Annotated in this window: 323 protein-coding genes, 2 tRNA genes and 2 pseudogenes (1 of these 327 cut by a window edge); 160 read left to right on the top strand and 167 right to left on the bottom strand. The window is 64.3% G+C overall.

Annotation, left to right across the window (positions count from 1 at the left end; genetic code table 11):
* Window positions 1-71: 71 nt before the first annotated feature.
* Together CK221_RS06235 and CK221_RS06230 are read right to left on the bottom strand one after the other, a co-directional pair.
* Window positions 72-461, bottom strand: coding sequence for a DUF305 domain-containing protein (locus CK221_RS06235; RefSeq protein ID WP_095777061.1), 390 nt, complete (start codon window positions 459-461; stop codon window positions 72-74).
* A 44-nt stretch (window positions 462-505) separates the two neighbouring features.
* The gene (locus CK221_RS06230) at window positions 506-3,016 is read right to left on the bottom strand and encodes a heavy metal translocating P-type ATPase (protein WP_095777060.1); all 2,511 of its coding nucleotides are present in this window, start codon (window positions 3,014-3,016) and stop codon (window positions 506-508) included.
* Between the two features lie 194 nt (window positions 3,017-3,210).
* Between CK221_RS06230 and CK221_RS06225 the strand changes: the two genes are divergently transcribed.
* The 6 genes from CK221_RS06225 (at window position 3,211) to CK221_RS06200 (ending at window position 12,682) form a co-directional block, all read left to right on the top strand.
* Window positions 3,211-6,015, top strand: a complete 2,805-nt coding sequence (locus tag CK221_RS06225) for a [protein-PII] uridylyltransferase (protein ID WP_095777059.1) — start codon at window positions 3,211-3,213, stop codon at window positions 6,013-6,015.
* Between the two features lie 46 nt (window positions 6,016-6,061).
* Entirely contained in the window at window positions 6,062-7,669 is a 1,608-nt protein-coding gene (gene murJ, locus CK221_RS06220) for a murein biosynthesis integral membrane protein MurJ (RefSeq protein WP_095777058.1), read from the top strand.
* 172 nt (window positions 7,670-7,841) lie between these two features.
* A complete protein-coding gene (trpS, locus tag CK221_RS06215) occupies window positions 7,842-8,909 on the top strand; it encodes a tryptophan--tRNA ligase (protein WP_095777057.1) in 1,068 nt (355 codons plus the stop codon).
* A 102-nt stretch (window positions 8,910-9,011) separates the two neighbouring features.
* A complete protein-coding gene (locus tag CK221_RS06210) occupies window positions 9,012-9,503 on the top strand; it encodes a universal stress protein (protein ID WP_067003529.1) in 492 nt (163 codons plus the stop codon).
* 216 nt (window positions 9,504-9,719) lie between these two features.
* Window positions 9,720-11,969, top strand: a complete 2,250-nt coding sequence (locus CK221_RS06205; protein WP_095777056.1) for a glycogen debranching N-terminal domain-containing protein — start codon at window positions 9,720-9,722, stop codon at window positions 11,967-11,969.
* 143 nt (window positions 11,970-12,112) lie between these two features.
* Window positions 12,113-12,682 (top strand): NifU family protein, encoded by a 570-nt coding sequence (locus CK221_RS06200; protein WP_067003527.1) that lies wholly within the window; start codon window positions 12,113-12,115, stop codon window positions 12,680-12,682.
* Between the two features lie 173 nt (window positions 12,683-12,855).
* Here CK221_RS06200 and CK221_RS06195 read toward each other — a convergent pair whose 3' ends face one another.
* Window positions 12,856-13,473: a L,D-transpeptidase gene (locus CK221_RS06195; RefSeq protein ID WP_067003525.1), complete on the bottom strand. Its 618-nt coding sequence runs from the start codon at window positions 13,471-13,473 to the stop codon at window positions 12,856-12,858.
* A 223-nt stretch (window positions 13,474-13,696) separates the two neighbouring features.
* On the opposite strand from CK221_RS06195, the gene cueR reads away from it, so the two are divergent.
* The 3 genes from cueR (at window position 13,697) to CK221_RS06180 (ending at window position 15,358) form a co-directional block, all read left to right on the top strand.
* On the top strand, window positions 13,697-14,086 hold the full coding sequence (gene cueR / locus CK221_RS06190; protein ID WP_067003523.1) for a Cu(I)-responsive transcriptional regulator: 390 nt from the start codon (window positions 13,697-13,699) through the stop codon (window positions 14,084-14,086).
* Window positions 14,087-14,171: 85 nt separating this feature from the next.
* Entirely contained in the window at window positions 14,172-14,474 is a 303-nt protein-coding gene (locus CK221_RS06185; RefSeq protein ID WP_095777055.1) for a DUF1330 domain-containing protein, read from the top strand.
* A gap of 515 nt (window positions 14,475-14,989) precedes the next feature.
* A complete protein-coding gene (locus CK221_RS06180) occupies window positions 14,990-15,358 on the top strand; it encodes a hypothetical protein (protein WP_197504283.1) in 369 nt (122 codons plus the stop codon).
* A gap of 174 nt (window positions 15,359-15,532) precedes the next feature.
* On the opposite strand, the gene CK221_RS30155 is transcribed toward CK221_RS06180, so the two are convergent.
* The 4 genes from CK221_RS30155 to CK221_RS06165 form a co-directional block, all read right to left on the bottom strand.
* The gene (locus tag CK221_RS30155) at window positions 15,533-15,679 is read right to left on the bottom strand and encodes a hypothetical protein (RefSeq protein ID WP_179295081.1); all 147 of its coding nucleotides are present in this window, start codon (window positions 15,677-15,679) and stop codon (window positions 15,533-15,535) included.
* 29 nt (window positions 15,680-15,708) lie between these two features.
* Window positions 15,709-15,885, bottom strand: coding sequence for a hypothetical protein (locus CK221_RS30150; RefSeq protein ID WP_210200029.1), 177 nt, complete (start codon window positions 15,883-15,885; stop codon window positions 15,709-15,711).
* Window positions 15,845-17,350 (bottom strand): ATP-binding protein, encoded by a 1,506-nt coding sequence (locus CK221_RS06170; RefSeq protein ID WP_095777054.1) that lies wholly within the window; start codon window positions 17,348-17,350, stop codon window positions 15,845-15,847. Before CK221_RS06170 ends, CK221_RS30150 begins: the two co-directional genes overlap by 41 nt.
* A 230-nt stretch (window positions 17,351-17,580) precedes the next feature.
* Window positions 17,581-18,522, bottom strand: a complete 942-nt coding sequence (locus tag CK221_RS06165; protein WP_095777053.1) for an IS1595 family transposase — start codon at window positions 18,520-18,522, stop codon at window positions 17,581-17,583.
* Between the two features lie 111 nt (window positions 18,523-18,633).
* Between CK221_RS06165 and CK221_RS06160 the strand changes: the two genes are divergently transcribed.
* Window positions 18,634-19,134 carry an MmcB family DNA repair protein gene (locus CK221_RS06160; RefSeq protein WP_179294504.1) on the top strand — a complete coding sequence of 167 codons (501 nt, stop codon included), beginning with the start codon at window positions 18,634-18,636 and terminating at the stop codon, window positions 19,132-19,134.
* A 65-nt stretch (window positions 19,135-19,199) separates the two neighbouring features.
* Here CK221_RS06160 and CK221_RS06155 read toward each other — a convergent pair whose 3' ends face one another.
* The 6 genes from CK221_RS06155 to CK221_RS06125 all read right to left on the bottom strand — a co-directional run bounded on the left by CK221_RS06155 (window position 19,200) and on the right by CK221_RS06125 (window position 27,005).
* Window positions 19,200-19,613, bottom strand: coding sequence for a hypothetical protein (locus CK221_RS06155; protein ID WP_095777051.1), 414 nt, complete (start codon window positions 19,611-19,613; stop codon window positions 19,200-19,202).
* Between the two features lie 169 nt (window positions 19,614-19,782).
* Window positions 19,783-20,973 (bottom strand): Na+/H+ antiporter NhaA, encoded by a 1,191-nt coding sequence (gene nhaA / locus CK221_RS06150; protein ID WP_095777050.1) that lies wholly within the window; start codon window positions 20,971-20,973, stop codon window positions 19,783-19,785.
* Window positions 20,974-21,222: 249 nt separating this feature from the next.
* A complete protein-coding gene (locus CK221_RS06140) occupies window positions 21,223-21,786 on the bottom strand; it encodes an ActR/PrrA/RegA family redox response regulator transcription factor (protein WP_040974834.1) in 564 nt (187 codons plus the stop codon).
* 106 nt (window positions 21,787-21,892) lie between these two features.
* Window positions 21,893-23,218, bottom strand: a complete 1,326-nt coding sequence (locus CK221_RS06135; protein WP_095777048.1) for an ActS/PrrB/RegB family redox-sensitive histidine kinase — start codon at window positions 23,216-23,218, stop codon at window positions 21,893-21,895.
* 381 nt (window positions 23,219-23,599) lie between these two features.
* Window positions 23,600-26,062 (bottom strand): ATP-dependent helicase HrpB, encoded by a 2,463-nt coding sequence (gene hrpB, locus CK221_RS06130; RefSeq protein ID WP_095777047.1) that lies wholly within the window; start codon window positions 26,060-26,062, stop codon window positions 23,600-23,602.
* Between the two features lie 52 nt (window positions 26,063-26,114).
* Complete coding sequence (locus CK221_RS06125; RefSeq protein ID WP_095777046.1) at window positions 26,115-27,005, bottom strand: DMT family transporter; 891 nt, start codon at window positions 27,003-27,005, stop codon at window positions 26,115-26,117.
* A 23-nt stretch (window positions 27,006-27,028) separates the two neighbouring features.
* On the opposite strand from CK221_RS06125, the gene CK221_RS06120 reads away from it, so the two are divergent.
* The 15 genes from CK221_RS06120 to CK221_RS06050 all read left to right on the top strand — a co-directional run bounded on the left by CK221_RS06120 (window position 27,029) and on the right by CK221_RS06050 (window position 40,768).
* A complete protein-coding gene (locus CK221_RS06120; RefSeq protein ID WP_067003507.1) occupies window positions 27,029-27,718 on the top strand; it encodes a PIG-L deacetylase family protein in 690 nt (229 codons plus the stop codon).
* Window positions 27,719-27,958: 240 nt separating this feature from the next.
* Window positions 27,959-29,290, top strand: coding sequence for an extracellular solute-binding protein (locus tag CK221_RS06115; protein WP_067003505.1), 1,332 nt, complete (start codon window positions 27,959-27,961; stop codon window positions 29,288-29,290).
* A 100-nt stretch (window positions 29,291-29,390) separates the two neighbouring features.
* Window positions 29,391-30,338: a sugar ABC transporter permease gene (locus CK221_RS06110; RefSeq protein WP_095777045.1), complete on the top strand. Its 948-nt coding sequence runs from the start codon at window positions 29,391-29,393 to the stop codon at window positions 30,336-30,338.
* Entirely contained in the window at window positions 30,335-31,285 is a 951-nt protein-coding gene (locus CK221_RS06105) for a carbohydrate ABC transporter permease (protein ID WP_067003501.1), read from the top strand. Before CK221_RS06110 ends, CK221_RS06105 begins: the two co-directional genes overlap by 4 nt.
* Window positions 31,282-31,488: a hypothetical protein gene (locus CK221_RS06100; protein WP_095777044.1), complete on the top strand. Its 207-nt coding sequence runs from the start codon at window positions 31,282-31,284 to the stop codon at window positions 31,486-31,488. The genes CK221_RS06105 and CK221_RS06100 overlap by 4 nt, the downstream gene beginning before the upstream one ends.
* Before the next feature lie 2 nt (window positions 31,489-31,490).
* Window positions 31,491-32,597, top strand: a complete 1,107-nt coding sequence (locus tag CK221_RS06095; RefSeq protein WP_095777043.1) for an ABC transporter ATP-binding protein — start codon at window positions 31,491-31,493, stop codon at window positions 32,595-32,597.
* On the top strand, window positions 32,590-33,603 hold the full coding sequence (locus tag CK221_RS06090; RefSeq protein WP_095777042.1) for an ABC transporter ATP-binding protein: 1,014 nt from the start codon (window positions 32,590-32,592) through the stop codon (window positions 33,601-33,603). Before CK221_RS06095 ends, CK221_RS06090 begins: the two co-directional genes overlap by 8 nt.
* A gap of 51 nt (window positions 33,604-33,654) precedes the next feature.
* Window positions 33,655-35,295 (top strand): dihydroxyacetone kinase subunit DhaK, encoded by a 1,641-nt coding sequence (locus CK221_RS06085; RefSeq protein ID WP_095777041.1) that lies wholly within the window; start codon window positions 33,655-33,657, stop codon window positions 35,293-35,295.
* Window positions 35,296-35,305: 10 nt separating this feature from the next.
* Entirely contained in the window at window positions 35,306-35,905 is a 600-nt protein-coding gene (dhaL, locus tag CK221_RS06080) for a dihydroxyacetone kinase subunit DhaL (RefSeq protein WP_067003491.1), read from the top strand.
* The gene (gene dhaM, locus CK221_RS06075) at window positions 35,905-36,294 is read left to right on the top strand and encodes a dihydroxyacetone kinase phosphoryl donor subunit DhaM (protein ID WP_067003489.1); all 390 of its coding nucleotides are present in this window, start codon (window positions 35,905-35,907) and stop codon (window positions 36,292-36,294) included. Before dhaL ends, dhaM begins: the two co-directional genes overlap by 1 nt.
* A 19-nt stretch (window positions 36,295-36,313) precedes the next feature.
* Entirely contained in the window at window positions 36,314-36,616 is a 303-nt protein-coding gene (locus tag CK221_RS06070) for an HPr family phosphocarrier protein (RefSeq protein ID WP_067003487.1), read from the top strand.
* 41 nt (window positions 36,617-36,657) lie between these two features.
* Window positions 36,658-38,232, top strand: coding sequence for a phosphoenolpyruvate--protein phosphotransferase (ptsP, locus tag CK221_RS06065; RefSeq protein ID WP_067003485.1), 1,575 nt, complete (start codon window positions 36,658-36,660; stop codon window positions 38,230-38,232).
* Window positions 38,233-38,239: 7 nt separating this feature from the next.
* Window positions 38,240-38,671 carry a hypothetical protein gene (locus tag CK221_RS06060; protein WP_095777040.1) on the top strand — a complete coding sequence of 144 codons (432 nt, stop codon included), beginning with the start codon at window positions 38,240-38,242 and terminating at the stop codon, window positions 38,669-38,671.
* Window positions 38,672-38,697: 26 nt separating this feature from the next.
* Window positions 38,698-39,684, top strand: coding sequence for a dihydroxyacetone kinase subunit DhaK (gene dhaK / locus CK221_RS06055; RefSeq protein WP_067003481.1), 987 nt, complete (start codon window positions 38,698-38,700; stop codon window positions 39,682-39,684).
* A gap of 58 nt (window positions 39,685-39,742) precedes the next feature.
* Window positions 39,743-40,768, top strand: a complete 1,026-nt coding sequence (locus CK221_RS06050) for a nucleotidyltransferase family protein (RefSeq protein WP_095777039.1) — start codon at window positions 39,743-39,745, stop codon at window positions 40,766-40,768.
* A gap of 16 nt (window positions 40,769-40,784) precedes the next feature.
* Here the strand turns inward: CK221_RS06050 and CK221_RS06045 are convergent, their stop codons facing one another.
* The 3 genes from CK221_RS06045 to CK221_RS06035 are packed head-to-tail and all read right to left on the bottom strand — an operon-like array spanning window position 40,785 to window position 42,489.
* Complete coding sequence (locus CK221_RS06045; RefSeq protein ID WP_095777038.1) at window positions 40,785-41,771, bottom strand: serine kinase; 987 nt, start codon at window positions 41,769-41,771, stop codon at window positions 40,785-40,787.
* Window positions 41,768-42,202: a lasso peptide biosynthesis B2 protein gene (locus CK221_RS06040; RefSeq protein WP_095777037.1), complete on the bottom strand. Its 435-nt coding sequence runs from the start codon at window positions 42,200-42,202 to the stop codon at window positions 41,768-41,770. Before CK221_RS06040 ends, CK221_RS06045 begins: the two co-directional genes overlap by 4 nt.
* Window positions 42,202-42,489, bottom strand: coding sequence for a PqqD family protein (locus CK221_RS06035; protein ID WP_067324253.1), 288 nt, complete (start codon window positions 42,487-42,489; stop codon window positions 42,202-42,204). Before CK221_RS06035 ends, CK221_RS06040 begins: the two co-directional genes overlap by 1 nt.
* Window positions 42,490-43,075: 586 nt before the next feature.
* Between CK221_RS06035 and CK221_RS06030 the strand changes: the two genes are divergently transcribed.
* From CK221_RS06030 to CK221_RS06020, 3 genes are all read left to right on the top strand, one after another.
* Complete coding sequence (locus CK221_RS06030) at window positions 43,076-44,983, top strand: propionyl-CoA synthetase (protein WP_067003469.1); 1,908 nt, start codon at window positions 43,076-43,078, stop codon at window positions 44,981-44,983.
* Between the two features lie 122 nt (window positions 44,984-45,105).
* Window positions 45,106-46,185 (top strand): acyltransferase, encoded by a 1,080-nt coding sequence (locus CK221_RS06025; protein WP_095777036.1) that lies wholly within the window; start codon window positions 45,106-45,108, stop codon window positions 46,183-46,185.
* 246 nt (window positions 46,186-46,431) lie between these two features.
* Complete coding sequence (locus CK221_RS06020) at window positions 46,432-47,148, top strand: metallophosphoesterase family protein (protein ID WP_348628425.1); 717 nt, start codon at window positions 46,432-46,434, stop codon at window positions 47,146-47,148.
* A gap of 30 nt (window positions 47,149-47,178) precedes the next feature.
* Here CK221_RS06020 and CK221_RS06015 read toward each other — a convergent pair whose 3' ends face one another.
* From CK221_RS06015 to CK221_RS05990, 6 genes are all read right to left on the bottom strand, one after another.
* Window positions 47,179-49,560, bottom strand: a complete 2,382-nt coding sequence (locus CK221_RS06015) for a polysaccharide biosynthesis tyrosine autokinase (protein ID WP_095777034.1) — start codon at window positions 49,558-49,560, stop codon at window positions 47,179-47,181.
* Between the two features lie 167 nt (window positions 49,561-49,727).
* Window positions 49,728-50,624 (bottom strand): UTP--glucose-1-phosphate uridylyltransferase GalU, encoded by an 897-nt coding sequence (gene galU / locus CK221_RS06010; protein ID WP_067003460.1) that lies wholly within the window; start codon window positions 50,622-50,624, stop codon window positions 49,728-49,730.
* A 75-nt stretch (window positions 50,625-50,699) separates the two neighbouring features.
* Window positions 50,700-51,650, bottom strand: coding sequence for a glycosyltransferase family 2 protein (locus tag CK221_RS06005; RefSeq protein ID WP_095777033.1), 951 nt, complete (start codon window positions 51,648-51,650; stop codon window positions 50,700-50,702).
* Complete coding sequence (locus CK221_RS06000) at window positions 51,640-52,584, bottom strand: glycosyltransferase (protein ID WP_095777032.1); 945 nt, start codon at window positions 52,582-52,584, stop codon at window positions 51,640-51,642. The genes CK221_RS06005 and CK221_RS06000 overlap by 11 nt, the downstream gene beginning before the upstream one ends.
* Complete coding sequence (locus CK221_RS05995; protein WP_095777111.1) at window positions 52,584-53,573, bottom strand: glycosyltransferase family 2 protein; 990 nt, start codon at window positions 53,571-53,573, stop codon at window positions 52,584-52,586. Before CK221_RS05995 ends, CK221_RS06000 begins: the two co-directional genes overlap by 1 nt.
* Before the next feature lie 25 nt (window positions 53,574-53,598).
* Window positions 53,599-54,771: a glycosyl transferase family 1 gene (locus CK221_RS05990; protein ID WP_095777031.1), complete on the bottom strand. Its 1,173-nt coding sequence runs from the start codon at window positions 54,769-54,771 to the stop codon at window positions 53,599-53,601.
* A gap of 195 nt (window positions 54,772-54,966) precedes the next feature.
* Between CK221_RS05990 and CK221_RS05985 the strand changes: the two genes are divergently transcribed.
* Together CK221_RS05985 and CK221_RS05980 are read left to right on the top strand one after the other, a co-directional pair.
* Entirely contained in the window at window positions 54,967-56,463 is a 1,497-nt protein-coding gene (locus tag CK221_RS05985) for a lipopolysaccharide biosynthesis protein (RefSeq protein ID WP_095777110.1), read from the top strand.
* Between the two features lie 81 nt (window positions 56,464-56,544).
* On the top strand, window positions 56,545-57,567 hold the full coding sequence (locus CK221_RS05980) for a phosphoribosyltransferase (protein WP_095777030.1): 1,023 nt from the start codon (window positions 56,545-56,547) through the stop codon (window positions 57,565-57,567).
* A 121-nt stretch (window positions 57,568-57,688) separates the two neighbouring features.
* On the opposite strand, the gene CK221_RS05975 is transcribed toward CK221_RS05980, so the two are convergent.
* The 8 genes from CK221_RS05975 to CK221_RS05940 form a co-directional block, all read right to left on the bottom strand.
* Window positions 57,689-58,768: a glycosyltransferase gene (locus CK221_RS05975; protein WP_095777109.1), complete on the bottom strand. Its 1,080-nt coding sequence runs from the start codon at window positions 58,766-58,768 to the stop codon at window positions 57,689-57,691.
* A 71-nt stretch (window positions 58,769-58,839) separates the two neighbouring features.
* Window positions 58,840-59,283: a hypothetical protein gene (locus CK221_RS05970; RefSeq protein WP_095777108.1), complete on the bottom strand. Its 444-nt coding sequence runs from the start codon at window positions 59,281-59,283 to the stop codon at window positions 58,840-58,842.
* An 11-nt stretch (window positions 59,284-59,294) separates the two neighbouring features.
* Window positions 59,295-60,740 (bottom strand): GMC family oxidoreductase, encoded by a 1,446-nt coding sequence (locus CK221_RS05965; protein WP_095777029.1) that lies wholly within the window; start codon window positions 60,738-60,740, stop codon window positions 59,295-59,297.
* A gap of 107 nt (window positions 60,741-60,847) precedes the next feature.
* Window positions 60,848-62,179, bottom strand: coding sequence for a UDP-glucose/GDP-mannose dehydrogenase family protein (locus CK221_RS05960; protein ID WP_095777028.1), 1,332 nt, complete (start codon window positions 62,177-62,179; stop codon window positions 60,848-60,850).
* Window positions 62,180-62,313: 134 nt separating this feature from the next.
* Window positions 62,314-63,186: a glycoside hydrolase family 16 protein gene (locus CK221_RS05955; RefSeq protein ID WP_095777027.1), complete on the bottom strand. Its 873-nt coding sequence runs from the start codon at window positions 63,184-63,186 to the stop codon at window positions 62,314-62,316.
* Window positions 63,187-63,316: 130 nt separating this feature from the next.
* Window positions 63,317-63,709: a hypothetical protein gene (locus CK221_RS05950; RefSeq protein WP_067003728.1), complete on the bottom strand. Its 393-nt coding sequence runs from the start codon at window positions 63,707-63,709 to the stop codon at window positions 63,317-63,319.
* Window positions 63,710-63,836: 127 nt separating this feature from the next.
* Entirely contained in the window at window positions 63,837-64,850 is a 1,014-nt protein-coding gene (locus CK221_RS05945; RefSeq protein ID WP_095777026.1) for a glycosyltransferase, read from the bottom strand.
* Between the two features lie 56 nt (window positions 64,851-64,906).
* Window positions 64,907-66,064 carry a nucleotidyltransferase family protein gene (locus CK221_RS05940; RefSeq protein WP_095777025.1) on the bottom strand — a complete coding sequence of 386 codons (1,158 nt, stop codon included), beginning with the start codon at window positions 66,062-66,064 and terminating at the stop codon, window positions 64,907-64,909.
* 499 nt (window positions 66,065-66,563) lie between these two features.
* Here CK221_RS05940 and CK221_RS05935 point away from each other — a divergent pair, with 499 nt between their 5' ends.
* The 6 genes from CK221_RS05935 to CK221_RS05910 all read left to right on the top strand — a co-directional run bounded on the left by CK221_RS05935 (window position 66,564) and on the right by CK221_RS05910 (window position 72,391).
* Window positions 66,564-66,716 (top strand): lasso peptide, encoded by a 153-nt coding sequence (locus tag CK221_RS05935; protein ID WP_082953851.1) that lies wholly within the window; start codon window positions 66,564-66,566, stop codon window positions 66,714-66,716.
* Between the two features lie 159 nt (window positions 66,717-66,875).
* Window positions 66,876-67,175 (top strand): PqqD family protein, encoded by a 300-nt coding sequence (locus tag CK221_RS05930; RefSeq protein ID WP_067003437.1) that lies wholly within the window; start codon window positions 66,876-66,878, stop codon window positions 67,173-67,175.
* Entirely contained in the window at window positions 67,159-67,575 is a 417-nt protein-coding gene (locus CK221_RS05925; RefSeq protein ID WP_095777024.1) for a lasso peptide biosynthesis B2 protein, read from the top strand. The genes CK221_RS05930 and CK221_RS05925 overlap by 17 nt, the downstream gene beginning before the upstream one ends.
* A 3-nt stretch (window positions 67,576-67,578) precedes the next feature.
* Window positions 67,579-69,498, top strand: coding sequence for a lasso peptide isopeptide bond-forming cyclase (locus CK221_RS05920; protein ID WP_095777023.1), 1,920 nt, complete (start codon window positions 67,579-67,581; stop codon window positions 69,496-69,498).
* Entirely contained in the window at window positions 69,495-70,484 is a 990-nt protein-coding gene (locus CK221_RS05915; RefSeq protein ID WP_095777022.1) for a serine kinase, read from the top strand. The genes CK221_RS05920 and CK221_RS05915 overlap by 4 nt, the downstream gene beginning before the upstream one ends.
* Window positions 70,485-70,492: 8 nt before the next feature.
* Window positions 70,493-72,391, top strand: coding sequence for an ABC transporter ATP-binding protein (locus CK221_RS05910; protein ID WP_095777107.1), 1,899 nt, complete (start codon window positions 70,493-70,495; stop codon window positions 72,389-72,391).
* On the opposite strand, the gene CK221_RS05905 is transcribed toward CK221_RS05910, so the two are convergent.
* Window positions 72,362-72,631: an exopolysaccharide production repressor exox gene (locus CK221_RS05905; protein WP_095777106.1), complete on the bottom strand. Its 270-nt coding sequence runs from the start codon at window positions 72,629-72,631 to the stop codon at window positions 72,362-72,364. The two genes, CK221_RS05910 and CK221_RS05905, sit on opposite strands and share 30 nt — an antisense overlap.
* Before the next feature lie 606 nt (window positions 72,632-73,237).
* On the opposite strand from CK221_RS05905, the gene CK221_RS05900 reads away from it, so the two are divergent.
* The 3 genes from CK221_RS05900 (at window position 73,238) to CK221_RS05890 (ending at window position 76,479) form a co-directional block, all read left to right on the top strand.
* A complete protein-coding gene (locus CK221_RS05900) occupies window positions 73,238-73,915 on the top strand; it encodes a sugar transferase (RefSeq protein ID WP_067003431.1) in 678 nt (225 codons plus the stop codon).
* A gap of 175 nt (window positions 73,916-74,090) precedes the next feature.
* Window positions 74,091-75,278 (top strand): polysaccharide biosynthesis/export family protein, encoded by a 1,188-nt coding sequence (locus tag CK221_RS05895; RefSeq protein WP_095777021.1) that lies wholly within the window; start codon window positions 74,091-74,093, stop codon window positions 75,276-75,278.
* 106 nt (window positions 75,279-75,384) lie between these two features.
* On the top strand, window positions 75,385-76,479 hold the full coding sequence (locus CK221_RS05890) for an acyltransferase (RefSeq protein WP_095777020.1): 1,095 nt from the start codon (window positions 75,385-75,387) through the stop codon (window positions 76,477-76,479).
* A gap of 111 nt (window positions 76,480-76,590) precedes the next feature.
* Here the strand turns inward: CK221_RS05890 and CK221_RS05885 are convergent, their stop codons facing one another.
* Window positions 76,591-77,874 (bottom strand): O-antigen ligase, encoded by a 1,284-nt coding sequence (locus CK221_RS05885; protein ID WP_095777019.1) that lies wholly within the window; start codon window positions 77,872-77,874, stop codon window positions 76,591-76,593.
* A 627-nt stretch (window positions 77,875-78,501) separates the two neighbouring features.
* On the opposite strand from CK221_RS05885, the gene CK221_RS05880 reads away from it, so the two are divergent.
* From CK221_RS05880 to CK221_RS05865, 4 genes are all read left to right on the top strand, one after another.
* Window positions 78,502-79,428, top strand: a complete 927-nt coding sequence (locus CK221_RS05880; protein WP_095777018.1) for a TIR domain-containing protein — start codon at window positions 78,502-78,504, stop codon at window positions 79,426-79,428.
* Between the two features lie 101 nt (window positions 79,429-79,529).
* The gene (locus CK221_RS05875; RefSeq protein ID WP_095777017.1) at window positions 79,530-80,180 is read left to right on the top strand and encodes a bifunctional DNA primase/polymerase; all 651 of its coding nucleotides are present in this window, start codon (window positions 79,530-79,532) and stop codon (window positions 80,178-80,180) included.
* Window positions 80,177-82,348, top strand: a complete 2,172-nt coding sequence (locus tag CK221_RS05870) for a glycosyltransferase (protein ID WP_095777016.1) — start codon at window positions 80,177-80,179, stop codon at window positions 82,346-82,348. Before CK221_RS05875 ends, CK221_RS05870 begins: the two co-directional genes overlap by 4 nt.
* Window positions 82,345-83,910, top strand: coding sequence for a glycosyltransferase (locus CK221_RS05865; protein WP_095777015.1), 1,566 nt, complete (start codon window positions 82,345-82,347; stop codon window positions 83,908-83,910). The genes CK221_RS05870 and CK221_RS05865 overlap by 4 nt, the downstream gene beginning before the upstream one ends.
* An 85-nt stretch (window positions 83,911-83,995) precedes the next feature.
* Here CK221_RS05865 and CK221_RS05860 read toward each other — a convergent pair whose 3' ends face one another.
* From CK221_RS05860 to CK221_RS05795, 14 genes and pseudogenes are all read right to left on the bottom strand, one after another.
* Window positions 83,996-84,577 carry a DUF1349 domain-containing protein gene (locus tag CK221_RS05860; protein ID WP_095777014.1) on the bottom strand — a complete coding sequence of 194 codons (582 nt, stop codon included), beginning with the start codon at window positions 84,575-84,577 and terminating at the stop codon, window positions 83,996-83,998.
* A gap of 12 nt (window positions 84,578-84,589) precedes the next feature.
* Window positions 84,590-86,029 carry an aldehyde dehydrogenase family protein gene (locus CK221_RS05855; RefSeq protein ID WP_095777105.1) on the bottom strand — a complete coding sequence of 480 codons (1,440 nt, stop codon included), beginning with the start codon at window positions 86,027-86,029 and terminating at the stop codon, window positions 84,590-84,592.
* A 195-nt stretch (window positions 86,030-86,224) separates the two neighbouring features.
* Window positions 86,225-86,710 carry a hypothetical protein gene (locus tag CK221_RS05850; RefSeq protein ID WP_095777013.1) on the bottom strand — a complete coding sequence of 162 codons (486 nt, stop codon included), beginning with the start codon at window positions 86,708-86,710 and terminating at the stop codon, window positions 86,225-86,227.
* Between the two features lie 86 nt (window positions 86,711-86,796).
* Window positions 86,797-86,957, bottom strand: a pseudogene (locus tag CK221_RS30715) (sugar phosphate isomerase/epimerase); the annotation flags it as partial.
* 169 nt (window positions 86,958-87,126) lie between these two features.
* A complete protein-coding gene (gene ugpC, locus CK221_RS05840) occupies window positions 87,127-88,194 on the bottom strand; it encodes a sn-glycerol-3-phosphate ABC transporter ATP-binding protein UgpC (RefSeq protein WP_067324205.1) in 1,068 nt (355 codons plus the stop codon).
* A 3-nt stretch (window positions 88,195-88,197) separates the two neighbouring features.
* Window positions 88,198-89,046, bottom strand: a complete 849-nt coding sequence (locus tag CK221_RS05835; RefSeq protein ID WP_067324203.1) for a carbohydrate ABC transporter permease — start codon at window positions 89,044-89,046, stop codon at window positions 88,198-88,200.
* Window positions 89,046-89,969 carry a sugar ABC transporter permease gene (locus CK221_RS05830; RefSeq protein ID WP_095777012.1) on the bottom strand — a complete coding sequence of 308 codons (924 nt, stop codon included), beginning with the start codon at window positions 89,967-89,969 and terminating at the stop codon, window positions 89,046-89,048. Before CK221_RS05830 ends, CK221_RS05835 begins: the two co-directional genes overlap by 1 nt.
* A 275-nt stretch (window positions 89,970-90,244) precedes the next feature.
* Window positions 90,245-91,522 carry a sugar ABC transporter substrate-binding protein gene (locus CK221_RS05825; RefSeq protein WP_067003717.1) on the bottom strand — a complete coding sequence of 426 codons (1,278 nt, stop codon included), beginning with the start codon at window positions 91,520-91,522 and terminating at the stop codon, window positions 90,245-90,247.
* A 25-nt stretch (window positions 91,523-91,547) separates the two neighbouring features.
* The gene (locus CK221_RS05820; RefSeq protein ID WP_095777011.1) at window positions 91,548-92,750 is read right to left on the bottom strand and encodes a PLP-dependent transferase; all 1,203 of its coding nucleotides are present in this window, start codon (window positions 92,748-92,750) and stop codon (window positions 91,548-91,550) included.
* Window positions 92,747-93,478 (bottom strand): FadR/GntR family transcriptional regulator, encoded by a 732-nt coding sequence (locus tag CK221_RS05815; protein ID WP_095777010.1) that lies wholly within the window; start codon window positions 93,476-93,478, stop codon window positions 92,747-92,749. The genes CK221_RS05820 and CK221_RS05815 overlap by 4 nt, the downstream gene beginning before the upstream one ends.
* Before the next feature lie 134 nt (window positions 93,479-93,612).
* Window positions 93,613-94,329, bottom strand: a complete 717-nt coding sequence (locus tag CK221_RS05810; RefSeq protein ID WP_095777009.1) for a DUF2161 family putative PD-(D/E)XK-type phosphodiesterase — start codon at window positions 94,327-94,329, stop codon at window positions 93,613-93,615.
* A gap of 62 nt (window positions 94,330-94,391) precedes the next feature.
* Window positions 94,392-94,742, bottom strand: a complete 351-nt coding sequence (locus CK221_RS05805; protein ID WP_245425938.1) for a hypothetical protein — start codon at window positions 94,740-94,742, stop codon at window positions 94,392-94,394.
* Window positions 94,743-94,871: 129 nt separating this feature from the next.
* Window positions 94,872-94,947 (bottom strand) — tRNA-Ala (locus tag CK221_RS05800).
* 176 nt (window positions 94,948-95,123) lie between these two features.
* A complete protein-coding gene (locus CK221_RS05795) occupies window positions 95,124-95,519 on the bottom strand; it encodes a TIGR02300 family protein (RefSeq protein WP_067003406.1) in 396 nt (131 codons plus the stop codon).
* Between the two features lie 194 nt (window positions 95,520-95,713).
* On the opposite strand from CK221_RS05795, the gene aroA reads away from it, so the two are divergent.
* Complete coding sequence (gene aroA, locus CK221_RS05790; RefSeq protein ID WP_067003404.1) at window positions 95,714-97,072, top strand: 3-phosphoshikimate 1-carboxyvinyltransferase; 1,359 nt, start codon at window positions 95,714-95,716, stop codon at window positions 97,070-97,072.
* A gap of 253 nt (window positions 97,073-97,325) precedes the next feature.
* A complete protein-coding gene (gene cmk, locus CK221_RS05785) occupies window positions 97,326-97,976 on the top strand; it encodes a (d)CMP kinase (RefSeq protein WP_095777008.1) in 651 nt (216 codons plus the stop codon).
* Between the two features lie 9 nt (window positions 97,977-97,985).
* Here cmk and CK221_RS05780 read toward each other — a convergent pair whose 3' ends face one another.
* Window positions 97,986-98,876 (bottom strand): bile acid:sodium symporter family protein, encoded by an 891-nt coding sequence (locus tag CK221_RS05780; RefSeq protein ID WP_095777007.1) that lies wholly within the window; start codon window positions 98,874-98,876, stop codon window positions 97,986-97,988.
* A gap of 98 nt (window positions 98,877-98,974) precedes the next feature.
* Between CK221_RS05780 and CK221_RS31230 the strand changes: the two are divergent.
* Window positions 98,975-99,076 (top strand): annotated as a pseudogene (locus tag CK221_RS31230) (cytidylate kinase); the annotation flags it as partial.
* 203 nt (window positions 99,077-99,279) lie between these two features.
* The gene (gene rpsA, locus CK221_RS05775; RefSeq protein WP_067003396.1) at window positions 99,280-100,977 is read left to right on the top strand and encodes a 30S ribosomal protein S1; all 1,698 of its coding nucleotides are present in this window, start codon (window positions 99,280-99,282) and stop codon (window positions 100,975-100,977) included.
* Window positions 100,978-101,054: 77 nt separating this feature from the next.
* Here rpsA and CK221_RS05770 read toward each other — a convergent pair whose 3' ends face one another.
* The 4 genes from CK221_RS05770 to CK221_RS05755 form a co-directional block, all read right to left on the bottom strand.
* Window positions 101,055-101,762: an SDR family NAD(P)-dependent oxidoreductase gene (locus CK221_RS05770; RefSeq protein ID WP_067003394.1), complete on the bottom strand. Its 708-nt coding sequence runs from the start codon at window positions 101,760-101,762 to the stop codon at window positions 101,055-101,057.
* 184 nt (window positions 101,763-101,946) lie between these two features.
* The gene (locus CK221_RS05765) at window positions 101,947-103,527 is read right to left on the bottom strand and encodes a 5-guanidino-2-oxopentanoate decarboxylase (RefSeq protein ID WP_095777006.1); all 1,581 of its coding nucleotides are present in this window, start codon (window positions 103,525-103,527) and stop codon (window positions 101,947-101,949) included.
* A 197-nt stretch (window positions 103,528-103,724) separates the two neighbouring features.
* Entirely contained in the window at window positions 103,725-104,396 is a 672-nt protein-coding gene (locus CK221_RS05760; RefSeq protein WP_095777005.1) for a TetR family transcriptional regulator C-terminal domain-containing protein, read from the bottom strand.
* On the bottom strand, window positions 104,366-105,238 hold the full coding sequence (locus CK221_RS05755; RefSeq protein ID WP_095777103.1) for a dimethylarginine dimethylaminohydrolase family protein: 873 nt from the start codon (window positions 105,236-105,238) through the stop codon (window positions 104,366-104,368). Before CK221_RS05755 ends, CK221_RS05760 begins: the two co-directional genes overlap by 31 nt.
* A gap of 211 nt (window positions 105,239-105,449) precedes the next feature.
* Here CK221_RS05755 and CK221_RS05750 point away from each other — a divergent pair, with 211 nt between their 5' ends.
* From CK221_RS05750 to CK221_RS05720, 7 genes are all read left to right on the top strand, one after another.
* The gene (locus CK221_RS05750) at window positions 105,450-106,265 is read left to right on the top strand and encodes an ABC transporter ATP-binding protein (protein WP_067003385.1); all 816 of its coding nucleotides are present in this window, start codon (window positions 105,450-105,452) and stop codon (window positions 106,263-106,265) included.
* Between the two features lie 55 nt (window positions 106,266-106,320).
* Window positions 106,321-107,115 (top strand): transporter substrate-binding domain-containing protein, encoded by a 795-nt coding sequence (locus CK221_RS05745; protein ID WP_067324186.1) that lies wholly within the window; start codon window positions 106,321-106,323, stop codon window positions 107,113-107,115.
* A gap of 201 nt (window positions 107,116-107,316) precedes the next feature.
* Window positions 107,317-107,982, top strand: coding sequence for an ABC transporter permease subunit (locus CK221_RS05740; RefSeq protein ID WP_127247917.1), 666 nt, complete (start codon window positions 107,317-107,319; stop codon window positions 107,980-107,982).
* Window positions 107,982-108,791: an ABC transporter permease gene (locus CK221_RS05735; protein WP_067003383.1), complete on the top strand. Its 810-nt coding sequence runs from the start codon at window positions 107,982-107,984 to the stop codon at window positions 108,789-108,791. Before CK221_RS05740 ends, CK221_RS05735 begins: the two co-directional genes overlap by 1 nt.
* 125 nt (window positions 108,792-108,916) lie before the next feature.
* Entirely contained in the window at window positions 108,917-109,918 is a 1,002-nt protein-coding gene (locus tag CK221_RS05730; protein ID WP_095777003.1) for an Ldh family oxidoreductase, read from the top strand.
* 380 nt (window positions 109,919-110,298) lie between these two features.
* A complete protein-coding gene (locus tag CK221_RS05725) occupies window positions 110,299-110,751 on the top strand; it encodes a DoxX family protein (protein ID WP_095777002.1) in 453 nt (150 codons plus the stop codon).
* A 158-nt stretch (window positions 110,752-110,909) separates the two neighbouring features.
* Window positions 110,910-111,893 (top strand): complex I NDUFA9 subunit family protein, encoded by a 984-nt coding sequence (locus CK221_RS05720; RefSeq protein ID WP_095777001.1) that lies wholly within the window; start codon window positions 110,910-110,912, stop codon window positions 111,891-111,893.
* 26 nt (window positions 111,894-111,919) lie between these two features.
* Here CK221_RS05720 and CK221_RS05715 read toward each other — a convergent pair whose 3' ends face one another.
* Window positions 111,920-113,290, bottom strand: coding sequence for a cytochrome P450 (locus CK221_RS05715; RefSeq protein WP_067003375.1), 1,371 nt, complete (start codon window positions 113,288-113,290; stop codon window positions 111,920-111,922).
* Between the two features lie 180 nt (window positions 113,291-113,470).
* On the opposite strand from CK221_RS05715, the gene CK221_RS05710 reads away from it, so the two are divergent.
* From CK221_RS05710 to CK221_RS05700, 3 genes are all read left to right on the top strand, one after another.
* A complete protein-coding gene (locus tag CK221_RS05710) occupies window positions 113,471-114,052 on the top strand; it encodes an NADPH-dependent FMN reductase (protein WP_095777000.1) in 582 nt (193 codons plus the stop codon).
* Window positions 114,053-114,299: 247 nt separating this feature from the next.
* Window positions 114,300-116,771: a DNA topoisomerase (ATP-hydrolyzing) subunit B gene (gene gyrB, locus CK221_RS05705; protein WP_095776999.1), complete on the top strand. Its 2,472-nt coding sequence runs from the start codon at window positions 114,300-114,302 to the stop codon at window positions 116,769-116,771.
* Between the two features lie 218 nt (window positions 116,772-116,989).
* A complete protein-coding gene (locus tag CK221_RS05700; protein WP_095776998.1) occupies window positions 116,990-117,907 on the top strand; it encodes a hypothetical protein in 918 nt (305 codons plus the stop codon).
* A gap of 77 nt (window positions 117,908-117,984) precedes the next feature.
* On the opposite strand, the gene CK221_RS05695 is transcribed toward CK221_RS05700, so the two are convergent.
* The 10 genes from CK221_RS05695 to CK221_RS05650 all read right to left on the bottom strand — a co-directional run bounded on the left by CK221_RS05695 (window position 117,985) and on the right by CK221_RS05650 (window position 130,481).
* Window positions 117,985-119,382 (bottom strand): NAD(P)(+) transhydrogenase (Re/Si-specific) subunit beta, encoded by a 1,398-nt coding sequence (locus CK221_RS05695; RefSeq protein WP_095776997.1) that lies wholly within the window; start codon window positions 119,380-119,382, stop codon window positions 117,985-117,987.
* Window position 119,383: 1 nt separating this feature from the next.
* Window positions 119,384-119,806 (bottom strand): proton-translocating transhydrogenase family protein, encoded by a 423-nt coding sequence (locus CK221_RS05690; protein ID WP_067003367.1) that lies wholly within the window; start codon window positions 119,804-119,806, stop codon window positions 119,384-119,386.
* Window positions 119,806-121,074 (bottom strand): Re/Si-specific NAD(P)(+) transhydrogenase subunit alpha, encoded by a 1,269-nt coding sequence (locus tag CK221_RS05685; protein WP_095776996.1) that lies wholly within the window; start codon window positions 121,072-121,074, stop codon window positions 119,806-119,808. The genes CK221_RS05690 and CK221_RS05685 overlap by 1 nt, the downstream gene beginning before the upstream one ends.
* An 86-nt stretch (window positions 121,075-121,160) precedes the next feature.
* The gene (locus CK221_RS05680) at window positions 121,161-121,385 is read right to left on the bottom strand and encodes an aa3-type cytochrome c oxidase subunit IV (protein WP_067003362.1); all 225 of its coding nucleotides are present in this window, start codon (window positions 121,383-121,385) and stop codon (window positions 121,161-121,163) included.
* Between the two features lie 272 nt (window positions 121,386-121,657).
* Window positions 121,658-121,807: a DUF3096 domain-containing protein gene (locus tag CK221_RS05675; RefSeq protein ID WP_067003359.1), complete on the bottom strand. Its 150-nt coding sequence runs from the start codon at window positions 121,805-121,807 to the stop codon at window positions 121,658-121,660.
* A gap of 149 nt (window positions 121,808-121,956) precedes the next feature.
* Complete coding sequence (locus CK221_RS05670; protein WP_245430573.1) at window positions 121,957-122,877, bottom strand: hypothetical protein; 921 nt, start codon at window positions 122,875-122,877, stop codon at window positions 121,957-121,959.
* Window positions 122,878-123,101: 224 nt separating this feature from the next.
* Window positions 123,102-125,417 (bottom strand): EAL domain-containing protein, encoded by a 2,316-nt coding sequence (locus CK221_RS05665; RefSeq protein WP_067003356.1) that lies wholly within the window; start codon window positions 125,415-125,417, stop codon window positions 123,102-123,104.
* A gap of 255 nt (window positions 125,418-125,672) precedes the next feature.
* Window positions 125,673-129,176 carry an indolepyruvate ferredoxin oxidoreductase family protein gene (locus CK221_RS05660; RefSeq protein ID WP_280952173.1) on the bottom strand — a complete coding sequence of 1,168 codons (3,504 nt, stop codon included), beginning with the start codon at window positions 129,174-129,176 and terminating at the stop codon, window positions 125,673-125,675.
* Window positions 129,177-129,352: 176 nt separating this feature from the next.
* Complete coding sequence (locus CK221_RS05655) at window positions 129,353-129,880, bottom strand: hypothetical protein (protein WP_095776993.1); 528 nt, start codon at window positions 129,878-129,880, stop codon at window positions 129,353-129,355.
* Complete coding sequence (locus CK221_RS05650) at window positions 129,873-130,481, bottom strand: CGNR zinc finger domain-containing protein (RefSeq protein ID WP_095776992.1); 609 nt, start codon at window positions 130,479-130,481, stop codon at window positions 129,873-129,875. Before CK221_RS05650 ends, CK221_RS05655 begins: the two co-directional genes overlap by 8 nt.
* A 95-nt stretch (window positions 130,482-130,576) precedes the next feature.
* Here CK221_RS05650 and CK221_RS05645 point away from each other — a divergent pair, with 95 nt between their 5' ends.
* The 4 genes from CK221_RS05645 to CK221_RS05630 all read left to right on the top strand — a co-directional run bounded on the left by CK221_RS05645 (window position 130,577) and on the right by CK221_RS05630 (window position 135,163).
* The gene (locus tag CK221_RS05645) at window positions 130,577-131,482 is read left to right on the top strand and encodes a branched-chain amino acid ABC transporter permease (RefSeq protein WP_095776991.1); all 906 of its coding nucleotides are present in this window, start codon (window positions 130,577-130,579) and stop codon (window positions 131,480-131,482) included.
* 244 nt (window positions 131,483-131,726) lie between these two features.
* The gene (locus CK221_RS05640) at window positions 131,727-132,332 is read left to right on the top strand and encodes a TRAP transporter small permease subunit (protein WP_095776990.1); all 606 of its coding nucleotides are present in this window, start codon (window positions 131,727-131,729) and stop codon (window positions 132,330-132,332) included.
* Window positions 132,329-134,122 carry a TRAP transporter large permease subunit gene (locus CK221_RS05635; RefSeq protein WP_179295079.1) on the top strand — a complete coding sequence of 598 codons (1,794 nt, stop codon included), beginning with the start codon at window positions 132,329-132,331 and terminating at the stop codon, window positions 134,120-134,122. The genes CK221_RS05640 and CK221_RS05635 overlap by 4 nt, the downstream gene beginning before the upstream one ends.
* Before the next feature lie 12 nt (window positions 134,123-134,134).
* Complete coding sequence (locus tag CK221_RS05630) at window positions 134,135-135,163, top strand: zinc-dependent alcohol dehydrogenase family protein (RefSeq protein ID WP_095776989.1); 1,029 nt, start codon at window positions 134,135-134,137, stop codon at window positions 135,161-135,163.
* An 83-nt stretch (window positions 135,164-135,246) separates the two neighbouring features.
* On the opposite strand, the gene CK221_RS05625 is transcribed toward CK221_RS05630, so the two are convergent.
* Window positions 135,247-136,356, bottom strand: a complete 1,110-nt coding sequence (locus CK221_RS05625; protein WP_067003340.1) for a TRAP transporter substrate-binding protein — start codon at window positions 136,354-136,356, stop codon at window positions 135,247-135,249.
* A gap of 245 nt (window positions 136,357-136,601) precedes the next feature.
* Between CK221_RS05625 and CK221_RS05620 the strand changes: the two genes are divergently transcribed.
* The gene (locus CK221_RS05620; protein WP_067003338.1) at window positions 136,602-137,375 is read left to right on the top strand and encodes a gamma-glutamyl-gamma-aminobutyrate hydrolase family protein; all 774 of its coding nucleotides are present in this window, start codon (window positions 136,602-136,604) and stop codon (window positions 137,373-137,375) included.
* A gap of 15 nt (window positions 137,376-137,390) precedes the next feature.
* Here CK221_RS05620 and CK221_RS05615 read toward each other — a convergent pair whose 3' ends face one another.
* The 5 genes from CK221_RS05615 to CK221_RS05595 all read right to left on the bottom strand — a co-directional run bounded on the left by CK221_RS05615 (window position 137,391) and on the right by CK221_RS05595 (window position 141,610).
* Window positions 137,391-137,783, bottom strand: a complete 393-nt coding sequence (locus tag CK221_RS05615) for a hypothetical protein (protein WP_179295078.1) — start codon at window positions 137,781-137,783, stop codon at window positions 137,391-137,393.
* Window positions 137,784-137,914: 131 nt separating this feature from the next.
* Entirely contained in the window at window positions 137,915-138,898 is a 984-nt protein-coding gene (locus CK221_RS05610; protein ID WP_095776987.1) for a 2-hydroxyacid dehydrogenase, read from the bottom strand.
* On the bottom strand, window positions 138,895-139,917 hold the full coding sequence (locus tag CK221_RS05605) for a LacI family DNA-binding transcriptional regulator (protein ID WP_095776986.1): 1,023 nt from the start codon (window positions 139,915-139,917) through the stop codon (window positions 138,895-138,897). The genes CK221_RS05610 and CK221_RS05605 overlap by 4 nt, the downstream gene beginning before the upstream one ends.
* A 59-nt stretch (window positions 139,918-139,976) precedes the next feature.
* Window positions 139,977-140,861, bottom strand: coding sequence for a DMT family transporter (locus CK221_RS05600; protein WP_067003709.1), 885 nt, complete (start codon window positions 140,859-140,861; stop codon window positions 139,977-139,979).
* A 341-nt stretch (window positions 140,862-141,202) separates the two neighbouring features.
* Complete coding sequence (locus CK221_RS05595; RefSeq protein WP_067003707.1) at window positions 141,203-141,610, bottom strand: DUF2000 family protein; 408 nt, start codon at window positions 141,608-141,610, stop codon at window positions 141,203-141,205.
* A gap of 33 nt (window positions 141,611-141,643) precedes the next feature.
* On the opposite strand from CK221_RS05595, the gene CK221_RS05590 reads away from it, so the two are divergent.
* Window positions 141,644-142,495, top strand: a complete 852-nt coding sequence (locus CK221_RS05590; protein WP_095776985.1) for an AraC family transcriptional regulator — start codon at window positions 141,644-141,646, stop codon at window positions 142,493-142,495.
* A 317-nt stretch (window positions 142,496-142,812) separates the two neighbouring features.
* Here CK221_RS05590 and CK221_RS05585 read toward each other — a convergent pair whose 3' ends face one another.
* Window positions 142,813-143,283, bottom strand: a complete 471-nt coding sequence (locus tag CK221_RS05585; protein ID WP_067003705.1) for a MarR family transcriptional regulator — start codon at window positions 143,281-143,283, stop codon at window positions 142,813-142,815.
* A gap of 358 nt (window positions 143,284-143,641) precedes the next feature.
* Between CK221_RS05585 and CK221_RS05580 the strand changes: the two genes are divergently transcribed.
* The 6 genes from CK221_RS05580 to CK221_RS05555 all read left to right on the top strand — a co-directional run bounded on the left by CK221_RS05580 (window position 143,642) and on the right by CK221_RS05555 (window position 151,663).
* Window positions 143,642-144,703, top strand: a complete 1,062-nt coding sequence (locus tag CK221_RS05580; protein WP_095776984.1) for a GTP-binding protein — start codon at window positions 143,642-143,644, stop codon at window positions 144,701-144,703.
* A 234-nt stretch (window positions 144,704-144,937) separates the two neighbouring features.
* The gene (locus CK221_RS05575) at window positions 144,938-145,912 is read left to right on the top strand and encodes a WD40 repeat domain-containing protein (RefSeq protein ID WP_095776983.1); all 975 of its coding nucleotides are present in this window, start codon (window positions 144,938-144,940) and stop codon (window positions 145,910-145,912) included.
* Window positions 145,913-146,074: 162 nt separating this feature from the next.
* Window positions 146,075-147,451, top strand: a complete 1,377-nt coding sequence (locus CK221_RS05570; protein WP_095776982.1) for an aspartate aminotransferase family protein — start codon at window positions 146,075-146,077, stop codon at window positions 147,449-147,451.
* 11 nt (window positions 147,452-147,462) lie between these two features.
* Window positions 147,463-148,869, top strand: coding sequence for a glutamine synthetase family protein (locus tag CK221_RS05565; protein WP_082980505.1), 1,407 nt, complete (start codon window positions 147,463-147,465; stop codon window positions 148,867-148,869).
* Window positions 148,870-148,958: 89 nt separating this feature from the next.
* Window positions 148,959-150,194, top strand: a complete 1,236-nt coding sequence (locus CK221_RS05560; protein ID WP_066995928.1) for a putative DNA modification/repair radical SAM protein — start codon at window positions 148,959-148,961, stop codon at window positions 150,192-150,194.
* 2 nt (window positions 150,195-150,196) lie between these two features.
* Window positions 150,197-151,663: a UdgX family uracil-DNA binding protein gene (locus tag CK221_RS05555; RefSeq protein ID WP_095776981.1), complete on the top strand. Its 1,467-nt coding sequence runs from the start codon at window positions 150,197-150,199 to the stop codon at window positions 151,661-151,663.
* Between the two features lie 291 nt (window positions 151,664-151,954).
* On the opposite strand, the gene CK221_RS05550 is transcribed toward CK221_RS05555, so the two are convergent.
* From CK221_RS05550 to CK221_RS05535, 4 genes are all read right to left on the bottom strand, one after another.
* Complete coding sequence (locus tag CK221_RS05550; RefSeq protein ID WP_095776980.1) at window positions 151,955-153,214, bottom strand: glycerate kinase; 1,260 nt, start codon at window positions 153,212-153,214, stop codon at window positions 151,955-151,957.
* Window positions 153,211-153,714 carry a heme-degrading domain-containing protein gene (locus CK221_RS05545; protein ID WP_095776979.1) on the bottom strand — a complete coding sequence of 168 codons (504 nt, stop codon included), beginning with the start codon at window positions 153,712-153,714 and terminating at the stop codon, window positions 153,211-153,213. Before CK221_RS05545 ends, CK221_RS05550 begins: the two co-directional genes overlap by 4 nt.
* Before the next feature lie 75 nt (window positions 153,715-153,789).
* On the bottom strand, window positions 153,790-155,103 hold the full coding sequence (gene guaD, locus CK221_RS05540) for a guanine deaminase (protein WP_095776978.1): 1,314 nt from the start codon (window positions 155,101-155,103) through the stop codon (window positions 153,790-153,792).
* 2 nt (window positions 155,104-155,105) lie between these two features.
* A complete protein-coding gene (locus CK221_RS05535; RefSeq protein ID WP_095776977.1) occupies window positions 155,106-156,332 on the bottom strand; it encodes a urate hydroxylase PuuD in 1,227 nt (408 codons plus the stop codon).
* Between the two features lie 149 nt (window positions 156,333-156,481).
* On the opposite strand from CK221_RS05535, the gene CK221_RS05530 reads away from it, so the two are divergent.
* Window positions 156,482-157,402, top strand: a complete 921-nt coding sequence (locus CK221_RS05530; protein ID WP_066995946.1) for a LysR family transcriptional regulator — start codon at window positions 156,482-156,484, stop codon at window positions 157,400-157,402.
* Window positions 157,403-157,438: 36 nt separating this feature from the next.
* Here CK221_RS05530 and CK221_RS05525 read toward each other — a convergent pair whose 3' ends face one another.
* Entirely contained in the window at window positions 157,439-158,275 is an 837-nt protein-coding gene (locus CK221_RS05525) for a PhzF family phenazine biosynthesis protein (protein ID WP_095777101.1), read from the bottom strand.
* 247 nt (window positions 158,276-158,522) lie between these two features.
* Between CK221_RS05525 and dps the strand changes: the two genes are divergently transcribed.
* Window positions 158,523-159,011 (top strand): DNA starvation/stationary phase protection protein Dps, encoded by a 489-nt coding sequence (gene dps, locus CK221_RS05520; protein WP_095776976.1) that lies wholly within the window; start codon window positions 158,523-158,525, stop codon window positions 159,009-159,011.
* Between the two features lie 30 nt (window positions 159,012-159,041).
* On the opposite strand, the gene xdhC is transcribed toward dps, so the two are convergent.
* Genes xdhC through uraH form a run of 4 tightly spaced genes read right to left on the bottom strand, consistent with a single transcriptional unit; the run spans window position 159,042 to window position 164,310 of the window.
* Window positions 159,042-160,037, bottom strand: coding sequence for a xanthine dehydrogenase accessory protein XdhC (gene xdhC / locus CK221_RS05515; protein ID WP_095777100.1), 996 nt, complete (start codon window positions 160,035-160,037; stop codon window positions 159,042-159,044).
* Window positions 160,038-160,090: 53 nt separating this feature from the next.
* Entirely contained in the window at window positions 160,091-162,454 is a 2,364-nt protein-coding gene (gene xdhB, locus CK221_RS05510) for a xanthine dehydrogenase molybdopterin binding subunit (RefSeq protein ID WP_095776975.1), read from the bottom strand.
* Window positions 162,454-163,932: a xanthine dehydrogenase small subunit gene (gene xdhA / locus CK221_RS05505; RefSeq protein ID WP_095776974.1), complete on the bottom strand. Its 1,479-nt coding sequence runs from the start codon at window positions 163,930-163,932 to the stop codon at window positions 162,454-162,456. The genes xdhB and xdhA overlap by 1 nt, the downstream gene beginning before the upstream one ends.
* 3 nt (window positions 163,933-163,935) lie before the next feature.
* Window positions 163,936-164,310, bottom strand: coding sequence for a hydroxyisourate hydrolase (gene uraH / locus CK221_RS05500; protein ID WP_066995957.1), 375 nt, complete (start codon window positions 164,308-164,310; stop codon window positions 163,936-163,938).
* A gap of 176 nt (window positions 164,311-164,486) precedes the next feature.
* On the opposite strand from uraH, the gene puuE reads away from it, so the two are divergent.
* The 14 genes from puuE (at window position 164,487) to CK221_RS05430 (ending at window position 179,679) form a co-directional block, all read left to right on the top strand.
* Window positions 164,487-165,911, top strand: a complete 1,425-nt coding sequence (puuE, locus tag CK221_RS05495; protein WP_095776973.1) for an allantoinase PuuE — start codon at window positions 164,487-164,489, stop codon at window positions 165,909-165,911.
* A 10-nt stretch (window positions 165,912-165,921) separates the two neighbouring features.
* Window positions 165,922-166,782, top strand: a complete 861-nt coding sequence (locus CK221_RS05490) for a bifunctional allantoicase/(S)-ureidoglycine aminohydrolase (RefSeq protein ID WP_095776972.1) — start codon at window positions 165,922-165,924, stop codon at window positions 166,780-166,782.
* Entirely contained in the window at window positions 166,779-167,270 is a 492-nt protein-coding gene (locus CK221_RS05485) for an ureidoglycolate lyase (protein ID WP_066995966.1), read from the top strand. Before CK221_RS05490 ends, CK221_RS05485 begins: the two co-directional genes overlap by 4 nt.
* 19 nt (window positions 167,271-167,289) lie before the next feature.
* Window positions 167,290-167,883: a nucleoside deaminase gene (locus tag CK221_RS05480; protein WP_095776971.1), complete on the top strand. Its 594-nt coding sequence runs from the start codon at window positions 167,290-167,292 to the stop codon at window positions 167,881-167,883.
* A gap of 83 nt (window positions 167,884-167,966) precedes the next feature.
* A complete protein-coding gene (locus CK221_RS05475) occupies window positions 167,967-169,952 on the top strand; it encodes a CocE/NonD family hydrolase (RefSeq protein WP_095776970.1) in 1,986 nt (661 codons plus the stop codon).
* A 149-nt stretch (window positions 169,953-170,101) separates the two neighbouring features.
* On the top strand, window positions 170,102-171,688 hold the full coding sequence (locus CK221_RS05470; protein ID WP_095776969.1) for an ABC transporter substrate-binding protein: 1,587 nt from the start codon (window positions 170,102-170,104) through the stop codon (window positions 171,686-171,688).
* A 17-nt stretch (window positions 171,689-171,705) separates the two neighbouring features.
* Entirely contained in the window at window positions 171,706-172,665 is a 960-nt protein-coding gene (locus tag CK221_RS05465) for an ABC transporter permease (RefSeq protein WP_067324105.1), read from the top strand.
* An 11-nt stretch (window positions 172,666-172,676) separates the two neighbouring features.
* Window positions 172,677-173,504 carry an ABC transporter permease gene (locus CK221_RS05460; RefSeq protein ID WP_066995982.1) on the top strand — a complete coding sequence of 276 codons (828 nt, stop codon included), beginning with the start codon at window positions 172,677-172,679 and terminating at the stop codon, window positions 173,502-173,504.
* Window positions 173,504-175,159: an ABC transporter ATP-binding protein gene (locus tag CK221_RS05455; protein ID WP_067324103.1), complete on the top strand. Its 1,656-nt coding sequence runs from the start codon at window positions 173,504-173,506 to the stop codon at window positions 175,157-175,159. The genes CK221_RS05460 and CK221_RS05455 overlap by 1 nt, the downstream gene beginning before the upstream one ends.
* Window positions 175,160-175,251: 92 nt before the next feature.
* Complete coding sequence (locus tag CK221_RS05450) at window positions 175,252-176,091, top strand: alkaline phosphatase family protein (protein WP_095777099.1); 840 nt, start codon at window positions 175,252-175,254, stop codon at window positions 176,089-176,091.
* A 269-nt stretch (window positions 176,092-176,360) separates the two neighbouring features.
* Window positions 176,361-176,927 (top strand): sigma-70 family RNA polymerase sigma factor, encoded by a 567-nt coding sequence (locus CK221_RS05445; RefSeq protein WP_095777098.1) that lies wholly within the window; start codon window positions 176,361-176,363, stop codon window positions 176,925-176,927.
* Complete coding sequence (locus tag CK221_RS05440; RefSeq protein WP_082980509.1) at window positions 176,924-177,592, top strand: anti-sigma factor; 669 nt, start codon at window positions 176,924-176,926, stop codon at window positions 177,590-177,592. Before CK221_RS05445 ends, CK221_RS05440 begins: the two co-directional genes overlap by 4 nt.
* Window positions 177,582-179,012 (top strand): S8 family serine peptidase, encoded by a 1,431-nt coding sequence (locus CK221_RS05435; protein WP_095776968.1) that lies wholly within the window; start codon window positions 177,582-177,584, stop codon window positions 179,010-179,012. Before CK221_RS05440 ends, CK221_RS05435 begins: the two co-directional genes overlap by 11 nt.
* A gap of 127 nt (window positions 179,013-179,139) precedes the next feature.
* Window positions 179,140-179,679: a GNAT family protein gene (locus tag CK221_RS05430; protein ID WP_095776967.1), complete on the top strand. Its 540-nt coding sequence runs from the start codon at window positions 179,140-179,142 to the stop codon at window positions 179,677-179,679.
* 38 nt (window positions 179,680-179,717) lie between these two features.
* Here CK221_RS05430 and CK221_RS05425 read toward each other — a convergent pair whose 3' ends face one another.
* Window positions 179,718-180,740 (bottom strand): substrate-binding domain-containing protein, encoded by a 1,023-nt coding sequence (locus CK221_RS05425; RefSeq protein ID WP_095777097.1) that lies wholly within the window; start codon window positions 180,738-180,740, stop codon window positions 179,718-179,720.
* A 361-nt stretch (window positions 180,741-181,101) separates the two neighbouring features.
* On the opposite strand from CK221_RS05425, the gene CK221_RS05420 reads away from it, so the two are divergent.
* The 5 genes from CK221_RS05420 to ugpC (CK221_RS05400) all read left to right on the top strand — a co-directional run bounded on the left by CK221_RS05420 (window position 181,102) and on the right by ugpC (CK221_RS05400) (window position 187,615).
* Window positions 181,102-182,457, top strand: a complete 1,356-nt coding sequence (locus CK221_RS05420) for an ABC transporter substrate-binding protein (RefSeq protein ID WP_066996009.1) — start codon at window positions 181,102-181,104, stop codon at window positions 182,455-182,457.
* 173 nt (window positions 182,458-182,630) lie between these two features.
* Window positions 182,631-183,644 (top strand): sugar ABC transporter permease, encoded by a 1,014-nt coding sequence (locus CK221_RS05415; protein WP_066996012.1) that lies wholly within the window; start codon window positions 182,631-182,633, stop codon window positions 183,642-183,644.
* Window position 183,645: 1 nt separating this feature from the next.
* A complete protein-coding gene (locus tag CK221_RS05410; protein WP_095776966.1) occupies window positions 183,646-184,800 on the top strand; it encodes a carbohydrate ABC transporter permease in 1,155 nt (384 codons plus the stop codon).
* 4 nt (window positions 184,801-184,804) lie between these two features.
* On the top strand, window positions 184,805-186,469 hold the full coding sequence (locus tag CK221_RS05405) for an alpha-glucosidase (RefSeq protein ID WP_066996017.1): 1,665 nt from the start codon (window positions 184,805-184,807) through the stop codon (window positions 186,467-186,469).
* 33 nt (window positions 186,470-186,502) lie between these two features.
* On the top strand, window positions 186,503-187,615 hold the full coding sequence (gene ugpC / locus CK221_RS05400) for a sn-glycerol-3-phosphate ABC transporter ATP-binding protein UgpC (RefSeq protein WP_066996021.1): 1,113 nt from the start codon (window positions 186,503-186,505) through the stop codon (window positions 187,613-187,615).
* Between the two features lie 105 nt (window positions 187,616-187,720).
* On the opposite strand, the gene CK221_RS05395 is transcribed toward ugpC (CK221_RS05400), so the two are convergent.
* The 6 genes from CK221_RS05395 to CK221_RS05365 all read right to left on the bottom strand — a co-directional run bounded on the left by CK221_RS05395 (window position 187,721) and on the right by CK221_RS05365 (window position 193,470).
* A complete protein-coding gene (locus tag CK221_RS05395; protein ID WP_066996024.1) occupies window positions 187,721-187,951 on the bottom strand; it encodes a DUF680 domain-containing protein in 231 nt (76 codons plus the stop codon).
* A gap of 146 nt (window positions 187,952-188,097) precedes the next feature.
* Window positions 188,098-188,304, bottom strand: a complete 207-nt coding sequence (locus CK221_RS05390; protein WP_066996029.1) for a DUF680 domain-containing protein — start codon at window positions 188,302-188,304, stop codon at window positions 188,098-188,100.
* Between the two features lie 627 nt (window positions 188,305-188,931).
* Window positions 188,932-190,476 (bottom strand): DegQ family serine endoprotease, encoded by a 1,545-nt coding sequence (locus tag CK221_RS05380; RefSeq protein ID WP_066996035.1) that lies wholly within the window; start codon window positions 190,474-190,476, stop codon window positions 188,932-188,934.
* A gap of 191 nt (window positions 190,477-190,667) precedes the next feature.
* A complete protein-coding gene (locus CK221_RS05375; RefSeq protein ID WP_066996038.1) occupies window positions 190,668-191,414 on the bottom strand; it encodes an MBL fold metallo-hydrolase in 747 nt (248 codons plus the stop codon).
* Window positions 191,414-192,580, bottom strand: a complete 1,167-nt coding sequence (locus CK221_RS05370; RefSeq protein ID WP_095776965.1) for a diphosphate--fructose-6-phosphate 1-phosphotransferase — start codon at window positions 192,578-192,580, stop codon at window positions 191,414-191,416. The genes CK221_RS05375 and CK221_RS05370 overlap by 1 nt, the downstream gene beginning before the upstream one ends.
* 122 nt (window positions 192,581-192,702) lie before the next feature.
* Window positions 192,703-193,470 carry a L,D-transpeptidase gene (locus tag CK221_RS05365; RefSeq protein WP_095776964.1) on the bottom strand — a complete coding sequence of 256 codons (768 nt, stop codon included), beginning with the start codon at window positions 193,468-193,470 and terminating at the stop codon, window positions 192,703-192,705.
* Window positions 193,471-193,700: 230 nt separating this feature from the next.
* Between CK221_RS05365 and CK221_RS05360 the strand changes: the two genes are divergently transcribed.
* The 3 genes from CK221_RS05360 to xylB all read left to right on the top strand — a co-directional run bounded on the left by CK221_RS05360 (window position 193,701) and on the right by xylB (window position 197,298).
* On the top strand, window positions 193,701-194,324 hold the full coding sequence (locus CK221_RS05360) for a LysE family translocator (RefSeq protein WP_095776963.1): 624 nt from the start codon (window positions 193,701-193,703) through the stop codon (window positions 194,322-194,324).
* A 111-nt stretch (window positions 194,325-194,435) separates the two neighbouring features.
* Window positions 194,436-195,761 (top strand): tetratricopeptide repeat protein, encoded by a 1,326-nt coding sequence (locus CK221_RS05355; RefSeq protein ID WP_095776962.1) that lies wholly within the window; start codon window positions 194,436-194,438, stop codon window positions 195,759-195,761.
* A gap of 82 nt (window positions 195,762-195,843) precedes the next feature.
* A complete protein-coding gene (xylB, locus tag CK221_RS05350) occupies window positions 195,844-197,298 on the top strand; it encodes a xylulokinase (protein ID WP_095776961.1) in 1,455 nt (484 codons plus the stop codon).
* Window positions 197,299-197,495: 197 nt separating this feature from the next.
* Here xylB and CK221_RS05340 read toward each other — a convergent pair whose 3' ends face one another.
* A complete protein-coding gene (locus CK221_RS05340; RefSeq protein WP_066996191.1) occupies window positions 197,496-197,858 on the bottom strand; it encodes a nuclear transport factor 2 family protein in 363 nt (120 codons plus the stop codon).
* Window positions 197,859-197,969: 111 nt separating this feature from the next.
* Between CK221_RS05340 and xylA the strand changes: the two genes are divergently transcribed.
* The 3 genes from xylA to CK221_RS05325 all read left to right on the top strand — a co-directional run bounded on the left by xylA (window position 197,970) and on the right by CK221_RS05325 (window position 200,532).
* Window positions 197,970-199,295, top strand: a complete 1,326-nt coding sequence (gene xylA / locus CK221_RS05335; RefSeq protein WP_095776960.1) for a xylose isomerase — start codon at window positions 197,970-197,972, stop codon at window positions 199,293-199,295.
* A 185-nt stretch (window positions 199,296-199,480) separates the two neighbouring features.
* Entirely contained in the window at window positions 199,481-199,684 is a 204-nt protein-coding gene (locus CK221_RS05330; RefSeq protein WP_066996194.1) for a hypothetical protein, read from the top strand.
* A 74-nt stretch (window positions 199,685-199,758) separates the two neighbouring features.
* The gene (locus tag CK221_RS05325; protein WP_095776959.1) at window positions 199,759-200,532 is read left to right on the top strand and encodes a TIGR01458 family HAD-type hydrolase; all 774 of its coding nucleotides are present in this window, start codon (window positions 199,759-199,761) and stop codon (window positions 200,530-200,532) included.
* Here CK221_RS05325 and CK221_RS05320 read toward each other — a convergent pair.
* Window positions 200,513-201,493 (bottom strand): GlxA family transcriptional regulator, encoded by a 981-nt coding sequence (locus CK221_RS05320; RefSeq protein WP_095776958.1) that lies wholly within the window; start codon window positions 201,491-201,493, stop codon window positions 200,513-200,515. The genes CK221_RS05325 and CK221_RS05320 overlap by 20 nt on opposite strands.
* 128 nt (window positions 201,494-201,621) lie before the next feature.
* Between CK221_RS05320 and CK221_RS05315 the strand changes: the two genes are divergently transcribed.
* From CK221_RS05315 to CK221_RS05255, 12 genes are all read left to right on the top strand, one after another.
* Window positions 201,622-202,539, top strand: a complete 918-nt coding sequence (locus CK221_RS05315; protein ID WP_066996067.1) for a 3-keto-5-aminohexanoate cleavage protein — start codon at window positions 201,622-201,624, stop codon at window positions 202,537-202,539.
* Window positions 202,540-202,634: 95 nt separating this feature from the next.
* On the top strand, window positions 202,635-203,258 hold the full coding sequence (locus tag CK221_RS05310) for an HD domain-containing protein (protein WP_095776957.1): 624 nt from the start codon (window positions 202,635-202,637) through the stop codon (window positions 203,256-203,258).
* 2 nt (window positions 203,259-203,260) lie between these two features.
* Window positions 203,261-204,388, top strand: a complete 1,128-nt coding sequence (locus tag CK221_RS05305; RefSeq protein ID WP_095776956.1) for a carnitine 3-dehydrogenase — start codon at window positions 203,261-203,263, stop codon at window positions 204,386-204,388.
* A gap of 4 nt (window positions 204,389-204,392) precedes the next feature.
* On the top strand, window positions 204,393-205,556 hold the full coding sequence (locus tag CK221_RS05300; protein WP_095776955.1) for an acyl-CoA dehydrogenase: 1,164 nt from the start codon (window positions 204,393-204,395) through the stop codon (window positions 205,554-205,556).
* 64 nt (window positions 205,557-205,620) lie between these two features.
* Window positions 205,621-207,699: an acetate--CoA ligase family protein gene (locus tag CK221_RS05295; protein ID WP_095777095.1), complete on the top strand. Its 2,079-nt coding sequence runs from the start codon at window positions 205,621-205,623 to the stop codon at window positions 207,697-207,699.
* A complete protein-coding gene (locus tag CK221_RS05290) occupies window positions 207,692-208,474 on the top strand; it encodes a carnitinyl-CoA dehydratase (protein ID WP_066996079.1) in 783 nt (260 codons plus the stop codon). Before CK221_RS05295 ends, CK221_RS05290 begins: the two co-directional genes overlap by 8 nt.
* Window positions 208,475-208,690: 216 nt before the next feature.
* On the top strand, window positions 208,691-209,632 hold the full coding sequence (locus CK221_RS05280; RefSeq protein WP_095776953.1) for an alpha/beta hydrolase: 942 nt from the start codon (window positions 208,691-208,693) through the stop codon (window positions 209,630-209,632).
* Window positions 209,633-209,910: 278 nt separating this feature from the next.
* Complete coding sequence (locus CK221_RS05275; protein ID WP_179295076.1) at window positions 209,911-212,181, top strand: hypothetical protein; 2,271 nt, start codon at window positions 209,911-209,913, stop codon at window positions 212,179-212,181.
* A complete protein-coding gene (locus tag CK221_RS05270) occupies window positions 212,178-215,906 on the top strand; it encodes a DUF11 domain-containing protein (protein ID WP_095776951.1) in 3,729 nt (1,242 codons plus the stop codon). The genes CK221_RS05275 and CK221_RS05270 overlap by 4 nt, the downstream gene beginning before the upstream one ends.
* Window positions 215,907-216,106: 200 nt before the next feature.
* Window positions 216,107-216,784: a ribulose-phosphate 3-epimerase gene (rpe, locus tag CK221_RS05265; RefSeq protein ID WP_066996092.1), complete on the top strand. Its 678-nt coding sequence runs from the start codon at window positions 216,107-216,109 to the stop codon at window positions 216,782-216,784.
* A 260-nt stretch (window positions 216,785-217,044) separates the two neighbouring features.
* Window positions 217,045-217,788 (top strand): GntR family transcriptional regulator, encoded by a 744-nt coding sequence (locus CK221_RS05260; RefSeq protein WP_066996094.1) that lies wholly within the window; start codon window positions 217,045-217,047, stop codon window positions 217,786-217,788.
* 61 nt (window positions 217,789-217,849) lie between these two features.
* Window positions 217,850-219,376: a malonyl-CoA synthase gene (locus tag CK221_RS05255; RefSeq protein WP_095776950.1), complete on the top strand. Its 1,527-nt coding sequence runs from the start codon at window positions 217,850-217,852 to the stop codon at window positions 219,374-219,376.
* A 195-nt stretch (window positions 219,377-219,571) separates the two neighbouring features.
* Here CK221_RS05255 and nagA read toward each other — a convergent pair whose 3' ends face one another.
* The 4 genes from nagA to CK221_RS05235 all read right to left on the bottom strand — a co-directional run bounded on the left by nagA (window position 219,572) and on the right by CK221_RS05235 (window position 223,508).
* Entirely contained in the window at window positions 219,572-220,732 is a 1,161-nt protein-coding gene (gene nagA / locus CK221_RS05250) for an N-acetylglucosamine-6-phosphate deacetylase (protein WP_095776949.1), read from the bottom strand.
* Complete coding sequence (locus CK221_RS05245; RefSeq protein ID WP_095776948.1) at window positions 220,729-221,760, bottom strand: SIS domain-containing protein; 1,032 nt, start codon at window positions 221,758-221,760, stop codon at window positions 220,729-220,731. Before CK221_RS05245 ends, nagA begins: the two co-directional genes overlap by 4 nt.
* Window positions 221,757-222,536 (bottom strand): GntR family transcriptional regulator, encoded by a 780-nt coding sequence (locus CK221_RS05240; protein WP_067324046.1) that lies wholly within the window; start codon window positions 222,534-222,536, stop codon window positions 221,757-221,759. Before CK221_RS05240 ends, CK221_RS05245 begins: the two co-directional genes overlap by 4 nt.
* 90 nt (window positions 222,537-222,626) lie before the next feature.
* Window positions 222,627-223,508, bottom strand: a complete 882-nt coding sequence (locus CK221_RS05235; protein WP_095776947.1) for an N-acetylglucosamine kinase — start codon at window positions 223,506-223,508, stop codon at window positions 222,627-222,629.
* Window positions 223,509-223,707: 199 nt separating this feature from the next.
* Between CK221_RS05235 and CK221_RS05230 the strand changes: the two genes are divergently transcribed.
* From CK221_RS05230 to CK221_RS05205, 6 genes are all read left to right on the top strand, one after another.
* A complete protein-coding gene (locus CK221_RS05230) occupies window positions 223,708-224,616 on the top strand; it encodes an N-acetylmuramic acid 6-phosphate etherase (RefSeq protein ID WP_095776946.1) in 909 nt (302 codons plus the stop codon).
* Window positions 224,617-224,668: 52 nt separating this feature from the next.
* Window positions 224,669-225,928, top strand: coding sequence for an ABC transporter substrate-binding protein (locus tag CK221_RS05225; protein WP_095776945.1), 1,260 nt, complete (start codon window positions 224,669-224,671; stop codon window positions 225,926-225,928).
* A 228-nt stretch (window positions 225,929-226,156) separates the two neighbouring features.
* Window positions 226,157-227,086 carry a sugar ABC transporter permease gene (locus CK221_RS05220; RefSeq protein ID WP_066996121.1) on the top strand — a complete coding sequence of 310 codons (930 nt, stop codon included), beginning with the start codon at window positions 226,157-226,159 and terminating at the stop codon, window positions 227,084-227,086.
* Between the two features lie 8 nt (window positions 227,087-227,094).
* Entirely contained in the window at window positions 227,095-227,934 is an 840-nt protein-coding gene (locus CK221_RS05215; RefSeq protein ID WP_066996124.1) for a carbohydrate ABC transporter permease, read from the top strand.
* On the top strand, window positions 227,931-228,992 hold the full coding sequence (locus tag CK221_RS05210) for a Gfo/Idh/MocA family oxidoreductase (RefSeq protein ID WP_095776944.1): 1,062 nt from the start codon (window positions 227,931-227,933) through the stop codon (window positions 228,990-228,992). The genes CK221_RS05215 and CK221_RS05210 overlap by 4 nt, the downstream gene beginning before the upstream one ends.
* Window positions 228,993-229,007: 15 nt before the next feature.
* Window positions 229,008-230,006 carry an ABC transporter ATP-binding protein gene (locus tag CK221_RS05205; protein WP_095776943.1) on the top strand — a complete coding sequence of 333 codons (999 nt, stop codon included), beginning with the start codon at window positions 229,008-229,010 and terminating at the stop codon, window positions 230,004-230,006.
* 181 nt (window positions 230,007-230,187) lie between these two features.
* Here CK221_RS05205 and CK221_RS05200 read toward each other — a convergent pair whose 3' ends face one another.
* The 5 genes from CK221_RS05200 to CK221_RS05180 form a co-directional block, all read right to left on the bottom strand.
* Window positions 230,188-231,033 (bottom strand): fumarylacetoacetate hydrolase family protein, encoded by an 846-nt coding sequence (locus CK221_RS05200; RefSeq protein ID WP_095776942.1) that lies wholly within the window; start codon window positions 231,031-231,033, stop codon window positions 230,188-230,190.
* A gap of 239 nt (window positions 231,034-231,272) precedes the next feature.
* Complete coding sequence (locus CK221_RS05195; RefSeq protein WP_095776941.1) at window positions 231,273-232,004, bottom strand: SDR family oxidoreductase; 732 nt, start codon at window positions 232,002-232,004, stop codon at window positions 231,273-231,275.
* 201 nt (window positions 232,005-232,205) lie between these two features.
* Complete coding sequence (locus CK221_RS05190; protein WP_095776940.1) at window positions 232,206-234,581, bottom strand: aldehyde dehydrogenase family protein; 2,376 nt, start codon at window positions 234,579-234,581, stop codon at window positions 232,206-232,208.
* Between the two features lie 165 nt (window positions 234,582-234,746).
* Window positions 234,747-235,796: a deoxyribose-phosphate aldolase gene (gene deoC, locus CK221_RS05185; RefSeq protein ID WP_095777094.1), complete on the bottom strand. Its 1,050-nt coding sequence runs from the start codon at window positions 235,794-235,796 to the stop codon at window positions 234,747-234,749.
* 142 nt (window positions 235,797-235,938) lie between these two features.
* Complete coding sequence (locus CK221_RS05180) at window positions 235,939-236,766, bottom strand: ferredoxin--NADP reductase (RefSeq protein WP_066996144.1); 828 nt, start codon at window positions 236,764-236,766, stop codon at window positions 235,939-235,941.
* A 220-nt stretch (window positions 236,767-236,986) separates the two neighbouring features.
* Here CK221_RS05180 and CK221_RS05175 point away from each other — a divergent pair, with 220 nt between their 5' ends.
* A complete protein-coding gene (locus tag CK221_RS05175; RefSeq protein ID WP_095776939.1) occupies window positions 236,987-239,059 on the top strand; it encodes a hydantoinase/oxoprolinase family protein in 2,073 nt (690 codons plus the stop codon).
* A gap of 2 nt (window positions 239,060-239,061) precedes the next feature.
* Entirely contained in the window at window positions 239,062-240,768 is a 1,707-nt protein-coding gene (locus tag CK221_RS05170) for a hydantoinase B/oxoprolinase family protein (RefSeq protein ID WP_095776938.1), read from the top strand.
* On the opposite strand, the gene CK221_RS05165 is transcribed toward CK221_RS05170, so the two are convergent.
* From CK221_RS05165 to CK221_RS05140, 6 genes are read right to left on the bottom strand one after another with little or no spacing between them, the layout of a single operon-like run.
* The gene (locus CK221_RS05165; protein ID WP_095776937.1) at window positions 240,769-241,230 is read right to left on the bottom strand and encodes a MarR family transcriptional regulator; all 462 of its coding nucleotides are present in this window, start codon (window positions 241,228-241,230) and stop codon (window positions 240,769-240,771) included.
* On the bottom strand, window positions 241,227-241,811 hold the full coding sequence (locus tag CK221_RS05160; protein WP_095776936.1) for an amino acid synthesis family protein: 585 nt from the start codon (window positions 241,809-241,811) through the stop codon (window positions 241,227-241,229). Before CK221_RS05160 ends, CK221_RS05165 begins: the two co-directional genes overlap by 4 nt.
* Window positions 241,804-242,685, bottom strand: coding sequence for a hypothetical protein (locus tag CK221_RS05155; RefSeq protein ID WP_095776935.1), 882 nt, complete (start codon window positions 242,683-242,685; stop codon window positions 241,804-241,806). Before CK221_RS05155 ends, CK221_RS05160 begins: the two co-directional genes overlap by 8 nt.
* The gene (locus tag CK221_RS05150; protein WP_095776934.1) at window positions 242,685-244,226 is read right to left on the bottom strand and encodes a 6-hydroxynicotinate reductase; all 1,542 of its coding nucleotides are present in this window, start codon (window positions 244,224-244,226) and stop codon (window positions 242,685-242,687) included. Before CK221_RS05150 ends, CK221_RS05155 begins: the two co-directional genes overlap by 1 nt.
* On the bottom strand, window positions 244,223-246,976 hold the full coding sequence (locus CK221_RS05145; RefSeq protein ID WP_095776933.1) for a molybdopterin-dependent oxidoreductase: 2,754 nt from the start codon (window positions 246,974-246,976) through the stop codon (window positions 244,223-244,225). Before CK221_RS05145 ends, CK221_RS05150 begins: the two co-directional genes overlap by 4 nt.
* Window positions 246,973-247,830 (bottom strand): xanthine dehydrogenase family protein subunit M, encoded by an 858-nt coding sequence (locus CK221_RS05140; protein WP_066996167.1) that lies wholly within the window; start codon window positions 247,828-247,830, stop codon window positions 246,973-246,975. Before CK221_RS05140 ends, CK221_RS05145 begins: the two co-directional genes overlap by 4 nt.
* Before the next feature lie 224 nt (window positions 247,831-248,054).
* Between CK221_RS05140 and pncA the strand changes: the two genes are divergently transcribed.
* Entirely contained in the window at window positions 248,055-248,669 is a 615-nt protein-coding gene (pncA, locus tag CK221_RS05135) for a bifunctional nicotinamidase/pyrazinamidase (RefSeq protein ID WP_095776932.1), read from the top strand.
* 58 nt (window positions 248,670-248,727) lie between these two features.
* Complete coding sequence (locus tag CK221_RS05130) at window positions 248,728-250,128, top strand: sodium:proton antiporter (protein ID WP_095776931.1); 1,401 nt, start codon at window positions 248,728-248,730, stop codon at window positions 250,126-250,128.
* Window positions 250,129-250,217: 89 nt separating this feature from the next.
* On the opposite strand, the gene CK221_RS05125 is transcribed toward CK221_RS05130, so the two are convergent.
* The 8 genes from CK221_RS05125 to gcvA (CK221_RS05090) all read right to left on the bottom strand — a co-directional run bounded on the left by CK221_RS05125 (window position 250,218) and on the right by gcvA (CK221_RS05090) (window position 259,253).
* Window positions 250,218-250,946 carry an ABC transporter ATP-binding protein gene (locus CK221_RS05125; protein WP_095776930.1) on the bottom strand — a complete coding sequence of 243 codons (729 nt, stop codon included), beginning with the start codon at window positions 250,944-250,946 and terminating at the stop codon, window positions 250,218-250,220.
* Window positions 250,939-251,667: an ABC transporter ATP-binding protein gene (locus CK221_RS05120; protein ID WP_067324686.1), complete on the bottom strand. Its 729-nt coding sequence runs from the start codon at window positions 251,665-251,667 to the stop codon at window positions 250,939-250,941. The genes CK221_RS05125 and CK221_RS05120 overlap by 8 nt, the downstream gene beginning before the upstream one ends.
* Window positions 251,664-252,626: a branched-chain amino acid ABC transporter permease gene (locus CK221_RS05115; protein ID WP_095776929.1), complete on the bottom strand. Its 963-nt coding sequence runs from the start codon at window positions 252,624-252,626 to the stop codon at window positions 251,664-251,666. Before CK221_RS05115 ends, CK221_RS05120 begins: the two co-directional genes overlap by 4 nt.
* Window positions 252,623-253,504: a branched-chain amino acid ABC transporter permease gene (locus tag CK221_RS05110; protein ID WP_095776928.1), complete on the bottom strand. Its 882-nt coding sequence runs from the start codon at window positions 253,502-253,504 to the stop codon at window positions 252,623-252,625. Before CK221_RS05110 ends, CK221_RS05115 begins: the two co-directional genes overlap by 4 nt.
* 107 nt (window positions 253,505-253,611) lie before the next feature.
* Window positions 253,612-254,916 (bottom strand): ABC transporter substrate-binding protein, encoded by a 1,305-nt coding sequence (locus tag CK221_RS05105; RefSeq protein ID WP_095776927.1) that lies wholly within the window; start codon window positions 254,914-254,916, stop codon window positions 253,612-253,614.
* A 258-nt stretch (window positions 254,917-255,174) separates the two neighbouring features.
* Window positions 255,175-256,566 carry a hypothetical protein gene (locus CK221_RS05100; RefSeq protein WP_095776926.1) on the bottom strand — a complete coding sequence of 464 codons (1,392 nt, stop codon included), beginning with the start codon at window positions 256,564-256,566 and terminating at the stop codon, window positions 255,175-255,177.
* 100 nt (window positions 256,567-256,666) lie between these two features.
* Window positions 256,667-257,971, bottom strand: a complete 1,305-nt coding sequence (pncB, locus tag CK221_RS05095) for a nicotinate phosphoribosyltransferase (RefSeq protein ID WP_095776925.1) — start codon at window positions 257,969-257,971, stop codon at window positions 256,667-256,669.
* A 298-nt stretch (window positions 257,972-258,269) separates the two neighbouring features.
* Complete coding sequence (gcvA, locus tag CK221_RS05090; protein WP_095776924.1) at window positions 258,270-259,253, bottom strand: transcriptional regulator GcvA; 984 nt, start codon at window positions 259,251-259,253, stop codon at window positions 258,270-258,272.
* A gap of 214 nt (window positions 259,254-259,467) precedes the next feature.
* Here gcvA (CK221_RS05090) and speB point away from each other — a divergent pair, with 214 nt between their 5' ends.
* From speB to CK221_RS05070, 4 genes are all read left to right on the top strand, one after another.
* Window positions 259,468-260,523: an agmatinase gene (gene speB, locus CK221_RS05085; RefSeq protein WP_066999201.1), complete on the top strand. Its 1,056-nt coding sequence runs from the start codon at window positions 259,468-259,470 to the stop codon at window positions 260,521-260,523.
* Window positions 260,524-260,711: 188 nt separating this feature from the next.
* Window positions 260,712-261,512: a transporter substrate-binding domain-containing protein gene (locus CK221_RS05080; RefSeq protein WP_067323996.1), complete on the top strand. Its 801-nt coding sequence runs from the start codon at window positions 260,712-260,714 to the stop codon at window positions 261,510-261,512.
* Window positions 261,513-261,600: 88 nt separating this feature from the next.
* A complete protein-coding gene (locus CK221_RS05075) occupies window positions 261,601-262,269 on the top strand; it encodes an amino acid ABC transporter permease (RefSeq protein ID WP_066999196.1) in 669 nt (222 codons plus the stop codon).
* Window positions 262,266-262,910 (top strand): amino acid ABC transporter permease, encoded by a 645-nt coding sequence (locus tag CK221_RS05070; RefSeq protein ID WP_066999193.1) that lies wholly within the window; start codon window positions 262,266-262,268, stop codon window positions 262,908-262,910. Before CK221_RS05075 ends, CK221_RS05070 begins: the two co-directional genes overlap by 4 nt.
* Window positions 262,911-262,950: 40 nt before the next feature.
* Here the strand turns inward: CK221_RS05070 and CK221_RS05065 are convergent, their stop codons facing one another.
* The 10 genes from CK221_RS05065 to gcvA (CK221_RS05020) all read right to left on the bottom strand — a co-directional run bounded on the left by CK221_RS05065 (window position 262,951) and on the right by gcvA (CK221_RS05020) (window position 274,471).
* On the bottom strand, window positions 262,951-264,354 hold the full coding sequence (locus CK221_RS05065) for an MATE family efflux transporter (RefSeq protein ID WP_066999190.1): 1,404 nt from the start codon (window positions 264,352-264,354) through the stop codon (window positions 262,951-262,953).
* A 165-nt stretch (window positions 264,355-264,519) separates the two neighbouring features.
* The gene (locus CK221_RS05060; protein ID WP_082980595.1) at window positions 264,520-266,106 is read right to left on the bottom strand and encodes an FGGY-family carbohydrate kinase; all 1,587 of its coding nucleotides are present in this window, start codon (window positions 266,104-266,106) and stop codon (window positions 264,520-264,522) included.
* On the bottom strand, window positions 266,100-266,783 hold the full coding sequence (locus CK221_RS05055) for an HAD family hydrolase (RefSeq protein ID WP_066999184.1): 684 nt from the start codon (window positions 266,781-266,783) through the stop codon (window positions 266,100-266,102). Before CK221_RS05055 ends, CK221_RS05060 begins: the two co-directional genes overlap by 7 nt.
* Window positions 266,784-266,804: 21 nt before the next feature.
* Window positions 266,805-268,283, bottom strand: a complete 1,479-nt coding sequence (locus CK221_RS05050) for a mannitol dehydrogenase family protein (RefSeq protein ID WP_066999181.1) — start codon at window positions 268,281-268,283, stop codon at window positions 266,805-266,807.
* 155 nt (window positions 268,284-268,438) lie between these two features.
* Window positions 268,439-269,209: an L-iditol 2-dehydrogenase gene (locus CK221_RS05045; protein WP_066999178.1), complete on the bottom strand. Its 771-nt coding sequence runs from the start codon at window positions 269,207-269,209 to the stop codon at window positions 268,439-268,441.
* Entirely contained in the window at window positions 269,206-270,210 is a 1,005-nt protein-coding gene (locus CK221_RS05040; protein WP_066999175.1) for an ABC transporter ATP-binding protein, read from the bottom strand. The genes CK221_RS05045 and CK221_RS05040 overlap by 4 nt, the downstream gene beginning before the upstream one ends.
* 34 nt (window positions 270,211-270,244) lie before the next feature.
* Window positions 270,245-271,069: a carbohydrate ABC transporter permease gene (locus tag CK221_RS05035; RefSeq protein WP_066999172.1), complete on the bottom strand. Its 825-nt coding sequence runs from the start codon at window positions 271,067-271,069 to the stop codon at window positions 270,245-270,247.
* An 11-nt stretch (window positions 271,070-271,080) separates the two neighbouring features.
* Window positions 271,081-271,953 (bottom strand): sugar ABC transporter permease, encoded by an 873-nt coding sequence (locus CK221_RS05030; protein ID WP_066999170.1) that lies wholly within the window; start codon window positions 271,951-271,953, stop codon window positions 271,081-271,083.
* 136 nt (window positions 271,954-272,089) lie between these two features.
* Window positions 272,090-273,400, bottom strand: a complete 1,311-nt coding sequence (locus CK221_RS05025) for a sugar ABC transporter substrate-binding protein (protein WP_066999167.1) — start codon at window positions 273,398-273,400, stop codon at window positions 272,090-272,092.
* 162 nt (window positions 273,401-273,562) lie between these two features.
* Entirely contained in the window at window positions 273,563-274,471 is a 909-nt protein-coding gene (gene gcvA, locus CK221_RS05020) for a transcriptional regulator GcvA (protein ID WP_066999164.1), read from the bottom strand.
* A gap of 110 nt (window positions 274,472-274,581) precedes the next feature.
* Between gcvA (CK221_RS05020) and CK221_RS05015 the strand changes: the two genes are divergently transcribed.
* Entirely contained in the window at window positions 274,582-274,767 is a 186-nt protein-coding gene (locus CK221_RS05015) for a hypothetical protein (RefSeq protein ID WP_066999161.1), read from the top strand.
* 63 nt (window positions 274,768-274,830) lie between these two features.
* Here the strand turns inward: CK221_RS05015 and CK221_RS05010 are convergent, their stop codons facing one another.
* Entirely contained in the window at window positions 274,831-275,790 is a 960-nt protein-coding gene (locus CK221_RS05010) for a sugar-binding transcriptional regulator (protein WP_066999158.1), read from the bottom strand.
* Between the two features lie 201 nt (window positions 275,791-275,991).
* Here CK221_RS05010 and CK221_RS05005 point away from each other — a divergent pair, with 201 nt between their 5' ends.
* Entirely contained in the window at window positions 275,992-276,624 is a 633-nt protein-coding gene (locus tag CK221_RS05005; RefSeq protein ID WP_066999155.1) for an HAD family phosphatase, read from the top strand.
* Window positions 276,625-276,825: 201 nt separating this feature from the next.
* Here CK221_RS05005 and CK221_RS05000 read toward each other — a convergent pair whose 3' ends face one another.
* The 7 genes from CK221_RS05000 to ureC form a co-directional block, all read right to left on the bottom strand.
* Complete coding sequence (locus tag CK221_RS05000) at window positions 276,826-277,593, bottom strand: class II aldolase and adducin N-terminal domain-containing protein (RefSeq protein ID WP_066999213.1); 768 nt, start codon at window positions 277,591-277,593, stop codon at window positions 276,826-276,828.
* 66 nt (window positions 277,594-277,659) lie between these two features.
* Entirely contained in the window at window positions 277,660-278,292 is a 633-nt protein-coding gene (ureG, locus tag CK221_RS04995; protein ID WP_066999151.1) for an urease accessory protein UreG, read from the bottom strand.
* The gene (locus CK221_RS04990) at window positions 278,289-278,729 is read right to left on the bottom strand and encodes a DUF3995 domain-containing protein (RefSeq protein WP_066999149.1); all 441 of its coding nucleotides are present in this window, start codon (window positions 278,727-278,729) and stop codon (window positions 278,289-278,291) included. The genes ureG and CK221_RS04990 overlap by 4 nt, the downstream gene beginning before the upstream one ends.
* The gene (locus tag CK221_RS04985; RefSeq protein ID WP_095777093.1) at window positions 278,726-279,397 is read right to left on the bottom strand and encodes an urease accessory protein UreF; all 672 of its coding nucleotides are present in this window, start codon (window positions 279,395-279,397) and stop codon (window positions 278,726-278,728) included. The genes CK221_RS04990 and CK221_RS04985 overlap by 4 nt, the downstream gene beginning before the upstream one ends.
* Window positions 279,390-279,968 (bottom strand): urease accessory protein UreE, encoded by a 579-nt coding sequence (gene ureE / locus CK221_RS04980; RefSeq protein ID WP_095776923.1) that lies wholly within the window; start codon window positions 279,966-279,968, stop codon window positions 279,390-279,392. The genes CK221_RS04985 and ureE overlap by 8 nt, the downstream gene beginning before the upstream one ends.
* Complete coding sequence (locus CK221_RS04975) at window positions 279,965-280,570, bottom strand: glutathione S-transferase family protein (protein ID WP_095776922.1); 606 nt, start codon at window positions 280,568-280,570, stop codon at window positions 279,965-279,967. The genes ureE and CK221_RS04975 overlap by 4 nt, the downstream gene beginning before the upstream one ends.
* Before the next feature lie 107 nt (window positions 280,571-280,677).
* Entirely contained in the window at window positions 280,678-282,393 is a 1,716-nt protein-coding gene (gene ureC, locus CK221_RS04970; RefSeq protein WP_179295086.1) for an urease subunit alpha, read from the bottom strand.
* Between the two features lie 164 nt (window positions 282,394-282,557).
* On the opposite strand from ureC, the gene CK221_RS04965 reads away from it, so the two are divergent.
* Both CK221_RS04965 and CK221_RS04960 read left to right on the top strand, forming a co-directional pair.
* Window positions 282,558-282,929, top strand: a complete 372-nt coding sequence (locus tag CK221_RS04965; protein ID WP_095776920.1) for a hypothetical protein — start codon at window positions 282,558-282,560, stop codon at window positions 282,927-282,929.
* A 117-nt stretch (window positions 282,930-283,046) separates the two neighbouring features.
* The gene (locus tag CK221_RS04960) at window positions 283,047-283,565 is read left to right on the top strand and encodes a hypothetical protein (protein WP_245430572.1); all 519 of its coding nucleotides are present in this window, start codon (window positions 283,047-283,049) and stop codon (window positions 283,563-283,565) included.
* Window positions 283,566-283,585: 20 nt separating this feature from the next.
* Here the strand turns inward: CK221_RS04960 and CK221_RS04955 are convergent, their stop codons facing one another.
* The 5 genes from CK221_RS04955 to CK221_RS04935 are packed head-to-tail and all read right to left on the bottom strand — an operon-like array spanning window position 283,586 to window position 285,966.
* Window positions 283,586-283,891 (bottom strand): urease subunit beta, encoded by a 306-nt coding sequence (locus CK221_RS04955; protein ID WP_095776919.1) that lies wholly within the window; start codon window positions 283,889-283,891, stop codon window positions 283,586-283,588.
* A gap of 7 nt (window positions 283,892-283,898) precedes the next feature.
* Complete coding sequence (locus tag CK221_RS04950; RefSeq protein ID WP_095776918.1) at window positions 283,899-284,492, bottom strand: HupE/UreJ family protein; 594 nt, start codon at window positions 284,490-284,492, stop codon at window positions 283,899-283,901.
* 26 nt (window positions 284,493-284,518) lie between these two features.
* Window positions 284,519-284,773 carry a DUF1272 domain-containing protein gene (locus CK221_RS04945; protein WP_066999128.1) on the bottom strand — a complete coding sequence of 85 codons (255 nt, stop codon included), beginning with the start codon at window positions 284,771-284,773 and terminating at the stop codon, window positions 284,519-284,521.
* A 10-nt stretch (window positions 284,774-284,783) separates the two neighbouring features.
* A complete protein-coding gene (locus CK221_RS04940) occupies window positions 284,784-285,086 on the bottom strand; it encodes an urease subunit gamma (RefSeq protein WP_066999125.1) in 303 nt (100 codons plus the stop codon).
* A 37-nt stretch (window positions 285,087-285,123) separates the two neighbouring features.
* Complete coding sequence (locus CK221_RS04935) at window positions 285,124-285,966, bottom strand: urease accessory protein UreD (protein ID WP_179295085.1); 843 nt, start codon at window positions 285,964-285,966, stop codon at window positions 285,124-285,126.
* A 197-nt stretch (window positions 285,967-286,163) separates the two neighbouring features.
* Between CK221_RS04935 and CK221_RS04930 the strand changes: the two genes are divergently transcribed.
* The 3 genes from CK221_RS04930 (at window position 286,164) to CK221_RS04920 (ending at window position 288,534) form a co-directional block, all read left to right on the top strand.
* Window positions 286,164-286,418 (top strand): acyl carrier protein, encoded by a 255-nt coding sequence (locus CK221_RS04930; protein ID WP_040975089.1) that lies wholly within the window; start codon window positions 286,164-286,166, stop codon window positions 286,416-286,418.
* Between the two features lie 4 nt (window positions 286,419-286,422).
* Window positions 286,423-287,631, top strand: coding sequence for a beta-ketoacyl-[acyl-carrier-protein] synthase family protein (locus CK221_RS04925; protein WP_066999123.1), 1,209 nt, complete (start codon window positions 286,423-286,425; stop codon window positions 287,629-287,631).
* A 198-nt stretch (window positions 287,632-287,829) separates the two neighbouring features.
* A complete protein-coding gene (locus CK221_RS04920; RefSeq protein ID WP_066999120.1) occupies window positions 287,830-288,534 on the top strand; it encodes a glutathione S-transferase N-terminal domain-containing protein in 705 nt (234 codons plus the stop codon).
* 6 nt (window positions 288,535-288,540) lie between these two features.
* Here CK221_RS04920 and CK221_RS04915 read toward each other — a convergent pair whose 3' ends face one another.
* The 3 genes from CK221_RS04915 to CK221_RS04905 form a co-directional block, all read right to left on the bottom strand.
* Window positions 288,541-288,849 (bottom strand): hypothetical protein, encoded by a 309-nt coding sequence (locus CK221_RS04915; RefSeq protein WP_095776917.1) that lies wholly within the window; start codon window positions 288,847-288,849, stop codon window positions 288,541-288,543.
* Between the two features lie 147 nt (window positions 288,850-288,996).
* Window positions 288,997-289,608, bottom strand: a complete 612-nt coding sequence (locus CK221_RS04910) for a nucleoside triphosphate hydrolase (RefSeq protein WP_095776916.1) — start codon at window positions 289,606-289,608, stop codon at window positions 288,997-288,999.
* A gap of 123 nt (window positions 289,609-289,731) precedes the next feature.
* Window positions 289,732-290,838, bottom strand: coding sequence for a hypothetical protein (locus CK221_RS04905; RefSeq protein ID WP_095776915.1), 1,107 nt, complete (start codon window positions 290,836-290,838; stop codon window positions 289,732-289,734).
* 284 nt (window positions 290,839-291,122) lie between these two features.
* Here CK221_RS04905 and CK221_RS04900 point away from each other — a divergent pair, with 284 nt between their 5' ends.
* The 3 genes from CK221_RS04900 (at window position 291,123) to CK221_RS04890 (ending at window position 293,830) form a co-directional block, all read left to right on the top strand.
* Entirely contained in the window at window positions 291,123-292,046 is a 924-nt protein-coding gene (locus tag CK221_RS04900; protein ID WP_095776914.1) for a D-alanyl-D-alanine carboxypeptidase family protein, read from the top strand.
* 522 nt (window positions 292,047-292,568) lie between these two features.
* Window positions 292,569-293,495, top strand: a complete 927-nt coding sequence (locus CK221_RS04895) for a DUF1003 domain-containing protein (protein ID WP_095776913.1) — start codon at window positions 292,569-292,571, stop codon at window positions 293,493-293,495.
* A 258-nt stretch (window positions 293,496-293,753) separates the two neighbouring features.
* Window positions 293,754-293,830 (top strand) — tRNA-Arg (locus CK221_RS04890).
* A 91-nt stretch (window positions 293,831-293,921) separates the two neighbouring features.
* Here CK221_RS04890 and CK221_RS04885 read toward each other — a convergent pair.
* From CK221_RS04885 to CK221_RS04875, 3 genes are read right to left on the bottom strand one after another with little or no spacing between them, the layout of a single operon-like run.
* On the bottom strand, window positions 293,922-294,722 hold the full coding sequence (locus CK221_RS04885) for a class I SAM-dependent methyltransferase (protein WP_095776912.1): 801 nt from the start codon (window positions 294,720-294,722) through the stop codon (window positions 293,922-293,924).
* 25 nt (window positions 294,723-294,747) lie between these two features.
* Window positions 294,748-296,328, bottom strand: coding sequence for a nitronate monooxygenase (locus CK221_RS04880; protein WP_280952172.1), 1,581 nt, complete (start codon window positions 296,326-296,328; stop codon window positions 294,748-294,750).
* Window positions 296,329-296,351: 23 nt separating this feature from the next.
* Window positions 296,352-297,464, bottom strand: a complete 1,113-nt coding sequence (locus CK221_RS04875) for a LacI family DNA-binding transcriptional regulator (protein ID WP_179295075.1) — start codon at window positions 297,462-297,464, stop codon at window positions 296,352-296,354.
* A gap of 543 nt (window positions 297,465-298,007) precedes the next feature.
* Between CK221_RS04875 and CK221_RS04870 the strand changes: the two genes are divergently transcribed.
* From CK221_RS04870 to CK221_RS04860, 3 genes are all read left to right on the top strand, one after another.
* Window positions 298,008-298,970, top strand: coding sequence for a sugar-binding protein (locus CK221_RS04870; RefSeq protein ID WP_095776910.1), 963 nt, complete (start codon window positions 298,008-298,010; stop codon window positions 298,968-298,970).
* Between the two features lie 121 nt (window positions 298,971-299,091).
* Window positions 299,092-300,657: a sugar ABC transporter ATP-binding protein gene (locus tag CK221_RS04865; protein WP_095777090.1), complete on the top strand. Its 1,566-nt coding sequence runs from the start codon at window positions 299,092-299,094 to the stop codon at window positions 300,655-300,657.
* Window positions 300,654-301,649, top strand: coding sequence for an ABC transporter permease (locus CK221_RS04860; RefSeq protein ID WP_067323934.1), 996 nt, complete (start codon window positions 300,654-300,656; stop codon window positions 301,647-301,649). Before CK221_RS04865 ends, CK221_RS04860 begins: the two co-directional genes overlap by 4 nt.
* A gap of 131 nt (window positions 301,650-301,780) precedes the next feature.
* Here CK221_RS04860 and phnN read toward each other — a convergent pair whose 3' ends face one another.
* The 9 genes from phnN to CK221_RS04815 all read right to left on the bottom strand — a co-directional run bounded on the left by phnN (window position 301,781) and on the right by CK221_RS04815 (window position 311,461).
* Complete coding sequence (phnN, locus tag CK221_RS04855) at window positions 301,781-302,407, bottom strand: phosphonate metabolism protein/1,5-bisphosphokinase (PRPP-forming) PhnN (protein WP_067002849.1); 627 nt, start codon at window positions 302,405-302,407, stop codon at window positions 301,781-301,783.
* Window positions 302,404-303,543 (bottom strand): alpha-D-ribose 1-methylphosphonate 5-triphosphate diphosphatase, encoded by a 1,140-nt coding sequence (locus CK221_RS04850; RefSeq protein ID WP_095776909.1) that lies wholly within the window; start codon window positions 303,541-303,543, stop codon window positions 302,404-302,406. The genes phnN and CK221_RS04850 overlap by 4 nt, the downstream gene beginning before the upstream one ends.
* A 30-nt stretch (window positions 303,544-303,573) precedes the next feature.
* Window positions 303,574-304,281: a DUF1045 domain-containing protein gene (locus CK221_RS04845; RefSeq protein WP_095776908.1), complete on the bottom strand. Its 708-nt coding sequence runs from the start codon at window positions 304,279-304,281 to the stop codon at window positions 303,574-303,576.
* Window positions 304,282-304,431: 150 nt separating this feature from the next.
* Window positions 304,432-305,244: a 5-deoxy-glucuronate isomerase gene (gene iolB, locus CK221_RS04840; protein WP_095776907.1), complete on the bottom strand. Its 813-nt coding sequence runs from the start codon at window positions 305,242-305,244 to the stop codon at window positions 304,432-304,434.
* Window positions 305,245-305,257: 13 nt separating this feature from the next.
* Window positions 305,258-305,470: a hypothetical protein gene (locus tag CK221_RS04835; RefSeq protein ID WP_067003268.1), complete on the bottom strand. Its 213-nt coding sequence runs from the start codon at window positions 305,468-305,470 to the stop codon at window positions 305,258-305,260.
* Between the two features lie 63 nt (window positions 305,471-305,533).
* Entirely contained in the window at window positions 305,534-306,448 is a 915-nt protein-coding gene (gene iolE / locus CK221_RS04830) for a myo-inosose-2 dehydratase (RefSeq protein ID WP_095776906.1), read from the bottom strand.
* Between the two features lie 175 nt (window positions 306,449-306,623).
* Window positions 306,624-308,474 carry a 3D-(3,5/4)-trihydroxycyclohexane-1,2-dione acylhydrolase (decyclizing) gene (iolD, locus tag CK221_RS04825; protein ID WP_095776905.1) on the bottom strand — a complete coding sequence of 617 codons (1,851 nt, stop codon included), beginning with the start codon at window positions 308,472-308,474 and terminating at the stop codon, window positions 306,624-306,626.
* Window positions 308,475-308,525: 51 nt separating this feature from the next.
* The gene (gene iolC, locus CK221_RS04820; RefSeq protein WP_095776904.1) at window positions 308,526-310,460 is read right to left on the bottom strand and encodes a 5-dehydro-2-deoxygluconokinase; all 1,935 of its coding nucleotides are present in this window, start codon (window positions 310,458-310,460) and stop codon (window positions 308,526-308,528) included.
* 155 nt (window positions 310,461-310,615) lie between these two features.
* Window positions 310,616-311,461, bottom strand: a complete 846-nt coding sequence (locus CK221_RS04815; protein WP_179294461.1) for a MurR/RpiR family transcriptional regulator — start codon at window positions 311,459-311,461, stop codon at window positions 310,616-310,618.
* Between the two features lie 158 nt (window positions 311,462-311,619).
* Here CK221_RS04815 and CK221_RS04810 point away from each other — a divergent pair, with 158 nt between their 5' ends.
* The gene (locus tag CK221_RS04810; protein WP_095776902.1) at window positions 311,620-312,729 is read left to right on the top strand and encodes a Gfo/Idh/MocA family oxidoreductase; all 1,110 of its coding nucleotides are present in this window, start codon (window positions 311,620-311,622) and stop codon (window positions 312,727-312,729) included.
* Between the two features lie 12 nt (window positions 312,730-312,741).
* Here the strand turns inward: CK221_RS04810 and CK221_RS04805 are convergent, their stop codons facing one another.
* A complete protein-coding gene (locus tag CK221_RS04805; RefSeq protein WP_095776901.1) occupies window positions 312,742-313,443 on the bottom strand; it encodes a YafY family protein in 702 nt (233 codons plus the stop codon).
* A 126-nt stretch (window positions 313,444-313,569) separates the two neighbouring features.
* Between CK221_RS04805 and CK221_RS04800 the strand changes: the two genes are divergently transcribed.
* Window positions 313,570-314,205 carry a LysE family translocator gene (locus tag CK221_RS04800; protein WP_095776900.1) on the top strand — a complete coding sequence of 212 codons (636 nt, stop codon included), beginning with the start codon at window positions 313,570-313,572 and terminating at the stop codon, window positions 314,203-314,205.
* A gap of 21 nt (window positions 314,206-314,226) precedes the next feature.
* Here CK221_RS04800 and CK221_RS04795 read toward each other — a convergent pair whose 3' ends face one another.
* The 9 genes from CK221_RS04795 to CK221_RS04755 all read right to left on the bottom strand — a co-directional run bounded on the left by CK221_RS04795 (window position 314,227) and on the right by CK221_RS04755 (window position 322,720).
* On the bottom strand, window positions 314,227-315,318 hold the full coding sequence (locus tag CK221_RS04795) for a 3-deoxy-7-phosphoheptulonate synthase (RefSeq protein ID WP_095776899.1): 1,092 nt from the start codon (window positions 315,316-315,318) through the stop codon (window positions 314,227-314,229).
* Window positions 315,319-315,604: 286 nt separating this feature from the next.
* The gene (locus CK221_RS04790; protein ID WP_095776898.1) at window positions 315,605-316,027 is read right to left on the bottom strand and encodes a type II toxin-antitoxin system VapC family toxin; all 423 of its coding nucleotides are present in this window, start codon (window positions 316,025-316,027) and stop codon (window positions 315,605-315,607) included.
* Window positions 316,024-316,290, bottom strand: a complete 267-nt coding sequence (locus tag CK221_RS04785; RefSeq protein ID WP_095776897.1) for a type II toxin-antitoxin system Phd/YefM family antitoxin — start codon at window positions 316,288-316,290, stop codon at window positions 316,024-316,026. The genes CK221_RS04790 and CK221_RS04785 overlap by 4 nt, the downstream gene beginning before the upstream one ends.
* Window positions 316,291-316,445: 155 nt before the next feature.
* Window positions 316,446-317,240, bottom strand: a complete 795-nt coding sequence (locus tag CK221_RS04780) for an SDR family oxidoreductase (RefSeq protein WP_067002874.1) — start codon at window positions 317,238-317,240, stop codon at window positions 316,446-316,448.
* A 31-nt stretch (window positions 317,241-317,271) separates the two neighbouring features.
* Window positions 317,272-318,264 carry an inositol 2-dehydrogenase gene (iolG, locus tag CK221_RS04775; RefSeq protein ID WP_095776896.1) on the bottom strand — a complete coding sequence of 331 codons (993 nt, stop codon included), beginning with the start codon at window positions 318,262-318,264 and terminating at the stop codon, window positions 317,272-317,274.
* A gap of 83 nt (window positions 318,265-318,347) precedes the next feature.
* Entirely contained in the window at window positions 318,348-319,118 is a 771-nt protein-coding gene (locus tag CK221_RS04770) for an ATP-binding cassette domain-containing protein (RefSeq protein ID WP_095777089.1), read from the bottom strand.
* A 2-nt stretch (window positions 319,119-319,120) separates the two neighbouring features.
* Window positions 319,121-320,197: an ABC transporter permease gene (locus tag CK221_RS04765; RefSeq protein WP_067323903.1), complete on the bottom strand. Its 1,077-nt coding sequence runs from the start codon at window positions 320,195-320,197 to the stop codon at window positions 319,121-319,123.
* A 180-nt stretch (window positions 320,198-320,377) separates the two neighbouring features.
* Window positions 320,378-321,319, bottom strand: coding sequence for a sugar ABC transporter substrate-binding protein (locus tag CK221_RS04760; protein ID WP_067002877.1), 942 nt, complete (start codon window positions 321,317-321,319; stop codon window positions 320,378-320,380).
* A gap of 369 nt (window positions 321,320-321,688) precedes the next feature.
* Window positions 321,689-322,720 (bottom strand): LacI family DNA-binding transcriptional regulator, encoded by a 1,032-nt coding sequence (locus tag CK221_RS04755; RefSeq protein WP_095777088.1) that lies wholly within the window; start codon window positions 322,718-322,720, stop codon window positions 321,689-321,691.
* A 177-nt stretch (window positions 322,721-322,897) separates the two neighbouring features.
* Between CK221_RS04755 and CK221_RS04750 the strand changes: the two genes are divergently transcribed.
* Genes CK221_RS04750 through CK221_RS04735 form a run of 4 tightly spaced genes read left to right on the top strand, consistent with a single transcriptional unit; the run spans window position 322,898 to window position 326,437 of the window.
* Window positions 322,898-324,004: a fatty acid desaturase family protein gene (locus CK221_RS04750; RefSeq protein ID WP_095777087.1), complete on the top strand. Its 1,107-nt coding sequence runs from the start codon at window positions 322,898-322,900 to the stop codon at window positions 324,002-324,004.
* A gap of 46 nt (window positions 324,005-324,050) precedes the next feature.
* Window positions 324,051-324,365, top strand: coding sequence for a MocE family 2Fe-2S type ferredoxin (locus tag CK221_RS04745; protein WP_067002880.1), 315 nt, complete (start codon window positions 324,051-324,053; stop codon window positions 324,363-324,365).
* 4 nt (window positions 324,366-324,369) lie between these two features.
* Window positions 324,370-325,599, top strand: coding sequence for an FAD-dependent oxidoreductase (locus CK221_RS04740; RefSeq protein WP_095776895.1), 1,230 nt, complete (start codon window positions 324,370-324,372; stop codon window positions 325,597-325,599).
* 28 nt (window positions 325,600-325,627) lie between these two features.
* A complete protein-coding gene (locus CK221_RS04735; protein WP_095776894.1) occupies window positions 325,628-326,437 on the top strand; it encodes a 3-methyl-2-oxobutanoate hydroxymethyltransferase in 810 nt (269 codons plus the stop codon).
* An 18-nt stretch (window positions 326,438-326,455) separates the two neighbouring features.
* On the opposite strand, the gene CK221_RS04730 is transcribed toward CK221_RS04735, so the two are convergent.
* The 5 genes from CK221_RS04730 to hslV form a co-directional block, all read right to left on the bottom strand.
* A complete protein-coding gene (locus CK221_RS04730; RefSeq protein ID WP_067323893.1) occupies window positions 326,456-327,415 on the bottom strand; it encodes a DUF1402 family protein in 960 nt (319 codons plus the stop codon).
* A gap of 128 nt (window positions 327,416-327,543) precedes the next feature.
* A complete protein-coding gene (gene hslU, locus CK221_RS04725) occupies window positions 327,544-328,854 on the bottom strand; it encodes an ATP-dependent protease ATPase subunit HslU (protein ID WP_067323891.1) in 1,311 nt (436 codons plus the stop codon).
* Between the two features lie 5 nt (window positions 328,855-328,859).
* Window positions 328,860-329,459: a DUF2585 domain-containing protein gene (locus tag CK221_RS04720; protein ID WP_067002893.1), complete on the bottom strand. Its 600-nt coding sequence runs from the start codon at window positions 329,457-329,459 to the stop codon at window positions 328,860-328,862.
* Between the two features lie 5 nt (window positions 329,460-329,464).
* The gene (locus CK221_RS04715; RefSeq protein WP_095777086.1) at window positions 329,465-329,989 is read right to left on the bottom strand and encodes a GNAT family N-acetyltransferase; all 525 of its coding nucleotides are present in this window, start codon (window positions 329,987-329,989) and stop codon (window positions 329,465-329,467) included.
* Window positions 329,990-330,038: 49 nt separating this feature from the next.
* Entirely contained in the window at window positions 330,039-330,590 is a 552-nt protein-coding gene (hslV, locus tag CK221_RS04710; RefSeq protein WP_067002895.1) for an ATP-dependent protease subunit HslV, read from the bottom strand.
* A 203-nt stretch (window positions 330,591-330,793) separates the two neighbouring features.
* On the opposite strand from hslV, the gene hisB reads away from it, so the two are divergent.
* The 9 genes from hisB (at window position 330,794) to coaA (ending at window position 336,570) form a co-directional block, all read left to right on the top strand.
* Window positions 330,794-331,393, top strand: coding sequence for an imidazoleglycerol-phosphate dehydratase HisB (gene hisB / locus CK221_RS04705; RefSeq protein WP_095776893.1), 600 nt, complete (start codon window positions 330,794-330,796; stop codon window positions 331,391-331,393).
* 4 nt (window positions 331,394-331,397) lie between these two features.
* Window positions 331,398-331,871 (top strand): DUF2628 domain-containing protein, encoded by a 474-nt coding sequence (locus tag CK221_RS04700; RefSeq protein ID WP_067002897.1) that lies wholly within the window; start codon window positions 331,398-331,400, stop codon window positions 331,869-331,871.
* Window position 331,872: 1 nt separating this feature from the next.
* Complete coding sequence (hisH, locus tag CK221_RS04695; protein WP_095776892.1) at window positions 331,873-332,523, top strand: imidazole glycerol phosphate synthase subunit HisH; 651 nt, start codon at window positions 331,873-331,875, stop codon at window positions 332,521-332,523.
* Window positions 332,524-332,814 (top strand): DUF1330 domain-containing protein, encoded by a 291-nt coding sequence (locus tag CK221_RS04690; protein ID WP_095776891.1) that lies wholly within the window; start codon window positions 332,524-332,526, stop codon window positions 332,812-332,814.
* A gap of 2 nt (window positions 332,815-332,816) precedes the next feature.
* Window positions 332,817-333,563: a 1-(5-phosphoribosyl)-5-[(5-phosphoribosylamino)methylideneamino]imidazole-4-carboxamide isomerase gene (gene hisA, locus CK221_RS04685; protein WP_095776890.1), complete on the top strand. Its 747-nt coding sequence runs from the start codon at window positions 332,817-332,819 to the stop codon at window positions 333,561-333,563.
* Entirely contained in the window at window positions 333,560-334,399 is an 840-nt protein-coding gene (locus CK221_RS04680; RefSeq protein ID WP_095776889.1) for an arginase family protein, read from the top strand. Before hisA ends, CK221_RS04680 begins: the two co-directional genes overlap by 4 nt.
* On the top strand, window positions 334,396-335,190 hold the full coding sequence (hisF, locus tag CK221_RS04675) for an imidazole glycerol phosphate synthase subunit HisF (RefSeq protein ID WP_179295084.1): 795 nt from the start codon (window positions 334,396-334,398) through the stop codon (window positions 335,188-335,190). Before CK221_RS04680 ends, hisF begins: the two co-directional genes overlap by 4 nt.
* A 9-nt stretch (window positions 335,191-335,199) precedes the next feature.
* Window positions 335,200-335,526: a phosphoribosyl-ATP diphosphatase gene (locus CK221_RS04670; RefSeq protein ID WP_095776887.1), complete on the top strand. Its 327-nt coding sequence runs from the start codon at window positions 335,200-335,202 to the stop codon at window positions 335,524-335,526.
* Window positions 335,527-335,610: 84 nt separating this feature from the next.
* Window positions 335,611-336,570: a type I pantothenate kinase gene (gene coaA, locus CK221_RS04665; protein ID WP_067002907.1), complete on the top strand. Its 960-nt coding sequence runs from the start codon at window positions 335,611-335,613 to the stop codon at window positions 336,568-336,570.
* Window positions 336,571-336,683: 113 nt separating this feature from the next.
* Here coaA and CK221_RS04660 read toward each other — a convergent pair whose 3' ends face one another.
* The 4 genes from CK221_RS04660 to CK221_RS04645 form a co-directional block, all read right to left on the bottom strand.
* Window positions 336,684-337,808, bottom strand: a complete 1,125-nt coding sequence (locus tag CK221_RS04660) for a phosphatase PAP2 family protein (protein ID WP_095776886.1) — start codon at window positions 337,806-337,808, stop codon at window positions 336,684-336,686.
* Between the two features lie 58 nt (window positions 337,809-337,866).
* Entirely contained in the window at window positions 337,867-338,487 is a 621-nt protein-coding gene (locus tag CK221_RS04655) for an alpha-ketoglutarate-dependent dioxygenase AlkB (protein ID WP_067003276.1), read from the bottom strand.
* Between the two features lie 86 nt (window positions 338,488-338,573).
* Window positions 338,574-339,011 carry an alternative ribosome rescue aminoacyl-tRNA hydrolase ArfB gene (arfB, locus tag CK221_RS04650; RefSeq protein ID WP_067002912.1) on the bottom strand — a complete coding sequence of 146 codons (438 nt, stop codon included), beginning with the start codon at window positions 339,009-339,011 and terminating at the stop codon, window positions 338,574-338,576.
* 82 nt (window positions 339,012-339,093) lie between these two features.
* Complete coding sequence (locus tag CK221_RS04645; RefSeq protein ID WP_095776885.1) at window positions 339,094-340,704, bottom strand: phosphoenolpyruvate carboxykinase; 1,611 nt, start codon at window positions 340,702-340,704, stop codon at window positions 339,094-339,096.
* A 340-nt stretch (window positions 340,705-341,044) separates the two neighbouring features.
* Here CK221_RS04645 and CK221_RS04640 point away from each other — a divergent pair, with 340 nt between their 5' ends.
* The 10 genes from CK221_RS04640 to addB form a co-directional block, all read left to right on the top strand.
* Entirely contained in the window at window positions 341,045-341,746 is a 702-nt protein-coding gene (locus CK221_RS04640; RefSeq protein WP_006201274.1) for a response regulator transcription factor, read from the top strand.
* Between the two features lie 209 nt (window positions 341,747-341,955).
* Window positions 341,956-343,647: a sensor histidine kinase gene (locus CK221_RS04635; RefSeq protein ID WP_245299793.1), complete on the top strand. Its 1,692-nt coding sequence runs from the start codon at window positions 341,956-341,958 to the stop codon at window positions 343,645-343,647.
* A gap of 25 nt (window positions 343,648-343,672) precedes the next feature.
* A complete protein-coding gene (locus CK221_RS04630) occupies window positions 343,673-344,134 on the top strand; it encodes a serine kinase (RefSeq protein ID WP_095776883.1) in 462 nt (153 codons plus the stop codon).
* A 164-nt stretch (window positions 344,135-344,298) separates the two neighbouring features.
* Window positions 344,299-344,700 (top strand): PTS sugar transporter subunit IIA, encoded by a 402-nt coding sequence (locus tag CK221_RS04625; protein ID WP_067002921.1) that lies wholly within the window; start codon window positions 344,299-344,301, stop codon window positions 344,698-344,700.
* A complete protein-coding gene (locus CK221_RS04620) occupies window positions 344,697-344,993 on the top strand; it encodes an HPr family phosphocarrier protein (protein ID WP_067002923.1) in 297 nt (98 codons plus the stop codon). The genes CK221_RS04625 and CK221_RS04620 overlap by 4 nt, the downstream gene beginning before the upstream one ends.
* 171 nt (window positions 344,994-345,164) lie before the next feature.
* Complete coding sequence (ahcY, locus tag CK221_RS04615; protein WP_067002925.1) at window positions 345,165-346,565, top strand: adenosylhomocysteinase; 1,401 nt, start codon at window positions 345,165-345,167, stop codon at window positions 346,563-346,565.
* Window positions 346,566-346,753: 188 nt separating this feature from the next.
* The gene (locus tag CK221_RS04610) at window positions 346,754-349,309 is read left to right on the top strand and encodes a PAS domain-containing sensor histidine kinase (protein ID WP_095776882.1); all 2,556 of its coding nucleotides are present in this window, start codon (window positions 346,754-346,756) and stop codon (window positions 349,307-349,309) included.
* A gap of 6 nt (window positions 349,310-349,315) precedes the next feature.
* The gene (gene tsaE / locus CK221_RS04605; protein WP_095776881.1) at window positions 349,316-350,827 is read left to right on the top strand and encodes a tRNA (adenosine(37)-N6)-threonylcarbamoyltransferase complex ATPase subunit type 1 TsaE; all 1,512 of its coding nucleotides are present in this window, start codon (window positions 349,316-349,318) and stop codon (window positions 350,825-350,827) included.
* Window positions 350,824-351,585: a nucleotidyltransferase family protein gene (locus tag CK221_RS04600; RefSeq protein WP_095776880.1), complete on the top strand. Its 762-nt coding sequence runs from the start codon at window positions 350,824-350,826 to the stop codon at window positions 351,583-351,585. Before tsaE ends, CK221_RS04600 begins: the two co-directional genes overlap by 4 nt.
* A gap of 60 nt (window positions 351,586-351,645) precedes the next feature.
* On the top strand, window positions 351,646-351,730 hold the start of the coding sequence (gene addB / locus CK221_RS04595; RefSeq protein ID WP_095776879.1) for a double-strand break repair protein AddB. 3,035 nt of this gene lie beyond the right edge of the window; the window shows 85 of its 3,120 coding nt (coding positions 1-85); its start codon is at window positions 351,646-351,648; its stop codon lies off the right edge, out of view.

The following is a 351,730-nucleotide window of genomic DNA, read 5'->3' as shown; positions in this document are numbered from 1 at the left end:
CCGAATCAGAACCCTCGGAACGCAATGAATCAACGCCAAACCGCGTTGAGAATCCTGAATGTAGATTGGACCTAGTTCACCGGATGCTTGGCAAGCCAATCCTGCATTTTTTTGATCTCGGCTTCCTGCGCCTTGACGACGTTCTCGGCGAGCTTGCGGATTTCCGGGTCCTTGCCGTTGGCGATCACCACCTTGGCCATGTCGATGGCTCCCTGGTGATGCGGGATCATGCCGCGGACGAAATCGACATCGGCATTGCCGGTGTAGTTGAGCATCATGTCCTTGTGCATCTTGTCCGTGGCCGCCTTGTAGCCAGCGGTTGCGGGGCTGTCCGCGCCCATGGCCATCCCGGACATGTCGTGCTTCATTTCGTCCGATTGCGCGGGCACGCTTTCGAGGAACACCGCGATCAGCATTCCCGCCGCCATCAGCAGCAGCACAATCTTCTTGGCCAAGGTCATCCAATATCTCCTGTTGAATGGAATGTCGTATTTGGGGGCGTCGCTCAGAGTTTCAACGTTCTCAGCCGCAGCGCGTTGCCGATCACCGAGACCGACGACAGGCTCATCGCCGCCGCTGCGATCATCGGCGACAGAAGCATACCGGTGAGCGGGTAGAGCACTCCGGCGGCGACCGGCACGCCGAGCACGTTGTAGAGGAAGGCGAAGAACAGGTTCTGGCGAATGTTGCGGATCGTCGCCTGGGCCAGTGTGCGGGCTCTGACGATGCCGTTGAGATCGCCCTTGACCAGCGTGATGCCGGCACTTTCGACCGCGACGTCCGCGCCGGTGCCCATGGCGATGCCGACATCGGCTCCGGCAAGCGCCGGCGCATCGTTGACGCCGTCGCCGGCCATCGCGATGCCGGCGCTCCTGGCGCGCAGTTCGTCGACAAGTGCCGCCTTCTGATCCGGCAGCAGCCCGGCACGGACCTCGTCGATGCCGAGCTTGCCGGCGATCGCTTTTGCCGTGCGCTCGTTGTCGCCGGTCGCCATGATGATCCTCAAGCCCTTGGCGTGCAGCGCCTTGATCGCCTCGGCCGTGGTTGCCTTGACCGGATCGGCGACGGCAACCAGGCCGGCAAGCTTGCCGCCGACGGCAACGAACATCGCCGTCTTGCCTTCGGCCTGCAGCGCTTCCGCGCTGGCGGAAACGGGCGCGGTGTCGACGTTGAGATCGGCCATCATCGCCGCATTGCCGAGCGCAACCTTCCTGCCGGACACGGTGCCGGCAACGCCCTTGCCGGTTATCGCCTCGAAGTTCTCGGCACCTGCAAGCTTGGCGCCGCGTTCGGCGGCACCCTCGACGATCGCCTCGGCGAGCGGGTGTTCCGAGCCCTTTTCGAGCGTCGCGGCGAGCGCCAGCAATTCATTCTCCGCAATGCCTTCGGTGGCGACGACATCGGTCAGCCGCGGCCGGCCCTCGGTCAAGGTGCCGGTCTTGTCGACGATCAGTGTGTCGACGGAGGCGAAGCGCTCCAACGCCGCCGCTTCCTTGATCAGCACGCCGGCATGCGCGCCGCGGCCGGTCGCGGTCATGATCGACATCGGCGTGGCTAAGCCGAGCGCGCAGGGACAGGCGATGATCAGCACCGACACCGCCGACACGATGGCGAAGGCCAGGCTGGGCTCGGGGCCGAAGAGCGACCATACAATGAAGGCGATGATCGCCACCAGCACGACAGCCGGCACGAAGTAAAAGGAAACTCGATCTGCCAGCCCCTGGATCGGCGCGCGCGAGCGCTGCGCCTTGGCGACCATTTCGACGATGCGCGAAAGCGTGGTCTCGGCGCCGACCTTTTCGGCATGCATGATGAGGGAGCCGTTCTTGTTGAGCGTGCCGCCGGTGAGCGAATCGCCCTCCGACTTCTCGACCGGCAGCGGCTCGCCGGTGATCATCGATTCCTCGATGGCCGAGCGCCCCTCGAGCACGATGCCGTCGACCGGCACGGCGTCACCGGGGCGGATACGGAGCCTGTCCCCGGTCTTGACGCTGTCGAGCGGCACGTCCTTTTCGGTCCCGTCAGCGCCGATCAGGCGCGCCGTCTTCGGCGCGAGGTCGAGCAAGGCGCGAATGGCCGAGCCCGTGCGCTCGCGGGCTCTGAGTTCCAGCACCTGACCGAGGAACACCAGCGCGACGATGACCGCGGCCGCCTCGAAATAAACCGGCACGCTGCCGTCATGGCCGCGAAACTGGTGCGGGAAGACATCCGGGAACAGCGTCGCGACAAGGCTGAAGAGATAGGCAGCGCCGACGCCGAGCGAAATCAGCGTCCACATATTGGGACTGCGGTTGAGCAGCGATTCCCAGCCACGATGGAAGAACGGAAACGCCGCCCACAGCACCACCGGACTCGCCAGCGCCAGTTCTGCCCATGTCTTCGTGCGGCCGTCGACGAGGCTTTCGAAGCTGACGCCCAGCATCGGCGCCATTGCGATGATGAGAAGCGGCAGCGAAAGCACGGCGCTGACCCAGAAGCGGCGGGTGAAATCGACCAGCTCCGGATTCGGGCCTTCGTCGCCGGACGGCACGCCCGTCGGCTCCAGCGCCATGCCGCAGATCGGGCAGGAGCCGGGCCTGTCGCGAATGATCTCGGGATGCATCGGACAGGTGTATTGCGTGCCCTTAGGCATCGGCTGCGGTTCAGGCCGGCCGGCAAGATAGTTTGCCGGCTCGGTTTCGAACTTGGCCTTGCATCCGGCCGAACAGAAATAGAAGCCCTGCCCTTCGTATCGGGCAAAATGCCTGGCGCTCGCGCGGTCGACATTCATGCCGCAGACGGGATCGGTGGCCGTCAGATATTTGTCCGGCTCTGCCTGGAACTTCGTGCGGCAGCGCTCGCTGCAGAAATGAAAGGTCCTGCCGCCATGCTCGGCCGCCGGCTTGCCGGCCGCCGTATCGACCGCCATGCCGCAGACGGGGTCGCGAATCACCGCTTCGGCCGCAGGCCGAGCATTCTTCCCCGAACAGCAGGATGCGCCATGCGCATGACGATGGTTATGGTTGGAATGGGTCATCAGCAAATGCCTCGGAACTCTCGGATTGAGGCGGAGGTAGTCCTTCCAGTAACTGGAAGGTCAAGGGTCAGTTTCGATTTTTTAGTCTATAAAGTTGATCGGCTGAGTGTCGAACGCACCGTCCGCGTGATGGAATTCGGCCTGTCGCACGCCCCATACACAGCGCGAAGAAAACGCGCTATAGACGCCGCCGAATGGCCAAGATCTCCCTCAAACTCGACGAAATCATCGATGGCGACGCTTTGCGCCGCGACATGACGGCGCTGACGGCGCCGAGCGCAGGCGACGGCTCCGGCAAGGCTGCCCGCACAGCCGTTCTCCAACTGCTCAAGGGCAAGCTCGCGGAAGGGCGAACGATCGCCGAGGCGATGCTGAAGCAGGATGGCGGCGGCCATGCCTGCGCCGAGCGGCTGTCGCATCTGATGGACGAGCTGATCCGGGCGCTTTACGATTTCGCGGCCACCCACGTTTACCAGGTCAAGAACCGCTCCGCCGCCGAGCGCATGGCGGTGGTCGCGGTCGGCGGCTACGGCCGCGGCACGCTGGCGCCGGGCTCCGACATCGACCTGTTGTTCCTGCTCCCTTACAAGCAGACGCCGTGGGGCGAGCAGATCGTCGAATACATGCTCTACATGCTGTGGGACATGGGGCTGAAGGTCGGCCACGCCACCCGCAACATCGAAGAGTGTCTGAGGCTCTCGCGCACCGACATCACTATCCGCACCTCGATCCTGGAAGCGCGCTTCCTGTGGGGCGAACGCAAGCTCTACGACGAACTGCTCACCCGCTTCGACCACGAAGTGGTGCGCACCACCGGACCCGAATATGTGCAAGCCAAGCTCGCCGAACGCGACGAGCGCCACGCCAAGGCGGGCGAGAGCCGCTATCTCGTCGAGCCCAATGTCAAGGACGGCAAGGGCGGTCTGCGCGATCTGCAGACGCTGTTCTGGATCGGCAAATACTTCTATCGCGTGCGTACCGGCCAGGAACTGGTCGAGAAAGGCGTCTTCACCGAAGCCGAGTATCGCGAATTCCAGAAGGCCGAGGACTTCCTGTGGGCGGTGCGCTGCCATATGCATTTCCTCACCGGCAAGGCGGAAGAGCGGCTGCATTTCGACATCCAGCGCGAGATCGCCGAGCGGCTGGGCTATACGACGCATCCCGGGCTGTCGGCTGTCGAGCGCTTCATGAAGCACTACTTCCTGGTCGCCAAGGATGTCGGGGATCTCACCCGCATCTTCTGCGCCGCGCTCGAGGAAGAGCAGGCCAAGCATGTGCCCGGCTTCAACCGCATTTTTCTCACCTTCTCGCGGCGCAAGCGCAAGCTTGCCGGCACGTCCGACTTCATTGTCGACAACCACCGCATCAACATTGCCGACGACAGCGTGTTCGAACGCGATCCGGTCAACCTGCTTCGGCTGTTCTGGTTCGCCGACAAGCACGGGCTGGAGTTCCACCCCGACGCGCTGAAGCTGCTGACCCGGTCGCTCGGCCTTGCCAACAAGTCGCTCAGGCGCGACGAGGAGGCCAACCGGTTGTTCCTCGATATCCTGACCTCGGACCGCAATGCCGAGCTCAACCTCAGGCGCATGAACGAGGCGGGGCTGCTCGGCAAGCTGATCCCCGACTTCGGCAAGATCGTCGCCATGATGCAGTTCTCGATGTACCACCATTATACGGTGGACGAGCATCTCATCCGCTGCATTGGCGTGCTGGCCGAGATCGAGCGCGGCGACGGCGCCAAGGTGCATCCGCTGTCCCACTCGCTGATGCCGGGGCTGAAGAAGAGCCGCGAGGCGCTCTATGTCGCGGTGCTCCTGCACGACATCGCCAAGGGCCGGCCGGAGGACCATTCGGAGGCCGGCGCCAGGATCGCGCGACGCATCTGTCCGCATATGGGGCTGTCGGCCGCCGACACCGAGACCGTCGCCTGGCTGGTCGAAAACCATCTCGTGATGTCGATGACCGCGCAGACGCGCGACCTCAACGACCGCAAGACGATCGAGGATTTTGCCTCGATCGTGCAATCGGTGGAGCGGCTGAAGCTGCTTCTGATCCTCACCGTCTGCGACATTCGGGGCGTCGGGCCCGGCGTGTGGAACGGCTGGAAGGGACAATTGCTGCGCACGCTCTATTTCGAGACCGAGCTGCTCTTGACCGGGGGCTTCTCCGAAGTGTCGCGCGCCGAACGCACCTCCGCCGCGCGCGAGCGGCTGGCCGAGGCGCTTTCCGCCTGGCCGGCGAAGGAGCGCAAGCGCTATGTCGCCCAGCATTACGAAAACTATCTGCTGACCGTCGACCTGGCCGACCAGCTGCGCCACGCCGAATTCGTGCGCGAGGCGGATGTGGCCGGCAGGAAGCTCGCCACCATGGTGAAGACGCATGAGTTCGAAGCGGTTACCGAGATCACCGTGCTGGCGCCGGACCATCCGCGCCTGCTGTCGGTGATCGCCGGCGCCTGTGCCGCGGCCGGCGGCAACATCGTCGATGCGCAGATCTTCACCACCTCTGACGGGCGGGCGCTGGACACCATTTTGATCTCCAGAGAATTCGACCGCGACGAGGACGAGCGGCGGCGGGCCGAACGCGTCGGCAAGCTGATCGAGGACGTGCTGTCCGGCAAGAGCTGGCTGCCCGAGATGATCGAGAAGCGCGCCAAGCCGAAGCGCGGCGCCAAGGCCTTCCGCATTCCGCCGCGCGCCGAGATCCGCAACACGCTGTCGAACCGTTTTTCCGTGATCGAGATCGAGGGGCTGGACCGGCCCGGCCTGCTCTCAGAGGTCACCGGCGCGCTGTCGGACCTATCGCTCGATATCGCCTCGGCCCACATCACCACCTTCGGCGAAAAGGTCATCGACACCTTCTATGTCACCGACCTTACCGGCCAGAAGATCGACAGCCCGACGCGCACGGCCACAATTCACAAGCGGCTGATCGACACACTCGAAGGCAACGCGCCCGAACGCAACGGCAAGGCCAAGGCGGCGGCCGCCGAGTGATCATCACCATCCATTTGACGCAATTCCGCAGGCAGTCATCCTCCGCATGAGCCTTGTCAAGAAATTCGCCACCGTCGCCTCCGGCACGTTGATGAGCCGCGCGCTGGGTTTCGGCCGCGAGATGCTGATGGCGGCGGCCCTCGGCACCGGACCGGTCGCCGACGCCTTCAACGCCGCTTTCCAGTTCCCCAACACCTTCCGCCGGCTGTTCGCCGAAGGCGCCTTCAATGCCGCCTTCGTGCCGCTGTTCGCCAAGGAGATCGAAACGCACGGCACCGACGGCGCAAAGCGCTTCTCGGAGGAGGTGTTCGGCGTGCTGTTCTCGGCGCTGCTCGCGCTCACCATCGCCATGGAACTGGCGATGCCGCTGATCGTCCGCTACCTGGTGGCGCCGGGCTTTGCCGACATTCCGGGCAAGTTCGAGACGACCGTCCGGCTGGCGACGATCATGTTCCCCTATTTGATCTGCATGTCGCTCGGCGCCATGATGGCCGGCATGCTGAACTCGCTGCGCCGCTATTTCGCCGCAGCGATCGCCCCCGCTTTCCTTAACATCATCCTGATCAGCGTGCTCGCCTATGCCTGGTATCATGGGCTCGACGCGCATGATGTCGGCTTCGGCCTGTCCTGGGGCGTGCTGGCGGCGGGCATCGTGCAGCTCGCCATCGTCTGGGTAGCGGTGCGCCATGCCGGCATCTCGATCGGCTTCCGCCGGCCCAAGATGACGCCGAACGTCAAGCGGCTCCTGATCCTGGCGCTGCCGGCCGCTATTACCGGTGGCATCACCCAAATCAACCAGCTGATCGGCACGGCGATTGCCTCCGGGCAGAACAGCGCCGTGTCATCGCTCGCCTATGCCGATCGCATCTACCAGCTGCCGCTCGGCGTCGTCGGCGTCGCGGTGGCGATCGTGCTGCTGCCGGAGCTGTCGCGGGCTTTGAAATCGGGCAATCTGATCGAGGCGGGCAATCTGCAGAACCGCTCGGTCGAGTTCACGCTGTTCATGACCTTGCCGGCGGCCGCGGCGCTTTGGGTGATGTCGGAGCCGATCGTGCGGCTGGTCTATGAGCGCGGCGCCTTCGCCGCCAACCATTCGACGCCGATCGTCGCCTCGATCCTGGCGATCTTCGGCCTCGGCCTGCCGGCCTTCGTGCTGATCAAGGCCTTCACGCCCGGCTATTTCGCGCGCGAGGACACGCGCACGCCGATGATCTTCGCCGCCATCTCCGTCGGCGTGAACGTCGCCACCGCGCTGAGCTTGTTTCCTTCGATGGGCGCGCCGGGCATCGCCGTCGCCTCGGCCGTCGCCGGCTGGGTCAACGCGGCTTTGCTGCTCGGCATGTTGATAAAGCGCGGCCACTGGGGTCGTGACATACCGCTCTTGAAGCGCATTCCCCGGCTGGTGCTGTCGGCTGTTGTGATGGCGGTCGCGCTCTATTTCGCCGAGCACTATTTCGCGGCAAGGCTCGGACCCGGCTCGCCGCTGGTGATCAAGGCGACGACGCTGCTCGCGCTTGTCGGCGGGGGTGCGGCGCTCTACTTCATCACCGCCTTCGGCACCGGCGGCGCCGATTTCGGCATGATCCGTCGGAACGTGAAGCGCGGCACGGCGAAATCTGCGCCGCGGAAATCGAACACCGGCTTGGACGAATAACTCGAGCTGGCTTTCAGCAACACCGGTCTTGATCCCGCATTCGCCTTCGTCCATAAGCCCGCCGTCGCAAGACTTTCGCCGCGCGCGGTTTCCAGCCGCATGATTGGCTCCAAAAAGTCTGCAACTTTTTGGAATCATGCGTATACGGCCCTCCACAAGCCATGAGGAAATCATGTCCGCCTTCAAGCCCCTCGTCTTCTCGGGCGTCCAGCCGACCGGCAATTTGCATCTGGGCAACTATCTCGGCGCCATCAAAAAATTCGTCGCCCTCCAGGAACAGTCCGACTGCATCTATTGCGTCGTCGACCTGCATTCGCTGACGGCGCAGCTCGTGCACCAGGACCTTGGCGACCAGACGCGCTCGATCACCGCCGCCTTCCTGGCATCGGGCATCGACCCCAAGAAGCACATCGTCTTCAACCAATCGCGAGTCATCCAGCACGCCGAGTTGGCCTGGATCTTCAACTGCGTGGCGCGCATCGGCTGGATGTACCGGATGACGCAGTTCAAGGACAAAGCCGGCAAGGACCGCGAGAACGCCTCGCTCGGCCTGCTCGCCTATCCGAGCCTGATGGCCGCCGACATCCTGCTCTACCGCGCCACCCATGTGCCCGTGGGCGAGGACCAGAAGCAGCATCTGGAATTGACCCGCGACATCGCGCAAAAATTCAACAACGACTTCTCGGAAAAGATCGCGGCGCTCGGCGTCGGCGTCGAGATGCAGGTCGGCGAAGAGACGGTGAATGGCTACTTCCCGATCACCGAACCGGTGATCGGCGGTCCTGCGGCGCGCATCATGAGCCTGCGCGACGGCTCGAAGAAGATGTCGAAGTCGGACCCGTCGGACCTGTCGCGCATCAACCTCACCGACGATGCCGACACAATCTCGAAGAAGATCCGCAAGGCCAAGACCGATCCGGAGGCCTTGCCGAGTGAAGTCGACGGGCTGGAAAGCCGGGCGGAAGCCGAAAACCTGGTCGGCATCTATGCCGGCCTCGCCGAAATTTCCAAAGCCGACGTGCTGAAGGAATATGGCGGCCAGCAGTTTTCCGTGTTCAAGCCGGCGCTGGCCGACCTCGCGGTCGAAAAGCTCGCGCCGATCGCTTCCGAGATGCGCCGCATCGAGGGCGACCGGGCCTATGTCGACGCCGTGCTCAAGGACGGCGGCGAACGCGCCCGCGCGATCGCCGAAGGCACGATGAAGACGGTGCGTGACATCATCGGCCTGCTGCAGGACTGATCGGTCCTCGCTGGTTGACTGGGATCGCCATACCGGCCGGCGGCTTGCCGCCGGTTCGTGGCGGTGGCAGATTGCGGCCGAATTGATACCGAGCGGACAGACATGGTTTCCAAACGCCTCAGCCGTGAAGCCGGGCATCGCCGCAAATTCCTGGCGATCATCGACGATACGCCGGAATGCGAGCGCGCCGTCGCCTACGCATCGACGCGCGCACAGAGCACCAGCGGCGTGCTGGTGCTGCTCTATGTGATCGAGCCGGACGATTTCCAGCATTGGCTGGGGGTTGAGAAGATCATGCGCGAGGAAGCCAACGCGACCGCGCGCGCGGCGCTCGACACCTATGCCAGCAAGGTGCGCCAGAAGGTCGGCATCGAGCCGGAACTGGTGGTGCGCGAAGGCAAGCCGACCGAGGAAATCCACAAGCTCATCGAGGAAGACCAGGACATCGCCATCCTGGTGCTGGCGGCCGGCGCCGGCAAGGAAGGTCCGGGGCCACTGGTGAGCGCGGTGGCCGGCCGGGGCGCCGCCTTCCCCATCCCGGTCACCGTGGTGCCGCAGAACCTCTCCGACGAGGAAATCGAGAGCCTGGCCTGAATTGGGAAGGCCCCTCCTGCCCGATTGGAACGTCGCCGATCCGCAGATACACATCGATGTTATCAACCAGCCCATAGCCCTTGGCCCGTGTCGGCGGCGCGCCATTTGGAATGGTCACGGAAACGCCATTCCAAAGGAGCGCCGGTGGACGAATCAACCCGGAAAGCAGGGCGTAGCGGCACGTCAAAGCCGCGAAACGCTGGGACTGGATCACCGGTGCAGCCGCGCTCGCAGGCAGCGCGATCGCAGCAAAAAGCCCGGCAGACGCCTCATGCGCAGCAGGAGCGCAGGCACCGCGTGCTCGCCAAGGGGCACCCGGCCATGGTGGACAGCATCGCCGGCGCGATTACCGTCAAGAATCTCGATCTCTACTATATCGTCGCTCCCGACGCCCAAATACCGGTGAAAGGCGAGCACGGCTTCGGGCTCTATTTCCACGACTGCCGTTTCCTCGGCGGCTATGAGATGACGCTGGGCGGTTTGCCGCCGATCGTGTTGGCCTCGACCGCGCAAAGAGGTTACGCCGCGCTTTTCGAACTGGCCAATCCCGACCTGCATTGCGATGGGGGGCAACTGATCCCCAAGGACGAGCTCGGCATCCGCTGGGAGCGCATTCTCGATGCGGAGCAAACATGCGTGCGGGAGGTTCTGACCATCCAGAATTTCGGCCACGAGCCGCATGGCTTTCCGCTGGCCCTGCACTTCGGCGCCGGCTTCGAGGACATTTTCAATGTGCGCGGACTGGTGCCGAAGAACCTCGGCAGGTGCGAGCGGCCCACCTGGCGCGACGGCAGCCTCCACTTTGTCTATCACGGCGCCGACCACGTTCGCAGAACGGCAACAATCGGTTTTTTGCCGGCACCCGATGCCATGCACCGAACGGCGGCCGAATTCCGGTTCGATTTGGCGCCAGGAGAAAAGCGTACCATCGCGATCACCATAGAATTGAGGGAACTGTCGGAAGAGCCGGAGGCCGAGCAAATGAGCCAGCACCCGGCGTTTGCTCTCGAGGCCTTTGCCGGGACGGTTCAGGCGGATACTGAAAAATGGCTGGAGCAACACACGAAGTTCGACAGCGACAGCCTGCTGCTCAACAGCATCATGGACCGTTCGCTGCGCGATCTCGCGGTGCTCAGGTCGGATCTTGGCAACAGGGAGTATTTCGCAGCCGGCGTGCCGTGGTACGTCGCGCTGTTTGGACGCGACAGCCTGATCGTCGCGCTCGAGATGCTCGCCTTCCAGCCGGAGATCGCCGCCCAGACGCTGCGCCTTCTCGCCGGCTATCAGGGACGTCGAACGGATCGATGGCGAGAGGAGCAGCCCGGCAAGATCCTGCATGAGCTGCGCGTCGGCGAACTCGCTCGCGCGGGCAATGTCCCGCATGCCAGATTCTACTGCACGGTGGACGCGACCCCGCTCTTCCTGCTGCTTCTTGGCCGCTATGCCGCGTGGACAGGCGACGTGGGGCTCTTCCGCGAACTGCGGGAGCCGGTGGAAAAGGCCTTGGGCTGGATCGCCAAGGCCGGAGACGGGCATGGCGAAGGCTATGTCAAATACCGCACCATCTCGGAAAGCGGTCTCGTCAACCAGGGGTGGAAGGACTCGGCCGACGCGATCGTCAGGACCGACGGCAGCATCGCCAGGCCGCCGATCGCGCTGGTCGAGGTGCAGGGCTATGTGTTTGCGGCCAAGCATGCCATCGCCGATCTCTACGAACGCATTGGCGAGCGCAACAGCGCCATTCAGCTTCGCGGCGAGGCCGAAAAGCTTCGGACACGGTTCAACCGCGACTTCTGGTGTGAGGACCTGGACACTTTCGCGCTGGCGCTCGAGGCGCGCGGCCGCCCGGTCGCGGTCGTTTCCTCCAACCCGGGCCATGCGCTGTGGACCGGCATCGCGGATCGGGGCAAGGGCCGCCGAACCGTGCGGCGGCTGATGCAGGACGACATGTTCAACGGCTGGGGCGTGCGCACGCTCGCGAGCGCGGAGCGGCGCTACAATCCCGTCGGATATCATCTCGGCACCGTCTGGCCGCATGACAATGCGCTGCTGGCGGCCGGCTGCCGGCGGTATGGCGAGGACGGCGCGGCGCTGCGGATCTTCACCGCCATTGTCGAAGCGGCGATGCACTTCCGCCATCACCGGCTGCCGGAGGCGATGGCGGGCTTTCAGCGCAACGATTTCCAGGTGCCGGTGCACTATCCCGTGGCCTGCCACCCGCAGGCATGGGCAGCGGGCGCGGTGCCGTTCCTGGTGACCACCTGCCTCGGCCTGGAGCCCGACGCCTTCGCAAACAAGCTGCGGATCGTGCGGCCGCGACTGCCCGATTTCGTCAGCCGCATCGAGCTTCGCGGGCTGCGGGTCGGCGAGGCAAGCGCCGACCTCGAATTCATGCGCAGGGCGGACGGCGCCGAGGTGAACATCCAGAAGACGAGTGGACAACTCAGCGTGGAAGTCGGAGGATAGGCTTGCCGTGGCGGGCGCTCCGCCGGGGCAAAAACATTCCGCCAGCCAGCCGTTCGGGCGACGCGTTTCGCTTGAATGTCCAGCCGATAGAGCCTATTTAGAACTATTCCAAACTATCGGCCCGGAAGGGCCTGGAGATATCCATGTTCATCCAGACCGAATCGACGCCGAACCCGGCGACGCTGAAATTCCTGCCCGGCAAGGAAGTGCTGCGCGACGGCACCGCCGATTTCCGTGACGCCGAAGGCGCCGCACAGGCTTCGCCGCTGGCCGGCCGGCTGTTCGAAATCCCCGGCGTCACTGGCGTCTTCTTCGGCTACGACTTCATCACCGTGACCAAGGACGGTCCGGACTGGCAGCACCTGAAGCCGGCAATCCTCGGCGCCATCATGGAGCATTTCATGTCCGGCGCGCCGGTCATGGCTTCGGCGGCTCCGGCCAACGACGCCGGCCAGGCCGGCGAGTTCTACGACAAGGCCGACGAGGAGCTGGTGCTCACCATCAAGGAGCTGCTCGACACCCGGGTGCGCCCGGCGGTCGCGCAGGACGGTGGCGACATCACCTTCCGCGGCTTCGAGAACGGCACGGTGTTCCTGCACATGAAGGGTGCTTGCGCCGGTTGCCCGTCATCGACGGCGACGCTGAAGCACGGCATCCAGAACCTGCTTCGCCATTTTGTTCCGGAAGTGCAGCAGGTCGAGCAGGTCGCCTGACCATTCTACTCCGCCGGCCGCCTGTTGCGGTTTCTGAGCTTCTCAGCGGAGTGAATTTTCTCCAACCGCAAAAACAAAAAACCGGGCCCCAACAGCCCGGTTTTCTGTCTTTGGACGTCTTGTTGTTGCCTAGACGGTCCGCGCACGCAAGCTTTTGTCCGCGGCCATCGTGATCACATCACGATGACCTTGGCGCCGACCGAAGTGCGGTCGTAGAGATCGATAATGTCCTGGTTCATCAGGCGGATGCAGCCCGACGACATCGCCTTGCCGATGGAGAACCACTCCGGGCTGCCATGCAGGCGGTAGCCCATGTCGCCGCCCTTGTTGAACAGATACATGGCGCGCGCGCCGAGCGGGTTCTTCAGGCCCGGCTCCATGCCGCCCGCGAATTTGGCGAGTTCGGGCTGGCGCTTAATCATCGGCGCCGGCGGCGTCCAGGTCGGCCATTCGCGCTTCAGCGCGATATGGGCGGTGCCGTGCCACTCGAAGCCCTCGCGGCCGACACCGATGCCGTAGCGCATGGCCATGCCGTCACCCTCGACGAAGTAGAGGAACTTGTTCTGGGTGTCGACGATGATGGTGCCGGGCTTCTCGGGAGTGTCGTAGCGCACTTCCTGCCGGCGGAAGCGGGCCGGAACCTTCTCGATCGGGATGCGCGGCAGCTGATAGCCGGCATCGGTCATCGCGCCATAGTTGTTGGTGAAGATTTGCCCGCCAATGGTGCTGCACCCGCTGATCGCGGTCGACAGCGCAAGGGCGGCGACGATTGCAAACGACTTCAAGCGCATGAATAGGTCCGACGCCCTGCCTTTTATCAGCGGCACGAGTCGGCCGCTTTCTCACCATCATTCATGCTGGCATTTCTTTTGCTTGCCAAGCGCGCACTGCCTATATGCATGACCTTCCCTGCCGGTAAGTGCCGAACTGCGGCATTTCGGCAACAGGGGTCGCGAGATTGTGAAGTAAAATCAACGGGGCAGCCGGAAGGGCTGCCGGAGACAGGAGAGCGCCATGAATGTCGGTGATGCCGCCGAGCGTTCCGGCCTGCCGGCCAAGACCATCCGCTACTATGAGGAGATCGGCCTGATCCTGCCGGCGCGCGCCGAAAACGGCTACCGCGACTACTCGCGCGACGACGTGCACCGGCTGGCCTTCTTGCGCCGCGCCCGCAACCTCGGCTTTTCAATCGACGATTGCAGGCAGCTGATGGCGCTTTATCAGGACCGCGACCGCGCCAGCCACGACGTGCGCGAAATCGCCAGCGCCCATGTCAGGGCGATCGAGGAAAAGGTGCGCGAACTGCAGTCGATGCGCGCAACGCTGCAGAAGCTGATCCACGCCTGCCACGGCGACGACCGGCCGGACTGCCCGATCTTGGATGACATGGCGGGGGCGGCGTGAAGTCGCCGAGCCGAAGCTAGACAAGTATCCAATCTCTATCTTAGCTCTTGAGCGAGCAACAAATCCTCGGCAGGAGTGCTCCACCATGAAGGGATACTGGCTCATCGTCGGCACCGAGATTTCGGATCAGGAAGCGCAAGCCGAATACGCCAGGCTGTGGAAGCCCATCGGCGAGAAATATCAGGCACGCAGCAATCCTTCGAAAGTGCCGCCCCTGCTGGTGGAGGCGCGCGATGCCGGTCGGGTGATCGTCGTCGAATTCCCGTCATTGGAAGCTGCCAAGGCTTGCTATGACGACCCGTCTTACGAGGAAGCGAAGCGGTTTGCGCTGCAGGCGTCGAACCGCGTCCTGCTGATCTTCGAAGGGGATCTGGGGGAGGCTGGATGAGACGCTCTACAATGAAGCGTCGATCATCGGCATCACTTGGGCGATCATCTATTGGCCTGTAACGTTGATTGCATCCGGCTTGGGATTTTGGGGTTCGTACTGCGGATGCAGCAGGCGTAGCAACACTCTCAAGTGTTGCGGTGGTCTGCGAAATATATAATCGCCCCTGTATTTAAGACCCGACTTGGCACCGGGCACAAATCGTGATCCAAAAGCGGTTGTCTTGGGGGCACCACACTTGATCCGCATAGCAATCCTTGTAGGCATTGCTGCCAGCGCAACGGCATGCACTAGCCAGGCGAATGTTCCTTATTCGAGTAAGGTAACATGCACAAACCATACCGAATACGGTGCAATCCCCGGCGGGGCGCTTGTGCCGGTGAACGTTAATGTTTGTATCCCAGACACACCAAACAAATCCTGTCTGGAATATGTCACTCGCACCGAAGGGCTGGCGGTCAGGTGTACCCCGCTGACTCGTAAGGCAACCACTGCCGAAGGACGCGCCAGACAACTTGCGGGAAGCAAATACCCTTAATTTGCCGACTCTCGTCGCCCCGGATGAACCGGCGATTAAAGGAACTGGCGCGGCGCAAGCACCCGCAAAAGGCAGTGATAGCCAAGGGCCAACGATGAGCGAAAACGGCGAGCTTATTATTTATCCCATGCCCAGCCTTGTCGCGACCTTGCTCAATCGGGAGAGAGCAAAGGGAAGCCCTTTGACAGAGGAAGAGGTCATCCAAATCCGCGATAGTTGTCCGGCGATTGCGCTCACTCGGGAGGACGCCAGGCGCATGGATGAATCGAGAGGCTACCTCGATATTGATCCAGAGAATTGCTGGGTAGAATGGCAGCGAGTTCGGTTGGAACTCGCCGACGACTAAGGCATTCGCCCCTCTTGGTTTGTCAACCAGATCATCGCCGATGAATCGGCGATTATATATTTGACAGACCCATGGCAATCGTAGGAAACAAGTCGGCATTCGACTCTCATCGCGTAAAGGCGTATGGTCCCCGCTTGGGACCAGATGGCTATCCCCGAAACCACGCTTGAAATGCTAGAGCGCCACGTTCTCTTGGGAGAACGTCACATTGAGCGCCAGCGTGAGATTGTTGCTGATTTCCACCACAAGGGTTTCAGGACGGACTTGGCCGAAGAGCTTTTGGTCCTGTTCGAGCAGATGCAACTTCTGCACATCGCTCACCGGAATCGGCTTTTGAATTCAATGCGAGGCTAGTCGCCTTTCGGTTTCTTTTCGTCCTTCGGCGGCGGCGCTTTCGCCACCTTCCTGATTGCCGCGTTCAACGGCTCTTCAGAATCGACGGTTTCGATTTTGCGCGCTAGTTCCTCGAATTTTTCGCGCTGGGTTTTAACGGACTTCGCTGAGTTCTTCGTCATCTTCGTCATCATCAATTTCTTCGTCGTCAATGCTATCATCCGCATGGGCGATCTGCCTTTGCAGAAACTCGTTAATCTTCGTCACGTTTCGCCCGACAGTGTAACAATACAAGGCAGTCGGCGAGACCTTAACCCTCAGCTCATCGATTAATCTGGTTCCGGAAACGGTCTTCGTGGTAAGGAAGCAGTCCTTGATATGAGGGTGCTTCTTAGCGAAATGTTTTATCGATTTGGTTTGCTCGCCGAAATTCTTGATCGGCTTGTCTGACCATTTTATTTCACCAATCCATACAGGCTTATCTTTAGCGCCTCCCAGCAATACAACGTCAACCTCCCCGCCTTTCCATCTAGCGTATCGTAGCCGTCTGAATGCCGATGAATGTTGCCACTGCGAGAACACCGCACATTCAGAGAGATAGCCGATGCTTTCACTATCTTCCGGCGCAACCGGGGAGAAGAGAGCGGATCGCATAGATGGGTTATTGAGGTATATCTTAAAATTTCTCTCTCGCAGTCCTATATTACAATTATCGTCAACTGTACCAACTTTGATTATGAGAAAGGCGCTTTCCAAATACTCTATATATTTCTTGATGGTTGGCTTGTTTATACCAGAGGTTTGGGAAATGTTTTCGAGGCTCGCCTCTTTCCCAGCGTTGTACGCCAAAAAAGAAAAAAGACGATTTAGCTGCTGTGTGTCCTGAATCCCATAAAGGTTCGGCAAATCTTTCAAGAGGACCTTGTCGATGATGTCATTGCCAATAAACTGATCTTGGTTATCGCGGATTGATGAATTCAAAACCGCTTCAGGGTAGCCACCATAATTTAGGTAGTCCAAGAATAAATCATTCAGAGCCACAATGTTCGTGGTACTATAGGTACTTCTCCCATTGGAGTCAGCGACCCTTATTAGCTCCTCGTCTTTTTTAAGGAACGTCAGAAACTCATAAAAGGTAAGGGGCGGTAGCATGAAATCTGAGAAACGACCCGCCCCAGATTCATTGCTCTTTAGACGCAGCGCAGCTGCCGCCGATCCGGTGGCGACGAACTTTACGCCGACGTAGTTATCGACGAGATCCTTTAGATGAACTTCCCAGTCTTTAAGGTACTGAATCTCATCGAATATAACGATCCTTGGGCCGCCCTCTGCGCTTGGCATGAAGTCGATAAACTGTTCGAGAGACATGCCGGAATAGACCGGAGCGTCGATGCTCGCGTACAATATGTTGTGTGCGTGGTAGCCATGTGAGAGGGCGTCTGCCACCAACTGCTTAATCATGACGGTTTTGCCGACACGCCTCGGCCCAAGAAGGACTGCCGCTCTCTTGACTGCCGTATCTAATGCGAGACGTTTGAACGAATGAAAATAGACCCGTTTGGGTAGCGACGCTTCTGGTATCTCGATGTTCCCATCGACCCACCATGGGTTGTCGCGCGCTATCCGGCGTTTGATATCATTCGTCGCAATCTGGTCCATATGTAGTTAGAGAAACAGCAATTTCACTAAGTGTCAATCTGCGTTTAAACGCTTGATTTTCAACGCGTAAAAATGTGCCGATAAGAAATCGTTCCTGAAACGTTTTCCACCTCCATCCATCATCTGGTGAAACCCGATAGGCAAATCATCCTCGACCCTTACGCCGATGGGCAGTTCGCCAGAGCGGCAACTGGAGTTGAACGGGTTTTCGGTAATGTCCTCGCTTGGCTTCAATAAGCTGTTCGATAGGTGAGGCGCTTGCCCTTGGCACCCTTCAAGGCAATGAGCGAACGAACGTTGTCGTCAATACCCATGGCAACCCGGTTGCTATAGCGGAAATCGAATTCCGCCAGATAGCGGTGCAGATGGTGTTCGGCGCAATGCTGGTAAACGCCCTTCATGCCGCGCTTGAAGATCGAGAAATAGCCTTCAATGGTGTTGGTGTGGATGTTGCCGCGAACATATTCGTCCTTGGAGTGGGTGACGAATTCATGCGAGGCGAAATCCTGGCTGGCGCGGCGATAGATGCCGCTTTCGTCGGTCATCAATGCGCTTTCGCGGGCGATGTTGGCGCGGACGATCGGCATGACATTGCCCATGCGGGCGGTATCGACATGGAAGGAGCGGGCCTTGCCGCCGCGCTCCACCAACGTAATGACCGTGTTCTTGTGAGCGCTGCCGCCCTTCTTCACAGGCGTACCGGCGAGACGGCCGATGTAGGTTTCGTCCACTTCAACGAACTTGCCAGCGCCGCCCATGGGCGTGAAGTCATCCGAGCGCATGGCCTCACGAATGCGATGGCAGAGGAACCAAGCCGTCTTGTAGGTGATCTCCAAAGCGCGGTGCAGTTGATGGGCCGAAACACCCTTCTTGCTGGCGCACATGGCATGTAGAGCCTGAAGCCAGATATGCAGCGGGAGCTTGGACTCCTCGAAGATCGTGCCCATGCGAACGGTGAACTTCTTGCGGCAATCCGAGCACTTGTAGAGGCCGTGGATTTCGACGCCATGCGGGTTCTTTTTCGAAGGCTTGGTGCGGCCACCAGTCAGCTTGTAGTGCTTTTCCATCGAGCCGCAATGGAAGCAGACCGGCCCCTGCGGCCACAACATACCCTCGACATGCTCGAAAGCGGCGGCTTCATCGTGGAAGTATGGGCGGGACAGAACGGACATAGCGATAACTCCTTGGATTCGTTATCGCATATCCGTTTGGGTCTGTCAAGTATATAATCGCCGATGAATCACGGGTTCAAACCGTGAACAAAATCTGGCATGGTGCCTGCCATGCCTATCGTTTCCCCGATTCCCCTCAACCCGCTGATCGACGGCCGCCAGTCGGAACGCGCCATGCTGGTGCGGCGCGGCGTGCAGCGGCTGCTCAGCCAAATGGGCGCGCATGTGCTGCCGGAGCTATCCCTGGCCACCGGCCGGCGGGCCGATCTTGTCGCGCTGACCCGGCAGGGCGACATCTGGATCATCGAGATCAAATCCTCGATCGAGGATTTCCGCGTCGACCGCAAATGGCCGGACTACCGGCTGCATGCCGACCGCTTCTTCTTCGCCACCCATCCCGGCGTGCCCGCGGAAATCTTTCCGGAGGAATGCGGCTTCATCCTCTCCGACGGCTATGGCGCGGAAATCTTGCGCGAGGCGCCGGAGCACCGCATGGCCGCTGCGACGCGCAAGGCGCTGATGTTGCGCATCGCGCGTGCGGGCGCGGCGCGGCTGCTGGCGGCGGAGCTTGCCGGTGTCTCGGTGCCGGTGCTGGACGGCGAAAGCGAGTAGGACGCGATCTCGTCGTCGCTGGCCGCGGGCCGCGCCGCACTGCGCCGGGACCCAAAGCGCAGCCCCTACTCGACATTGACGTCCACGACGATCTTGTACGCGTTCCCATCAAAAGTATGAACCGAGAAGGTCATCTGATCCTGCCCCTTGAACCCGGCAGCCGATTTGTAGACGCCTTTTATTCCGTCGACCTTTCGAGAATTGCATTTAAATCTCTGGTTGGTTTTCGCAAAAGATGTGTAAACCTTCCCTTCAACCAACCTAACTTCCCCATGACTCGGCCCGGAGATAATTTTTACATCGTCCTTGCCGGCAGAAGAGCAGTCCACGTTCAGGCTCGCTCCCTTAAAGACGAGAATCTCTTGGCCCGTCAGTGCTGTTTTTTCGTAGCTCGACAGATGTGTGAACGCAGCCGCCGGAGAGAGCCCAAGGCCCAAAACCGCGACCGTTGCTATGACACTTGTTGTGCGGCATACCATTTTTGCTGGCCCCTTAACCGAGTGAATTGCCCCATCGCTGTCTGACGGCACGCTGAAGCACGCTAGCACTCCAGCGATAGCTTCAACTCATCAAATTCAAGTCATCGGAAAGTAGTGGTTCGCCTTACAACGCTTCCATTGATCGGCAAGACGGGTTCCCGCCGCTGCCCTACTCCACTTCTTCTTCGGCGCCACCTGTCGCCGGCGCCATCAGCAGCACCGCCGCGCCGGCCAGCGCGGCGATCAGCGAGCCGGCGAGGATGCCGACCTTCACCGCGTCCTGAAGGGCCGCGTCACTGGCGAAGGCGAGCAGGCCGATGAACAGGCTCATGGTGAAGCCTATACCGCACAGAAGCGAAATGCCCACCATGTGCAGCCAGCCGGCATTGGCCGGCAGGTCGGCAAGGCCGAGCCGGATGGCGAGAGCCGAGGAGGCGAAGACGCCGACCAGCTTGCCGACGACGAGGCCGGCGGCGACGCCCAGCGTCAGAGGCTCGAGCAGCGCGGCAACGCTCAAGCCGCCTAGCGAGACGCCGGCATTGGCGAAGCCGAAGATCGGGATGACGATGAAAGGCACGAGCTTGTGCAGGCCGTGCTCCAGCCGGTGCAGTGGCGAGTGTTCGACGTCGTGACCGATGCCGGGCGAACGCTCAAGCGGGATGGTCAGCGCCAGCGCCACGCCGGCAAGCGTCGCATGCACGCCCGATTTCAGCACCAGCACCCAAAGCAGCGCGCCCAGCACGAGATAGGGCAAGAGGTTCATCACCCGCATGCGGTTGAGTACGATCAATACGGCGATGACCGCGAAGGCGGCGCCGAGATAGGCGAGCGACAGGCCGCTGGTGTAGAACAGCGCGATGATGATGACGGCGCCGAGATCGTCGATGATGGCCAAAGCGGTAAGAAACACTTTCAGCGAGGCCGGCACGCGGCTGCCGAGCAGCGACAGCACGCCCAGCGCGAAGGCGATGTCGGTGGCGGTGGGGATCGCCCAGCCGGGAAGCGCCGCCTGGTTGTCGCGGTTGACCAACACATAGACCAGCGCCGGAAACACCATGCCGCCGGCCGCGGCGATGCCCGGCAGCACGCGGCGCGGCCAGGTTGAGAGCTGACCGTCCAGCATCTCGCGCTTGATCTCCAGCCCGACCAGGAGGAAGAACACCGCCATAAGCCCGTCATTGACCCAGTGCGAAACGCTGAGCGGTCCGAGATAGGCGTGGAGGGCGGCGAAATAGATTTCGGCAAACGGCGAGTTTGCGACGATGAGCGCAACGGCGGCGGCCGCAATCAGGATGATGCCGCCGGCCGCCTCACCGTCGAGGAATTCGCGAAGCATCGATTTCGGCCGCTCGTCGCGCATGCCCCTCCGTCACATGGCCCGTCGGCCGCTGTCCTTCGCGATGATGCTCAAACTTTGCACGACCGGGCAAGCACTGGACCGGTCGGTCACCGTCGCCTGCTTGCAAGCGCCGGCGCCGCCCCTCACCTGCCTGCCGGCATCCTCTCCCCGTATGACGGGGAGAGGGGCGCTTTCATCGCGGTTTTCGCCAATCGCCAGCGCTGCCTTCGACACCTGCCATCGGCAGCATCGTGCGCGTGTTTAAGCAGGTTACCGCGGCGCCCGCTTTGCCAGAATCCGCTGCAGGGTGCGCCGGTGCATGTTGAGCCGGCGCGCGGTCTCGGAGACGTTGCGGTCGCACATTTCGTAGACGCGCTGGATATGTTCCCAGCGCACGCGGTCGGCCGACATCGGGTTTTCCGGGGGTGCGGCGCGCTCGCCCGCGGTGCGGGTCAGCGCGGCAAATACGTCGTCGGCATCGGCAGGCTTCGACAGGTAGTCGACGGCGCCGAGCTTCACCGCCGTCACCGCGGTGGCGATGTTGCCGTAGCCGGTCAGGATGATGGTGCGGGAATCGTCGCGCTTCTCGCGGATGGCGGCGACCACGTCGAGGCCGTTGCCGTCGCCGAGCCGCATGTCGACCACCGCATAGGCCGGCGGACGTGCGCGCGCCTTGGCGACGGCCTCTTCCACGCTCTCCGCCGTCTCGACCGCGAAGCCCCTGGTTTCCATGGCGCGGGCGAGCCGGGTGAGAAACGGCTTGTCGTCGTCGACGATCAGTAGCGAGGTGTCCTCGCCTTCTACCATTGCGCCGGTGGGTTCTTCTGCGCTCATTTCCGTCAGCATCCTACTGCCTTACTTTTACGCAGATACAATTCTGCAACAGCAATGTCCAATTTTACAGCCGGCAACAAAGCTGCCATGCGCCAAATGCATAGGCTCACGCATTGTCGAATGCGGTGCCCGGGGCATGCTCGGGATTGAGGAAGACGCCGCGAGGCCAGGTGATCTGCACCACCGCCCCCTCGCCGAGCCCGCTCGAATTGCGAAAATCGATCGTCGCGCCCGAGCGCTCCAGCAACGTCTTGGCGATGAAAAGCCCCAGCCCGAGGCCGCCACCGGCCTCTGTCCCCTGGCGCGTCGACATATAGGGCTCGCCGATGCGGTCGATGATTTCCGGCGGGAAACCCGGCCCGTCGTCGATGATCGAGAAGGAGACCTCCTCATTGTCCCAGTTCCAGCTGACGGTGACCGTGTCCTTGGCGAAGTCGACGGCGTTCTCGACCAGATTGCCGAGCCCGTAGATGACGCCCGGGCTGCGCTGCCCGACCGGCTCCGGGCCGATGCGCTCGCCGGGGCGCAGCCGGATCGAGATGCCGAAATCGCGGTGCGGCGCCGTCACTTCCTCGACCAGCGAGGTCAGCGGCAGACGCGAAAGATGCGCCTCGCCTTCCGAGGACAGGCTGGTCAGCCGCTTCAAAATCTCGCGGCAACGCTCGCTCTGCGAGCGCAGCAGCTTCACGTCCTCGCTGAATTTTGGATCCTCGCCCAGCGCCTTTTCCATTTCCTTGGCGACGACGGTGATGGTGGCCAAAGGTGTGCCGAGCTCATGCGCGGCGGCCGCCGCGAGGCCGTCGAGCGCCGAAAGATGCTGCTCGCGCTGCAGCACCAGTTCGGTGGCGGCGAGCGCGTTGGCGAGCAGGCGTGCCTCGGCCGCGACGCGGAAGGCGTAAATCGCGGTGAAGGCGATCGAGGCGAACACCGCCATCCACATGCCGGCGACATAGATGAAGGGCATCGACAGCGGCGCGCCCTCGTACCAGGGCAGCGGCAGATGGAAGAACACAAGCAGCGTGGCCGCCGCGATAACCAGCGCGCCGAGCACCGCGGTGAGGCGCAGCGGCAGTGATGCGGCGGAAATGACGACGGGCACCGAGAGCAGGACCGAAAACGGATTGGTCAGGCCGCCGGTCATGTAGAGCAGGCCGGCAAGCTGCAGGCTGTCGATGGTGAGGATGACGAAGGCCGAGAGCGGGGTCAGCCGATGCGCCGCGGGATAGCGGAAGGTGAGCCAGAGGTTCATCCAGGCCGAGCAGGCGATGAGCGCGAAGCACAGCGAGACCGGAAGCGGGAATTTCAGCCCGTAGGCGACGACGAGCACCGCGATGCTCTGGCCGACGATGGCCAGCCAGCGCAGGCGGATCAGCGTGTTGAGCCGCAGCCGCTGGCTCTGCTGGGAATCGGGCGCGCGCAGAATATTGATCATCGACTTACGATTATAGCCGCAGGAGGGTGAGCGCTAGTAGCGCTGTGACGGCGACTTGACCGGTCAGCGGCCGTTGTTTCGGTTCACCATCATGAGCGCTTGATGATTGGCCGAGGCCCCTCGCGATTTCGTCATCCACGGGCGGAGCGACGCGAAGCGGAGCGCAGACCCGAGGATCCATTCCGTGACTTCGAAGCTTTGCGATGGTTCAGAATTCTGTTCCGCTGCATTTTTACGGTCAAGCTAACGGAATGGATCCTCGGGTCTGCGCGTCGCTTCGCTCCTTGCTCCGCCCGTGGATGACGAAGTGATGGGCGTTTGCGCCAATCGCCAACGCGCGTTGCCCACTAACGCGAATGGCCCGCCGAAAGCGGCACGAACCTATGTCCCGCGCGGCTTGGCGCGGCTGGTGGCGGCCGCCAGCAGCGGGTTTTCCGGCCAGACATGCTTAGGATAGCGACCGCGCATATCGGTGCGCACATCCGCCCACGAGCCGCGCCAGAAGCCGGGCAGATCGCGCGTCGTCTGGATCGGGCGATGCGCCGGCGACAACAGCTCCAGAGTCAGCGGCACCGTACCGCCCGCGACCGAAGGATGGCGATCGAGGCCGAACAGCTCCTGCACGCGGATCGCCAGCACCGGCCATTCGCCATCATAGCGGATCGGCACATGGCTGCCCGAGGGCGCGTCGAAATGGGTCGGCGCCAGCGCGTCGACTTTGCGCTGCAGATCGTGTGGGACCAGGGACATCAGGCCTGCTGCAAGCGCCGCCGGCTTGATCGCCGCGAAGGAGGCATCGCCGGCAAGGAAAGGCAGCAGCCAGTCGTCGAGACGGCCGAGAAGCGCCTGGTCCGAGACGTCGGGCCACGGCGCGCCGAGGCCGCGATAGAGCCAGCCGAGCCGCTGGCGCAGCGTTTCCGCCTCCTTGCCCCAGTCGAGCAGCGACAGACCGTGCTCGCGCATGGCGTCCAGCATGGCCCGATCGGCCTCGGCACCGGAAGGTGCGGGCAGCATGCGCTCGGAAAGGGTGATGGCGCCGAGCCGCGCCGTCTCGCGCACGCGCACGGCGCGGCGCTCGCGGTCGAAACTCGTCTCGCGCTTCGTCTCGATGCGGTCGGCAAGCGCGGTGCGGATAACCGCCTCGTCGACGGGCGCGGCGGCGGTGATACGGGCATTCTGCGCCTTGCCCTGCAGATCGGCGACGACCAGCCAGCTCTCGCCGGCAAGCGCATCGGCAGCATCGACCATCGCGCCGGAACCGTTGGCGAGCACGAAGCGGCCGCGCTCGCCGCGGGCTCTGGCGACACGATCCGGCCAGGCATGGATCAGCAAGGCGCCGGGCGCGGCTGGCGAGTCTGCCCTTGCCCCGCCTGCCTGCTTGGCCAGGCGTGCGGCAAGTTGCCGGGCGGCACCGGCGCGCGGCGATTTTTCGGCGCGGAAGCGGATCAGCCGTCGTTCCAAATCTGCGCTGTCGCCGCCAAGCCCGCGCTCCGTCAAAAGCACGGCAAGCATCGCCGCTTCCTGCGCCTGCCCGATCTCAGCCGCTTCCGCCACCATGTGCGCGAGCCGCGCGGGCAGGGCAAGCTTGCGCATCGCCGCGCCCGCCTCCGTCAAGCGGCCGGCGTCATCGATTGCATGCAGCGCTTTGAGCAAGACCCTCGCTTCGTTGAGCGCCGGCGCCGGCGGCGGGTCGAGGAAGGACAGGCTCGACGGATCGGCGACGCCGAAAGCGGCGCAGTCGAGCAACATGCCGGAAAGGTCAGCCTCGAGGATTTCCGGCGGTGTGAAGGCGGGCAGCGCCGCCGTCTGCTCGGCACGCCACAGTCGGATGGCGACGCCCGGCTGCGTTCGTCCGGCGCGGCCGGCCCGTTGATCGGCGGAAGCCTTGCTGACGCGCACCGTCTCCAGCCGGGTCAGGCCGCTTGCCGGCTCGTAGCGCGGCAGGCGCGACAGGCCGCAATCGATGACGACGCGCACGCCGTCGATGGTGATCGAGGTCTCGGCGATCGAGGTCGCCAGCACCACTTTACGGCGGCCAGGCGACGCCGGCTTGATCGCGGCATCCTGCGCCCTGTTGTCCAACTGGCCATAGAGCGGAACGATGTCGGTATCGGCACCGAGGCGATCTTCTAGCCGCTCTGCGGTGCGCTCGATCTCGCGCTGTCCGGGCAGGAAAGCGAGCACGCTGCCCTGCTCGGCGGCTAAAGCCGAGCGAACCGCCTTGGCCATCGCGTCCTCGACCGCCATGCCGGCCGGCCGCTCGTCATAGCGGATGTCGACCGGGAAGGCGCGGCCCTCGCTTTCGATCACCGGCGCCCCCGCCAGTAGTTTTGCGACGCGCGCGCCGTCGAGCGTCGCCGACATCACCAGCAGGCGCAGATCCGGCCGCAACGCGCCCTGAACATCGAGCGCCAGCGCGAGGCCGAAATCGCCGTCGAGCGAACGCTCGTGGAATTCATCGAAGATTACCGCCGCAACGCCGGGCAGTTCGGGATCGTCGAGGATCATGCGCGACAGCACGCCTTCGGTGACGACGAGGATCTTTGTCCGCGGCGAAGTGCGGTTCTCCATGCGCATCGCATAGCCGACTGTACCGCCCGGCTCCTCGCCGACAAGCTCGGCCATGCGGCGGGCGGCGGCGCGGGCCGCCAGCCGGCGCGGCTCCAGCAGCACGATCCTGCTTTCGCCGAGCCAGGGCGCATCGAGCAGCGCCAGCGGCACCAGCGTCGTCTTGCCGGCACCGGGCGGCGCCACCAGCACGGCGTTGTTGCGCCCGGCGAGCGCCTCGCCGAGCGCCGGCAGCACGGCGGATACCGGGAGTTCCGGCAAAATTCCTCTGTTCATGGCGTCCGCATATCAGCGGCCACGGTGAGCGCGCAACCTGTCCCGGAATTGCCTAAAGCCTGGTGCGCGTGAACGGGTTCCAGCGCACGGTGCCCAGCCGTACCTCCTCGCGAACCATGGTCAGCAGGCCCGAGGCGCCGAGCACCGCAAGGCCGGCCAGCGTCAGCAGGTCGGGATCTTCCCGGAAGAACAACGAGCCCAGCACCACCGCCCAGACGATCTGCGAGTAATGCGTCGGCGCGATCCGGTTGGCGGGCGCGTATTTGGCCGCGAGAAGCTGCAACAGCTGACCGCCGGCGGTGAAGGCGCCGGCCATGACCAGCCAGATCAGCTGCTTGCCATCCGGCAAGGTGAACGACGTTGCCGCCACACCGAGGCCATTGAAGAGCAGGCCATAGCCGACAAGCACGCCGAGCATCGTGGTGCGCTTCTCCTGCTGCGCCAGCGACCGCATCAGGATGACGCTGGTGGCGGCAAGAAAGGCGATGGCAAAGGCCGCGAGGTGGCCGAGATGAAGTTCGCGGAAACCCGGCCTGACGACCAGCATGACGCCGGCAAAGCCGGCGACCACGGCGAGCCATCGCCACGGCCCAACCTTCTCCTTCAGGATGAGAGTGGAGAGGATGGTGACGAACAACGGCGCCAGGAAAATCAACGCATAGACTTCCGCCAGCGGAATGGTGGTGAAGGCATAGACGCTGAGCACGCCAGATGCGATGCCCGCCCAGGCGCGGGCCTGCACGGCCCAGGGCCGGCTGGTGCGCCAGAAGTCGCGCCAGCGCTCATCGGCAGGCCTTGTGAAGAACAGGAAACAGCCGGCAAACAAGGTTACGAAGAAGCCGATCTCGAAGACGGTGAACTGCCCGCCCAGGCTCTTGATGACGGCATCGCTCCACGAATAGCTTGCATAGGCGACGAGGGCGAGCAGGATTCCGTTCGGCACGTTCCATATCCGGGAGAAAAGAAGTGAAGATACTGGCGCTGGGGGCTCATCCCGACGATATCGAGATATTCATGTTCGGTACGCTGGCCGCCTATGCCGCGCTAGGCGCAGAGCTGACTTTTGCGATAGCCACGGACGGCGCCAAGGGCGGCAACGGCGATCCGGCCGCGCTTGTCAAAGCGCGGCGCGAGGAAGCGACCGAGGCGGCCACCCTGCTCGGCGTCACACCGCGTTTCCTCGGTTTCCCCGACGGGGCGCTGGTTGCGGATGCCGCATTGATCGACACACTCAAGGCGCTGATCGGCGAGGTGCAACCGGACCTCGCGATCACGCATGCGCCGAACGACTATCACGGCGACCACCGCGCGCTGTCGGACGGCGTGCGCATCGCGGCGTCCTTCGAGGTACCGGTGCTGCATGCCGACACGCTGGGCGGCACAGGTTTCTCGCCGACGCATTACGTCGACATTTCCAGCCACTGGGACCTCAAGGGGCAGGCGATTCTCGCGCATCGCTCACAGGGGCCCGAGCATTATCTCAACGGTGCACGCATGCAGAACGCGTTCCGCGCCGGCCAATGCAACGGCGCGCCCGGCGCGCTGGCCGAGGCGTTTCGGTTCGAGCCCGTCTTCCCCTTTGCCGACATCCGCGAGCTGCTGCCTCCGGCGCCGCGGATCCGGCCGGTCACGGTGGGCCCGAAGAGCGTCAAGTAGCCGGCTGAAGCTACGAGCCGCCAAGGCACCGACAGTTATTTCCCAACGATTTCAAGCACCGCCTTCGTCATGCTGCGGCGCAGCAACGAATTCGCTTGCGTTGTTTAGTAAAAAGAGCATCACTAAACAAATTACTAAACATCGGCGGCGCGACGCGCGCCATGTTCAGGCCCTCGGAGGAGCGAGGTTGAGGCTTTTGAAACCGTCATCCGGACGCGTTTCGCAAATGGGAGGTAAGGCATGAAATCGACCTTGAAACTGGCGTTGGGACTGGCCTCGGCGGCACTCGCGTCGACCGCCGTCTCGAACGCGGCGCATGCGGAAGACCTGACGCTTTGCTGGGCGGCCTGGGATCCGGCCAACGCGCTCGTGGAATTGTCCAAGGACTTCACCAAGGAAACCGGCATCGGCATGAAGTTCGAATTCGTGCCGTGGACCAACTATGCCGACCGCTTCCTCAATGAGCTCAACTCACACGGCAAGCTCTGCGACCTGATCATCGGCGACAGCCAGTGGATCGGCGGCGCGGCCGAGAACGGTCATTACGTCAAGCTGAACGACTTCTTCGACAAGGAGAAGATCAGCATGGACGACTTCGTGCCGGCGACCGTCGTCGGCTATTCCGAATGGCCGAAGAACACGCCGAACTACTGGGCGCTGCCGGCCATGGGCGACGTGGTCGGGTGGACCTATCGCAAGGACTGGTTCTCGCGGCCGGAACTGCAGAAGGAGTTCAAGGAGAAGTATGGCTGGGACCTCGCTCCGCCGACGACCTTCGACCAGTTGAAGCAGATCGCCGAGTTCTTCCAGAAGCGGCAGATCGACGGCAAGACCGTCTATGGCGCCTCGATCTACACCGAGCGCGGCTCGGAAGGCATCACCATGGGCGCCATGGACGTGCTTTACAGCTACGGCTTCCAGTACGAGAACCCGAAGAAGCCCTATGAGATGGACGGCTTCGTCAATTCCGAGAAGTCGGTGAAGGGGCTAGAATTCTACAAGGCGCTCTATGATTGCTGCACGCCGCCCGGCGCCTCCAACAGCTACATGGGCGAAGGCGTCGATGCCTTCAAATCCGGCCAGGTGGCAATGCACATGAACTTCGCCTTCACTTGGCCCGGCCTCCAGAAGGACGAGAATGTCGGCGGCGACAAGATCGGTTACTTCGCCAATCCGAAAGGTCCCGACGGCGACCAGTTCGCGCAGCTCGGCGGCCAGGGCATCTCGGTGGTTTCCTACTCCGACAAGCAGGAATCGGCGCTGAAATACATCAAGTGGTTCGCCAACAAGGACGTGCAGGCCAAGTGGTGGTCGCTCGGCGGCTATTCCTGCCTGAATTCCGTCGTCAAGGATCCGAAGTTCCCGTCCAGCCAGCCCTATGCGCAGGCCTTCCTCGACTCCATGGCGATCGTGAAGGACTTCTGGGCAGAGCCGAGCTACGCGCCGCTGCTGCAGGCCTCGCAGAAGCGCTTCCACGACTATGTCGTCGCCGGCCAGGGCTCGGCCAAGGATGCGCTCGACGGCCTCGTCAAGGACTGGACGCAGATCTTCCAGGACGACGGCAAGATGTAAGGCTCCTCCGAGCAGGTGCGTCCCGTGCCGCCTTGGCACGGGACGCAGTTCAGATAAATTCCAGCGCCGAGGCTGACCAGTGACCGATGCAGGACTAACCATGCTCAATCGGACTGCGGACAACGCTGCACGGGCCACACCCGAACCGTTGGCCAAGAAGATCCGGGGCATCAGCGACAAGGGCCTCGCCTGGCTGTTCATTTCGCCGACAATCCTTCTGCTTTTAGCCATCAACATCTTCCCGCTGTTCTGGGCGATCTACCTCTCCTTCACCAATTACCGCGCCAACCGCCCGAACGAAGTGGTCAAGAATCTCGGGCTTTCCAACTACAGGCGCATCCTCGGCGACCAGGATATCTGGATCGCCATGCAGACGACGGCGCATTTCGTCTTCTGGACCATCCTGCTGCAGACGGTGATCGGCTTCACGCTCGCCTGGCTGATCGACCGGAAATTCCGCGGCCACGCCTTCTGGACCACGATCATCCTGGTGCCGATGATGCTGTCGCCGGCGGTGGTCGGCAATTTCTGGCGTTTCCTCTACGAGCCGCAGATCGGGCTGTTCGCCTACGCCGTCTCGTTCCTCACCGGCATCCCGCCGACGAATGTCCAGATGCTGTCCAATGTCGAGCTGGCGCCATGGGCGATCATCATCGTCGACACATGGATGTGGACGCCTTACGTGATGCTGATCTGCCTCGCGGGCCTGCGTTCCATCCCAGAATACATTTATGAAGCGGCCGAGGTCGACCGCGCCTCCAACTGGCGGCAGTTCTGGTCGATCACCCTGCCGATGGCGCTGCCCTTCATCATGCTGGCCGTGCTGTTTCGCGGCATCGAGAACTTCAAGATGTTCGACATGGTCAACCTGCTCACCGGCGGCGGCCCGGGCTCGACCACCGAGGTCGCCTCGATCACGCTGAAGCGGCAGGCCTTCGAAAGCTGGCGCACCGGCTATTCCTCGGCTTTCGCCATCGTCCTGTTCGTCGCGGTGTTCGGCCTTGCCAACATCTACGTCAAGGCACTCAACAAGGTGAAGCAGAGATGAGCCTGACCGCCGCCCATTCCGTCGTCGCACCTTCGACGAACTCGAAGCGGATCGCCGGCGTGCTCGTCGTCGGCTACGCGCTGATCTCGATCGTGCCGCTCTTGTGGATCTTCGCCACCAGCTTCAAGACGCCGCCGGATTCGATTGCCTATCCGCCGAAGATCGTCTTCCAGCCGAGCATCGAAGGCTACTGCAACCTGTTCACGACGCGCACCAGGCAGACGCCGGAATATATCAACGCGCTCGGACCGGCGACCGGCTTCTGCGACGAGACGGTGCGCAAGCGAAACATGGTGATCGCCGGCCCGTCGAACTTCCTGCCGCGCTTCGTCAACTCGCTGATCATCGCCTTCGGCTCGACCTTCTGCGCGGTGTTCCTCGGCACGCTCTCGGCCTACGGCTTCTCGCGCTTCAAGGTGCCTTTGGCAGACGACCTCCTGTTCTTCATCCTGTCGACGCGCATGATGCCGCCGATCGCCGTCGCGATCCCGATCTACCTGATGTACCGCGAGCTCGGCCTCTCCGACACCGCGCTCGGCATGATCCTGCTCTACACCGCGGTCAATGTCTCGCTGGCGGTCTGGCTGCTCAAGGGCTTCATCGACGAGATCCCGCGCGAATACGAAGAAGCGGCGATGATCGACGGCTATACGCGGCTGCAGGCCTTCTGGCGCACGGTGCTGCCGCAGGCGACTACCGGCATTGCCGCGACCGCCATCTTCTGCCTGATCTTTGCCTGGAACGAATATGCCTTCGCCGCGCTTCTGACCTCCGGCACGGCGCAGACCGCGCCGCCCTTCATCCCGACCATCATCGGCGAAGGCGGCCAGGACTGGCCGGCAGTCGCCGCCGGCACGACGATATTCCTGGTGCCGATCCTGGTCTTCACCATACTGCTCCGCAAGCAATTGCTGCGCGGCATTACCTTCGGCGCGGTACGCAAATGAGCACGATCCAGCCTGCAAAACGCAAATCGCGTTGGCCCGTCTGGGCAAGACGCGGCCTGATGGAAAACATCGCCACCGCGATCATCGCCATCGGCTTTTTGATGCTGTTCCAGCCTTTCGCGCTGTCGCTCTACAGCTATTCCTTCGTCACCATGCTCGCCGGCACCGCCATGTTCATCGTCGTCTCGAAATTCCCGGAATAAAAATGGCCGAGATCCGTGTTCAGAATCTGAGGAAGGCCTTCGGCGAGTTCGTCGCCGTGCAGGATTCCAATTTCGTCGTCGAGGATGGCGAGTTCTTCGTCATGCTCGGGCCGTCGGGCTGCGGCAAGACGACGACGCTCCGCATGATCGCCGGCCTCGAACTGCCCACCGGCGGCAAGATCCTGCTCGGCGGCGAGGACGTCACCATGCGCCGGGCGCGCGAGCGTGACATCGCCTTCGTCTTCCAGCTCTTCGCGCTCTATCCGCATATGAATGTGCGCAAGAACATCGGCTTCCCGCTCTTGGCGCAAGGCATGGCGTCGGCCGAGATCCGCACGCGCGTCGAGGAGACCGCGAAGCTGCTGCGCATCGACCACCTGCTCGACAAGTCGGTCTCCGGTCTTGCCGGCGGCGACCGCCAACGCGTCGCGCTCGGCCGCGCCATCGTCAGGCGACCGAAATGTTTCCTGATGGATGAGCCGCTTGGGACCCTGGACACCGAGTTCCGCGATTTGATGGTGCATGAGCTGCGCGAGCTGCACAACCGCATCCACGCCACCACCGTCTATGTCACGCACGACCAGATGGAAGCGATGTCTATGGCCGACAAGATAGCGGTGATGAACCACGGCGTCATCGAGCAGTTCGGCAGCCCGCGCGAGATTTACGACCGGCCGGCCACGATGTTCGTCGCCGATTTCATCGGCTCGCCGCCGATGAACTTCTTGCGCTTCGGCGGTGGGCTCGCGAAGGGTGCGAAGGAAATCGTCGTGCAGGGCGCCAGGGTGACGGTCCCGGAAGTGCGCGAGGATATTGCGCCGGCCGACATGGCGCTTGGCATCCGCCCCGAGCACATCCGCTTCGATGATGCTTCGAAGCTGCGCGGCGCGATCTACGGCACCGAATATCTCGGCACCACGCAGATCGTCGCGGTGGAGACGGCTGACGGCATCATCAAGGCCCGGGTGCCGGCCGGACTCCATCTGAATACGGGCGAACAGGTAGGGCTGGCATTGAGCAGCGCGCGGCTGTCGCTGTTCGAGAAAGGCACTGGACGCGCGGTGAAAACCGCCATGTACGATCAGGCAGTGGAGGCGCGCCATGGCTGACGTGCAGATTCAGGGTGTGACCAAGAGCTTCGGGGAGACAGTCGCGGTCAGCGATCTCGACCTGCAGATCAAGGACGGCGAGTTCGTCGTGCTGCTCGGCCCGACCGGCGCCGGCAAGACGACGACGCTCAGGCTGATCGCAGGGCTCGAGCGGCCGGACAGCGGCACGATCCAGATCGGCGGCTACGATGCGACGGGGCTGTCGCCGGCCGAGCGCGACACGGCCTTCGTCTTCCAGCAATATTCGCTCTACCCGCATCTTTCGGTCTTCGACAACCTCGCCTTCCCGCTGCGCTCGCCGGCGCGGCGTTTTCCGGAGGAAGCGATCCGCCGCCGCATCGAGGAAGTCGCGCGGATGGTGCGCATCGACCACAAGCTCAACAACCGCTCGACCAGGCTTTCGGGCGGCGAGATGCAACGCGTCGCCATCGGCCGCGCGCTGGTGCGAAAGCCCTCGATCTATCTGATGGACGAGCCGCTGTCCTCGCTCGACGCCAAGCTGCGCGCCGATCTCAGGCTCGAGCTGAAGCGCATCCAGTCCGAGCTCGGCGCCACCATGCTCTACGTCACGCATGACCAGATCGAGGCGATGACCATGGCCGACCGCATCGGCATCCTCTCCGAGGGCGTGCTGGTGCAGATCGGCACGCCGCGCGCGATCTATTCTGAGCCGGCAAACCTTCATGTCGCGGCCCGCCTCGGCCAGCCGGCGATCAACCTTCTGCCGGCAGGGTTGCTGCCCGACGGCGCCGCGCCCACCGGTACGACGACGATCGGCGCGCGCACCGAACATCTCGCGATCGAGAAGGCGGCGAACGGCCATGCCGACGGCGTCGTCGACTGGGTCGAGCATCTCGGCGACCAGAACCATCTGCATGTCACGGTGGGCGCCAAGAAGCTGGTAACGCTGACCGATCCCGACACGTCGCTCGCAAAGGGGGACAGAGTGACGATCCGCTATCGCTCGCCGCTTTATTTTGGGTCGGACGGGCAAAGATTGATGTAGCCGGCGCACCCGCACTTTTTTGACGACCGCAGATACGACTGGACGAAATCCATGAAGCACTTTTTCAATCGCAAGGACTCGATCGTTACCGAAGCGCTGGACGGTTTTCTGGCCACTGCCGGCTCCGGCACGCTGGCGCGGCTCGACGGCTATCCCGAGATCAAGGTCGTGCTGCGCGCCGACTGGGACAAGGCGAAGGTGAGCGTCGTTTCCGGCGGTGGCGCGGGGCATGAGCCGTCGCATGCGGGTTTCGTCGGCGCCGGCATGCTGACGGCGGCAGTCTCCGGCGAGATCTTCGCTTCGCCGAGTGTCGAGGCGGTGCTGGCGGCGATCCGCGCGACGACCGGGCCGGCCGGCTGCCTGCTGATCGTCAAGAACTACACCGGCGACCGCCTCAATTTCGGCCTCGCCGCAGAAAGGGCCCGCGCCGAGGGCTTCGCGGTCGACATGGTGATTGTCGGCGACGACATCGCGCTGCCCGATATCGCGCAGCCGCGCGGCGTCGCCGGCACGCTGTTCGTGCACAAGATCGCCGGACATCTTGCCGAATCCGGCCATGACCTGGCCTCGGTCGCGGCGGCAGCGCGGGCGGCGGCGAAGGATATTGTTTCGCTCGGCATCTCGCTCTCCTCCTGCTCGATCCCCGGCCAGACCCACGAGGACCGCTTCGGCGCCGACGACTCCGAGCTCGGCCTCGGCATCCATGGCGAGCCGGGCGTGGAGCGCATAACCCTGCAGAGCGCCAGTGCGCTCGTCGCCATCATGGCCGACCGCCTCGCGGCCCGGCTCGATGCCGGCAGCCGCTATGCCTTGCTGATCAACAATCTCGGATCGGTACCGCCGCTCGAAATGTCGCTGATCGCCAATGCCGTGCTGGCCTCGCCGCTGGCAAAGGCGGTGAAGCTGACGATCGGTCCCGGACATCTGATGACCGCGCTCAACATGAACGGCTTTTCGCTGTCGCTGATCAGGCTCGAGGCGGAGCGCGAGGCGGCGCTGCTGGCGCCGGTCGGCCCGCATGCCTGGCTGCCGGCCAGCCCGGTGCGCCCGCCGGTCGTGGTGGCCACAGCCCAGCCGGCAGGTCGCGACATCGCCAAAGCGGCCAGCCGTGACGCCGGCGCCGAGCGGCTGATTGCTGCGGTCTGCGAGAAGCTGATCTCGCTCGAGGAGGCTCTGAATGGCCTCGACGCCAAAGCCGGCGACGGCGACACGGGATCGACGGTGGCGACCGGCGCACGCAGCGTGCTCGACCGCGTCGACACGCTGCCGCTTGCGGACAAGGCCGCAACTCTCGCCACAATCGGCGATACATTGGGAACTTCCATGGGCGGTTCCAGCGGCGTGCTTTTGTCGATCTTCTTCACGGCTGCCGCGCAGTCGCTCAACGGCGGCGCGCCGCTCAGCAAGGCGCTGCTCGCCGGCCTTGACCGCATGACCTTCTACGGCGGCGCGAAGCTCGGCGACCGCACAATGGTCGACGCCCTGGAGCCGGCTCTGAAGGCGCTCGACACGAACGGGCTGGAGACGGCTGCTTCGGCCGCGCGGAGCGGCGCGCAGGCGACGGCGGCGATGCAGAAGGCGAAGGCCGGTCGCTCGGCCTATATCGGCCGCCAGCTTGACATAGCGGATCCGGGCGCGTTTGCAGTTGCCGAGGCGTTCGCGGCCGTGGTGGCCATGTTCGCCCCGGCATGAAGGACTGGCGATGGCCGCATCCGATTTCTCACAATTGATCGCGGCGACTGCGGATACGATCGCGGCGCATGCCGACGAGCTGACCGCGCTCGACCAGGCGATCGGCGACGGCGACCATGGTCTGAACATGAAGCGCGGCTTCGATGCGGTGCGCGCCGAAAAGGCCGCAATCGCGGCAAAACCGCTGCCGGACGCGCTGACCGCGGTCGGCACCAAGCTGGTGATGACCGTCGGTGGAGCCTCCGGCCCCTTGTTCGGTACTCTGTTCATGGCGCTCGGCAAGGAACTGTCCGCCACGCCCGACCGCGCCGCGCTGACAGCGGCGCTGGGCAAGGCGATCGAGGCGGTTTCGGCGCGCGGCAAATCGCAGCCGGGGCAAAAAACGATGCTCGACGTGCTGCAGCCGGTGTATGAGGCACTGGCGCAGGGCAAGACGGCTGGCGCAATCGCAGACGCCGCCGACAGGGCGGCCGAGGCCACCGTGCCGATGAAGGCCTTGCGTGGGCGCGCCTCTTTCCTGGGGGAGCGCTCGATCGGGCATATGGACGCCGGGGCGCGGTCGACCGCGCTCTTGGTGCGCGCAGTCGCTGAAGCAATCGAGGGTTCTTGATGAGCAATGTCGGTATCGTCATCGTCTCGCATTCGCCGCTGGTCGCCGAAGGCACGGCCGACATGGTGCGCCAGATGGTGGGCGACGAAGTGCCGCTTGCATGGTGCGGCGGAAACGGCCATGGCGGGCTGGGCACCAGCGTCGAGGCGATCATGGGCGCGATCGAAAAGGCCTGGTCGGAAGCGGGCGTCGCCATCCTGGTCGATCTCGGCGGCGCCGAGACCAACAGCGAGATGGCGGTGGAAATGATCGGCGAGCCGCGCTCCCGCAGAATAGTCGTCTGCAATGCGCCGATCGTCGAGGGGGCGGTGATGGCGGCGACGGAATCGTCCGGCGGCGCATCGCTCAAGGAAGTGGTGGCGACGGCGCATGAATTGTCGCCGTCGTGAGTGAACGGGAATCGACTGAATGTCCGCATCCGCCGAAGCCACGGTTCTGATCACCCACGAGGTGGGCCTGCACGCGCGCCCTTCGGTGAAGTTCACCAAGCTCGCCAAGTCGTTCGCGGCCGAGGTGGAGGTGGCAGTCGCCGCCAACGGCCCCTGGTTCGATGCCAAGAGCATCGTCAAGGTCATGGCGGCCAAGGCGCCGAAAGGAACCGTGCTGCACATAAGGGCGCGAGGCGACGGCGCAAGCAACGCGGTCGAAGCGCTGGTCGGCCTGGTGCAGCGCGACTTCGACGAGGATGCTGACCATGCCCGCTCCGCTTGAGCCGGGTCTGCCGCCCTCTCAATCCGCAAGGAATGCGGGCTATGCGGATTGAGGGCATCCCTGCCTCTCCCGGCTACGCCGAAGGGCCGCTGTTCAACCTCGACCGTCCACCGGCTGCTTATGTGACCAAGGCGAGCGAGGCGGAGGAGAAAGCAGCGCTGAAGGCGGCCATCGGCAAGGCGGTGAGCCGGCTGACTTCGATTGTCGAGACGGCCGATCGCGATGCCGCCGGCATCCTCGAATTCCACATCGCCATGCTGGAGGACGTCGCGCTGAGCGCGCCCGCCTTCGCGGCGCTCGGCTCCGGAGAGCCGGCCGACGCCGCCTGGCGGCAGGCGCTGGATGCCGAGATCGCCGGCTACGAGGCGTCCGACCAGGACTATTTCCGGGCACGCGCCGCGGACTTGCGCGACATCCGCGACCAGGTGCTGCGAGCGCTGAGCGAGGATAGCGAGACCGCGGCGCCCCTCGGCGCCATCCTCTATGGCCTGGACATCGCGCCGACGCGTTTCCTCGAAACCGACTGGAGCAGAGGCGGCGGCATTGCGCTCGAGGCCGGCAGCACCGCCAGCCATGTCGCCATGCTGGCACGCTCGCGCGGCGTGCCGATGGTGGTGGGGCTTGGTGCCTTCGCGGATGAGCCCACCGGAAACGCGCTGCTCGACGCCGAGCATGGCGGCATCGTGCTCTCGCCCTCGCCGAAGGAGATCGAGGCGTTCCGGCAATCATCCTCCTCCTTCGCGGCGCGACAGGGCCAGGCGCAGACTTTTCTCGCCCAGCCGGCGGCGACCAAGGCCGGCACTTCGGTGCGGGTGCAGGTAAACATTGCCTACCCTTCCGACGTCGACGGCATCGACATTGCGACCTGTGATGGCGTCGGGCTCATGCGCACCGAATTCCTGTTCGGCAAGGCGCTGCCGGACGAGGAGACACAGTACCAAGCCTACCGCAAGGTGCTGGAATGGGCCGGAGAAAAACCGGTGACCATCCGCACCATCGATGCCGGCGGCGACAAACCGATCCCCGACTTCACCGTCGAGGAGACCAACCCGTTTCTCGGCCTGCGCGGTATCAGGCTGTCGCTGGCGCGGAGCGACATCTTCCGGGTGCAAATCCGGGCATTGCTGCGCGCCGCCGCCCACGGCAATCTGAAGGTGATGTTTCCGATGATCGCCAGGGCCGAAGAGCACAGGCAGGCCGCCGCGTTGTTTGCGGAGGAGGAGGCCGCTCTCGCGTCGCGCGGTGTTGCGCACAAGCTGCCGCCGCTGGGCATCATGGTCGAGGTCCCTTCGGTGGCCATCGCGCCGGAGGCTTTTGCCGACGTTGCCTTCTTCTCGATCGGCTCCAACGACCTGACGCAATATGTGATGGCAGCCGCGCGTGACAACGCCGCCGTTGCACATCTCAACGCTGTCCGCCATCCGGCTGTGATGCGGCTGATCACTTCGGTCGCGGCCTTCGGGCGCGAGAAAGGAATTCCGGTCAGCCTCTGCGGCGATGCCGGCGGCGATCCGGCCGCCATTCCGGCGCTGATTGAGGCTGGCCTGCGCGACCTATCGGTGGCTCCGGCGCAACTCGCCATGGCCAAGGCGGCCATAGCGGACGTTCCGGTGTAAGCACAGCATGACCAAGCCTGCCAAAATACAAGAAGCCGGCGCGGAAGACGCGATCCGCGCGTATAAGACCATCCTGTCGCAAGTCATCGACCAGCGGCCTTCCGGCATGCGCCAGCGACTTGCCGATGCGCTCGGCAAGCATCGCAGTTTCGTCACGCAAATCTCCAGCCCGGCCTATTCGATCCCCATCCCGTCGAAGCATTTGCCGGCTATCTTTTCCGTTTGCCATTTCAGCCCGGCCGAGCGCGACCAGTTCCTGGCCGCCTATCACCAGGCGCACCCGGGCAAGCTGCCGGCGGCTTCGGGTCAGCGCAAGACGCGCCACGTCTCGCTCATCGTGCCGGATTTCGGCGACGACAAGCAGAACGCAGCGCTCGACCGAGCGATCAACGAATTCATCCAGAAGATCACCAGCATCGCCGGCAGGGGCAGCGGCTGAGCGAGGACCTATTCGGGAGGACTGCCATGAAGAAGTTTCTGAATTCGGTGGACACGGTCCTCACCGAAAGCCTTGATGGCTTCGTCGCCGCGCATTCCGACATCCTCGCGTTCGGCGACGAGCACAAATTCGTTCGCCGCAAGACGCTGAAACCGGGCAAGGTGGCGCTGATCTCGGGTGGCGGCTCCGGCCACGAGCCGCTGCATGGCGGGCTGGTTGGCCACGGCATGCTCGACGCCGCCTGCCCCGGCCAGGTCTTCACCTCGCCGACGCCCGACCAGATGCTCGCGGCCGCGCAAGCCGTCGACACCGGCGCCGGCTGCCTGTTCATCGTCAAGAACTATGAAGGCGACGTGATGAATTTCGACATGGCCGCCGAAATGTCGGACGGCGTTCTGCAGGTGGTGACCAATGACGACGTCGCGGTCGAGAATTCGTCCTACACCACCGGTCGGCGCGGCGTGGCCGGCACGCTGGTGGTGGAGAAGATCGTCGGCGCCGCGGCCGAGCAAGGCATGCCACTGCCCGAGCTCAAGGCGCTGGGCGACCGCGTCAACGCCTCGACGCGCTCGATGGGCGTGGCGCTGACCAGTTGCACGGTGCCGGCTGCGGGCAGGCCGACCTTCGACATTGGCGACAACGAGATGGAATTCGGCGTCGGCATCCATGGCGAGCCCGGCCGGCGGCGCGATGAGCTGAAGAGTGCCGACGCCATCGCCGAGGAGATCTGCACGGCAATCCTCGGCGATCTTGGTGACCGCGCTTGGGGACCGGCGCTGCTTTTCGTCAACGGCTTCGGCGGCACGCCATCGATGGAGCTTTATCTGATGTACAACAGCGCGCGAAAAATCTTCGAGAAGAGAGGCGTGACGGTAACCCGCTCGCTGGTCGGCTCCTATGTCACCTCGCTCGACATGGCAGGCTGCTCGATCACGCTGACGATACTCGAGGATGAGACGACGGCGCTTTGGGACGCCCCGGTGCACACGGCGGCGCTGCGCTGGGGGATGTAGCGTCGCGCGGGCTTTTCTGCGACCATGGTCGCCTGTTGTTCGCGATATTGCCCGGTTGATGCTGCCCCCGCTTTCCCCTGCCGAAGAAAAACTGCTGCTCGAATTTGCCGATCCGGAGGCGCCGTCCGAGCGGGGCGGGGCCCTCTCGGCAAGCAGCCTCATTGCGCTGCTCGCCAATGCCGAGTTCCACGGCGTGCTGCCGATCATGCTGCGCAAGCTTCGGGAAATCGGCGAGGCCGATCTGCCGAACGATGCCGCCCTGCGGCAACAACTCTCCGGGCTTCGCGATCAGGCTACACTGGCGACCGGCCAGTCGATGCTGCTGCAATATCACGGCGACCGCATTATGAAGGCCTTGGCCGCGAAAGGCGTTGCGGCTCGCATCGTCAAAGGCCCGGTGTTCGCGGGCAAGCTTTATCGCCATGCTGCCGATCGGCCGTTCACCGACATCGACATCCTTGTCGATCCGGCCAGCATCGGCGAGGCCAACAACGTGATCGCCGAATGCGGCTTCAAGCTTGCCAGTGGCGAGGCCGAATCGCATGAGTTGCAGGAGTTCAAGTGGCTGGAGAAGGAGAACTCCAGTCTGCTGATCGAGCTGCATGGCAATCTGGTGCATGACACGGGCATGCGGCGGCGCCTGTCGCTCGGCTTCCGCGAGTTGCAGATCATTGACGGCGGCGGGGCCGACACGCCGGCGTCGCTGCTCACCATCGCCATCGTTCATGCCGCCGGAGGCCACAAATTTCACCGGCTGCAGCTCTGTCTCGACGTGCTGCAAGGTGTGCGCGCGCTGCAATCGCCGGAAGCCGAAGCGCGCCTTCTCGAAGCCGCGCGTATGACCGGCATCGAGCTCGAGCTGGCGACCGTGCTCAACGTGACAGGGCGGCTGTTCGACGAGCCGCGCGCGATCGCCCTTGCCAACCGCATCAAGCCCGATCTGTCGATACGGCTCGCCAAATGGCTGATCACCGGCAACGTGCTGCTCAGAGTCAATTCGCGGGACAAGATGCGCTCGCGCCTTAGCCGCGACGCCTTCCGATGGGTCCAGCGGCTTGCCCGGCCAAGGCCCTATCCGGCCTGAAAGCCCGTTTGGAGATCTACTTCTCCACCGCGCCGCGGATCAGCCCCGCTGCATCGGCCGGGCTCGAGCCGACTTCCAGGGTGAAAGTGGGGACGGCCCTGACCAGCGCCGCGATCGACGCCATCCGCCGTTTCTGCATCGGCAACAGGCCGGTCAGGCCGGTCCTGACATTGTCGGTGGCAAGCGCGACCATCGCATCGGTCCTGGCCAAGGGCGTGAGCCGGGTGTGGCCGTCGGTCGAGCGCGCCAGATGCAGCAGCGCCGAGACCGGCCTGGGACGGACGTCCTCGATGCGAATGATCTCGGCGAGACGCTCCAGCGAGACGGCCTGCTCGCCCTCGGCGTCCCATCTGTCGCCAAGGCAGGGCGAGAGGAAGGGCAGCATCGCCGCGGTGTTGCGATGAATTTTTACCTTGCGCGGCATGCCCCAGGCCAGGGTGCCTTCAGATGTTGCGCCGAGGATCATCACATCGTCCGAGCATAGGCCGAAGCCCTGCGATGCCAGCGCCATTGAAGTCGTCGACTTGCCGGTGCCGCTCGGCGCATGGATTAGCACGAGCGCCCTGCTATCGGGCAGCGTCAGACCGGCGGTATGGAGCATGTACTGCCCGCCGGAATCGAGCGCGGCATCCAGCACCATCATCAGCAGCGTCCATTTGACCTTGCTGTCGGGATGAACGCGGATTTCGGCCGCACCCTCGTCGGCACGGATCGAGGCCGTCTGGAGGCCGGGAAAGACCAGATGGACCACGTCGCCGGCGTCGATGATGCGGCAATGGCCGTCCAGCGGCACTTCGCCGTCGAAGGCGAGCTTCCCTTCCGGGTTTTCGGGCAGCGCCGACGTTTCGAGGATATCGATGCGAAAGCCGGGTTCGACCGCTTCATTGACGCGCAATGTGCCGAGCATCAGATCGAAGCTCGGCCAGAGCTCGGCGCGCTCTGCCGATATGCCGATGACCTGGCCGTTGAGGTCATAGCAAACGGTGGCTGCGGCGCCGGTCAAGCGGCGCGCGCCTTCACGCTGCCGCCGGGGTGGCGATAGATTTCAACCATGTCGGGAAGGCTGTCGCTGACCACCGGCTTGCCGTCGAGGCAAACCCAGCAATGCGCCGAAAGGCGCGGCTCATGCATCGATTTGGCATCGACACCGAAATGGAGGTCGGGGTTGAAACCCGCCATCCGCAGGAAGCGGAAACCGAGCAGCCCTTCCCTCAGGCATCTGCGATCACGCATCACCCAGGGATGCCGAACCGTGCGGTTGACGCGGCTGACGACGTAGCTCCATGGCAGGCCACGATAGGGTGTGGGCAATTGCAGCGGCGCCAATTTCAGCACGCTTTCGAAATCGCGCCGGGCGACCAGTACCGGTATCAGCCGGGCGCTGAGCCACAGATGAGTGCGGAACAGGGCGCGCAGGAACGGTCCGCCGGCCATCACGCGCCCGGGTCGGCAAGGATGCCTTCGGCCACCAGCTCGGCGGCCAGCGCCGTCATGTCGTCGCCGAGCGTCGCCTTGTCGACCTCGAATTCTTCCGACAGCAGATCGACGATGTGGTCGAGGCTGCGGGCGCCGTCGACCTTGTCGAGGAACGCTTCAGTGGTGCCGTTGCAGGTGTAAAGCTGGCCGCTGCGCGCCAGAAGCACCACGGCGCCGTCGCCGACATGCTGCACGGAGGCGTCGTCCGCCATCCGCAGAACCGTTTCAAAGGCGATTTCAGCCATACGCCCGCTCCCTATGCCGAACTGCAATTAGCGCGGCATGCCGTCGCTGTCCATTGCCAAGCGGGCAACGCTGCGTGTCAGACGGCCGGGCCTATCGGGCCGCTCAGGCCCGCAACGATGCTCGACAGCTTCCCGCGCCTGACCGGAACCGGTTTTTCGTAAGTTCTTTTCGTCAACACTTCCCCGGAAAGACTATCCAACTCGCGCGAGAATGATGGTGGGCTGGAACCACTATCAAGCCGCCGTTCGCGCCAGGGTTGCCATCTTTCCCATAAGTAAGCTAAGAGTCTGCCGGCTTTTTGGGGAGTGGACAGTATGCGTTACAACTGGGATCGCGCTCCGACGGCATTCGAACGCCATCGGAAGGCATTGGCGGCCGCCATTCTAATAGCCGGCGGTGTCGGGCTGATGCTGGCAGCACTGCCGCTCTAAGCCGAATTCACTTGCTGACGTCATAGCGCGCTCCGATCCGGGAGCGGCTGGATCCGTTTGCCGGCAACGCCGACCAAAATGCGAGGAGACATGGCCGGCCAAAGCGGCTTAGGCTATTGCCATACGACGGAATGTTCCTGGGGAGGAAAAGTCGATGGCCTCACGCTACCACGAAGTCTATGAGGGCTGGAAACGCGACCCCATAGCGTTCTGGGCCGAAGCGGCCAAAGCGATCGACTGGTATTCGCCAGCCGAAAAAGTCTTCGATCCGGCGGCGGGCGTCTATGGCCGCTGGTTCACCGGCGCCACCTGCAACACCTGCTTCAATGCCATCGACCGCCACGTGGCGGGGGGGCGCGCCGACCAGCTGGCGCTGATCCATGACAGCGCGATCACCGGCACGATCCGGAAATTCACCTATGCCGAACTGAAGCGCGAGGTGGTCGCGCTCGCCTCTGTCCTCAAGAACCGTGACATCGGCAAGGGCGATCGCGTGATCATCTATATGCCGATGGTGGCGGAAGCGGCGATCGCCATGCTCGCCTCGGCCCGCATCGGCGCCGTGCATTCGGTGGTGTTCGGCGGCTTCGCCTCGCATGAGCTCGCGACCCGCATCGACGACGCCAGGCCGAAGCTGATCATCACCGCCTCCTGCGGCCTGGAGCCGGGACGCGTCGTCGCCTACAAGCCGCTGCTCGACAAGGCGATCGAGATGTCGAAGCACAAGCCCGATGCCTGCCTGATCCTGCAGCGCGAGCAATTGCACTGTGAGATGAAGGACAATTACGACATCGACTATGCCGATGCGGTCGCCCGCGAGCGCGCCGCCGGCGCCAATGTCGACTGCGTTCCGGTCTTGGCCACCGACCCGCTCTACATCATCTACACCTCCGGCACGACCGGGCAGCCGAAGGGCATCGTGCGCGACAATGGCGGTCACATGGTCGCGCTGAAATGGACGATGGACAACGAGTTCGGCGTCAACCCCGGCGAGGTGTTCTGGGCGGCCTCGGACGTCGGTTGGGTGGTCGGCCATTCCTACATCGTCTATGGGCCGCTTCTGCATGGCTGCACCAGCGTGCTCTTCGAAGGCAAGCCGATCGGCACGCCGGACGCCGGCACCTACTGGCGGGTGATCTCTGAGCATGGCGTGGTGGCGCTGTTCACGGCGCCGACCGCCTTCCGCGCCATCAAGGGGCAGGATCCGCGCGGCGAGTTCGTGCCGAAATACGATCTGTCGAAATTCCGCACGCTGTTCCTCGCCGGCGAGCGCGCCGACCCCGAGACCATCAAATGGGCGGAGCAGAAGCTCAACCGTCCGGTGATCGACCATTGGTGGCAGACCGAGACCGGCTCGCCAATGACCATCAACCCGGCCGGGCTCGGGCTTTTGCCGGTGAAATACGGCTCGCCGGGCGTGCCGATGCCGGGCTACGATATTCGCATTCTCGACGATGCCGGCCACGAGGTGCCGCGCGGCACGCTCGGCAATGTCGTGGTCAAGCTGCCGCTGCCGGCAGGCTGCCTGCCGACGCTCTGGAACGCCGACGCCCGCTTCCGCCAAGCCTATCTCGAGGAGTTCCCCGGCTTCTACAAGACGGCCGACGCCGGCATGATGGACGAGGACGGCTATCTCTACGTCATGGCCCGCACCGACGACATCATCAACGTCGCCGGGCACCGCCTCTCGACGGGCGCGATGGAGGAGGTGCTGGCCGCGCATCCGGACGTCGCCGAATGCGCCGTGATCGGCGTCGCCGACGCGATGAAAGGCCAGGTGCCGCTCGGCTTCGTCGTGCTCAACGCCGGTGTGGCGCGCGACACCGGCGCCATCGAAAGCGAGGTGGTGGGCCTGGTGCGCGAGCGGATCGGACCGGTCGCAGCCTTCAAGACGGTGGTGACGATCAAGCGGCTGCCGAAGACGCGCTCCGGCAAGATCCTGCGCGGCACGATGCAGAAGATCGCCGACAAGGAGGAATGGACGATGCCGGCGACCATCGACGATCCCGCGATCCTCGACGAGATCACGGCGGCGCTCAAGGGGCGCGGCATCGGAATCTAGCCGTCTCGCGGGATCGCAGCGCGAGGCAGCCTAGCGAATTCATCCTGCGCTGCAATCGACTGTTGTGCAATGCAGCAGCACCCCCTAGAAGTCTGCCCGGGGGGCCGTTCCGAAGGCACGGCATGGCTCAGCACAAGACCACATTCGGCGGCGTCGACATTTTGCGTTTCCTCGCCGCCGTCATGGTGATGTTCTATCACTACGGCTTCTGGGTATGGGCGTTTCCCGACGGCGTGTCGGCGCGCTCGACCGGCGGCATCCCTGCCCATCCCGAAATGGCGTTTGTCGGCTCCGGCTGGGTCGGCGTTCAGGTGTTCTTCGTCATCAGCGGCTTCGTCATCGCATTCAGCGCCGAGAATTCGACGCCGCTGAAGTTCTTCGAAGCCCGTGTCAGACGGCTGGCGCCGGCGGTCTGGGTCTGCGCGCCCATCTCCGCGATCGTGCTGCTGATGGTCGGTCTTTCCTGGCCGACCGATGCCGTGGTGCGACTTGCCCGCACGGCGCTGTTCGTGCCGTTCGAGCCATGGGTCGACAGTGTCTACTGGACGCTCGGCATCGAGATCGCCTTCTACGCCATCGTCTGGACCCTGCTGCGGTTCGGCCGATTCGACCTGATGGAAGCTGTCGCCGTCATCATCGGCCTGGTCAGCACGCTGTTCTGGTGTCTCTATTTCGCCTTCGCCTGGACCGATCTCGCGGAGGCGCGCTGGCTGCAGCTCACCCTGGTGCATCACGGCGCGTTCTTCGCGGTCGGCGTGCTCATCTGGCTGATGCGCTTCAAGGCGGTGACAGCGGCACGACTCTGCTTCTCGGCGCTGTTTCTCGCCGGCGGAGCGCTGCAGATCGTAAGCTCGGTCGACGTGCACAGCATCAAGGTGGAAGCGGCGATGCCCTATGCGCCGCCGATCATCATCTTCCTGGCCGCGGTGGCGCTGATGGCTTGGTCGCTGCGCCTCAACCTTTCCTGGCGCGGCTGGCGCCGGATCGGGCTGATGACCTATCCCCTCTACCTCATCCACGATGTCGTCGGCGCGGCGCTGCTCGGCGTCCTGATCCGCGCCGGCGTGCCATATCTGGTTTCGATGCCGATCGTCGGCACCGCCATGGTCGCGGCAAGCTGGCTGGTGGCGGCCGAGGCCGAGCCGCGCGTCCGCATGCTGCTCGACCGCACGCTTTTCCGCTATCGGCTCAAAGCAGCCTAAAGCGCATCGCGCTGAAACGGAGTCAGGCGACGCTTTTCGGGGTATTGATGCACGTCGTTTTGCCAAGACCGCTGCGCCTTTTTGGCGATGTGCATCGAGCAGCCCGGTGTGGAAATGTTTGCATTCGACATGATATCGAGGCTGGTCCACGCTCCGTGGCATGACCCTAGTTTGAGTACCGAGCCTCAATCCGTGAGCCTGTTCCAACGATCGAGACGACCCCGGCCCTTGCCGCGCGAACGGCTGATGATGGATATGCGCGACACGGTGGTCTACGCGATCGGCGACGTGCATGGCTGCTACGACGAGCTGCGCACGCTGGAGGGGAAGATCGAGCTCGACGCGCTGCAGTTCCGCGGCCGCAAGATCATCATCATGCTCGGCGACTATGTCGACCGCGGGCCCAATTCGCGGCGCGTGGTCGAGCATTTGATGGCACCGCCGCCAGAAGGTTTCATGCGCGTGTGCCTTGCCGGGAACCACGAAGTGGCGATGCTCGCCTATCTCGACGGCCATCTGTCACTGGAGCCGTGGCTCCGCGTCGGCGGACGGGAAACGCTGTTCTCCTACGGTATCGATCCCGACCGCCTGGCCGATTTGTACGGATCGAGCGAAGAGGTAGACGAGCGTATCCGGGAGGCCATTCCGGCCACCCACGTCGCCTTCATGCGCACGCTGCCGGTGATGATCTGTTCGGAGCGGTTCCTTTTCGTCCATGCCGGCATCCGGCCCGGCATCGCGCTCGAAGCGCAGGACGAGGCCGACCTGCTCAACATACGATCCGAGTTCCTGGCGGCGGCTCACCGCCTCGATCGCTGGGTCGTGCACGGACATACGATCGTGGACGTTCCGACGCTCGACGGGCGCCGGCTCGGCATCGACACCGGCGCCTTCCAGAGCGGCCGGCTGACCGCCCTCAGGATCGTCGGCCAATATGGGCGGCTGCTGTCGACCGGAGAATAACCGCCGCGGCTTTTCGTCGGATGAACTGCTTTAGGCGGCCTGCTTGGCGCGCGATTCCGACTTCTCGAGGTAGTAACTCGAATAGCGGTCGAAGAACTTTTCCGAACCGCCGAGAGAGCCGTATTTCGCCAGCTTCTTCAGCTCGACCTTGTTGAGCACCGCGCCGGTGATCTTTTCGGCGATGTAGGGTTCCGACTCCAGCATCGAGCGCACCATGGCGCGTGGCGTGCGTCCCCACTCGGTGACGAGCACGAAGCCGTCGACCAACGGCGCGAAGGCCTTGGCGTCGACCACCGGGCCGAGCGGCGGCAGGTCGACGATGATGTATTCGAACGTCTCCTTGGCGTTCTCGATGAAACGCCGCATGCCGGCGGAGCCGAGAAGCTCGCTGGTGTGCGAGAACTGGCCGCGCACCACGGCCGGGATGATCGCCAGCTTGGTCTGGCGGTCGACCTTGCCGACCGACTGCCAGGTCTGTCCATTGACCACCGCTTCCATCAGCCCGTGCTCCGACTCCATGCCGAGGCTGCGGCTGAGGCCCGGATTGCGCAGGTCGCCATCGATCAGCAAAGTCTTGGCGCCGTTGGCGGCGAGCAGACCGGCGAGGTTCGCCGCAACCGTCGACTTGCCTTCTCCGGGCAGGACGGAGATGACGCCGATCACCCGACTGCCCTTGTCTTCCATCACCACGTCGAAAGCGATCTTGGCATTGCGGAGCGTCTCGGCGAACATCGAGGCCGGCGCATCGAGGCTCACCCGCATGCGCGCCCGTTTCTCGGCGGCCGACAGGCTGGTGACCTTGCCGTCGGCCGGCAAGTCGTCCGGTTTCGACTCCTTGGCCTTGCCGCCGCCGATCGTCGGCAGATAGCCGAGGAATTTCAGGCCGACACGGTCGCGAATGTCCTCGCCTGTCCGGAAGAAGCGCTCGTTGAATTCGTTCAGGCCTCCGCAGCCGGCGCCGAGCATGAGGCCAAGCACCAGCGAGAGCGCCAGCACGCGCAAGGTGCGCGGAGCCGAGGCGGTGAGAGGCATCGACGCGTCGGAGATGATGCGGACCTTGCCGACCGGGAATGACTGCTGCTGCGACGCTTCCTCGTAACGGCTAAGGAAAGTCTGATAGAGCGTGGTCAGCGCCTGCGCCTGCTGATCGAGTTCCTTCAGCCTGACCTGCGACTGGTTGTCGATCGAGCTCTTGCCTGCCTGGGTGGCGATCTTCTCCCTAAGCGCGGTCTCGCGCGCCTGCGCCACCTGATAGTCGTTTCGATAGCTTTCGGTGATCTGTTTCAGCTGTCCGAAGATCTGCGCCGAGACGTCGGCCTTCTCCTTGGCCAGCGCAACCGCCTGCGGGTGATCCTTGCCGAAGTTGTTCTCGACGTCCTGCAACCGCTTGGCGATCGCGAGATAGCGGGTTTTCAGCGCGATGATGACCGAGCTGCTCGGCTGATCGGCCGCTATCGCGGAATCGTTGAAGGCGCTTTCGGAGCCGCTGTCGACGATCGCCTTGTACTGCTGGTAGCGGGCGCTGGCGCGGGCTGTATCGGCCTGCGCGACGATGAGCTGGGCGTTCAGGTCGGCGAGTTGCTTGTCGCTGAGCAACTGGCCGTCGCTGTTTGCGGAAAGCCCGTGCTCGGCCCTGAACTTCTCGACTGCCAGCGCAGCTGCCTGCGAGCTTTCGCGCAGTTCGGTCAGCCGGCCTTGCAGCCAAACGGCCGCGCGCTCGGTGGCGTCGAAGCTGGCGTTGAGCTGGTCGGCAAGGTAGGCGTCCGCATAAGCCTTGGTGATGGCCGTGGCCAAAGCCGGATTGGTCGACTGATAGCCGATGCTGATGACATTGCTGCGGCCGTTGCGATCCGCCATCAATCCGGTTTGCAGCACGAGGACCGCGTAGTCATGGGTTGCCGCCTTCATCATGGCTTCGCGCGTTGCGGCATCGACATTCTCGATCCCGGGGATTTGGTTGCCGCCGCCGCTGCGGAAATAGCCGACGATGCCGCGCAAGAATCCGATTCCCTGGGCCAAAGCCGATTGCGGCGGGTTCATGAATTCCTGGTTCTGGTCCAGCTTCAGCTTGTCGACCACCTCCGATGCCAGCCGCGCCGAGTTGAGGATCTCGATCTGGCTGAGGATCGTCGCATCCGTCTGCTGCGTGGCACTGACAGCCGAAATGTCGTCCACGACTTTGTTCAGGCCGTCGTCGATCAGCACGCTCGCAAGGGAGGTGTATTGCTTGGGCGTCGTCTGGAGATAAATCACACCCAGGAACAGACCGATGACGGCGCAGACCGCCACCACCTTGGCCTGCCGGGCGGCCATGCCAAGCAGACGCTCGATGTCGATGAAGTCTTCACCCTTTTCCGGTTCGGTGCTGGGCAATGGCATCCTCTTGTCGAGAGGAAAGTTGGCATAATTCATCGTCGGTCCAATTCCAGGTTGCAGGCGCTACCGGCCTTCGAAGAGTGTCGTCGTTACCAGAAAAGGCCACGCAACATTCGTGCCACGGAGCGCCTGGCCAAGAAGGCCAAGCGCTTGCGCGGCTGTCGCGCCATCGCGATTTCGCATATGCACCCAAAATTTGGGCATTATGCGGCTACTTCCCGGCGCTCGTGCGACCGGACGAATTGCTGCAGCATTTCGAAGACAGGTCCTTTCATGTCGTCGCGCGCCAGAGCAAAGGCGATGGTGGCCTCGATGAAGCCCTCCTTGGAGCCGCAGTCGAACATGCGGCCGTTGAAGGGCTGGGCAAAGAAAGGCTGGCTTTCAGCCAGTCGAACCATCGCGTCGGTGAGTTGGATCTCGTTGCCGGCGCCGCGTTGCTGGGTGCCGAGCAGGGCGAAGATCTCCGGCTGCAGGATATAGCGGCCGTTGATGTAGAAGTTCGACGGCGCGTTGGCAGGGGCCGGCTTCTCGACCATGGCGGTTACTTCGAAGCCCGAGGCCACCTCGGCGCCGCGGCCGACGATGCCGTATTTGCTGGTTTCCGAAGGATCGCAGCGCTCGACGGCGATGACGTTGCCGCCGGTCCGCTGATAGAGGTCGACGGTTTCCGCCAGGCAGCCCGGCGCGCCGAAGGACACCATGTCGGGGAGCAGCAGCGCGAAGGGCTCGTTGCCGATCACGTCGCGTGCGCACCATACGGCATGGCCGAGACCGTGCGGCGACTGCTGGCGGATGAAGGAGGTGGCGCCGGCCACCGGCAGCAAGCTTTCCAGCGATTGGAGCTGCGCCTTCTTGCCGGTCTGCTCGAGCGTCCCGATCAGTTCAGGGTGCAGGTCGAAATAGTCTTCGATGACCGCCTTGTTGCGGCCGGTGACGAAGACGATGTGCTCGATGCCGGCCTCGAAGGCCTCGTCCACGGCATATTGCACGACAGGCTTGTCGACGACGGGCAGCATTTCCTTCGGCATCGACTTGGTCGCCGGCAGGAACCGCGTTCCGAGCCCCGCCACCGGTATGACTGCCTTCCTGACTTTCTGCATCGCTTATTCCTTCTGAGGATATCGCTTTTTTACCTATCGCTGGCTATGAAACCGCATTCCATGCGCCTGCATGCTTCACCTCCCCGTGCCCACGGCAAACTGTGCCGCAACCCTTCTCAGCCGAACCGCGATCGGCATCGACATATGCCGGACCGCGGCCGGATCGCTGAGCGCCGTGCGTATCGCCCTCAGCGGCGCACGCGCCTTGATGTGCTGCACCAATGACAGGAACGAGGCCGCCTTGCGCAGGCTGCGGCCGCGTCTGGCGAAAGCCGCCTTGGCGCCGTCGTCCATGAAATGCGCGGCCGCGAACGCGGCATCGGCTTCGGCCATCGCCTCGACATGATGCAACTCGAGCACGCGCGAGATCGAGCCGGTGCGGATATGGTAGACATAGCCGACGGTCGGCTCGACCACGCAGCGGCCGCCTTTGGCCAGCGCGCTCGCCAGAAGAATGTAGTCTTCGCCGATGCGCAGCTTCTCGTCGTAGCGGAGCTGATTTTCGTCCAGGAAACGGCGCTGGAAGATCGGCTTCAGATAGCCGAGGTTGAAGCGCGACTCGAAAACGATGTTGCCGGCGATATAGTCGGTCAGCGAGATTTCGCCGAGCCCTTCGAGATACCCGGTCGGGAACATGATGTCTTCGGGCGTGCCGTCCTCGCGCACGACCTGGACATTGTCGACCGCGATCTCGGCACCCGCCTTCTCCGCCCGCGCGATCATGGCCGCCAGTCTGCCGGGCAGGACGGCATCGTCGGAATCGAGCACGGCGACCCAGCGGCCGCGGGCCAGATCGAGCCCGGCATTCCTGGCGCCGCCAGGGCCGCGGTTGGCGGGAAGCGCGACCACCCTGACGATGTCCTGAGGATAAGCGCGCGCGACATCGAGCGTGCGGTCGTTCGACCGGTCGTCGACGACGATGACTTCGATCGCGACATCGCGCTGGGCCATCGCGCTGGCGATCGCCCGGTCGAGAGTTGCCTCGGCGTTGTAAGCGGCGATGACGAAGCTGACGTCAGGCTGCACGCTTTTCCCCTTCCTGCGGAGTGATGCCGTACTGGCGGATTTCGCGGACTCCGACCAAACCGCTGACGACGCCGAGATGCATAATGCCGCGCAGCATGCTGCGGTTCCGTCGCACCGGGCTGACTGCGGCCAAAAGCGCCATACCGAAGCAATAGCCCGCCTTCGCCGAGGCGAGACCGATCTGGCAGACGCGGCGCAGGCCGCCGGTGTTGCGCCCGATGAGATGGCCGTGCGTCTGCCCGAAGCGGAAGCGGCGGCGGCGCAGCCAGTCGAAGGCGGCCCTCGAGCTCGGCACCACCTCGTCGACGAAGGCCTGGGAGGCAAAGGCGATGCGCCCGCCGGACTTGACCACTGAATCGAAGAATTCGGTGTCCTCGCCGCCGGTCTGGCCACGCGCCAGGCTGAAGCGCCGGTTGCGCAGGCTTTCCTCGGTCATCCTGAGCAGGACGTTGCAGGTGTAGCCGGTGCGGATCTCGCCGCGCACCCAGACGGGCAAGGTCGAGTGGAAATCGCCTTTGCGCATCCAGTCCGGCGCGTCCTGGCGATATGTCGCGCGGACCGGCCCGAGCACGGCCGTCGCGCCGGTCGCCTCCGCGGTCGCCACGAGTTCGACGAGCCAGCCCGGCGAAGCCGTCTCGTCGTCGTCGATGAAGGCGACGAGGTCCGATACGCTGGCATCGAGGCAGGCGTTGCGAGCGATCGAGATGTTGCGCGCCGGCGCGTGGCGATAGCGGATCGGCAGCTTCAGTTCCTGCGCCAGCGCCTTCACCAGCGGCTGCGCGCTCGGCTCGTCGTCATTGTCGGCAACGACGATGCCGATCTCGAAACCGGCGGGGTTCTCCAGCGCGGCGATGGAGCGCAGCGTGTCGGCAAGCTCCGGCCTGCGGAAAGTGCAGATGCAGATGTCGATGCTGCCGCTCTTCTTCGCAGCCATCACGCCGCCTCACGCGACGGCTGCGGGCCGAAAAGTTGCAGCCAAAAGCCCATGGACCAGCCCAGATGCATGACCATCACCGACACGCCGGCCAACGCGATGGCGGGGTTGCGCTGGCTGATCGCGGTCCGAATGCCGTAACCGAGGCAGACACCCGCCCACACCAGAAACGGCACGGCCGCCAGCACAAAGATCGGAGACAACAGCGCCATCAGGACCACCGGAAACACCAGCAGCGGGATCATTTGCCGCAACTTGGGCATCATGCGATGCTTGAGCACGTTCCTGGCGCGGCCGCGGCCATAGCCGAGATATTGGAAAAACAGGCTCTTCAAGGTAGAGCGCGGATAATAAACCATCTGCGTCTTGCCGCTCATCCAGATGCGGTAGCCGGCCAGACGGAGGCGGTGATCGAGCTCGGCATCCTCGTTATGGCTGAAGCTCTCGTCATAGCCGCCCACCGCGCGGAACGCGGCAATGCGCATCAGCGCATGGTGGCCGTGATCGACCCACTCGCCGGCCGACATGTGGCGGTGCTTGGAGCCGCCGGTGCCGAGCCTGGAATTCTGCGCCGCCGCCACGGCCTTCTGCACCGCGCCCGTGCCGCTGGTCAGCATCGAGACGACGACCGAATCCGCACCCGTGGCTTGCGCTTCCTCGACCAGCCTGTCGCAATAATCGGCCGGATACCCGCCATGGGCATCGATGCGGATGAGATAGTCGGCGTCGTCGCCGAAGGTCGCCACCGCAAGGTTGATCGCCGCGCTCTGGATGCGCTTCGGATTGGCGATCAGGATGACGCGCGGATCCTCCGCAGCGAGTTCTTCGACGATGCCTTGTGTGCCATCGGTGCTGCCGCCGTCGGCCACGACGATGCGCGCGCCGAGCCGCGCCGCGGCCGGCCGCAGCCGCTGGAGCAGCCCGCCGATATGAGCGGCCTCGTTGAGGCACGGGATGACGATCAGGCTCGATGCCGTCGTGCGCGTCATCGGGTTTTGTCCATTCTTAGCCATCCTATGCCAGCGCCTCGGTCGCAAAGCTCCTGCGACCGGCGGTCAGGCCGCGCAGCTTGTCTACGAAAGCCAGGCAATCGCTGCGGTCGTAGCTCCAGGTCCGCGGATTGCGTGCCAGCACCCGCGACTTCAGCTTGCCGTAGTGTTCCTGACCCATTCGGCCGAGCGCGGTGTCGAGTCCTTCGGACGTGGCCTCGGACAGAAGCACACCGATGTCCTGCTGCTTCAGGAACCGGCCGGTTTCGGTGCTCGCCATCGAGATCGGCACGGCGCCGAAGCGGCAGCCTTCGTAGAGCCGGTTGGGAAGCAGCCATTCGGAATTCTGGCCCTGCTCGAAGAAATCGATCGCCCAGGAGAAATGCACCTCGCGGTAGATCGCCGCCATGTCCTCCGGATTGCGGTAGGGACCGCGGAAGGAAAGCCAGGGCTCGGCTTCGACAAAGGCATGAAAATCCGGGAATTCGGAGAGCGCGGGACGCCCCCTGAGCACCACTTCGAAGCGTCCGTCTTGCCGGCGGGTGAACTCGGCCAGGAGTTCCAGCGAGCGCCGGCAGCGCAGCGCGCCGAACCAGCCGATGCGCCAAGGCGGCGCCGCCGGACTGTCGTCCTCGCGGCGATGATCCGCCGGCACAGGCATGGTGTCGAAATATTTGTTCTCGATCAGCTCGACCGGCGCCGCGATTTGCCCGAACGGCTTGAAATAATTGGCGACGAAGGCGGGAGAGCTGGTCACCAGAAGCTTGACGTCGCGGGCCAGATGGCGCTCGGCGCCGCGCAGCGTCTTGCCGATCAGGTCGTTGCGCAACACAAGCCGATGGATGTCGAGGCACTCGTAGACGATCGGCACGCCGGCGCCGAAAGCGCGCCTGGCGCGGCTGGCAAGCGCCAGCATCTCGAGATTGCGCGCGATGATCAGGTCGGGTCGCGCCAGGCCCGCGAATTTGGCTCCGATCGACATGGCGGCCTTGGCAACTGCACCGATGCGCTGGGCGAATCGGCCATCGCGCGTCGGTCCGAGGTCGACGGGCTTGATGCCTTCGATCTCGGCGATCGGATTGGAGGTGCGACGGAAGCCCGCCAGGGTTATCCCGGCGCCGCCTGCCCTGAGCATTTTTATCCTCCGGCGCACCGCCGGGTCGGATATGTCATGCACAAGGTACAAGACATGCAGCATGAAACTCGACCGCTTTTGGGCCCGCCACCCAAGAGGGGATGCTAGTACAGCTTTTGCTGCATCGCAACATTTTTGGTGCAGCGTAGCAATCGGCGCACATTTTTTGTTGCGCTGCAAAAACCTCTTGCGGTAGTTTGTGCATGGCGGCGGGCGCCGGTCGCGATGATGACTGGCGCAAAATCAGGAATCCAGAATTTGGAAACCAGTGCATTCGATCCGCCCGAGGGCTCCCTGCGCAGATCGGTCGGGCGCGGCGCCGTCGTCACCGCGATGGCGCAGGGCGTGCGGGTCGCCACCCAAATCGTGTCGGTCATCGTGTTGTCGCGGCTTTTGTCGCCGCAGGATTTCGGCGTCGTGGCGATGTGCGCGCCGGTGCTCGCCTTCATCGCGCTGTTCCAGGATTTCGGCCTGACCCAGGCGACGATCCAGAAAACCGGGATCCGGCACGAGGAGGTCAACTACCTCTTCTGGATCAACACGGCGGTGAGCGTGATCCTGGCCTGCGTGCTTGCCGCGGCGGCTCCCCTGGTGGCCGCCTTCTACGGCGAGCCGCGCGTCACGGGGCTGGTTGCCGCCTTCGGCCTGCAGATCATGGCCTATGGTCTCGGCGCCCAGCATCTGGCGCTGCTGACGCGCCGCATGGAATTCAGCCGGCTCGCCGTCATCGACGTCGCCAGCGCCGTTACGGGCCTTGTGGTCTCGATCGCCTGGACCTTCATCGACCGCTCCTATTGGGCGCTTTTTGCCGGCACGCTGACCGGCGCCGTGTTGCCGACGCTTTGCTACTGGGTGTCATCGCGCTGGCGTCCGGGGCTGCCGCGCAAGGTCGAAGGCATCAGCCAGCTGATCAATTTCGGCGCCGGCATCACCGGCTTCAACTTCGCCAATTTCTTCGCCCGCAATCTCGACAATGTGCTGATCGGCAAATATTGGGGCGAGGCGCAGCTCGGCCTCTACGACCGCGCCTACAAGCTGCTGCTTTTCCCGCTCAGCCAGATCACCAACCCGCTGTCGAAGGTGATGGTGCCGGCACTTTCGCGGCTGAAGGACGAGCCGGACCGTTATCGCAGCGCCTATCTGCGCGTCATGCCGCTGATCCTCCTGGTGGCGTTGCCGGGCGTGGCCTTCGCCACCGCCATGTCGGATACGCTCATTCCTTTCGTGCTCGGCCCGCAATGGCGGGAGAGCGCCAACATTTTCCTCGCGCTGGGCTTCGCCGGCCTGCTGCAGCCGCTCAACAATCCGGCCGGATGGCTGTTCGTCAGCCAGGGCCGTTCGGGCGATTTCATGCGCTGGGGCATCATCACCGCCGTCACCTCGGTGCTGGCCTTCGCCATCGGCCTCCCTTATGGCGCGCTCGGCGTCGCGGTCGCCTATGCGGTCAGCGAATATTTGCGGACGCCTTTCCTGTGGCTCTATGTCGGCAAGGCCGGGCCGCTGCGGGCGAGCCATGTGCTGCACGCAGCCGCCCCCTTCGTGCTCGGCGCGCATCTGGCGCTGGCCCTGGTCTGGGTCGCCAAGCCGATGCTGCCGGCGCAGCCCATCATCGCTCTCGCAGGCGGCGCGGTGCTGTCCTATGTCGTCACCATCATCGTCGCGCTCGCCTTCGGCGCCGGCCGCGAGGCGCTTCGGGAGGCGCTGCGGCTGATCCCGGCGCGCGGGTTTTCCCCCGCGCCCAGCGAGGCGAAATGACCTTGCCGGCGCAAACCGCCAGGCATTCCGGCCGCGGCCGGGCAGCCCAAAACTGCTGATTCTTGAGGGTTAGGCAACAGCATGAATTACCGATCGATCTCAGACATGAACGACGCGATCGCGCGGAACCTGCACCGGCTGCCGCGCGACATCGACCTGGTGGTCGGCGTGCCGCGAAGCGGGATCCTCGCCGCGACGCTGGTCAGCCTGACGGCGAATATCCCGATGACCGATCTCGACAGCTTTCTCGCCGGCAAGATCTACACCTCGGGGGTCACCAAGCGGCGCGCGGCGCTCGATCGGCAGCATTCCGAAATGCGCAAGATCCTGGTGATCGACGACAGCGTCAGCGGCGGCAACGCCATGCGCGACGCGCGCAGCAAAATCGCGGCTGCCGGCATCCCGGGCCATTTCGTCTACGCGGCCGTGTTCGGCCTGATTTCGCAGCACAAGGAAACCGACATCGTCTTCGAGGTCGTGCCGCATCCCAGGATGTTCCAGTGGAACTTCATGCACCACGTCTTCCTCGAGCAATGCTGCGTCGACATAGACGGCGTGCTTTGCCTCGATCCGACGGCGGACGAGAATGACGACGGCCCGGCCTACGAGAAATTCCTCACCGAGGCGCGGCCGCTTCTCGGGCCGACGCGCAAGATCGGCTGGCTGGTGACCAGCCGGCTGGAAAAGTACCGCAAGCTGACTGAAGCCTGGCTGGCCAAGCACGAGATCAAATATGACCATCTCGTCATGCTCGACCTGCCGAGCAAGGCCGAGCGGCAGCGACTTGGCGCGCATGGCAGCTTCAAGGCCGAGTTCTATCGCAAGTCGGACGCCATCCTGTTCATCGAGAGCGAGCACGAGCAGGCGCTCAAGATCGCCAAGCTATCGGGCAAGCCGGTGCTGTGCGTCGAAACCAACATCGTGAGCTTTCCCGACGCGTTTTCCTTGCCGGCGCTGGAGCAGGCGGCCCGCAACCTGCCGGCACGGCTCAGGCAGATCAATTCGCCCGAAGGGCGCAAGAAGGTCATCAAGACCGCCGCGCGCGCCCTGCTTGGCGAACGCGTCTATGAACTGCTGAAGCGCCGGGTCAAAAGACCAGCGTAAGCAAAACCTTACGCGGATTTAAGGTGCCTCGCGCCGAATCGAATTCAGTCGACGCTCGTTTGAGTCGTTGTTTCGATGTCTGTCGCGCCCAGAACCGCTGCAGATTTCTGGGCGAAATGCATTAAGCAGCGCGCCGGGCGCGCTGCCGGGCAGCCCTGTCCAGCAAGGCGAAGAAGGTGGCGAACTGGCGCTCGGGATCGAGTTCCGGGCGCTGCGAGAACGTGAGCGCGGCTTCCGAGACCCGCTGATACTCCTCGCGATCATTCCACAGCCGCCTGAGCGCCGTGACCCAGTCCTCGAGCGGCGCGTCATAGTCCAACACGACGCCGCCCGAGCCGATCGCTTCGGGCAGGCCGCCGCGCCGCGAGCCGACGACGGGAATGCCGCTGCAATGGGCCTCCGAGGCAACGCGACCCCACGCCTCTTCCCATTTGCTCGGCGCCAGCAGGATCCTGGTGCGGCCGTAGAGAGTTTTCATGTCGTCGGTGCGGTTTTCGAGCTTGATATTGGAGAACGGCGCGATCGTTTCCGCGATGCGGGCGCGGTGATCGTCATCCAGCTTCCAGCTCTCGACGAACAGGAAAGGGATCTCCCGGCAGGCGGCCGCGATCCGCACCGCCAGCTCGAAACCCTTTTCCTCGTAGGGATTGATAAAGGTGACGTACTCGCCCGTCGTCGGCGTGCTGTAGGAGGCCGGATTGATCGTCGGCGGGATCACCGTGGAATCGATGCCGAACTCGCGCTTGTAGGTGCGCGCCGTGAACTCGGAATTGGCGATGTAAGACGCCGAGTTCAGCTCGCGCAGATCGCCCCCGAGTTCATGGAATTCAACATTCCTGAGATAGACCACCAGCGGCACGCCCTCGGCCTCCAGCGCCTTGCCGAGCGGAACCGATTTGTGACACTGCACCACCGCTACGTCCGGCTGCAGCTTCTTTACGGCAAAGGCGACCGCTTCCCAGGGGAACCAGGCGCGCACCACCGGATAGCCGGGGAAATTGTCGACGACGGCGCGCTGACCGAGGAGCTTCATCTTGGCGCGCGCCTTGTATCCGAACATGCCCTGCCCGAACAAAGCCGCAAGCACCGATGCCTCATGACCGTGTTCGATCAACTGTTCCGCCAGATGATGGGTGCTCGACTGGACGCCGCCGCTGAATTGCGGCGGATAGCCGTTTCCGCCTGCGAAGAGAACTTTCATGGTTCGGCTCCTTGTCACATTTTTCTTGGCCAGTTTTCCTGGCTTGCCGGCAAACATGCCGGCGGGCAGTGTCAGGCAGTCTGCTGCTCGAGATTGGCGAACGGATTGGTGCATGGATGCCAGCCGGTGAAGCGGATCGGATCATGGGGCGAGCTGCGCCAGGCATAATCGGTCAGCATGTGGAACTCGGCGATGACCCAGCGCTCGAAATTGCCGACATCCTGCTGCTTGCGCCTGGGCAGCAATTCGCGCGCCCTGTCGAGCCTCACGGTCTCCAAAAGCGTCACCGCGTCCGCCAGCTTTTCGCTCGGGAATATCCACGGGTTGCGGTTGCGGAATTCGAGCACGAATTGCTGCAGGTGCTCGATGCGCATGTTGAGCGGGCCGAAGTATTTCTCGAGCGTGATGCGGACCAGATCCTCATCCGAGAAGGACGATACGGCCGCAGCGGCGATGCCGGTCGAAGCAATGCCGCCGGCAACAACGGCCAATGCGGTGCGTCGCGTGATCTTCATCGGACCCTCCTTCATGCCAGCCGGCTCGCCGCCCGCAGCGAAAGCGCGGCGGCGGTCAGGCTTGGGTTGGCGCAGGAACAGCTCGGATAGGTGCTGGTGCCGACGACGACGAGGTTCCGGAGCTGGTGGTGGATCATGTCGCGGTCGACCACCGAGTCGGCCGGGCCGGTGCCCATCCGCAAGGTGCCCTGCACATGCGATTCGGTCGGCCTTATGCCGCGATCGAATATCTGCTCGACCGGAAGCGGCTTGAGCAGCTCCGGCAGCCTCTCGAGCGCCTTGGCCATGCCCTTGGTTGCATAGTCGGAGGCACCCTTGAAGCTGACGAAGGCGTTCTCGTTCTTGTCGAGGATCACCCGGTTTTCCGGGTCGAGCAGGTTTTCGGTGACGATGACCAGCGGCAGCGCCTGCCGCAGCCGCCCCTTCTCGGCTCGCATGCCGTGCTGCCAGCGGTTCTCGAAATAGACCAGCGCCGCCGCGTGCTCGGCGCGATGCGGGCCGTCATAGAGGCCGAAATTCAGGCCCGTGGTGATGGTGCTGCCGTCGAAATTGTCGACGCCGTCGAGATAGACCTCGTAGTTCCAGCCATAGGATTCGTGCAGGCCGAGCCCGACGAATTCGCCGCCGAGCCCCGAGCGCAGCATGATTGCAGGGCTCTGGATGGCGTTGGCGCCAAGGATGACGAGATCGCCGCTGACCGAATACTCCTTGCCGTCGCGCACGAAGGCAACCGAACGCACCGAGCCGGCTGAATGGTCGAGCCGCCGCACTTCGGCGCCCAGGCAGACCGATACATCCGCATGCTGGAAGACGTGCATCAAACCATTGTTGGCGGTGAACTTGGCGTCGGCCGGGCACAGCCAGCATCTGAGGTTGGCGCAGCATGAGTTGCGCTGCGCCGTCGCGACGCGGGCGCGGGCGGTCGGCATGACGAAATGCTGCTCCGGCTGCGCCGCCTTCATCATGCGGTCCGGCGTCGACATGCGGTGCGGCGGCTGCGGAAACGGCCGCGAACGCGGCAGCATCCGGGCCATGTCGGGGTCGCCGGAGATCGACATGACCTCCTCGGCGTCGCAGTAGAACGGCTCCAGCTCGTCATAGCTGATCGGCCAGTCGTTGCCGACGCCGTATGTGCTCTTCAGCCTGAAGTCGTTGGGATGGAAACGCGGCGTTTGCGCGAACCAGCAGTTGGTGCCACCGCCGAGGCCGATCGTGTAGTTCCACGGCTTGTCGGCATTGTCGGTCTTATAAGTGCTCTCGTCGTCTATGTCGGTGTTGGCGTTCTGGTCAAGCTGCCATTCATGCGTGTTGTGGCGGCCCCATTCCAGCACCAAGACCCGGGCTTTGCGCCGCTTCAGGAACTCATGCAGGAAAAAGGCTGAACCGAACCCGGAACCGATGACGACGAGGTCGAAATGCTCGTTGGCGATTTGTTCGGGCTGAACGTCCATCACCATCAGATCGAATCTCCCGAAACGCGCACGATCATTATCGACCCTCCATCATTGTCGGTCCCACTGTCGTTCGCCGGAGCCATGCGGCGGGAAGCTGGCGGCGGACACTGTCATGCCGCCATCCTGCCGATCGAGTGGTATTCGATGCCGTAGCGGGCGATGACCTTCGGGTCGTAGAGGTTGCGGCCGTCGAAGATGACCGGTGTCGACAGCGCGTCCTTGAGCGCGTCGAAGGAGGGAGCCCTGAAGCTCTTCCATTCGGTACAGATGAGAAGCGCGTCGGCGCCGCGCAGGGCCGCTTCCTTGGTCCCGCACAAGAGAAGGTCCTCGCGCTGGCCGTAGATGGCCTGGCACTCCTGCATGGCCTCCGGATCGTAAGCCTGCACCTTGGCGCCGGCGGCCCAAAGCGCCTCCATCAGCGTGCGCGACGGAGCCTCGCGCATGTCGTCGGTGTTCGGCTTGAAGGCCAGGCCCCACAGCGCAAATGTCTTGCCCTTGAGGGCGCCCTGGAAATAGCGGTTGACCTTGTCGAACAGCACCGATTTCTGCGCGTTGTTGCGCTCTTCGACGGCGCGCAGCAGCTTGGCGTCGAACTTGACGCCCTCGGCGGTCTTGATCAGCGCGCGTACATCCTTGGGAAAGCAGGAGCCGCCATAGCCCAGGCCGGGATAGATGAAATGGTAGCCGATGCGCGGATCGCTGCCGATGCCCTTGCGCACCTCCTCTATGTCGGCGCCCAATTGCTCGGCGAGGTTCGCCATCTCGTTCATGAAGCTGATCTTGGTCGCCAGCATGCAGTTGGCCGCATACTTTGTGAACTCGGCGCTGCGGACATCCATCACGATCATCTTCTCGTGGTTGCGGTTGAACGGCGCGTATAGCTCGCGCATCACCGCCTCGGTGTCCTCGCTCGACGTGCCGACGATGATGCGGTCCGGCTTCATGCAGTCGGCGACCGCCGAGCCTTCCTTGAGGAATTCCGGATTCGAAGCGACGTCGAAGGTCAGGTCCTCGCGGCCGCGCGCCTTCAGCGTCTGGGCGACCCTTTCCTTGATCTTCTCGCAGGTGCCGACCGGCACGGTGGACTTGCCGACGACAATCTTGGGCGCGTCCATCTCGCGGCCGATGGCCTCGGCGACGGCAAGCACGTATTTCAGGTCGGCCGAGCCATCCTCGCCAGGGGGCGTGCCGACCGCGATCATCTGGATCTGGCCATGCTTGACCGCCGCGGCCGCGTCGGTGGTGAAGCGGATGCGGCCGGCGGCGTGGTTCTCCTTGACGAGAGCTTCCAGTCCTGGCTCGAAAATCGGGATGAAACCCTGGTTGAGCCGCTCCACCTTCGCTTCGTCGATGTCGACGCACACCACCTCGTGCCCGACTTCCGCAAGCACCGCGGCCTGGACGAGACCGACATAGCCAATTCCAAACACCGTCAAATTCATTTGGTTCTATTCCTGTTTAAGGCCGGGCCGCAAAGACGGCCCGGCCAGTTAAGATGTCCCCCAGGCCCTGTATGAGGCCTAGATATTCGGCATGATCCGCATCCCAAAACCAGTTCCTACTTTGGGGGACATGCCTAGTTGCTGTTGGTTATGGTGCATGCCAGCGACTCCGGGAACTGGCACGGCTGGCCGAGCGCTGTGAAAGCGATGCGCTTGACCTGCATGGTCACCTTGCGGCCGGGATCGGCAAAGGCGCCCATCCAGTTGGTCAGCTTGTCGCTGCCCCACAAGCTGAAGAATATTTTTTGCGGATTGGTCGGCAATTCGTCCGGGTTGGTCACCTCGTTGACCAGCTTGCCGTTGACATACCAGCGCAGCCGGTCCTTCTCCCAGACGAAGCCATAGTCGTTGAACCCCTTATCGGCGCCGCCTTCGACGTCGACCAGCTTGCCGTTCTTCGGCTTGCCTTGGATGTAGCTGTTCACCTGGACTTTGGTCGGATCCTTGGTGAGGACCTCGAAGTCGATCTCGTCCCAGGGCTTTTTGTCCTGCGGTCCGATATAGGTGAAAAAGGCGGCATTGAGGCCGGATCCGGTATCGGTCTTCATCCGCGCCTCATAGACGCCGTAGCCATAGCGCTGCTTGGTCTGGACCTCGGCGCAGGCGAAGTCGCGATCCTTCAGCTTGCGCTTTTCGAAGCTCAGCGACAGCACGCCGTCCGAAAGCCGGACAAGGTCCTTCGACCATGTGCAGTTCTGATGATTGCCGTTGCTCCAGCCGTCGGAGACGAACCAGCGCGAACGGTCGAAACTCGAAAAATTGTCGACGAAGGACGGCGCGCTCTGCATCTCCTCGGCATGCGCCTTATGGGGCGGTGCCACAATAGCGGCCGCGGCCGCAAGCAATGCGCCGGCGAGCCGGAGCTTAAGCGTCTTCGACCTGTTCGAATTCGCGCGCGGCATGCTGCAAGCAGCCGCGGTGGAGGTGTCGTTCGGATATGCGTTCATGACAAACTTACCTTTGTGCTGTCCGCCCCAACCCAAAGTCATTCCTGGCCCGCCTCCAGAGAGCCGCTTCTGATCCTCCGCCTCTTACTCCTCTAATGTTTTGCAGCTATGACCGCGCCTGGACGTGCTGTCAGCCTCTGCCCGCAGACCTTGCCTGTGCGCCCTGCGAACCGGGTTGCCCGACACTTTCGTCGACAATCGCGTCGAGCGAATGACGCAGTTCCTTCATCAGACCTTTCTGGCGCGTGAGTTCGGCGATGCGCCGCTCGTAATTCAGGATCGCGCCGGTCATCGTGTTGACATCCGACGACTTGTCTGTCGACGCTGAGCCGTTCTCCATTGCCTCGACCAGGAAAGCGGCGTTGGTCGCCGTCGACCGATAGCGGTTCTCCAGCCCGGTCTTTTCCGCTTCGATCTCGGCAGAGATCTGGTCGAACAGCTTCGCCAGACGGTCGAGCCGCTGGAGATCGGTCTGCCGGTCACGAGCCGGATCCCTGGATCTGAAGCCAAAAATCGAAGCCATTCGATCGGCCTTTCGAAATTGCTGCACCGCAGCATAGCTTGCCATTCTCGGGGCAAGTAGGCAACCTCGTAGTTTCGGAAAGCGGATTTTTTTGGGAACGGCGCCCGCGCTGACCGCTTTTGTCGGATCATTCCGTTGCGGCACTTGTTGCCGGCAACAGGAAGCGCATCGGCGGCACCTGCTTTGCAGCAATGCCGGCGCGGCGGAGCAAGGCGTCCAGCTTGTCGGCCGCCACGCCGCGAACGATCGGGATCAGATTGGACTGGCTGGCCAAGGCATAGGCGGCGGCCGATGCCAGGCCGCGCTCCGCCTTCACGTCAAGGAAATTCCGCAGCCGGTATTTGTCGCGCACATGGCGCTCGTGGCGCCGCAACGCGGCCTTCGAGCCCTCCGGCAGGTTGCCCAGCGCCAGCAAGGCCAGGTCGGCATCGGCAAGCCGCTTCAGGTCCTGCGTCCTGTGGCGGCCGCTCAGCGAGTCGGCGCGAACGATCGCGCCATAGCCGCAGGACTTGATGATCTTGAAACGCGCGCCGCAGGCGACCGCGCGCGCATAGAGCTCGTAGTCCTCGCCGAGCCGCAGCTTTTCATCGTAGCTCAGCCCGTGACGATCGAGGAACGCCCGGCTGATCACCGGCTTGAGGAAGCCCAGTTCGCCGCGCAGCACGCGGCGGCGAGAAATGTTGCCTTCGATGAAACGCTCGAAGTCGAGGAATTGCGGTTCTGGCGCGAAGGACGGAGCTGCGACCTTGGTGGGGTCGGTCGCGGCATCGTCCCTGATCAGCATGATGTTGTCCGCCGCGAAATCCCAGTCGGCGTTGGCAAACAGCCGGCGGAAACGCCCTTCGAGGAAGAAATCGTCGGCGTCGAGGATGCTGATGAAAGGCGAAACGGAAGCCTTGATCGCGGCGTTGCGCGCAAAGGACGGACCATGGTTGACGTCGAGACGCATCACCTTGAGCCGACCGCTGCCATCATCGGCGGCGCGCGCCACGTTCTGTGTGTCGTCGGTGGAGGCGTCGTCGACCACGACGACTTCCGCCACCTCCGGCTCGCGCAGAGCCGAAGCGATGGCGACCGGTATGGTCCGCGCCGCGTTGCGGGCGGCGATGATGACGCAGACCCTTGGGGTCGTCACGGCCATGATTCACCTTTCGATTGCATGAGTGACCGCCCACCTATGAATGCAAAACCGAATCTTCATGCGTTGCCCCGCACCGGCGCGGCCGCGGCCGGCCGCTCGAAGATCCGCCGGCTGAGATCGGCGGAAGCCGCCCAGCCGGCCTCCGCCAGATAGCGCACCGGCTCGCGACCGCAGAGCTCCCACAGCACCGTTCGCCGCTGCGGCCAGCGCAACGAGGACAGCCAGGGCGCGATCACCATGTGGAAGAGGTCGGCATTCTCGATGCGCGCCAGGATCCGGGTGGCGCGCTCCGAAAGCAGCGTGGCGGTACCGCCAAGCAGAACGTCGGCCGCGCGCAAACCAAGCAGCAGCGTGTCGGCAAGGCCCTGCTCCGCAGCATGGTCGAGCAGTTTCTGCTGCTCGGCTTCGTTCAGCCTGCGGGCGGCGGCTCTGACGTCGCAGACATAGCCGGCGCAGGGCTCGCGGTTGAAGAAGGCTTTGGCGACGCTGATGCAGGACAAGAGCAACGTGTCGGACGCCGAGATCAGGGGCATGGAGGCGCCCGCAACCTTGACCTCGCGCTTGCGGCGCAGGAAGCCGTCGATGTCGCGCGGGCTCGGCGAGCCCGGCTGCTGCAGCCGATAATGGAGATCGACCGTTGCGGCCCGCACGCCATCGTCGCGGACCATGTGCTGCTCGCCGAGGAAACGCACCCACCAGACCGACCGGGACTTGCCGGCGACCTCGTAGCCGGCCGAGCGAAGGGCTTCGCGGGCGGCAGCGAAGCCGGACGGGCAAACCAGAATATCGACGTCGCCGGACGGCTTCATGAAATGGTCGCCGTAGAGCAATTGCTGCTGGAGCGGTCCCTTCAGGAAGACGAAGTCGATCTGCCTGTCCTGCAACACCTGATGGATGGCGATCGAATCGCCGATGCAGGCGGCATTCATCGACATGGTACGCCGGCGATAGCCATCGAGCCATGCGAGCAATTCGGGAGGCGTCGCGCCGGTGGCCCCATGCGAGAGAGCCTTGAGCATAAAGACGGCGACCTTGTTCAACCTCGCAATGTCGGTAATGTCGGCCACGCAGATTGCCGGAGCCGGCATACCGCCATGGTCGACCGCGCGCGCTGTCGGATTGAAGAACAGCCGCAGACAGGCCTGCACATAGGCGACTTCGTCGGCACTGCCGGTCGCACGCAGCCTGTCGTAAGAAGCGTCCTGCACGGTCATGCCCGTTGTCGTCTCTCCGCAAAACCGCCCGCGGGGCCTTATACCGCAACTGCGAAGAAAAGCATCGCCAAAAAATCAGGAGCCCCATCCAGGCCCATCCCAAGCCGCCTCGCGCCTGCAACCTGAGCGTTCATATTCGCTCATGGCCGATCACTTTTGAAGACAAATCCGGTGGCGGCGAGGCGAGCTGGCAATTGCTATTCCTGGAGTGTTTTCTCCGCAAGTTCCTACATAGCCACTTAAGCTCTCGAACTTACCTCAATCAAATCATATGCTTACTTAGACGGCAAAAAGGCTATGTTGAACGTTCGAGTGCTGTTCGCCCGAGATGCAAAAGCCGGCGACGTCATCACCGACGCAGGCATGCGCAACCAAGAATTGATTACTACCTGGTAAATCAGGCTTGACTCATAAATGTTGCCGTGCAGCAATTGCGATGCAGCATAGCAATATGCTGGCGGCATTCCGACGCCGCTTCCAGTCTTAATTGGAGAATAGAATGGAACAGAATGTTGAAAAGCAAGAGTACGAGACCCCAAGCCTGACGGTTCACGGTTCGATCGAAACGATCACGCAGGGTGCCTCCGGGACGACGGCGCTTGACGCGGCATTTCCCGCGCACACACCGGTCGGTGAGCTCACCTTCTCCTGAGCTTGTAGCGCCCGGAGTTGTCACAGTTGGGGCTCCGGGCGTTCCCTTTCTTCGAACACTGAGCCGGGGCCTCCTGCCCGGGCTACCTGGACTCCCTAAGGATCGCAGGCAACCGATCCCGGTCGAGGTCACGCAAGCGTTCAACAATGAGGTTTTAGGATGCACTGGAACCCATCGAACCATGACCGCGTGGTCGCGAGCGGCGATGCCGTGGCTTGTGAATTCGGCAACGGACTGGCGCTGCTCCATCTTAAATCCAACATCTACTACAGCCTGAACGGCGTCGGCGCCTACATTTGGGAGCTGATCCAGGAGCCACGACCGATCCCCGACATAACAAGCGCGGTGCTCGCCCGCTATGATGTCGATACAGAACGCTGCAAGGCCGATGTCGAGGGCTTGCTCAAGGGACTGATCGAAGCCGGGCTTGCGAGGTTCCACCATGAGGAACTGGCCTAGGGTCCGCTCGCTTAGCGGGCCGGAGGCGCTGTTTCTGGCGCGCTGCCTGGCAGTGGTCAGCCTCGTGCGGCTGGGGCTTACGCTTTCGTCCTATAATCGCATGCGCGCTCTGGTGACTCGACTGGAAGCGAGGAATGACGCTGCCATCGCCGATCTGCGGCGCGTCGCATGGGGCGTTGCCGCTGCTGCGCGATACGTGCCGGGCGCCAGCTGCCTTACCCAGGCGCTCGCCGGACAGTATCTGCTTGCCCGCCAGGGCAAGGCCTCCACGATCAGCATCGGCATCGCGCGCGACCCCGGCGCCGATCTCAAGTCGCATGCCTGGCTGATCAGCGGCGACCACATCGTGCTTGGCGGCTCCATCAACGGCTTTGCCCATCTTGTCGATCACGGACACTAGGCGATGAGCGGCGTCGCCGGAATTCTGCTCAGACAGGATGGCAGCCCAGCGGCGGCGGCCGACATCCAGCAGATGCTGGCGCGCATGCGCCACCGGGCGCGCGACGGCAGCTCATGGTGGACGGACAGACACGCAGCACTAGGCCATGCCTGGCTCAACACGACCGGCGAGCAGGGCCCTGGGCCGCTGACAATGGCCGGCGGCAAGCTCGCCATTACGGCCGATTGCCGGCTGGACAACCGCGAGGAGCTTCTGGCGCGGCTCGGTGTGCGCGACCGATCGGCCGCCGACGCCATACTGCTGATGCACGCCTATCTCAAATGGGGCGAGGCCTGTCCGACCTACCTGCAAGGCGATTTCGCCTTCGCGGTCTGGGACGCCGAGCGCCGGGCGCTTTTTTGCGCGCGTGACCATTTCGGCGTCAAACCTTTCTACTACCACTGCGCCGACAGGCGCTTTGCCTTCGCATCGGAGATCGGCCCACTTCTGGCGCTGGACGGTGTCGGCAGGGCGCTCAGCGAGCATCAGATTTCCGGCTTCCTCGCCGGCCTGCCGGACGATCCGCAATCCACGCTCTATGCGGAGATCTTTCGCTTGCCCGCTCGGCACAGCATGACGGTGACCAACAATCAGGTCGTGCTGAGCCGCTACTGGGAGATTGAGCCGTCACAAAGGCCGCTGCGTTCGGATGCAGCGGACGAGTTCCTGCATCTTTTCGCGCGATCGGTTGAAAACCGGATGCGGGGCAATCCGTCCGTCGGTGCCATGCTGAGTGGTGGGCTCGATTCGTCCTCGATCGCCTGCATGGCCGGACTTCAAGCTGCGGCGACGCAGAAGCCGAAGCTCAAAACTTTCTCGCTGGTCTTCGAGAGGGGGTCTTCGATGGACGAGCGGCCCTTCATCGATGCAGTGCTGGAGCAATATGGGCTCGACGGCACGCTGATCGCGGTCGGCAACTATGCGCCCTTCGCCGAGTTTGATCGCATTCTGGAGGAACAGGAAGGGACCTTCCTGGCGCCCGGTCTGTCCTTGACCCGCAGCGTCTATCGCACCGCGAGCGCTAAGGGCGTCACAGTGCTTCTCGACGGCCACGGCGGTGACGAGGTCGTATCGCAAGGTCATGGGTATCTGCATGAGCTCGCCCATCGCGGCAGGTGGCTGGAGCTGTGGCGCGAGCTGCACAGTGCCGCCAACACCTATGGCGACGGGATGCTGCCTCTGTACTTCAAGTTCCTCGCCGCCTACGGGCCGGCCTGGCGGATTGCCAGGATGAGGGCGAAGGCCAAGCGCCTTCTCGGAAAACTGCGGCGCAGACCCTCCCATGCACCGCGCGCGGCGTGGGCAGGACTGGTCAATCCGGAGCTTGCCAGGCGTACCGATCTCGCCGAACGTTTCCATTGCGCGGCCTATATGCCCGCCAATGTCAGCACCAGCGAAGCGCTCACCCATCGCTGGCTTTTGTCCACCGGGCTGGTGCCCCATGCTTTCGAGGTTCTCGACAAGGCCGCCGCCAATTTCGGCGTCGAACCGCGCTATCCGTTCTGGGACAAGCCGCTGGTCGAATTCTGCTTGGCATTGCCGGGCGAGGAAAAGCTGCGCAACGGCTTCGGCCGCCATGTGCTGCGCCGGGCGATGGAAGGCGTGCTGCCGCCGGCGGTGCAGTGGCGGCGCGACAAGATCGATTTCACCGCCAGCCTGGTCAAAGGCATGATCGTCAACCATCGCGATCTGCTGGACCGGCTGCTGGTGTCGGACAACGACTTGATCGCCCCCTATGTCAATCTGCCCGAGGTGAACGCGGTCTATGCGCGCATGCTGCAGCGGCCCGAGCAGGCGACGCTGCCCGACGTCCAGCATATCTGGCGTTCGGCCTCACTGTCGCTATGGCTGCGGCAGGTCCAACAGCATGGAAGCCCTGCATGAACTCTCCAGCCGCTTCACTTGCCGCGAGGCCCGGCTCCGCCATCGAAGCGGCCCCTCGAAACGGGCGTGCCCGTCGGTTCTACAAGGCGTACGGCCTGACGATCGGGTCGGAGGTGGCTTTGCCGGAACTGGAACCGACCGCGCCGGCAACACCGGACATCGAGATCGCTGTTGGGCCGATCGATTTTCCGGAGGCTGCATTGGCTAACGCCGCGGCCTTTCGCTTCGAGCCGACACGCCAGTACCTGTCCTGGCAAGCCGTCGGCACTTTCCTGATCAGCGATGCCTCCCGGATCGATGTCGATCCGGCGCCGGGCGTCGATGATCCGCTGCTTGCCTTCCCACTTTTGGGTCCGGTGCTGGCGCTCACGCTGCATCAGCGCGGTCTGCTCGTCCTGCACGCCAGCGCGATCGCCGTTGGCGGGCAAAGCGTGATCTTCATGGGCGACAAGGGTGCCGGCAAGTCGACCACGGCGGGCGCGATGATCCGCGCCGGTCACCTTCTGCTTACCGACGATGTCGTGGCGCTGGACCTGTCCGATCCTTCACGGCCGATGATCCTGCCCGGCTTTCCGCAGCTCAAGCTTGCAGCGGATGCCGCGAAGGCCATCAGGATCGGCCGAGCGGAAGTGCGGCCGCAGGTGCATCCGCAGATCGAGAAGGCGCAGCATCGCCTGCGAGACGGATTCTCCGGCGAGGCCGTGCCGGCGGCCCGGATCTATGTGCTGGAGCGCGACGGGCAGGCGGCGATCACACCGCTAAAGGGCGCCGCCGCCCTGCCGGCGATCATCAAATTTTCCTATGTCACGCGGTTCGGCCGGCAGGCGCTGGTCGGCGATTTCGCGTCCACGCATCTCGGTCAATGCGCGCAGCTGGCCGGCCGGATCGGCGCCAGCCGGCTCGAAGTGCCGGCAGGTCTGGAGCGGATCGACGAGGCCGTCACCCTGATCGAGCGCGATCTGGCCGCCGGTTCTCGGGCAAGGTGAGCAGCGGCATGGCCTGGTCCTCGAAACTTCGCCTGACACTTTTGCGGGATGTGGCCGGCTTCGGTGGTGTCATGGCGCATATCGGCGGGCAGCGCACGCTGACGGCGCTTGCCTTCCTGGTCCTCGGCAGTCTGACCGAGGGCCTCTCGATCCTGCTTTTGATCCCGCTCTTGCATCTGATCGGCAGTGCCGACCAGGATTTCGCCGTGCGCGTACCGGGCGCCTTGCGCTGGCTGGTGCCGGGCGGCACGCTCTCGCTGGCGACGGTGCTCTGCCTGCTCGTCGCGCTGGTGGCGCTGCAGGCGATGTTCAACCGCTTCAAGTCGCTCTACATGGCGCGGCTGCTCTACGACTTCGTCAACCGGGTGCGCATGAACCTGTTCGAGAGCATCGGCAAGGCGCGCTGGGGCGTCTTCACCCGCATGCGCAGCTCCGATCTCGACCACGCCATGACCGGCGACATCGACCGCGTTCAGGCCGCAGCCTTCTCGCTGCTGATGCTCGCCCAGACGGCGCTGCTGCTTGCCGGCTATCTCGTGGTGTCGCTGTTCATCTCTCCGGTGATGACGTGCTTCGCCATCCTGATCGGCGTGCTCTTGTTCATCGCGCTGCAGCCCTTCCGTGCGCGCGCCACCGCCTACGGTCGCGTGCTGACCGGCAGCCGCCAGGACCAATACCGCACGGTGTCGGAGTTCCTCGGCGGCATCAAGGTGGCCAAGAGCCTGAATGTCGAGGCGAGCTATTTCGCGCAACTCCGCGCGACGCTGGACAAGATGAAGGCGGACAATGTCGCCTATGTCCGCAACAGCACCATCGGCACCGCGCTTTTCCAGGTCGCGAGCGTAATGGGGCTCAGCCTGTTCATCTACATCGCGCTGGTCCGCTTCCATCTCTCCCTTGCGGAAATCGTCGTGTTGCTCCTGGTCTTCATGCGGGTCGCGCCCCGCTTCATGGACATGCAGGTGCAGGCGCAGCAGATGCTGATCAACCTGCCGGCCTACACCGCCATGCAGGCCCTGCAGGCGCGCTTCGATGCCGAGCGCGAGATGGAGCCCGGCGATGCCGCGCAGAACGCAAGGCTGTCGCTCGACAGGGGCCTCGATATCCGCGACGTCTCGTTCGCCTATGGCGCCGGCGATGGAAGGCCGGTGGTGAGCGGCATTAGCTTCGGCCTTCCCGCCGGCGAGGTGACGGCGCTGATCGGCCCGTCCGGTTCGGGCAAGAGCACGATGGCCGACATGCTGCTTGGGCTGCTCGAGCCGAGCCAGGGCAGTATCCTGGCGGACGGTGTCGAGATCACCGCGCAAAACCGCAGGGCCTGGCGCGGCCAGGTGGCCTATGTGCCGCAGGACGTATTTCTGCTGCACGACACCATCGGCGCCAATCTGCGCCTGGCGGCGCCGCAGGCCAGCGACGAGGAGCTGTGGGCGGCGCTGCGCAAGGCTCATGCGGCCGACTTCGTCGAGCGGCTCGACCGGAGGCTCGAAACGGTGGTGGGCGATCGCGGCGTCAGGCTTTCCGGCGGCGAACGTCAGCGCATCGCGCTGGCACGGGCGCTGCTGCGCGAACCCTCGCTGCTCATCCTCGACGAGGCGACGAGCGCGCTCGACTGGCAGAATCAGTCGCTGATCGCTCAATCGATCGAGGAACTGCGCGGCAAGATGACTATCCTCACCATCGCGCATCGGCCGTCGATGATCGCCTTTGCCGACTGGGTCGTGGCCATCGAGGGCGGCCGCATCGTCGAGGTCGGGCAATATCAGCGGCTGAAAGCAAAGTCGGGCAGCCGGCTGGCCAGGATGCTCTCCGGCGAACGGGCCGAACGGGAAACCGCAACATGGGCCTACAATGCGCCGCCCCCTGCGCCGGCTGAACGATCAGCGGAGGCTGCCGCGCCGCGCGGTTAGCTTTTCGCCATCGGGCACCTTGTTGATGCCACGGTCGGCCTGCCGCGCCTTGTCGGCGGGTATCGGCCCGCTCCTGGCGATCATGGCGAACACCAGAACGAAGTACCCCACCTGAATGACGACAGCGCAAATCACGGCGCGCATGATGATGGTGCCAAGCGATTCGCCGTCGAGCCAGGACCAGCCGACTACAACAGCGAGCGTGAATATCATCCCGACGATGAACTTTGGCAAAGACATGCTCGTCGGCCCGTCAACCGGCACGCGCATGCAAAGGCTGTGGCTTACCCACCCGCGTAACTCCCCGTTCCGCCAGAGAGCTATTTCTGGCTGCCCAATCCGACCGGTTGCTTCCGGCCTTTCCGACCCATCCAGACTATGACAGCAACAGTTTGCCACTCTATTAAGGCGAGACCTTTGCGGCAAGGCCAAATGCACATCAAGTCAAGGGTTTCGCGGCATCGACTCTGCCATGTTGCGGCGCACACCCCTGCATCGCCACCTATTCACTATAGCGAAATCCTCGACAGTAGAACCCGAAACATTAACCAGTATTTAATGCGAAGAACTTACCTGCGCGAGTGATTCCTACGACGTGCAACCGTCGTTCGTCTGCAGCAAAGAATGCATTGCCCAAAATCAGCCTGAAAGCTGTACTACATCTCCCAAAAAACCTCTCACCTTGTCATAAACATGCCACAAAGGCCAAAATTTGGGCAGGGCAGGTTTATTATTTGATCAATTCATGACGGGAACATTTCACGCGAATGGGAAATTGTGTGTTGCGCTGCAGCATTTTTTTGGTATCGTGCCGTAAACCATCCGTTCAACGTATGGAGCTTTTGCATGAGGGACGTCGCCAAGCCGGCTAATGCGGGTTTTTCGCAGGCCGGCATTGATTTTCCACCCCCCATCGGCGGTCTGCTCAAACGCAGTTTCGATATCGTCGGTTCCCTGGCGGGTCTGGTCCTGCTCAGCCCGCTTTTCCTGATGGTCGCCCTGCTGGTCAAGCTTTCCGACCGCGGCCCGATCTTCTACGGCCACAAGCGGATCGGTCGCGGCGGAAGGATTTTTGCCTGCCTCAAATTCCGCACCATGGTGCAGGATGGCGAGAAGGTGCTCGCCGCGCACCTGGCCGCGAATCCGGATGCCGCCGCCGAATGGGCGGCGACGCGCAAGCTGAAGGACGATCCGCGCGTGACGCGTGTCGGCGCGGTGCTGCGGAAGCTCAGCCTCGACGAGCTGCCGCAAATCATCAACATCCTGCAGGGCGACATGAGCCTGGTCGGGCCCCGCCCTGTCGTACGCGACGAGCTCGAGATCTACGGCAGCGCCGCAGTCTATTATCTGAAGTCGCGCCCGGGCCTCACCGGGCTGTGGCAGGTGAGCGGGCGCAACGACGTGTCCTACGACACGCGCGTCGCCTTCGATCGCCACTATGTCGAGAACTGGTCGATGGTCGAGGACATTCGCATCATCGTCAAAACCGTGCCTGCCGTGTGGATGGCGCGCGGCAGCTATTGACCGCCAGGCCTGTCCCGCCAATCTCGGGACAGGCGTCCGGCAGTAATCTCATCGGGCGGATGGGGCTAACGCGGATCGGAAACGTTCATTGAAAAACCACCCCCTCGGACTCCTTTCCAAGGCGCCCAGCCGATTTGCGGCCGTGGCGCTTGCCCTGTCTCTTGCGATTCCCACCATGGCGGTGGCTGGAGACTATCGTCTCGGGCCGCAGGACAAGCTCAACATCCGCATTGCCGAGTGGCAGACGGTCGACGGCACGTTCCGCGACTGGTCATCCATCAACGGCGACTATTCGGTCGGCCCCGCCGGCACGCTCTCGGTACCGTTCGTCGGCGAGATGCAGGCGGCCGGTAAGACGACCTCGGAGATCGCTGCCGCGATCGGTCTCGCGCTGCAGCGCAAGCTGGCACTGCCCGACAAGCCTGAAGCCTCGGTCGAGATGGCGCAGTTCCGGCCATTCTACATTTCGGGCGAAGTGCAGAACCCTGGCCAATTCCCCTACGTGCCGGACCTTACGGTACTGAAGGCGGTGAGCATCGCCGGCGGCATCCGGCGCAACGCCGATTACGGCCCTCAGCTCGGCAAGGACCTGGTCACCGCCAAGGGCAGTTTCGATATCTATGACGACCAGCGGCTGCGGTTGATCATAAAGCGTGCCCGCATCGACGCAGACCTTGCCGGCAAGACGAGCTTCGAGATTCCGAAGGAGGCTGCGGACGACCCGAGAACGCAGGCCATCGTTGCCGACGAAATGCAGATCCTCACGGCCGACCAGAAGGCGCTGAAGCTGAAGCTGGACGCGCTTGATGACCTGAAAGGCGTGCTCGAAGGCGAGATCGAATCGCTGCAGAAGAAAATCGCCAACCAGCAGCAGCAAGTGGATCTGGCGCAGCAGCAGCTCACCAGCATCGGTCCGCTGGCCCAGAAGGGCCTTGTCGCCAATGCGCGACTGCTCGATTCGAAACAGTCGGTGGCGGACCTGCAGGGCAAGATCCTGGATTATGAGACGGCCATCCTCACCGCCAAGCAGTCGATCAGCAAAGCTGATCAGGACGCCATCGATGCCCGCAACACGCTCAATTCCAACCTGGCCGCGAGCCGGCAGCAGGCCGAGGCCGACCTGAACGAGGCGACGCTGAGGACTGCCATGCAGAAGGGCCTGATCGCCGCGGCCTCGGATCCCGCAATGGCGGCTGCGATAACAGGCGGCCAGGAACCGGCCCTGCTGTATTCGCTGGTGCGTGTTGCCGACGGCAAGACCAGCGAGATCGACGCCAAGGAAGACACGCCGGTGCTGCCGGGCGACGTCATCAAGGTGAAGCTGGCGCCGAGTGCCGGCGGCCCACCTATGGCCAGCCAGTAGCCAGGCGCCCGGGCCTCGCTCAGCGCGGTCTGCGGGAGGAACAAGTCAGGCTCGTTCGCGCCAAGGTGCGGGCGAGCAATCTGTTTGGACCGCTTGAAGGCATAGAATGCAGCCTGCCGCTCCGCGTCACGTCTACCTCAACCTCGACGCCATCCGCGGCGTGGCGGCGATCAGCGTGATGCTCTATCACTTCTCGCCCTTTCTGGCCGATGGCAAAGTGCTGCCGTCGAGCTATCTTGCGGTAGACCTGTTCTTCCTGCTCAGCGGCTTCGTTATCGCCCATGCTTACGACCGCAAGATCGAGAACGGCATGGGCTTCGGCACCTTCCTGGCCATCCGCTTGATACGCCTCTACCCGCTCTACCTCGCCGGCACGTTGCTCGGCTGCTTCTATCTGCTGATCAAGAACAGGCTGATTGCGACGGAATACATGCCGTTGTCGGAGATCGGCACGCAGCTCACGACAGGCATACTCTTCATTCCGCTGGTCGGCGATGCCTACCATACGATCTTTCCGCTCAATCCCGCTTCGTGGTCGCTGTTCTTCGAGCTGATCGTCAACATCGCCTATGCCGCCGTCTTCTTCCTGCTGTCGAAACGTGTGCTGACGGTGCTGGTGGCTGTCAGCCTGGTGCTGCTGATCGTCGCCTCGGCACTTGCCGGCACGCTCGATTTCGGCATGACCGGCAAGACCATCATTAGCGGGCTGCCGCGCGTGTCGTTCTCCTTCTTCCTCGGCGTGCTGCTCTGCCGGTCGATGGCGCGCTACCAGGATGGCCTCGGCTTTCTGCGGCGCGGCTGGTGGGTCGAGGCCGCGATCCTGCTTACGCTGATCGTCTTCGCCATCGCGCCTGCGGGTGCTGCCGGGCGTGTCGCCTACGACCTCGCCTCTATCGCCGTCGTGTTCCCGCTGATGGTGGTGACCGGCGCGGTGGCACCGACGGCGCCGCGACTGGCTAACTTCTATGGCTGGCTGGGGCGGGTCTCCTACCCGATCTACATCATCCACACGCCGATGCTGATGATCATCGCCGGGGCCGGCAAGGCGGCGTCGGTCGACCCGTTCGCGCATCATCCCTGGTTCGGCATCGTGATGGCCGTTGTAGTCATCGTCATCGCCGACATTGCCACCCGCATCTATGACGAGCCGGTACGCCGCTTCCTGCAGCGGCAAATGCAGCGCTCGCGAGCCGTGGCCTAAAGCGCGTCGCAATCTTTCAGATTTGCTCCATGCCCTTTTAGGTTTTGATTTTAAGCATGTCTTTGACCCGAAATCGGTTCTCGCTTTCGGGGGACTAGGCGAAAACCGCGATCAGACCGGCGCCGGCATGTGGCCGTTGGCAGGCTTTTCATCCTGGACAGGAATGGCAACCCGCCGTCGCCGGGCAACCGGCAGCGGGTTCAGCTTGAACAGCCCATAATAGACGATGAAGGAGGCCATGAAATAAGGGCCGAGGATCTCGACCTCGAAGAAGGAGCGGATTAGCATCAGCCCGACGGCGCCGGCGAGCACCACCGAATCGGCGCTCCAGACCCCGAACACCACCTTCGAGATATGGCCGTAGAAGGCGCGCAGGATGATCAGCGCCAGCATGGTGACGCCGACGAAGCCGATCTCGACCAGGGTCTCGATATAGGTGTTGTGGAAATGGAAGCCGGTGCGGGTCGTGATGTAGAACTCGGCCCACAACCGTTCCGGATCGGCGAACCCTTGCACCCAGTAGGCGGCATAGCCGTAGCCGAGCAGCGGGTGCAGCTGCGCCGCCTCCCAACCCTGCTGCCAGAGATAGGTGCGGCCGGTCAGCGTCGAATCCTTGCCGAAGATGCCGAGCACGACGTCCAGCAGGCCGAGGTTCAGCGCGGCCACAACGCCGGCCACCAACGCGCCGCCGCCGACCACGAACAGCACGCGGCGGTAGCGCCGCGACAGGACCCTGCTCATGGTGAGCAAGATGACGATGCCGAGCACCGCCGGCAGCGAGGCGACGGATGTCGCCGAGTGGGAGATTGCCAGCATGTATGCCGACATCAGGATGATCGGCGCGGTCCAGAAGAAGCTCAGCCAGTTGCGCCGGTAAAACATCAGGAAGACGAAAGACAAAAAGATGCCGAACGACGAGAAGAACCCGACCTGGTTCTTGGAGGCGAAGGCGCCGACGAAATTGAAGGTGCCGTCCATTATGTCCAGCGCGTAAGCGTTGACTTTCAGCGAGTAGAGCAGGACGACGAATATCCCGATCAGCGAGCCCAGGACCAGCGTCCGCACGCTGATGGTGCGGGCCGCGATATAGGCACAGACGATATGCGAGGAATATTGCACCGCCGCACGCGCGCTGATGCCGGCAGCCTGCGACCAGAAGACCGACAGGCAGACATAAGTCGCGAAGAGTATCGGCAGCCAAGCGTTCGAGAGCTTCCAGGTGAAACGCCGGTAGTCGACGAAGAACAGCGGCAGCCAGACCGCGTAATAGGCGAGGATTAGGACCTGACCGAAATTGCTGGAATAGGCAAAGGCAAGAACGGAAACCGCGACGGCAAAGGCGCCATAGGCCTTGTTTGCCTCCGGATCGAGCAGAATGGATTTTGGAATCTTCATGCCGGATTTTTCGTCCGTTCAGCCTTGGAGCAATTCCAGGAAAAGTGTGTGACCGTCTTCCGTCGGGAATTGCGTAAACAACAGTTAGCGCGGTTCAGTGTCTGATAGCCGGCACGAGCCGATGTTCGGCCCTACCGGTTCATTGTGCACTGCAGCATAATCTATCGCCCTATCGCCGATCGCTCAACCGGAAATGTCGCCACGGGCAAAGAGGCGTTATCACAGGCATATCGCACAGCGAAAAGGCCGGAATGGGGCGGCCTGTTGCTCGTTGCCGGATGATCCCTTCCGAAAATCGATTTCGATTATCGGCTCATGCGAGAACAGGTCCCCGAGCAAGATGCCCAGCGTCCGCCGCGTTCTTCCGAGCGGAGGAGCGTTGGCCTTTGTTCTTCGGCGTCGTCGCCGACTTTGCAATCTTGAAGTGTTGTCCTGAGTACGGTGCAGTCGATGACGACCGGGAGGTGGCAAAAGCTCGACATCACCACCGAGCGCGAGCTGTTCCTGCAGTTTTTCCAGCACCGCGCCGAGGTGTAGCGGCAGGCGTGTCATGGTAATGCAGTCGTTGCAATGAGATAGGACAACCGCCTACGCTGTGAGGACTCTTATCGCGCCGGAGAAAAACGAATGGCCAAGCCGCGAATCTTCCTGGGCTCGTCAGGAAAACAGAAGAAGCTGCTGCAGGCGCTGCAGCGTGGCCTTGAAGATATTGCCAATGTCGAACCCTGGACGACATCCTTCAATCCCGGGACGACAACGCTGGGGCGTCTCCTCGAGCTGACGCGCGAGGTCGACTTCGCCGCTTTCGTGTTCGCCCAGGACGACTGGACGAGCGCGAGCCAGCCGGAATCGACCACAGTTCCCGCCCAGGCTTCTCCGCGAGACAATGTGGTTTTCGAGGCCGGCCTGTTCGGCGGGGTTCTCGGCATGCGCCGGACCTTCATCCTGCATGCGAATGGTGCCAAGCTTCCCAGCGATCTGCTCGGCCTGACGTCGGTACGCTACGGCGAGGCAGCGACCGCCGCGGAGACCAGAGCGATCAATCAAAAACTGCGGAATGCCATTGAAAATGAGGGGCGAGTCGCCCGCATAGAGGGGTTTTGGTGGCAGTTCTCCCTGTCAGAGCGCACAGCAAGGGAGCCTTCCGCGGTCAGTCTGCTCAGGATCTCGCGGGACCGCAACGGCGCGCTGGAACTGAACGGCCGCTCATGGCAGGAGAATGGCAGCCTGTCAGCCAGATACTGGAGCGAGGCGTCGAAGGAGAAAGGAGAGTCTTCGGGCATCTTCTACTACTGGAACGGGGAACGGCCGTTGGACGCCAACGCGCCGCAGCTGCACGGGACAGGCGAAATCCGGCTGGAATCCGCCGAGCGCGCGTCCGGATATTTTACGACACGTTCGGACACGAATCCGGAGGTGAATGCGCGAACGTCCGGCGTCTATCTGCGCGCCGATCCGCAGGACTTAGCCATCCTGGACGGGAACGACAATCAGCGGCGCGTGGAGTTGATCGCAGAACGGCTAAGTCACTGGAAGTCGATCAAGAATGTCTGACGACAGTGCTGGCAGTCGCGGCGAAGGCGCCGGCGCTTGACGAACGGACCGTTCGGCTCAACAGATTGTCGGGAACGTCTCGATCCCGGAACATTTGGCGGATGCAGGCTGGGGCACTGACCGACTATGCCATAAGGCTGTTCGAGCGCGGCTATATCTGCCTGCCGCTTCGTGCCGGCGGCAAGCATCTCGACCTCGCGGCCATGGAGCATGATCCGTTGCACCTGCGGACGTTGCGCAAGGACCTGAAGGAACTGGCGTTCACCTCCATCACCTTCCAACTGGCGCAGAAGCCGCCGGGCCGCAGCGACATCGCGCGCTGGTTTGGCGACTTTGCCGGCAATGTCGGCATATTGGGTGGATTTGCGAACCTGATGATCCTCGATTTCGATGACGACGCCGGCTACCGTGCCTGGCGGTCCAGTCACAAGGCGATTGCGAACGGCACGCCAATAGCAAAATCGCCGAGCGGATTTCATGTCTATCTAAGAACGCGGGAACCGGTGGTCTCTTCCAGCCTCCATTTCGGCTTGCGCCGGGTGGGTCACGCGAAGGCGCTGGGCGGTTATGTCGTGGGCTGCCCATCGGAGCTGAAGGACGGCTCCTCCTACAGCTGGATCGAAGGCCAGTCGCCATTCGACATGGAACCTCAGGTGGTGGGCAATCTTGACAGTCTTTCGCTGCGCCCGGTGTCGGTGCTCAAGCATTGCTATGACCGGCTGCTCAAGCGTGGCTTCTTCGAACAGCAATGAGCGGCTCACCTGTGGCGGCTGACATCACCGTCGTTATCCCGGCAAGAAACGCGGCTGCTACCATCGAAGCGGCACTCGGCAGTCTGGCTTCCGACAGAGCGGTCATCCGCGAGATTCTCGTGATCGACGACGGGTCGAACGACCAGACAGCTGCGATGGCGAGGCAAAGCGCGCACCGTCACGGCTTGCCGCTGGACGTGGTGGGCGTTCGACTGGGCAAAGCGGGCGCCGCGCGCAATGTCGGACTCGAGCGGGCAAGCGGCAGATCCATATTCTTTCTCGATGCCGACGACGAGGTGATGCCCGGCAGCCTGTCGCGGCTGAGCGCGGCGCTGGCAGGCCCGCCTCGCGCCGGCCTTGCCGTCGGGGCCAGCATACGGCGGACAAAAGGCCGGCCGGACAAGCTCAAGGCACCGCAAGGCTACGGCCCGGACCGGCGAGAGAATGTGCGGCGCTACCTTCGCAACGAAGTGTGGCCAATCGCGATGGGAAGCGCCCTGGTCGCCGGCTGGGCGACCGCAAACCTCCGCTTTCCGGAAACGATCGGTCTCGATGAGGACACCTGCTACTGGACCGCCGTGCTGGCCCGTGCGGACGTGGTTACCGTCGAGACCCCGGTGCTGCTCTACCACCATGACGAGGAACGTATGGCGCGCCGCTTCATCACGGCACCGCGCAGGACCTTCCTTGCCATAGCGCTGGAACTGGACGGGCTGGCTGCCGCCGGCGTCGAACGGGAGGCGGTGCAGTGGCGAAAGGCCTGGATAGCTCAGCGGATCGCCCGACAGTTGATCAGGCACCGCAAGTTCGCCGATGCTGGCGGCATGATGCGCGCGGTCCGAGCGCATAAGGAGCTGGGCCGCAGTTGGAAGGCGATGCGATATCTGGCCAGGATCCGAATCGGGCGACTGACCGAGACTGAGGCTAGGATGTCGCCAATGCCCAATTCAGCGACGTCGCGCCGCACGCTGATCATATGCCACGACCCGCCGTTTCCGCCGAGGTCCGGCGCCGATCTCCGGAATTTCGGCAACGCGACGGCGGCAGCCGCGTTCGGCCCGGTTTGCCTGGCCTCGCTCCTGCCGCGAAGCAGCGACGTCCAACCTGCCGGGCCCGACATTCGCGTGACTGAGCTCATGAACAAGTCCGAACCGCGAGCGCCTTCGCTCGCCCGCTGGAGGGCCAAGGGCGAGAGCCGGATACCGCTCCCGGCGCTGGCGCGGCTCAAGGCGCTCGTAGCGGATTTTCGCCCGGATACTATTGTCGTCGAAGGCGTTGGTCTGTTCAGATTTCTCGCTCCGTTGCGGCCGATGGTCCGGCAACTCGTTCTGGACATGCACAATGTCGAATCGGATCTCGCCGGTCAGTTGCCGCGCAAGAAGCGTTGGCGGCCGTTTTCCTCAGACCTCAGGGCGCTCGAGAGAAAGGCGGCAGCCATCGTCGACCGGATCTGGGTGTGCTCGCAACGGGACCGCCAGCGGCTGGAGGCGTTTGTCCGGCCGCAAGTCTCCGTCCACATCGTGCCAAACGGCATCCCGCGAGCGGACGAGCTGCCGCGGCTACTGCCGCTGCAGCGAGCCGTCTCGGATGCGTTTCCCCTTATCCTCTATGTTGGGCATCTGGGCTATCAGCCGAACGTCGACGCCGCCGAGCGGCTGGGGCACACCATCTTGCCCCGCATTCGCCAGACGCTGCCGACCGCGAAGCTCGTTCTTGCCGGCCGTTCGCCCGAGTCGCGCGTTCGCGCCCTGGCCAGACTGGATGGGGTCAGTCTGGTCGAAGATCCGGACGATATCAGACCTCTGTTGTCCGTTGCCCATCTCGGCATCGTCCCGCTTGCCATGGGCGGCGGCACGCGGATCAAGATCCTCGAAGCAATGGCCTGGGGGGTCCCGGTCATTGCAACGCCGCTGGCAGCCGAGGGTCTCGACCTGATTGAGGGCGACGAGGTGCTTCTGTCGGACACCGACGAGGGATTGGCCGACATGGCGGTCAGACTTTGTTCCGACGATGCGCGCATGGCCAGCCTTCGCGCCCGGGCCCATGACGCCGCATGGTCGCGGTTCGGGCCGCAAGCGATCCGCGAGGCCGTCGGTCAGGGCCTGGGCCTGGATGGCACCCGCGTCGACGCCGACTGTGACCAAGTTCAAGCCGTGAGCCGCGGATGATCCCGAGAATCCTGCACCAGACGTGGAAGACCGACATCGTCCCACCCCGTTTCCAAGGCTATGTCGACAGCTGGAAGCGGCATCATCCGGACTGGACGATGATGTTCTGGAACGATCGGACTTTGCTCGAGTTCGTGGCCGCACACTATCCCAGCTTCCTGCCGACCTTTTGCAGCTACGAGTATGGTATCCTGCGCGCCGACGCGGGTCGCTATCTGCTTCTCCACCATTTCGGCGGCGTCTATGCCGATATCGATTGCGAATGCGTGGCGCCGTTCGATCCGCTCCTGTGCGAGGATCGGATCGTGTTCTGCACGGAGCCGGACGCCCACGCACGCGTGCAGGCGGACTTTCGCGGATTGCCTTACCTTCTGTTCAACGGGACTATGGCCAGCCCGCCGGGACACCCGTTCTGGCTTCATTTGCTGTCGTTCCTGCCCGGGCTCGTCCGCGCAAAACAGGCGATCGACGCCACCGGGCCGTGCGTGCTTACCTCCGCGCAACTCGGCTATCCTGACCAGACGGCGTTTGCGATCCATCCGGCCGAATTGTACTCGCCTCTCGATTCGTCGGGAAAGCGGGCGGGCAGCGGGGGCATGACGTTGTCGATCCACCACTGGGCGGGCACATGGTGGACGCCGGAGAGGCCCACCCGGTTGCGGCATAGGCTGCGCAAGTTGATCTACCAGGCCCGGAACCGCCTGACGCGCGGGACTGTTTCCGATGAACAAGCCGCCCGGCAAAGCGTCAGCCAAGCGGCCATCGCGGCGCCGCCGCCATTGGGATCCAACCTCGCCGTGCTGGTGCCGCTGCGCGATGCGGCCCAACACATAGAGCCATTCCTCGCCGCGTTGCGGCAGCTCGACTTCCCAAAGGACAAGATGAAGCTCGTCTTTTGCGAAGGCGACAGTTCAGATGGCAGCTGGGAGCGGTTGCAAGGCGCCACTGCGGCCCTGGGCAAGGACTATCGCGAAGTCGTGCTGCTGCGGAAAAAACTCGGCACCGAGCTTGACCGCGACAAGCGAGCGAACCGGCAGCTGCAACGCTTCAGGCGCAGCGGCATCGCCAAGGTGCGTAACCATCTGATCGATCATGGGCTGAGAGACGAGGACGACTGGGCGCTGTGGATCGACATCGATGTCTGGCGTTTTCCAGCGGACGTCGTGACCCGGCTGATTGCAAGGGGGCACCGCATCGTCGCGCCGCACTGCGTGAAAGTCCCAGGCGGCGACAGCTTCGACCTCAACAGTTTCGTCACTGTGCGGCACAACAGAGATCATGACTACTTCCGCCATGTTCACGACGGTCTCTATCAGCCTCCGCGGCACACACATGCAAGGCTGCATATGAGCGATGTCCGCCACCTCGACAGCATCGGCCTGGACGGTGTCGGCGGCACCATGCTCTTGGTCGATGTCGCCTTGCATCGCGGCGGCCTTCGCTTTCCGGAGATCCCCTATCGCGACCTGATCGAGACCGAGGGTTTCGGTGCCCTGGCGAACGATCTCGGCATCAGGCCGATCGGACTGCCGCGGCTGGAGATACAGCACGTCCCCTGGTGAGGCCCGTCTTTCCCAGTTTCCCTCCAGAAACGGCCGGCCGCGGAGGGCAGCGTCGCAGGTGCGCGCGGGCAGCGCCGCGCCACCATCAATCGTGCAACTCTCTCGCGATTGGCGGGCCAACGCTGAAGCCCGAGAACATCACCTCGAAGCCTTCGCGCTGCGGCGAGCAGCACATCATGCCGACGTCGACGCTCCGCGAGACCGGGAAATGGGCCAGCCGCACCGGTTTCCAGCGGCCGTCCGCGGCTTCGAGGTACTGAACTCGAATGGCTTCGGCGTGGCGGGTCAGACGGATCCGTACGCCGTCGGGGTCTGTCGGAATGCTGACCAGCGACCAGTCGGAGGTGTCGTTGGTGACGACAACGGAAAAATAGGCGAGGCCGTCCGTGTATTCGATGCCGGCCTTGATCCAGTGCGTTTCGCTGAGCCGCAGCATCAGCCCGGCCTGATCGTAGAGTACCTCGTAATTGCCCTTGACGCTGACCTCGGCGCTGAAGTCGCCCGCCACGGGACGATAGAGGAAATGACCATTGTCGCGGCGGAAGCCGTAGAAGGTCTCGCGCCAGAAGTCGGTCTCCTTGCCGGTGCGGACATGCAGCGTCCCGTCGCCGAACACATGGTGCGGCGGCGGGTTGAGCCAGGCCATTCCGGCAAAGTCAGACGTCATGACGCCTGCCCGTCAGCCGGCGAACGTATAGGCCGTCTTGACAGTAGTGTAGAACTCCATGGCGTAGCGGCCCTGCTCGCGCGGGCCGTAGCTCGAGCCCTTGCGGCCGCCGAATGGCACATGGAAGTCGACGCCCGCCGTCGGCAGGTTGACCATCACCATGCCGGCTTCGGAATTGCGCTTGAAATGCGTCGCGTGCTTCAGGCTGGTCGTGCAGATGCCGGAGGTCAGGCCGAACGGCGTGTCGTTGGCCACAGTCAGCGCCTCGTCATAATCCTTGACGCGGATGACATTGGCGACCGGGCCGAAGATTTCTTCGCGCGAGATGCGCATGGCGTTGGTGGCGCCGGTAAACAGCGCCGGCCTGAGATAGAAGCCGGGAGTTTCGCGCTCCAGCCGCTCGCCGCCGAAGGCGAGTTCAGCGCCTTCCTGGCGGCCGATGGCGATATAGTCCTCATCCTGTTTGAGTTGGGTCTGGTCGACGACCGGGCCGATCTGGGTCTTGGCGTCCAGCGCGTCGCCGATGACCAGCTTGTCCAGGCGCTCCTTCATGGCGTCGACGAAGCGGTCGTGGATGCCTTCGGTGACGATGAGGCGCGAGGACGCGGTGCAACGCTGGCCGGTCGAGAAATAGGCGCCGTTGACGGCGCAATCGACGGCCACCGCAAGGTCCGCATCGTCGAGCACGACCAGCGGGTTCTTGCCGCCCATCTCGAGCTGGAACTTGCGCATATGCTCGACACTCGCCGCGGCGACACGCTTGCCTGTGACGACAGAGCCGGTGAAGGAGATGGCGTTGACGTCCGGGCTGTCGAGCATGGCCTGGCCGACGACAGAGCCCTTGCCCATGACGAGGTTGAGAACGCCCTTCGGCAGCCCGGCACGATGCAGGATGTCGACGATGGTCCAGGCACTTTCGGGGACCAGTTCCGCCGGCTTGAAGACGATGGTGTTGCCGTAGGCCAGCGCCGGCGCAATCTTCCAGGCGGGAATTGCGATCGGGAAATTCCACGGCGTGATGATGCCAACCACGCCGACGCCTTCGCGGGTCATCTCGACGCCGACGCCGGGGCGCACGCTCGGCACCATCTCACCCGACAGCCGCAGCGTCTCGCCGGCGAAGAAGTCGAAGATCTGCGCGGCGCGGATCGTTTCGCCGACGCCTTCGGCCAGGGTTTTGCCTTCTTCACGGGCGAGAGACCGGCCGATCTCGTCCTTGCGCGCCATGATCTCGTCGGAAGTCTTCTTCAGCACGGCATGGCGTGCCAGCGGGCCGGAGCGCGACCAGCCCGGGAAGGCCGCCTTGGCGGCCGCGATGGCCTGCTTGGCCTCCTCCGGCCCGGCCGAGGCGTATTCGCCGACCACATCGTTGGTGTTCGACGGGTTGATGTTGCGCGAGCCGGCCTCGCCCAGCCACTCGCCGTCGATCAGGTTCTTGCGGAGCACGGTCATCTTCATTCCTTCGAGATTGGCAAGTTTGTTCGAGATTGGCTGGCGTTGCGCCGCTTCATTTGTCAGACAAATGATATAGCCATGGTCTGCGGAAACGTCTACCCGAGAGCTTTCGATAAAGGTAGGCGCGCGGCGGTGGAAGTCCACCGACTTCGTCCGCGCGCCCCTGTCACGACAAAGGCCTGACGGCCTCCTTCAGACGGAGAACGCCCAGAACAGGCAGGCGAGCGTTGCCGCGGCGAAGATGACGAAGAACAGGCTTCTGAGCAGGATGTTGCGGCGAAGCTCATTCATGGCGAGATGCGCGCCGACGATCGCCGGGACGAACAGGAAGCGCCAGTTGAGAAGGGTCCAAGGCACCTCGCGCTGGCCGAGCGCCCATCGGGCGAGAAGCGAGCCGACAATGGCGGCGAACAGCACGATCGTCGCCCAGAAGATCGCATCGGCGGCATGCGTAAGCACAACTCCGGCGGCGCGGATGGGCAGGATCATCATCAACAGCGCGCTGAAGAAATAAATGGCGGCGATGGCAAGGAACGAACCCGCGTCGGCAATGCCGTCGAGACGCTTAACGCCGAAGGCGCCCTGGGGGTAGCCGTGCCTGGCGACCGCCAGCGACAGCGCCATCAGCAAGGCGCTCAGAACTGTGACCAATGCGAATGTGCCGAGAGCCTTGCTCATGCCGTTCCCTGTCGAGACGAATCACGGGAGTCTAGCAGAGCGCGGCTGCAGAAAACCTCAATTCACCTCGCGGCAGTATCGAAGCGTCAGGGCTCCTGCGAGGCCGAGAGGAGTTCGGCCTTGCGCCGGGCGGTCTCCAGGCCGACGTCGATGAAGAGGCGCGCATGGCGGGCCAATTCCATGTTGTCGGTCCACAATTGCGCCAGATCGCCGTCTTCCTCAAGAGGTTCTCGCCGACGATCTCGGAGAGAAGGATTCGCGTCGATCACGACAGCGCAGGCGAGGTCGGTGCAGGCGTGGCGACGAGGCTGGTCTTGTCCGGGATATTGGCCGACTATCAGGCGACCTGACCGGACTGTTCCAAGAGCCTGGCGCGTGGCCCGATTACACTCTGGACGCCTTCCGCCGGCGCTGACCTATCCGATGCGAGCGCCGCTTGCCGGATCGAACAGATGCAGCGCCGCTGGGTCGGCGGCGAGCCGGACCGCGTCGCCCGGTTTGACATTGCTGCGGCCCATGACGAAGACGCAGATCTGCTGGTTGGCCAGCCTGACATAGAATTGCGTCGACAGGCCGAGCGGCTCGACGACCTCGACCTGACCTTTCAGCGGGCCGTCGTCGGCCAGCCGGATGTGTTCCGGCCGCAGCCCGACGGTCAGCGCATCGCCATCCTTCAGCGGCAATCCGTCCGGCAGCCTCAGCTTCTGGCCGTCGGCCAGCACGGCATCGACCTTGCCGCCCTTGGCGACCTTTGCCGGCAAAAAATTCATGCCGGGCGAGCCGATGAACCCGGCGACGAAAGTGTTGGCGGGACGATCGTAGAGCTCCAGCGGATGACCGACCTGCTGCACATAGCCGTCATGCATGACGACGATGCGGTCGGCCATGGTCATCGCCTCAACCTGGTCGTGCGTGACATAGACCGAGGTTGTCTTCAGCTGCTGGTGCAGCGCCTTGATCTCGGCGCGCATGTGGACGCGCAGCTTGGCGTCGAGGTTCGACAGCGGCTCGTCGAACAGGAAGACTTTGGGATCGCGCACGATGGCGCGGCCCATGGCGACGCGCTGGCGCTGACCGCCGGAAAGCTGGCGCGGCAGGCGGCCGAGAAACGTCTCCAGACCGAGGCGCTTGGCGGCGGCGCCCACCCTGCCGTCGATCGTCGTCTTCTCGGCCTTCTTCAGCATCAGGCTGAAGCCCATGTTCGAGGAGACGTCCATATGCGGGTAGAGCGCATAGGACTGAAACACCATGGCGATGTCGCGGTCCTTCGGCGCCACATCGTTGACCAGCCGCTCGCCGATGCGGATCTCGCCGCCGGTGACCTCCTCCAGGCCGGCGATCATGCGCAGCAGCGTTGACTTGCCACAGCCGGACGGGCCGACCAGCACGACGAACTCGCCGTCGGCGATCTCGAGATCGACGCCGTGCAGGATGCGCAGCGCTCCATAGTCCTTCTCGACATGTTGCAGGGTGACGGAAGCCATCGATTATCCTTTGACAGCGCCGGCGGTAAGGCCGGTGACGAGATAGCGTTGCAGGAAGGCGAAGAAGATGCAGACCGGGATCAGCGCCAGGATGGAGGCCGCCATCATCTGCCCCCAGTCGACGGCGAACTTGCCGATGAAGGTGAGCAGGCCGACGGCAAAGGTCTTCTGCTCGTCGCTGGAGATCAGCATCAGCGCGAACAGCAATTCGCTCCAGGCGGCGGTGAAGACGAAGCCGAGCGTCGCCCCCATGCCGGGCAAGGTGAGCGGCACGATCACTCGGCGCATGGCCTGGGCGCGCGTGCAGCCGTCGATCATCGCCGCCTCCTCCAGATCCTTCGGAATGCTGTCGAAGAAGGACTGCATGAGGAAGGTGGCGAAGGCGGTGTTGAAGGCGGTGTAGATGATGATCAGCCCGGTCAGGCTGTTGGTCAGGCCGAGATCGCCCATGATGCGGTAGATCGGCGGGATGACCATGACCAGGGGGAAAGTCTGGGTCAGCAGAAGCAGGATCGCTAAAGTCGCCTTGCCGCGGAAGGTAAAGCGCGACATCGCATAGCCGGCTAGCGTGGCGATGACGGTGACCAGTGCCGCCGTCGACACCGAGACGATGACGCTGTTCAGGAAATAGCGCGGGAAGTCGGAAGCCTCCAGCACGGTGTCGAAGTTCTTGAGCGTCATTTCCGATGGCCAGAAGGTTATGCCTTCGGAATAGAGCAGCCGCTCCGGCGTCACAGAGATCTTCAGCGTCCAGAAGATCGGGAACAGCGCGAAGACGACATAGGCGGCGATCGCAGCGTAGAGGCCGATGCCGCCGGCGATGCGCGAAGAGGTGGAACGGCCGGCAATCATCAGACATGCCTCACAAGCGTGCGGCGGATGGCGATCAGGCCAACCGCATAGGCAATGAGCAGCACCAGCAGCAGCACCGCGACTGCGGACGCATAGCCTTTGTCCAGCGACTTGAAGGCGCTGACATAGATGTAGACCGGCACCGTGCTGGTCGAGCCTGCCGGTCCGCCCTCGGTCATGACGAAGATCAGGTCGGCGAAGGTCGCGATCCAGATGGTGCGCAGCATGACGGTGATGACGATGGTCGGCGCCAGGAACGGCAGCGTCACCTTGGTGAAGCGCTGCCAGGGCGAGGCGCCGTCGATGGCTGCCGCCTCATGCAGTTCCGACGGGATCGACTTCAACGCCGCAAGCAGCGTGATGGCGAAGAAGGGAATGCCGAACCAGATGTTGGCGACGATCGGCCCCCACATGGCTGTCGCCGGATCGGAAAGCACGTTGGTCGGCTCGGCCTTCAGGCCGAGCGCGAAAAGCCAGTGCGGCAGCGGGCCGATGATCGGGTTGAACAGCCAGGCCCAGGTAAGGCCGGAAAGAAAGGACGGCACCGCCCAGGGCAGGAACACCACGGCCTGCACGACCTTGCGGCCATAAAAGGGCTTGTCGAGCAGCAGCGCCAGACCAAGCCCGAGGAAGAACTGGAAGAACAGGCTGGCGGCCGTCCACCAAAGCGTGTTGACCAGCGCCTGGCCGAGCACCGCGTCGGAGAGCATCGCCTGGTACTGGCCGAGCCCGACATATTCCGATTTGAAGGCGGAGAATTTGCGGAAGGAATAGCTGATGCCGATGATCAGCGGCACCAGGAGCACGACGACCAGCAGGACGATAGCCGGCGAAAGATAAAGCCAGGGCTCGATCGCGGCCTTGCTCAGCCGCTTCTTGCGCGGCCGGCCGGTCGATCGGATTTCGGACACTGCGTAGGTCATCGATTTGGCTCTACGGGTGATGGTGAGGCCAGCGTGGCGACAGCGTCCTTCTCCCCATTCACGGGGAGAAGACGCCGGTTCACCCTCCGTAGCTGCAGCGCAGCTGCTGCGGAGGAAGGCAGGCAGATGAGGAGCGGAGCCGACTTTCAGGATTCGGCGCTGCCCCTCATCCGTCACTTGTCCGTGAATGTCGTTCTCCCAAAACCGCTTCGCACTTTTGGGCGACATTCATCGGGTGACACCTTCTCCCCGCAAGCGGGGAGAAGGAAGAAAGGTCACTTCTTGTTCTTGGCCAGCCAGGCCTGCTGCTCCTTGGTCAGGAACGCCGCCCACTCGTCGGCCACCTGCTTGGCCGGCTTCTGGCCAAGCAGCACTTCCTGGAAGTTCTTGATCGCCACCTGGTCGACGAAGTTGCCGAGGTTTTCCAGATGCGTCGGCGGCGTCACCATTTCATATTTCGAGCTGTCGTTGAGCTCGGTGAACCAGCCCTTGAACTGCTCGGTCTTGAAGTGGGCGTCCTGATCGGCGCCGTTGTGGATCGGGACGACGCCGACTTCCTTGGCCCATTCCAGATTGTCCTTGGGCGACAGCAGCGTCGCCATCAGCTTCCAGGCTTCGTCCTTGTGCTGCGAATTGGCGAACATCGCCCAGCCGGCATAGCCCAGCGTCGGATAGGATTTGCCGCTCGGGCCGACCGGCAGCGGCGCGACCGCAAAGTCGTCGGCGCTCATCTTGTCGGCGATGCCGAGCAGCGCGTCCGGATCCTGGTTGAGCATGGCGCAGGTGCCGGAATAGAAGCCGGTCACCGTCTCGTTGAAGCCCCAGCTCACGGAATCCTTCGGCGCCAGGCCGTTCTTGTACATGTCGGCCAGCATCTGCAGCCCCTTGACCGAGCCCTCGTCATTGATGGTCGAGGTGCCGTCCTCGGTGAAGTAGCCGCCCTTGCCGGCGGCGATGTTCATGAACATGTGCATGCCGTTGAAGGCGCCGGGCCCGCCGCGCAGGCAGTAGCCATATTTGCCGGGGATGGCGGAGATCTTCTTGGAGAACTCGACGAACTCGTCGAGGTTTTCCGGCGGACGGTCAAGACCCGCTTCCTTGAACAGCTTCTTGTTCCAGAACAGCGCGTTCACATAGTAGCCGTAAGGGATCATGAACTGCGTGTTGTTGACTGTCGAGCCGAACTGCTTGGCGCGGTCGCCGAGCGTCTTGGCGTCGTCCCATTTGGCCATGTAGGGGCCGAGATCCTCGAGCTGCCCGTTGTTGGCATAGAGGCCCATCCAGCGCTCCGGCATCTCGACCACGTCGGGCGTGTCGCCGGCCTGAACCATGGTGAGAAACTTCTCGAACGCCTGACCCCAAGGCAGCGAGACGAGCTCGACCTTGATGCCGGGATTGGCCTGCTCGAATTCGGCGATCTGCTTCTTCAGGAATTCGGTGCGCGGCGGGCTGGTGATGACCTCGACCATCTTGATGGTGGTGTCGGCCAGCGCGGCCCCGGCGGAAATCGCGAGGCCGGCAGCGGCGGCAAGCAGGATTGTCAGTCTTTTCATGTTCGGAACTCCCATTTTGAACACCTTATTTTTTTGCCTTGTCGAAGGCCTGGGCGATGTCGGCCCAAAGATCCTCGACATTCTCCAATCCGACATTGAAGCGGATGGTTCGGGGGCTGACGCCGAAGCGCGCCATCGAATTGAGACCCGGCGTCTGCTCGAGCGAGGCCTTGGCGGGCACGACCAGGCTTTCATGGCCGCCCCAGCTGACGCCGATGCGGAACAGCTTCAGCGCGTCGATGAAAGCCGGAATGTCGACATCCTCCGCGACCTCGAAAGAGAACAGCCCGGCATAGCCGGCAAGCGTCTTCTTGCCGGGATGATTGGAGTAGGCGGGATGGTTGACCCGCTCGACCTTGCCATGCGCCTTCAGCCGCTCGGCGAGCGTGAGACCGCTCTTCATATGATGCGGCAACCGCAGCGGCAGCGTGCGCAGGCCGCGCAACAGAAGCCAGCCCTCGAAAGGCGACAGCTTGCCGCCAAGCGATGAATAGGTCTGCTCGTTAATGTGCTTGATATGCGCGGCCGAGCCCGCCACCACCCCGGCGACGGTGTCGCTGTGGCCGCCGAGATATTTCGAAGCCGAGTGCAGCACCAGATCGACACCATGCGAAATCGGCTTCTGGAAGACGGGCGTCGCCCAGGAATTGTCGATGGTGGTGACGATGCCCTCACTCTTCGCCAGCCGCGTCAGGTGCTCAATGTCCTGCAGCTCGAACATCATCGAGGTCGGGCTTTCGAGGTAGAGCAGCTTGGCGCCCGGAAGCGCCGCCGCCACCGCATCGGGGTCCGAGCCGTCGACATAGTCGACCTTGATTTGCAAGCGCGGGAACAGGCGCTCGAACAGGCGGTAAGCGTCGCCATAGCAATTGCGTACGGCAACGATCCGTTCGCCGGCGCCGACGAAGGCGAGCACGGTGGCGCTGATCGCCGCCATGCCGCTGGAAAAGCCCCGCGCGGCTTCCGCACCTTCCAAGGCCGCGACGCGCGCCTCGAATTCCATCACCGTCGGGTTGTCGCCGCGCGAATAGATCGGCTGCCTTCTCCTGCCGGCAAAGGTGTCGGCCATTTCGGCGTAATTGTCGAAGGTGAAGAGCGATGTCTGGTAGATCGGCGGCACCACAGCGCCGCCGGGAAACGGATCGTCATGCGCGAGAAGCGTCGCCGCCTCGCCGAGATAGTCGCTGGCCAAAGAAGCCGGGGCGAACCCTGTGGGATGCTCGTTCATTTGCGATCCAAAAGCTTGAGGTTGGCGGCGCCGCGCTTCAAGTCGTTTTCGACAGTAGCGATGAGCTTCAGCGCTTCGGCCCGGGCTCCCTCCGGGTCGTGCGCGGCGATGCGGTCGAAGATGGTGCGGTGATAGGGAAAGCTGGCATGGCCGAAATCGCGCACGCCGAGCGGATGCTCCCAGAAGCGGTGGAACAGCTCGTGCATGGCGCTGATGATCTGCTCGAACAGCGGATTGCCGGAGGCGCGGTAGACCGACTGGTGGAACTCCCAGTCTTCCTCCGACGACATGCCGGCGCGGCTGTGGAAGGCTTCTTCCATGATGTCGAGCTTGCGCTCGATCTCGGCGACCTCAGCCTTGCCGGCGCGGACCGCGCAAAGAGCGGCGGCCTCGGCCTCCAGCGCGCGGCGGATCTCCAGGGTGCGCATCAGGCCGGCAAAGTCGTTGCCGCCGGCGAGGGTCAGCGGCATGTGCAGCATGTCGGGCGAAACCGCCGCCTTGAGGTAAGTGCCGCTGCCCTGGCGCCGCTTTACGAGGCCCAGCCCCTCCCAGCGGGTGAGTGCCTCGCGAACCGTGTTGCGGCTGACCTTAAGGCGCTCGGCCAGGATGCGCTCGGTCGGCAGTTTTTCACCGGGAACCAGCGCCTCCTGCCGCACGAAGCCGGCCAACGCCTTCAGGACCGCATCATCGCGGGCCGTCGTCTGGATCGGCGGGAGAGGGTCGGTCACGCTGGTGAATCAATCCGAAAGTGGTTCAATGGTCCAACCAATTTCTGCATGAACGAAGAGGTGAGTCAACCAGGCCGTAGTGGATTCGGCGATTTCGATCGATTGCCGACGGGTGCGTGGGCGGCGTCAGCCGGTCACGCGCCGAGCTTCGCTCCAAGCTGCTCGACTTGAAACGGAGCGACCTGCAGCGGTCCTTCGAGGACCCCTTGCGACAGCAAGGCAGCCTGCCCGAGTTCGGTCAGAGCGTAGATGCCGCGCTCGGCCCTGGCGAACCAGCCATAATAGTTGTGCAGCAGGATGCTGGCCGCGCGGGGCGCGACGAGTTTCAAATCGCGCGGCCGCTTCGGGCCGTCGGCCATGGCGGCGGCGCAGGCAATTGCTTCCTGGCGGTATGCGGTCATGATCGGCTTTTGCCGCGTGCTGCCGCCGATGGAGGGATCGCCCTTGCGGCGGTGATGCTCCTCGACCAGCCCCGAGCGCCGCCTCGGGTCGCGCCGCGGCGGCACGGCGGCCGGGCTGAGCAGCAACTCGACCTTGCCTTTCCCGTCGACCGCGAGCAGGCCGAAGCCGAGCCGGCGGCAGAGCGCGCGAAAACGTCGATCGTGCTCGCGGCCCTTGCCGCGCGCCGACATCCGCGCGGCGAGCCAGACCTCGTCGCAGGCCGCCGCCCGATCGACGCCTTGCAGAACGAGCTCGAGATTGAACTGCAGCTTCAGCTCGCAGATGACGACCACGGGCGGCTCGCCTTCGCGCAACCCGACGATGTCGCAGCCGCCGACCTCGCCTTTGACGGTGAAGTCGAGGCTCTCGAGGAACCGCTTCACCGGTGCATAGAGGGACGTTTCCTGCATGGGAGAGGCATAGCCGATTCGAGCCCGGCCGACACGGCAGAAGGCGACGCGACCGCCCGCCGCTATTGCTTGGCGAACTGGCCCTTATAGGTCTGGCCGGCAAGCGTGTAGGTGCCGGCAAGCGTTCCGTCAGGCTGCATCGTAAACGTGATGTCTGCGCCGTTCGGCAGGCGTCCAAGCTTTAATGTGTTCCCGGCGATCCTGCCGGCGCCGTCGGCGATCCCCGGCTTGTTGTCGGCCATATCGCCCCACGCGTAGCTGACCGTCACCTGCCCGGCCGGTGAAACGGTCAGCACGGCCAGCTTGCCTTCAAAGGTGCCATCCAGCCGTCCCGCCCAAATGCCTGAAAACGCCGCATATCGGGCGGGGACACTCTTGCCCGGAGGCGTGATCGCCACGGTTTGGTCGAGCACCGCAGTGTCCGGGACAGCGGGAGCCGCGACAGCAGCCGGGGCAGGTTGAGGAGGAGGCGGGGCCTCGGATACCGATTCACAAGCGACAAGCGCCAATGCCGCGAAACCGAGCATCACAGAAAGACTGTTTGGTGGAGCCAATCGGAATCGAACCGACGACCTCTTGAATGCCATTCAAGCGCTCTCCCAACTGAGCTATGGCCCCACTCCCGGCAGTCAGCCGGCGCCGTTTCCGGCGAAGAGATCCGGCGCGGTTGGGCACCGCGCCGTCGTTTAGTGCTGGCGGCTTCTAGCGCCGCCTTCGGTCAAGATCAAGCCTTGAAAAGCCGCTTTTTCGTCACAGGTCAAAATGGCCGGCAAACAATCGCGCCGGGGCCGAAATCAGACCTCGTCCTCGTCGTCGCCGACGCCGATCATATCGGAAACGTCGTCGTCCTCTTCTTCCTCGTCGGCAAGGAAGGTGTCATCGTCATCGTCACCGAGATCGACATCATCCTCGTCGTCGCCGAGATCGGGCAGATCGTCGCCGCCGCCCTTGGTCTCCTCGTCCGCATCTTCGAGCGAGACGATTTCGGCGCCTTCTTCCTCCTCGGAGTCGACTTCCTTGTCGGCGACGTCCTCATCGTCCTCGATCGCGGAAATCTTGCCTTCCTCGAAATAGGAGCGCGGATAGCTCTTGCCGGTGTATGGCGAGACGATCGGGTCCTTGTTCAGATCGTAGAATTTCCGCCCCGTTTCGGGGTCGACACGTTTTGTGCCAAGTTCAGGTTTTGCCACAGCAAGCCTCGTCAAAAAAAGAATGGTCCCCTTAACCGCAGTTTTCCGCGCTGTCAAAGCCAAAAGCCGGCATCGCAAAACCTTGCATTCGAAGGCCCGCGTGAGGGGATGACCATTGCGGCGCGCCGTGATACGAGACCGCCGCAACACGACGAATTGAGCCGGCCCGCCGGCGCCCGCATTTGGAACAGACAATGTCTCACGCTGCCGCCCCGAAGCCGGCTACGGCCCGCAAATCCCCTGCCCTTGCCGGCACGGCGCGGGTGCCGGGCGACAAGTCGATCTCGCACCGCTCCTTCATGTTCGGCGGCCTGGCTTCCGGCGAGACGCGCATCACCGGCCTGCTGGAAGGCGAAGACGTGATGCGCACGGGCGCCGCCATGAAGGCGATGGGCGCGCATATCGAAAAGACGGGCGCCGAATGGGTGATCCGCGGCACCGGCAACGGCGCGCTGCTGGAGCCGGAAGGCCCGCTCGATTTCGGCAATGCGGGCACCGGCTCGCGGCTCACCATGGGCCTGGTTGGCACCTATGACATGGAGACGACCTTTATCGGCGACGCCTCGCTCTCCGGCCGGCCGATGGGCCGGGTGCTGGAGCCGCTGCGCCAGATGGGCGTGCAGGTGCTGAAAGCGGCGCCCGGCGACCGCATGCCGATCACGCTGCGCGGCCCCAAGCATGCCGCGCCGATAACCTATCGCGTGCCGATGGCCTCGGCACAGGTGAAGTCGGCGGTGCTGCTTGCCGGCCTCAACACGCCCGGCATCACCACCGTGATCGAGCCGGTGATGACGCGCGATCACACCGAAAAGATGCTGAAAGGCTTCGGCGCCAACCTGACCGTCGAGACCGACGAGCGCGGCGTGCGCCACATCTTCATCGAAGGCCAGGGCAAGCTCACGGGGCAGACTATCGCCGTGCCGGGCGATCCCTCCTCGGCCGGCTTCCCGCTCGTGGCGGCGCTCATCGTGCCGGGCTCGGATATCGTGATCGAGAACGTGCTGATGAACCCGACCCGCACCGGGCTGCTCCTCACATTGCAGGAGATGGGCGGCCGCATCGACATCCTCAACCCGCGCAATGCCGGCGGCGAGGACGTGGCGGACCTGCGCGTGCGCTCCTCCGACCTCAAAGGTGTCGTGGTGCCGCCGGAGCGGGCGCCGTCGATGATCGACGAATATCCGGTGCTAGCAGTCGCCGCTGTTTTCGCCGAAGGCGAGACGCTGATGCAGGGTCTGGAGGAATTGCGCGTCAAGGAATCCGACCGGTTGTCGGCGGTGGCCAACGGGCTGAAGCTCAACGGCGTCGACTGCAGCGAGGGCGAAGCCTCGCTCGCCGTGCGCGGCAAGCCCGGCGGCAAGGGCCTGGGCGCTCATCCCAACGGGCCGGACACGGCGGTGAAGACGCATCTCGACCATCGCATCGCCATGAGTTTCCTGGTGATGGGGCTGGCGACGGAAAAGCCGGTGACCATCGACGACGCCAATATGATCGCGACGAGCTTTCCGGAATTCATGGGGCTGATGAAGGGGCTCGGCGCCGAGATCGAGTGACGGGGATGGGTTGGAGCCGAACCGAGATGCAAGCGGAACAGCACCCCGCTTTGTCCTGCCGGACATCTCCCCCGCAACGGGGGAGATTGGCGGCTCCGGCGCTCCGCTCAATCCTGCAACATAGACAATTGGCGCAAGCCGCGATGACGGCTGATCTCCCCCCAAGCGGGGAAGATGTCCGGCAGGACAGAGGGGGGCGCGAAGGATCGCGGCGCTCGTCTTGTTCATTGCGCCTATCGTTCGAGGCGAGCCAATGAGCACCCCCTTCGCCATCGCCATCGACGGCCCCGCGGGCGCCGGCAAGGGCACACTCGCTCGCCGGCTCGCCGATCATTACCGGCTGAACCTGCTCGATACCGGCCTCACCTATCGCGCCGTCGCCCATAAGCTGCTCGAGCTCGGTCTGCCGCTCGACAATGTCTCGGCGGCGGAAACCGCGGCTCGCCAAGTCGACCTTTCGAACCTCGACCGTACGGTGCTTTCGGCGCATGCGGTAGGCGAGGCCGCCTCAAAGGTCGCCGTCATTCCGTCGGTCCGGCGCATCCTGGTCGATAAGCAACGCGAGTTCGCCAAGGCGCCGCCAGGCGCGGTGCTCGACGGACGTGATATCGGCACGGTCGTGTGTCCCGACGCCGATATCAAGCTCTATGTCACAGCGAGCGCGGAAGTGCGGGCAAGGCGCCGGCTGGCCGAGATCGAGAGCATGGGCGGCAGCGCCGATTTTGCCACGATCCTCGCCGACATCGAGCGCCGCGACGAGCGCGATATGGGCCGTGCCGACTCGCCGCTCAAGCCGGCGGTGGACGCGCACTTGCTCGACACCAGCGACATGGCAATCGAGGCCGCGTTTCTGGCAGCCATGGCTATCGTTGACCGAGCCATGGCCGCGAAAGACCTCGCCTGAGCTTGGCTATCACGACCGGATCGTGCCTTCGATCGCAGGTCTGCCTGACCTGCTCACGACGGCTACGAAAACCGCCGCGGTGACATAGGCAATCAAGGCGTAAAGCGCTGGCGAGATCGCCATTTCGGCATTGTTGAGCAGATATTCGCTAAGCGCCAGGGCTATGACGAACGCGGCGTTGTGGATGGCCGTTGCCATGGTGATGGCGACCGCCTGCCGCCTCTCCAGGCGCAGCAGCGACGGAACGGCGTAGCCGAGCGCCATGCTCACCACGTTGAACGCAAAGGCGGCAAAGCCGACAACAGGTCCCCAGGTCACGATGACCTGCCGCTGATCGACGACGGCAAAAATAACGACCGCCGCAAGAAAAAGCGTCGCCAGTAGCTTGACGGGCCCCTCCAGGCGCTCGGCCAGGGCCGTGTAGCGGTGCCGGACGGCAACTCCGATCGAAACCGGGACAAGCACAACGGCAAAGAACTGCAGGAATTTCTCGATCGGCAGCGGGATGACGTGCCCGGCGCTATAGAAATGCAGCAGCGAAAAATTGGTGATCAATGGCACCGACACCAGCGCCACCATTGAGCTGATCGCCGTCAGCGTCAGGCTGAGCGCCGTATCGCCCTTGGCAAGGTGGGTGAAGAGAACCGCGGACGGGGCGCCGGGACTGGCCGCGAGCAGCATCATGCCGACCGCCATGGCAGGCGGCAAAGCCGAAACCGACACGATGCCGAAGCAAAGGACGGGAAGAACCAGTATCTGCACGATAAGAGCCACCAGGAGGGCCTTCGGTCGCAGCACCACCTGCAAGAAATCCTGGAGCTTGAGGGACAGGCCAAGCCCCAGCATGATGATGACGAGGGCAACCGGCAGGAAGATGTTGAAAGTGGCGCTTGACTGCATGGTGATGCTCCCCGTGACAAATCCATGTCGGCAAAAAAGAACTGCAACCGCGAACGCGTAATCGCAAAAACATTCGGGCGGAGCACGCGCACCGCCGCGACGCGCACTTGCCTGACACCGGCGAAGTGTCTATAGAGACCGCGTTTCTGGCGGCCATGGCTAACCATCAAAGACTGCTGGCCAAGAGAAACAAGGCCTGATCCGGGTTTTCCTCGTGTTTTCCGTTGCCGGAGGCGATGAAAATACCCATATCGGGCACGAACCAGCCTGCCAGCATTCTCTATGCGCCGGACTTGCCGCTTAAGCGGCCGAGGGCTCTTCAGCCCGGAACGCCGGCAGGCTCACGCAACGCTAACCCACGGCGCCCGCTTCGCTTGTTGTGCGAAGCATTCCAGGAGAAACAATGTCAGCTGCAAATCCCACTCGCGATGATTTCGCGAGCATGCTCGAAGAATCATTCACCGCCGGCCATTCCGGCGAGGGCCAGGTTGTCCGGGGCACGATCACCGCGATCGAAAAGGACATGGCCATCATCGATGTCGGCCTCAAGGTCGAAGGCCGCGTGCCGCTGAAGGAATTCGGCGCCAAGGGCAAGGATTCCTCCCTCAAGGTCGGCGACACCGTCGAGGTCTATGTCGAGCGCATCGAGAACGCGCTTGGCGAGGCCATGCTGTCGCGCGAGAAGGCCCGCCGCGAGGAGAGCTGGGTGCGCCTCGAAGAGAAGTTCACCAAGGGTGAGCGCGTCGAAGGCGTCATCTTCAACCAGGTCAAGGGCGGCTTCACCGTCGATCTCGACGGCGCCGTGGCGTTCCTGCCGCGCAGCCAGGTCGACATCCGTCCGATCCGCGACGTCTCGCCGCTGATGCACAACCCGCAGCCCTTCGAGATCCTCAAGATGGATCGCCGCCGCGGCAACATCGTGGTGTCGCGCCGCACCGTGCTCGAGGAGAGCCGCGCCGAACAGCGTTCGGAAATCGTGCAGAACCTCGAGGAGGGCCAGGTTGTCGAGGGCGTGGTCAAGAACATCACCGACTACGGTGCGTTCGTCGACCTCGGCGGCATCGACGGCCTGCTGCATGTCACCGACATGGCATGGCGCCGCGTCAACCATCCGACCGAGATCCTCAACATCGGCCAGACGGTCAAGGTGCAGATCATCCGCATCAACCAGGAAACCCATCGCATCTCGCTCGGCATGAAGCAGCTCGAGAGCGATCCGTGGTCGGATATCGGCACCAAGTTCCCGATCGGCAAGAAGATCAAGGGCACCGTCACCAACATCACCGACTACGGCGCGTTCGTCGAGCTGGAGCCGGGCATCGAGGGCCTCATCCACGTTTCGGAAATGTCGTGGACGAAGAAGAACGTGCATCCCGGCAAGATCCTGTCGACGACGCAGGAAGTCGACGTGGTGGTGCTCGAGGTCGATCCGGCCAAGCGCCGCATCTCGCTCGGTCTCAAGCAGACGCTGGAGAACCCGTGGGAAGCCTTCGCGCGCAACCATCCGGTCGGCAGCCAGGTCGAGGGCGAGGTCAAGAACAAGACCGAGTTCGGCCTGTTCATCGGCCTGGAAGGCGACGTGGACGGCATGGTGCACCTCTCCGACCTCGACTGGACCCGTCCGGGCGAGCAGGTGATCGAAGAGTACAATCGCGGCGACATGGTCAAGGCGCAGGTGCTCGACGTCGACATCGAGAAGGAGCGCATCTCGCTCGGCATCAAGCAGTTGGCCCGCGACACGGTCGGCGAGGCGGCGAGCAGCGGCGAGCTGCGCAAGAACGCCGTCGTCACCTGCGAGGTCACCGCGGTGAAGGATGGCGGCCTGGAAGTGCGGCTGGTCGACAGCGGCCTCGATACCTTCATCAAGCGTTCGGACCTTTCCCGTGACCGCGACGAGCAGCGCCCCGAGCGCTTCACCGTCGGCCAGAAGGTCGACGCCCGCGTCATCGCCTTCGACAAGAAGACCCGCAAGCTGCAGGTCTCGATCAAGGCGCTGGAAATCGCCGAGGAGAAGGAAGCGGTCGCCCAGTACGGCTCGACCGACTCCGGCGCCTCGCTGGGAGACATCCTGGGCGCGGCGCTGAAGAAGCAGGGCAACTAAGCTCCTTCCTCTACCGAAAGCAAAAACCCCGCCGGAGCGATCCGGCGGGGTTTTTCATTGCACTTTGATCTATGAGGTCAGGCTCGTCCGTAGAGCGGCACCAGCGTGCCGCTCATCGCCTGATTGGCGGGCGAGGCGAGATAGGCGATCGCCTCGGCGGCGGCCTCGAGGCTGACCCATTTGGTGAAATCGGCGTCGGGCATGTCGGCGCGGGTGGCGGGCGTGTCGAGCGTCGAGGGCGCGACCGCATTGACCAGGATGCCCTTGTGCTTCAGCTCCTCGGCCATCGCCTGGGTCATCGCGGCGACCGCCGCCTTGCTCGCGGCATAAGCGACCATTCCGGCGCCGCGCCTGGGATCAAGCCCGGCACGCGCGCTGACGTTGACGATGCGCCCAGCGGTGCCCGACGTCAGCATCGAGCGCACCGCGGCGCGGCTGCAAAGGAAGGTGGTCCGGGCATTGGTGTCCATCATCTCGGCAAAGGATGCCGTCTCGATCTTTTCGACCGGCGCCATGGTGAAACCGCCGGCGAGATGGATCGAAGCCCAAAGCTCCGGAACCTGATGGTAGAAGGCCTCGACCTTGGCGGAGTCCGACAGGTCGACATTGTGCGCCAGATGGACACTGGCGTGAGCCGCGTAGGGAAAATGCGGCGGAGCCGCGGCATGCGCATTGGGCACGTGGCAAATCGCGCCCTGCTCCAGCAATCTGCCGACAACCGCGCCGCCGAGCGCCCCGGTGCCGCCCGTCACCACGACATGCCTGCCGTTAAGCGTTTCCGTCATATTTCGACTGCTCCTGTCGTATTCTTATGGTTATGCCGCCCCAGCCTCGAACGTCGCGCCTTTCGCGTTGTCACTCAATTGAAATATCGACATGGCAGGCGTCCCGTCTTTGCATGCGTCGAGACAAAGCCGCGTAACGTGGCGCGGGCTGCGTCTCGGCCGGATGGGACGGTCGCCAGGACCTTCAATCGACGGTGATTTCTATAACCCGCGGCTTGCCGGCAGTTCGCGCGCGCTTCAGCGCACCGGCCAGGTCACCGACCCCTGTCAGCCGCTCGGCTTCGATGCCGTAGGCCTCGGCGAGCTTGCAGAAATCCGGCGGCGCCGGCGACACGCCGACCGGCTCGACGCCGACATCAAGCATCGAGGTCTCGATCTCGCGATAACCGCGATTGTTCCAGACGACGAAGATCACCGGCGCCTCGGCGTCGAGCGCCGCGCCGAGCTCCGGCAAGGTGAACTGGAAGCCGCCGTCGCCGGTGAGGCACACGACCGGCGCTTCGGGCACGGCAAGGGCGGCACCGATCGCCGCCGGCGGACCGTAGCCCAGCGCGCCGAAACCGGTCGCGGCATTGAACCAGCCGGCCGGACGGTCGTGGTCGTAATAAAGATTGGCGGCGTAGATCGGTTGCGTCGAGTCGCCGACGATGATGGCGCCGGGCAGCGCGTCACGGATCGTCTCCACCGCGCGCAGCTGCGCCAGGTAGTCCGGCCGCAGCTCCGCCAGAGCGGCCTCTCGCCCTGCGGCAGCGCGGGCTTCGCCGTCTTTCGCGGCGACATGAGCCGCGCCGAGTGCAGCCAGCAGGGCAGAAAGCGCCTCGGCACAATCGGCGTGGATGCCAACCGTCACCGGACGGCGCGCGAGCTGGTCGGCGCCGATATCGATGCGGATGAGGCTCGGCGGCAGCACGAAGCCGCCATCGCCGTAGCCGTCATAGTCGGTGGGGCCGAATTCGGTGCCGGCGGCGATCACCAGATCGGCGTCCGCCATCAGCGCGCGCACCGCCTTGAGGCTGGGGCTTGCCGGCACCAAGAGCGGGTGGCCATGCAGCAGGCCGCGCGCATTGGCGGTCTCGACCACCGGCGCGCCGAGCGCTTCGGCGAAGCGCGTCAGTGCCGCGTCGGCCTTCTTGGCACCGCCACCGGCAAGAATCAGCGGACGGCGAGCCGCCTTGATCAACCTCGCAGCCTCGGCAACCGCCGCCGCGTCCGGAGCGGGCGGCGCGGCGTTGCCGAGCACCGGCGCGAGCCCCTCGGCGGGCTTCACCATGACGTTTGTCGGGATCTCTATGTGAACCGGACCCGGCCGCGACGAGGAGAAGACGGCGAAGGCGCGGGCGAGCGCACCCGGCAGTTCCTCGGCCTCGGTGACACGCTCAGAAGACAGCGCCACCTTCTCCATCATGCCGCGCTGGTCCGGCAATTCGTGCAGGAAGCCCAAACCCTTGCCGAGCGTATCGGTGGCATTGACACCGGAGATCACCAGCATCGGCACCGAATCGGCGCGCGCCTGGCCCATCGCGGTGATGGTGTTGGTGAGGCCGGGTCCGGTGATGACGAAAGCCACGCCCGGCCGGCCGCCGGCGCGGGCGTAGCCGTCGGCCATGAAGCCGGCGCCCTGCTCGTGGCGCGGCGTGATGTGGCGGATCTTCGAACGCGCCAAGCCGCGATAAAGCTCGACCGTATGGACGCCTGGAATGCCGAAGACGGTGTCGACGCCATGCGCCTCGAGCAAGGTGATGAGCGCTTCGCCGAGCGTGGTCATTGGTTTTCTCCCTTTGGAGCGGATCACCGTTTAACGGAAACGGTGATTTGCTCTATCTCTTTGTTTGTTACGCAATCCCGGACGGGAAACCGCTTTTCACCTTTTCCTGGAATTGCTCTGGCCCGTGATGGCGTTTCGTTGAATTGCCATCCCGATCTAACCTTTGTTGAGCATGATCTTTCTCCGAAAACCGGGTCCTACTTTTCGGGATCATGCTTCAGCGGCGCGAGGCCGAGTTCGGCCTCGACAGCCTTGATGCCAATCGCCGCCAACTCGCCGGGCGAGAACATCTCACCGGCCAGGCAGCCTTCGATCCAAAGCCCGTCGATGATCGCATTGATGGCGATGGCATGACGGCGCAGCTGACTTGCGTCCGGTTCGCGCTGTTCGGCGGCAAGCACCTCGGCGACGACCGCTTCCACCTCGTTGCGAAAGCCAAGATAGCCTTCGCGGTGAGCACGGGCGAGCGTCGGATCCGCACCGGCACGGCCGATGAAGGTCGCCCAGAGCGAAAACACCCGCTGGTCGATGATCGGCGCGCTGAGATTGGCGGTGACGAAAGCTGCAAGGCGTTGGCGAGGCGAAGCCTCTTCCATGACCAATGCTGCTTTCGCCTGCTCGGTCATGCGGCCGACCAGCGCCGTATAGGCCCCCTGCAGCAATTCTTCCTTGCCGGGGAAATAGTGCCGGATCAGGCCGGCGGTGACGCCGGCACGCAATGCGATGGTGCGCAAAGTGGCGCCCTGCAGGCCATATTCCGCCACGCAGTCCAGAGTCGCTTCGATCAGATCCTGCCGCCGCCGCTCCTCGCCCTCGCGACGGAACTTGCGGCGCGCCGTCATCGGCGCAGGATCGGCCGCGTCAGGCATGTCGGCCCGCCTTCGCAGGCGATACAGAGCGCATCCGCCTCGAAAATCTCAACCGTGCAGCCGGCGGCCTCCATCGCGGCTTTGGTCTTGGGAAAGCCCGCAACGGCAATGACCTTGTGCGGGCTGGTCGGCAGCACGTTCAGGCTGAGGCCGTTGGAAGCGGCGAATTCTCCGGCGTCGCCTTCGACCAGCCTGATGCCGCGCGCCTTCAGCATCTGATAGAACGGAGCCGGCAACAGCGGCGAATAGACCAGCGCGAGATCGTCGGCCAGCGGGCTGATCACCGACATCAGATGCAGGCACGCCTCTTCCCCCTGCCACAGCGGCAGATCAAAACCGTAGACAGAAATTCCCAGCGGCGTCAGCAGGTTCGAAACCTGCTGGATGCCTTCCTGGTTGGAGCGGACCCCGCGCCCGATCGCCAGCGTGCGGGCATCCACCCATACGCAATCACCGCCTTCGACCTGGCCGGGAGCCTCGACGCGGCCGAGGATCGGAATACCCAGCCCTCTGTAGGTTTCTTCATGCAGGGAGGGTTCCCTGGCGCGCAATGGCTTGCCCATGGACAGGATCAGCGCACCGTGCTCGGTCATCAGCGATGGGTCGTGCGTGAACACCGAATCCGAAAGGCCGTCGGCCTTGTCCTCGATCCATTCGATTTCGGCGCCGGAAGCGGCTACCAGTTCAGCAAGGACCGCGTGCTGCGACGCTGCCTTTGCCGGGTTGAACCCCGGGCCGTAGTGCCATTGAGCTCTGTCGGCGTCGCGCATCGCGTTCGCCGCCGACCGCATGAGCACGCGCCGCAGCGGCGCTGCCATGGATTGTGATCCGAAAGCGCTCATCAATGACCTTTTAAGATGAAAAAAACCGAAAAAATTTCATGAACGGCTATTTATACACTTGCGCAACAAGGTCGCAAGTGCCGTAATGAACGGGATTGACGGGCTCGCGCTGCCGGGTCCATGCTGAAGTGAGGAGCGGGACAGTACAGCGTATGTTGATGAGCCGGATGGACGTTCGACGAACTGCCGTCGCCCCTACAGAGGTTGCCCGGTGAGCGCGGTGGAAGCCGCCGCCGTCCCAGCCGGCCAAGCGCAGAGCGGCGCCGCCGAAGCCATCCATGTCGAGAACCTGCACAAGAAGTTCGGCCAGCTGCATGTGCTGAAGGGCGTTTCGCTGTCGGCGCGCGACGGCGAGGTGATCGCCATCATCGGCGGCTCGGGCTCCGGCAAGTCGACGCTGCTGCGCTGCATCAACTGCCTGGAAAACCCGACCAGCGGCATCATCCGTGTCAATGGCGAGGAGATCAAGCTGAAGGCCGACAGCCACGGCCATACGGTTCCTGCCGACCGCAAGCAGATCGAGCGCATCCGCTCGAGACTCGGCATGGTGTTCCAAAACTTCAACCTGTGGAGCCACATGACGCTGATCGAGAACGTCATCGAGGTTCCGGTGCACGTGCTCGGCGTCAAGCGCGACGAGGCGATCGCCCAGGCCGAGAAGCTGCTCGCCCGGGTCGGGCTGGCGGAGAAGCGCGACGTCTACCCGGCATTCCTGTCGGGCGGCCAGCAGCAGCGCGCCGCGATCGCCAGGGCACTGGCGATCAATCCGCGCGTCATGCTGTTCGACGAGCCGACCTCCGCGCTCGATCCGGAGCTGGTCGGCGAGGTGCTGAAGGTGATCGGCGACCTGGCGCGCGAGGGGCGCACCATGGTGCTGGTGACGCATGAAATGAAATTCGCCCGCGAGGTCGCGACCCATGTCGTCTACCTCTACAACGGGCTGGTCGAGGAAGAAGGCCCGCCGGAACAGCTGTTCGGCGCGCCAAAATCCGAAAGGCTCAAGCAATTCCTCCGCAATGTCGGCTAGGGCCGGCGTCAAGCGGAGCGAAAACCGGGAACGACAACAAACTGGGAGTCCTGAAATGAAGACTGTTCTCAAGACCTTCGCCGCGGCGCTGCTGTTCGGCGTCGCCGCGATGGGCGTGGCCAAGGCCGATCAGGTCAAGATCGGCGTCGCCGCCGAGCCCTATCCGCCATTCACCTCGCCGGACGCGACGGGCAAGTGGGTCGGCTGGGAGATCGATTTCATCGACGCTGTCTGCGCCGAGGAGAAGCTCGACTGCGTCATCACGCCCGTTGCCTGGGACGGCATCATTCCGGCGCTCACCACCAAGAAGATCGACCTTATCGTCTCCTCGATGTCGATCACCGACGAGCGCAAGAAGACGATCGACTTCTCGGATAAGTACTACAACACGCCGACAGCAATCATCGGACCGAAGGATCAGAAGTTCGGCGCCACGCCGGACGATCTCAAAGGCAAGGTGATCGGCGTTCAGGTGTCGACCGTGCATGCCGTCTACGCCAAGAAGCACTTCACCGGCGCGCAGGAGATCAAGGAATACCAGACGCAGGACGAGGCCAACAACGATCTCGCCGCCGGCCGTCTCGATGCGGTGCAGGCCGACTCCATCGCGCTCGGCGAATTCCTCAAGACGGACCAGGGCAAGGCCTGCTGCGATCTGAAGGGCATGGTCGCGCCGGACGACGAGGTGCTGGGGCCGGGCGTCGGCGCCGGCGTGCGCAAGGAAGACACCGCGCTCAAGGAAAAGATCAACGCCGGCATCAAGGCGATCCGCGCCAACGGCAAGTACGATGAGATCTCCAAGAAATACTTCGACTTCGACATCTATGGCGGCGCCACGCAGTCGAACTGACGCCTCCATTTGATATTTGGGGGCATGGCCAGCGCCATGCCCCTTGGCCCAAACCTTGCCACGCAAGCCCGCCGCTGAACGCTGCGGTCGGCGGCTGCCAGCAATTCGGGGGCGAAGCTGATCAATGCCTTTCTTCCGGCCTCGGCGGCCGGCATCATCGAACTCCTGTCGCCCGTGCCGCCCGGCTGGGGCGGCACCCTGCTGGTCGGATTGCTGCATTCGATCGAGATCGCCATCGGCGCCACCTGCCTTGGTCTTTTGATCGGCACCGGCGGCGCCTGGGGCAAGCTTTACGGCGGACCGGTGACGCGCGATCTGCTCGCCGTCTACACCACGGTGGTGCGCGCCGTGCCGGAACTGGTGCTGATCCTGCTGCTCTATTACGCCGGCACCGATCTCATCAATCAGCTGCTGACCGCGATGGGTTACCAGCGCGTCGACATCAGCGGGCTGGCCGCCGGCATCTTTGTCCTTGGCGTCGTGCAGGGCGCCTATTCGACGGAAGTCATCCGCGGCGCCATCCTGTCCATCCCACAAGGCCAGATCGAGGCCGCCCGCGCCTATGGCATGCCGCCCGGCCTGATGTTGAGGCGCATAACATTGCCGGCAATGCTGCCTTTCGCCATTCCCGGCCTTGCCAATCTCTGGCTGATCGCCACCAAGGACACCGCGTTGCTTGCCGTCGTCGGCTTCTTCGAACTGACGCTCGCGACGCGTCAGGCGGCCGGCGTCACCAAGGCCTATCTGGTCTTCTATCTTGCTGCCGGCGCGCTTTATCTGGCGCTGACGCTGTTTTCCAACGTGATCATCGGCCGCGTCGAGGCCTGGTCGCGGCGCGGCATGCCTTCCGTCAAGGAGGCGCGCTGATGTCGGCCGAAGCGACCGCGATCAATATGGCGGCGCGTGCCTCGCTCTGGCTGAAGCCGCACCGCATCGTGCTGATCCTAATCGCGCTGGGATTGGTCCTCTGCGCGGCCTTCTTCATGCGCTGGGACTGGCTGCCGCAATATTGGCAGATGGGGCTGCTCGGCATCTGGCGGTCGCTGTGGATCCTCGTCGTGACCTGCGCGCTGGGCTTTATACTGGCCGTACCGCTTGGGCTGGCGCAGGCCGGTGGGCCGTTCTGGCTCGCCGCACCGGCCAAGATCTTCTGCACCATCATCCGCGGTACGCCGCTGCTGCTGCAACTGTGGCTGCTCTACTACGGGCTTGGATCGCTTTTTCCGCAATATCCATGGATCCGCGAGTCCTGGATGTGGCCCTATCTCAGGCAAGCCTGGCCCTACGGCGTATTGGCGTTGACCTTGTCATTCGCCGGCTATGAAGGCGAGGTGATGCGCGGCGCCTTCGCCGGCGTGCCGAAAGGGCAGCTGGAAGCCGCGCGCGCCTTCGGCATGAGCCGCTTCAAGATCTTCCGCCGCATCTGGCTGCCGCAGGCCTTTTTCCGCGCGCTTCCGACACTGACCGGCGAAACCGTGCTGCAGCTCAAGTCGACGCCGCTGGTGGCGACGATCAGCGTCATCGATATCTTCGCCGTCTCGTCCAAGGTGCGGCAGGACACTTATCTCACCTACGAGCCCTTGCTGCTGCTGGCGCTGATCTACATGACCATCACCGGCATCCTGGTTCTCATCTTCAGCCGCATCGAGGCCCGGATTCCGGTCAAGATCGGTTAGCAGGGGAGTAGGGGAGTAGGGGAATAGGGGAGTGTTCAGCCACGATCCGCATTCACATTTCCATCCCCATTCGCTATTTGCTCCACAATTTCCCCCTACTCCCTTACTCCCTCAGGACGGCTCCGATGCAACTCACTCTCGACCAGGCAACAGGGCTCTGCCGCATGGCGGCGCTCGGCGCCGGCGCCAACGAGGAGGCGACGCAGTCGCTGGTTGCCTCGATCATCGCCGCGCAAGCAGAAGGCCTGTCGGCGGTCGGCCTGTCGCATTTCATCGACTATCTGGAGGCCATCGAGGACGGTCGCATCGACGGCGATGCCGATCCGGTCGTCACCCGGCCGGCGCTGGCCGTCTACCTGTCCGACGCGCGCGGCGGGCTTGCCCATACCGGCTTCGACCGCACTATAGATGACCTCGTCAAGGCGGCGAGGCTGTTCGGCGTCGCCATCTTCTCGCAAAGGAACGCCTATACCTGCGGCGCGCTCGGCTATTTCACCGGACGGCTGGCAGCGCAGGGGCTGGTCTCGTTCGCCGCGACCAACGGGCCGGCGGTGCTTGCAGGCTCGGGCTCGGTCAAGCCGGTCTACTGCACCAACCCGATGTCCTTTGCCGCGCCTGCCGCGGACGGGCCGCCGTTGGTGATCGACCAATCGTCGAGCGCCACCGCCTTCGTCAACATCCGCAAGGCGGCGGAAGACGGCAGGAAGATCCCCGAGGGCTGGGCACTCGATGCCAGCGGCAACCCGACCACCGATCCGGCGGCGGCGATGAAGGGCGCGATGCTCGCCTTCGGCGGCCAGCGCGGCGCCAACATCGCGCTTATGGTCGAGGTGCTGGCGGCGGGGATTTCCGGCGCCAACTGGTCGCTCGACGCACCCTGGTTCTCCGGCGGGCCGGACAGCCCCGGAACCGGGCTCTTCGTGCTCGCTATCGAGCCCAAATTGGTCGATCCGGATTTTGAGCAGCGCATGAAGGACCAGCTCGACCGGCTGCGGCGGCGCTACGGCGTGCACATCCCCGGCCGTGCCCGGGCAGAGGCCGCTGAAAAGGCGACGGCGCGCGGTGTCGATATCCCGAAGGCGGTCGTGCAGCGCATTTCCGAATTCGCCGGACGCTACTCGGCCTGATCGAGGCATCGCCCGGCAACAAGGCGCGCATTTGCTTCGCGCCGCTTTGAACCTTTCTTAGCCCGGCAGCGACCCATCAGCGGCACCCCACATCGCAAGCCGCAAAAGGGTGGCTTGGGTCGCGGCTTGCGATTGGCGGCCGTCGCGCCGGGCGTCCAGGGCCGGGGCGGGCGTGCTTGCTTCACGCCGCCTTGATACCGTCTCAGGTCAGGCCGCCTCGTTGGACCCTGTTTCGGTGCGCTCACTGCCCGGAAAACCCCGCCTCGGCGGGGTTTTCTGTTTCTCACTGCGGCAATAAAACATGCGAAAGTTCGTCAGGTTTATCCTATTTGACGGAGTGGACGCCTTTGCGTCCGTCAAATCAGCAAAAAGGAGACCGCATGTTCGCCAGCACCGACACGTCCAGAACAAGGCTTATCGTTCCGGCCCTAGGCGGAGTCTATGCGACGCTGAACAATGCGGCCGAAACGCTGCTGCGCGCCGTCGCCGGGGCCTTCCTCGCCATTCATGGCTCGCAGAAGATCGTCAATCCGTTTGGCGCCACGGAAATGGTCGAAGGTCTGGGCTTCTATCCTGGCGTCTTCTGGTCGCCGCTGCTCGCCTGCACCGAATTCTTCGGTGGCATTTTGATTGCCATCGGCCTCGTCACCCGCCCGGCCGCTTTCGCCGGCCTGATCGTGCTTCTGGTCACGGTATGGTTCCACTGGGTCACCATGGGCCAGGGCTTTTCGGGCGCGGAAAAGTCGCTGCTTTGGGCGGCAATCCTCGCCTTCTTCGTCATCCGAGGCGGCAACCGGCATTCGGTCGACGCGCGTATCGGCAAGGCGTTCTGAGCGGCTTTTACCCTGACGCAATTCGGCACGGAAAACCGCTCCACACTTTCCTGGAATTGCTCAAAAACAAGGCGGCGGCGACCTCCGGTCGCTCTTTGCCTTTGACGCGAAACGGATTAAGAAGCGGCTCAGCCAAGCTTTTGCGCGCGGAGCCAGCCATGACCGAAATCCTGCAGACCCCCAAGCTCGTCGTCGTGTTCGGCGGCTCGGGATTCGTCGGCCGTCATGTCGTTCGCGCGCTCGCCAAGCGCGGCTATCGCATCCGGGTCGCCTGCCGGCGGCCCGACCTTGCCGGCCATGTGCAGCCGCTCGGCAATGTCGGCCAGATCCAGCCGGTGCAGGCCAATGTGCGCGTGCGCTGGTCGGTCGACCGCGCCGTTCAGGGCGCCGACCACGTCGTCAACCTCGTCGCCATACTGCATGAGAGCGGCCGGCAGAAATTCGGCTCCGTGCACGAGTTCGGCGCGCGCGCCGTCGCCGAGGCCGCGCGATCGGTCGGCGCCGGCCTCACCCATATATCGGCGCTCGGCGCCGACCTCAACTCGCCGTCGGGATATGCCCGCACCAAGGCTCTCGGCGAGAAAGCAGTGTTCGAGACGGTGCCCGACGCCGTCGTCTTGCGGCCCTCGATCAATTTCGGACCCGAGGACGCCTTCTTCAACCGCTTCGCCAACATGGCGCGCTTCTCGCCCGTGCTGCCGCTGATCGGCGGCGGGGAGACGAAATTCCAGCCGATCTATGTCGGCGACGTCGCCGAGGCGGTGGCACGCTCGGTCGACGGCAAGGTCGAGCGTGGCCAGACCTATGAGCTCGGCGGCCCGCAGGTGCTGACCTTCAAGGAATGCATGCAGGAGCTGCTCGCCGTTATCGACCGCAGACGCCTCCTGGTGCCGGTGCCGTGGTGGGTGGCCAATATCCAAGCCTCGATCCTGCAGCTGTTGCCCAATCCGCTGCTGACCAAGGACCAGGTGCTGCAGCTGCGCGAGCACAACGTCGTCTCCGAAGCCGCCGCCAAGGCGAACAGAACGATCAATGGCCTCGGCATCCAGCCGCAGGCGATCGCCGCGATCCTGCCGAGCTATCTCTGGCGCTTCCGCGCCGCCGGCCAGTTCCAGCAGCGCCGGCCGATCGCCGACCGGTAGACTGTTCCCGATCGGGACCGTTCCAATCAGGCGCGGCGGGAAATCTGCATCGGCAGGCCGCCCTGCGGCTGCGTGGTCAGCTTCTGCACCGGCCATGGCCGAGTTTGTGACGTTACGTCGAAACGGAAGCGCGACAACAGGATGGCCAAAGCAATGATCGCCTCCTGCATGGCGAAGCTGGCGCCGATGCAGACGCGCGGCCCGGCGCCGAAAGGCAGATACTGGAAGCGGTCGATCCGTTCGCGGTTCTCCGGATGGAAGCGCTCCGGCATGAAGGCGTCCGGCCTGTCCCATAGCTTGCGATGGCGATGCACCACCCAGGGCATCACCAGCACGGCGGCGTATCTCGGGATATAGAGGCCGTTCCAGGTCTCCGGCTCGATCGGCTCGCGATTGATCGAGGGCGCCGGCGGATAAAGCCTCAGCGCTTCCTCGAAGGCGGCGCGGGTGAGCGGCATGGCGTCCAGCCACCTTGTCGGATCGGGCTCGCGCGCCAGCACCGCATCGATCTCCTGCTCGACCTTGTCGCGCTCCCAAGGCGCTTCGGCGAGACAGTAGATCGTCCAGCCGAGCGCGCGCGCCGTGGTCTCGTGCCCGGCGCCGATGAAGGTGATGATGTTGTCCTCGACTTCGGCGCGGGTCAGGCCGTCCGGCCCCTCGGCTTTCAGGAGTAGCGTCAGGAAATCCTGCGGCACGCCGTCGGGATCGCGCTTCAGCCGCTGCTCGCGCATTTTCACCGTGTTGGCAACGATGTTGCGGAAATAGGCCATGGTCTTGCGGCCGCGGATGCGGGTCAGCCGCGGCAGCCATTCCGGGGCGCGCAACAGGTCGAGCGGATCGACCCGGCCCATGGTCTCGAACAGGCGGTCGATCTCCTTGGCGAAGCTGCCGGGCTCGCCGGCGATCTCGCCGGAAAACAGCGTCTCGGCCAGGATGTCATAGGTGAGCATCGTCATGTCGCGGGCGACGTCGGTCGTACCGCCGGCCTCGTAGCGGGTGGCGAATTCCAGCGTGCGCTTCAGCATCGGCTCGGCGAAACCGAAGATGTGGCGCGGCGTGAACACCGGCGCCATCGCCTTGCGCGAGCGCTTCCACACCTCTCCCTCGGCGGTGAGCAAGCCGTCTCGCAGGATCGGGCGCAGGATCAGCTGGCGCACCGTCGCCATCTTGTAGTTCCTGGCGTTGTCGACCAGCACGTGGCGGATGAGGCCGGGATCGTTGGCGATGACCAGCGGCCCGCCGATACCGGTCACCGAGATCCAGGGCTCGTTGTAGGTATGCTCGCCCCACAGCTCGAGCGGGTTGCGGTAGACGATGCGCATCATCTCCAGCGTCGAGGGCGGCTGGGTGCGCGGCTTCGGCGCAGGCGGCACGAAGGGGGCGGGCTTTGTGTCCATCGGATGCTCCGCTACGACGGCAAATGTAATGCGCGGCAAAGCGGGCGTCCATGTGACCGAACGGAAAGCCCATGGAGAGACCGCCTCGCCTGAATGTGAACGGCGCCCTTCGATGGCTGCTTGTTGACGGTGACCGGTTCCTTTAGTCGCCAACGGATACCGTCAATCGAGGAGCCACCCGTGAAGCACCAGTTGAGCATCATCATCGGCAGCACGCGACCGGGACGGGCCGGACCGATCTTCGCCGAGTGGCTGGAGGGGTTCGCGCGCGAGCACGGCAAGTTCGAGCCGGCGCTCGCCGACATTGCCGCCTTCAAGCTGCCGCTGCTCGACGAGCCGCATCATCCGCGCCTGCGCAAATACGAGAACGACCACACCAAGGCCTGGTCGACGGCGATCGACGCCGCCGACGCCTTCGTCTTCGTGGCGCCGGAATACAATTACTTCGCCGCTCCGGCGATTGTTAACGCCGTCGACTATCTGCTCAAGGAGTGGCGCTACAAGCCCGCCGCCATCTTCAGCTATGGCGGGGTGTCCGGCGGCCTGCGCGCGGCACAGGCGCTGAAGCCGCTGCTGACCTCCGTCGGCGTCATGCCGATCCCGGAAGGCGTGGCGCTGCCTTCCTACAGGACCTTGCTCGACAAGGAGGGCGCGTATCATCCGAGCGAGCAGGTGCTGGGCGGCGCCAAGGCCATGCTGGACGAGTTGTTCCGCTGGAGCGAGGCGCTGAAGGCGCTGCGCGCCGGCCTCCGGGCGGAATAGCAGACGCCCCGATGTGACTGTTGCAAGGCCGCGCTCGGGCGCGGCTTTCACGCCGGCATAGCCCGCTGCCCGCACCGCGCTTCCCGGTGTATCGCGCCCGGCCTGCCAACGGCCGCTCGCCAAGCCGGCAAAACGCCTGCAAACCTTGGAAAAACGGCCATTTGCGCCTATATCTAGGACATCAAAACGGCGCGATTCGGGACCATTTTTCCGCGCCGGATCAGCGACATCAATCAGACAGGTATTTATGAGCGATCAGACCGAAAGCGCCATTGGCGCGGAAGCCGAGTATGGCGCCGATTCTATCAAGGTTTTGAAGGGGTTGGATGCCGTCCGCAAGCGGCCGGGCATGTATATCGGCGACACCGACGACGGCTCGGGCCTGCATCACATGGTCTATGAGGTGGTGGACAACGCCATCGACGAGGCGCTGGCCGGGCATGCCGACCTCGTCTCGGTGACGCTCAACCCCGACGGCTCGGTGACCGTCATCGACAATGGCCGCGGGATTCCGACCGATATCCATCCCAGCGAGGGCGTCTCGGCGGCCGAAGTGATCATGACCCAGCTGCATGCCGGCGGCAAATTCGACCAGAACTCCTACAAGGTTTCGGGCGGCCTGCACGGCGTCGGCGTCTCGGTGGTCAACGCTCTTTCGGCATGGCTCAAGCTCAAGATCCGTCGCAACGGCGAAATCTTCGAGATGAGCTTCACGCACGGCAATGCCGACGCTCCGCTGAAGGTGACCGGCACCTACGAGCAGGACAAGCGACCGGGGACCTATGAAGGCCGCAGCGGCAGCGAGATCACCTTCTTCCCGTCGGCCGAAACCTTCACCATGGTCGAATTCGACTACAACACGCTCGAGCACCGGCTGCGCGAGCTCGCCTTCCTCAATTCCGGCGTGCGCATCGTGCTGACCGACGCGCGCCATGCCGACCTCGTGCGCCACGAATTGCATTATGACGGCGGCCTAGAGGAATTCGTGAAATATCTCGACCGGGTGAAGAAGCCGCTGATCGAGAAGCCGATCGCCATTCGCGCCGAGCGCGACGGCATCACCGTCGAGGTGGCGATGTGGTGGAACGACAGCTACCACGAGAATGTGCTGGCCTTCACCAACAACATCCCGCAGCGCGACGGCGGCACGCATTTGGCCGGATTCCGCGCCGCGCTGACCAGGCAGATCACCGGCTATGGCGAGTCCTCCGGCCAGACCAAGAAGGAAAAGGTTTCGCTGACCGGCGACGACTGCCGCGAAGGCCTGACGGCCGTTCTGTCGGTCAAGGTTCCGGATCCGAAATTCTCCTCGCAGACCAAGGACAAGCTGGTCTCCTCGGAAGTCCGGCCGGTGGTGGAAAGCCTGGTCAACGAGGCGCTGGGCACCTGGCTGGAAGAGCATCCAACCGAAGGCAAGGTGGTGGTGGAGAAGGTGATCCAGGCGGCCGCCGCGCGCGAAGCCGCGCGCAAGGCGCGCGACATAACCCGCAAGAGCACGCTCGGCGTCACCTCGCTGCCCGGCAAGCTTGCCGACTGCCAAGAGCGCGATCCCGCGAAATCGGAAATCTTCATCGTCGAGGGCGATTCGGCCGGCGGCTCGGCCAAGGGCGGGCGCTCGCGCCAGAACCAGGCGATCCTGCCGCTGCGGGGCAAGATCCTGAATGTCGAGCGGGCGCGCTTCGACCGCATGCTCAGCTCCGACATGATCGGCACGCTGATCACGGCGCTCGGCACCTCGATCGGCAAGGACGAGTTCAACGCCGACAAGCTGCGCTACCACAAGATCATCCTGATGACGGACGCCGACGTCGACGGCGCCCATATCCGCACGCTGCTGCTCACCTTCTTCTTCCGGCAGATGCCGGAGCTGATCGAGCGCGGCCATCTCTACATCGCCCAGCCGCCGCTCTACAAAGTGACGCGAGGCAAGAGCTCGCAATATCTCAAGGACGAAAGCGCCTATGAGGAATATCTGATCGAGTCCGGGCTGGAAGAGGCTTCACTGACGCTCGCCTCCGGCGAGGTGCGGACCGGACAGGACCTGCGCGGCGCGGTCGACGACGCGTTGGCGGTGCGGCACCTGATCAACGGGCTGCACACGCGCTACAACCGCAGTGTCGTCGAGCAGGCGGCGATCGCCGGCGCGCTCAACGCCGACGTGCTCGCCGATCTCGGCCGCGCCACCGCCATGGCCGAACACGTCGCCAGGCGGCTCGACATGATCGCCGAGGAGACCGAGCGCGGCTGGAGCGGACGGCTGTCGACCTCCAATGACGGGTCGGGCGGCTATGTCTTCGAACGCACCGTGCGCGGCGTCAAGGACGCGGTCCAGCTCGATGCCGGGCTGATCAATTCGGCCGATGCGCGCCAGCTGGACCGCTATGCAGCGCGTCTGGCGGAAGTCTATGGCGAGCAGCCGACGCTGCGCCGCAAGGAGACTTCCGAGCTCCTTTCCGGACCGCTGGCGCTGCTCAACGCGGTGTTCGCGGCGGGCCGCAAGGGACTGACCATGCAGCGCTACAAGGGTCTTGGCGAGATGAATGCCGAACAGCTCTGGGAAACCACGCTGGATCCGAATGTGCGCTCGCTGCTTCAGGTCAAGGTGGCCGACGCGACCGACGCCGACAGCTTGTTCTCACGGCTGATGGGCGACGAGGTGGAGCCGCGGCGCGAGTTCATCCAGGACAATGCGCTGTCGGTGGCCAATCTGGATATTTGAGGACCGTGCCAATCGGCCCTCTCAGCCTGCCGTCGGTCCGCCGTCCGTGGCGGATGGGGTGATCCGACCGGAACAGAAGGTCTCCTGAAACATTGTGACAGATCGATCACAACTTGTTTCAGGAGGTTTCGATGGGCCGCGGTATCTTGCTCTGGTTGCTCGGGGTTCCGATTCCGATCATCATTCTCATTATGCTTTTTGCCCGCTAGGAGGCTTCGATGCAGCCCACCCTATCGGCAACCGATGCTCCCGGTACGCTAGAATCCTCCGCCACCGCCGTCAGTTGGGGGCCGATCATCGCTGGCGCTTTCGCAGCCTCGGCTTTGACTCTCATCCTTACCTTGCTCGGCTCCGGACTCGGGCTGACGATGGTTTCGCCCTGGTCCGCGTCAAATCCTTCGGTCACCACCTTCGCGGCTACCACCGGCGCCTGGTTGATCGTCGTGCAATGGCTGTCGGCGGGCCTAGGCGGTTATCTTGCCGGGCGGTTGCGGACCAAATGGGTTGGCGTCCACACTGACGAGGTCTATTTCCGCGACACCACCCACGGCTTCCTTGCCTGGGCGCTGGCCACGTTGCTTGTCGCCGGTGTTCTCGGCTCGGTCCTGTCGGCTGCAGTTGGGACGGGCGTGCAGGCGGCATCCACTGTCGCGTCGGGCGCCGCGATGGGTGCCTCGGCAGGCGCGTCGGCAAACGCCAACGGCGCCTCGGTCGACAATGCGACATCGTATTTCGTCGACACGCTGTTCCGTCCGGCGGATGCGAGCAAGCTTGCAGCCGCCAATCCGCAGAACGACGCGGCGACCACGGCGCAAGCGTCTCGCATCCTGGTCGCAAGTGCCGCCTCCGGTGAGGTGTCGGCCGACGACAAGACCTACCTGGCGCAGCTTGTGACTGCCCGCACAGGCCTTCCGGAAGCCGACGCAAAGGCCCGTGTCGATGCGGTGCTTGCAAAGGTGGAGGAGGCTAAGACCAAGGCCAAGCAGGCGGCAGACACGGCCAGGAAGGCAACGGCCTCATTTGCCCTGATCGGCGCCTTGGCATTGGTCATCGGCGCATTCATCGCCAGCGCTGCCGCAGCTCTCGGCGGCAAGCAGCGCGACGAAGACGAGGCGCTTTTCCTGTCCAAAGGCTAAACTGAGCCATCCGGTGATTTGAAAGACAAAGCCCGGCTCACGGCCGGGCTTTTCGGTCTTTGAGATGGCGAGCCGGATCAGTGATCGAAGGCCTTGACGATTTCCTCGGTCATCTTCTTGGCGTCGCCGAGCAGCATCATGGTGCCGTCCTTATAGAACAGCGTGTTGTCGATGCCGGCATAGCCCGAACCCAGCGAGCGCTTGACGAAGAGACAGGTGCGGGCCTTGTCGACGTCGAGGATCGGCATGCCGTAGATCGGGCTGCTCTTGTCATCTCGCGCGGACGGGTTGGTGACGTCGTTGGCGCCGATGACATAGGCGACATCCGCCTGGGCGAATTCGGAGTTGATATCCTCCAACTCGAACACCTCGTCATAGGGCACATTGGCCTCGGCGAGCAGCACGTTCATGTGGCCGGGCATGCGGCCGGCGACCGGATGGATGGCGTATTTTACCTCGACGCCATTGGCCTTGAGCTTGTCGGCCATCTCGCGCAGCGCGTGCTGGGCCTGGGCCACCGCCATGCCATAGCCCGGCACGATGATGACCTTCTGCGCGTTCATCATCAGATAGGCTGCGTCGTCGGCCGAGCCCTGCTTGACGGTGCGCTCGATGCCGTCGTCGGCAGCCGCAGCCGTCTCGCCACCGAAGCCGCCGAGGATGACGGAGATGAAGGAGCGGTTCATGCCCTTGCACATGATGTAGGACAGGATCGCACCGGAAGAGCCGACCAGCGCACCGGTGATGATCAGCGCCAGATTGCCGAGCGTGAAGCCGAGCGCCGCCGCCGCCCAACCGGAATAGGAATTCAGCATCGACACCACGACCGGCATGTCGGCGCCGCCGATCGGGATGATCAGAAGCACGCCGAGCACCAGCGAGGCGGCGACGATCAGCCAGAAGATTAGCTTGGATTCGGTGGTGACGAGCAGCACGATCAGCACTACCAGGGCTACGCCAAGCGCGATGTTGATCAGGTGGCGGCCGCCGATCATGATCGGCTTGCCGGACATGCGACCGTCGAGCTTGAGGAAGGCGATGACCGAGCCGGTGAAAGTGATTGCACCGATGGCGACGCCGAGGCTCATCTCGATGAGCGCCTGGGCATGGATGTCGCCGGCCGTGCCGATGCCGAAGCTTTCCGGCGCGTAGGTTGCTGCCGCTGCCACCATGACGGCAGCGAAACCGACGAGCGAGTGGAAGGCGGCGACCAGCTGCGGCATCGAGGTCATGGCGATGCGGCGCGCCACATAGGCGCCGACGCCGCCGCCGATGGCAAGCCCCAGCACGATCAGGCCGAAGCGGCCAGCCGAGGGCAGCGCCAGCGCCAGCGTGGTGGCGATGGCAATGCCCATGCCGATCATGCCGTAGAGATTGCCCTGGCGGCTGGTGGTCGGATGCGACAGGCCGCGCAGCGCCAGGATGAACAGGATGCCGGAGACCAGATAGAGGAAGGAAGCGAGATTGACGGTCACGTCACTTTTCCTTCTTCTTGTACATGGCGAGCATGCGCTGGGTGACGAGGAAGCCGCCGAAGATGTTGACCGACACCAGCACCAGGGCGATGAAGCCGAAGCCCGCCGCAAGGCCGGAGGCCGCGATGCCGACGGCGAGCAGCGCGCCGACGACGATGACCGAGGAGATGGCGTTGGTGACGGCCATCAGCGGCGTGTGCAGCGCCGGCGTCACCGACCAGACGACATAATAGCCGACGAAGATCGCCAGCACGAAGATGGCGAACCGGAAGACAAAGGGATCGATGGCGCCGCCCGAGAGCGCGTGCGCCGCGTTGCCGGCAGCCTCGGCGCCGGCGGGCGCATTGGCGAGATCCTGCACCGCGAGGCGTACGGCAGCCGTCGCCTGATCGAGCTGGTCGAGGGCTTTCTGCAGCTGTTCCATCACGCGGTCCCTTCTGGCTTAGGCGAGGGTGACTTGGCTGCGGCCCTCCTCCTGGGCGCCGGTTTCTTGTCGGCGGCATCCGCGACCAGGACCGTGGCCGGGATCGCAGCCGGCTCGGTGCGCGGCTGCCCGGCGGCCTTGGCGAAACTGGGGTGCACGATTTGGCCGGCATCGGTCAGCATCGTCGCCTTGACCAACTCGTCATCGCGCTTGATGGCAAGGGTCTTCGTCGCCTTGTCGACCATCGTCTCGAGGAAGGCGTAGAGGTTCTTGGCGTAGAGAAGCGAAGCGGATGCAGCGACACGACCGGGCACATTGAGATGGCCGACGATCTTGACGCCGTTTTCCGTCGTCACGACCCTGCCGGGCACCGCGCCTTCGACATTGCCGCCGCGCTCGACGGCGAGGTCGACGATCACCGAACCCGGCTTCATCGAAGCGACCATGGCGGCCGACACCAGCTTCGGCGCCGGACGGCCGGGGATCAGCGCCGTGGTGATGACGATATCCTGCTTGGCGATGTGCTCTGCGGTCAGTGCCGCCTGCTTGGCCTGATATTCCTTCGACATTTCCTTGGCGTAGCCGCCGGCGGTCTCCGCCGCCTTGAACTCCTCGTCCTCGACCGCCAGGAACTTTGCGCCGAGCGACTGCACCTGCTCCTTCACCGCCGGACGCACGTCGGTGGCGGTGACGACGGCGCCGAGACGGCGCGCGGTGGCGATCGCCTGCAGACCGGCGACGCCGACACCCATGATGAAGGTTTTTGCTGCCGGCACCGTGCCCGCCGCCGTCATCATCATCGGCAGCGCGCGGTCATATTCGGCCGCCGCATCGACCACCGCCTGGTAGCCGGCCAGATTGGCCTGCGAGGAGAGTACGTCCATCACCTGCGCGCGGGTGATGCGCGGCATGAACTCCATCGAGAAGGCGGTGATGCCGGCACTGGCCATCGCGGCAAGCGCCGCATCGTTGCCGTAAGGATCCATGATGGCGATGACGGCCGCGCCCGATTTGTAGCCCTTGAGCTCGGCATCGGTCGGCCGGCGCACCTTCAGCACCACATCGGCGTTCTTGGCGTCCCCGGCAGTTCCAATCGTGCCGCCGGCGGTGGCAAATTCCTGATCGGTGATGCGCGAGCCCAGGCCGGCGCCCTTCTCGACGATCACCTCGAAGCCCAGGCCGGCCAGCCTTTTCACCGTCTCGGGCGAGGCCGCGATTCTCGGCTCGTTCGCGTCAAGCTCACGAGGGATGAATACCGTCTGCCCCACCGCATGATCCTTTCGGCTGGAACCTTGCTGCGCAAGGCGTCGGCCGGGACCTCCGGCGAAACGTCGAACGCAATGGCTTGGAAAGTCTACCGCAGAATGAAATAGCCGACGGCCATGATCACGATGAACAGGATGGTCGCCGAGAAGAAGCCGCCCGCGAAGAAGCCGAAGGCCATGGCCAGCAGAATGGCAGCGCAGACGAGCGAGCCGTATTTGGCGAGCGTGAGAAATGCGTTGTAGGTGCGATCATGCTCGGCATAGTCCATCTGCGCGCCCAGTTCGACAGGACCGGTCGGCGTGTGATCAGCCATAGGAATACCCCTTCGAAAATGCCTTCGAGGCACATAGCGAAAAGCCGGAGCAAGAGCAATGGCGCTATTGCCGCACGGCCGGCGACAACAGCCTCAAACGAAAGTTGAAATGGGCGGAAGCTAAAATTGCGATGGGAGGCCCTCGCCGTGGCGAGGGGCGTCGTAGGCCTTTAAAGCGCGTCGCGCTGAATCGGATTCAGGCGAGACGCTTCAAAGCTCTTTTTGATGGGTGCCGTTGCCCAGAACCGCTGCACGGTTCCGGGCGAGATGCATTAGGCGGCGAGGTGCGGAAACAGGCCGAGCAGGCCGACCACGATCAGATAGAGCGCGACGATGTAATTGAGCAGGCGCGGCATCACCAGGATCAATATGCCGGCGATCAGCGAGATCAGGGGCGTGAGCGCAAGCGAGTGGATGGTCATAATAATCGTACTCCTTCCCGTGAAAAACCCGATTTGAGCCGGCGACAAGCCTGGGGGGCAAGAATGCGGCGCCGCCGATGATCAGTGACGCCGGTACTCGTAACGCGGGAGCGGCGGGGAAGGTTCACGAGGCGCGGAAGGACGCCCGTTCAGGCGGCATCGCGATAGTATTTGGCCGTCGGTACGATCGACAGCGGGGTGAGCCGGTTGATGGCCGGATTGGCGAACATCATCCGCTGCTCCACCGGCGTCGACTTGAAGAAAGGGAAGCGGTCGAGCGTCTGGCGCAAGTTTTCACCACAGGGGATCTCGAACAAGGCGATCGGCGCAAGGACACCCGGAAACACCTTGCCTTCTGTCCGCTGCACGGCATGGAAGATGCGGGCGTAGTAGGCGGAATGTTCGACCTTGACCGGCGTCAGCACGGCCGTCTGGCCAAAATAGCTGGAAGCCACCATGCCGAGCCTCAGCGTCAGGAAAGGCAGGACTCCGGGCGCGGGCGCGCTATCCGCGTCGGTTGCGAACCGGGTTCCGTCTATGAAGGTTTCTCCGCGGGCAAGCCGCTCGGCCAAGATTTCCGGATAGGCGTCGACAGAGGGCGAATAGGGGTGCTCGCGGGAAATGTAATGGAGCCGCAGCGTGCTGACCAAGTGGCCATCGAAATAGACGCCGAACCGGTAGGAATTCGGCAGGTTGTCCCAGCGATCCTCGAACATCCCGCTGGCGATCGGGCCGCACATGCCTGAGCGCAGGTAGGACTGATAGCGAAGACGGTAGATCGCCTCCAGATCTTCGCCCCCCGTGATCAGACGATAATCGACATGCTCCAGCAATTGCATGATCGAACGATTCAGCGCCGAGCCAGCATTTGCGCCGGCGCCAGCCTGCGCATCGTTTCTTGCAGCATCCATTCTCAAGTCCTCGTATCCGCCTGTAAACAGGCTATTCGAGTCAAAATGAGACACAAGCCGAAAATTCGAAACTGCTGGTTTACCATCCGTTAACCTTAACAATGCGCCGGAAAGGGTTGCATGGAAAAGTCGACCTGGCGCCCGGACCTTGGCTCGCATCCGATATCAAAGAGTACACAGCTGCCAGAACTGATAGGACTGGGCCGCCGCAGCTGACAGCAATATAGGACATCTGGCCAAAATACTCGGCTGTATTGAATTGCTTAGAGAAAACAATTGCGAGCTGTTGAACCTGAAAAACTCGGGTGAAAACCTTCCGATTTGGCGAAAATGGCTGCGTAGCCAAAGCAACGCGCATTCTCAATCCTGCTTGATGAAATTCCCTACCTGGCCGACCGTCTGGGGGCGAGGCGCAGGTCCGCGGCGAACGGCCAGGTGACGTTCGACATCGTCTCGATGCCGGACGCGCTGAGCGCGGCGCCGAACAGGAAGCCTTGCACGAGGTCCGGCTTGACCGAACGCACCAATATCTTCAGCTGCTCGAAAGTCTCCACCCCTTCGATCGTGACGACCAGGCCCAGCGTCCGGGTCAAGCCGACGATACCCTTCAGAAGATCGAGCGACTGGGGGCTCTGGGTCACGTCGATGAGGAAGGAGCGGTCAATCTTGATCTTGTCGAGCGGCAGCTTGTGCAGGTAGCTGAGGCTGGAATAGCCGGTGCCGAAGTCGTCGAGCGCGATGCGGACGCCCAGCGCTTTCAGCTCTTCGATCAGCTCGCGGGTCAGCGATTTGTCGTCGAGCAGGGCAGTCTCCGTCACCTCGATCTCGAGCCGGTGCGGCGCAAGGCCCGACGCCGCCAGGGCATCACGCACCTTCTGCACGACGTCGCGGTTGCGGAAGTCCTTGGCCGACAGGTTGATCGAAACGCTGGTCTGGGCCGGCCATTTGGCGCATTCGGCGCAGGCCGCCTGCAGCACGAAAGAGCTGATCTCGGAGATGATGCCCATCTCCTCGGCCAGCGGAATGAAGACGCCCGGCGAAATCGGGCCGAGATCGGGATGATCCCAGCGGCAGAGCGCCTCGCAGCTGGCGATGCGCATGGTGCTCATCGACACGATCGGCTGGTAGACGACGCGCAACTCCTTGGCTTGCACGGCGCTGCGCAGATCGGCCTTCATCAGCTGGCGATTGCGGAAGGCGGCGTCCATCGATGCCTCGAACAGCCGCCAGCTGTTCTTGCCGAGCTCCTTGGCTTTGTAGAGCGCGAGGTCCGCCTTGACGATCATGCCGTCAACGTCGGTGTCCTTGACCACGGACAACACCGCGCCGCCGCTGGTCTGGATGCGCAGGCCGTGACCGGCGACGTCGACTTCGCCCTGCAGGCCGGCGAAGATCTCGTCGAGCAGGCTGCTGAGATGGCTCTCATCCTCGATGCGGTCGAAATAGATCATGAATTCGTCGCCGCCGAAGCGGCTGACATTGATGCCCGGCCCGGCGACCGCTGCCAGCCGCTCGGCTACGGCGTAGATCAAACCGTCGCCGACCGGGTGGCCGAGCGTGTCGTTGACGCTCTTGAAATCATCAAGGTCGAGCACCGCCAGGCCGCAGAGCCGGTCGCGGTCGCCGGACGCCATGGCCTCGCCGACCAGCTCGTGAAAATAGGCACGGTTCGGCAGGCCGGTGAGGTTGTCGTAGCGCGCCATGAAACGGATCTTTTCCTCCGCCTCGACGCGGGCCGTGACGTCCTCGAAGGTGATGACGCCGAGTTCCTGGCTGCCTTCGCGCGCGGAGAACTCGTAGTGCTGGCCATTGGCGAGCGACACGAGCACCTTGCGGTCCCGGCCCTCGCGCAAGGCGCGCGTCAGCTGCGCCTCGATGTAGCGGCAATCCTTCGGTGCCAGCATGCCGCCGGCGACGCCGCGCATCAGAAGGCCGTGGATCGAGCGCCCGAGCAGCGCGTCGGCCGATTTCAGCGACATCAGATGGGCGGCCTCGGCATTGGCGACGGCGACGCGCCCGTCGGGGCCGAGCATGACCAGGCCGTGCGACATCGTGTTGAGCGCGCGGTCGAACCTGCGCGTCAGGTTTCTCGCCTGCTTGTGGCCGATGACCGCCGAGAACAGCACGTTGCGGACATGATCGGCGCCGGTGATGGTGATGAACGTCATCGGGATGATCATCAGGCCGAGGACGACGGAGGGCGCATCCATGCGCAGCAGGAGCGCGAGAGCCGCCGGACCGATGAAGGTCACGGAAAAGATCCGCACCATACGCGGCGACCCATAGTTGCGGGCGACAACGGTGACCAGGGTCGCCAGCGTCAGCGACATTGCCGCCAGCTCGGCGAACGGTTCGGGATATATGTAGATCGACACGAAACACAGCGCGCCCAATCCGAGACCCTGAAGGCAGCCCTTCAGGATGTAGCTGCGCTCCAACCGCTGCGCGTGTTCGACATCGGCAATCGCGCCGCCTGTCCTCAGGAAGCCGCGAATGCCGAAGTAACGGATAAGGCTGACGGAAAGCAGGGCAAAAGAAAACGCCAGGAACAGGGGATTGTGGGTGCGCAGATAGATCATGAATCCGAGGATCCAGTAGCACGCGCCACCGATCAACAACATGTGCGCGTTGTCGAACAACGACCGCACAAATTGGATATAAACATCCGCGGGGATGCTTTCGGTCTTTGTTTTGCCCATAGGGTCGGCCCAACGCTAAGCCTTGTCATGACACAACCGCCTTAAGAAAGGCTTAGAACAGAACCGTCTTGAGCAGCGGCTTCGGTCTGCCCGCCAAGGGCGCAAAGGACCTAACGCATGTCACCCACAAGTGCGCAGCGGTTTTTGGGAGAACGACCTGCATCGAACAAAGGCCTAAAGCGCCTCGCCTGGATCCATTTCGACGCGAGGCACTTTAGGCCGACCGACGAAAACTTCGGGATTGGTCTGGCGCAATCACTCGGCAGCGCTGAGAACGGGCACCGGAGCGGCCTCGGTCAGCCGCTGCAGCAGCCCGGAGCGCTCTTCGGCCGCCTTGGCGGCGCTGGCCTGCCGGACATGGCCATAGCCGCGGATGAGCGCCGGAACGGAGGCCAGAGCGGCGGCGGCCTCGACCTTGCCCGGCGCAAGTGCTGCGGCGATCAGATCGAGATCGGCCTCGTATTGCGCAAGCAGTTGCCGCTCGGCGCGCCGTTCGGCGGTATGGCCGAACAGGTCGAACGCGGTGCCGCGCAGGCCTCTCATGACAGCAAGCAGGCGAAATGCCTTCATCATCCACGGGCCGAAACTCGATTTCCTCGGCTTGCCGTCATTGCCGCGCCGCCCGAGGATCGGCGGCGCGAGGTGAAATTCCAGCTTTTCGTAGCTTTGGAACTGCCTTGCGAGATCGGCGGCGAAGCTGTCGTCGGTGTAAAGCCGGGCCACCTCGTACTCGTCCTTGATCGCCATCAGCTTGAAGAGGTTTTTCGCGGCCGCCTCGGTGACGGCCGTTGAGCCGGGAACCGCTCTCGCCTCGGCTGCGCGCAGGGCCGCGATCCTGTTGGAATAGCGCTTGCCATAGGCGGCGTTCTGGTAGGCGGTGAGGAAAGCCACCCGCCGGGCGACAATGTCGTCGAGCGTTTCGGGTGCCGACGCCGGCTTGCCGGTACGACCGACCAGGCCGCGCACGAAATCCGGCTGGTGCGCGGCGCGACGGCCCCAGCGGAAGGCGGCGATGTTCATCACCACCGCTTCGCCGTTCAATTCTATCGCTTTTTCAACGGCTTCGGCCGAGAGCGGCAGCCCGCCATGCTGGAAGGCGAAGCCGAGCATGAACATGTTGGCGCCGAGCGAATTGCCGAACAGCGCGGTCGCCGTGCGGGTGGCATCGAAGAAGTGGGCCTTGTCGTCGCCGGCGGCGGCACGGATCGCCTTCTTCAGCCGCTCGACCGGCAGCGAAAAATCGGCGGAACGGGTGAATTCGCCGGGCATGATCTCGGCGGTGTTGGCGAGGAACATGGTATGGCCCTCGCGCACCGCGGCGAGCACCTTTTTGGCGCCGGAGACGACGAGGTCGCAGCCAAGCACAAGATCGGCCTTGCCAGCGGAAACGCGGATGGCGTGGATGTCCTCGGGCGTCGGGGCGATGCGGACATGGGTGAAGACCGAGCCGCCCTTCTGGGCAAGGCCCGCCATGTCGATCATGCCGCAGCCCTTGCCCTCGATATGGGCAGTCATGCCCAGCACCGCGCCGATGGTGACGACGCCGGTGCCGCCGACACCGTCGATGATCGCCGCCCAGCCCTGAGATCCGAGTGGAAATTCGGCGGGTGACGGCACGCCTTCGAGCGGATCGCTCTTGCCGGCAATCCCCTCGGCCTTCCTGATCTTGCCGCCATGCACCGTCACGAAAGAGGGGCAGAAGCCGTTGAGGCAGGAAAAATCCTTGTTGCAGCTCGACTGGTCGATCCGGCGCTTGCGGCCGAATTCGGTCTCGACCGGCTGGATCGAGACGCAGTTCGACTGCACGCCGCAATCGCCGCAGCCTTCGCAGACCAGCTCGTTGATGAAGACGCGCTTGTCGGGATCGGGGAAGGTGCCGCGCTTGCGGCGCCGGCGCTTTTCCGCGGCGCAGGTCTGGTCATAGAGAAGCACCGACACGCCCTTGACCTCGCGCAGCTCGCGCTGGACGAGGTCGAGGTCGTCGCGGTGATGGATCGTGGCGCCGGGCGGGAAATCGGCCTTGCCGGCATATTTGGCCGGCTCGTCGGTGACGACGGCGATGCGCTCGACGCCCTCCGCGCGCACCTGTCTGGCGATCATATCGACGGTGAGGCCACCTTCGTGCGGCTGGCCGCCGGTCATGGCGACTGCGTCATTGTAGAGGATCTTGTAGGTGATGTTGGCGCCTGAGGAGAGCGCAAAGCGGATCGCCAGCGCGCCGGAGTGGTTGTAGGTGCCGTCGCCGAGATTCTGGAAGATATGGCCGCGCTTGGAGAACGGCGCCTGGCCGACCCATTGCGCGCCCTCGCCGCCCATGGCGGTGAAGCCGACCGTGTTCCGGTCCATCCACAGCGCCATGAAGTGGCAGCCGATGCCGGCGGCGGCAAGCGAGCCCTCCGGCACCTTGGTCGAGGAATTGTGCGGGCAGCCCGAGCAGAAGAACGGCGTGCGCGAACCGATGTCGACGGTATCGGCGAGCATCGCCTGGAACTGGCGCAGCTTCGCCACCCGCGCCGCGATCTCCTCCAAGGGGCCGATGGTGCGCAGGATACGCTCGCCGAGCGCGATCGCGATCTCGTTCGGGTCGAGCGCGCCCTTGGCCGGAAACAGCCAGTCCCCGCGCTCGTCCTTCTTGCCGACGATGGCAGGCTGAATAGCGGAACCGTAGAGGTTCTCGCGCAACTGGACCTCGATCAACGAGCGCTTCTCCTCGACGACGACGATGGTGTCGAGGCCGCGGGCGAAGTCGGCGATATGCTGATAATCGAGCGGCCAGGGGCAGCCGACCTTGAACAGGCGGATGCCTATGCGATTGGCCGCATTTTCGTCGATCCCGATATCCTCCAGCGCCTGGCGGACGTCGAGATAGCTCTTGCCTATGGTGATGATGCCGAGCTTCGGGTTGCTGCCGCCCGAATAGACGGTCCGATTGAGCCCGTTGGCCTGGATGAAGGCGGAAGCGGCGGCGCGCTTGTGCTCATGCAGGCGCTCCTCCTGGCCGAGCATGTCGATCTCGTGGCGGATGTTCAAACCGCCGGGCGGCATGTCGAAATCAGGAATGACGATGTTCAGCCGCGCGATCGAGGCGTCGACCGAAGCGGTCGATTCGATGTTGTCCTTGACGCATTTGATCGCCGCCCAGGTGCCGGCGAAACGCGACATGGCGAAGCCAAGGAGACCGTAGTCTATGATCTCCTGGACGCCGGCGGGGTTGAGGATCGGCACCATGGTGTCGACGAACAGGAATTCGGTGGCATGTGCGTTCGTCGAGGATTCGGCCATGTGGTCGTCGCCCATCAGGGCGAGAACGCCGCCATTTCTCGACGAGCCGGCGAGATTGGCGTGGCGGAAAACATCGCCGGAGCGGTCGACGCCCGGCCCCTTGCCGTACCAGACGGCAAAGACGCTGTCATGGGTGCCTTCGCCGAGCAGCTCGGTCTGCTGCGAGCCCCAGCAGGCGGTGGCGGCGAGCTCTTCGTTGAGGCCCGGCTGAAAGACGATGTCGGCCTGCGCAAGCTGCCGCTTCGCCTTCCACAGCTGCATGTCGAGGCCGCCCAGCGGCGAGCCGCGATAGCCGGAGACGAAGCCTGCGGTGTTGAGGCCGGCGCGGCGGTCGCGCTCGCGCTGCATCAAAAGCATGCGCACGACGGCTTGCGCCCCGGACAGGAAAACGCGCTCCTTGCCAAGGTCGAACTTGTCGTCGAGCGCGACGTCATGCAGCGTCATCAGGCATGTCCTCTGCGGAGGCGCGCCGCGGATCGGCGGCCAACGTCGGAGTGAGACGCCGCAGTCTTTCTTCCCTTGCGGGACAGGTCAAACGAAATCGCAGCAACCAGAGCGCACGCAACAAACGGTCCCGCTGGAAACGGCCGCCGCATTCAATCGCACGCTAAACGCTTTGCAGCGCACGAAAATTTCAACCAGTCCAGCGGGCCTCAAGCCGCCTTCGAGCAATCCGGCTTGGGCGCATCCGGCAGCTTGCCGTCGGGATGGCCGGCAAGGTCCGGGTTGAGCTCGTATTTCGGCCCGATCACCAGCGGCCGGTCCGGCAGCATGGTCTGGTCCGCCGAGGAGGTCATCGTCGTCTCGAGGCTTTGAAGCAACGTGCCGCTCGAATCCTCGATGCGGATCGTCACGGAATAGGGCTTGTCCTTGACCACGCAGGTGAGCGGCGGGCTGGTCAAGGTGATATGCGGGAGCTTCGGCCAGATCTTCTGGTTGACGATGAGCGGGTCGCCGCCGGCCGGATTCTGGAAATTCACCACCGCAACCTGTCCCTCGCCCATCGGCCGCAGCGGTCTCAGCGTGATGACATAGGTGGCAATGCCAAGCCGATAGTTGAACTCGAACAGCTTGCCGGAAATGGCGAAGAGCTGCTCATTGCCGGTGTCGCGGCAGGCGCCGAGCGCCGTCGCGGCGATCAGGGCCGCGCCGAGGGCGATCGAACGGAATTTTCTAGGCATTGGTGGCCTCCCTGGCCGCCGTGCGGCGGCGATAGTAGCGGTTCGCTTTCTGGCGGTTGCCGCAGACGGCCATGTCGCACCAGAGGCGGCTTGAGTTGCGGCTGCGGTCGACGAAGAGCCAGCTGCAGTTCGGACAGATCCTGAGCCTCGCAACGGTGTCGTCGCGCAGCAGCGAAAGCGCCGAGACGGCCAAAGCCGCCTCGAAAGCGATCGGCGTCGCCGGATCGCCAAACAGCCGGCCCGGCGCGCCGATCTCGATGCTGCTGCCGGAGAGCCCGTTGGCGCAGGCGGTCAAAAAATCCGGCAGATGGCCGGCGGCGATCGCGCCTTTCGCTACGGCATGGCGGAACAGGCGGTCCGTCGCCTCGCGGATCGACAGCACGACCGCGGCGATGCCGCCCGGTTCAGGCGCCTCCAGCCGCCGGCCGCCAAGCTCGGCGGCGCGAAAGCCGCTCGCCGCCTCGGCGAAGCGGGCGATCTCGGCCGGATCAGCGAAACGGTCGAAGGTCTTTTCCGGATCGTTGCGCAGGACGACCGTGTTCGCCGTGTCGAGCGCGAGGATGCCGCCGGTGAAGCGGTGCGGGGTCCAGGATACCCTCATGCCGGAAATCTAACCGATAAAACGTATTTGACAAGTTAGATTTCGGATGCAACGCTCGAAACGGGGGCCAGTTCGCGCGGCCCTAGGGATGCTCCATGCTCTATTTCTATCAGCAGGTGCTGAACGGGCTGCATTCGGGCGCGCTCTATGCTCTGCTCGCCTTCGGCTACGTGCTGACCAACGGCATCCTGCACCGCACCAACCTTGCCTATGGCGCGCTGTTTGCCTTTTGCGGCCACACCATGATCCTGACCGCCGCCTTCGGCTATCAGGCGCTGTGGCTGACGCTGTTTGCCTCGGTCGCGCTAGGTATCGTTGCTGCCCTGCTCTATTCGGTGCTGATCAGCCAGGTGCTGTCGCGCAGCGTGTTCGAGAGGCTGGCGGACCGGTCGCCTAATGCGATCGTGGTGACGACGCTCGGCATCTTGCTGTTCCTGTCGGAAGCAAGCCGCATCGCCGCCGACACGCATGATCTCTGGCTGCCGCCGATGCTCGCCCAACCCGTCGTCTTCGCGCAGGGTGCCGGCTTCAAGGTGACGCTCACCGTTATCCAGCTCTTGGATTGCGCGGCGGTGATGGCGATGGTGGCAGTGGCCGCCTGGCTGTTTTCGCATTCGCGCTTCGGACGCGCCTGGCGGGCCGTGTCCGACGACCCGAAGGCGGCCGCGATGTGCGGCATCGACGTCACCGCGGTGTTCCGCCGCGCGGTGCTCTATGGCGGCTTCTGCGCGGCTTTTGCCGGCATGCTCGCCGGCATCTATTACGGCAACATCAGCTTCGGCACGGGCCTCGTCTACGGCCTCAAGATCCTGTTCGTGACGGCGGTCGGCGGCTACATGTCGCCGCTCAAGGCTGCTCTCGGTGCCGCGGCCTTCGGCATGGCCGAATCGCTGTGGGCCGGTTATTTCCCGCTCGAATGGCGCGACGGCTGGATATACCTCTTCCTCGTCGCCATGCTGGTGCTGATCGGCGCCGGCCGCGACCAGGCCAAGGTCGCCTGAAACCCATCAGACTTTGGTTGCATGACGCGCCGTGAGGTGACCGGTTTTTCCCGTTGCTCGCCGCGTGGGTCGCCGGCACGTGCTTTGCCATGTTGACCATCCGGGCCACGCACTGCATACCGTTGGGCCAAGCGGCGCGACACCGGAGGGGGACTCGGGCGCGGCGCCAGCACTTTGAGTTAGGCATCGTGCTTCTCGAAAATCGAACGCGATTCTCGGGGCCGGTGCGCGAGGGAGGAAATGCATGGCAGGGCTGCTCGCTCTATCCACGACGATCGACCGCATCAACGAGTTCATCGGCCGCTGGGTCTCGTGGCTGATCCTGCTTGCGATCCTGGTGAGCGCCGGCAACGCCGTCATCCGCAAGGTGTTCGACATCTCCTCCAACGCCTGGCTCGAACTGCAGTGGTATCTGTTCGGCGCCGCCTTCATGCTGGCCGCCGCCTATACGCTGAAACAGAACGACCATATCCGCATCGACATCATCTACGGCATGTTCCCCCGCCGCGTGCAGCACTGGATCGACCTCCTCGGCCATCTCCTCTTCCTGATGCCGTTCGTGGTGCTGATGGTGATCTACTTCGTGCCTTACGTGTCGCTGTCCTTCCGCAGCGGCGAGATGTCGACCAATGCCGGCGGGCTGATCGTCTGGCCGGCCAAGGCCATCCTGCTCGTCGGCTTCTTCCTGCTGGCCATCCAGGGCGTCTCCGAGATCATCAAGAAGATCGCCATCATGCGCGGCGATATGGAGGATCCCACTCCCTATGTGTCGGCCCACGACCAGGCCACGCTCGAGGCCGAAGCGCTTGCCGAAGAAGCCAAGGCGCTGTCCGGCGAGGTGCGCTCATGATCGAGTTCATCGCGCAGAACATGGCGCCGATCATGTTCGCCTCGCTGATCATCTTCCTTTTGATCGGCTACCCCGTCGCCTTCTCGCTCGCTGCGAACGGCCTGTTGTTCTTCTTCATCGGCGTGCTCTTGTCGCCCTATTCCGGCGGCTCGATCAACCTCGCCTGGCCGCTGCTGCATGCGCTGCCGGATAATTTCTACGGCACCAGGGTGATGTCGAACGACACGCTGCTGGCCATTCCATTCTTCACTTTCATGGGAATCGTGCTGGAGCGATCCGGCATGGCCGAGGACCTGCTCGACACGGTCGGGCAGCTGTTCGGCCCGATCCGCGGCGGGCTTGCCTATGCGGTGATCTTCGTCGGCGCACTGCTTGCCGCAACGACCGGCGTGGTGGCGGCCTCCGTCATCGCCATGGGGCTGATCTCGCTGCCGATCATGCTGCGCTACGGCTACGACCGGCGCCTCGCCTCGGGCGTGATCGCGGCTTCCGGCACACTGGCCCAGATCATCCCCCCCTCGCTGGTGCTGATTGTGCTGGCCGACCAGCTTGGACGCTCGGTGGGCGACATGTATGCGGGCGCGCTGATCCCCGGCCTCGTTCTGACCGGCATCTACATGCTCTACATCCTGATCATGTCGATCGTCCGGCCGAACGCGATGCCGGCATTGCCGCTCGAGGCCCGCACGCTCGGCCACGGCGTGATTTCGCTGATCGTGGCGCTGCTGGTGACCGGCGCGATTTCCTATGCGGCCTATCGTTACCTCGCGCCGACTCATGGCGACAATGCGGACATCCTTGGCGCCACCGTGGGCGTGATCGTCATCTATATCGTGGCGATCGCCGACCAGCGCCTCCACATCAACATGATGTCCAAGCTGGCACAGCAGGTGGTGATCGTGCTGATCCCGCCGCTGGCGCTGATCTTTCTGGTGCTGGGCACCATCTTCCTCGGCATCGCCACCCCGACCGAGGGCGGCGCCATGGGCGCCGTCGGCGCGCTGATCATGGCGGGCTTCAAGGGGCGGCTGACGATGGATGTCATCAAGCAGGCGCTGGCCTCGACGACGCGGCTCTCCGCCTTCGTGCTGTTCATCCTGATCGGCGCGCGCGTCTTCTCGCTCACCTTCTACGGCGTCAACGGCCACATCTGGGTCGAGCATCTCTTGACCTCACTGCCGGGCGGCGAGACCGGCTTCCTGATCGGCGTCAACGTGCTGGTTTTCGTGCTCGCCTTCTTCCTCGACTTCTTCGAGCTCGCCTTCATCATCGTGCCGCTGCTGGCGCCCGCCGCCGACAAGCTCGGCATCGACCTGATCTGGTTCGGCGTGCTGCTTGGCGTGAACATGCAGACCAGCTTCATGCATCCGCCGTTCGGCTTCGCGCTGTTCTACCTGCGTTCGGTCGCGGCGCGCGTGCCCTATCTCGACCGCATCACCGGCAAACAGATCGCGCCGGTCACCACCGGCCAGATCTATTGGGGCGCGGTGCCGTTCGTCTGTATCCAGGTGATCATGATCGGGCTTACCATCGCCTTCCCGCAAATGGTGATGCGCTACAAGGGCACCGCCGTCGAGCCGAGCACGATCGACCTCAAGCTGCCGGACATGCCGGGACTTGCGCCGCTCGGCACGCCGGGCGACAATGGCGCGGCGCCCGCCGGTGGCGGCTCGGCGCCCGCCGCGCCTGGCACCCCGGACTTGTCACAGCCGCCGAATTTCGGCGATACGGCCCCCGCCAAGCCGGCGGCGCCGGCGCCCGATCTTTCCAAGCCGCCGAGTTTCAACTGAGGTGACCAAGTCATGAGAGCCGTACGGCTGGAAGCAATCGGCGGCATCGCCCTTCGTGAGGTCGACAAACCTGCGCCGGGGCCGGAGGATGTTCTGGTGCGGATCGAAGCCTGCGGCGTCTGCGGCACGGACCGCCACCTGTTCCATGGCGAATTCCCGTGCACGCCGCCGGTCACGCTCGGCCACGAATTCTGCGGCATCGTCGAGGCGGTCGGCGACGCGGTGTCCGGCATCGCCGTCGGCGATCGGGTCACGGGCGACCCCAACATCGCCTGCGGGCGCTGCAGCCAGTGCCGAGCCGGCCGCGTCAATTTGTGCAGCAATCTCAGGGCTATCGGCATCCACCGGGACGGCGGTTTCGCCGATTATGTCGTGATGCCGCAAGGCCAGGCCTTCCTCCTGCCCGGCAACCTCAAGCCGACGCATGGCGCCTTCTGCGAGCCGCTGGCCTGCTGCCTGCACGGCATCGACCTAGCCGGAATCAGGGCCGGCGGCTCGGTGGTGGTGCTCGGCGGCGGCGTCATCGGCCTGCTCACTGTGCAATTGGCGAAGCTTGCCGGTGCCGCGACCATCATCCTATCGACCAGGCAGGCCTCGCGCCTGGCGCTGGCCGAAGAACTCGGCGCGACCGCTACGGTCGATCCCAGCGCCGTCGATCCCATCGAGGCCATCGCCGGAAAAGCCGGGCTTGTGCCGGGCGGCGTCGACGTGGTGCTGGAATGCGCCGGGGTTCGCGACACGGTCGAGCAGTCGATGCGAATTGCCAAGGCCGGAGGCACGGTGGTGATCGTCGGCGTGATGCCGCAGGGGCAGAAGGTGGCTTTCGAGCCTTTCGACGTACTGTTCCGGGAGTTGAAGGTCCTCGGGTCCTTCATCAATCCCTTCACGCATCGACGCGCCGCGGACCTCATCGCGTCCGGCGCGATCGAGATCGACAAGCTGATTTCCAGGCAGGTGCCACTCGAAGAGGCGCCGCAGGTGATCTCGAACCCAGCCGCCCCCGGCGAGGTCAAGGTGCTGGTCGTGCCGGGCCGGACCTGAAGTCCTGCAACGTTGGCGATTGGCGAAACCGGCGGTGACAGCGCCCTCTCCCCGTCACCATAGGGGAGAGGGCTAATCCCCGGCTACAGCTTGCCGTTACGCTGCTGCACCATCATGAAGGTGTCGTAGTTGTATTCGGCGACCTGGGCCCAGAGATAGTGCTCCTTGCGGAAGCCTTTGATGGATTCCCAGATCTTCTTGAACGGCGCGTTGTTGGCCTCCATTTCGGCATAGACTTCGTTGGCCTTTTCGAAGCAGGCGGCCATGATTTCCTGGCTGAAAGGAGCCAGCTTGGCGCCGCTGGCGACCAGCCGCTTCACCGCCGCCGGATTGAGGTAGTCGTATTTCTGCAGCATGTTGGCGTCGGCGGCTTGCGCGGCCGTGTGCACCAGCGACTTGTAGGCGGGCGACAATTCCTCGTATTTGGCCTTGTTGAACATCAGATGCACGGTCGGGCCGCCTTCCCACCAGCCGGGATAGTAGTAGTAGGGCGCGACCTTGTAGAAACCGAGCTTCTCGTCGTCATAAGGGCCGACCCATTCGGCGGCGTCGATCGTGCCCTTTTCCAGCGCCGGGTAGATGTCGCCGCCGGCGATCTGCTGCGGCACGACGCCGAGCTTCTGCACCACTTTGCCGGCAAAGCCGCCGATGCGCATCTTGAGGCCGGAAAGATCGGCGACCGTGTTGATCTGCTTGCGGAACCAGCCGCCCATCTGCACGCCGGTGTTGCCGCCCGGCAGGCCGAACAGGCCTTGCGTTGCAAGGAACTCGTTGAAGAGGTCAATGCCGCCGCCATGATAGTGCCAAGCGTTCATGCCGCGCGCGTTGAGCGAGAACGGCACTGCGGCACCCAGCGCCCAGGTTGGATCCTTGCCCCAATAGTAATATGCCACCGTGTGGCACGCCTCGACGGTGCCTGCGGCGGTCGCGTCGGCCGCCTGCAGGCCGGGAACGAGCTCGCCCGAGGCGAAGACCTGAACCTGGAAATTGCCGTCGGTCGCTTCCGACAGCATTTTTGAGAACACTTCCGCACCGCCATAGATCGTGTCGAGCGATTTCGGGAAGGACGATGCCAGCCGCCAGGTCACTTTCGGATTGGACTGGGCTATCGCCGGCGTGGCAAGCGCGGCGGCCGCTGCCGCGACACCAACACCGGATGCACCGGCCTTACGGATGAACGAACGACGATCCATGCATTTTCCTCCCGTTTAGAACCAACAGACCGATATTCGGACATCCGCGGTGCCCTGATCGGCTGCGCGAAACAATACACGGGCAAGATGTCGAGTCCAGCACCGCGGGCAACGTGCAACTATAGTCTAACGCCGACCGTGCTGGCCCATTCGGAGAACCGAAACTTGCCATGGCAAAGTGCCGACTGATCGCCTATTTTGTAGGCAGAATAATTCGTTAGCCCTCGATGGAACCCGTATCCAAAATGCAGCAGCCGCTCGTTGCCGTCTCAACCGATGTCCGCCAGTTCGACAACTACACATGGCATGCCGCGCCCCAGCAATATATCGAGGCGGCGATTGCCGGCGCCGGCGTGTTCCCGCTCCTGGTGCCGTCCTTCGGCGACCGGCTCGATTTCGACGAGCTGCTGTCCTCGGTCGACGGCGTCATGGTGACGGGTTCGAAATCCAATGTGCATCCCTCGCTCTATGGCGGCGATCCCAGCGAGGCCAACGGCCCCTACGACCCGGCGCGCGACTCCACCACGCTGCCGCTGATCCGCAAGGCGATCGAGCGCGGCGTGCCGCTGCTCGCCATCTGCCGCGGCATCCAGGAGCTCAACGTGGCGCTGGGCGGGACGCTCGGCACCGAGATCCAGGAGCGTGAAGGCTCGCTCGATCACCGCGCGCCGGTGAGCGAGAATCAGGACGAGCGCTTCGGCATCCACCAGACGATTTCGATCAAGCCCGGAACCTGCCTCGCCGGCGTGTTCGGCGCCGGCGACATCAAGGTCAACTCGCTGCATCGCCAAGCGATCGACCGGCTCGGATCGAAACTGCAGGTCGAGGCTTTGGCGACCGACGGCACGATCGAGGCCGTCTCGGTCAAGGAGGCCCGCGCCTTCGCCGTCGGCGTCCAGTGGCATCCCGAATATTGGGTGAAGTCGGACAGCAACTCGGCAAAGATCTTCCGCGCCTTCGGCGATGCCGTGCGCCTGCATGCGGCGGCGAAGGCCGGTGCACGCGCGGCGGCGGAATAGCCGAACCCGAGCAGCTCAGTCGCTGGTCGTCGCGTTCAGCGCCAAAAGCGGGATGGCCGGCGCGTAGGATTCGTAACCGTCGCCATCGGCAACACCGAAGGTGACGATCGGATCGATGCCGTTCTCGCTGAACGCGACCGAGCCGTCGGCCTGCTCGCGCCAGAATTTCACACGCTCGATGCCGGGCATCAGCTTGCTGCAGTTCGGAGAAATTGTCAGCAGCGACAGGCCGTCCGAGACCTCTGCGCCGCGCTTGATTGCGCAAGCCGCTTCGTCGCCATTGGCTGTCAGCCGATAGCTGTTGGAGGGGCCCGCTTGCTCGACTGCGCTTTGGCCGTTGCCGTCGTGCAGGGACTGAACGCCCCCGTATAAGGCGACTGACGCAACCAACCCGGCTAACAGCTTCACTCCGCCTCTCCACATCCTGGCTTGGCGTGCCAGGCCGTTCCCCAAACCACACGCCGATTTGGACAACATGCATAACGAAGTATGCAGAATGATGGTTAAGCAGGCGTTAATGAGTGTGGCAGGCCTTCCACTCAGGCGCGTGGCTTGACGTTGATCGTCTCCGGCACCGGGGTCAGCGGCCGGCGCTCGCCGAACCAGGAGATGAGATTATCGACGCACAGATCCGCCATGGCCCGGCGGGTGTGGTCGGACGCAGATCCGACATGCGGCAGAAGGGAAGTGTTGGGCGCATCGAGCAGCGCTTTGGGCACATTCGGTTCGTCGGCAAAGACATCGAGCCCGGCGGCAGCGATGGTGCCATTGGAGAGCGCTGCAGCCAGAGCCGCCTCATCAACCGTGCTGCCGCGGCCGATATTGACGAAGACGCCGTTCAGGCCGAGCGCCGCCAGGACGCCCGCGTTGATGGCTTTCTCGGTCGCGGCCCCGCCCGGCGCGATACAAATCAGAGTGTCGACCGCTTCGGCCAGACCCTTCAGCGTGGCATGGTATTCGTAGGACAGGCCATCGACCTTGCGGCGGTTGTGATAGGCGATCGGCAGGCCGAAAGCCTCGAGGCGACGGGCGACGGCAAGGCCGATGCGGCCCATGCCGAAGATGCCGACGCGGCGGCCGCGCAAGGTGAGCCGGCTCAGGCGATAGTCACCCTTCTTCACCCAGTCGCCGTCGCGCAGCCATTTCTCCGCAGCGTACATTTCGCGCACCGTGTTGATCAACAGGCCGATGGTGGTGTCGGCAACCTCCTCGGTCAGCACGTCGGGCGTGTTGGTGACCATGACGCCGCGGGTGGCCGCGTGACGAGCGTCGACGGAGTCATAGCCGACGCCGAAATTGGCGATGATTTCGAGATTCGGCAGCGCGTCGATCATGGCCGCGCTGATGCCGCCGAAGGAGGCGATGCCGCGCACGCTCTCGCGCATCTCGCCGGTGACGAGCGACGGATCGGCGCGCTCGATCCGCACGCGCTCGAAGGCCTTGTCGATCCGGCCGATGGCATGGTCGTTGAAACGGCCCGGCACCAGGATGGCGACCGGCGACTTCGCTTCTGTATTTGTCATTGACGCTCCACCGGCTTGCCGGTGGACTGGCGCACGTGCAGCTCCGGCTTGATCAATTCCTGCGACGGCCGCACGGCCTGCCCGTTCAGCTTGTCGAGCAGCGCGCTGGCGGCGCGGCGGCCGACCTCGCGCTGGCCATTCCAGACCGTGGTCAGGGCCGGTGTTGCTATCGCAGCCTCCTCCAGGTCGTCGTAACCGGTGACGGAGATATCGACGCCCGGCACCAGACCGGCGCGCGCGATGCCATTCATCAGTCCGATCGCAACCAGATCATTCCAGCAGCAGGCGGCGGTCGGCTTGTCCTTCAGCGCCAAAAACTGTCCTGCAGCCTCGAAGCCGGCCTGCTTGGTGCGCGGTCCAGGAATGCGCCAGGACGGTTTCACCTCCAATCCTGCCGCTTCCATGGCGTTGACATAGCCCTGGTAGCGGTCGCGGCCGGTCGACGTCTGGTCCGTGCCGCCGATCATGGCGATGCGTTTGTGGCCGAGCGAGATGAGATGGTTGGTCGCGAGTGCCGTGCCATAGGCATCGTCGCCGCGGAAGACCGGCACGTCGGCGTCAGTGACGGTGCGCGCGATCAGCACCGCCGGGAGGCCGTTTTCCTCGGCCATGATGATGTCCTCGGCCGGCGTGCCTATGGCCGGCGACATGATGACGCCGTCGGCGCCGAGCTGCAGCAGCGTGTCGATGAAGGTGCGCTGCTTTTCCAGCTGGTCATAATGGTTGGACAGGATGAAGGTCTGGCGGCTGCGGTCGAGCTCGCTTTCTATCGAGCGCAGGATCTCTGCGAAGAACGGGTTCATGATGTCGTGCACGACGACGCCGACAATGCCGGAGCGCGAGGTGCGGAGCGACGCGGCCCGTCGGTTGTAGATATAGCCGATGGCGCGCGCGTGCTCCTTGATGCGCTCGCGCGTCGAGCCGGCGACCAGCGGGCTGTCGCGCAGCGCCAGCGACACCGTTGCCGTGGACACGCCAAGCGCATCCGCGATCGTCGAAAGCTTGATCTTCTGTGCCAGCCTTGGTCCCCGGCCTTTAAACTGTTTAAATGGGGCTTATGCCATCGATCGAGGGCAAATCAAAGTTTTTTTGCCAAGCTCTCGGCTTCCGTGTCCAAGGAAGCGGAATTGCGCAGGCGAAGCCTGTGCTCGCGGTGGATGATGTAGAGGCCGCTGGCGACGATGATGGCAGCGCCGAGCAGGGTCCAGCGGTCGGGAAACTGGTGGAAGATCAGCCAGCCGGAGATGATCATCCAAACCATCTGCGAATAAGGGTAAGGCGCGAGCGCCGTCGTCGTCGCCAGGCGATAGGCCTGGACCAGGAGCCAATGGCCGCCGGCGCCGAAGACGCCGAGCATCAAAAGGATCACCCAGCGCCAGCCGTCCTGCGGCAGGGACAATGAGAAGGGCAGCATGGGCAGGAGCAGCACCGCCGGCGCCAGCGCCGAGAACAGGATCAGGCTCTCGGATGTCTCCGTCGACGACATGCGCCGGGTCATGATGACGTAAAAAGAATTCGACAGCATTGAGCCCAGCGCGAAGAGATGGCCCATGCCGAACACGCCGACGCCGGGCCGGGTGATGATGAGGACGCCGACGAAGCCGGTGAGGATCGCCAGCCAGCGCCGCCAGCCCGCCCACTCGCCGAGCAGCGGGCCGGCCAATGCGGTGATCACCATCGGGCCGAAGAAATAGATCGAGGTGGTCTCGGCGAGTTGCAGCGTCCTGAGCGCCAGGATGTTGAACATGGTCGAGCCGAAAAGCAGGCATCCGCGCAGGATGTGCGCCGGCAGGTTGTTGGCGCGGAAGCGCGACGGCTCGCGCCAACCGCGAAGGAAAACGCCGACAAGCAGGACATGCACGATGAATCGAGCCCAGGCGACGATCAGCGCCGAGACGCCGGCGAGCACCAGATATTTGCTTGAGGTGTCGAGAAAGGTGAAGCAGACATAGACGCAGAGCATCAACAGCATCGCCGCGGGCGGCGTCGCGCTGTCGTCGTGATTTTTGGGAACGCTCAAAATCGGGGCCGGAGGAGAGGTAGACGCCATTCTTTTGCGGCAATCGCCGCCGACCGGCAAGCCAAAAGCGACTGGCCCAACAAGACGTGCCGACAGGCTTAGAGCGCAGTGCCTTGGCGATCAGCAGAACGTTCCTGGTTCGTCATCCCGTGCGGAGCAAGGAGCGACGCGACGCTCGCAGACCCCAGGCTGGCGAAGCAGGGAGGTCGCGGCCAATCTCGAACGTGCGCGACGTCGTCCGGACGAATGGTCAATCAGTCACCAAGAGCATCCTTCCCGGAGAATCAAGCATGCATGCGGGCGCCCTTGGTAATCTTGTCGACGAGCTTCTTTTCGGCGCGCAGCGCGATGCCGACGATCTTGGCGTCGTCCGGCGCGAATTCGGCGAAGACGGCGCGGTTGGCCAGGTCATGGCCGGTGGAGAACATCTCCTCGACATAGGCCGATGTCGTCACGCCGCGCTCCAGGGCCCGGCGGTGGATCGCGGCAAGCGTCGACCCATCTGCCGACAGCACGATAACGGGCTGGATCGAGAGCGGATTGAAGAAATTGCCGGCGCGGTCGCGATAGGCCTCGCCGATGATTTCAGGACATTGCGCGACGATGCCGCTGGTCAGGAAAGCGGTAACGTTGAGCTTCTGCCAGACGGCGAGATCTTCCTTGAGCACGATTGCAAATTTCGTGTCGAACACCAAAATGTCTCTCCGAGATGTGGATCAGGGACCATGGCGCACGATCTAGGCAATGAGGCGCTGGGAGGTCTTGAACGTTCGTGCGCTGAGGACGACCGGATCGTTTCGGCGCCCGGCGCCACGGGCCTCGAGCGCATCGAGGCGCGATTCCACGGCAATGCTTTCGACCTGCACCGCCACGACACCTACGCCATCGGCGTGACGCTCGACGGCGTGCAGCGCTTCCACTATCGCGGCGCGCTTCAGCACAGCCTCCCCGGCCAGGCAATCGTTCTGCATCCCGACGAACTGCATGACGGCGGCGCCGGCACCGAGCACGGCCTACGATACAGGATTCTCTATCTCGAGCCGTCGATGCTGCTCGACTGCCTCCACGGATCGCCGCTCCCCTTCGTTAAGGATGCTGTGGTGAGCGACCCTCAGTTGCGCGGCACGCTGCTGTCGGCGCTAACACCGCTCACCGAGGAGCTCGACGACCTGTTCGTGGCGGATTTCATCGCGCAGCTGGCGCAGCAATTGAAACGCCATGCCGGACAGCCGGCAAAATCAGCGGGAAAGATCGCGTGGCGGGCTGCCGCGCTGGCCCGCGACTATCTCGAAGAAAACGCTGAACGGCCGGTGCGTTCCGACGAGCTGGAGGCGGTTACCGGCCTCGACCGTTACGCGCTGTCGCGCCATTTCCGCGCGACCTATTCGACAAGCCCGCATCGCTTCCTGTTGATGCGTCGGCTGCAGCGAGCACGGCGCATGATCGAAGCGGGAGAGCCGCTTGCCGAAACCGCTGTTGCGGCCGGCTTCAGCGATCAGAGCCATTTCAACCGGCATTTCAAGAAGGCGTTCGGGCTGACGCCGGGACGCTGGGCGACGCTGGTGCGCGACGCGTAGCGTCGTCGCTCAAGACCGAGACGTCCGGTGATGGCGTTCAGGCGCGACGCGCAGCGTCGTCGCCCTTTCCGATAAGCTGCCGATGCTTGGGTGGTGGCTGAAGCGACGACGCTGTGCATCGCGCTTGGGTCGCTCGAGACGACGCTTACGCGTCGCTCGTGGGTTACCAACGCCGGCGGCTAAGCGACGATGCTGCGCATCGCGCTCACGCGTCGCTCGAGACGACGCTTACGCGTCGCTCGTGGCCACCAACGCCCAGCGGCTAAGCGACGATGCTGCGCTCACGCGTCGCTCGAGACGACGCTGCGCGTCGCTCGTTAATCATCCAGCTCGGCGTCGTCGTCGATGAGGATCAGGTCCTCGTTCGACAGGTTGGCCTCGATGCGGGCGAGCAGCTTGAACAGCGCCTTCTGGTCTTTCTTGTCGAGACCCCTCAGCGCCTGCTTCTCGGTCTTCTTGACCGATTTCTCGATGGCGCGGATGGTTTCGCGGCCGGAGCCGGTGAGGAAAATATGGGCCTGGCGGGCATCGGCGTTGGAGGCGCGCTTTTCGAGAAAACCCTGCGCCTGCAGCCTGTTGATGGTTTTTGTGATCGTCGGCGGACGTACGCCGAGCTTGTCGGCGAGATTGCCGGGTGTCTGGCCGTCTTCGCGGTCGAGCGCCAGCATGATCTGGTCCTGGCCGGCGTAGAAGCCATGTGCCAGAAGCCGCGCAGCAAGCGCCGTGCGCGCCAGCCGCGCTGCCGAATGCAGCCGGCTCATAGTCGCTGTCCTGTCCGCCTTGGCCATGGTCATTCCCTCTTCGGCCGAACCGGCGCGGGCAGCATAGAGGCTGTCCGGCGGCTGGCAAATGACGATTTAACGAGTCCGGCCTGCAAACACTTTGCCGGCGAGCATTGCGGTGCCCGCGCAGGTGATGCCAGATGTTTATTTCAGTTAGATGACAAACGACTTTTGGCCCGCCGGCATTCACAGCGTAACATCCCGGAGGGGCTCTGATGCCGTGCGGCTGCCCTGTTACTTTAACCCACTGCGGCTGCCCCGATCGGGACCGGCTGGCCCATCGGTTTGGCGCGTGCAAAAGCGCGGCTCGCATCCTATATGAGGCCGACAAATCCTTCGAGGCACAGATTTTTCGAGGCAGGCCATGAGCGATGCACAGACGCAGATCCCCGTAACCGTTCTCACCGGCTATCTCGGCGCGGGCAAGACGACGCTGCTCAACCGCATCCTGTCGGAGAACCACGGCAAACGTTACGCGGTCATAGTCAACGAGTTCGGCGAGATCGGCATCGACAACGATCTGATCGTCGAATCCGACGAGGAAATCTATGAGATGAACAATGGCTGCGTGTGCTGCACGGTGCGCGGCGACCTGATCCGCGTCGTAGAGGGCCTGATGCGGCGGCCCGGCCGTTTCGATGCCATCGTGGTCGAGACCACTGGCTTGGCCGACCCGGTGCCGGTGGCGCAGACCTTCTTCATGGACGACGATGTGCGCTCCAAAACCAAGCTCGACGCGGTGGTGGCGCTGGTTGACGCCAAGCACCTGCCGCTGCGCCTGAAGGACTCGAAGGAGGCCGAGGACCAGATCGCCTTCGCCGATGTGGTGGTGCTGAACAAGACCGATCTCGTCACCCCGGAAGAGCTCGAAAAGGTCGAGGCGACGATCCGCGCCATCAACCCGGCGGCCAGGATCCATCGCACCCAGCGCGCCGGGGTGGCGCTCGGCGAAGTGCTCGACCGCGGCGCCTTCGACCTCTCACGCGCGCTGGAGAACGATCCGCATTTCCTCGAGGCGCACGACCACGATCACGACCATGAATGCGGTCCGGATTGCGATCACGACCACCACCATCATCACGACGGGCACGATCACCTTCACCACGGCCATCCTTCCGACATCCACGATGTCACGGTGAAGTCGGTCTCGCTGCGCGGCGGCGAGATGGATCCGAAGAAGTTCTTCCCCTGGATCGAGAAGGTGACCCAGATGGAAGGGCCGAACATCCTCAGGCTTAAGGGCATCATCGCGCTGAAGGGCGACGAGGACCGCTATGTCCTGCAAGGCGTGCACATGATCCTCGAAGGCGACCACCAGCGCGCCTGGAAGGACGGCGAGAAGCATGAAAGCCGGCTGGTCTTCATCGGCCGCGATCTCGACGCCGAGCGCCTCAGGAAGAGTTTTGAAGCCTGCCAGGCGGCTTGATTTCCGGACTTTCAGGCGCTAGCGCTGCCCCTTCTCTCCTTCTCCCCTTGTGGGAGAAGGTGGCCGAGCGAAGCTCGGTCGGATGAGGGGTGTTCCAGCTTGGCGATGACGGCACTCCGTCGAACACCCCTCATCCGTCTTGGCGCTACGCGCCAATCCACCTTCTCCCACAAGGGGAGAAGGGGGAGTCACACCTAGCCGCGCCGGCTTAGTGAAATCGAATGGACCATCCCCATGCCGACAGTCGCCCCGCTTGATCTCGAAGGCCATTGCGTCGCCGCCGTCTTCCTCAACGATGTGCCGCATTTCGCTTTGGCCGACGGCGCGATCCATCGGCTCGACAATGGGCATAAGACCGTACAGGCGAATGACGGGCTGCTCGCCGCCTTCCACGATGCGGCGAACGACCGCCTGATCACCGGCGGCGAGGACGGCAAGGTTTTTGCGGTCAAGGCCGGCGGCGAAGCGAGCGAACTTGCCAGCGCCGGCAGAAAATGGATCACCAGCGTTGCCGCCGGCCCTCAGGGTGCGGTCGCCTATGCCTCGGGCAAGACGGCGTTCGTCCGTTTCGCCGACGGCAAGATCAAGGAATTCGCCCATCCGCGCTCGGTGGAAGGGCTCGCCTTCTCGCCCAAGGGCATGCGCTTCGGCGTTGCCCGCTACAATGGCGCGACGCTGCATTTCCCTGCGGCTGAGGGCAAGCCGGTCGAGCTCGAATGGGCCGGCGCCCATACCGGGATCAGCTTTTCGCCGGACAGCGCTTTCCTGATCACCACCATGCAGGAAAACGCGTTGCATGGCTGGAAGCTGGCGGACGGCAAGCACATGCGCATGAGCGGCTATCCGGGCAAGGTCAAAAGCCTGTCCTGGAGCGTGAAGGGCAAATGGCTGGCGAGCTCCGGCGCGCCGGCGGCGATCGTGTGGCCTTTCGCCAGCAAGGACGGGCCGATGGGCAAGGCGCCGCTGGAGCTCGGCACGCGCGGCAATACCATGGTGACGTGCGTTGCCTGCCATCCCAGCCAGGAGGTCACCGCGATCGGCTATGAGGACGGCATGGTGATCGCGGCCCGCTTCGCCGACGCCAAGGAAGTGCTGCTGCGTCGTCCCGGCAAAGGCGCCATCACCTCGATGATGTGGGACAAGGAAGAGCGCCGCATCGTCTTCGGCAGCGCGGCCGGCGATTGCGGCGTGATCGACATCACGGCCTAAGGGATTAGGGGAATAGGGAAAGGAGAGACACTTCCTGCACTTTCCTCCTGTACCGCCTTACTCCGTACTCCCCTACTCCCTGAGCCAACGCCCGCCACCTGCGCGGCCAATTGCGGTTTTGCCGACCGGTTGGCAGAGTGCCGCGCGAGAAAGAGGGGCTTCATGCATTCAATCGACCGGACTTCCATCGGCGGCATCGCCGCCGCCCGCATCGCGGAACTGCGCGAAACGGAGGCGGCCGCCTTCCGCAAGGCGCGGCCAAAGTCCGAGGCCAAGGTTGGCAACGGCATGGCCGGCTTCCTCGGCGGCGTGCCGATGCATTGGATGGCCGACTGGCCGACGCCTTTCCCGATCCTGGTCGACAGCGCCAAGGGCGCCACGATTATCGATGTCGACGGCAACAAGCTCGACGATTTCTGCCTCGGCGACACCGGTTCGATGCTCGGCCATTCGCCGCCGGCGGTCGCCCGCGCCATCCGCCGGCAAGCAGCACGCGGCTTGACCTATATGCTGCCCAGCGAGGATGCGTTGGCGATCGGTCCGCTCTTGCAGCAGCGCTTCGGCCTGCCGGATTGGCAGATCGCCACAACCGCCACCGATGCCAACCGCTTCGCCTTGCGGGTCGCCCGCGCGGTGACGGGGCGCGAAAAGATTCTTGTCTTCAACGGCTGCTATCACGGCTCGGTCGACGAGACGATGGTGCGACTGATCGAGGGCAAGCCGGTCAACCGGCCTGGGCTGGCAGGCGAGTTCCGCGATCTCACACGGGCAACCAAGGTTATCGAATTCAACGATATTGCAGCATTGAAAGCGGCACTTGGCGACCGTGATGTGGCCTGCGTGATCACCGAACCGGTGCTGACCAATTCCTGCATGGTGCTGCCACAACCCGGCTTCCACGACGCGCTGCGGCGCCTCACCCGGGCCGCCGGCACGCTGCTTTTGATCGACGAGACGCACACCATTTCAACCGGGCCCGGCGGTTACACGCGACGGCACGGGCTGGAGCCGGACCTGTTCGTGCTCGGCAAGCCGGTGGCCGGAGGCGTGCCGGCCAGCATCTGGGGCATGAGCGAGGAGATGGCGACGCGCTACGGCGCCTACAATCGCAGCAAGGAGCCCGGCTATTCCGGCATGGGCACCACGCTGTCGGCCAACCCGCTGCAATTCGCGGCGATGCGGGCGACGCTCGAAGAGGTAATGACCGAGGAAGCCTATGCGCATATGGACCGGCTGGCGCGCCGCCTCGACGCGGGGCTCTCCGACGTCATCGAGCGAAACAAGCTGCCTTGGCATGTCGCGCGCGTCGGCGCCCGCGTCGAGTTCATCTGCGCGCCCGGGCCGCTCAAGAACGGCGGCGAGGCGGAGACGGCACATGCGCCGGAACTCGAAGCCGCCGTCCATGTCGCGCTGGTCAATCGCGGCGTGCTGATCGCGCCGTTCCACAATATGATGCTGATCTCGCCGGCGACGACCGCGGCGCAGGTAAGCCGCCTGATCGCGGCTTTCGCCGCGGTTGCCGCCAGGCTTACGGCATGAGACAAGCGGCTATGGACAATCCGAGCACAGTTGTGACCTCCCCTTCGGGCTCGACGCCGGCCGAGGCGAAAGCGTTTCTCGCCGCCCATCCCGACATCGAGGCCTTCGACATCGTGCTCACCGACGCCAACGGCATCGGCCGCGGCAAGATCGTGCGCCGGCACGAGCTAATGAGCATTTTCGAGGGCGGAAGGCATATGCCGATCTCGATCCTCGGCCTCGACATCACCGGTGAGGATGTCCACGAGACCGGGCTGATCTGGGACACCGGCGACGGCGACCTCAGGGCATGGCCGGTCCCAGGCACGCTGGTGCCGCTGCACGGCACCAAGCCGCCGCGCGGCCAGGTGCTGATGGCGATGTATCGTCTCGACGGCCAGCCGATGACCTCCGATCCGCGGCTGGTGCTGGCAAGGCAAGTCGAGCTCCTGGCGGCGCGCGGCCTGCATCCGGCCGGCGCCTTCGAGCTGGAATTTTTTCTGCTCGCCAATGAGCGCGACGCCGACGGCAAGGTGCAGGCGGCGCGCGCGGTGCTCGACGGCCGCCGCTCGGGCAAAACGGAAGTCTATTCGGTCGACCACCTGCACGGCATGGAGCCGCTGTTTTCCGACATCTACGCCGCCGCCAGGGCGCAAGGCATTCCGGCCGAGACGGTGATTTCCGAATATGCGCCCGGACAGTACGAGCTGACGCTCAACTACCGCAAGGACGTGATGCGGGCGGCCGACGACCTGGTCATGCTGAAGCGGCTGGTGAGGGCGCAGGCGCGCCGGCACGGCGTCACCGCCTGCTTCATGGCCAAGCCGATCGAGGCCTATGCCGGTTCGGGCATGCATTTCCACGTCTCGCTGCAGGACGATGCCGGCCGCAACGTCTTCACAGAATCTGCCGGCGAGAAATGGTCGCCCAGCCTGCTCAACGCGCTTGGCGGCCTGATCCACACCATGGCGGAATCGATGCTGGTGTTTGCGCCGCATGCCAATTCATGGCGGCGTTTCGTGGCGCAATCCTATGCGCCGGTGGCGCCGACCTGGGGCGTCAACAACCGCTCCGTGGCGTTGCGCGTGCCGGCGGGCGATGCGATGAACCGGCGTATCGAGCACCGGCCGTCCGGCGTCGACGCCAACCCTTATCTTGTGGCGGCGACGGTGCTGGCGGGCATCGTCAAGGGCCTCGACGAGGCCCTTGACCCCGGACCGGAAACGACCGGCAACGGTTACGAGCAGCCAACGGAAGCCTCCACCATGCCGACCGATTGGCGCGCCGCGATCGAGGCCGCACGTGGCTCCGAATTCCTGAAATCGGCGCTCGGTCCCGACCTGCACCGGACCTTCGTGGCGATCAAGCAGGCGGAATATCTGCGCGTCGCACGCACCGTCAGCGAACTCGACTACCACCTCTACCTCCACGAGGTCTGAGGACTTGGCCTCGCAGACGGAGTGATCACGTTTCGCCGCGACACTCAAAAGTTATAGCCAGGCGACTTTCTGGAACATATCATGAACACATGGCTGTGCTTTCCGTCCGCGAGAAACTGGCGATCCTGTCCGACGCCGCTAAATACGACGCCTCCTGCGCATCGTCCGGTTCGGCGAAACGCGATTCGCTGAAATCGGGCGGCATCGGTTCGACCGAGGGCTCGGGCATCTGCCATTCCTACGCGCCGGACGGGCGCTGCATTTCGCTGCTGAAGATCCTGCTCACCAATTTCTGCATTTACGACTGCAGCTATTGCATCAACCGCTCCTCCTCCAATGTGCGGCGAGCCCGCTTCAGCGTCGACGAGGTGGTGCGGCTCACCATGGATTTTTATCGCCGCAACTACATCGAGGGTCTGTTCCTGTCTTCCGGCGTCATCCGCTCGCCGGACGAGACGATGGGCGAGATGGTCGAGGTGGCGCGAAGGCTCAGGATCGAGGAGAAATTCGGCGGCTATATTCACCTCAAGACCATTCCCGAAGCGTCAGCCGAACTGATCGAAAAAGCAGGCCGTTATGCCGATCGCCTGTCGATCAATGTCGAGCTGCCGACCGACGAAGGGGTGAAGAAGCTGGCCCCGGAAAAGAAGCCGGAAACGATCCGGCTTTCCATGGCCAAGCTGCGCCGCAAGATCGAAGAGAAGGCCGAACCAACGTTGCAGAGCCGCAAACGCGAGCGCTTTGCGCCGGGCGGCCAGTCGACGCAGATGATTGTCGGCGCCGACAAAACGTCCGACGACGGCATCCTGCGCGCCAGCGCCCGGCTTTATGGCAGCTACCATCTGCGCCGCGTCTATTATTCCGCCTTCAGTCCGATCCCGGATTCGTCTGCGGCGCTGCCGTTGCAGAAGCCGCCCTTGATGCGCGAGCACCGGCTTTACCAGGCGGACTGGCTGATGCGCTTCTACGGCTTCTCGCAGCCTGAAATCCTGGCCGGCAGCAATGACGGCATGCTCGACCTTGCCATCGATCCCAAACTTGCCTGGGCGCTGCGCAACCGCGGCCGGTTCCCGGTCGACGTCAACCGCGCCGATCGGGAGGCGCTGCTGCGTGTCCCGGGGTTGGGCACGAAGGTCGTCGACAGGATTCTGCAGACGCGCCGCCATCGCCGGCTGCGTCTCGAAGATGTCGGACGGCTCTGCCATTCGGTCGCCAAGGTACGCCCCTTCATCACTGCGGAAGGCTGGTCGCCGGGCGCGCTCACCGACAAGTCGGGCCTGCGCCAGATCATCAGCCGCTCTTGCGAGCAGCTTTCGCTGTTTTGACCATGGCACGGACCCAGCTCAGCCTCGCATCTCATCTCGTCCGGCTTGAAAGCGAGACCGATTTCGCCGGTTGGCGCGATGCGGCGCGCCGGCTGGCCACGAATGATATTCCGCCGGAAGACGTGGCTTGGCAGGTTGGCCACGACGATGATGATCGCGCCAACGATTTGCCGGCTTGCCGACAAGATGCGCGGCTTGTCGTGCCGCGCGACTTCATCGAACGCGCAGAGACGGTCATCTGTCATTCGGACCCCGAGCGTTTCAACTTCCTCTATCGGCTGCTCTGGCGGTTGCGCGTCGAACCGAAGCTGCTGTCGATCGCTTCCGACCCCGATATCCGCAGGCTCGAGTTCATGGAAAAGGCGGTTCGGCGCGACATTCACAAGATGCGCGCCTTCGTGCGCTTCCGGAAGATCGGCGACGGCGCGGAGGAACGTTATGTCGCCTGGTTCGAGCCCGACCATTTCATCGTCGAGCGCAATGCCGATTTCTTCGTGCGCCGCTTCGCCGGCATGCGCTGGACGATTCTCACGCCGCACGCCTCGGCCGACTGGGACGGCGAGCGGCTGGCGATCGGCCCAGGCGCCGGCAAGCGCGACGCGCCGGCAGAAGACGACGCCGAGACGCTGTGGCGGACCTATTTCGAGAATATCTTCAACCCGGCCCGCCTCAAGGTGAAGGCGATGCAGAAGGAGATGCCGAAGAAATATTGGCGGAACCTTCCCGAGGCCTCGCTCATTCCAGACCTGATAGTAGGAGCGGACAGAGCCGCGACAGCCATGATCGCCCGGATGCCAACCTCCCCAGCGCCGCACCACGCCAAAGTGAAGGCAAAACACTGGCCTTCGCCGGAGCCGGCGGATGTGGTGGCGCCCGAAAGTACGGATATTCCGGCATTGCGCGAAGAGGCGAGCGGTTGCCGGCGTTGCGCGCTCTGGCGCGATGCTACGCAAACCGTGTTCGGCGAGGGACCGGAGAATGCCGACGTGGTGTTTGTTGGAGAGCAGCCCGGCGACCAAGAGGACCTTGCCGGCAAGCCGTTCGTCGGGCCCGCGGGCAAGGTGTTCGACAGCATTTTGGACCAGGCCGAGATCGACCGCCGCAAGGTCTATGTGACCAATGCGGTGAAGCATTTCAAGTTCGAGCCGCGCGGCAAGAGGCGGATCCATTCAAAGCCCAATGCCGGCGAAATTCGTGCCTGCCGCTGGTGGCTCGACAAGGAACTTGACATCATCAAGCCAAATCTTGCGGTGGCGCTCGGCGCGACAGCAGCGCAGTCGCTGCTCGGCAAGGCGGTGCCGATCACCAGTATGCGCGGCGACGTCATCCAGCGCGAGGACGGCTTGCGCATCTTTGTCACCATCCATCCCTCCTTCATCCTGCGCATCCGCGAGCATGAGGACAAGGAGGCCGAGAGGGAGCGGTTTCTCACCGATATGAAGAAGGTGAAGCAGCTGATGGCTGCTTGACCGATCTGCGCGCCTGAACGGGACTTGCGCGGACCGGATGCTGTTGTACGAGTCGTGCGACTGGGGAGAATTGGGCGAGATGCCCGTCGCCTCGTCATCCACGGGCGAAGCAAGGAGCGGAGCGACGCGCGCGCAGACCCGAGGATCATTCCGTTACCTGCAGGCGTCGCAACGATGCACAATTCTGCTCCGCTGCATTCCATGCCCGAGGTCACGGAATGGATTCCAGGGTCTCCGCGACGGAGCTTCGCTCCTGCTTCGCCCTGGAATGACGACTTCACGTTTATTGCGCTACCGGACGAGTATCGCCCTTAGATCATTGACGTTGGTCCCGGTCGGACCGGGCACGAACAGATCGCCGACCGCGTGGAAGGCGGTCCAGGCATTGTTGCCGGCAAGCATAGCCTTGGCATCGACGCCTGCGGCACGCATGCGCGCCACGGTCGTGCCGTCGGCGAAGGCGCCGGCATTGTCCTCGGAGCCGTCGATGCCGTCGGTGTCCGCGGCTAAAGCATGGATGCCGCTGAGCCCATCGATGCCGATGGCGAAGGCAAGCAGGAATTCGGAATTGCGGCCGCCCTTGCCTTTCGCCCGCAGCGTTACCGTCGTCTCGCCGCCGGAGAGGATCAGCATCGGCTTCTCGAAAGGCCGGTTACGGGTCGCCACCTCGCGGGCAACCGCGGCATGCACGCCGCCGACCTCGCGCGCCTCGCCCTCGATCGAATCCGACAGGATGACGGCCTCGATGCCTTGCCGCTTCGCTGCGGCGGCCGCGGCTTCCAGCGAGACGCCGGCCGAAGCGATGAGATGCACTTCATTGCCGGCAAAGCGCGGATCGTCGGAGCGTGGCGCATCGGCTGCGGCAGACTGAATATGCGCCATGACCGCATCCGGCAGGCTCATGCCGTAGGCGGCGATCGACGCCAGCGCATCCGCGCGGCTGCCGGTGTCGGGGACGGTCGGCCCCGAGGCCACCAGCGCCGGATTGTCGCCGGGAATGTCGGAGACGACCAGCGATACGACCCGGGCCGGATGAGCGGCGCCGGCCAGCCGGCCGCCCTTTATGGTCGAGACGTGCTTGCGGATGGTGTTCATCGCCGCGATCGGCGCGCCGGAAGCGAGCAGCGCCTCGTTGACGGCGATCTCGTCGGCAAGAGTCAGGCCGGGAGCGGGCGACGGCAGCAGCGCCGAGCCGCCGCCCGAAATCAGCGCCACGACCAGATCGTCCGCGGTCAATCCCCGCACCTTCTCCAGCAGCCGACGCGAGGCTTCGAGGCCGGCGGCGTCCGGCACCGGGTGCGCCGCCTCGATGATCTCGATGCGCTCGGATTTTGCGCCATAGCCGTAGCGGGTCACGACCAGCCCATCGATCGGACCATCCCAGACCTTCTCGAAGGCCGCCGCCATCTGCGCCGAGCCCTTGCCGGCGCCGATAACGATGGTGCGGCCCTTCGGTTTTACCGGCAAATGATTGCGGATCGTCTTTTCCGGATCGGCGGCGGCGACGGCGGCGTTGAAGATCGACGTAAGGAAAGTTTTTGGATCGGTCATTGCTCTTCCGGCGGCAACTTGAGCTTGCTCGCATCGACTCCGAGATGGGCGCAGAGCGCATCGACAACGACACCGTGGTCTTCTCGTTCGGGCAGACCGGAGACGGCGATGACGCCGATCACGCCTGCGCCCTTCACCGCGACGGGAAAGCCGCCGCCGGCCAGCACGTAGTCGGCGATGTCGAGCGCTTCGCCGATCTTGAAGGTGCGGTCGGGTCGCTGCTGCTCCAGCACCATGCGATAGGTGCTTGTGAGATAGCGCTTGACGACATTGATCTTGCGCCGCGCCCAATCGGGGTTGGAGGCGTTGGAGCCCGGCATGGCGGCGTAGAATAGGGGACGGTCGAAGGTCCTGATATCGACGATGATCGGCAGGTTTTCGTTGAGCGCCCGCTCCCTGATCGCCGCGCCTATCTGGAAGGCCACGGCCTCGTCGAAGGCCGGAAAGACCAGCGTGGCTTCCTGTTTCTTGATCAGAGCGATGTCGTCGGCGGCAGCCATGGCGTTTCCCCTGTCAATGTCGACGCACGCTTTGGCCGATGGCTGACGCGGGGTCAAGCGACGAGCACGTTTAATCTATGCGACAATCGCGCTCTTGGCCGGCCGACCCGCCACATAGACCTCGCTCACGGCGCGGTCGTCGCCCAGCGTCTGCAGCAGGAAGAGCTCCTCCGCCAGGGTCTCCACCGTCTCCATCCTCAGCCGCATCGCCGGCGTGGCGTTGGCATCGAGCACGACGATGTCGGCATCCGTGCCTTCTTCCAGCGTGCCGACTTTTTCGGCGACAGACAGCGCCTCGGCATTGCCGCGCGTCAGCTGCCAGAAGGACTGGAAGGGGTTCAGCTTCTCGCCATTCAGCGCGATGACTTTGTAGCCCTCGTCCATGGTCCGCAGCATCGAATAGTTGGTGCCGCCGCCGACATCGCTGGCGGCAGCGATCCTGAGCGGCCTTTCGCGGCGGCGGTAGCGCTGGTAGTCGAACAGGCCGGAACCGAGGAAGAGGTTGGAGGTCGGGCAGAACACCGCAACCGAACCCGATTGCGACAGCGCATCGGCTTCGCGCTCGGAAAGATGAATGCAGTGGCCGAACAGGCTCTTTTTGCCCAGCAGGCCGTAATGCTCATAGACGTCGGTGTAGTCGCGCGACCAGGGGTAGAGCTCCTGGGTGAAGGCGATCTCGGCGTGGTTTTCCGACAGATGCGTCTGCATGTGCAGATCGGGATGCTCACGGCAGAGCGCGCCGGCCATCTCCACCTGCTCGGGCGAGGAGGTGATGGCGAAGCGCGGGGTGATGGCATAGAGCTGGCGGCCCTTGCCGTGCCATTCGGCAATCAGCGCCTTGCTGTCGTCATAGCCGGTCTGGGGCGTGTCGAGCACGCCCTCCGGCGCATTGCGGTCCATCATCACCTTGCCGGCGATGTTGAGCATATTGCGGTCGTGCGATTCGGCGAAGAAGGCTTCGGCCGAAGATTTGTGCACCGAGCAATAGGCGACGACCGTCGTCGTGCCCTGGCGCAGCATCTCGTCGAGGAAGAGCCTGGCGATGCGGCGGCCATGCTGCGCGTTCGCGAATTTCGACTCCTCCGGAAAGGTGTATTTGTTCAGCCAGTCGAGCAGCTCGGCGCCGTAGGACGCGATGATCTGCATCTGCGGCACATGCACATGTGCGTCGATGAAGCCCGGCAGGATGAGATGCGGGCGATGGTCGATCGTCTCGACGCCGGCGCCGGCACGCTTGGCGATCTCGGCATGCGGACCGGCGGCAATGATCTTGCCGTCGTCGATCAGCAGCCCGCCATCCTCCTCGTAGCGCCAGGCGGAATGGTCGTCGATTGCTTCGGGCCAGCGCAGGAAGGAGAGCGTGCGGCCGCGCAGGAGTTTCGAGGTCATGCTTACTTTCCGGCGCCTTCGAACCAGGCCACCAAAAGGGCCCGTTCCTGGTCGGTTATCTGAGTGACGTTGGCGGGCGGCATGGCATGCGCGCGGCCGGCCTGGAGGTAGATCTCCCGGGCATGCTCGGCGATGCGCGCGTCGGTGTCGAGCAACACGCCCTTCGGCGCATGGTAGATTCCTTCATAGGCCGGCTCTTCGGTATGGCACATCGAGCAACGGCCGAGCACGGTGTCGCGCACGGCCGGAAAATGCGCCGAGGCGATGTAGACCTGGGCAGCGGCGGATGCGGCGGAGGCCTTGGGCTCCGCTGTCAGCACCTTGGGCACGGTCGACAGCCAGATGACGATCATGAACAGCACGGCGGCACCCAGCCAGGTCCAGGTCGGGTTGCCCTTCCTCGCGTGCACGGTGTTGAAATAGTGCCGGATCAGCACGCCGATGATGAAGACCAGCGAGGCGATGACCCAGTTGAACTGCGTGCCGAAGGCCAGCGGGTAGTGGTTCGACAGCATCAGAAACAGCACCGGCAAGGTCAGGTAGTTGTTGTGCAGCGAGCGCTGCTTGGCAATCTTGCCGTATTTCGGGTCCGGCTTGCGGCCGGCGATCAGGTCGGCGACGACGATCTTCTGGTTGGGGATGATGACCATGAAGACATTGGCCGACATGATCGTGGCGGTGATGGCGCCGAGATGCAGGAAGGCGGCGCGGCCGGTGAAGAGGTGGGTCAGCCCCCAGGCGATGAAGACCAGCACGCAGTAGAGCACCAGCATCAGGCCGGTATCGCTTTTGCCGAGCGGCGAGCGGCAGAGCAGGTCGTAGACGATCCAGCCGACGCCGATCGTGGCGAGCGACAAGAGGATGCCGACGGGCACCGAGATGTTGAGCACGTTGGGGTCGATCAGGAAGAGGTCGGCGCCGGCATAGTAGACCACGCAAAGCATGGCGAAGCCCGACAGCCAGGTGGCGTAGGATTCCCATTTGAACCAGGTCAGGTGCTCCGGCATTTCGGCCGGCGCCACGAGATATTTCTGGATGTGGTAGAAGCCGCCGCCATGCACCTGCCACTCCTCGCCGAAGGCGCCGGCGGGCAGGCCGGGACGCTGGCGCAGCCCGAGATCGAGGGCGACGAAATAGAAGGACGAGCCGATCCAGGCGATGCCGGTGATGACATGCAGCCAGCGGACGGCGAAGCTCAGCCAGTCCCAGAAAATCGCAAAATCCATCATCGAGTCGCCCCTGGGAAATCGTCCCTGCCGATCAGGCGACTTTACGGTCTGGAGCGCAAACGAAAAGAGGCGGGGCGCGCGATGACTTTCAAAAAAAAATGGAAAATACTAGGGTCGTCCCACGCAGCCATTTGAGCCACGACCGTCGCATGGCCTATCTCGACAATATCGCCGTCTTCGTCCGCGTCGTCGAGCTCGGCAATCTGTCGGCGGCCGGGCGCGACATGCGCATCTCGCCGGCGGTCGCCTCCAACCGCATCAAGGAGTTGGAGAAGCACCTCGGCGTGCGGCTGTTCAACCGCACCACGAGGCAGCTGATGCCGACCGAGCACGGCACGGTGTTCTACACCGGCGCCAAGCAGGTGCTGGACGCGATCACCGAGGCGGAGGCCGCGGTCGCAGCACTTTCCGGCCAGCCGCGCGGCACGATCAAGGTGACGGCGCCGCTCGGCCTCGGCCGGCGGCTGATCGCCTCGGGCATTCCGGATTTCCACGACAAATACCCCGATATCGAGGTGCGGCTGAGACTCTCCGACCACAATGTCGACATCATGAAGGAAGGCATCGACGTCGCCTTCCGGCTTGGCATCATCGAGGATTCCAGCCTTCGGATGCGCGGCATCATGGAATGCGAGCGCGTGCTGGTCGCGGCGCCGAAATACCTCGAGGCGCGCGGCGAGCCGGTCGAGCCGCAGGAACTGATCGGCAAGAAACATGATTGCCTGATGCTGCGCTATTCCGGCACGCGCGAATATGTCTGGACGCTGCAGACGCCGAACGGTCCGCAGAAATTCGAGGTGCATGGACCCTACGATACGGACGATGGCGATGTGCTGACAGGCTGGGCGCTGTCGGGGCGCGGCATCATCAACAAGCCGCGTTTCGAGGTCGAGCCGTTCATCCGCGACCAGCGGCTGAGAGTGATCCTGGCAAAGACGCCGCCGACGCCGGTCCAGTTCGCCGCCGTCTATCCGCACAAGAAGCTGCAGGATCCGAAGGTCCGCCTGCTGCTCGACTTCATGGCCGATCGCTGCCAGCGGCTGATCAAGGACATTCTTGCCGGCAAGTAGGCTGGCGGGCACGCGCCTTCGCGTGGGTGACCACACTCAGTCTTCGTCCATCAGGCGGGCTGTGCCGGATACCCGGATCGAGCTGCCCGGGGTGGGCGGAATATCGGCATGCAGCCGCGAGCGCATGCCCATATCCTCGCCCTGAACGATGTCGACCGCGCCGCCATGCGCCCAGCCAATGTCGCGCAGATAGCCGGCAAAGGCGGCGGTGGCAGCGCCGGTCGCCGGATCCTCATAGACGCCGCCGGAAGCGAAGGGATTGCGCGTGTGGAAGAGACGCGGCGTTTCGGCATAGGCGAGCAGGATCGTTACCAGTCCCTCGCGCCGCATCAGGGCCCGCCCCTGTTTCAGGTCATAGGCCATGGCGGCGAGCGCCTTGCGCGACTTCAAGGCCAGCACCAGATGGTCGGCGCCGCCATGAACCAGCGCGGGCGGAATGGCGGGATCGAGATCGCCCTCCTGGTAACCGAACATCGCCAGGGTTTCGCCGGCCAGCTCCGACGGGGCCGCCCGGCTGCGCGTCGGCGGCGACTGCAGGGCGGCGGCAAAATTGGCGCCGTCGCGAAACCCTTCGACGGTGATGGCGGCCTGGTTCAGGAGCAGCTTGAAAATTCCGTCGCCGAACCTTCTGACCAACGCCGCGCCCAGCGCGATGGTGGCGTGGCCGCAGAACGGCACTTCCGATTCGGGCGAAAAGTAGCGGACACGCCAGCCTTCCCCTTCACGTGCGGCAAAGGCGGTCTCGGAAAAGCCGACCTCTGCAGCGACGCGCTGCATGTCTGCGGCGTCGGGCAGAACCTCGCCAATCACCACGCCGGCCGGGTTGCCGCCGCTGTTGCCGTCCGAAAACGCCGCTATGCGCAAAACATCCATGTCGCTCGTCCCGTGTTCGTCATTCGTGTTCGTCAGGCGTGCAGAAAACACGGTTCAATCCGGTTTGGGAAACGAAGAAAGCGACGAGCAGCTGTGAGCATCAGTCATACCTTCGCCAGTGTGCGCCCCTCGATCCGATGCGGAACGAAACCCGCTCCGTCCCCGTTCTGGCGATTGGCGGCTGCACGGCCGCCCTTCGAGACCAGTCCCCAGCTTTCGCAGCGACCCAGCGCCACAGGAGCCGACCATGGACGCCATTGTCACCAAGAACGACCTCAAATCCGACGCCAAGAAGGAATCGATCGATCTTCTCAATGCCAGGCTTGCCGATGCCATCGACCTAGCGCTGGTCACCAAGCAGGCGCACTGGAACGTCAAGGGACCGCAGTTCATCGCCATCCATGAGATGCTCGACGAATTCCGCGAGGAGATCGACGGCCATGTCGACATCATCGCAGAACGCGCCGTGCAGCTCGGCGGCACCGCGCACGGCACCTCGCAGGACGTGTCGAGGGCAACGAAGCTCCAGCCCTATCCAACCGACATCCACAAGACCAAGGATCATCTGGCGGCGCTGATCGACCGTTATGCCACGGCTGCCAGGCTGGCGCGTGAGGCGATCGACGAGGCGGACGACGCCGGCGATGCCGACACCGCCGACATCTTTACCGCCTACTCGCGTTCGCTCGACAAATTGCTGTGGCTCCTCGAAGCGCATACGCAGGAAAAGGAATAGCCGGCTAGGCTCCTCCCATGGCCGGCTGAATCAGCCGGCCATCGCCTTTGCGGGCGCGGCCGAGGCCTGGGCCGCATGCGACACCAGCGCCGTCATGATTTCGGCGGCGGCGAGCGCGGCGATCACCGGCGGGCGCTTGTCCTTCACGGTATTGCTGCCGATCGGCGAGAAGAGGCGGTTGAACTGCGCCTCGCTGCCCTCGTCGGACTTCAGGAACCAGTTCTTGAACGTCGCCTTCTTGGTCTTCGAGCCGATCATGCCGACATAGGCGGCGTCGTCGCGCTTCAGCGCCTCGGCGACGATCAGGAAATCGAGCGCATGGTCATGGGTGAGGATGGCGAAGGCCGATCCCGCCCGGGCTTCGCGCACCACCGCTTCGGGCATCGGCGTCAGCCGCGTCTCAACCGTTTCCGGCATGCCTTCCAGCGCATCGGCCCGCGTCTCGACGACCTCCACATGAATGGGCAGCAGCGCCAACGACGCGGCCAGCGCCTGGCCGACATGGCCGCCGCCAAAGACATAGACATGCGGCAGATGCGCCTCCTCGGCCTCGGCCTTGGCGATCAGTTCCTGTTCGATCCTAGCGTCAACCAAGCGGATCAGAACCTCGACTCGGCCGCCGCAGCATTGGCCGATTTCAGGACCCAGTGGAACATCCAGGGTCGCGCAGGTTTCGTCGACCTCGATGCGGGCTTCCCTCCCCCTCGAGGGGAGGGTGGCGGCCAAGCCATCGGGTGGGGTCGCCGGCGCAGTGCTCGGCGCTCTCTCGCCTTCTGAGAGCACCCCCTCTGGCCGCTTCGCGGCCATCGCCCCCTCAAGGGGGGAGAAAAGCATCTGTCGCGCCTTGTCGATCGCCATGAATTCAAGCTGGCCGCCGCCGATGGTGCCGAAAATCGCCGATGGTGAGACGAGCATGAAGGCGCCGGCTTCGCGCGGGGTCGAGCCCTTGGTGGCCGCGACCTCGACGAGCGCGGCCCGGCCTGCCTGGCCGAGAAACGCCTTCAGGCTTTGCACTTTCGAGTTCATCGTCTGCATTTCCATATAGCGTTTCGCGCCTCGAATTGCACGTTTTGGCCCGTTCAGGCCGGCTTTGCGGCTTCCCGCTTCAGCCTTTCGATCGCCAACAGCACCCGTTCCGGCGTCGCCGGGGCGTCGAGGCGCGGGCAGATCCTGTGATCGGCGACACTCGCCACCGCGTCGGAGAGCGCATGCAGCACCGACATGCCGTGTGGCAGCGGCGGCTCGCCGACCGCCTTGGAGCGATGGATGGTCGGCTCGTAGGCCGACGACCAGTCGGTCAGCTTGACGTTGAAGATTTTTGGCCGGTCGGAAGCGAGCGGGATCTTGTAGGTCGACGGTGCATGCGTGCGCAGCCGGCCGCCGTTGTCCCACCAAAGCTCTTCCGTCGTCAGCCAGCCCATGCCCTGGATGAAGCCGCCCTCGACCTGGCCGAGGTCGATCGCGCGGTTCAGCGAGCGGCCGGCATCGTGCAGAATGTCGGTACGCTCGACGACATATTCGCCGGTCAGCGTATCGACCGAGACTTCCGAGCAGGCCGCGCCATAGGCGTAGTAGTAGAAGGCATGGCCGCGGCCCTTGCTGCGGTCCCAATGGATCTTCGGCGTCTTGTAGAAGCCAGCCGCCGAGAGCTGGACGCGGTTCATGTAGGCTTGCTTGACCAGATCGTTGAAGGCGATTTCCTGGTTGCCGATGCGCACCCGGTTGGGCAGGAACACGACCTGGTCGAGCGGCACCTGGTATTTTTCGGCCGCGAAATCGGTCAGCCGCTTGCGGATCTGCCGAGCGGCATCCTGCGCCGCCATGCCGTTGAGGTCGGCGCCGGAAGATGCCGCCGTCGGCGAGGTGTTCGGCACCTTGGCTGTGGTGGTGGCGGTGATCTTGACCCGGTCGAGATCGATCTGGAATTGCTCGGCGACGACCTGCGCCACCTTGAGATGCAGGCCCTGGCCCATTTCGGTGCCGCCATGGTTCATATGCACCGAGCCGTCGGCATAGACATGCACCAGGGCGCCGGCCTGGTTGGCCTCGGTCTTTGTGAAGGAAATGCCGAACTTGACCGGCGTCAGCGCCAGGCCGCGCTTGATGAAGCGGCTGTTGTTGTTGAAGGCGCTGATCTCGCGCCGCCGCCGCGCGTAATTGGCGCTGTCCTCCAGCTCCGCGACGATGCGGTGGATGATGTTGTCCTCGACCTTCTGGTGATAGGGCGTGAGGCAGCGTTCGCCGATCGCATCCATCGGGTCATAGAAATTGAGCTTGCGGATTTCGAGCGGATCCTTGGCGACCGCGAAGGCCACTTCGTCGATGACGCGCTCCGCGCCGACCATGCCTTGCGGGCCGCCAAAGCCGCGGAAAGCGGTGTTCGAGACCGTGTTGGTGAAAAGCGGCGCCGATTTCGCGTGCACCGCCGGATAGAAATAAGCGTTGTCGCAATGGAAGAGCGCCCGGTCGCCGACCGGACCGGACAGGTCGGCGGAGAAGCCGCAGCGCAGGGCATAGGTGAAATCGACGCCGAGGATGTTGCCCTCGTCGTCGAAGCCGACCTCGTAGTCGATGGCGAAATCATGCCGCTTGCCTGTGGCGGTCATGTCCTCGTCGCGGTCGAGCCTGATCTTCACCGCGCGCCCCAGCTTCTTGGCCGCGATGGCGGCTATGGCCGCGCATTGGTTGGCCTGCGTCTCCTTGCCGCCGAAGCCGCCGCCCATGCGGCGCACTTCCACCGTCACCGCATGGCTCGGCACGCCGAGCGCATGCGCAACCAGATGCTGCGTCTCGCTCGGCCCCTGCGTCGAGCAATAGACGATCACCTCGTCGTCCTCACCGGGGATCGCCAGCGAGACCTGGCCCTCGAGGTAGAAATGGTCCTGGCCGCCAAGCCACATGCGGTTCTTGATGCGGCGGGGTGCCGCCGCGATCGCGGCAGCCGCATCTCCGCGCTTCAGGATCAGCGGCGTGGTGACCTGCTTGTCCTTGACCGGGTCGAGGTCCCAGATGTCGATCACGGCCGGAAGCTCGTCATATTCGATCCTAGCCAGGCGTGCCGCGCGGCGCGCCGCCTCGCGTGTCTCGGCTACCACGGCGAAGATCGGCTGGCCGTAGAATAGCACCTTGTGCTCGGCGAGCACCGGATCGTCATGCATGTTGCTCGGCGAGACGTCGTTCTCGCCGGGCACGTCGGCACAGGTCAGCACATCGACGACGCCTGGCGTTGCGCGCACCGCCGACAGATCGATGCTCTTCAGCGTGCCGTGCGCGACCTTGGCGAGGCCAAGGCCGACATGCAGCGTGCCGGCAGGCTCAGGCATGTCGTCGATATAGACGGCGGCGCCGCTGACATGCTTGTGCGCGGAATCGTGCCGCTGCTCGGTGGCGACGCCGCCGACGATTTTTTCGGCCTTGAGGTTGGGAGTGGCGTGCTTGTTCATCAGGCCGCCTCGTTGCGGGTCACTTGGAACGGCGCCCTGGTGCCGGTGGTTTCGACATAAAAGCGCAGCAAAAGATTCTTCGCCGCCAGCGCCCGATACTCGGCGGTTGCACGCATATCGGTAATTGGCGTGAAGTCGCTGGCGTATTCGGCCATCGCGGACTCGACACTCGCTTCGCTCCAGACTTTGCCGATAAGGGCGGTTTCAACCGCAGTCGCCCGCTTCGGCGTCGGCGCCATGCCGCCATAGGCGATCCGGATATCCGCCACGGTGCCGTCCTTGGCCTCGGTCAGATAAAAGGCGCCGAGGGTAGCGGTAATGTCCTCGTCGCGGCGCTTGGTGACCTTGTAGACAGCAAATTTCGTGCCCTCTGTTGGCACGGGCACATGGACGGCCTCGACGAATTCGCCGGGCTGCCGATCCTGCTTGCCATAGGCAATGAAGAAGGTTTCGAGCGGGATCGTGCGCCGGGCATTTCCCTTGCGGAGCGTGAGCTGCGCGCCGAGCGCGATCAGCGGCGGCGGCGTGTCGCCGATCGGCGAGCCGTTGGCGATGTTGCCGCCGATGGTGCCCATGTTGCGCACCTGCTCGCCGCCGATGCGGTCGACCAGCGGTCCCAAGGCCGGGATGCGCCTGGAAAGCGTTGCGAAGGCTTCGCTGTAAGTCACGCCGGCGCCGATCGTAATCACGCCATCGGCCTCCGAGATCGTGCGCAAGCCGTCGAGGCCACCGATGAAGATAGCCGGCGAAATGTCGCGCATATGCTTGGTGACCCACAGCCCGACATCGGTCGAGCCGGCAACGATGGTGGCGCCAGGCTCCTTCTCGAGCGCCATGGCGAAATCGTCGACGTCAGCCGGCACGATCAGCCGCTCCTTACCCGAACCGACCTCGACCCTGGCGCCGTCGCGCAGCGCTCCCAGCCGTGCAGTGATATCCTTGCGCTCCACTGCCAGCGGGTCCTTCGCCGCCTTGCCGTAGCTTGATATGGCGCGCGCGGCGCGCATGATCGCCTCGTAGCCGGTACAGCGGCAGAGATTGCCCTGCAGCGCCTTTTCGATCGCCGCGTCGGACGGGTTGGGCGTCTTCATCCACAGCGCATAGAGCGACATGACGAAGCCAGGCGTGCAGAAACCGCATTGCGAGCCATGGAAATCGACCATCGCCTGCTGCACGGGGTGAAGCTGTTCGCCATTGCCGCGCAGATGCTCGACGGTGACGACATGGGTGCCGTCGAGCGAGCCCATGAAGCGGATGCAGGCATTGACGCTTTCATAGACCAGGCCCTCGACCGAGAGCTTGCCGACCAGCACCGTGCAGGCGCCGCAATCGCCCTCGGCACAGCCTTCCTTGGTGCCGCGCAGCGAGCGGTTCAACCGCAGCCAGTCGAGCAGGGTCGCGTCGGGGGCGATGTCGTTCAGCGCGACATCGGCGCCGTTCAGGATGAAGCGTATCTGGTTACGGGTCTTGTCGGCCATGTCTCAGCTCCCGCGATAGGTCGAGTAGCCGTACGGCGAGATCAAGAGCGGCACATGATAATGCCGCTCCTCCGCCATGCCGAAGCGGATCGGCACGGTGTCGAGGAAAGCCGGCTCCGGCAGGCTGGCGCCCTGCCCGCGCAGATAATCGCCGGCAGCGAAGACCAGCTCGTACTCGCCGGTGCGGAAGTCGGCGCCGGCAAGCAACGGCGCGTCGCAGCGGCCGTCATCATTGGTGGTGACGGTCTTCAAATGCGTGCGGGCCTGGCCTTCGAGGCGGAAAAGCCCGATCGAAAGGCCCTTTGCCGGCCTGCCGGTCGCGGTATCGAGGACATGGGTCGTCAGACGCCCGCCATCGGCTTTCGACGTTTCTGCCACTGGCCGCCTCCCATCCCAAGTAGTCGAACGTTTTCAGGTCAATTGTGCGCCAATTAAAGGCGATGCATAAGCCCCGGTCGAGCGGAGTGCGGCAAAAAGCACTTTCAAAAATTTTCGGGGGAATGCACGAGCACTCCTTTCGATATCTTCATCTCAACATTCGGGCAGGAGCGATCATGCGTTACGAACGGGACATGCGCGGTTACGGAGCCAATCCGCCGGACCCGAAATGGCCCGGCGGCGCCTATGTCGCGGTGCAGTTCGTCGTCAATTACGAGGAAGGCGGCGAGAACTGCGTGCTGCACGGCGACAAGGCTTCCGAAGCCTTCCTATCCGAGATTGTCGGCGCCGCCCCCTGGCTCGGCCAGCGCCATTGGAACATGGAATCGATCTATGAATACGGCGCCCGCGCCGGCTTCTGGCGGCTCTACCGGCTGTTCACGCAAGCTGAGGTGCCGGTGACCTGCTACGGCGTCGCCACGGCGCTGGCACGCTCCCCCGATCAGGTCGCGGCGATGCAGGAGGCCGGCTGGGAGATCGCCTCGCACGGGCTGAAATGGATCGACTACCGCGACCATAGCGCGGAGGACGAGCGACGCGACCTCGAAGAGACGATCCGTCTGCATTACGAAGTGACCGGCGCGCGGCCGACCGGCTGGTACACCGGCCGCACTTCCGTCAACACGGTGCGACTCGTCGCCGAGGAAGGCGGCTTCGATTACGTCTCCGACACCTATGACGACGAATTGCCCTACTGGTTCGACCGGGATGGTTTGGAGAAGCCGCAGCTCATCATCCCCTATACGCTCGACGCCAACGACATGCGCTTCGCCACGCCGCAGGGCTTCAATTCGGGCGACCAGTTCTTCGCCTATCTGAAGGACAGTTTCGACACGCTCTATGCGGAGGGCAAGGCGGGGCGGCCGCGCATGATGAACATCGGCCTGCATTGCCGGCTGATCGGCCGTCCGGGCCGCGTGGCGGCGCTGACGCGCTTCGTCGACTATGTGAAGTCGCATGACAGGGTGTGGTTGACCCGGCGCATCGATATCGCAAAACACTGGCGCGAGACGCACCCCTACCAGGCGCCGGCGCTGCGCCCGTCCCGGATGGAATTCGAGGAATTCGTGCATGCCTTCGGCGGGGTGTTCGAGCATTCGCCGTGGATCGCCGAGCGGGCCTACGAACTGGAGCTCGGCCCGGCCCATGACAGCGCCGGCGGCCTGCACAACGCGCTGTGCCGCGTCTTCCGCGCGGCGACCGAGGCCGAGCGGCTTTCCGTGCTCAACGCCCATCCCGACCTTGCCGGCAAGCTGGCGGCGGCCAAGCGGCTGACGGCGGAATCAGCCAAAGAACAGGCCTCCGCCGGGCTCGTCGCGCTGACCGACAAGGAGCGCGAGCTGTTTTCGAAGCTCAACGCCGCCTATGTCACGACCTTCGGCTTTCCCTTCATCATCGCGGTCAAGGGCAAGACGAAGGACCAGATCCTGGCGGAGTTCGAGGCTCGCATCGGCAACAGCCGCAGCAATGAATTCGACACCGCGTGCAAACAAGTCGAGCGCATCGCGCTGCTTCGGCTCAAAGACATGCTTCCAAAATAGGCTTCAACACATGGACAAGATGAACATGGCCGAGCGAACCTATTACGCGCCGCATGGCGGCCATCCCGGTCAGCACGAGCTGTTGACCGGCCGCGCCGTCTTCACCGAAGCCTATGCGGTGATCCCCAAGGGCGTGATGCAGGACATCGTCACCAGCCCGCTGCCGTTCTGGGACAAGACAAGGGCCTGGATCATCGCAAGACCGCTTTCGGGCTTCGCCGAGACCTTTTCGCAGTACATCGTCGAGGTCCTGCCCGGCGGCGGCAGCGACCGGCCTGAGCTCGACCCCGAAGCCGAGGGCGTGCTGTTCGTGGTCGAGGGCGAGCTTACGGTCTCGCTTGCCGGCAAGAACCATGTGCTTCGCCCAGGCGGCTTCGCCTTCCTGCCGCCGGGCAGCGGCTGGACGGTGCGCAATGAGAGCAGCGGTGCGGTCCGCTTCCACTGGGTCCGCAAGGCCTATGAGGCGGTCGACGGCCTCGACGTTCCGGAAGCCTTCTTCAGCAGCGACAAGGAGGTCGAGCCGAGCCCGATGCCCGGCACGGGAGGCCACTGGGCGACGACGCGCTTCGTCGACCCGGCCGACATGCGCCACGATATGCATGTCACCATCGTCACGCTCAAACCCGGCGCGGTCATCCCCTTCGCCGAGACCCATGTCATGGAGCATGGGCTCTATGTGCTCGAAGGCAAGGCAGTCTATCGCCTCAATCAGGACTGGGTCGAGGTCGAGGCCGGCGACTTCATGTGGCTGCGCGCCTTTTGCCCGCAGGCCTGCTACGCCGGCGGTCCCGGGAATTTCCGCTACCTGCTCTACAAGGACGTCAACCGGCACGCCAAGCTTGGCGGCGCCCTTGGGGCTCGCGCGCGGTGACCCAAATCGTGGCCCAGCCGCTGACACGCGAAAACTTCGCGCCGTTTGGCGACGTGATCGATATGGGCGGCGAGAACCGCTACCCGATCAATGGCGGCAAGGCGATGCGCTACCACGATCTCGCCACCGCCGAGGCCACCGGCCCGAATGCCAAGGTGCTGATCTCGATGGTGCGCGGCACCCCCTACGAGATGCCGCTGAAACTGACCATGGTCGAGCGCCATCCGCTCGGCAGCCAGGCTTTCATTCCGCTGTCGCCGCGGCCCTTTCTGGTTGTCGTCTGCCATGACACTCCGGACGGCCCAGGCGAGCCGCACGCCTTCATCACCGCGCCCGGGCAGGGCATCAACTACCGGCGCAACCTCTGGCACGGCGTGCTAACGCCGATCGGCGAGGAACAGGACTTCCTCATCGTCGACCGTGGCGGCGACGGCGCCAACCTCGAAGAGTGCCATTTCTCGCACCCTTACGAGATCCATCTTCCCTGAAAGCTGCCAGTTTTTCCCGATGACAGACATTTCGCTGATCGACCGCCTGCTCGACGTTATCGAGCACGATATCGTGCCGAAGACCGCTGAAGGCGTTGACCATGGCAACAAACTCTTCGGCGCCGCCATCCTGCGGAAAGACGACCGCTCGCTGGTGCTCGCCGAAACCAACAACGAAATCGAAAATCCGCTCTGGCATGGCGAGATGCACTGCCTGAAGCGATTTTACGAAATGCCCAGGGCCCAGCGCGTCGACACCAGGGATGCGCTGTTCCTGGCCACGCACGAGCCCTGCTCGCTGTGCCTGTCGGCGATCACCTGGACCGGCTTCGACAATTTCTACTACCTCTTCAGCCACGAGGACTCGCGCGACAGCTTCGCCATCCCGCATGACCTGAAGATCCTGAAGGAGGTCTTCACACTCGATCCCGGCGGCTACAACGCCGAGAACGCCTATTGGAAGAGCTTTTCCATACGCCGGCTGGTGCGCGCTTTGCCCGAGGCGGAACGCAGGCGGCTGGAGGCGCGCATTGCCAAGATCTCCGCACGCTATGACGCGCTGTCCGGCACATACCAGGCGAGCAAGGCCGACAACGACATTCCGCTGAACTGACGCTTTGAACTGACGCTTATTGACCAGCCGATTTCGCCGGCTGGCCCACGACGCCTCGGCGACGGTTCCATCATGTGCCTTGCATGAAAACCGTCACAGAATTCCCTCGCAAGGTCGTCGAATTTCCCGATATGGGCATCGTCATGCCGGATGGCTGCCGGCTGTCGGCGCGCATATGGATGCCTGAGGATGCCGGCGACAACCCGGTGCCGGCGGTCCTCGAGCATTTGCCCTACCGCAAGCGCGACGGCACCATCTTCCGCGATCAGCTGACGCATCCCTATTTCGCCGGACACGGCTATGCCTCGATCCGCGTCGACATGCGCGGCAACGGCGATTCCGAAGGGCTGATGGACGACGAATATTCCGAGCAGGAATTGCAGGACGCCTGCGACGTCATCGCCTGGGCGGCCGCGCAGCCCTGGTGCAACGGCAATGTCGGCATGATGGGCATATCCTGGGGCGGCTTCAACTGCCTGCAGGTCGCGGCAAAGCAGCCGCCGGCGCTGAAGGCGGTGATCAGCCTGTGCTCGACCGTCGACCGCTATGCCGACGACATCCACTACAAGGGCGGCTGCCTGCTGCTCGAGAATTTCGGCTGGGCCTCGACGATGCTCTCCTACTCGTCGCGGCCGCCGGATCCGGAAATCGCCGGCGGCAACCGCTGGCGCGATCTGTGGCTGAGCCGGCTGGAGAACCAGCCCTTTCTCGCGCCGCTGTGGCTCAGCCACCAGCATCGCGATGCTTACTGGAAACGCGGCTCGATCTGCGAGGACTTTTCAGCCGTTACGGCGGCAGTGCTGTCGATCGGCGGTTGGCATGACGGCTACCGCAACACGATCTCCAATCTGGTCACCAACATCCAGGCGCCGGTGAAGGGCATCGTCGGCCCCTGGATCCACAAATATCCGCATTACGCGGCACCCAATCCGGCCATCGGCTTCCTGCAGGAGGCGCTGCGCTGGTGGGACCGCTGGCTGAAGGGCGCGGCGACCGGCGTCGAGGCCGACCCGGACTACCGCGCCTATGTGATGGACAGCGTGCGTCCGGCCCGCTGGCATCCCGAACGGTCAGGCCGCTGGGTTGCGGAACAGCAATGGCCCTCGCCCGACATCAAGGTCAAGGCAACCGAGCTCATCGCCGAAGGCGCCGGACCGGCAATCGTCGCCTCGCCGCAAAGTTGCGGGCTTGCGGGCGGCGAGTATTTTCCCTTCACCTTCGGTCCGGAACTGCCGGGCGACCAGCGCCCCGACGACGCGCTTTCTGTATGCTTCGACCAGGTCGAACTCGAGGAGGCGATCGACATCGTCGGCGCGCCGGAAGTCGAAGTACGGGTCGCCTCGGACCGCCGCCAGGCCAACATCGCGGTGCGTCTCTGTGACGTGCATCCGGACGGCGCCTCGGAGCTGATCTCCTATGGCGTGCTCAACCTCACCCACCGCAACTCGCACGAGTTCCCGGAAGCGCTGGTGCCAGGCGAGACGGTCTCGGCACGCGTCGTGCTCGATCAGTGCGCCTACCGGGTGCCGGCCGGGCACCGCCTGCGGGTCGCCGTCTCGACCGCCTACTGGCCGATGATCTGGCCTTCGCCGGAGCCGGCGACGCTCGAACTGTCGGCAGCGACGCTCAAGCTGCCGCTGCGTCCGCCGGCGACGGCCGACGAGCTCTCGTTTCCCGAACCGGAAGGGGCTACGCCCTGGGCGACCGAGACGATCAGGCCGACCAATTCCGAACGGCATATCCACCGCAACGAAAAGACCGGCGTCGTCACGCTTGCCGTAACGGACGATTTCGGCGAGGTGCGCGACCTGGAGCACGGGCTGGTCCACGGCAGCATGGTCAGGGAGACATGGGCGATCCAACCCGACGATCCCCTGTCGGCGACGGGCAGCACGCATTGGACGCAGACATTGTCGCGAAATGAATGGTCGGTGCGGACCGAGACCTTCGCCGAGATGCGCTCGGACGCGCAAGACTTCATCCTCAGCGCCAGAATCGAGGCCTATGAGGGCGAAACACTGGTGTTCGAGCGCGATTTCAAACAGACGATTCCCCGCGCTCTCGTGTGAGCGCTGACAAGATTGGTCCAAATGCGACGCGCCATTTACGCCACGGCATGTCGCATTCGGTCTTGCTTACAGCTTTCCGTTGCGCTCATTATCCCTCACAAGAACAAGAACCGACCACATGGTCGTACCATCAGAGTGAGGAACCCGTAATGACAAACGAACTCGACTATCTCAGCCGGCGCGTCGCTGCCGGAAAGCTCAGCCGCCGCGACTTCCTTGGCCGCGCCGCCGCGCTCGGCGTCACCGCGCCCTTCGCCAACTCGCTGCTTTCGAGCGCTGCCCGGGCTGCCGGCCCCGTCAAGGGCGGCACGTTGAAGGCCGGCCTGGTCGGCGGTGAATCCACCAACAGCCTCGACCCCGCGCTGATGATGACCCAGGTGCCCTTCGCCTTCGGCAAGTGCTGGGGCGAAATGATCGTCGAGCTGTCGCCCGACGGCAAGCTCGAGAACCGCATCGCCGAGGAAATCGGCTCTTCCGACGACGCCAAGGTCTGGACGCTGAAGATCCGCGACGGCATCGAATTCCACAACGGCAAGACGGTGACCGCCCAGGACGTGGCAGCCACGCTCGAGCGCCATTCGGACGAGAAGTCGAAGTCCGGCGCGCTCGGCTACATGAAGGGCATCGAGACCATCAAGGCCAACGGCAAGGAAGTGGTGCTGACCCTGAAGGAAGCCAACGCCGACCTTCCCTATCTGCTCAGCGACTATCACCTGATCGTCCAGCCGAATGGCGGCAAGGACAAACCCGATGCCGGCATCAGCGCCGGCCCTTACAAGGTCAAGGTCAACGAGCCCGGCGTGCGCCATGTCGGCGAACGCTTCGCCAACTACTGGCAGGGCGACAAGATGGGCCATGCCGACCAAGTCGAAGTCGTCGTCATCAACGACGCGACGGCGCGCACGGCGGCCCTGCAGGGCGGTCAGGTCAACATGATCAACCGCGTCGAGCCGAAGATCGTCGACCTGATCAAGCGCGTGCGGGGCGTCACCATCCGCAACCACTCCGGTCCCGGCCACTACGTGTTCATCATGCATTGCAACACGGCGCCGTTCGACAACAACGACCTCAGGATGGCGCTGAAGCTGGCGATCAACCGCGAAGAGATGCTGAACAAGGTGCTGCGCGGCTACGGCTCGCTCGGCAACGACTTCCCGATCAACGCCTCCTACCCGCTGTTCACCGAGATCGAGCAGCGCAAATACGACCCCGACAAGGCCAAGTTCCACTACAAGAAGTCGGGTCACGACGGCGCCGTCCTGCTCAGGACGTCGGATGTCGCCTTCCCCGGCGCGGTCGATGCCGCGCAGCTCTATCAGCAGAGCGCGGCCAAGGCCGGCATCAAGCTGGAAATCAAGCGCGAGCCCGGCGACGGCTATTGGAACGAAGTCTGGAACAAGCAGCCCTTCTGCGCTTCCTATTGGGGCGGCCGCTCGACGCAGGACCAAATGTACTCGACCGCGTACCTGTCGAGCGCCGACTGGAACGACACGCGGTTCAAGCGGCCGGACTTCGACAAGATGGTGCTGGCGGCGCGCGCCGAGCTCGACGAGGCCAAGCGCAAGCAGATGTACCATGACATGGCTGTGATGGTGCGTGACGAGGGCGGCTTGATTCTGCCGATGTTCAACCAGTTCATCGACGCAACTGGTCCCAAAGTCGGTGGCTGGGTGGACGATCCGCATCAGGAGCTGATGAACGGCTACGCCTTGGCGAAGTGCTGGATGGAAGCCTAAGGTCCGGCCTTGCGGAGATGTCCTCACCCGTCGTGAAACTGGTGGCCCAGCGCGTTGCGCTGGGCATCCTCCTTCTGCTGGCCGTTTCGGTCCTGATCTTCGCCGGCACGCAGATCCTGCCCGGCGACGTCGCCCAAGCCATCCTCGGACAATCGGCGACGCCGGAGTCGCTCGCCAATCTGCGCGAACAGCTCGGACTCAATCAGCCTGCCTATATCCGCTACTTCCACTGGCTGGGCGGCGTGCTCACCGGCGATCTCGGCACTGCCATGTCGAGCGGCCAGGACATAGCGACATCGATCAAGGAACGGCTGTGGAACACCTTGTTCCTGGCCTTCTGGGCGGCAATCGTGGCCATTCCGCTGGCGATCACGCTTGGCCTGATCGCGGTGCGCTACCGCAATGGCTGGGTCGACAAGATGATCTCCGGGGTGGCGCTCGCCTCGACTTCGTTCCCGGAATTCTTCATCGGCTACCTGCTGGTCTTCTACTTCGCGGTCGAGCATCAATGGTTCCCCGCCATCTCGACCGTCTATGACGGAATGTCGTTAGGCGAGCGCTTGCAGGCGATCGCGCTGCCGGCGGCGGCGCTGACGCTGGTGGTGCTCGCCCACATGATGCGCATGACGCGAGCGGCGATCCTCAACGTCATGCAATCGGCTTATGTCGAGACGGCGGAGCTCAAGGGGCTCTCGGCTTTCGCGGTCATCCGCAAGCATGCCTTCCCGAACGCGATCGCGCCGATCATCAATGTCGTCATGCTGAACCTCGCCTATCTGGTGGTCGGCGTCGTCGTGGTCGAGGTGATTTTCGTCTATCCGGGCATGGGGCAATATCTCGTCGACCACGTCACCAAGCGCGACGTTCCCGTCGTCCAGGCGGTCGGCCTGATCTTTGCGGCCGTCTATATCGCCCTCAACATCATCGCGGACATTGCGGCGATCGTCGCCAATCCGCGGCTCAGGCATCCGAAGTAGGGGGCGCCGGTATGCTCGATATCAGACGCACTCCTGTCGCGGCGCTGATCGGCATTGTGCTGACGACACTGTTCGTGCTGGCCGCGGTCTTGGCGCCATGGATTGCCCCGCACGGCAATGCCGAGATCGTCAGCGACGTCCCTTGGGAACCGATGTCATCGGTGCACCTGTTGGGCACCGACAATCTCGGCCGCGATCTCTTGTCCCGCATGATCTATGGCGCCCGCATCACACTGTTCATCGCCGTGCTGGCCACCGCGCTGTCCTTTTCGCTCGGCGCCATTCTGGGCTTCTCGGCGGCGGTGTTCGGCGGCTGGTTCGACACGATGCTGTCGCGCCTCGTCGACCTGCTGATGTCGATCCCGACGCTGATCATGGGCCTGGTCGTCCTGTCGGTGCTGCCGTCCAACCTGGTGACGTTGATCCTGGTGATGGGCATCCTCGATTCGACCCGCGTCTACCGCTTGTCGCGCGCGGTGGCGGTCGACATCAACGTCATGGACTATGTCGAGGCCGCGAAACTGCGCGGCGAAGGCAGCGGCTGGATCATCTTCCGCGAGATTCTGCCGAACGCGCTGTCGCCGCTGGTCTCGGAACTCGGCCTGCGCTTCATCTATGCGGTGCTTTTCCTGTCGACGCTCTCCTTCCTCGGCCTCGGCGTGCAGCCGCCGGACGCCGACTGGGGCGGCATGGTGAAGGAGAACAAGGACGGCATCGTCTTCGGCATCCCGGCGGCGCTCATCCCGGCGGCGGCGATCGCGGCTCTGGCGATCTCGGTCAACCTTGTCGCCGACTGGGTACTCAACCGCACGACCAGCCTGAAGGGAGGGCGCGGGTGATGGCTGACAGCAAAGCAAACTCCGGCCGACTCCTCGACATCCGCAATCTGCGCATCGAGGCGACCGTCTACCCGCCCGGCGAGGCGCCGAAGACCATCACCCTTGTCCATGATGTCTCGCTGACGCTGGAGAAGGGCAAGGTGCTCGGCTTGATCGGCGAATCCGGCGCCGGCAAGTCGACGATCGGCCTGTCCTCCATGGGCTATGGCCGGGGCGGCGTGCGCATTACGGGCGGCGAGGTGATCCTCAACGGCCGCGATATACTGAAGGGCGGCAAGGAGGGCTTGCGCAAGCTGCGCGGCCGCGAAGTGTGCTATGTCGCCCAGTCGGCGGCGGCAGCCTTCAATCCGGCGCACCGGCTGATGGACCAGGTGGTGGAGGCGACGCTTCTGCACGGCACGGCAACCCGGGCCGAGGCCGAAAAGCGAGCCGTCGCGCTGTTCAAGAAGCTCAGCCTGCCCAATCCGGAAACGATCGGTGAGCGCTTCCCGCACCAGGTCTCCGGCGGCCAGTTGCAGCGCGTCATGACGGCGATGGCGCTTTGCTCCGAGCCCGACCTGATCGTCTTCGACGAGCCGACCACGGCGCTCGACGTGACGACGCAGATCGACGTGCTGGCGGCGATCAAGGACGCCATCCGCGATACCCATGTGGCGGCCTTATACATCACCCACGACCTCGCCGTGGTCGCGCAGGTCGCGGACGAGATCATGGTGCTGCGCCATGGCCGGCTGGTCGAATGGGGCGGTACCCGCCAGATCATCAAGGAGCCGCGCCAGGAATACACCAACGCGCTGGTCTCGGTGCATGAGATCGAGCACAACGAACAGCAGCCCGGCACCACACCGATGCTGTCGGTGAAGAACGTGACGGCCGCCTATGGCGGCGGTCTCGTCAAGGTGCTGAAGAACGTCTCGGTCGACATCTACCCGGGCCAGACGCTGGCCGTCGTCGGCGAGAGCGGTTCCGGCAAATCGACGCTGGCGCGCGCCATCACCGGCCTCCTGCCGCCCGAGCAGGGCAGCGTCTTCTTCGACGGCCGAACGCTTGGCAACAGGCTCGCCGACCGGCCGAAGGAGGATCTGCGCCAGCTGCAGATGATTTACCAGATGGCCGATGTCGCGATGAACCCGCGCCAGACCGTGGGAACGATCATCGGCCGGCCGCTCGAGTTCTATTTCGGCATAAGAGGCCGCGAGCGCGACAAGCGCGTCGCCGAGCTACTCGACCAGATCGAGATGGGCAAGGGCTTCATCGACCGCTATCCGGCCGAGCTTTCGGGCGGCCAGAAGCAGCGCGTTTGCATCGCCCGTTCGCTCGCCGCCAAGCCGAAGCTGATCATCTGCGATGAGGTGACCTCGGCGCTCGATCCGCTGGTCGCCCACGGCATCCTCAAGCTGCTGCTCAACCTGCAGCAGATCGAGAAAGTGGCCTATCTCTTCATCACCCACGACCTCGCGACAGTGAAGTCGATCGCCGATTCGATCGCGGTCATGTATCGCGGCGAGGTCGTTCGCTACGGCTCCAAGAGCAAGGTGCTGGCGCCGCCCTTCGATGCCTATACCGACCTTCTATTGTCCTCGGTCCCCGAAATGGAGATCGGCTGGCTGGAGAAGGCGATCGCGGGCCGGCGCATGGAAAGCGCCGGCAACTAAGCTGGCTTGCTCTTCTCTGCGCTTCTGGGACTTGGCCGGGTCCGTCAAGCCTTCGATGCTGATCCCTCCCGCAAGACCGCATGGAATTGCCCGTGGCGCTTAAATCCAAATTGCTGCTCATCATCCTTGACGGCGTGCCCTACCGGAACTGGCGCCGGCTCATGGGGAATCTCGAAGGCTGGGTACAATCGGGTGAGGCGCAAGTGTGGAGAATGCGCTCCGTGCTGCCGTCAACATCGGCCTGCTGCTACGCCTCGATCCATACCGGGGTCGCGCCGCAGGTTCATGGCATCCTCTCCAACGAGAACCGGTTCCGGGTCAGGCAGCCCGATATCTTCTCGGAGGTGAGCAAGGCCGGCGGCAGGACCGGGGCGGTGACGCATTCCTACTGGTCGGAATTCTTCCACTCCCACCCGTTCGATCTGGTCGAGGACATGGAATTCGACGAGCCTGGCGGGCCGATCACGCATGGCCGCTTCCACACCATGACCGGCTACAATCTCAAGAACCAGATGACTCCGAGCGATGTCGACCTTTTCGCGACATTGACCATGCTCACCCGCCGCCACGGCATCGACTACGGCATCCTGCACAGCTGCACGCTGGACTCGATGGGCCATCGCTTCGGCCACGACTGCCACGAGATGGATCATGCCTGCTACGCGATGGACGGTATGCTCGCCGCCTTCCTGCCCGGTTGGCGCGAAGCCGGCTATGAAGTTATCGTCACCGCCGATCACGGCCAGACGGACCGCGGCCATCATGGCGGGCATGATGACGAGATGCAGGATTTCGCGCTCTACTATTTCGGGCCGGCGAAGGGTCCAGAAGCCGACGCGCTGCTCGAACAGCTGCAGCTCGCGCCGACGGTGCTGAGCCGGCTCGGCGTGGAGGTGCCGGCGACGATGAAGGGGAAGGTGTTCTTGATTTAGCTCCCCTTCTCCCCTTGTGGGAGAAGGTGTCGCCAAAGGCGACGGATGACGGCTGTTCCAGTGAACGCCAACGTCTCACTCCGCTGGAACACCCCTCAACCGTCTCGGCGCTCCGCGCCGATCTACCTTCTCCCACAAGGGGAGAAGGGGGCGCCACCTCTGGCAACGCTCATCTTCTTCGGTTAGCTTCCGAAATTCCTTGGCGGAGGATGAACCTTTTTGGACCGACCAGCGACAGAGCCACGAGGAGCCAGGCGGCTCGACCGGCCATGAACGCGGCGACCGAAACCGATCGCGCGCTTGTAGACCGGATCGCGAAGGGCGACCGGGCCGCCGTGCGGCTCCTGTTCATGCGTCACCACGCGCGGATCTACCGTTTCGTGGCGCGCCAGACGGGATCGGAAATGATGGCCGACGATATAACCAACGAGGTCTTTCTCGAATTGTGGCGCCAGGCGCCGAGCTTCGAAGGCCGCTCCGAAGTCTCGACCTGGCTGCTCGGCATCGCCCGCTTCAAGGCGCTGTCCTTGCTGCGCAAGAAGAAGGAAGACTGGATCGGCGACGATGAGGCGGCACAGGTTCCCGACAGCGCCGACACGCCGGAAGTCGTCACCATGAAAGAGGGCAAGGCCGCCGCCTTGCGCCGCTTTGTCGATGCCTTGCCGGAGGAACACCGCACGGTGATCGACCTTGCCTATTACCATGGCCAGTCGGTGACCGAGATCGGCGAGGTGCTCAACATCCCGGTCGCCACCGTCAAGACCAGGATGTTCTACGCCCGCAAGAAACTCGGCGAGGCCCTCAAGGCCGCCGGTTACGACAGGGGGTGGCCATGAGCGCCGCTGAAAAGATGTCGCGCCGCGACGAGATGGAGACGTTGCTGCCGTTCTACCTCAACGGTTCGCTGGAAGGCGCCGAACTCGAAGCCGTCGAGGAATGGCTGGCCTCCGATCCTGCGGCGATGGCCGCGCTCGGCGAGGCGGAGGCCGAATTCTCTGGCACCGCCGCCGCCAACGAGGCGATCCGACCGCCGGCCGACGCGCTCTCGCGCTTTGCAAGGGCGCTCGACGCCGAGGCCGGTCCGGCGCGCGCGCCCGCCGGCCAGTCATGGCTGGCGAAGGTCTTCGGCCGGGTCACGGCGATCCCCTCGGGCGTCGCCTGGACGGCGGCCGCGGCGCTGCTTGCGCTGGTCGTGGCGCAGTCTTTCGAGCGGCCGGGCGGCAAGGGCAACGACTTTGAAATCGCCGGCGCTCAGGATGATCTGGCGAACCTGCCCTTTGCCCTGGTCAAGTTCAAGCCGGATGCCAAGATGTCGGACATCGCCGCCTTCCTTGGCCAGAACGGGCTGAAGATCGCCGGCGGGCCGACCGCCGCCAATGTGTTTCACGTGACGATCCCGGCCAGCACGGCGGCCGACTACGACAAGCTCGTCGGCCTTATTGCCGCCCAGCCTTTCGCGGAAGCTGTGGTGCAGGGAAGGAAACCGGTCGATGGCGGCTAAGGCGGTCGTTCTTCATGCGGCAATGCTGGCGGCGACATTTGTAGGCGCTCCCGCCGTTGCGCAGACCAACGATCCGAACCTCTCGCAAAAGCAGATCGACTGCCTCAGCCGCACGACGGCGGCCGGCGCTGACTGCGACAAGGACGGCGGCGGGCAATCCGGCGCGGGCAATGCCGTCGGCGGCGCCGTGTTCCTGCCGTCGCTGATCGTCGACCTGTTCCCGAATCCGCCTGCACGGCCAACGCCTGCGCCAACGCAGCCGGCGCCTCCAAAGAGTCCAACAAGCTCAGCGGCGCCCGCTCCGCCGCCAAGCGGCCCCATCACACCGCCTACCGGGCTCAATCTCGCCGCGCCGCCGCGTGCGGTCAGTGGCGAGTTCGTGCCCGACGAGGTGCTGGTGACGGTCGCCGGCGATGCCGGCGCGGTGCAGCGGATCGCCACCACCTTGGGCCTGCAGGTGCGCTCGCAGCGCCAGTCGCGGCTGCTCGGCACAACGCTGGTGCGCTACGGCATTCCGGACGGACGGCCGGTCGGCGTCGTGCTGGCGCAGCTTGCCGCCGACGGGCGTACGCAGCGGCGTGAGCCCAACCACATCTATTCGCTGCAGCAGGCCGCCGGCATCGTGAACTATGCCTTCGAGCGCATCGCGCTCGATTCGAAACAGGCGAGCGGCGAGAACGTGCGCATTGCCGTCATCGACACCGGCATCGACGATACCAACCCAGCACTGAAAGGCGTGATCGCCGGCCAGTTCGACGCCATGCCGAACGTGCCGATCAAGAAGCGCGACCACGGCACCTCCGTCGACGGGCTGATCGCCGGCGTCGGCGCGCTGGAAGGCATCGCGCCGGGCGCCAAGATCTATCACGCACGGGCCTTCGAGGGCGGCAAGTCGAGTATGGATGTCATCCTGTCGGCGCTCGACTGGGCGGCGGAACAGGACGTGCGCATCATCAATATGAGCTTCGTCGGGCCGAAGAACGACCTCCTCGGCACCGCCTGCCGCAATGCGCGCGCGCTCGGCATGGTGCTGGTCGCAGCGGCCGGCAACAACGGGCCGAAAGCGCCTTACGGCTATCCGGCAGCCTTCGACGGGGTCATCGCGGTCACCGCGACCGACGCCAAGGACGGGCTGATGCCGCAAGCCAATCGCGGCGCCTATGTCTTCCTCTCGGCGCCGGGCGTTGAGATGGTTGCGCCGAGCGGCACCGGCTCGGACGTGGTGACCGGCACCTCCTTCGCCGCCGCGATCGTCTCAGGCGCGATCGCCAACCTGATCCATGCCGCGCCCGACCGCTCGGCCGATGATATCGAGAAGGCGCTGGCGGCCACGGCCAAGGATCTCGGCCCGAAGGGGCGGGACAATGACTTCGGCTATGGGCTGTTGGATATCAAGGCGGCCGCAGCGGCGAAGGAGTGAGTCTCGTGTTTGAGGCTCATGCCCCGATGCTTTTCTGTTGCAACTCAATCAATTGGCTATCGCAAATGACCGCGATGAGCGGAGTCGGCCGTTCGACAAATAGGCACGAACATCTTAGCTTCTACAAATGATAGCCGATCTTCCCGAACTTCGGGGCGCTCGCCTCATCCTTCGCAGACCAATTCCCCAAGATGTGGAAACGCGGCTAGCGCTTGGTCGGCATCGCGAGATCGTTGAAGCCTATGGTCGGACATTCGGCCCAAACACAACCTTTACCCGAGGAGAAGCCGAGGCTGCCATTCGCTTCATCGAGCAACAGAACTGTGCCTGGGTCATTGATGCCGGTTCCTTCGTCGGCCATGTCCGCCTGCACAGCATAGATTGGCAGGACAAGAGGGCAGCCTTGGCCATCGGCATCGACGACCATGCATATCTCGGCAAGGGGTATGGTACCGAAGCGATCAGGCTTGTGCTCGAGTATGCGTTCGGTCGTGGCCTGCATCGAGTTTCGCTAAGGGTCTTATCGAGCAATTTCCGCGCGATCGCCTGCTATCGCAAGTGCGGATTTGTGGAGGAGGGTCGCGAGCGCGAAGCCGCATTCGTCGGCGGGGCTTGGCAGGATGACATCATTATGGGGCTGCTGGACAGAGAATTCAGTCCGTTCTGAAGGTCGACTCGGTCGCGTCGGAAGAATTGAGGTTTGACCTACACCGGAGCGCCGGCCACCGACCCCCGCACCACCAGATCGACCGGCCAGACCTCGCCGCGCGCGCCCTCTTCCAGCCCTGATATGCGCGCCGCCAACCGCTCGGCAACACGCGCGCCGGCAAGGCGGATCGAGGAGCGCGTGGTCGACAGCGACACCGGGAAATTCTCCGGCCGCAGCCAGGGGAAGACGTCGTCATGGGCGACCAGCGACAGATCGCCCGGAATGGTCAGGCCGAGATCGCGCACGGCGCGGACGACACCGAGCGCCATGATGAGACTGGAGCAGACGATCGCCGTCGGGGCTCCGCTTTCTTCGAGCAGGCGGCGGGCGGCGCGATAGCCATTTTCCTCGGTCATGGTCGTGGAACAGATGTGGCGCTCGCCCAGTGTCAGTCCGCTGGCGGCAAGCGCCCGGCGCACGCCGCGCTCGCGATGGATGGCGAAGGTCTCGCGGTCATCGCCGTTGATCAGCGCCAGCCGCTTGTGGCCGAGCTGGACGAGAAGCCTAGCCGCTTCGTGGAAGGCGCCCTCGTTGTCGATATCGAGATAGGGATAGTCGAACTCAAAACCCTCGCTGCGGCCATGGACGATGAAGGGGATGCCCAGCGTGTTGACCAGCGCCAGCCGCCGGTCGGCGGGGCGTGGCGAGGAAATGTAGACGGCGTCGACCTGCCGGTTGGCGACGATACGCCGATAGGTCGTCTCCTGGTCGTCGGCATCGGCCGGCGAGAGCACCAGATCGAGCTCGTGCGAGCGGGCATAATCGCCGAGACCCGAAAGAAACTCGACGAAATGCGGATCGATGTCGACGGCGTTGCCGGTCGGCAGCACATAGCCGATCATTCCCGATTTGCCGGTGGCCAGCCGCCGCGCGCTGGGGTTCGGCCGGTAGCCGTGGCGCTTAGCGGCATCCATCACGCGACGCCGCGTCTCCTCGCTGACCTCCGGGTAGCCGTTCAGCGCCCGGCTTACCGTGGTTTGCGAAAGCGACAGCATGTGCGAGAGTTGCTTCAGGTTCATCGAGGCCTCCAGCCTCAAAGCGCTTTCAATTTGAATCGATCCGATGATCGCCGGCACCGTCGTCGGAACGTCATGACCTTAGGGGCGGCCACAGACAGTTTGAAGCCGAAATTGCTGCTGCAACGCCAAAAAAGCTTACTGCATTGCACTTTTTCCTCCCTCGCATGCCCCCATTTAAATCGATTAGCACGGCCGACCCCTTGACTTCCGCCTGATTCAATGGCGAGATCAGATTAGCCAAAGCGCTTTGGAAGACTCTTCGAAAGGTTGCGGTTGCCTTCTCGCTGAGTCACAGTTCCGTGGGCGTCGGCGGACGAGATGGAGGTTTCGTCCGAACTGTCTCAACACTGGGAGGACTGCCATGAAGAAAATGCTTCTCTTGGGTGCTGCGTTCGCTGCGCTCACCCTTGGCCTGCCGGCACATGCCGAACTGAAATTCAAGCCGGGCGAGGATTCGAAGTTTCATTGGGCGAATTACGACGATCTCAAGAAGGTCGACCTCAAGGGCGAAACGCTGACCATCTTCGGTCCGTGGCGCGGCGAGGACGAGACGCTCGTGCGTTCGGTGCTCGACTATTTCTCCGAGGCGACGGGAGCAGAGGTCAAATACTCCTCGTCGGAGAATTATGAGCAGCAGATCGTTATCGACACACAGGCCGGCAGCCCGCCCAACATCGCCATCCTGCCACAGCCGGGACTGATCCAGGATCTCGCTTCCAAGGGTGTGCTGACCCCGCTGGGCGACGACGTCGCCGCCTGGATCAAGGAAAATTATGCCGCCGGCGACTCCTGGGCCAAGCTCGGCACCTATACGGGCAAGGACGGCAAGCCGGGCTTCTATGCCTTTCCCTACAAGATCGACGTGAAAGGTCTGGTCTGGTACTCGCCAGATAATTTCGAGGAGGCCGGCTACAAAGTTCCGAAGACCCAGGAGGAACTGGCCGATCTCGAAAAGAAGATCATTGCCGACGGCGGCAAGCCCTGGTGCATCGGGCTGGGTTCGGGCGGCGCCACCGGTTGGCCGGCGACCGACTGGGTCGAGGACATCATGCTGCGCACCCAGCCGCCGGAAGTCTACGACAAATGGGTGAAGAACGAGATTCCCTTCACCGATCCGGCCGTGGTCAACGCCCTCGATATCTTCGGCAAGATCGCAACCGACGACAAGATGGTCGACGGCGGTGCCAAGGCAGTCGCGGCAACCGACTTCCGCGACAGCCCAAAGGGCCTCTTTACGGTGCCGCCGAAGTGCTACATGCACCATCAGGCATCGTTCATTCCTTCCTTCTTCCCGGAGAATGTGAAGCTCGGCCAGGATGCGGACTTCTTCCCCTACCCGCCCTACGCCTCGAAGCCGGAACTGGGCACGCCGCTGGAAGTGGCCGGAACGCTGGTGATGATCACAAAGGATTCCAAGGCTTCGCGTGAGTTCATCAAGTTCCTCGAGATGCCGCTCGCGCATGAATTGTGGATGGCGCAGAAGAGCTTCGTCACGCCCTTCAAGGGAGCCAACAAGGACGCCTATGGCAGCGATGCGCTGAAGAAGCAGGGCGAGATCCTGGTCGGGGCCACCACGGTGCGTTTCGACGGCTCGGACCTGATGCCCGGCAAGGTCGGCGCAGGCTCCTTCTGGACCGGCATGATCGACCTGGTCGGCGGCAAGTCCGCCCAGGACGTCGCCGCCGATATCCAGAAGAGCTGGGATGCCATCAAGTAGGCCGCCGCGCGCGACCCGAGACTTCCTCATCCTCCTACCGGATCCGGGCTACGGCCCGGGTCCGACCGGCAGCCCACGCCGGAAGCCTTCGCGTCTCGACTGTTCCGAATAACTGAAAGTCGGTGCATGCGGCCGAGCCTTGGCCGGCCGGTCATGCCCAGGGAGAGGGACCCATGGCGGCTCAGATTTTCTCGGCCATATTCGTCATCATCATCGGCGTCGGCGGCTGTGTCGCGTATTTCTGGGGCGCCAACAAGCTGCTCGATCTGATCTTTCCGTCGCGCGGCGTCTCCGGCAGCGCCGCCGTCGACAATCTGCGCCGGCAAGGGCTGGTGCGGCCATGGCTGTTCGTCGGGCCGGCGATGATCATCCTGACCATCTATCTGATCTATCCGGTGATCGAGACGCTGCGGCTCTCTTTTCTCGACCGCGGCGGCGAGCACTTCGTCGGCCTCGCCAACTACCAATGGGCGTTCAGCGACCAGGATTTCCGCAACTCGATCTTCAACAACATCTTATGGCTGGCGGTGGTGCCGGCGGCCTGCACCTTCCTCGGCCTGATCATCGCCGTGCTCACCGACAAGATCTGGTGGGGGACGATCGCCAAGAGCCTTATCTTCCTGCCGCTGGCGATTTCTTTCGTCGGCGCCAGCGTGATCTGGAAATTCATTTACGAGTATCGCGGCGAGGGCCAGGTGCAGATCGGCCTGCTCAACGCCATCATCCAGTATTTCGGCGGCCAGCCGCAGGTCTGGATATCGCTGCCGTTCTGGAACAATTTCTTCCTGATGGTGATCCTGATCTGGATCCAGACAGGGTTCGCCATGGTGATCCTGTCGTCGGCCTTGCGCGGCATTCCGGAAGAGACGCTGGAGGCGGCCGTCATCGACGGCGCCAACCCGTTCCAGATCTTCTGGAAGATCATGGTGCCGCAGATCTGGGGGACGATCGCAGTTGTCTGGACCACCATCACCATCCTGGTGCTGAAAGTGTTCGACATCGTGCTGACCATGACCAACGGCCAATGGAACAGCCAGGTGCTCGCCAATCTGATGTTCGACTGGATGTTCCGCGGCGGCGGCGATTTCGGCCGCGGCGCCACGATCGCCATCATCATCATGATCGCGGTCATCCCGATCATGGTCTGGAACATTCGCCAGGCCAACAAAGAGACGGGAGGACACTGAGATGGCTGCGACCCGCGGAAAGTCCTTCGTCGGCCGATTCGGCGTTCATCTCGCCGTGCTGGTCTTCGTCGTCATCTGGACCATCCCGACACTCGGCATCCTCGTGTCGTCGCTGCGCGACAAGGACCAGATCATCGCGTCGGGCTGGTGGAACTCCTTCTCAAGCTCCAGCCAGACCGAGGCTGGGCGTCTGCCGGCTGCGTCCGCACAAACCCAGAAGGACGGCAAATACGTCATCGAAGGCAACATCTTCGGCGACGGCGCCAGGCGCGCGATCAGCGCCTTCGGCACCAAGGCGGCGGCGCCGACACAATACAAGGCCGGCACGGCTGCCGATCTCGGCGACGGGGTGTCGCTGCAGGTCAACGCCGACGGCACGTTCGTGCTGTCCTCGCCGAAGGCCTTCGAAGGCGATCGCGGCCAGCGTGTCTATTATGCCTCCTCGGCGCCGCCGAAATTCACCACGGAAAACTACGAGAACGTGCTTCTGTCGCAAGGTATCGGCCGCTCCTTCATGAACTCGCTGACCGTGACCATTCCGGCGACCGTGATCCCGATCCTGATCGCCGCCTTCGCCGCCTATGCGTTGGCCTGGATGCGCTTTCCCGGACGGGCGCTGCTGATTGCGGTGATCATCGGCCTGCTCGTGGTGCCGCTGCAGATGTCGCTGATCCCGCTGCTCAAGCTCTACAACGGCGTCGGGACCTTCTTCGGCGTGCCGTCGAAAACCTATCTCGGCATCTGGCTGGCGCATACCGGCTTCGGCCTGCCCTTCGCCATCTACCTGCTCAGAAGCTATATCGCCGGCCTGCCGCGCGAGATCATGGAATCGGCACGGATCGACGGCGCCAGCGATTTCGAGATCTTCGTCAAGATCGTGCTGCCGCTGTCCTTCCCGGTGCTTGCCTCCTTCGCCATCTTTCAATTCCTGTGGGTGTGGAACGATCTGTTGGTGGCGATGGTTTTCCTCGGCACGGCGCCCGACCAGATCGTGCTGACGGCGCAACTCAACGCGCTGCTCGGCTCGAGAGGCGGCAATTGGGAAATCCTCACGACATCGGCCTTCATCACCATCATCGTGCCGCTGGTCGTGTTCTTCTCCCTGCAGCGCTATTTCGTCCGCGGGCTGCTTGCCGGCTCGGTGAAAGGAGGTTGAGACAATGCAATCGGCTTTGAAGACGAGTTCGAGACCGGACCCCGCCGTCGACCGCGACTGGTGGCGGGGCGCGGTGATCTACCAGATCTATCCGCGCTCTTATCAGGACTCGAACGGCGACGGCATCGGCGACCTGCAAGGCATTGTCCGGCGGCTGCCCTACATCGCCTCGCTCGGCGTCGACGCCATCTGGATCTCGCCCTTCTTCAAATCGCCGATGAAGGATTTCGGCTACGACGTGTCGGACTATTGCGACGTCGATCCGATGTTCGGCACGCTGGCCGACTTCGACGCGCTGGTGGCGGAAGCCCATCGTCTGGGCCTCAAGGTGATGATCGACGAGGTGCTGTCGCACACCGCCGACATCCACCCCTGGTTCAAGGAAAGCCGCTCCAGCCGGACCAATCCGAAAGCCGACTGGTATGTGTGGGCGGACGCCAAGCCCGACGGCACGCCGCCCAACAACTGGCTGTCGATCTTCGGCGGCTCGGCCTGGCAATGGGATACAAGCCGCCAGCAATATTACATGCATAATTTCCTGGCCGAGCAGCCCGATCTCAACTTCCACAACGCCGAGGTCCAGGACGCGCTGCTCAACATCACCCGCTTCTGGCTGGAGCGCGGCGTCGACGGCTTTCGCCTCGACACCATCAATTTCTACTTCCACAGCCTGGGGCTGGAGGACAACCCGCCGCTGCCGCCGGAAGAGCGCAACGACCAGACGGCGCCGGCCGTGAACCCCTACAATTACCAGGACCATATCTACGACAAGAGCCGGCCGGAGAATCTCGGTTTCCTTGAGCGCTTCCGCGCGCTGCTCGACGAATATCCGGCGCAAGCCGCCGTCGGCGAGGTCGGGGATTCGCAGCGCGGGCTGGAAGTGGTGGCCGCCTACACCGCCGACGGCAAGCGCGTTCACATGTGCTATTCCTTCGACTTCCTGGCACCGGAAAAGATCAGCGCCGCCAAGGTGCGGGCGGTACTGGAGTCTTTCGGTCGGGTCGCCAGCGACGGCTGGTCGTGCTGGGCCTTCTCCAATCATGACGTGATGCGCGTGGCCTCGCGCTGGGCCGCCAACGAAGTGGACCCGAGCGCTTATCTCAAGGTAATCTCGGCGCTGTTGATGTCGCTGCGCGGCTCGGTCTGCATCTATCAGGGCGAGGAGCTCGGCCTCGGCGAGGCGGAACTCAATTTCGAGGACCTGCAAGACCCCTACGGCATCCGTTTCTGGCCGGAATTCAAGGGCCGCGACGGCTGCCGCACGCCGATGGTGTGGGATGCGGCGGCCAAGAATGGCGGCTTCTCGACCGCCAAGCCCTGGCTGCCGGTGCCCGGCAAGCATCTGGCGCAAGCCGTGAATGTGCAGCAGGGCGATCCGAGCTCGCTGCTCGAGCATTACCGGCGCTTCCTCGCCTTCCGGCGCCAGCATCCGGCGCTGGGCAAGGGCGAAATCGACTTCATCGAAAGCGATGGCGACACCGTCGCCTTCACGCGCCGCGAGGGCAACGAGCGCATCGCCTGCGTCTTCAACCTCGGCAGCAAGCCGGCCGAAGTCGATCTCGGCAAGGGCGCGCTGCAGCCCTTGCCGGGACATGGCTTTTCGGGACAAGGTGGCAGCGGGCCCATCCGCCTTGGCGGCTATGGCGCCTGGTTCGGGCGGATCGACTGAGTTGAGAACAGACAATCACTGGGAGAGGAAACCATGGCCGATGTCACGCTGAACCAGGTGAAGAAATCATACGGCAACCTCAACATTCTCCACGGCATCGACCTCGACATCAAATCGGGCGAGTTCATCGTGTTCGTCGGGCCGTCGGGCTGCGGCAAGTCGACCTTGCTGAGGTCGATTGCCGGTCTCGAGGAAATCACCTCCGGCGTGCTCCAGATCGACGGCGAAGTTGTGAACGACGTGCCGCCTTCGAAGCGGGGCATCGCCATGGTGTTCCAGTCCTATGCGCTCTATCCGCATATGACCGTGTACGACAACATGGCCTTCTCGATGAAGATCGGCAAGGAAAGCAAGGCCGAGATCGACAAGCGCGTGCGCCAGGCGGCCGAGATCCTGCAGCTCACCAAGTATCTCGACCGCCTGCCCAAGGCGATGTCGGGCGGCCAGCGCCAGCGCGTCGCCATAGGCCGTGCCATCGTGCGCAATCCGAAGGTGTTCCTGTTCGACGAGCCGCTGTCCAATCTCGATGCGGCACTGCGCGTCGCCACCCGCATCGAGATCGCCAAGCTGAAGGAATCGATGCCGAACACGACGATGATCTACGTCACGCACGACCAGGTCGAGGCGATGACGCTGGCGGACCGCATCGTGGTGCTGAAGGAAGGCGTCGTCGAGCAGGTCGGCACGCCGATGGAGCTCTACAAGCGGCCGGGCAATCTCTTCGTCGCGCAGTTCATCGGATCGCCGGCCATGAACATATTGCCGGCGAAGATCGAGAAGGCCGGCAATCCGACCGTGGTCAGCCATGTCGGCGACCGCAAGGCGACGGTGCCGATCACAACGCCCGCTTCGGCGAACGGCGCGGCGGTGAGCTTCGGCGTGCGGCCCGAGGATCTCGCGATCGCGACGGGGACGGATTACCTGTTCGAAGGCAAGGTCGATTATATCGAGCAGCTCGGCGAGGTTCAGCTCGTCTATGTCGACATCGGCCGCGCCGATCTGCCGCTGGTGGCCAAACTGCCGGGAAATGTCGAGGTCAAGCGCGGCGAGACGCTGCGGCTCAATGCCGGCGCCGGGGATCTGCACATCTTCGACGCGGAGGGGCATTCCTTCACGCTGCATCGCGACGAGGCGAAGGCGGCCTGACGCTCGGTGCTGCCGTTTCGGCCATGAGGCACGAGGCGGTCCGGATAAAGAAAGAGCGGCGAGGTTTGGCCTCGCCGCTCCTTTTTCGTCAACTGCTTGCGGCTGTTAGCGGCCGAACAGATTGCGGTCGCTGCCCTGCGGGGCCGACTTGTGCACGTCATTCGACGAGTTCAGCAGCTTGTAGACCGGCGAGTCGGTGCCCACCGACGAAGTGCGGGTCGTGTCGACGGCAGGGGCCTGCTGGCTGGCGCCAGCCGAGCCGTAATTGTCGCTGCCTGCGAAAGCTGCGCCGGAGAGGGCCAGAACGGCCGTTGCGGCAAGAACGATCTTCTTCATTTCAATACTCCTGAATTCTTAACCTGATGTCGTTTCCAAAACTGGGGTACACTTTTGGGCGACATGCCTGGGGACGCGGCGGGTGAACCCACCGTCTGTCTCCTGTCGGCCGTGGCCCCTCATGGATCATGGCCAGGTTCGGCAGTTTAGTTGTTGCCGAAGAGGTTGTGGTCCGCGCCCTGGGTGACGGGCTTCTGAGCGGCCGCTTCCGACCTGTGGGTCGAGGCCGTGCGAGAAGTGTCGACCGCGGCGGCCGGCTGATTGGCGGCGTTGGAACCGTAGTTGTCGCTACCAGCGAAAGCGCTGCCGGAAATGGCCAGAAGGGCGGCGGCAGTGAGAACGATCTTTTTCATTTTTGGTACTCCAGTATGTTTTTTCGTCCGTCTAGCGGCGTGTCTTGGGAGTGAAAATCGCGTCGTTCGGACAAGGCCCGATGTGGGTGAGCCGGCTGCCGGATTCCAATCACGAAGTTGTTTCGGCTGGACCATGAATCCCCATCTTGAAATTGTACCAATCGCCCGCCACGATCGGTTTTTACACTGTTGAATCAGTTAGTTATCGCACTTATCCATTTGGCTCACCAAGTGTATACGCGCGCCGATGTTCACCCCGTCCTGCACGCACCGTCAACAGAAACGAACTGTTCGGTTCGATTTTAGAATCTCCTAATAGTCACTTTCCGATACCGCTTAACCATTTTGGACCTACCGGCTTGATTCGGGAGCGTTGCCGCCCACGGGTCCAAGGCGTCGGCAACTCTGGGCGCAGCCTCGTCTGAGCGTCCTTCTCTCCGATCTGGAAGGATCGCGCCGGCCGGGCGCCGAGCCTGCTCGCGCGTCAGCGTCAGCACCAGATCGAAGCCGTCGCGACGATCGTCCAGTTCAATCAACTCGTCGCGGAAGTCGACCTCGTTTGCGGGCAACCGAAATCTTGTCGGCGGAGCCTGCCGAAGAGGCCGGCAGGCTCCTTGGAAACCTTTCTCAGCCGGCGGCGAAAGGCACGGCGACGAATATCTGCGCGTCGCCGCGATCGACCAGCAGCAGCACCGACTTCCTGCCGGACTTGCCGGCCTCGGCGATCGCCTGGTTCGCTTGCCTTGCGTTTTTCACCGGCGTGCGGTCGACGGCGACGATGACATCGCCGGGTTCAATGCCGGCCGCGGAGGCCGCCTTGTCCGGGTTGACGCGCTCGACCACGGCGCCGCGCTGATTGTCGGCCAGGTTGAGCTGCTCCCGGATGTCCGGCGTGAGGTCCGTAAGGCCAAGGCCGAGCGAGGGCACGCGCAGGCCCTGTTCGGCAGATGGCTTGCCGCCCTCGTCATTCGAGGCGGTCTTCTGGTCTTCGGCATTGCGGCCGACATCGGCCGAGATCTGCATCGCCTTGCCGTTGCGCCAGACACTCAGCGTTTCCTTGCTGCCGGGGGAGACGTCGGCGACGGCGCGCGACAGATCCTTGGGGTCCTTGATCTCCTGGCCGGCGAAGCCGGTGATGACGTCGCCGGTCTCGATGCCGGCCTTGGCCGCCGGCGAACCGTCGGTGACCGCCGCGACCAGCGCGCCGCCCGGATGGTCGAGGCCGATGGCGCTAGCGACGTCCTGCGTGACCGGCTGGATCTGCACGCCAAGATAGCCGTATTCGATGTCACCGCCCTTCATAAGCTTGTCGACCACTTTTTGTGCCTGGTCCGAAGGAATGGCGAAGCCGACGCCGACGCTGCCGCCATTGGGCGAATAGATCGCCGTGTTGATGCCGACCACATTGCCCTTCACGTCGACAAGCGGGCCGCCGGAATTGCCGTGGTTGATCGGCGCGTCGATCTGGATGAAATCGTCGAACGGCCCGCTGTGCAGGTCGCGGCCGCGCGCCGAGACGATGCCGGCGGTGACCGTGGTGCCGATGCCGAACGGATTGCCGATCGCCAGCACCTGGTCGCCGGTCATCAGCTTGTCGGAATCGCCCCATTTGACGGTCGGCAGCGGCTTGCTCGCCTTGACCTTGAGCACCGCCAGATCGTTCTTTGCGTCGTGGCCGACGAGCTTGGCGGGAAGCTCGGTGCCGTCGTCGAGCGTCACCTTGATCGAGGTCGCGCCGTCGATGACGTGGTTGTTGGTGACGATGGTGCCATCGGACCCGACGATGAAGCCGGAGCCCAAAGCCTCCTGCCGCGGCGCCTGCTGCGGCGGCGTCTTGGGCATCGGGATGCCCTGGTCGCCGAAGAACTGCTGGAAATACTGGTCGAAGGGCGAATTGCCGTCGAAAGGCGAGCCGTCGTCCGTCGCGCCGGGCTGGGCTTTCATCACGGTCGTCACGGTCACGACTGCCGGCTTGGTGGTGGCGACAACCGGCGCGAACGAGCCGTTCGGGGCGGTAATGCCGGCGACCGGCGTCTGTGTCGTCGCGACCACGTTGCTCAGGCCGGCATTGCCGGGATTTTGCGCAAAGGAAACAACGACGGGGGAGATGATCAGCGCAGCGCCCAGCAGGGCCGCGACGCGATGTCTGCGAAGAATGCTAAATGGTGACATGGTCGTTTCTGTCCGGGCGAGAGTTGATCCGGCGCCGCGGACGGCTCTCTCCAAGGACGCGCCCGTCGGCGTGTCGACGGCCGGGATTGCCCGTCTCGCCATGCTTGGCAGCCGGCCGGATCGACAGCCACGCATTTAGGGCGTGGAATGGTCCGAATTAGGGTTTTGGCGCGACCTTACAAAGATTTAATTCAGAGAGCGCTCACGAAGCGCTCTCGGCGGCGTAGGTAGGAAGACGCGATCTCTCCCATCCTCGCGCGGCCGAAACTCGGGCCATGGCCGCCATGGCCGAGGCGTATCGGCAGGTCGAGCAGCCGCTGCATGGTGCGGCAATAGGCGGCGCGGTCCGAATCCGGCAGGTCGTCGATCAGCATGCCGTCATAGATGGCGTCGCCGGCGAAGAACAGGCCGTCGGCCTCATCGAACAGCGCGATCGAATCCGGCGAATGTCCGGGCAGATGCAGCACGCGGAATTTCCGATCGCCGAGGTCGACGATGTCGCCCTCGTCGAGCATTCGCGTCAACGGTGCGGAAGGGATGCGATAGTCAGCCGCCTTCCAGCCGGGCGCCGGCAATTTGGACACCGCGTCATCGAGATTGTGGAACATGTTGGCGTAGGTGACGGCATCATCCATGCCATCGAACTCCGCCGCACTGACCTTCGGCCCCATCCTGAGCGGGAATTCGTGCAGCGAGCCGACATGGTCGAGATGAATGTGGGTGGCGACGACGATCAGCGGCTTGCCGGCCGGGCTGTCGATCTCGGGCGCCAGCGGGCAGATGCCCATGCCGGTGTCGACCAGCAGGTCGGCGTCCCGGCCCTTGAAATGCCACATGTTGGCGCGCACGAAATCGTGCACGAATGGCTCGGTCAGCATCGTCGTTCTGGCATCGACAATGGATTTGCCGAACCAGTCGCCCACCACAAGGTCGCCCATCAGACGAACGGCTTTCCGACCTTGTATTTTTCCGGCACCAGCCGCTTCAGATAGGCCATGCCGGCCTCGGACAATTGGTTGACGTCCGGCTTCATGAAATTGTCCGGCATGTGGCGGGTCTTGCCGGCCACAGCCTCGAGCGGCACCTTCTTCAGCACGGTCTTGGTGCCGTCATATTGCAGCGCCACTGAGCCGCCACCCTCCCCGGCAACGGCGACCGCGAACGTGCCGGCTTCGAAGGCTTCCTTGGCGTCCACGGGGCTGATCGCCCCGACATAGCCGCGCGGCATATAGCCCAGGGCATCGACGCGCGCCCGCTTGCCTGGGAGGCCTTCCGCCAAAGCGCGTTCGAGCGCCGCCGGCAGATCGCTGCCCGACAATTTGACGTTGCCGTGCTGGTCGCGCTCGAGCTTTTCCGGCGGCACCAGGCTCTCGACCAACGCCTTGCCGTCGGCGGTGCTGACGCCTTCCGAGACGGCGACGATGCAGCGCTTGTGGCGGTCGAGCGTCCTGCGGACATCATCGATGAAACGTTCGGCGGAGAAGGCGCGCTCCGGTACATAGACCAGATGCGGACCGCTATCCGGATCGAGCTGCCAGGCGGCGGCCGCGGCAGTCAGGAAGCCGGCGTGCCGGCCCATGACGATGCCGACATAAATGCCGGGCAACGCGCGGAAATCCAAATCGACCGACAGGAAAGCGCCGGCGACGAATTCGGCCGCCGAGATGAAGCCCGGCGTATGGTCGTTCTCCTCGAGATCGTTGTCGATGGTTTTCGGCGCATGCACGAAGGCGATCGCGCCGCCGGCGGCGTCGGTCAGGATCTGCTGGGTGCCCGAAGTGTCGTTGCCGCCGATATAGATGAAGGCATCGGCGCCGGCCTTCTTGAGGCCGTTGAGGATGACCTCGCAATAGGCCGCGTCTGGCTTGTCGCGGGTCGAGCCAAGGGCGGCGCTCGGGGTGCCTGCGATCAGCCGCAGCCGATCTTCGGGGATGGCTGAGAGGTCGACATAGTTGCCGTCGCGGATGCCGCGCACGCCATGGATCGAGCCGAGCACCTTGGCGCCGGGATGCCGCTTGCGGATCTCCAGCGTGGCGCCGACGACCGTCTGATTGATGACGGCGGTCGGGCCGCCGCCCTGCGCGATGACAAAGGTTCCGGCCATGATCGTTCTCTCCCGAGGCGAAGCTTTTCAGAGCACCTTCGCCTGTCTTGCGGCATCACGCAACGGGAGAAAGGAGGAGCATGATCCCGAAAAAATAGCGGCCGTGCTGACCGCCGAAAAAATCAGACGACGACGACTGGGTTTTTCTTCGATACCCTGTTGTAGAGGTCGATGATGTCTTGGTTGATCAGCCGCACGCAGCCCGACGACATCGCCTGGCCGATGGTCCACCATTCGGGCGAGCCGTGGATGCGGTAACCGGTGTCCTTGCCGTTCTGGTAGATGTAAAGCGCGCGGGCGCCCAGCGGATTGGTCAGGCCGCCGGGCTGGCCGCCCTGCCATTTCACCAGTTCCGGCTTGCGCTTGACCATCTCCGGCGGCGGCGTCCAGACCGGCCATTCCTTGCCGTACTGGATGTTGGCGCGGCCCGACCAGCGGAAGCCGTCCTTACCGATGCCGACGCCGTAGCGGATGGCGTCGCCGCCGGGCTGGACGAGATAAAGCATGCGCTCCTGCAAATGCACGACGATGGTGCCGGGCGCTTCGCCGGTCTTGTCGACGACGATCTGGCGGCGGAACTCCGGCTTGACCTTCTGGTAGGGCACCGCCGGGACCTGGAAGCCGTTGTCGGTCAAGGCAGCATACATCACGTCGGGACCAGTGATGTTCTTGTCGACGCTGATCGCCGGTCGGATCGGCACCGATCCGGTGGTGGTGTCGTCGATCTGCAATTGCGGCAGGTCGAGCGTGTCGGTGGTGCTGCAGCCGGCCATGCCGAGCAGCGCCATGGCGCCCATGCCTGAAAGCATGGCGCGGCGGGAAAGCGGAACTTCGGTTTCGACAGTTTCGCCGCTCGAAGGCGGCGTCAGACTTTGCGGCAACTCGCGCATACACCAAACCCTACGCTGTCGGCGGGAAGCACGGTCCGGCCGAATGGCTGCAATTTTCGTCAGTCATGGTTGAAAAAGGGTGAAAGAACTTTGCCCGCACTTAACCCTGACAGGGCGATGTCCGGGCCAGGCGCCAGGGCAGGCCGGCGCCGAAGATTTTCTCCAACGCCTCTTTACAATCTCGCATACCCCAGGATTTATCCTGTTCTTTGCGCTCAAGGAGTAGGGAAATGTCCTTCGAAAACTGGGCTGCCTTTGCCGCCGCCTCCGCCATCCTCCTCGTCATCCCGGGCCCGACGATCCTCTTGGTCGTCTCCTATGCGCTCGGCCAGGGCTGGCGTACGGCGCTGCCGATGGCAGTCGGCGTCGCGCTCGGCGATTTCACCGCCATGACGCTTTCGATGCTCGGCATCGGCGCGCTGCTTGCGGCTTCGGCCACTGTGTTCACCGTGCTCAAGGTGATCGGCGCCGGCTACCTCATCTATCTCGGCATAAAACTGTTCCGCGCCGGCGGCGCGCTGAAGGCCGAACCGCGCACCGACGCCGTGTCGGCGGCAAGGATGATGGCGCATGCCTGGCTGGTCACGGCGCTCAACCCGAAGAGCATCACGTTCTTCGTCGCCTTCCTGCCGCAGTTTCTCGACCGGCATGCCGATTTCTGGACGCAGATGCTGATCTTCGAAGCGAGCTTCCTGGCGCTCGCATTCAGCAATGCCTTCGGCTATGCGCTGATTGCTTCGCGAGCGCGCGCCATCGTGCGCAACCCAAGGGCGATCCGTATCTTCAACCGCACCGGCGGGACATTGCTTGTCGGCGCCGGCATCGCCACGGTGGCGATGCGTTCGGGGAATTGAGGAGAAGTCCGGTTCGACACAGTCGAAGCCCTCGCCGGTTGGCGGGCCGACGGTCGATGTTCTAGGATTGCATCGGTCCGACCGGACGAATAGGCATCAAAGGACGCGGCTATGGCGCTGAAGGACGCATTCGGCCTGACGCACTCGGGCGCGACCGAAGCCGGGCTTTCGTCCTACGCCAGAGCCGTCCGTGAGTTGCAGTGCTTCATCGGCGACCCGGTCGGCTCCATCGATAGCGCGATCGCCGATGAGCCCAGCTTCGTGATGGCGCATGTGTTCAAGGGCTATCTGTTCGGCCTCGCCACCGAGCGGGAGGCGATGGCGATTGCGCAAACCTGCCATGCGGCGGCGCTGCCGCTCGCCGGCACCGCGCGCGAGCGCGCGCATGTCGCGGCGCTCGGCCATCTTGCCAGCGGCCGCTGGCATGACGCCGCCCGCATCCTCGAGGACGTCGCCATCGACAACCCGCTCGATGCGGTGGCTCTGCAGGTTGGCCACCAGATCGACTTCTTCATCGGCAATGCGCGCATGCTGCGCGACCGCATCGGTCGGGCGTTGCCGGCTTGGGAGAAGGACATGCCGGGCTACCATGCCGTTCTCGGCATGCAGGCCTTCGGGCTGGAGGAAATGGGCGACTATGCGCACGCCGAAGCCTTCGGCCGGCAGGCCATCGAGATCGAGCCGCGCGACGGCTGGGCGCAGCACGCGGTCGCGCATGTCATGGAAATGCAAAGCCGGCAAAGGGAGGGCATCGCCTGGATGCGCGCCAATCCGGAGGCGTGGACGAAGGACAGCTTCCTCAAGATCCATAATTGGTGGCATCTGGCGCTGTTCCACTACGATCTCGGCGAGACAAACGAGGTGCTCCAGCTCTATGACGGGCCGATCTACGGCGACCGCTCGACGCTGGCGCTCAACATGGTCGACGCCTCGGCGATCCTGTGGCGGCTTTATCTCCGTGGCGTCGATGTCGGCGACCGCTGGGCGGCGCTTGCGGCGAACTGGGCGCCAAAGGCGGCCGCCGGCAATTACGCCTTCAACGATGCGCATGCGATGATGGCTTTTGTCGGCGCCGGGCTGCACGCGCCGGCGCAGACCCTGCTCGAAGCGCAGCGCGAAGCAATGCGCGGCGATGACGACAACGCCGCATTCACGCGCGACGTTGGCCACCCTCTGACCTTGGCGATCAAAGCATTCGGCGAGGGCAACTACGGAGAAGTCGTGTGCCTGATCCGGCCAATCCGCTGGATCGCGCACCGCTTCGGCGGCAGCCATGCACAACGCGACGTGATCGACCTGATGCTGATCGAGGCGGCGCTGCGTGCCGGTGACAGCGCGCTGGCGCGGGCGCTGACCGCCGAGCGTCAGCTGGCGCGGCCGGACAGCCCGCTGTCGGCGCTGTTCTCGCGCCGCGCGGCCGATTTGTCAGAGAATTGACCGGAGGCGGATCTTGGCTTAAGAACTGGCCAAGCCAGATTTTTTCGAGCCCCGAAAAAATTAACGGCATCGGGAGGAAATCATGTATCTCGGCCTCGATTTGGGCACCTCGGGCATCAAGGCGCTCCTGATCGATGATCGCCAGACGGTCGTCGGGTCCGGCCACGGCTCGCTGGACGTCTCGCGGCCGCATGCCGGCTGGTCCGAACAGAATCCGGCGCACTGGATCGAAGCCTGCCAGACAGCGATTGCCGAGCTCAAGACTTCCCATCCCAAGGAGCTTGCAGCGGTCAAGGGTATCGGCCTCTCCGGCCAGATGCATGGCGCGACCCTGCTCGACGCCTCGGACAAGGTGCTGCGTCCCTGCATCCTTTGGAACGACACCCGCAGCCATGTCGAGGCAGCGGCGCTCGACGCCGACCCGCGTTTCCGCAAGCTCACCGGCAACATCGTCTTCCCGGGCTTCACGGCGCCGAAGCTGGTGTGGGTGAAGGACAACGAGCCCAGTGTTTTTGCCGCTGTCGCCAAGGTGCTCCTGCCCAAGGACTATCTGCGGCTCTGGCTGACCGGCGAGCATATTTCGGAGATGTCGGATTCGGCTGGCACGTCCTGGCTCGACGTCGGCAAGCGGCGGTGGTCCTCCGAACTGCTTGCCGCGACAACGCTCGACGAGAAGCATATGCCGTCGCTGGTCGAAGGCACGGCAAAGGCCGGCGGCTTGCGCGGCGAGCTTGCCTCGAAATGGGGCATTGCTTCAGGCATTCCCGTCGCCGGCGGTGCCGGTGACAATGCGGCGTCGGCCTGCGGCATGGGCACCGTGGGCGCCGGCCACGCCTTCGTGTCGCTCGGCACGTCGGGGGTCCTGTTTGCGGCCAACGCCTCCTATCTGCCCAATCCGGAAAGCGCGGTGCACACCTTCTGCCATGCGCTGCCCAACACCTGGCACCAGATGGGGGTCATCCTGTCGGCCACCGATTCGCTCAACTGGCTGTCGGAGATCACCGGCAAAGGCGCCGGCGACCTGACCGGCGAGCTCGGCGACAAGCTCAAGGCGCCGACAGGCGTGGCTTTCCTGCCCTATCTCTCCGGCGAGCGCACGCCGCATAATGATGCGGCCATTCGTGGTTCCTTCACCGGCCTCGCGCATCAATCGAGCCGCGCCGTGCTGACCCAGGCCGTGCTCGAAGGCGTGGCGTTTGCCTTCCGCGACAGCCTCGAGGCGCTGAAAACGGCCGGCACGACCCTGACCAGGGTGACGGCGATCGGCGGCGGCTCTCGCTCGCGCTACTGGCTGAAGGCGATCGCCACCGCGTTGCAGCTGCCGGTCGACATCCCGGCCGACGGCGATTTCGGCGCCGCCTTTGGCGCGGCGCGTCTCGGGCTGATCGCCGCGACCGGCGCCGATCCGCTTGCCGTTTGCACCGCGCCGGCGACCGATGCGACGATCGAACCGGATGCCGGGCTTGGTGGGGCGTATGCAGATGCTTATCAACGCTATCGTGCGCTCTATCCGGCGATCAGGGCGGTAACCGCGTGAGTATGCGCGAGGCACCCCCCTCTGCCCTGCCGGGCATCTCCCCCTCAAGGGGGGAGATTGGCAGCTTGGGCGCCTCGCTCCCTTTTGCAGCGTTGGAGATTGGCGAAATCCTAGATGAAAGCCGATCTTCCCGCTTGCGGGGGAGATGGCCGGCAGGCCACAGGGGGGTGCCTCGCGCCTCCCTTACCCAGTTAGCCTCACTGCGCCGGCACCTTGTCGAGGAAGCCGGTGACGCTCTTCAGGCGGCCGTTCTCGATGACGCAAATATCGGTGCCTTCGATGACGGATTCTGCGCCTTCGGGGCCCAGATTCCACGAAAAACGGATGCGGTCGGCAAAACCGTCCGGCTCACCCTTCAGCGAGAAGCGGAAGCCGGCGAATTGCTGCTGCACGCCGTCGATCAGCGCGGCGATGCCGTCGTGGCCGTCGCCTTGCATGATCGGGTCGCGATAGCTGACGTCGCTGGTGAAGGCGGCCTCGAGCAGGGCCTTGCGGCGCGCCGCATCGCTCTCGTTCCAGGCGGTGATGTAGTTGCGGGCGATCGTGTTGAGGTCGGTCATGGTCTTCATCCTTCATTGGATCGTTTCGACATGACCCTTTTGGACCCACGGAAGCGCCAAACCAATTACGCCTGAGGTAATCGGCGAAAGCAGTTGGAGAGGAAGGAAACCATGAGCAGCGGATTTTTCGGCAACATCAAGACCATCAAGTATGAAGGGCCGGATTCGACCAATCCACTGGCCTACCGATATTACAACCCGGACGAAGTGGTGGGTGGCAAGCGGCTGGAGGACCATCTGCGCTTCGCCGTCGCCTATTGGCATTCCTTCGCCTGGCAGGGCGGCGACCCGTTCGGCGGCCAAACCTTCGACCGCCCCTGGTTCGCCGGGCCCGGCGGCATCGACACGATGGAACTGGCGAAACTGAAGGCCGACGTCGCCTTCGAGCTGTTCTCGCTGCTCGGCGTCCCCTATTTCTGCTTCCACGACGCCGACGTTCGCCCGGAAGGCAAGGATTTCTCCGAAAGCGCGGCGCGCCTCGACGAGATCGCCGATTATTTTTCGGCCAAGATGAACCAGACCGGCGTCAAGCTGCTCTGGGGCACGGCGAACCTTTTTTCGCATCGCCGCTTCATGGCGGGTGCCGCCACCAATCCCGATCCGGACGTGTTCGCCTATGCGGCGGCGACGGTGAAGAAATGCATCGACGTGACCAAGAGGCTGAAGGGCGAGAACTATGTGCTGTGGGGCGGGCGCGAAGGCTATGAGACGCTGCTCAATACCGACCTCGCGCGAGAGCAGGAGCAGGCCGGCCGCTTCCTCAACCTCGTCGTGGATTACAAATACAAAATAGGTTTCGAGGGCACGATCCTGATCGAGCCGAAACCGCAGGAGCCGACCAAGCACCAGTACGACTACGATGTCGCCACCGTCTACGGCTTCCTGAAGCGCTTCGGGCTGGAGAAGGAGGTGAAGGTCAACATCGAGCAGGGCCATGCGATCCTTGCCGGCCACTCCTTCGAGCATGAGCTGGCCTTGGCCAACGCGCTCGGCATCTTCGGTTCGATCGACATGAACCGCAACGACTATCAGTCCGGCTGGGACACCGACCAGTTCCCCAACAATGTGCCGGAGATGGCTTTGGCCTATTACCAGATCCTGCAGGGTGGCGGCTTCAAGACCGGCGGCACCAATTTCGACGCCAAGCTGCGCCGCCAGTCGCTCGACCCGGAGGATCTGCTGATCGGCCATATCGGCGGCATGGACGCCTGCGCGCGCGGCCTCAAGGCGGCGGCCAGGATGTTCGGAGACAAGGCGCTGTCGGGTCCGCTCAACGAACGCTATGCCGGCTGGAACACGGCCGAAGGCAAGGCGATGCTTTCCGGCAAGCGTACACTGGAGGAGATCGCCGAACGCGTGGTGACGGAAAAGATCGAGCCGCAGCCGCGCTCCGGCCGGCAGGAGCTGCTCGAAAACATCGTCAACCGCTACGTCTGAGGCTTTCCTGCGGCGCCCGAATCGAGCGCCGCAGAGCTGAAATTGCATTCCATGCGGGGTGAACCTACACGACAAAGTTTTGCCCCGCGCTGCCTCTCAATCGCCGCGCTCTTGCCTTCAAACAGCCGTCACGAATCGCGCATATTGTCGACATGCGGCGGGAAGGAAAGAAGGAGGCGAAACGTATGCAGCACGAACGCGAAATCGACGCCCTGCTCTCTTCCGGCGAGGCTGGTTCGATCATCGATCGGCTGATGGCGCTGCCGCATCCGAAGGATGGCGCCGGCGAAGCAAATGAATGGGATCGCGCGGTCGCCGCGCGGTTGGAAACGGCGCTGGCCAAGAGCATGCGCTCGCGCATTGTGCGCGAAGGCCGCGACGCCGCCTGATTCTTCGGCCCCTGTGTCCGTGGGCCTATTTTCGGCAGTTTGACGAATGGAGACTGTTTCTCCATCCTGCACCGATGATACGCGCGGTGCTGCTCGATCTCGCGGGTGTCGTCTATGATGGCGACACCCCGATCGCAGGCGCTGTGGCTGCGGTCGAGCGTTTGCGCAAGGCCGGACTGCCGCTCCGCTTCGTCAGCAACACGACACGTTCGCCGCGCCATAAAATCATCGCGCAGCTCGCCGCGCTGGGCGTCGAAGTCAGGGATGAAGAATTGCTGACGCCGGCGCGCGCCGCGCTCGAATGGCTGCGAAGGCATGGCCGCCAACCTCACCTGCTCGTCCATCCCAACCTCGAAGCCGAGTTTACCGGCCTGGACGGCGGCAAGAGCCGCGCTGTCGTCGTCGGCGACGCCGGCGAGGCCTTCGACTATGCCGGCCTAAACCGAGCGTTCCGCGAACTGGTTGCCGGCGCCCATTTTCTGGCTTTGGCCACCAACCGCACCTTCAAGGACGCAGACGGCCAGCTCAGCCTCGACGCCGGCGCCTTCGTGGCAGCGCTCGAATTCGCCTGCGGGCGAAGCCCTGTCGTGCTCGGCAAGCCGTCGCCCGATTTCTTCCTCTCGGCGCTTGCCGGCTTGAATTGCCCGCAGACCGACGCGGTGATGGTCGGCGACGACGCGGAGAGCGACGTCGCCGGCGCGCTCAGCGCCGGGCTTGGCGCGGGGCTGCTCGTGCGGACCGGCAAGTACCGCCCCGGTGACGAGACACGCTTCGACCCGGCGCCCACGGCGCTGGTCGACGACCTCAGCGCGGCGGTGGACTGGATCCTCAGCCGCGCCGCAGCCTGACCGGCGCTTCGCCGAACGCGCGGGAAAACGCCCTGGAAAACGCCGCGGCTGATGAAAAACCCGTACGCCCGGCAATGTCGGCCATGGCGATGCGCGTGTCGACCACCAGACGTCGGGCGGCGGCGAGCCGCAGCCGCAGATAATAGGCGCCCGGCGTCTCGCCGATGGACTTGCGGAAGATGCTCTCGAGTGTTCGCGCCGTGACGCCGGCGCGCTTGGCCACGGCATCGATGGTCAGCGGCTCATCGACATGCGCTTCCATCAGCCGGATCGCCTGCGCCAGGCGCGGATCGTAGCCGTCGAGCCGGCCGAGCGAAACCAGCGGCTGAGCGTCGGTCGCCGCGCGCGTCTGATCGTAGATGAAGACGCTCGCCACATCGAGCGCGGCCGCCATGCCGAGCCGGGTGCGGACCAGATGCAGCATCAGGTCGAAGGTGGGCGAGGCGCCGCCCGAGGTGAAGACCGGCCCGTCGATGACATAGCGGTCGGGGCGCACATCGACACCCGGAAAGGCGGCGGAGAAATCCTCCATGTCTTCCCAATGCGTGGTGGCGCTGCGGCCTTCGAGCAGGCCGGCGCGCGCCACCAGCCAGGTGCCGGCCTCGACGCCGCCGCAGGCGCGGGCTGCACGCGCCGCGCGGCGCAACCCGGCCAGCAACGCCGACGTCGCATAGTTCTGCGTTCCGAAGCCGGCGACGACGACCAGCATGTCGGTCGCTTCGGCGGCATCGAAGCGGCCGCTGACGGCGACCGGCAAGCCGCAGGTCGTCACCGGCGCCTCTCCGGTGAGCGAGACCAGCTTGAAGTCGAACAAAGTCTCGCCGGAAATGCGGTTGGCGGCGCGCAGCGGGTCGACCGCCGAGGCCACGCACATGATCGACGAGCCCGAGAACACCAGAAACGTCACCTTGAGGGTTTCCCGCTCGGCGCGAAAGATCGTCGGTTTTTCGCTTTTAGTCATGGCGCCTTCGTAAAATGCAAAACAGTTTCCGGCAAGTCGGTCATGCTTGGCCAGCTTCGGCGCAGGTCGTCATAGCAAAGCCGGTTTCCGGCTTCATCAATGGCTGATCGAATTTGGGAGGAAGGACGATGCCGCTCGCGATGAACCGTGAGGTTTTCATTACCTGTGCCGTGACCGGTTCCGGCGGGACGCAGGACCGCAGCCCGAACGTGCCGCGCTCGCCCAAGCAGATCGCCGATTCGGCGATCGAGGCCGCCAAGGCGGGTGCTGCGATCGTCCATTGCCATGTGCGCGACCCCGAGACCGGCAAGCCGAGGCGCGACGTCCATCTCTACCGCGAGGTCACCGAGCGCATCCGCGAAGCGAACGTGGACGTGGTGCTGAACCTCACCGCCGGCATGGGCGGCGACATGGTGTTCGGCTCGCCGGAAGCGCCGCTGCCGCTTAACGAGAAGGGCACCGACATGGGCGGCGCCACCAACCGCATGGAGCATGTGCGCCAGTGCCTGCCGGAGATTTGCACGCTTGATTGCGGCACGATGAATTTCGCCGAAGCCGACTATGTGATGACCAATACGCCCGGCATGCTGCGCGCCATGGGCGGCATGATGACGGCGCTCGGCGTGAAGCCCGAGATCGAAGCTTTCGATACCGGGCATCTGTGGTTCGCCAAGCAGCTGGTCGAGGAACAGGTGCTGAAGCCGGATGCGCTGGTGCAGCTGTGCATGGGTGTGCCTTGGGGCGCGCCGGACGACCTCAACACCTTCATGGCGATGGTCAACAACGTGCCGTCGACCTGGAACTGGTCGGCCTTCTCGATCGGCCGCAACCAGATGGCCTATGTCGCGGCGGCGGTGCTGGCCGGCGGCAATGTCCGTGTCGGCCTGGAAGACAATCTGTGGCTGGACAAGGGCGTGCTGGCGACCAATGCGCAGCTCGTCGAGCGCGCGGTGAGCATCGTCTCCAATCTCGGTGCGCGCGTGCTCGGACCGGAGGAAGTGCGCAAGAAGCTCAACCTCACCAAGCGGGCGCCGATCGCGGCATGAGCATGATCCCGCAAAGTGGGAACCGGTTTTTGCTTCGCTGACCTGCGGTTCGGAAAAGATCATGCTCAATCAACATTGAAAAGCGGGAGGTCGAGATGGCTACCGTCAAATTCACCGCGATGAAGGACGGCGACAAGGAAGACTATGAATTCCTGACCGCCCACGAGATCGACTATGCCGCCAGGACGGGGGATCGGCTGCTTTCCGCCCTGGTGCACCTCGACGAAGGTTTGTCCGGCTACAAGATCACCCGGCTAGGCCATTCGCTGCAGGCGGCGACGCGCGCCTGGCGCGACGGCGCCGACACTGACTGGATCGTCTCCGCGCTTCTGCACGACATCGGCGACATCTACGCGCCCTACAATCATGACGAATATGCCGCCACGATCCTGAAGCCGTTCGTGCGCGAGCAATGCACCTGGGTTGTCGAAAAGCACGGCGACTTCCAGCGCCTCTATTACGCGCATCATTTGGGCGGCAACCAGCATGCCCGCGACCGCTTCGCCGGCCATCTCTATTTCGACGATTGCGACCGGTTCTGCGAGCGCTGGGACCAGTCGAGCTTCGATCCCGACTACGAGACGCTGCCGATCGAGTTCTTCCGGCCCCTCGTGCTCGAAGTCTTCGCGCGCAAAGCTTACGACCCGGCCGTGATCCGCGCCGGCGAGCGCGTGCCGCTTTCCGATCCCGAAACAGCCAAGACCAGAACCGGAGCCTGACCATGAGCATCATCAACAAGGCGGCCGCCATCGGCGGCGGCGTCATCGGCGCCGGCTGGGTGGCGCGCCTGCTCTTGAACGGCATCGATGTTTCGATCTTCGATCCCGATCCCGAGGCGTCGCGCAAAGTCGGCGAGGTGATGAAGGGCGCACGCCGCGCCTACAAGCAGATGCTGCCCGGCGGCCTGCCCAAGGAAGGCAAGCTCACCTTCGCCAAGACGATCGGCGACGCGGTGGCGGATGCCGACTTCATCCAGGAGAGCGTGCCGGAGCGGATCGACCTCAAGCACAAAGTGCTGGCCGAGATCGACGCCCATGCGCCGGCCAACGCCATAATCGGCTCCTCGACCTCCGGCATCAAGCCGACCGACATGCAGGTGGCGATGAAGAAGCACCCGGAGCGGCTGGTCGTCGGGCACCCGTTCAACCCGGTCTATCTTCTGCCGCTGGTCGAGATCGTCGGCGGCCAGCAGACTTTTCCCGAGGCGATCGAGGTCGCCAAGGAGATCTACGCCTCGATCGGCATGAAGCCGGTGGTGGTGCGCAAGGAAATCGAGGCCTTCGTCGGCGATCGCCTCCTGGAGGCCGCGTGGCGCGAGGCGCTGTGGCTGGTCAAGGACGGCATCTGCACCGTCGAGGAACTCGACGATATCATGCGCTATTCCTTCGGCCTGCGCTGGGCTCAAATGGGCATGTTCCAGGTCTACCGCGTCGCCGGCGGCGAAGCCGGCATGCGCCACTTCATGGCGCAGTTCGGACCTTGCCTGAAATGGCCGTGGACCAAGCTGATGGACGTGCCGGAGTTCAACGACGAGCTGGTCGACCTGATCGCCACGCAGTCGGACGAGCAGGCAAACGGCCTCTCGATCCGCGAGCTTGAAAAGATCCGTGACGACAATCTGGTCGCCATCATGGATGCGCTGTCGAAGCAGAACAAGGGCAAGGGCTGGGGCGCCGGCGCGCTTCACAAGGACTATACCAGGCAGTTGGCCAAGCTGGCGGCGAAGCCGGCCGCCAAGGCAGGCGACAAAGCAAAAGCCGCCAAGCCGGCGAAGAAGATGGCGAAGCCCGCAAAGGCCGAGAAGCCCGCAAAGGCCGACAAGGCGAAAACAAGCAAGAAGAAGGGCTGAGGCGATGCATTTCGGTCTTTCGGAAGAACAAAAACTGATCGTCGAGACGACGCGTGCCTTTGTCGAGAACGAGCTTTACCCGCATGAGCGCGAGGTGGAACGCACCGGCGAACTGCGCCGCGAGCTGATCGACGAATTGAAGGCGAAGGCGATCGCGGCCGGGCTCTACGCCGCCAACATGCCGGCCGATGTCGGCGGCGCGGGCCTCGATACGGTGAGCTGGCTGCTCTACGAGAAGGAACTTGGCCGCGCCAATTACGCGCTGCACTGGACCTGCGTGGCGCGTCCCTCGAACATCCTGCTCGCCGGAACGCCGGAGCAGCGTGACAAATATCTCTTCCCCTGCATCCGCGGCGAGAAGTGGGACTGCCTGGCGATGACCGAGCCCGGCGCCGGCTCCGACCTGCGCGGCATGAAGGCGACCGCGGTTCAGGACGGCTCGGACTGGGTGCTCAACGGCACCAAGCACTTCATCAGCCACGCCGACATCGCCGACTTTGCCATCGCATTCATGGCTTCGGGCGAAGAGGATTCGCCGCGCGGCAAGCGCAAGAAGATCACCGCCTTCTTCGTCGACAAGGGCACCAAAGGGTTCACGGTGCGCGACGGCTACCGCAACGTCTCGCATCGCGGCTACACCAACTCAATCCTCGAATTCGACGACTGCCGGCTGCCGGCTTCCCAGGTGCTCGGCGAAGTTCACAAGGGCTTCGAGGTGGCGAATTCGTGGCTCGGCGCCACGCGCCTGCAGGTCGGCGCCACCTGCCTCGGCCGGGCAGAGCGCGCGCTTTCGCATGCCATCGAATATGCCGCGCAGCGCCAGCAGTTCGGCCAGCAGATCGGCAAGTTCCAGGGTGTGTCGTTCAAGCTCGCCGATATGGCGACGGAATTGAAGGCGGCCGACCTGATGGTGTTCGAAGCCGGCTGGAAGTACGATCAGGGCACCGTCACCGACCAGGACATGGCGATGGCCAAGCTGAAGGCTACCGAGATGCTGGCTTTCGTCGCCGACGAGGCGATCCAGATCCATGGCGGCATGGGGCTGATGGACGATCTGCCGCTGGAGCGCATCTGGCGCGACGCGCGCGTCGAGCGCATCTGGGAAGGCACTTCGGAGATTCAGCGACATATTATTTCGCGGGCGTTGCTGCGCCCGTTCGGGGCTTAGAGCATGATCCGCCAAAACCGGGATCCGGTTTTGGCAACGATCGTGCTCAAATGAAAAGATGACCATGCATAAACTCGAACGTCTCCTGCGCCCGAAATCGATCGCCGTGTTCGGCGGGGCACAGGCCGCCGCCGTCGTCGCGCAATCAATCAAGATGGGCTTTGCCGGCGAAATCTGGCCGGTGCACCCGACTAAAGACGAGGTCGCCGGCCGCAAGGCCTACCGTTCCGTCGCCGACTTGCCCGGCGCGCCGGACGCCGCCTTTGTCGGGGTCAACCGGCATCTCACCATCGAAGTGGTCAAGGCATTGGCCGAGCGCGGCGCCGGCGGCGCCGTCTGCTTTGCCGCCGGCTTCCTCGAAACCGAGGCCTATGACGAGGACGGCGAGCGGCTGCAGGCCGAGCTGGTCGCCGCCGCGGGTGAGATGCCGATCATCGGCCCGAACTGCTATGGCCTGATCAACTATGCCGACGGCGCGCTTTTGTGGCCCGATCAGCATGGCGGGATCAGGCTGGCCGAGGGCGGCAAGGGCGTCGCCATCATCACTCAGTCGTCCAACATCGCCATCAACATGACGATGCAGAAACGCGGTCTGCCGATCGCGTTCCTGATGACGGCCGGCAACCAGGCGCAGACCGGCCTTTCCGAAATGGCGCTCGGCCTGATCGAGGACGAACGCGTCACGTCGCTTGGCCTGCATATCGAGGCCTTCGATTCCGTGGCCGGCTTCGAGCGATTGGCGGCGAGAGCCCGCGAGCTGAAGAAGCCGATCATCGCCATGAAGGTCGGCCGCTCGGAACAGGCGCGGCAGGCGACGGTTTCCCATACCGCGTCGCTTGCCGGTTCGGATGCCGCCTCGGGCGCGTTCCTGAAGCGGCTGGGCATCGCGCGGGTCGATTCCATACCGGCCTTCATCGAGGCGCTGAAGCTCTTGCACATCACCGGGCCGCTGCCCGGCTACAGACTGTCTTCGATGAGCTGCTCGGGCGGCGAAGCCTCCGTGATGGCCGACAGCGCGGAAGGACGCTGGGTGCACTTCCCGACGCTAAGCGCCGAGCATCGCGCGCATGTCAAATCGACGCTCGGGCCGCTGGTCGCGGTCGCCAATCCGCTCGACTACCACACCTTCATCTGGAACAACGAGCCGGCGATGACGGCCACCTTCACTGCCATGGTGTCGGGCGGCTTCGACCTCAACATGCTGGTGCTCGACTTCCCGCGCCCCGACCGCTGCTCGGACACCGACTGGTGGGCGACGCTGCGTGCCTTCGAGGCGGCGCTGAAGACCAACAGGGCGCAGGGCGCGATCGTCTCCTCGCTGCCGGAAAACCTGCCGGAGGAATATACCGCCGGGCTGATGGCGCGCGGCATGGTGCCCTTGTTCGGCATTTCGGAAGCGATGGACGCCGCCCAGGCCGCCGCCTTCATCGGCTGGGCCTGGCGCGAGCCGCAGGCGCAGCCGGTCGACACCACGGCGGCGGGCGCTTCCGACGGCGACCACGTCACGCCGGACGAAGCCGAGGCCAAAGCGCGTCTGATCGAGGCCGGGCTGCCGGTGCCGAAGGGCGAGCGCGCCTCGAACGCGGTCGAGGCGGTGATTGCGTCCATGGCGCTCGGTTTCCCGGTGGCGCTGAAGACGCTCGGCGTGACGCACAAGTCGGAGGTCGGCGCCGTGCGGCTGAACCTCAAGGACGCCGAATCCGTCAGCAATGCCGCGCATGACCTGTTGCCGCTCGGCACCGGGCTCTATGCCGAGCGCATGGTGCGCGACGGCGTCGCCGAACTGATCGTCGGCTTCACCCGCGACCCGATGTTCGGCGCGGTGATGACGCTCGGCACCGGCGGCGTGCTGGTCGAGCTGCTGCGCGACAGCGTGACCCTGATGCTGCCGGCGACGCGCGACGACATCGAGGCGGCGCTGCGCGGCCTGAAGCTCTATCCGCTGCTGGAGGGCTATCGCGGCCGGCCCAAGGGCGACGTCCAGGCCGCCATCGACGCCATCGCCGGCATTGCCGACTTCGTGCAGAAGAATGAAGGCGAAATCGAAGAGCTCGACATCAACCCGCTGATCGTCTGCGCCGAAGGCAAGGGCGCCTGGATCGCCGACGCACTGCTGGTGCTTGGAGAAAAGAAGAATGGCTGACGTCATCACCACTCGCCGCGAAGGCACGATCCTGGAAGTCACGCTCGACCGGCCCAAGGCCAATGCCATCGACCTCAAGACCTCACGGCTGATGGGCGAGACGTTCAAGGCGTTCCGCGACGATCCCGGCTTGCGCGTCGCCATCGTCAAGACGGCCGGAGACAAGTTCTTCTGCGCCGGCTGGGACCTGAAGGCGGCTGCGGCCGGCGACGCGGTCGACGGCGACTACGGCGTCGGCGGCTTTGCCGGGCTGCAGGAACTGCGCGACTTGAACAAGCCGGTGATAGCTTGCGTCAACGGCATGGCGGTGGGCGGCGGCTTCGAGCTGGCGCTGTCCTGCGACCTGATCTACGCCTCTGACCATTCTTCCTTCGCGCTGCCCGAGATTCGCGCCGGCACGCTGGCCGACGCCGCGACGATCAAGCTGCCGAAACGCATTCCCTACCATATCGCCATGGACCTTCTCCTCACCGGCCGTTGGATGGATGTGGCGGAAGCGCATCGCTGGGGCCTGGTCAACGAGGTGCTGCCCAAGGAGAAGCTGGAGGACCGCGTCTGGGAAATCGCGCGGCTTTTGGCCAGCGGCCCGCCGCTGGTTTTCGCCGCGATCAAGGAGACGGCGCGCGTGGCCGAGGCGCTGACCTTCCAGGAGGCCATGAACAAGGTGACGCGCAGGCAACTGCCGACGGTCGATATCCTCTACGGCTCGGAGGACAATATGGAAGGCTTCCGCGCCTTTGCGGAGAAGCGCGATCCGGTGTGGAAGGGTAGATAGGCCGCAGACGATGGCGTTCCGTCACACCCCCCTCTGCCCTACCGGGCGTCTCCCCCGCAAGGGGGGAGATCGGATGTCACGGTCGCTTTCGCCAATTGCCAGCGTCGCAGTTGGATCGCCGGCGCCCAAGCTGCCAATCTCTCCCCCTGCGGGGGAGATGTCCGGCAGGACAGAGGGGGGTGCTCAGGCTCGACCTTCGCGATCGGCCCAAGCGCTATGACCGACTACAAGACCCTCATCGACGCCGAGACCTGGGCTTTCATCGAGAAGACCAATTCCTATTACCCGCCCGACACGATCGACTACACGATCGCAGAGCAGCGGGCGATCTACGACCGGATGTGCCGCGAGTTCTTCGCCGGCTATCCGCAAGGCGTGACGGTCGAAACGACCGCCATCGCCACGCCGACCGCCAGCATCCCGATCCGCATCTATAGCAACGCGGAAACGAACAGCGCCGCAATGGTGCTCTATGTTCATGGCGGCGGATTCATCCTCGGCGGGCTGGACAGCCATGACGATGTCTGCGCCGAGCTGTGCGCCCGCACCGGCTACGAGGTGGTCTCGGTCGATTACCGGCTGGCGCCGGAACATCTGCATCCGGCCGCCTTCGACGACGTGCTAAGCGCCTTTGAATGGGCCGCCAAGACCTATGTTTGCCCTGTCCTGCTTTGCGGCGACAGCGCCGGCGGAAACCTCTGCGCCGCCGTTGCCCACGCAACGCGCGGTCACGTCAAGAAGCCGGCCGGCCAGGTGCTGATCTATCCCAGCCTCGGGGGCGACCACTCGCGCGGCTCCTATGTGGCGCATGCTGACGCGCCGATGCTGACCCTGCGCGATATCGAATTCTACCTGAACATTCGCACCGGCGGCGTGGACCGGACCGGCGACCTCACGCTGTCGCCGCTCGCCGACGCCAATTTCGCCTATCTCCCGCCGACAGTGCTGATCACAGCCCAATGCGACCCGCTGTCCTCAGACGGCGAGGCCTATCGCGACCGCGTCGTCGCGGCCGGCGGGTATGCCTACTGGTTCGAAGAACAGGGGCTGGTGCACAGCTATTTGAGAGCCCGGCATACGGTCGGTCGTGCTCGCGCGAGCTTCACCCGCATCGTCGAGGCGGTCTCCGTGCTCGGCAGAGGCGAGTGGATCTGGTGATTTTGCCAAGGCGCGTCGCGTCGAGAATTCAAGCGCCGCGCTTCGGGGCTGATGCCAAAATCGCTGCTCTCTTTTCGGCGACTTGCATGAGACGGGCAAAGACAGCTCTACCAGCCGGGCGCCTGGAGCATTTCACCGTTTCACGGAAACGACGAAATGCTCGGGCTTGTTTGTTCTGACGCAATTCCGGACGGAAAACCGCTCACACTTTTTTTCGAATTGCTCTAGACCGCATTGAACCTTTCCGCCTCAGCCTGCGACTGACGGCCAGGCGCCGCATGGCGCGGGCCGGAAAGGGAGCCCGTATGATCAGAAATCCAGAGCCGCGGTGGTCCGAGAAAGCAACAGGAGCTCGGCGCGATCATCGGCTTCGGGATGGAGACGACGCGCTCGGCTTTCGGCTGATTCCGTTGACCCTGCCAGGCACCCGGCGTATCGTGAACAGGCGGAAAACAGACAATTCTATCAGGGACGAACGAGCCGGAACGCTGCGACTTACCTTGTTTTGCGCGGCGAAATCGGAGGGTTCTTCCGAAGACTTCGGGGGGAGCTCAATGTCTCGCGACCGCGGCTCGTTCGTGTCTTTTCGCGGCGGCGGTTTGCGCCGTGCGATCGTGACCACCAGCGGAATGCTTGCCCTGGCACTGGCTGCCGGCTTTTGCCTCGGCGGTGCGGCAAAGGCTCAGGAAACCCAGATCATCTATCCGGGCTCGATGGCGGTGACCGGCTTCCCCGGCACGATCATCCCGGATTTCGGCTCTCCCGATTCCGAAAAGGGCGGCCTGCCGCCCGGCGTCGACCCGGTCGACGAAACCTTCATCGACACTTCGCAGGCCTCGTTGCGCATTTTCAACGTCTCGCAACTCGGCGGCCCAGCTTCGGGCCAGCTCGTCTACACGCCGCCGCCCTTCGAGGTGACAGCCGGCCAGATCGGCGAGGTGTTCGGCCTCACCTATGACGACGGCGTGCGCGATGGGGTGCCGTCGGGCATTCCGAACCTCTATGCGGCGGCGACCTCGCTGCACGGCATCGAGATCGTCACGCCCGACACCGACGAGGACGGGCGGCCTGAGCGACAGCGCCGCGGCGCCGCCGGCGCCGTCTTCATGAACGGCCAGTTCGGCACCGAAAATGGCGGCGGACCGGGCACCATCTGGAAGATCGACGGTATCTCGGGCGCCGTCTCGAAATTCGCCGACATCGATACCAACAGCGGGCCCGGCATCGGCAACCTCGCCTTCGATCCGACCCATCGTGAGTTCTTCGCTTCGGATCTCGATACCGGGCTCATCCACCGCATCGATATCGAGGGCAATCTGATCGACAGCTTCGACCATGGCGTTGCCGGGCGTCCCGCGCATGGGCTGGCCCCGGTCGCCGACGACGGCGCCGTGATGGACATCCACGACACTGGCTTCGATTCGGAAGACCCCCGAACCTGGGGCTATACGCAGGATGCGCGCCGCGTCTGGGCCGTCGCCTACCATGGCGGGCGGCTCTACTATTCCGTAGGCGAGAAAGCCGAAATCTGGTCGGTCGGCATTGCAAGCGACGGGGGTTTTGGCCGCGATCCGCGCTGGGAACTGACGGTCAAGGCCGACCAAGATTATGCCGTCACCGATATCGCCTTCGACAATCAGGGTTTCATGTATCTCGCCCAGCGCGGCCCGGTCGAGAACCGCTACGATTACAGCCGCTTCGCCGAGACGGGCAAAGGCGCGGTGATCCGCTACCAGCGCGAGGATCCGGACGATCCGGCAACGGGATCGGTCTGGGCCGAGGTGCCGCAGGAATATGCGGTCGGCTTCCCGCAGGGCAACCGTCAGTCGGCAGGCGGCGTCGACCTACAATACCGCTACGACCCCGAAGGCAATCTTGACACCTCGGTCTGCACTGACACGGTCGTGAACACCGGCGACAAATTGCGCGACAATCCGGAGCTTGCCGAGCGCCTCGCCGCCGGCGGGCCGCTTGCCGTGCATGGCGTGCAGCTCACGCCAAACAAGCTGGTCAAGCCGGCAAACGTGCCGCCCTTCGGCTCCTGGTTCGTCGACTTCGACGGCTATTTCGAGAACCCCGACGTCCAGGGTCATGTCGGCGACGTGAGGGTCTGGCGCCCCTGCGAGCGCCGCGCCGGCTATTATGAGGAAATCCCTGGCGGCTTCCTGCCTCCCGTCTATCCGCCGGACTTCCCGCCGCCCGGCAACCTGCCCCCATGCCTCGATGTCGAGGACGTGCAGTATTTCTGCACACCCCGCGGCCTCCAGGCCGACCTCTATCTCCATGACGACGCCGGCTTTGGCGGCGATTCGATCAAGGCTTTGTCCAAGACACCGGGCGTCGGAGTAACCTCACCCATGTCGCATGCGCCGGGCAAGCCCTACACGATCGGCATAACCGGCCATAATCCGGGCGACACCGTCAATGTCGGGCTCTGCTTCTACCGGAAGTCCGACCGGGACAAGGGCGGCTACTATCCTTGCTGCAAGTTGACGCTGCCGCTCAGGACGCCGGTCGTCGAGTGCGAAGCGCCGAGGAGGGACAGATGAGCGGTCTCGTCCCTTCCCGCCCTGCCCCGCGCAAAACCGTCATGGGCACGATCATAAAACCCCTGTCACACGCCAGGCGCGGCGCACGCTGGCTGATGGCGGCCGGTGTCGCGATCGCCATGATGCCGGCAGTGCCGGCGCTTGCGCAGGACAAGGCACCGGCCGGCCAGATCGCCAATCCGGAAATGACGGCTGGATCGCGCGGCATCAATCCGGAGCTCGGGCGGATCATACCCTTCTTCACCAAGAAGGGTGGCCTAAGAGGCTGCGATAGCGTCGAATACGTCTTGAGCTTCGGCATCCATGGCGACCCCCAGGACTTCGACCGGCCAAGCGTGGCGGCCCTTCTGAAGGCGACAAGGCTCGACTTCAAGGACCAGTTGCCGCACGGCTTGCAGATCGTGAGCGTCGACGTCGTCGGCGACGGCACGGGCGCTTCCGGCGGACCGCTGCCCGCTGCTTCGATCAGCACATCGGCCGGCCCAAATGATACGGCAAGCGTTTCCAATTTCCGGATCAGCGCTTCGAACCTCGACGGCGTCGGCGCTGCCGACGAACGCGTGATCACTTTCCGGATCACGGCCAAGATAGACCATGCCGCCTTCGCCGCGCCGGCAACGGTCGATAACCAGGGTGAGATGAAGGTGGCCTTCAGGGGCGGTCCGGCAACCACGATCCCATCGCAGGATCCAGACAAGCCCGACGACGCCGATTTCCTCACAGGCGTGAAAACCTCGATCACGATCGACCTGAGCAAGTGCAACCCGCCGCCTCCACCTCCCAGCAAGGAATGCTTCAAGGTCGAACGCGGCACGGTCGACTGCGTGCCCGGCGGCGGCGCCTTCATCTATCACATGCCGGTCGGTCCGGAGATGGCCGGCAAATGGGTGCAGCTGTCGACGACGACACCCGGCATCACCATCGCCACCGACACCCAGCAGGTGCCTGCCGGCGGCGGCGTGTTGAACTGGAAGATCATCGGCGCCTCGCCGGGCGAGGCCATCCATCTCGTCGTCACCGGCATCGACACCTATGCCGGGCCGAAGGAAGGCTGGGGACTTTGCTGCACGCAGGAGATCGACATGGACATTCCGCGTGATCTCAGGTGCCCGCCCGAAAAGCAGCCCGACCTCAAGGTGGAGAAGTGGGCAGAGGTGCCGCGTTGCACGATATCCGGCGGCTGCGACTTCACCATCACGGTCACCAATGTCGGCGATGCGCCCTATAACGGCAAGATCGTGCTCGACGAGGTGACATTGCCGGCCGGGTCGGCGCTGTCGTCGGGACCGAACCCACCCTGGGTCTGCGCGCCCGGGACGACGCCGATGACCTGCACCCATCCGGCAACCACGCTCAACCCGGGCGCCTCCGCCGTCCTCAAGCTCGGCTTCAAGCCGGCCGGCGGCTGGCAGGGCAGCGTGCTGCGCAATTGCGCCGCCTATGACTACCAGGCGAGCGGCAAGCCGCTGTTCGGCAGCCAGCAGAACGATCGCGGCTGCGCCTCGATCCCGGTCTGCCGCCGTGGCGATCGCGATCCGCAATGCCAGCCTGGGGTCGAGAAGAAGGTCGACCTGCTGCTGAAGAAGCGCGCCCGCATGCCGGTCTGCAGGCCGGACGGCATCTGCAGCTTCGTGATCGATATCATCAACAACGGCACCAGCACCTATCACGGGCCGCTGACCGTGATCGACACCTATCCGGGCGACGCGCCGACCTCCTCGGCCTTCGGGCCGAGCCCGCCATGGACCTGCGGGCCGAACGGCCCCGGCCAGTTCCGCTGCGACAATGCCGGCATCTCGCTGCCGCCGGGCGCCTCGACGCCCATCGTGGTCAAGACGGTCATGCCGGCAAACCACCGGCCGGACACGGTCGAGAACTGCGCCGAGGTGAAGGCCATTGCCGGCGAGGTCGACCTCGCCAACAACAAGGCGTGCGCGACCGAGCGCATCCGCCGTCCGAATGGCGCCAAGCCCGGCCTGCGCATCACCAAGGCGTGCGAGAGCTCGCTGGCCGGTGCGTCCTCGGTATCCTGCCGCATCACCGTGACCAATGCCGGCACTGCTGCCCCCACCGGTCCGGTGCGGGTCAACGATGCCGCCACGCTGGTGTCGGGCGGCGCGCCGGTCGCTGTCCGGACCGTGACCCCGGACGGCGCCGACTGGAACTGCGGGCCAGTGCCCGCCAACACGCTGTCTTGCCAGATTGCCGGCGCCGTCATGACGCCCGGAACCAGCAGGCACTTCGACGTGACGGTCGGCGGCAATGACGCGTTCGAGAACTGCGCGCGCGGCTCTTTTGGGCCGGCGCCCCGCGACGACATCGTCTATCCGATCGGCCAGGCTTGCGCGAAGGGCGGTGGGGCCTCCACGATCCGCGTCGAGAAGACCGGCGACAGCGAATGCCAGCCAGGCGCGCCCTGCTCGTTCGAGATCACCATCACGAATGAGGGGCCGAATGCCTTCTCCGGTCCGGTCCGCATCGGCGATGCGGTCGGCATCGACGGTCTCGGCAGGCTGGAGAGTGTCAAGATCACCGCGATCGACCCGCCTTTCGGCTGCTCGCCGGAGCCGGCGACGCTGCCGGCGTCCTGCATCGCCAATCTGAGGCTGGGCGCCGGCGAAAGCCATACGCATCATGTCACAGTGGTCCTTCCCGACGACGCGCGCCTTGCCACTCTGCGGGGTACGGTCAGCGGACAGAACTGCGTCGGGGTGCTCTCGCCAAACACGCCGGTGCAGGGCGGCGGCGATCTGCTGTCGCGCGCCCCAGCCAACGCGCAGGGCGACCGCGGCAAGGCCTATGCATGCCACGCCTTCACCATCAAGCGTGAGGTGAAGAACCAGTGTTCGGGCGGCATGGTGCTCAACTCGGCCGGCCGCTGCGCCTGCCCGGACGGCACCACATTCCGCAACGGTCAGTGCTCGTCCGGGGGCACCAAGCTTCTGCCGCTGCCAGTGCCGCAGCGCTGCGTCCTGCTCAAGGGCCAGATCCGGACCGAGGACGGACGCTGCGTCTGCCCGCGCGGCACCGAGCTGGAAAACGGCAGATGCGTTCAGAGCGAGCAGCCGCAGGAACCGCAGTGCAGGCTGCGTCCCGGCCAGTACCGCGACCAGGACGGCAATTGCGTATGCCGGCGCGGCGAGCTGGTGAACGGCGTCTGCCGGGTCGCTCCGCCGAAATGCACGATCCGCGGCGCCATGCCGACACCGGATGGCTGCGCCTGTCCCAAGGACACGCATGTCGACCGCGCCGCCAAGGCTTGCGTGTCCGACAGGCAGCAGCCGCCCAGCCAGTGCCGCATTCGCGGCCACGTGCGCAATGCCGATGGCGATTGCGTCTGCCCGAGGGGGACGGCGTTGAAGGGCAAAGCCTGCGTGCCGCTCAGGAAGCCGCAAGCATGCTCCATCCGCGGCCAGTTCCTCAACAAACGCGGCGTCTGCGTGTGTCCACGCGGGACCGAAGTGATCGAAGGTAGATGCGGCAGGTTCGAAGACGCTGTATGCGCGCCGGGCTCGGAGATGATCGATGGCATGTGCCAGCCGATCATCAGGCGGCGCTGCCCGGTCGGAACGGCCGGCCGGTATCCGGATTGCTTCCCGATCCGCAGGCGGCCAGGCTTGGAGATCGATCCGGACCTGCTGCTCAATCCGAATATCCTGCAGCAGTTGGTGCCAAGAAGCCAACCAAGGCTGCAGCGGAACCCGGCGACCGACAACCTTCAGTAAGGCAGCCCATCACTACCGCGCCCGCGAACCCGCCGGAAAAATCCAGCGGGTTCTCTCCTTCCCGCATCGCAGCTCGCGTTCTGCGTGCCCGTCGAGCGAAGCGGAAAACACGCTTCCCCTTGGCCGGACGATGGTCTAGGCAGACCCGCGTGCCAGCGCGCAGCACAGCGCGCCGATGAGGATGCCGGGAGAAGCCTTTCATGAGCAAGAAGACCCTGATCGCACCATCGGTGCTGGCGTCGGACTTTTCGAAGCTCGGCGATGAGGTCGAAGCGGTCGCGGCGGCCGGAGCCGATTGGATCCATCTCGACGTGATGGACGGCCATTTCGTGCCCAACATCACTTTCGGCCCACCGGTGATCAAGGCGATCCGCAACCGGACAAAAACCTTCTTCGACTGCCATCTCATGATCGCGCCTGCCGACCCCTACCTGGCGGCCTTTGCCGAGGCCGGCTGCGACGGCATAACGGTGCATGCCGAGGCCGGCCCGCATCTCGACCGTTCGCTGCAAACCATCAAAGGTCTCGGCAAGAAGGCCGGTGTCTCGCTCAACCCGGCGACGCCCGAAACGGCGATCGAATATGTGCTCGACCGGCTCGACCTCATCCTGATCATGACCGTCAATCCCGGCTTCGGCGGCCAGGCTTTCATCCCGGCGATCGTCGACAAGGTGCGAAAGGTCAAGGCGCTGATCGGCGAGCGCCCGATCCGCATCGAGATCGACGGCGGCATCTCGCCAGAAACGGCGCCGCTGGTGACGGCCGCCGGCGCCGGCGTGCTGGTGGCCGGCGCGGCCATCTTCAAAGGCGGCACAGTGGAAACCTATCGGGCAAATATCGAAGCGATCCGCTCAGCCGCCGACAAGGCCGCCCGTTAAAGACGTCGACAGTGCGTTCCTAGCAAAGCCGCCTCGCTAACTAAGGGCTGTTCAGTATACCGAGTTATGTCAAGTCTCCCTCCGACGTCAGCCTTTTTTCAAGTGGATTTTACTTTATTCGTAATTGACCCCGCCTTGTCTTAAAGTACGAATATCGCCATCATACGTTTTTAGGCGGCAGTGCTCGGCTGTAAGATACATCGTATGAAATTGCTTGGCCGAGGGACCCTGCAAAACAGGGGCCGGCAACAGGAGTCAAATTGCCATACGGGAACGCCGATACGGGCGAAGGCAAGGGTGCCAAGAGCACGCTGGCCAGTTCGGTCTACCATCAGCTCCGCGAGGACTTGCTGCGGGGAGCTTTGGAAGCCGAGGGCAAGCTGCGCGTCGAATGGGTCGTTTCCCGGTATGGCGCCGGCGCCTCGCCGGTGCGCGAGGCGCTGAACCGCCTGGCCGCCGAGGGATTGCTCGGCCGCCACGACCAGCGCGGCTTCTTCGTGATGCCGGTCAACGCGGCCGAGCTGGAGGAGCTCACCCGCACGCGGTGCTGGCTGGAAGAACGCGCATTGCGCGAATCCATTGCGCACCGCACGGCGGAATGGGAAGAACAGCTCGTGCTCGCGCTGCATCGCCTGGCGCGCGCCGAACGCCGCCAGCCCAACGACCCGGCAGCCAACAATCCGGAATGGGAGAAGCTGCACCGCGCCTTTCATCGGGCGCTGATCTGCGCCTGCCGCTCGCATTGGCTGATCGGCTTTTGCGACCAGCTCTCCGACCAGGCTTCCCGCTACCGGCTGATCTCGCAGCGCGGCCCCGGCTCCGAACGCGACGACTTCGGCGAGCACCGCACGATTGCCGAGCGGACCATGGACGGCGACGCCGACGGCGCGGTCGAGGCCTTGCTCAGTCACTACCGGCTGACGGCGGAGATGTGCATGGCGCAGCTCAGCCCAGGCGACGGTCCGCGGGCTCGCGCAGGCAAGGCCGCGCGCGGCCGCAAATAGCTGCCCATCGCTGACAAATCTGATATTCGCTCTGGCCGAGCTTTCGACGCCGGGGGACTACATGACCAATCACCTGTTCGACGCGTTTCGCGCCAGCATGCCGGCGCCTGGCCGAGTGCTGATGGAGACGGATGACGGGCGTTCGATTTCCTATGCCGACATGCTGGCGCGGTCCGCGCAGTTTGCGCACGCGCTGGTCGCCGCTGGTGTGTTGCCCGGCGATCGCGTCGCCGTGCAGGCGGAGAAGATCCCTGAAGCCTTGCTCCTCTATCTCGCCTGTCTGCGCGCGGGCGCCGTCTTCCTGCCGCTCAACACCGCCTATACGCTGCCGGAGCTCGACTATTTCTTCCGCGACGCGGAGCCGCGGCTGGTCGTGTGCGATCCGGAAGAGGTGAAGGATGTGCAACCGCTTGCCGCATCGGCGGCGGCGGCGACGCTGACGCTAGGCCGCGACGGACAGGGCACGCTTGCGGACCGTGCGGCGCTGCAGCCGGCGGATTTTGCGGATCTGGAGCGCGGCCCCGACGATCTTGCCGCCATCCTTTACACGTCTGGCACGACGGGCCGCTCCAAGGGCGCCATGCTCAGCCACGAGAACCTCGCCTCCAACGCGCGCGTGCTGGTGGATTACTGGCGCTTCAGCGGCGATGATGTGCTCATCCACGCGCTGCCGATCTTCCACACGCACGGCCTGTTCGTCGCGACCAACGTCATCCTGATGGCCGGCGCAAAAATGCTGTTCGAGCGGAAGTTCGACCCGGCCCGTGTGATTTCGCTTCTGCCGCGCGCGACCGCGCTGATGGGCGTGCCGACCTTCTATGTGCGGCTCCTGCAGCAGCAGGGCCTGACGAAGGATGCGGCCAGCCGCATGCGGCTGTTCATCTCCGGTTCGGCGCCGTTGCTTAGCGAGACGCATAATGCCTGGCGCGAGCGCACCGGCCACGCCATCCTCGAACGCTACGGCATGACCGAAACCAACATGAACACCTCCAACCCCTATGACGGCGAACGGCGCGCGGGCACGGTCGGCTTTCCGCTGCCGGGTGTCTCGCTGCGTGTCGCCGACCCCGAAAGCGGCAAGCCGCTAGCCCAGGGCGAGATCGGCATGATCGAGGTGAAGGGCCCGAACGTCTTTGCCGGCTATTGGCGGATGCCAGAGAAAACCAAGGCCGAATTCCGCGACGACGGCTTCTTCATCACCGGCGACCTCGGCCTGATCGATACCGGCGGCTATGTCCACATCGTCGGCCGCGGCAAGGACCTGATCATCTCGGGCGGCTACAACGTCTATCCTAAGGAAATCGAGAGCGAGATCGACGCGCTTGCCGGCGTTGCCGAAAGCGCGGTGATCGGGGTTGAGCATCCCGACTTCGGCGAAGGCGTCACGGCCGTCGTGGTGCGCAAGCCGGGCTCGGCAATCAGCGCAGCCGATATCGCCGACGCCATCGCCGGGCGGCTGGCCAAATACAAGCATCCAAAGCAGGTGATCTTCGTCGACGAATTGCCGCGCAACACGATGGGCAAGGTGCAGAAGAACGTTTTGCGCGAGGCGTTTAAGGATATCTACCAATCCAGGCCGCAGAGCTAGGACCAGTGCAAACGCCCGGTAGCTTCGTCATTTTGGGGCGGAGCAAGGAGCGAAGCGACGCGCGCAGACCCTAGCATCCATGCCTTAAAGCCAAAGCATTGCAACGATTACAGAATTCTGCACCCGTTGCGCCCCACCGCAGAGGTCACGGCATGGATCCTCGGGTCAAGCCCCGAGGATGACGAAGGAAGAGGCCTACGCCGCAAACACCTTCTCGCCGCCGATCCAGACATTCTTGACGTCCAGGTCTTCCGACAGCCCGACAATGTCCGCTGCGGTGCCGTTGGCGAAGCGGCCGAGGCGATGCGCCTGGCCGATCGCTTCGGCGGGATAGAGCGAGGCCATGCGGAGCGCCTCGTCGAGATCGAGCCCGACCACGCGATGGACAAAGCGCACGGCGGAAATCATGTCGAGATCGGCGCCGGCCAGCGTGCCGTCGGCAAGCCTGAGACTCCCGTCCTTGCGGTAGATGGTACGGCCGTTGAGGGTGAAGGATGTCATGTCGGTGCCGATCGTCGCCATGGCGTCGGTGACCAAAAGGATCTTGCCCGGTCCTTTCTTGGCATTGAGTGCAAGCGTCATGGTGCCGGGATGGACATGGATACCGTCCGCGATGATGCCAGCGTAGAAGCTGCCGGTGTCGATCGCCGCTCCGGCCAGTCCCGGCTCGCGATTGCCGATCTGGCTCATGGCGTTGAAGAGATGGGTGACGACCGTGGCGCCGGCCTCGGCGAAGGCCGTTGCCATGGCATAGCCGGTGTCGGAGTGGCCGAGGCTGACAACGATGCCGGCCGCGGCCAGCGCCGTGACCCGGGCCGGCTCGACCGATTCCGGTGCGACCGTGGTGAGCAGCACCGGCAAGCCCTGACGCGCCGCGACCAGCGCAGCCTGGTCGGCGTCCGTCATTGGCCGGATAAGAGCCGGATCATGCGCGCCCTTGCGCGCGACGGACAGATGCGGACCTTCGAGATGCAGCCCAAGAAAACCCCGCACCTTCTTCCGGGCGGCCACGGCGCCGGCGGCGACCGCGGCGGCGGTGATCGCCGGCGTGTCGGTGATCAGCGTCGGCAAGAGCGCCGTGGTGCCGAAGGGCGCGTGCGCCCGGCAGATGGTCTCGATCGAGGCGACATCGGGATGGTCGTTGAGCATGACGCCGCCACCGCCATTGACCTGGATGTCGACGAAGCCGGGTACCAAGAGGCCGCCACCGGTCTCGGCACGGGAGACGCCCGATGGCACGGCGCCGGTGGGCAGAATGGCCTCGACCATGCCGTCCTTGACGACAAGGGCCGTATCGTCGTGCCAGTCGGCCCCGTCGAAGATACGGGCGCCGGTGAGGGCGAAACGGTCGCTCATACGGTTTCCGTCACCTTGCGCAGATTGCGTGGCGCATCCGGATCGAGGCCGCGATGGCGGGCGAAGGCCTCGACGAAGCCATAGAAGGACACGATCAGCGGCAGCGGATCGGTTAACGGATGGCCGGTTGCGACATACGGCAGCAGCCTGGCTGCCTTCGCCTTGTCGGAGGTGACGAAAGCGGCCGCGCCTTTGGCCGTCAAGCTGTCAGCGGCCTCGGCCACCGAAGGCTCCGACGCGTCCCGGGCAGCAAGCGCCAGGACCGGGAAGCCCGGCCCGACCAGCGCCAGCGGCCCATGCATGACCTCCGCGGCGCTATAGGCCTCGGCATGCATGGCGCAGGTTTCCTTGAATTTCAGCGCCGCCTCGCTGGCGATCGCGAAGGATGGGCCGCGGCCGAGGATGAACAGCGAGCGCGGCGTTTCGAGCGCGGCGGCGAGCGCCATCCAGTCGCAGGCAATCGCCTTCTCGAAATGCTCCGGCAGACGGGCGAGCGCGGCAAGCAGCGCCTCATCGCCAGTGCTGTGCGCCATCAGCGCCAGGGCGGCGACGGCCGAATTGACGAAGGTCTTGGTGGCCGCGACGCTGCGCTCCGGGCCGGCGAGAATGTCGATGGCGTAATCCGAGGCGCGCGCCAGCGGCGAGTCGGCGGTGTTGGTGATGGCGACGGTGAGCGCGCCGCCGGCTCTCGCGGTTTCGGCCATGGCGACGATGTCGGGACTCTTGCCCGACTGCGAGATCGCCAGACAAGCCGAGCCGCGTAGCCTCAGCTTCGCGCCATAGATGGAAGCGATCGACGGGCCGACGGACGCGACGGCGAGGCCGGCCGTCAGCTCCACGGCATATTTCATGAAGGTGGCGGCATGGTCGGACGAGCCACGCGCCACGGTGACGACGAAATGCGGATCGCGCTCGCGAAGGCCGCGGCCGGCCTCGGCCAGCACCTTGGCCGAGCCGTCGAGCAGGCGGGCGGTGGCCTGCGGGATCTCCTCGATCTCGCGCCGCATATGGGTGGCGGTTGCGATCATGGCCGGCTCTCCTCTCCCGGCCCGGTCAGCCGGAGTTCCGCGACGAAGTCATAGGCGTCGCCCCTGTAGATCGAGCGCGTGAACTCGATCACCTTGCCGCTCGCCAGATAGGAAATACGTTCGATATGCAGACCGGCAACCCCCGGCGGCACTTCGAGAAGGCGCGCGTCGCCGTCGCCGAGATTGGCGGCCGAAATGCGCTGCACGGCCCGCACCGGGCGGTTGCCGGTCAGTTCCAGCGCCGCGTAGAGCGAGGAGCCGATCGCTTCGGGGTCGGGAAGCACGCTCGCCGAAATCGCGGCGCGCTCGATCGCCAGCGGCGTGTCGTTGGCGATGCGCAGGCGCGCCACGCGCGCCACCAGCTCGCTCGACGACAGGCCGAGCACCATCATCTCGTCCGGCGAGGGCGCATAGAGGCCGCGATCGAGCCAGGCCGAGCGCACGACCATGCCGCGGCGCGCCATATCCTCGGTGAAGGAGGTGAGCCGCGACAGCGACTGCTCGACACGTTCCATGCGCGGGGCGACAAAGGTGCCGGAGCCATGGCGCTGGACGAGAATGCCGCCCTTGACGAGATCCTGCACGGCCTTGCGCACAGTGACGCGCGAAATGTCGGCCTTGCTGGCTATATCGCGCTCTGAAGGCAGCGCGTCACCCGGCCCGATCAGGCCGCGATTGACCGCTTCCTCGATGCTTTTTCTCAGCTGCAGGTAAAGCGGCGCTCCGCTCTGCGAGGATTCTTTCAGCATAGCGAAGATCTGGTCGGCGGCGCTCATCGCGGCGCCTCCGGCAGCATAGCGAAGATCTGGTCGGCGGCGCTCATCGCGGCGCCTCCGGCAGCATAGCGAAAATCCGGTCGGCGGCGCTCATCGGGCGCCTCCGGATTTGCCCGCGAAGATGCGCGCGGCCATCTGCACCGCGCCGCCGAGCGCATCGTCAAGCGGGGCCTTCAGCAGCGCCTGATAGCGCGCCGACAGCCGCGGCGCGTAGAGCGGCGCCAGGCCGCCGAGCAGGCATAGCGGCGCGTCGTCGGCGAGTTCGAGCGCGCCCAGCGAAGCCTCGACATCGGCAACCGCCTTATCGAGGATCCAATTGGCGACGAGATCGCCCTTTTCGGCATGCTCGAAGACTTTTGGCGCGAAACCGCCGAAGTCGCCGGGCTTGGCGTTGGTGGTGAACTCGACCACGTCCTCGGGATTGTTGCGGAAGACGGCAAGCATGGCATCCGTCAGCGGCGAGCCGAGGCGGATGCCGTCATAGGCAAGGAGCGTCTGCTCGAGCAGGTCGCGGCCGATACGGGCGCCGCTGCCCTGGTCCCCGACCTGAAAACCCCAGCCGCCGATGGCGCGGGATTTGCCCGCTTTGCGCGCCATATAGGCGGTGCCGGTGCCCAGGATCGCCATGGCGCCGTCGCCGGAGCCGACGGCGCCTTCGAGCGCGATCTCGGCATCCGTCTCGACGCGGCTTTTGCTGAACGGCAGGATCGCTTCCAGCTGCTGCCTGTAGGTGCCGACATTGGCTCCGGCGAGGCCGAGAATGGCAGGCGTCTCGGGGATCAGCTCCGGATCTTCACCGGCGGCCACGAAAGCTTGCCTTGCCGCCTCGACGATGTTTGCGCGCGCACCGGTAAGGTCGGTGCGGATATTGGCCGCGCCGCTCTTGGCGCGGCCAACGACAGCGCCGTCGGCGGTCGCAAGGGCCGCCCTGCAGCTTGTGCCGCCGCCATCGATGCCAAGCACGAATTTCACGCGATTTTCTCCTCGTCGCGGATAATACCAATAAAATACCAATAGCCAAGCGTTAATTTCGGTTCAAAAAAGATTAAGGCGTATTTGATTGAAAGACATGGAAATTTGACCCCGGTGCGCTCCGGGGCATGAAAACGCGATGAGGGATGTGGACAAGTGGTATTTTTTTGGTATTGTTCGATCAGTTGGAGGAAAGCGGATGGTCGAGACGCGCACGGAAGCGCTTCATCAGAACGCCGCGGGGCTGGATGTCCAGACCCCGGATGCCATCCTTTCATTCCTCGCCAATGCGCAGATCGAGGCCGCCAAGGCCGTGCACGGCGCCATCCCGGCCATAGCCGAGGCCGCCGAACTTGTCGCCAGACAATTGAAGGGTGGAGGCAGGCTCGCCTACGCGGCAGCCGGCAGCTCCGGCCTGATGGCTGTCGCCGATGCGCTGGAACTTCCCGGCACATTCGGTATCGCGCGTGACCGCATCGCCATCCTGATCGCCGGCGGCGACGCGGCGTTCCGCACGCTTGCCGGCGGACCGGAAGACGATACCGAGGAAGCCGCGGCAGCCGTCGCGAATGCCAATATCGGCAAGGGCGACTGCCTGATCGCCATCTCGGCCAGTGGCTCGACGCCCTATGCCGTCCAGGCGATCGGCGATGCGCGGCGCCGGGGCGCGGCGACGATCGCGATCGCCAACAACAAGGGCGCGACGCTGTTCGGTGAGGCCGACGTCGCCGTCCTGCTCGAGACGCCGCCGGAGCTGATCGCCGGCTCGACGCGCATGGGCGCGGGTACAGCCCAGAAGATCGCGCTCAACATGCTGTCGACGCTCGCTGCCGTCCATCTCGGCCATGTGCATGACGGCTACATGGTCAACCTCGCCGCCGACAACATCAAGCTGCGCGACCGCGCGGTGCGCATGGTGGCCGCCATCAGCGGACGCAGCCGCGAAGATGCGGCGCGCCTGCTCGAAGAGAGCGGCGGCCGCGTCAAGACTGCCATTCTGCTCGCCGCGGGTGCTGCCAATGCCGATGCGGCCGAGAAGATACTGGAAAAAACCGGCCAGAAGCTCAGGCCGGCGCTTTCCGCGATCGAGGGGAGCAAGGCGCGCTAGCCGCTGTTCTCATCAAAACCGAACCTGAAAAAGGTCAACAGGGAGACTGGACATGACGACCAAACTACTGACGGCACTTCTCATCGGCACGAGCATTCTCGGCACCACCGGGATGACCCTTGCCGAAGACGTCACGCTCAACATCGAGAGCTGGCGCGGCGACGACCTGACCATCTGGAAGGACAAGCTGATCCCGGCCTTCGAAGCCAAGAACCCTGGCATCAAGGTGGTGTTCGCGCCCTCGGCGCCGACCGAGTATGACGCGGCACTCGGCGCCAAGCTCTCTGCCGGCTCGGCGGGCGACCTGATCACCTGCCGCCCCTTCGACAAGTCGCTTGAGCTGTTCAAGAAGGGCAACCTCGCCGACCTCTCGTCGCTGCCCGGCATGGACAACTTCTCTCCAGTCGCCAAGGCCGCCTGGCAGACCGACGACGGAAAGTCGAGCTTCTGCGTGCCGATGGCTTCGGTCATCCACGGCTTCATCTACAACAAGGACGCCTTTGACAAGCTCGGCCTCAAGGTGCCGACGACCAATGAAGAGTTCTATGCCGTGCTCGACAAGATCAAGGCGGACGGCACCTACATCCCGATGGCGATGGGCACGAAGGACCTTTGGGAAGCCGCGACCATGGGCTACCAGAACATCGGCCCGAACTACTGGAAGGGCGAGGAAGGCCGTCAGGCGCTGATCAAGGGCGAGCAGAAGCTGACCGATCCGCAGTGGGTCGAACCCTACAAGGAACTGGCCAAGTGGAAGCCCTATCTCGGCGACGGTTTCGAGGCGCAGACCTATCCGGACAGCCAGAACCTGTTCACGCTCGGCCGCGCCGCCATCTACCCGGCCGGCTCCTGGGAGATCGGCCTGTTCAACACCCAGGCGCAGTTCAAGATGGGCGCCTTCCCGCCGCCCGTGCAGAAGGCCGGCGACACCTGCTACATCTCCGACCATACCGATATCGGCATGGGCCTGAACGCTGCCTCGAAGCACCCGGAAGAAGCCAAGAAGTTCCTGTCCTGGGTCGCTTCGCCGGACTTCGCCAACATCTACGCCAATGCGTTGCCGGGCTTCTTCAGCCTGAACAACACGCCGGTGAAGATGGAGGACCCGCTGGCGCAGGAATTCGTCTCCTGGCGTGGCAAGTGCAAGTCGACGATCCGCTCGACCTACCAGATCCTGTCGCGCGGCACGCCGAACCTCGAGAACGAGACCTGGGTGGAATCGGCCAACGTGATCAACGGCACCGACACGCCGGAAGCCGCGGCCAAGAAGCTGCAGGACGGCCTCGACAGCTGGTACAAGCCGGCGAAGTAAGGCTTTAGCCATTCGAACCGGCCGGGCGCTGCCCGGCCGGCCTTCGGACAGATCTAGATAGCGATTGTCGGCGCCGCCTCTCGGTCTTACCCTCACCCTTGCGGGAAGACGAAGCCGCACTGTCGCTGGCCTTGTCCCTCGCATCATGGGGACAGTCAGGCCGCCGTGCATCGAGGCATCAGCCAAGCACCATCGACCTGGAACCGAGAGACGGCGGGGACCGAACTCATGGCCGCACAAACACGACCCAAGAAACCGATCCGCTGGCATATCGGCGTCTTCCTGGCGCCGGCGGTGCTCGTCTACACGGCAGTCATGATCCTGCCGCTGTTCGGCACCCTGCAGCTTTCCCTGTTCCGCAACATCAACCAGGCGCAAGTGTTCGTCGGGTTCGACAATTTCCACACGCTGTTCGGCGATCCCAACTGGTCGGTGAATTTCTGGAACGCGCTGCGGAACAATGTCTGGTTCTTCATCATCCACATGCTGGTGCAGAATCCGATCGGCATCCTCTTGGCGGCGCTTCTCTCCAGCCCGAGACTGCGGTTTGCCGCCTTCTATCGCACCGCGATCTTCGTGCCGACGATCCTGTCCTTCGTCATCGTCGGCTTTGCCTGGAAGCTGATCCTTTCGCCGATCTGGGGCGTGGCGCCGCATCTGCTCGACTTCGTCGGGCTGAAGAGCCTGTTCACGCCTTGGCTCGGCAAAGAGCAATATGCGCTCACCGCGCTCAGCCTCGTCTCGGTCTGGCAGTTCGTCGGCATCCCGATGATGCTGATCTATGCAGCGCTTCTGTCGATCCCCGACGAGGTGATCGAGGCCGCCGAATGCGACGGCGTCACCGGGATGGCGCAGTTCTGGAAGATCAAGCTGCCGCTGATCCTACCTTCGATCGGCATCATTTCGATCCTGACCTTCGTGGGCAATTTCAACGCCTTCGACCTGATCTACACCGCGCAAGGGGCGCTCGCCGGTCCGAATTATTCGACCGACATCCTCGGCACCTTCCTCTACCGCGCCTTCTTCGGTTTCCAGCTGCAGGTCGGCGATCCCAACATGGGTGCCGCGATCGCCACGATCATGTTCCTGATCATCCTCGCCGGCGTCTGCGTCTACCTGTTTCTCGTCCAGACGCGCCTGCGTCGCTATCAGTTCTGAGGCGCGCCATGAGCACCGCAACACATTCGCTTCCCCGGACCATCGGCGCCCATGCCGTTCTTTTGACCTACACGGTGATCGCGCTGTTCCCGGTGATCCTGGTCATCATGAACTCGTTCAAGTCGCGCGCCGGCATTTTTGGCGCGCCGCTGACGCCGCCGACGCCGAAAACCTTCGACCTGATCGGCTACACCACCGTGTTCGGCCAGGGCGACTTTCTGCATTATTTCCAGAACAGCCTCGTCGTCACGGTCGCCTCGCTGTTCTTCGTGCTTCTGTTCGGCGCCATGGCCGCTTTCGCACTGTCGGAATACCGCTTCCGCGGCAACACGATGATGGGGCTCTATCTCGCGCTCGGCATCATGATCCCGATCCGCCTCGGCACCGTCGCCATCCTGCAGCTGATGGTGGCGAGCGGGCTGGTCAACACGCTGACCGCGCTGATCCTGGTCTACACCGCGCAAGGCCTGCCGCTCGCCATCTTCATCCTGTCGGAGTTCATGAAGCAGGTGTCCGACGACCTGAAGAACGCCGGCAGGATCGACGGGCTGTCGGAGTACACGATCTTCTTCCGGCTGGTGCTGCCGCTGGTGCGCCCGTCGATGGCGACGGTCGCCGTCTTCACCATGATCCCGATCTGGAACGACCTGTGGTTCCCGCTGATCCTGGCGCCGTCGGAAGAGACCAAGACGGTGACGCTCGGCGCGCAGCTCTTCCTCGGCCAGTTCGTCACCAACTGGAACGCGATCCTGGCGGCGCTCTCGCTGGCGATCCTGCCGGTGCTGATCCTCTACGTCATCTTCTCGCGGCAGCTGATCCGCGGCATCACGTCAGGAGCCGTCAAGTGAGTGCAGAACAGCCTCTTCGCGTCGTCGTCGCCGGCCTTGGCAATATGGGCCGCAGCCATGCGCTGGCCTATCACGCCAATCCGGGCTTCGAGATCGCCGCGCTCGTCAACCGTTCCGAGGTGCCGCTGCCGGATGGGCTCGCGGGCTATCGCATCAGGCGCTCCTTCGAGGACGTGCTGCGCGACGAGAAACCGGACGTCGCCGCCATCGCTACTTATTCCGACAGCCACGCCGACTATGCGGTGCGGGCGTTCGAGGCCGGCTGCCATGTCTTCGTCGAGAAGCCGCTGGCGACCACGGTGGCGGACGCCAGGCGCGTCGTCGATGCCGCCAAAGCCAACGGCAGGAAGCTGGTGATCGGCTATATCCTGCGCCACCATCCGTCCTGGATGCGGCTGATCGCCGAGGCGCGCAAGCTCGGCGGGCCATACGTATTCCGCATGAACCTCAACCAGCAGTCCTCCGGCCACAGCTGGGAAACGCACAAGCAGTTGATGCAGACCACCCCGCCGATCGTCGATTGCGGCGTGCATTATCTCGACGTGATGCTGCAGATCACCGACGCCAGACCGGTCGAGGTGCGCGGCATGGGCGTGCGGCTCAGCGATGAAGTGGCGCCCTCGATGTATAATTACGGCCACCTGCAGGTGCTGTTCGAAGACGGCTCGGTCGGCTGGTACGAGGCCGGCTGGGGACCGATGGTTTCGGAGACCGCCTTCTTCGTGAAGGACGTGATGTCGCCCAAAGGCTCTGTGTCGATCGTCATGAAGGAGGGCGTTAAGTCCGACGACATCGACACGCACACCAAGACGTCGACCATCCGCCTGCACAGCGCCGCGACCGGGCCGGACGGAAAGTTCATCAAAGAGGACGAACTGCTGTCGATGGAAGGCGAGCCGGGGCACCAGGAACTCTGCGATCTTGAACAAGCCTTCCTGCTCAAGGCCATCCGCGAGGACATCGACCTGACCCGCCACATGGAGGACGCGGTGAAGTCGCTCGCCGTCTGCCTCGCCGCCGACCAGAGCGTGCGCACCGGCGCGCCAATCAAACTCTAGAACAAGGACGAAGCCGTGGGCTCGCTGAACATCGAGAACGTGAAGAAGGCATTCGGGCCGGTCGAGGTGCTGAAGGGCATCGACCTCGAGGTCAATGACGGCGAATTCGTCGTCTTCGTCGGCCCGTCCGGCTGCGGAAAGTCGACGCTGCTGCGCGTGATCGCAGGGCTAGAGGATTCGACCTCCGGGCGCGTGGTGATTGACGGCGACGACGTCTCCGTCACGCCGCCCGCAAAACGCGGCATCGCCATGGTGTTCCAGACCTACGCGCTCTATCCGCATCTGACGGTGAAGAACAATATGGGGCTCGGCCTGAAACAGGCCGGCACGCCTTCGGCCGAGATCGAGCGCCGCATCAAGATCGCTTCCGCGATGCTGTCGCTCGAGCCCTATCTCGAGCGGCGGCCGGCGGAGCTGTCGGGCGGGCAGCGCCAGCGCGTCGCGATCGGCCGCGCCGTGGTGCGCGAACCGAAACTGTTTCTGTTCGACGAGCCGCTGTCCAACCTCGACGCGGCGCTTCGCGTCAACACCAGGCTGGAGATCGCGCAGTTGCACCGGCGGCTAAAGGCAACGATGATCTACGTCACGCACGACCAGGTCGAAGCGATGACGCTGGCCGACAAGATCGTCGTGCTCAATGCCGGCCGCATCGAGCAGATTGGCAGCCCGATGGAGCTCTACAATGCGCCGGCCAATGAATTCGTCGCCGGCTTCATCGGCTCGCCGAAGATGAATTTCATCGACGGCGCCAAGCTTGGCGAGACGGCGAAGACCGTCGGCGTGCGCCCGGAACATCTGACCGTCGATGCAAAATCCGGCGCCTGGAAAGGCACGGTGGTGCATGCCGAGCATCTCGGCGCCGACACCAATCTCTATCTCGACTGCGAGAAGGCCGGGCTGCTCACCGTGCGGATCTTCGGCGTCTACAATGCCGAACCGGGCGCGACGCTCTATGCAACGCCGGATCCGGCGAAGACGTATCGGTTCGGGGCAGATGCAAGGGTGTTGAAGTAGCGCCGGCCTCCCCTTCTCCCCTTGCGGGAGAAGGTGGATCGGGGCGCAGCGCCGAGACGGATGAGGGGTGCTCCACCGGAGTGCGACGCTTACTTCTGCAACGCGGAGATCGTTCCAACACCCCTCATCCGGCCGCTTCGCCGCCACCTTCTCCCACAAGGGGAGAAGGTGAGGTCTGCGCTTACTCGTCCGCCTTGAAGGTCTGCTTCTGCTGGCCCATGCCCTCGATGCCGAGCTCGACGACGTCGCCGGCCTTCAGGAACACCGGCGGCTTCATGCCCAGCCCGACGCCGGGCGGCGTTCCGGTGGAGATGATGTCGCCGGGATGCAGCGACATGAACTGGCTGAGATAGGAAACCAGATATTTCACGCCGTAGACCATCGTCTTGGTCGAGCCGTTCTGCATGGTCTTGCCGTTGACCGTCAGCCACATTTTGAGGTTCTGCGGGTCGGCGATCTCATCGGCGGTCACCAGCCAGGGGCCGATCGGGCCAAACGTGTCGCAGGACTTGCCCTTGGTCCACTGGCCTTGGCGCTCGGCCTGGAAGGCTCGCTCGGAAACGTCGTGCGCAACGCAATAGCCGGCAACATAATCCAGCGCGTCGTCCTCGCTGACATACTTCGCCGTCTTGCCGATGACGACGCCGAGTTCGACTTCCCAGTCGGTCTTGACCGAGCCGCGCGGGATCAGCACGTCGTCATCCGGCCCGACGATAGCCGAACTCGCCTTCATGAAGATGATCGGCTCCGGCGGCACTGTGGCGCCGGTCTCGGCAGCGTGGTCGGAATAGTTGAGGCCGATGCAGATGAATTTCCCCGTGCCGGCGACGCAGGCGCCGATGCGTGGGCTACCGGAAACAGCCGGCAGCGATTTCGGATCGAGCTTCGACAGCATCTCCAGCGAAGCCGGATGCAGCGCCGTGCCGGCGATGTCGGCGACATAGGCCGAAAGGTCGCGGATCGTGCCATCCTGATCGAGCAGGCCGGGACGCTCGCTTCCCACCTCGCCATAGCGCAGCAACTTCATCTTTTCTCTCCACCTTGCGGCCAAAGACCGATTCGCAAAACTTTCCGCCACGACCTCATGCGAAAATCGGGCGGACCCTAGCCATCAGCCTGGTACCCCGCAAGCGCGGACTCCGCGCAGTCGGTCGGCAGGCTGGATTTTTCAGACTTTTCGATGCTTCCGATGAACGCGTAGACCCGATCCGATCTTCCTGTTCGCCCACTACCACTGCGAACCGCCCCCAATTTTCGAAACGGGCGTCAGATCGACCAGCCGCCATCAATATTGTAGGCCTGCCCCGAAGTGTAGGTGGCGCCCGCCAGATAGACGGCGAGATCGGCGATTTCTTCCGGCGTGCCCAGCCTTCCCATCGGCTGGCGGGCGATGAAGGCGGCGCGCGCCGCCTCATAATCGCCCTGCGCATGCATGCGGTCCTGCAGCGACGGGCTTTCGACCGTGCCCGGACAAATGGCGTTGCAGCGGATGCCCTCAGCCACATAGTCGGCGGCCACCGCCTTGGTGAGGCCGACGACCGCCGCCTTGGTCAGGCCGTAGACGAAACGGTTCGGCACGCCCTTCTGCGAACTTGCCAGCGATGCCATGTTGATGATCGAGCCGTCGCCGCGCTCCAGCATGCCGGGCAGCACGGCGCGGATGGTGCGGATGATAGAGCGGACATTGAGATTCAGGGCGAAGTCGAGATCGGCATCCGTCATTTCGAGGATCGACCCCGAATGGACGAAGCCGGCGCAATTGAACAGAACATCGACCGTGCCGATCTCGGCGAAGGCCGATGTGACGGCCGCGTCATCGAGCACGTCGAGCTTGCGGGTTTTTATGCCGGAAGTCTTGCCGAGTTCGGCCAAAAGCTGCTCGTTGATGTCGGTGGCATGAACGGTGGCGCCGGCCTTGGCGAAAGCCAGCGCGCTCGCCCGCCCAATGCCTTGCGCCGCCGCGGTGATGACGACCACTTTGCCTGCCAGATCCGCCATGCTTCCCTCCGGTGTCGCAAGCTTTCTTAGTGGCGGCCAGACGGGATGCAATGTGCCAGGCGAGCCTGACCGCTATTCCGTAGGCCAATTGTTTTTTCTGGTTAAAGAACACATGCCGATGCGTCAAGCCTCGAAGCCTGCGGCAAACGCGCCGAATTTGCGGCGCGAGTGTCGTCAAACCAGACCCGGTCTGGAACGCGCTTAGTCGCCGTAAGGCACCCAGACGTTCTTGACCTCGATGGCGCGGCGCAGGACGGCCTCGCCAGCCGCCTCGCTCGATGTCCAGTCGAGGCTGCGGCCATTGCCGGTCCAGACGCGCTTGAGGTTGCCGATGGAATCGACCTCCGCCTTGGCGCAGGTGTCGGCATCGGCAAACACCCAGAGCCCATCGACGTCGTCGTGCTTGGCCAGAACGCCGCAGAGCTCGGCGCTGCGGCCGGTGACGATATTGATGGCGCCGGCCGGAATGTCGGAATATTCGATGATCTGGTAGAGATCCGTGGCTAAAAGCGGGTGACGCTCGGACGGCACGGCCACCACGGCGTTGCCCATGGCGAGCGCCGGCGCCACCAGCGAGACGAAGTTGAGGAGCGGCTGATTGTCCGGCGCAACGATGCCGACGACGCCGACAGGCTCGTGCAGCGCAAGCGTCACGGCGCGGGCCGGCGGCTGGTGGACGCGGCCCTCGAACTTGTCGGTGAGGCCGGCATAGAGGAACAGCCGCTCGATGGACTGCTCTACCTCCTCGCGCGCTGCCTTCGCCGTCACGCCGGTGAGTTGGACAAGGCGTGCAGCGAACTCATCAGCACGGCCCGAAAGGTTTTCCGCGAAGTAGTAGAGCACCTGGCTGCGGTTGAAGGCCGTCGCGTCCGGCCAGGCCTTGCAGGCGCGCGCGGCGGCGACCGCGTCGCGGATATCCTTGCGGTTGCCAAGACCGACTTCGCCGGCAAGCTTGCCCTTGGCGGTGGCGACGGCCAGCGCGTAGTTGCCGTCCGGACGCACCTGCTTGCCGCCGATGAACAGCTTTGCCGTGCGGTCGATGGCCATACCGTCAGCCTGCTCGACGACCTGCGCTGAGCCGACTGCGGCCGGCTTGATGGCGGGGCCGACCGGCAGCTTGGCGGCAAGATATTCGAACATGCCTTCGCGTCCGCCTTCGCGACCGAAGCCGCTTTCGCGATAGCCGCCGAAGCCGCAGGCCGCATCGAACATGTTGGTGCCGTTGACCCAGACGACGCCCGCCTTCAATTGCGGCGCGACATGCAAAGCGAGATTGACGTTCTCGCTCCACACCGAAGCGGCGAGACCGTAACGCGTGTTGTTGGCCAGCTCGACCGCCTCCTCGGTGTTGCGGAAGCTCATTGTCGCCAGCACCGGCCCGAACACCTCCTCCTGCGCCAGGATATTAGCCGGCGAAACAGAGGTGGCGAGCGTCGGCAAGTGATAGTAGCCCGTCGTCGGCAAGGCAGCGTCCGGCTGCCAGCAAGTGGCGCCCTGCCTGGCGCCCTCGGCGATCAGGCCCTTGACGCGGTCGAGCTGCGTGCGGTCGACCAGCGGCCCGATGTCGGTGTTCTTGTCGAGCGGGCTGCCGACCCGCAGGCGGCTCATCCTGACCTTGACCTTGGCGATGAAGGCCTCCACGATGCCTTCCTGCACCAGGAGCCGCGAGCCGGCGCAGCAGACCTGGCCCTGGTTGAACCAAATGCCGTCGACCAGTCCCTCGACGGCGCTGTCGAGGTCGGCATCCTCGAAAACGACGAAGGCCGATTTGCCGCCGAGCTCCAGCGACAGCTTCTTGCCCGATCCGGCGGTTGCCTTGCGGATGATCTTGCCGACCTCGGAGGAACCGGTGAAGGCGATCTTCTGCACGCCCGGATGGTTGACGATGGCGGCACCCGCCTCCGGTCCGCCCTGAACGATGTTGACGACGCCTTTCGGCACGCCGGCGCGCTCGCAGATCTCGGCGAACAGTATGGCGGTGAGCGGCGTGAATTCGGCCGACTTCAGCACCACCGTACAGCCGGCCGCGAGCGCGGGCGCGATCTTCCAGGCCAGCATCAGCAGCGGGAAGTTCCACGGAATGACCTGGCCGACGACGCCGACCGGCTTGTGGCCGGGAAAATCCTTCTCGAGCGTCTGCGCCCAGCCGGCATGATGGATGAAGTGGCGGATGGCCAACGGCACGTCGATGTCGCGGCTCTCGCGGATCGGCTTACCGTTGTCGACCGATTCCAACACTGCGAACAGGCGCTGATGGCGCTGCATGGCGCGGCCGATGGCATAGAGCGCTTTCGCTCTGGCGTAGCCCGATGATGCCGACCATTTCGGCAGCGCCTTTGCGGCCGCCGCAACCGCGGCGTCGATGTCGCCGGCGCCGGCATCCGAGATCTTCGCCAGCAGGTTGCCGGAGGACGGCTCGCTGGTATCGAAAGTCTTGCCGCTTGCCGCCGCCTTCCAGGCGCCGTCGATGAACAGCGCCCTGGAGAAATCGCGGCCGGCGAGCCAGGCGTCGGCCTCGTTGCGGGCTTCCGGCGCCGGGCCGTACTCCATGGCGCGATAGCGTTCGAGGATGTTCATGGGGTCGCTCCTTTACCCTTCCCCTTGTGGGGAGGGCCGATCGGCGAAGCCGATCGCGGTGGGGGTGAATGGCTGATGGTCTGGTGCATGGATCAGGCAGATTTGTTTTTCGACCCCCACCCCGCCGCTTCGCGGCGACCCTCCCCGCAAGGGGGAGGGGTTGGCTCACGCCATCGCGTGGCGATGGTTGGCCGAATAGTGGCCGGTCAAATGATGTTCGAGCTGGCGCTCGATGTCGGTGAGCAGGCTGGAGGCGCCGAAGCGGAACAGCTGCGGCTCGAGCCAGGGCCGGCCAAGCTCTTCCTTCATCAGCACCAGCCAGTCGAGCGAGACCTTCGCGGTGGAAATGCCGCCCGCCGGCTTGAAGCCGATCAGATAGCCGGTCTCCTCGAAATAGGCGCGGATGGCGCGCACCATCGCAAGCCCAACGGGAAGCGTGGCGTTGACGCTTTCCTTGCCGGTCGAGGTTTTTATGAAATCGGCGCCCGCCATCATCGCCACCATCGAGGCCAGCATGACGTTGCGCAGGGTGGCGAGATCGCCCGTGCCTAGGATGACCTTGAGATGGGCTTCGCCGCAGGCGGCGCGCATGGCGACGATCTCGTTGAACAGTTCGCGCCATTTGGCGCCGTAAACCAGCCCGCGCGGGATGACGACGTCGATCTCGTCGGCCCCGTCCTTCACCGAGGCCTCGATCTCCTGCAGGCGGGTCGAGAGCGGCGCAAGGCCGTGCGGGAACGCTGTGGAGACGGCCGCGACATGGATGCCTGTGCCACGCACCGCATCCACGGCCGTGGCCACGAAGGGATGGTAAACACAAATCGCCGCGGGGCGGATCGTTTCGTCGGCGATGCCGAGGCCCTCGACGATATCCCGGCGCAGCGGATTGATCGCTTTGGCGCAGAGCCGGCGCACACGCTCGTCGGTGTCGTTGGAATTCAGCGTGGTCAGGTCCATGCAGGCGATCGCGCGCAGCAGCCAGGCGGCCTGGTTGTCGGCCTTGATCGAGCGCCGCTTGGTGAGGGTCGCGACGCGGCGCTCCAGCGCCGAGCGGTTGACGCTGCGCACGGATTCGAGGAAGCCGAGGTCCAGCTTCATGCCAGGATTGCGGGCAATGCCGTGCTCCAGCGGCATCGGCGTGTTGGCGGCGGCACGCGCCGGCAGCGGCATGATCTTGGACGCGCCTGCGCCGGCCTCGCGGATGGTGCTGCTCATCTCCTGCCCTTTCATTCAGCGACGTGCACCGAAGATAGCCCGCGAAGTTGTCCTTCACGAGTCCTTCAGTGGCTCATAGCGGAAAAAGGCGGCAAAAGCAGTAGGTTTTTGACCGCATGGTCAAAACACTGGGAGACGCGCCTCAGCCGACGAAGGCGCGCTCGACGACGAAGCTGGCGGGGTGGCTGAGCGAGCCCTCCTGGAAGCCGAGGCTTTCGGCGAGCTCCTTGACGTCCTTCAGCATGTGCATCGAGCCGCAGATCATGATGCGGTCGGTCTCGGGATTGAGCTTGTCGATGCCGAGGTCGGAATAAAACTTGCCCGAGCCGATCAGGGCCGTGATCCGGCCCATGCGCGCCGACTCCTCGCGGGTCGTCGAATTGTAGAGCGTGACACGCCCGCCGGTCAGCTCGCCGATCAGCGGATCGGTCTCGAGCGCAGCCACCAGTTCCTGGCCGTAGGTGAGCTCGGCGTTGTCGCGGCAGGTGTGGGTGAGGATCACCTGATCGAACTTCTCATAGGTGTCGGGGTCGCGCAGCAGGCTGGCGAAAGGCGCAATGCCGGTGCCGGTCGAGATCATGAACACGCGCTTTGCAGGCGTCAGCGCGTCGAGCACCAGCGTGCCGGTCGACTTCTGGCGCATGATGACGGTGTCGCCGACCTCAATCTTCTGCAACTCGGAGGTCAGAGGACCGTCCGGGACCTTGATCGAGAAGAATTCGAGCTCGTCGTCCCAGGCGGGGCTGGCAACGGAATAGGCGCGGAAGATCGGCTTCTCGGCATTGGGCAGCCCGATCATGACGAACTCGCCGGAGCGGAAGCGCAGCGACTGCGGGCGGGTGATGCGGAACGAGAACAGGCGGTCGGTGTAGTGCTTCACCGACACCACGGTCTCGGCATAGACATTGGCCGGGATCGGGAACTGCAGCGGCTTTGCGCCGGCGAGGTTCAACGCGGATGTCGTGTTCATCAAACCCAACTTTCCGGCGCGGACGCGAGGCGCTGGCGCCAAACTTGCTCATGCGCGCCCGAACGGTCAGGTTCCGACGTGCTCTCTGCACACTGCCAAGCGGTAAGCTCTTGTGTCCGGAATTTATTAGTATACAAATGATCTTCAGGTCAAGATGGCAGCGTAAAACGGCTTTCCAAACCGAGGCATATCCGTAGTCCTGGCATTTCGGGTTTCGGCAATGAATGAGAAATTTTCGGCGTCGGCGGGAAGCGTGGTTGCCGGCATCGATGTTGGGGGAACCTTCACCGATCTGCTCCTGATCGACGGCAAGGCCGGCGGCAAGGTGCACATCGCCAAGACCCCGACGACGGTGGAAAATCAGGCCTTCGGCGTGGTCGCCGCACTTGGCGCGACCGGCTTTCCGGTCGAGGGCATCGACCTCATCGTGCACGGCACGACGACCACCACAAACGCCGTGCTGGAGCGCCGGCTGGCCAGGACCGGCATGATCACGACGCGCGGCTTCCGCGACGTGATCGAGCTTGGACGGCGCACGCGGCCGCAAGCCTATGGCATGACGGGCACCTTCGTGCCGGTCATTCCGCGCGATCTGCGGCTCGAAGTGTCGGAGCGCGTCGAGGCGTCCGGCGCGGTTCGCCTGCCGCTCGACGCGGCCGAAATGCGCGATGCCGTGAAAAAGCTGCTCGACGCCGGCTGCGAGTCGCTCGTCATCCATTTCCTGCATTCCTACGCCAACCCCTCGCACGAGCGGCGCGCGGCCGAGATCGCGGCGGAGCTCTGGCCGAACGGCCACATCACCACCGGCCATGCGCTGCTTTCGGAGGCGCGCGAATTCGAACGCGGCGTGACGGCGGCGGTCAACGCCTCGGTGCAGCCGATCCTGGAGCGCTATGTCGAGCGGCTGCGCAAGGAGCTCGCGGCGAAAGGCTATGCGCGCGACTTCCTGATCATGAACGGCAATGGCGGCATGATCTCGGCCCGCTTCGTCACGCAGGAATCGGCAAAGACCGTCATGTCCGGTCCGGCTTCCGGCGTCATCGCCGCCGCTTACACGGGAAAGCGCGCCGGCTTCGCCAACTTGGTGACCTACGATATGGGCGGCACCTCGACCGACGTGGCGCTGATCCGCAACGCCGAGCCCGCGGTCTCGAACGAGATCGAGATCGAATATGCGATGCCGATCCACGTGCCGATGGTGGCGGTGCACACCGTCGGCGCCGGCGGCGGCTCGATCGCGCGCGTCGACGCCGCCGGCCTGATCCAGATCGGTCCGGAAAGCGCCGGTGCCAATCCCGGCCCGATCTGCTACGGGCGCGGCGGCACGGAACCCACCATCACGGATGCCAATCTGGTGCTCGGGCGGCTGGCGCCGAAGAAGCTGCTTGCGGTCGACAATCCGGTCACTGTCGAGCGCGTCACCGCAATCTTCGAGGACAGAATCGGCAGGCACACGGGCCTTTCCGGCGTCGAGGCGGCCGGTGCCATCTTGAGGCTCGGCAACATGAAGATGGCGGGCGCCATTCGCATGGTATCGGTGTCGCGCGGCCACGACCCGCGCGATTTCGCGCTGTTCGCCTTCGGCGGCGCCGGGCCGCTGCACGCGACGGCGCTGGCCCGAGAACTCGGCCTGCCGAAGGTGGTGGTGCCGGCACGCCCCGGCATTACCAACGCGCTCGGCTGCGTCGTCGCCGACCTCAGGCACGACTTCGTCAATACGGTCAACCAGCCGGTAGCGAGCCTCGACGAAGCAAAGCTTCGCGAGTTGTTGGAACGGCACCGAAACGAAGGCGAGTCGCTGATCGGCAAGGAAGCGGTGAAGCCCGATGCAATCCGCGTCACCCACTCCGCCGACATGCAATTCGTCGGCCAGACGCACATCATCAACGTGCCGCTGCCGTCATCCTCGGTTTCACGGACGACGCTGCAGCAGCTGTTCGAAAAAGCCTATTTCGCGCGTTTCAAGGTCGAACTGCCGGAGATCCGCGCCAATCTCGTCAACCTCAACACCTCGGTGACGGGTGTGCGGCCGCAGATCGACCTGTCTCAGCTGATCGACCCGGCAGGACGCGCGGCGACGCTGGAGGAGGCGCGGCGCGAGATCCGGCCGGTCTGGTACAGCGGGCGCTGGCACGACACGCCGGTCTATGCGCGCGAAAGGCTGCCGCTCGACGCAACAATCGAGGGACCGGCGATCCTCGAGCAGATGGACGCCACCACCGTGCTTGAGCCCGGCGATCATGCGCGTTCGGACGCCGACGGCAACATCATCATCGACATCGGCGAGGCCTGACAATGGCAGTCGAAGGGGCAAAGCTCGACACGATCACGCTTTCGGTGCTGCAGGCCGCCCTGCAGCAAGTTTGCGATGAGATGGATTTGACGTTTTCCCGCGCCGCCTTCTCGCCGGTCATCGCCGAGGCCAATGACCGCTCCGACGGCATCTATTCCGCCGTCGACGGCTCGCTCATCGCGCAAGGCAGCCAGGGCCTGCCGGTGTTCGTCGGCGTCATGCAGTATTCGACCAAGACGGTGATCGAGATGATCGCCGACGGACGCTGCCTGGCCCCTGAGCCCGGCGACATCTACATCGTCAACGACCCCTATCTCGGCGGCACGCATCTGATGGACGTGCGCTTCGTCATGCCGGTCTACCGCGACGGCAAAATCTTCTGCTGGCTGTCCAACACCGGCCATTGGCCGGACATCGGCGGCGCGGTGCCTGGCGGCTTCTCGGCCTCGGCCACCGCCGTCGAACAGGAAGGTCTGCGGCTGCCGCCGGTGAAGCTGTTCAAGAAGGGCCTGCTCGATCCCGAGATCTACGCCATCATCTGCTCCAACATCCGCGTCGCCGACCAGCGCATCGGCGACATCCGTGCGCAGGCTGCGGCACTGCTGATCGGCCAGGACAGGCTCAATGAAATCCTCGATCGTTACGGCGACGAAACCGTCGTCGAGGCGATCGCCGAACTGCGCCGCCGCGCCGCCGACCAGATGCGCGCCTCGATCGCCGTTATCCCGGACGGCACCTACCGCTCGCAGGCCTTCGTCGATTCCGACGGCGTGGTGAACGAGCCGCTGACCATCAATCTCGCCGTCGAGAAAGAGGGCGACTCGCTGACCTTCGACTTTGCCGGCTCATCGAAGCCATGCGCCGGGCCGATGAACAGCGTATTGGCGACGACCTTGTCGTCGGTCTATCTCGCCATGCGGCATATCTTTCCGGAGGTGCCGATCAGCGCCGGGGCCTTCGAGCCGCTGAACGTCAAGCGGCCGGAGGGCACGTTCCTAGACGCCAAATACCCACGTCCGGTTTCGGGCTGCGCGGCGGAGGTTTCACAGCGCATCGCGGAAGCGGTGTTCGCCGCGATGGTGCAGGCGCTGCCAGAAAAGGTGACAGCGGCGCCCGCCGGCTCCAGCGGCAATTTCGCGCTCGGCGGCAACGACCCGGCGCGCGGCCGCGACTATGTCATGTACCAGATCTCCGGCGGCGGCTATGGCGGCAATGCGGGCCATGACGGCTTGAGCAATGGATGCTCGACCATCGGCATATCGAAATCGCCGCCGGTCGAAATCATGGAGCAGGCGTTCCCGGTGCTCTACCGCCATTACGCGCTGCGCGAAGGCTCCGGGGGCGCCGGCAAACATCGCGGCGGCTTCGGGCTCGCCTACGAGGTCGAGATCCTGCGCGGTGAAGCCCGCGCGTCGTTCGTTATGGACCATGGCCGTTTCGGGCCGCAAGGCGCGCTTGGCGGCAGGGACGGCGCGCCGAACAGCGTGACCGTGTTCCGGGGCGGCGAAGCGCATGTGCCGCCGCATCTGTCGAAAGAGCAGGACATTGCGCTCAAGGCCGGCGACCGCGTGCGTGTCGGCACGCCCGGCGGCGGCGGCTATGGCGATCCGCGCGAGCGTGATCCGAAACAGATCGCCGAGGATGTCCGGCTCGGCTATTATACGCCTGAGCAGGCCAAGGAGATGTTCGGGGTCGATCCGGAGGTTTGATCAGGCCAGCTTCGCCAGCAGCCGCAGGAAGGTTGAGGCCTCCTTGGCCGTCAGCGGCGCCAGCGTTTCCTCGGTGATGGTGCGCGCAAGCGGGATCAGCCGCTCGATCGCCTCGCGGCCTTCAGCCGTCAGATTGACCAGCAGCCGCCTCTTGTCCACCTCGTGCTTGGAAAGCTCGACCAGCCCGCGCGCCTTCAGCCGGTCGATGACGCCCTTTACGGTCGCAGCATCCATGGCGATCAGCGCGCCGAGCTGGTTCTGCGAGGTCTCGCCGATGTCGTAGAGCTTGGCGAGAGCGGCGAATTGCGGCGGCGTCAAATCCCCGATGTGCGAGGCGAAGATCGCGACGTGGCGCTGATGCGCCTTGCGCAGGATGAAGCCGACCTGGTCCTGCAGATGGTAGTTGTTCTCGTCCAGCTCTTCGGCCTCGACCAGCCGCAGCAGATTGTCCTCGCCGCTCATCTCAAGCCGTCCCAAGCCTTGATGTCTCCGGCCGCAAGGCCGCCCATACGGTTGTGGACGCGCGGGCCGCAGGTCATGGCGAGACAGAACAGGATCTCGTCGGGACGTGGGCCGTCGCTGATGCCGACTTCCATCGCGTCGAAATGGCTGCGCACATAGGCGGCGTTGATATGGCCGAGCGGGACATCGAGCCGTGCGCCGAAGGCGCCGACCTTCTTCGCCGACGGCACGATCGCCTTGGCGTCGCCGAGCCGCTCGCGCATGGCGTAGCCGCCGGGCACGTGCCAGAGCGCGCCGTGCTCCAGTTCGCCGGCACTGCCGACGATGGCGCCCTTGCCGTAACCGTCGATCTTTTTCACATCGCCGCCAAGCGCTGCGATCAGCCTGTCGGAAAGCAAGAGCCCGAGCGGCTTCAGGTCTTCCATTGCGCCCTGCAGGTCCTCGACATAGTGACCGGCAAACGGGTTCTTGACCACGGCGAGAGCCGCGGCGCGCAGGCGCGGCTCCTTCGCCACGGCGCCGCCATCGTGGAAGATCTCCTCGGTCAGCACCGCGACCTTGCGGATCGGGAATTCAGGCATGGGCAGTTTCCTTCGCTTTATGCTTGTTGGGCGCGGCGAGCGCCACGGAGCCACTGATGCGGGTTTGGCCGGCAAGGAACAGCGCCGACGCGGCGATCAGGCCGCGCCGGCGAAAATTTTCGGCGACGGCAAGGCCGTTGTCCAGCGCCCGGGCCACCTCGCCGGGCGCTAGCCCGCCGACGCCCTGCGTCACCAGCCGTTCGCCGAGATCGCTGTCGGGTGAAAGGTCCCGCGCGGGCACGCGATGAACCGCCGGATGCCCAGGCAGGTCGACCGCGTTGGCAATCAGCGTCGCCGCGGCATCCGCCTCGGCGCCGGTCCGTGCCAGCACGGTGACCGCGTCGGCGATGCCCAGCGAAAAGGAGCGGCCGCGCCAGCCGCTGGTGGCGACGCCGCGCACGCCGTCTTCGGCGCGGATCGTGATCCGGTCGGCCATGCCGTGCCCGGTGCCGGCGATCGCCAGCGTTATTGTCTCGCCCTTACCGAGATGAATGGCGCTGTCGCCGCCATTGTTGACGTAGGCGCGCTCGAGCAGGCGTCCGGCGAGAAGCGCGGCCAGAACTTCGTCGGCTACCGAACCGGCGACCGCAGCCATCGGCGTGATGAAGCTTTCCGCGAGCGGTGCGACCGCGGCCTCCATGCGCCGCGCGGTCGGGCCTGCAAAGCCGCACGGCGGCAGAGACGCCGGACGGCGCAATTCGGGAAGCTCCTTGACCAGTTCGGTCAGAATCGTCTGGAAGCGCGCGACGGCCTGCACGCAGCCGGCGCGGCGTTCAGCTGCATCGCCAAAGGCCTCGACGATGAGGTCGATCGGCCCGTGATTGAGATGAAGCCGCCTGCCGTCGGCGAGCCAATGCGCCTGCGGACCGTTCATCAGTCGGCCCCATTGGCCGGGGTGCGGCGCAATTGCGCCAACGGCGGCCAGGGATTGCCGGCCGGCGCGCCGGCATTGCTGCGCGGATTAAGGTACTCGCCGCCTTTGGCGAGGATATCCTCGACGCTGCGGATTTCCTTCTCGTAACCGCCGAGCCGGACGTAGTCGTCGCGGCGCATGGTGAATTCGATCGGCGCGACCAGCGCCGGCGTCGGCACATAGCCGAATGCGCCTTCCGGCACGCGGGTGACATCGACCATCAGAGTGATGCCGCCGCCCGGCCAGACATAGACCGGCGCGCCGCCGACCGTGACATAGGTCTTCAGGCCCTGAACCGAGCGGGTGAGATTGACCGGGTTTTCGGTGACGCCGGCGCGCAGCGAGCCGCCGGCGCCGCCGATGAAGAGCACGGTGCACAGGGCCGGCTCGCAATTGTCCTCGATCAGGCCGACGGATTTCTGCAGCCGCTCCGGGAACGGTTTTTCGACCGGTTTCAACTGATCGTCCAGTTCGTAGTAAGCGAACTGTTCGCCCGTGGTCGAGACCATCAGCAGCGACAGGCCGGGGCGAGCACCCTTCTTGGCGTTCCAATCGCCCAGGATCGACAGCGGATCGGAGATCGTCGTGCCGCCCCAGCCGAGACCGGGCTCCGAAACCTTGAAGTAGCGGCCGGGCGTCGAGCGGCGGCCGATGATCTTTATCCCGGTATCCTCCCAGCCCAATACCTTGCCGGCCTGATGTTCCGACACGACGCCGGTGATATGGTCGTCAACCACCACAACCTCGTCGACGAGCCCGCGCCATTGCGTGGCGAACATGCCGATGGTGGCCGAGCCGCAGCCGACGCGCATGCGATGCTCGATCTTGCCGTCGATGACCGGCGCCTTGCCAGCCTCGACAATGACCGTCGCACCGCCGTCGATGGTGAGTTCGACCGGCTTTCTGTTGCAGAGGTTGAGAAGCGCGTCGCAAGTCGCGCGGCCTTCAGCCTTGGAGCCGCCGGTCAAGTGATGCACGCCGCCAAGCGACAGCATCTGCGAGCCATACTCGCCAGTGGTGACGTGGCCGATCGCCTCGCCTTCCGAGCGCACGGTCGCCGTCTCGTCGCCGATGTGGCGGTCGGTATCGATCTTCACCTTGACGCCGCAATAAGAGAAGATGCCCTCGGTGACGACGGTGACGAGATCGACGCCCTCGACCTCCTGGCTGACGATGAAAGGTGCGGGCTTGTAATCCGGGTAGGTGGTGCCGGCGCCGATCGCGGTGACGAAGCGGCGGCCGGTGTTGACCAGCTCGCCACCCCACTCCTCGCCCTCGGCGACGAATGGCACGACCGCGCCGCCGGTCTCGGCCGCGTGGTCGAGGACGGTGAGAGGGTCCATGCGCACGATGCGCCCGCCGACATTGCCGTAACGGTCGCAGGCCCCGGTGCGGCCGTCGGCGATGTAGCACATCACCGGACAGGCATCGCATCGAATCTTCTCCGCCACCTGCTTCTCACCGGGATCGTGGGTTTCGAAACGTTCGGCAAGCTCGCTCATCGGCGCGCCTCCTTCTCGCGGATCGCCGCCAGGATGCGGCTCGGCGTCGCCGGCACTTTAGTGACCAGCACGCCGGTGGCATGTCGGATAGCGTTGAGGATCGCCGGCGCGGTCGGGATCAGCACATGCTCCCCCAAACCCTTGGCGCCGAAAGGTCCTTCCGGGTCCGGAACTTCCACCAATATGTGCTCGACCGGCGGCACGTCGCCGATGGTCGGGATGAGGTAGTCGTGCAGGTTCTCGGTGCGGCCGGGGATATATTCCTCCATCAGTGCCATGCCGATGCCTTGCGCGATGCCGCCCTCGATCTGCCCCTCGACCAGTACCGGGTTGATGGCCTTGCCGACATCATGCGCGGCGGTGATCTTGAGCAGCTTCACCGTGCCCAGCTTGAGATCGACCTCGAGCTCGGCGATCTGGGCGCCATAACCATAGACGGCGTAGGGCTTGCCCTGGCCCTTGGCGTCGAGCGGCAGCGTGGGCGGATCGTAGGTCTCTTCGGCGACGAACACCACGCCATCGGCATCGACCTTCAGTGTTGACAGATCGATGCGCCGCGTCGCGTCCCCCTCGCGGATTGAGATGCTTGCGCCGTCGAGCGCGATCGTCGCCTTCTCGGAAACATTGGCGAAACGCAGGATCTTTTCGCGCAGCGCTCGGCCTGCCTTTTCGGCCGCCTTGCCGGTCACAAAAGTCTGGCGCGAGGCGGATGTTTTGCCGGCGTCCGGCGTGATGGCGGTGTCGGCGCTCTTCAGCCGGAATTTCGCCAACGGCAAGCCGAGCGCATCGGCACAGATCTGGGTGATGACCGTGTTCGAGCCTTGGCCGATGTCGACGGCGCCCTGGTGGAGCACGACATCTCCGGAGGCAGAGATGCCGACCTTGATCGTCGAAGGATTGGGCAGCGAAGTGTTGCCGCAGCCATACCAGCAAGAGGCGACGCCGACGCCGCGCTTGCTTGCCGTGTTGACGGCGTTGAAGGCTTCCGCCTCGCCAAGCGCGCGCGCCCAATGCGGTTGAAGCAACTTCAGGCATTCACCGATGCCCACGCCCGATTCCAGGCGCTGGCCTGTGACCGTTTCGCACCCGTTCCGAAGGCAGTTCTTTAGCCGGAAATCGAGCCGATCCATGCCAAGCTTGCCGGCGAGCTCGTCGTAGAGGGTTTCCTGCATGATGGTCGCTTGCGGCACGCCGAAGCCGCGGAAGGCGCCGGCGATCGGGCCGTTGGTATGGATGGCCCTGCCCGTCGCCCGGTAGTGCGGCGTCTGATAGGGACCGGAGGCATGCACCGGCACGCGGTTGGCAACCGTCGGGCCCCAGCTTGCATAGGCGCCGGTGTTGAAGTCGCCCTCAAAGATCATTCCGGTGACGCGGCCCTCGGAATCGGCACCGATGGTCGCCTTCATCTCGGCCGGATGGCGCTTGGTGGTCGACATCATGGATTCGTTGCGCGTGTAGGCGAGTGCCGCCGGCCTGCCGGTCTTCAGCGCCACAAGGCCGATCAGAGGCTGCAGCGAGACATCGAGCTTCGAGCCGAAGCCGCCGCCGGTGGCGGTCGGCACGATGCGCACCTTTTCGACCGGGAGGCCTAGCACCTTGGCCGTGTCGTCGCGATCCATGTAGGGCGCCTGGGTGCAGGCGACGATGACGAGCGTGTCGCCATCCATGTAGGCGAAGCCCGCCTCCGGCTCGATATAGGCATGCTCGACGAAGGAAGTCTCGATGGCGCCGGAGGCGGTGACAGCAGCGGCAGCAAGGGCGCCGTCGGGGTCGCCATGTTCGACATAGCCGGAGGTGAGCAGGTTCGCCGGGCGATGCCGGTGGATCAGCGCCGCGCCGTCGGCTTTCGCTTCGCGGGGCTGCAACACATGCGGCAGTTCCGTCCAGGCGATCGGAAAATCCGTCAGGTCGAGGTCGAGGATGGCTTCGCGCTCGCCCGCCACCAGCGCGACCGCCTCGCCGCGAAGGCGCGCGAAACCTTCGGCGAGGGCCGGCTGATCAGCAAAGGGGCCGATGACCCCGAAGCAGTTCTTGCCCGGAATGTCGGCGGCGGTGAAGACGCCGGCAATGCCGGGATGCGCTTTGGCCCAGGCGTCGAGATCTCCGAAGCTGAAACCGGCGTGATAGTAGGGCGAGCGGACGACCAGCACCGACAGCGCGTCGTGCGGAAAGGAATCGCCGCCGAATTTTTCGTCGCCGGTAACCTTCGGCACGCCGTCGAGCCGGATCGGCGAGGCGCCGACGGCGCGGCCGACCTCCGGCAGGCGACGGTCGAAACCATCCATATGCTGCGAGGCATGCATCACCGCCGCGACGATTTTCCGGTACCCCGTGCAGCGGCAGAGCACGCCGCCGAGCGCATCCTGCGTCTCGGCCTCACTCGGCCTTGGCTTGCGCTCCAGCAGCGCGGTAGCCGCCACCAGCAGCCCCGGCGTGCAGATGCCGCATTGCGCGGCGCCGTGTTCGAGAAATGAGGCCTGCAAGGCCGACAACCTGCCGTTGGCGAGGCCCTCGACCGTGATGACGGACGCGCCGGAGACCGAGGCCGCCGGCACAAGGCAGGCGCAGACGGGATTGCCGTCGACCAGCACGGTGCAGGCGCCGCAATCGCCGGCGTCGCAGCCGACCTTGGTGCCGGTCAGCCGCAACTCGTCGCGCAGAACCTGCGAGAGCCGCCGCACCGGCGGCACCGACACGCTGACAGCCGCGTCGTTGACCTCGAAGGCAATATCGGTGCGCTCCATTGTCATGCGGCCACCTTGCCTTCGCCAAGGCTGGTCGCAGCGCACACTGCGCGGACAACGATCTCGCGCGCCGCATGCTCCCGGTATTCGGCGCTGCCGCGCACATCGGCGATTGGCGACAGTTCGTCGATCGGCGCGGACAGCACCGCATCGGCGAGCGCGGCGGTAACCGGCTGGCCGCGCAGGGCCGCCTCGACGCCGGCAAGACGACGGGCGACGGCGGAGCAGGCGCCGACAGCGATAGCAGCATCGGCGACCACGCCATCTTCGATCACGAGACGCGCCGCCGCCATGGCGATCGAGATCACGAGATAACGCCGCGCGCCAAGCTTGACGAAGGCGGACGAGCCGACAGCCGAACGTTTCGGCACACGAATAGCGGTAACCATCTCGTCCGGCTGCAGCGCCGTGCGGCGATTGCCGAGAATGAACCCGCCAAGCGGCAGGTAGCGCGTGGCTTTCGCCGACCGCAATTCGACTTCGGCATCGACCACCTGCAGCGCCGGCACGCCGTCGGCGGCGGGCGAAGCGTTGCAGAGATTACCGGCGACCGACGCGACGTTCTGGATCTGGACCGAGCCGACTTCGCACGCGGCCGCCTTCAGCGCATCGAACGCCCTGGGCAGCTTGTGGCGCACGACGTCGGTCCAGGTGGTGCGGGCGCCGATCCGCCAATAGTCGTCCGTCTCGGCGATGCCGCGCAGTCCGGCGAGACCATTGATGTCGAGAATGTTGTCGCGGAAAGGTTTCGCGCCCTGCGCCGGATAGAAATCGGTGCCGCCGGCCAGAATGCGCCAGCGGTCCTCGCCAAGCAGAGCGAGCGCCTCGTCGACCGTGGTGGGTTTCGCGTAACGGATCACGCTTTGCCTTCCCAGAAAGGGGCCTTTCCGAGGGAATCTGCCGCCGTCCAGCCGGGCAAATTCATTCGTATGCAAATGATATCAACTTCGCCGCGATTGTCAAAGCGAAGTGGTCGGCCACGGCTTTGTTATGCCGGTGGAGGTTGACGCAGCCGGCCATCTGGTCAAGGTTCCGTGTCCGGTCGCGTCAACTGGGGCCCAAGCCGAGAAAGAAGGGAGGCCGCATGGCCGACGAAGCGCTCATCGTCATCGACCTGCAGAACGACTTTTGCCCCGGCGGCGCGTTGGCCGTGGCCGGCGGCGACGAGATCGTGCCGCTGGTCAACGACCTGATCCGGCGGACCGATCACGTGATCCTGACGCAGGACTGGCATCCGGCCGGCCATTCGAGCTTCGCTTCCAGCCACCCAGGCAAGCAGCCCTTCGAAGCGATCGAGATGCCCTACGGGCCGCAGACGCTTTGGCCGGATCACTGCATCCAGGGCAGCCTTGGGTCCGATTTCCATTCCGGGCTCGCCTGGACCAAGGCGGAACTGGTCATCCGCAAGGGTTTCCGCACCGCGATCGACTCTTATTCGGCTTTCTTCGAGAACGACCACACGACCCCAACCGGCCTTGCCGGCTATCTCAAGGAGCGCGGCATCGACACCATCACCTTGGTCGGCCTGGCCACCGATTTCTGCGTCGCCTTCTCGGCACTCGATGCCGCCAAGCAAGGTTTCAAGACGACGGTGCGGCTGGATGCCTGCCGCGGCATCGATCTCAACGGCTCGGTCGGCACGATGCTGAAACGGATGCGCGAGGCCGGGGTGGTGCTCGAAGATCACCTTTCGGACTGACCGCGCCGTGAGGCATCGAGGGGGCTTTGCGACATTGGCGAAGGTGTTGGCGGCAACCATGACGGCCGCACTCCTTCTCGCCTTGCCACAACCGGTTTTCGCAGCCGAGGCGCATGAGCTGCCCGGCGCGGCGATGTCGCTCTGGTGGGCGCTGCCCTTTGCCGGCCTGTTGCTGTCGATCGCGACCGGGCCGCTCCTGTTCCATCATGTCTGGGAGCATCATTACGGCAAGATCGCCGCCGCGTGGGCGGCACTTGCCGTGGTTCCGCTGGCGATCGCTTTCGGCATGCCGGCGGCAAGCGAGGCGGTGCTGCACACGCTGCTCACAGAATATCTGTCCTTCATCATCCTTTTGTTCGCGCTGTTCACCATTTCCGGCGGCATCCTGGTCGCCGGCAACATCCACGGCACGCCGCTGGTCAATTCCGGCCTGCTGCTGATCGGCGCAATCCTTGCCTCGGTCATCGGCACGACGGGCGCCTCGATGATCCTGATCCGGCCGGTGCTGCGCGCCAACGACAACCGCCCGTTCAACGCGCATGTGGTGATCTTCTTCATCTTCCTGGTTTCGAACATCGGCGGCTCGCTGACCCCGCTCGGCGACCCGCCGCTCTTCGTCGGCTTCCTGCGCGGGGTCGACTTCTTCTGGACGACCGCGAATCTCTGGCGCGAGACGCTGTTCACCGGCGGACTGGTGCTCATCATCTTCCTGGCGCTCGACATCGTGCTGCATCGCCGCGAGGGCGGCTTGCCGAAGATCAAGGACCCGACACCGGACACGAAGGTGCGCCTGCGGGGTCTCGCCAACCTGCCGCTGCTGGCCGGCGTGATCGGTGCGATCCTGCTTTCCGCCAGCTGGAAGCCGGGCATCAGCATCCCGATCCTCGGCATCGGCCTGGAACTGCAGAACCTGGTCCGCGACGCGATCATCCTGGCGCTGGCCTTTCTGTCGCTCAAAGTCTCGTACAAAAACCACAGGGAAGCGAACGGCTTCAGTTGGGGGCCCATCGCCGAGGTGGCGAAACTGTTTGCCGGCATCTTCATCTGCATCGTGCCGGTTATCGCCATCCTGAGAGCCGGGCCCGACGGCGCGCTGGCGCCGCTGGTTTCGCTGGTCACCTCGGCGGACGGCCAGCCCGACGATCTCGCCTATTTCTGGCTGACCGGAGCGCTGTCGTCCTTCCTCGACAACGCGCCGACCTATCTGGTGTTCTTCGAGCTTGCCGGCGGCGACGCCAGGCACCTGATGACGGAGGCGGCCTCCACGCTCGCCGCGATCTCGGCCGGCGCCGTGTTCATGGGCGCCAACACTTATATCGGCAATGCGCCGAACTTCATGGTCTTTGCTATCGCCAGACATCGCGGCTTCAAGGTGCCGGGCTTCTTCGGCTACATGGCGTGGTCCGGCCTGGTGCTGATCCCGACGTTTTTGATCGCGGGGTTTTTGTTTTTTAGGTGAAACGGTGCAGAGCTTTACCTCCCCTGTGGGGAGGTCGGGCCAGGTCCGGGTGGGGGTCGGCGCCAGCTCCCGCTGCTTCGCAGTGACCTTCAGCCCACGCCTACATAGCGCCGAACCGCGGAGGGGTCGGCGCGCAGTTCCTCGACATCGACCGTCTCGCGGTTGCGGCCGTTCTCGATGAATGAGATGCGGTCGGCGACCGACAGCACGGCGTCGACGCGCTGCTCGACCAGGATCGTCGAGACGCCCAGATCGCGCAGCTTCGCCACCGTCTCGCGGATCTTGGCGATCATCGACGGCATCAGCCCTTCGGTGGGCTCGTCGAGAAGAAGCACCTGCGGCTCGAGGCAGAGCGCACGCGCCATGGCGAGCATTTGCTGCTCGCCTCCGGAAAGCGTGCCGGAGCGTTGCTTCAAGCGCTCTCGCAACAGCGGGAAAAGGTCGAGGACGCGTTCCCGCGTCGCCTTGCCCTTGCCGCGGGCCATCAGGCCGATCTCGACGTTTTCCGCCACCGTCATGTCGGCGAATAATCGCCGGCCCTGCGGCACATAAGCGACGCCCGTCTTCGGCACGTCATGCGCGGCAAGCCCGGTCAGCTCCTTGCCGGCCAGTCTGATCGAACCGGCAGCGGCCGGAACCAGCCCCATGATCGCCTTCAGCGTCGTCGTCTTGCCGGCGCCGTTGCGGCCGAACAGGCAAAGCACTTCGCCCTTGTTGAGGGCAAGGTCGAGCCCGTAGAGCACCTGCACCTCGCCGTAAAAACAGTCGAGGCCCGAAATGGCGAGCAGCCCGCTTTCGGTGCCGAGGAGATCAGCCATGGGTCGCTCCGAGATAGGCATCCTGCACCTCGGCATTGGCGCGGATCTGCTCGGGCGTGCCCTCAGCGAGAATCTTTCCCGAATTGAAGACGGTGATGCGATCGGCAAGCTGCATGACCACCGGCATGTTGTGCTCGATGAGCAGCACGGTGGCATGCTTGGCGATCTCGCGCACCAGCAGGACGAAATTGTCGATCTCGCTGTCGGCCAGCCCTTGCGTCGGCTCGTCAAGGATCAACAGGCGCGGCCTCAGCGCCAGGCCCATCGCCACCTCCAGCAGACGCTGGTGGCCGTAGGAAAGCTGGCCGGCCGGGGTGCCGGCGCGGTCGGCGAGGCCGGTGCGTTCCAGCGCCGCCATGACGCCGCTCCTCACCTGCCCCTTCGAGCGGCCGTCGGTCAGCGTGCGCTGCACCGGCAGCGCGACATTGTCGTAGGCCGTGAGGTTGGCGAAGACGCTGGTGATCTGGAAAGTGTAGGCAACGCCGAGGCGAACCCTTTTGTAAGCCGGCATGGTCGTGATGTCGGCGCCGTCGAAGACGATCATGCCGGAGGACGGCTGGATGCGGCCGCTGAGCAGGCTGACGAAAGTTGTCTTGCCGGCGCCGTTGGGGCCGATGATGGCGCGGATTTCGCCCGGCATCAGCGCGAAATCGACGCCGTCGACGGCGCGCAGGCCGCCGAAACGGCGCGAAAGACCCTTGGTGGTGAGCAGCGGCATCACGGCAGCCATCCGAGCCAGCGCTGGCGGACGCTGCCCAGAACCCCCTTCGGAAAGAAGAGCACCAGCAGGATCAGCGCCACGCCGACGATCAAAAGATAAGCGGAGGTGAAGCCGCTGGTGATGTCGGTGACATAATACATGAACAGCGTGCCGATGAGCGGCCCGAGAATGGTCGCGGCGCCGCCGAGCAGCACCCAGAGCAGTGGCAGGATCGAATACTGCACCGACGCGAAGCTCGATCCAATATAGCCGAACAGCAGCGCGTAAGCGGCACCGGACGCGGCGCAGATGGCGCCCGAGGCAATGACGGCGACGAGCTTGTTGGCGACGGTGTCGTAGCCCAGCATCTTCGTGCGCTCCTCATTCTCGCGAATGGCGACCAGAACGCGGCCGAAGCGGGAGCGAACGAGGACAAGCGTGATGAGCAGCACGACCGAGAACAGCGCCAGAGCGCTCATGTAGCGCACAGTCGGATTGGTCAGGTCGAGCGATGCGCCGCCGATCGCGATTATTCTCGACGGCTGCTGGATGACCAGGCCCTGATCGCCGCCGGTCCAGGCGGCGAAATAAAGGATGAGCAGATAGAAGACCTGCGCGAACATCATGGTGACGATCATGAAGGCCACACCCGATGTGCGCAGCGCGAGCAGGCCGATGACCAAGGCAAGCAGGGCGCCGCAGGCAACCCCGGCAACGAAGGCTTCCGGCACGCCCCAGCCCAATTGATAGACAGCCAGCCCGGCACCATAGAGGCCGGCCGAGAAGAACATGGCGTGACCGAGGCTGAGCAGGCCGACATAGCCGAAGAGCAGATTGTAGCCCATGGCGAAGACGGCAAGCGCCATGATGCGCGCGAACAGGCCCTGATGATAATCGGGCAGGACGAAATTCAGCGCGAACAGGAGCGCGATGACGCCGATATGCAGCGCGTAGATCTTCGCCGGCGAAGCATCCTTCATCGCGCCGCCGTCCCGAACAGGCCTTGCGGCCGGAACACCAGCACCATGGCGACCACCAGCGTGGCGATGATCTTGGCCAAGGTCGGCGAGAAGAACACCGAGACGATACCGTCGGAGAGGCCGATCAGGATGGCGGCGACCACGGTGCCGCGCAGCGAGCCGAGGCCGCCGATGATGACGACGATGAAGGACAACAGCAGCGGGTCCTGTCCCATCAGGTAATGCGCCTGGCTGATCGGCACGATCAGCACCGCCGCGATCGCCGCCAGCATGGCGCCGATGGCGAACACGCCGGCATAGACGCGCTCGACCGGGATGCCGAAGGCCTGCGCCGTCTCGCGGTCATACTGGGTGGCGCGCATGATCAGGCCGATTTTCGTCCGTGTCAGCACCAGCCAGGTGATCACCAGCAGAACCGCGGAGGCGGCAATGACCGAGAGCTTGTAGCCTGAATAGCCGAACCACGGCAGCAGGATGCGGTAGTTGAAGGGCGGCTCGACCGGGCGCGCTTCCGGGCCGTAGAAGGTCAGCGCCAGCTGCTGGATGATATAGAGCATGCCGATGGTGGCGACGATGGTGCCTTCGGGATTGTAGTTCAGCCGGCGCAGCACCAGCCATTCGGCAAGAAACGCGACCAGCCCGACCAGCAAGGGCGCAATCACCAGCGCGGCGACGAAGCCGACCGCGGGATGGCCGGAAATCGCCGTCGAGATCGCCCAGGCAAGCACGGCGCCCAGCATGAAGAACTCGCCATGCGCGACATTGACGATGCGCATGACGCCGAACACCAGCGACAGGCCAAGCGCCGTCAGCGCCAGCACGGCGGACGTGACGAGGCCTTCCAGGGCGGCGAGCAGGAGGTGGGGTCCGAAGTGCATGGGCTAGATACCGGCGGATGCGCGAGGCACCCCCCACTGCCCTGCCGGGCTGTCCGGCAGGACAGAGGGGGGTGGCTTGGCGCTCACGCTCGGTGAAACGTCGAAGCTCACAGCGCTTGCGTCGTGTAATCCCCTTCCGGCTCGTAGAGGCCGTCCTCGATCTTGGTCTTGTGGACGACCTTCAGCTTGCCGCCTTCGACCTTGGAGATGTTCTGGATGCCGAAGCATTGGTGGATCTTGCCGTTAAAGGTTTTCGGACCCTGCGGATGCTCCGGCCCTTCGGCGAATTCCTTCAGCGCTTCGGTTGCCTCGACCAGCTTGGCGCGGTCTTCCGGCCCCTTGTAGCCGGCATCCTCCATCGCCTTCTTGACGACATAGAGCGTCTCCCAGCAGCCGAACATGTGGGCGGCGGTGGAGACGTCCTTGGGGTCGCCGACGGCGGCGCCATTGTCGTCGATGCCGACGGCGGCGCGATAGGCCTTCTGCGCGGCGGAGTCATCGGGCTGCGCGTAGCGCGGCGAGCCTTCCCAGAAATGGCTGCCGTCGAGGAATTCGAGGCCGGGGCTGTTGATGTCGACGGCTTCGAGGGAGTCGATGAAGCCGAAGAGCTGCGGCCGTTGCGAGCCGTAGAACTCGCCGAGTTCCTTGACGAAGGTGAGCACGGCCGGACCGACCATGACGTGGTAGATCACCTCGGTCTCGGCCGGGATCTGCGGGAAGTATTTGGTGAAGGACGACTCCGTCGGCGGGATGGCGATCTGCGCGATCACGTCGGCGCCTTGCGCCTTCAACGCCGGCGGCAGATAGTCGCGATGGTCGTAGCCGAAGGCGAAGTCGGGGAAGATCTGCGTCACCTTCTTGCCGGCATTCGCCGCGATCCACGGCGCCATCGACTGGATCTGGCTCTTCACGTCGGTGATGCCGGGCTGGAAGACGTAGCGGTTGAGCTTCGTCGAGGCGACGTGGTGGCCTTCGCTGACCACGAAATAGGGGATCTTGTTTTCGCCGGCGGCGGGCGCCGAGCCGATCACCACATGCGAGAACAGCGTGCCGAAGACGATGTCGGTCTTGTGCTGCGTGGCGAACTTGCCGACCACCTCGGCGCCGCGGGCGGGATCGGTGCCGTCATCTTCGATCACCAGTTCGACCTTGCGGCCGCTGATACCGCCGGCATCGTTGATCGCCTTGGCGGCGGCAGCGCTCGTCTTCTCGTACCAGCGGCCGTAGGCGGCGCCGATGCCGGTGCGGTGCGACTGGAAGCCGATCTTGATCGGCGCCGAACTCTGCGCCTGGCTGTAGCGAACGAAGCCGGGCGCGAGCGCCAGGCCGGCGCCGGCGACGATGCCTTTCAGCGCTGTGCGGCGGGAAAGCGTGCTTTTGGAGAGGTCGAAAAATCCGTTCTTGTCAGCCATGTCCGTTCCCCTGTTTTCAGTTTTTTGACCAGCGATAAGGCGGCTCGATCCTCCGCGCTCGGAGGACGCGAAAATTGCATGTGTACAAACTAAATCACCAAAGCCGTGACGTGGCAAGCGAGCTTCCACTCCAGCGCCGCCGCGCGTCCTCTAGGGGACGCGCAAAGGACGCTGGCGCACTTTCATGTTCCGCATGATCCTTTCCGAAAATCGAACCCGATTTTCGGGGTCATGCGCGCGTCATGACGGGCCCTTGTCTCATCCCGCCGTCGGCGTAGCAAGCAGCCATAGGCCGAATATGGTGTAGGCGATCATCAGAAGCGTCAGCGGCAGCTGGCTGAGCGCCGCGCGCGACGGCTGCGGGTGGAGTCGCCAGGCTAGGCCGTGTGCGATCAGGACCGCCAGCACATGGCCGGCGATGATGACGCCGGCCTGCAGATTCCACAGCCACCAGGCCGACTCGGCGCCGGCGACAACGCCCGCCTCGACCATCCTGTCGGCGGTGCCGAACAGGTTCCAGCCGAGCGCGAACGGGTCGGACAAAGCGACCAGCGCGTATTGGCCGTCGACGAGCAGCGCCGTGAGGTAGTGGGCGATGTGGTAGGCGAGCGCGATCGGCACGATCGACCAAACCAGGAGGCCGGCGGCTTTCTCGAACGGTTGCCCGTCGCCGGCAAGGCGCTGGCCGAGTGAAACGGCAAGCGCGAACACGGCCGCCAACAAGATGAATGTCAGCACCAAGCCAAAGCTGCCGATGCCGATCAACGCGGTGCGACCGGGAAATTCCAGCGGATTGACGCCGAACAGGCCGAGCCAGAAGAAGGTTTTGGAAAGACCGTCGAAGGATACGGACGAGAGCGCCAGCAGCAGGAACGCCGTGCCGCTTGCCGGCAGCGACGAGGCGGAAAGCAGCTTCGCACCGGGCCAGCCGAGGTGGAGCCGGCCTTTCTCGCGCTGCAAAGGCGCGAAGCGGGCGACCATGGAGAAGAAGACGGTCAGGAATTCGCCGCGCCGACTCCAGTCTTCGTAGCCGAAGACGCATATGGCGGCGAAGCTGAGCAGCCAGTAGATGCCGGCGGCGAAGGCCAGGCGCGACGGATCGTCGGGCGCGGGATCGATGAGCTCGAACCAGGCGAAGCCGAAGAACAGGACGAACGCCGGCCAGTAGCCGAGCCACTTGGGAAGGAGCGATGGCTCGGCTTCGTCAGTGCGAAGGCTGAAGACGCGAGATGCAACGCGCCAGGGGCCGTACCACGGGTTGAGCCAGGACCAGAGATCGCCAAGTACCCCCTGCAGCAGCGTGAAACCGGCCCAGAGCAGCGTCCAGATCACCAGAGGCAAGGGGTTGGAGAGTGGATCACGGCTGCCGAACAGGCCGGTGGCGATGAGAAGCACGAAGCCGGCAAGGGAAAGCAGGCTGAGGACGGTGCGCGGGTGGTCGCTGACAGTTAACAAAGAGAGGCGTCGGCGCCAGAAGCGGTCAAGAGCGGCGGGCGGCAGCAGCGCCAGCGTCAGAAAGCTGAAAGCCACCGCAAGCGCGCCACCAGCGATGTAGTAGCCCGTGGGAAGAAGCAGGACGTGGCCGCGGTCAGAGGCGTGGGCGAAGGCGGGGGTGGGGAGGAGGGCAAAGGCGGTGGTTAAGCAAGCCAACCCCGAAGGCTTACACCCTACGGCGAAGGAACCCGGCCGATCGAGGCTCGCTGTCTCGAGTGACAAAGCCGGATCAGCACTGGTCACTGATGGCGACCCCTCACACCTTGACCAGCTGCTCCACCCGCCCCTTCTCGCCGAAGATGCGCAAATACCGCTTGATCTCCTTCTCATCGCCGGTCGACTTGGCGGGGTTGTCGGAGAGCTTGACCGCCGGCCGGCCATTGGCTTCGCTGACCTTGCAGACCAGCGAGATGGCGTCGAGGCTGCTGGTCTCGGTCGGCGCGCAGCCTTCGAAATCATTGGTGAGGTTGGTGCCCCAGCCGAAGGACATGCGCACCTTGCCGCGGAAATGCTTGTAGGTCTCCTCGATAGTCTCGACCTCGAGCCCGTCGGAGAAGATGAGCAGCTTCTGTTTCGGATCCTTGCCCTTCTCGCGCCACCAGGAGAGGATCTTCTCGCCGCCTTCGATCGGCGGCGCGCTGTCGGGGCGGAAGCCGGTCCAGTCGGCGATCCAGTCCGGCGCGTCGCGCAGGAAAGCGGCCGTGCCGAACGTGTCGGGCAGCACGATCAGCAGATTGCCGCCATAATAGCGCTGCCAGTCCTGCAGCACCTTGTAGGGCGCCTGCCTCAGCTCCTCAACGGAATTGGCAAGTGCCGCAAACACCATAGGCAGCTCGTGCGCATTCGTGCCCAGCGCCTCGAGGTCGTTGTCCATGGCCAGAAGCACGTTCGACGTGCCGGTGAAAGCCTCGCCGATGCCTTCCTTCAGCGCCTCGACGCACCAGCGCTGCCACAGGAAGGAGTGGCGGCGGCGGGTGCCGAAATCGGAGATGCGGATGCCGGGCAGTGCCTTCAGCCGCTCGGTCTTGGCCCACATCTTGGCCTTGGCGCGGGCGTAGAGCACGTCGAGCGCAAACTGGCCGAAGGAGCGCATGGCGGCGCGCGAGCGCAGCTCGTTGATGATGGCGAGCGCCGGTATCTCCCACAGCGTGGTGTACATCCAGGGACCGGGGAAGGACAGTTCGTACTGGCCGTCGCGCTTGGTGAGTTCATAGTCGGGAAGGCGGAAATCCTCCAGCCAGGCGAGGAATTCCGGCTCGAAGATCTGCTTGCGGCCATAGAAGGTGTTGCCGCCGAGCCAGATCATCTCCTTCTTGGAGAAGCGCAAGGTGCGAGCGTGGTCGAGCTGCTCGCGCAGTTCGCCTTCGTCGATCTCGTCGGCGAGCCGCACCGAGGTCGTGCGGTTGATCAGCGTGAAAGTGGCGTCGACCTTGGGGTACATGCCCCAGATCATCTGCAGCATCAGAAGCTTGTAGAAATCGGTGTCCAGCAGGCTGCGGACGATGGGGTCCAGCTTCCAGGTGTGGTTGTAGACGCGCCGCGCTATATCGGTTCGTGCCATATCTGCTCACCCAAAAAACGCGTCGCGCTTGCGTGATTCCAAGCGCGGCGCCTCAAGTCCCTGTTATGAAGCACTCCGGACGGAAAACCGCCGCGCAGCTCCCGGAATTGTTAACCAGCTGCGGTCTTAGCATTGTATTTTTGAAAGCGCTTCCTGCTTTGCAAGCTGGCCCGACAAAAACCAGCTATGCAAGTCCAGCGATCATGACACTGCGCCAGAGCATTCCAGCGTTGCACGGAAACCGCGAAATGCTCTTGGCTTTCTTGTTGTTGACGCGCATCTCCGGACGGAAGACCGCTCACACTTTTCCTGGAATCGCTCTAGCCCCGATCACCTTGAGCGCCGGGCGCTTCCGGCGGCTCGGCACACGGCCGGCGACCGGCGCATCGGCGCGGCCCTCGTCCTGCTCCTTTTCGGCAAAGAGCCAGTCGATGAAAAGCTGGACGATCGGCGCCGAGCGCATCTCGTTGCGGCAGACGACATAGAAGTCATCGACCGCCGGCACCGACAAAGCGAAGGGCGCGACGAGCATGCCCCTGGCGAGCAGGGCGCGCGCGGTCACGGAATCGCCGAGCGCCACGCCGTGGCCGTGGACGGCGGCCTCCACCGCTATGCGCGCGTCGCCGAGGTGATGGCGGCGGCCGCGCTCCAGATCGAGCGCGTCGGCGGCGGCCAGCCAGGTGTGCCACTCGCGGCCGTCGTCGCCATGCAGGAAAACGTGGTCGGCAAGGTCGCGCACGCTGCGGATCGGGCGGTTGTTGATTAGCGTCGGGCTGACCACCGGAAACAGCTCGAGACCCGACCATTTGCGTATCCAGCAGTCGCTCCAGCTGCCATCGCCATAATGCACGCAGACGTCGATGTGCGGCGCGCGGATGTCCCTGGCGTCGTTGGAGGGGATCAGCGTCAGCTGGATGTCGGGATATTGCGCGGTGAAGGAGCCGAGCCGCGGCGTCATCCACAACAAGAGCAGCGCCGGCACGCAGGACACCGACAGCACACCGGTGCTTGCGGGGCGTGTCATGCGCTGCGTCGCGGCGGCGATGCCGTCGAAGGCCGCCGAAACCGCCGGCAGGAACTCAGCGCCGTGCGGCGTCAGCTTCACGCGCTGACCCGCGCGCTGGAAAAGCTTTACGCCGAGCGATTGCTCGAGCGCCTTGATCTGGTGGCTGACCGCGCCATGCGTGACGTTGAGCTCGCCCGCCGCCTTGGTCAGCGAGGCATGTCGCGCCGTCGCCTCGAAAGCGCGCAGCGGGTTCAACGGCGGCAAGCGCTTGGCCAAGGACAGCTCCCGACTTTGTGAGATTTTCTCACAGCAAAGACCCTAACAATATCAATTGATTTTTCAATACAGTTGCCCGACACTTTTGCCCGGAACAGCTCAACAGACGTAGATTTCGCAGGCGCCGGCGGGCAACGATCAGCCGGATGACTGCTGGCTTGGCAGCCGTCGGTGCAGCCGCCGCGCTGCAAGCAGTCACGGAGGAGGACCGGACATGGGTTACGATCGCGGCAAGCTCGAAGCGTTGCGCCGCAAATATGGCGAGAGCCATGGCGGCGAGATGTTCGATCCGAAATTCCGCAAGGTCGCCGACAAGATCTTCAGCAAAAGCGGCACCCGGCTGGCGCCCTATTCCGGCATCCCGACCTTCCTTGCCGCGCCGTACCGGCAGGTGGCGGCCGACAATCCGGATTTCGGCGACTTGCAAGTGGCGATGATCGGCGTGCCGATGGACCTTGGCGTCACCAACCGGCCGGGCTCACGCTTCGGGCCGCGGGCGCTGCGCGCCATCGAGCGCATCGGCCCCTACAATCACGTGCTGGAATGCGCGCCGACGCATGAGCTGCGCGTCGCCGACATCGGCGACACGCCGTTCCGCAGCCGTTACCGGCTGGAGATCAGCCATGAGGACATCGAAAAGCGCACCAACCAGATCGTCGACGCCGGCGTGCTGCCGCTTTCGGTCGGCGGCGACCACTCGATCAGCCATCCGATCCTGAAAGCGGTCGGTAAGCAGGCTCCCGTCGGCATGATCCACATCGACGCCCATTGCGACACCAGTGGGCTGTTCGACATGACCAAGTTCCACCACGGCGGACCGTTCCGCAACGCGGTCCTGGACGGCGTGCTCGATCCCACCCGCACGATCCAGATCGGCATTCGCGGCTCGGCCGAGTATCTGTGGGAGTTCACCTATGAATCCGGCATGACGGTGGTCCACGCCGAGGAGGTGACCGGCCTCGGCATCCCCGCCATCGTCGAGAAGGCGCGGAAGATCGTCGGCGACGGCCCGACCTACATCTCCTTCGACGTCGACAGCATCGATCCGGCCTTCGCGCCGGGCACCGGCACGCCTGAGGTCGGCGGGCTGACGACGCGCGAGGTGCTCGAGCTGCTGCGCGGCCTGAAGGGCCTCAACATCGTCGGCGGCGACGTCGTCGAGGTGGCGCCGCAATATGACGCGACCACCAACACCGCCCATGTCGGCGCGCAAGTCCTGTTCGAGATCCTGAGCCTGATGGTGTTCAGCCCGGCAATCAAGAAGGGCTGACACGAGAGCGCTTCACCGCTTCATGGAAACGGCGAACCGCTTCGTTTTTACGCAATTCCGGACGGAAGCTATGCGAAGTCGCCAAGCGTAGACCGCTTCCCGCTTTTCCTGGAATTGCTGACCAGTACGGCCGTCGCGCTGGAGCCGGCGGCCGGTTTCAACAACAAGCTTCCAGCAGGGGAACTAAAATGACTCTTCGCAACACACTGAAATCCGCACTTGCGGCACTCATCATGCTCGGCGCCGCCGGTCTTGCCTCGCAGGCCAAGGCCGACGCCATCGATGACATCACCAAGGCCGGCGCCATCAATGTCGGCATCTTCTCCGACTTCCCGCCTTTTTCCTCGGCCAGCGCCGACATGAGCATCAAGGGCTATGACATCGACGTCGCGCAGGCGATCGCCGATTCCTTGAAGGTGAAGCTGAACCTCGTCAGCGTCACCGGCCAAAATCGCATCCCGTATCTCACCGACAAGCGCGTCGATATCCTGATGAGCGTCGGCTATTCGAAGGAGCGCGAGCAGGTGATCGATTTCGCCGCCGCCTACGCACCCTATTACATCGCCGTCATCGGCCCGGCCGAGCTTGCCGTCAAAGGCAAGGACGACCTTGCCGACAAGTCGATCGCCGTCAATCGCGGCACGCTGGAGGATACCTCGCTCACCCAGGCGGCGCCCGCCTCGGCCGACATCCGCCGCTTCGACAACTACAATTCCGTCATCCAGGCCTTCATCTCCGGACAGACGCAGCTGATGGTGGTCGGCAACGATGTCGGCGCGCAGGTGCTGGCCAAGCAGGTTGCATTGAAGCCCGAGCAGAAGTTCCAGCTGCTGACCTCGCCCTCGCATATCGGCCTCAACAAGAACGAGGACAGGCTGAAGAAGGCGGTGAACGATGCGGTCGCCAAGATGCTGGCGGACGGCAAGCTGGACGAGAGCTCGAAGGCCTGGCTGAAGACGCCGCTCAATCCCGACAACCTCAAGGATTGATCCCCGGAGCGGTTCAGCGCGCATGAAGCGCTGAACCGCTCCCGTACTTGCTTCTTGCGCTACACGCTTTCCAACAGGGCCAATCGCGATGGGCTACAGCCTCGACTTCGGCTGGCTTGCGGGTGCAGCGGGCGCGATCGCGCGCGGCGCGGCGATGACGCTGCTTCTGATCGTCGTCACCACGCTGGCCGGCACTTTCCTCAGCATCCTGGGCGCCGCCGGCCGCCGGAACGGCCCGAGGCCGCTCAAGCTGGCGATCGGCTGGTATGTCGAAGTGATGCGCAACACGCCGTTCCTGGTGCAGCTGTTCTTCATCTTCTTCGGCCTGCCCAGCCTCGGCATCCGGCTCGATCCGATCCTGGCCGCCATGCTGGCGATGACGCTCAACATGGCGGCCTACACGATCGAGATCGTCGGCGCGGGTCTGGACGCGGTGCCGCGCGGGCAGACGGAGGCAGCACTTGCGCTCGGGCTCAGGCCCAGACAGGTGTTCATAAAGATCGTGCTGCCGCAGGCGCTGAAAGTGATCTATCCGGCGCTGACCAGCCAGATCGTCATCATGATGCTGGAATCGGCCGTGGTGTCGCAGATCGCGGTGCGTGAACTGACCTACGAGGCCGACATGCTGCAGGCGCGCACCTTCCGCGCCTTCGAAACCTATCTGGTGGTGACCATGGTCTATCTCGGCCTGTCGATGGGGCTGCGCCGGCTGCTGGTCAGCGGCGGACGCCGCGCACTCGGAGCCGGCGTGTCATGATCGAATTCACCCTCTGGGACATATTGCGCAACCTTCTGCTCGCCGCGCGCTGGACGGTGCTGTTGTCGCTTGCGGCCTTCGTCGGCGGCGCGCTGGTCGGGCTGGTCGTGCTGTTCTTCCGCATAGCCAAGAACAAATGGATCAAGCGGATCGCTTCCGGCTATATCGCGCTGTTCCAGGGCACGCCGCTCCTCATGCAGCTTTTCCTGATGTTCTTCGGCCTGCCGATGTTGGGGCTGCGCATCGAGCCATGGACCGCCGCGGCGCTCGGCCTCACCTTCTTTGCCAGCGCCTATCTCGCCGAGATCTGGCGCAGCGGTGTCGATGCGCTGCCGCGCGGCCAGTGGGACGCCGGCGCCAGCCTCGGACTGCATTATCTGCAGGAACTCAGGCTGATCATCCTGCCGCAGGCCTTCGCCATCACGCGCGCCCCGACCGTCGGCTTCCTGGTGCAGCTGATCAAATCGACGGCCCTGACCTCGATCATCGGTTTCGAGGAGTTGGTCAGGACCTCCAACGCGATCAACAACGCGACCTTCGAGCCGTTCACCGTCTACGGCCTGGTGGCGCTGATCTTCTTCGTGATGTGCTTCCCGCTGACGCAATATGCGCGGCGGCTTGAGCGTGTCGCCGCACACTGAAGGTCGACGAGGGCCGCCGCCTGACCGGCGGCCGCTCTTCTCAATGGCTGAACGACAAGGCCGGCGCGATGCGATCGCGCCGCAGCCAACGGACGAGCAGGAGCACCGCCACCACCGCCAGGCCTGACGAAAGGCCGATCCAGATGCCGACGCCGTTGAAGCCGAAATGGAAGGCGAGCAGCACGCCGAGCGGAAGGCCGACCCCCCAATAGCCGATCGCGGCATAGATCATCGGCACCTTGGTATCGTGCAGGCCGCGCAGCATGCCGGCGGCCACCGCCTGCGCGCCGTCGAAGATCTGGAACAGCGCGGCAAACACCAGGAAGGACACAGCAAGCGTGATCACCCTGGCATTGGCCGGATCGGCGAGATCGATGAAGGCGCTGATCAAAAGATGCGGCCATAGGATCATCACCAGCCCCATCAGCGCCATGAAGGAGACGCCGATGACAAAGCTGGTCCAGCCGGCGCGCGAGACGCCCTCGGGATTGCCGGCGCCATGTGCCAGGCCGACGCGCACGGTGACCGCCTGGTTGAGGCCGAGCGGCACCATGAAGGAGATCGAGGCGATCTGGATGGCAATCGCGTGGGCTGCCAGCGAATCCGCGTCGATCAGACCCATCAGCAGGGCTGCCGCATTGAAGATCGTCACCTCGAAGGCGAGGATGCCGGCGATCGGCAGGCCGAGCCTCAGCAGGCCGCGGAAACGCGGCCAGTCGGAGCGCCAGAAGCGGCCGAAGAGGTGATAGCGACGGAATTTTTTCTCCAGCACCACCACGGCCGCCAAGCCGACGAACATCAGCATGCTGGAAAGCGAGGTGGCGAGGCCCGAGCCGGCGATGCCCATCGGGCGGACGCCAAGATTGCCGAACATGAACACCCAGTTGAAGAAGGCGTTGCAGGCGACGGCGACGAAAACGATGATCAGCGCCCAGCCGGGCCGCTCCAGCGCCGAGATGAAGGAGCGCAGCACGATATAGCCGTAAAAAGGCAGCACCGCCCATTGCAGCCAGTGCAGGTAGATGCCTGCCTGGTGCGCGAGGTCCGGCTTCTGCCCCATGGCCAAAAGCACTTCTTCGCCATGCCAGAGGAACAGCCAGATCGGGATCGAGACGAGGACCGCCAGCCAGAGTCCCTGGCGCACGGTGCGGCGCAGGTCGCGCACCGAATGGCGGCGGCGGCCGAGCTCGGTCGCCATCATCGGCGAGGTGGCGAGCATCAGGCCAAGCCCGAAGATCAGCGGCATGAAATAGAGGTTGGAGCCGAGCGCGCCGGCGGCCAGCGTGTCGGGTCCCAAACGGCCCATCATCATGACGTCGGTCGCGGTCATGGCGGTCTGGCCGAGATTGGTGAGCACCATCGGCCAGGCAAGCGACAATGTTGCCCTGATTTCCTGACGCCAAAAATTTTCCGGCGCGCGAGCGCCGGCTTCGATCGCAGACATTTTTCGCTCTTCAGACCACGGCGCGTCGGGACAACGCCCGGAAGCCGCACGCAAACGGCGCAAAATGGCGCCGTTTGCGCCGTCTTGTGAACGAAATGCGACATATTGGCAAGGAGGAGGAGCGGCGACCTATTGAGCCAGCGGGAAGCACAAGAGCCGGGCCTTCTATTGGATGGCGTCGAGCGCCTGCCGCTGGCGGTGCATTTCGAGGAAGATGCGATAGTCGCGGTCGAAGCGAGCGCCGGCGGCCGGATTCGGGGGCCGCGTCCTGCCGCCCTGCTGCATGGCCACGCAAGCGGCGTTCAGGTCGGCGTAAAGCCCAGCGGCGGTCGCCGCGACCATGGCGGTGCCGAGCAGCACTGCCTCGTCGGCCAGCGGCTCGATGACGGTGCAGCCGGTGGCATCGGCATAGAGTTCCATCAAGAGCGGGTTCTTGGTGTGGCCGCCGGTGACGTGCAGCGTGTCGATCAAATAGCCGTTCTCGTTCAGCGCCTCCAGCACATGGCGCACGCCGAGCGCGATGCCGACGGCGGTGCGCCAGTAGAGCTTGCACAGGCTGTCGAAGGAGGAATCGAGTGTCAGCCCGCTGACGACGCCAACCGCGTGCGGGTCGGCGAGCGGCGAGCGATTGCCGTGGAAATCCGGCAGCACATGCAGCCGCGCCGCCAGGGCATCGCCCTCGGCGGCGCGCAGTTCGGCGACGCGCTTGGCGATCCTGGCATGCATTGCCGCATCCGGCTCGCCGCCGGCGCCGTGCCAGCGGATGATGTGGTCGAGCAGAGCGCCGGTCGCCGACTGACCGCCTTCCGACAGCCAGAGCTTTGGCAACGCCGCGCCATAATACGGTCCCCAGACGCCGGCGAAAGGCTGCGGATCCTGCGACATCGCCATGACGCAGGACGAGGTGCCGGCAATCAGCGCCAGGTGCCGGCTGATGTCCTTCTCGTCGCCGGCGAAGCCGCCGAGCACACCGAGCGCGCCGGCATAGGCGTCGATCACCCCGGCGCCGACCCGGCATTTCTCCGTCAGGCCGAGATCTGCCGCCGCATCGGCCGTGAGTTGCCCGATATCGGTGCCGACGGGGCTCGCCTTGTCCGGAAGATTGCCATGCTCGAAGAGATCGCCGATGCCGACGAGCTTGAAGAAATCGCGCCGCCAGCCCCTCTCCTCATGCGCGAGATAGGTCCATTTGGCCGTCAGCGTGCATTGCGAGCGGGCGAGCGATCCGGTCGCTTTCCAGGTCAGGAAATCGGCGAGATCGAACAGATAGCCGGCCTCATTCCAGGTGGCGGGCAGGTTGCGCTTCAGCCACATCAGCTTCGGCGTTTCCATTTCCGGCGACATCACCCCGCCGATATAGTCGAGCACCGCATGGCCGCTTCTGGTGCATTCGTCGGCTTCGGCGATGGCGCGATGGTCGAGCCAGACAATGGTATCCCAGCGCTTCTCGCCGGTGACCGAGACGCTCAGCTGATCGCCCCGCCTGCCGCGCACCACCAGCGAGCAGGTGGCGTCAAAGGAGATGCCGACAATATCCGATGCGGCGACGTTCGTCTTCTCGCGCGCGGCCCGCACGGCGGCGCAGACTGCCGACCAGATATTTTCCGAATCGTGCTCCGCGTGATCGGGCTTAGGCTGGTGCATGGCGATCGGCCGCTCGGCGCGGCCGAGCAGATTGCCTTCAGAGTCGAGAATGCCCGCGCGAGCGCTCCCGGTGCCGACATCGACCGCGCAAACAAAACTCGTCAAGATGCTTTTACTCTCGCTCCCAGGTCTGCAATCAGGTCGGGCAATTGCAGCATGTCAGCGAATATAAAGTCCGGTTCGGTCGACGCAAGCCGCACCTTGAGCGCAGGGTTGTTTGCATGCGATCCGCCGGTGAAGGCAAAGACACGCATCCCCGCCGCCCGCGCCGCGGCGATGCCGGCCGGGCTGTCCTCGATGACAAGGCATTTGCCAGGATCAGCGCACATCGCGGCGGCGGCATGGAGGAACAGGTCCGGCGCCGGCTTGCCGCGCTTAACCATGGCGGCGCTGAAGAGGTGCGGCTCCAGCAGGCCGAGCAGGCCGGTGACCTCGAGCGCGTAGCGGATGCGCTCCAGCGTGCCGGAAGAGGCGACGCAATAGGGCAGGCCAAGCTTCGGCAGGATCTCCTTGATGCCGGGGATCGGCTTCAGCTCCTCGCGGAACTTGCGCATCAGCTCGACGCGCATGGCGGTGAGATGCTGGTCGCTGATCTCAAGGCCGAAATCGCTGCCGAGGATCTCGCGCACGCTCTTCATGCTCTTGCCGAGGAAATGCTCGTAGGCGGCGTCCTCCGAGACAGTGCCGCCGGCGAGCTCGATCATGCCCAGCAACGCGGAAACCGAAAGCGCCTCGCTGTCGACCAGCACGCCGTCACAGTCGAAGATGACGAGCTCGGGCGTCATTGCGGCTGCGTCCAAAGAGCTTCAGAGCTTGCCGGCGAGATAGCGCGTCAAGGTTTCGCGCGCGCCGTTCGCCCACAATTCGTTCAGCGCATGGGCGAAGGCTTCGGCAAAGACGGCGGAGCGGCCGACATCGCCATAGATGTCGTCCATCGCCAGCCAGGCCTCGGGCGAATTCTTCGCGGCTTTGGCGGTCGCCTGCATCCGGTCCCAGTTCGGATCGTTCGGCTCGATGACGGCGCCGCTGTCGGTGGTGCCGAAGCAGTAGCGGCACCAGAGCGCGGACTCCAGAGCCAGGCCGGCAACACCTTTCCCCGCCTTCAGCCGGTCCGCGGCGGTCGGAATTATGAATTTCGGCTGGCGGTTGGAACCGTCGAGGCAAAGCCTTCGGATGGTGTCGCCGATCTTGGGATTGGAGAAGCGGCGCTCGATGAGCTGGTAGTATTCCTCGAGCACCGTGTCCGGCACCGGCGGCACGGTTGGGATGATCTCGTCCCGCTCCAGCTTGGCGAGGAAGCCGCGCACCAGTGGCTCCTGCATCGCCTCATGCACGAAATGGATGTCCATCAGACCCGCCGGATAGGCGATGGCTGCGTGGCCGCCGTTCAAGATGCGGATCTTCATCAGCTCGTAAGGCGAGACATCCTTGACGAACTGGACGCCGGCCTGTTCCAGCGGCGGCCGGCCGGCGGTGAAACGATCTTCCAGCACCCATTGTTTGAACGGTTCGCAGAAGACCGGCCAGTTGTCCTCCAGCCCGAAATCATTGGCCAGAATGCTGCGCTCGCGATTGGTGGTGGCCGGCGTGATGCGGTCGACCATGCCGTTCGGGAAAGCGACGTTGTCCCTCACCCAGTTGGCCAGAGCCTCGTCGATCAGCCGGGCAAGGCCGATGACGCCGTCGGAGGTGACGTGGCCATTGTGGGGGATGTTGTCGCAGGACATGACCGTGAACGGCACGATGCCGTCGGCGCGCCGGCGCACCAGTCCGGCAAGAATGATGCCGAAGACCGTCTTCGGTGCCGCACCGGGCTGGGCATCGGCGACAATGTCGGGATGGGCCGGATTGAACTTTCCGGAGGCCGGATCGATGAAATAGCCGCCTTCGGTGATGGTCAGCGACACAATCTTGATCGCGGGGTCGGCGAGCTGCTCGACGATCGCCTCAGCATCGCCCGGCATCAGGAAATCGACCATGGCGCCGGTGACGCGGGCGCTCATATGGCCCTGGTCCTGCTCGACCACGGTGGTCAGCCAGTCCTGCTCCTGCAGCCTGGCGCGGCCGGCCTTCTCGCCCTCGAACACGCCGGCGCCGATCAGCGCCCAGTCATGGCCGAGGCCGGAATTGAACAGGTCGTCGAGATAGACAGCCTGGTGCGAGCGGTGGAAGTTGCCGACGCCGAAATGCACGATGCCGGCCTTCAGCGCGGCGCGATCGTATTTCGGACCGGAAACCTTCGACGGAAGCTTTGCGAGGTTCGAGAAAGAGAGTTTCACGGTCATCTTACTTACCCTTTGGCCGATATGCAGCCCGACAATCCAACCCCCAATTCACCCGCTTGGGGCGAGCGGTGAGGGGCAGCATCCGTTTGCCGGTATGCGCCCCTCACCTGCCCCGCGACGCGTCCTCCCCGGAGGAAGGGAGGCGCGCTTCCCCCTCAACTCATCCATTGACCGCCATCGACGTTGTAGGTCTGGGCGACAATGTATTCGGCTTCTTCACTGGCGAGGAAAACCGCCATGCCAGTCAGATCTTCGGCTCGACCCATGCGGCCATAGGGCACGCTTTCGCCGACGAGCCTCTTCTTCTCGCCCTTCGGCCGGTTCTCATATTTGGCGAACAGCGAATCGACGTGATCCCAATGCTCGCCGTCGACGACGCCCGGTGCGATGGCGTTGACGTTGATGCGGTGCTTGATCAGGTCGAGTCCGGCCGACTGGGTAAGCGAGATGACGGCGGCCTTGGTGGCGCAATAGACCGCGACCAGCGGCTCGCCGCGGCGTCCGGCTTGGCTCGCCATGTTGATGATCCTGCCGCCCCGGCCGGCAGCGATCATCGAGCGGGCCGCGGCCTGCAGCATGAACAGCGTGCCGGCGACATTGACGGAGCAGAGCTTGTCGTAGCTCGCGCGGCTGATCTCGACGATGGGCGCAAGGTCGAACAAGGCGGCATTGTTGATCAGGATGTCGAGGCCGCCCGCCTTCGCTTCGACGGCTTTCACGCTGGCCTCGATCGAGGACTGGTCGGTGACGTCGAGCCGGATCGCGTAAGCGGCAGAGCCGATATCCTTCGCCGTCGCTTCCGCCGCTTCGAGATTGATGTCGGCAATCGCCACCGTGGCGCCTTCGCGAACATAGGCTTCGGCGAAGGCCCTGCCGATGCCCCGCGCCGATCCGGTGATCAGCGCCGATTTGCCTTTGAGCCTCACTGCGCCAGCGCCTTGCCGTCGGCGCCGAAGCGATGGAGCTTGGCCTTGTCGGGCGTCAGGTAGACGGTGTCGCCGTGCTTGACGGCAACCTCGCCGTCGGCGCGCACATTGATCGTGCCGATGCCGTCGGTCTGGACATGCAGGAAGGTGTCGGAGCCGAGATGCTCGGCAACGCCGACCGTCGCCTTCCAGTCGCCCGCCGTGGTCGAGATGTTGATGTGCTCCGGCCGGATGCCGATGGTCTTGGCGCCATATTTGTCGGCCGGCGCGCCTTCGATCAAGTTCATCTTCGGCGAGCCGATGAAGCCGGCGACGAACAGGTTCTTCGGCGTCTTGTAGAGTTCCATCGGCGAGCCGACCTGCTCGATGTTGCCGGCATTTAGCACGACGATCTTGTCGGCCATGGTCATGGCCTCGACCTGGTCGTGGGTGACATAGATCATCGTCGTCTTCAGCTGATGATGCAGTTCGCTGATCTCCAGCCGCATGGTGCCGCGCAGCGCGGCGTCGAGGTTGGACAGCGGCTCGTCGAACAGGAAGGCCGATGGCTGGCGCACGATGGCGCGGCCGATGGCGACGCGCTGGCGCTGGCCGCCGGAGAGCTGGCCCGGGCGCCGCTCGAGATAGTTGGTGAGGTTCAAGACGCGCGCCGCGTCCTTGACCTTCTTGTCGATGGTCGCCTGGTCCTCCCCGGCCATCTTCAGCGGGAAGGCGATGTTCTTGGCGACCGTCATATGCGGATAGAGCGCGTAGGACTGGAAGACCATGGCAAGCTTGCGCTTGGCCGGCGCCTCGCGGGTGACGTCGCGGCCATCGATGCTGATGGTGCCGCCGCTGGTGTCCTCCAGCCCGGCGATCAGCCTGAGCAGCGTGGACTTGCCGCAACCCGAGGGGCCGACGAACACGACGAACTCGCCGTCCTCGATGGCGAGATCGATGTTCGGAATGATCGTCGTCGACCCGAAGGACTTGGAGACGTTCTTGAGCGTGATGTTTCCCATGGTTTCCTCCCGGATTTCGTCCGCCGCTTACGGCTTACTTCACGGCGCCAAAGGTCAGGCCGCGCACCAGCTGCTTCTGGCTGAACCAGCCCATGATCAGGATCGGCGCGATCGCCAATGTCGAGGCGGCCGAGAGCTTGGCCCAGAACAGGCCCTGCGGACTGGAGAAGGAGCTGATGAAGGCGGTGAGCGGTGCGGCCTCGGTGGTGGTCAGGCGGATCGTCCAGAACGCCTCGTTCCAAGCCAGGATGATGTTCAAGAGCATGGTCGAGGCAATGCCGGGAACGGCCATGGGCGTCAGCACATAGATGATCTCGTTCCACAGCGAGGCGCCGTCCATGCGCGCCGCTTCGAGGATCTCGCCCGGGATCTCGCGGAAATAGGTGTAGAGCATCCAGACCACGATCGGCAGGTTGATCAGCATCAGCATGACGGTGAGGCCGATGCGGCTGTCGAGCAGACCGGTGTCGCGGAAGATCAGATAGATCGGGAACAGCACGGCGACGGCCGGCATCATCTTGGTGGAGAGCATCCACATCAGGATGTCCTTGGTCCGCTTGGTCGGCGAAAAGGCCATCGACCAGGCCGCCGGCACGGCGACGATGAGCGCAAGGACGGTCGAGCCGACCGACAGGATCACCGAATTGAGGAAGAACTTGAAATAGCCGCTCTGCGCCTGCACTTCCGAATAGCTTTCGGTGGTGCCCGACGGGATCAGGGCGAAGCCCTGGATCGCCTCCTGCTCCGACTTGAAGGATGTGATGATCGTATAAAGGATCGGGAAGAAGATCAGCAGGGCGACGACCCAGGCCGCGACTGTTGCGATCGTCTTGTGCTGGGTGGTGACTGCGCGTGCCATTCTATCCTCCCTTACTTGTCTAGGTTCCTGCCGACTGCGCGCATGACGAAGAAGGCGACGATGTTGGCGAGAATGACCGCGATGACGCCGCCTGCCGACGCCTGGCCGATTTTGAATTCCAAGAGCGCCTTCTGGTAGACGAGGAACGGCAGGTTGGTGGAGGCGTAGCCGGGACCGCCATTGGTGGTGACCAGGATCTCGGCATAGACCGAGAGCAGGAAGATCGTCTGGATCAGGATGACGACGGTGATGGCGCGCGACATGTGCGGCAGCGTCAGATACCAGAAGCGGCTGAGAAAGCCGGCGCCATCCATCTCGGCCGCCTCCTTCTGCTCACCGTCAAGCGATTGGAGCGAGGTGAGCAAGATCAGCGTCGCGAAGGGCAGCCATTGCCAGGCGACGATCAGGATGACCGCGGTCAGCGGGTGCTGACCGAACCAGTCGATCGGGTTGGCGCCGAAGAAGCGGGCAATATCGGCAAAGACGCCGTATTGCGGGTGCATGATCATGTTCTTCCAGACAAGCGCCGCCACCGGCGGCATGACGAAGAACGGCGAGATGACCAGGATGCGCACGAAGCCCTGACCCCAGATCGGCTGGTCGAGCAGCAGCGCCAAAAGGATGCCGCCGATCACGGTGATGGCCAGGACACTGACGACGATGGTCAATGTGTTGAGGATCGACTGCAGGAAGGCGGGGTTGGAATAGAAGAGCTTGTAATTGGCGAACCAGACGAACCCATCGCGGATCGGATTGAGCGGGTTGTACTGGAGGAACGAGAACCACAGCGTAAAGACCAGTGGCACGATCATCCAGACGAACAGCAGGATCACCGACGGCGCCATCATGAAACGGGCAAGCGAACGGGTTTGCTGAGTAGCCATGACGGTCACCCTCCCAAGGTCAGCCGGATTTAGACTTGTGCCAGAATTCCTGATTGCAAGGTGGCCGCCCGAACTGGGTTTCGGGCGGCCTATGCCGGTCATGATCCGCTACCGGCGTTCGGCACCGGGAGGAGCCTTACTTGAGGTAGCCGCCTTCGGTCATCGCGGCGGTCGCCGCGTCCTGGGCCTGCTTCAGCGCATCATCGACGCTCGACTGGCCGGCAAGGGCGGCGGAGAAGAGCTGACCGACGGTGGTGCCGAGGCCCTGGAATTCCGGGATGGCCACGAACTGCACGCCGACATAGGGCACCGGCTTGACGGTCGGATGCGTCGGGTCGGCGGCATTGATGGAGTCCAGCGTCATCTTCGCGAACGGCGCTGCCTTCTGGTACTCCGGATTGTTGTAGAGCGAGGTCCGGGTTCCGGGCGGAACGTTGGCCCAGCCTTCCTTCGAAGCCACCAGTTCGAGGTAGTGTTTCGAGGTCGCCCAGGAGACGAACTTCTCGGCGGCGTCCGCCTTCTTGGTGCCGGCGGGGATGGCGAGAGACCATGCCCACAGCCAGTTGCCGCGCTTGCCGAGACCCTTGTCGGGCGCCAGCGCATAGCCGACCTTGTCGGCGACCTGCGAGGCCTTCGGGTCGGAGACGAAGGACGCGGCGACGGTGGCATCGATCCACATGCCGCACTTGCCCTGCTGGAAGAGCGCAAGATTCTCGTTGAAGCCGTTGGAGGACGCGCCCTCAGGACCGTCTGCCTTCATCAGGTCGACATAGAACTGCAGCGTGTTCTTCCATTCCGGCTGGTCGAATTGCGGCTTCCAGTTCTCATCGAACCAGCGGGCGCCGAAGGAGTTCGACATGGCGGTCAGGAAGGCCATGTTCTCGCCCCAGCCGGCCTTGCCGCGCAGGCAGATGCCGTTCACGCCATTGGCCCGATCGGTCATCTTGTCGGCGGCCTCCTTGATGAAGTCCCAGGTCGGCGCGTCGGGCATTTTGAGCCCCGCCTTCTCCATCAGGTCCTTGCGGTACATGACGAAGGAGCTCTCGCCGTAGAAGGGCGCGGCATAGAGCTTGCCGTCGACCGAAAGGCCGCCGGCAATGGCCGGGATGATGTCCTTGACGTCGTAGTCGTCGCCGAGCTTCTCGAGCGGCAAGAGCCAGCTCTGCTTGGCCCAGATCGGAACCTCGTAAGTGCCGATGGTCAAGACGTCGTACTGGCCACCCTTGGTGGCGATGTCGGTGGTGACGCGCTCGCGCAGCACGTTCTCTTCGAGCGTGACCCAGTTGAGCTGGATGTCGGGATTGGCCTTCGTGAAGTCGTCCGTCAGCTTCTGCATGCGGACCATGTCGCCATTGTTGACGGTGGCGATGGTGATGGATTCGGCATGCGCGGCGAATGCAAGGGCGCTGGCCGACAACAGGCCCAGGGTGAGCGTGCGAAGTTTCATCAATTCCTCCCTAAAACCAAGATGAGCATTTGCCTTGGCTGTGGGCAATTACTCACTAAGTGTGAATTATGTCAAGCCGGAATCGATGCTGCAGCGCAGCACAAATCGATGTCGCGCCCGTCTGGGCGATGCGTAGCGGAGACGGCAGGCTGTGATGTCGGGCTACTGGCAGGCGATCTCGGCGAGAATCCAATCGCGGAAGGCGCGGATCTTCGGTACGTTGCGCCGGGCCGTGGGATAGACGAGCCAGTAAGCGTGGCCGTCGTCTCCTACAAGGTCGAAGGGCTGGATCAGCCTGCCGTCGGCAAGCTCGTTCTTGAACAGGGCGCTGGTGACGATCGCAACACCTTGCCCGGCCATCGCGGCATTGGCCTCATAGGCCTGCGCGCCCATGCTGGTGCCGGGGCGGCTGGCGAGTTCCTCCGCGGGCAGGCCGGCGAGCGCGAACCATTCCTGCCACCAGATGTCGCCGGGATCGAGGATGGGGAGCTTGAGCAGGTCGGCCGGCTCCTTGACGCCGCCGATGCTCGCCGCAAGCCTGGGGCTGAGCACCGGAGTGAAGTCGGCCCTGAACAGCATATGCGTTTCCACGCCCGGCCACTTGCCGCCGCCGGAGCGGATGGCGATGTCGACGTCCTCGCGCGCGAAATCGACGACTCGGTTCGAGGTGTCGACGCGCACGGCAAGCGAGGGGTGCGCGACCTGAAAGGATCCCAGATGCTGCGCCAGCCAGTTCGAGGCGAAGGTGAGCAGGGTGGAAACGCAAAGCACGCCGTCGGCGCCGGCTCGGGCGGCCGCATAGGCGCCGCTCAGCAGCGCGAATGCCTCGCTGACAGCCGGCGCAAGACGCTGGCCGGGTTCGGTCAGCTCGATCTGCCGTGGACGGCGCAGGAACAGCGGCGCGCCGATGCGCTCTTCCAGAAGCTTGATCTGATAGCTCGCGGCGGCCTGGGTCATGCCGAGCTCCTCGGCGGCCTTGGTGAAGGAGAGGTGTCTGGCCACGGCCTCGAACACCCGAATCGCCTGCAGGGGCGGGAGCTGGACATTCTGCCGGGAGCTCAGATCGGGCATAAGGCCTCTTTATGGGTCATGATCGACGTTTGATTGGAAGCACGTGCCGATCAGCCCGATATTTGGGGTCGACGATCACTCCAGTTCAAGCATAGCGAAGGCTGACGATCATGACCCCGATACAGGAAAAACTCGATTCGACCCCAATACATGGATGGATTTCGCTGCTGGCGCGGGAATTCTCGTGGTTCGCCAGCCGCAGGCGCGGCTATGTCGATGTCCGAGAACTGTCGGAGCACCTGCAGCGGGACATGGGCTTCCTCGACGGCAACGATCCGCATGGACGCTACAAATAGCCGGGTTTCTTTTTATCGCCAACGGCTCGTCGCGTCAGATTCGGCCCGAACCCAGCATCACGATCACGCGCCGCCGAGCAGGGCGGTGGCTGTCCGTTCATCGGTGATGAGGCCATTGACCAAACGCCGGTTCACGGCGGCGAGGATGCCCGGCAGCTTGCGCTCACCCATGGCAAGCGCGATGACCAAGGACTTCTCGCGTGACGGCAAGGCGGCGGACGAAACGCGGTCGTTGGTGATGCCTTCGATCATGCGGCCTTCGCGGTCGAAAACCCAGCCGACGATCTCGGCGACGCCGCCGGCTTTCTGCAGCGCCTTCAGTTCCCCCTCCGAGATGAAGCCGTCCTCATAGAGGGGCGCCTTCGGGCCGAGATCGCCGATGCCGACGAAGGTGACGTCGGCCTCCGCGGCCAGCGCCAGCGTCGGCTGGATCATCGGCTGGCTGAGCAGCATGTCGCGCTCTTCCGGCGAGGAGGCGATGACCGGCAGCGGCATAGGGAAGGAGCGCGCCTTGACCCGGTCGGCCATGGTGAAGATGACGTTGTAGAAGGCGGCCGAGCCGTCGGGCGAGATGTTGCCGGTCAAGGACACCACCTTGTGCTGCGGGCACTCCATCGGCGGCAACAGCTCGATCGCCGCCTTCAGGGTGCGCCCGGTGCCGATCGCCATGACGATGGGGGCGGCGGAGCGCAGCCGCCGCTCGATCTCGGCAGCCGCCGCCTCGGCGACGCCGATCGTCGTCGAGGACGAGGTCGGATCGCTCGGCACCACCTCGACGAGATCGAGCGCGAAACGCGACTTCAGCCGCGCGGCAAGGTCGAGGCAATTGGCGATCGGATGATCGACGCGGACCTTGATCAGCCCTTCCGACATGGCCAGCGACACGAGCCGCTGCGCCGTCTGCCTGGAAATACCGAGCTTGGCGGCGATCTGATCCTGGGTATTGCCGGCAACATAGTAGAGCCAGCCGGCGCGCGCGGCGTCGTCCAACCTGGTGCTGCCGGTTTCCTGTCGCGCGTTCACATCCTGCCTCCCCAAGCCAGAAATAGCGGGCCCTCTAGATTACAGCGAAAGCGGCCCTGCGCAATTGTCAATTGAAAGAGCAATTGCTTGCGCCCCTGCCGACCAAGGATGGCACCATTCGCGCTCGCCTCAACCATTTGCCGGGAGAGCGGTTTATCTCTGACCGGAAACCCTTTAAGGGATCGGCAAAAGGAGCCTTGCATGACGCCGAAAGCGGTTTTCTGGGACATGGACGGCACGCTGGTCGACAGCGAGCCGCTGCACGAGGCAGCACTTGTGGCGGCTTTGCGCAGCGTCGGCATCACGCCGCCGACCGACCTGCACGAACGGGTGCTGGGCGTCGCGGCATGGCCGGTCTACGAAATGCTGCGCGACCAGTTCGGCCTCGACCTGCACTTCGATGACTGGATCGTGCGCAAATACGACCACTATCTGCCGATGGCCGAGACGCTCAAGCCGCGGCCCGGCGCGATCGAGGTGTTCAACCAATTGCGCGCGCTAGGCGTCGAGCAGGCGGTGGTGTCCAATTCCGACCGGCTGATCGTTGACGCCAATCTCGGCGCGGTCGGTCTCGTCTATCCCGGCATGCACACGGTGAGCCGAAACGACGTACGCCAAGGCAAGCCGCATGCGGAACCCTTCCTGCGCGCGGCCTATCTCGCCGGTGTGGATCCGGCCGACGCGGTCGCGGTCGACGACAGCCGCACCGGCGCGATGGCCGGCCTGGCTGCCGGCATGAAGACGATTTTCTGGCCGGAAGCGCCGATGGAAGGACCGCCCGGCGCAATCGTCATTAACAGCGCCGAGGAACTGCGGGCGCAGTTGGGTCTCTGAATAGACTTTCAGGCGTCGACGCTGCCCCTCGTCCGCCTGCCGGCACCTTCTCCCCGTGACTACTGGGAGAAGGGACACGCTCCGACGCTGGCGATCCCCCTTTCATCGTCCTTCACGGGGAGAGGTAAGGGTGAGCGGCAGCGCCCGGCTTCGAAAATAGGCGAAAGCCAAGCCTCCAGCGTCAACCCACAACCGCGGGGCTCAGTTCCTGTAGACCGGCTCTTCCTCGTCGAGGATTGCCTTCAGCTCGGCAAGGTGGCGCTCGGCTTGGCCGGGATAGTCGTCCATCTCGCTCGCCGTCTTTTCCGCGATCTCGTCGGAGAGCGTGCGCAGCGGCCGGCCGGTCCACAGCGCCTTGATGTAGGTCTCGGCGGCACGCTCGAAATAGAACATGCGATTGAAGGTGTCGGCGACAGAATCCCCGATGACCATCACGCCGTGATTGCCCATGACCATCACCTTGACCCTGGGATCGACGAGCAGTTTCGAGCAGCGCTCGCCCTCCTCTTCGAAGGCCAACCCGCCATAATGAGGGTCCACGACATGGCGGTTGAAGAACATGGCCGAGTTCTGGTCGATCGGCGGCAAGGTGGAGTCGGCCAGCGAGGCAAGCACCGTGGCGTGGATCGAATGCACATGCATGGCGCAGCGCGCATGCGGCACGTTGCGGTGGATGGCGCCGTGCAGGCCCCAAGCCGTCGGGTCGGGCGCGTTGGGGCCGGAGAGCGTTTCGGGATCGTTGGCGTCGATCAAAAGCAGATCGCTCGCCTTGATACGCGAGAAATGCACCTGGTTCGGGTTCATCAGGAACTTCGTGCCGTCCTCGTTGACCGACAGCGAGAAATGATTGGCGACCGCCTCATGCATGTTGAGCCGCGCCGTCCAGCGGAAGGCGGCGGCGAGATCGACCCGCTCCTGGTAATAAGGCAGGTTGGTCAGCATTTCCTTCTGCAGACGGGCAAGGCTCATCGAAAATCCTCCGGTTTGGCCGAGCATGCCGTGCATGGCGGCTGCCAGCAACCGCAAACTGATGGGTCAGGCGGCAGGCCGTGCCGATTGCAGCCCGCCCAGCTCGACGATGAACTCGATCACCTCCTGTAGACCCTTGCCGCGCGACAGATCGGTGAAGCCGAATGGCCGCTTGCCGCGCATGCGGGCGGCGTCCGCCTGCATGACGTCGAGGTTGACGTTCACATAGGGCGCCAGATCGCTCTTGTTGATGACGAGGAAGTCTGAGCGGGTGATGGCCGGGCCGCCCTTGCGCGGTATCTCCTCGCCCTGGCAAACGGAAATGACATAGAGGGTCAGATCGGCAAGGTCCGGCGAGAAGGTGGCGGCGAGATTGTCGCCGCCCGATTCGATGAAGACGATGTCGAGGTCGGGGAATTTGCGGTGCAGCTCGGCGATCGCCCGCAGGTTGATCGAGGCGTCCTCGCGGATGGCCGTATGCGGACAGCCGCCGGTCTCCACGCCGACGATGCGCTCCTCCGGCAGCGCCTGCAGGCGCGCCAGCATCATGGCGTCTTCCTTGGTGTAGATGTCGTTGGTGACGACGGCGATCGAGAACCTGTCGCGCAGCGCCTTGCAGAGCTTTTCGGTGAGCGTCGTCTTGCCGGAACCGACGGGACCGCCGATGCCGATGCGCAGGGGACCATTGGCTTGGCTCATGCCGGAAACTCCGTGATGGCGAGGATTGCGAAGCCCAGCCCGATCAACAGGCAGAGCGGCGAGTAGAGGCGCTGGTCGAGCCGTGCGAAAGGCTGCTCCGGCGTCAGCCCGCGCCACCAGGGCGTGAAGCCGGCGATACCTCGCCCCAAGAAGACGATGCCGAAGAGCAGCGCGGTAGCGGCAAGGCCCTGCCTGGGAAAGGGCGAGGCGAAGACGCCTTCAAGGGCCAGCGGCCATAGCGTCGCGAGCGCCAGGCACGCGGCGACGGCAAAGCTCGCGACGGGCGAGGGCATGTCATCCACGCCGCGAAAGCCGACGACGGCGCGGGCGCAGGATTTCGCGTCCTTTCCCGGCCAGATGCCGCCTATGCCCCAATAGACGTGCAGCGTGGTGATCAGCAGCAGGATGAGGGAGAGGACAAAGGCAAGAATGATCATGAGCGGAACAGACGCGAATATTGGGTTTCGTGCTTCATCGCGGCAATGTCGGATTTCAAGGCCGAGCCGCCGAGATCATCGAGCGTGGAGTTCGCGGCGCGAGCAGCTGTCGCGAGCGCCAACGGTTCGAAGCCGGCTACCAAAGATGTGGCGTCGACCTGTCCTACAACGCCGAGCCGGATAGCGGCCTGCACGAGGTTGGAGAAGAAGGCCTGCAGGAAGGCCGACAGCGCGTCCGCCAAGCCGATGCCATCGCTGCCAGCGATCGCGCCGACAGCGACGCAATAGGGGCAATCCGCAGGCAGCCGCTCCAGCGGATGACAGGGCCAGGCAGAGGCGGCTTTTTGGAAGGCGGCGCCCTGGAGCATGGTTTCCACGTGGCGCTCCTGCGATCCGGCAAGCGCCTCGGCAAGCGCGGCAACTTCGGCGATATCGCCGCCGTCACGCGCACGCCGCCAGCTTTCGGCAAACAGCACCGCATCGTTCCAGCCCGAGCCCATCTCGACCAGCGTCCCCAGCCACTGGGCGAGATCCCGGCGATCGGCGACTAGTCCGTCATGCACGGCGCGCTCGAGACCGTGACTGTAGGAGAAGCCGCCGACCGGAAAGGACGGCGACAGCCAGGCCATCAGCCGCAGCAGTGCGGTACCGGACGGTTGGTCAGTCATGGTGATGGTGGTGATCGTGGTCGTGGTCATGATGGCCATGCGCGTGATCATGATCGTGATGGTCGTGGCCGTGATGATCATGCGCATGGCCATGGTCGTGGCCATGTCCGGAATAGGCGCCGCGCACGGGACTGAACGGTTCCAGCACCTCGCTGACCGTGGCGCCGAGCCCTTCCAGCATCGCCTTGATGACATGGTCGCGCAGGATGAGGATACGGTCCGCCTCGATTGCCGCCGCGAGGTGGCGGTTGCCAATATGCCAGGCAAGCTCGGTGAGGTGCACGGTGTCGCGGGCGCGGATGTCGTAGACTTCCTCCGGCGCGGCGACGATCTCGAGCTGGCGGCCGTCCTCCAGCACCAGCCGGTCGCCATTGCCGAGCGCCACCGGCTCGGGCAGATCGACCAACAGCCTGTCGCCGCCGACGGTTTCGATGGCGCGGCGGCGCAAATGCCGCTCGTCATGCGTCAAGATGGCCTTGTCGAAAGGTGTCGCCGCTCCGCCCTCGCCGGCCGGGAGCACCGAGACGGCGCGCGGAAATTTGGTGAAATCGGTGTTGATGTTGAGCTTCATTTCGTGGCTCCGCCATTGGCTTGCGCCCGCGCGCGGGCGGGTCGCGACAGCACGCGATCGAAATAGGCGTTGACGCGATCTGAGTCGACCGAGAACCGGCCGGCGCGCGCCCAACCACCCATATCGCCGAGCAGAACGTCGACGGCGGAAAAGCGGTCGCCGAGCGCGAAGGGCTTGTCGCCGAGCCGGCGGTGCAGTGCCTTCACTTCCGAAGCGAAATCATGGGCGGCGGCTGGGCCGACATCGACGCGCAGCTCCTTGGGCAGGATGAAGCGGTGGCGCAGCTTGTTCCACAGCGGCGCTTCGAACTCGCTCTGAGCAAAATGCATCCAGGAATCCATCTCGGCGCGGCCGGCGAGCCCGGGATTACCGCCCATCCCCTTATCGGTATGCTTGTCCGCTAAATAGACGCAGATCGCCGCCGAATCAGTGATCGTCAGCTCGCCGTCGATCAGGATCGGCACCTTGCCGGAAGGGTTCAGTGCATAGGCCTCGGGCGAGCGCAGCTTCACCTCTACGAACTCATAGGATTGCCCGAGCTCCTCGAGCATCCAGAGCACGCGGCTGACCCGGGAACCTCGTGATCCGACGGCCTTGTACATGGTTGGAATCCTGCCTCTTCCCGGAGCCTAGACCATCCAAGCCATCAACCCAATGGCGATCAGGCGATGAGGTCGAAGAGCCGCAGGACGAATGAAATGCGGTAGCGCTAAAACAGAAAATACCGTTGCGCCATCGGCAGCACGGTCGCCGGCTCGCAGGTCAAGAGCTCGCCGTCGGCGCGCACCTCATAGGTTTCCGGGTCGACCTCGACGTGCGGCGTGGCGTCGTTGAGCACCATCGAATGCTTGCCGATGCCGCCGCGCGTGTTCTCGACCGCGACCATCGCCTTCTCTACGCCAAGCCTGCCCTGCAAGCCGGCATCAAAAGCCGCCTTGGGGACGAAGGTGACCGCGGAGTTGGTCAGCGCCTTGCCGTAGGCGCCGAACATCGGCCGGTAGTGCATCGGCTGCGGCGTCGGGATCGATGCGTTGGGATCGCCCATCGGGGCGGCGGCGATTGTGCCGCCTACCAGCACCATCTCCGGCTTGACGCCGAAGAAGGCCGGGTTCCACAGCACGAGATCAGCGCGTTTCCCGGCCGTCACGGAGCCGATCTCCTTCGACAGGCCATGCGCGATGGCCGGATTGATGGTGTATTTGGCGATATAGCGGCGGACCCGGAAATTGTCGTTGTCGCCCGTCTCCTCAGCCAGCGCACCGCGCTGGCGCTTCATCTTGTCGGCGGTCTGCCAGCAGCGGATGGCCACCTCGCCGACGCGGCCCATGGCCTGGCTGTCGGACGAGATGATCGAGAAGGCGCCGATGTCGTGCAGGATGTCCTCGGCCGCGATCGTCTCCTTGCGGATGCGGCTTTCGGCAAAGGCGATGTCCTCGGGAATCGACGGCGACAAATGATGGCAAACCATCAGCATGTCGAGATGCTCGGCCAGGGTGTTGACCGTGTAAGGCCGCGTCGGGTTGGTCGATGACGGGATCACGTTGGGCAGGCCGCAGACCTTGATGATGTCGGGCGCATGCCCGCCGCCGGCGCCTTCGGTGTGGAAGGCATGGATGGTGCGGCCCTTGATCGCGGCAACCGTGTTCTCGACAAACCCTGACTCGTTCAGCGTGTCGGTGTGGATCATCACCTGCACGTCATAGTCGTCCGCGACCGAAAGGCAGCAGTCGATCGCGGCCGGCGTCGTGCCCCAATCCTCATGCAGCTTCAGCGAGCAGGCGCCGGCGAGCACCATTTCCTCCAGCGCCGCCGGCCGCGACGCATTGCCCTTGCCGGACAGCCCGATATTCATCGGGAAAGCGTCGAAAGACTGGATCATGCGCGCCATGTGCCAGGGGCCGGGCGTGCAGGTGGTGGCCAAGGTGCCATGCGCCGGACCGGTGCCGCCGCCGAGCATCGTGGTAATGCCGCTCATCAGCGCTTCCTCGATCTGCTGCGGGCAGATGAAGTGGATATGCGCGTCGAAGCCGCCGGCCGTGAGGATCTTGCCCTCGCCGGCGATGATCTCGGTGCCGGGACCGATGATGATGGTGACGCCATCCTGGGCGTCCGGATTGCCTGCCTTGCCGATTGCGGCGATGCGACCGTCCTTCAGACCGACATCGGCCTTGACGATCCCGGCGAGCGCGTCGACGACCAGCGCGTTGGTGATGACGGTGTCGACGGCACCGCCCGCCCTAGATACCTGGCTCTGGCCCATGCCGTCGCGGATGACCTTGCCGCCGCCGAATTTCACTTCCTCGCCATGGACGGTAAAATCCTTCTCGACCTCGATAACGAGCTCGGTGTCGGCAAGCCGCACCTTGTCGCCGACCGTGGGGCCGTACATCTGCGCATAGGCGGCACGGGAAATTCTTGCCATCAGCGATTGCTCCCAAAAGCGAGTTTGTGTGGGCGCGGAGCGCACATTGTCGCCATCCAATGGTCACGCAATGACCCGCTCGACGACACCTTCCAATCCCATTTGGCGGTTGAGGTGACCGAGTCAGCCCAAAACGACCGTTTTCCAAACCGAGGGAAGGAATATCCATGCGAAAGAGGATACTTTTCGCGGCCGCCGCCAGCTTGATGATGGCGGGTGCGGCCAGCGCGCAGCAGCAGCCCGCGCCGCAGCCGAGCCCGGCGCCGGCGGCACCTGCTGCCGCCGCGCCCAAGGCGCCAACGATCGAGAGCGTCAGCATCGTCGATATTACGGAACTGCCAAAGGACACGCAGACGCAGGTCAATCAGATCGTCGCCCAACGCGGCGACGCCGGCCTGCAGACATTGCGCAAATCGATCGACGCGACACCCAAGGTGAAGTCCGCGCTCGAAGCCAAGGGGATGAGCTCGGCGCAGGTGATCGCCGCCAGCCTGCAACCCAATGGCGCGCTGACGCTGATCACCAAGAAGGCGAGCTGACGACCAATGCTGGCGGGCCGGTTGCAGGCCCGTCAGCATCATCGCAAACGGAACCTCCCGCCGACAGGACTCGTTTCGCCTTTTTCGCCCCGCCACAAGTTCAACCAGGAGCGAGCGATGGCGAGCGCCCCGTGCCCCGGAACAGGATTTCCAGCCCTTGTCTTTCCAGCCCTTGTGGTGGCCATGCTTCTCGTGGTCGCCGCCCCAGCGTTTCCCGCGCAGCCTGCGGACGGCAAGCCGCCACTGGACAGCAACAAGCCGGGCGCGACGATCGTCGATTCCGACGTGCGGCAGGAGGAGGCGCTGTCGAAGACGGAGGCCGGCAAGGTCATCACCGCCATCGACCGCACGCGCGACAATATCGGCACCGTGCGCAAGACGACCAAGCTGGATACCGTCGATATCGTTTTCCTGACGGATGCCGCGCGCAGCGAAGGCGGGCCGCCGCCTGCGATCGAGAACAAGGTGAAGCAGCATCAGGAAGACGTCGCGGAGCTGCGGCAGGAGATCGAAGCGAACGCCCTGCTCTTCAATGCGATCGATTCGCGGCGCGTGCAGGCCGAGGACGTGCTTGCCGTCGAGTTCGACAATCCCGGGAAGGTCGTCATCTACGCGGCCGCCAAGCCGCCGAAGTGATTTGAGCGCGCCGCCACGCCTCACAGCTTGCCCATCACCTTCTGTTGAAATCCATAGACCTCGCGCCTGCCGCCGAGCGGCACCAGCGTGACGTCACGTTCCTGGCCCGGCTCGAAGCGCATGGCCGTGCCGGCGGCGATGTCGAGCCGCATGCCGCGGGCGCGTTCGCGGTCGAATTTCAGTCCCTCGTTGGTCTCGAAGAAATGATAGTGGCTGCCGACCTGGATCGGACGGTCGCCGCTGTTGGCGACCCTGAGCGTCACCGTCGGCAGGCCCTTGTTCAACTCGATGTCGCCCTTTGACGTGATGATTTCGCCCGGGATCATCGCGGCCTCACAGAACGCCGAAGGCCAGGCCAGCGCCGACCGTCGCGCAGGCGGCGCCGGCAAGACGCGCCAGGGGGCGGAAGCGGAGCCCAAGACCGAGCGCGGCCGCTATGCCGATGCCATGAAGAAGCGCCGTCGCCACGGCGAAACCCGCCATATATTCGAGGCCGCCGGCATTTTCCGGCACTTCGGTGCCATGCGCATGGCCGTGGAACAGGGCGAACAAGCCGATGATGGCCACACCCGCCGAGACCGGCAGGTCGACCGCCAGCGCCGCCAGCAACCCGATGGCCACGACCGAAGCGAGAATACCAGGCTCGACGAAAGGCACCGGCACCTGCAGCATGCCGAGTGCTGCGCCCGCCACCATCACGCCGACAAAGGCGAGCGGCCATGCCCACACCGCCTTGCTGCCTTTCATCGCCGCCCACAGGCCGACCGCGATCATGACGGTCATATGGTCGAGGCCCGACAGCGGGTGCATGAAGCCCGCCGTGAAGGACGAGGTCGTGCCGACGCCGACATGGGCGTAAGCCGGCATCGCCGCCGCCAGGAAGAGGATCGCGGCAAGCGCGGTGCGTTTCGTCGAAGCGGAAATCATGGGCGGGTCCTTTTCGAATTGCCGACTCAGGCGGCCTTGCGGGGGCCACAGCCTCCGGCCTTGAGCACGCGTTTGGTCGAGGCCGGGTATTTCTTCAACTTTGCCGCCGGCCGGATCGGCCGCGGCGCGAAATTGCCGCCGCAGTTCGGGCAGACGCCGCCGAGAACATCTTGCGCACAATCGGCGCAGAAGGTGCATTCGAAGGTGCAGATCAGCGCATCTGCCGCCTCCGGCGGCAGATCCTTGTCGCAGCATTCGCAATTGGGTCTGAGTTCCAGCATCGGGTCCTCCTCACCGAATCGGTTCGTGCACGGTCACCAGCTTGGTGCCGTCGGGAAATGTGGCCTCGACTTGGACGTCGTGGATCATCTCGGCAATGCCGTCCATGACCTGGGCGCGCGTGACGACATGGGCGCCGGCCTCCATCAGCTCGGCCACCGAGCGGCCGTCGCGGGCGCCCTCAACGACGAAATCGGTGATCAGCGCGATCGCCTCGGGGTGGTTGAGCTTGACGCCGCGTTCCATTCGCTTGCGCGCCACGATCGCCGCCATGGCGATCAGCAGCTTGTCCTTTTCACGCGGCGTCAGGTTCATGCGTCTTCTCGGTACTCACGATCAAAGTATTCGAAGGTCAAAGTGACCATAATTTGGGCAGGCCAGCCCGTCCGTTGAGCAGCTCGACGAGCGGAACCAGCCGCTTGCGGAGCTGGTAGCCGTCGCCGGCGGTGAGCCTCGCAAGAAGCTTGCCAGATTGCCCGACGCTCCAGAAACTGGCGCCACCCTGATCACCGATAATCGCGCGGGCAGGCCCCAGCATGGTTTCCGCACGCGGGGAGACGAGAAGCATCGTTGCAATTGCAAGCGCGCCACCGGCCACGGCCTGGCGCTGGAGCCCGGCCGCGATATCCGGGCCGATGCGAAAGTCCTCGGCGTGGATGAGCCTGCCACCCTGGCGAACCCGCCAGCGGTCATGGAAATTGCCCAGGACCGTCCGTTCGCCCATCGCAAGCCGGCCGAACAGCGTCGCCTCCAGGAGCAGCGCCTCGGCCCCGACCGCCAGCTCGATATGCAGCGCGCGGGCGAAGGCCGCGTGGTTGAAAACGATGGTTTCCTGCGGCAGCCAGGCAATGCGGCCGCCGGCGCCAACTGCGAGCCTGACCTTCGTCTCGGCCCGGTCGGATGCGGCGCGATAGATCTTCTCGCAGGCCTGGGTGGTGATCGATGCCGAGGCGCCCTCGCCGACCTCGATCTCCCAGCCCAGCCGGTCGCCGCCCGTCAGCCCACCGGCCGTGTTGATCAGCACGGCCTCGAGCGGGTCGCCTTGCACCGCCGGCATGCGAATCTTCGCCGATCCGTCCTGATAGAGACGTTGAAGGCGGGTCCTGCCGCGGCTCTTGCCGCAGAAAAGCCTGCCTCGCCCGGCAACACGTTGCGCGGCAGGCAGCGAAATCAGGATATCCTCGATCATGTCCACGGCGCCAACGTTAAGCACTCCACCGGCTTTGTCGATATATAGCTTGTTGCTTGACATCGTTTCGGTTTCTATAGAGGGAGCCACCTTGGAGCGGTCACACGGATTCCTGGCGAGGTAAGGGGCGACGACGTTTGTGAATCCGGGGACACAGGGGCGCTGATCAGTTGGCGTCGGAAAACGACAGGGGAAGGAACCGAATGGCTGACCAGCTGACGACCGAAATCATCGAAAAGATCAAGGCGCATGCCGAACCGGGCGGCGAAGAAATCACGCCGAGCACGGATCTCAACACGCTGGGGATCCATTCGCTGGAATTGACCGAGATCATCTTCGATCTCGAGGAGAAGTACGGCATCGAGATCGAGATGAACACGGTCGACGCCTGGAGCAACCTCAAGAACGTCGGCGACATGGTCGAGGCGGTTCGCGAACTGATCGCGAAAAAAGCCTGACTGCATGCTCAAGCGCGTCGTCATCACCGGCATTGGCGGAATATGCGGGCTCGGCACCGATGTGCCGGCGATCTGGGACGCCATGCGCGCCGGCCGCTCGGCAATCGGCCCGATCGACAATCCTTCGCTGCATGACCTGAAGGTCAAGGTCGGCTCCGAAATCAAGGCGTTGCCCGATCACGGCATCGATCGCAAGCAGGTGGTGTCGATGGACCGCTTCAGCCTGCTGGCGGTGATCGCGGCGCGCGAAGCGATGCGGCAGTCCGGACTGGTCGCGCATACCGACAACACCTATCGGATGGGTGCCGTTGTCGGCGTCGGCGTCGCCGGCTTCGAGACGATCGAGGAAAATTACCGCGCGATCCTGATCGAGGGGCGCAACCGCGCTGCTATCTTCACCGTGCCGAAGGTTATGCCTGGCGCGGCCGCCGGCCAGGTCAGCATGAGTCTCGGCCTGCGCGGACCTGTGTTCGGCGTCACTTCGGCCTGCGCGTCGGCCAATCATGCCATCGCCTCGGCCGTCGACCAGATCCGGCTTGGCCGCGCCGACGTCATGGTCGCCGGCGGCACCGAGGCGCCGCTGGTCTGGGGCGTGCTCAAGGGCTGGGAGGCGCTGCGCGTGCTCTCGCCCGACACCTGCCGGCCGTTCTCTGCCGACCGCCAGGGCCTGTCGCTCGGCGAAGGCGCAGGCATGGCGGTGCTGGAAAGCTACGACCACGCGATGGCGCGCGGCGCCACCATCCTTGCCGAGATCGCCGGCGCGGGCCTCTCGGCCGACGCTTCCGACATCGTCGCGCCGACCGTCGAGGGACCGGAAGCGGCGATGCGCTTCTGCCTGGTGGATGCAGGGCTCAATCCCGAGGACGTCGACTATCTCAATGCGCATGGCACCGGCACCAAGGCCAACGACCAGATCGAGACCGCGGCGATCAAGCGCGTCTTCGGCGAGCATGTGAGCGCGCTCTCGGTCTCCTCGACCAAGTCGATGCATGCGCATTGCCTTGGCGCCTCGGGCGGGCTGGAGATGATCGCCTGCGTCATGGCGATCCGCGACGGCATCGTGCCGCCGACTGCCAATTTCCGCGAGCCCGACCCCGAATGCGATCTCGACGTGACGCCGAATGTGGCGCGCGAGCGCAAGGTGCGCGCAGCACTGAGCAACAGTTTTGCCTTCGGCGGCACCAATGCCGTGCTGGCCTTCAAGGCGATCTGAGACGGGCGATCTGAGATGGGCGACCCGACACGGGCGCTCGCCGGCGCCGGACGCGTTCCCATCCTTGCGGGTGCTTTGGCTGACTGACCGTCCACGGGGGGTCGATTGCCGGCCATATTGATCCCGAAGGGTCGGGATCCTAATTCTTGCCCACCCGCCACGCGCGCCGCCACGCGCCCATCCGCATCCGGAGCCCCGATGACCGACCTGTCCGCCTTTCCGATCGCCAAGCGCTGGCCGGCCAAGCATCCCGATCGCCTGCAGCTCTATTCATGGCCGACGCCCAACGGTGTGAAGATTTCGATCGCACTGGAGGAGATCGGCCTGCCTTATGAGCCGCATCCGGTCGACATCGGCAAGAACGAGAGCTGGACGCCGGAGTTCCTGTCGCTCAACCCGAACGGCAAGATACCGGCAATCATCGATCCGAACGGGCCCGGCGGTAAGCCGATCGGGCTGTTCGAATCCGGCGCCATCCTGCTCTATCTCAGCGACAAGACCGGCAAGCTGATCCCGGCCGATCCCATCCGGCGCTACGAGACGATCCAGTGGGTGTTCTTCCAGATGGCCGCGATCGGCCCGATCTTCGGACAGGTCGGCTTCTTCAACAAATTCGCCGGGCGCGAGATCGCCGACAAGCGCCCGCTGGAGCGGTATCGCGACGAGTCGAGGCGCCTCATCGGCGTCCTGGAAACGCGGCTCAAGGGCAGGCAATGGATCATGGAAGACGAGTTCACCATCGCCGACGTCGCGACGCTCGGCTGGGTGCGCAATCTGATCGGCTTCTACGAAGCGCGCGATCTGGTCGGCTTCGACGATTTCCCCGGTGTCGCGGCATGGCTGGAGCGCGGCCTCGCACGGCCCGCCGTGCAGAGGGGCCTGACTATCCCGGCCAGGAGCTAAGTCGCTCTATTTGGGCTTGGCCTTGGCGCCGCCTCGGCCGAGCACGGATGCGGCAAGCCGCGCGGTGGCCACCACCGCGCCGGTCGCCACGCTTGCCACAGTGCGGATCGGCCCCGAGCTTGCCGCCGGCTTATGCGGCTTCGCGGCCTTCGCGGGGGCCTTGTGCGCGGTGCCGGGCACGACTTTCTTGGGCGCGGCCTTGCCGAAGCTCGGCTTGGCGTCCTTGGAGCGCTCGGCCGTTGCGGTAGCTGCACCAGCTCTGGATTGATTGGCTCTGCTTCTTGCAAGCGCGGGTTTTCTGGTCTTGGTTGCCATAAGACGGCTCCCTGTTATCGCGCAATTCCGGAAGCCGTTACACACTTTCTTTCCTGGAATCGCGTCAGTGCCGGACAATTCGGGTCATGGAGATAACGACCTGTAAATCTTAAGGTTCCCGCCCGAAAATGGTGAAAATTGAGCAGGTTAACCAATCACCAGGTCGGCCTCCCGGCGACGCGCCAGCACCCGCTCGATATTGGGCATGTCGTTGGAGGCGATCCAGGCGCGGGCGTCCTCGTCGGACTTGCCATGGCCGCGCCAGCGCTCCATCAGCCGGCGCTCGAGCTCGTTGCGCGGGACATCGACGAAAATGGTGAAATCGAACAGCTCTGCCAGCCGCGACCACGGCTCCTCGTCGAGCAGCAGATAGTTGCCCTCGACCAGGATGAACTTGGTGTCGGCGGAAATGATCTCGGCGGCGGCGCGCGAGAGTTCGATGCTGCGATCGAAGACCGGAATGGCAATGTCCGGCTCGCCGGAGCGGATCCGCTTCAAAAGCATCTCGAAGCCGGCAAAATCGAAGGTTTCCGGCGCCCCTTTTCGGGCGCGCAGGCCGCGCCGGTTGAGCACGATGTCGTCATAGTGGAAGCCGTCCATCGGCACGACTTCGGACGTGCCCTCCGGCAGCAATTCATGCAGCCTGCCCGATATGGTCGACTTGCCGGCTCCCGGCGGGCCGGCAATGGCAACGACGAAACGCTTGGCCTTGCCGGCGCGCTTGAAGATGGCGGCAGTGATATGGGCTAAGTCAGACATCAGCGCCTCTTCGCTAGCGACTCCGGCCGCATCTTGGCGGCACCGGGGAGAAATTTCAAACGGTTATAAGGCTCTGCCGCGCGCCCTTGAGATCGGTCGGCATCCTCTGGCGGAGCAAGGGCCTCAGGCGGGTACGGAACGGCCGATGCGCAGGAATTCGCCGTCGAACGGTATCTCCTTCGCTGAGCCATTTTGGGCAAGGATGCGCAATCGATCGGTCGCTTGTTCCAAGCCGCTCGGCGGTTCGACGTCGGCTGCCGGAACCGCGCCGATGACATGGCGGAAGGAGACGCTGCGCCCTTCGGCAAGCGCAAAGGCCGTCGCCACGCCTTCATGCTTCAGCCAATTGTCGCCGAGCGAGGCGGCGTGGCCGACCGCGGCGCGGCCGTCCTCGATGCCGAGCACGCCGACATGGCGGCCGCTCCAGGGCGCATAGTCGCGCCCGCCATTGCTGAACCACAGCATGGTGACCGGCAGCTCGGCCGGGTTCTTCAGCACCAGCACCAGATCCTGCTCGGCGCGGCGGGCGAGCGCCGTCCAGCCCGGCCCGCCATGATCTGCCTCGACCAGGATGATGAAATCCTCGCGCCGGTCTTCCATGCGGTAGTCGGCGAGATCGGCGGTGCCGCCGGCCGCGAGCGGGAAACGGGTCAGGTCGGTGGCGCGGGCGGGATAGGCCAGCCGAAACCGGCCGCGCGCCGGATCGGGCTCCAGCGGGGTCGCCGGCGTGACCGCCAGACGTTTCGGCGAGAAGGCGAGCCGGCCGCCGTCCTGCATCGCCGTCATCGGATGGTGGGCGACGGAAATGGCGCCGGAACCGCCGGAGAAGATGTGTTCCTGGTAGAGGAAAGGATGGTTGTCGCGGAGCGTGAAGAGCTTGTCGATGGAAGCTCCCATCACCTTGCGCCGCAAGCGGAAAACGGCGCGCCAGCCGCCGGCGATGGCACTGCTTTCGACGACATCCCACTCGCTGTTGGCGGGCCAGCCATGGAGGGGTGCTTCCTCGACATCGCTGGTGGAGAACGGCGCGCAGAGGAAGTCGCCGGACAGGCGCACCGTGCCTTCGGGGAGGTTTTCCGGCAAGGTCGCGCGCGGCGAGCCGACCCAGGGCGCGCGGTGCAGCGGTTTTAGGCGGCGGCCATCGGCCTCGATTTCCAGGGCGGCGATGTGGCCGACGGCGAGATCGAGCGAAACCGAGATGCCTTTTGCGTTGATGCTGAGGGTGTCCATTGCCAAACCTCGAATCTTCGGTGACAACAAAGCCTGACCGGCGGCAGCGGCGCAAGCAGGGCGATAGGCATTTTGCATCAAGCGAATGCCACCAATTGTCGAACTTGGCGCTGCCGACCTTGAAGGCAATTCAACCTCCTGCAAACCGCCAAAAGCTGGGCAAATGCCTCATTCCCGCCGTTAACCAGTTGGACGGGGCGGATGCGGTACGCTAGCTTCGCCGCATCTCCGCAACCGTTTTTGAAACAATCTTGTCCACTCCGCTTTCGCTCCTCCACAAACTGATGGCCGCGCTGGTCCTGCTGCTCCTCATTGCCGGCTGCACCACCGCCGCGCCGCCGGAGACCGTGCTGGCCGTGCCGGCGCAGCCGCAGAAATATGCCGCGATCGTGGTCGACGCTTCGACCGGCAAGATGCTGTTCGAGGTCAATTCGACGGCGCAACGCTATCCCGCGTCGCTGACCAAGATGATGACGCTCTACATGCTGTTCGAGGCGCTGGAGAGCGGCCGGGTGAGCAAGGAGACGCAGATCCCGGTATCCAACCACGCCGCCGCGCAGCCGCCGACGAAGCTGCGCTTCAGGCGCGGCGAGACGATCGACGTCGATTCCGCCATCCGCGCCATGGTGGTGAAGTCGGCTAACGACGTGGCGGTGGCGGTGGGCGAATATCTCGGCGGCGGCAGCGAGGAGCAGTTCGCCGCCATGATGACCGCCAAGGCGCGCCAGCTCGGCATGACCAGCACCCACTTCCGCAACGCCTGCGGCCTGCCCGACGACGGCCAGGTGACGACGGCGCGCGACATGGCGGTGCTGGGCATCGCGCTCCAGCGCCGCTTCCCGCAGCATTTCCACTATTTCTCCGAAAGCGACTTCATGTTCCGCGGCCGGCTGGTGCGCGGCCATAACGACATGCTGGGACGGGTGCGCGGCGTCGACGGCATCAAGACCGGCTATATCCGCGCCTCCGGCTACAACATCGTCACCTCCTACAATGCCGACGGCAGGCATTTAATCGTGGTGGTGATGGGCGCCCAAAGCGCGCGCCAGCGCAACGACCATGTCGAGGCGCTGATCCAGCGCAGCTTGGCGCCGATGAGCGCCGATGCGCAGACGCGGCTGATGTATGCCGGGCAGCAGCCGGCCGGTTCTGCGCTTCCGGGTGTGCCGGCGCCGAGTTCGTCGCTGCCCGGTCTGCCGGCGCAGTAGCGAAGTGCGGGTGGCGGCGGCAGCCTGCTCAAGCGACCGGCTTGACCTTTTGATGTAATTTACTGGCCAGGACCCCCACAGGGCCAGGACAGGCCAGGCGGTGGCGACCATGGCTCCAGCGAGGCAGGACCAATGCTTTCGACCGGCGGCGCTGCCCCTCACCTGCCTGCCGGCATCCTCTCCCCGTAAGTGACGGGGAGAGGGGCGCTCTCATCGCCGGTTTCGCCAATAGCCAGCGGTGCAGAGGAAGGCGCCGAGCCTGCGCCCAGCCTCCTTCTCCCCGTCTATACAGGAGAAGGTGCCGGCAGGCGGATGAGGGGCGGCGCTGCCCCGAGAGATTTGTTGTTGCTCAGTAAGCCCTTTCAACCGAATCTTCCCAGAATTGGATCTATGTCTTTGCGCGCCGAAAGCAGATCCATCCATCACAACAACTTGTTCGGTCACACCAGCTTCACAGTCGCGATGGATATGCCGCGCCGGCTCGGCGTATCGTATCGAAGCCCGAGAAGAGGAGCACTGAGCATGGCCGGCGACCCGAAGGCATCCGCGCAGACAATGGCCGACACCGAAAACGACTCGGGCGGCGAATATCTTGAGGCGGCCACCGTGCCGGAAGATCAGCATGAGGCGGCGGACGAGATCCTCGAAGCGCCGGAGGTGCCGGATTCGGAGCCGCACCTGCCTGGCGCGGCGCGCGCAAAGCCCAAGAAAAAACCGTCGGCGATCAGCGGCCGGAAGTTCCGCAAGCGCGACCTGGTGCGCGTCGACGACCTCAGGCCGAGCCTCGCCGACCGCATCCGCTCCGACCATCCCGACCTGCCGCGCGGCGCCCGCATCAGCCGCGAGGAGCTTGCCCGCTACCGCATGCGCTACATGGAGGAATTGCTGCAGCAGGAGCATGGCGAGTTCTCCGAGCTCGACCGCCAAGTGGTGGAATCGATCGCCAGACAGGACACGATCTCGGAAAACTCGGAAGAAGAGTTCGAGGAGCGCCGCTCCTTCGCCGACCGCGTCTCCGACGACATGGCGGCCTTCGGCGGCAGCTGGTGGTTCCTGATCTCGTTCGCGGCGGTGCTTCTGATCTGGATCGGCCTCAACCTCGTCGAGGGCGCGGCCGCCGCCTTCGATCCCTACCCGTTCATCCTGCTCAACCTCTTGCTCTCCTGCATCGCCGCCATCCAGGCGCCGATCATCATGATGAGCCAGAAGCGGCAGGAGGCGAAGGACCGGCTGCGCTCCTTCAACGACTACCGGGTGAACCTCAAGGCCGAGCTCGAAGTGCGGCACCTGCACGAAAAGCTCGACTACCTGATCTCGCGCCAATGGCAGCGCCTGGCCGAGATGCAGCAGATGCAGCTCGACGCCATGCACGAGCTGACCGCGAAGAAGCAGAAGCGGGCGACGCGCGGGGTGCAGCGGAGGGTGGCGGAGAGAGACGCGGAGGGGTGAAAGGGCTGGCGAGAGCTTGCGCCTGAACAACGCTCGGAAATCTCGATGCATTGCCGAAGCGGGCCACCGGCCTCCGATCCCTACATCAGTTGGGACCGCTCGCTCTCGACTCCGGCACCTCCATCGGACGAATACCAGCCTGCCCGCTATTGCGAATATTCCGCCAGGCCAATTGGCCGTTGAAGCCGGCACGCGCTTCCGCTAAGAAGCCGTGGCTGGCCGGCTCACCGGCCGGTTCGTTTTCCGGTTTCCCGGGAAGCACCCGTAGCTCAGCTGGATAGAGCGCTGCCCTCCGAAGGCAGAGGTCACAAGTTCGAATCTTGTCGGGTGCGCCAACTATTGGCACCGCTGGCTGCCGGCACTGGCCGGCTAGGCGACCGCAGTTTCCGCGACGCCGTCCGCGCGCAGCTCAGATAGCGCTAAAAGTCAGGGCACGATGCCGCGGCAGGCCCAGGCGACGCTGGCGAAAGACCTCGGCCCATCGGCACGACCGGCCTGATAGGCATCGTGGACTGCAGCCTCGGTGCGGGTCCGCTCGGCGGCGTCGAGCGTGGTCATATATTTGCCGAGCGGGCCTTCGCCGGCGGCAATCGGCGCCCAGTAGTCGTCGAAATTCTGGTAATCCATGCGGATCATCAGCTCGGTTTCGGTGACGTCGGCCAAGCCCTGTTCGACAAAGGTCCGCTTCATTTCGCCGGGCTGCATCATCGGCTGGAAGCAGTAGCGATTGCGCATCTGGCGGCCGCTTTCGCTGAGCGCGGCAACGGTGTCGATCATCATGCGCATGGCCGGCATGCCGCCAAGATGGTCCCACACAACGGCGGCGACCACGCCGCCCGGCCGCGTTACGCGGCGCATCTCGGCCACCGCCTTGCCGGTCTCCGGCACGAAGTGAAGCACCAGCAGCGCCAGCGCACGGTCGAACGCATTGTCCTCGAAAGGCAGCGCCGTGGCGTCCGCCTGCTGAATAGTGATGCGCGGATCGGTGTTCCTCTCCTTCGCCGCCGCGACGAAGACGGATGAGAAGTCGATGGCCTGGATTTCGGCGAGATCGCGCCACTTCGCCAGTTCGAAGGTCAGGCTGCCGGTGCCGCAGCCGACGTCGAGGATCTTCTCGCCGCCGGCCAGGCCGACGAAGTCGATGAACTTGGGCGCGAGCCTGCGGCTCCAGCGGCCCATGAGCTGCTCATAGCCCGATGCCGCGTGAACGGTGAAGCTTGATGTCATCCCGTCCTCCCTTGCTGGTTTCAGCCTAGACCCACGCGGGAACCATGCCAAGCAACGAAACCAGCCTCGTCCCGAGATCGCACAGGTGGGCGTTGGCAGGAGCATACGATGCCGAAGCCGAGCGCCAGTGTTCTATCGCGACCAGATCGCCGCCGACCGAGCCCGGATCGCCGAGATGAACGCGTTGGCGGAGGGCCTTCCTGTTCCGCCGCCGTATCCGGTCATGGCCCGGCTTTTCGCCGCCGCAAACGAGGATGCCGACGCGTTCCGCGGCGTGATCGAGATCGCCTTGTGCGTTTCGCTGCCGCAGATCACCAGAGCGCATATGGCCGCAAAACTGGCCGAGCTGGGCGATCGCCGCTTGCCGCCGAATGCCAGCATCATCGATCGCGCCCGGATGGCATCCCTGCCTGCCGGCTGATCTTGTCGCAGTCCGGATTGCAACCTGTCCGCGACGTCTACGAGTGGAGACTTCGCTCACGCAGGCGTCGTTTTGCCGGTCGAAAGCGCTTCGAACACCTCGCCGGTTTCGGCCACGAGCGTCTGCATCAATTCGCCGGGCAGGAAGCTCCCGGTTCAAGGCGGCCGCCTGCCCATAGAGATGGAAGGCGAAATCTCCTTTTGCACCGGCCTCGCCGAGCGGAGCGCTGAGCGCAACCATTTGCGGGAAGTCGGGGAGGTGCGCCCGGTTCACCTCCATCTCCAAGGCGAAGCGGGTGCGTCTCGCCCGCGCCGCGCGGCCGGTGAAGGCATCGGTGACCATCGTGTCCATGTCCGTGGCGGCGCGGATCAGGGCTCGGCGCGGTCCGTCCGTGCCGGCCTCGTCGCAAGACAGGAAGCCGGTGCCGATCTGCACGCCGCTGGCACCAAGCGCGAAAGCGGCCGCTATACCGCGGCCGTCGGCGATGCCTCCGGCGGCAATGACCGGCAGCTTGACGGCATCCACGACCTGGGGAACCAGCGCCAACGTTCCCACGCCGTCACCGGGACGGTTGGGAGCGTGCGATCCCCGGTGGCCGCCTGCCTCCCAGCCCTGAGCTACGACCGCGTCGGCTCCGCCGTCGGCGAGTTGGCGCGCTTCGGCGACATTCGTCGCGGTGCTGATAACCACGATCCCGGACTGCTTCAACTTGGCGACCGCGGCCGCGTCCGGAATGCCGAAATGGAAGCTGACGACCGGTGGGCGGATCTCGAGCAGCAGTTCAAGCTTTTCTTCGTCGAAACCCGGTCCGATCGGCGGAAGCCTCCGCGAGGGTTCGTCGAGCGACAGCTCCTCGTAGTAGGGCCGCAACCTGTCGATGACCTGGGTCAGCACGGCGTCGCTGGTGTCTGGTCTGGGAAAAACAAAGAAATTGAAGTTGAAGGGACGCTCGGTCGAGGCGCGCAGCTGGCGCGCAGCGGTGCGCAAGCCGTCCGGCAGCATCGATGCGCAGCCGAGCGATCCCAGCCCGCCGGCGTTGCTCACCGCGGCGGCGAGTTCCGGAGTCGCCGAGCCGGCCATCGGAGCCTGGATGATCGGGTGCTCGATCTTTAAGAGATCGCATAAACGACGGTTCGGCCACACGAGCGTTTTTCCTGTGTCGGGAAAGGAACACGCGCAGTCCATCATAGGCCTGGATCAAGACGGGGTCACCGGAATTGTGCGAGGCACGCTCCCACGCTCTCCCGCTCCACCAGCGGGCATTCAAGCTTGGTGATGGGATAGCGGCCGCGGCCGGGCGGCGGCGTCTCCAATTGCTCGATCGCCCATTGGCCCATCGCCAGATGCGGCAGGATCGATGTCGTCAGCGGCGGGAAGAGGTGGCGGGCGATCTCCTCGTCGTCATAGCCGATCACGGAAATGTCCCCGGGGATATGCAGGCCGGCCTCCTTCAGCGCCTCGTAGCAGCCGATCGCCGTGCGGTCGTTCTGGCAGAAGATGGCGGTCGGGCGGTCTTTCAGCGCAAGCAGCCTCACCGTCGCGGCATAGCCGGCGCTGGCCGACCAGTCGCCCTCCACCACCAGGTCCGGATCGAAGGGGATGTCGGCGGTGGCCAAAGCGCGGCGATAGCCCTTCAGCCGATCCTGCGCCGCCTGCATCCAGGGTTCGCCGGTGATGGTGGCGATGCGGCGGTGGCCGCGGCTGATCAGATGCCGGGTGGAGCTCTGGCCGCCGGCGATCTCGGAGGGCACCACGGCCGGGAAGGCATAGTCGGCAGTGTAGCAGTTGAGCAAGATGACCGGAATGTCGAGGCTGTAGAGGAACTCGGGGGCGGTGATCTCGCGGGTGAAGATGGTCATGTAGATCAGCGCCGAGAGGCCGCGCCGGGTGAGCGCCTGGATGGCGCGCGGCTCCATGACGGCGTCACCCATGGTCTGCGCCACCAAGAGCACGTTGCCGGCATTCCAAGAGGCCTGGCGCGCGCCCTCGATGGCCACAACCGCCTCGGGGCTGGTGGCGAGCTGGTCGACGGCGAAGCCGATGACGCCGTCCAGCCCTTCGAAGGGCGTGACGGGCGGACGCAAAGCTGAAAAGATCGGCGGCGAATAGCCCAGCGCTCTAGCTGCCTCGATCACACGGTCGCGCGTCTGCCGCGACAGCCTGATGCCCGGCGAATTGTTGAGCACGAAAGAGACCGTCGCCTGCGAACAGCCGGCGGCCCTCGCTATATCGGTCATGGTGACCCGGCCCTTGGGCTTGGCCGAGGCCTTGCGGCGTCTGGACGTTTCCCGTGGATTGCGCAGTTGCGTCGGTTCGCTCATGGTCGTTTCCCAAACCTGCCGGGCTGTTACGCAAAGCCCGCCACCCAGCAGGAATGCTTATAACTATTATCACTAAAAAGGGCGTTGACACCAGCCACGGCACGCGGCGACAAAATGGCCAAAAAGGTCAGCAAAGCTGTCATTTTTCCCGAGTTTTGTCGACCCGACCAGCGCAAATCCTGCTTCCGCCGGCGCCCACCGCGGCACCCGGTTCGCCGTGTTGGTGTGCCGGTCCGATCCCGCTACTAATACTATTTACTAATATCGGTAAGCGATCTACTGTCAACGCGTCGCCGGGCGAGCTGCGGCGACGGCATCTGGGAGGAGCGCAGGTTCGCTGCCCGGCAATTTGCCGGAAGAGGGCTGCCCTCATCCTCACGAAAATGTCAGACAAATCGGACTATTTACGAACGTCAAATCTGTGTCTAGTGTTTCGGTCGCGGCTGGATCGGCCCCGGACCTTAGGTGCCAGACCCTTGAGGAGGAGGGCGTCCAGGCCGCAGCCGAGACATCAGCGATGAGTTTCAAAAGGGAGGTTGAAGCATGAAATCCATGATACGCAACGCGTCCGTCGCCGCGGCGGCCTTGGCTATTGGCCTGACGGCCAGCGCAGCCGTGCGCGCCGACGACAAGCCGACGCTGGCCTTTGTCGTCAACGGCGCGTCAGACTTCTGGAAGGCCGCGGAAGCCGGCGTGAAGAAGGCGCAGGGCGAACTGCCCGACTACAATCTCGAGCTGAAATATCCCGAGCAGTCGTCGGTCGCCATCCAGCAGCGCCTGATGGACGACCTAGTGACGGCCGGCGTGAAGGGCATCATGGTGTCGGCAGTCGACCCCAAGACCTCGACCGACGGGCTGAACAAGATCGCGTCCGAGACCGCTCTGTTCACCACCGATAGCGACGCCCCGCAGACCAAGCGCGTCGCTTATATCGGCTCGTCCAACGTCGATGCCGGCAAGCAGGCGGCCGAGATCGCCAAGAAGGCGATGCCGAACGGCGGCAAGTGCCTGGGCTTCGTCGGCCTGCTCGGCGCCGACAATGCCAAGGAGCGCATCGAGGGCATGAAGGAGGGGCTTGCCGGCAGCAAGATCGAGCTGGTGGACGTGCGCGGCGACGACATCGACCAGGCGCGGGCCAAGAAGAATGTCGAGGACGCGCTGGTCGCCAGCCCCGACATCACCTGCATGGTCGGCTTCTACTCCTACAATACGCCGCGCATCTATGAGGCGCTGCGCGACGCCGGCAAGCTCGGCCAGATCACCGTCGTCGGCTTCGACGACGATCCGATCACGCTGGGCGGCGTCAAGGAAGGCACGGTTGCCGCGACCGTGGTGCAGCAGCCCTTCGAATGGGCCTATCAGGGCATGAAGCTGATGGCCGCCTACCTCAAGGGCGACAAGTCGGGCATTCCGGCCAACGGCTTGATCATCGTGCCGACCAAGATCATCGGCAAGGACGATGTCGACGCCTATGCCGCAAACCTGAAGGCGATGGCCGGCAAGTAATCGATGCACAGTTGCGCCGGCTCAAGCTTCGCCTTGAGCCGGCGTCCGTATTGACGGGCCGCATGCGGCCCGTCAGTCTGCAGTCTACCGGCTGCCGATAAGCGCGATGAACAATGGCGTGATGAATTATTCCGACCCATCCATCGTCCAATCCGCTCCGTTCCTGAGCCTCGAGGCCGTGCGCAAGACCTATCCCGGCGTCGTGGCGCTGGACGGCTTCTCGATGCAGGTCAGGCCGGGCGAGGTGATCGGCCTGGTCGGCGAGAACGGCGCCGGCAAATCGACATTGATGAAGATCCTCGGCGGTGTGACGCGGCCGGACAGCGGCACCGTCACCGTCGACGGCGTCGCGCATGACGGCTTGACCGTGGAAGCCAGCATCGGCTCCGGCATCGCCTTCGTGCATCAGGAGCTCAACCTGTTCGAAAACCTCGACGTCGCCGCCAACATCTTCTTCGGCCGCGAGCCGCTCAAGGCCGGGCCGCTGAAGCTGGTCGACCGCGCCAAACTGCGCGAGATGGTGGCGCCGCTCCTGAAACGCGTCGGCGCCAATTTCTCGGCCGACGCGCCGGTCGCCTCGCTGTCGCTGGCGCAGCAGCAGATGGTCGAGATCGCCAAGGCGCTGTCGATCAAGGCGCGGCTGGTGATCCTCGACGAGCCGACCTCCAGCCTGCCGATCGCCGAGACCGAAAAGCTGCTCGACGTGATCAAGGGGCTGCGGGCGGAAGGCATCAGCGTCATCTTCATCTCGCACCGCCTGCACGAGGTCGAGCGCGTCGCCGACCGCGTCGTGGTGCTGCGCGACGGCATGCTGGCCGGCACGCTGCCGAAGAGCGACATCAATCACGACCAGATGGTCAAGCTGATGATCGGGCGCATGCTTAAGCAGCGCGAGAAAGCAGCGGAGGCGGGGCGCGCGCCGGGCGGCGTCGCGCTCTCGGCAACAGCGGTGCGCACCAGCGCCTATCCCGATCACCCGGTCGACCTGGAGCTTCGGCGCGGCGAAATCCTCGGGCTTGCCGGCCTGGTCGGCTCCGGCCGCACGGAGCTCGCGCGCGTCCTGTTCGGCATCGACGAGCGGCTCGGCGGCAGTGTCGCGCTGGACGGCAAGGCGCTCAATGTCGGATCGGCCGCCGATGCGGTGGCGAGCGGCATCTTCCTGGTGCCCGAAGACCGCAAGCTGACCGGCATCCTGCTCGACCTCTCGATCGCGCAAAACATTTCGCTGCCCAATCTGCCGGCGCATGCGAAGCGCTCGCTGGTGTCGACCAGCGCGGAGCTCGCCACCGCCGAGAAGCAGAAGAAGGATCTCGGCATCAAGGCGCCGTCGGTCCTGACCCGCACCGGCACGCTGTCCGGCGGCAACCAGCAGAAGGTGGTTCTGGCCAAATGGCTGGCGATGAACCCCAAGGTGATGATCCTCGACGAGCCGACACGCGGCATCGATATCGGCGCCAAGGCCGAGATCTACGCGCTGATGCGGGCGCTGGCCGATGCCGGCGTCGCGGTGCTGATGATCTCCAGCGACATGGAAGAGGTGATCGGCGTCTCGGACCGCATCGCGGTCATGCATGAGGGGCAGATCTCCGGCATTCTCGACCGGGACGATTTCAGCCAGGAGAACGTGCTGTTGCTGGCGGTGGGCAAGAAGCCGAAGCTGGCGCAAGCCGCGGGAGGAGCGCAATGAGCAAGAAAGACCTCGGCCTGCTGGTCCTGATCCTGGTGGTCGGCGCGGTGGTCACGGCTATAAATCCGCGCTTCCTGTCGACGATCAATCTCGCCAACACCTCAAACCTGGTCGCGCTGTTCGGCATCCTTTCGATCGGCCAGGCCTTCGTCATTATCACCGGCGGCATCGAGCTTTCGGTCGGTTCGCTGATCGCGCTGCTCGGCACGCTGTTCATCGACTTCATCGCCGTGCGCGAGATGGACTGGCCGTTGGCCTTCGTGCTGATCATCGTGCTCGGCGCCATCATCGGCTTCGTGCATGGCTGGCTGATCACGCGGCTCAAGATGCAGCCTTTCGTGGTGACGCTTTGCGGCCTGCTGATCTACCGCGGCGTCGCCCGTTTCTACACCGCCGACGGCACGGCGGGCTTCGCTTTCGGCCAGAATTTCCCGGATCTCGAATTCCTGACCGCCGGCCGCTCCGGCGGGTTGCCGAATTCCTTCATCGCGCTGATCGTGATCGCCATCGTCATGTGGGTGGTGCTGCACCGCTCGGTGTTCGGGCGCTATCTCTATGCCATCGGCAAGAATGAGGAAGCGGCGAAGTATTCGGGCATTCGCACCGGGCGCGTGGTGATCGCGGCATACGTGATCTGCGGTGTGCTGACGGCGCTGTCGGCGATCTACTTCGCCATGTACACGCGCTCGATCTCGCCGGCGAGTCACGGCCAGTTCTATGAGCTCTACGCCATCGCCGCGGCGGTGCTTGGCGGCTTCTCGCTGCGCGGCGGCGAGGGCTCGCTGGTAGGCGTCATCCTCGGCACCGTGCTGCTGCAGGAACTGCAAAACCTCGTCAATCTGCTCGGCATCCCGTCCTCCCTGAACTTCGCGGTGATGGGCGGCGTCATCCTGATCGGCGTGCTGGTCGACCAGCAGTGGGGCGTGTTCCGCGCCCGGCGCCGGATGATGGAGGCGTCGCGCCGGAATGTCGCCGGCGCGCCGGCGGAGTAGCTTCCCTCGTCCGATCTCGGCAGGCAGCGGCGCAAATTTCAACTTCGCGTGCTGCACACATTTTTTGGACGTTGGCGCCGACATCAACAAGTCTCGGCTCAACCTCCCACTCGCAAGCCGGCATCACCCCGTCAGATCATGTCCGAAAGGTCCGAGAACGCCATCGCCTTGCGCAGCACGTCGGCGAAGCGCTCGCCGGCGATCTCCCTGGCGCCGCTGTTGTCGATGGAGGTGACGTCCGGTCCGGAAAGCGTCACGCTGGTGCTGCGCGCCAGACGCGCCAGCACTTCGCCGCGCGATTCACGGCCGCGCGCCGCCAGCCGCTCGGCGAGGATCTCCGGCGCAGCGGTGATCTCGACCACCGCCAGGTTGGCATAGCGCTCACGCAGCGCCGGGATGACGGCACGGGAGACGTTGGCCACCGCGACATGACCATTGGCGATCGCCCAATCGACATCGGCCGGCAGGCCATAGCGCAGGCCATGCGCGTCCCAGCAGATGGCGAAGGCGCCGTCCGCTTCCGCCTCGGCGAAGGCGGCGTCGGCCAGCGTATCGTGGTCCTCGCTGGCGGAGTCGCTCGGACGGGTGATGACGCGGCGGACGAACTCCAGCCGCGTCTCGCCGGCAAAATGCGCCCTGGCGTAGCCGATCACCGTGTCCTTGCCGGCGCCGCTCGGCCCGACCACCGCGACGAAGACGCCGTTGCGGATCGGAAGGGTCTCGGTGAGCTCTCGTTCGATCAGCGCAGAAACCATCATGCGACGCGCCTGCCCTGACGCCAGACGTTGCGCACGACCGGCACATGCTGGTCGACGCGCACGCGCACGAGGTCGGCGCGCCGGCCGGGCTCGATGACACCGCGATCGCTAAGGCCGACCGCTTCCGCCGGGTTCTTTGAGACCATGGCGACCGCCTGCGGCAGCGAAATGCCTTCCACGACATCGCCGAGGAAGAAGGCGGACTGAATCAGGCTGAAGGGGATATAGTCGGACGACAGGATGTCGAGCAAACCGTCGCCGGCAAGCGAGCGCGCCGACACATTGCCCGAATGCGAGGAGCCGCGCATGACGTTGGGCGCGCCCATCAGCACTCCGAGGCCTGCCGCCTTCGAGGCCCTCGCCGCCTCCTCGGTGGTCGGGAATTCGGCAACGCGCACGCCCTGCTCCACCGCCTCGTCGACATGGCCGGCTGTCGCATCGTCGTGGCTGGCAAGCACGATGCCGCGCTCGCGGCAGGCGGCGGAAATGAAGACGCGGTTCGGCCCGGAATTCTTGGCCGATTCCGCCATACGCTTCTCGCAGAATTTCTGGAAGTCGCGGTCGGTGAGCTTCAGCTTGCGCTGGTAATAATAGGCGTAGGTCTCGAGATCGACGAACTGGCGCTGGCCCGGCGCATGGTCCATCAGCGAGGCGAGCTTCACCCTGTGGTCGGTCTCGAAATTGGCGAAGGCCTCGAGGCAATCCGGCGCCGAGACCTCGCAGCGCAGATGGATGAAGTGGTCGGCCCTGAGCCGATCCTGGCGCACGCTGTCCTCGATCGCATCGGCGAGCTTGCGCACGTCGTCGGACTTCAGGTCGGCATCCTCGTCCATGCCGACACGCAAGGCGTCGAGCACCGTGGTGATGCCGGCGGTCGCCACCTGCGCATCGTGGGCGAGCACGGCGGCGATCGGGTTCCAGCGCACTTTCGGACGCGGCGCGTAATGGCCTTCGAGGTGATCGGTGTGCAGTTCGACGAGACCTGGGATGATGTAGTCGCCGCCCATGTCCTCGCCGGTGCGGGCCGCACCCGGCTCGATCGCGGCGATCAGCCCATCGCGCAGCAGCAGCGAGCCCGCGACGATCTCGTCGGGCAGCACGATGCGGGCATTGTTCAAAACGGTCTCGGCGGTCATTTCAGCAGTCCTATCTCAGGCGGGCGGACATCAGGCGGTTTTTCTGGCCGGGCGGCGTCCAAGCACGTGGTGCGAGAGCACCATGAAGGGCGCGCCCGGTTCGGTTTCGACGAACAGCGTCAGCGTATCCACCGGCACCGGACGCTGCAGCACATCCGCGAACAGGCTGTCGATTGCAGCGCGAAGGCGCGGGCTTTCCTGTGGCCCGACGCGTCCGGAGAGCGTCATGTGGAAGCGGAATGTCTCGAAGACGTAGGGATAACCCCACTGGCAGAGGTTGCGGAACTCATCCGGCTTCAGCGAGTCTGGACTGCGGCGCTCGATCTCGGCCTCGGTCAGCGGCGCGCGGAAGCGGTCGAAAGCGCGCACGACCTCGCCGGCGAAACTGTTGAGCGGCTCGAAAGGACTTTCCGGCACCAGCGCGAAAAAGCCGTCGATCTGGCCGACGACCAAACGCGGGATGACGACTGGCGGCGTGACCTCGGCGAAATCGTCGAGCGCCGCCCGCAGCGAGGCTTCCGATTCGCTGGGCGCCAGCCGGAACGGCGCCTTCAGCGTCGCGTGGAAGCCGTAGCGCCGAGCCGAGGCGGTGTGGAAGGCAACTTCCGCCGCCGACAGGGCACCCACACCCTCAACCGGCCGAGTCGGCGCGCCGAACGGGTCGCGCCCCAGCCAGTTGGCGGCGATCCGCGCCAGCGGCTCATCCTGCCTCGGGGTAAAGTAAATGGCATAGCGCATCGAAAATCCTCGTCAGACCCGCTGCCATAGGTGATTTCCATGACGGATTGACGAAGCTTTCATGGGTTTTCGAAGGCAACCCAGGCTCCGGCGGTCCTTAGCCGACGATTTTCCCGAACTGGACCAACAGGTTGAGGGCTATGAAAAATCTCACGCCTTCATCAGCCACTCATGCTCGGCGGCGTTGTGGAATTTCCATGTCCGCTTCGGGCCGGCCATGACGTTGAGATAATAGAGATCATAGCCGTGGCAGGCCGCACACGGGTGGTAGCCTTTGGGCACCAGCACGACATCGCCGTCCTCGATCGCCATCGCCTCGTCCAGGTCGCGCACGCCATTTCTGTCGGCGTCGGTGTAGACGCGCTGGAAGGCGAAACCCTGCGGCGGGTTGAGGCGGTGATAATAGGTCTCCTCGAGATAGGACTCGGCCGGCAGATTGTCCTGGTCGTGTTTGTGCGGCGGATAGCTGGAGGTATGGCCGCCGGGCGTGATGACCTCGACCACCAGCAGCGAGTCGGCCGGCTTGCCCTCGGGCAGGATGTTGGTGACGTAGCGGGTGTTGGTGCCCTTGCCGCGCACTTCCTGACCGAGATCGTCGGGCGCAATGACGCGAGCGGGCAGGCTGCCGCCAAGACCGGGCGCCGAGCAGACGGCAAGCTCCAGCTCGGTGTCGGCGGTCACTGCCCAGTCGGAGCCTTGCGGCACATAGACCGACCAGGGCTTGCCTTCGAAGGGCGACATGCGCTCGCCGAGCAGGCCGAGATCCTTGCCGCCGGCCGCAGCCTGGCCCTTGCCGGTGACGAACACCAGGCAGACCTCGCGCTCGCCCGTCTTGCCGGCGGCCGTCTCGCCCGGCCGCAAGCGGTGGAGATCGAAACCCACGTAAGTCCAGCCCGCGCTTTGCGGGGTGACGTGGGCGACGTGGCCGTGGCCCTTGTCGGCCTTGACGAGCAGTTTCGACATTTTGTCTCCTGGATCATTCCTTCGGCTCGGCCGGAGGCTTGGGCTCCTCGGCCGGCTTGTAGAGGTAGAAGAACTGCCACACCGCGTAACCGGCGAAGCCGAGCGCGATTACACCCCAGAACGGCGTGCCGGAGGCGAATTCGATCACCGACCAGATTAGGCAGACGGCAACGACGGCAATGCGCCGCCACAGCGGTCGGAAGAAGGGGTGCTCATAGTCTTTCATCGCGCCAATCCGGGACTTGTCCAAACGCATCAGATAGACCGAGCGGCCGGACGAATCCACCGTTTACGCCGGGAAGCCCTGCGTCTCCACCGTATAACCGGCGGCCGTCATCACCCGCATCAGCTCCTTGTGGCCGACCTCAGCCATCCTCAGCGGCGGGTTCTTTTTCGGATCCTGCTCGGCCTCGACCACGAACCAGCCTTCATAGCCGTAGTCGGCGAAGCGCTGGACGATCGCGCCGAAATCGAGCGAGCCGTCGCCGGGCACGGTGAAGGCGCCGAGCGCGACGGCATCGAGGAAGGACTGCTTCGTGCGGTCGAGCCCGTCGATCACGTTCATGCGCACGTCCTTCACATGGACGTGGTTGATGCGCTTGTGGTGGTTGTCGATGGCGCGCAACACATCGCCGCCGGCGAAGGCGAGATGGCCGGCATCGAGCAGCAGCGGGATGCCCTCGCCGGAATGATGCATGAAGGAATCGAGTTCCGGCTCGGTCTCGACCACGGCCGCCATGTGATGATGGTAGGAAAGCGGCATACCCTGGTCGGCGCACCATTCGCCGAATTCGGTGACGCGTCGGCCATAGGCCTTCATCTCGTCGCCGGAAAGCCGTGGCTTGGTGGCAAGAGGCTTGGAGCGGTCGCCCTGGATGGAGCGGCCGACCTCGCCATAGACGATGCAAGGCGCGTTGACCGCCTTGAACAAGTCGATCATCGGCTGGATGCGATCCTTGTTCTTCGACATGTCCTCATCGACCAGCGTGCCGGAGAACCAGCCGCCGCAGAGCGTGACGTCGGCCTCTTTCAGGATCGGCAGCATCACCTTCGGATCGTTGGGGAAGCGGCGGCCCATCTCCATGCCGGTGAAGCCGGCCGAGCGCGACTGGCGCAAACACTCCTCCAGCGACACATCATCGCTCAATTCCATGAGATCGTCGTTCCACCACGCGATGGGAGACATGCCCAGTTTGGCTTTCAAGTCGTCACTCCAGGTTTGGATCGTTCAACTTTCGCTCATCGGCGCTGCCCTCTCATCCGCCTGCCGGCACCTTCTCCCTGGAAATGACGGGGAGAAGGGACAGGCTTCAGCGGTGGCGGCCCCCTGCTCCCCGTTCTTCACGGGGAGAGGGCAAGGGTGAGGAACAGCGCCAGCTTCAATCACCTAAGCTCCGCATGAGCTTTTTCTCGTCATACGCCTTGCGCGCGGCGTTCACCTGCGGCCGCGACGAGACTTCCGGCACGGCAACATCCCACCAGTGGCCGCCGGCCTCGGTCGACACCAGCGGATCGGTGTCGATGACCAGCACGGTGGTCTTGTCGTTGCCCTTCGCCTTGGCGAGCGCCGTTTCGAGTTCAGCAATCGAGGCCACTTTCTCGGCGACGGCACCTAGGCTTGCCGCATGGGCGGCGAAGTCGACGTCGGGCATCACCTCATGGCGAGCGTCCTTCAAGAGATTGTTGAAGTTGGCGCCGCCGGTCGCCATCTGCAGCCGGTTGATGCAGCCATAGCCGCGATTGTCGAGCAACACGATGGTGAGCTTCAGGCCGAGCATCACCGACGTCGCGATCTCGGAATTGAGCATCAGATAGGAGCCGTCGCCGAGCATGACGACGACTTCCTGGTCGGGTTTCGCCATCTTGACGCCGAGCCCGCCGGCGATCTCGTAGCCCATGGTCGAGAAGCCGTATTCGGCGTGATAGGAACCGGGCGCGCCCGCTTGCCAGAGCTTGTGCAATTCGCCCGGCAGCCCGCCGGCGGCATGCAAAAGCGTGACGCCCGAGCCCTTCGCGCGCTGCACGGCGCCGATCACCTGCGCGTCGGAGGGATAGGCGGCGTTGGTCGAGGCCGTCACCTTGGCGGCGGCAGCCTGCCATTCCGTCTTGCCCTTCAGCGCATTGTCGGTCCAGGCGGTCGGCGCCTTCCAGCCCTTCAGCGCGGCGGAAAGCTCGGCGAGCCCTTCGGTGGCGTCGGCAACCAGCGGCAGCGCCCAGTGCTTGCCGGCATCGAAGACCTGGGTATTGAGCCCGATGATGGTGCGGCCGGCATTCTTGAACAGCGCCCAGGAGCCGGTGGTGAAGTCCTGCAGCCTGGTGCCGACGGCAAGAACCACATCGGCCTCTTCCGCCAGCCGGTTGGCCGCTGATGTGCCGGTGACGCCGACGGCCGCCATGTTGAGCGGATGATCGTCGGGCAGCGAGGATTTGCCGCCTTGGGTCTCGCAAACCGGAATGCCGGCGCCCTGCACCAGCTTGGCCAGCTCTCCGGAAGCCTGCGAATAGAGGACGCCGCCGCCGGCGATCACCAGCGGCTTCTTGGCGTTCTTCAGGGCCGCCACGGCGACGGCCAGTTCGTTGCGATCCGGGCGCAGCCGGCGCGGCGTCCAGACGCGCTCGGCAAACAGGCTTTCCGGATAATCATAAGCCTCCGCCTGCACGTCCTGGCAGAGCGAAAGCGTGACCGGGCCGCATTCGGCGGGATCGGTCAAGACCTGCATGGCGCGGTTCAGCGCCGGGATGATCTGCTCCGGCCGCGTGATGCGGTCGAAATAGCGCGAGACGGGGCGGAAGCAGTCGTTGACGCTCGCCGTGCCGTCGGAGAAATCTTCGGCCTGCTGCAGCACCGGGTCGGGCAAGCGGTTGGCGAAGACATCGCCGGGAAGCAGCAGCACCGGCAGCCGATTGACGTGAGCGAGCGCCGCAGCCGTCACCATGTTGAGCGCGCCGGGGCCGATCGAGGTGGTCGCGGCCATGAAGCGGCGGCGGAAATTCGCCTTGCCGTAAGCAATCGCCGCATGCGCCATCGCCTGCTCGTTATGGGCGCGGAAGGTCGGCAGCTCGTCGCGGACCTGGTAGAGCGCCTCGCCGATGCCGGCGACATTGCCGTGGCCGAAGATCGCCCAGACGCCGCCGAAGATCGGCGCCTTCTTGCCGTCGATCTCGGTCATCTGGCAGCTGAGAAAGCGGGTCAGCGCCTGCGCCATCGTCAGGCGAACGGTCTTGGTCATAGTCGTTTCCTCCGGCTTTCCCTGTGCCGCCTAATATGCTGCCCGTTCTTCTTATGCTGCTTTGCGGCCGCGCGCTGCAAGCCATGCCTCGGTCAATTGCTCGAAGCGCGAGGCCATGTCGGCGACAGCGTCGTCATCCGAGATCTTGCCGGCCAGCCATTGTTCGGCGGCATTGACAAAGATGGTGCGACCGACGGCAAATCCCTTGACGATCGGCGCATTGGCGGTGGCGGCAAAGGCGGCGACCAGCTCGTCCTGCGGCGCCTCCAGACCGAGCAGCACGACGCCGCGGCACCACGGATCATTCTTGACGATCACCTGCTCTATCCTGGCCCAGGCGCCTGCCGAGGCCTGCGGCTCGAGCTTCCACCAGTCGGGCTTGATGCCCAGCGCATAGAGTTCTTCAAGGGCGCGCGGAATGGTGGTGTCGTCGAGCGTGCCGTGCTTGCCGGCGATGATCTCGACGAGCAGTTCCCTGCCGACTTTCCGCGCCGCCTCGAACAGGGTCCGCAGTTTTTGCTGCTGCTCTGTCTTCAGCGCCTCCGGATCATCCGGATGATAGAAGCAGAGGCACTTGATGCAATGGTCGACCGGCCATTCGGTGAGCTGCGAGCCGATGTCCTGCGAAAACTCGAAGCGCAGCGGCCGCGATCCGGGCAGCTCGACCGGCCGACCTAACCAGGCAAAGGGATGGCGGGCGAACTCGAACATGGCATCGCGGCCGTATTTCTCATCGATCAGCATGCCGTAGCCGTCGCGACCGGCGGCGACCTTGGCCGCCGCCTTGACGGTGAGCACCTTGAAGTCGGGGATGCGCGAGACATCTGCACCGACCCTGGCCGCGACATCTTCCAGCTGGACGCGGTGGTCGCAAGCGAGCGCCATCAGCGAAGGGATGTCGCGCCGGCGCGTCGTCGCCCAGTGGATGTGGTTGATCGCCTCGTCCTTGCGCAGCGCCAAGTGCTTGCTGCCCTGCTTCAGAAAGAACTGCAGCTCCTCGAAGGTGGGATATTCCGGCGCGCATAGCAGGCGCGACACGGCGAAGGCGCCGCAGGCATTGGCCCAGGTCGCCGCCGTGGCAAAGCTTTCGCCGCCGAGCCAGCCGCGCAGGAAGCCCGACATGAAGGCGTCGCCGGCGCCGAGCACGTTGTAAATCTCGATCGGGAAGCCCTCGCCGACGACGCCGTCCTCGAGGTCGTCGCTGATCGGCCCGTCATAGACGATGCAGCCTTTGGCACCGCGCTTGAGCACGATGGTAGCGGCCGACAGCGTGCGGATCGTCTTAAGCGCGCTCAGACAATCGTCGGCGCCGGAGGCGATCATGATTTCCTCCTCGGTGCCGACGATGAGGTCGCAATCGGGCAGCACCGTCTTCAGCTGCGCCGAGACCCGGTCCGACTTGACGTAGCGCTCGAAGCCCTCGGCATGGCCGGCGAGCCCCCAGAGGTTCGGGCGGTAGTCGATGTCGAACACGACCTTGCCGCCCTTGGCCTTCATCAAACGGATCGCCTTGCGCTGTGCAGCATCCGAGTTGGGACGCGAGAAATGGGTGCCGGTGACGACCACGGCGCGCGCCGAGGCGATGAAAGCCTCGTCGATGTCCTCTTCGGCGAGCGCCATATCGGCGCAATCCGAACGATAAAAAATCATCGGCGAGACGCCTTCGTCCTCGACGGAAAGCAGCACCAGCGCCGTCAGCCGTTCCTTGTCGGTCTTCAGGCCGTCGACCGAGACGCCCTCACGCCTGAGCTGCTCGCGGATGAAGCGGCCCATCTGCTCGTCGCCGACGCGAGTGAGCAGCGCCGAGCGCAGGCCGAGCCTTGCCGTGCCGACGGAGATATTGGCCGGGCAGCCGCCGACCGACTTGGCGAAGGAGGTTATGTCCTCCAGACGCGAGCCGATCTGCTGGCCGTAGAGATCGACAGAGGCGCGGCCGATCGTGATGACGTCGAGCGGCGGATATTTCGCTTCCACGGCTTCGCCCATTCGAACCTCCCATCGGCCTTGTTGTGCAGAGCAGCGTCGTTTTGGGCAGCACGCGCGAACGGCGGCGTGACACCGTCAATATGAAATAATAATTCCAATCCATAGTCAATATGGAATGAGTGTTCCCTGATGGAAAAACGCCCGTTCGGGGCCGCTCAGGCCTTGCGCCTGCGGCCGGCGTCGCGCCGCTTCTCGCCGACGGCAACGGTCAGCGCCATGGCGAGCGCCATCGTCGCCGACAAAGAGCGGAAGCCGCCGAAATCGGCTTCGGCCACCTCGAACCAGACCTTGGCGAATTGGGCGAGCGGCGAGAACGAGCTGTCGGTGATGGCGACGATAGGCACGCCCTGCTCGGCGATCGAGCGCGTCTCCTCGATGGTCGCGGGCGCGTAAGGCGAGAAGCTGATGGCGATGACGGCGTCGCGCGGCGTGGCGAAGCCAATCATCTCGGCGTTCAAGCCCGCGGCCGACTCGATCAGTTGGTTGCGGATCTTGAGCTTGCCAAGCGCGTAGGCGATGTAGGAGGCGACCGGATAGGAGCGGCGCTTGGCTAGCACATAGATTGTCTCCGCCTTTGCCAGCAGCGTGATCGCCTGTTCGAAATGCGCATCGTTCAGCGCGCGCGAAATGTCGCTGAGCGAGGTGCTGGCGGCAGCCACGAAGCCGTCGAAGATCGCCCGGTGTCCAGCGCCTTCCTCGGCCTTGGCGCGCAGTGCCGCCAACCGCTCGTCATAGGAGGAATTGCGTTCGCGCAGCCGCTCGCGAAACACCTGCTGCAGGCTAGTGAAACCATCGAAGCCGAGCTGCTGGGCGAAGCGGATCAACGTCGAGGGCTGGACGCCGGCGGAAGCCGCGATACTCGCCGCCGTGCCGAAGGCGATGTCGTCGGGATTGTCCAGCGCATAGGCGGCGATCTGCGCGATGCGCTTGGGCAGACTGGTGCGCCGCTCCAGGATCGTCGTGCGCAAGGTCTCGAAATCGCGAGGCACCCGTCCGTCCATCGTCGCTCCGCCCACGGCCATGCTGGTGTTCCCTCTCCTGCCTCATCATAGCGGTTTCGCGCAAGAACACCATAAAAAATGATTTGGACGTTCCATTCTCAGCTGAAATGGATTAATTCATCCATGCGAATTCTTCCCCTTCAGCGGAGACAATCGACATGGTCGGAGTGGGCCTCATCGGCACGGGCTTCATGGGCAAGTGCCACGCCATTGCCTGGAACGCGGTCGGCACCGTCTTTCCCGATGTCGAGAAGGCGAGGCTGGTGCATCTGGGTGAGGTCAATGACGAGCTTGCAAAGCGCAAAGCGGCCGAGTTCGGCTTCACTCGAGGCTCGGGCGACTGGCGTGCCGTCGTCAACGATCCGGAGGTCGATGTCGTGTCGCTGACCACGCCCAACCAGTTCCATCCGGAAATGGCGATCGCCATCCTCGAAGCCGGCAAGCACCTGTGGTGCGAGAAGCCGATGGCACCGAGTTTTGCCGAGGCCGAGGCGATGGCGAAGGCAGCGACCAAATCCGGCAAGGCTGCCGTGCTCGGCTACAACTACATTCAGAACCCGGCCATCCGCCACATCGGCGCGCTGCTCGAGGAAAAGATCATCGGCGATGTCAATCTCGTGCGCATCGAGATGGACGAGGATTTCATGGCCGATCCCGAGGCGCTGTTCTTCTGGAAGCATGAGGCGGCTTCCGGTTATGGCGCGCTCGACGATTTCGCGGTGCATCCGCTGTCGCTGATCAAAGTGCTGTTCGGCCGCGTCGCTCGCGTCATGTGCGACATGGCGAAACCCTATGCCGACCGGCGCGTCGCCTCCGGCGGCCGCCGTGCGGTCGAGACCTACGATATCGCCAGTGTGCTGATGCATCTGGAGAACGGTGTCGCCGGTACGCTGCTGGTCAACCGCTCGGCCTGGGGCCGCAAGGGCCGTATCGCCCTCCAGATCTTCGGCTCGAAAGGCTCGATCCTCTACGACCAGGAGCGAATGAACGAGTTCCAACTTTATCTGACCGCCGACCGGCCGACCGAGCAGGGCTACCGCACGATCCTGCTGGCGCCGCACCACAAGCCCTACGATTCCTTCGTGCCGGCGCCCGGCCACGGCCTCGGCTTCAACGACCTCAAGATGATCGAGTGCCGCGAGCTTTTGATGCGGATCGCCGGCAAGCCGGCGCGGACCATCGACTTCGACGAAGGGCTGGAGATCGAGCGCACGGTGCACGCCATGGCGCGATCGTTCCAGGAACAGCACTGGGTGGAAGTGAGGTGAGCCGGCTCCCCTTCAGGTGCCGGCGGCGGCTGCTGCATTGATCTCCCAGCCGTCCACCCAAACCTGCCGCAGTTGATCGCCTTCGCCTTTGAACCATAGGCCGGTCGGCTGGCAATCCTCGATGCGGTCGCTGCGGAAATTGCGGATGGCCTGGCGCAGTTCGCACCAAGCGACGATGTTGGCGGTCTCGGCGTAGTAGATCAGCGCGATCGGACGGACGATACGCTGTGTGTCGCGGCCGGCTTCGTCGCGGTAGGCGAGGTCGAGCTTCTCCTCGTCGCGGATGGCGCGGCGCACCAGCGCCAGATCGACCGCCGCGGCCGCAGGCGAAAAACCCCAGGCATGAAGAGCGTTGGCGTCGAGCGTCTGGCGCAAGGGCGGCGGCACCGCGCCGGCGATCTTGGCGCCGACGCGCTTTGCCGCCTGCTTGAGCTCGTCGTCGCCGGTGCGTGCGAGCAGCGCCAGCGAGAGCACGATCGCCTCCATCTCCTCGATCGAAAACATCAGCGGCGGCAGGTCGAAGCCGGGGCGCAGGATATAGCCGATGCCGCGCCCGCCCTCGATCGGCACGCGCATCGCCTGCAGTGCCGCGATGTCGCGATAGACCGAGCGCACCGTCACTTCCAACCGCTCGGCGATCGTCGCCGCGGTCACCGGCTGCCTGGCCAGCCGCAGGATCTGGATGATCTCGAACAGGCGCGAGGCCTTGCGCATTTCCTCAACGGCTCCGAACGCAACTGACACATCCCCGTCAGTTGGGGTGATCTATAGGGCCGCTTACACGCTTGAAAATCAACAGATTCGTTAGCGTCCTGCGGGGTGCGGCGACAGGCAACTGACATGAGTTACACGGAAAATCTCTGGCTATTCTTCATCCTGCTGTTCGGCATCATCGCCGTTCCAGGCATGGACATGCTGTTCGTGCTGGCCAATGCGCTGACCGGGGGGCGCGACAGGGGGCTGGCGGCGACCGGCGGCATTATGCTCGGCGGCGTAGTGCATACGTTGAACGGGGCGATCGGCGTCGGGCTGCTGATTCATTTCGTGCCGGTCCTGTTCAAACCGCTGCTGATCGCCGGCGCCGCTTACATGGCCTATATCGGAATTTCGCTGATGCGCAGCTCGATCACCGTCAGCGATGACGGGCCCGCCGGCAGCCGCTCCGCCTGGAAAGCCTTTCGCCAGGGATTGGTCACCTGCCTGATCAACCCCAAGGCCTATCTGTTTATCCTTGCCGTCTATCCGCAGTTCCTGAAGCCGGTTTACGGTCCGATCTGGATGCAGGCGACCATCATGGGACTGCTGACTGTCGTCACACAAGCAGGAATCTACGGCGGCCTCGCCATCACCGCCGGGCGCAGCCGGGCGCTTCTGGTCGGCAATCCGCGGGCAACGGTCATTGCCGGCCGTGCGGCCGGGCTGCTTCTATTCGCGGTCTCGGTATTCACCGCATGGGAAGGGCTGAGGGCGGCGTGAACGCCGCCCTCGCCAGGGTTGTCAGGCGGCGCCCTGACGGGTGGCGAGCAGTTCGCGCTTCACCGACCGGCGCCACTCGACGGCGCCGGCAAGTCCGTGCAGCAGCGTTTCGGTGGTCGCCCAATCGATGCAGCCGTCGGTGATGCTCTGGCCGTAGGTGAGCTGCTTGCTGGGCACGACGTCCTGACGGCCGGCGACGAGATTGCTCTCGATCATGACTCCGATGATGCGCTCGTCGCCCGCTGCGACCTGGCCCGCCACGTCGTGCGCGACTTTCGGCTGGTTCTCCGGCTTCTTGCCGCTGTTGGCGTGGCTGACATCGATCATCAGGCGCGGCGCGATGCCGATGCGCCCGAGCTCCGCGGCGGCCGCGTCGACGCTTGCCGCGTCGTAGTTCGGCGCCACGCCGCCACGCAGAATGACATGGCAGTCTTCGTTGCCGGTCGTCGCCGCGATCGCGCTGCGGCCGCCCTTGGTCACCGCCATGAAATGATGCGGCTGCGCCGCCGACTTCACCGCCTCGCCGGCGATTCTCAGATTGCCGTCGGTGCCGTTCTTGAAGCCGACCGGGCAAGAGAGGCCCGACGCCAGCTCGCGGTGGATCTGGCTTTCGGTCGTGCGCGCGCCGATGGCGCCCCAGGCGACGAGGTCGGCGATGTATTGCGGCGTCGTCATGTCGAGGAATTCCGTCGCCGCCGGCAGGCCGAGATTGTTGACGGCGGAAAGCACGTTGCGCGCCATCCGCAAGCCTTTGTCGATGTTGAAGCTGCCGTCGAGATCGGGATCGTTGATCAGGCCCTTCCAGCCGACCGTGGTGCGCGGCTTCTCGAAATAGACGCGCATGACGATCTCGAGCCGGTCGGCCAGGGCCTCGCGCAGCGCCGCCAGACGGCTGGCGTAGTCCACGGCGGCGACCGGATCGTGGATGGAACAAGGGCCGACGATGACGACCAGTCGATCGTCGGCCCCGGTCAGGATGGAATGGATGGCGTTGCGCGAGGCGGCAACGGTGCGCGTCGCCGTGAGCGAGCGCGGTATCTCGCGCATCACGTCGTCCGGCGTGCTCAGGACTTTGAGTTCCTTGACCCGTAGGTCGTCTGTGGTGGTCAACACGGCTTTCTGCTCCTGGTTAGGAGACCTGCCGGCTGAAACGAAAAAGCCGCCAGGTCTGGCGGCTTTTCGGATTAGATGCTGCAATCTTCAGATCGAGCGCAATCCTCCCGCCGCCAGCGAGCTACCGTAGCTAAAGTACCAAAACGAGGCGGTCAGGTGGATCATGCGGCTCATATAGTCGATGCCGAGGCGCTTGTCACGTCCTCATGAAGCTAAGCATTTGCTTGGTTTGCGCCGTGCTCCGTGGCCTCGGGAAAAAAGAGAGCATCATGCAGCGGTTCACGGTTCATGCAGACCATGGATCGAAAAGTTCGATTGCAAAGCCTTCGAAATCCTTCGAATTACGCGTTGCCAAGGTGAGCTGCTTCGCAATCGCGGTGGCGGCGATCAGACCGTCCATCGACGACAGACCGCGACCGCGGCGCTTGGCAAGGCCCATCAGGTCGCCCCAGGCCAAGGCAACGGCTTCGTCCACCGGCAAAACCCTTTGCTCGAAGCGCTGCGGCAAATCTCGAGCGAGCCATTCGGCCAGTGCCTCTCGTTTGCGGCCCTCATCCATGAGGGAAACGCCGCGCCGGATCTCGGCGATCGACACGACGCTGATGAATGATCGATCCTCATCAAGCCCGTCCAGCCACTTTAGAACGCCTACATCCGGCGCCGGCCTCGTCACCTCTGACAGGACATTGGTATCGAGCAGAAGCCTCAAAGCGGCTGATCACGCGGTTCGTCGGCTTGACGCTCAAGGTCGAGATCGGCGCCGCGCAGCGGCGACTCCAGGAGGAACTCCGCAAGCGTTCCTTTGCGGGCGGTCTTCCGCCGCCATTCCTCTGCGGACACGACGACAACGCTTGGTTTGCCGTTACGGGTGATCGTCTGAGGCGAAGATTGCGCCCGATCTATTACCTCCGAGAGCCGGGCCTTTGCCCCAGCGACCGTCCAGCTCGTATCTTCTTTGGGTCCGGGCAGCATCTCAATCTCATGACTATTCTGACCATCTTGACTATACCGGAATAGCGATGCTGCGGCAACAGGGGCTCTCAGGGGCCGGATACCTTTGGGCGCACGAGGCTGATCACATCTGCACCCATAGCTGGCCTGCTTCTGGCGTAAGCTGCTCGTTGTCACTACTCCCCGATCACGCCAGCTATGTTTTGATCATAATCGACCAGCGAGCCGGTCATGACGCCGGCCTGCGGGCTGAGCATGTAGGTGATCAGCCGGGCGAGCTGCGCCGGCTTCACCAGCTGACCCATCGGCTGCGCGGCCTCGGCCTTTTCCAGCCAGTCGTCCGGCGCATCGTGCCACTTCTTCTGCACGATCGCCTCGCCCTCGGTGTCCATCCAGCCGGGCAGCACCGCGTTGCAGCGAATGCGGTTTTTCCGGTAGGAGCTGGCGACATTCTTGGTCAGCGTCATCAGCGCGCCCTTGCTGGTCGAATAGGGCGTCAGGAAGGACTGGCCGGCATGCGCCGACATCGACAGCACGTTGACGATCGAGCCCGGCGCCCTGCGCTCCAGGAGATGCGCGACGAGGCCCTGCATCAGGAAAAAGGGGCCGCGCACATTGGTGTCGAAGATCTGATCGAAAAGCTCTTCCGATGTCTCGACCAACGAGCCGCGGGCCGAAGTGGCGGCGGCGTTGACCAGCGCGTTCAAGGTGCCGAAATGCGCGAGCGCCGTTGCGACGGCGCGCTTGCAGTCGGCGACCTTGGCGACATCGGCGCTGATGAAGATGGCGTCGACACCGTTTTTCTTGAGCGCTGCGACCGCCTTGTCGCCCTTCTCCTGCGAGCGGCCGACCAGCGCCAGCGCGCGGCAACCCTCGTCGGCCAAGGCTTCCGCCACGGCGAAGCCGATGCCCTGCGCGCCGCCGGTGACGATGGCGCGCGTTTCTGAATTGCGACCGGCTAGACCGTTCATCGCTCTGCTCCTGTAATCGATTTCAAAACCTTCAGGCGACGCGGACGGTCTTGCCCGTCTTGGCAGACTCCAAGGCCGCATCCGCCAACTTCAAGGCGACCAGCCCGTCCTTGCCGCTCGGCGCCGCCTTCTTGCCGGCAGTCGCGGCGGCGATGAAGGAAGCGATCTCGTTGGCGTAGGCGTCGATATAGCGGGTCATGAAGAAATCGTGCAGCGGCGGGCGGGTGTAGCCCTTGTCATTGGCGAGCTCGATCGACACCGGCCGCTGATTCTCGGCCGCAACCATGCCCTTCGAGCCGTGCGCCTCGATGCGCTGGTCGTAGCCATAGGTGGCGCGGCGCGAGTTGGAGATGACGGCCTGCTTGCCGGACGCCGTTTCCAGAATGACGCTGACGGAATCGAAATCGCCCGCTTCGCCGATCTTCTTGTCGACCAGCACCGAGGCGTGCGCGCTGACCGCCACCGGCTCTTCGCCGAGCAGGAAGCGCGCCATGTCGAAATCATGGATGGTCATATCGCGAAAAATGCCGCCGGATCGCGCGATGTAGTCGAGCGGCGGCGCGCCCGGATCGCGCGAGGTGATGGTGACCATCTCGACATCGCCGATGGCGCCGTCGTCGATCGCCTTGCGGACGGCGGCGAAATGCGGGTCGAAGCGGCGGTTGAAGCCGACCATCAGCGTAGCGCCGGCCTTGTCGACCACGGCCAGGCACTGCTCGACGCGCTTGACGTCGAGGTCGATCGGCTTCTCGCAGAAGATCGCCTTGCCGGCCCTGGCGAAGCGCTCGATGAGGTCGGCGTGAGTGTCGGTCGGCGTGCAGATGATGACGGCGTCGATGTCCTTGGCCTGCTCGATGGCGTCGCAGCTGCGCACCTCGGCCCCATAGGCGGAGGCAAGCTCCGTCGCCGCTTTCTCGAAGGCGTCCGCCACGGCCACCAGCTTGGCCTGCGGGTTTGAGGCTACGGCGCGGGCATGCACCTTGCCGATACGGCCGGCGCCGAGAAGAGCGAAGCGGAGAGTCATGGAATGTCCTTTGAGGGTGGCTCTAAAACGTGTCCGCGCCGGCCGGCGCGGACGATTTGGTCTGGTCCCGTCGTGGCGCCTGGTCAGGCGGCCTGAAGCTCCGCCTGCCCGGTCTTGGCGCCGGTGATGTAAGCGACGATGTCGTTGCCGTCGGTGTCCTGCTTGCGCAAATTGGCGACGATGCGGCCGCGCCGGAAGACGACGATGCGGTCGACCAGGTCGAAGACCTGGCGCATGTTGTGGCTGATCAGGATCAGCGGCTCGCCGTTCTCCTTCAGCGTGCGGATGATGTTCTCGACCTGCGCCGTTTCCTGCACGCCGAGCGCTGCGGTCGGCTCGTCCATGATGATCAGCTTGGAGGCGAAGGTTGCGGTCCTGGCGATCGCCACGCATTGGCGCTGGCCGCCCGACATGTGGCGGATGGTGCTGGAAAGGTTCGGGATCTTCACCGCGGTGCGGATCAGCGCCGCCTCCGTCGCCCTGCGCATCGCCTTGCGGTCGAGAATCGAGAAGGGGCCGAGGTTGAAAAGCACCTTCTCCCGGCCGAGGAAGAGGTTTGACGGCACGTCGAGGTCGTCGGCCAGAGCCAGGTTCTGGAACACGGTCTCGATGCCGGCCTCGCGCGCCTCGATCGGGCCGGCGAAGTTCACTTCCTTGCCGTCGAACCAGATATTGCCGTCGGTGCGCTGCTCGACGCCGGTGATCTGGCGCACGAAGGTCGACTTGCCGGCGCCGTTGTCGCCCATGATGGCGACATGCTCGCCCTTGCGCAGCTCGAAATTCGCCTCCTGCAGCGCGTGAACGCCGCCATAATGCTTGGTGAGGTTTTCGGTCTTCAGAACGATATCGGACATGGTCAAGCTCCTATCGCCCGGCGGCGCTGGCGCCATTGATCGAGAACGACTGCGCCGACAATGATCACGCCCTTGACCATCTCCTGGTAGTAGGCGTCGAGGCGCAGGAAGGTGAAGCCGGAAATGATAACGCCGAAGATCAGCGAGCCGATCACCGTGCCTATGATAGACCCGCGGCCGCCCGAGAGCGAGACGCCGCCGATGACCGCCATGGCGATGGCGTCGAGCTCGTACATCACGCCCATGCCGGCCTGGGCGGTGAGGTTCTTGGAGGAAAGCACCACCGCGGCGATCGAGGCGAGGATGCCGGCAATCACATAGACCAGCACCTTGTGGTTGGCGATCTTGATGCCGGACATGCGCGCGGCGTCCTCGTTGGAGCCAATGGCGTAACAATGCTTGCCGTATCGGGTGTAGCTCAGGACGAGCTGGAACAGGATCGCCAGTGAAATGAAGATGATGACCGGCATCAGCCCCTTGCCGATGGCCGCGAAGCTGTCGGTCGGGAACGAGATCGGTTGGCCCTTCGACCACCATTTGGCGATGCCGCGCGCCGTGACCATCATGCCGAGCGTGGCGATGAACGGCGGAATGCGGGTGTAGGCGATCAGGGCGCCGTTGATCAGGCCGGCAATCAGCCCGCAGCCGATCGCGACCAGAAGCGGCACGATGACCGGCAGGTCGGTCCATCCGTAGTCAATGAACATCGCCTTCGGGTTGGGATTGCCGTTGACGGTCGCAACCTGCGCGAAACTCATGGCGATCATGGCGGTGGCGCCTACGATCGAGCCCGAGGACAGGTCGATGCCGCCGCAGATGATGACCTGCGTGACGCCGATGGCTATGATGCCGACGATCGACACCTGCAGGATGATGATCTGCAGCCGCTGCTCGTTGAAGATAGCATCGACGTTATCGCGGGTGTTGAAGAGGAAGCTGTCGCCGAGGAAGACGCGGCCGATCAGCTCGAATGCGCCGACCAGGATGACCAGCGCCAGAAACACGTTGAACTCGGCAGGCCAGGGGCGCTTCTTGGCGTCATAGCTCAGCCCGCCAATGCCATGCGATGTCTGTGACACGTCTTCTTCCTCCGAATGACCGCGCCCGCTCTCCCGCCCGGTCGGGCGGGAGAAGGAAGGGAGCGACGCTGCTCTGTCTGCAGCCGATTTCAGCCAACTCGATGCGTCGGAGCGCCGCTCCAGGGTTTGTCCTCACGCAAGTCCGTATGGAAAACTTCCTGGAATTGCGTTGGCGCGGCGTCAGTTCTTCTTCAGGAACTTGTCGATGTTCGCCGGCGTCACGAGCTGGAAGGGGATGTAGACCTTGCGCTCCACCTTCTCGCCCTTGGAGAGCTTCAGCGCCGCATCGAGCGCGCCCGCGCCTTGGCCAGCCGCATCCTGGAAGACCGTGACGTCGAGATCGCCCGCCTGCATCGCGGCCAGCGCGTCCTGGGTTGCGTCGACGCCGCCGACCACGACCGACTTCATGTCGATATTGGCGGCCTTCATCGCCTGGATGGCGCCGATGGCGCTTTCGTCATTGTTGGCGATGACGCCGTCGAACGGCTTGCCGGACGACAGCCAGTTGGTCATCAGGTTCTGCGCTTCGTCACGCTTCCAGTTCGAGGTCTGCTTGTCGATGATCTTGATGAAGTTGCAGTCCGGCGTGGCAATCACTTCATCGATATCCTTGGTGCGCTGCACCGCCGCCTGATTGGAAAGCTCGCCCATGATCACATAGACATTGGCTTCCTTCTTGCCGGCTTCCTTGAACAGGCGGCAGATTTCCTTGGTCTCGAGCGTGCCGGACTCGGCCTCATTGGACGCGACGAAAGCCTGGTTGTCGGGCAGCTTGTCGACATTGACCGGCTCGCGGTTGACATAGACCAGCGGGATCTTGGCCGCGGCCGCCGCATCCGACATCGCCTGGGTGGCCGAAGTGTCGACCGGGTTGACGATGATCGCGTCGACGCCGGAAGCGGCGAAGTTCTTGATCTGGTCGAGCTGCTTGGCCACGTCGTTCTGCGCGTCCTCGACCTGCAGTTCGACGCCGTCCATGCCCTTGGCCTGGGCGATCATGCCGTTGCGCAGCACGGTCAGGAAATTGTCGTCGAAAAGAGCCATCGAGACGCCGATCTTGGCGGCGAAGGCGGACGAACACATCAGCGCCGAAAGCGCGACGCCCAAAAGCAGTTTCTTCATTTTAGTTTCTCCTCCACTTGGTGTCCGGCTGCACCGATTGAACCGGAATCCCCGATGTTACCGGGGAATCTCTCCCATGGCCCTTCCGGCGGCGTTTTCCTCGCATAATGGAACGCCTGGTCCTCTGTTTGAAACAGACGTTCCGGAACGAAAGAACCAAAATACCCAGTTGGTGAAATATTTATTCCATTTCGCTTGCAGCCGTCAAGGGAGATTCGAAATGGGCGTGCCGGTTTTTCGATGAAGACAAGCGTGCAGCGCCCTCGCGGCCGGGCATGCAAACGTTCTGCGGCGGAATCCCCGGGCGATTTCACGGCGCGAAAGAATTCCATCAGCCTGATGGATCACATCATTCCGACGGGAGACGGCTTAGATGTTTTCCGGCAGATAGATGTCGAAGGGGAGAAAAGTCTGGCCGGGCGCATTGGCGGCGCCGGTCTCGATGGCATGCGCCATCAGGCCGACAAGCTCGCGGCAGAGCGCCGCCAGCGGGGTCGAGATCACCATGGTGAGGATGTTGTCGGCAAGTGCCGCGCGCGACTCCGCATTGATCTCGTTGCAGACGACCACCGGCATATGCGCCGGCTTCGCCGCCCTCAACGCCGCGACCGCGCCCTCCATGCCGCCGCCAGCGACGTAGCAGCCGGCAAGGTCGGGATGCCGAGCCAGAAGCTCGAGCATCGCATCATGCGTCACCTGGTTGGCCTCCAGGTTGACCAGCGTCTCCATCACAGTGAAATCCGGCGCATGCTCGCGAAAATAGGAGCGGAAGCCGATCTCGCGCAGCTCGTGACCATGAAAACGGTGGCTGCCGACGAAAAGCGCGACCTTGCCTGGCTTGCTGGCGGCCTTGGCGATCATCCAGGCCGCGGTGCGTCCGACCTTGCGGTTGTCGAGCCCGACATAGCCTTCACGGATGCCGGCGGCGAAGTCGGAGAGCAGCGAAAAGACCGGCTGCCCTCGCGCCTTCAGCGCCTCGACCACCGCCGTCAGGGTGGGATGGTCCGGACCGACCACGGCGATGGCCCTGGATTTCGCCGCCAGCTTGCGCATCTGGGCGGCGATCTCATCGGGCGCCAGCGAAGCGGCGAAGTCGATCGTCGCAGTGCCCCGGAAACGTTGCGATTGCGAGACCGCAAGCTCCAGCTCGCGGGCGAAATCGCCGTAGAAAACGTCATTGCCGCGTAGCAGCAGGAAGCCGAGACGATATTCGGGCAACTCCTGGCGCATGCGCTGCCTGATCAGGCCGGCGGCGTGATAGCCGATGTCGGTCGCCGCGTCGTAGACGCGACGCGCCGTCTCCTCGCGCACCGGCAGGCGATTGTTCAACACCCGGTCGACCGTGGCGACGCTGAAGCCTGAAACGCGCGCGAGATCGGTGATTGTCGGCCGCTTTGCCATGAGGTGCTCCATCGCTTGCCCGACTCAGATTAGCCGAATCTGATAGAAAATGATAGAATCTATCTTTGTGACATTGAGGCTATCATGGCTTGGCGCTATGGTGAAGTCGAAGCCAGCCATGGGCGAGGCGCGGCATTGCCGAGGGCCGTTCGCCAGGTGCTGATGGAGGACCCCGCAATGACGGCAATCACGTCTCCGGCGCCGTCCGGACGCGACTACAGCCTGACCGGCCGCGACGCCAAGCGCGCGGTCGAGAACGGGCTTTCGGCGGCCCAATGGTACCACACCGAGATCCCGCGCAAGCAGATGAAGGAGCTGATGCAGCGCTCCGACCAGCCGGCTATTCGCGACACCATCATCTGGCTCGGTGCGCTGATCCTCAGTGGCGCGGGCGGCGCTTGGTTCTGGGGCAGCTGGTGGTGCGTACCGTTCTTCTTGGTCTATGGCACGCTCTACGGTTCCTCGACCGACTCCCGCTGGCACGAATGCGGCCACGGCACCGCCTTCCGCACCCAATGGATGAACGATGCGGTCTACCAGCTCGCCTGCTTTATGATCATGCGCAATCCGGTGACCTGGCGCTGGAGCCATACACGCCACCACACCGACACCATCATCGTCGGCCGCGACCCGGAGATCGCCGTCATGCGACCGCCGGACCTTTTGCGTGTTGGGCTGAATTTTTTCGGCATGCTCGATGCCTGGCATGCGATGACCGACATGGTGCGCAATGCCGCCGGCGTCATCAGCGCCGCGGAAAAGACCTTCATCCCGGAACAGGAGCAGCCCAAGGCCATCCGCATCGCCCGTATTTGGCTCGCGATCTATGTCGCGACCATCGCGCTGGCGCTCTATCTGCATTCATGGCTGCCGCTGATGCTCGTCGGCCTGCCCCGCCTCTACGGCGCCTGGCATCACGTCATGACCGGGCTGCTGCAGCATGGCGGGCTGGCCGACAATGTCATCGACCATCGGCTGAACAGCCGCACCGTCTACATGAACCCGATCAGCCGGTTCATCTACTGGAACATGAACTACCATGTGGAGCACCACATGTTCCCGATGGTGCCCTATCACGCGCTGCCGAAGCTGCATGAGCTGATCAAGCACGATTTGCCGGCGCCGACGCCGTCGATCCTGGCCGGCTACCGCGAGATGATCCCCGCCTTCCTGCGCCAGCTGCGCAACGAGGACTACTTCCTCAAGCGCGAGCTGCCGCCGACGGCAAAGCCCTACCGGGAAGAGCTCCACAACGACAATCCGGTAGCGGCCGCGGCCAAGTGACCGGATCCGACACAACCGACAACGAAGAATTTCGCCGGAGGACGACATGAGCGACTGGGTCGAGGCCTGCGCGGCCGGAGACATCGACGAGGAGGACGTAATGCGGTTCGATCACGCCGGCCGCACCTACGCCATCTATCGCAGCCCGGAGGACGAGTATTACGCGACCGACGGCCTGTGCTCGCATGAGAAGGTGCATCTGGCCGACGGGCTGGTGATGGACGACATCATCGAGTGTCCAAAACACAATGGCCGCTTCAACTACAAGACCGGCGACGCGCGCGGGGCGCCGGTCTGCGTCAATCTCAAGACCTATCCGGTCAAGGTCGACGCCGGCAAAGTCCTCATTCAGCTTGGGTGACGGCATGGCGGGAGGAATGGTCATCATCGGCGCCGGCGAGTGCGGCGGTCGTGCCGCGCTTACCCTGCGCGACCTTGGTCATGAAGGGCCGGTGACGCTGGTCGGCGACGAGCCGCATCTGCCCTATGAACGGCCGCCGCTGTCGAAGGAGGCGATGACCAGCGAGGCGCCCCTCATCAAGGCGATCGCCAGCGACGAGCTTCTGGCCGAACGCTCGATCCGCCACATCCATTCCGTTCGGGCCGTCGCGATCGACCGCGCCGCGCATCTCGTGCGCCTCTCCGACGGCTCTTCGCTTGGTTATGACAAGCTGCTGCTCGCGACCGGGTCCGTGCCGCGCAAGCTGCCGATGCCGGGTCTGGGCGGCCGCTGCGTTTATCTCAGGACCTTCAACGACGCGCTCGCCATCCGCGCCCATCTCAAGCCGGAGAACCGCGTCGCCATCATCGGCGGGGGCTTCATCGGCCTCGAGCTTGCCGCCTCCGCGCGCAAGCTGGGCGCAACGGTCACGGTGCTGGAGGCGCAGCCGCGCATCCTGATGCGCGGCGTGCCGGCCGAGGTCGCGGAAATCATTCATAAGGCGCATCAGGCCGAAGGCGTGAAGGTGCTTACCGGCCAAGGCATCACGGCGATTGCCGATGACGGCACGCAAGTTCGCATCACGCTTGCCGACAGGCAGGACATCGTCGCCGATCTTGCCGTGATCGGCATCGGCGCGGTGCCGGTGACGGCGCTCGCCGCCGAAGCAGGACTTGCGATCGACAATGGTATCGCCGTCGATGAGAACCTTTGCACCGCGGATCCGGATGTTTTTGCCGCCGGCGACTGCTGCTCGTTCCCGCTCGCCGTCTATGGCGGCCGGCGCGTGCGGCTGGAAGCCTGGCGCAACGCGCAGGAGCAGGGCGCGCTCGCCGCGAAGAACATGCTGGGCGCCAAGGAGGCGCATGCCGCGGTGCCGTGGTTCTGGTCGGATCAATATGGGCTCACGCTGCAGATCGCCGGGCTTTCGGACGAAGGCCGCTCGACCGTACGGCGCGACCTCTACGACGGCGCCTTCATTCTGTTCCACCTGGCCGAGGACGGCAGGCTGGTCGCCGCCAGCGGCATCGGGCCCGGCAATGCGGTGGCGCGCGACATACGGCTGGCCGAGATGCTGATCGCGAAGCGGGCGACGCCCGCGCCTGAGGCGCTCGGCTCGCAATCGGTCAAGCTGAAGTCGCTGCTGGCGGCATAGGCCCGAGTAACCGAGGGGGTTCACGGACATGGCACGCAACAGACCGACCGTCGCCGATTTGCAATCGCTCAAGGGCAAGCGGCAGCTTTCGAAGCTGCGCGTTTTCTCGCTGGAGGAGGCCGAGGCCGCCGAGCGTGCCGGCCTCGACATCATCTCGGTTCCCTATGACCTTATCTTCGATCCGCGTTTTCGCGACGCCGCGCCCACCTGCTTTGCCATTCCCGGGGACGAACGCATCAAGCTGGGCGCAACCACCGACGAGATCCTGCGCACGGCGGTGAAGCTGCGCGCGGCCAGCGCCGACGCCATGTATTGCTCGGCCAGCCTGCAGACCATCCGCCGGCTGCGCGACGAGCATATTCCGGTCTGCGGTCATGTCGGCCTGATCCCGGCGCATGCGACCTGGACGGGCGGCTTCAAGGCAGTCGGCAAGACGGCCGAAAGTGCTGCCCTCGTCTGGAAGCAGGTCAAGGAGCTTGAAGCCGCCGGCGCCTTCGCCGCCGAGATCGAAGTTGTGCCGGCGTCGGTTGCAAGCGCGATCTCGCGGCGGACGCCGCTGATCATGATTTCGATGGGCGCGGGCGCCGGCTGCGACGCGCAATATCTATTCGCGGAAGACGTGCTCGGCAGCAATCGCGGCCATTATCCGCGCCATGCCAAGCGCTACCGCGACTTCGCGGCGGAGTTCGACCGCCTGCAGAGCGAGCGCATCGCGGCCTTCCGCGAATATGCCGACGATATCCAGTCGGGCGCCTATCCAGAGCCGCGGCATATGGTCGAGACGGATGCCTACGAAATGCGCAAGTTCGAGGCGTTTCTCGCCTCGGAAGGCTACTGAGCCACCCGGCTCAGCCGGCTAGAACAGCGTCTTCAGCTCGTCCAGCTTGTCGTTGACCAGCCAGCCGTAATAATTCTCCTCGGGCAGCTTTTCCGGTTCCCCGGCGGCGCGACGCTTCTCGTTCTCCTCCTCCAACGCATAGGCGCGCTGCTCGGGGTTGCCGACATTGTAGAGCGTGGCGGTCAGGCCCGGATTGTGCGAGATGTCGAAGCCGGCGATGCTGTTGTAAGCGTCGATCGACTTCCTGATGGTCGCAGCGACGTAAGGCAGCGTGAGGTCGGGATCCATGATGGTCTTGTAGACCGTGTTCGGATCATTGACGTCGAGCTCGGGCAGGCCGGAGACCTTGTGCACGAGATCGCTCATCTGCAGCGCCGTCAGCGGGTTGAGCTGGCCGAGTCCGAAAGTCTGGCCGGCATAGTAGGGCTGGAAGAAAGTGGCTCCGAAGCGGTCGTTGGGGAAGCTGGTCCCGCCGACGGTCTTGCCGCGGAAGGAATGGTTCCACACCTGCTCGCGGCATTCCCAAAGATCGTAGCTGTCGGTTATGCCGGCGCATTTCTGGAATTGCGGCCGCTCAACGAAATCGCTGACGTCCTCCCCTTCATAAGCAAAGGTGAGCTTGCTCGACAGGTATGACATTGCCTTGACGTAATAGGTCTGCAGCCGATCATAGGCGTCGACATTGTAGGTGTGCTCGCCGACGATGGCGCCGACGATGTGCATCGGATCGATGTCGTAGGCGGCCGCCACTTTCCGGATCTTGGCGCGCAGCTCGGCATCGTTCTGCAAGAGCGCGTAGACCTTGCGATACTTGGCCTGGAAGCTGGTGTTGGTGGCCTGGGTGCGCCGGCTGGAAGCGCCCGGAATATCCGGCTGCACGCTGTTGCGATTGCCCGGCGGCACCATGGTCGCCGCGTTCGCCGTTGCCATCGCCGCGGCCAATGCCAGCCCAACAAAAAGAAGTATGCGTTTCTTCATCCACCGCCGCCTTCAAGTCGGCGGCAAACTAGGTAAAGCGCGTGGGAGAGTCGAGACGAGGCAAGCTTCCGACGGGACGAAAGGTGGCCAGATGGTACCATCTGGCCACACATCGCCGGGCTCGCCCGTTAGAGGATGAACCGTGACAGGTCGGTGTTGCGCGAGAGATCGCCGACATGCTTCTGCACGTAGTCGGCATCGATGGTGACCGCCGTGCCGTGGCGGTCCGGCGCGTCGTAGGAAATCTCGTCCAGCACCCGCTCCATCACCGTCTGCAGGCGTCTGGCGCCGATATTCTCGACATTGGCGTTGAGGTCGACGGCAATGCCGGCGAGCGAATCGATGGCGTCGTCGGTGAAGGCCAACTCGACGCCTTCGGTCTTCATCAGCGCAATATACTGCTTGATGAGGCTGGCCTCCGTTTCGGTGAGGATGCGGACGAAATCCTGCTTCTCCAGGGCACGCAACTCGACCCGGATCGGCAAGCGGCCCTGCAGCTCCGGAAGCAGGTCCGAAGGCTTGGAGACGTGGAACGCGCCCGAGGCGATGAAAAGAATATGGTCCGTCTTGATCGGCCCGTATTTCGTCGCAACGGTGGTGCCTTCAACCAGCGGCAGCAGATCGCGCTGAACGCCTTCACGCGAGGGACCGCCCGAAATGTCGCTCCTGGCCGCGATCTTGTCGATCTCGTCGAGGAACACGATGCCGTCATTCTCCGTCGATTCCAGCGCCTGGCGAACCACCTCGTCCTGGTCGAGCAGCTTGTCGGACTCGTCATTGATCAGTAGCGCGTAGGATTCCTTCACCGTCGTCTTGCGGGTCTTGGTCTTCCTGCCGCCCATCGCCTTCGACAGCATGTCGTTGATGTTGAGCACGCCGATATTGGCGCCCGGCATGCCGGGGATCTCGAAGCCCGGCATACCGCCGGTGCCGGTGTCCGCCACCTCGATCTCGATCTCCTTGTCGTCGAGCTCACCGTCGCGCAGCCGCTTGCGGAAGCTGTCGCGCGTGGCCGGGCTCGCGGTCTTGCCGACCAAAGCTTCGAGCACGCGCTCTTCGGCATTGATGTGAGCGCGCGCCTTGACGTCCTCGCGCATCTTCTCGCGCGTCAGGCCGATGGCGACCTCGACGAGATCGCGCACGATCTGCTCGACGTCGCGGCCGACATAGCCGACCTCGGTGAACTTGGTGGCCTCGACCTTGACGAAAGGCGCGCCGGCCAGCCGCGCCAGCCGGCGCGAGATCTCGGTCTTGCCGACGCCGGTCGGGCCGATCATGAGGATGTTCTTGGGCATCACCTCTTCGCGCATCTGGCCCTCCAACTGCTGGCGGCGCCAGCGGTTGCGCAAGGCGATCGCCACGGCGCGCTTGGCGTCTTTCTGGCCGATGATGAAGCGGTCGAGTTCCGAAACGATTTCGCGGGGAGAAAAGGTGCTCATATTACTCAAATTCCACTTTGCCACTGCCTGATGGACTCGAACGGATGCAGCAGCATGATCACGTTGAGCGTCAGATTGTCCCGGATGATGTAGCCCGTGCCGAATTCGAAAATGAGCGCCAGGGCCACGATCACCCATATAGGGAGCTTTCGCGCCATCACAAATCCGAGCGCCATGAACAGCGTGTCGGACACCGAATTGATGATGCTGTCGCCGTAATAGTTGAGGGAGATGGTGCCGGCGCGGTAGCGGTCGATGATGAAGGGGCTGTTCTCCAGGAGTTCCCAGCCGCCTTCGATGAGGACGGCGAAAGCCAGCCTCAGCCCGACGGGCGAGCGCGGGAACAGAGCCCAGGCCAGCGCATAGAACAGGAAGCCGTGGATGATGTGCGAGAAGGTGTACCAGTCGGCGATGTGCTGGGAATTCTCCGAGCTGTTCACCACACCATGCCAGAGCTTGACGTAGCCGCAGGTGCAGATCGGCGGATGGCCCATGCCGTAGAGAATGCCGGCCTGGAAAACGACGAGAGCCAGCACCAGCAGCAGCCCCATGCGCCAGCTGTCTTCATAGGCCGACAGCGTCTTGTCTCCCCCGGATGCGGTCATTGTGATCAGTCCCCCTCTTCTTGGTCGCTTTCGGCCGCATCGACGGCCATCAGCACGACGTCCCCATATTCCGAATGCCTGCGGCCGATCGGCCTGAAGCCGGCCTTTTCATAGGCGCGGATGGCGCGGCCATTGCCGGGATGCGGATCGATGACGACGCGCGGCGCGCCTTCCTCGAACAGTTCCGCGACGAACTGGCGGACGATGGCCGAGCCGTGGCCGATGCCGACCAGGTCCGGCGGCCCGATCGACAGATCGATACCCAGCGTGCCGAATGGCTGGTCGGCGTAAGGATGGTTGTCCTCGAGATGCGGATCGTAGCTCTGCAGATAGGCGATCGGCCTGCCGCCCAATTCGACGATCAGCGGCTCCACCGAAACCGACCCGATATGCTCGCGTATCTCGGCGATCTCCTTTTCCGGATCGCCCCACCATTCGGCGATATGCGGCTCGGCAAGCCAGCGGGCGATCATCGGCAGATCCTTTTGGGTGACCGGCCGAAAATCGTAGCTGTCTTCCTGTTCGACCATGATCTGTTCCAGAAGCCGATTCCCACTTTTCGGGATCATGGCCGGCCGCCTAGGCGGCATCGAGCGTTTCGACGACGAAGCTGCTGTTGGTGTAGACGCAGATATCGGCGGCGATCTGCATCGCCCTGCGGGCGATCTCCTCGGCGTCCTTGTCGGTGTCCATCAGCGCGCGGGCGGCGGCGAGCGCGTAGTTGCCGCCGGAGCCGATGGCCATGACGCCATGTTCTGGCTCGAGCACGTCACCGGTGCCGGTCAGCGCCAGCGAGACCGACTTGTCGGCGACCAGCATCATCGCTTCCAGGCGGCGCAGGTAGCGGTCGGTGCGCCAGTCCTTGGCGAGCTCGACGCAGGCGCGGGTCAGTTGGTCAGGATATTGTTCGAGCTTGGCTTCGAGGCGTTCTAGGAGGGTGAAGGCGTCGGCGGTGGCGCCGGCAAAACCGGCAATGACACTGCCGCCCTTGCCGATGCGGCGCACCTTGCGGGCGTTGCCCTTCATGATGGTCTGGCCAAGGCTGACCTGGCCGTCGCCGGCGATGACAACCTTGCTGCCCTTGCGCACGGTGACGATGGTCGTGGCGTGCATGGTCAGTTCATTCGACATTTCCTGCTCCGAGTCGCGCTATCCCTCAAAGGCGATTGGCGCGGTACGAGTGACTTTGATCGGCCATATGTATGCATAGGGCGAGTGATTGCAAACCGTCCGCGGCAAGGCCGATACAGTCCGGAATGGCAACTGGCAATCGCAGGATCATGCTGATAGAAGGCTCTCGTTTTCAAGCCCGCGCCTCTGAACAGGACAGACTGATGCCGCCCCGTTCCGCAGAAATCAGCCGCAAGACCAAGGAAACCGAGATTTCCGTATCGGTCCATGTCGACGGCACGGGTAAATCCGACATTTCGACGGGTGTCGGCTTCTTCGACCACATGCTCGATCAGCTGTCGCGCCATTCGCTGATCGACATGACGATCGAGGCCAAAGGCGATCTTCACATCGACGACCATCACACGGTCGAGGATAGCGGCATTGCCATCGGCCAGGCGCTGAGCAAGGCTTTGGGGGAGCGGCGCGGCATCATGCGCTATGCTTCGATCGACCTGGCCATGGACGAGACGCTGACCCGGGCGGCGATCGACGTTTCCGGCAGGCCGTTCCTGGTCTGGAACGTTTCCTTCTCGTCGCCGAAGATCGGCACATTCGACACCGAGCTGGTGCGCGAATTCTTCCAGGCGCTGGCGCAGAATGCCGGCATAACGCTGCATGTGACCAACCACTACGGCGCCAATAATCATCATATTGCGGAAACCTGCTTCAAGGCCGTGGCCAGGGCGCTGCGCGTGGCGCTGGAGCCTGACCCGCGCCAGCCCGATGCGGTGCCGTCCACCAAGGGATCCCTGAAAGGATAACCCTATGGCCATCTATGTCGTGATGGAGCCGCCTGCGGGGGGCAACGAGAAGGACGCCGCCCTGGTGCGCGACAGCTTCACCTGGCTCGGCTTCCTGTTCTCGCCGATCTGGCTCGCCTGGCACCGCCTCTGGATCGAGGCCCTGCTCACCTTCGCGGCCATGGCGGCGTTGTCCATGCTCGGCGAGAAACTAAGGCTTGAATGGGCTGGATCGGCGCTCTCGCTGCTGGTGTCGCTCTATATCGGCTTCGAAGGCCAGGCCCTGCGGATCGCGGCGCTCCGCCGCCGCGGCTGGCGGGAATGGGGCGTCGTCGAGGCCGGCAGGCTCGGCGATGCCGAGGTCCGTCACGCGCTCGAAGCCAGCGAGCGCACGCAGGAACAGGCGCCGATGCCGCACATCGTGCCCGACACCAACCTGGCGCGGCCGGCGCAGACGGGCATGGCGCTGGGGCTGACCCATACGCCGGGAAGGCCCTGACATGCGGGTAGCGATCATCGACTATGGGTCGGGCAATCTGCGCTCGGCCACCAAGGCCTTCGAGCGCGCCGCGCATGAGGCGGGCATCGCGGCGACCATCGATCTCACCGCCGACGCCGAGCGGGTGCGCAGCGCCGACCGCATCGTCCTGCCGGGCGTCGGCGCCTATGCCGACTGCGCGGCCGGCCTGCATGCCGTCACCGGCATGTGGGAAGCGGTGGAAGAGGCGGCGCTTCGCAAAGGGCGGCCGTTCCTCGGCATCTGCGTCGGCATGCAATTGATGTCGGAACGCGGGCTGGAAAAGACCGTCACCGAGGGTTTTGGCTGGATTGCCGGCGACGTCAAGGAAATCACGCCGAAGGATCCGGCACTAAAGATCCCGCAGATCGGCTGGAACACGATCGAGCTCGCGCGCAAGCATCCGCTGTTTTCGGGCATCGACACCGGTCCGAAAGGGCTGCACGCCTATTTCGTCCATTCCTACCACCTGGAGGCAAGGAACCCGGCCGAGGTGCTGGCGACGGCCGACTATGGCGGGCCGGTGACGGCGGCCGTTGCCCGCGACAACTTTGCCGGCACGCAGTTCCATCCCGAGAAAAGCCAGGCGCTCGGCTTGGCGCTGATCACCAATTTCCTGAATTGGAGGCCCTGAATGAGCAAGAAGGGCTACTGGATCGCCATGATCGATGTCCGCGACCCGGACACCTACAACAAATACATCGAGGCCAACGCGAAGGCCTTCGCCAAATTTGGCGCGAAGTTTGCTGTTCGGGCCGGCCGCCATACCGACCCGGAGGGGGCAACGGGAAACCGCCATGTCGTGGTGGAGTTCGATTCTTATGACAGGGCGCTCGCCTGCTATCAGTCGCCCGAGTACCAGGAAGCCTTGAAATTCCGGCTGGCGGCATCGACCGGCCACTTCGCCATCGTCGAGGGCGCCTGATCGTGATCCTGTTTCCGGCAATAGACCTCAAGGACGGCAAATGCGTGCGCCTGAAGCACGGCGACATGGCAACCGCCACCATCTACAACGATGACCCGGCGGCCCAGGCACGAGCCTTCGAAGAGCAAGGCTTCGAATGGCTGCACGTCGTCGACCTCAACGGCGCCTTCAAGGGACAGAGCGTCAATTCCGCGGCGGTCGGCGCCATCCTCAAGGCGACGAAGAACCCGGTGCAGCTCGGCGGGGGCATCCGCACGCTGGCGCAGATCGAGGACTGGCTGGACCGCGGGCTGGCGCGAGTCATCCTCGGGACCGTGGCGGTGCGGGAGCCCGAACTGGTGAAGGAGGCATGCAGGACCTTTCCCGGCAAGGTAGCGGTCGGCATCGACGCCAAGGGCGGCAAGGTGGCGGTCGAGGGCTGGGCCGAAGCCTCGGAACTCGGCGTCATCGAATTGGCGAGGAAGTTCGAAGGTGCGGGCGTGGCCGCCATCATTTACACCGACATCGACCGCGACGGCGTGCTCTCCGGCATCAACTGGGATGCCACCATCGACCTTGCCGAGGCGGTGTCGATCCCGGTGATCGCTTCCGGCGGATTGGCCTCCATCGCCGACATCGTGCGCATGACCATGCCCGATGCGAAGCGCCTGGAGGGTGCGATCTCCGGTCGCGCGCTCTATGACGGGCGCATCGACCCGGCGGAGGCGCTCGCCATCCTGCGCGGCAACAACGCGGAGGCACGAGCGTGAACATCTCGATCATCCTGGCGTCCTATGACAGCGGCCACTTTCACGGCCGCTGTGGCCAAGGCCCCGATGCGCTGATCTCCGGCGGGCTGGCCGAGGCGCTGAAGCTTGCCGGTCACGACGTCGAGGTGCGCGACATCGGCAAGGTCGTCGAGGACGAGCAGGAGCGCGAGATCGGCACGGGATTTGCCGTCTGCAACGTCGTTTCGGGCGAGGTCCGCATCGCGCTGGACAACGGCCGCTTCCCCATCGTTCTGGCCGGCAACTGCCTGACCAGCGCGGGCGCGGTTGCGGGCGAAGGCGCGGATGCCATCATCTGGGCCGACCAGCATGGCGACCTCAACACGCCGGAAACCTCCACCTCCGGCTTTCTCGACGGCATGGCGCTGGCAACGGCGCTTGGATTGTGCTGGCGGCGCATGGCGGCGCAGATTCCCGGCTTCAAGCCGATCGAGCCGGCCCGCTGTGTCCTGGTCAACGCACGCGACCTCGATACGGCCGAGAAAGAGCTTTTGGAGAAGCTGCCGATCATCCGCACCGAGTGTCCGGACTGGGCAGTGGCCGCGGCGAAGCTGAAGGCCACGGGTGCCGAGCGCATTCACATGCATGTCGACCTCGACGTGCATGATCCGGAAACGCTGCAGGCCAATCGTTACGCAACGCTCGGCGGCCCGGCGCCGGAGCAGGTCCGCACAGCGATGTGCGGCTTTGCCGGCCCGCTCAGCATCGCCGGACTTACCATTTCCGCCTACGATCCGGCGTTCGACCCGAAGGGCGAGGTGCCGCCGCAGGTCGGCGCGCTGGTGGGCGACCTTTTGTCGACCATGGAGGGGCGCTGATGCTGAAAGCCCGCGTCATTCCCTGTCTCGACGTCAAGAACGGCCGCGTGGTCAAGGGCGTCAATTTCGTCGACCTGGTCGATGCCGGCGATCCGGTCGAGGCGGCGAAGGCCTATGACGAGGCGGGCGCCGACGAGCTCTGCTTCCTCGACATCACCGCATCGTCCGACAATCGCGAGACGATCTTCGACGTGGTCGCCCGCACGGCCGAACAATGTTTCATGCCGCTGACCGTCGGCGGCGGCGTGCGCCAGGTGGCCGACATCCGAAGGCTGCTTCTGGCCGGCGCCGACAAAGTATCGATCAATACGGCGGCGGTGAAGAACCCGGATTTCGTCGCGGAGGCCGCCGACAAGTTCGGCAACCAGTGCATCGTCGTCGCCATCGACGCCAAGAAAGTATCGGCTGCCGGCGAGGCCGACCGCTGGGAGATCTTCACGCATGGCGGGCGCGAGAAGACCGGCATCGACGCGGTCGAGTTCGCCAAGAAGATGGTCGATCGCGGCGCCGGCGAGATCCTGCTGACCTCGATGGACCGCGACGGCACCAAGGCCGGCTACGATATCGCGCTGACCCGCGCGATCGCCGATGCCGTGCGTGTGCCGGTCATCGCTTCGGGCGGCGTCGGCACGCTTGATCACATGGTGGAAGGCATCCGCGATGGCCATGCCGGCGCCGTGCTTGCCGCCTCGATCTTTCATTTCGGCACCTACACCATCGCCGAGGCCAAGGCGCATATGGCGGGCGCCGGCCTGCCGATGCGGCTGGACTCGACCGTGCATCGGACTTAAACCACTGCTATGGCTCAATTTTCGCTCGCCGAGCTGGAAACGATAATCCATCAGCGCGCCCATTCCGGCGACCCGGACTCATGGACGGCGAAACTGTTCGCCAAGGGCATGGACAAGGCGGCGCAGAAGCTCGGCGAGGAAGCGGTCGAGGCCGTGATCGCCGCCATTCGCGGCGACAGGCAGGCCCTCGTTTCGGAAAGCGCCGATCTTCTATATCATTGGCTGGTCGTCCTCGCGATCGCGGGCATTCCGCTGGAGGACGTGCTGAAGGAGCTCGAGGGCCGCACCGGCCGCTCGGGCGTCGCCGAAAAGGCGTCCCGGCCCCGGGGGGGCTGACCGCTAAAGACGGATAGAGCATGATGTCGTCCGAAAACCGCTCCACACTTTTCGGCATCATGCTCTAGGAGGGCAGGAGACTCGATGGACCAGCTTGCTCCGACCGAGAAATACTCCCCCTTTCGTTTCTTCTCGGCCGAGCAATGGTCACAGTTCCGCGCCGACACGCCGCTCACGCTGACCGAGGACGAGATCGACCGGCTGCGTTCGCTCAACGACCCGGTCGACCTCGAAGAGGTCAAGCGCATCTATCTTTCGCTTTCCCGTCTGCTTTCGGCGCATGTCGAGGCGAGCCAGCTGCTGTTCAGGCAGCGCCAGGCCTTCTTCAACGCGCAGGACGTCGTCAAGACGCCGTTCATCATCGGCATCGCCGGCTCGGTCGCCGTCGGCAAATCGACCACCGCTCGCGTGCTCAAGGAACTGCTGGCGCGCTGGCCGTCGAGCCCGAAGGTCGATCTCATCACCACCGACGGCTTCCTCTTGCCGAACGAGATCCTGCGCCGCAACAATCTGATGGAGCGCAAGGGCTTTCCAGAAAGCTACGACGTCGGCGCCCTGCTCCGCTTCCTTTCCGGCATCAAGTCGGCGCAGCGCGACGTCCGGGCCCCGGTCTACTCGCACCTGACCTACGACGTCATTCCGGGCGAGTTCGTCACCATCGACAGGCCGGACATTTTGATCTTCGAAGGCATCAATGTTTTGCAGCCGGGCAAGCTGCCGAAGGACGGCAAGATCGTGCCGTTCCTGTCGGATTTCTTCGACTTCGCGATCTATATCGATGCCGACGAGAAGCTGATCCACCAGTGGTACACCCAGCGCTTCATGCGACTGCGCGAGACTGCCTTCCGCAACCCGGACTCCTTCTTCCACCGCTATTCGCAGCTGTCGGAGGATGCCGCCCGCGCCATCGCCGAGGGCCTGTGGAGCAACATCAACCTGAAGAACCTGCGCGAGAACATCCTGCCGACCAGGGCGCGCGCCGACCTCATCCTGCGCAAAGGCGCCAACCACCTGGTCGAAGAGGTGGCATTGCGGAAACTCTGATCGAATCCAGCGGACCGGCGCCTAAAGCGCATGGCCTGGCGCCGATTCAAGCGACGCGTTTTCAAATTAGTCTTTGTTCTTAGCCGGCGGCAGCTTCGATAAGGAGCCGGGTCTCAGCAGACCGTAGCGGCCGCCACGGGACGGTTGACGGCTCCGACCGGCATGTTCGGCACGAGGCGACGGTCGGCGGGGATCAGCTTGCGAGCGACGACGTAAATCACAGACACGACGACGACGGCTACATAGCTGTCTATTGCATAGTGCCATGCCAGATAGACCGAGCTGACAGCAACAAAGGCTACGTAGAGCAGAGCGAAGACGCCGAGCAGGCGGCTGTATTCGCGCACGAATAATGCATTGAGCATCGCAAGGCCGACGTGAACGCTGGGAAACGCCGAGATACCCGTGGCAAAACCGGTCTGCTTGGCCTCATACAGCGACCATAGATACTGCTGGTAGGCGGCAGCGGAGTTGCTCGACCCAGCCCCGCGGGCCAGGAATGCAAGCTGTTCACCAAACCGCGCCGTGTCTCCCGTGACCGCGCCGTAAAATGCCGGACCCGCCGAGAGGAACAGCGCCGCCAGGATGTTCCCGACAACAATCCAGACTGCCATAAAGCAGGCGAGATAGCGCGTTCGGACCGATGCCACCATGGGCGATGTCGCGACGAAGAACAAGCCGACGAAATTCAGCAGAAACCAGAAGACGTTGTAGTTCCATTCTATTATGGCGCGCACCAGATCACTTTCGGCCACGGAGTAGAGCCAGCGCCACGGATCGGCGCCCAAATGGAGGAAAGCGTCGATGTCGGCGTGCAGGACATCGAATTGAAAACCGCCTTGCCAGGCCGACATTCCGTTTTTCACTGAAGTGAAATTGCCCTGAAAGATCATGAGCGCCATCAGAAGGCACAATCCCGATAGCGAGTATGCCAACCGCCCGGTCGAAAACACTCTTTTCGCAGCCAAACGTCGCCGGGAATTGAAGCGATGCATAATGAGAATTGCGTCGGCAAGGATGGCTATTGTGGGCAGTGCGAAGCCGTTGAGAGAAATCCAGGACCCGAAATATATCGAGAACGCGAGGCGGTCGGCGGCGCCAATCGCGTTCAGAAAGATCAGCCCGGCCAAAACATAAATGACGATGGCCAGATAGAGGCCCGAATCCCTGCGAACGAGTTGGGCTGCCTCCGTGACGATTGCCCACAGGCCGCGGAGGACCGAATAGCTTTGCGTCATTGCCGAGCCCCAAGCTGCAATAGCTGCCCGTCTTTATGAGGAAAACTTCTAGATTTCGTTAGCTTGCGGGCACCGTTACCCGCCGCAGCGTCAGATTGATACGGCCGCCACTCCTCAACAGCGCCGAGGTCGCCGGGTAGATGCGGTCGACGCCGTGGAAACAGAGGCGTCCCTCGCCGCCAAGCACGACGACATCGCCGCTCTTCAGCCTGAACGATTTGGTGCCGCCTTCGCGCGTGGTGTGACCGATCCGAAACAGGCAGTCGTCGCCGAGCGACACCGAAACGACGGGTGCTGCGAAATCCTGCTCGTCGCGGTCCTGGTGCAGGCCCATCTTGGCCTCGCTCGAATAGAAATTGACGAGGCAGGCTTCCGGCGCGTGCGGACAGGCCGACACCTCGCGCCACACTTTTAGCAGGGCTTGGGGGATGGGCGGCCAGGGCTCGCCTGTCACCGGGTGCATCGGCTGGTAGCGATAGCCACGCTCGCGGTCGGTCACCCAACCGAGCGCGCCGCAATTGGTCATGCGCACGCTCATCTCCTTGCCGGTGCGCGGCATGGCAGGCACGTAAAGCGGCGCCGCCTGCACGACGCGCCTGATCTCCTCGACCAGCGCTTCCTGCTCCGTGCGCGGCAGATAGCCCGGCATATGGCGAACGCCCTTGGGCAGAACGAGCATGGCATTCGATCCGATCAGTTCGTCCGAGCATGCCACCGGCAGAACGGCTTCGCGACCCGAAAGCGGCCGTCGTCGGATGTCGGCCCCTAGTCGCTTTCAACCCGGCCGCGCAGCTTCTTCACCGTCGAGCGCCCGGCCTTGGTCTTGAGGCGCCGCTCGACGGCGCCCTTTGAAGGCTTCGTCTTCTTGCGCGGCGGCGGCGGCGGCTCGGCCGCCTTGGCGACCAGTGCCGTCAACCTGGCTCGCGCGTCGGCGCGATTCTGTTCCTGAGTGCGGAAGCGCCCGGCTTCGATGACGATGACGCCATCCTTGGTTGCGCGCTGGCCGGCGAGCTTGATGGCGCGCTCCCGCACCCGCTCCGACAGGCCCGGCGCATTGGCGGCGTCGAAGCGCAGCTGGACGGCGGTCGCCACCTTGTTGACGTTCTGGCCGCCCGGGCCGGAAGAGCGGATGAAATCCTCGTGCAGGTCGTCCGGATGGATGACCGCGTCACTGGCGATGATGATCCTGTCGTCGGCATTCATGCGCACAGTCATGGCGCGGCGGCGGGAAAAAGAAAAGGCCCGGCCGAAGCCGGGCTCTGGAGGAAGATGTTCGGAGCGGCAGCTATTCCGCCGCCTCCTGCAGGCGCGGTGCCGCGCCGCGGATGGCCGCGTCGACATGTGTTTCGAATTTCTCGAAGTTGGCGGCGAACATGTTGACCAGCTTGGAAGCCTGCCGGTCATAGGCCGCCTTGTCGGCCCAGGTCGAACGCGGATCGAGAATGGCGCCGTCGACGCCCGGCACCGCCACCGGCACCTCGAAGCCGAAATTGGCATCGGTGCGGAATTCGGCGGCATTGAGCGAGCCGTCGAGCGCCGCGCCGAGCAGGGCGCGCGTCACCTTGATCGGCATGCGACGGCCGGTGCCATAGGCGCCGCCGGTCCAGCCGGTGTTGACCAGCCAGCAATCGACGCCATGGCCGGCGATCAGCTCGCGCAGCAGATTGCCGTATTCTGACGGATGGCGCGGCATGAAGGGCGCGCCGAAGCAGGTCGAGAAGGTCGCTTCCGGCTCGGTAACGCCCTTTTCGGTGCCGGCGACCTTGGCCGTATAGCCGGAGAGGAAATGATACATCGCCTGCGCCGGCGTCAGCCTGGCGATCGGCGGCATCACGCCGAAGGCGTCGGCGGTCAGCATGATGATGTTTTTGGGATGGCTGGCGCGTCCGGTCTTCGAGGCATTGGGGATGTAGTCCAGCGGATAGGCGCAGCGGGTGTTTTCGGTGAGGCTGCCGTTGTCGAAATCCGGCACGCGGTCGGCGCCGAGCACGACATTTTCCAGCACGGTGCCGAAGCGCTGCGTGGTGGCGAAGATCTCCGGCTCGGCCTCGGCCGAAAGCCTGATCGTCTTGGCGTAGCAGCCGCCCTCGAAATTGAAGATGCCGTGCGGGCCCCAGCCATGCTCGTCATCGCCGATCAGCGTGCGTGACGGATCGGCCGACAGTGTCGTCTTGCCTGTGCCGGAAAGGCCGAAGAAGACGGCCGCGTCGCCGGCGGGTCCTTCATTGGCCGAGCAATGCATCGGCATGACGCCTTTTTGCGGCAGCAGGTAGTTCAGCACGGTGAACACCGATTTCTTCATCTCGCCGGCATAGGACGTGCCGCCGATCAGCACGATCTTGCGGGTGAGGTCGACCGCGATAACCGTCGCCGCGCGGGTGCCGTGGCGGGCCGGGTCGGCGCGGAAGGACGGCAGGTCGATGATCGTCATCTGCGGTACGAATTGGTCGAGCTCGGCGGCTTGCGGGCGGATCAGGAGATTGCGGATGAACAGCGAGTGCCAGGCGAATTCCGTCACGACGCGAACCGGCAGCTGGAACTCGGCGTCGGCGCCGCTGACGAGATCCTGCACATAGAGATCCTTGGCCGCAGCATGGGCGCGGAAATCGGCGAGGAGCGTCTCGAACTGCGCCGGCGAGATCGCCTTGTTGTTTTCCCACCAGACATGCGGGGCGGTGCTGTCGTCACGCACGACGAACTTGTCCTTCGGCGAGCGTCCGGTGTGCTGGCCGGTCTCGGCAACCAGCGCGCCCTGCGCGGTCAATTTCGCCTCGCCGCGGCGGATCGCTTCCTCATAGAGCTCGGCAGCGCCGAAATTATATCGCACCGTGCCCGTGGTCCTCAGGCCGATCGCGTCAATGGCGCGGTCGGGGTTGCGTTTGCCGGCTTCCGACATCAATTTCCTCTCCGGATTTTGGCCGCGTCTGACCGGTCATTGCCGGAACGCGCAAGGGACTAGTTAGGGTCAGAACCAGAAAAGGCGAATGATATCAAATCATTAATCGATTTAAAAATTTTGAAAGTTGTTTAAATCGTTTATATGTGCAAAAAATCACAGAGGTTGCCCAAAGGATTGGCAGGCTTCGTTCGTCCAATCCGGTTACGGGTGCGATCGTGTGTAGCGGCAGGCCGCCCGTGACTTCGGACAAGGCCCGTGCCACATTTTGTACCCAATTTGTCCTGCAAAAGCCCTTTCTCGACGACAGAAGGGACAGCTCATGAGGGAGCCGCTTGAAATGGCAACAATCGCGCTTGTCGATGACGACCGAAATATTTTGACTTCGGTGTCGATCGCGCTCGAATCCGAGGGTTACCGCGTCGAAACCTACACCGACGGCGCGTCGGCGCTCGAAGGCCTGGCGGCGCGGCCGCCCAACCTCGCCATCCTCGACATCAAGATGCCGCGCATGGACGGCATGGAGCTGTTGCGCCGGATGCGGCAAAAATCCGACTTGCCGGTGATCTTCCTGACCTCGAAGGACGACGAGATCGACGAACTGTTCGGCCTCAAGATGGGGGCCGACGATTTCATCCGCAAACCGTTCTCGCAGCGCTTGCTTGTCGAGCGGGTGCGCGCGGTGCTGCGCCGCACCAGCGCCCGCGAGGCGGCGGCCAAGGCGCCCAGCCAGCAGGCGCGCTCACTCGAGCGCGGCCAACTGGTGATGGACCAGGAGCGGCACACCTGCACCTGGAAGGGCGAGCCGGTGACGCTGACTGTAACCGAGTTCCTGATCCTGCATTCGCTGGCGCAGCGCCCCGGCGTGGTAAAAAGCCGTGATGCGCTGATGGACTCGGCCTATGATGAGCAGGTCTATGTCGACGACCGCACCATCGACAGCCACATCAAGCGGCTGCGCAAGAAGTTCAAGGCCGTCGATGACGACTTCGAGATGATCGAAACCCTTTACGGAGTCGGGTACCGGTTTCGGGAAGCTTGATATAGTGAATAGTCAATGGTGAATGGTGGATGGTGCGAGCGGCCGACTGGGCTCTATCTAAGCGCCCCATTTTTCCATTCACCATGCACCATTCACCGGACAGGGACTGCTAGTTGATGGCAGTGGAAGCAGAGCGAGGCAGGCGGGCGGGCGCGGCGAAGCGCCCGTCGCGTATCGTACCTGCATTCCTGTCGAAGATCACGGTGCCGATGCGCCGCTTCCTCGGCCACCACATCTTCTCCAGCCTGACGCGGCGCATCCTGTTTCTCAACCTGGCCGGCCTCGCCGTGCTGGTCACCGGCATCCTCTATCTCAACACCTTCCGCGACGGGCTGATCGACGCCCGCGTCGAAAGCCTGATGACGCAAGGCGAGATCATCGCCGGCGCCATCGCGGCCTCGGCGACGGTCGAGACCGACTCGATCAGCATCGATCCGGAAAAGCTGCTCGAGCTGCAGGCCGGCGAAAGCCTGGGGCCAGGCTCCGACCAGCTCGACAATCTCGACTTCCCGATCAATCCCGAGCGCGTGGCGCCGGTGCTGCGGCGGCTGATCTCGCCGACCCGCACGCGCGCCCGCATCTACGACCGCGACGCGAACCTGCTGCTCGATTCGCGGCATCTCTATTCGCGCGGCCAGATCCTGCGCTACGACCTGCCGCCTGTCGACGACGAGCAGCCCGGCCTGTTGGAGCGCGTCGAGAAATTCGTCTTCGACTTCTTCCGCAACAAGGACCTGCCCGTCTATCACGAACAGCCCGGTGGTAATGGCGCGGCCTTCCCCGAAGTGGTCAAGGCGCTGACCGGCAGTCCCTCGACCATCGTGCGGGTAAGCGAGCAGGGCGAACAGATCGTCTCGGTAGCGGTGCCGATCCAGCGCTTCCGCGCCGTGCTCGGGGTCTTGATGCTGTCCACCGAAGGCGGCGATATCGACAAGATCGTCGCGGCCGAACGCAAGGCGATCCTGCGCGTGTTCGGCATCGCGGCGCTTGTCACGGCCATCCTCTCGCTGCTGCTGGCCTCCACCATCGCCAATCCGCTGCGGCGGCTGTCGGCTGCCGCCGTACGGGTGCGGCGCGGCGTCAAGAACCGCGAGGAGATCCCTGACTTCTCCGACCGTCAGGACGAGATCGGCAATCTGTCGATCGCGGTGCGCGACATGACAAACGCGCTCTATGCGCGCATCGAGGCGATCGAAAGCTTCGCGGCCGATGTCTCGCACGAGCTCAAGAATCCGCTGACCTCGCTGCGCAGCGCGGTCGAAACGCTGCCGCTGGCCAAGAACGACACCTCACGCGCGCGCCTGATGGAAATCATCCAGCACGACGTGAAGCGGCTCGACCGACTGATCACCGATATTTCCGATGCGTCGCGGCTCGACGCCGAATTGGCGCGCGAGGATGCCTCGACGGTCGATCTGAAGAAGTTCATCACCGATCTTGTCGCGGTCTCGCGCGAGACGACGCGCAACAAGAAGTCGGTCGAGATCGAGCTCAAGGTCGCCAAGCTGCCGCAGGGCGTCAAAGGCTACGTCGTGGTCGGCCATGATCTGAGGATCGGCCAGGTCATCACCAACCTGATCGAGAACGCGCGTTCCTTCGTTCCCGAGGAACACGGCCATATCACCATCTCGCTGGCGCGCGCCGGCAAGTTCAACATCGTCACCGTCGACGACAACGGTCCGGGCATCAGAGCCGAAAAGATCGATCGCATCTTCGAGCGCTTCTATACCGACCGGCCCGCCGGCGAGGCCTTCGGCCAGAACTCCGGCCTCGGCCTGTCGATCAGCCGGCAAATCGTCGAGGCGCATGGCGGCACGCTGACGGCGGAAAACATCCCCGGCACCAAGCCGGGCGAGATCAAGGGCGCGCGCTTCGTGGTGACCCTGCCGGCCGAAGGCTGATCTCCGTTCCCAGACAGAAACGATCATGTCCGATCCTGCCGTGAAGCCCGAAAACATCCACGCAACGGCGATCCTGATCGGCGATCGCGGCGTCCTCATCACCGGGCCGTCCGGCGCCGGCAAGACGACGCTGGCGCTGACGCTCATCGACCATTGCCGGGTGCGCGGGCTGTTTTCGCGACTGATCGGCGATGACAGGCTGCTTGCCGCCTCGCGTCACGGGCGGCTGGTCTGCCGGGCGCCGGCCACCATCGCCGGTCTCGCCGAAGTGCCCGGCTTCATTCCGAGCCCGCTGCCGTTCGAGCCGGGCGGCGTGATCGACCTGCACGTCCGGCTGGTGCCGAAAGAGGAAATGGCCCGCTTCCAGGAAGAAATCAGCGAGCCGGTCGCGGGCTGCCCGGTGCCGCGCATCGATCTTGCCGAGCGCAATGTTGTCACAGGCGTGCCGGCCGTGATGGCGCGGCTGTCGATAGCGCCTTTTTCATGATCCGGTCCGGATTTTTTGCTGCAATGCGTCAAAATGGACCGGGCCGTCGCAATTTTGGGCTTGTCAACCGGCCGTGCGTCGACAAGATAGCGCTCCCGCCGCCTGGAATGGTTGGCGAACATAAAATACGCCAGTGAAGCGGCGATGACGGGAGCCACCAAAGAATGATCGGACTCGTGCTCGTGACGCACGGTCAACTCGCCACCGAGTTCCGGCATGCCGTCGAACACGTGGTGGGGCCACAGGACAATTTCGAAACGGTCGCGATCGGCGCCGACGACGACATGGAGAAGCGCCGGGCCGACATTGTCGACGCGGTGGCACGCGTCGACACCGGGGCCGGCGTCATCGTGCTCACCGACATGTTCGGCGGCACGCCTTCCAATCTCGCCATCTCGGTGATGGAATCGGGCCGCACGGAGGTCATCGCCGGCATGAACCTGCCGATGCTGATCAAGCTCTCCTCGGTCCGCAAGGGCGACAACATGGCGGCCGCGCTCGACGAGGCGCAGGCCGCGGGGCGCAAATACATCAACGTCGCCAGCCAGCTTCTGAGCAGCAAATGAACGCCCATGCGCCGGAAAGAGACGAGGTTGTGCGAGAGTTTCCGATCGTCAACCAGCGCGGCTTGCATGCCCGCGCCTCGGCCAAGTTCGTCCAGGTCGCCAGCGGCTTCGACGCAACCATCCATGTCGAGAAGGACGGCGTGAAGGTCGGCGGCACCTCGATCATGGGCCTGATGATGCTGGCGGCAAGCCCCGGCTATTCGATCCGCGTCACCGCCAGCGGTCCGCAAGCCGGTCCGGCCATGGACGCGCTGGAGCAATTGGTCGCGTCGCGCTTCGGCGAGGAAATCTGACGGTTGCCGCTCGCTGCTCGCATCGTCTCGAAAGACATGCACGAATAAAGATTTCTTTATATCCCATTGTCGTTTGGCAGCCGATCTGCTAGTCAGGCCGGCAATCCGCGCCCTCCATGCGCCGTCCCGGCGCCGGCGCGCTTTTGAAGACAATCACACCGGAGCACTGCCATGACGGGTAGCAAGGACTATGTGGTCGCCGACATTTCGCTTGCCGGCTGGGGCCGCAAGGAGATCGAGATCGCCGAAACCGAAATGCCGGGCCTGATGGCCTGCCGCGAGGAATTCGGCGACAAGAAGCCGCTCAAGGGCGCGCGCATCACCGGCTCGCTGCATATGACGATCCAGACCGCGGTGCTGATCGAGACGCTGAGAGCGCTGGGCGCCGATATACGCTGGGCCTCCTGCAACATCTTCTCCACCCAGGATCACGCCGCCGCGGCGATCGCCGAGGCCGGCATTCCGGTCTTCGCCATCAAGGGCGAGTCGCTGCAGGACTACTGGGATTACACCGACCGGATCTTCCAGTGGGCCGACGGCGGCACGTCCAACATGATCCTCGACGACGGCGGCGACGCCACCATGTACATCCTGCTCGGCGCGCGCGCCGAGGCGGGTGAGGACGTGCTGTCCAGTCCCGGCAGCGAAGAGGAAGAGATCCTGTTCGCCCAGATCAAGAAGCGCATGAAGGCTTCGCCGGGCTTCTTCGCCAAGCAGAAGGAAGCGATCCGCGGCGTCACCGAGGAGACGACCACCGGCGTCAACCGCCTCTACCAGCTGCAGAAGAAAGGCCTGCTGCCCTTCCCGGCGATCAACGTCAACGACTCCGTCACCAAGTCGAAGTTTGACAACAAATACGGCTGCAAGGAATCGCTGGTCGACGGCATCCGCCGCGGCACCGACACGATGATGGCCGGCAAGGTCGCGGTCGTCTGCGGCTACGGCGATGTCGGCAAAGGCTCTTCGGCCTCGCTGCGGGGCGCCGGCGCTCGCGTCAAGGTGACCGAGGTAGACCCGATCTGCGCTCTGCAGGCGGCGATGGACGGCTACGAAGTGGTCACGCTGGAAGACGCAGCCCCCACCGCCGACATCGTCATCACCACCACCGGCAACAAGGACGTCGTCACGCTCGACCATATGCGGGCGATGAAGGACATGGTGATCGTCGGCAACATCGGCCACTTCGACAACGAGATCCAGGTGGCGTCTCTGCGCAACCTGAAATGGACCAACGTCAAGCCGCAGGTGGACATGATCACCTTCCCGGACGGCAAGCGGATGATTCTTCTGTCCGAAGGCCGCCTGCTCAACCTGGGCAACGCCACGGGCCATCCGAGCTTCGTCATGTCCGCTTCGTTCACCAACCAGGTGCTGGCTCAGATCGAGCTCTTCACCAAGCACGGCCAGTACCAGAACCAGGTCTATGTGCTGCCCAAGCACCTCGACGAGAAGGTGGCGCGGCTGCATCTCGACAAGCTTGGCGCGCGCCTCACTGAGCTCTCTTCCGAGCAGGCGGCCTATATCGGCGTGACGCCGCAGGGCCCGTTCAAGCCTGAGCACTACCGCTATTAACCAAAACGAAAATATCTACCACATATTGAAGCCGGGTGTTGACTTTCCGCCCGGCTTCATTTTTTGCAACTGTGATTCTTCACGCCGATTCCGGCAGGCGTTATTGTTGTGATTCGCGGTCCGGGGACAGTTGGACCGGGGACGCATTCAGGGCGGTCTTGCATTCAAGCGGCGAAGAGGACCAAGACATGCCGGGGGATAACCCGCCACGCGCGGGAAAGGCCGTTTCCGGCGGCCACGAGGATTCGATCACGACCGGCTCCGCCGCGGCGGGCGGAGCTCTCCCATGGCGCGCCGGCGCCCGTCTCGGCACGCTTCTTGCCGCCGCCACGTCTGCTGCCCCAGTGCTTAGCGTTGCGGCGCACGCCGATACGGGCGTGGCCGCGGCGGTCAGCACGGTCGAAGTGATGCAACTTGCCATGTTTGCCGGCGTCATGGGGGCAGCCCTTGTCTCGGCCATCTTCCTGATCCGCGAGCGGGCACGGACGGCGTCGCAAAATGTCCAGCTCAGGGCGCGAATCGCCGACGTCAACGCGGCCCTGCAGCGCTCCGAGGCGCTGCTCAATTTGCGCGACCAGCGCGTCGTCGTGTGGAGTTCGGAGATCAAGAAACCGGAGCTGATCGGCAGCCTGCCGCTCGAAAGCGGCGCACCGGACGAGCGGTCCGCCTTTCTCGCTTTCGGCCGCTGGCTGATGCCGCGCTCCGCCGCGGCGCTCGAGAACGCCATAGCGGCGCTGCGCGACCAGGCGAAGACTTTCGACCTCGTCATCGAAACGCAGGCGGGCATGCCGCTGGAGGTGCATGGCCGCAAGAGCGCCGCGCATGTCCTGGTCCGCTTCATATCGCTGTCGGAAACGCTGCGCAGCCAGGCCCGGCTGAAGATCGAGAACCAGCGGCTTAGCGCCGACTACGATACCATGCTCGGCCTGCTCGACGCGCTGAAGATGCCGACATGGCTGCGGGCGGCCGACGGTCGGCTGAAATGGGTCAACCGAGCCTATGCCGAGGCTGTCGAAGCGGGAAGCGCGGAGGCCGCCGTGCGCGAGGCCAAGGAGTTCCTCGGCGGACAGGCGCGCGAGCAGATTGCCGAACAGCACAAGTCGCGCCCCGTCTTCGAGCAGACATTGTCGACGGTGATCGAGGGTGATCGCCACATGTTTTCGGTCACCGACTTTGCCAGCGCCGACGGCTCGGCGGGGCTCGCCTGCGACATCAGCGCCATCGAGACGATCCGCGCCGAATATGAGCGCACCGTACGCAGCCATGCCGACACGCTCGACCAGCTCAACACAGCGGTGGCGATCTTCGATACGGACGAAAACCTGCGCTTTTTCAACCAGGCATTCCAGAAACTGTGGGGCCTGGACGGCGGCTTCCTGCACAGTGCCCCCTCCAACGCGCTGCTGCTCGACCGGCTGCGCAGCGAAGGCAAGATCGCCGAACAGCCGGAATGGCGGCGCTGGAAGGAGAACCTGCTCGGCGCCTATCGCGCCGTCGAATCGCAGGAGCATTGGTGGCACCTGCCGGACGGCAAGACGATCCGCGTGGTGGCCAACCCGCAGCCCAAGGGCGGCGTCACCTGGGTGTTCGAGAATCTGACCGAGAAGATGGACCTCGAAAGCCGCTACCAGACCGCCGTGCGTGTGCAGGGCGAGACGCTGGACAATCTGGCGGAGGGCGTGGCGGTGTTCGGCCCGGACGGACGGCTGCGCCTGTCCAACCCCGCCTTTATCGCGCTGTGGGGGCTGGCGCCGGATGCGATCAAGCCTAACGTGCACGTCTCGGCGATCCGCGACCTTTGCGACCAGCACGCGGCCGACAGTCCGTGGGGCGGCTTCGTCGCCGCCATCACCGGCTTCGACGACGAACGCCGCGACCGCCACGGCCAGGCGGAACTCGTCAACGGCACGGTGCTGAGCTATGCCGTGATCCACCTGCCCAACGGGCAAGTGATGATGACCTTTGTCGACGTCACCGACACCGTCAATGTCGAGCGGGCGCTGAAGGACAGGAACGAGGCGCTGGAGAAGTCAGACCAGTTGAAGAACGAGTTCGTGCAGCACGTCTCCTACGAACTGCGCTCGCCGCTGACCAACATCATCGGCTTCACCGAGCTGCTGTCGCTGCCGACGACGGGACCGCTGACGTCGAAGCAGCGCGAATATGTCGAGCATGTCGGCTCGTCGTCCTCGGTCCTGCTCACCATCGTCAACGACATACTGGATCTTGCGACGGTCGATGCCGGCATCATGCAGCTCGACATCTCCGAGATGAGTATCGACAGGACGATCGCCGCGGCCGCCGAGCTGGTCGCCGACCGGCTGGAGGAGCATCAGATCAAGCTCAAGGTCGACGCTGCATCGGCGCCGAAGAGCTTCCACGGCGACGAGATCCGGGTCCGCCAGATCCTCTACAATCTCTTGAGCAATGCCGCAAATTATGCGCCAGCGGCGAGCACGATCACGCTCGCTTGCCGTCAAATGGCAGACGGCGTCGAATTCTCGGTGCATGACGACGGGCCGGGCATGCCGCCGGACGTGCTGGAATCGGTCTTCCGACGCTTCGAGCCGCGCGCCAATGGCGGCCGCCGACGCGGCGCCGGGTTGGGACTGTCGATCGTCAAGAGCTTCGTCGAATTGCACGGCGGAACGGTGCGTATAGAGACCGGAGCGGACAAGGGCACGACCGTGATCTGCACCTTCCCAGAGACGCCCTCCGGCGGCATCCGCCAAGCGGCCGAGTAACGCGCTTTGGCAGAAACGGTGTTGGAACGATTTCTCGCCGACGAGGCGGCGACCGCAAGGCTTGGCGAAGACCTTGCCATGGCGCTGCGGGCTGGCGACGCAATTGCGCTGAAAGGCGATCTCGGCGCCGGCAAGTCGACGCTGGCCCGCGCGCTCATCCGGGCGCTTGCCGACGACGCCGGCCTCGAAGTGCCGAGCCCGACCTTCACGCTGGTGCAGAGCTACGAGACACGGGTACCCGTGCACCATTTCGACCTCTACCGCCTGTCCTCGCCGGACGAGCTCGACGAGCTCGGCCTCGACGACGCGCTGGCGCAGGGCGCGGCACTGATCGAATGGCCGGAACGGGCCCGCGACCAGCTGCCGGCAGATGCGCTCGAGGTCGAGCTTATCGAGCAGGGCGCGGGCCGATCGGCAAGGATTTCCGGACAGGGAGCCGCCTTCGAGCGCGCGGCGCGCTCGCTGGCGATGCGTGATTTCCTGGCCTCGGCCGGCTGGGGCGAAGCGAGCCGCCGTCATTTCGTCGGCGACGCGTCCGCCCGTTCCTACGAGATCGCCTCGCTTCCCGGCCGGGCGCCGGGGGTGCTGATGAACTCGCCGCGCCTGGTGCTCGGACCGCCGGTGCGCGACGGCAAGCCTTACGCCGTGATCGCTCACACCGCACAATCGGTCGCCGCCTTCGTCGGCATCGACCGGGCGCTTCTCGCCGCCGGCGTCAGCGTGCCGCTTATCCATGCGCAGGACCTCGATCAGGGCTTTCTGCTGCTCGAACATCTCGGCTCGGAAGGATTTTTGGGCGGCGACGGCCAGCCGATCGTCGAGCGCTATGAGGCAGCGGCGGAGCTGCTCGCCATGATGCATGGCAAGGCCTGGCCCGACCGCATGGAGGCCGCGCCGGGCGTGTACCACGACGTTCCGCCCTTTGACCGCGAGGCGATGCTGATCGAAGCGGACCTTCTGGTCGATTGGTATGTGCCGATGGTCACCGGCGAGCCGGCAAGCGATGCATTGCGGGCAGGCTACCACAAGGCATGGAACGCGGTGCTCGACCGGCTCGAGGGCCAGGAATACACGCTGGTGCTGCGCGACTTCCATTCGCCCAACATCATTTGGCGGGCAGAGCGTTCCGGCCTCGATCGGCTCGGCATCATCGACGTGCAGGACGCGCTGATCGGCCCGGCGGCTTACGACGTCGCCTCTTTAGCCATGGATGCGCGTGTCACCGTCTCGACCGAGATCGAGCGGCGGACGGTCGAAGCCTACTTCGCGGCGCGGCGTTCGGCCGGCGCCTTCGACGAAGCCGGCTTCGCCGAGGCCTATGCGATCATGGCGGCGCAGCGCAATTCGAAGATCCTCGGCATCTTCGTGCGGCTCGAAAAGCGCGACGGCAAGCCCTACTATCTGAAGCACCTGCCGCGCATTCGCGACTATCTGAGGCGGGCGCTGGCGCACCCGGCGCTTGCCGGCCTGAAGGAACTTTACATGGCCCACGGCCTGCTCGAGGAGCGCTCGCCATGAAGCCGAAGACCGCGATGGTGCTTGCGGCCGGTCTCGGCAAGCGCATGCGGCCGATCACCGACACGATGCCGAAGCCGCTGGTGAAGATCGCCGGCAAGACCTTGCTCGACTGGGGGTTGGACAGCCTGGAAGCCGCCGGCGTCGCCAGCGCCGTCGTCAACGTTCACTACCTGCCGGAGCAGATCATCGCCCATGTCGCCGGGCGCCGGGCGCCGAAGATCGACATTTCCGACGAGCGCGCGGGCCTGCTGGACTCGGCCGGCGGCATCGTCAAGGCGCTGCCGTTCCTGGGGGGCGAGCCTTTCTACATCATCAATGCCGATACGTTCTGGATCGACAGCGGCGAGCCCAGCCTCGAGCGCCTCGCCCTTGCATGGGACGCCGCCAGAATGGATATTCTGCTGATGCTCACCGATCTCGACTCAGCGATCGGACACTGCGTCGGCACCGACTTCCTCGTGGCGCCGGACGGCGCGCTGCGCCGGTCCAAAGGCGACCCTGCCGGCTTGATCTATGCCGGTGCCGCGATCATCCATCCGCGCATCTTCAAGGATGCGCCCGAAGGCCCGCATTCGATCAACGCCTATTTCGACAAGGCAATCGCCGCCGGCCGCCTGTTCGGCATGAAGATGAGAGGCCGCTGGATCACCGTCGGGACGCCGGACGCCATTCCGGCGGCCGAAGCGGCGGTCACCGGCGCGCCCGCGACCGCATCGGCCCAAAAATCGGGTCCGATTTTTGGAAAGCACGATGCGTAGACTCAAAGAGTTAGATCGTCGTTTGTGCGCCCAAACGGGCGCACAAAGATCTAATGCGGTATGAGCGGCTCGCGCCGCGTCTTTTCCATCCCGTCCGGAGCGCCGTTCCTGCCGACGCTGGCGGAGGCGTTGCTCGAAGGCCGCC

The organism is Mesorhizobium sp. WSM3868 (assembly GCF_002294785.1).
Classification (GTDB): domain Bacteria; phylum Pseudomonadota; class Alphaproteobacteria; order Rhizobiales; family Rhizobiaceae; genus Mesorhizobium.
This window is presented reverse-complemented; position numbering and strand designations above follow the sequence as displayed.

Coding starts and splice junctions, on each gene's coding strand:
- CK221_RS06235 (WP_095777061.1), bottom strand. CDS start 461: ATGACCTTGGCCAAGAAGATTGTGCTGCTGCTGATGGCGGCGGGAATG.
- CK221_RS06230 (WP_095777060.1), bottom strand. CDS start 3,016: ATGACCCATTCCAACCATAACCATCGTCATGCGCATGGCGCATCCTGC.
- CK221_RS06225 (WP_095777059.1), top strand. CDS start 3,211: ATGGCCAAGATCTCCCTCAAACTCGACGAAATCATCGATGGCGACGCT.
- murJ (WP_095777058.1), top strand. CDS start 6,062: ATGAGCCTTGTCAAGAAATTCGCCACCGTCGCCTCCGGCACGTTGATG.
- trpS (WP_095777057.1), top strand. CDS start 7,842: ATGTCCGCCTTCAAGCCCCTCGTCTTCTCGGGCGTCCAGCCGACCGGC.
- CK221_RS06210 (WP_067003529.1), top strand. CDS start 9,012: ATGGTTTCCAAACGCCTCAGCCGTGAAGCCGGGCATCGCCGCAAATTC.
- CK221_RS06200 (WP_067003527.1), top strand. CDS start 12,113: ATGTTCATCCAGACCGAATCGACGCCGAACCCGGCGACGCTGAAATTC.
- CK221_RS06195 (WP_067003525.1), bottom strand. CDS start 13,473: ATGCGCTTGAAGTCGTTTGCAATCGTCGCCGCCCTTGCGCTGTCGACC.
- cueR (WP_067003523.1), top strand. CDS start 13,697: ATGAATGTCGGTGATGCCGCCGAGCGTTCCGGCCTGCCGGCCAAGACC.
- CK221_RS06185 (WP_095777055.1), top strand. CDS start 14,172: ATGAAGGGATACTGGCTCATCGTCGGCACCGAGATTTCGGATCAGGAA.
- CK221_RS30150 (WP_210200029.1), bottom strand. CDS start 15,885: ATGATGACGAAGATGACGAAGAACTCAGCGAAGTCCGTTAAAACCCAG.
- CK221_RS06170 (WP_095777054.1), bottom strand. CDS start 17,350: ATGGACCAGATTGCGACGAATGATATCAAACGCCGGATAGCGCGCGAC.
- CK221_RS06165 (WP_095777053.1), bottom strand. CDS start 18,522: ATGTCCGTTCTGTCCCGCCCATACTTCCACGATGAAGCCGCCGCTTTC.
- CK221_RS06160 (WP_179294504.1), top strand. CDS start 18,634: ATGCCTATCGTTTCCCCGATTCCCCTCAACCCGCTGATCGACGGCCGC.
- CK221_RS06155 (WP_095777051.1), bottom strand. CDS start 19,613: ATGGTATGCCGCACAACAAGTGTCATAGCAACGGTCGCGGTTTTGGGC.
- nhaA (WP_095777050.1), bottom strand. CDS start 20,973: ATGCGCGACGAGCGGCCGAAATCGATGCTTCGCGAATTCCTCGACGGT.
- CK221_RS06140 (WP_040974834.1), bottom strand. CDS start 21,786: ATGAGCGCAGAAGAACCCACCGGCGCAATGGTAGAAGGCGAGGACACC.
- CK221_RS06135 (WP_095777048.1), bottom strand. CDS start 23,218: ATGATCAATATTCTGCGCGCGCCCGATTCCCAGCAGAGCCAGCGGCTG.
- hrpB (WP_095777047.1), bottom strand. CDS start 26,062: ATGAACAGAGGAATTTTGCCGGAACTCCCGGTATCCGCCGTGCTGCCG.
- CK221_RS06115 (WP_067003505.1), top strand. CDS start 27,959: ATGAAATCGACCTTGAAACTGGCGTTGGGACTGGCCTCGGCGGCACTC.
- CK221_RS06110 (WP_095777045.1), top strand. CDS start 29,391: ATGCTCAATCGGACTGCGGACAACGCTGCACGGGCCACACCCGAACCG.
- CK221_RS06105 (WP_067003501.1), top strand. CDS start 30,335: ATGAGCCTGACCGCCGCCCATTCCGTCGTCGCACCTTCGACGAACTCG.
- CK221_RS06100 (WP_095777044.1), top strand. CDS start 31,282: ATGAGCACGATCCAGCCTGCAAAACGCAAATCGCGTTGGCCCGTCTGG.
- CK221_RS06095 (WP_095777043.1), top strand. CDS start 31,491: ATGGCCGAGATCCGTGTTCAGAATCTGAGGAAGGCCTTCGGCGAGTTC.
- CK221_RS06090 (WP_095777042.1), top strand. CDS start 32,590: ATGGCTGACGTGCAGATTCAGGGTGTGACCAAGAGCTTCGGGGAGACA.
- CK221_RS06085 (WP_095777041.1), top strand. CDS start 33,655: ATGAAGCACTTTTTCAATCGCAAGGACTCGATCGTTACCGAAGCGCTG.
- dhaL (WP_067003491.1), top strand. CDS start 35,306: ATGGCCGCATCCGATTTCTCACAATTGATCGCGGCGACTGCGGATACG.
- dhaM (WP_067003489.1), top strand. CDS start 35,905: ATGAGCAATGTCGGTATCGTCATCGTCTCGCATTCGCCGCTGGTCGCC.
- CK221_RS06070 (WP_067003487.1), top strand. CDS start 36,314: ATGTCCGCATCCGCCGAAGCCACGGTTCTGATCACCCACGAGGTGGGC.
- ptsP (WP_067003485.1), top strand. CDS start 36,658: ATGCGGATTGAGGGCATCCCTGCCTCTCCCGGCTACGCCGAAGGGCCG.
- CK221_RS06060 (WP_095777040.1), top strand. CDS start 38,240: ATGACCAAGCCTGCCAAAATACAAGAAGCCGGCGCGGAAGACGCGATC.
- dhaK (WP_067003481.1), top strand. CDS start 38,698: ATGAAGAAGTTTCTGAATTCGGTGGACACGGTCCTCACCGAAAGCCTT.
- CK221_RS06050 (WP_095777039.1), top strand. CDS start 39,743: ATGCTGCCCCCGCTTTCCCCTGCCGAAGAAAAACTGCTGCTCGAATTT.
- CK221_RS06040 (WP_095777037.1), bottom strand. CDS start 42,202: ATGGCCGGCGGACCGTTCCTGCGCGCCCTGTTCCGCACTCATCTGTGG.
- CK221_RS06035 (WP_067324253.1), bottom strand. CDS start 42,489: ATGGCTGAAATCGCCTTTGAAACGGTTCTGCGGATGGCGGACGACGCC.
- CK221_RS06030 (WP_067003469.1), top strand. CDS start 43,076: ATGGCCTCACGCTACCACGAAGTCTATGAGGGCTGGAAACGCGACCCC.
- CK221_RS06025 (WP_095777036.1), top strand. CDS start 45,106: ATGGCTCAGCACAAGACCACATTCGGCGGCGTCGACATTTTGCGTTTC.
- CK221_RS06020 (WP_348628425.1), top strand. CDS start 46,432: ATGATGGATATGCGCGACACGGTGGTCTACGCGATCGGCGACGTGCAT.
- CK221_RS06015 (WP_095777034.1), bottom strand. CDS start 49,560: ATGAATTATGCCAACTTTCCTCTCGACAAGAGGATGCCATTGCCCAGC.
- galU (WP_067003460.1), bottom strand. CDS start 50,624: ATGCAGAAAGTCAGGAAGGCAGTCATACCGGTGGCGGGGCTCGGAACG.
- CK221_RS06000 (WP_095777032.1), bottom strand. CDS start 52,584: ATGGCTGCGAAGAAGAGCGGCAGCATCGACATCTGCATCTGCACTTTC.
- CK221_RS05995 (WP_095777111.1), bottom strand. CDS start 53,573: ATGACGCGCACGACGGCATCGAGCCTGATCGTCATCCCGTGCCTCAAC.
- CK221_RS05990 (WP_095777031.1), bottom strand. CDS start 54,771: ATGCTGCATGTCTTGTACCTTGTGCATGACATATCCGACCCGGCGGTG.
- CK221_RS05980 (WP_095777030.1), top strand. CDS start 56,545: ATGAATTACCGATCGATCTCAGACATGAACGACGCGATCGCGCGGAAC.
- CK221_RS05975 (WP_095777109.1), bottom strand. CDS start 58,768: ATGAAAGTTCTCTTCGCAGGCGGAAACGGCTATCCGCCGCAATTCAGC.
- CK221_RS05970 (WP_095777108.1), bottom strand. CDS start 59,283: ATGAAGATCACGCGACGCACCGCATTGGCCGTTGTTGCCGGCGGCATT.
- CK221_RS05965 (WP_095777029.1), bottom strand. CDS start 60,740: ATGGTGATGGACGTTCAGCCCGAACAAATCGCCAACGAGCATTTCGAC.
- CK221_RS05960 (WP_095777028.1), bottom strand. CDS start 62,179: ATGAATTTGACGGTGTTTGGAATTGGCTATGTCGGTCTCGTCCAGGCC.
- CK221_RS05955 (WP_095777027.1), bottom strand. CDS start 63,186: ATGAACGCATATCCGAACGACACCTCCACCGCGGCTGCTTGCAGCATG.
- CK221_RS05950 (WP_067003728.1), bottom strand. CDS start 63,709: ATGGCTTCGATTTTTGGCTTCAGATCCAGGGATCCGGCTCGTGACCGG.
- CK221_RS05945 (WP_095777026.1), bottom strand. CDS start 64,850: ATGGCCGTGACGACCCCAAGGGTCTGCGTCATCATCGCCGCCCGCAAC.
- CK221_RS05940 (WP_095777025.1), bottom strand. CDS start 66,064: ATGACCGTGCAGGACGCTTCTTACGACAGGCTGCGTGCGACCGGCAGT.
- CK221_RS05935 (WP_082953851.1), top strand. CDS start 66,564: ATGGAACAGAATGTTGAAAAGCAAGAGTACGAGACCCCAAGCCTGACG.
- CK221_RS05930 (WP_067003437.1), top strand. CDS start 66,876: ATGCACTGGAACCCATCGAACCATGACCGCGTGGTCGCGAGCGGCGAT.
- CK221_RS05925 (WP_095777024.1), top strand. CDS start 67,159: ATGAGGAACTGGCCTAGGGTCCGCTCGCTTAGCGGGCCGGAGGCGCTG.
- CK221_RS05920 (WP_095777023.1), top strand. CDS start 67,579: ATGAGCGGCGTCGCCGGAATTCTGCTCAGACAGGATGGCAGCCCAGCG.
- CK221_RS05915 (WP_095777022.1), top strand. CDS start 69,495: ATGAACTCTCCAGCCGCTTCACTTGCCGCGAGGCCCGGCTCCGCCATC.
- CK221_RS05910 (WP_095777107.1), top strand. CDS start 70,493: ATGGCCTGGTCCTCGAAACTTCGCCTGACACTTTTGCGGGATGTGGCC.
- CK221_RS05905 (WP_095777106.1), bottom strand. CDS start 72,631: ATGTCTTTGCCAAAGTTCATCGTCGGGATGATATTCACGCTCGCTGTT.
- CK221_RS05900 (WP_067003431.1), top strand. CDS start 73,238: ATGAGGGACGTCGCCAAGCCGGCTAATGCGGGTTTTTCGCAGGCCGGC.
- CK221_RS05895 (WP_095777021.1), top strand. CDS start 74,091: ATGGCGGTGGCTGGAGACTATCGTCTCGGGCCGCAGGACAAGCTCAAC.
- CK221_RS05890 (WP_095777020.1), top strand. CDS start 75,385: ATGCAGCCTGCCGCTCCGCGTCACGTCTACCTCAACCTCGACGCCATC.
- CK221_RS05885 (WP_095777019.1), bottom strand. CDS start 77,874: ATGAAGATTCCAAAATCCATTCTGCTCGATCCGGAGGCAAACAAGGCC.
- CK221_RS05880 (WP_095777018.1), top strand. CDS start 78,502: ATGGCCAAGCCGCGAATCTTCCTGGGCTCGTCAGGAAAACAGAAGAAG.
- CK221_RS05875 (WP_095777017.1), top strand. CDS start 79,530: ATGCAGGCTGGGGCACTGACCGACTATGCCATAAGGCTGTTCGAGCGC.
- CK221_RS05870 (WP_095777016.1), top strand. CDS start 80,177: ATGAGCGGCTCACCTGTGGCGGCTGACATCACCGTCGTTATCCCGGCA.
- CK221_RS05865 (WP_095777015.1), top strand. CDS start 82,345: ATGATCCCGAGAATCCTGCACCAGACGTGGAAGACCGACATCGTCCCA.
- CK221_RS05860 (WP_095777014.1), bottom strand. CDS start 84,577: ATGACGTCTGACTTTGCCGGAATGGCCTGGCTCAACCCGCCGCCGCAC.
- CK221_RS05855 (WP_095777105.1), bottom strand. CDS start 86,029: ATGACCGTGCTCCGCAAGAACCTGATCGACGGCGAGTGGCTGGGCGAG.
- CK221_RS05850 (WP_095777013.1), bottom strand. CDS start 86,710: ATGAGCAAGGCTCTCGGCACATTCGCATTGGTCACAGTTCTGAGCGCC.
- ugpC (WP_067324205.1), bottom strand. CDS start 88,194: ATGGCTTCCGTCACCCTGCAACATGTCGAGAAGGACTATGGAGCGCTG.
- CK221_RS05835 (WP_067324203.1), bottom strand. CDS start 89,046: ATGATTGCCGGCCGTTCCACCTCTTCGCGCATCGCCGGCGGCATCGGC.
- CK221_RS05830 (WP_095777012.1), bottom strand. CDS start 89,969: ATGACCTACGCAGTGTCCGAAATCCGATCGACCGGCCGGCCGCGCAAG.
- CK221_RS05825 (WP_067003717.1), bottom strand. CDS start 91,522: ATGAAAAGACTGACAATCCTGCTTGCCGCCGCTGCCGGCCTCGCGATT.
- CK221_RS05820 (WP_095777011.1), bottom strand. CDS start 92,750: ATGAACGAGCATCCCACAGGGTTCGCCCCGGCTTCTTTGGCCAGCGAC.
- CK221_RS05810 (WP_095777009.1), bottom strand. CDS start 94,329: ATGCAGGAAACGTCCCTCTATGCACCGGTGAAGCGGTTCCTCGAGAGC.
- aroA (WP_067003404.1), top strand. CDS start 95,714: ATGTCTCACGCTGCCGCCCCGAAGCCGGCTACGGCCCGCAAATCCCCT.
- cmk (WP_095777008.1), top strand. CDS start 97,326: ATGAGCACCCCCTTCGCCATCGCCATCGACGGCCCCGCGGGCGCCGGC.
- CK221_RS05780 (WP_095777007.1), bottom strand. CDS start 98,876: ATGCAGTCAAGCGCCACTTTCAACATCTTCCTGCCGGTTGCCCTCGTC.
- rpsA (WP_067003396.1), top strand. CDS start 99,280: ATGTCAGCTGCAAATCCCACTCGCGATGATTTCGCGAGCATGCTCGAA.
- CK221_RS05770 (WP_067003394.1), bottom strand. CDS start 101,762: ATGACGGAAACGCTTAACGGCAGGCATGTCGTGGTGACGGGCGGCACC.
- CK221_RS05765 (WP_095777006.1), bottom strand. CDS start 103,527: ATGACCACGCTCGGCGAAGCGCTCATCACCTTGCTCGAGGCGCATGGC.
- CK221_RS05760 (WP_095777005.1), bottom strand. CDS start 104,396: ATGCCTGACGCGGCCGATCCTGCGCCGATGACGGCGCGCCGCAAGTTC.
- CK221_RS05755 (WP_095777103.1), bottom strand. CDS start 105,238: ATGAGCGCTTTCGGATCACAATCCATGGCAGCGCCGCTGCGGCGCGTG.
- CK221_RS05745 (WP_067324186.1), top strand. CDS start 106,321: ATGAAGACTGTTCTCAAGACCTTCGCCGCGGCGCTGCTGTTCGGCGTC.
- CK221_RS05735 (WP_067003383.1), top strand. CDS start 107,982: ATGTCGGCCGAAGCGACCGCGATCAATATGGCGGCGCGTGCCTCGCTC.
- CK221_RS05730 (WP_095777003.1), top strand. CDS start 108,917: ATGCAACTCACTCTCGACCAGGCAACAGGGCTCTGCCGCATGGCGGCG.
- CK221_RS05725 (WP_095777002.1), top strand. CDS start 110,299: ATGTTCGCCAGCACCGACACGTCCAGAACAAGGCTTATCGTTCCGGCC.
- CK221_RS05720 (WP_095777001.1), top strand. CDS start 110,910: ATGACCGAAATCCTGCAGACCCCCAAGCTCGTCGTCGTGTTCGGCGGC.
- CK221_RS05715 (WP_067003375.1), bottom strand. CDS start 113,290: ATGGACACAAAGCCCGCCCCCTTCGTGCCGCCTGCGCCGAAGCCGCGC.
- gyrB (WP_095776999.1), top strand. CDS start 114,300: ATGAGCGATCAGACCGAAAGCGCCATTGGCGCGGAAGCCGAGTATGGC.
- CK221_RS05700 (WP_095776998.1), top strand. CDS start 116,990: ATGCAGCCCACCCTATCGGCAACCGATGCTCCCGGTACGCTAGAATCC.
- CK221_RS05690 (WP_067003367.1), bottom strand. CDS start 119,806: ATGGAACAGCTGCAGAAAGCCCTCGACCAGCTCGATCAGGCGACGGCT.
- CK221_RS05680 (WP_067003362.1), bottom strand. CDS start 121,385: ATGGCTGATCACACGCCGACCGGTCCTGTCGAACTGGGCGCGCAGATG.
- CK221_RS05675 (WP_067003359.1), bottom strand. CDS start 121,807: ATGACCATCCACTCGCTTGCGCTCACGCCCCTGATCTCGCTGATCGCC.
- CK221_RS05670 (WP_245430573.1), bottom strand. CDS start 122,877: ATGCGAGCCAAGGTCCGGGCGCCAGGTCGACTTTTCCATGCAACCCTT.
- CK221_RS05665 (WP_067003356.1), bottom strand. CDS start 125,417: ATGGGCAAAACAAAGACCGAAAGCATCCCCGCGGATGTTTATATCCAA.
- CK221_RS05655 (WP_095776993.1), bottom strand. CDS start 129,880: ATGCCTAGAAAATTCCGTTCGATCGCCCTCGGCGCGGCCCTGATCGCC.
- CK221_RS05650 (WP_095776992.1), bottom strand. CDS start 130,481: ATGAGGGTATCCTGGACCCCGCACCGCTTCACCGGCGGCATCCTCGCG.
- CK221_RS05645 (WP_095776991.1), top strand. CDS start 130,577: ATGCTCTATTTCTATCAGCAGGTGCTGAACGGGCTGCATTCGGGCGCG.
- CK221_RS05640 (WP_095776990.1), top strand. CDS start 131,727: ATGGCAGGGCTGCTCGCTCTATCCACGACGATCGACCGCATCAACGAG.
- CK221_RS05635 (WP_179295079.1), top strand. CDS start 132,329: ATGATCGAGTTCATCGCGCAGAACATGGCGCCGATCATGTTCGCCTCG.
- CK221_RS05630 (WP_095776989.1), top strand. CDS start 134,135: ATGAGAGCCGTACGGCTGGAAGCAATCGGCGGCATCGCCCTTCGTGAG.
- CK221_RS05625 (WP_067003340.1), bottom strand. CDS start 136,356: ATGGATCGTCGTTCGTTCATCCGTAAGGCCGGTGCATCCGGTGTTGGT.
- CK221_RS05620 (WP_067003338.1), top strand. CDS start 136,602: ATGCAGCAGCCGCTCGTTGCCGTCTCAACCGATGTCCGCCAGTTCGAC.
- CK221_RS05610 (WP_095776987.1), bottom strand. CDS start 138,898: ATGACAAATACAGAAGCGAAGTCGCCGGTCGCCATCCTGGTGCCGGGC.
- CK221_RS05600 (WP_067003709.1), bottom strand. CDS start 140,861: ATGCTCTGCGTCTATGTCTGCTTCACCTTTCTCGACACCTCAAGCAAA.
- CK221_RS05590 (WP_095776985.1), top strand. CDS start 141,644: ATGGCGCACGATCTAGGCAATGAGGCGCTGGGAGGTCTTGAACGTTCG.
- CK221_RS05585 (WP_067003705.1), bottom strand. CDS start 143,283: ATGGCCAAGGCGGACAGGACAGCGACTATGAGCCGGCTGCATTCGGCA.
- CK221_RS05580 (WP_095776984.1), top strand. CDS start 143,642: ATGAGCGATGCACAGACGCAGATCCCCGTAACCGTTCTCACCGGCTAT.
- CK221_RS05575 (WP_095776983.1), top strand. CDS start 144,938: ATGCCGACAGTCGCCCCGCTTGATCTCGAAGGCCATTGCGTCGCCGCC.
- CK221_RS05570 (WP_095776982.1), top strand. CDS start 146,075: ATGCATTCAATCGACCGGACTTCCATCGGCGGCATCGCCGCCGCCCGC.
- CK221_RS05565 (WP_082980505.1), top strand. CDS start 147,463: ATGGACAATCCGAGCACAGTTGTGACCTCCCCTTCGGGCTCGACGCCG.
- CK221_RS05560 (WP_066995928.1), top strand. CDS start 148,959: ATGGCTGTGCTTTCCGTCCGCGAGAAACTGGCGATCCTGTCCGACGCC.
- CK221_RS05555 (WP_095776981.1), top strand. CDS start 150,197: ATGGCACGGACCCAGCTCAGCCTCGCATCTCATCTCGTCCGGCTTGAA.
- CK221_RS05550 (WP_095776980.1), bottom strand. CDS start 153,214: ATGACCGATCCAAAAACTTTCCTTACGTCGATCTTCAACGCCGCCGTC.
- CK221_RS05545 (WP_095776979.1), bottom strand. CDS start 153,714: ATGGCTGCCGCCGACGACATCGCTCTGATCAAGAAACAGGAAGCCACG.
- guaD (WP_095776978.1), bottom strand. CDS start 155,103: ATGACCTCGAAACTCCTGCGCGGCCGCACGCTCTCCTTCCTGCGCTGG.
- CK221_RS05535 (WP_095776977.1), bottom strand. CDS start 156,332: ATGATGGATTTTGCGATTTTCTGGGACTGGCTGAGCTTCGCCGTCCGC.
- CK221_RS05530 (WP_066995946.1), top strand. CDS start 156,482: ATGGCCTATCTCGACAATATCGCCGTCTTCGTCCGCGTCGTCGAGCTC.
- CK221_RS05525 (WP_095777101.1), bottom strand. CDS start 158,275: ATGGATGTTTTGCGCATAGCGGCGTTTTCGGACGGCAACAGCGGCGGC.
- dps (WP_095776976.1), top strand. CDS start 158,523: ATGGACGCCATTGTCACCAAGAACGACCTCAAATCCGACGCCAAGAAG.
- xdhC (WP_095777100.1), bottom strand. CDS start 160,037: ATGAACTCGAAAGTGCAAAGCCTGAAGGCGTTTCTCGGCCAGGCAGGC.
- xdhB (WP_095776975.1), bottom strand. CDS start 162,454: ATGAACAAGCACGCCACTCCCAACCTCAAGGCCGAAAAAATCGTCGGC.
- xdhA (WP_095776974.1), bottom strand. CDS start 163,932: ATGGCCGACAAGACCCGTAACCAGATACGCTTCATCCTGAACGGCGCC.
- puuE (WP_095776973.1), top strand. CDS start 164,487: ATGCGTTACGAACGGGACATGCGCGGTTACGGAGCCAATCCGCCGGAC.
- CK221_RS05490 (WP_095776972.1), top strand. CDS start 165,922: ATGGACAAGATGAACATGGCCGAGCGAACCTATTACGCGCCGCATGGC.
- CK221_RS05480 (WP_095776971.1), top strand. CDS start 167,290: ATGACAGACATTTCGCTGATCGACCGCCTGCTCGACGTTATCGAGCAC.
- CK221_RS05475 (WP_095776970.1), top strand. CDS start 167,967: ATGAAAACCGTCACAGAATTCCCTCGCAAGGTCGTCGAATTTCCCGAT.
- CK221_RS05470 (WP_095776969.1), top strand. CDS start 170,102: ATGACAAACGAACTCGACTATCTCAGCCGGCGCGTCGCTGCCGGAAAG.
- CK221_RS05465 (WP_067324105.1), top strand. CDS start 171,706: ATGTCCTCACCCGTCGTGAAACTGGTGGCCCAGCGCGTTGCGCTGGGC.
- CK221_RS05460 (WP_066995982.1), top strand. CDS start 172,677: ATGCTCGATATCAGACGCACTCCTGTCGCGGCGCTGATCGGCATTGTG.
- CK221_RS05455 (WP_067324103.1), top strand. CDS start 173,504: ATGGCTGACAGCAAAGCAAACTCCGGCCGACTCCTCGACATCCGCAAT.
- CK221_RS05445 (WP_095777098.1), top strand. CDS start 176,361: ATGAACGCGGCGACCGAAACCGATCGCGCGCTTGTAGACCGGATCGCG.
- CK221_RS05440 (WP_082980509.1), top strand. CDS start 176,924: ATGAGCGCCGCTGAAAAGATGTCGCGCCGCGACGAGATGGAGACGTTG.
- CK221_RS05435 (WP_095776968.1), top strand. CDS start 177,582: ATGGCGGCTAAGGCGGTCGTTCTTCATGCGGCAATGCTGGCGGCGACA.
- CK221_RS05430 (WP_095776967.1), top strand. CDS start 179,140: ATGATAGCCGATCTTCCCGAACTTCGGGGCGCTCGCCTCATCCTTCGC.
- CK221_RS05425 (WP_095777097.1), bottom strand. CDS start 180,740: ATGAACCTGAAGCAACTCTCGCACATGCTGTCGCTTTCGCAAACCACG.
- CK221_RS05420 (WP_066996009.1), top strand. CDS start 181,102: ATGAAGAAAATGCTTCTCTTGGGTGCTGCGTTCGCTGCGCTCACCCTT.
- CK221_RS05415 (WP_066996012.1), top strand. CDS start 182,631: ATGGCGGCTCAGATTTTCTCGGCCATATTCGTCATCATCATCGGCGTC.
- CK221_RS05410 (WP_095776966.1), top strand. CDS start 183,646: ATGGCTGCGACCCGCGGAAAGTCCTTCGTCGGCCGATTCGGCGTTCAT.
- CK221_RS05405 (WP_066996017.1), top strand. CDS start 184,805: ATGCAATCGGCTTTGAAGACGAGTTCGAGACCGGACCCCGCCGTCGAC.
- ugpC (WP_066996021.1), top strand. CDS start 186,503: ATGGCCGATGTCACGCTGAACCAGGTGAAGAAATCATACGGCAACCTC.
- CK221_RS05395 (WP_066996024.1), bottom strand. CDS start 187,951: ATGAAGAAGATCGTTCTTGCCGCAACGGCCGTTCTGGCCCTCTCCGGC.
- CK221_RS05390 (WP_066996029.1), bottom strand. CDS start 188,304: ATGAAAAAGATCGTTCTCACTGCCGCCGCCCTTCTGGCCATTTCCGGC.
- CK221_RS05380 (WP_066996035.1), bottom strand. CDS start 190,476: ATGTCACCATTTAGCATTCTTCGCAGACATCGCGTCGCGGCCCTGCTG.
- CK221_RS05375 (WP_066996038.1), bottom strand. CDS start 191,414: ATGGGCGACCTTGTGGTGGGCGACTGGTTCGGCAAATCCATTGTCGAT.
- CK221_RS05370 (WP_095776965.1), bottom strand. CDS start 192,580: ATGGCCGGAACCTTTGTCATCGCGCAGGGCGGCGGCCCGACCGCCGTC.
- CK221_RS05365 (WP_095776964.1), bottom strand. CDS start 193,470: ATGCGCGAGTTGCCGCAAAGTCTGACGCCGCCTTCGAGCGGCGAAACT.
- CK221_RS05360 (WP_095776963.1), top strand. CDS start 193,701: ATGTCCTTCGAAAACTGGGCTGCCTTTGCCGCCGCCTCCGCCATCCTC.
- CK221_RS05355 (WP_095776962.1), top strand. CDS start 194,436: ATGGCGCTGAAGGACGCATTCGGCCTGACGCACTCGGGCGCGACCGAA.
- xylB (WP_095776961.1), top strand. CDS start 195,844: ATGTATCTCGGCCTCGATTTGGGCACCTCGGGCATCAAGGCGCTCCTG.
- CK221_RS05340 (WP_066996191.1), bottom strand. CDS start 197,858: ATGACCGACCTCAACACGATCGCCCGCAACTACATCACCGCCTGGAAC.
- xylA (WP_095776960.1), top strand. CDS start 197,970: ATGAGCAGCGGATTTTTCGGCAACATCAAGACCATCAAGTATGAAGGG.
- CK221_RS05330 (WP_066996194.1), top strand. CDS start 199,481: ATGCAGCACGAACGCGAAATCGACGCCCTGCTCTCTTCCGGCGAGGCT.
- CK221_RS05325 (WP_095776959.1), top strand. CDS start 199,759: ATGATACGCGCGGTGCTGCTCGATCTCGCGGGTGTCGTCTATGATGGC.
- CK221_RS05320 (WP_095776958.1), bottom strand. CDS start 201,493: ATGACTAAAAGCGAAAAACCGACGATCTTTCGCGCCGAGCGGGAAACC.
- CK221_RS05315 (WP_066996067.1), top strand. CDS start 201,622: ATGCCGCTCGCGATGAACCGTGAGGTTTTCATTACCTGTGCCGTGACC.
- CK221_RS05310 (WP_095776957.1), top strand. CDS start 202,635: ATGGCTACCGTCAAATTCACCGCGATGAAGGACGGCGACAAGGAAGAC.
- CK221_RS05305 (WP_095776956.1), top strand. CDS start 203,261: ATGAGCATCATCAACAAGGCGGCCGCCATCGGCGGCGGCGTCATCGGC.
- CK221_RS05300 (WP_095776955.1), top strand. CDS start 204,393: ATGCATTTCGGTCTTTCGGAAGAACAAAAACTGATCGTCGAGACGACG.
- CK221_RS05295 (WP_095777095.1), top strand. CDS start 205,621: ATGCATAAACTCGAACGTCTCCTGCGCCCGAAATCGATCGCCGTGTTC.
- CK221_RS05290 (WP_066996079.1), top strand. CDS start 207,692: ATGGCTGACGTCATCACCACTCGCCGCGAAGGCACGATCCTGGAAGTC.
- CK221_RS05280 (WP_095776953.1), top strand. CDS start 208,691: ATGACCGACTACAAGACCCTCATCGACGCCGAGACCTGGGCTTTCATC.
- CK221_RS05275 (WP_179295076.1), top strand. CDS start 209,911: ATGGCGCGGGCCGGAAAGGGAGCCCGTATGATCAGAAATCCAGAGCCG.
- CK221_RS05270 (WP_095776951.1), top strand. CDS start 212,178: ATGAGCGGTCTCGTCCCTTCCCGCCCTGCCCCGCGCAAAACCGTCATG.
- rpe (WP_066996092.1), top strand. CDS start 216,107: ATGAGCAAGAAGACCCTGATCGCACCATCGGTGCTGGCGTCGGACTTT.
- CK221_RS05255 (WP_095776950.1), top strand. CDS start 217,850: ATGACCAATCACCTGTTCGACGCGTTTCGCGCCAGCATGCCGGCGCCT.
- nagA (WP_095776949.1), bottom strand. CDS start 220,732: ATGAGCGACCGTTTCGCCCTCACCGGCGCCCGTATCTTCGACGGGGCC.
- CK221_RS05245 (WP_095776948.1), bottom strand. CDS start 221,760: ATGATCGCAACCGCCACCCATATGCGGCGCGAGATCGAGGAGATCCCG.
- CK221_RS05240 (WP_067324046.1), bottom strand. CDS start 222,536: ATGAGCGCCGCCGACCAGATCTTCGCTATGCTGAAAGAATCCTCGCAG.
- CK221_RS05230 (WP_095776946.1), top strand. CDS start 223,708: ATGGTCGAGACGCGCACGGAAGCGCTTCATCAGAACGCCGCGGGGCTG.
- CK221_RS05225 (WP_095776945.1), top strand. CDS start 224,669: ATGACGACCAAACTACTGACGGCACTTCTCATCGGCACGAGCATTCTC.
- CK221_RS05220 (WP_066996121.1), top strand. CDS start 226,157: ATGGCCGCACAAACACGACCCAAGAAACCGATCCGCTGGCATATCGGC.
- CK221_RS05215 (WP_066996124.1), top strand. CDS start 227,095: ATGAGCACCGCAACACATTCGCTTCCCCGGACCATCGGCGCCCATGCC.
- CK221_RS05200 (WP_095776942.1), bottom strand. CDS start 231,033: ATGAAGTTGCTGCGCTATGGCGAGGTGGGAAGCGAGCGTCCCGGCCTG.
- CK221_RS05195 (WP_095776941.1), bottom strand. CDS start 232,004: ATGGCGGATCTGGCAGGCAAAGTGGTCGTCATCACCGCGGCGGCGCAA.
- CK221_RS05190 (WP_095776940.1), bottom strand. CDS start 234,581: ATGAACATCCTCGAACGCTATCGCGCCATGGAGTACGGCCCGGCGCCG.
- deoC (WP_095777094.1), bottom strand. CDS start 235,796: ATGAGCAGCACCATCCGCGAGGCCGGCGCAGGCGCGTCCAAGATCATG.
- CK221_RS05180 (WP_066996144.1), bottom strand. CDS start 236,766: ATGAACACGACATCCGCGTTGAACCTCGCCGGCGCAAAGCCGCTGCAG.
- CK221_RS05175 (WP_095776939.1), top strand. CDS start 236,987: ATGAATGAGAAATTTTCGGCGTCGGCGGGAAGCGTGGTTGCCGGCATC.
- CK221_RS05170 (WP_095776938.1), top strand. CDS start 239,062: ATGGCAGTCGAAGGGGCAAAGCTCGACACGATCACGCTTTCGGTGCTG.
- CK221_RS05165 (WP_095776937.1), bottom strand. CDS start 241,230: ATGAGCGGCGAGGACAATCTGCTGCGGCTGGTCGAGGCCGAAGAGCTG.
- CK221_RS05160 (WP_095776936.1), bottom strand. CDS start 241,811: ATGCCTGAATTCCCGATCCGCAAGGTCGCGGTGCTGACCGAGGAGATC.
- CK221_RS05155 (WP_095776935.1), bottom strand. CDS start 242,685: ATGAACGGTCCGCAGGCGCATTGGCTCGCCGACGGCAGGCGGCTTCAT.
- CK221_RS05150 (WP_095776934.1), bottom strand. CDS start 244,226: ATGAGCGAGCTTGCCGAACGTTTCGAAACCCACGATCCCGGTGAGAAG.
- CK221_RS05145 (WP_095776933.1), bottom strand. CDS start 246,976: ATGACAATGGAGCGCACCGATATTGCCTTCGAGGTCAACGACGCGGCT.
- pncA (WP_095776932.1), top strand. CDS start 248,055: ATGGCCGACGAAGCGCTCATCGTCATCGACCTGCAGAACGACTTTTGC.
- CK221_RS05130 (WP_095776931.1), top strand. CDS start 248,728: ATGACGGCCGCACTCCTTCTCGCCTTGCCACAACCGGTTTTCGCAGCC.
- CK221_RS05125 (WP_095776930.1), bottom strand. CDS start 250,946: ATGGCTGATCTCCTCGGCACCGAAAGCGGGCTGCTCGCCATTTCGGGC.
- CK221_RS05115 (WP_095776929.1), bottom strand. CDS start 252,626: ATGAAGGATGCTTCGCCGGCGAAGATCTACGCGCTGCATATCGGCGTC.
- CK221_RS05110 (WP_095776928.1), bottom strand. CDS start 253,504: ATGCACTTCGGACCCCACCTCCTGCTCGCCGCCCTGGAAGGCCTCGTC.
- CK221_RS05105 (WP_095776927.1), bottom strand. CDS start 254,916: ATGGCTGACAAGAACGGATTTTTCGACCTCTCCAAAAGCACGCTTTCC.
- pncB (WP_095776925.1), bottom strand. CDS start 257,971: ATGGCACGAACCGATATAGCGCGGCGCGTCTACAACCACACCTGGAAG.
- speB (WP_066999201.1), top strand. CDS start 259,468: ATGGGTTACGATCGCGGCAAGCTCGAAGCGTTGCGCCGCAAATATGGC.
- CK221_RS05080 (WP_067323996.1), top strand. CDS start 260,712: ATGACTCTTCGCAACACACTGAAATCCGCACTTGCGGCACTCATCATG.
- CK221_RS05075 (WP_066999196.1), top strand. CDS start 261,601: ATGGGCTACAGCCTCGACTTCGGCTGGCTTGCGGGTGCAGCGGGCGCG.
- CK221_RS05070 (WP_066999193.1), top strand. CDS start 262,266: ATGATCGAATTCACCCTCTGGGACATATTGCGCAACCTTCTGCTCGCC.
- CK221_RS05065 (WP_066999190.1), bottom strand. CDS start 264,354: ATGTCTGCGATCGAAGCCGGCGCTCGCGCGCCGGAAAATTTTTGGCGT.
- CK221_RS05055 (WP_066999184.1), bottom strand. CDS start 266,783: ATGACGCCCGAGCTCGTCATCTTCGACTGTGACGGCGTGCTGGTCGAC.
- CK221_RS05050 (WP_066999181.1), bottom strand. CDS start 268,283: ATGACCGTGAAACTCTCTTTCTCGAACCTCGCAAAGCTTCCGTCGAAG.
- CK221_RS05040 (WP_066999175.1), bottom strand. CDS start 270,210: ATGGGAAACATCACGCTCAAGAACGTCTCCAAGTCCTTCGGGTCGACG.
- CK221_RS05035 (WP_066999172.1), bottom strand. CDS start 271,069: ATGGCACGCGCAGTCACCACCCAGCACAAGACGATCGCAACAGTCGCG.
- CK221_RS05030 (WP_066999170.1), bottom strand. CDS start 271,953: ATGGCTACTCAGCAAACCCGTTCGCTTGCCCGTTTCATGATGGCGCCG.
- CK221_RS05025 (WP_066999167.1), bottom strand. CDS start 273,400: ATGAAACTTCGCACGCTCACCCTGGGCCTGTTGTCGGCCAGCGCCCTT.
- gcvA (WP_066999164.1), bottom strand. CDS start 274,471: ATGCCCGATCTGAGCTCCCGGCAGAATGTCCAGCTCCCGCCCCTGCAG.
- CK221_RS05015 (WP_066999161.1), top strand. CDS start 274,582: ATGACCCCGATACAGGAAAAACTCGATTCGACCCCAATACATGGATGG.
- CK221_RS05005 (WP_066999155.1), top strand. CDS start 275,992: ATGACGCCGAAAGCGGTTTTCTGGGACATGGACGGCACGCTGGTCGAC.
- CK221_RS05000 (WP_066999213.1), bottom strand. CDS start 277,593: ATGAGCCTTGCCCGTCTGCAGAAGGAAATGCTGACCAACCTGCCTTAT.
- ureG (WP_066999151.1), bottom strand. CDS start 278,292: ATGAGCCAAGCCAATGGTCCCCTGCGCATCGGCATCGGCGGTCCCGTC.
- CK221_RS04990 (WP_066999149.1), bottom strand. CDS start 278,729: ATGATCATTCTTGCCTTTGTCCTCTCCCTCATCCTGCTGCTGATCACC.
- CK221_RS04985 (WP_095777093.1), bottom strand. CDS start 279,397: ATGACTGACCAACCGTCCGGTACCGCACTGCTGCGGCTGATGGCCTGG.
- ureE (WP_095776923.1), bottom strand. CDS start 279,968: ATGAAGCTCAACATCAACACCGATTTCACCAAATTTCCGCGCGCCGTC.
- CK221_RS04975 (WP_095776922.1), bottom strand. CDS start 280,570: ATGTACAAGGCCGTCGGATCACGAGGTTCCCGGGTCAGCCGCGTGCTC.
- CK221_RS04965 (WP_095776920.1), top strand. CDS start 282,558: ATGCGAAAGAGGATACTTTTCGCGGCCGCCGCCAGCTTGATGATGGCG.
- CK221_RS04960 (WP_245430572.1), top strand. CDS start 283,047: ATGGCGAGCGCCCCGTGCCCCGGAACAGGATTTCCAGCCCTTGTCTTT.
- CK221_RS04955 (WP_095776919.1), bottom strand. CDS start 283,891: ATGATCCCGGGCGAAATCATCACGTCAAAGGGCGACATCGAGTTGAAC.
- CK221_RS04950 (WP_095776918.1), bottom strand. CDS start 284,492: ATGATTTCCGCTTCGACGAAACGCACCGCGCTTGCCGCGATCCTCTTC.
- CK221_RS04945 (WP_066999128.1), bottom strand. CDS start 284,773: ATGCTGGAACTCAGACCCAATTGCGAATGCTGCGACAAGGATCTGCCG.
- CK221_RS04940 (WP_066999125.1), bottom strand. CDS start 285,086: ATGAACCTGACGCCGCGTGAAAAGGACAAGCTGCTGATCGCCATGGCG.
- CK221_RS04930 (WP_040975089.1), top strand. CDS start 286,164: ATGGCTGACCAGCTGACGACCGAAATCATCGAAAAGATCAAGGCGCAT.
- CK221_RS04925 (WP_066999123.1), top strand. CDS start 286,423: ATGCTCAAGCGCGTCGTCATCACCGGCATTGGCGGAATATGCGGGCTC.
- CK221_RS04920 (WP_066999120.1), top strand. CDS start 287,830: ATGACCGACCTGTCCGCCTTTCCGATCGCCAAGCGCTGGCCGGCCAAG.
- CK221_RS04915 (WP_095776917.1), bottom strand. CDS start 288,849: ATGGCAACCAAGACCAGAAAACCCGCGCTTGCAAGAAGCAGAGCCAAT.
- CK221_RS04910 (WP_095776916.1), bottom strand. CDS start 289,608: ATGTCTGACTTAGCCCATATCACTGCCGCCATCTTCAAGCGCGCCGGC.
- CK221_RS04905 (WP_095776915.1), bottom strand. CDS start 290,838: ATGGACACCCTCAGCATCAACGCAAAAGGCATCTCGGTTTCGCTCGAT.
- CK221_RS04900 (WP_095776914.1), top strand. CDS start 291,123: ATGGCCGCGCTGGTCCTGCTGCTCCTCATTGCCGGCTGCACCACCGCC.
- CK221_RS04895 (WP_095776913.1), top strand. CDS start 292,569: ATGGCCGGCGACCCGAAGGCATCCGCGCAGACAATGGCCGACACCGAA.
- CK221_RS04885 (WP_095776912.1), bottom strand. CDS start 294,722: ATGACATCAAGCTTCACCGTTCACGCGGCATCGGGCTATGAGCAGCTC.
- CK221_RS04880 (WP_280952172.1), bottom strand. CDS start 296,328: ATGGACTGCGCGTGTTCCTTTCCCGACACAGGAAAAACGCTCGTGTGG.
- CK221_RS04875 (WP_179295075.1), bottom strand. CDS start 297,464: ATGAGCGAACCGACGCAACTGCGCAATCCACGGGAAACGTCCAGACGC.
- CK221_RS04870 (WP_095776910.1), top strand. CDS start 298,008: ATGAAATCCATGATACGCAACGCGTCCGTCGCCGCGGCGGCCTTGGCT.
- CK221_RS04865 (WP_095777090.1), top strand. CDS start 299,092: ATGAATTATTCCGACCCATCCATCGTCCAATCCGCTCCGTTCCTGAGC.
- CK221_RS04860 (WP_067323934.1), top strand. CDS start 300,654: ATGAGCAAGAAAGACCTCGGCCTGCTGGTCCTGATCCTGGTGGTCGGC.
- phnN (WP_067002849.1), bottom strand. CDS start 302,407: ATGATGGTTTCTGCGCTGATCGAACGAGAGCTCACCGAGACCCTTCCG.
- CK221_RS04850 (WP_095776909.1), bottom strand. CDS start 303,543: ATGACCGCCGAGACCGTTTTGAACAATGCCCGCATCGTGCTGCCCGAC.
- CK221_RS04845 (WP_095776908.1), bottom strand. CDS start 304,281: ATGCGCTATGCCATTTACTTTACCCCGAGGCAGGATGAGCCGCTGGCG.
- iolB (WP_095776907.1), bottom strand. CDS start 305,244: ATGTCGAAACTGCTCGTCAAGGCCGACAAGGGCCACGGCCACGTCGCC.
- CK221_RS04835 (WP_067003268.1), bottom strand. CDS start 305,470: ATGAAAGACTATGAGCACCCCTTCTTCCGACCGCTGTGGCGGCGCATT.
- iolD (WP_095776905.1), bottom strand. CDS start 308,474: ATGACCAAGACCGTTCGCCTGACGATGGCGCAGGCGCTGACCCGCTTT.
- iolC (WP_095776904.1), bottom strand. CDS start 310,460: ATGGGCGAAGCCGTGGAAGCGAAATATCCGCCGCTCGACGTCATCACG.
- CK221_RS04815 (WP_179294461.1), bottom strand. CDS start 311,461: ATGGACGGACGGGTGCCTCGCGATTTCGAGACCTTGCGCACGACGATC.
- CK221_RS04810 (WP_095776902.1), top strand. CDS start 311,620: ATGGTCGGAGTGGGCCTCATCGGCACGGGCTTCATGGGCAAGTGCCAC.
- CK221_RS04805 (WP_095776901.1), bottom strand. CDS start 313,443: ATGCGCAAGGCCTCGCGCCTGTTCGAGATCATCCAGATCCTGCGGCTG.
- CK221_RS04800 (WP_095776900.1), top strand. CDS start 313,570: ATGAGTTACACGGAAAATCTCTGGCTATTCTTCATCCTGCTGTTCGGC.
- CK221_RS04785 (WP_095776897.1), bottom strand. CDS start 316,290: ATGCTGCCCGGACCCAAAGAAGATACGAGCTGGACGGTCGCTGGGGCA.
- CK221_RS04780 (WP_067002874.1), bottom strand. CDS start 317,240: ATGAACGGTCTAGCCGGTCGCAATTCAGAAACGCGCGCCATCGTCACC.
- iolG (WP_095776896.1), bottom strand. CDS start 318,264: ATGACTCTCCGCTTCGCTCTTCTCGGCGCCGGCCGTATCGGCAAGGTG.
- CK221_RS04770 (WP_095777089.1), bottom strand. CDS start 319,118: ATGTCCGATATCGTTCTGAAGACCGAAAACCTCACCAAGCATTATGGC.
- CK221_RS04760 (WP_067002877.1), bottom strand. CDS start 321,319: ATGAAGAAACTGCTTTTGGGCGTCGCGCTTTCGGCGCTGATGTGTTCG.
- CK221_RS04755 (WP_095777088.1), bottom strand. CDS start 322,720: ATGGCAAAGCGGCCGACAATCACCGATCTCGCGCGCGTTTCAGGCTTC.
- CK221_RS04750 (WP_095777087.1), top strand. CDS start 322,898: ATGACGGCAATCACGTCTCCGGCGCCGTCCGGACGCGACTACAGCCTG.
- CK221_RS04745 (WP_067002880.1), top strand. CDS start 324,051: ATGAGCGACTGGGTCGAGGCCTGCGCGGCCGGAGACATCGACGAGGAG.
- CK221_RS04740 (WP_095776895.1), top strand. CDS start 324,370: ATGGCGGGAGGAATGGTCATCATCGGCGCCGGCGAGTGCGGCGGTCGT.
- CK221_RS04735 (WP_095776894.1), top strand. CDS start 325,628: ATGGCACGCAACAGACCGACCGTCGCCGATTTGCAATCGCTCAAGGGC.
- CK221_RS04730 (WP_067323893.1), bottom strand. CDS start 327,415: ATGAAGAAACGCATACTTCTTTTTGTTGGGCTGGCATTGGCCGCGGCG.
- hslU (WP_067323891.1), bottom strand. CDS start 328,854: ATGAGCACCTTTTCTCCCCGCGAAATCGTTTCGGAACTCGACCGCTTC.
- CK221_RS04720 (WP_067002893.1), bottom strand. CDS start 329,459: ATGACCGCATCCGGGGGAGACAAGACGCTGTCGGCCTATGAAGACAGC.
- CK221_RS04715 (WP_095777086.1), bottom strand. CDS start 329,989: ATGGTCGAACAGGAAGACAGCTACGATTTTCGGCCGGTCACCCAAAAG.
- hslV (WP_067002895.1), bottom strand. CDS start 330,590: ATGTCGAATGAACTGACCATGCACGCCACGACCATCGTCACCGTGCGC.
- hisB (WP_095776893.1), top strand. CDS start 330,794: ATGCCGCCCCGTTCCGCAGAAATCAGCCGCAAGACCAAGGAAACCGAG.
- CK221_RS04700 (WP_067002897.1), top strand. CDS start 331,398: ATGGCCATCTATGTCGTGATGGAGCCGCCTGCGGGGGGCAACGAGAAG.
- hisH (WP_095776892.1), top strand. CDS start 331,873: ATGCGGGTAGCGATCATCGACTATGGGTCGGGCAATCTGCGCTCGGCC.
- CK221_RS04690 (WP_095776891.1), top strand. CDS start 332,524: ATGAGCAAGAAGGGCTACTGGATCGCCATGATCGATGTCCGCGACCCG.
- CK221_RS04670 (WP_095776887.1), top strand. CDS start 335,200: ATGGCTCAATTTTCGCTCGCCGAGCTGGAAACGATAATCCATCAGCGC.
- coaA (WP_067002907.1), top strand. CDS start 335,611: ATGGACCAGCTTGCTCCGACCGAGAAATACTCCCCCTTTCGTTTCTTC.
- CK221_RS04660 (WP_095776886.1), bottom strand. CDS start 337,808: ATGACGCAAAGCTATTCGGTCCTCCGCGGCCTGTGGGCAATCGTCACG.
- CK221_RS04655 (WP_067003276.1), bottom strand. CDS start 338,487: ATGCTCGTTCTGCCCAAGGGCGTTCGCCATATGCCGGGCTATCTGCCG.
- arfB (WP_067002912.1), bottom strand. CDS start 339,011: ATGAATGCCGACGACAGGATCATCATCGCCAGTGACGCGGTCATCCAT.
- CK221_RS04645 (WP_095776885.1), bottom strand. CDS start 340,704: ATGTCGGAAGCCGGCAAACGCAACCCCGACCGCGCCATTGACGCGATC.
- CK221_RS04640 (WP_006201274.1), top strand. CDS start 341,045: ATGGCAACAATCGCGCTTGTCGATGACGACCGAAATATTTTGACTTCG.
- CK221_RS04635 (WP_245299793.1), top strand. CDS start 341,956: ATGCGCCGCTTCCTCGGCCACCACATCTTCTCCAGCCTGACGCGGCGC.
- CK221_RS04630 (WP_095776883.1), top strand. CDS start 343,673: ATGTCCGATCCTGCCGTGAAGCCCGAAAACATCCACGCAACGGCGATC.
- CK221_RS04625 (WP_067002921.1), top strand. CDS start 344,299: ATGATCGGACTCGTGCTCGTGACGCACGGTCAACTCGCCACCGAGTTC.
- CK221_RS04620 (WP_067002923.1), top strand. CDS start 344,697: ATGAACGCCCATGCGCCGGAAAGAGACGAGGTTGTGCGAGAGTTTCCG.
- ahcY (WP_067002925.1), top strand. CDS start 345,165: ATGACGGGTAGCAAGGACTATGTGGTCGCCGACATTTCGCTTGCCGGC.
- CK221_RS04610 (WP_095776882.1), top strand. CDS start 346,754: ATGCCGGGGGATAACCCGCCACGCGCGGGAAAGGCCGTTTCCGGCGGC.
- CK221_RS04600 (WP_095776880.1), top strand. CDS start 350,824: ATGAAGCCGAAGACCGCGATGGTGCTTGCGGCCGGTCTCGGCAAGCGC.